Origin of the sequence: Phenylobacterium sp. (assembly GCF_036563285.1) — a bacterium.
GTDB lineage: Bacteria > Pseudomonadota > Alphaproteobacteria > Caulobacterales > Caulobacteraceae > Phenylobacterium.
On sequence record NZ_DATCMR010000006.1, the window covers coordinates 1 to 429,332 of the forward strand.

General features: G+C 70.2%; 466 protein-coding genes, 4 tRNA genes, 3 pseudogenes and 1 riboswitch (1 of these 474 running past the window's edge). Of the genes and pseudogenes, 233 read left to right on the top strand and 240 right to left on the bottom strand.

Features of this window, described 5'->3' with window-relative positions; translation table 11 throughout:
• From infC to VIL76_RS04700, 3 genes are all read right to left on the bottom strand, one after another.
• On the bottom strand, positions 1 to 291 hold a 291-nt coding region (gene infC / locus VIL76_RS04690), incomplete at its 3' end, for a translation initiation factor IF-3 (RefSeq protein ID WP_332043839.1).
• Between the two features lie 110 nt (positions 292 to 401).
• A complete protein-coding gene (locus tag VIL76_RS04695) occupies positions 402 to 1,385 on the bottom strand; it encodes a glycosyltransferase family 9 protein (protein WP_332043840.1) in 984 nt (327 codons plus the stop codon).
• Positions 1,385 to 2,548 (bottom strand): glycosyltransferase family 4 protein, encoded by a 1,164-nt coding sequence (locus tag VIL76_RS04700; protein ID WP_332043841.1) that lies wholly within the window; start codon positions 2,546 to 2,548, stop codon positions 1,385 to 1,387. Before VIL76_RS04700 ends, VIL76_RS04695 begins: the two co-directional genes overlap by 1 nt.
• Before the next feature lie 77 nt (positions 2,549 to 2,625).
• On the opposite strand from VIL76_RS04700, the gene VIL76_RS04705 reads away from it, so the two are divergent.
• Together VIL76_RS04705 and VIL76_RS04710 are read left to right on the top strand one after the other, a co-directional pair.
• Positions 2,626 to 3,375 carry an alpha/beta hydrolase gene (locus tag VIL76_RS04705; protein ID WP_332043842.1) on the top strand — a complete coding sequence of 250 codons (750 nt, stop codon included), beginning with the start codon at positions 2,626 to 2,628 and terminating at the stop codon, positions 3,373 to 3,375.
• A gap of 38 nt (positions 3,376 to 3,413) precedes the next feature.
• The gene (locus tag VIL76_RS04710; RefSeq protein ID WP_332044533.1) at positions 3,414 to 4,301 is read left to right on the top strand and encodes a DMT family transporter; all 888 of its coding nucleotides are present in this window, start codon (positions 3,414 to 3,416) and stop codon (positions 4,299 to 4,301) included.
• Here VIL76_RS04710 and VIL76_RS04715 read toward each other — a convergent pair.
• From VIL76_RS04715 to VIL76_RS04725, 3 genes are all read right to left on the bottom strand, one after another.
• Complete coding sequence (locus tag VIL76_RS04715; RefSeq protein WP_332043843.1) at positions 4,273 to 5,127, bottom strand: SDR family oxidoreductase; 855 nt, start codon at positions 5,125 to 5,127, stop codon at positions 4,273 to 4,275. The genes VIL76_RS04710 and VIL76_RS04715 overlap by 29 nt on opposite strands.
• Positions 5,128 to 5,130: 3 nt before the next feature.
• Complete coding sequence (locus tag VIL76_RS04720; RefSeq protein WP_332043844.1) at positions 5,131 to 6,342, bottom strand: NAD-dependent epimerase/dehydratase family protein; 1,212 nt, start codon at positions 6,340 to 6,342, stop codon at positions 5,131 to 5,133.
• Positions 6,343 to 6,406: 64 nt separating this feature from the next.
• Entirely contained in the window at positions 6,407 to 7,279 is an 873-nt protein-coding gene (locus VIL76_RS04725; protein ID WP_332043845.1) for a UTP--glucose-1-phosphate uridylyltransferase, read from the bottom strand.
• 163 nt (positions 7,280 to 7,442) lie between these two features.
• On the opposite strand from VIL76_RS04725, the gene VIL76_RS04730 reads away from it, so the two are divergent.
• Positions 7,443 to 7,736 (top strand): hypothetical protein, encoded by a 294-nt coding sequence (locus VIL76_RS04730; RefSeq protein WP_332043846.1) that lies wholly within the window; start codon positions 7,443 to 7,445, stop codon positions 7,734 to 7,736.
• Positions 7,737 to 7,806: 70 nt separating this feature from the next.
• On the opposite strand, the gene glmS is transcribed toward VIL76_RS04730, so the two are convergent.
• Positions 7,807 to 9,621: a glutamine--fructose-6-phosphate transaminase (isomerizing) gene (gene glmS, locus VIL76_RS04735; RefSeq protein ID WP_332043847.1), complete on the bottom strand. Its 1,815-nt coding sequence runs from the start codon at positions 9,619 to 9,621 to the stop codon at positions 7,807 to 7,809.
• Between the two features lie 125 nt (positions 9,622 to 9,746).
• Between glmS and glmM the strand changes: the two genes are divergently transcribed.
• The 3 genes from glmM to VIL76_RS04750 all read left to right on the top strand — a co-directional run bounded on the left by glmM (position 9,747) and on the right by VIL76_RS04750 (position 12,406).
• Positions 9,747 to 11,099 carry a phosphoglucosamine mutase gene (glmM, locus tag VIL76_RS04740; protein WP_332043848.1) on the top strand — a complete coding sequence of 451 codons (1,353 nt, stop codon included), beginning with the start codon at positions 9,747 to 9,749 and terminating at the stop codon, positions 11,097 to 11,099.
• A 191-nt stretch (positions 11,100 to 11,290) separates the two neighbouring features.
• Positions 11,291 to 12,139 (top strand): c-type cytochrome, encoded by an 849-nt coding sequence (locus tag VIL76_RS04745; RefSeq protein WP_332043849.1) that lies wholly within the window; start codon positions 11,291 to 11,293, stop codon positions 12,137 to 12,139.
• Positions 12,140 to 12,238: 99 nt separating this feature from the next.
• Complete coding sequence (locus tag VIL76_RS04750; RefSeq protein WP_332043850.1) at positions 12,239 to 12,406, top strand: hypothetical protein; 168 nt, start codon at positions 12,239 to 12,241, stop codon at positions 12,404 to 12,406.
• Here the strand turns inward: VIL76_RS04750 and VIL76_RS04755 are convergent.
• The 4 genes from VIL76_RS04755 to VIL76_RS04770 form a co-directional block, all read right to left on the bottom strand.
• A complete protein-coding gene (locus VIL76_RS04755; RefSeq protein ID WP_332043851.1) occupies positions 12,403 to 13,710 on the bottom strand; it encodes a UDP-glucose/GDP-mannose dehydrogenase family protein in 1,308 nt (435 codons plus the stop codon). The genes VIL76_RS04750 and VIL76_RS04755 overlap by 4 nt on opposite strands.
• Positions 13,711 to 13,825: 115 nt before the next feature.
• Positions 13,826 to 15,328: a phosphomannomutase/phosphoglucomutase gene (locus VIL76_RS04760; RefSeq protein WP_332043852.1), complete on the bottom strand. Its 1,503-nt coding sequence runs from the start codon at positions 15,326 to 15,328 to the stop codon at positions 13,826 to 13,828.
• A gap of 86 nt (positions 15,329 to 15,414) precedes the next feature.
• Entirely contained in the window at positions 15,415 to 16,380 is a 966-nt protein-coding gene (locus VIL76_RS04765) for a KpsF/GutQ family sugar-phosphate isomerase (protein ID WP_332043853.1), read from the bottom strand.
• Positions 16,377 to 16,622, bottom strand: coding sequence for a hypothetical protein (locus VIL76_RS04770; RefSeq protein WP_332043854.1), 246 nt, complete (start codon positions 16,620 to 16,622; stop codon positions 16,377 to 16,379). The genes VIL76_RS04765 and VIL76_RS04770 overlap by 4 nt, the downstream gene beginning before the upstream one ends.
• Positions 16,623 to 16,691: 69 nt before the next feature.
• Between VIL76_RS04770 and gpmA the strand changes: the two genes are divergently transcribed.
• Genes gpmA through VIL76_RS04785 form a run of 3 tightly spaced genes read left to right on the top strand, consistent with a single transcriptional unit; the run spans position 16,692 to position 19,166 of the window.
• Entirely contained in the window at positions 16,692 to 17,402 is a 711-nt protein-coding gene (gpmA, locus tag VIL76_RS04775) for a 2,3-diphosphoglycerate-dependent phosphoglycerate mutase (RefSeq protein WP_332043855.1), read from the top strand.
• Positions 17,399 to 17,857 carry a bifunctional diaminohydroxyphosphoribosylaminopyrimidine deaminase/5-amino-6-(5-phosphoribosylamino)uracil reductase RibD gene (locus tag VIL76_RS04780; protein ID WP_332043856.1) on the top strand — a complete coding sequence of 153 codons (459 nt, stop codon included), beginning with the start codon at positions 17,399 to 17,401 and terminating at the stop codon, positions 17,855 to 17,857. The genes gpmA and VIL76_RS04780 overlap by 4 nt, the downstream gene beginning before the upstream one ends.
• A 49-nt stretch (positions 17,858 to 17,906) precedes the next feature.
• Entirely contained in the window at positions 17,907 to 19,166 is a 1,260-nt protein-coding gene (locus tag VIL76_RS04785; RefSeq protein ID WP_332043857.1) for a pentapeptide repeat-containing protein, read from the top strand.
• 63 nt (positions 19,167 to 19,229) lie between these two features.
• Here the strand turns inward: VIL76_RS04785 and VIL76_RS04790 are convergent, their stop codons facing one another.
• Complete coding sequence (locus tag VIL76_RS04790) at positions 19,230 to 19,685, bottom strand: Hsp20 family protein (RefSeq protein ID WP_332043858.1); 456 nt, start codon at positions 19,683 to 19,685, stop codon at positions 19,230 to 19,232.
• Positions 19,686 to 19,921: 236 nt separating this feature from the next.
• Here VIL76_RS04790 and VIL76_RS04795 point away from each other — a divergent pair, with 236 nt between their 5' ends.
• From VIL76_RS04795 to VIL76_RS04810, 4 genes are read left to right on the top strand one after another with little or no spacing between them, the layout of a single operon-like run.
• Positions 19,922 to 20,755 carry a class I SAM-dependent methyltransferase gene (locus VIL76_RS04795; RefSeq protein WP_332043859.1) on the top strand — a complete coding sequence of 278 codons (834 nt, stop codon included), beginning with the start codon at positions 19,922 to 19,924 and terminating at the stop codon, positions 20,753 to 20,755.
• Between the two features lie 47 nt (positions 20,756 to 20,802).
• Positions 20,803 to 21,690 (top strand): methyltransferase, encoded by an 888-nt coding sequence (locus tag VIL76_RS04800; RefSeq protein WP_332044534.1) that lies wholly within the window; start codon positions 20,803 to 20,805, stop codon positions 21,688 to 21,690.
• Positions 21,691 to 21,750: 60 nt separating this feature from the next.
• Positions 21,751 to 22,059 (top strand): SCP2 sterol-binding domain-containing protein, encoded by a 309-nt coding sequence (locus VIL76_RS04805; RefSeq protein ID WP_332043860.1) that lies wholly within the window; start codon positions 21,751 to 21,753, stop codon positions 22,057 to 22,059.
• 10 nt (positions 22,060 to 22,069) lie between these two features.
• The gene (locus VIL76_RS04810; RefSeq protein ID WP_332043861.1) at positions 22,070 to 23,563 is read left to right on the top strand and encodes an alpha/beta hydrolase; all 1,494 of its coding nucleotides are present in this window, start codon (positions 22,070 to 22,072) and stop codon (positions 23,561 to 23,563) included.
• A 97-nt stretch (positions 23,564 to 23,660) separates the two neighbouring features.
• Here the strand turns inward: VIL76_RS04810 and hisN are convergent, their stop codons facing one another.
• Together hisN and VIL76_RS04820 are read right to left on the bottom strand one after the other, a co-directional pair.
• Positions 23,661 to 24,485, bottom strand: a complete 825-nt coding sequence (gene hisN, locus VIL76_RS04815) for a histidinol-phosphatase (RefSeq protein ID WP_332043862.1) — start codon at positions 24,483 to 24,485, stop codon at positions 23,661 to 23,663.
• A gap of 19 nt (positions 24,486 to 24,504) precedes the next feature.
• The gene (locus tag VIL76_RS04820) at positions 24,505 to 24,888 is read right to left on the bottom strand and encodes a helix-turn-helix transcriptional regulator (protein WP_332043863.1); all 384 of its coding nucleotides are present in this window, start codon (positions 24,886 to 24,888) and stop codon (positions 24,505 to 24,507) included.
• Between the two features lie 131 nt (positions 24,889 to 25,019).
• On the opposite strand from VIL76_RS04820, the gene VIL76_RS04825 reads away from it, so the two are divergent.
• On the top strand, positions 25,020 to 25,937 hold the full coding sequence (locus VIL76_RS04825) for a lysophospholipid acyltransferase family protein (RefSeq protein ID WP_332043864.1): 918 nt from the start codon (positions 25,020 to 25,022) through the stop codon (positions 25,935 to 25,937).
• Here the strand turns inward: VIL76_RS04825 and VIL76_RS04830 are convergent.
• The 3 genes from VIL76_RS04830 to VIL76_RS04840 all read right to left on the bottom strand — a co-directional run bounded on the left by VIL76_RS04830 (position 25,934) and on the right by VIL76_RS04840 (position 28,267).
• On the bottom strand, positions 25,934 to 26,146 hold the full coding sequence (locus VIL76_RS04830) for a DUF2093 domain-containing protein (RefSeq protein ID WP_332043865.1): 213 nt from the start codon (positions 26,144 to 26,146) through the stop codon (positions 25,934 to 25,936). The genes VIL76_RS04825 and VIL76_RS04830 overlap by 4 nt on opposite strands.
• Before the next feature lie 28 nt (positions 26,147 to 26,174).
• Positions 26,175 to 27,629 (bottom strand): exodeoxyribonuclease VII large subunit, encoded by a 1,455-nt coding sequence (gene xseA / locus VIL76_RS04835; protein ID WP_332043866.1) that lies wholly within the window; start codon positions 27,627 to 27,629, stop codon positions 26,175 to 26,177.
• A 140-nt stretch (positions 27,630 to 27,769) separates the two neighbouring features.
• Positions 27,770 to 28,267 (bottom strand): GcrA family cell cycle regulator, encoded by a 498-nt coding sequence (locus tag VIL76_RS04840; protein ID WP_332043867.1) that lies wholly within the window; start codon positions 28,265 to 28,267, stop codon positions 27,770 to 27,772.
• A 220-nt stretch (positions 28,268 to 28,487) separates the two neighbouring features.
• Between VIL76_RS04840 and VIL76_RS04845 the strand changes: the two genes are divergently transcribed.
• The 4 genes from VIL76_RS04845 (at position 28,488) to VIL76_RS04860 (ending at position 32,546) form a co-directional block, all read left to right on the top strand.
• The gene (locus VIL76_RS04845) at positions 28,488 to 29,306 is read left to right on the top strand and encodes an ABC transporter permease (RefSeq protein WP_332043868.1); all 819 of its coding nucleotides are present in this window, start codon (positions 28,488 to 28,490) and stop codon (positions 29,304 to 29,306) included.
• Positions 29,307 to 29,443: 137 nt separating this feature from the next.
• Positions 29,444 to 30,619 carry an aspartate aminotransferase family protein gene (locus VIL76_RS04850; protein WP_332044535.1) on the top strand — a complete coding sequence of 392 codons (1,176 nt, stop codon included), beginning with the start codon at positions 29,444 to 29,446 and terminating at the stop codon, positions 30,617 to 30,619.
• A complete protein-coding gene (argF, locus tag VIL76_RS04855; protein WP_332043869.1) occupies positions 30,616 to 31,548 on the top strand; it encodes an ornithine carbamoyltransferase in 933 nt (310 codons plus the stop codon). Before VIL76_RS04850 ends, argF begins: the two co-directional genes overlap by 4 nt.
• Before the next feature lie 77 nt (positions 31,549 to 31,625).
• Positions 31,626 to 32,546, top strand: a complete 921-nt coding sequence (locus VIL76_RS04860) for an Hsp33 family molecular chaperone (protein ID WP_414695412.1) — start codon at positions 31,626 to 31,628, stop codon at positions 32,544 to 32,546.
• On the opposite strand, the gene metZ is transcribed toward VIL76_RS04860, so the two are convergent.
• Entirely contained in the window at positions 32,543 to 33,724 is a 1,182-nt protein-coding gene (metZ, locus tag VIL76_RS04865) for an O-succinylhomoserine sulfhydrylase (protein WP_332043871.1), read from the bottom strand. The two genes, VIL76_RS04860 and metZ, sit on opposite strands and share 4 nt — an antisense overlap.
• Positions 33,725 to 33,843: 119 nt before the next feature.
• Here metZ and VIL76_RS04870 point away from each other — a divergent pair, with 119 nt between their 5' ends.
• The 5 genes from VIL76_RS04870 to VIL76_RS04890 all read left to right on the top strand — a co-directional run bounded on the left by VIL76_RS04870 (position 33,844) and on the right by VIL76_RS04890 (position 37,407).
• A complete protein-coding gene (locus VIL76_RS04870) occupies positions 33,844 to 34,863 on the top strand; it encodes a 2'-deoxycytidine 5'-triphosphate deaminase (RefSeq protein WP_332043872.1) in 1,020 nt (339 codons plus the stop codon).
• A 41-nt stretch (positions 34,864 to 34,904) separates the two neighbouring features.
• Positions 34,905 to 35,786 carry a TraB/GumN family protein gene (locus VIL76_RS04875; protein WP_332043873.1) on the top strand — a complete coding sequence of 294 codons (882 nt, stop codon included), beginning with the start codon at positions 34,905 to 34,907 and terminating at the stop codon, positions 35,784 to 35,786.
• 186 nt (positions 35,787 to 35,972) lie between these two features.
• Positions 35,973 to 36,263 (top strand): hypothetical protein, encoded by a 291-nt coding sequence (locus tag VIL76_RS04880; protein WP_332043874.1) that lies wholly within the window; start codon positions 35,973 to 35,975, stop codon positions 36,261 to 36,263.
• A complete protein-coding gene (locus tag VIL76_RS04885; RefSeq protein WP_332043875.1) occupies positions 36,260 to 36,451 on the top strand; it encodes a helix-turn-helix transcriptional regulator in 192 nt (63 codons plus the stop codon). The genes VIL76_RS04880 and VIL76_RS04885 overlap by 4 nt, the downstream gene beginning before the upstream one ends.
• A gap of 80 nt (positions 36,452 to 36,531) precedes the next feature.
• Entirely contained in the window at positions 36,532 to 37,407 is an 876-nt protein-coding gene (locus tag VIL76_RS04890) for a TraB/GumN family protein (RefSeq protein WP_332043876.1), read from the top strand.
• On the opposite strand, the gene VIL76_RS04895 is transcribed toward VIL76_RS04890, so the two are convergent.
• From VIL76_RS04895 to VIL76_RS04910, 4 genes are read right to left on the bottom strand one after another with little or no spacing between them, the layout of a single operon-like run.
• On the bottom strand, positions 37,388 to 37,912 hold the full coding sequence (locus tag VIL76_RS04895) for a 2'-5' RNA ligase family protein (protein WP_332043877.1): 525 nt from the start codon (positions 37,910 to 37,912) through the stop codon (positions 37,388 to 37,390). The genes VIL76_RS04890 and VIL76_RS04895 overlap by 20 nt on opposite strands.
• Entirely contained in the window at positions 37,913 to 38,509 is a 597-nt protein-coding gene (locus tag VIL76_RS04900) for an HD domain-containing protein (protein ID WP_332043878.1), read from the bottom strand.
• Between the two features lie 50 nt (positions 38,510 to 38,559).
• Positions 38,560 to 39,726, bottom strand: coding sequence for a class V aminotransferase (locus VIL76_RS04905; RefSeq protein WP_332043879.1), 1,167 nt, complete (start codon positions 39,724 to 39,726; stop codon positions 38,560 to 38,562).
• On the bottom strand, positions 39,702 to 40,493 hold the full coding sequence (locus VIL76_RS04910; RefSeq protein WP_332043880.1) for a tryptophan 2,3-dioxygenase: 792 nt from the start codon (positions 40,491 to 40,493) through the stop codon (positions 39,702 to 39,704). Before VIL76_RS04910 ends, VIL76_RS04905 begins: the two co-directional genes overlap by 25 nt.
• Before the next feature lie 80 nt (positions 40,494 to 40,573).
• Here VIL76_RS04910 and VIL76_RS04915 point away from each other — a divergent pair.
• Positions 40,574 to 40,648: transfer RNA gene (locus VIL76_RS04915), tRNA-Gly, on the top strand.
• A gap of 20 nt (positions 40,649 to 40,668) precedes the next feature.
• A complete protein-coding gene (locus tag VIL76_RS04920) occupies positions 40,669 to 41,136 on the top strand; it encodes an NUDIX domain-containing protein (RefSeq protein ID WP_332043881.1) in 468 nt (155 codons plus the stop codon).
• Here the strand turns inward: VIL76_RS04920 and VIL76_RS04925 are convergent.
• From VIL76_RS04925 to VIL76_RS04945, 5 genes are all read right to left on the bottom strand, one after another.
• Positions 41,096 to 41,539, bottom strand: a complete 444-nt coding sequence (locus VIL76_RS04925; RefSeq protein ID WP_332043882.1) for a hypothetical protein — start codon at positions 41,537 to 41,539, stop codon at positions 41,096 to 41,098. The two genes, VIL76_RS04920 and VIL76_RS04925, sit on opposite strands and share 41 nt — an antisense overlap.
• 158 nt (positions 41,540 to 41,697) lie before the next feature.
• A complete protein-coding gene (locus tag VIL76_RS04930; protein WP_332043883.1) occupies positions 41,698 to 43,818 on the bottom strand; it encodes a M13 family metallopeptidase in 2,121 nt (706 codons plus the stop codon).
• A 106-nt stretch (positions 43,819 to 43,924) separates the two neighbouring features.
• Positions 43,925 to 44,617, bottom strand: a complete 693-nt coding sequence (locus VIL76_RS04935) for a Crp/Fnr family transcriptional regulator (RefSeq protein WP_332043884.1) — start codon at positions 44,615 to 44,617, stop codon at positions 43,925 to 43,927.
• A 311-nt stretch (positions 44,618 to 44,928) separates the two neighbouring features.
• Positions 44,929 to 45,426: a pyridoxamine 5'-phosphate oxidase family protein gene (locus VIL76_RS04940; RefSeq protein ID WP_332043885.1), complete on the bottom strand. Its 498-nt coding sequence runs from the start codon at positions 45,424 to 45,426 to the stop codon at positions 44,929 to 44,931.
• Between the two features lie 61 nt (positions 45,427 to 45,487).
• Entirely contained in the window at positions 45,488 to 45,787 is a 300-nt protein-coding gene (locus VIL76_RS04945) for a hypothetical protein (protein ID WP_332043886.1), read from the bottom strand.
• A 62-nt stretch (positions 45,788 to 45,849) separates the two neighbouring features.
• Here VIL76_RS04945 and VIL76_RS04950 point away from each other — a divergent pair, with 62 nt between their 5' ends.
• A complete protein-coding gene (locus VIL76_RS04950) occupies positions 45,850 to 46,551 on the top strand; it encodes a HupE/UreJ family protein (protein WP_332043887.1) in 702 nt (233 codons plus the stop codon).
• Positions 46,551 to 47,243 carry a hypothetical protein gene (locus VIL76_RS04955; protein ID WP_332043888.1) on the top strand — a complete coding sequence of 231 codons (693 nt, stop codon included), beginning with the start codon at positions 46,551 to 46,553 and terminating at the stop codon, positions 47,241 to 47,243. The genes VIL76_RS04950 and VIL76_RS04955 overlap by 1 nt, the downstream gene beginning before the upstream one ends.
• Here the strand turns inward: VIL76_RS04955 and VIL76_RS04960 are convergent.
• Entirely contained in the window at positions 47,240 to 48,877 is a 1,638-nt protein-coding gene (locus VIL76_RS04960; protein ID WP_332044536.1) for an amidohydrolase, read from the bottom strand. The two genes, VIL76_RS04955 and VIL76_RS04960, sit on opposite strands and share 4 nt — an antisense overlap.
• Positions 48,877 to 49,353, bottom strand: coding sequence for a hypothetical protein (locus VIL76_RS04965; protein WP_332043889.1), 477 nt, complete (start codon positions 49,351 to 49,353; stop codon positions 48,877 to 48,879). Before VIL76_RS04965 ends, VIL76_RS04960 begins: the two co-directional genes overlap by 1 nt.
• Before the next feature lie 130 nt (positions 49,354 to 49,483).
• Here VIL76_RS04965 and VIL76_RS04970 point away from each other — a divergent pair, with 130 nt between their 5' ends.
• A complete protein-coding gene (locus tag VIL76_RS04970) occupies positions 49,484 to 50,026 on the top strand; it encodes a hypothetical protein (protein ID WP_332043890.1) in 543 nt (180 codons plus the stop codon).
• Positions 50,027 to 50,212: 186 nt separating this feature from the next.
• Here VIL76_RS04970 and VIL76_RS04975 read toward each other — a convergent pair whose 3' ends face one another.
• Positions 50,213 to 50,497 (bottom strand): hypothetical protein, encoded by a 285-nt coding sequence (locus VIL76_RS04975; protein ID WP_332043891.1) that lies wholly within the window; start codon positions 50,495 to 50,497, stop codon positions 50,213 to 50,215.
• A gap of 154 nt (positions 50,498 to 50,651) precedes the next feature.
• Here VIL76_RS04975 and VIL76_RS04980 point away from each other — a divergent pair, with 154 nt between their 5' ends.
• Positions 50,652 to 50,849, top strand: a complete 198-nt coding sequence (locus tag VIL76_RS04980) for a hypothetical protein (RefSeq protein ID WP_332043892.1) — start codon at positions 50,652 to 50,654, stop codon at positions 50,847 to 50,849.
• 23 nt (positions 50,850 to 50,872) lie between these two features.
• On the opposite strand, the gene VIL76_RS04985 is transcribed toward VIL76_RS04980, so the two are convergent.
• The 3 genes from VIL76_RS04985 to VIL76_RS04995 all read right to left on the bottom strand — a co-directional run bounded on the left by VIL76_RS04985 (position 50,873) and on the right by VIL76_RS04995 (position 51,691).
• Positions 50,873 to 51,067: a hypothetical protein gene (locus VIL76_RS04985; protein ID WP_332043893.1), complete on the bottom strand. Its 195-nt coding sequence runs from the start codon at positions 51,065 to 51,067 to the stop codon at positions 50,873 to 50,875.
• A 99-nt stretch (positions 51,068 to 51,166) separates the two neighbouring features.
• On the bottom strand, positions 51,167 to 51,289 hold the full coding sequence (locus tag VIL76_RS04990) for a hypothetical protein (protein ID WP_332043894.1): 123 nt from the start codon (positions 51,287 to 51,289) through the stop codon (positions 51,167 to 51,169).
• A gap of 42 nt (positions 51,290 to 51,331) precedes the next feature.
• The gene (locus VIL76_RS04995) at positions 51,332 to 51,691 is read right to left on the bottom strand and encodes a response regulator (protein ID WP_332043895.1); all 360 of its coding nucleotides are present in this window, start codon (positions 51,689 to 51,691) and stop codon (positions 51,332 to 51,334) included.
• A gap of 297 nt (positions 51,692 to 51,988) precedes the next feature.
• Here VIL76_RS04995 and VIL76_RS05000 point away from each other — a divergent pair, with 297 nt between their 5' ends.
• Positions 51,989 to 52,651, top strand: a complete 663-nt coding sequence (locus VIL76_RS05000; protein WP_332043896.1) for an HAD family phosphatase — start codon at positions 51,989 to 51,991, stop codon at positions 52,649 to 52,651.
• Here the strand turns inward: VIL76_RS05000 and VIL76_RS05005 are convergent.
• Together VIL76_RS05005 and hflK are read right to left on the bottom strand one after the other, a co-directional pair.
• A complete protein-coding gene (locus tag VIL76_RS05005) occupies positions 52,648 to 53,544 on the bottom strand; it encodes a protease modulator HflC (protein ID WP_332043897.1) in 897 nt (298 codons plus the stop codon). The two genes, VIL76_RS05000 and VIL76_RS05005, sit on opposite strands and share 4 nt — an antisense overlap.
• The gene (hflK, locus tag VIL76_RS05010; RefSeq protein ID WP_332043898.1) at positions 53,541 to 54,707 is read right to left on the bottom strand and encodes an FtsH protease activity modulator HflK; all 1,167 of its coding nucleotides are present in this window, start codon (positions 54,705 to 54,707) and stop codon (positions 53,541 to 53,543) included. The genes VIL76_RS05005 and hflK overlap by 4 nt, the downstream gene beginning before the upstream one ends.
• A 136-nt stretch (positions 54,708 to 54,843) precedes the next feature.
• On the opposite strand from hflK, the gene VIL76_RS05015 reads away from it, so the two are divergent.
• Positions 54,844 to 55,950, top strand: coding sequence for an Mrp/NBP35 family ATP-binding protein (locus tag VIL76_RS05015; RefSeq protein ID WP_332043899.1), 1,107 nt, complete (start codon positions 54,844 to 54,846; stop codon positions 55,948 to 55,950).
• On the opposite strand, the gene VIL76_RS05020 is transcribed toward VIL76_RS05015, so the two are convergent.
• The 5 genes from VIL76_RS05020 to VIL76_RS05040 form a co-directional block, all read right to left on the bottom strand.
• The gene (locus VIL76_RS05020) at positions 55,947 to 57,359 is read right to left on the bottom strand and encodes an MFS transporter (RefSeq protein WP_332043900.1); all 1,413 of its coding nucleotides are present in this window, start codon (positions 57,357 to 57,359) and stop codon (positions 55,947 to 55,949) included. The two genes, VIL76_RS05015 and VIL76_RS05020, sit on opposite strands and share 4 nt — an antisense overlap.
• A 144-nt stretch (positions 57,360 to 57,503) precedes the next feature.
• Entirely contained in the window at positions 57,504 to 58,406 is a 903-nt protein-coding gene (locus VIL76_RS05025) for an SDR family NAD(P)-dependent oxidoreductase (protein WP_332043901.1), read from the bottom strand.
• Positions 58,407 to 58,599: 193 nt separating this feature from the next.
• Positions 58,600 to 59,583, bottom strand: coding sequence for an HlyD family secretion protein (locus tag VIL76_RS05030; RefSeq protein ID WP_332043902.1), 984 nt, complete (start codon positions 59,581 to 59,583; stop codon positions 58,600 to 58,602).
• A 5-nt stretch (positions 59,584 to 59,588) separates the two neighbouring features.
• Complete coding sequence (locus VIL76_RS05035; protein ID WP_332043903.1) at positions 59,589 to 60,335, bottom strand: ABC transporter ATP-binding protein; 747 nt, start codon at positions 60,333 to 60,335, stop codon at positions 59,589 to 59,591.
• Entirely contained in the window at positions 60,332 to 61,474 is a 1,143-nt protein-coding gene (locus VIL76_RS05040; protein WP_332043904.1) for an ABC transporter permease, read from the bottom strand. Before VIL76_RS05040 ends, VIL76_RS05035 begins: the two co-directional genes overlap by 4 nt.
• 244 nt (positions 61,475 to 61,718) lie before the next feature.
• On the opposite strand from VIL76_RS05040, the gene VIL76_RS05045 reads away from it, so the two are divergent.
• Complete coding sequence (locus VIL76_RS05045) at positions 61,719 to 62,999, top strand: NupC/NupG family nucleoside CNT transporter (protein ID WP_332043905.1); 1,281 nt, start codon at positions 61,719 to 61,721, stop codon at positions 62,997 to 62,999.
• A 60-nt stretch (positions 63,000 to 63,059) separates the two neighbouring features.
• On the top strand, positions 63,060 to 63,695 hold the full coding sequence (locus tag VIL76_RS05050; RefSeq protein WP_332043906.1) for a glutathione S-transferase family protein: 636 nt from the start codon (positions 63,060 to 63,062) through the stop codon (positions 63,693 to 63,695).
• On the opposite strand, the gene wrbA is transcribed toward VIL76_RS05050, so the two are convergent.
• From wrbA to VIL76_RS05080, 6 genes are all read right to left on the bottom strand, one after another.
• On the bottom strand, positions 63,692 to 64,393 hold the full coding sequence (gene wrbA / locus VIL76_RS05055) for an NAD(P)H:quinone oxidoreductase (RefSeq protein ID WP_332043907.1): 702 nt from the start codon (positions 64,391 to 64,393) through the stop codon (positions 63,692 to 63,694). The genes VIL76_RS05050 and wrbA overlap by 4 nt on opposite strands.
• A gap of 54 nt (positions 64,394 to 64,447) precedes the next feature.
• Positions 64,448 to 64,810, bottom strand: coding sequence for a hypothetical protein (locus VIL76_RS05060; protein ID WP_332043908.1), 363 nt, complete (start codon positions 64,808 to 64,810; stop codon positions 64,448 to 64,450).
• A gap of 44 nt (positions 64,811 to 64,854) precedes the next feature.
• Positions 64,855 to 65,319: a GNAT family N-acetyltransferase gene (locus VIL76_RS05065; protein ID WP_332043909.1), complete on the bottom strand. Its 465-nt coding sequence runs from the start codon at positions 65,317 to 65,319 to the stop codon at positions 64,855 to 64,857.
• A 1-nt stretch (position 65,320) separates the two neighbouring features.
• Positions 65,321 to 66,307 carry an alpha/beta hydrolase gene (locus tag VIL76_RS05070; RefSeq protein WP_332043910.1) on the bottom strand — a complete coding sequence of 329 codons (987 nt, stop codon included), beginning with the start codon at positions 66,305 to 66,307 and terminating at the stop codon, positions 65,321 to 65,323.
• Between the two features lie 83 nt (positions 66,308 to 66,390).
• Complete coding sequence (gene mddA / locus VIL76_RS05075; protein WP_332043911.1) at positions 66,391 to 67,146, bottom strand: methanethiol S-methyltransferase; 756 nt, start codon at positions 67,144 to 67,146, stop codon at positions 66,391 to 66,393.
• Between the two features lie 58 nt (positions 67,147 to 67,204).
• Complete coding sequence (locus VIL76_RS05080) at positions 67,205 to 67,489, bottom strand: DUF4242 domain-containing protein (RefSeq protein WP_332043912.1); 285 nt, start codon at positions 67,487 to 67,489, stop codon at positions 67,205 to 67,207.
• Between the two features lie 99 nt (positions 67,490 to 67,588).
• Here VIL76_RS05080 and VIL76_RS05085 point away from each other — a divergent pair, with 99 nt between their 5' ends.
• A complete protein-coding gene (locus VIL76_RS05085) occupies positions 67,589 to 68,506 on the top strand; it encodes a LysR family transcriptional regulator (protein ID WP_332043913.1) in 918 nt (305 codons plus the stop codon).
• Between the two features lie 96 nt (positions 68,507 to 68,602).
• On the top strand, positions 68,603 to 69,589 hold the full coding sequence (locus VIL76_RS05090; protein WP_332043914.1) for a proline iminopeptidase-family hydrolase: 987 nt from the start codon (positions 68,603 to 68,605) through the stop codon (positions 69,587 to 69,589).
• On the opposite strand, the gene VIL76_RS05095 is transcribed toward VIL76_RS05090, so the two are convergent.
• Positions 69,590 to 70,057 carry a PaaI family thioesterase gene (locus VIL76_RS05095; protein WP_332043915.1) on the bottom strand — a complete coding sequence of 156 codons (468 nt, stop codon included), beginning with the start codon at positions 70,055 to 70,057 and terminating at the stop codon, positions 69,590 to 69,592. It abuts the gene before it with no gap.
• A 69-nt stretch (positions 70,058 to 70,126) separates the two neighbouring features.
• Here VIL76_RS05095 and VIL76_RS05100 point away from each other — a divergent pair, with 69 nt between their 5' ends.
• From VIL76_RS05100 to VIL76_RS05145, 10 genes are all read left to right on the top strand, one after another.
• Positions 70,127 to 70,915 (top strand): hypothetical protein, encoded by a 789-nt coding sequence (locus tag VIL76_RS05100; RefSeq protein WP_332043916.1) that lies wholly within the window; start codon positions 70,127 to 70,129, stop codon positions 70,913 to 70,915.
• Between the two features lie 75 nt (positions 70,916 to 70,990).
• Positions 70,991 to 72,187 (top strand): acetyl-CoA C-acetyltransferase, encoded by a 1,197-nt coding sequence (locus tag VIL76_RS05105; protein ID WP_332043917.1) that lies wholly within the window; start codon positions 70,991 to 70,993, stop codon positions 72,185 to 72,187.
• 2 nt (positions 72,188 to 72,189) lie between these two features.
• Entirely contained in the window at positions 72,190 to 72,714 is a 525-nt protein-coding gene (locus VIL76_RS05110; protein WP_332043918.1) for a hypothetical protein, read from the top strand.
• An 8-nt stretch (positions 72,715 to 72,722) separates the two neighbouring features.
• Entirely contained in the window at positions 72,723 to 73,298 is a 576-nt protein-coding gene (locus tag VIL76_RS05115; protein WP_332043919.1) for a hypothetical protein, read from the top strand.
• 14 nt (positions 73,299 to 73,312) lie between these two features.
• Positions 73,313 to 74,461, top strand: coding sequence for an acyl-CoA dehydrogenase family protein (locus VIL76_RS05120; RefSeq protein WP_332043920.1), 1,149 nt, complete (start codon positions 73,313 to 73,315; stop codon positions 74,459 to 74,461).
• Entirely contained in the window at positions 74,462 to 74,722 is a 261-nt protein-coding gene (locus tag VIL76_RS05125) for a DUF3253 domain-containing protein (RefSeq protein ID WP_332043921.1), read from the top strand. It begins immediately after the preceding gene.
• Positions 74,719 to 75,375, top strand: coding sequence for a glutathione S-transferase family protein (locus VIL76_RS05130; RefSeq protein ID WP_332043922.1), 657 nt, complete (start codon positions 74,719 to 74,721; stop codon positions 75,373 to 75,375). Before VIL76_RS05125 ends, VIL76_RS05130 begins: the two co-directional genes overlap by 4 nt.
• Complete coding sequence (locus VIL76_RS05135) at positions 75,362 to 75,937, top strand: uracil-DNA glycosylase family protein (RefSeq protein WP_332043923.1); 576 nt, start codon at positions 75,362 to 75,364, stop codon at positions 75,935 to 75,937. The genes VIL76_RS05130 and VIL76_RS05135 overlap by 14 nt, the downstream gene beginning before the upstream one ends.
• Positions 75,934 to 76,953, top strand: a complete 1,020-nt coding sequence (locus tag VIL76_RS05140; protein ID WP_332043924.1) for an alpha/beta fold hydrolase — start codon at positions 75,934 to 75,936, stop codon at positions 76,951 to 76,953. Before VIL76_RS05135 ends, VIL76_RS05140 begins: the two co-directional genes overlap by 4 nt.
• Positions 76,954 to 77,014: 61 nt before the next feature.
• On the top strand, positions 77,015 to 78,091 hold the full coding sequence (locus VIL76_RS05145) for a Glu/Leu/Phe/Val dehydrogenase dimerization domain-containing protein (RefSeq protein ID WP_332043925.1): 1,077 nt from the start codon (positions 77,015 to 77,017) through the stop codon (positions 78,089 to 78,091).
• Positions 78,092 to 78,236: 145 nt separating this feature from the next.
• On the opposite strand, the gene VIL76_RS05150 is transcribed toward VIL76_RS05145, so the two are convergent.
• Positions 78,237 to 78,686: a VOC family protein gene (locus VIL76_RS05150; protein ID WP_332043926.1), complete on the bottom strand. Its 450-nt coding sequence runs from the start codon at positions 78,684 to 78,686 to the stop codon at positions 78,237 to 78,239.
• Positions 78,687 to 78,897: 211 nt separating this feature from the next.
• On the opposite strand from VIL76_RS05150, the gene VIL76_RS05155 reads away from it, so the two are divergent.
• Entirely contained in the window at positions 78,898 to 80,355 is a 1,458-nt protein-coding gene (locus VIL76_RS05155; protein WP_332043927.1) for a M10 family metallopeptidase C-terminal domain-containing protein, read from the top strand.
• On the opposite strand, the gene VIL76_RS05160 is transcribed toward VIL76_RS05155, so the two are convergent.
• The 3 genes from VIL76_RS05160 to VIL76_RS05170 form a co-directional block, all read right to left on the bottom strand.
• Complete coding sequence (locus VIL76_RS05160) at positions 80,352 to 80,930, bottom strand: GNAT family N-acetyltransferase (RefSeq protein ID WP_332043928.1); 579 nt, start codon at positions 80,928 to 80,930, stop codon at positions 80,352 to 80,354. The two genes, VIL76_RS05155 and VIL76_RS05160, sit on opposite strands and share 4 nt — an antisense overlap.
• A 333-nt stretch (positions 80,931 to 81,263) precedes the next feature.
• The gene (locus VIL76_RS05165; protein ID WP_332043929.1) at positions 81,264 to 81,542 is read right to left on the bottom strand and encodes a hypothetical protein; all 279 of its coding nucleotides are present in this window, start codon (positions 81,540 to 81,542) and stop codon (positions 81,264 to 81,266) included.
• Positions 81,543 to 81,724: 182 nt separating this feature from the next.
• Positions 81,725 to 82,618 (bottom strand): LysR family transcriptional regulator, encoded by an 894-nt coding sequence (locus tag VIL76_RS05170; RefSeq protein ID WP_332043930.1) that lies wholly within the window; start codon positions 82,616 to 82,618, stop codon positions 81,725 to 81,727.
• Positions 82,619 to 82,713: 95 nt separating this feature from the next.
• Between VIL76_RS05170 and VIL76_RS05175 the strand changes: the two genes are divergently transcribed.
• Positions 82,714 to 83,862, top strand: a complete 1,149-nt coding sequence (locus tag VIL76_RS05175) for an aldo/keto reductase (RefSeq protein ID WP_332043931.1) — start codon at positions 82,714 to 82,716, stop codon at positions 83,860 to 83,862.
• Between the two features lie 33 nt (positions 83,863 to 83,895).
• A complete protein-coding gene (locus tag VIL76_RS05180; protein WP_332043932.1) occupies positions 83,896 to 84,744 on the top strand; it encodes an SDR family NAD(P)-dependent oxidoreductase in 849 nt (282 codons plus the stop codon).
• A 130-nt stretch (positions 84,745 to 84,874) separates the two neighbouring features.
• Here the strand turns inward: VIL76_RS05180 and VIL76_RS05185 are convergent, their stop codons facing one another.
• Positions 84,875 to 86,233 carry an MFS transporter gene (locus tag VIL76_RS05185; RefSeq protein ID WP_332043933.1) on the bottom strand — a complete coding sequence of 453 codons (1,359 nt, stop codon included), beginning with the start codon at positions 86,231 to 86,233 and terminating at the stop codon, positions 84,875 to 84,877.
• Positions 86,234 to 86,350: 117 nt separating this feature from the next.
• Positions 86,351 to 87,067, bottom strand: coding sequence for a helix-turn-helix transcriptional regulator (locus VIL76_RS05190; protein WP_332043934.1), 717 nt, complete (start codon positions 87,065 to 87,067; stop codon positions 86,351 to 86,353).
• A 187-nt stretch (positions 87,068 to 87,254) separates the two neighbouring features.
• Here VIL76_RS05190 and VIL76_RS05195 point away from each other — a divergent pair, with 187 nt between their 5' ends.
• Genes VIL76_RS05195 through VIL76_RS05220 form a run of 6 tightly spaced genes read left to right on the top strand, consistent with a single transcriptional unit; the run spans position 87,255 to position 92,474 of the window.
• On the top strand, positions 87,255 to 88,589 hold the full coding sequence (locus tag VIL76_RS05195) for a HAMP domain-containing sensor histidine kinase (RefSeq protein ID WP_332043935.1): 1,335 nt from the start codon (positions 87,255 to 87,257) through the stop codon (positions 88,587 to 88,589).
• A complete protein-coding gene (locus VIL76_RS05200) occupies positions 88,577 to 89,158 on the top strand; it encodes a response regulator transcription factor (protein WP_332043936.1) in 582 nt (193 codons plus the stop codon). The genes VIL76_RS05195 and VIL76_RS05200 overlap by 13 nt, the downstream gene beginning before the upstream one ends.
• Before the next feature lie 53 nt (positions 89,159 to 89,211).
• Positions 89,212 to 90,441: a putative DNA modification/repair radical SAM protein gene (locus VIL76_RS05205; RefSeq protein ID WP_332043937.1), complete on the top strand. Its 1,230-nt coding sequence runs from the start codon at positions 89,212 to 89,214 to the stop codon at positions 90,439 to 90,441.
• On the top strand, positions 90,441 to 91,862 hold the full coding sequence (locus VIL76_RS05210; RefSeq protein ID WP_332043938.1) for a UdgX family uracil-DNA binding protein: 1,422 nt from the start codon (positions 90,441 to 90,443) through the stop codon (positions 91,860 to 91,862). The genes VIL76_RS05205 and VIL76_RS05210 overlap by 1 nt, the downstream gene beginning before the upstream one ends.
• 18 nt (positions 91,863 to 91,880) lie before the next feature.
• On the top strand, positions 91,881 to 92,150 hold the full coding sequence (locus tag VIL76_RS05215) for a hypothetical protein (protein ID WP_332043939.1): 270 nt from the start codon (positions 91,881 to 91,883) through the stop codon (positions 92,148 to 92,150).
• Between the two features lie 33 nt (positions 92,151 to 92,183).
• Positions 92,184 to 92,474 (top strand): hypothetical protein, encoded by a 291-nt coding sequence (locus VIL76_RS05220; protein ID WP_332043940.1) that lies wholly within the window; start codon positions 92,184 to 92,186, stop codon positions 92,472 to 92,474.
• Here the strand turns inward: VIL76_RS05220 and VIL76_RS05225 are convergent.
• From VIL76_RS05225 to VIL76_RS05250, 6 genes are all read right to left on the bottom strand, one after another.
• Entirely contained in the window at positions 92,471 to 93,130 is a 660-nt protein-coding gene (locus VIL76_RS05225; RefSeq protein WP_332043941.1) for a TetR/AcrR family transcriptional regulator, read from the bottom strand. The genes VIL76_RS05220 and VIL76_RS05225 overlap by 4 nt on opposite strands.
• A 55-nt stretch (positions 93,131 to 93,185) precedes the next feature.
• Positions 93,186 to 94,361: a VWA domain-containing protein gene (locus VIL76_RS05230; RefSeq protein ID WP_332043942.1), complete on the bottom strand. Its 1,176-nt coding sequence runs from the start codon at positions 94,359 to 94,361 to the stop codon at positions 93,186 to 93,188.
• A gap of 78 nt (positions 94,362 to 94,439) precedes the next feature.
• Complete coding sequence (locus VIL76_RS05235) at positions 94,440 to 94,874, bottom strand: hypothetical protein (protein ID WP_332043943.1); 435 nt, start codon at positions 94,872 to 94,874, stop codon at positions 94,440 to 94,442.
• Positions 94,874 to 95,356, bottom strand: coding sequence for a hypothetical protein (locus VIL76_RS05240; protein WP_332043944.1), 483 nt, complete (start codon positions 95,354 to 95,356; stop codon positions 94,874 to 94,876). Before VIL76_RS05240 ends, VIL76_RS05235 begins: the two co-directional genes overlap by 1 nt.
• A gap of 95 nt (positions 95,357 to 95,451) precedes the next feature.
• The gene (locus tag VIL76_RS05245; protein WP_332043945.1) at positions 95,452 to 95,940 is read right to left on the bottom strand and encodes a recombinase family protein; all 489 of its coding nucleotides are present in this window, start codon (positions 95,938 to 95,940) and stop codon (positions 95,452 to 95,454) included.
• Between the two features lie 117 nt (positions 95,941 to 96,057).
• Positions 96,058 to 96,633 carry a GNAT family N-acetyltransferase gene (locus VIL76_RS05250; RefSeq protein WP_332043946.1) on the bottom strand — a complete coding sequence of 192 codons (576 nt, stop codon included), beginning with the start codon at positions 96,631 to 96,633 and terminating at the stop codon, positions 96,058 to 96,060.
• A gap of 30 nt (positions 96,634 to 96,663) precedes the next feature.
• Here VIL76_RS05250 and VIL76_RS05255 point away from each other — a divergent pair, with 30 nt between their 5' ends.
• From VIL76_RS05255 to VIL76_RS05270, 4 genes are read left to right on the top strand one after another with little or no spacing between them, the layout of a single operon-like run.
• Positions 96,664 to 97,590, top strand: a complete 927-nt coding sequence (locus VIL76_RS05255) for a histone deacetylase family protein (protein WP_332043947.1) — start codon at positions 96,664 to 96,666, stop codon at positions 97,588 to 97,590.
• A 48-nt stretch (positions 97,591 to 97,638) separates the two neighbouring features.
• Complete coding sequence (locus tag VIL76_RS05260; protein WP_332043948.1) at positions 97,639 to 98,262, top strand: histidine phosphatase family protein; 624 nt, start codon at positions 97,639 to 97,641, stop codon at positions 98,260 to 98,262.
• A 4-nt stretch (positions 98,263 to 98,266) separates the two neighbouring features.
• Positions 98,267 to 100,171, top strand: a complete 1,905-nt coding sequence (locus VIL76_RS05265; protein WP_332043949.1) for a tetratricopeptide repeat protein — start codon at positions 98,267 to 98,269, stop codon at positions 100,169 to 100,171.
• Positions 100,172 to 100,190: 19 nt separating this feature from the next.
• The gene (locus tag VIL76_RS05270; RefSeq protein ID WP_332043950.1) at positions 100,191 to 100,892 is read left to right on the top strand and encodes a hypothetical protein; all 702 of its coding nucleotides are present in this window, start codon (positions 100,191 to 100,193) and stop codon (positions 100,890 to 100,892) included.
• Here the strand turns inward: VIL76_RS05270 and VIL76_RS05275 are convergent.
• Complete coding sequence (locus VIL76_RS05275; RefSeq protein WP_332043951.1) at positions 100,882 to 102,246, bottom strand: alkaline phosphatase PhoX; 1,365 nt, start codon at positions 102,244 to 102,246, stop codon at positions 100,882 to 100,884. The two genes, VIL76_RS05270 and VIL76_RS05275, sit on opposite strands and share 11 nt — an antisense overlap.
• A gap of 116 nt (positions 102,247 to 102,362) precedes the next feature.
• Between VIL76_RS05275 and VIL76_RS05280 the strand changes: the two genes are divergently transcribed.
• Genes VIL76_RS05280 through dxs form a run of 3 tightly spaced genes read left to right on the top strand, consistent with a single transcriptional unit; the run spans position 102,363 to position 105,435 of the window.
• Positions 102,363 to 102,605 carry an exodeoxyribonuclease VII small subunit gene (locus VIL76_RS05280; RefSeq protein ID WP_332043952.1) on the top strand — a complete coding sequence of 81 codons (243 nt, stop codon included), beginning with the start codon at positions 102,363 to 102,365 and terminating at the stop codon, positions 102,603 to 102,605.
• Entirely contained in the window at positions 102,605 to 103,489 is an 885-nt protein-coding gene (locus tag VIL76_RS05285; protein ID WP_332043953.1) for a farnesyl diphosphate synthase, read from the top strand. The genes VIL76_RS05280 and VIL76_RS05285 overlap by 1 nt, the downstream gene beginning before the upstream one ends.
• A 26-nt stretch (positions 103,490 to 103,515) precedes the next feature.
• Positions 103,516 to 105,435, top strand: a complete 1,920-nt coding sequence (gene dxs, locus VIL76_RS05290; protein ID WP_332043954.1) for a 1-deoxy-D-xylulose-5-phosphate synthase — start codon at positions 103,516 to 103,518, stop codon at positions 105,433 to 105,435.
• Here dxs and VIL76_RS05295 read toward each other — a convergent pair.
• The 5 genes from VIL76_RS05295 to flgF form a co-directional block, all read right to left on the bottom strand.
• Positions 105,432 to 105,896, bottom strand: coding sequence for a hypothetical protein (locus tag VIL76_RS05295; RefSeq protein ID WP_332043955.1), 465 nt, complete (start codon positions 105,894 to 105,896; stop codon positions 105,432 to 105,434). The genes dxs and VIL76_RS05295 overlap by 4 nt on opposite strands.
• Positions 105,897 to 105,971: 75 nt before the next feature.
• On the bottom strand, positions 105,972 to 106,709 hold the full coding sequence (flgH, locus tag VIL76_RS05300) for a flagellar basal body L-ring protein FlgH (protein WP_332043956.1): 738 nt from the start codon (positions 106,707 to 106,709) through the stop codon (positions 105,972 to 105,974).
• A gap of 8 nt (positions 106,710 to 106,717) precedes the next feature.
• Positions 106,718 to 107,458, bottom strand: coding sequence for a flagellar basal body P-ring formation chaperone FlgA (gene flgA / locus VIL76_RS05305; protein WP_332043957.1), 741 nt, complete (start codon positions 107,456 to 107,458; stop codon positions 106,718 to 106,720).
• Between the two features lie 3 nt (positions 107,459 to 107,461).
• Positions 107,462 to 108,250, bottom strand: coding sequence for a flagellar basal-body rod protein FlgG (flgG, locus tag VIL76_RS05310; RefSeq protein ID WP_332043958.1), 789 nt, complete (start codon positions 108,248 to 108,250; stop codon positions 107,462 to 107,464).
• A gap of 14 nt (positions 108,251 to 108,264) precedes the next feature.
• A complete protein-coding gene (gene flgF, locus VIL76_RS05315) occupies positions 108,265 to 109,002 on the bottom strand; it encodes a flagellar basal-body rod protein FlgF (protein WP_332043959.1) in 738 nt (245 codons plus the stop codon).
• A gap of 206 nt (positions 109,003 to 109,208) precedes the next feature.
• Between flgF and VIL76_RS05320 the strand changes: the two genes are divergently transcribed.
• Genes VIL76_RS05320 through VIL76_RS05340 form a run of 5 tightly spaced genes read left to right on the top strand, consistent with a single transcriptional unit; the run spans position 109,209 to position 115,338 of the window.
• Positions 109,209 to 109,811 (top strand): flagellar basal body-associated FliL family protein, encoded by a 603-nt coding sequence (locus VIL76_RS05320; RefSeq protein WP_332043960.1) that lies wholly within the window; start codon positions 109,209 to 109,211, stop codon positions 109,809 to 109,811.
• Between the two features lie 33 nt (positions 109,812 to 109,844).
• Entirely contained in the window at positions 109,845 to 110,933 is a 1,089-nt protein-coding gene (gene fliM / locus VIL76_RS05325) for a flagellar motor switch protein FliM (RefSeq protein WP_414695415.1), read from the top strand.
• Positions 110,934 to 110,938: 5 nt separating this feature from the next.
• Positions 110,939 to 111,433 (top strand): DUF6468 domain-containing protein, encoded by a 495-nt coding sequence (locus tag VIL76_RS05330; protein WP_332043962.1) that lies wholly within the window; start codon positions 110,939 to 110,941, stop codon positions 111,431 to 111,433.
• Positions 111,430 to 112,368, top strand: a complete 939-nt coding sequence (locus VIL76_RS05335) for a MotE family protein (protein WP_332043963.1) — start codon at positions 111,430 to 111,432, stop codon at positions 112,366 to 112,368. Before VIL76_RS05330 ends, VIL76_RS05335 begins: the two co-directional genes overlap by 4 nt.
• 3 nt (positions 112,369 to 112,371) lie before the next feature.
• On the top strand, positions 112,372 to 115,338 hold the full coding sequence (locus VIL76_RS05340) for an endoglucanase (protein WP_332043964.1): 2,967 nt from the start codon (positions 112,372 to 112,374) through the stop codon (positions 115,336 to 115,338).
• Here the strand turns inward: VIL76_RS05340 and fliP are convergent, their stop codons facing one another.
• A complete protein-coding gene (fliP, locus tag VIL76_RS05345; RefSeq protein WP_414695416.1) occupies positions 115,339 to 116,046 on the bottom strand; it encodes a flagellar type III secretion system pore protein FliP in 708 nt (235 codons plus the stop codon).
• Between the two features lie 86 nt (positions 116,047 to 116,132).
• Complete coding sequence (locus VIL76_RS05350) at positions 116,133 to 116,417, bottom strand: flagellar biosynthetic protein FliO (protein WP_332043965.1); 285 nt, start codon at positions 116,415 to 116,417, stop codon at positions 116,133 to 116,135.
• Positions 116,418 to 116,504: 87 nt separating this feature from the next.
• Here VIL76_RS05350 and flgB point away from each other — a divergent pair, with 87 nt between their 5' ends.
• Genes flgB through fliE form a run of 3 tightly spaced genes read left to right on the top strand, consistent with a single transcriptional unit; the run spans position 116,505 to position 117,690 of the window.
• Entirely contained in the window at positions 116,505 to 116,936 is a 432-nt protein-coding gene (gene flgB / locus VIL76_RS05355) for a flagellar basal body rod protein FlgB (RefSeq protein ID WP_332043966.1), read from the top strand.
• A gap of 14 nt (positions 116,937 to 116,950) precedes the next feature.
• Entirely contained in the window at positions 116,951 to 117,370 is a 420-nt protein-coding gene (flgC, locus tag VIL76_RS05360; RefSeq protein WP_332043967.1) for a flagellar basal body rod protein FlgC, read from the top strand.
• 11 nt (positions 117,371 to 117,381) lie between these two features.
• Complete coding sequence (gene fliE / locus VIL76_RS05365) at positions 117,382 to 117,690, top strand: flagellar hook-basal body complex protein FliE (RefSeq protein ID WP_332043968.1); 309 nt, start codon at positions 117,382 to 117,384, stop codon at positions 117,688 to 117,690.
• Here the strand turns inward: fliE and VIL76_RS05370 are convergent.
• A complete protein-coding gene (locus VIL76_RS05370) occupies positions 117,687 to 118,193 on the bottom strand; it encodes a superoxide dismutase family protein (protein ID WP_332043969.1) in 507 nt (168 codons plus the stop codon). The two genes, fliE and VIL76_RS05370, sit on opposite strands and share 4 nt — an antisense overlap.
• 135 nt (positions 118,194 to 118,328) lie before the next feature.
• On the opposite strand from VIL76_RS05370, the gene VIL76_RS05375 reads away from it, so the two are divergent.
• The 7 genes from VIL76_RS05375 to VIL76_RS05405 all read left to right on the top strand — a co-directional run bounded on the left by VIL76_RS05375 (position 118,329) and on the right by VIL76_RS05405 (position 126,694).
• Positions 118,329 to 119,582 carry an MFS transporter gene (locus VIL76_RS05375; protein ID WP_332043970.1) on the top strand — a complete coding sequence of 418 codons (1,254 nt, stop codon included), beginning with the start codon at positions 118,329 to 118,331 and terminating at the stop codon, positions 119,580 to 119,582.
• A gap of 79 nt (positions 119,583 to 119,661) precedes the next feature.
• Positions 119,662 to 119,925: a flagellar biosynthesis protein FliQ gene (fliQ, locus tag VIL76_RS05380; RefSeq protein ID WP_332043971.1), complete on the top strand. Its 264-nt coding sequence runs from the start codon at positions 119,662 to 119,664 to the stop codon at positions 119,923 to 119,925.
• A 22-nt stretch (positions 119,926 to 119,947) separates the two neighbouring features.
• Positions 119,948 to 120,706 carry a flagellar biosynthetic protein FliR gene (gene fliR, locus VIL76_RS05385; protein ID WP_332043972.1) on the top strand — a complete coding sequence of 253 codons (759 nt, stop codon included), beginning with the start codon at positions 119,948 to 119,950 and terminating at the stop codon, positions 120,704 to 120,706.
• 3 nt (positions 120,707 to 120,709) lie between these two features.
• Entirely contained in the window at positions 120,710 to 121,789 is a 1,080-nt protein-coding gene (gene flhB, locus VIL76_RS05390) for a flagellar biosynthesis protein FlhB (RefSeq protein ID WP_332043973.1), read from the top strand.
• A 175-nt stretch (positions 121,790 to 121,964) separates the two neighbouring features.
• Positions 121,965 to 124,079 (top strand): cell cycle histidine kinase CckA, encoded by a 2,115-nt coding sequence (cckA, locus tag VIL76_RS05395; RefSeq protein ID WP_414695413.1) that lies wholly within the window; start codon positions 121,965 to 121,967, stop codon positions 124,077 to 124,079.
• A 60-nt stretch (positions 124,080 to 124,139) separates the two neighbouring features.
• A complete protein-coding gene (locus VIL76_RS05400; RefSeq protein WP_332043974.1) occupies positions 124,140 to 125,951 on the top strand; it encodes a DUF5996 family protein in 1,812 nt (603 codons plus the stop codon).
• 5 nt (positions 125,952 to 125,956) lie between these two features.
• Positions 125,957 to 126,694, top strand: a complete 738-nt coding sequence (locus tag VIL76_RS05405) for a dienelactone hydrolase family protein (protein ID WP_332043975.1) — start codon at positions 125,957 to 125,959, stop codon at positions 126,692 to 126,694.
• On the opposite strand, the gene VIL76_RS05410 is transcribed toward VIL76_RS05405, so the two are convergent.
• The gene (locus VIL76_RS05410; RefSeq protein WP_332043976.1) at positions 126,687 to 127,520 is read right to left on the bottom strand and encodes a phytanoyl-CoA dioxygenase family protein; all 834 of its coding nucleotides are present in this window, start codon (positions 127,518 to 127,520) and stop codon (positions 126,687 to 126,689) included. The genes VIL76_RS05405 and VIL76_RS05410 overlap by 8 nt on opposite strands.
• 58 nt (positions 127,521 to 127,578) lie before the next feature.
• Here VIL76_RS05410 and VIL76_RS05415 point away from each other — a divergent pair, with 58 nt between their 5' ends.
• Positions 127,579 to 128,466 carry a TauD/TfdA dioxygenase family protein gene (locus VIL76_RS05415; protein WP_332043977.1) on the top strand — a complete coding sequence of 296 codons (888 nt, stop codon included), beginning with the start codon at positions 127,579 to 127,581 and terminating at the stop codon, positions 128,464 to 128,466.
• Here the strand turns inward: VIL76_RS05415 and VIL76_RS05420 are convergent.
• Both VIL76_RS05420 and VIL76_RS05425 read right to left on the bottom strand, forming a co-directional pair.
• The gene (locus tag VIL76_RS05420) at positions 128,459 to 129,490 is read right to left on the bottom strand and encodes a serine hydrolase (RefSeq protein WP_332043978.1); all 1,032 of its coding nucleotides are present in this window, start codon (positions 129,488 to 129,490) and stop codon (positions 128,459 to 128,461) included. The two genes, VIL76_RS05415 and VIL76_RS05420, sit on opposite strands and share 8 nt — an antisense overlap.
• Entirely contained in the window at positions 129,487 to 130,785 is a 1,299-nt protein-coding gene (locus tag VIL76_RS05425; RefSeq protein ID WP_332043979.1) for a M20/M25/M40 family metallo-hydrolase, read from the bottom strand. The genes VIL76_RS05420 and VIL76_RS05425 overlap by 4 nt, the downstream gene beginning before the upstream one ends.
• Before the next feature lie 146 nt (positions 130,786 to 130,931).
• Between VIL76_RS05425 and VIL76_RS05430 the strand changes: the two genes are divergently transcribed.
• From VIL76_RS05430 to VIL76_RS05445, 4 genes are all read left to right on the top strand, one after another.
• Entirely contained in the window at positions 130,932 to 132,803 is a 1,872-nt protein-coding gene (locus VIL76_RS05430; protein WP_332043980.1) for a DUF885 domain-containing protein, read from the top strand.
• An 8-nt stretch (positions 132,804 to 132,811) separates the two neighbouring features.
• On the top strand, positions 132,812 to 134,626 hold the full coding sequence (locus VIL76_RS05435; RefSeq protein WP_332043981.1) for a DUF885 domain-containing protein: 1,815 nt from the start codon (positions 132,812 to 132,814) through the stop codon (positions 134,624 to 134,626).
• A 95-nt stretch (positions 134,627 to 134,721) separates the two neighbouring features.
• Positions 134,722 to 135,369, top strand: a complete 648-nt coding sequence (locus VIL76_RS05440; protein ID WP_332043982.1) for a glutathione S-transferase family protein — start codon at positions 134,722 to 134,724, stop codon at positions 135,367 to 135,369.
• Positions 135,370 to 135,427: 58 nt separating this feature from the next.
• Complete coding sequence (locus VIL76_RS05445) at positions 135,428 to 136,210, top strand: alpha/beta fold hydrolase (RefSeq protein ID WP_332043983.1); 783 nt, start codon at positions 135,428 to 135,430, stop codon at positions 136,208 to 136,210.
• Here VIL76_RS05445 and VIL76_RS05450 read toward each other — a convergent pair.
• Positions 136,188 to 136,943 (bottom strand): LytTR family DNA-binding domain-containing protein, encoded by a 756-nt coding sequence (locus tag VIL76_RS05450; RefSeq protein WP_332043984.1) that lies wholly within the window; start codon positions 136,941 to 136,943, stop codon positions 136,188 to 136,190. The genes VIL76_RS05445 and VIL76_RS05450 overlap by 23 nt on opposite strands.
• Before the next feature lie 113 nt (positions 136,944 to 137,056).
• Between VIL76_RS05450 and VIL76_RS05455 the strand changes: the two genes are divergently transcribed.
• A complete protein-coding gene (locus VIL76_RS05455; protein WP_332043985.1) occupies positions 137,057 to 137,674 on the top strand; it encodes a DUF2306 domain-containing protein in 618 nt (205 codons plus the stop codon).
• Entirely contained in the window at positions 137,671 to 138,042 is a 372-nt protein-coding gene (locus tag VIL76_RS05460) for a DUF2141 domain-containing protein (protein WP_332043986.1), read from the top strand. Before VIL76_RS05455 ends, VIL76_RS05460 begins: the two co-directional genes overlap by 4 nt.
• On the opposite strand, the gene VIL76_RS05465 is transcribed toward VIL76_RS05460, so the two are convergent.
• From VIL76_RS05465 to VIL76_RS05525, 13 genes are all read right to left on the bottom strand, one after another.
• On the bottom strand, positions 138,035 to 138,412 hold the full coding sequence (locus VIL76_RS05465) for a VOC family protein (protein ID WP_332043987.1): 378 nt from the start codon (positions 138,410 to 138,412) through the stop codon (positions 138,035 to 138,037). The two genes, VIL76_RS05460 and VIL76_RS05465, sit on opposite strands and share 8 nt — an antisense overlap.
• Before the next feature lie 32 nt (positions 138,413 to 138,444).
• Positions 138,445 to 140,484 (bottom strand): elongation factor G, encoded by a 2,040-nt coding sequence (locus VIL76_RS05470; protein ID WP_332043988.1) that lies wholly within the window; start codon positions 140,482 to 140,484, stop codon positions 138,445 to 138,447.
• A gap of 163 nt (positions 140,485 to 140,647) precedes the next feature.
• Positions 140,648 to 141,076, bottom strand: a complete 429-nt coding sequence (locus VIL76_RS05475; protein ID WP_332043989.1) for an Rrf2 family transcriptional regulator — start codon at positions 141,074 to 141,076, stop codon at positions 140,648 to 140,650.
• Between the two features lie 22 nt (positions 141,077 to 141,098).
• Positions 141,099 to 142,172 carry a sulfate/molybdate ABC transporter ATP-binding protein gene (locus VIL76_RS05480; protein WP_332043990.1) on the bottom strand — a complete coding sequence of 358 codons (1,074 nt, stop codon included), beginning with the start codon at positions 142,170 to 142,172 and terminating at the stop codon, positions 141,099 to 141,101.
• Entirely contained in the window at positions 142,144 to 142,998 is an 855-nt protein-coding gene (gene cysW / locus VIL76_RS05485) for a sulfate ABC transporter permease subunit CysW (protein WP_332043991.1), read from the bottom strand. The genes VIL76_RS05480 and cysW overlap by 29 nt, the downstream gene beginning before the upstream one ends.
• Positions 142,995 to 143,885 carry a sulfate ABC transporter permease subunit CysT gene (gene cysT / locus VIL76_RS05490; protein ID WP_332043992.1) on the bottom strand — a complete coding sequence of 297 codons (891 nt, stop codon included), beginning with the start codon at positions 143,883 to 143,885 and terminating at the stop codon, positions 142,995 to 142,997. Before cysT ends, cysW begins: the two co-directional genes overlap by 4 nt.
• Position 143,886: 1 nt before the next feature.
• Positions 143,887 to 144,912, bottom strand: a complete 1,026-nt coding sequence (locus VIL76_RS05495) for a sulfate ABC transporter substrate-binding protein (protein WP_332043993.1) — start codon at positions 144,910 to 144,912, stop codon at positions 143,887 to 143,889.
• Positions 144,913 to 145,050: 138 nt separating this feature from the next.
• Positions 145,051 to 146,070: a sulfate ABC transporter substrate-binding protein gene (locus tag VIL76_RS05500; protein WP_332043994.1), complete on the bottom strand. Its 1,020-nt coding sequence runs from the start codon at positions 146,068 to 146,070 to the stop codon at positions 145,051 to 145,053.
• 28 nt (positions 146,071 to 146,098) lie between these two features.
• Complete coding sequence (locus tag VIL76_RS05505) at positions 146,099 to 147,682, bottom strand: porin (RefSeq protein WP_332043995.1); 1,584 nt, start codon at positions 147,680 to 147,682, stop codon at positions 146,099 to 146,101.
• 174 nt (positions 147,683 to 147,856) lie between these two features.
• Positions 147,857 to 148,207 carry a DUF3147 family protein gene (locus VIL76_RS05510; RefSeq protein ID WP_332044539.1) on the bottom strand — a complete coding sequence of 117 codons (351 nt, stop codon included), beginning with the start codon at positions 148,205 to 148,207 and terminating at the stop codon, positions 147,857 to 147,859.
• A 72-nt stretch (positions 148,208 to 148,279) separates the two neighbouring features.
• Positions 148,280 to 149,629, bottom strand: coding sequence for a chromate efflux transporter (chrA, locus tag VIL76_RS05515; protein WP_332043996.1), 1,350 nt, complete (start codon positions 149,627 to 149,629; stop codon positions 148,280 to 148,282).
• 86 nt (positions 149,630 to 149,715) lie between these two features.
• Positions 149,716 to 150,051 (bottom strand): copper-binding protein, encoded by a 336-nt coding sequence (locus VIL76_RS05520; protein WP_332043997.1) that lies wholly within the window; start codon positions 150,049 to 150,051, stop codon positions 149,716 to 149,718.
• A gap of 38 nt (positions 150,052 to 150,089) precedes the next feature.
• Positions 150,090 to 150,368 carry a hypothetical protein gene (locus VIL76_RS05525; RefSeq protein ID WP_332043998.1) on the bottom strand — a complete coding sequence of 93 codons (279 nt, stop codon included), beginning with the start codon at positions 150,366 to 150,368 and terminating at the stop codon, positions 150,090 to 150,092.
• A 93-nt stretch (positions 150,369 to 150,461) separates the two neighbouring features.
• Between VIL76_RS05525 and VIL76_RS05530 the strand changes: the two genes are divergently transcribed.
• Complete coding sequence (locus VIL76_RS05530) at positions 150,462 to 150,959, top strand: NUDIX hydrolase (RefSeq protein WP_332043999.1); 498 nt, start codon at positions 150,462 to 150,464, stop codon at positions 150,957 to 150,959.
• Between the two features lie 11 nt (positions 150,960 to 150,970).
• Positions 150,971 to 152,056, top strand: coding sequence for a phosphatidylinositol-specific phospholipase C1-like protein (locus VIL76_RS05535; RefSeq protein WP_332044000.1), 1,086 nt, complete (start codon positions 150,971 to 150,973; stop codon positions 152,054 to 152,056).
• A gap of 829 nt (positions 152,057 to 152,885) precedes the next feature.
• On the opposite strand, the gene VIL76_RS05540 is transcribed toward VIL76_RS05535, so the two are convergent.
• On the bottom strand, positions 152,886 to 153,107 hold the full coding sequence (locus VIL76_RS05540; RefSeq protein ID WP_332044540.1) for a cold-shock protein: 222 nt from the start codon (positions 153,105 to 153,107) through the stop codon (positions 152,886 to 152,888).
• Positions 153,108 to 153,296: 189 nt separating this feature from the next.
• Positions 153,297 to 153,494: pseudogene (locus tag VIL76_RS05545) on the bottom strand (cold-shock protein); the annotation flags it as partial.
• Positions 153,495 to 153,673: 179 nt separating this feature from the next.
• Here VIL76_RS05545 and VIL76_RS05550 point away from each other — a divergent pair.
• Entirely contained in the window at positions 153,674 to 154,261 is a 588-nt protein-coding gene (locus tag VIL76_RS05550) for a TIGR00730 family Rossman fold protein (RefSeq protein WP_332044001.1), read from the top strand.
• Between the two features lies 1 nt (position 154,262).
• Here VIL76_RS05550 and VIL76_RS05555 read toward each other — a convergent pair whose 3' ends face one another.
• On the bottom strand, positions 154,263 to 154,670 hold the full coding sequence (locus VIL76_RS05555; RefSeq protein WP_332044002.1) for a hypothetical protein: 408 nt from the start codon (positions 154,668 to 154,670) through the stop codon (positions 154,263 to 154,265).
• 335 nt (positions 154,671 to 155,005) lie between these two features.
• Here VIL76_RS05555 and VIL76_RS05560 point away from each other — a divergent pair, with 335 nt between their 5' ends.
• A complete protein-coding gene (locus VIL76_RS05560; protein WP_332044003.1) occupies positions 155,006 to 155,506 on the top strand; it encodes a hypothetical protein in 501 nt (166 codons plus the stop codon).
• Positions 155,507 to 155,549: 43 nt separating this feature from the next.
• Positions 155,550 to 156,014, top strand: a complete 465-nt coding sequence (locus VIL76_RS05565) for a hypothetical protein (RefSeq protein ID WP_332044004.1) — start codon at positions 155,550 to 155,552, stop codon at positions 156,012 to 156,014.
• A gap of 616 nt (positions 156,015 to 156,630) precedes the next feature.
• Here VIL76_RS05565 and VIL76_RS05570 read toward each other — a convergent pair.
• The 4 genes from VIL76_RS05570 to VIL76_RS05585 are packed head-to-tail and all read right to left on the bottom strand — an operon-like array spanning position 156,631 to position 159,497.
• Positions 156,631 to 157,662: an amidohydrolase family protein gene (locus VIL76_RS05570; protein WP_332044005.1), complete on the bottom strand. Its 1,032-nt coding sequence runs from the start codon at positions 157,660 to 157,662 to the stop codon at positions 156,631 to 156,633.
• A 41-nt stretch (positions 157,663 to 157,703) separates the two neighbouring features.
• Positions 157,704 to 158,249, bottom strand: coding sequence for a hypothetical protein (locus VIL76_RS05575; protein ID WP_332044006.1), 546 nt, complete (start codon positions 158,247 to 158,249; stop codon positions 157,704 to 157,706).
• Between the two features lie 50 nt (positions 158,250 to 158,299).
• A complete protein-coding gene (locus VIL76_RS05580) occupies positions 158,300 to 159,130 on the bottom strand; it encodes a M56 family metallopeptidase (RefSeq protein WP_332044007.1) in 831 nt (276 codons plus the stop codon).
• A complete protein-coding gene (locus VIL76_RS05585; RefSeq protein ID WP_332044008.1) occupies positions 159,123 to 159,497 on the bottom strand; it encodes a BlaI/MecI/CopY family transcriptional regulator in 375 nt (124 codons plus the stop codon). The genes VIL76_RS05580 and VIL76_RS05585 overlap by 8 nt, the downstream gene beginning before the upstream one ends.
• Before the next feature lie 77 nt (positions 159,498 to 159,574).
• Here VIL76_RS05585 and VIL76_RS05590 point away from each other — a divergent pair, with 77 nt between their 5' ends.
• Positions 159,575 to 160,939, top strand: a complete 1,365-nt coding sequence (locus tag VIL76_RS05590; RefSeq protein WP_332044009.1) for a hypothetical protein — start codon at positions 159,575 to 159,577, stop codon at positions 160,937 to 160,939.
• Positions 160,940 to 161,036: 97 nt separating this feature from the next.
• Here the strand turns inward: VIL76_RS05590 and VIL76_RS05595 are convergent, their stop codons facing one another.
• Positions 161,037 to 161,219 carry a hypothetical protein gene (locus VIL76_RS05595; protein ID WP_332044010.1) on the bottom strand — a complete coding sequence of 61 codons (183 nt, stop codon included), beginning with the start codon at positions 161,217 to 161,219 and terminating at the stop codon, positions 161,037 to 161,039.
• A 151-nt stretch (positions 161,220 to 161,370) separates the two neighbouring features.
• Positions 161,371 to 161,619, bottom strand: a complete 249-nt coding sequence (locus VIL76_RS05600; protein WP_332044011.1) for a hypothetical protein — start codon at positions 161,617 to 161,619, stop codon at positions 161,371 to 161,373.
• A gap of 204 nt (positions 161,620 to 161,823) precedes the next feature.
• Between VIL76_RS05600 and VIL76_RS05605 the strand changes: the two genes are divergently transcribed.
• Positions 161,824 to 162,612, top strand: coding sequence for a carbonic anhydrase (locus VIL76_RS05605; protein ID WP_332044012.1), 789 nt, complete (start codon positions 161,824 to 161,826; stop codon positions 162,610 to 162,612).
• 216 nt (positions 162,613 to 162,828) lie between these two features.
• Here the strand turns inward: VIL76_RS05605 and VIL76_RS05610 are convergent, their stop codons facing one another.
• Positions 162,829 to 163,053 carry a hypothetical protein gene (locus VIL76_RS05610; protein ID WP_332044013.1) on the bottom strand — a complete coding sequence of 75 codons (225 nt, stop codon included), beginning with the start codon at positions 163,051 to 163,053 and terminating at the stop codon, positions 162,829 to 162,831.
• 71 nt (positions 163,054 to 163,124) lie between these two features.
• Here VIL76_RS05610 and VIL76_RS05615 point away from each other — a divergent pair, with 71 nt between their 5' ends.
• Positions 163,125 to 163,697, top strand: coding sequence for a DUF4893 domain-containing protein (locus VIL76_RS05615; protein WP_332044014.1), 573 nt, complete (start codon positions 163,125 to 163,127; stop codon positions 163,695 to 163,697).
• 4 nt (positions 163,698 to 163,701) lie between these two features.
• Here the strand turns inward: VIL76_RS05615 and VIL76_RS05620 are convergent, their stop codons facing one another.
• Positions 163,702 to 166,074 carry a transketolase gene (locus VIL76_RS05620; protein ID WP_332044015.1) on the bottom strand — a complete coding sequence of 791 codons (2,373 nt, stop codon included), beginning with the start codon at positions 166,072 to 166,074 and terminating at the stop codon, positions 163,702 to 163,704.
• A 110-nt stretch (positions 166,075 to 166,184) separates the two neighbouring features.
• Between VIL76_RS05620 and VIL76_RS05625 the strand changes: the two genes are divergently transcribed.
• Positions 166,185 to 166,436, top strand: a complete 252-nt coding sequence (locus tag VIL76_RS05625; protein WP_332044016.1) for a hypothetical protein — start codon at positions 166,185 to 166,187, stop codon at positions 166,434 to 166,436.
• On the opposite strand, the gene VIL76_RS05630 is transcribed toward VIL76_RS05625, so the two are convergent.
• Positions 166,433 to 166,930, bottom strand: coding sequence for a nuclear transport factor 2 family protein (locus tag VIL76_RS05630; RefSeq protein WP_332044017.1), 498 nt, complete (start codon positions 166,928 to 166,930; stop codon positions 166,433 to 166,435). The two genes, VIL76_RS05625 and VIL76_RS05630, sit on opposite strands and share 4 nt — an antisense overlap.
• 259 nt (positions 166,931 to 167,189) lie before the next feature.
• Here VIL76_RS05630 and VIL76_RS05635 point away from each other — a divergent pair, with 259 nt between their 5' ends.
• The 3 genes from VIL76_RS05635 to alaS all read left to right on the top strand — a co-directional run bounded on the left by VIL76_RS05635 (position 167,190) and on the right by alaS (position 171,786).
• Entirely contained in the window at positions 167,190 to 167,537 is a 348-nt protein-coding gene (locus tag VIL76_RS05635) for a TonB family protein (protein ID WP_332044018.1), read from the top strand.
• A 296-nt stretch (positions 167,538 to 167,833) separates the two neighbouring features.
• Positions 167,834 to 168,901 (top strand): recombinase RecA, encoded by a 1,068-nt coding sequence (gene recA, locus VIL76_RS05640; protein WP_332044019.1) that lies wholly within the window; start codon positions 167,834 to 167,836, stop codon positions 168,899 to 168,901.
• A gap of 233 nt (positions 168,902 to 169,134) precedes the next feature.
• Positions 169,135 to 171,786 carry an alanine--tRNA ligase gene (gene alaS, locus VIL76_RS05645; RefSeq protein ID WP_332044020.1) on the top strand — a complete coding sequence of 884 codons (2,652 nt, stop codon included), beginning with the start codon at positions 169,135 to 169,137 and terminating at the stop codon, positions 171,784 to 171,786.
• On the opposite strand, the gene VIL76_RS05650 is transcribed toward alaS, so the two are convergent.
• Both VIL76_RS05650 and bla read right to left on the bottom strand, forming a co-directional pair.
• Positions 171,783 to 172,997, bottom strand: coding sequence for an NADP-dependent isocitrate dehydrogenase (locus VIL76_RS05650; protein ID WP_332044021.1), 1,215 nt, complete (start codon positions 172,995 to 172,997; stop codon positions 171,783 to 171,785). The two genes, alaS and VIL76_RS05650, sit on opposite strands and share 4 nt — an antisense overlap.
• An 85-nt stretch (positions 172,998 to 173,082) precedes the next feature.
• Positions 173,083 to 174,147, bottom strand: a complete 1,065-nt coding sequence (gene bla / locus VIL76_RS05655) for a class A beta-lactamase (protein ID WP_332044022.1) — start codon at positions 174,145 to 174,147, stop codon at positions 173,083 to 173,085.
• On the opposite strand from bla, the gene VIL76_RS05660 reads away from it, so the two are divergent.
• From VIL76_RS05660 to VIL76_RS05695, 8 genes are all read left to right on the top strand, one after another.
• The gene (locus VIL76_RS05660; protein WP_332044023.1) at positions 174,146 to 174,931 is read left to right on the top strand and encodes an RNA methyltransferase; all 786 of its coding nucleotides are present in this window, start codon (positions 174,146 to 174,148) and stop codon (positions 174,929 to 174,931) included. The genes bla and VIL76_RS05660 overlap by 2 nt on opposite strands.
• Complete coding sequence (locus VIL76_RS05665; protein WP_332044024.1) at positions 174,928 to 176,001, top strand: NAD(P)H-dependent flavin oxidoreductase; 1,074 nt, start codon at positions 174,928 to 174,930, stop codon at positions 175,999 to 176,001. The genes VIL76_RS05660 and VIL76_RS05665 overlap by 4 nt, the downstream gene beginning before the upstream one ends.
• A 52-nt stretch (positions 176,002 to 176,053) precedes the next feature.
• Complete coding sequence (locus tag VIL76_RS05670; protein ID WP_332044025.1) at positions 176,054 to 176,512, top strand: nuclear transport factor 2 family protein; 459 nt, start codon at positions 176,054 to 176,056, stop codon at positions 176,510 to 176,512.
• Positions 176,513 to 176,531: 19 nt separating this feature from the next.
• Entirely contained in the window at positions 176,532 to 177,362 is an 831-nt protein-coding gene (locus VIL76_RS05675; RefSeq protein WP_332044026.1) for a TIGR00266 family protein, read from the top strand.
• A gap of 68 nt (positions 177,363 to 177,430) precedes the next feature.
• Positions 177,431 to 177,715 carry a hypothetical protein gene (locus VIL76_RS05680; protein WP_332044027.1) on the top strand — a complete coding sequence of 95 codons (285 nt, stop codon included), beginning with the start codon at positions 177,431 to 177,433 and terminating at the stop codon, positions 177,713 to 177,715.
• A gap of 209 nt (positions 177,716 to 177,924) precedes the next feature.
• Positions 177,925 to 178,542, top strand: a complete 618-nt coding sequence (gene rpsD / locus VIL76_RS05685; RefSeq protein WP_332044028.1) for a 30S ribosomal protein S4 — start codon at positions 177,925 to 177,927, stop codon at positions 178,540 to 178,542.
• Positions 178,543 to 178,628: 86 nt separating this feature from the next.
• On the top strand, positions 178,629 to 179,000 hold the full coding sequence (locus VIL76_RS05690) for a hypothetical protein (RefSeq protein WP_332044029.1): 372 nt from the start codon (positions 178,629 to 178,631) through the stop codon (positions 178,998 to 179,000).
• A gap of 47 nt (positions 179,001 to 179,047) precedes the next feature.
• Positions 179,048 to 180,565: a hypothetical protein gene (locus tag VIL76_RS05695; protein ID WP_332044030.1), complete on the top strand. Its 1,518-nt coding sequence runs from the start codon at positions 179,048 to 179,050 to the stop codon at positions 180,563 to 180,565.
• On the opposite strand, the gene VIL76_RS05700 is transcribed toward VIL76_RS05695, so the two are convergent.
• From VIL76_RS05700 to VIL76_RS05720, 5 genes are all read right to left on the bottom strand, one after another.
• Entirely contained in the window at positions 180,562 to 180,981 is a 420-nt protein-coding gene (locus VIL76_RS05700) for an acyl-CoA thioesterase (RefSeq protein WP_414695414.1), read from the bottom strand. The two genes, VIL76_RS05695 and VIL76_RS05700, sit on opposite strands and share 4 nt — an antisense overlap.
• Complete coding sequence (gene grxD, locus VIL76_RS05705; RefSeq protein WP_332044031.1) at positions 180,978 to 181,322, bottom strand: Grx4 family monothiol glutaredoxin; 345 nt, start codon at positions 181,320 to 181,322, stop codon at positions 180,978 to 180,980. Before grxD ends, VIL76_RS05700 begins: the two co-directional genes overlap by 4 nt.
• A 61-nt stretch (positions 181,323 to 181,383) precedes the next feature.
• A complete protein-coding gene (locus VIL76_RS05710) occupies positions 181,384 to 181,578 on the bottom strand; it encodes a leukotriene A4 hydrolase C-terminal domain-containing protein (protein WP_332044032.1) in 195 nt (64 codons plus the stop codon).
• Positions 181,575 to 181,805, bottom strand: coding sequence for a BolA family transcriptional regulator (locus VIL76_RS05715; protein WP_332044033.1), 231 nt, complete (start codon positions 181,803 to 181,805; stop codon positions 181,575 to 181,577). The genes VIL76_RS05710 and VIL76_RS05715 overlap by 4 nt, the downstream gene beginning before the upstream one ends.
• 17 nt (positions 181,806 to 181,822) lie before the next feature.
• Entirely contained in the window at positions 181,823 to 183,055 is a 1,233-nt protein-coding gene (locus VIL76_RS05720) for a serine hydrolase domain-containing protein (RefSeq protein ID WP_332044034.1), read from the bottom strand.
• A gap of 52 nt (positions 183,056 to 183,107) precedes the next feature.
• Here VIL76_RS05720 and VIL76_RS05725 point away from each other — a divergent pair, with 52 nt between their 5' ends.
• Entirely contained in the window at positions 183,108 to 183,587 is a 480-nt protein-coding gene (locus VIL76_RS05725) for a CinA family protein (RefSeq protein ID WP_332044035.1), read from the top strand.
• A gap of 152 nt (positions 183,588 to 183,739) precedes the next feature.
• Here VIL76_RS05725 and VIL76_RS05730 read toward each other — a convergent pair whose 3' ends face one another.
• The 3 genes from VIL76_RS05730 to VIL76_RS05740 are packed head-to-tail and all read right to left on the bottom strand — an operon-like array spanning position 183,740 to position 185,627.
• Entirely contained in the window at positions 183,740 to 184,312 is a 573-nt protein-coding gene (locus VIL76_RS05730; RefSeq protein ID WP_332044036.1) for an ATP-dependent Clp protease proteolytic subunit, read from the bottom strand.
• 11 nt (positions 184,313 to 184,323) lie between these two features.
• A complete protein-coding gene (locus VIL76_RS05735) occupies positions 184,324 to 184,473 on the bottom strand; it encodes a hypothetical protein (RefSeq protein ID WP_332044037.1) in 150 nt (49 codons plus the stop codon).
• A gap of 44 nt (positions 184,474 to 184,517) precedes the next feature.
• A complete protein-coding gene (locus tag VIL76_RS05740) occupies positions 184,518 to 185,627 on the bottom strand; it encodes an NADH:flavin oxidoreductase (RefSeq protein ID WP_332044038.1) in 1,110 nt (369 codons plus the stop codon).
• 134 nt (positions 185,628 to 185,761) lie between these two features.
• Here VIL76_RS05740 and VIL76_RS05745 point away from each other — a divergent pair, with 134 nt between their 5' ends.
• From VIL76_RS05745 to VIL76_RS05755, 3 genes are all read left to right on the top strand, one after another.
• Positions 185,762 to 186,439: an RNA polymerase sigma factor gene (locus VIL76_RS05745; RefSeq protein ID WP_332044039.1), complete on the top strand. Its 678-nt coding sequence runs from the start codon at positions 185,762 to 185,764 to the stop codon at positions 186,437 to 186,439.
• A gap of 176 nt (positions 186,440 to 186,615) precedes the next feature.
• Entirely contained in the window at positions 186,616 to 186,942 is a 327-nt protein-coding gene (locus VIL76_RS05750) for a UrcA family protein (RefSeq protein ID WP_332044040.1), read from the top strand.
• 249 nt (positions 186,943 to 187,191) lie between these two features.
• Positions 187,192 to 187,521 carry a UrcA family protein gene (locus VIL76_RS05755; RefSeq protein WP_332044041.1) on the top strand — a complete coding sequence of 110 codons (330 nt, stop codon included), beginning with the start codon at positions 187,192 to 187,194 and terminating at the stop codon, positions 187,519 to 187,521.
• Positions 187,522 to 187,768: 247 nt separating this feature from the next.
• Here the strand turns inward: VIL76_RS05755 and VIL76_RS05760 are convergent, their stop codons facing one another.
• Complete coding sequence (locus VIL76_RS05760; protein ID WP_332044042.1) at positions 187,769 to 188,137, bottom strand: response regulator; 369 nt, start codon at positions 188,135 to 188,137, stop codon at positions 187,769 to 187,771.
• Positions 188,138 to 188,282: 145 nt separating this feature from the next.
• Here VIL76_RS05760 and VIL76_RS05765 point away from each other — a divergent pair, with 145 nt between their 5' ends.
• Together VIL76_RS05765 and VIL76_RS05770 are read left to right on the top strand one after the other, a co-directional pair.
• On the top strand, positions 188,283 to 188,522 hold the full coding sequence (locus tag VIL76_RS05765) for a DUF3297 family protein (protein ID WP_332044043.1): 240 nt from the start codon (positions 188,283 to 188,285) through the stop codon (positions 188,520 to 188,522).
• A 97-nt stretch (positions 188,523 to 188,619) separates the two neighbouring features.
• Positions 188,620 to 188,829, top strand: a complete 210-nt coding sequence (locus VIL76_RS05770; protein WP_332044044.1) for a DUF2188 domain-containing protein — start codon at positions 188,620 to 188,622, stop codon at positions 188,827 to 188,829.
• 189 nt (positions 188,830 to 189,018) lie between these two features.
• On the opposite strand, the gene VIL76_RS05775 is transcribed toward VIL76_RS05770, so the two are convergent.
• Complete coding sequence (locus VIL76_RS05775) at positions 189,019 to 189,717, bottom strand: pirin family protein (RefSeq protein ID WP_332044045.1); 699 nt, start codon at positions 189,715 to 189,717, stop codon at positions 189,019 to 189,021.
• A 162-nt stretch (positions 189,718 to 189,879) separates the two neighbouring features.
• Here VIL76_RS05775 and VIL76_RS05780 point away from each other — a divergent pair, with 162 nt between their 5' ends.
• The 5 genes from VIL76_RS05780 to VIL76_RS05800 all read left to right on the top strand — a co-directional run bounded on the left by VIL76_RS05780 (position 189,880) and on the right by VIL76_RS05800 (position 192,706).
• Positions 189,880 to 190,503 (top strand): hypothetical protein, encoded by a 624-nt coding sequence (locus VIL76_RS05780; protein ID WP_332044046.1) that lies wholly within the window; start codon positions 189,880 to 189,882, stop codon positions 190,501 to 190,503.
• A gap of 71 nt (positions 190,504 to 190,574) precedes the next feature.
• Positions 190,575 to 191,201 (top strand): beta/gamma crystallin-related protein, encoded by a 627-nt coding sequence (locus VIL76_RS05785; RefSeq protein ID WP_332044047.1) that lies wholly within the window; start codon positions 190,575 to 190,577, stop codon positions 191,199 to 191,201.
• A 53-nt stretch (positions 191,202 to 191,254) separates the two neighbouring features.
• Complete coding sequence (locus VIL76_RS05790; protein WP_332044048.1) at positions 191,255 to 192,064, top strand: peptidylprolyl isomerase; 810 nt, start codon at positions 191,255 to 191,257, stop codon at positions 192,062 to 192,064.
• A gap of 97 nt (positions 192,065 to 192,161) precedes the next feature.
• A complete protein-coding gene (locus tag VIL76_RS05795; protein WP_332044049.1) occupies positions 192,162 to 192,344 on the top strand; it encodes a hypothetical protein in 183 nt (60 codons plus the stop codon).
• Between the two features lie 170 nt (positions 192,345 to 192,514).
• Entirely contained in the window at positions 192,515 to 192,706 is a 192-nt protein-coding gene (locus tag VIL76_RS05800) for a hypothetical protein (protein WP_332044050.1), read from the top strand.
• On the opposite strand, the gene VIL76_RS05805 is transcribed toward VIL76_RS05800, so the two are convergent.
• From VIL76_RS05805 to VIL76_RS05815, 3 genes are all read right to left on the bottom strand, one after another.
• Positions 192,703 to 192,987, bottom strand: coding sequence for a hypothetical protein (locus tag VIL76_RS05805; protein WP_332044051.1), 285 nt, complete (start codon positions 192,985 to 192,987; stop codon positions 192,703 to 192,705). The two genes, VIL76_RS05800 and VIL76_RS05805, sit on opposite strands and share 4 nt — an antisense overlap.
• A gap of 75 nt (positions 192,988 to 193,062) precedes the next feature.
• On the bottom strand, positions 193,063 to 193,245 hold the full coding sequence (locus VIL76_RS05810; RefSeq protein ID WP_332044052.1) for a hypothetical protein: 183 nt from the start codon (positions 193,243 to 193,245) through the stop codon (positions 193,063 to 193,065).
• 75 nt (positions 193,246 to 193,320) lie between these two features.
• Positions 193,321 to 193,509 (bottom strand): hypothetical protein, encoded by a 189-nt coding sequence (locus VIL76_RS05815; protein ID WP_332044053.1) that lies wholly within the window; start codon positions 193,507 to 193,509, stop codon positions 193,321 to 193,323.
• 111 nt (positions 193,510 to 193,620) lie between these two features.
• Here VIL76_RS05815 and VIL76_RS05820 point away from each other — a divergent pair, with 111 nt between their 5' ends.
• Entirely contained in the window at positions 193,621 to 194,328 is a 708-nt protein-coding gene (locus tag VIL76_RS05820) for a Crp/Fnr family transcriptional regulator (RefSeq protein WP_332044054.1), read from the top strand.
• Here VIL76_RS05820 and VIL76_RS05825 read toward each other — a convergent pair.
• Complete coding sequence (locus VIL76_RS05825) at positions 194,313 to 194,597, bottom strand: hypothetical protein (RefSeq protein WP_332044055.1); 285 nt, start codon at positions 194,595 to 194,597, stop codon at positions 194,313 to 194,315. The two genes, VIL76_RS05820 and VIL76_RS05825, sit on opposite strands and share 16 nt — an antisense overlap.
• A gap of 155 nt (positions 194,598 to 194,752) precedes the next feature.
• Here VIL76_RS05825 and VIL76_RS05830 point away from each other — a divergent pair, with 155 nt between their 5' ends.
• Positions 194,753 to 195,040 (top strand): hypothetical protein, encoded by a 288-nt coding sequence (locus tag VIL76_RS05830; protein WP_332044056.1) that lies wholly within the window; start codon positions 194,753 to 194,755, stop codon positions 195,038 to 195,040.
• A gap of 3 nt (positions 195,041 to 195,043) precedes the next feature.
• On the opposite strand, the gene VIL76_RS05835 is transcribed toward VIL76_RS05830, so the two are convergent.
• Genes VIL76_RS05835 through VIL76_RS05845 form a run of 3 tightly spaced genes read right to left on the bottom strand, consistent with a single transcriptional unit; the run spans position 195,044 to position 196,717 of the window.
• On the bottom strand, positions 195,044 to 195,553 hold the full coding sequence (locus VIL76_RS05835; protein WP_332044542.1) for a demethoxyubiquinone hydroxylase family protein: 510 nt from the start codon (positions 195,551 to 195,553) through the stop codon (positions 195,044 to 195,046).
• 50 nt (positions 195,554 to 195,603) lie between these two features.
• Complete coding sequence (locus VIL76_RS05840) at positions 195,604 to 196,110, bottom strand: disulfide bond formation protein B (protein WP_332044057.1); 507 nt, start codon at positions 196,108 to 196,110, stop codon at positions 195,604 to 195,606.
• A gap of 28 nt (positions 196,111 to 196,138) precedes the next feature.
• On the bottom strand, positions 196,139 to 196,717 hold the full coding sequence (locus VIL76_RS05845; protein ID WP_332044058.1) for a YqaA family protein: 579 nt from the start codon (positions 196,715 to 196,717) through the stop codon (positions 196,139 to 196,141).
• 117 nt (positions 196,718 to 196,834) lie between these two features.
• On the opposite strand from VIL76_RS05845, the gene hppD reads away from it, so the two are divergent.
• The 7 genes from hppD to VIL76_RS05880 are packed head-to-tail and all read left to right on the top strand — an operon-like array spanning position 196,835 to position 203,029.
• A complete protein-coding gene (gene hppD, locus VIL76_RS05850) occupies positions 196,835 to 197,932 on the top strand; it encodes a 4-hydroxyphenylpyruvate dioxygenase (RefSeq protein WP_332044059.1) in 1,098 nt (365 codons plus the stop codon).
• 53 nt (positions 197,933 to 197,985) lie between these two features.
• On the top strand, positions 197,986 to 198,987 hold the full coding sequence (locus VIL76_RS05855) for an isoaspartyl peptidase/L-asparaginase (protein ID WP_332044060.1): 1,002 nt from the start codon (positions 197,986 to 197,988) through the stop codon (positions 198,985 to 198,987).
• 2 nt (positions 198,988 to 198,989) lie between these two features.
• Positions 198,990 to 200,153 carry an aminotransferase class V-fold PLP-dependent enzyme gene (locus VIL76_RS05860; protein ID WP_332044061.1) on the top strand — a complete coding sequence of 388 codons (1,164 nt, stop codon included), beginning with the start codon at positions 198,990 to 198,992 and terminating at the stop codon, positions 200,151 to 200,153.
• Positions 200,150 to 201,283 carry a homogentisate 1,2-dioxygenase gene (locus VIL76_RS05865; protein ID WP_332044062.1) on the top strand — a complete coding sequence of 378 codons (1,134 nt, stop codon included), beginning with the start codon at positions 200,150 to 200,152 and terminating at the stop codon, positions 201,281 to 201,283. Before VIL76_RS05860 ends, VIL76_RS05865 begins: the two co-directional genes overlap by 4 nt.
• Complete coding sequence (locus VIL76_RS05870; protein WP_332044063.1) at positions 201,280 to 201,549, top strand: hypothetical protein; 270 nt, start codon at positions 201,280 to 201,282, stop codon at positions 201,547 to 201,549. The genes VIL76_RS05865 and VIL76_RS05870 overlap by 4 nt, the downstream gene beginning before the upstream one ends.
• Positions 201,550 to 201,557: 8 nt before the next feature.
• Complete coding sequence (locus VIL76_RS05875) at positions 201,558 to 202,562, top strand: fumarylacetoacetate hydrolase family protein (protein ID WP_332044064.1); 1,005 nt, start codon at positions 201,558 to 201,560, stop codon at positions 202,560 to 202,562.
• Complete coding sequence (locus tag VIL76_RS05880; protein ID WP_332044065.1) at positions 202,559 to 203,029, top strand: MarR family transcriptional regulator; 471 nt, start codon at positions 202,559 to 202,561, stop codon at positions 203,027 to 203,029. Before VIL76_RS05875 ends, VIL76_RS05880 begins: the two co-directional genes overlap by 4 nt.
• A gap of 13 nt (positions 203,030 to 203,042) precedes the next feature.
• Here the strand turns inward: VIL76_RS05880 and VIL76_RS05885 are convergent, their stop codons facing one another.
• From VIL76_RS05885 to VIL76_RS05905, 5 genes are all read right to left on the bottom strand, one after another.
• The gene (locus tag VIL76_RS05885; RefSeq protein ID WP_332044066.1) at positions 203,043 to 203,360 is read right to left on the bottom strand and encodes a hypothetical protein; all 318 of its coding nucleotides are present in this window, start codon (positions 203,358 to 203,360) and stop codon (positions 203,043 to 203,045) included.
• Positions 203,361 to 203,495: 135 nt separating this feature from the next.
• Positions 203,496 to 205,373, bottom strand: coding sequence for a ferrous iron transporter B (gene feoB, locus VIL76_RS05890; protein ID WP_332044067.1), 1,878 nt, complete (start codon positions 205,371 to 205,373; stop codon positions 203,496 to 203,498).
• Entirely contained in the window at positions 205,370 to 205,687 is a 318-nt protein-coding gene (locus VIL76_RS05895) for a FeoA family protein (RefSeq protein WP_414695417.1), read from the bottom strand. The genes feoB and VIL76_RS05895 overlap by 4 nt, the downstream gene beginning before the upstream one ends.
• A 78-nt stretch (positions 205,688 to 205,765) precedes the next feature.
• Positions 205,766 to 205,851: transfer RNA gene (locus VIL76_RS05900), tRNA-Leu, on the bottom strand.
• A gap of 49 nt (positions 205,852 to 205,900) precedes the next feature.
• Positions 205,901 to 206,098, bottom strand: a complete 198-nt coding sequence (locus tag VIL76_RS05905; protein ID WP_332044069.1) for a hypothetical protein — start codon at positions 206,096 to 206,098, stop codon at positions 205,901 to 205,903.
• Between the two features lie 84 nt (positions 206,099 to 206,182).
• On the opposite strand from VIL76_RS05905, the gene VIL76_RS05910 reads away from it, so the two are divergent.
• The 6 genes from VIL76_RS05910 to ypfJ all read left to right on the top strand — a co-directional run bounded on the left by VIL76_RS05910 (position 206,183) and on the right by ypfJ (position 211,145).
• A complete protein-coding gene (locus VIL76_RS05910) occupies positions 206,183 to 207,238 on the top strand; it encodes a hypothetical protein (protein WP_332044070.1) in 1,056 nt (351 codons plus the stop codon).
• A gap of 12 nt (positions 207,239 to 207,250) precedes the next feature.
• Complete coding sequence (locus VIL76_RS05915) at positions 207,251 to 208,243, top strand: alpha/beta hydrolase (RefSeq protein WP_332044071.1); 993 nt, start codon at positions 207,251 to 207,253, stop codon at positions 208,241 to 208,243.
• Between the two features lie 31 nt (positions 208,244 to 208,274).
• Positions 208,275 to 209,159 (top strand): DMT family transporter, encoded by an 885-nt coding sequence (locus VIL76_RS05920; RefSeq protein ID WP_332044072.1) that lies wholly within the window; start codon positions 208,275 to 208,277, stop codon positions 209,157 to 209,159.
• Between the two features lie 98 nt (positions 209,160 to 209,257).
• Positions 209,258 to 209,824 carry a hypothetical protein gene (locus VIL76_RS05925; protein ID WP_332044073.1) on the top strand — a complete coding sequence of 189 codons (567 nt, stop codon included), beginning with the start codon at positions 209,258 to 209,260 and terminating at the stop codon, positions 209,822 to 209,824.
• A 46-nt stretch (positions 209,825 to 209,870) separates the two neighbouring features.
• Positions 209,871 to 210,227 carry a hypothetical protein gene (locus VIL76_RS05930; RefSeq protein ID WP_332044074.1) on the top strand — a complete coding sequence of 119 codons (357 nt, stop codon included), beginning with the start codon at positions 209,871 to 209,873 and terminating at the stop codon, positions 210,225 to 210,227.
• A gap of 69 nt (positions 210,228 to 210,296) precedes the next feature.
• Positions 210,297 to 211,145, top strand: coding sequence for a KPN_02809 family neutral zinc metallopeptidase (gene ypfJ, locus VIL76_RS05935; RefSeq protein WP_332044075.1), 849 nt, complete (start codon positions 210,297 to 210,299; stop codon positions 211,143 to 211,145).
• Between the two features lie 27 nt (positions 211,146 to 211,172).
• On the opposite strand, the gene VIL76_RS05940 is transcribed toward ypfJ, so the two are convergent.
• The 3 genes from VIL76_RS05940 to VIL76_RS05950 are packed head-to-tail and all read right to left on the bottom strand — an operon-like array spanning position 211,173 to position 213,374.
• The gene (locus tag VIL76_RS05940) at positions 211,173 to 211,877 is read right to left on the bottom strand and encodes an aspartate/glutamate racemase family protein (RefSeq protein ID WP_332044076.1); all 705 of its coding nucleotides are present in this window, start codon (positions 211,875 to 211,877) and stop codon (positions 211,173 to 211,175) included.
• Positions 211,874 to 212,893: a D-cysteine desulfhydrase gene (locus tag VIL76_RS05945; protein ID WP_332044077.1), complete on the bottom strand. Its 1,020-nt coding sequence runs from the start codon at positions 212,891 to 212,893 to the stop codon at positions 211,874 to 211,876. Before VIL76_RS05945 ends, VIL76_RS05940 begins: the two co-directional genes overlap by 4 nt.
• A 37-nt stretch (positions 212,894 to 212,930) precedes the next feature.
• Complete coding sequence (locus VIL76_RS05950; protein ID WP_332044078.1) at positions 212,931 to 213,374, bottom strand: DUF6491 family protein; 444 nt, start codon at positions 213,372 to 213,374, stop codon at positions 212,931 to 212,933.
• A gap of 108 nt (positions 213,375 to 213,482) precedes the next feature.
• Positions 213,483 to 213,589: riboswitch (TPP riboswitch) on the top strand.
• Between the two features lie 35 nt (positions 213,590 to 213,624).
• On the opposite strand from VIL76_RS05950, the gene thiC reads away from it, so the two are divergent.
• A complete protein-coding gene (thiC, locus tag VIL76_RS05955) occupies positions 213,625 to 215,460 on the top strand; it encodes a phosphomethylpyrimidine synthase ThiC (RefSeq protein ID WP_332044079.1) in 1,836 nt (611 codons plus the stop codon).
• Positions 215,461 to 215,521: 61 nt separating this feature from the next.
• On the opposite strand, the gene VIL76_RS05960 is transcribed toward thiC, so the two are convergent.
• Positions 215,522 to 215,728 carry a hypothetical protein gene (locus tag VIL76_RS05960; protein WP_332044080.1) on the bottom strand — a complete coding sequence of 69 codons (207 nt, stop codon included), beginning with the start codon at positions 215,726 to 215,728 and terminating at the stop codon, positions 215,522 to 215,524.
• Between the two features lie 198 nt (positions 215,729 to 215,926).
• Here VIL76_RS05960 and VIL76_RS05965 point away from each other — a divergent pair, with 198 nt between their 5' ends.
• The gene (locus tag VIL76_RS05965) at positions 215,927 to 216,880 is read left to right on the top strand and encodes a hypothetical protein (protein WP_332044081.1); all 954 of its coding nucleotides are present in this window, start codon (positions 215,927 to 215,929) and stop codon (positions 216,878 to 216,880) included.
• Here the strand turns inward: VIL76_RS05965 and VIL76_RS05970 are convergent.
• Complete coding sequence (locus VIL76_RS05970; RefSeq protein ID WP_332044082.1) at positions 216,877 to 218,076, bottom strand: DUF1343 domain-containing protein; 1,200 nt, start codon at positions 218,074 to 218,076, stop codon at positions 216,877 to 216,879. The genes VIL76_RS05965 and VIL76_RS05970 overlap by 4 nt on opposite strands.
• Entirely contained in the window at positions 218,073 to 218,561 is a 489-nt protein-coding gene (locus VIL76_RS05975; protein WP_332044083.1) for a DOMON-like domain-containing protein, read from the bottom strand. Before VIL76_RS05975 ends, VIL76_RS05970 begins: the two co-directional genes overlap by 4 nt.
• Positions 218,562 to 218,758: 197 nt before the next feature.
• On the opposite strand from VIL76_RS05975, the gene VIL76_RS05980 reads away from it, so the two are divergent.
• The gene (locus VIL76_RS05980; RefSeq protein ID WP_332044084.1) at positions 218,759 to 219,673 is read left to right on the top strand and encodes a sulfotransferase domain-containing protein; all 915 of its coding nucleotides are present in this window, start codon (positions 218,759 to 218,761) and stop codon (positions 219,671 to 219,673) included.
• On the opposite strand, the gene VIL76_RS05985 is transcribed toward VIL76_RS05980, so the two are convergent.
• The 3 genes from VIL76_RS05985 to VIL76_RS05995 all read right to left on the bottom strand — a co-directional run bounded on the left by VIL76_RS05985 (position 219,670) and on the right by VIL76_RS05995 (position 222,196).
• On the bottom strand, positions 219,670 to 220,095 hold the full coding sequence (locus VIL76_RS05985) for a DUF5990 family protein (RefSeq protein WP_332044085.1): 426 nt from the start codon (positions 220,093 to 220,095) through the stop codon (positions 219,670 to 219,672). The two genes, VIL76_RS05980 and VIL76_RS05985, sit on opposite strands and share 4 nt — an antisense overlap.
• Positions 220,096 to 221,136, bottom strand: a complete 1,041-nt coding sequence (locus VIL76_RS05990) for a hypothetical protein (protein WP_332044086.1) — start codon at positions 221,134 to 221,136, stop codon at positions 220,096 to 220,098.
• 130 nt (positions 221,137 to 221,266) lie between these two features.
• The gene (locus VIL76_RS05995; protein ID WP_332044087.1) at positions 221,267 to 222,196 is read right to left on the bottom strand and encodes a hypothetical protein; all 930 of its coding nucleotides are present in this window, start codon (positions 222,194 to 222,196) and stop codon (positions 221,267 to 221,269) included.
• 328 nt (positions 222,197 to 222,524) lie between these two features.
• Between VIL76_RS05995 and VIL76_RS19735 the strand changes: the two are divergent.
• Positions 222,525 to 222,650 (top strand): annotated as a pseudogene (locus VIL76_RS19735) (ClpX C4-type zinc finger protein); the annotation flags it as partial.
• A 211-nt stretch (positions 222,651 to 222,861) separates the two neighbouring features.
• Here VIL76_RS19735 and VIL76_RS06005 read toward each other — a convergent pair.
• Entirely contained in the window at positions 222,862 to 223,098 is a 237-nt protein-coding gene (locus VIL76_RS06005; protein ID WP_332044088.1) for a hypothetical protein, read from the bottom strand.
• A 344-nt stretch (positions 223,099 to 223,442) separates the two neighbouring features.
• Between VIL76_RS06005 and VIL76_RS06010 the strand changes: the two genes are divergently transcribed.
• The 5 genes from VIL76_RS06010 to VIL76_RS06030 all read left to right on the top strand — a co-directional run bounded on the left by VIL76_RS06010 (position 223,443) and on the right by VIL76_RS06030 (position 227,541).
• The gene (locus VIL76_RS06010; RefSeq protein ID WP_332044089.1) at positions 223,443 to 223,694 is read left to right on the top strand and encodes a hypothetical protein; all 252 of its coding nucleotides are present in this window, start codon (positions 223,443 to 223,445) and stop codon (positions 223,692 to 223,694) included.
• 135 nt (positions 223,695 to 223,829) lie between these two features.
• Positions 223,830 to 225,617 carry a long-chain-acyl-CoA synthetase gene (locus VIL76_RS06015; RefSeq protein ID WP_332044090.1) on the top strand — a complete coding sequence of 596 codons (1,788 nt, stop codon included), beginning with the start codon at positions 223,830 to 223,832 and terminating at the stop codon, positions 225,615 to 225,617.
• Positions 225,618 to 225,713: 96 nt separating this feature from the next.
• Positions 225,714 to 226,316: a hypothetical protein gene (locus VIL76_RS06020; protein ID WP_332044091.1), complete on the top strand. Its 603-nt coding sequence runs from the start codon at positions 225,714 to 225,716 to the stop codon at positions 226,314 to 226,316.
• 2 nt (positions 226,317 to 226,318) lie between these two features.
• Complete coding sequence (locus VIL76_RS06025) at positions 226,319 to 226,624, top strand: transcriptional regulator (RefSeq protein WP_332044092.1); 306 nt, start codon at positions 226,319 to 226,321, stop codon at positions 226,622 to 226,624.
• A gap of 11 nt (positions 226,625 to 226,635) precedes the next feature.
• Positions 226,636 to 227,541 (top strand): alpha/beta hydrolase, encoded by a 906-nt coding sequence (locus VIL76_RS06030; protein WP_332044093.1) that lies wholly within the window; start codon positions 226,636 to 226,638, stop codon positions 227,539 to 227,541.
• Between the two features lie 22 nt (positions 227,542 to 227,563).
• On the opposite strand, the gene VIL76_RS06035 is transcribed toward VIL76_RS06030, so the two are convergent.
• A complete protein-coding gene (locus VIL76_RS06035) occupies positions 227,564 to 227,701 on the bottom strand; it encodes a hypothetical protein (RefSeq protein WP_332044094.1) in 138 nt (45 codons plus the stop codon).
• Positions 227,702 to 227,896: 195 nt separating this feature from the next.
• Between VIL76_RS06035 and uvrC the strand changes: the two genes are divergently transcribed.
• Together uvrC and VIL76_RS06045 are read left to right on the top strand one after the other, a co-directional pair.
• Entirely contained in the window at positions 227,897 to 229,774 is a 1,878-nt protein-coding gene (uvrC, locus tag VIL76_RS06040) for an excinuclease ABC subunit UvrC (RefSeq protein WP_332044095.1), read from the top strand.
• Between the two features lie 92 nt (positions 229,775 to 229,866).
• Complete coding sequence (locus VIL76_RS06045; protein WP_332044096.1) at positions 229,867 to 230,076, top strand: hypothetical protein; 210 nt, start codon at positions 229,867 to 229,869, stop codon at positions 230,074 to 230,076.
• Here VIL76_RS06045 and VIL76_RS06050 read toward each other — a convergent pair.
• The 3 genes from VIL76_RS06050 to VIL76_RS06060 form a co-directional block, all read right to left on the bottom strand.
• Positions 230,073 to 230,798 (bottom strand): Crp/Fnr family transcriptional regulator, encoded by a 726-nt coding sequence (locus tag VIL76_RS06050; protein WP_332044097.1) that lies wholly within the window; start codon positions 230,796 to 230,798, stop codon positions 230,073 to 230,075. The genes VIL76_RS06045 and VIL76_RS06050 overlap by 4 nt on opposite strands.
• A gap of 57 nt (positions 230,799 to 230,855) precedes the next feature.
• A complete protein-coding gene (locus VIL76_RS06055) occupies positions 230,856 to 231,089 on the bottom strand; it encodes a hypothetical protein (RefSeq protein WP_332044098.1) in 234 nt (77 codons plus the stop codon).
• A gap of 190 nt (positions 231,090 to 231,279) precedes the next feature.
• Positions 231,280 to 234,408, bottom strand: coding sequence for a TonB-dependent receptor domain-containing protein (locus VIL76_RS06060; RefSeq protein WP_332044099.1), 3,129 nt, complete (start codon positions 234,406 to 234,408; stop codon positions 231,280 to 231,282).
• Positions 234,409 to 234,751: 343 nt separating this feature from the next.
• On the opposite strand from VIL76_RS06060, the gene VIL76_RS06065 reads away from it, so the two are divergent.
• The 3 genes from VIL76_RS06065 (at position 234,752) to VIL76_RS06075 (ending at position 238,207) form a co-directional block, all read left to right on the top strand.
• Positions 234,752 to 236,707 (top strand): PBP1A family penicillin-binding protein, encoded by a 1,956-nt coding sequence (locus VIL76_RS06065; RefSeq protein ID WP_332044100.1) that lies wholly within the window; start codon positions 234,752 to 234,754, stop codon positions 236,705 to 236,707.
• Positions 236,708 to 236,716: 9 nt separating this feature from the next.
• Positions 236,717 to 237,331 carry a CDP-diacylglycerol--glycerol-3-phosphate 3-phosphatidyltransferase gene (gene pgsA, locus VIL76_RS06070; protein WP_332044101.1) on the top strand — a complete coding sequence of 205 codons (615 nt, stop codon included), beginning with the start codon at positions 236,717 to 236,719 and terminating at the stop codon, positions 237,329 to 237,331.
• Between the two features lie 321 nt (positions 237,332 to 237,652).
• Positions 237,653 to 238,207: a hypothetical protein gene (locus VIL76_RS06075; protein ID WP_332044102.1), complete on the top strand. Its 555-nt coding sequence runs from the start codon at positions 237,653 to 237,655 to the stop codon at positions 238,205 to 238,207.
• Positions 238,208 to 238,254: 47 nt separating this feature from the next.
• Here VIL76_RS06075 and VIL76_RS06080 read toward each other — a convergent pair whose 3' ends face one another.
• The 3 genes from VIL76_RS06080 to VIL76_RS06090 form a co-directional block, all read right to left on the bottom strand.
• Complete coding sequence (locus VIL76_RS06080; RefSeq protein ID WP_332044103.1) at positions 238,255 to 239,631, bottom strand: L-serine ammonia-lyase; 1,377 nt, start codon at positions 239,629 to 239,631, stop codon at positions 238,255 to 238,257.
• 211 nt (positions 239,632 to 239,842) lie between these two features.
• Positions 239,843 to 240,736 (bottom strand): pirin family protein, encoded by an 894-nt coding sequence (locus VIL76_RS06085; protein ID WP_332044104.1) that lies wholly within the window; start codon positions 240,734 to 240,736, stop codon positions 239,843 to 239,845.
• A gap of 220 nt (positions 240,737 to 240,956) precedes the next feature.
• Positions 240,957 to 241,454 carry an Lrp/AsnC family transcriptional regulator gene (locus tag VIL76_RS06090; protein WP_332044105.1) on the bottom strand — a complete coding sequence of 166 codons (498 nt, stop codon included), beginning with the start codon at positions 241,452 to 241,454 and terminating at the stop codon, positions 240,957 to 240,959.
• A gap of 142 nt (positions 241,455 to 241,596) precedes the next feature.
• Here VIL76_RS06090 and VIL76_RS06095 point away from each other — a divergent pair, with 142 nt between their 5' ends.
• The 5 genes from VIL76_RS06095 (at position 241,597) to VIL76_RS06115 (ending at position 251,048) form a co-directional block, all read left to right on the top strand.
• The gene (locus tag VIL76_RS06095) at positions 241,597 to 245,037 is read left to right on the top strand and encodes an indolepyruvate ferredoxin oxidoreductase family protein (protein ID WP_332044106.1); all 3,441 of its coding nucleotides are present in this window, start codon (positions 241,597 to 241,599) and stop codon (positions 245,035 to 245,037) included.
• Between the two features lie 222 nt (positions 245,038 to 245,259).
• Positions 245,260 to 246,990 (top strand): amidohydrolase family protein, encoded by a 1,731-nt coding sequence (locus VIL76_RS06100; protein WP_332044107.1) that lies wholly within the window; start codon positions 245,260 to 245,262, stop codon positions 246,988 to 246,990.
• Positions 246,991 to 247,072: 82 nt separating this feature from the next.
• Entirely contained in the window at positions 247,073 to 248,185 is a 1,113-nt protein-coding gene (locus VIL76_RS06105) for an alpha/beta hydrolase (RefSeq protein ID WP_332044108.1), read from the top strand.
• 80 nt (positions 248,186 to 248,265) lie between these two features.
• A complete protein-coding gene (locus VIL76_RS06110; RefSeq protein ID WP_332044109.1) occupies positions 248,266 to 250,557 on the top strand; it encodes a penicillin acylase family protein in 2,292 nt (763 codons plus the stop codon).
• Complete coding sequence (locus tag VIL76_RS06115; protein ID WP_332044110.1) at positions 250,554 to 251,048, top strand: GFA family protein; 495 nt, start codon at positions 250,554 to 250,556, stop codon at positions 251,046 to 251,048. Before VIL76_RS06110 ends, VIL76_RS06115 begins: the two co-directional genes overlap by 4 nt.
• Here VIL76_RS06115 and VIL76_RS06120 read toward each other — a convergent pair whose 3' ends face one another.
• Complete coding sequence (locus VIL76_RS06120) at positions 251,049 to 251,438, bottom strand: hypothetical protein (protein ID WP_332044111.1); 390 nt, start codon at positions 251,436 to 251,438, stop codon at positions 251,049 to 251,051.
• An 89-nt stretch (positions 251,439 to 251,527) separates the two neighbouring features.
• On the opposite strand from VIL76_RS06120, the gene VIL76_RS06125 reads away from it, so the two are divergent.
• Both VIL76_RS06125 and VIL76_RS06130 read left to right on the top strand, forming a co-directional pair.
• Positions 251,528 to 251,935: a hypothetical protein gene (locus VIL76_RS06125; RefSeq protein WP_332044112.1), complete on the top strand. Its 408-nt coding sequence runs from the start codon at positions 251,528 to 251,530 to the stop codon at positions 251,933 to 251,935.
• Complete coding sequence (locus VIL76_RS06130) at positions 251,935 to 252,144, top strand: helix-turn-helix transcriptional regulator (protein WP_332044113.1); 210 nt, start codon at positions 251,935 to 251,937, stop codon at positions 252,142 to 252,144. Before VIL76_RS06125 ends, VIL76_RS06130 begins: the two co-directional genes overlap by 1 nt.
• 58 nt (positions 252,145 to 252,202) lie before the next feature.
• On the opposite strand, the gene VIL76_RS06135 is transcribed toward VIL76_RS06130, so the two are convergent.
• Together VIL76_RS06135 and VIL76_RS06140 are read right to left on the bottom strand one after the other, a co-directional pair.
• Positions 252,203 to 253,309, bottom strand: coding sequence for a hypothetical protein (locus tag VIL76_RS06135; protein ID WP_332044114.1), 1,107 nt, complete (start codon positions 253,307 to 253,309; stop codon positions 252,203 to 252,205).
• Between the two features lie 133 nt (positions 253,310 to 253,442).
• On the bottom strand, positions 253,443 to 254,630 hold the full coding sequence (locus tag VIL76_RS06140; protein ID WP_332044115.1) for a serine hydrolase: 1,188 nt from the start codon (positions 254,628 to 254,630) through the stop codon (positions 253,443 to 253,445).
• Between the two features lie 91 nt (positions 254,631 to 254,721).
• On the opposite strand from VIL76_RS06140, the gene VIL76_RS06145 reads away from it, so the two are divergent.
• Entirely contained in the window at positions 254,722 to 255,843 is a 1,122-nt protein-coding gene (locus VIL76_RS06145) for an NAD(P)/FAD-dependent oxidoreductase (protein WP_332044116.1), read from the top strand.
• Between the two features lies 1 nt (position 255,844).
• Here the strand turns inward: VIL76_RS06145 and VIL76_RS06150 are convergent, their stop codons facing one another.
• Genes VIL76_RS06150 through VIL76_RS06160 form a run of 3 tightly spaced genes read right to left on the bottom strand, consistent with a single transcriptional unit; the run spans position 255,845 to position 259,823 of the window.
• Entirely contained in the window at positions 255,845 to 257,083 is a 1,239-nt protein-coding gene (locus VIL76_RS06150; RefSeq protein WP_332044117.1) for a PQQ-dependent sugar dehydrogenase, read from the bottom strand.
• Positions 257,080 to 258,795, bottom strand: a complete 1,716-nt coding sequence (gene asnB / locus VIL76_RS06155) for an asparagine synthase (glutamine-hydrolyzing) (protein WP_332044118.1) — start codon at positions 258,793 to 258,795, stop codon at positions 257,080 to 257,082. The genes VIL76_RS06150 and asnB overlap by 4 nt, the downstream gene beginning before the upstream one ends.
• Complete coding sequence (locus tag VIL76_RS06160) at positions 258,795 to 259,823, bottom strand: glycosyltransferase (protein ID WP_332044119.1); 1,029 nt, start codon at positions 259,821 to 259,823, stop codon at positions 258,795 to 258,797. The genes asnB and VIL76_RS06160 overlap by 1 nt, the downstream gene beginning before the upstream one ends.
• A gap of 95 nt (positions 259,824 to 259,918) precedes the next feature.
• On the opposite strand from VIL76_RS06160, the gene VIL76_RS06165 reads away from it, so the two are divergent.
• A tRNA-Met gene (locus tag VIL76_RS06165) sits at positions 259,919 to 259,995 on the top strand.
• A 71-nt stretch (positions 259,996 to 260,066) separates the two neighbouring features.
• Entirely contained in the window at positions 260,067 to 261,323 is a 1,257-nt protein-coding gene (locus tag VIL76_RS06170) for a serine hydrolase domain-containing protein (protein ID WP_332044120.1), read from the top strand.
• 7 nt (positions 261,324 to 261,330) lie between these two features.
• Here VIL76_RS06170 and VIL76_RS06175 read toward each other — a convergent pair whose 3' ends face one another.
• Genes VIL76_RS06175 through VIL76_RS06185 form a run of 3 tightly spaced genes read right to left on the bottom strand, consistent with a single transcriptional unit; the run spans position 261,331 to position 263,172 of the window.
• Positions 261,331 to 261,501, bottom strand: a complete 171-nt coding sequence (locus tag VIL76_RS06175; RefSeq protein ID WP_332044121.1) for a hypothetical protein — start codon at positions 261,499 to 261,501, stop codon at positions 261,331 to 261,333.
• A 6-nt stretch (positions 261,502 to 261,507) separates the two neighbouring features.
• Positions 261,508 to 262,131, bottom strand: a complete 624-nt coding sequence (locus tag VIL76_RS06180) for a class I SAM-dependent methyltransferase (RefSeq protein ID WP_332044122.1) — start codon at positions 262,129 to 262,131, stop codon at positions 261,508 to 261,510.
• Entirely contained in the window at positions 262,132 to 263,172 is a 1,041-nt protein-coding gene (locus tag VIL76_RS06185; protein ID WP_332044123.1) for a DUF2125 domain-containing protein, read from the bottom strand.
• A 20-nt stretch (positions 263,173 to 263,192) separates the two neighbouring features.
• On the opposite strand from VIL76_RS06185, the gene VIL76_RS06190 reads away from it, so the two are divergent.
• Positions 263,193 to 263,732 carry a gamma-glutamylcyclotransferase gene (locus tag VIL76_RS06190; RefSeq protein ID WP_332044124.1) on the top strand — a complete coding sequence of 180 codons (540 nt, stop codon included), beginning with the start codon at positions 263,193 to 263,195 and terminating at the stop codon, positions 263,730 to 263,732.
• A 130-nt stretch (positions 263,733 to 263,862) separates the two neighbouring features.
• On the opposite strand, the gene VIL76_RS06195 is transcribed toward VIL76_RS06190, so the two are convergent.
• The 5 genes from VIL76_RS06195 to ftsE all read right to left on the bottom strand — a co-directional run bounded on the left by VIL76_RS06195 (position 263,863) and on the right by ftsE (position 267,275).
• Positions 263,863 to 264,087, bottom strand: coding sequence for a DUF3072 domain-containing protein (locus VIL76_RS06195; protein ID WP_332044125.1), 225 nt, complete (start codon positions 264,085 to 264,087; stop codon positions 263,863 to 263,865).
• A 60-nt stretch (positions 264,088 to 264,147) separates the two neighbouring features.
• Positions 264,148 to 264,846, bottom strand: coding sequence for a lysophospholipid acyltransferase family protein (locus VIL76_RS06200; RefSeq protein ID WP_332044126.1), 699 nt, complete (start codon positions 264,844 to 264,846; stop codon positions 264,148 to 264,150).
• A 2-nt stretch (positions 264,847 to 264,848) separates the two neighbouring features.
• A complete protein-coding gene (locus VIL76_RS06205; protein WP_332044127.1) occupies positions 264,849 to 265,475 on the bottom strand; it encodes a YdcF family protein in 627 nt (208 codons plus the stop codon).
• Entirely contained in the window at positions 265,472 to 266,365 is an 894-nt protein-coding gene (locus VIL76_RS06210) for a cell division protein FtsX (protein ID WP_332044128.1), read from the bottom strand. Before VIL76_RS06210 ends, VIL76_RS06205 begins: the two co-directional genes overlap by 4 nt.
• Positions 266,366 to 266,552: 187 nt before the next feature.
• Complete coding sequence (ftsE, locus tag VIL76_RS06215; protein WP_332044129.1) at positions 266,553 to 267,275, bottom strand: cell division ATP-binding protein FtsE; 723 nt, start codon at positions 267,273 to 267,275, stop codon at positions 266,553 to 266,555.
• A 56-nt stretch (positions 267,276 to 267,331) separates the two neighbouring features.
• Between ftsE and VIL76_RS06220 the strand changes: the two genes are divergently transcribed.
• Both VIL76_RS06220 and VIL76_RS06225 read left to right on the top strand, forming a co-directional pair.
• Positions 267,332 to 268,195 (top strand): DUF3426 domain-containing protein, encoded by an 864-nt coding sequence (locus VIL76_RS06220; RefSeq protein ID WP_332044130.1) that lies wholly within the window; start codon positions 267,332 to 267,334, stop codon positions 268,193 to 268,195.
• Positions 268,188 to 268,715 carry a phosphoribosyltransferase gene (locus VIL76_RS06225; RefSeq protein ID WP_332044131.1) on the top strand — a complete coding sequence of 176 codons (528 nt, stop codon included), beginning with the start codon at positions 268,188 to 268,190 and terminating at the stop codon, positions 268,713 to 268,715. Before VIL76_RS06220 ends, VIL76_RS06225 begins: the two co-directional genes overlap by 8 nt.
• Positions 268,716 to 269,292: 577 nt before the next feature.
• On the opposite strand, the gene VIL76_RS06230 is transcribed toward VIL76_RS06225, so the two are convergent.
• From VIL76_RS06230 to argH, 4 genes are all read right to left on the bottom strand, one after another.
• Complete coding sequence (locus VIL76_RS06230) at positions 269,293 to 270,330, bottom strand: fatty acid desaturase (protein ID WP_332044132.1); 1,038 nt, start codon at positions 270,328 to 270,330, stop codon at positions 269,293 to 269,295.
• 95 nt (positions 270,331 to 270,425) lie between these two features.
• The gene (gene lysA / locus VIL76_RS06235) at positions 270,426 to 271,697 is read right to left on the bottom strand and encodes a diaminopimelate decarboxylase (RefSeq protein ID WP_332044133.1); all 1,272 of its coding nucleotides are present in this window, start codon (positions 271,695 to 271,697) and stop codon (positions 270,426 to 270,428) included.
• Entirely contained in the window at positions 271,694 to 271,996 is a 303-nt protein-coding gene (locus tag VIL76_RS06240) for a hypothetical protein (protein WP_332044134.1), read from the bottom strand. Before VIL76_RS06240 ends, lysA begins: the two co-directional genes overlap by 4 nt.
• A complete protein-coding gene (gene argH / locus VIL76_RS06245) occupies positions 271,993 to 273,420 on the bottom strand; it encodes an argininosuccinate lyase (protein WP_332044135.1) in 1,428 nt (475 codons plus the stop codon). The genes VIL76_RS06240 and argH overlap by 4 nt, the downstream gene beginning before the upstream one ends.
• On the opposite strand from argH, the gene VIL76_RS06250 reads away from it, so the two are divergent.
• On the top strand, positions 273,421 to 274,056 hold the full coding sequence (locus VIL76_RS06250; protein WP_332044136.1) for a TlpA disulfide reductase family protein: 636 nt from the start codon (positions 273,421 to 273,423) through the stop codon (positions 274,054 to 274,056). It begins immediately after the preceding gene.
• A gap of 3 nt (positions 274,057 to 274,059) precedes the next feature.
• Here VIL76_RS06250 and VIL76_RS06255 read toward each other — a convergent pair whose 3' ends face one another.
• Entirely contained in the window at positions 274,060 to 274,449 is a 390-nt protein-coding gene (locus VIL76_RS06255; RefSeq protein WP_332044137.1) for a helix-turn-helix transcriptional regulator, read from the bottom strand.
• Between the two features lie 190 nt (positions 274,450 to 274,639).
• Between VIL76_RS06255 and VIL76_RS06260 the strand changes: the two genes are divergently transcribed.
• The 4 genes from VIL76_RS06260 (at position 274,640) to VIL76_RS06275 (ending at position 279,729) form a co-directional block, all read left to right on the top strand.
• The gene (locus VIL76_RS06260) at positions 274,640 to 275,560 is read left to right on the top strand and encodes a hypothetical protein (protein ID WP_332044138.1); all 921 of its coding nucleotides are present in this window, start codon (positions 274,640 to 274,642) and stop codon (positions 275,558 to 275,560) included.
• 75 nt (positions 275,561 to 275,635) lie between these two features.
• Positions 275,636 to 275,887 (top strand): hypothetical protein, encoded by a 252-nt coding sequence (locus tag VIL76_RS06265; protein WP_332044139.1) that lies wholly within the window; start codon positions 275,636 to 275,638, stop codon positions 275,885 to 275,887.
• An 18-nt stretch (positions 275,888 to 275,905) separates the two neighbouring features.
• Positions 275,906 to 276,676 (top strand): LOG family protein, encoded by a 771-nt coding sequence (locus VIL76_RS06270; protein ID WP_332044140.1) that lies wholly within the window; start codon positions 275,906 to 275,908, stop codon positions 276,674 to 276,676.
• Positions 276,677 to 276,834: 158 nt separating this feature from the next.
• Entirely contained in the window at positions 276,835 to 279,729 is a 2,895-nt protein-coding gene (locus VIL76_RS06275) for an ATP-binding protein (protein ID WP_332044141.1), read from the top strand.
• On the opposite strand, the gene VIL76_RS06280 is transcribed toward VIL76_RS06275, so the two are convergent.
• The 3 genes from VIL76_RS06280 to VIL76_RS06290 all read right to left on the bottom strand — a co-directional run bounded on the left by VIL76_RS06280 (position 279,677) and on the right by VIL76_RS06290 (position 284,954).
• Positions 279,677 to 283,288, bottom strand: coding sequence for a hypothetical protein (locus tag VIL76_RS06280; RefSeq protein ID WP_332044142.1), 3,612 nt, complete (start codon positions 283,286 to 283,288; stop codon positions 279,677 to 279,679). The genes VIL76_RS06275 and VIL76_RS06280 overlap by 53 nt on opposite strands.
• Position 283,289: 1 nt before the next feature.
• A complete protein-coding gene (locus VIL76_RS06285; RefSeq protein WP_332044143.1) occupies positions 283,290 to 284,105 on the bottom strand; it encodes a hypothetical protein in 816 nt (271 codons plus the stop codon).
• 772 nt (positions 284,106 to 284,877) lie between these two features.
• Positions 284,878 to 284,954: transfer RNA gene (locus VIL76_RS06290), tRNA-Arg, on the bottom strand.
• A 79-nt stretch (positions 284,955 to 285,033) separates the two neighbouring features.
• On the opposite strand from VIL76_RS06290, the gene VIL76_RS06295 reads away from it, so the two are divergent.
• Positions 285,034 to 286,338, top strand: coding sequence for a dicarboxylate/amino acid:cation symporter (locus VIL76_RS06295; protein WP_332044144.1), 1,305 nt, complete (start codon positions 285,034 to 285,036; stop codon positions 286,336 to 286,338).
• Positions 286,339 to 286,400: 62 nt separating this feature from the next.
• Here the strand turns inward: VIL76_RS06295 and VIL76_RS06300 are convergent, their stop codons facing one another.
• The 12 genes from VIL76_RS06300 to VIL76_RS06355 form a co-directional block, all read right to left on the bottom strand.
• Positions 286,401 to 286,910 carry a CarD family transcriptional regulator gene (locus VIL76_RS06300; RefSeq protein WP_332044145.1) on the bottom strand — a complete coding sequence of 170 codons (510 nt, stop codon included), beginning with the start codon at positions 286,908 to 286,910 and terminating at the stop codon, positions 286,401 to 286,403.
• A 306-nt stretch (positions 286,911 to 287,216) separates the two neighbouring features.
• Positions 287,217 to 287,558 (bottom strand): ferredoxin FdxA, encoded by a 342-nt coding sequence (fdxA, locus tag VIL76_RS06305; RefSeq protein ID WP_332044146.1) that lies wholly within the window; start codon positions 287,556 to 287,558, stop codon positions 287,217 to 287,219.
• A 128-nt stretch (positions 287,559 to 287,686) separates the two neighbouring features.
• Positions 287,687 to 288,121 (bottom strand): DUF805 domain-containing protein, encoded by a 435-nt coding sequence (locus VIL76_RS06310; protein WP_332044147.1) that lies wholly within the window; start codon positions 288,119 to 288,121, stop codon positions 287,687 to 287,689.
• A gap of 30 nt (positions 288,122 to 288,151) precedes the next feature.
• A complete protein-coding gene (locus VIL76_RS06315) occupies positions 288,152 to 288,433 on the bottom strand; it encodes an RNA-binding S4 domain-containing protein (RefSeq protein WP_332044148.1) in 282 nt (93 codons plus the stop codon).
• Positions 288,430 to 290,976 (bottom strand): helicase-related protein, encoded by a 2,547-nt coding sequence (locus tag VIL76_RS06320; protein WP_332044149.1) that lies wholly within the window; start codon positions 290,974 to 290,976, stop codon positions 288,430 to 288,432. Before VIL76_RS06320 ends, VIL76_RS06315 begins: the two co-directional genes overlap by 4 nt.
• A 163-nt stretch (positions 290,977 to 291,139) precedes the next feature.
• Entirely contained in the window at positions 291,140 to 291,883 is a 744-nt protein-coding gene (mtnN, locus tag VIL76_RS06325) for a 5'-methylthioadenosine/S-adenosylhomocysteine nucleosidase (protein ID WP_332044150.1), read from the bottom strand.
• Between the two features lie 10 nt (positions 291,884 to 291,893).
• On the bottom strand, positions 291,894 to 292,745 hold the full coding sequence (locus VIL76_RS06330) for a sucrase ferredoxin (protein ID WP_332044151.1): 852 nt from the start codon (positions 292,743 to 292,745) through the stop codon (positions 291,894 to 291,896).
• The gene (locus tag VIL76_RS06335; RefSeq protein WP_332044152.1) at positions 292,742 to 294,004 is read right to left on the bottom strand and encodes a cupin domain-containing protein; all 1,263 of its coding nucleotides are present in this window, start codon (positions 294,002 to 294,004) and stop codon (positions 292,742 to 292,744) included. Before VIL76_RS06335 ends, VIL76_RS06330 begins: the two co-directional genes overlap by 4 nt.
• A gap of 248 nt (positions 294,005 to 294,252) precedes the next feature.
• Entirely contained in the window at positions 294,253 to 295,386 is a 1,134-nt protein-coding gene (locus tag VIL76_RS06340) for an ABC transporter permease (protein ID WP_332044153.1), read from the bottom strand.
• On the bottom strand, positions 295,383 to 296,294 hold the full coding sequence (locus VIL76_RS06345) for an ABC transporter ATP-binding protein (protein WP_332044154.1): 912 nt from the start codon (positions 296,292 to 296,294) through the stop codon (positions 295,383 to 295,385). The genes VIL76_RS06340 and VIL76_RS06345 overlap by 4 nt, the downstream gene beginning before the upstream one ends.
• Positions 296,291 to 297,259: an HlyD family secretion protein gene (locus VIL76_RS06350; protein WP_332044155.1), complete on the bottom strand. Its 969-nt coding sequence runs from the start codon at positions 297,257 to 297,259 to the stop codon at positions 296,291 to 296,293. Before VIL76_RS06350 ends, VIL76_RS06345 begins: the two co-directional genes overlap by 4 nt.
• Positions 297,256 to 297,891 carry a TetR/AcrR family transcriptional regulator gene (locus VIL76_RS06355; RefSeq protein WP_332044156.1) on the bottom strand — a complete coding sequence of 212 codons (636 nt, stop codon included), beginning with the start codon at positions 297,889 to 297,891 and terminating at the stop codon, positions 297,256 to 297,258. The genes VIL76_RS06350 and VIL76_RS06355 overlap by 4 nt, the downstream gene beginning before the upstream one ends.
• A gap of 268 nt (positions 297,892 to 298,159) precedes the next feature.
• Here VIL76_RS06355 and VIL76_RS06360 point away from each other — a divergent pair, with 268 nt between their 5' ends.
• Together VIL76_RS06360 and rpmB are read left to right on the top strand one after the other, a co-directional pair.
• Positions 298,160 to 298,846 carry a M23 family metallopeptidase gene (locus VIL76_RS06360; protein ID WP_332044157.1) on the top strand — a complete coding sequence of 229 codons (687 nt, stop codon included), beginning with the start codon at positions 298,160 to 298,162 and terminating at the stop codon, positions 298,844 to 298,846.
• Positions 298,847 to 299,124: 278 nt separating this feature from the next.
• Positions 299,125 to 299,421, top strand: coding sequence for a 50S ribosomal protein L28 (gene rpmB / locus VIL76_RS06365; protein ID WP_332044158.1), 297 nt, complete (start codon positions 299,125 to 299,127; stop codon positions 299,419 to 299,421).
• Between the two features lie 52 nt (positions 299,422 to 299,473).
• Here rpmB and VIL76_RS06370 read toward each other — a convergent pair whose 3' ends face one another.
• The 3 genes from VIL76_RS06370 to VIL76_RS06380 form a co-directional block, all read right to left on the bottom strand.
• Positions 299,474 to 300,457, bottom strand: coding sequence for an esterase-like activity of phytase family protein (locus VIL76_RS06370; protein WP_332044159.1), 984 nt, complete (start codon positions 300,455 to 300,457; stop codon positions 299,474 to 299,476).
• Positions 300,457 to 302,406: a cobaltochelatase subunit CobT gene (cobT, locus tag VIL76_RS06375; protein WP_332044160.1), complete on the bottom strand. Its 1,950-nt coding sequence runs from the start codon at positions 302,404 to 302,406 to the stop codon at positions 300,457 to 300,459. The genes VIL76_RS06370 and cobT overlap by 1 nt, the downstream gene beginning before the upstream one ends.
• Positions 302,407 to 302,509: 103 nt before the next feature.
• The gene (locus tag VIL76_RS06380) at positions 302,510 to 303,694 is read right to left on the bottom strand and encodes a DUF3089 domain-containing protein (protein WP_332044161.1); all 1,185 of its coding nucleotides are present in this window, start codon (positions 303,692 to 303,694) and stop codon (positions 302,510 to 302,512) included.
• 150 nt (positions 303,695 to 303,844) lie between these two features.
• Here VIL76_RS06380 and VIL76_RS06385 point away from each other — a divergent pair, with 150 nt between their 5' ends.
• Entirely contained in the window at positions 303,845 to 304,252 is a 408-nt protein-coding gene (locus VIL76_RS06385; RefSeq protein WP_332044162.1) for a hypothetical protein, read from the top strand.
• Positions 304,253 to 304,258: 6 nt separating this feature from the next.
• Here VIL76_RS06385 and VIL76_RS06390 read toward each other — a convergent pair whose 3' ends face one another.
• Positions 304,259 to 305,146 carry an EamA family transporter gene (locus VIL76_RS06390; RefSeq protein WP_332044163.1) on the bottom strand — a complete coding sequence of 296 codons (888 nt, stop codon included), beginning with the start codon at positions 305,144 to 305,146 and terminating at the stop codon, positions 304,259 to 304,261.
• Positions 305,146 to 306,318, bottom strand: coding sequence for an FAD-dependent oxidoreductase (locus VIL76_RS06395; RefSeq protein WP_332044164.1), 1,173 nt, complete (start codon positions 306,316 to 306,318; stop codon positions 305,146 to 305,148). Before VIL76_RS06395 ends, VIL76_RS06390 begins: the two co-directional genes overlap by 1 nt.
• A 137-nt stretch (positions 306,319 to 306,455) precedes the next feature.
• On the opposite strand from VIL76_RS06395, the gene VIL76_RS06400 reads away from it, so the two are divergent.
• Complete coding sequence (locus tag VIL76_RS06400; protein ID WP_332044165.1) at positions 306,456 to 308,420, top strand: TonB-dependent receptor plug domain-containing protein; 1,965 nt, start codon at positions 306,456 to 306,458, stop codon at positions 308,418 to 308,420.
• An 85-nt stretch (positions 308,421 to 308,505) separates the two neighbouring features.
• Here VIL76_RS06400 and VIL76_RS06405 read toward each other — a convergent pair whose 3' ends face one another.
• Positions 308,506 to 308,799, bottom strand: a complete 294-nt coding sequence (locus VIL76_RS06405) for a hypothetical protein (protein ID WP_332044166.1) — start codon at positions 308,797 to 308,799, stop codon at positions 308,506 to 308,508.
• Between the two features lie 226 nt (positions 308,800 to 309,025).
• On the opposite strand from VIL76_RS06405, the gene VIL76_RS06410 reads away from it, so the two are divergent.
• From VIL76_RS06410 to VIL76_RS06430, 5 genes and pseudogenes are all read left to right on the top strand, one after another.
• On the top strand, positions 309,026 to 309,235 hold the full coding sequence (locus VIL76_RS06410; RefSeq protein ID WP_332044167.1) for a cold-shock protein: 210 nt from the start codon (positions 309,026 to 309,028) through the stop codon (positions 309,233 to 309,235).
• 208 nt (positions 309,236 to 309,443) lie between these two features.
• The gene (locus VIL76_RS06415; RefSeq protein WP_332044168.1) at positions 309,444 to 309,638 is read left to right on the top strand and encodes a hypothetical protein; all 195 of its coding nucleotides are present in this window, start codon (positions 309,444 to 309,446) and stop codon (positions 309,636 to 309,638) included.
• 33 nt (positions 309,639 to 309,671) lie between these two features.
• Positions 309,672 to 309,887 (top strand): annotated as a pseudogene (gene infA, locus VIL76_RS06420) (translation initiation factor IF-1); the annotation flags it as partial.
• A gap of 69 nt (positions 309,888 to 309,956) precedes the next feature.
• Positions 309,957 to 310,202 (top strand): hypothetical protein, encoded by a 246-nt coding sequence (locus tag VIL76_RS06425; RefSeq protein ID WP_332044170.1) that lies wholly within the window; start codon positions 309,957 to 309,959, stop codon positions 310,200 to 310,202.
• A gap of 33 nt (positions 310,203 to 310,235) precedes the next feature.
• Positions 310,236 to 311,063, top strand: coding sequence for an FkbM family methyltransferase (locus VIL76_RS06430; protein WP_332044171.1), 828 nt, complete (start codon positions 310,236 to 310,238; stop codon positions 311,061 to 311,063).
• On the opposite strand, the gene cobS is transcribed toward VIL76_RS06430, so the two are convergent.
• Positions 311,064 to 312,065: a cobaltochelatase subunit CobS gene (cobS, locus tag VIL76_RS06435; protein WP_332044172.1), complete on the bottom strand. Its 1,002-nt coding sequence runs from the start codon at positions 312,063 to 312,065 to the stop codon at positions 311,064 to 311,066.
• 87 nt (positions 312,066 to 312,152) lie between these two features.
• Between cobS and VIL76_RS06440 the strand changes: the two genes are divergently transcribed.
• The gene (locus VIL76_RS06440) at positions 312,153 to 313,025 is read left to right on the top strand and encodes a TauD/TfdA family dioxygenase (protein ID WP_332044173.1); all 873 of its coding nucleotides are present in this window, start codon (positions 312,153 to 312,155) and stop codon (positions 313,023 to 313,025) included.
• On the opposite strand, the gene VIL76_RS06445 is transcribed toward VIL76_RS06440, so the two are convergent.
• Together VIL76_RS06445 and VIL76_RS06450 are read right to left on the bottom strand one after the other, a co-directional pair.
• Positions 313,022 to 314,605 (bottom strand): GMC family oxidoreductase, encoded by a 1,584-nt coding sequence (locus tag VIL76_RS06445; protein WP_332044174.1) that lies wholly within the window; start codon positions 314,603 to 314,605, stop codon positions 313,022 to 313,024. The genes VIL76_RS06440 and VIL76_RS06445 overlap by 4 nt on opposite strands.
• Before the next feature lie 56 nt (positions 314,606 to 314,661).
• Positions 314,662 to 315,252: a helix-turn-helix domain-containing protein gene (locus VIL76_RS06450; RefSeq protein WP_332044175.1), complete on the bottom strand. Its 591-nt coding sequence runs from the start codon at positions 315,250 to 315,252 to the stop codon at positions 314,662 to 314,664.
• Here VIL76_RS06450 and VIL76_RS06455 point away from each other — a divergent pair.
• The 5 genes from VIL76_RS06455 to VIL76_RS06475 all read left to right on the top strand — a co-directional run bounded on the left by VIL76_RS06455 (position 315,251) and on the right by VIL76_RS06475 (position 318,414).
• Positions 315,251 to 315,643, top strand: coding sequence for a hypothetical protein (locus tag VIL76_RS06455; protein ID WP_332044176.1), 393 nt, complete (start codon positions 315,251 to 315,253; stop codon positions 315,641 to 315,643). The genes VIL76_RS06450 and VIL76_RS06455 overlap by 2 nt on opposite strands.
• Before the next feature lie 267 nt (positions 315,644 to 315,910).
• Entirely contained in the window at positions 315,911 to 316,600 is a 690-nt protein-coding gene (locus VIL76_RS06460; protein WP_332044177.1) for an alternative oxidase, read from the top strand.
• An 85-nt stretch (positions 316,601 to 316,685) separates the two neighbouring features.
• Positions 316,686 to 317,048 (top strand): DUF4180 domain-containing protein, encoded by a 363-nt coding sequence (locus VIL76_RS06465; protein ID WP_332044178.1) that lies wholly within the window; start codon positions 316,686 to 316,688, stop codon positions 317,046 to 317,048.
• Positions 317,045 to 317,662 (top strand): class I SAM-dependent methyltransferase, encoded by a 618-nt coding sequence (locus VIL76_RS06470; protein WP_332044179.1) that lies wholly within the window; start codon positions 317,045 to 317,047, stop codon positions 317,660 to 317,662. The genes VIL76_RS06465 and VIL76_RS06470 overlap by 4 nt, the downstream gene beginning before the upstream one ends.
• Positions 317,659 to 318,414 (top strand): hypothetical protein, encoded by a 756-nt coding sequence (locus VIL76_RS06475; protein ID WP_332044180.1) that lies wholly within the window; start codon positions 317,659 to 317,661, stop codon positions 318,412 to 318,414. Before VIL76_RS06470 ends, VIL76_RS06475 begins: the two co-directional genes overlap by 4 nt.
• A gap of 6 nt (positions 318,415 to 318,420) precedes the next feature.
• Here VIL76_RS06475 and VIL76_RS06480 read toward each other — a convergent pair whose 3' ends face one another.
• The 3 genes from VIL76_RS06480 to VIL76_RS06490 all read right to left on the bottom strand — a co-directional run bounded on the left by VIL76_RS06480 (position 318,421) and on the right by VIL76_RS06490 (position 320,715).
• On the bottom strand, positions 318,421 to 319,539 hold the full coding sequence (locus VIL76_RS06480; protein ID WP_332044181.1) for a nucleotidyltransferase family protein: 1,119 nt from the start codon (positions 319,537 to 319,539) through the stop codon (positions 318,421 to 318,423).
• A gap of 4 nt (positions 319,540 to 319,543) precedes the next feature.
• Entirely contained in the window at positions 319,544 to 319,822 is a 279-nt protein-coding gene (locus VIL76_RS06485; RefSeq protein WP_332044182.1) for a hypothetical protein, read from the bottom strand.
• Positions 319,823 to 320,061: 239 nt separating this feature from the next.
• Positions 320,062 to 320,715: a J domain-containing protein gene (locus VIL76_RS06490; protein ID WP_332044183.1), complete on the bottom strand. Its 654-nt coding sequence runs from the start codon at positions 320,713 to 320,715 to the stop codon at positions 320,062 to 320,064.
• Between the two features lie 52 nt (positions 320,716 to 320,767).
• Between VIL76_RS06490 and VIL76_RS06495 the strand changes: the two genes are divergently transcribed.
• The 4 genes from VIL76_RS06495 (at position 320,768) to VIL76_RS06510 (ending at position 324,815) form a co-directional block, all read left to right on the top strand.
• On the top strand, positions 320,768 to 321,040 hold the full coding sequence (locus tag VIL76_RS06495; protein ID WP_332044184.1) for a BolA family protein: 273 nt from the start codon (positions 320,768 to 320,770) through the stop codon (positions 321,038 to 321,040).
• Positions 321,041 to 321,103: 63 nt separating this feature from the next.
• Positions 321,104 to 321,610: a 2Fe-2S iron-sulfur cluster-binding protein gene (locus VIL76_RS06500; RefSeq protein ID WP_332044185.1), complete on the top strand. Its 507-nt coding sequence runs from the start codon at positions 321,104 to 321,106 to the stop codon at positions 321,608 to 321,610.
• Positions 321,607 to 322,557 carry a xanthine dehydrogenase family protein subunit M gene (locus VIL76_RS06505; protein WP_332044186.1) on the top strand — a complete coding sequence of 317 codons (951 nt, stop codon included), beginning with the start codon at positions 321,607 to 321,609 and terminating at the stop codon, positions 322,555 to 322,557. Before VIL76_RS06500 ends, VIL76_RS06505 begins: the two co-directional genes overlap by 4 nt.
• Positions 322,554 to 324,815 carry a xanthine dehydrogenase family protein molybdopterin-binding subunit gene (locus tag VIL76_RS06510; protein ID WP_332044187.1) on the top strand — a complete coding sequence of 754 codons (2,262 nt, stop codon included), beginning with the start codon at positions 322,554 to 322,556 and terminating at the stop codon, positions 324,813 to 324,815. The genes VIL76_RS06505 and VIL76_RS06510 overlap by 4 nt, the downstream gene beginning before the upstream one ends.
• A 216-nt stretch (positions 324,816 to 325,031) precedes the next feature.
• Here VIL76_RS06510 and VIL76_RS06515 read toward each other — a convergent pair whose 3' ends face one another.
• From VIL76_RS06515 to VIL76_RS06530, 4 genes are all read right to left on the bottom strand, one after another.
• Positions 325,032 to 325,409, bottom strand: coding sequence for a response regulator (locus VIL76_RS06515; RefSeq protein WP_332044188.1), 378 nt, complete (start codon positions 325,407 to 325,409; stop codon positions 325,032 to 325,034).
• A 220-nt stretch (positions 325,410 to 325,629) separates the two neighbouring features.
• Positions 325,630 to 326,913, bottom strand: a complete 1,284-nt coding sequence (locus tag VIL76_RS06520; RefSeq protein ID WP_332044189.1) for an HlyC/CorC family transporter — start codon at positions 326,911 to 326,913, stop codon at positions 325,630 to 325,632.
• Positions 326,910 to 328,022, bottom strand: coding sequence for a 3-dehydroquinate synthase (gene aroB / locus VIL76_RS06525; protein WP_332044190.1), 1,113 nt, complete (start codon positions 328,020 to 328,022; stop codon positions 326,910 to 326,912). Before aroB ends, VIL76_RS06520 begins: the two co-directional genes overlap by 4 nt.
• Complete coding sequence (locus VIL76_RS06530; RefSeq protein WP_332044191.1) at positions 328,019 to 328,567, bottom strand: shikimate kinase; 549 nt, start codon at positions 328,565 to 328,567, stop codon at positions 328,019 to 328,021. Before VIL76_RS06530 ends, aroB begins: the two co-directional genes overlap by 4 nt.
• A 72-nt stretch (positions 328,568 to 328,639) precedes the next feature.
• On the opposite strand from VIL76_RS06530, the gene VIL76_RS06535 reads away from it, so the two are divergent.
• The gene (locus tag VIL76_RS06535) at positions 328,640 to 329,557 is read left to right on the top strand and encodes a site-specific tyrosine recombinase XerD (RefSeq protein WP_332044192.1); all 918 of its coding nucleotides are present in this window, start codon (positions 328,640 to 328,642) and stop codon (positions 329,555 to 329,557) included.
• A gap of 53 nt (positions 329,558 to 329,610) precedes the next feature.
• On the opposite strand, the gene VIL76_RS06540 is transcribed toward VIL76_RS06535, so the two are convergent.
• Positions 329,611 to 330,375 (bottom strand): glycine zipper 2TM domain-containing protein, encoded by a 765-nt coding sequence (locus VIL76_RS06540; RefSeq protein ID WP_332044193.1) that lies wholly within the window; start codon positions 330,373 to 330,375, stop codon positions 329,611 to 329,613.
• Between the two features lie 179 nt (positions 330,376 to 330,554).
• Positions 330,555 to 331,217 carry a DUF6766 family protein gene (locus VIL76_RS06545; RefSeq protein ID WP_332044194.1) on the bottom strand — a complete coding sequence of 221 codons (663 nt, stop codon included), beginning with the start codon at positions 331,215 to 331,217 and terminating at the stop codon, positions 330,555 to 330,557.
• A gap of 108 nt (positions 331,218 to 331,325) precedes the next feature.
• Here VIL76_RS06545 and VIL76_RS06550 point away from each other — a divergent pair, with 108 nt between their 5' ends.
• Complete coding sequence (locus tag VIL76_RS06550; protein ID WP_332044195.1) at positions 331,326 to 332,288, top strand: acetyl-CoA carboxylase carboxyltransferase subunit alpha; 963 nt, start codon at positions 331,326 to 331,328, stop codon at positions 332,286 to 332,288.
• A gap of 53 nt (positions 332,289 to 332,341) precedes the next feature.
• A complete protein-coding gene (locus tag VIL76_RS06555; RefSeq protein ID WP_332044196.1) occupies positions 332,342 to 333,337 on the top strand; it encodes a nitronate monooxygenase family protein in 996 nt (331 codons plus the stop codon).
• Between the two features lie 10 nt (positions 333,338 to 333,347).
• Here VIL76_RS06555 and VIL76_RS06560 read toward each other — a convergent pair whose 3' ends face one another.
• From VIL76_RS06560 to VIL76_RS06580, 5 genes are all read right to left on the bottom strand, one after another.
• Positions 333,348 to 334,046, bottom strand: coding sequence for a hypothetical protein (locus VIL76_RS06560; RefSeq protein ID WP_332044197.1), 699 nt, complete (start codon positions 334,044 to 334,046; stop codon positions 333,348 to 333,350).
• Between the two features lie 172 nt (positions 334,047 to 334,218).
• Positions 334,219 to 337,224: a TonB-dependent receptor plug domain-containing protein gene (locus VIL76_RS06565; RefSeq protein WP_332044198.1), complete on the bottom strand. Its 3,006-nt coding sequence runs from the start codon at positions 337,222 to 337,224 to the stop codon at positions 334,219 to 334,221.
• 324 nt (positions 337,225 to 337,548) lie between these two features.
• The gene (locus tag VIL76_RS06570; protein ID WP_332044199.1) at positions 337,549 to 338,559 is read right to left on the bottom strand and encodes a beta-eliminating lyase-related protein; all 1,011 of its coding nucleotides are present in this window, start codon (positions 338,557 to 338,559) and stop codon (positions 337,549 to 337,551) included.
• 16 nt (positions 338,560 to 338,575) lie between these two features.
• Positions 338,576 to 339,718, bottom strand: coding sequence for an epoxide hydrolase family protein (locus VIL76_RS06575; RefSeq protein ID WP_332044200.1), 1,143 nt, complete (start codon positions 339,716 to 339,718; stop codon positions 338,576 to 338,578).
• Between the two features lie 33 nt (positions 339,719 to 339,751).
• Positions 339,752 to 340,336, bottom strand: a complete 585-nt coding sequence (locus tag VIL76_RS06580) for a TetR/AcrR family transcriptional regulator (RefSeq protein WP_332044201.1) — start codon at positions 340,334 to 340,336, stop codon at positions 339,752 to 339,754.
• An 88-nt stretch (positions 340,337 to 340,424) separates the two neighbouring features.
• Between VIL76_RS06580 and VIL76_RS06585 the strand changes: the two genes are divergently transcribed.
• Positions 340,425 to 341,807: a carotenoid oxygenase family protein gene (locus VIL76_RS06585; RefSeq protein WP_332044202.1), complete on the top strand. Its 1,383-nt coding sequence runs from the start codon at positions 340,425 to 340,427 to the stop codon at positions 341,805 to 341,807.
• Here the strand turns inward: VIL76_RS06585 and VIL76_RS06590 are convergent.
• From VIL76_RS06590 to VIL76_RS06600, 3 genes are all read right to left on the bottom strand, one after another.
• Positions 341,804 to 342,004: a hypothetical protein gene (locus VIL76_RS06590; RefSeq protein ID WP_332044203.1), complete on the bottom strand. Its 201-nt coding sequence runs from the start codon at positions 342,002 to 342,004 to the stop codon at positions 341,804 to 341,806. The genes VIL76_RS06585 and VIL76_RS06590 overlap by 4 nt on opposite strands.
• A 66-nt stretch (positions 342,005 to 342,070) precedes the next feature.
• On the bottom strand, positions 342,071 to 344,773 hold the full coding sequence (gene secA / locus VIL76_RS06595; RefSeq protein ID WP_414695418.1) for a preprotein translocase subunit SecA: 2,703 nt from the start codon (positions 344,771 to 344,773) through the stop codon (positions 342,071 to 342,073).
• Positions 344,774 to 345,089: 316 nt separating this feature from the next.
• Positions 345,090 to 346,259 (bottom strand): acetyl-CoA C-acyltransferase, encoded by a 1,170-nt coding sequence (locus VIL76_RS06600; protein WP_332044205.1) that lies wholly within the window; start codon positions 346,257 to 346,259, stop codon positions 345,090 to 345,092.
• 170 nt (positions 346,260 to 346,429) lie between these two features.
• Here VIL76_RS06600 and VIL76_RS06605 point away from each other — a divergent pair, with 170 nt between their 5' ends.
• Positions 346,430 to 347,374, top strand: coding sequence for a peptidylprolyl isomerase (locus VIL76_RS06605; RefSeq protein WP_332044206.1), 945 nt, complete (start codon positions 346,430 to 346,432; stop codon positions 347,372 to 347,374).
• Positions 347,371 to 348,804, top strand: coding sequence for a bifunctional glutamate N-acetyltransferase/amino-acid acetyltransferase ArgJ (argJ, locus tag VIL76_RS06610; RefSeq protein ID WP_332044207.1), 1,434 nt, complete (start codon positions 347,371 to 347,373; stop codon positions 348,802 to 348,804). Before VIL76_RS06605 ends, argJ begins: the two co-directional genes overlap by 4 nt.
• A 51-nt stretch (positions 348,805 to 348,855) precedes the next feature.
• Here the strand turns inward: argJ and VIL76_RS06615 are convergent, their stop codons facing one another.
• Complete coding sequence (locus VIL76_RS06615) at positions 348,856 to 350,268, bottom strand: DEAD/DEAH box helicase (protein WP_332044208.1); 1,413 nt, start codon at positions 350,266 to 350,268, stop codon at positions 348,856 to 348,858.
• Between the two features lie 389 nt (positions 350,269 to 350,657).
• Between VIL76_RS06615 and mutT the strand changes: the two genes are divergently transcribed.
• The gene (gene mutT, locus VIL76_RS06620; RefSeq protein WP_332044209.1) at positions 350,658 to 351,065 is read left to right on the top strand and encodes an 8-oxo-dGTP diphosphatase MutT; all 408 of its coding nucleotides are present in this window, start codon (positions 350,658 to 350,660) and stop codon (positions 351,063 to 351,065) included.
• The gene (locus VIL76_RS06625) at positions 351,065 to 351,481 is read left to right on the top strand and encodes a secondary thiamine-phosphate synthase enzyme YjbQ (protein ID WP_332044210.1); all 417 of its coding nucleotides are present in this window, start codon (positions 351,065 to 351,067) and stop codon (positions 351,479 to 351,481) included. Before mutT ends, VIL76_RS06625 begins: the two co-directional genes overlap by 1 nt.
• Here the strand turns inward: VIL76_RS06625 and VIL76_RS06630 are convergent.
• The 3 genes from VIL76_RS06630 to VIL76_RS06640 form a co-directional block, all read right to left on the bottom strand.
• Positions 351,478 to 352,386: a hypothetical protein gene (locus tag VIL76_RS06630; RefSeq protein WP_332044211.1), complete on the bottom strand. Its 909-nt coding sequence runs from the start codon at positions 352,384 to 352,386 to the stop codon at positions 351,478 to 351,480. The genes VIL76_RS06625 and VIL76_RS06630 overlap by 4 nt on opposite strands.
• A 78-nt stretch (positions 352,387 to 352,464) precedes the next feature.
• Positions 352,465 to 353,403, bottom strand: coding sequence for a hypothetical protein (locus VIL76_RS06635; RefSeq protein ID WP_332044212.1), 939 nt, complete (start codon positions 353,401 to 353,403; stop codon positions 352,465 to 352,467).
• Positions 353,404 to 353,527: 124 nt separating this feature from the next.
• Positions 353,528 to 354,343, bottom strand: a complete 816-nt coding sequence (locus VIL76_RS06640) for a methyltransferase domain-containing protein (protein WP_332044213.1) — start codon at positions 354,341 to 354,343, stop codon at positions 353,528 to 353,530.
• Between VIL76_RS06640 and VIL76_RS06645 the strand changes: the two genes are divergently transcribed.
• The 9 genes from VIL76_RS06645 to clpB all read left to right on the top strand — a co-directional run bounded on the left by VIL76_RS06645 (position 354,342) and on the right by clpB (position 365,112).
• Complete coding sequence (locus VIL76_RS06645; protein WP_332044214.1) at positions 354,342 to 355,121, top strand: ComF family protein; 780 nt, start codon at positions 354,342 to 354,344, stop codon at positions 355,119 to 355,121. The genes VIL76_RS06640 and VIL76_RS06645 overlap by 2 nt on opposite strands.
• A gap of 31 nt (positions 355,122 to 355,152) precedes the next feature.
• Positions 355,153 to 355,413: a glutaredoxin 3 gene (gene grxC / locus VIL76_RS06650; protein WP_332044215.1), complete on the top strand. Its 261-nt coding sequence runs from the start codon at positions 355,153 to 355,155 to the stop codon at positions 355,411 to 355,413.
• Positions 355,414 to 355,431: 18 nt separating this feature from the next.
• Positions 355,432 to 356,247 (top strand): carbon-nitrogen hydrolase family protein, encoded by an 816-nt coding sequence (locus VIL76_RS06655; protein WP_332044216.1) that lies wholly within the window; start codon positions 355,432 to 355,434, stop codon positions 356,245 to 356,247.
• A 9-nt stretch (positions 356,248 to 356,256) separates the two neighbouring features.
• A complete protein-coding gene (locus VIL76_RS06660; RefSeq protein WP_332044217.1) occupies positions 356,257 to 356,688 on the top strand; it encodes a DUF1178 family protein in 432 nt (143 codons plus the stop codon).
• Between the two features lie 63 nt (positions 356,689 to 356,751).
• Positions 356,752 to 358,161 (top strand): M20/M25/M40 family metallo-hydrolase, encoded by a 1,410-nt coding sequence (locus tag VIL76_RS06665; protein WP_332044218.1) that lies wholly within the window; start codon positions 356,752 to 356,754, stop codon positions 358,159 to 358,161.
• A 59-nt stretch (positions 358,162 to 358,220) separates the two neighbouring features.
• Entirely contained in the window at positions 358,221 to 360,131 is a 1,911-nt protein-coding gene (locus tag VIL76_RS06670; RefSeq protein ID WP_332044219.1) for a S9 family peptidase, read from the top strand.
• 19 nt (positions 360,132 to 360,150) lie between these two features.
• Positions 360,151 to 362,115: a S9 family peptidase gene (locus VIL76_RS06675; RefSeq protein WP_332044220.1), complete on the top strand. Its 1,965-nt coding sequence runs from the start codon at positions 360,151 to 360,153 to the stop codon at positions 362,113 to 362,115.
• Positions 362,116 to 362,141: 26 nt separating this feature from the next.
• Complete coding sequence (locus tag VIL76_RS06680) at positions 362,142 to 362,414, top strand: hypothetical protein (RefSeq protein ID WP_332044221.1); 273 nt, start codon at positions 362,142 to 362,144, stop codon at positions 362,412 to 362,414.
• Between the two features lie 115 nt (positions 362,415 to 362,529).
• On the top strand, positions 362,530 to 365,112 hold the full coding sequence (gene clpB, locus VIL76_RS06685) for an ATP-dependent chaperone ClpB (RefSeq protein WP_332044222.1): 2,583 nt from the start codon (positions 362,530 to 362,532) through the stop codon (positions 365,110 to 365,112).
• A gap of 57 nt (positions 365,113 to 365,169) precedes the next feature.
• Here the strand turns inward: clpB and VIL76_RS06690 are convergent, their stop codons facing one another.
• The 4 genes from VIL76_RS06690 to arfB form a co-directional block, all read right to left on the bottom strand.
• Entirely contained in the window at positions 365,170 to 365,679 is a 510-nt protein-coding gene (locus tag VIL76_RS06690) for a hypothetical protein (protein WP_332044223.1), read from the bottom strand.
• Positions 365,680 to 365,769: 90 nt separating this feature from the next.
• Positions 365,770 to 366,039, bottom strand: a complete 270-nt coding sequence (locus VIL76_RS06695) for a hypothetical protein (protein ID WP_332044224.1) — start codon at positions 366,037 to 366,039, stop codon at positions 365,770 to 365,772.
• A gap of 96 nt (positions 366,040 to 366,135) precedes the next feature.
• Positions 366,136 to 366,678, bottom strand: a complete 543-nt coding sequence (locus VIL76_RS06700) for a hypothetical protein (RefSeq protein ID WP_332044225.1) — start codon at positions 366,676 to 366,678, stop codon at positions 366,136 to 366,138.
• Between the two features lie 51 nt (positions 366,679 to 366,729).
• Positions 366,730 to 367,155, bottom strand: a complete 426-nt coding sequence (gene arfB, locus VIL76_RS19740) for an alternative ribosome rescue aminoacyl-tRNA hydrolase ArfB (protein WP_332044226.1) — start codon at positions 367,153 to 367,155, stop codon at positions 366,730 to 366,732.
• Positions 367,156 to 367,317: 162 nt separating this feature from the next.
• Here arfB and ilvC point away from each other — a divergent pair, with 162 nt between their 5' ends.
• Positions 367,318 to 368,337, top strand: coding sequence for a ketol-acid reductoisomerase (gene ilvC, locus VIL76_RS06710; protein ID WP_332044227.1), 1,020 nt, complete (start codon positions 367,318 to 367,320; stop codon positions 368,335 to 368,337).
• Positions 368,338 to 368,385: 48 nt separating this feature from the next.
• Here the strand turns inward: ilvC and rsgA (VIL76_RS06715) are convergent, their stop codons facing one another.
• Both rsgA (VIL76_RS06715) and rsgA (VIL76_RS06720) read right to left on the bottom strand, forming a co-directional pair.
• The gene (rsgA, locus tag VIL76_RS06715) at positions 368,386 to 368,853 is read right to left on the bottom strand and encodes a GTPase RsgA (protein ID WP_332044228.1); all 468 of its coding nucleotides are present in this window, start codon (positions 368,851 to 368,853) and stop codon (positions 368,386 to 368,388) included.
• Positions 368,832 to 369,440, bottom strand: coding sequence for a GTPase RsgA (gene rsgA, locus VIL76_RS06720; RefSeq protein WP_332044229.1), 609 nt, complete (start codon positions 369,438 to 369,440; stop codon positions 368,832 to 368,834). Before rsgA (VIL76_RS06720) ends, rsgA (VIL76_RS06715) begins: the two co-directional genes overlap by 22 nt.
• A 237-nt stretch (positions 369,441 to 369,677) precedes the next feature.
• Between rsgA (VIL76_RS06720) and VIL76_RS06725 the strand changes: the two genes are divergently transcribed.
• Positions 369,678 to 369,989, top strand: coding sequence for a GNAT family N-acetyltransferase (locus tag VIL76_RS06725; RefSeq protein WP_332044230.1), 312 nt, complete (start codon positions 369,678 to 369,680; stop codon positions 369,987 to 369,989).
• Positions 369,990 to 370,020: 31 nt separating this feature from the next.
• The gene (locus VIL76_RS06730; protein ID WP_332044544.1) at positions 370,021 to 370,347 is read left to right on the top strand and encodes a DUF1801 domain-containing protein; all 327 of its coding nucleotides are present in this window, start codon (positions 370,021 to 370,023) and stop codon (positions 370,345 to 370,347) included.
• On the opposite strand, the gene VIL76_RS06735 is transcribed toward VIL76_RS06730, so the two are convergent.
• Entirely contained in the window at positions 370,344 to 371,066 is a 723-nt protein-coding gene (locus VIL76_RS06735; protein WP_332044231.1) for a ubiquinone/menaquinone biosynthesis methyltransferase, read from the bottom strand. The genes VIL76_RS06730 and VIL76_RS06735 overlap by 4 nt on opposite strands.
• Positions 371,057 to 371,797: a tRNA1(Val) (adenine(37)-N6)-methyltransferase gene (locus tag VIL76_RS06740; protein ID WP_332044232.1), complete on the bottom strand. Its 741-nt coding sequence runs from the start codon at positions 371,795 to 371,797 to the stop codon at positions 371,057 to 371,059. Before VIL76_RS06740 ends, VIL76_RS06735 begins: the two co-directional genes overlap by 10 nt.
• Positions 371,798 to 371,983: 186 nt before the next feature.
• Here VIL76_RS06740 and VIL76_RS06745 point away from each other — a divergent pair, with 186 nt between their 5' ends.
• Both VIL76_RS06745 and VIL76_RS06750 read left to right on the top strand, forming a co-directional pair.
• Entirely contained in the window at positions 371,984 to 372,952 is a 969-nt protein-coding gene (locus VIL76_RS06745) for a polyprenyl synthetase family protein (protein ID WP_332044545.1), read from the top strand.
• Positions 372,953 to 373,013: 61 nt separating this feature from the next.
• Entirely contained in the window at positions 373,014 to 373,946 is a 933-nt protein-coding gene (locus VIL76_RS06750; protein ID WP_332044233.1) for an iron-containing redox enzyme family protein, read from the top strand.
• A 1-nt stretch (position 373,947) separates the two neighbouring features.
• Here VIL76_RS06750 and VIL76_RS06755 read toward each other — a convergent pair whose 3' ends face one another.
• Together VIL76_RS06755 and fumC are read right to left on the bottom strand one after the other, a co-directional pair.
• Positions 373,948 to 374,193, bottom strand: a complete 246-nt coding sequence (locus VIL76_RS06755) for a hypothetical protein (RefSeq protein WP_332044234.1) — start codon at positions 374,191 to 374,193, stop codon at positions 373,948 to 373,950.
• Positions 374,194 to 374,236: 43 nt separating this feature from the next.
• Positions 374,237 to 375,628, bottom strand: a complete 1,392-nt coding sequence (fumC, locus tag VIL76_RS06760; protein WP_332044235.1) for a class II fumarate hydratase — start codon at positions 375,626 to 375,628, stop codon at positions 374,237 to 374,239.
• Between the two features lie 71 nt (positions 375,629 to 375,699).
• Here fumC and VIL76_RS06765 point away from each other — a divergent pair, with 71 nt between their 5' ends.
• A complete protein-coding gene (locus VIL76_RS06765) occupies positions 375,700 to 376,086 on the top strand; it encodes a RusA family crossover junction endodeoxyribonuclease (protein WP_332044236.1) in 387 nt (128 codons plus the stop codon).
• On the opposite strand, the gene VIL76_RS06770 is transcribed toward VIL76_RS06765, so the two are convergent.
• The gene (locus tag VIL76_RS06770) at positions 376,083 to 376,769 is read right to left on the bottom strand and encodes a GNAT family N-acetyltransferase (RefSeq protein WP_332044237.1); all 687 of its coding nucleotides are present in this window, start codon (positions 376,767 to 376,769) and stop codon (positions 376,083 to 376,085) included. The genes VIL76_RS06765 and VIL76_RS06770 overlap by 4 nt on opposite strands.
• Before the next feature lie 86 nt (positions 376,770 to 376,855).
• Here VIL76_RS06770 and VIL76_RS06775 point away from each other — a divergent pair, with 86 nt between their 5' ends.
• Entirely contained in the window at positions 376,856 to 377,578 is a 723-nt protein-coding gene (locus VIL76_RS06775) for a hemerythrin domain-containing protein (RefSeq protein WP_332044238.1), read from the top strand.
• An 84-nt stretch (positions 377,579 to 377,662) separates the two neighbouring features.
• Here VIL76_RS06775 and VIL76_RS06780 read toward each other — a convergent pair whose 3' ends face one another.
• The 4 genes from VIL76_RS06780 to VIL76_RS06795 form a co-directional block, all read right to left on the bottom strand.
• Entirely contained in the window at positions 377,663 to 377,950 is a 288-nt protein-coding gene (locus VIL76_RS06780; RefSeq protein WP_332044239.1) for a DUF1153 domain-containing protein, read from the bottom strand.
• Positions 377,951 to 378,119: 169 nt separating this feature from the next.
• On the bottom strand, positions 378,120 to 379,499 hold the full coding sequence (locus VIL76_RS06785) for a flagellar hook protein FlgE (protein WP_332044240.1): 1,380 nt from the start codon (positions 379,497 to 379,499) through the stop codon (positions 378,120 to 378,122).
• 112 nt (positions 379,500 to 379,611) lie between these two features.
• Positions 379,612 to 380,298 (bottom strand): flagellar hook assembly protein FlgD, encoded by a 687-nt coding sequence (locus tag VIL76_RS06790; RefSeq protein ID WP_332044241.1) that lies wholly within the window; start codon positions 380,296 to 380,298, stop codon positions 379,612 to 379,614.
• A gap of 14 nt (positions 380,299 to 380,312) precedes the next feature.
• Positions 380,313 to 381,860 (bottom strand): flagellar hook-length control protein FliK, encoded by a 1,548-nt coding sequence (locus VIL76_RS06795; protein WP_332044242.1) that lies wholly within the window; start codon positions 381,858 to 381,860, stop codon positions 380,313 to 380,315.
• A gap of 382 nt (positions 381,861 to 382,242) precedes the next feature.
• On the opposite strand from VIL76_RS06795, the gene flgK reads away from it, so the two are divergent.
• Both flgK and VIL76_RS06805 read left to right on the top strand, forming a co-directional pair.
• Positions 382,243 to 384,345: a flagellar hook-associated protein FlgK gene (gene flgK, locus VIL76_RS06800; RefSeq protein WP_332044243.1), complete on the top strand. Its 2,103-nt coding sequence runs from the start codon at positions 382,243 to 382,245 to the stop codon at positions 384,343 to 384,345.
• 14 nt (positions 384,346 to 384,359) lie between these two features.
• Positions 384,360 to 385,292 (top strand): flagellin, encoded by a 933-nt coding sequence (locus tag VIL76_RS06805; RefSeq protein WP_332044244.1) that lies wholly within the window; start codon positions 384,360 to 384,362, stop codon positions 385,290 to 385,292.
• Here VIL76_RS06805 and VIL76_RS06810 read toward each other — a convergent pair.
• Positions 385,285 to 385,482, bottom strand: a complete 198-nt coding sequence (locus VIL76_RS06810; protein ID WP_332044245.1) for a hypothetical protein — start codon at positions 385,480 to 385,482, stop codon at positions 385,285 to 385,287. The genes VIL76_RS06805 and VIL76_RS06810 overlap by 8 nt on opposite strands.
• A 151-nt stretch (positions 385,483 to 385,633) precedes the next feature.
• Between VIL76_RS06810 and mnmA the strand changes: the two genes are divergently transcribed.
• From mnmA to VIL76_RS06830, 4 genes are all read left to right on the top strand, one after another.
• Positions 385,634 to 386,815, top strand: a complete 1,182-nt coding sequence (gene mnmA / locus VIL76_RS06815) for a tRNA 2-thiouridine(34) synthase MnmA (protein WP_332044246.1) — start codon at positions 385,634 to 385,636, stop codon at positions 386,813 to 386,815.
• A gap of 186 nt (positions 386,816 to 387,001) precedes the next feature.
• Positions 387,002 to 388,192, top strand: coding sequence for an acetyl-CoA C-acyltransferase (locus tag VIL76_RS06820; protein ID WP_332044247.1), 1,191 nt, complete (start codon positions 387,002 to 387,004; stop codon positions 388,190 to 388,192).
• A 31-nt stretch (positions 388,193 to 388,223) separates the two neighbouring features.
• A complete protein-coding gene (locus VIL76_RS06825) occupies positions 388,224 to 389,030 on the top strand; it encodes a hypothetical protein (RefSeq protein ID WP_332044248.1) in 807 nt (268 codons plus the stop codon).
• Between the two features lie 67 nt (positions 389,031 to 389,097).
• Entirely contained in the window at positions 389,098 to 389,370 is a 273-nt protein-coding gene (locus VIL76_RS06830) for a GNAT family N-acetyltransferase (RefSeq protein WP_332044249.1), read from the top strand.
• 222 nt (positions 389,371 to 389,592) lie between these two features.
• Here VIL76_RS06830 and VIL76_RS06835 read toward each other — a convergent pair whose 3' ends face one another.
• Positions 389,593 to 389,868 carry a hypothetical protein gene (locus VIL76_RS06835; RefSeq protein ID WP_332044250.1) on the bottom strand — a complete coding sequence of 92 codons (276 nt, stop codon included), beginning with the start codon at positions 389,866 to 389,868 and terminating at the stop codon, positions 389,593 to 389,595.
• Between the two features lie 351 nt (positions 389,869 to 390,219).
• Between VIL76_RS06835 and VIL76_RS06840 the strand changes: the two genes are divergently transcribed.
• Together VIL76_RS06840 and VIL76_RS06845 are read left to right on the top strand one after the other, a co-directional pair.
• A complete protein-coding gene (locus tag VIL76_RS06840) occupies positions 390,220 to 391,029 on the top strand; it encodes a hypothetical protein (protein ID WP_332044251.1) in 810 nt (269 codons plus the stop codon).
• 65 nt (positions 391,030 to 391,094) lie between these two features.
• A complete protein-coding gene (locus VIL76_RS06845) occupies positions 391,095 to 391,871 on the top strand; it encodes a hypothetical protein (RefSeq protein ID WP_332044252.1) in 777 nt (258 codons plus the stop codon).
• Between the two features lie 286 nt (positions 391,872 to 392,157).
• On the opposite strand, the gene uvrB is transcribed toward VIL76_RS06845, so the two are convergent.
• Positions 392,158 to 394,407: an excinuclease ABC subunit UvrB gene (gene uvrB, locus VIL76_RS06850; protein WP_332044546.1), complete on the bottom strand. Its 2,250-nt coding sequence runs from the start codon at positions 394,405 to 394,407 to the stop codon at positions 392,158 to 392,160.
• Between the two features lie 207 nt (positions 394,408 to 394,614).
• On the opposite strand from uvrB, the gene VIL76_RS06855 reads away from it, so the two are divergent.
• Positions 394,615 to 395,124: a hypothetical protein gene (locus VIL76_RS06855; RefSeq protein ID WP_332044253.1), complete on the top strand. Its 510-nt coding sequence runs from the start codon at positions 394,615 to 394,617 to the stop codon at positions 395,122 to 395,124.
• A gap of 9 nt (positions 395,125 to 395,133) precedes the next feature.
• Positions 395,134 to 395,523 (top strand): hypothetical protein, encoded by a 390-nt coding sequence (locus VIL76_RS06860; RefSeq protein ID WP_332044254.1) that lies wholly within the window; start codon positions 395,134 to 395,136, stop codon positions 395,521 to 395,523.
• On the opposite strand, the gene VIL76_RS06865 is transcribed toward VIL76_RS06860, so the two are convergent.
• Positions 395,520 to 396,416 carry an alpha/beta hydrolase gene (locus tag VIL76_RS06865; RefSeq protein WP_332044255.1) on the bottom strand — a complete coding sequence of 299 codons (897 nt, stop codon included), beginning with the start codon at positions 396,414 to 396,416 and terminating at the stop codon, positions 395,520 to 395,522. The two genes, VIL76_RS06860 and VIL76_RS06865, sit on opposite strands and share 4 nt — an antisense overlap.
• 116 nt (positions 396,417 to 396,532) lie before the next feature.
• Between VIL76_RS06865 and VIL76_RS06870 the strand changes: the two genes are divergently transcribed.
• On the top strand, positions 396,533 to 396,874 hold the full coding sequence (locus VIL76_RS06870) for a PadR family transcriptional regulator (protein ID WP_332044256.1): 342 nt from the start codon (positions 396,533 to 396,535) through the stop codon (positions 396,872 to 396,874).
• Positions 396,874 to 397,845, top strand: a complete 972-nt coding sequence (locus VIL76_RS06875) for a hypothetical protein (RefSeq protein ID WP_332044257.1) — start codon at positions 396,874 to 396,876, stop codon at positions 397,843 to 397,845. The genes VIL76_RS06870 and VIL76_RS06875 overlap by 1 nt, the downstream gene beginning before the upstream one ends.
• 182 nt (positions 397,846 to 398,027) lie before the next feature.
• On the opposite strand, the gene VIL76_RS06880 is transcribed toward VIL76_RS06875, so the two are convergent.
• On the bottom strand, positions 398,028 to 398,219 hold the full coding sequence (locus VIL76_RS06880; RefSeq protein WP_332044258.1) for a hypothetical protein: 192 nt from the start codon (positions 398,217 to 398,219) through the stop codon (positions 398,028 to 398,030).
• 338 nt (positions 398,220 to 398,557) lie between these two features.
• Here VIL76_RS06880 and VIL76_RS06885 point away from each other — a divergent pair, with 338 nt between their 5' ends.
• The 6 genes from VIL76_RS06885 to VIL76_RS06910 all read left to right on the top strand — a co-directional run bounded on the left by VIL76_RS06885 (position 398,558) and on the right by VIL76_RS06910 (position 402,659).
• Positions 398,558 to 399,499 carry a cell wall hydrolase gene (locus VIL76_RS06885; protein ID WP_332044259.1) on the top strand — a complete coding sequence of 314 codons (942 nt, stop codon included), beginning with the start codon at positions 398,558 to 398,560 and terminating at the stop codon, positions 399,497 to 399,499.
• Positions 399,500 to 399,585: 86 nt separating this feature from the next.
• The gene (locus tag VIL76_RS06890) at positions 399,586 to 400,539 is read left to right on the top strand and encodes a hypothetical protein (protein ID WP_332044260.1); all 954 of its coding nucleotides are present in this window, start codon (positions 399,586 to 399,588) and stop codon (positions 400,537 to 400,539) included.
• Between the two features lie 167 nt (positions 400,540 to 400,706).
• Positions 400,707 to 401,147, top strand: a complete 441-nt coding sequence (locus VIL76_RS06895) for a helix-turn-helix domain-containing protein (protein WP_332044261.1) — start codon at positions 400,707 to 400,709, stop codon at positions 401,145 to 401,147.
• Between the two features lie 83 nt (positions 401,148 to 401,230).
• Complete coding sequence (locus tag VIL76_RS06900; protein ID WP_332044262.1) at positions 401,231 to 401,581, top strand: DUF1428 domain-containing protein; 351 nt, start codon at positions 401,231 to 401,233, stop codon at positions 401,579 to 401,581.
• Positions 401,582 to 401,631: 50 nt separating this feature from the next.
• The gene (locus tag VIL76_RS06905; protein WP_332044263.1) at positions 401,632 to 401,847 is read left to right on the top strand and encodes a hypothetical protein; all 216 of its coding nucleotides are present in this window, start codon (positions 401,632 to 401,634) and stop codon (positions 401,845 to 401,847) included.
• Between the two features lie 125 nt (positions 401,848 to 401,972).
• Positions 401,973 to 402,659, top strand: coding sequence for a DJ-1/PfpI family protein (locus VIL76_RS06910; RefSeq protein WP_332044264.1), 687 nt, complete (start codon positions 401,973 to 401,975; stop codon positions 402,657 to 402,659).
• Positions 402,660 to 402,748: 89 nt separating this feature from the next.
• Here VIL76_RS06910 and VIL76_RS06915 read toward each other — a convergent pair whose 3' ends face one another.
• Genes VIL76_RS06915 through nadA form a run of 5 tightly spaced genes read right to left on the bottom strand, consistent with a single transcriptional unit; the run spans position 402,749 to position 406,730 of the window.
• Positions 402,749 to 402,979 (bottom strand): hypothetical protein, encoded by a 231-nt coding sequence (locus tag VIL76_RS06915; protein ID WP_332044265.1) that lies wholly within the window; start codon positions 402,977 to 402,979, stop codon positions 402,749 to 402,751.
• Positions 402,980 to 402,981: 2 nt separating this feature from the next.
• Positions 402,982 to 403,194 (bottom strand): hypothetical protein, encoded by a 213-nt coding sequence (locus VIL76_RS06920; RefSeq protein WP_332044266.1) that lies wholly within the window; start codon positions 403,192 to 403,194, stop codon positions 402,982 to 402,984.
• 58 nt (positions 403,195 to 403,252) lie between these two features.
• Positions 403,253 to 404,098 (bottom strand): carboxylating nicotinate-nucleotide diphosphorylase, encoded by an 846-nt coding sequence (nadC, locus tag VIL76_RS06925; RefSeq protein ID WP_332044267.1) that lies wholly within the window; start codon positions 404,096 to 404,098, stop codon positions 403,253 to 403,255.
• Positions 404,095 to 405,618 (bottom strand): L-aspartate oxidase, encoded by a 1,524-nt coding sequence (locus VIL76_RS06930; protein ID WP_332044268.1) that lies wholly within the window; start codon positions 405,616 to 405,618, stop codon positions 404,095 to 404,097. Before VIL76_RS06930 ends, nadC begins: the two co-directional genes overlap by 4 nt.
• Positions 405,618 to 406,730 (bottom strand): quinolinate synthase NadA, encoded by a 1,113-nt coding sequence (gene nadA, locus VIL76_RS06935; RefSeq protein WP_332044269.1) that lies wholly within the window; start codon positions 406,728 to 406,730, stop codon positions 405,618 to 405,620. The genes VIL76_RS06930 and nadA overlap by 1 nt, the downstream gene beginning before the upstream one ends.
• Positions 406,731 to 406,964: 234 nt before the next feature.
• On the opposite strand from nadA, the gene VIL76_RS06940 reads away from it, so the two are divergent.
• Positions 406,965 to 408,149: a cell wall hydrolase gene (locus VIL76_RS06940; RefSeq protein WP_332044270.1), complete on the top strand. Its 1,185-nt coding sequence runs from the start codon at positions 406,965 to 406,967 to the stop codon at positions 408,147 to 408,149.
• A 75-nt stretch (positions 408,150 to 408,224) separates the two neighbouring features.
• Positions 408,225 to 408,692 (top strand): hypothetical protein, encoded by a 468-nt coding sequence (locus VIL76_RS06945; RefSeq protein WP_332044271.1) that lies wholly within the window; start codon positions 408,225 to 408,227, stop codon positions 408,690 to 408,692.
• Here VIL76_RS06945 and VIL76_RS06950 read toward each other — a convergent pair.
• The 3 genes from VIL76_RS06950 to trxB form a co-directional block, all read right to left on the bottom strand.
• Positions 408,668 to 409,153 (bottom strand): N-acetyltransferase, encoded by a 486-nt coding sequence (locus VIL76_RS06950; RefSeq protein ID WP_332044272.1) that lies wholly within the window; start codon positions 409,151 to 409,153, stop codon positions 408,668 to 408,670. The two genes, VIL76_RS06945 and VIL76_RS06950, sit on opposite strands and share 25 nt — an antisense overlap.
• 20 nt (positions 409,154 to 409,173) lie before the next feature.
• Positions 409,174 to 409,389, bottom strand: coding sequence for a hypothetical protein (locus tag VIL76_RS06955; protein WP_332044273.1), 216 nt, complete (start codon positions 409,387 to 409,389; stop codon positions 409,174 to 409,176).
• An 87-nt stretch (positions 409,390 to 409,476) separates the two neighbouring features.
• Positions 409,477 to 410,484 (bottom strand): thioredoxin-disulfide reductase, encoded by a 1,008-nt coding sequence (gene trxB, locus VIL76_RS06960; protein WP_332044274.1) that lies wholly within the window; start codon positions 410,482 to 410,484, stop codon positions 409,477 to 409,479.
• Between the two features lie 34 nt (positions 410,485 to 410,518).
• Between trxB and VIL76_RS06965 the strand changes: the two genes are divergently transcribed.
• Positions 410,519 to 410,737 carry a hypothetical protein gene (locus VIL76_RS06965; protein ID WP_332044275.1) on the top strand — a complete coding sequence of 73 codons (219 nt, stop codon included), beginning with the start codon at positions 410,519 to 410,521 and terminating at the stop codon, positions 410,735 to 410,737.
• Here the strand turns inward: VIL76_RS06965 and pseG are convergent.
• From pseG to VIL76_RS06995, 6 genes are all read right to left on the bottom strand, one after another.
• A complete protein-coding gene (gene pseG / locus VIL76_RS06970; protein ID WP_332044276.1) occupies positions 410,734 to 411,768 on the bottom strand; it encodes a UDP-2,4-diacetamido-2,4,6-trideoxy-beta-L-altropyranose hydrolase in 1,035 nt (344 codons plus the stop codon). The two genes, VIL76_RS06965 and pseG, sit on opposite strands and share 4 nt — an antisense overlap.
• Complete coding sequence (locus tag VIL76_RS06975) at positions 411,765 to 412,781, bottom strand: mitochondrial fission ELM1 family protein (RefSeq protein WP_332044277.1); 1,017 nt, start codon at positions 412,779 to 412,781, stop codon at positions 411,765 to 411,767. Before VIL76_RS06975 ends, pseG begins: the two co-directional genes overlap by 4 nt.
• Before the next feature lie 10 nt (positions 412,782 to 412,791).
• Positions 412,792 to 413,265 (bottom strand): transcription elongation factor GreA, encoded by a 474-nt coding sequence (greA, locus tag VIL76_RS06980; RefSeq protein WP_332044278.1) that lies wholly within the window; start codon positions 413,263 to 413,265, stop codon positions 412,792 to 412,794.
• Between the two features lie 121 nt (positions 413,266 to 413,386).
• The gene (locus VIL76_RS06985; protein ID WP_332044279.1) at positions 413,387 to 414,271 is read right to left on the bottom strand and encodes a hypothetical protein; all 885 of its coding nucleotides are present in this window, start codon (positions 414,269 to 414,271) and stop codon (positions 413,387 to 413,389) included.
• 38 nt (positions 414,272 to 414,309) lie between these two features.
• Positions 414,310 to 414,810, bottom strand: a complete 501-nt coding sequence (locus VIL76_RS06990; protein ID WP_332044280.1) for an ATP-binding protein — start codon at positions 414,808 to 414,810, stop codon at positions 414,310 to 414,312.
• Between the two features lie 93 nt (positions 414,811 to 414,903).
• The gene (locus VIL76_RS06995; RefSeq protein ID WP_332044281.1) at positions 414,904 to 415,917 is read right to left on the bottom strand and encodes a hypothetical protein; all 1,014 of its coding nucleotides are present in this window, start codon (positions 415,915 to 415,917) and stop codon (positions 414,904 to 414,906) included.
• Between the two features lie 206 nt (positions 415,918 to 416,123).
• On the opposite strand from VIL76_RS06995, the gene VIL76_RS07000 reads away from it, so the two are divergent.
• The 6 genes from VIL76_RS07000 to VIL76_RS07025 all read left to right on the top strand — a co-directional run bounded on the left by VIL76_RS07000 (position 416,124) and on the right by VIL76_RS07025 (position 422,813).
• Positions 416,124 to 417,053 carry a hypothetical protein gene (locus VIL76_RS07000; protein WP_332044282.1) on the top strand — a complete coding sequence of 310 codons (930 nt, stop codon included), beginning with the start codon at positions 416,124 to 416,126 and terminating at the stop codon, positions 417,051 to 417,053.
• Positions 417,053 to 417,703, top strand: coding sequence for a hypothetical protein (locus tag VIL76_RS07005; protein ID WP_332044283.1), 651 nt, complete (start codon positions 417,053 to 417,055; stop codon positions 417,701 to 417,703). Before VIL76_RS07000 ends, VIL76_RS07005 begins: the two co-directional genes overlap by 1 nt.
• Entirely contained in the window at positions 417,700 to 418,875 is a 1,176-nt protein-coding gene (locus VIL76_RS07010; RefSeq protein WP_332044284.1) for an alpha/beta hydrolase, read from the top strand. Before VIL76_RS07005 ends, VIL76_RS07010 begins: the two co-directional genes overlap by 4 nt.
• 253 nt (positions 418,876 to 419,128) lie before the next feature.
• The gene (locus VIL76_RS07015; protein WP_332044285.1) at positions 419,129 to 420,289 is read left to right on the top strand and encodes an FIST signal transduction protein; all 1,161 of its coding nucleotides are present in this window, start codon (positions 419,129 to 419,131) and stop codon (positions 420,287 to 420,289) included.
• 305 nt (positions 420,290 to 420,594) lie between these two features.
• A complete protein-coding gene (locus VIL76_RS07020; protein WP_332044286.1) occupies positions 420,595 to 422,118 on the top strand; it encodes an ATP-binding protein in 1,524 nt (507 codons plus the stop codon).
• A 248-nt stretch (positions 422,119 to 422,366) separates the two neighbouring features.
• Positions 422,367 to 422,813 (top strand): hypothetical protein, encoded by a 447-nt coding sequence (locus VIL76_RS07025; protein ID WP_332044287.1) that lies wholly within the window; start codon positions 422,367 to 422,369, stop codon positions 422,811 to 422,813.
• Between the two features lie 122 nt (positions 422,814 to 422,935).
• On the opposite strand, the gene VIL76_RS07030 is transcribed toward VIL76_RS07025, so the two are convergent.
• Both VIL76_RS07030 and VIL76_RS07035 read right to left on the bottom strand, forming a co-directional pair.
• Positions 422,936 to 424,285 (bottom strand): MFS transporter, encoded by a 1,350-nt coding sequence (locus tag VIL76_RS07030; protein WP_332044288.1) that lies wholly within the window; start codon positions 424,283 to 424,285, stop codon positions 422,936 to 422,938.
• A gap of 259 nt (positions 424,286 to 424,544) precedes the next feature.
• On the bottom strand, positions 424,545 to 425,321 hold the full coding sequence (locus VIL76_RS07035) for a glucose 1-dehydrogenase (RefSeq protein ID WP_332044289.1): 777 nt from the start codon (positions 425,319 to 425,321) through the stop codon (positions 424,545 to 424,547).
• An 81-nt stretch (positions 425,322 to 425,402) separates the two neighbouring features.
• Between VIL76_RS07035 and VIL76_RS07040 the strand changes: the two genes are divergently transcribed.
• Positions 425,403 to 425,921: a GNAT family N-acetyltransferase gene (locus VIL76_RS07040; protein ID WP_332044290.1), complete on the top strand. Its 519-nt coding sequence runs from the start codon at positions 425,403 to 425,405 to the stop codon at positions 425,919 to 425,921.
• A 12-nt stretch (positions 425,922 to 425,933) separates the two neighbouring features.
• Here VIL76_RS07040 and VIL76_RS07045 read toward each other — a convergent pair whose 3' ends face one another.
• Both VIL76_RS07045 and carB read right to left on the bottom strand, forming a co-directional pair.
• The gene (locus VIL76_RS07045; protein WP_332044291.1) at positions 425,934 to 426,092 is read right to left on the bottom strand and encodes a hypothetical protein; all 159 of its coding nucleotides are present in this window, start codon (positions 426,090 to 426,092) and stop codon (positions 425,934 to 425,936) included.
• A 380-nt stretch (positions 426,093 to 426,472) separates the two neighbouring features.
• A protein-coding gene (gene carB, locus VIL76_RS07050) for a carbamoyl-phosphate synthase large subunit (RefSeq protein ID WP_332044292.1) crosses the window boundary here: on the bottom strand, positions 426,473 to 429,332 show its 3' portion. It continues 431 nt past the right edge of the window; the window shows 2,860 of its 3,291 coding nt (coding positions 432–3,291); its start codon lies beyond the right edge, outside the window — the gene reads right to left on this strand; the stop codon is at positions 426,473 to 426,475.

A 429,332-nucleotide genomic window follows, 5' to 3' on the forward strand; every position in this document is an offset into this window, starting at 1 on the left:
CGGGCGGAGCTTGATCTCCTTGATCTCCACCACCTTCTGCCGCTTGCGCGCCTCGTTCTTCTTCTTCTGCTCCTGGAACTTGAACTTGCCGTAGTCCAGGATCTTGCAAACGGGCGGATCCGCGTTCGGGACGATCTCCACGAGGTCGAGACCGGCTTCCTCGGCGGCCTCGATGGCGGCGGAGGTGGGCATCACGCCCTGCTTCTCACCGTGCTGGTCGATGAGCAGGACGCGGGGGACGCGGATATCTTCGTTCATGCGCGGACCGTCTTTGACGGGCGGCGCTTGCATGGGGCGGCGAATAGGCGGGGCTCCGATAGCTGTTTCAACACAGAACGCCGGCGCGCTTGTAGGCGCTCCGGTCACTCTTAACCAGTATATGCGGGAGGGTTACTGCTCTATCAAGCCGAGGCTGGGGCCGGAGCCAGCGAAAGCGCCGTTTGCGCCACTTTCGCAACAGCCAGTTCGGAGAGACTCTGGGCCTGCAGGATCTCCACCTTGCCCCGCGGCGCCGACAGCGCCGGGTCCGACGCGCCGGAGAACAGCACCACCGTGGGCGCGCCCGCGGCGGCGGCCAGGTGCAGCGGTCCGGTGTCGTTGCCGACCGCCAGGGCGGCCTTGGTCGCCAGGACCGCGATCCGCTGGAAGTCGGTGCGTCCGGTCAGGTCGCGCGCCCTGGGCACGCTGCGCTGGATGGCGTGCGCCAGGCTCGACTCGGCGGGGCCGCCGATGATCACCACGTCGAAGCCGCGGCTGTAGAGGATGCGGCAGAGCTCCGCGTAGTTCTCCACTGGCCAGCGCTTCTCCGGCCGGTGCTGGGAGCCGCCGGGCACCACCATCACATAGGGCTTGGGCCGAACGCCGCCCGGGACGGGCCGGTCCGACGGCGCAGCCTTCCAGATCCACGATAGGTCCGGCCCCGGCGCCGTGCCCGGAGCCGTCGGGGCGTCGGGCCAGATGCCGGCGTACATCAGCTGGTCGGCGTGGCGCTCCAGGGTATGCATGTGGTCGCGCAGCTTGTTCCTGTGCGGCATGGAACAGCCCAGCGCGATGCCGGACCACGGCGGCGGGCTCGGCCGCAGCAGCTGGAAGATGCGGTTCGACTGGGCGGAGGTCTGCAGGTCGTAGACGCGGTCGTAGTTGGCGGCCTTCAGCCGCTTCCGAAGCTCCATCCACTGGCCGAAGCTCTCCGGCCGGCCGTCGGTGTGCACCGCGTTGAAGTAGGGGCAGGTCTTGGCCAGTTCGAGGAACGGCGGGGTGGTGAGCAGGCTGATGTGATCCTTGGGGTGCGCCTCGCGGATTTTCTTCATGGCCGCCAGCGCCAGGACGAAATCGCCCAGCGCGCCCAGCTTGATGACCAGGATCTTCTGCACCTTGCGAGCCATCAGGCGCGGGCCTCCAGCACCCGTTCATAAGCCCAAAGGGTCGCTTCGCACATCGCGTCCACCGAATAGAGGGAGCGGGCGCGATTTGCCCCAGCCTGCCCGATCTCCAGGCGCTTGCCGGGCCCCAGGTCGATGGCGCGGCCCATGGCGTCGGCCCAGGCCTGCGCGTCGCCCGGCGGGACGAGCCAGCCGGTCACCCCGTCAACCACGGTCTCGGCGGTGCCGCCCTCATCGGAGGCGATCACCGGGCGGCCCATGGCCTGCGGCTCCACCGCCGCGCGGCCGAAGCTCTCGGGGACCAGGGTGGGCAGGATGGCGACATCGCAGAGCAGGTAGGCGGCCGGCATGTCGTCGCAATGGCCGACGAGCTTCACGTCCTCGCCGAGCCCCGCCTGGGCGATGGCGGTGTTGAGCTCCTCGCGGTAGCCGGTGCGGCCCTGGTCGTCGCCCGCGAAGAGGACCAGGAAGTCCTGCCGCCCCTGCGCCTTCAGCCGCGCGGCGGCCTCGATGATCGTCAGGTGGCCCTTGATCCGGGTGAGCCGGCCGGCCAGCAGGATCTTCGTCCGGCGCTCGTCCGGCGCGATGCCCCAGCCGGTCCGCAGCGCGTCGACACGGTCCGAGGTCACCCACGACGGCGTGAAGCGCTTCAGGTCCACGCCCCGCGGGATGGTCACCACCCGCTCCGGGTCGATCTGGTGCTCGGCCAGGATGTGGGCGCGCGTGTAGTCCGAGTTGGCGATCACCAGGTCGCCGCGGGTCATCACGGCATTGTACCAGCGCTTCAGGCTCGACTTGGCCTTGTAGACACCGTGGTAGGTCGCCACGAACGGCGTCTTTGTCATGTGCGCCGCCCACAGCGCCGAGAAGGCCGGCGCCCGGCTGCGGGCATGGACGACGCTCACCCGCTCGCGGCGGATCAGGTCGACGAGCCGAGAGGCGTTGCCCAGCATCACCAGCGGGTTCTTCGATTGCACCGGCATCTCGGCGAGCCGGCCGCCGTCCGCCTCCAGCCGCGAGGCCATGCGCCCGCCGCGGGCGGCCACCAGCGCCTTGCCGCCCGCCGCCACGACCGCATGGGCGACGTCGATGGTGGTCTGCTCGGCCCCGCCGGTCTCGAGCTCCGGGATGACCTGCAGCAGGGTGAAGTCAGGAGGCAGCGCCACGCCCCTGCATACCGCGAAACGGGAGTCGGTAAAGGCTCGCCGCTGACGCATGTGGATGGGCGCGCTAAGAGCGGGGGATGAGCGAGACGAGCGGCTTCCTTGAACGGCCCGACGGCCAGCGTATCGCGTGGCGCCGCGTGGAGGGCGCCGGGCCCACGGTGGTGTGGCTCGGCGGGTTCAAGTCGGACATGGCCGGGACCAAGGCTCAGGCCCTCGCCGGCTGGGCGCTCGCCGCCGGCCGCGCCTATGTCCGCTTCGACTATTTCGGGCACGGCGAGTCCTCCGGCGCCTTCGTGGACGGGACCATCACCCGCTGGCGCGAGGATGCGCTCGCCGTCCTCGACGAGCTGGTCCGGGGAGACGTGGTGCTGGTGGGCTCCTCCATGGGCGGCTGGATCGCCGGCCTAGTGGCCATGGCCTGGCCCGAGCGCGTGAGGGCTATGGTGCTGATCGCGCCCGCGCCGGACTTCACCGAGAAGCTGATGGCGCCGGAGATCCCGCCGGAAGGCCTCGCCGCGCTGAAGGCCGACGGCGTCTGGCTCCGGCCGTCGGAGTACGGCGATCCCTATCCGATCTCGCGGACACTGCTGGAGGACGGCGCGCGCTGGTCGATCCTTGAGGCCCAGCCGATCCCGATCGACTGCCCGGTCCGCGTTCTGCAGGGCGGCGAGGACCCCGACGTGCCCTGGCGCCACGCGCTGGAGTACGCCCACGGCATGAAGAGCGCGGACGTGGTCTTCACCCTCATCAAGGACGGCGACCACCGGCTGTCGCGGCCGCAGGACATCGCGCGCCTGCTTGCCGCGCTCCAGGAGGTCTGCGCCTGAGCCCGCTGCTCGCCGGGCTGTGGCGTTCGGCTCCCCTCCTGCTCGCGGTCACCATGCTCTTCTGGGCGGGTAATTCGATCGCCGGCAGGGCGCTGGCCGACGAGGCCGCGCCCATCGCGCTGGCCTTCTGGCGCTGGGTCCTGGCCCTGGTGCTGGTGACGCCGGTGGCGTGGCCGCACCTGAAGCGCGATCGAGCCGAGCTTCGCCGCCGGTGGCGCATGATCCTGGCGCTGGCGGTGACCGGCGTGGGCGCATTCGGGGCGCTGCTCTACGTGGGGCTGCAGTACACGACGGCGCTGAACAGCATCCTCATGCAGGCCGCCATTCCGCCGCTGGTGATGCTGTTCGCCTGGCTGGCGCTGCGGGAGCGGACGACGCGGGGGCAGCTCGCGGGGGTCCTGCTGTCGCTGCTGGGCGTGCTGGTGGTGATCTCGCGCGGGCGGCCGTGGGCCCTGCTCGAGGTGGAGCTGAACGGCGGCGACGCGCTCGTGTTCACGGGCGTGGTGCTCTACGCCGTCTATTCGCTGCTGCTGCGCCGGCGGCCGGACGTGCATCCGCTGAGCCTGCTGTGGGCGACGTTCACGGCCGCGGCGATTTTGCTGGCGCCGGCCTATGCCCTGGAGATGGCGAGCGGCCGCCAGATGCCGCCGACGCCAGCGGTGCTCCTGGGTCTCGGCTATGTGGCCGTCTTCCCGTCCTTCCTGGCCTACCTGTTCTTCAACCGCGGCGTGGAGCTGATCGGCTCGGCGCGGGCGAGCCAGTTCCTGCACCTGCAGCCGGTGTTCGGCGCCGTGCTCGCGGTCCTCCTGCTCGGGGAGACGTTCCACCTGTTCCACGCGGCCGGCGTGGCGCTGATCTTCAGCGGCATCGGGCTCGCCGCCTGGGCGCAGCGGCGGGTCAGCCGCCGCCCTCCAGGATCGCCCTGAGGCCTTCGCGGTAGGTCGGATAGGCCGGGCGCCAGCCGAGCTCGGCCTTGGCGCGGGCGTTCGAGACGCGCTTGCTCTCGGCGTAGAAGCGTAGGGCGGCGGGTGACAGCGCCGCCTCGGCGAGCGGGACCTCCGGCGGCGGCGCCACGCCCAGCAGGCGGGCCGCATAGGCGATGACGTCGGGGTTCGGCGCCGGCTCGTCGTCGCAGAGGTTGTAGATGCCGCCGGCCCTTGGCCGCGCGATGGAGGCCTCCAGGCCCGCCGCCAGGTCCTCGACGTGGACCCGGGAGAACACCTGGCCGGGGGCGGCGATGCGGCGGGCGTTGCCCGCGCGCAGGCGGTCCAGCGCCGAGCGGCCCGGTCCGTAGATCCCCGGCAGCCGGAACACCGTCACCGTCAACCCCATGCCACGGCCGACCTCCAGCCAGTCCCGCTCCGCCGCCACGCGCCGCGCACCTTCGAGCGACTGGGCCGCCAGGCGGCTGGCCTCGGTCACCCAGCCGCCGCGGCGGTCGCCGTAGACGCCGGTCGTGGAGAGGTAGCCCGTCCAGTCCGGGAACGCCTGGGCGCGGGCCAGGGCCGGTACGAGCGCCGCCAGGCCGAGACAGCCCTCCGGCGTCGGCGGCGCGGTGACGAGCAGGGCCTGGGTGTCGGCGAGCTCGTCGGCGATGCGGCCCTGGTCGTGGACATGCAGGGCGGTCACGCCGTCCGCCGCCAGCGGGGCGGGGTCCTGCCGATAGGTGGCCGCCACGCTCCAGCCCTTCGCCGCCAGCCGCCTGGCCAGCGCCCGTCCTGCGAAGCCGTAGCCGAAGAGGAAAAGCTTCAAACGCTATTCCGCTGCCACGGCGCCGGCTTGGCTGGCCGCCGTCGCCGCCGCGCGTTCCGCATTCCAGACGCTGACGCAGGGGATCTTGGAGAGGTCGGCGCGGCCGGCGAACTCGCGGGCGATCTCCGCCACCTCCAGGAGCAGGCCTTCCTCCAGGGTGATGGGCTCGAGGCCGTAGGAGAGCAGGCGCCGGTTCTCGACCAGGAGGTCGTTCTCGTCGGCCTCCTGGCGGGGATTGGGCAGGTGGGCGACGGCCGCGCCGGTGAGCCTGGCGACCATCTGGGCGAGCTCGCGGACGCGCCAGCATTCGGTCATCTGGTTCATCACCTTGACCCGCTCGCCCCGCTGCGGCGGGTGGGCGAGCGCCAGCTCCACGCAGCGGACGGTGTCCTGGATGTTGATGAAGGCCCGCGTCTGGCCGCCGGGTCCGTGGACGGTGAGCGGATAGCCGACGGCGGCCTGCATCAGGAACCGGTTCAGCACCGTCCCGTAGTCGCCGTCGTAGTCGAAGCGGTTGATCAGCCGCGGGTCGAGCCGGGTCTCGGCGGTCTGGGTGCCCCAGACGATGCCCTGGTGCAGGTCGGTGATCCGAACGCCATCGTTCTTGGCGTAGAACTGGAAGAGCAGGGCGTCCTGGGTCTTGGTCAGGTGGTAGATCGAGCCCGGATTGGCGGGATAGAGGATCTCTCGTGGCTGCCAGCCGTCCGGCGTCTCCACCTTCACGGTCAGGTAGCCCTCGGGGATCGCCATCCCCGCCGTGCCGTAGCCGTAGACGCCCATGGTGCCCAGGTGGACCAGGTGGACGTCGAGGTCGCTCTCCACGATGGCGGCCAGGATGTCGTTGGTGGCGTTGAGGTTGTTGTCGACGGTGTAGCGCTTGTGGCGGGCCGTCTTCATCGAATAGGGCGCCGCGCGCTGCTCGGCGAAGTGGACGACGGCGTCTGGCCGCCAGGTGCGGACCAGCGCCAGCAGGCCGTCGTAGTCCTTGCCGACGGTGAGCTCGTGGAAGCCGATGGTGCGGCCCGACACCTCCGCCCAGGCCGCCAATCGCTCGTGCATGGCGGCGATGGGCGTCAGCGAGCCGGCGCCCAGCTCCTCGTCGATGCGGCGGCGCGAGAGGTTGTCCGCGATGGCGACCTCGTGGCCGCGGGCCGACAGATGGAGCGCGGTCGGCCAGCCGCAGAATCCGTCGCCGCCCAGCACAAGTACGCGCATCACCCCTCCAGGCTGCGCCTCCCCCTTGCAAGGGCTAGCGCAGGAGGGCGGCGTTCGCCAATACCTAGAGCAGTTCCCGGATCGCCTCCCGGGCGGCGTCGGCCAGTTCCGGACGGCGCAGGGCGAAGGCGACGTTGGCCCGCAGGAGCCCGATCTTGTCGCCGCAGTCGTAGGTGGTCCCCTCGTATTCGAGGGCGTGGAAGTCCCGCCGCTTCATCAGGTTGGCCATGCCGTCGGTCAGCTGGATCTCGCCGCCGGCGCCGCGCTCCTGGGTCTGCAGGACCTCGAAGATGTCGGGCTGCAGGATGTAGCGGCCGGAGATGAAGAGGTTGGAGGGCTCGGTGCCCGGCCTGGGCTTCTCCACCATGCCTGTCATGCGGTTCAGTCGGCCGTCCTGGCCGTCCAGGGCCACGATCCCGTACTTGTGGGCCTCGCCCTCGGGCGCCGGCTCCACCACCACGATGTTGCCCCCCACCTTCTCGTAGGCCGCCACCGCCTGCGCCAGGGCCGGCGGATCGGCGGCCATCAGCATGTCCGGCAGCATCACCGCGAAGGGCTCGTCGCCGATGATGTCCCGGGCGCACCACACCGCGTGGCCGAGGCCCAGGGGCGCCATCTGGCGCACGAAGCTCATCTGGCCGGGCTCCAGCACGTCGCGGCGGACGTCGGCCAGGATGTCCAGCTTGCCCTTGGCCTCCAGCGCGTCTTCGATCTCGGGCATGCGGTCGAAGTAGTCCTCGATCGCGCCCTGGCCGCGGCCCACGATGAACACGAAATGCTCGATGCCCGCCGCGCGGGCCTCCTCGACGATGTAGGACAGGATCGGTCGGTCCACGACGTTCAGCAGGTTCTTCGGCGTCGTCTTGGCCCCGGGGAGCACCCGGGTGCCCAGCCCCGCCACCGGCAGCACCGCCTTACGTACGCGCTTCGTCGCCATACCAGCCCTCCAAATGCGGGGCCCGACCTAGACGACGCTCCAGGGGAAATCCACAGCTTGCGCGACAAAAATTCGCGTCTTGAGCACGATCACGATTTCGCGACTTCACCGATCCGTGTATGACTCGCGCGTCGGGGGGATAGTCCTCCAGGGGAGCCTACTCATGAAACTTCGTATGATCACTTCGGCCGTCGCCGCTGTCGCCCTCGCTGCGACCCTGTCGGCTTGCCAACAGAAGCAAGAAGAAACCCCGGCCGCCACCGGCACCGCCGCGGACGCCTCGGCGACCGCTCCGGCCGCTGACGCCGCCGCGACCACGCCTCCGGCTGACGCCGCTGCGACCACCTCCACCACCACGACCGACACGACCGGCGCTGCGGCGACCGCTCCGGCGGACGCCGGCGCGACCGGTTCCATGTCGTCCACCACGACGACCACGACCCCGGAAAAGAAGTAAGCTTCTTCTCCAGTCGTAGGACTGAGAATGCGAACGGCCGCCCTCCGCAGGGCGGCCGTTTTGCTGTCCGCTATTCGACGGTGACCGACTTCGCCAGGTTGCGCGGCTGGTCCACGTCGGCGCCCTTCTGGACGGCGACGTAGTAGGCGAGCAGTTGGATGGGCGGCGCGTAGACCAGCGGGTGCAGGAACGGGTCGCAGGTGGGCCCGACGATGACCCGGGCGTTGGCGGGCGCGTTCTTTGCGCCCTCCGTGTCAGTGATCAGGATGATCGGTCCGCCCCGGGCCGCCACCTCGCTCATGTTGGAGACCGTCTTTTCAAACAAGGGATCGGACGGAGCGATGACGATCACCGGCGTCGCCTCGTCGATCAGGGCGATGGGTCCGTGCTTGAGTTCGCCGGCGGCATAGCCCTCGGCGTGTATATAGCTGATTTCCTTGAGCTTCAGCGCGCCTTCCAACGCCAGCGGGAAGAGGGCTCCGCGACCGAGGTAGAGCACGTCGCGCGCCTTGGCGAGCTCCGGCGCCAGCGCGCGGATCTCGTCCTCGAGCTGGGCGGCGTCCGCCAGCAGGCGCGGCGCCTCGAGGAGCAGCTTCGACAGCCTCTTCTCCTCCATGGCGTCGATCCGCCCGCGCGCGGCCGCGGCGGCCACCGCCAGCGCCATGAGCGCCGCCACCTGGCTCGTGAAGGCCTTCGTCGAAGCCACTCCGATCTCCGGCCCGGCGTGGGTCGGGAACAGCACGTCGGCTTCCCGCGCCATGGTGCTTTCGTGGACATTCACCACCGCAGCGGTGGTCAGCCCCTGCTGCTTGCACCAGCGGAGCGCCGCGAGCGTGTCGGCCGTCTCGCCCGACTGGGAAACCGCGATGGCGAGGGTCTTGGGCGACACCGCCGGCTGGCGATACCGGAACTCCGAGGCCACCTCCACGTCGCAGGGGAGGCCGGCCAGCCGCTCGAACAGGTAGCGGGCGATGGAGCCGGCGTAGCTGGCGGTGCCGCAGGCCACGATCTGGATGCGGTCGAAGGCCGCCAGATCCACCCCGCCGGGGGCCTGAACCTTGCCCGTGGTGGGATCGATGTAGGCCGACAGGGTATGCTGGCAGGCGTCCGGCTGGTCGTGGATCTCCTTTTCCATGAAGTGCCGGTAGTTGCCCTTCTCGACGAGGGCGGCGGACGCCGCGACGGTGCGCACCGGCCGCTGCACCGGTTGGCCGGTCTCGTCGAAGATCCGCGCCGTCTTGTGGTCGATGGCGACGAAATCGCCTTCGTCCAGATAGGCTATGCGGTTGGTGAACGGGCCCACGGCCAGGGCGTCCGAGCCGATGAACATCTCCCCGTCGCCGTACCCCACGACGAGCGGGCTGCCGCGGCGGGCGCCCATCACCAGGGCGTCTTCGCCTTCGATGAGGACACCGATCGCGTAGGCGCCGGTCAGCTGGTCCAGGGTGGCCTTCATCGCCTCGATCGGCGGCTTCTTCTCGAGCTCGCAGTCCAGCAGGTGGGCGATGACCTCCGTATCCGTCTCGCTTTCGAAGGTGCGCCCGCGCCTTGTCAGGGAGTCGCGAAGCTCGGCGTAGTTTTCGATGATCCCGTTGTGCACCAGGGTGACGCGGCCCGCCTTGTGCGGGTGCGCATTGGTCTCAGAGGGCGCGCCGTGGGTGGCCCAGCGGGTGTGGCCGATGCCGACCTTGGCGTTGAGCGGCTCGGAGGCCAACACCTCCTCCAGGGCGCGGATCTTGCCCTTGGCGCGGCGGCGCTCGACCTGGCCATCGACACAGCCCGCGATGCCGGCCGAGTCATAGCCCCGGTACTCCAGGCGCTTCAGGCTCTCGATGAGCCGGTCCTGGACAGGGCTTTCGCCCACGATGCCGATGATGCCGCACATGTGGCTCTGGCTTCCCTTGAAATATCAGGCAAGAAAACTTGGCTTCCGCCATAACGCGGCGGATTTAGCATCGGCTAAGCTCCAGGATCGTAAATCTGGGTTTCTGATCGTTTCGAGAGCAATCCATGAGCAAGCGCGCCTATTTCGGCACAGACGGCATCCGCGGTCAGGCCAACCGCCATCCCATGACGGCGGAAGTGGCTCTGCGCGTGGGGATGGCCGCAGGCAAGCTCTTCATGTCGAAGGACGACCGCCGCCACCTGGTGGTGATCGGCAAGGACACCCGCCTGTCCGGCTACATGATCGAGCCGGCCCTGGTCGCCGGCTTCACCAGCGTGGGCATGGACGTGCGCCTGTTCGGGCCGCTGCCGACCCCCGGCGTGGCCATGATGACCCGCAGCTTGCGCGCCGACCTGGGCGTGATGATCTCGGCCTCGCACAACCATTTCGCCGACAACGGCATCAAGCTGTTCGGCCCCGACGGCTACAAGCTGTCCGACGAGCGCGAGCTGGAGATCGAGGCCCTTATGGACGAGGGGCTGCAGGAGCGCCTGGCGCCGCCGCAGGGGCTCGGCCGCGTGCAGCGGATCGATGACAGCCAGGCCCGCTACGTCGAGATCGCCAAGGCCACATTCCCGCGGGGGCTGTCGCTGTCGGGCATGCGGGTGGTGATCGATTGCGCCAACGGCGCCGCCTACAAGGTCGCGCCCGAGGCTCTCTACGAGCTGGGCGCGGAGATCATCAGGGTCGGCGTCGAGCCAAACGGCTTCAATATCAACGAGGAAGTGGGCTCCACCCAGCCTGCCGCCATGCAGAAGGCGGTGAAGGACTACCGTGCCGACATCGGCATCGCGCTGGACGGCGACGCCGACCGGCTGGTGATCTGCGACGAGAAGGGCCAGGTCGTCGACGGCGACCAGATCATGGCGCTGATCGCCGACAGCTGGGCCAGGCGCGACAGGCTCACCGGCGGCGGGGTGGTGGCCACGGTGATGTCGAACCTCGGCTTGGAGCGCTACCTGAAGGCCCGCAACCTGAAGCTCGAGCGGACCCAGGTCGGCGATCGCTACGTGATGGCCCGCATGCGCGAGGGGGGCTTCAACCTGGGCGGCGAGCAGTCCGGCCACATCATCATGACCGACTTCTCCACCACCGGAGACGGCCTGCTGGCCGCCCTTCAGGTGCTGGCGGTGCTGAAGGAGAGCGACAAGCCGATGAGCGCCCTCGCCCGCCAGTTCGAGCCCGCGCCGCAGAAGCTGGAGAACGTCCGTTTCGCCTCCGGCAAGCCGCTCGAGAGCGACCAGGTGAAGGCCGTGATCAAGGACGCCGAGGAGAAGCTCAACGGATCGGGCCGCATCGTCGTGCGCGCCTCGGGGACCGAGCCCTTGATCCGCATCATGGCCGAGGGCGACGACGAGAAGCTCGTCAGCCAAGTGGTCAAGGAGATAGTGGGCGCGGTGAAGAAGGCGGCGGCCTGAACCTCGTGAACCTGTCGGCCGAGAGCGTCTCGAAGCGCCGCAAGTCGCCCGGCTGAGCTGTTCTGCAAACCTGCATAACAGCCCTGCAAACCCGCGCCTTGGCTCCGTGTACGGCCTAGCTTAAGGACCCGCGCTCCGCGAACGGCGCTCCTGAAAACCGCCGGCGCGCACCATCGAGCTAGGGGATTTCCATGAAGCGCGTCATCCGCTGGGCCGGCCTTGGGCTGGCCGGCCTGGTCACCGTCGTCCTGTTCGCCGGCCTGGGCGCCTTCGCCGCCAGCGAGGTGCTGTTCCGCCGCTCTTACCCCAAGGCGGAGACCCAGCTGGTCGCCGCCCGCGATCCCGGCGCGGTCGAGCGCGGCCGCCGCGTGGCCCTGATCAACGGCTGCCACGACTGCCACGGCAAGGACCTGGACGGCCGCATGTTCCACGACGAGATGCCGATCTTCCGCGGCTACGGCCCCAACCTTACCCTGGCCGCCGCCGAGCAGAGCGATGGCGAGCTGGACAGCGCCATCCGCCACGGCGTGGCCGCCGACGGCCGCAGCCTGTGGATCATGCCGTCCGAAGCCTTCGCCGAACTGACCGACCAGGAGACCTCCGACCTGCTCGCCTACATCCGCAGCTTCCCGGTGAAGGGCGAAGAGCAGCCGCGCAGCCAGATCGGGCCCGTCGGCCGCCTCGGCCTGATCCTCGGCAAGTTCCACTCCGCCCCGCAGATGCTGCGGCTCGACGCCGACCGCTACCGGCCGGACCTGGGGCCCACCTACGCGAAGGGCCGCGAGGTCGCCCGGGCCTGCACCGAGTGCCACGGCAAGGACCTGCGCGGACGCGAGGCGCTGAAGGCGCCGGACCTGGACGTCGCCGCCGCCTATTCTCCGCAGGACTTCGCAACGCTGCTGCGCACCGGGGTCCCGCCCACCGGCCGCGACCTCGGCCTCATGTCCGGCGTGGCGCGCGATCGCTTCTCGCACCTGTCGGACGACGAGGTCGCGGCGCTCTACGAGTACCTGCGCGCGCGGGCGGACAAGGGCGTGTGACCGGAACGAAGCGCGACTAGGCGGATTGTGAACATGGTGTAATAATTCGGAATCACGTCCCCGCCGCTCGACCGGCGGGGATGAACGAGGAGGAAACATTTGCGTCGCAACCTCGCCTTTGGCGCAGGTGCGGCGGGGCCGATGGGCCGGAGCATCAGCTCCGTGGCCTGCCTGGCCTTCGTCGTCGCCTTGGCCGTCGCCTTCTGGGCCGGCGTCGTCTGGATCGCCCAGGCTCTCGTGGACACCGGCTATTTCGGGCTGGGCTAGGCCCGACCGACGCTCGTGTACCTGAACCCGCGGGCCCGCATGTCGTCGGGCTTGTAGATGTTGCGCAGGTCGATCAGCACCGGCGCGTTCATCAGCAGCTTGATCCGATCGAGGTCGAGCGCCCGGAACTGATCCCATTCCGTGATGATCACCAGGGCGTCGGCGCCCTCGGCCACGGCGTAGGGATCCTCCTTGAACTCCACATCCTTCAGCATGTGGCGGGCCTCGCCCATCCCTTCGGGGTCGAAGGCCTGCACCTTCGCGCCGCGGGCGGCCAGCGCCGGCACGATGTCGAGGCTCGGCGCGTCGCGCATGTCGTCGGTGTTCGGCTTGAAGGTCAGCCCCAGCACTCCGATCGTCTTGCCGGCCAGGTCGTCGCTCTCGATGGCGCGCACGACCTTCTCGGCCATCGCCTTCTTGCGCTCGTCGTTGACCTTCACCGTGGTTTCGATGAGGTCCACCGGCGCGCCGGCGTCCCGAGCCGTGCGCACCAGCGCCAGGGTGTCCTTCGGGAAGCACGAGCCGCCGTAGCCGGGCCCGGCGTGCAGGAACTTGCCGCCGATGCGGTTGTCCAGTCCGATGCCCTTGGCCACGTGCTGAACGTCGGCCTCCACCGCCTCGCAGAGGTCGGCGATCTCGTTGATGAAGGTGATCTTCATCGCCAGGAAGGCGTTCGCCGCATACTTGATCAGCTCGCTGGTCCGCCGGCTCGTAAACACGATCGGCGTCTCGTTCAGATAGAGAGGCCGGTAGAGCTCCCGCATCACTTCACGGGCGCGGTCATCGTCGGTGCCGACCACCACGCGGTCCGGCCGCTTGAAGTCCTCGATGGCCGCGCCTTCGCGCAGGAACTCCGGGTTGGACACCACGGCCACGTCGGCGTCGGGCCGCACGCGCTTGAAGATCTTCTCGATCTCGTCGCCGGTGCCCACCGGCACGGTCGACTTGGTGACCACGACGGTGAAGCCGTCCACCAGGCCCGCGATCTCCTCGGCCGCAGCATAGACGTAGGTGAGGTCCGCATGGCCGTCGCCACGCCGCGACGGCGTGCCCACCGCGATGAACACCGCGTCCGCGTTCTTCACGGCGTCCGCCGCCTCGGTGGAGAAGAACAGCCGGCCCGCCTTGACGTTGTCGGCCACCAGCTTGTCGAGGCCCGGCTCGTAGATCGGGATGCCCCCGCCCTGCAGGCGCTCGATCTTGCCCGCATCCTTGTCGATGCAGGTCACGGTGTGGCCGAAGTCGGCGAAGCAGGCCCCGCTCACCAGGCCCACATAGCCGGTGCCGATCATCGCAACGTGCATCTAGTCCGATCCCCAAGTCTCGCTGGCGCGCCTTTGGCACGCGGCGCAGGCGTAAACAACCGCCCGCCGTGTCGCGGCGGGACAGTGTGGCGGGCGGGCAGCAAGTCCCGCGCCGTCAGATCTCCTGGTTGTAGGCCCCCACCTGCGGCCGCTTGGCGAGGCGGGGCTTCACCTCCTCGCGGAAGAGGGCGCGCATGTCCTCCTCGGACTGCTGGCTCTCCACCACCACCACGATCTCGGGCTTGTTCGAGGAGGCGCGCACCAGCACCCAGGAGCCGTCCTCGAGCGCCACCCGCACGCCGTTGACGGTGATCAGGTCGGTGATCCTGCGCCCCAGGATCGAGCCGCCGGACTTGTGGAGCTCCTGGTATTCGCGGACCACGTCCTCGACGACGCCATACTTCTCCTCGTCGGCGCAGTGCGGGCTCATGGTCAGCGAGGTGTGGGCGACGGGCAGGGCCTTCTTGAGGTCCGAGAGCTTCTTGCCCGGGTTGCGGTCCAGCATCGCCAGGATGGCCGCGGCCGCCACGATGCCGTCGTCGTAGCCGCGCCCGATCGGCGGATTGAAGAAGAAGTGGCCGGACTTTTCGAAGCCGGCGAGCGCCCCCAGCTCGGCGGTTTTGCGCTTGATGTAGGAGTGGCCGGTCTTCCAGTAGACGGTGTTCGCCCCGTTCGCCTTCAGCACCTCGTCGGTGGAGAACAGGCCGGTCGATTTCACGTCGACCACGAAAGTGGCGTCCTTGTGCAGCTGGGAAAGGTCGCGGGCCAGCATCAGGCCGATCTTGTCGGCGAAGATCTCCTCGCCTTCGTCGTCGACCACGCCGCAGCGGTCGCCGTCTCCGTCGAAGCCCAGGCACAGGTCGGCGCCATGCTCGCGGACGGCCTTGGCCATCTCGGAGAGCATGTGGTGGTCCTCGGGGTTGGGGTTGTACTTCGGGAAGGTCCAGTCGAGCTCGCAGTCCATCTCGATGAGCTCTGCGACGCCCATGGCCCGCAGCGCCTCCGGGGCGAAGGCGCCGGCCGTGCCGTTGCCGCAGGCGGCGATCACCTTCAGCGGGCGGGTGATCTGCGCGCGGGTCGCGGCGTCGGCGATGTAGCGGCCCTTCACGCCGTCGACGTGTGCGACCGACCCGCCGGGACGCTGCTTCCACTGGCCGCCCAGCACGATCTCCTTCAGCCGGCCCATCTCGTCGGGGCCGAAGGTCAGCGGGCGCTGCGCGCCCATCTTCACGCCCGTCCAGCCGTTCTCGTTGTGGCTGGCCGTCACCATGGCCACGCACGGCGCGTCGAGGTCGAACTGGGCGAAATACGCCATCGGCGAGGTGGCCAAGCCGATGTCCAGCACCTCGCAGCCCGCCGCCACCAGGCCGATGGTGAGCGCCTGCTTGATGGACAGCGAATAGGACCGGTAGTCGTGGCCGACCACGATGCGGGTCTGACCCAGCTCGTGGATATAGGTCCCCAGCCCAAGGCCGAGCGCCTGGACTCCCAGCAGGTTGATCTCCGGACCGAACAGCCAGCGCGCGTCGTATTCGCGGAAGCCCGTCGCCTTCACCAGCGGCTGGGTCTCGAAGTCGAACGTGTTGGGGACGAGGTCGGCTCGTGGCGCGGGCAGCATCGGAACTCCGGGTCTACGGCGGGTGGTGTCTTACTGTCGGGAAGGCCCCAAGGCCAGCTCAACGCCTGAGGCGTCGCTTCGGAGCCCTACATGACCCCGGCGCGCAGGATGTCGTGCACGTGGAGGATGCCGACGGGCTTTCCGTGGTCGACCACGAACAGCACGGTCACCGCCGGCGGCGGATCGCTCATCAGCGCCAGCGCCTCGGACGCGAGCAGGTCCGGCGGCACGGTCTTCTTTGGCCCGGGCGTCATCACCTCGCCGGCGGTGTGGTCCAGCAGGCCCTCGATGTGGCGGCGGATGTCGCCGTCGCTGATGGCGCCCAACAGCCGGCCATCCTTCACCACGCCCACGATCCCCCAGCGCTTCTCGGTCATCACCAGCAGCGTCTCGCGCATGGGGGTGTCCGACGTGACCAGCGGCAGCTCGTGCTCGCCGTGCATCAGGGCTCTGGCGGTGAGCAGCATGGCCCCCAGCTTCCCGCCCGGGTGGAAGACGTGGAAGTCAGACGGCTTGAACCCGCGCCTCTCCAGCAGCGCCACGGCGAGCGCGTCGCCCAAGGCGATCTGCAGGGTGGTGGACGTGGTGGGGGCGGAGACCTCCGAGGTCGCCTCCGCCGCGTCGGCCAGCCTCAGCACCACGTCGGCGGCGCGTCCCAGCGCGCTCGCAGGGTCGGCGGTGATGGCGATCAGCGGGATCTTGAACCGGCCGGCATAGGCCAGGATGTCGGCCAGCTCCTTGGCCTCGCCCGACTTGGACAGGCCGACGATGACGTCGTTCTCGGTGACCATCCCGAGGTCGCCGTGGCTGGCCTCCGCCGGGTGGACGAAGAAGGCGGGCGAGCCCGTGGAGGCAAAGGTGGCGGCGATCTTGCGCGCCACGTGGCCCGACTTGCCCATGCCCGTGCAGATGATGCGCCCCTTGGCGGCAAACAGCAGGTCCACGGCCCGGGCGAAGTCGTCTCCCAGGGCCTCAGCCTGGGCCGCCAGCGCTTCGGCCTCCTGGGCCAGCACGCGGCGTCCCACGGCGGTCGGATCGAAGCCAGCGGTCATTGCGAGGGGGCGATCGCCTGGGTCTGCAGCTCCCGGATGGCGTCGCGCGCCCGCTTGTCGCGTTCCTGGGCGGCGTTGTGTTCGCGCAGGATCTTGGCCTTCATCTCCGGGGTCTGCTGCACCGGCGTGTGCCCGAACGGCCCCGGCGAGCGGGCGCCCAGCCCCTGCGGCCAGACCATGGCCAGCGCGATCACCAGCAAGGTGACGGCGCCGAGCAGCGGCAGGTAGAGGCGGTCGAGCATGGCCGCGGGTATAGCGGCTGGCTTTCCGCCGTGCTAGCGGGCGGCCCCGATCACCGAAGGAGGCCCCGCTTGCCCACGCTCATCCTGCTGCGCCACGGCCAGAGCCAGTGGAACCTGGAAGACAAGTTCACCGGCTGGGTAGACGTCGACCTGACGCCCCAGGGCGAGGCGGAGGCGAGGAAGGGCGGCGAGCTGATCAAGGCCGCCGGCGTCGCCATCGACGCCTGCTACACCTCCGTGCTGACGCGGGCGATCCGCACCTCGTGGCTGGCGCTCGCCGCCGCGGGCCAGACCTTCGTGCCGGAGATCAAGGACTGGCGGCTCAACGAACGCCACTACGGCGGCCTCACCGGCCTCAACAAGACGGAGACGGCCGCCAAGCACGGCGCGGACCAAGTCAAGGTCTGGCGCCGCTCCTACGACATCCCGCCGCCGCCGATGGAGGCGGGCTCCGAGTATGATTTCTCGAAGGACCGCCGCTACGCGGGCGCCGTGCTGCCGGACACCGAGAGCCTCAAGACCACCCTGGACCGGGTGCAGCCCTACTGGGAGGCCGAGATCGCGCCCGCGCTGGAGAGCGGCAAGACCCTGCTGGTCGCCGCACACGGCAACTCTCTGCGGGCCATCGTGAAGCTGCTGTTCGGCGTCTCGGACGACGCCATCGTCGGTGTCGAGATCCCCACCGGCAACCCGCTGCTGATCGAGCTGGACGCCGGCCTGAAGCCCACTGCAGCCCGCTACCTCGACGAAGGGCGAGCGCAGAGCCTGCCGGCCCTGTGAGCGAGGCCCACCGTCAGACCGCGGAGGACGAGGCGCTGATGCGCCGCGCCCTCGAGCTTGCCCGCACCCGCCTGGGCCTGACCGGCGAGAACCCCGCCGTCGGCTGCCTGATCGTCCAGGGCGGCCAGGTGGTCGCCGAGGCGGTCACCGCGCCGGGCGGCCGGCCGCATGCCGAGGAACAGGCCCTCGAGGCCGCCGGGGCCTCCGCCCGGGGCGCCACCGCCTACGTCACCCTGGAGCCCTGCGGCGCGCGCTCCTCTGGCGCGGCGTCCTGCTCGGAGCGGCTGGCCGCTGCGGGGATCGCCCGGGTGGTGATCGGCTGCGAGGACGCCTCGATCCTGGCGTCCGGCCTGGGGACCCAGCGGCTGAAGGACGCCGGCGTCGCCATCACCCTCGACGTCCTGCGCACCGAGGCCAGCGCCCTGTACGCCGGCTACCGTCCGCGCACCCGTTAACGCCTAACGGAAATCGATCGTTAAGCGCGGCGGGGTACGCTTTGCGTGCATGCCCGTCGCGCCCGCCCACAGCCTCGTCGTCAAGCGCCTGACGCAGAAGGACGTCGACACCCTGTGCGCCCGGCACGACCGGCTGTGGAGCTCCAAGCCCGGCGGCGCCCGGGCCGTGTTCGCCTGGATGGACCTCTCGGAGGTCAATCTTTCGGGCCGCAACCTCTGCAACGCCGACTTCACCGGGGCCGTGCTCGCCGACTGCAAGATGGTCGGCGCCCGGCTCGACCACGCCACCCTGTTCGGGGCCGACCTGCATGGCGCCGACCTCACCGAGGCCTCCATGCGCCGCTGCGACCTGCGCGGGGCCTCCCTGCGCGGCTGCAACCTGACCGGCGCCGACCTCTTCGAGGCCGACCTGCGCGAGGGGGCGCTCGCCGCCGCCGACCGCGCCTTCGGGTTCCGCATGCTGGAGCCCAAGGCCCGCCCCGGAGAGGTGCAGGGCGCCAGCCTGATCGGCGCCAACCTCGAGCGCACGCGGCTGTCCGGCATCATGGCCCAGCGGGCCGACTTCACCGACGCCATCCTGAAGGACGCCAAGCTCATCCGGGCGAACCTGAAGCAGGCCACCATGAAGGGCGCCAACCTCTCGGGGGCGGACCTGTCCGGCGCGGATCTCGCAGGCGCCGACCTGCAGGACGCCGTGCTCGTGGGCGCCAAGACGCTGGCCTGGAACATCATGGACGCCAACATGGCCGGCGTGCTCACCGACGCCCCGGCGGGCCGGCCGCAGGGCGAGGACGCCTACCACATCATGATCCAGGAGCACGCCCGCTGGTGCGCGTCCGGCGGCGCGGAGGGCCATCCCTCCAGCTTCGACAACGCCGACCTGCGCGGCCTGCCCACGGTGCGCGGCTTCAACCTCACGGCCCTGCCCGCGAAGGGCGCCATCTTCTACGGCCTCGACATGGAAGGCGTGCAGCTGCAGGGCGCCCATCTCGAAGGCGCCGACCTGCGCAACTGCAACCTGCGCCGCGCGGACCTGCGGGGCGCGCGGCTGGTGCGCGCCAAGCTCTCCGGCTCGGACCTGCGCGAGGCCCAGATGGGGCCTCTGCTGATCAACTCGGACCGGGTTCTGCCCTGCGACCTCACGGGCGCCAACCTGAAGGGCGCCGACCTCGCCGGCGCCGACCTGCGTCAGGCAGTCCTGGAGAGCGCCGACGTCAGCCGCGCGAACTTCACCAACGCCCTGCTCAAGCAGGTGAAGATCACCGGCGCCACACGCACCGGCGCCCGCGGCCTCGACGAGATCATCTGACGACGAAAAAGGCGGCGCCTTGCGACGCCGCCCTCGTCGGTTGAGCTGAGAGGCTCCGGCTGCTTACGCGGCCTTTTCGCCTTCGATCAGGGTCGACTTGCCCTGGCCGTTGATCTCGATCCGGCGCGGCTTCAGCGCTTCCGGAAGCTCGCGCTTCAGGGAGATCGACAGCAGGCCGTCGGCCAGGCTCGCGTCGGTCACCACGACGTAGTCAGCCAGCTGGAACCGGCGCTCGAAATTGCGCTCGGCCAGGCCGCGATGCAGGTAGCGGCGCTGATCGTCGTTGGCGGCCTTGCGGCCCTGCACGGTGAGGAGGTTCTCCTTCACCTCGACGTTGAGTTCTTCGGGACGGAAGCCCGCCACCGCGATCTCGATGCGGTAGGCGTTCTCGTCCACCCGCTCGATGTTGTAGGGCGGGTAGCCCGTGGCCGCCTCGTTCGTCGCCGCGTCCAGCAAGTCAGCCAGACGGTCGAAGCCCACGACGGAGCGGTAGAGCGGGGAAAAGTCGATCGTACGCATGCGGTTCACATCCTTCTCTTCAAGCAAGGTTGCGTATGGATTGGGTCGTCGGCCGAGCCTGTCAGGCCTCGTCCAGCGCCCAGAAGGCCCGGAAATCCAGCGCCTTCGCCGATAGAGGTAGGTGGGGCGAAAAGCCGTTCAAGAGGTCCCCAAACGGGGCCTTGCCAGCGCGCTCGCGCGCTCTAGGGTTGAGCCTCACAAGAACGCCAATCGAGAACACTGGGAGAGACGCAGACATGCTTCGCGCCTTCATCGCCGCGCCCGCCTTCGCCATGCTGATCGCCGCCGCCCCTGCCGTCGCCGCCGACGCCAAGCTGAAGGCCGCCGTGGCGAGCCCCGCCCGCGCCGCCGAGCACAAGGCCCGCGACCAGTTCCGCCACCCCGAGCAGACGCTCACCTTCTGGGGCCTGAAGCCGAAGCAGACGGTGATCGAGGTGTCGCCGGGCTCCGGCTACTGGACCGAGATCCTCGCGCCCTACGCCAAGGCCACCGGCGGCCGGTACGTGGCCGGCGTCGCCGACCTCGATAATCCGAAGATCTCGGAAGGCGCCAAGCGCGGCCGCGCCGCCTTCGAGGCCAAGTATGCTGACCAGGCGAAGTGGGGTCAGATCACCTACGCCAACTTCGGTCCGCAGTCGAAGCCGCTCGGCGCCCCCAATTCCGCCGACATGGTCATCACGGCGCGGAACATCCACAACTTCATGTACCAGAACGCCCTCGATAAGCTGATGAAGGACTTCTACGACGTCCTGAAGCCGGGCGGCGTACTGGCGGTGGAGGAACACCGCGCCGACCCCCGTCCGGAGAAGGCGAACGTCTCCGACGGCTACGTGGCAGTGTCGACCGTCGTGGCTGCGGCCGAGAAGGCCGGTTTCAAGCTGGCCGCCAAGTCGGAGGTGAACGCCAACCCGAAGGACACCAAGGACCATCCCTTCGGCGTCTGGACGCTGCCGCCCAGCCGCAACACCGCGCCGAACGGCCAGCCCGCCAACCCGCAGTTCGAACGCGCCAAGTACGACGCGATCGGCGAGAGCGACCGGATGACGCTGCGCTTCGTGAAGCCGAAGTGACGAGCCGCCATCTGGCCGCCCACATTCCCGGCGCAGCGTCGGGGCACATGACCCGTGCGCTCGTCCTTTCCCGCCGCTCGATGCTGCTGGGCGCCGCCGCGCTCAGCGCCTGCGGGCGCAAGCCGCCGGCCAGGTCGGAGCCGGAGGCGCCGGCGGGTCCGGTCACGCTCGAGGCTGCCGTCGCCGGCGCCTGGCGCACGCCGGAGGACCGCGCGCGCGACGCCTTCCGCCATCCGGTCGAGAGCCTGAAGTTCTGGGGCTTGAAGCCGGGCCAGACGGTGGTCGAGTTCTGGCCAGGCGCCGGCTGGTACACCGACATCATCGCGCCGTTCCTCGCCGCCACCGGCGGCCGGCTCTACGCCGCGCACTTCGAGCCTGACCCCGCCGACACCGCCGGCGCGGTGGTCGCCGAAGCGTTCCGTAGACGGATCAATGCCAATCCGAAGCTGTATGGCCAGGTGCAGGTCACCGCCTTCGGTCGCACGAGCGGCGAGGTGGCGCCGGCGGGCTCGGCCGATCTCGTGCTCTTCCTGCGCAACCTGCACAACTGGATGGCGGCCGGCATCGCGGAGAAGGCGTTCCGCGATGCGTTCGCCGCGCTGAAGCCAGGCGGCGCGCTCGGCGTGGAGGAACACCGCGCGCGCGGCGGCGGCGTCCCGGATGTTCTGGCTACGGACGGTTACGTCGAGCAGGCATATGTCGTGAAGCTCGCGCAGGAGGCCGGGTTCCAGCTCGCGCAGGCGAGCGAGATCAACGCCAATCCGAAGGACACGCGCGATCATCCGTTCGGTGTCTGGACGCTTCCGCCGGTGCGCAGGTCTTCGCCGAGAGGCCAGCCCGACAATCCGGAATTCGACCACGCGAAATACGATGCGATCGGCGAAAGCGACCGAATGACGCTTCGCTTCGTCAAGCCTGCAACCCAGCAGAGCTAGCGGTTTACTTCACTCGCGTCTGAGGTGAAGCTTCCGGCCGAGTCGGGAGTGTGTTCGCGCATGGCGACGCTCGAAGAATTGACGGATCGGATCCGGCGCGCGGCGTCGTCCGATATCGCTCTCGACAAGACCATCAAGCTCGATCTGAAGGGCGAAGGCGTCATCGTCATCGATGGCGCGAACGTATCCAACGAAGACCGCAAGACGGACCTCGTGGTCACCATCAGCCGCAAGGATCTCGAGGCCCTGGGCAAGCGCGAGCTCGACCCTATGCGCGCGATAATGACCGGTCGGATGCGTCTGTCCGACATGGGTTTGGCCATGAAGCTGCAGCCGCAGATTCAGGCTTTATTTTCAAAGGCATCTTAGGTGTGGGGGAATGGCTGATTCGGCGCCCCTGGTTTCGACCCCTCAGAACCCCGCCCCGGCGGGGGCTGTAGCCGAGTGGTTCAAGGGCTCCGGAGGCGCAAAACTGCGGGCCGCGATCTTCCGTCCGGAAGGCTCTGCACGCGGATCGATCGTGCTCTCCGGCGGTCGCACCGAGCCGATCGAAAAATATTTCGAGACCATCGAGGACTTCCGTTCGCGCGGCTTCGTGGTGCTCGCGCACGACTGGCGGGGCCAGGGATTTTCTGCTCGCTCGTTGGGCGATCGGCTGAAGGGCCACGCGAAAGGCTATCAGGCCTTCCTCGACGACTTCCGCGCTCTGCTCGGCGCCTTTGCGGACCGTCTGCCGAAGCCGTGGATTGCGGTGGGCCACTCGATGGGCGGCTGCCTCACGCTGCTGTCGCTGGCGCACGGCGAGGACCGCTTCGCCGGCGCGGTGTTGTCGGCGCCGATGCTCGGCATCCGCACCGGCGCCGTGCCGATCGGCCGTGCACGGATGATGGCGCGCATGCAGGTGCTGTTCGGCCGCGCCGCGCACTACGTTCGCGGCGATCCCGGCAAGCCGTTCGATGTGGACTTCGCGTCCAACGCGCTGACCCACGATCGCGCGCGCTTCGAGCGCACGTGCGCGCTTTATGCGGCCGAGCCCGACCTGGCGCTCGGCGCGCCGACGTGGGGCTGGCTCGACTTCGCGTTCCGCGCCACCGCCTACCTCACCAGACCCGATCGGCTGCACAGTGTCACCGTCCCGGTGATCATCGTCTCCGCCGAAGACGACAAGCTGGTCGACAACGCCGCGCAGGCTTCTGCGGCCCGGCACCTCCCGCAGGGCAAGCTCATCAACGTGCCCGGCGCCTACCACGAGATCCTGATGGAGAGGGATGAGATGCGAAACATATTCCTTAGGGCCTTCGACGCGCTAACCGGCCGCGTCGCGCCGAAGCCCGCCTCGACCGCGAAAGCGGTCGGGACAACCCAGGCGGCTCCGGCCGCCGCCGCGGCCGCGAGTCCACCACTTCTACCGGTCGAGGCGCCCAATGCGGGCGTCGCGGCCATTTCTTCAACTGAAACTGGAGCTAACGACATGGCGAAAGCCGCTACTGCCAAGAAGCCCGCTGCGAAGAAACCCGCCGCGGCGAAAGCCAAGCCCGCCGCGGCCAAGAAGCCGACGGCCGCGAAGAAGCCGGCGACGGCTGCGAAGAAGCCCGCCGCCAAGAAGCCGGCTGCGAAGCCCGCCGCTGCGAAGAAGCCTGCGGCCGCCAAGAAGCCGACCGCCGCCAAGAAGCCTGCGGCCAAGAAGACCGTAGCCAAGAAGCCCGCCGCCAAGCCGGCGGCTGCGAAGAAGGCGCCGGCCAAGACGACCGCCGCCAAGAAGCCGGCTGCGAAGAAGACCGTCGCGAAGAAGCCGGTCGCCAAGAAGGCTCCGGCCAAGAAGGTCGCCGCCAAGAAGCCGATGGCGAAGAAGGCTCCGGCGAAGAAGAAGTAAGCAACACCAGTACGAGCGGGGTGGGGGGCGTAACTTCCCCACCCGCTGCGTTCCTCGCCCTCTCTCACGGGAGGGCTTTATTTTTGCGGGGCGCCCCTCAGCGGGCGGACCTCTTCAGCGCGACGAGCGCCTCGTCGAGGCAGGCGCGATCGCCTGCGATGGCGATCTGGCCGCCGTCGACGGGGCAGGGCTCCCCGCGCCAGTCGGTTACGATGCCGCCGGCGCCCTCGATCACCGGGATCGCCGCCAGGACGTCCCAGGTCTTCAGGCCCGCCTCGATCACCAGGTCCATGGTGCCGGCCGCGACCATCGCATAGGCGTAGGCGTCGCAGCCCAGGCGGGCCAGCCGCGCGGCCGCCCGCACCTGGGTCCAGGCGCCGTGCTCCGCGCCCGAGAAGCACATCTCCGGATCGGTCGTGGCGATGATGGCGTCGGTGAGCTTCGGGCATGGCCGCACCCTCAGCGGCCGCTCGCCCTCGCGCGCGATCAGCCGCGAGCCGCCGGCGTGGCCAATGTAGATCTCGCCCAGGTAGGACTGGCCGATGGAGCCCAGCACCGGCCGCCCGTCGTGCTTAAGCCCGATCAGGGTGCACCACAGCGGCAGACCGGCGATGAAGGCTCGCGTCCCGTCCACCGGGTCCAGCACCCACACGAACTCAGCGTCGGGCCGGTCCGCGCCATATTCCTCGCCGATCACCCCATGCTCCGGATAGCGCTCGGAGATCAGCGCCCGTATCGCCCGCTCGGCGCCCTTGTCGGCCTCGGTGACGGGATCGAAGCCCCGCTCGCCGGCCTTGCCGATCTTGTCGGTCAGCCCGTGCTGGCCCCGGAACAGCGGTGCGATAGCCGCGCCGGCGGCGCGGTTCAGCTCGATCAGGAAGGCGTCGAGCTCTTCCAGCAGGGCAGGGGAGAGGGCGGGCATAGCCCGCCCTTTAGCGGCTTCAGATCTCGCTGTCGCCGTTCAGCGACTTGGCCAGGTCCAGCAGGCGACGGCGGGGCCGCTCGCCGAGCTGGTAGTAGGCCTGGATCAGGTCGCGGGTCTCCTTCCGCGCCATCATGTCGGTCCCGCCTGCCTCTCCGCCCGCCTCGATCTGCTGCCGCTGCTCCGCCGAAAGCCCTTCGTAGAAGTAGCTCACCGGCACCTCGAGCACCTCTGAGAGCTGCCAAAGCCTCGCCGCCGACATGCGGTTGGCGGCGCATTCGTACTTCTGGATCTGCTGGAAACGCACGCCGCACGCGCCCGCCAGCTGCTGCTGGGTGAGGCCAAGCAGGCGGCGCCTGCGTCGGAGCCGGCGCCCCAGATGGATGTCGATCTCTTTGCTCATGCCTACAATCGGCCCTTCGACGCCCCTGTGTCCCACGGCGGGACGGTCGGCTTAACCGTCGCAAGTCGCTTGCCAGGGGAAACTCGTCTCGGCGTTTGCACTCGCCGGGGGACGCGACCTAGTTAAGGACCATGGCGCAGGAGAAGCCTTCCCTGGGGCAGGACATCGTCTGGCGGCTGGAGGCCTTCGCCTACGACGTGGCCGCGGGCCTGGCGCGCCTGTTCCCCATCGACGCCGTCTCCGATTTCGGGGCCTGGCTGTTCAGTCGCCTTGGGCCGATGACCAGCGCCGCGCGCGTCGCCGAGACCAACCTGCGGATCGCCTTCCCCGAGGCGCCCGACGAGGAGATCGAGCGGCTGAAGGCCGAGCAGTGGAAGCACCTGGGCCGCTGGTTCGCCGAGTTTCCGATCCTCGACCGCATCATCGCCGATCCTGCCCGCGTAGAGGTCGTGGGCCCCGAGCGCCTCGCGGCCATTCGCGACGTCGCCGGCCCCGTGGTGTTCATCTCCGGCCACTTCTCCTCGTTCGAGATCATGCCGGCGGTGATCATCCACTCCGGCGTCACCTGCCAGATCACCTACCGGGCCACCAACAACCCGCACGTGGACGCGCGCATCCGCAAGAGCCGCTTCCGCTACGGCGTGCGGCTCTTCGCGCCCAAAGGGACCGACGGGGCCCGCGAGCTGATCCGGGCGCTGTCGCGCGGCGAGTCCGTGGCGCTGATGAACGACCAGAAGTTCAACGGCGGCGTCGCCGCCCCGCTGTTCGGCGTCATGGCGCACACCGCCCCCGGCCCATCCACGTTCGCGCTACGCTTCGGCGTACCCATCCAGCCGATGAGCGTGCAGCGCAAGGAGAAGGCCCGCTTCCGCGTGGTGGTCCACGATCCCTTCACCCTCGACGACACCGGCGACCGCGACGCTGACATCAGGCGCGGCGTCGAGCGCATCAACACCTTCATCGAGGAACGCATCCGCGAGCGGCCCGAGGAATGGTTCTGGGTCCACAAGCGGTGGCCCAACGAGCACTACAAGCGCCGGCGGGGCTAGCCGTTGGTCTCCCGCCAGCGCTTCAGGGCGTCGGCCGGGGTGGCATAGGCCTCCTGCAGGGGCACGCTCCAGTAGCGCAGCTGGTCCAGGGGGATCTTCACGCCCGTGACGGCGCACAGCACGTAGCGGCCGGGCTTGAGGATCGCGAACTCGCCGTCGCCGTAGTGCAGCTTGGCGATGTCGTTGGCGGCGAAATCCTGGGCGTTCATGGCGGCCTAATTAAACCTTCGCTGCGCCTCAGAACAGATCGCCCTGCGCCGGCGACGGCGTTTTCGCCCTTGGCCTCGCCGGTTTGGCGGGCTCGGCCTTCAGCGGATCGGGGGTCACGCCGTCGACCACGGCATTGCGGGTCACCTCGTCGCCGAACTTGATCGCCACGGCCTCGCCGCGCTCCAGCTCCGCCCCGGCGCGCACGATGGAGCCGTCGGCCCGCGTCACCCGCGCGAAGCCGCGCTTCAACGGCCGCTCGGGATCGACCGAGGCGTAGAGCTTGGCGAGCGACGCGAGCCGCTCCGACGTGCGCTCCAGCTTGCGCTCCACCGCCGGCTGCAGCCGGGCCGTCACGCCGTCCAGCCGCTGCTTCTGCACCGCCTGCGGCCGCTGCAGCAGCAGCGGCGAGAGCCTCGAGGCGACCCGCACCAGGTCGCGCTCGTGGGCCGCGGCGTTCTTGGCCAGGCCCGCGGCCAGCCGGCCGGAGACGATGTCGAACCTCTGTTCGGCCAGCCGCACCAGGTCCGGCACACGGTCGAGGGCGCGCTTGGCATGCGCCACCTTCGCCCGGCGGTCCTCCACGGCGCGTCCGCCGCAGCGGTGCATGCGCGCCCCGTAGTCGGCCACCAGCGCCTTCAGCTCGGCCAGGACGGGCGTGGCCATCTCGGCCGCCGCCGTGGGCGTCGGCGCGCGGCGGTCGGAGACGAAGTCGATGAGCGTGGTGTCGGTCTCGTGGCCCACGGCGCTGATCAGCGGGATCGTGCAGTCCGCCACCGTCCGGGCCAGGGTCTCGTCGTTAAACGGCCAGAGGTCCTCCACCGAGCCGCCGCCGCGCGCCACGATCAGCACGTCGGGCTTCGGCACGGGGCCATTTGGGTCAAGGGCGCAGAACCCGCGGATCGCGGCGCAGACCTGCCCCGCCGCCGCGTCGCCCTGCACCACCACCGGCCAGACCACCACCCGGCATGGCCAGCGGTCGCGGATGCGGTGCAGGATGTCCCGGATCACCGCGCCGGTGGGCGAGGTGATCACCCCGACCACGGCAGGCATGGGCGGGATCGGCCGCTTCCGCTCGGGCGCGAACAGCCCCTCGGTCTGCAGCTTCGCCTTCAGCCGCTCGAGCTGGGCCAGCAGGGCGCCCACGCCGGCGGGCTCCATGGTCTCGATGACGATCTGGTAGCGCGACCCTTGCGGATAGGCGGTGATCTTGCCGGTGACGATGACCTCGAGGCCCTGCTCCGGACGCACCTGCAGCCCCCGGACCTGCCCCTTCCAGACGACCCCGTCGATCGCCGCGCGGTCGTCCTTCAGCGTCAGGTAGACGTGGCCGTTGGAGTGGTGGGTGACCTTGGAGAGCTCGCCGCGTAGCCGCACGAAGCCGTAGGCGTCCTCCAGCGTCCGCTTCAGCGCAAACGCCAGCTCCGAGACGGAGTAGGGCCGGGCATTGCCGGACGCCTCGGCGGAAGGGGCGGGTTCGCTCATCGGCCAAACCTAATGGCGGGAACTTCTTTTCCCAATGCGTCCGAATGGGAAAGGGCGCGCCCGGTCTCCGAAAGCTCTCGCTCCCGGACCAGACGCGCCCCCATCCCCAACGGATCGACAGGCCGCGCTTGACGCGGATCTCAGATGTAGCGGCGCAGGCTCCGGGCGAGCTCGGAGGCGCTGGACTTCTTCTTGGCCGACGGCGGCTGGTAGGCCACCTGGCTGTGCTCGTGGCAGTAGGGGCCTTCGCCGGAGCGACGGCCGCAGAAGGTGAAGCTCTCCAGGGCCGGGTCGCCGATCGGCCACTTGCACATGTGGGCGCCCAGCGTCAGCACCGTGGCCATCCCCGGGGCCTCTTCCACGTAGCGGACCGGCGTCGGTTGGGCGTGCATCACCGGCTCGGCGATACGGCGCGGGGCCGACGGGGCGGCGGTGACCGGACGCGCCGGGCGCGGAGCCTTGAATACAGTGCGGGCAGGCTTGGAGGGCGTCGCGCGGCCGGAGAGGCCCAGGCGGTGTACCTTGCCGATCACCGCGTTGCGGGTGACCCCGCCTAGCTGCTTGGCGATCTGACTGGCGCTGAGGCCGTCCTGCCAGAGCTTCTTGAGGAGTTCGACCCGTTCGTCCGTCCAGCCCATGCTCGCCTCCCAGCGGCCCCGGCGGACGCCCCCGCGTCCAGTAAATCCGGGATCAACATCTTGTGGCGCCCAGCGTCTTCAGCGCCTACCAACCACTAGGAATGGTAACCAAGTCCTTAACGGCCACAATAGGCGCCCTGCTCTTCATCCACAGGAACTAGATGTTGCGTCAGCCCGCCGCAGGCTTGCGGGCTTGCGCGCGTGAGCGCACATCGGGGGCATGAAGGACGTGCCTCTTGCCGAAGTCGTGCTGCCGCCCGAGCCCCGCGCCTACCACGGGGTCAATTGGGAGGGGCTGAAGACCCTCTACCTGCGCGAGGTCCGCCGCTTCATGAAGGTGGGCATGCAGACGCTGGCCGCCCCAGTGGTCACGGCGCTGCTCTATATGCTGGTGTTCGTGGTGGCGGTCGGCGGCGGGCGCGCCGTGCACGGGGTTGAGTACGGGACCTTCGTGGCGCCTGGCCTGATCATGATGCAGATCCTGTCGAACGCCTTCGCCAACTCGTCGTCCAGCCTTCTGCAGGCCAAGTTCAACGGCCTGATGGGCGACTTCATGACCCCGCCGCTCACGCCCATGGAGCACCTGCTGGGCTTCGGCGGCGGCGCGGCTACACGAGGCATCGTGGTCGGCGCGGTCGCGGGCCTGGCGGTCCTGCCCTTCGCCCGTCTGCCCATCGAGCAGCCCTGGGCGGTGCTCTACTTCGGCCTCGGCGCGGCCCTGATCATGGGCTTCATCGGCATCATGGCCGGGCTGTGGAGCGAGAAGTTCGACCACATGGCCGCCGTCACCAACTTCGTCATCATGCCGATGACGTTCCTGTCGGGGACCTTCTACCTGGTGGAGCGCCTGCCGGAGCCGTTCCGCACGGCCAGTCACTTCAACCCGTTCTTCTACCTGATCGACGGCTTCCGCTACGGCTTCATCGGCCAGGCGGAGAGCAATCTGGCGGTGGGCGTCGCCATGACGGCCGCCCTGACGCTCGCGACCGGGTTCGTCGCGTTCCGCATGTTCCTGACCGGCTACAAGATAAAGACCTGACGTTGACTCCCCGGCCCTAGAGGAACAAAAGGCCAAGCCTTCCAGTCCCCGTGCCGCAGCGGCCGGGGACGGTTCCGTTCTGGAGGGCCATCTCGGTGACCGAAACCGCCACCCCCGCCGTTCCCAGCGACCACATCATGGGCGTCTACCAGCGCGCCCCGCTGGCGTTCGAGCGAGGCGAGGGCGTGCGCCTCTACACCGAAGACGGCCAGGAATACCTGGACTGCATGGCAGGCATTGCGGTGACCGCGCTCGGCCACAGCCATCCCAAGCTCGTGCAGGCGGTGAAGGACCAGGCCGAGAAGCTCTGGCACACCTCCAACATCTTCCGCATCCCGGGCCAGGAGCAGCTGGCCACCATGCTGACGGACGCCACCTTCGCCGACGTGGTGTTCTTCACCAACTCGGGCGCCGAGGCGATCGAGTGCGCCATCAAGACGGCGCGCAAGCACCACTGGGCCAAGGGCCAGCCGGAGCGGATCGACATCATCGGCTTCGACGGCTCCTTCCACGGCCGCACGATCGCGGCGATCTTCGCGGCGAACAACCCGAGCTATGTGGAAGGCTTCGGCCCACCCCCGCCGGGCTTCGTGGGCGCGAAGTTCGGCGACCTGGACGCACTGAAGGAGCTGGTCGGTCCCACGACGGCGGCGATCCTGCTGGAGCCCGTGCAGGGCGAGGGGGGCGCACGATCGTGGACCGAGGCGCAGCTGCAGGCCATCCGTCGGCTCTGCGACGAGACCGGCACGCTGCTGATCTACGACGAAATCCAGTGCGGCCTCGGCCGGACCGGCAAGCTGTTCGCCTACGAGTGGGCCGACGCCCCGCCCGACATCATGGCGGTGGCCAAGGCGCTCGGCGGCGGTTTCCCGGTGGGCGCGTGCCTCGCCACGGCGGATGCGGCGCGTGGGATGACGCCGGGCAGCCACGGCTCCACCTACGGCGGCAACCCGCTGGCCATGGCGGTGGGCGTCGCCTCCCTGGAGGAGCTGCTGAAGCCCGAGCTGATGGCCCACGTCCGCGAGGTCGCCGGCTACTTCAACCAGCAGCTCACCGGCCTGAAGGACCGCTTCCCGGACGTCGTCCTCGACATCCGCGGCAAGGGGCTGCTGATCGGGCTGAAGCTCGCCACGCCGAACCGCGAGTTCATGCAGCACGCCCGCGACGAGCACCTGCTGATCGCGGGCGGCGGCGACAACTGCGTGCGCCTGCTCCCGCCCCTGGTGATCACCCAGGAAGACGCCCGCGACGCCATCGCCCGCCTGGAGCGCGCCTGCGAGGCGGCCCGCGCCAAGGCCAAGGCCGCCGCGTGACGCAGGTCCGGCACTTCATCGACCTGTGGCGGATGGACGGCGCGGACCTCCGCGCCATCCTCGACGACGCCCGCGCACGGAAGGCCGCCCGCCTCGGCTGGCCCAAGGGCAAGCCGGACGCGGACCGCCCGGGCGATGGCCGGACCCTGGCGATGATCTTCGAGAAGCACTCCACCCGGACCCGCTTCTCCTTCGACGCGGCCATGCGCCAGCTGGGCGGCGACGTGATCATCTCCAACGCCCAGGAGATGCAGCTCGGCCGCGGCGAGCCCATCGAGGACACCGCCCGCGTCCTCTCCCGCATGGTCGACGCCATCATGATCCGGGCCAACGACCACGAAGACGTCGAGCGGCTGGCGCTCACCGCGACCGTGCCGGTCATCAACGGCCTGTCCGACAAGGGCCACCCCTGCCAGATCCTCGCCGACCTGCTCACCATCGAGGAGCACCGCGGCCGCATCGAGGGCAAGACGATCGCTTGGGTGGGCGACGGCAACAACGTCTGCGCCAGCTTCATCCACGCCGCGCCGAAGCTGGGCTTCAAGCTGAACATCGCCTGCCCGGCTCTGTATCACCCGGACCTGCACGACCTCGCCCGCGCCGCCGAGCAGCAAGGCCGCGTCGAGGTGACCGAGGACCCGCGCGCCGCGGTGGCCGGGGCGCACGCCGTGATCACCGACACCTGGGTCTCGATGGGCGACACCGACCACGACGAGCGCCTGGACGCGCTGGAGCCCTACCAGGTGGACGAGAAGCTGATGGACCTGGCCGCCGGCGAGGCCGTCTTCCTCCACTGCCTGCCCGCCCACCGCGGCGAGGAGGTGACGGACGAGGTGATCGACGGGCCTAAGAGCCTGATCTGGGACGAGGCGGAGAACCGCATCCACGCCCAGAAGTCCATCCTCGCCTGGTGCTTCGGCGCGATCTGAGACGACCTGCGGCCATCCGGCCCATCCCCGCTGGGCGGCGATAGGCTCAAGCTCGAATCCGGGAATCGCCTACCTATATGGGGCCGATGTCTAATCCTGCTTCCGTTCCTGACGACGTGGTCGGCGCCTTCCAGATCGAAGGCGAGCCGGTGCGCGGCCGCCTGGTGCGCCTCGGCGCCTCCGTCGACGAGATCCTGCGCGCCCACGACTACCCCGAGCCGGTGGCCAACCTGCTGGGCGAATGCTGCGCGCTCGCGGCGCTGGTGGGCTCCAACCTGAAGTTCGACGGCCGCCTGATCGTCGAGGCCCGCGGCTCCGGCGCGGTGCGCTACGTGGTGGCCGACTACGACACCTCCGGCGGCCTGCGCGGCTACTGCCGGTTTGACGCCGACGAGGTGGCGCAGGCGTCCGCGGGCTTTGCCCGTCCCGGCGCGCGCAGCCTGCTGGGCGACGGCATCTTCCTGATGACCGTGGACCAGGGCCCGGAGATGGACCGCTACCAGGGCATCACCCAGATCGAGGGCGAGACGCTGGCGCTGTGCGCCGAGCAGTACTTCGCCCAGTCGGAGCAGACCCCGACGCGGGTCCTGCTGGCGGTCGGCGAGGCCGACGCCGGCGAGGGGCGGACGTGGCGCGCCGGCGGCGTGCTGATCCAGAACATCGCCGAGGACGCCGCCCGCGGCTCCACCGAGGAAGCCTGGACCCGGACGCAGGCCTTCTTCGAGACCATCGGCGAAGACGAGCTGATCGACCCGGAGCTGTCGTCCAACCACCTGCTCTACCGCCTCTTCCACGAGGACGGCGTGCGCGTGTTCGGCTCCAAGCCGCTGCACGCCTTCTGCCGCTGCTCGCAGCAGCGGATCGAGACGGTGCTGAAGTCCTTCCCGCGGGAAGAGCGCGAGGACATGGTCGAGCCCGACGGCCTGATCCATGTCACCTGCGAGTACTGCAGCCGCGTCTACGCGGTCTCCCCGGAAGAGCTCGAGAAGGCGGCCTAGGCCGCGTCCAGCGCCCGGCTCACGTCGCGCACCAGGTCACGGGCGCCTTCCAGGCCGACGCTCATCCGCACCCAGCCCTCGGTCAGCCCGATCGCCAGCCGCTCGGCCTCCGGCATCGAGCGGTGCGTCGTCGTCGATGGGTGCGTGGCCATGGACTTGGCGTCGCCCAGGTTGTTGGAGATGTCGACGATCTGCAGCGCGTCGAGGAAGCGCCAGGCGGCCTCCCGGCTGCCGAGGTCGAAGGCCAGCACGTTGCTGCCGCCGCTCATCTGGTTGGCGATCAGGTTGGCCTGCGGGTGGTCGGGCCGGCCGGGATAGCGGATCTCGGAGACCTTGCGGTGGTTCGCGACCGCCTCGGCGACCTTCGCGGCGTTCTCCGTCTGGCGCCGCACCCGCAGTTCCAGCGTCTCCAGCCCCTTCAGCAGGACCCAGGAGTTGAACGGCGACAGCGCCGGCCCCGTGTGCCGCAGGATGTCCTTGTAGGCCTCGGTCATCAGGTCCGCGGCGCCCAGGATCGCCCCGCCCAGCACCCGGCCCTGGCCGTCGATGTGCTTGGTGGCCGAATAGACGACGATGTCGGCGCCCAGCGCCAGCGGCTGCTGGAAGATCGGTGTCGCGAAGACGTTGTCGACGATCAGCTTCGCGCCCGCGGCCTTGGCGATGTCCGCCACCGCCCGGATCGGCGTGACCTCCAGCAGCGGATTGGCCGGGCTCTCCACCAGGAAAGCCTTGGTGTTCGGCCGCACGGCCTCGCGCCAGGCCGTGGGGTCGGTAGCGTCGACGTAGGTGGTCTCCACCCCGAACCTGGGCAGCCACTCCGAGATGATCCACCGGCACGAGCCGAACAGGGCGCGGCCCGCCACCAGGTGGTCGCCCGCCCGCAGCAGCCCGGTCAGGGCCACGTGCACCGCGCTCATGCCGGATGCGGTGGCCCGGCACATCTCGGCGCCTTCCAGCAGCGCCAGCCGCTCCTCGAACATCTGCGTCGTGGGGTTGCCGAAGCGCTGGTAGATGAACCCCGGCCCGCCCGCGAACCGCTCGTCGGCGGCCTGGGCCGTGTCGTACGAGAAGCTCTGCGTGAGGAAGAGGGCCTCCGAGATCTCGCCGTGCTCGGAGCGCGCCATGCCCCCGCGGACGGCCCGGGTCTCGATCTCCCAGTCGCGCGGATCTTCAGCCATGGCGGGTCCCTCCCCGAAAATGCGAGGCGCATCAACGGCAGGCGAGGGGGGCAGGTCAACCCAGCTCTCCTGCAAGGCCCCTTGCCAGACTCTCGTTCCGCGTTAAGTCTGCGCCGCCCATGAGCGAAAACCGCCCGGGCATCCTGCCCTGCCAATCCATCGAGGCCCTGATCGACCAGGGCGCCATCCTCACCGAGGACGCCTTCGACACCGACCAGGTGCAGCCGGCGAGCCTGGACCTGCGCCTGGGCGCCAAGGCTTGGCGCGTGCGCGCCTCCTTCCTGCCCGGCGCGGGCCGCACCGTGAAGGAGCGCATCGCCGAGGTTGCGATGCACGAGCTCGACCTCACCAAGGGCGCGGTGCTGGAGCGCGGCTGCGTCTACATCGCCGAGCTGCAGGAGCGGCTGAAGCTGCCGGCCGGGGTCTCCGCCCGCGCCAATCCGAAGAGCTCCACGGGCCGGGTCGACGTCTTCGTCCGTCTGCTCTCCGACGGCGGGATGGCGTTCGACGACGTGGCAGAAGGCTACTCCGGCCCGATCTATATGGAGGTCGCTCCGCAGACCTTCTCGGTCCTTGTCCGCCGCGGCACGCGCCTCAACCAGCTGCGCCTCAAGCGCGGGATCCCTGAGCGCCTGCGCACCGAGAGCGTCGGCGTCGACCTGACCGGCGAGGTGGCGGGTTTCCGCGGCCGCCGTCATGCCCCCGTCGTCGACCTCGACAAGGAGGACGGCCACGACCCGCGCCAATACTGGGAGCCTTTGATCCCGCAGAACGGCCAGCTGCTGCTGGACCCCGGCGAGTTCTACATCCTGGCCTCGAAGCAGGCGGTTGAGATCCCCGTGCTCGAGGCCGCGGAGATGACGCCCATCGACCCCTCGGTCGGCGAGTTCCGCGTCCACTACGCCGGCTTCTTCGACCCCGGGTTCGGGACCGACGAGGCGCACGGCAAGGGCTCCAAGGGCGTTCTGGAGGTTCGCAGCCACGAGACCCCATTCATCCTGGAGGACGGCCAGACGGTCGCCCGCCTGGTCTACGAGCCCCTGACGGAACGGCCGGAGCGGCTGTACGGCGACCTCGGGTCGCATTACCAGCGCCAGGGGCTCAAGCTATCCAAGCACTTCAAGGTCTGGGGCGAATAACAACGAGATAACCCCAGTCCCACGAGTTCCGGGGGGCGTGAGTGGGCTGGCTCAAGGCCGCATGTGCTGCGGCCGCGATCCTGATCGGGGGACTTGGAGTGGCCGGGGCCGCGGGGGCGGCTCCGGCCCTCTGGGTGGTCAAGGACGCCGACTCCGAGATCTACCTTTTCGGCACCCTGCATGCGCTGGATCCCGCCACCCGCTGGCGCACGCCGCTCTACGACCAGGTCTACAGCCGCGCCCAGGCCGTCTGGTTCGAGGCCGACATCGACCGGGCCGACGCCCAGACGGTGCTGTCGATCGTCGACCGCTACGGCGTCGACCGCCAGCGCCGGCTCTCCCAGAAGCTTCCCGCCGCGGACCTCGCCGCGCTCAGCCGCCAGGTGGACGTCGCTCGCATCGACCACCTCCGCCCGTGGGCTGCGGCCCTGATGCTGTCCATGCAGCCGATGATGGGCCGTGGCGCCAGCGTCGAAGCGGGGGCGGACCTCACCATGACCCGCGCCGCCCGCGGCCAGGCCAAGCGCATCCGCACGTTCGAGAGCCTGGAGGACCAGGCCCGTCTGTTCGCCGAACTGCCAGAGGACGCCGAACTCGAATATCTCTGCGACGTGATCCGCGAGCGCTCTGCGCCGACTCGCGTCGGCTTCCGCCGCAGCGAGGTCTCCCTGGAGAAGGCCTGGGTCGACGGAGACCTCGCCCGCCTGGGCGACGGCCTGGTCGGGGAGCTTCGCGGCGAGAACCCCGCCTTCTACGAAGCCCTGCTGAAGCGCCGTAACCTCGCGTGGGCCCACACCCTCGCCGAGGCGATGGCGGGGCGGGGGGTCGAACTGGTCAACGTCGGCGCCCTGCACATGGTCGGCTCCGACGGGCTCCCCGCCCTTTTGCAAGCGCGCGGCTTCACGGTGGAACGCATTCAGTAGCAAGCAAGCACGACATTCTGTCATGGGTGCTTGACAGACAACCAGGTGTCATGTTTCCTTGTCAGCAAGACAAGGGAGCTTTGCATGACCTGGCTTCGATCTCCACCGGTGTTGTTTGTGGTCCTCACTCTCGTGGCGGCAGCCGTACTGGCTGGCATCTGGTTACTGCCGCAGGGTTCGCCCTTCTTGCTGCCGGTCTCTCTGGGCGGGGTCGTAGCGCTCGGCTGGCTCATCGACCGCTGCTGGAAGCGCCTGGATGAGGCGGCCAAGGCTGCGCAGCAGGCGGCCTGGTTCTGGGGCGGGTCGACCGGCATGGGCTTGGCGCTTGGGATCCTATCCCCGCCACATGGCCGCCTCTTCTCCCCGCCGGAGCTGCCGCCCGACACCTTGATGTTCGGCGGCGGGCTCTTCGTCATAGCAGGGGGCATCGTCGGCTGGCTCATCGCCTGGGGCGCCTGGTGGCTGCGCCACAGATGAAGAACCGTCTCAAAGTGCTGCGCGCGGAGCGCAACTGGAGCCAGGCCGACCTCGCCCAGCGGCTCGACATCTCGCGCCAGAGCATCAACGCCATCGAGACCGGCAAGTACGACCCGTCCCTGCCGCTCGCCTTCAAAATCGCCCGCCTGTTCGACATGGCGATCGAAGCCATCTTCGAGGCCGACTAGCGGGACGAAGCGTCGCGCGGCCCCACCCTGGTCCCGCCGCAAGCGCGGGCGAACATCACATCCTTCGGAGTGCTTCACCTATGTTGTCCTCGACCACCCGATTCCTGCGCCGCGCCCTTGCCGCCCTGGTGCTGCTGGCGGCCACCCCGGCTGCGGCCGAGCCCGCCCTGTGGGCCATCAAGGACGCGGATTCCACGATCTACATCTTCGGCACCGTCCATGCCCTGAAGCCCGATGTTGCGTGGCGTTCGGAGAAGGTCACGAAGGCGCTCGCCGAGAGCAAGGAGCTGGTGATCGAGGTGGTCGGCGCCGACGACCCTGCGGTCATGCAGCCGCTGATCGTGAAGTACGGCCTCGACCCGTCCGCGCCGCTATCGCGCAAGATCTCGGCGCAGGACAAGGCGAGGCTTACCAAGGCGCTCGCGGAGATGGGCGCGCCGCCCGAGGCGGTCGAGCCCATGCGGCCGTGGCTCGCCGCGATCACGGTGGCGCTCCAGCCGATCCTCAAAGCGGGCTACGACCCGACGAAGGGCGCCGAGGCCATCCTGACGGCCGAGGCCAAGGCCGCCGGCAAGGTGGTGGGCTCGCTGGAGACGCCGGAACAGCAGCTGCGGTTCTTCGCCGACCTGCCCACGACGGTGGAAGTCGCCCTGCTCAAGTCGACGCTGGACGATGTGGACGAAGGCCCGGCCCTGCTCGACCAGATGGTCGCCTCCTGGACGGCCGGCGACCAGAAAGGCCTGGAGGAGGCGTTCGTCGGCGACATGCGCCGGGAGTATCCCGAGCTCTACGCCGCGCTGATCGCGGGCCGCAACGCCGTATGGGCTCGGCAGCTGAAGCAGAAGCTGGCGGGCTCCGGCGTGAGCTTCGTGGCCGTCGGCGCCGGCCACCTCGTCGGCCCTGAGAGCGTGCAGGCCGAGCTGGCCAAGCTGGGCGTCAAGGCGGAGCGGCGCTGAAGGGAAGGACCTCCTTCAAGCGCCAGCCGCCGCCGAACTTGGCGTAGATCTCGGCGCGGTCGATCCGCTCGATCAGGGGCAGGTCGGCCGCGAACCGCTTGGCCACCGCGCCCTGGGCCGCGTCCAGGTTGTCGCCGCCCTGCACCAGGGTGACGTGGAAGATGTGCTGCGGATGCTCGGGCTCCGCGCCCGGACATGCGGCGAAGCAGGCGTCGGCCAGCCGCTGAAGCCGATCCGACGGGTGGGCCAGAAGGTACAGCACCCGGGCGGCCTCGAACCGGCCGAAGCCCTCCAGAGTCAGTTCAAACGGCGCCTCCGCCGCGAACACCGCCCGCAGCCTCTCGAGCCGCTCCCCGAACTCCGCCATGGCCGGCAGCGGGTGGGCCAGGGTGACGTGGGCCGGCACATAGGCCGTGAGCTCATGGACGTTGGCGCGCCGCAGGTCGCCAAACAGGCGCTCGGCGCGGTCGAGCGGCAGGACGAGGGCGGTGCGCTCCGGCTCCACCTAGGCGGCGTCGTCCCGCGTGTAGATCGACCGCTTCGGAGCCTCCATCACGCGGCGCATCATCGGCACGAAGGCGTCGAGCGGCATGGTGTCGTAGGCCGGGTCGAACGAGTTCTGGTCGTAGAGGTGGCAGAACTGGGCGCAGTGCTCGAAGTGGGGGTGGCCGCGGAACTGCTCGCGCATGTCGCGGTCGAGACCCAGGTGGTGGAAGAAGTAGTAGCCCTGGAAGACGCCGTGGTGCTCCAGCATCCAGTGGTTGGCGTCCGAGACGTAGGGCTTCAGGATCGCCGCGCCCATCTCGGCATGGCTGGCCGGCAGCAGGATGTCGCCGATGTCGTGCAGCAGGGCGCAGACCACATATTCCTCGTCGCGGCCGTCGCGGTGCGCGCGCGTAGCGGTCTGCAGCGAGTGCTCGAGCCGGTCGACGGCGAAGCCGCCGTGATCGCTGTCGAGCAGCTTCAGGTGGTCCAAGATGCGGTCGACGTGACGGCCGCGCTCGGCGGCGTTGGCCCGGCTGATCGCCTGCCAGTCCTCCAGCGTCCCTTCGGTCATGGCGTGGAACCGGGCGCGGTCGATCACGGCAGCGTCGTCGGCCATGGCGGCCTCCCTCGTGGTTTGCGCCATGGTGCGGCCGCGGCGCTGGCCCGTCAACGCAGGGCCCGGCACGCCTCGCAGAACCGGTCCACGTCGTCTTCGTCGTGGTAGATCGAGAGCCCCACCCGCAGCACGTCGTTGCGCACGTCGGTGATCACGTCCCGCGCCATCAGCTGCGCCTTCCAGCTCTGGGCGTCCGGGTGGCGGAAGGCGAGGAAGCGGGCGTGCGGATCGCGGCCCGGCGGGTTGATGAGCTCCGCGTCGCGGAGCGGCCCCGTGGCGGCGAGCCTGCCCTGCAGCTCCGCCACATGTGCCGCCACCACCGCGGTGGCCAGGCCCTCACGCTCCAGCATCTCGCCGGCGGCGACGAACCTGTAGAGGCCGGAGGGGTCAAAGGTCGCGCCGAAGAACCGGGTGGCGTCGCGGGCGAAGCCGACGCCGCCCGGCGGGCCCTCCAGGTTGCCGAACTCCGCGTACCAGCCGCTCACCGCCGGCCGCTTACCGAAGCCCGGCGGCGCATGAAGAAAGGCCGCGCCTTCCCCCGCCATCGCGTACTTGTAGCCGCCGGCGATGTAGAAGACCCGGCCGGCCACGGCCGAGAGGTCCGTCGGCGCCGCCCGGAAGCCGTGATAGCCGTCCACCACCAGCCACGGGCCCTCGGGCCGGGCCAGGTCCGCCAGGTCCCAGACGTCGTCGAAGACATGGCCGGTCTTGAAGAAGACCTGGCTGGCGAAGACCAGGTCCCAGGCGCCTTCCCGCGCGGCCCGCGCGAAGCGCTGTGGGAAGTCCTCGAAGGGGTCGGCCGGCACGAGGGTGAGCTCGATCTCGCCGGTCTCGGCCCAGCGCGCGGCCTGCCGCCGGAATGAGTGGAACTCCCCGTCGGTGGCCAGCACCCGCACCGGCCGCCGTTCGATCGCCGAGACGAGGCTGACCAGCAGGCCATGGGTGTTCGGCGCGAAGACGACGGTGTCGGCCGAAGGCAGGTTCAGCTCGCGGGCGACCAACGCCTGGGCGGCCGGCCAGACCTCGTCCATCACCCGGTCCCACTTGCGGTCGGCGAGCTCCGCGGCGTCGAGCCAGGCGCGCTGCTGCGCCTCGAAGGTGACGTCGGGCCACAGGTGATGGCTGTGCGCGGCCATGTGCAGCCGTCCGGGCGCCAACCCGAACGCCCGGGTGAACAGGTCCTTCCGCGCCGTCACAGGCGGGTCCTGAGCGTCCACAGCTCCGGGAAGCAGCGGCGCGACAGCGTCCTTTGCAGGTAGCTCACGCCCTCCGTGCCGCCCGTGCCGGGTCGACCGCCGATGATCCGCTCCACAGTGAGCACGTGCTTGTGCCGCCAGGTGAGCAGGGCGTCGTCGAGGTCCACCAGCTTCTCGGCCAGTTGGTAGAGCTCCCAGTACCGTTTGGTGTCGCGATAGACGGCCAGCCACGCCTCCTCGACGGCCGCGGAGGGCGCGTACGCCTGGCTGACGTCGCGGTTCAGCACCTCGTCCGGAACGGCCAGTCCGTGCGCCGGCAGCTGGGCGATGGCCACGTCGTAGAGGCTGGGCGTCTCCAGCGCCGCCTTCAGGTGCGCCAGCGCCTCAGGCCGCTCGCCGTGGAAGCGCAGGAAGCTGTCGTCCTTCAGGCCGAGCAGGTACTCGAGCGTCCGGAACTGGTGCGACTGGAAGCCGGAGCTCGTCCCCAGCTCCTCGCGGAAGCTGAGATAGTCGGCCGGCGTCATGGTCGCGAGCACGTCCCAGGAGAGCGTCAGGATCGTCTGGATGCGCGAGACCCGCGCCAGCGCCTTGTAGGCCGGCTCCAGGTCGCCAGCGCCGACCAGCCGCCTGGCCAGCTCCACCTCGTGGATGATCTCCTTCAGCCACAGCTCCTTGGCCTGGTGGATGACGATGAACAGCAGCTCGTCGTGGCGCTCGCTGAGCGGCCGCTGGGCGGCGAGCAGCTCGTCCAGCGCCAGGTAGCGCGCATAGGTCATGGGTTCGGACATGGCCGGACCCTAAGGCCAAGGCGAAGGCGACAGAAGGCCCCCTTGGCCGCCGCCGCGCTCGCCGCTATGGAGGGAGCCGCGCGGCCGTAGTTCAGAGGTAGAACGTCAGCTTCCCAAGCTGAATGTCGGGGGTTCGATTCCCCCCGGCCGCTCCAACCCTCCAAGAGAGCCCCAGATGCCCCAGGTGAGCGCCGGCGTGCTGGTCTGGCGGCGCGGCGCGGCGGGGCCCGAGTTCCTGCTGGTGCACCCCGGCGGTCCGTTCTGGCAGGAGAAGGACGCGGCGGCCTGGTCGATCCCGAAGGGGCTGGTGGACGAGGGCGAGGAGATCCACGCCGCCGCCTTGCGCGAGTTCGAGGAGGAGCTGGGGCAGGCGATCTCAGGCCCCTCCGAGGCGCTGGCGCCGGTGAAGCTGCCCGGCGGCAAGTGGGTGCACGCCTGGCTGGTCGAGGCAGACCTCGACCTCACGGACCTGAAGAGCAACGTCTTCGAGATGGAGTGGCCGCCGCGCTCAGGCCGCCGCACGAGCTTCCCGGAGGTGGACCAAGCCGCCTACGTCCCGGCGGAGCAGGCGCTGGTGAAGATCCACAAGGGCCAGCGGCCGATCATCGAGGACGCGCTGAGGCGTCTCGCGCCGAGCCGCTAGCGCTGGCGGTCTCCTGCGGCTTGGCGGGCGGCCGGCTCTTGGCGATCGTTGTCGGCGGCGCCGCGGCGGGGGCCGGAGCGGTCCGCCGCTCGGGCATAGCGGTGTACTGCACGGCGAACAGGTTGCATGCGGCGGGGTAGCCCTCCACCACGCTGGCGCGGATGATGTTGCGGTAGCCGACCTCGGCGCGCAGCTCGCAGTAATAGGTCTGGCCGCTGAGGATCACCGCGCGGCGCCACACGTAGTAGGGCTTTCCGTCCAGCTGGACGCGCTCGTCGTACCGGCCGAACAGGTTGAGCGCGGTGTCCAGTTCGCGGCCGTCCAGCGCCGTCGGCGCGTCGACCACCGGCGCGGTCGCGCACCCGGCGAGAAGCAGCAAGGCGGAGAGAGCGATAGCCCGCATGGGATCCCCGACGTGGGCCCTCCCTGCCGCGACGGCAGAGCTGGCGCCAGAGCCCAAAACTCACGGACGCCGGAAAGGTTTCCGCTCCTATGTCGTGTAGGTGACTTTTCCCGGCCGGTCTGCCCCCCGGCCCGGAAAAGCCTGCCTATTCAACGCGTCTACCAGATCCGCACGCGGTCCGAGGGGGCGACATAAAGCTTGTCGCCGGGCTTCACGTCGAAGGACGAGTACCAGCCGTCGATGTTCCGGATCGTGCCGTTCACCCGGTAGTAGGCGGGCGAGTGAGGGTCGGAGACCAGCCGCTGGCGCAGCTGTTCGTCGCGGATCTTCTCGCGCCAGACCTGGGCCCAGCCGAGGAATACCCGCTGGTCGCCGGTGAAGCCCTCGATGACAGGGGCGGACCGGCCGTTCAGCGAGGCATGGTAGGCGTCGAAGCCCAGCGACAGCCCGCCCATGTCGCCGATGTTCTCGCCCATGGTGAGCGCGCCGATCACCTTCGCGCCCGGCAGCGGCTCGAAGGCGGAGTACTGCGCGCCCAGCTTGTCGGCCTGCACCTTGAACTTGGCGGCGTCCTCGGCGGTCCACCAGTCGCGCAGCACGCCGTCGCCGTCCGACTTGCGGCCCTGGTCGTCGAAGCCGTGGCTGATCTCGTGGCCGATCACCCCGCCGATGCCGCCGTAGTTGACCGCCGGATCGGCGTCCGGATGGAAGAACGGCGCCTGCAGGATCGCCGCAGGGAAGACGATCTCGTTGTTGGCGAAGTTGTAGTAGGCGTTCACCGTCTGCGGGGTCATCCCCCACTCCTTCTTGTCGACGGGATCGTTCAGGCGCGCGACATCGCGCTGCCACTCGTAGCGGGCCGAGCGCAGCAGGTTGCCGTAGAGGTCGTCGCGCTTCAGCTGCAGCTTGCCGTAGTCGCGCCACTCCTCGGGATAGCCGATCTTCACCGTGAACTTGGCGAGCTTGTCGAGGGCGCGGGCCTTGGTCTCCGGGCCCATCCAGGGGAGCTTCTCGATCCGCGCGCGCATGGCGGTGCGGATGTTGGCGACCAGCTCGTCCATCTTGGCCTTGGAGTCGGGCGGGAAGTAGCGGGCGACGTAGACGCGGCCCACGGACTCGCCGACGGCGTTGTTGGTGAAGGCCACGGCCCGCTTCCAGCGCGGCCGCTGCTCCGGCTGGCCGCCCAGCGTCTTGTTGCGGAACTCGAAGGCGGCGTCGGCGAAGCGCTTGGACAGGTAGGGCGCCGCGCCGTCGGCCACGTGGAAGGCCTGCCAGGCCTTCAGCGTCTCCACCGGCGTGCCCGCATAGGCCTGGGCGAACTTGGGGTAGGAGGTGTTGGTGGTGACCACGATCCGCTGGACGGCGGGCAGGTCGGTGTTGGCGAGGTACCGCTTCCAGTCGAAGCCCGGCGTCATCGCCTGCAGCTCGGCGACGGTCGCGGGGTTGTAGGTCTTGTCTCGGTCGCGCCGCTCGGCGCGGGTCCAGGTCGCCTCGGCGAGCTTGGTCTCGAACTCGACGATGGCCTTGGCGTTCTCGGCCGGCTTCTCCCAGCCGATCATCGTCAGCAGCTGCGCGACATAGGCCTCGTACTTGGCCTTCTGGGTCGCGAAGTTGGCGGCCAGATAGTAGTCGCGGTCGGGCAGCCCCAGGCCGCCGGTGCCGCTCATCACCGTGTAACGGGTGGGGGCCTTGGCATCGATCGAGATGAACACCGGCAGGATGGTGGCGAAGCCGGTGGTGTTGGCCTTGCCCATCAGCGCGGTCATCTCGTCCCGGGTCCTGACGGCGCGGATCTGAGCCAGTTCCGGCTGGATCGGCTTGGCGTCCAGCTTCTCGGCCAGCGCCTCGTCCATGAAGGAGGCGTAGGCCGCCGCGATCTTCGCGGCGTCGCGGTCATTGACCTTGCCGGCGGCGGCGTCGTCCAGGATGGCGCGCACGCGGTTCTCGGAGAGCTCGGCCAAGCGGTCGAAGTTGCCGAAGCGGGTGCGGTCGCTGGGGATCTGGGTGCGGTCGGCCCACTTGCCGTTGGCGTAGCGGAAGAAGTCGTCGCCCGGCTTCACAGCCCGGTCCATGCCCGACACGTCGAAGCCCCAGCTCCCGTAGCGCGGCGAGTCCAGGGTGGCGCTCGCCGCGCCGCCGCCGGCGGCGGTCTGGAAGAGCAGTTGCACCTGGCACGCCTGGTCGGCGCATTCGTGCTCCTCGTGGGCGGCGTTGGCGCTGCCCGCGAAAGCCAGGGTGGCGGCCGCGGCCGCGGAAAGCAGGATGTTGCGCGTCTGCATGGGATTCCGGCGTCTCGATGCGTGTGGAGGCGGCGGGCCGCTCGGCCCGTCCGTTTGCGCGCAACAATGTTGGAAAATCCGCGCCTTGCAAGCGGCGCGTCGCCGATCAGTGTTCGGGTGGCAGCAGCCGTTCGTAGGTCCGGTTGATCGCCCCGTAGCACTCGCACGCCAGCGCCTCGAGGGCCGGGCGGTCGATGATGTCCACCACGCCACGGCGATAGCGGATGGCGCCCTTCTCCTGGAGGCTGCGCGCCACGGCCGTGACGGTGGTGCGCTGCACGCCCAGCATGTCCGCCAGGAACTCCTGGGTGAGCGCCACCGTGTCGTTGGAGATGCGGTCGTGGCAGGTCAGCAGCCAGCGGCAGAACCGCGCCTCCACCGGGTGCAGCGCGTTGCAGGCGACCGACTGGATGGCGTGGCCGAAGAGCGCCTCGGTGTGCTTGTCCACCAGGTCCTTGATCGCCGCGCTCTTGTCCCAAGCCTCGTGCATGGCGCCGGCGCCGATACGCGTGGCCTTGACCGGGGTTTGCACGATGATGCGCGACAGCGACTGGCGTGGCGAGACCGCAGCCATCAGGCCCAGGGCGCCTTCACGGCCGATGGTGGCGCTCTCGATGGCCGCGCCGTTCTCCATCAGCGTCATCAGGGAGATGACGCCGTCCTGGGGGAAGTAGATCGTCTCGATCGGGTCGCCCGGATCGTACAGCAGACGGCCCCGCTCCAGCTCCACCGCCGTGAGGTGCGGCGCGATCAGCGCGTAGTCTTCGGCCGGGAGCGACGCAAGCAGACGATTTCTCAACGCGGGTAGGGGCCTCTGCATCGGGGATCGTAAACGTCGCCATACGGCTTCGGTTTCAAGTTATCGATGCAGGCAGATCAAGACTGTCGAGAACTCGACACTCCTTGCAAGACAAAGCCAAAAAGTCAGAAAAACAACGCGTCGGCTGTGGATATATGTTGATTTGGCTACACGAACCGAACGTCGCCCATCCCACTTAACTATAGCTAACTGGCGACCCCTACTCCCGAATCACCACCCAACGATCAAATGATAGGTGCTGCGGGCGCGGCTCTTCTCTGCGCCCGCAGCACTCCGGAATCGTTCCCGGTTCAATGGAAGTTGAGATCGCGCCGCTCGCCCAGGTCCGGGCGGGTCTTGCTGACGTTGGCCTTGGCCACCTCGAAGAAGAAGCGCACCGGTCCGGCTTCGGTGATCCACACCTGGGCGTCCTCGCAGTCCAGGCGCAGCAGGGTCAGGCGCGGGTCGTCCTTGCCTTCCGGGTACCAGGCCGCAACCATCGGGTTCCAGTACTGCGCGATCCGCTCGGGATCGTGGGCAAGGCTTAGTCGCCCGCCGATGCAGGCCTGGACGTCGTCGCCCTGGAACACGAACATCGCGTGGCCGCCGCCGGCGCCGACCGCCTGGGCGAGGTCGGTGTCGCTGTAGGTGTAGAACCAGATCTGCTGGGCCTCGCGGTCGAGGAAGGCGGTCATCGGCTGGAAGTGCTGGCCGTCGCCCATCAGGCCGAGCATGCCGGTGTGGCGCTTCTCGATCTCGTCCCACAGGCGGGTCTGGACGGCGGCGGCGTCGTGGGCGTGGCTGGCCATGGGGAGCGCTCCTTTTATTGCGGCGACCCACCAACCTGCGGCTGTCTGCGGGGTTCCGGCGCTAGGCCAGCCACCGACGCGGATGCTTCCAGCCGAGCGCGCGGGTCTCGCCGGGGCGCAGGCCCAGGGCGGCCATGCGCTGGAGGGGGAGGGGGCGCAGGGCCGCCACGGGCTCGAGGCCGCCGACCGGGCTCTCGGCGACGGCTCCCTCCCGCAGCGCCATGTCCACGGCGGTCCACTCCGCCTTGCCCTGCTCCGCGCAGCCGACGGCGTAGTAGTGCCGCAGATGCGCCGTTTCGCCAGCGGGCTTCACCATCACCCCCACCACCCAGCCTGCGGGCCCGCGCGCGTTCGTCTGCATCGGCGCTAGGTAGCCGCGGGCCGGCGTTTTGCAAGGCGGCCGTTCCACGGTAGGCAAGAGCCATGATCGGGCGGCGCTACGCGATTGCGATCGGCTTGGGCGCGGCGGTGGCCCTGGCGGCCACGGCGGCGCTGGCGCACGGCGTCGCCGACAAGGACGCGGCCTTCATCCAGGCCAACCCGGGCCTGCAGATCGTGCCGTTCCTGTACCTGGGCGCCAAGCACATGGTGACCGGGTACGACCACCTGCTGTTCCTGGCCGGCGTGATCTTCTTCCTTTACCGGCTGCGCGAGGTGGCGCTCTACGTCACCATGTTCAGCCTGGGGCACTCGATCACCCTGCTGTCGGGCGTGCTGGCCAATTTGCACGTCGACCCGTTCCTGGTGGACGCGGTGATCGGGCTGTCGGTGGTCTACAAGGCGCTCGACAACCTGGGCGCCTATCCGACCCTGATCGGGGTGCAGCCGAACCCCAAGCTGATGGTGCTGCTGTTCGGCCTGGTGCACGGCTTCGGCCTGGCCACCAAGCTGCAGGACCTGGAGCTGTCGAAGGATGGCCTCGTCCCCAACATCCTGGCGTTCAACGTGGGCGTGGAGCTCGGTCAGATCGTGGCGCTGTCGCTGATCCTGGCGGCCATGACCCTATGGCGCTCGACCGGGAGCTTCCGGCGCGGCGCGGTGGCGGCCAATGTGCTGATCATGACCGCCGGCTTCGTGCTGATGGGCCAGCAGCTCGCCGGCTACTTCTGGGAAGGGGCCGCCTGATGGCCGACGAACAGCCGCATGGCGTGAAGCTCGCCCGCCCGAAGCTGCTGGCCGCGATCGCGCTGGCCGCCGTCGCCGCGCTGCTGATCCTGTTCGCCGCGGTGCTGCCGGCCGAGTACGGGCGCGACCCGACGGGACTCGGCAAGGCCACCGGCTTGGCGCGGCTCTGGGCGCCGAAGGAGGTCAAGCTCGATCCCAACACCGGGGCGGGGCCGCTGGCGCGGGAGTATCCGGCCGGCTGGCGCACCGACGTCATCGAGATCCCCCTGAAGGCCTTCGCCGGCGACCCGCGCGACGTGCAGATCGAATACAAGGTCCGCATGAGGAAGGGCGCGACCCTGATCTACGAGTGGGAGGTCGCCGGCGCGCAGCACGCCAATGACCTCTACTACGACTTCCACGGCCACACGCTCGCGAGCCAGCCGGGCGAGACCATGACGGTGGCCACCTACAAGCAGGCGCAGGCCGGACGCGCCGCCGGCGCCCTGACGGCGCCGTTCGACGGCATCCACGGCTGGTTCTTCCAGAACGGGGCGCTGACGCCGGTGGTGGTGCGGGTGCGGGTCGCCGGCTTCTACGAGCTGATCCCGGCCGGGCAGCCCGGCAACGAGGCCGGCATCGTCGCGAACGTGCCGGCATCGCAATCCAGGCCGGCGGTCCCGCCCGCGCCGCCCGCGCCGACCGCGCGCTAGCGCTCGAACACCACCTGGCCGTCGACGACGGTGAGCACGGCGCGGCCCTTGGGGATGGCCGCTTCCGGGGCGGTCATCAGGTCGACGGAGAAGCCCGAGAGGTCGGCGCGCTTGCCGACCTCGATCGTGCCGAGCTCGGCTTCGGCGAAGCGGGCGTAGGCGGCGGCCGAGGTGAACAGCTTCAACGCTTCGGGCCGCGAGAGCGCCTCCTCCGGATGCCAGCCGGGGCCGGAGAAGCCTTTCAGGTCCTTGCGCGCCACGGCGGCGTAGAACTCGATCAGCGGATCGCCGCGCTCGACGGGCGCGTCCGAGCCGCCGACCACCACGGCGCCGGTCCTGGTGAGGCTCTTCCAGGCATAGGCGCCTTTCAGCCGCTCGGGGCCCAGGCGGGCCGGGGCGAAGTGCAGGTCGCCGATGGCGTGGCTGGGCTGCATGGAGGCGATGACTCCGGCCTTGCCGAAGCGCGGGATGTCGGCCGGACGGATCACCTGGGCATGCTCGATCCGCCAGCGCTTGTCGGCGGTGGCGCCGACCTCGGCGTAGAGGTCGAGCACGGTGGCGTTGCCGCGGTCGCCGATGGCGTGGGCGGCGATCTGGACGCCGCGCGCCAGGGCGCGCGCCATGACCGGCTTCATCCGCTCCGGCGCGGTGACGAAGGCGCCGCTGAGCCCGGGCGCGTCGGCGTAGGGCTGGAAAAGGACCGCCCCGCGGGAGCCCAGGGCGCCGTCCATGTAGAGCTTGATGGCCCGGGTGGTGATCCGTCCGTCGGGCGAGGCGCGCGGGCCGCTTTCCAGGATGCGGTCCGCCTCGGCGAAGTCCATGGCGTTGTAGACCCGCAAGGGGGCCTCGCCCCGCCGCGCCATGTCCTCCAGCAGCGCCACGTCCTGGGTGTCGATCCCCATGTTGTGGACGCCGGTCCAGCCGAGCTGCGTCTCCACCTTGAAGGCGGCGCGGTAGGCGGCGAGCCGGTCCTGCGCGGTGGGGGGCGGGATCAGCTTCGCCACGAGGTTCATGGCGTTGTCCACCAGCATGCCGGTGAGCTTGCCGTCGGCGCCCTTGAGGATCTGGGCGCCGGGCGGCGCGGGCGTGGTCTCGTCGATGCCGGCGGCCCTCAGCGCCGCGGAGTTGGCGGTGAGCGCATGGCCGTCGGCGCGCTCCAGCAGCACCGGGCGGTCGGGGGCCACCGCGTCGAGGTCGCGGCGCTCCAGGAACCGCTTCTCGGGCCAGCCGGTCTCGATCCAGCCGCGGCCGTAGACGGCGCCGGTTGGCTTGCGCGTGTCGATGTGGGCCTTCAGGCGCCGGGCGACGTCGGCCGCCGAGGCGGAGCCCTCTAGGTTCAGGGTCAGCTCGCGCTCGCCGACGCCGCGCAGGTGGGCATGGGCGTCGGTGAAGCCCGGGAAGAGGGCCGCGCCTTTCAGGTCGATGACCCGGGTGTTCGGGCCGACGTGGTCCCGGGCGCCGGCGCTGGCGCCGACATAGGCGATCCGGCCGGCCGTGACGGCCACGGCCTCGGCCTTCGGACGCGCGTCGACCGCGGTGTAGATCGGGCCGCCCCAGATAACGAGGTCGGCGCTCTGGGCCAGGGCCGGCGTGGCCGCCAGCGCCAGGGCGGCCCCGAGCAGGGTCCGTCGGATCACGGCTGCTTCCAGAGCGAGTTGGCCGGGCGCGGGATGTACTTGGCGTGGCAGTTGAAGCAGGCGTTGTAGACCTCGCCGCCCGCCTCGAAGGCCTTGTCCGCGTTCTTGGCGCGCGCCGCGGCCATGCTGGCGAGGCCGCCGTCCGCGAGCTGCTTGGCGAACCGCTTCCAGTCCTCGTTGGGCGGGCCGCGTCCCGGCAGGCCGAGCGTGACGCCGGCCTCGTGCAGGATGGCCCCGGCGTCGGTCATCTCGGTCCAGGACGCCTCGCTGGTCGGCGCGCGGCTCTGGTCGCCCTCCTCCGTGGAGACCGAGCCGGAGGTCTTCCAGAACCGCTCGGCGGCGGGGTTCACCACGTGGCGCATGAGCTCCTTCACCGAGAGCGGGGCGACCGGCGGCGTGGTGATCGGGGTGGGCTGGGAGAGCGCCGGGCCGGCGGCCAGGCCAAGGACGATGACGAACGGAACGGCGCGCAAGCGGCGGTCTCCCTGGAGAGTTGGGCGAGGTCCGCACCTTAGCGGCTCCGGGAGCCGCGCCTAGTCCGTGTGGAGCCGGATCGGCGCCAGCGCGTTGGGTGCCCCGAAGCTCGGCCTTCAGGAGAACGTCATGACCCGCAAGCTCGCCCTCGTCCTGGCCCTCGCCGCCCCCCTCGCGGCCTGCGCATCCGATGGCCAGTCCGGCGGCTCGGGCCAGACCTCGCGTCTGGGCCAGGCGGCCTCGGCGGTGAAGAACGCGGCGCCGGCGGTGGGCAGCGCGGCCTCGTCGATCCCGAGCCTGGTGAACGTCGACCTGCGCAACGTGCTCAACAACCTGTCGGTGGACCTTAACCTTGACCGCGCCAACGTGCCGATCAACATCCAGCTGCCGATCAGCCTGGCGGCCAACGTCTGCGGCGTGTCGATCAACGTGCTCTCGGCCTCCACCGGCGGCCAGGCCAACTGCACGGCCACCAACGCCCCGCAGGAGCTGGCCCAGGTGGTGCAGCAGCAGATGGCGGCCGGCGGCTCAGTGGGCGGCGGCGCCCAGGGCGGCTCGACGGCGGCGAACAGCGGCTCGGCGCCGACGTCAGGGGCCGCGACCGGCGGCGCGGCGTCCACCAGCGGGACGTCCGCCGGGGCGAGCGAGACGACAACCACCACGCCGAAGTAGGGCGCGCTCCTCCTCAGTCGTCCTGCCGGTTTTCGGGAACGCGAACGGCCGCCACCCATAAACACGGCGCGAGAAAGCCGCGTGCGGCGGCTCTGTCGGCGCGTCCTCGGCCGGTGCAGCGTCTATGGGTCCCGGCCTTCGCCCGCGGCGGAACCGGGATGACGCGCGGGAGTGTGGGTGAGTGCGCTAGACCCGGGCCGAGGTGCGCTGGCGGCGGCCGCCGGCGGCGGCGGCGGCGATGGCGTCACGCTCTTCGAGGGCGTCGACCACCAGGGCCAGGCGGTCAGGGGTGGGCTGCAGCTCCACGGCGCGGAACATGCCGCGCACCGACTGGTCGACGTGGGAGAGGCGGCGCGCGTGCTGCGCGGCGCGGACCCTGGTCCAGATCACCAGGGCGAGGCCTGCGGCCAGCGGCCAGATGGCCACGGCGGCGACGGTGGTCATTTGGAGCGGGGTAGCGAAGCTGCTCATCAAGCCGAGCCTTCTCGTTGGGGCGGGCAAAAAAGCTCAGCTTCGCGAGCTTGGCAACAACAAATGATGGTGATCATCGAACATGTTATTCTGGAACCCGCTCTGGCCGCGCCTGTTGTGACCCAGGTCACACTTCAGAGAGGAGATTCCGGAAATGGACCAGGACCGGCAGCAGCAGGACCAGACCCCGGGGACGCACACCGGCGGGGCCCCTGACGGACGCAGCGGCGGCCGCACGGGCCAGAACCACGACGAGCTTGGCGACACCCGCAGGACCGACGAAACCGGCGCGCACAAGGGCGGCGCGAACGGGACGGGCGGTCCCGGCGGAACGGGTGGCAGCGTCCTCTAGGACCTGACGATGGCCGGCGCCGCTCAGGCGGCGTTGGCGTCGTCCGTCAGGCTGTGCTCGTAGACGGCGTTGGCCATGCCGCGGATCGTGTCGGCGGCCGTCTTCAGGGCGGTTTCGCCCACCAGGCTCATGGCGTGCAGGGAGACAGCTTCCAGCGCTTCCGCGGTCGCGGTGAGCTTCTGGTACACGTCCAGGTCCGTGATCGTACGTTCGCCCATCGCCGCCGCCCTGATTCGCTTGGATGAATCGAGGCTAGGCGCGTGCGCGGCGGCGTCAAGCGGGGCAGGGTCGCGGGCGCGCCGCGCCCGGGGTGTCCGCTAGCGCTTCCGGCGCGTGCGGCGCCACTCCGGGCGTTCGCTGCGGCCGCGGTTGCGTTCGACGGCGATGACCGCCTTCTGCAGCTGGGCGACCAATCGCGCGAGTTTGTCTTCGCCGTTCATGACGCAGAAACGATCAAGGCTAGGCTTTTGATCCGCCGAAAATCAGACGGCGACGAGCATCCGGACCTGGTCGGCCAGCTCGCTGGCGTCGAACGGCTTGGGGAACATCAGCGCCTCTTCGACGCCGAACTTCGACAGGTGCGCCGCGTGGCCGGTGATGTAGACGACCTTGATTCCGCCGTTGCGGCGGCGCGCCTCGCGGGCCACGTCGAATCCGGTGACGCCGACGCCCAGGTTGATGTCGGTGACCAGGGCCGCGAAGCTGCGGGGCTCGGCGGCCAGCGCCTGGAAGGCCGCCTGATCGCCCAGGGCGACCGTGACGTCGAGGCCGGCGTCGAGCAGGGCCTCTTCGACCAGCTCGGCGACGTCCGCTTCGTCTTCGACCAGGAGTACGCTCGGCATCTTATCCCTGCTCCGGAGCGCGCGACTTAGCTCAAGCATCGCCCGGGCCACAACCGCAACAATATGTGAAACCCTGCGCCCTGCCCCCGACGGACCTGACGCAGCCGACCTTCGGAGAAGGCGGCAGGTCGCTTGTGGCGCGCGCGCAGACGCACGCCCGCCACGCAGCTGTAACGGCGATCCAGCGCCGCCGGTTCCCGTCCAGGCCGGCCTGGACGAGGCGCCTCCCCGCACGGCTGAAACCCGCTGAAGCGCGGTTTGATTTCGCACGCGGGGGAGACTCGGGTAGGCAGCGCCATGTCCCTGCCCCGCCCGGTCCGCGCCGTCGTCTTCGACATGGACGGCCTGCTGATCGACTCCGAGGTGGTCTACTGCGAGGCGCTGACCGTCGCCGCCCGCGACATGGGCCACGACCTGCCCCAGGCGGTGCTCCGGCAGATGATCGGCCACACCTGGGCCGGCAGCGCAGGCGTCCTGGTGGAGCACTTCGGCGAGGACTTCGACACCCAGCGGCTGCGCGACGAGTCGGTCCGCATCTTCTACGAGCTGGCGCAGGCGGAGATCTGCCTGAAGGCCGGCGTCCTTGAACTGCTCGACCATCTGGACGAGCTCGGGCTGCCGCGGGCGATCTGCACCTCGTCGCGGCGCCAGGACGTCGACCACCACCTGGGCAGCCACCGACTCGCCGAGCGCTTCCACGCAGTGCTGGCCAACGGCGACTACCCGCGTCCGAAGCCGCACCCGGACCCCTACCTGAAGGCCGCCGAGGCGCTGGGCGTGGACCCGGCGGACTGCCTCGCCCTGGAGGACAGCCACAACGGCGTGCGCGCCGCCAGCGCGGCCGGGATGATGACCATCATGGTCCCGGACCTGCTCGACCCCACCGAGGAGATGCGCTCGCTGTGCGTCCGCATCGCCCGCGACCTGCACGAGGTGCGGGCGCTGCTGCGCGGCGCCTAGCGACCGCCGGTGGGGCCGCGCTCGAAGTAGCGGAAGAAGGCGCTGTTGGGGGAGAGGACCAGGGTGGTGTCGCCCTGGGCCAGGCTCGCCTCGTAGGCCTGCATCGAGCGCCAGAAGGCGGCGAAGGACGGATCGCGGCCGTAGGCCTGGGCGAAGATCCGCGTGCGCAGGGCGTCGCCCTCGCCGCGGGTGGTCTCGCCGAGTTCCTGGGCCTGGGCGAGCGTGATGGTCACCTCGCGGTCGGCGCTGGCGATGATCTCGCGCTTCTGCTGCTCGCCCTCGGCGCGGACACGCGCGGCCTCCTGCTGGCGCGAGGTGCGCATGCGGTTGAACACGAAGGCCTGGTTCTGGGTGGGCAGGTCGGCGCGCCGGATGCGGACGTCGATGATCTGCACGCCTAGGCGGGAGGCCTGCGCGCGGCGGGCCACGTCGTTGCGCGTCTGCAGCATCAGCTGCGGCCGGCGCGTGCGGATGATCTCCTGCTGGGTGGCGGTGCCGAGCACCTGGCGCAGGGACGAGTTCACCAGCCGCTCCAGGCGGTCGGCGGCGATCCGCTCGTCGCGCAGGGTGCGGTAGAAGGCCAGCGGGTCGGCGACCCGGTAGCGCACGAAGGCGTCGACCACCAGGCGCTGCTGGTCGGCGGTGATCACCTCCTCCTGCTCGGCCTCCAGGGAGACGATGCGGCGGTCGAGGTCGATCACGTTCTCCAGGAACGGCACCTTCATGTTGAGGCCGGCGCCGGGCCGCCCCGGCGCGTTGACCACCCGCACCGGCTCGCCGAAGCGCAGGACGATCGCCTGCTCGCGCTGGTCGACCACGTAGAGGGTGTTGGCCAGCACCACGATCAGGGTGACGGCCAGGATCAGGTAGGTCCAGAGCTGGCGCCGCGTCATCGGGCGCTCCTCGCCTGGGGCTGGCCGGGCTGCGGCTCAGGGGTGACGACCTGCGCCTGCGGCTGGCCGCGCGGACGGAAGACGTCCGGCGGCAAGATGATCGGGGCGCTGGCGCCCTCGGTGTCGACGATCACCTTGTTGGAGCGGGCGAGCACGCGCTGCATGGTCTCGATGTAGATCCGGTCCCGCGTCGCGCCCGGGGCGCGGCGGTACTCGTTGAGGATGGCGGTGAAGCGCGAGGAGTCGCCGGTGGCTTCGCGCACGGCCTGCTCGCGGTAGCCCTGGGCGGCCTGGATGATGCGGGCGGCGTCGCCGCGGGCCTCGTTGATCACCCGGTTGCGGTAGGTGTTGGCCTCGTTGACGGCCGACGCCTTGTCCTGCTCGGCGCTCTGCACGTCGCGGAAGGCGGCCTGCACCTCCTGCGGCGGCTGGGCGGAGCGGATCTGCACCTCGTCGACGCGGACGCCGGCGCCCCAGGCGTCGAGGGTGCGCTGCATCAGGTCGGCGGTCTCGCGCTGCACCTGGCCGCGGCCGGTGGTCAGGATGTCCTGCAGGGGCGTGCGGCCGACCACCTCGCGCATGGCGCTCTCGGCGACCGCCTTTACGGAGGATTCCGGCTCGCGGATGGTGAACACGAAGCGGTCGGCGTCGTTGACCCGCCAGGTGACGCTGAAGCTCAGGTCGATGATGTTCTCGTCGCCGGTGAGCATCAGGCTCTCTTCCGGCAGCGAGCCCGGCTGGGCGCCGCCCACGTCGAGCCGCTGCAGGCTGGTGACCGGCACCTTCTGCACCGCCTCGATGGGCCAGGGGAGGTGGTAGCGCAGGCCCGGCGTCTCGTTGCGCGAGTAGGCGCCGAAGGTGGTGACCACCGCCTCCTCGTTGGACTGCACCACGTAGAGGCCGGAGAGCGCCCACAGGCCGAAGGCGCCGCCGGCCACGGCCGCCAGGGCGCCGGGGCGGATGCCGTCGCCGGGGCCGCCGAAGATGTTGCGGAACCGCCGGTTGAGGCGGTCCAAACCGGCGTTGAAGTCGGGCCCCTGAGGCCCGCGTCCGCGGCCGCCGCCGTTGTCGCCGCGCGGCCTGCGCGCGGGCGTGTCGCGCCGGTCGTCCTCGGGAGGCGGCGAGCCCCACGGGCCGGGGTTGGCGTTGTCGTTCCAGGGCATCAGCCGGGTCGCGTCTTCTTCAAGCGGGGCCTTATCGGTCCAGGCGCGGCCGTGTCCAAAACCCCACGGTCTTGTAAACCGGCGCTGTCAGCCGGATATGAGACCCCTGACCGGCCAAAGCAAGACTAAGAGGACGATGAGCCCCGAGGCCGCCCCCGATCGCGCGCGAATCCTGGCCGAACTGGACGAGGTGAGAGACCCGCGGTCCGGCAAGGGGCTGGCGCAGGCGGACCTTGTCCGCGGCCTGAGCATCCGCGGCGGGCGCGTGGGGTTCATGCTGGAGGTCCCGCCGGCCGACATCGAGCTCTATCGCGCCGTGCGGGACGCCGCCGAGCGCCGGCTGGCGGCGGTCCCCGGCGTGGAGAGCGCCCAGGTGGTGCTGACCACCGAGGCCGCGCCGGACCTGAAGACCACGCCGCGCCGCCGCGCCCAGGTGTCGGAGGACCCCCAGGCCAGGCTGGGCGCCATGCCCGAGGCGGAGCGGCCTGCGCACGTGAAGTCGGTGATCGCGGTCGCCAGCGGCAAGGGCGGGGTGGGCAAGTCCACCGTCGCCGTGAACCTGGCGGTGGCGTTCGCCAGGCTCGGCAAGCGCGCCGGCCTGCTGGACGCCGACATCTACGGCCCCTCGGCGCCGCAGATGCTCGGCATCGCCCACGAGGAGCCCACCTTCGGGCCGGACAAGAAGCTGAACCCGCTCACCGCCTGGGGCGTGGAGGTGATGTCCATCGGCTTCATCGTGGAGGACGGCTCGGCGAACATCTGGCGCGGGCCTATGGCCTCTTCGGCGCTCAGGACCCTGATGGGCTCCAACTGGGGCTCGGCGCAGGCGCCGCTGGACGTGCTGGTGGTGGACCTGCCGCCCGGCACCGGCGACATCCAGCTCACCTTGGTGCAGCGGCTGAAGCTGGACGGGGTGGTGATCGTCTCGACGCCCCAGGAGATCGCCCTGATCGACGCGCGCCGCGCCGCGGCCATGTTCGAGAAGACCGGCGCGGCGATCCTCGGCGTGGTGGAGAACATGGCCTACTTCCCCGATCCCGCGACGGGCGCGCCGATCCCGATCTTCGGCCAGGGCGGGGCGGCGAAGGAGGCGCAGCGGCTGGGCGTGCCCCTGCTGGCCGAGATCCCCATCGACGTGGCGCTGCGCGAAGGCTGCGACCAGGGCCGCCCGCTGGTGGCCACCGCGCCGGACAGTCCGGCGGCCAAGGCCTTCCTGGCGATGGCCCAGCGGCTGCTGGACTAGGGCTTCACCACCATCTCGTCGCCGGTGAGGCCGCCGAGCGTGGGCGCTTCGGCGTAGGCCGCGTCGCGCGCCTCCAGCTCCCGGCGGATCTCGGCATGGCGGGCAGGCGTCAGCTTGTAGCCGAGGAAGCAGAACCCGGCGACCATCACGAAGAAGATGGGGCCCACGATGAAGACCAGCTGCAGCGCATCGATGGCTTCGCGGGTGTTCGCCGCCCCGGCGGTGGCCTGGTAGCCGATCGCCGCCAGCAGGACGAAGGTCAGGGCCGAGAGCCCCGAGGCGATCTTGGTCGTGGCGATGGTGAGCGCGTACATCAGGCCCATCCATTCGCGGCCGTTCTCCAGCCGGACCTCGTCGGCGATGTCGCCGGTCAGCGCGCGGATCATCACCACGGTGCCGGCCTGCATGGCGCCCATCACGAACATGCCCGGCACGAAGGCGGCGAAGCTCCCGGCGGGCAGGAACGGCACCAGCACCAGCCCCAGCGAATAGACCGTCGTGGTGACCAGCAGGCCGTAGTGCTTGCCGACCCGGTTGCCCAGCCAGGCCGTGAACGGCGCGCCTACGAAGCCGGCCGCGATGTAGATCATCAGCAGGATGTTGGCGCCGGCCAGCGAGAAGCCGCGGCCGTCCTGGAAATAGAAGAGGTAGAGGGCCGCCATCCAGCCGGGGCCCAGCGTCGCGCAGAGGTCGGCGGCGAGCAGCCGGACCACGTTGGGCCTGCGCAGGAGGACCAGGTAGTCGGCGATCCGGATCTTCGTCGGCGCCTCCAGGGTCAGCTTCTCCGGCGTCGTGGCGACCACGAGCGCCACCGTCACCGGGAGCGCGGCGATGATGAACCACATCATGGCCCGCACGCCCTCGGCGTCCGAGGCGCCCTGCTGCTGCAGCACGATGGGGATCACCAGCACCGCCACGGCGCCGGCCACCCCCAGTCCGATCACCGCGCCGAAGACCTTGTTGCGCTGTTCGTAGCTCGGTCCCAGCACCCCGCCCCAGGCCAGGTGCGAGAGGTAGACCATGGAGTAGCCGAGGTAGAGGAAGAGCAGCATGCCCGAGAGGCCGAGCTGGCTCGTCGAGCTGTTGGCCTGCAGCAGCAGGTAGAGCCCCGCCATCATCACCGGCGTGCCCAGCACGAGCCATACGCGGTATCGGCCGAAGCGCGTCCGCGTGCGGTCCATCGCCATGCCGAGGAAGGTGTCGATGGGGATGTCGATCAGGCGCACCATGGCGAAGGCGGCGCCCACCATCGCCAGCGGCAGCCCGACCTCGCTGGCGAAGTAGCGCGGGAAGTGGACGCTGATCGACAGCACCAGGGCCTGGATGGGGATGCTGGCGCTGGCGAAGGTCATCACCGTGACCGGGGATAGCCGGGCGCCGGCCGCCGGACCGCTGGAGGTCGTGGTCACGTCCTACTCCCTTTTCCCCGGCGTCTCTGCGGACGCTGCAGACGGAAGTAGGCGCATGGAGTTTGGGCTTCGCAAGGCCAAAACAGAACGGGCGGCCGGCGCATCGCCGGCCGCCCGTCACGTGGGCTGCAGATGTGACGCGGCCTAGCCGCCCTGCATCTTGCGGAAGAACTTCTGGGTCTGCTCGCCGCCCGTGACGTAGGGCTGCTGGCCCGCCGCGTCGGTGATCTTGGCCCAGCTGTCGCGCACCGCTTCCACGCTGGCGCCGTCGCCCAGGAAGACGCCCTCGGTCTCGACGATGCGCGAGAGCGCGAAGGCGCCTGCGCCGGCGGCGAGGATCGCGCCGGTCGGGGCCTCGTCCGAGCAGAGGAACACCACGCCCGGCGTCACGAACTCGGGCTTCAGCCGCTCGAGGATCTCCGCCGGCATCAGGTTCTCGGTCATCCGCGTGGCGGCCACCGGGCTGATCGCGTTGACGTGGATGTTGTTCTTCTGGCCCTCGAGCTTCAGCGTGTTCATGAAGCCGACGATGCCGAGCTTGGCGGCGCCGTAGTTGGACTGGCCGAAGTTGCCGTAGAGGCCCGACGACGAGGTCGTCACCACGATGCGCCCGTAATTCTGGTTGCGCATGATCTCCCAGACGGCCTTGGCGGGTTTCACCGTGCCGAACAGGTGGACGTCCACCACCACCTGGAAGTCGCCGATCTCCATCTTGGCAAAGGTCTTGTCGCGCAGGATGCCGGCGTTGGCGACGAGGATGTCGATGCGGCCCCAGGCGTCCATGGCGTCGGTGACCATGCGCTGGACGCCGACATCGTCGGTGACCGAGGAGCCGTTGGCGATCGCCTCGCCGCCGGCGGCCTTGATCTCCTCGACGACCTTGTTGGCGGCTTCCGAGCCGCCGCCCGAGCCGTCCACGGAGCCGCCCAGGTCGTTGACGACGACCTTCGCGCCGCGGCGCGCCAGCTCCAGGGCGTGCGCCCGGCCCAGGCCCCCGCCCGCGCCCGTGACGATCGCCACCTTCCCGTCGAAGCGGATGTCCGCCATTCGCTGATCCCCTTGAATTGCCGAGTTCGGATTCGGCGCGGGTTCTGCGATGCGGCGCGGGGGGCGTCAACTCTTCCCTCCCCTGGAGCGGAGGGTGGCAAGCGAAAGTAGGATGGGGAGGCCTGGCTTAGGGTCCGGTCTCTCAGTTCCGGTCCAGGCCTCCCCACCCAGGTCCCTCGTGGGGGGAGGGAAACTAGCTGCGCGGCGCGGCGGGGATGGCCGCCTGCTGCTGCTGGCCGCGCATGAACTTCACGAGCACGCGCTGGCCGATCAGGAACGGGGCGCCCGGGGTGGCGACCACCACCTCGACCACCCGGTCGTCGGTGCGCTCGGAGGCGTCGTCCGACTGCAGCTTGCGGGCGCCGAAGACGGCGGCGCGGCGGATCACCCGGCCGTTGTAGGTCTTCGAGGGGTCGGACTCCGGCGCGATCTGCACGGTCTGGCCGATCGCGACGTTGGGCAGGGCGCTCTCGGTGATCTCGGCGCGCACGATGCGGTCGGCGCGCGGCTCCAGGTCGAACATGTTGGAGACGTTCAGGGTCGAGGCGCCGGCGCCGGGGTTGGCGTAGCGGCGCACGATGCGGCCGTCGGCCGGCGCGCGGATGACGCTGAGCTCCTGGTCGTAGCGGGCCTCGTTCAGCCGCGCCTGGGCGGTGGCGACGACCGCACGCTGCATCTCCACCTTGGCGTCGGCGGCGCGGATGGCGTCGCGAGCCTGGTCGAGCTTCTGGGCGGCCACGAAGTTGGCGGCGGCGAGGCCGTTCATCCGCTTGAACTCGCGCTCGGCCGTGGAGCGCTCGACCTGCAGCAGGGCGATCTGCGCCTGGGCCTGGCGGACTTCCGCCGCGGCGCGCGCGGCCTGCAGGCGGGGCTCGTCGTCCTCGAGGCGGGCGAGCACCTGGCCGCGGAGCACGTCGTCGCCCTCCTGGGCCAGAACCTCGCGGATCACCCCGGCGCGGCGGGCGGCGACCTGGATGATGCCGCCCTCCACGTCGGCCTTGCCGTTGGCGATGGCCACGAAGGGGCTGTTGTCGGTGGCCTTGGCCGCGGCGGCGGCCTGCTCGGCCTTGGCCTTCTTGGCCGCGGCCTGGCTGTTCATGAACAGGAAGCCGCCGAGCGCCAGCACGACGACGAGGGCGCCGATCCAGACGAAGCGGTTGCGGATGAGGGCGAGCATGATCTTCAGGCTCCAACGAGCTCGGGTTTGGCTTGGGACTTGGGTTCGGGGGCGACGCCGGCGCGGCGGTCCTCGGTGATGCGCCCGTCCTCCAGATGGATGACACGGTCGGCGTAGGCCTCCAGGCGCACGTCGTGGGTCACGCAGATCACGGCCGCGCCGTGCTGCTTGGCGGCCCGCTGCAGGAGCTTGATCACCACCTGCCCGTTCTCCCCGTCGAGCGCGCTGGTGGGCTCGTCGGCGAACAGCAGCTGCGGGGTCTTTGCCAGCGCCCGCGCGATGGCGACGCGCTGCTTCTCGCCGCCGGAGAGCTCGGACGGGCGCTGGCCCATCTTGGTCTCCAGGCCCACTTCCATCAGCGCGTTGGCTGCGCGCTCGCGGCGCTCCCGGCGCGGGACGCCCTGGTACTTCAGGATGATCTCCACCTGCTGCAGGGCGGTGAGCGCCGAGAACAGGTTGAAGCCCTGGAAGATGAAGCCGCAGTGGTCGAGGCGGAACCTGTCCAGCTTGCCGGTCCGCAGCTTCCAGATCTCCTGGCCCATGCCGGTGACCTGTCCCTCGTCGGGCTTCAGCAGGCCGGAGAGGCTGGCGACCAGGGTCGACTTGCCCGAGCCCGACGGGCCCATGACCATGGTGACCTCCCCGTGGCCGGCGTCGAAGTCCACGCGCTTCAGGACCTCGATGTGGGTGCGTCCGGTCTTGAAGCGCTTCACGAGGCCGTGGGCGCGAAGGGCGGTGAGGGATGCGCTCATCTCAGCAGGTCCGCAGGCTGGCTTTTCTTGAGGACGCCGAGGGCCAGGAAGCCGGAGACCACGGCGGTGATCATGAGGAAGACGGCGGTGGTGATCTGCCAGCTGAGCGGGAAGCCCATCGGCACCCCGCCGGCGATGGCCAGGACGTAGACGCCGCCGGTGAGCAGGGCTGTGAAGCCCAGGCTCACCACACCCACCCAGAACGACAGCTCCACCACGATCACCCGCAGCGCGCCCATCGGCACGCCGAGCGCCCGCAGGCTGGCGAATTCCTTGATCGAGGAGAGGATCGCGCCGCGCAGCGTCATGCTGGTGATGACCAGGCCGATGATCACCCCGATCACCAGGGTGGCGGTGATGAACACCCCGATGATCTGCTCGGTCATCAGCGCGCCCTGGTTGGCCTTGGCCAGCTCCGGCGCCGTCCAGGCGCGGTACTTCTTGTCGGAGACGGCGTTCAGCTGGTCGCGCACGATCTCGGCGCGGGCATGGTCCTTCAGCCGGATCAGCAGCGGCCCGGTCTTGCCGTTCTTGTCGCCCATGCCAAGCAGCCGGATGGTGTCTCGCGACACGGTCACCGCGGCGTTGTTGAGGTTCGGGTAGCCGTGCAGGACCGCGCGGACGTACACCGTCTTGCCGTTCAGCGAGGCCATGTCGCCGAGCTTCACGCCGAGGCGCTTGAGCTGGGTCTCGTCGATGGCCACCGCATAGGGCTCCATCAGCGCCCGGCGGACCTCTTCGCTGTAGTCGACCGGCAGGGTCACCGCTCCCGGCCGGGTGTCGACCATGTAGATGTCGACGTAGGTGGTGACCGCCTTCTTTCCCTCCGGGGGCTGGTTCACCCAGCGGCCGCCGTCGATGTCCCAGCTGGCGACCTCGACCACCTCGGGGTTCTGGTACATCTGCGGCTGCAGGCGGGCGGGCAGCGAGCCGCCGCCGGAGTTGATCAGGCTCTCCATCTTCGGCGGCAGGACGATGACGTCAGCGCGGCTGCGGTCGAGGGTGGCGGTCACCCCCTTCACGATGCCGGTGAACATCCCGACCTCGGCCAGGATCAGCAGGCCGGCGAAGGCCAGCGCGACCATGGCGGCCATGTAGCGCCGCCATTCGTAGAGCAGTGTGGCCAGAGCCAATGACATCGTTCGACGCCCCTTCCCGAAGCTGAGCGCGTCTTGGGAGAGATGCCGGGCGGCTGCGGGGTATCCCCTCAGGAAGGGGCGTCGAACCATGCCGCCGCCAGGCGTGCGCTCATAGGTAAGAGGCGCCGGCGAACGGCGGCGGATGCGGGGGAGGGGATTAAACCTTCGTAATGGCCCGCTTGCGCTGCGAGCGCGGCTGCGCCTCTATCGCCGGGCGTGGGAAGCGCGTCGCATCGGGGGGTGCATGTTTCGTCCGGAGAACGCCCAGAGCCTGGTGGGCATCGTCGTGGTGCTCGCGATCTGCTGGGCGCTGTCGGAGGACCGGAAGCGCTTCCCATGGAAGCTGGCGCTGGGCGCGCTCGCCGTGCAGGCCGTGCTGGTGCTGGCGCTGTTCGGCCTGCCGGCGCTCAGGGCCGGGCTGCAGGGCGTAGGCCACGCCGTCGAGGGGCTCGCCAACTCCACCCAGGCCGGCGTCGCCTTCGTCTTCGGCTTCCTGGCGGGCACGCCCAACCAGCCCTACGCGCTCACCGACCCCGGCTCGCTGTTCGTCTTCGCCTTCCGGGTGCTGCCCGTGATCCTGGTGGTCTGCGCGCTCGCGGCCCTGCTCTGGCACTGGCGCATCCTGAAGTGGATCACCCAGGGCTTCGGCTTCCTGTTCCAGCGGACCATGGGCCTGCGCGGCCCGCCGGCGCTCGCCACGGCCGCCACCGTGTTCATGGGCCAGGTGGAAGGCGCGATCTTCATCCGCAGCTATCTCGCCGGCCTCACCCGCTCCGAGCTGTTCATGCTGATCGCCGTCGGCATGGCCTGCGTCTCCGGCTCCACCCTGGTCGCTTATGCGACCATCCTGAAGGACGTGCTGCCCAACGCCGCCGCCCACGTGCTGACCGCCTCGATCATCTCCGCGCCCGCCGGCGTCCTGCTGGCCCGCATCATGGTCCCGCGCGATCCGGAAGCCGAGGTGGAGGCCGACGCCAGCTCGGGCGCGGACAAGGTCTACGACAGCTCGGTCGACGCCCTGATCAAGGGCACGTCCGACGGCCTCTCCATCGTGCTCAACGTAGGCGCCACCCTGATCGTCTTCGTGGCCATCGTGGCGATGGTGAACGGCATCCTCGGCGCCTTCGGGCCGGTCGGGGGCGCGCCGATCTCGGTGGAGCGCATCCTCGGCTTCGTCTTCGCGCCGCTGGCCTGGGCCATGGGCATCAAGTGGGCCGACGCCTCGGTGGCCGGCTCCCTGCTCGGCGTGAAGCTGGTGCTGACCGAGTTCACCGCCTTCATCCGGATGGGCGCCATCCCCATCGGCGAGATCGACCCGCGGACCCGGGTGATCATGACCTATGCGCTCTGCGGCTTCGCCAACATCGCCTCGGTGGGCATCAACGTCGCCGGCTACTCGGTGCTGGTCCCCGAACGACGGGCCGAGGTCATGGGCATGGTCTGGAAGGCGATGCTCGCCGGCTTTCTCGCCACCGTGCTCACCGCCTCGGTGGTGGGCGTCATGCCGGAGCGACTGTTCGGCTAGCTTGACCAGAGTGACCGGTCGTGCACTTTTTTGCGAAAGCGTACGGCAGGGAGGCCGCCGATGAAGCTCTACGATACCCCGCTCGCCCCCAATCCGCGCCGCGTGCGCTGGTTCATGGCCGAGAAGGGCATAAACGACGTCGAGGTCGTCACGCTTAACCTGATCAAGGGCGAGCACAAGACGCCGGACTACCTGGCCAAGGCGGGGCTCGCCAACGTCCCGGCCCTGGAGCTCGACGACGGCTCGACCATCACCGAGAGCGTCGCCATCTGCCGCTACCTCGAGAGCCGCTATCCGGAGCCGAACCTGTTCGGCCGCACCCCGGAGGAGACCGCGCTCATCGAGATGTGGATGCGCCGCGCCGAGATGCTGGTCGCCACGCCGTTCATGATGTGCGTCCGCCACACCCACCCGGCGCTGGCCGCCCTGGAGACCCAGGACCCCGCGATCGCGGAGTACAACAAGCAGGCGGGCATCCGCGCCCTGAAGGTGCTCGACCGCCGCCTGTCTGAGAGCGAGTGGCTGGCCACCGAGCGCCTGACCATCGCCGACATCGTCGCCTTCGTGGGCATCGACTTCGGCCGGCTGATCAAGCTCTCGCCGCCCGAGGAGCTGACCCACGTCGGCCGCTGGGCGCAGGCCATGCGCGAACGCCCCGCCGCGAAGGCCGGGATGCCCGCGCCGCAGCCGGCCTAGGGGCCCTCGGTCCAGGTGTCCGGCTGGGCCTCGTCGTTGACCTCCCAGGTCCGCGCCTCGGCCTCGGCCACCGGCTGACGGAGGTCTGACGAGAGCTGGCCGTGCAGGCGCAGGGCGGTCTCGGCCACCAGCCGGCCCTGGAAGCGTGCGCCGTCCAGCTCCAGCTCGCTGGGCATCCGATGCCCATCGCCGCCGGTGATCGTCGAGGCGCCGTAGGGGCTGGCGCCGGCGATCTCGTCCAGCGTCATCTGGCCGGCGAACGAATAGGGCAGGCCGACCACCACCAGGCCGAAGTGCAGCATGTTGGTGATCATCGAGAACAGGGTCGTCTCCTGGCCGCCGTGCTGGGTGGCGGTGGAGGTGAAGGCCGCGCCCACCTTGCCGTTCAGCGCCCCGCGCGCCCACAGGCCGCCGGCCTGGTCGAGGAAGGCCGCCATCTGCGAGGCCATGCGCCCGAATCGGGTGCCGCACCCGATGATGATGGCGTCGTAGTTCTCCAGCTCGGCGACCGTGGCGATCGGCGCCTCCTGGTCGAGCTTGTAGCCGGCGCCGCGCGCGACATCCTGCGGCACGAGCTCAGGCACGCGCTTGATGTCGACCTGGGTCCCTTCGACCGAACGGGCGCCTTCCGCCTCGGCCCGGGCCATGGCTTCGATGTGGCCATAGGTGGAGTGATAGAGGACGAGCACTCTCGGCATCGGCGGACTCCTGACGTGTCCGCGCTCAACCGATCAGCGGCCCTGTCGGGTCCGCTACGCCGGCTCTTCGTCCAGGAAGGTCCAGGTCTCGGCGCCGTCGAACTGGCGGACCTTCACCTTGCCCCAGTCGAGGCCGTCCATCATCCGCGCGTTGATCGCCATCCGCGGCTGGGCGCCGTCCAGGCTCTGCCAGTGGGTGGCGCAGCCGCAGGAGGTGCAGCGGTGGAAGGCCAGCATCCGCTCGCCCCAGACGTAGGGCTGGGTCGTCCCCGCCTTGGGCAGCTGCACCTCGTTCTTGGCGTAGTAGGCCCAGCGCGCGCCGAGCCGGCGGCAGATCGAGCAGTTGCACTCCGTCACCTGCGTCGGCTCCGGCGCGGTGAGCCTCACGGCCCCGCAGTGGCAGGCGGCTTCGATCATCCCGTCTCCTCCGGCGCGAATCCTCGCCCGAACAAGGCCTTGGATCAACCGCTGTTATGCACCGCCGCCCACCGCTCGCGTGTGACGATCATGTTCATGTGCGTCCCGTCGGCGTCGGCGTAGTCGTCGACGAAGCCCTCGCGCAGGTACACGTGGTGCGCCCGGTCGTTGATCGTCGCCACGCCCAGGGTGACCGCCTCGGCGGGTGTGGTCTCGAACACCCAGCGCAGCACGGCGCGCACGAGGCGCGTCCCGGTCCCGCGCTCCACCTCGCCGACCGCGATGCGCCGCAGCCGGATCGCCGGCTCGCGGAACTTCTGCAGGATCACGAAGCCCGCCAGCCCGTCCCCGTCGCGGAAGCCGAGATAGCGCGCGTCCGGCGAGGCGAGCTCGGCCTCGTGCTCCTCGCGTGTCCAGCTGCCGACGACCTGCTCGTAGCCGGGCGTGCGCTCGATGCGCATCACCTCCGGCAGGTCGTCCGCCGTGAGCGCAGCGAGCTCGGCGCCCACCTCAGTCGGCGCGCTGGCCGCCCGAGGCCGCGATCACGTCGCGCACCGCCTGGACGATGGCCTCGGGCCGCGTGTCCTGCACCCGGTGGGGGGCGCCGTCCACCACCCGGACCTGCGCCTGCGGGCCCAGCGAGGCGGCGGTCTCCTTCTGCAGCAGCTGCCAGCGCGCCTCCCGCGGCCCCTCGGCTGGCGCCAGCTGTGGATCGCGGGCCAGGATGATCGCCGGCGCCTGCACCGGCTTGCGTTCGGCGATCAGCAGGTCGGAGCTGACCGTCTCCATCGCCTCGTTCTCCCGCAGCATGGCCGAGGCGTACTCGCCGTCCTGCGCCACGCGGAACCAGTCGCGCAGGTGCTCGGGGAGGTCGGCGGGGATCGGCCGGATCAGGCAGGCGTCGGGGTCGGCGGGGCGCGCCTCGGCCGAGCACCGCTGCAGCTTGGCCCGTTCCTCCGTCACGCTCGACGGCCGCCCCGCGACCTCGCTCAGCCGCGCCATCTGGTGCTCGGTGGAGGGGTCCACCAGCACCAGGCCGGCGACCGCCTTCGGGTAGCGGTAGGCGAACAGGCGCGCGATGTAGCCGCCGTAGGAATGGCCGACGACGATGTAGGGGCCGGGCAGACGCGCGGCCTTGAGCAGCCCCGCCAGGTCCTCCGCCTCGGCGCCCGCGTCGCGGGGTCCGTCCGACGGCGTGCTGCGCCCGAAGTAGCCGGCGCGGTCGTAGACGCAGGCGTAGGCGGTCTTGGCGATCTCGGCCTGCACCGGCCGCCAGCTCCAGCCGGCGGAGCCCAGGCCGGACTCCATGATCACCACCGGGCCGCCCGAGCCCATGCAGTACATCTTGAGCATCCGCCCGTCCTCCAGGCGGAAGGCCTTGGCCTGGGTGGTGTAGCCGCGCCACCAGGCGGCCGACGCCTCGGGTCCGGTCTGGGCCTGCGCGCCCCCGGCGGAAAGCAAGAGCGCCGCCGCAGCCGCCGCCAGCACCGATCTCATGGAAACCCCTCCGCTCGCCGAACCCCCGCCACGCGATCACGAAGCAGGGGTCCTTGGCAAGGCGCGCGGCGCCGCGTTCGGGGCTAGGGCAGGCCGGCCTCACGCCCGGGCCGTAGCCGCAGCTTCGGGAACAGCATGCCGACGTTGCGCCGGTACTCCACGTAGCGGCCGCCGAAGTGGCCCACCAGGTCGCGCTCCTCCAGCCAGATGCCGATCAGGATGTAGCCGGTGGTGGCGACCGCGAAGAGCAGGTGGCCCAGGCTCATCTGCGGCGTCGCCCAGAAGGCGACGATGAAGCCCGCGTAGATCGGGTGCCGGATCCACTTGTAGAACAGCGGCGTGGTGAGCTGGAACTCGGGGTCGCCGCGGCCCAGCATCTTCGCGAAGCCCTGGCTCAGGCCGAACAGGTGGAAGTGGCTGATCAGGAAGGTGCTCACCAGCACCATGCCCCAGCCCGCCCAGGACACGGCCGTGAGCGCCAGCGCGGCGGCCGGGTCCTCGACCGTCCACACCGTCGCCAGCAGTGGGCGCCACTGCCAGAACAGCAGGGCGAGCGCCAGGCTGGCGGCCAGCACATAGGTGCTGCGCTCCACGGCCGGCGGCACGAGCCGCGTCCACGCCCGCTTGAACGCCGGGCGCGCCATCAGCGAGTGCTGCACGGCGAAGAGGCCCAGCAGCGCCACGTCGATCATCAGGGACGGCAGCAGCGGCCCCTCCGGCCCGGTGTCGATGGCCTTGGGCACGACCACGCCTTCGACGAAGCCGGCCGCGTAGAGGAAGGTCGCGAAGAAGAACAGGTAGACGACGGCGCTGTAGAGCGCCGCAGGAAGGCCTCTCATGGCCGCCTCCGTTGTTGGGGTTTGCGATGGGGACGCGGCGCTCAGTCGCCGCGGAAGATCAGTTGTTGGCCGTCAGCGGGTCGATGATCTGCGGAACCTCGATGATGCGGCCGACCGGCAGGCCGCAGAGCTCGGCGTGCCGGCGGATCGCGTCCTCGTCCTCGGCCAGGTAGATGCAGAAGGCCTTGTCGGCGCCGACGTAGCTGTGCTGCCACTGCACCGCGCCGCCCACCTGCTCGACGGCCCGGTTGGACGCCCGTGCGGCGCCACACAGCTCGACGATCGACATGCCGCCGATCCCGGCGATGTCGCGTTCGATCAGGTAGCGCTTCATGCGGCCCATCGGCGGCTCCTCTCGTGTAACGGCACTATCCGGGATGCCCGGGCTGTCCCCAAACTAAATGTTCTTGTGTGTGCTAAAGCCCAGCTTTAGCGTCCGGCGATGGTCGCGCCGTCCTACCTCCGCTCGATGCAGGCCGTGGAGCTGGCGGCCCGCACGGGGTCGCTGAAGGCGGCTGCGGACCTCCTGGCCATCACGCCTGCGGCGGTCGGCCAGCGGGTGAAGGCGCTGGAGGACTTCCTCGGCATAGAACTGTTCGTGCGCGGCCGCTCCGGACTGATCCCCACGCCCTCGCTGGCCGGAGCCCTGCCGCACCTGAAGCAGGCGTTCCGCGAGCTGGAGACCGCCGGCGCCCTTCTGGACCTGCAGCGCGGCCACGAACTCCACATCGCTGCGGAGGCGGACTTCGCCGACCTGTGGCTGAAGCCGCGGATCGGCGCCTTCAAGGGCGAGCACCCGAACATCGCGCTGTCGATCAACGGGGAGGGCGAGGCGGGCTTCCGACCCGCCCCGGCCGACTGCGAGATCAGCTTCGGCCCGCCCGGCGACGGCCGCGACCTGCTGTTCAGGGACTTCGTCCTGCCGGTCTCCTCGGCGGAGAACACGCGCCGGCTGGCGCACCTGCCGGAGCAAGACCGCATCGAGGGCTTCCCGCTGCTGCAGCTCGACTTCTACCGCAACGATCCCGCCGCGCCGGACTGGCGCGACTGGATCGAGCGGCAGGGGATCAATCGGACGGCCCCGGACCGCGGCATCCGCTTCCGTCGCATCGTGCCCGCCCTCGAGGCCGTGCTCGCCAACGCCGGCCTTGTGGTCTGTGGCGTGGCCCTGCTCAGCGAGCCGATGGACGACGGGCGCCTGTCGCTGCCGTTCCCGGTCTCCACCGGCAGCTGGACCGAGCACGCCTTCGTCGCCCGCTTCCGCGGCGAGGGGAGGCCGCACGTGCGGCGCTTCCGCGACTGGCTGCTCGCGGAGAGCCAGACGACCCGCGACTGGCTGGTGCGCTTCGCTGGGCCGTGAGACAGGCATGAGCCGCTCACCGGACGTGCCGATCAGGCGCTTCCGCTGGTCCTGGTCCGTGTGCGCCGCTATGTCTGGCTAGGGGAGATCTGAACCATGGCTGTCCGCCTCGGCCGACGCGACCTCCTGGGCCTCATCGCGGCAGCCGTGGCCGCGCCGTCGGCGCTGGCTCGACCGGCCAGGTACCCGGCCCCCGAGCGCGAGCTTATGGTCTCCGTACCGGGCGGCCGCGTGTATGTGCGGGTCAACGGGCCGCTGGGCGGGCCGCGGGCGCCGGTGGTCATGATCCACGGCGGGCCTGGCGGGACCCACGCCGGCTTCCTCGACGCCCTGGAGCTGGCGAACGAGCGCGCCGTCATCCTCTACGACCAGCTCGACAGCGGCCGTTCCGACCATCCGCTGGATCCAGCCAACTGGCGTGTCGAGCGCTTCGTCGACGAGCTCGAGGCGATCCGCGCCGCCCTGGGCGTTCCCCGCTGGCATGTCGCGGGGGCGAGTTGGGGTGGAACGGTGGCTCTGGAGTACGGGGCCCGCCGGCCCACGGCGCTCGCGGGCCTCGCGCTCCTCAGCCCGCTGGTCTCGACCCGTAGCTGGATCGCCGACGCCAATGCCCTGCGCGGCAAGCTCCCGGGAGAGGTTCAGGCGACGCTCACGCGCTGCGAAGCTTCAACCCCGCCTCCAAAGGCGCAATGCGACGCGGCGACGGAGCAATTCTACGCCCAGTTCCTGCGGCGCGAGCCGCTGCCCGAAGCGTTCAAGGCCTACCGGGACCCGCGCGACCGCGGCTTCAACGAGCGCCTGTACCTGACCATGTGGGGCCCGACGGAGTTCGCCGCGACCGGGACGCTGAAGGCCTATGACGGCGAGCCGCTGCTGGCGCGGCTGGACGGCCGGCGGACGCTGTTCATGGTCGGGCAGTACGACGAAGCCCGCCCCGTCACCGCGGTGGCCTTCTCCGAGCGCGTGCCGGGCGCAGAACTGGCCGTCGTCCCGGGCGCGGGCCACGCGGTGCTGGTGGACAGGCCGGACGAGGCCACGGCCCTGCTGCGCGCCTGGCTGGCGCGCCAGGACCGGCTGGGCTGACTAGGCGGTCCGCGCCGGCCGCTTCTTCAGCACCGCCGAGAACGACATCACCGGCTCCTCGCCGTTCCGGATCAGCCCGCGCACGAACACCATCGAGCGGCCGGCCTTCACCACCTCGCCCGTGCAGGTGACGAGCTCGCCCTCGTGCGCCGTGCCCACGAACTCGCCGTTGAAGGTGGCGGTCACCGAGTAGCCGCCCTTTATGTCGTCGCGGGCGATCACGAACAGGCAGAAGTCGGCGAAGGTCATGACGCAGCCGCCGTGCAGGAAGCCGCCGCCGTTCATGTGCTTGCGCTCGGCGCGGAAGGCGCAGACCGGCCGCCCGTCGTCGCCGATCTTGAAGTAGAACGGCCCCGCCAGGTCCTCGTACGGGTCGCCGCCCGGATAGTACGACCACCCGGCCCACTCGCCCTCGCTCACCGTCTGCAGGGTGGAGGTGTAGTTGTTCTCTTCCTCGCCGCCGTCCATGTTCCCAATCTGTTCCTGCTCGACTAAGCTGCCGGCGAAAAAGCACGGGGGGCCAGGATGGGGAAGGGGTTGCTGGAAGCGCTGGGGCTGAGCCGCCGCGCTCCCCGGCCGGAAGAATTCCGCGACCGGGTCCTGAACGAGGTTCGCAAGCTACGGCCCGCGGCCGCCATCAGCGAGGTTGACGGACTCGACTTCACCATCCAATGGCCTGACCGAGCGAGCCCCACGGAGTACACGCTCGCGGATCACTACGCGGATTGCCTGGCCCGACCACGCGACACCGATGGTGTGGTCCGTCATGCCGCGTCGATCATCAACATTTCAGCTGATCCTCCGCGCGAGGAGTGGCTGGCTGTGGTCGTACGGGCGGATGGGCACAATCCGAACGACACGACGGACAATCCCTTCCTGAAGCAACCGGTCGTTCGGGGTGTGAACGCCGTGGTCGTCGTGGACACCCCCCATGGCTACCAGTTCCTCTCGGCTGAGGCTCTCAGGGAAGAACTCGGCCTTACCGATGACGACCTGTGGCGGCGCGCGTTCGAGAACACGCGCGATCTAATGGATTTGGCGAATGTCCCCCTGCCAACGGGCAAGTCTACGCAGGTCCTGCGCGCCGACGGCTTGATGGCGAGCCTTGTCGTGTTCGACGAGTTCTGGGACGCCGAACCGCGACGCGCCGCAGGGCCGGAAGTGGTGGCCTTGATGGGTTCCAACCGGTTGGTAGCTGCGCCGCTTTCGGAGAAAGCCGCAGTGCATGCCATGCGCCGTGAGATCGCCCGTCTCCCGCGGAACCGCGAGTGGATCACCTCGGATCTTATCGTCAGGCGCGATGGGCGCTGGGACGTCCTGAGCTGACAGGGCCGGAAGGGTTTGCCCCGCCGGAATTCAAACATTAGTTTGCCGGCCGCTCTTCCGACCCTCGAGGCCCCTATGCGACGCGCCGCCATCGTCTCCCCCATCCGCACCGCCGTTGGCAAGTACCTGGGGTCGCTCTCCGACCTGCAGGCGGGCGAGCTTGGCGCTGTGGTGCTGAAAGCGCTGGTCGAGCGCAGCGGGATCGAACCCGAGAAGATCGACGACGTGATCTTCGCCCAGGGCTACGCCTCGGGCGAGGCGCCCTGCATCGCACGCTGGTCGGCGCTCGCCGCCGGCCTGCCGATCGAGGTGCCCGGCTACCAGCTCGACCGCCGCTGCGGCTCCGGCCTGCAGGCGATCGTCGACGCGGCCATGATGGTCCAGACCGGCGTCGCCGACGTCGTCGTGGCGGGCGGCGTGGAGAGCATGTCGAACGTCGAGTACTACACCACCGACATGCGCAAGGGCGCGCGGGCCGGCTCGGTGACGATGCACGACCGCCTGGCCCGCGGGCGGGTGATGAGCCAGCCGATCGAGCGCTTCGGGGTCATCTCCGGCATGATCGAGACCGCCGACAACCTGGCGCGCGACTACCAGATCAGCCGCGACGCCTCCGACGAATACGCGGCCATGAGCCACCAGCGCGCCGCCAAGGCCTGGGCCGACGGCAAGTTCGACGACGAGGTCGTGCCGGTCGCGGTGCCGCAGAAGAAGGGCGATCCGATCGTCTTCGCCAAGGACGAGGGCGTCCGCGCCGACGCGACGGCCGAGAGCCTGTCGAAGCTGAAGCCGATCGAGAAGGACGGCGTCGTCACCGCCGGCAACGCCAGCCAGCAGAACGACGCCGCCGCCGCCTGCCTGGTGGTGGCGGAGGACAAGCTCGCCGAGCTCGACCTGGAGCCCATGGGCTACTTCGTGAGCTGGGCGGCGGCCGGCTGCGATCCCTCGCGCATGGGCATCGGCCCGGTGCCGGCGGTGAAGCGGCTCTTCGAGCGCACCGGCCTGACCTGGGACGACATCGACCTCGTGGAGCTGAACGAGGCCTTCGCGCCCCAGGTGCTGGCGGTGCTGAAAGGCTGGGGCTGGGACGACCGCGACCGGCTGAACGTCAACGGCTCCGGCATTTCGCTCGGCCATCCCATCGGCGCGACCGGCGGGCGGATCCTCGCCAACCTGCTGCGCGAGCTGAAGCGCCGGGACGGCAAGTACGGGCTTGAGACCATGTGCATCGGCGGCGGGCAGGGCATCGCCGCGGTCTTCGAGCGCGCCTGAACATGTTCGTCGCGGTGCTCAGCGTACTGGCCCTCCAGGCCGCACCGCCGACATTGGCCCAGCCCGCCGGGCCGAGCTCCCAGGTCACGCCGTCCGGCGCCATCCAGGTGGTGGTCGGCGACCGCGTCACCGTCCGACTGCCGGCGGACGGCAAGCCTCAGCAGGTGTCCGTGGAGCCGGCGGCTGCGGGCGCCGCCCAGCCGCCCAGGCCCGGGGCCGGCAAGTTCGACGACACCCGCCACGGAACCGTCGTGATCACCTTGCAGAAGGTGGGCGACGGCGACCTGATGATGAAGGTGGAGAGCGGCATCGACCAGGCGTTCGACTACCGCGCCGTGCTCGTCCACGAGGTCTCGGCCGGCCGCTGGACGGGCGAGCCCACGAGCGTCTGCACCGTCCTGCCGCTGCTCTCCAGCTACGAGCACTGGCCGAAGCGGCCGCAGGCGAGGGGGATCATCCTCAGCGACTTTGCGCTGCGCAACACCAACGGCGTCGTCTGCCCTGCGCCGTCGAAAGCCTCGAAGTGAGCGTCCCCATGCTGTCCGCCGCCCTTGCCCTGCTCCTCGCCGCCCAGGCCCCTACGCCCCAGGCCGGCGAGGTGAAGACGCCGCCGAAGGCAAAGTCGCCCAACGCCGCGCCCGCCGCCGAAGCCGCCGCCAAGCAGCTGACCTTCGAGCCGAAGACCAAGGTCGACGGCGAGACCCTGCAGGTGATCCTGGGCCAGCGCGCCGTCTTCGGCGTCAACGGCAAGGGCATGCCGGTGATCGAGAAGGTGGAGGAGGGCCAGCTCGCCGCCGCCCACGCTGAGGGCAAGGCCAAGGAGGCCTTCGAGAAGCCGGCCAGCGGCCTCGTCGCCGCCGCCCTCGACGGCTCGGCCGAGAAGCGCGCCACCTTCCTGAAGGTGTGGAACGGCACCGGCGACACGATCGAGTACCGCGCCATCGCGCTCGTCCTGCGCCAGAACAAGCTCACGCCCATGCCGGTGGCGAGCTGCCCCGTCGCGCCCGGCGCGGTGCGCACCGAAAGCTGGCCGGCCCCGATTGTCGCCGTGGGCCTGGCGCGGTTTAAGACGGCCTCGAAAGAGGCGCTGGCGCGGCCAGGCTGCAAGTAGGAGAGGGGACCGCCATGCCGCTCGACATGGACATCCGCGAACAGCTGATCGAGACGGTCCGCCGCTTCGTCGCCGAACGCCTGCGCCCGCTCGAGGCCCAGGTCTCCGAGCAGGACGCCGTGCCCGACGACGTCACCGAGGAGATGAAGCAGCTCGGCCTCTACGGCCTCTCCATTCCCGAGCAGTACGGCGGCCTCGACCTTTCCATGGAGGACGAGTGCCTGGTGGCCGTCGAGCTCGGCCGCACCAGCCCGGCTTTCCGCTCGGCCTTCGGCACCAACGTCGGCATCGGCTCCCAGGGCCTGGTGATGTTCGGCACGGACGAGCAGAAGCAGAAGTACCTGCCCGGCATCGCGTCCGGAGAGATCATCACCTCCTTCGCGCTCACCGAGCCGGAGGCCGGAAGCGACAGCGCCAACGTCCAGACCCGCGCCATCAAGGACGGCGACCATTACGTCCTCAACGGCGCCAAGCGCTTCATCACCAACGCCAACAAGGCCCACCTCTTCACGGTGATGGCTCGCACCGACCCGGAGAAGGCCGGCGGCGGCGGCGTCTCGGCCTTCCTGGTGGAGCGCGACCTGCCGGGCCTCTCGGTGGGCAAGCCCGAGAAGAAGATGGGCCAGCAAGGCGCCCACATCTGCGACGTGATCTTCGACAACGTCCGGGTCCCGGCGGAGAACCGGCTCGGCCGCGAGGGCGAGGGCTTCAAGGTGGCGATGCAGGTGCTCGACCGCGGCCGGCTGCACATCTCGGCCGTCTGCGTCGGCGTCGCCGAGCGGCTGATCAAGGACTGCGTGGAGTACGCCTCCGAGCGCAGGCAGTTCGGCCAGCCGATCTCCAATTTCCAGCTGATCCAGGGGATGATCGCCGACTCCAAGACCGAGGCGCTCGCCGCCCGGGCCCTGACCATGGAAACCGCCCGCAAGCGCGACGCCGGCCAGTCCGTCACCATGGAGGCCGCCGCGGCCAAGTACTTCGCATCCGAGATGGTCGGCCGCGTCGCCGACCGCGCCGTGCAGATCTTCGGCGGCGCCGGCTACGTCGCCGACCACGGCATCGAGCGCCTCTACCGCGATGTGCGCATCTTCCGCATCTACGAGGGCACCAGCCAGATCCAGCAGGTGGTCATCGCCCGCGAGACCCTGAAGCGGGGCGGCTAGATGAGCGAGAAGGTCGAGGCCGCGATCTTCGACCTCCTGGCCAAGGTCGCGCCGGGCAAGTCCGTCTCGCCGGAGGAGGTCGCCCGCGCGGCAGATCCCGAAGGCTGGCGCCGCATCCTGGGACATGTCCGCGCCACCGCGGTAGGCTTGGCCCGCCAGGGCCGGCTGGTGATCCTGCGCCACAACAAGCCGGCCGATCCGGACGACTTCAAAGGGGTCTGGCGCATGCGCCTGCCCACCGCCGAGGGAGACGAGACATGACGATCACGATCTGGGGCTCCACGCTCTCGCCGTTCGTGCGCAAGACGGTGGTGTTCGCCATCGAGAAGGGCATCGACTTCGAGCTCACGCCGGCCTTCGGCGCCTCGGCCCCGCCGGAGTTCCACCAGGCCAGCCCCTTCGGCAAGATCCCGGCGATGAAGGACGGCGACTTCCTGCTGTCGGACTCCACCGCCATCATCGCCTACCTCGAGGCGATCCATCCCGAGCCGAACCTGGTCCCGCGCGATCCCAAGGCCCATGCCCGCGCGATCTGGTTCGAGGAGTTCGGCGACACCATCGTCGGCGCCTGCGGCGGCAAGATCTTCTTCAACCGCTTCGTGGCCCCGCGCGTCATGGGCCGTGAGGGCGACCTCGCCGCCGCCGACGAAGCCCAGAGGACCGAGTTCCCGCGCATCGCCGACTACCTGGAGAAGGTCGTCCCGGCCTCCGGCTACCTGGTGGAGGACCGCTTCACCCTGGCCGACATCGCCGTCTGCAGCCCGTTCGCCACCATGGCCCACGTGGACTGCACGGTGAACCCGACCACCCACCCCAAGGCCTTCGGCTACATCGAGGCGATCACCGCGCGGCCGTCGTTCGCGAAGCTGCTGGAACAGGAACGGGCGTTCGTGAAGCCGCGTGAGCCTGCCTGATCTCCTTGCCGAAATCGCGGCCTGCCGCGCCTGCGCCGCCGACCTGCCGCATGAGCCCAGGCCGGTGGTGCGGGTCAGGCGCGAGACCCGGCTGCTGATCTGCGGCCAGGCGCCGGGCCGCCGCGTGCACGAGAGCGGCCTGCCGTTCGGCGACCCGTCCGGCGACCGGCTGCGGGGCTGGCTGGGCGTCGACCGCGACACCTTCTACGGGCATCCGGCGCTCGGCACGGCCGCCATGGCCTTCTGCTTCCCCGGCACCGACCCGAAGGGCGGCGACTACCCCCCGCCGCGCCGCTGCGCCGAGCTCTGGCGCGAGCGCCTGCTCGCCGAGCTGCCCAATGTCGAGCTGACCCTGCTGGTGGGCTCCCACGCTCAGGCCTGGGCGCTCGGCCGCAAGGCGATGACCGCCACCGTGCGCGACTGGCGCGCCCACCTGCCGCGCTACCTCACCCTGCCGCACCCGTCCTGGCGCAACACCGGCTGGCTGAAGCGAAACCCCTGGTTTGACGAGGAGGTTGTTCCCTATCTCCAAGGCCGGGTCCGCCAGCTGCTTTCGCCATGACGCGCCTCCTCGCCCTACTCCTCTGCGCCCTCCTGCTCGCCGGCTGCGGACACATGCAGGTGCAGCAGCCCGGCCAGCCGCCCGCCGGCTTCCCGGGCCCCAGGCTCGCGGCGGACCACGTGGTCAGCTTCGACGGCGCGCGGCTGGGCCTCAGCAAATGGGAGGCGCAGGGGGAGCCCTGGGCGGTGATCGTCGCCCTCCACGGCATGAACGACTACGCCAACGCCTTCCACCTGGCCGCGCCGACCTGGGCCAGCCAGGGGGTGACCACCTACGCCTACGACCAGCGCGGCTTCGGCCGCTCGCCGGGCCGCGGCATCTGGGCCGGCGACGAGCTCCTAATGGAGGACCTGCGCACGGTCACCGCGCTCGTCCACAAGCAGCATCCGCACGCCTGGATCGTCGTCGCCGGCGAGAGCATGGGCGGCGCCGTGGCGGCCCAGGCCTTCGCCTCCGAGCGGCCGCCGAGCGCCCACCGGCTGGTGCTGCTGGCGCCCGCCGTCTGGGGCTGGGAGGACCAGCCGCTGCCCTACCGCACCGCGCTGTGGTTCGCCGCCAACTTCACCCCCGGCAAGGTCTACGAGCCGCCCAGCTGGCTGACGCGGCGGATCATGCCCAGCGACAACCGCGAGGAGCTGCTGGCCATGGGCCGCGACCGGCTGATGATCTTCGGCGCGCGCTCCGACACCATCTACGGCCTGGTCTGGACCATGGCCCGCGGCCACGAGGCGATCGGCCGGGCGAATGTGCCGACGCTCTACCTCTACGGCGCCAACGACCAGATCATCCCGAAGAACGCCGCCTTCCGCGCCGCTGCCCAGCTCAAGCCCACCGACCGCTCCGCCTACTACGCCAAGGGCTACCACCTGCTCACCCGCGACAGGCAGCGCGCCGTGGTGATGGCCGACGTCCTGGCCTTCATCCGCGACCCCAAGGCGCCGCTGCCGTCCGGCGCCCCGCCCATCCCCACGGCGCCCAGGCCGCCCGCAACCCGGCAGGCGGCCGCGGGGTTGTGACATCGCCCCCGGAGGCGTAGAGCGTGCGCAATTCCCTCCTTCAGGAAACGAAGTCCCCGGCATGAGCTTGTTCGATTCCCCGGCTTTCGAGGGCCATGAAGCCGTCCACGCGTTCACGGACGAAAAATCCGGCCTCAAGACCATCATCGCGGTGCACTCCACCGCCCGGGGACCCGCCGCCGGCGGTTGCCGCATGTGGCCCTACGCCAGCGCCGACCTGGCCCTCGACGATGCGCTGCGCCTCTCGCGCGCCATGTCCTACAAGAACGCCATGGCCGACCTGGAGCTGGGCGGCGGCAAGGCCGTGATCATCGGCGACAGCCGCACCCAGAAGACCCCGGCCCTGTTCGAGGCCTTCGGCCGCGCGGTCGACGCGGTCTGCGGCAAGTACTGGACCGCCGAGGACGTCGGCGTCTCCCCCGCCGACCTCACCCATGCCCGCAGGCACACCCGCTACGTGGCCGGCCTCGAGGGCCACGCCGCCGCCTCCGGCGACCCCTCGCCGGTGACCGCCGAGGGCGTGTTCCGCGGCATCGAGCTGTGCGTGAAGCGCGCGCTGAACCGCGACCTCTCCGGCGTCACCGTCGCCATCCAGGGCGTTGGCCACGTGGGCGGCTTCCTCGCCGACAAGCTGCATGCGGCCGGCGCGAAGCTGATCCTCACCGACGTCAACGAGGAGGTCCTGCGCCAGGTCGCCCAGCGCACCGGCGCCAAGGTCGTCTCCCCCGGCGCCATCTTCGACGCGCCCGCCGAGGTCTTCGCCCCCTGCGCCCTGGGCGGCGCGGTCAATTCCGAGACCCTGGTGCGGCTGCAGGCCCGGGTCATCGCCGGCGGCGCCAACAACCAGCTCGCCGATGCCGAGGTGGGCCGCGAGGTGTTCCGCCGCGGCGTGCTCTACGCCCCCGACTACGTGATCAACGGCGGCGGCATCATCAACGTCGCCGGCGAGATCCGCGCGCTGGACGCAGGCGAGGCCTTCGACCCCGCCTGGGTCGAGACCAAGCTCTCCCGCCTCATCGAGACGCTGGGCGAAGTCCTCGACCGCTCCCGCCAGGAAAACCGCCCCACCCACGAAGTCGCCAACGAGATCGCCCGCGCGCGGATCACCGGCGCCGCCGAGAAGAAGGCCGCGGCCTAGTTTCCCTCCCCTCTGGGGAGGGACAGCCCGCCTCAGGCGGGCCGGGTGAGGAAGTCGCGTTCAAGCGCCGACTCGCCGTCCTGGCCCCCACCTCCTCACCCTGGCCGCTGCGCGGCCCTCCCTCCCCAGAGGGGAGGGAAAAAGCCTACGCCGGCTCCGCCTGCTTCAGCTCCTGCAGGTTCCGCTCCAGCTCCCGCTGGTCCACCTGGGCCTGGTCCATCCACATGACCTCCCAGACGTGGCCGTCGAGGTCCTGGAAGCTCACGCCGTACATGAACCCGTAGTCCTGCGCCGGCATCCACGGCTTGCCGCCGGCGGCCAGCGCCTTCTCCAGGTAGCCGTCCACCTCCTCGCGGCTGTTCGCCGACAGGCAGATCAGCTTGCTGACGCCGGCGCCCGCCTCGGCGATGTCGCCCTTGATGAAGCCCTTGAACTTCTCGTGCGTCAGCAGCATCGCGAAGATGTTCTCCTCGATGACGATCGAGGCCGCCGTCTCGTCGGTGAACTGGTTGTTGATGGGGAACCCCAGCGAGGTGAAGAAGCGCTTCGACGCTTCCAGGTCCTTCACCGGCAGGTTCACGAAGATCATCCGCATCGCGCTCTCCTTTGCGAGTTGCGCCCCAAGGACGTGGGCGCAGCGCCCGTCCCGACACGCCGCCTGCCGAAATCTATCCGCCCTTCCGCTCACCCCGCCAACCCTGCGTCGGGCAGGGGAGTCATTTCAGCTTCGCCCGCGGGCTTTTTGGTGGGAAAACAGCGGCTAACGAGGCGCGGCCGCCCGCGCGTCCCCTGCGCGTAAGGTCCACATGCCCGCTCCCGAGTACGCCATCGACGCGGTCCAGGCCCCCCTGAACCCCAAGCTCGACGTCTGGCACACGGCCGCCGCCCCGCCGCTCACCATCACCTATTCCTTCGAGTCCCAGCAGTCCTCCGAGTTCGTGAAGACCTACACCGGCTGGACCCCCTGGACCGACGCCGAGAAGGCCGCCGTGCGCCGCGCGCTCGACGAGTACGAGTCCGTCATCAACGTCCGCTACGTCGAGGTGGCGGCCGGCGCCGATCCGGACATCGCCTTCGGCCGCGTCTCGACCCCCAGCGTCGCCGAGACCTGGTGGAAGCTGTCCTGGGGCATGGACGCGGCCGGGAACGTCGCCTTCAAGAACTGGGACGCCGGCTCCGTCTTCGACACCGGCCGCGACCTGACCATCTCGCCGTGGCTGATCCTGCACGAGATCGGCCACGCCATGATGATGAAGCACACCGGGAACTACGACACGACCGGGGCTACGCCCGCCCTCCCGTATCTCCCGGAGGCCGAGGACAACCGCAACTACACGGTGATGTCCTACGTGGTGACGGACAACCAGGCCGTGGCCGGCCAGCTGCAGCTCTACGACATCGCCGCCCTGCAGGCCCGCTGGGGCGCCAACACCGCCACGGCCGCCGGCGACAGCGTCTACACCTTCGCCGACGACCCCGGCATCTTCGCCATCTGGGACACCGGCGGCACGGACCGCATCGACGCCGGCGCCGAGACCGCCGCGGCCGACATCGACCTCACCGAGGGCGGCTTCTCCCTGCTCGCCGGCCAGACCCGCATGTCGGTGGCCTGGGGCGCGGCGATCGAGGACGCCACCGGCGGCGCCGGCGCCGACCGGCTGCGCGGCAACGGCCTCGCCAACCGCCTGGCCGGCGGGGCGGGCGGCGACACCGTCGAGGGCGGCGCGGGCCTCGACTTCCTGCGCGGCGAGGCGGGCGACGACCTCATCTACGGCGGCGCCGACTTCGACGACATCCACGGCAACATGGGCGCCGACACCGAGTACGGCGGCCTGGGCGACGACTGGGTGGTGGGCGGCCAGCACGACGACCTGCTGTTCGGCGACGAGGGCGACGACCTGCTGCTCGGCAACCTGGGCGCCGACACCCTGGAGGGCGGCACGGGCGCCGACATCGTCCGCGGCGGCCAGCACGACGACCTCGTCCGCGGCGGCGACGGCGCCGACTTCATCTCCGGCGACCGCGGCGACGACACGCTCACCGGCGGCGCCGGCGCCGACCGCTTCCACGTCTTCGACGGCTCGGGCGTCGACCGCGTCACCGACTTCAGCGTCAGCCAGGGCGACCGCGTCCAGCTCCTCCAAGGCGCCGTCTGGGACGTCCAGCAACAGGGCGCCGACACCGTGGTGATCGCCGGCGAGGGCCGGCTGGTGCTGGTGGGCGTGCAGATGTCGAGCCTCGCCCCGGGCTGGATCGTCACTTAGGACGACCCCTGCCGCCGCGCCCGCCACGCCTCGCGGGTCAGCCGCCACGTCACCCGCATCGCCTCGCCGCCGACGTAGGCATGCGGCGAACGGTCGACGATCACCGCGCCCTGCTTCTCCTTGATGCGGTGCGAGCCCGCGTTTCCCTCGGCGTTGTTCAGGTAGAGCTCCGTCCAGCCCAGGGTTTCGAAGGCGTACTCCGTCACCCGCTCGGCCGCCTCGGTCATCAGCCCGCGACCCCAGTACTCTGGGTCCAGCCAGAAGCCGCGGTTGTCCCGCGTCTCGCCGTCGTAGGGCCACAGGTCGATCAGCCCCAGGCAGTCGTCCTGCGCGCCCTTCAGCGTGATCGCCCAGTGCGACTTCGCCCCCTTCGCCTCTTCGTCCAGGCAGCGGCGCAGGTGCTCTTCCGCCCCGTCGTCGGGATAGGGCCAGGGCACGGTGGCGTGCAGCCAGCGCACCACGTCCCACTGGGCGAAGCGCCGCTGGATCGCCGGCGCGTCGGCCATGCGCACCGGCCTGAGGATCAAGCGCTCGGTCTCGAGCACCGGCGTGGGGGGCAGGGGAGGAGGGCTCATGGGAAGGTCTCCGGAAAAAGGGCCGGAGGCCGGACGCCTGAACGTCAGTTCGTCAGCCCGGCCTGGCGGCGGGGCTGAGAGGGAAGAGGGCTAGACCACGACCGGCCGCACGCCCCCGTCCCCCCACCCCGAAAGGATGGAGGCCCCGGTACCGCACGGATTGGACGAAGGCGTCGCCATGGCTCCGGGTGTAGCAGCTTGGCCTTGGGGAGGCGAGGCCGCTTCTGACTCTTAGCGGACGTTGGGGAGGTCTGCTTGCCGCCACGCACCGGCTGGCGCCGAGCAGCGGACCTCCTGAAGGTCTGCAACGGGTGGAAAGTGGACGTTGCCCTCTCAGCCCGGAGCCCAATCTCGCAGAAGGTCGGACAGATCGTCATCTTCACCGATGGTTACGGCTGAATAGCCGAAGCCTTCGGCGACCAACTGATGGGCATGAGGCTCAAGCACCGACCAAGCTGGGTCCACAACCATTCCCTTGGGCGGTCCCACCTTCACCAAGGCAGTGGCTTCCAGCTTCGATCCGTTGCTCAGGATCAACTGGCAGGGCGCGATCACTTCGAGACCGAGACGTCGACCGGCGGCGAGCCATCTGCGGGTCTGTTCGAGGTTCATGTGCGGAGCGTGCCCATATCATGGAATGTCCGCAACGGGTCGAAAGCGGACCTACGCTAGGGACCGAGCAGCGGTCTTACGGAACTTCGGCTTGGAGGGGAGCAGCCAGCGTCTGCTTCCGACCCTTAGGAGACACTCGTTGCTTCCCGGTGGAAGGCGGGTTTTGGCTGACTAGTGATCATTCAAGCGCGGTAGCGCAGGGCATCCATGATCACCGTGAAGGCCGGCGTGTGCTGGCGCCGGCTCGGGTAGTAGAGATGGTAGCCTGGGAATGGCGGCGACCAGTCCGAGAGCACCTGCACGAGGTCGCCGCTGTCCAGATGTGGCTGGACCTCATCTTGGAAGATGTAGGCGACGCCGAAGCCGTCGAGTGCGGCCCGCAGGATCTGCACATTGCTGCTGAAGACGAGCTGGCCTTCCACCCGCACCCGGAGGTCGCGCCCCTTCTTCGAGAACTCCCACGCATAGAGGCCGCCAGAGGTCGGCTGGCGGAAATTGATGCAGCGGTGGGTCGAAAGGTCTTGCGGCTCCCGTGGCTTGGGGTGGCGCGCGAAGTACGCTGGGGACGCCACTGCGACCAGCCGCATCTCCGGTCCGATGGGAACTGTGATCATGTCTTTCGCGACGAGTTCCCCGAGGCGCACACCGGCGTCATATCCCTCGGCGGCGATGTCCGTCAGGCCATAGTCGGAGACAAGCTCGACATTGATGTCGGGGTAATCCGCCAAGAGGTTGCGGAGCACCGGCCACAGCACGGTGTCCACCGCGTGCGGATCAGCGGTGATCCGGACGCTTCCGGCGGGCTTGTCCCGCAGGTCGCTCAGCGCGGCGATTTCGGCGTCGATCTCATCGAACCGTGGGCCAATCCTCTGAAGAAGGCGCTCGCCCGCCTCTGTCGGCGTCACGCTGCGCGTCGTGCGGTTCAGCAGCCGCATCCCTAGCCGCTCCTCCAGGCCTCGAAGGGTGTGACTTAGCGCCGAAGGGGACACCCCGAGCCGCGCCGCGGCGCGTGTGAAACTGCGTTCTCGCGCCACCGCCAGGAAGGCGACGAGGTCGTTCGGGTTTGTGCGGGCCATTCCTGAGTTTCACTCACAGGTCCATGCGTGTTTCGGGCTCTAATCGCACAACAGCCGCCTGACTAGATTAGCCGCTCGAACAAGGAGCGTTAGTCATGATCAGCAGCAATCAAGCCCGCGGCAGACAGTCCGCTGACGGCGCTATCAGCCGTCGCGGCCTCTTGGCCGCGGGCGCTGCCTTTGGAACCGTGCTGCCGGCGGCGAGGGCCGCATCAGCACAGTTGCGGGCCGGCACGACCGGGACGCTCCCAGGTAGCCCTCAGCAGACCCGCAAGCTCGGCAACCTGGTTGTCTCGAAACTCGGCTTCGGGGCCATGAGCATCAGCGGCAACTACGGTCCGCCAGCCGATCGCGCTCAAGGTCTACGCGTCATTCGTGCGGCGTACGACCAGGGCGTCACCTTCTTCGACACGGCTGAAGTTTACGGCCCGTACACGAACGAAGATCTCGTTGGTGAAGCCCTCGCGCCCGTCAGGGACAGGGTGGCGATCGCAACCAAGTTTGGCTTCGAGATCCCGGGTAGCGGTTTGAATAGCCGCCCCGATCACATCAGGCGCGTCGTCGAGGGCTCGCTCAAACGGCTCCGGACAGACCGCATCGATCTGCTCTACCAACATCGCGTCGACCCTGCGGTGCCCATCGAAGAGGTCGCCGGTGCGGTCCGAGACCTGATCCGGGAAGGCAAGGTGCTCCACTTCGGCCTCTCGGAGGCGAGCCCGGCCACGATCCGCCGCGCCCACGCTGTCCAGCCTGTTGCGGCCCTCCAGAACGAATACTCCCTAATGACCCGGGACGTGGAATCGAACGGGGTCCTGGACACCTGCGAGGAGCTCGGCATCGGCCTTGTTCCGTGGAGCCCAGTCGCCATGGGCTATCTCACCGGGACTATGAACGGGGATACGAGGTTCGATCCTCAGACGGATATCCGTTCCGGCTTCGAGCGCTTCTCGCCCGAAAACCTCGCGGGCAACCTGCCCATCGTGGAGCGGGTGAGGCAGTTCGGGGCGCGCAGGAACGCCACGCCGGCCCAGGTCTCCCTCGCCTGGCTGTTGGCCAAGAAGCCGTGGATCGTGCCCATTCCGGGGACGCGCAATCAGGTTCACCTACGGGAGAACCTCGGGGCCGCGGCTGTGCACCTGACGCCCGAAGACGTCCGCGATCTTGAAGCGAGTCTATCGGGCCTCCGGCTCTATGGCCGTCGCCTGAACGCCGCCCACTTCTCCACCATCGACCAAAGGCTCTAGGCGCGCGCCTGACGCGTCGTGAAAGGACAGGAAATGACTGATCAGAAGGTATGGTTCATAACCGGCGCTGGCCGGGGTTTAGGCGTCGATATCGCTCAGCAGGCTCTGGCCGCCGGGCACGCCGTCGTCGCGACCGGACGCAACCGGGAGGCGGTCTTGCGGGCCATCGGGCCTCACGAGAACCTGCTGACCGTCGCGCTCGACATCACCGATCCCGTCGCTGCGGCGGCCGCCGCGCAGGCTGCGGTCGAGCGCTTCGGCCGCATCGATGTCCTGGTCAACAATGCGGGCAACTTCTACGCCGGCTACTTCGAGAACATCAGTGCGGAGCAGTTCAGGGCGCAGATGGAGACGAACTTCTTCGGCCCGCTGAACGTGACACGGGCGATACTTCCGATCATGCGGGCGCAGCGAGCGGGCCAGGTGATTACCATCAGCTCGCTTGCGGGGCTCATCGGCCAAGAGTTCGTCGTCGCGTATGCGGCGTCGAAGTTCGCGCTCGAAGGCTGGATGGAGTCGCTACGGTTCGACGTCGACCCTTTCGGCATCGACACGATGCTGGTCGAGCCAGGTTTCTTCCGCACCGAATTACTGGTGGAAGGCGCTTCGACGATTTGGCCGGAACTCTCCATCGATGACTACGCCGACCGCACCCACCAAACAATCGAGGCCTGGAGGGGTATGAACGGTCAGCAAGGCGGCGACCCTGCAAAGCTCGCGGCCGCCCTAGTGAACCTCTCCGATGCAGGAGAGCTTCCCCCGCGCTTCGTGGCAGGCGCAGACGCGATGACTGCCGTTGAGGCCAAGCTCGAAACCATGAAGAGGCAGATCGACGCCAATCGCGACCTCTCAGCCTCACTCGCCTTCCAGGCTGGCCGGTAGCCGGCCGGGCGGGGAGGGCCGCTTTCCACCCTTAGCTGACCTTCGGAGAGGCCGCTTACCGAGTGCTTCCGCTGAATGTCGTGTTTCGGCGCGGACCCTAACGTCCGCTCGTGGCGCAAAGCTGACGCCCCTACACTCCCGCCCTTCGCGCCGTCCGCGGCTCCTTCACGGCCACCACCAGCAGCAGCAGCGCCACCGTCAGGAACCCCAGCGACAACCCGAACACCACCGGGTAGCCGGCCGCCTGCGCGATGATCCCGCCGGCCAGCGGCCCCGCCGTGGCCGTGGTGCTCTCCGCCGTCGCGGAGACGGCGATGCGCATGGGGAGGTCGTCGCGTTCGCCGAACTCCAGGATCATGGTCTGGGCGCTCATCATGTAGCCGGCCTGCGCCGCGCCCAGGCCGAAGAAGGCCCCGAAGATCGCCGGCATGGTGTGGACGTTCATCAGCAGCACCGTGGCCGCGATCCAGGCGGCCAGCGAGAACAGCAGCACGAGCCGAAAGCCCGTCTTGTCGCCCAGGTAGCCCCAGACCAAGTTCGACAGCGTGTCGGCGCCCAGGAAGGCCAGCGACAGCAGGCCCAAGGTCTTGCCGTCCAGCCCGATGCTGGAGCCCACGTAGAGGATGTAGAACGGCGTCGCGATCCGGGCCGAGGTGGCCAGCATCTGCACCAGCAGGAAGAAGCCGTAGGCGCGGTCCTGGCGGATCAGCTCGGGGAAGTCGCGCAGCCGGTCGCGGAAGCGGCCCTGCGCCCGCGTGGTCGGCGGCTCGGGCTCCTTCAGCAGGAGCTGCAGGGCCCACAGCCCCAGCGTGGTCAGCACGAAGGCGAAGACGAAGGTGGTCGAATAGCCGTTGCCGAACAGGTTGGCGTCGATGAACCAGCGCCCGGCAAAGTAGGCCAGCGCCGCGGCGATCACCCCGCCGGTGGCGTTGCGCCAGGCCTGCAGCCGGCCGCGGCGGCTGATCGGGATCACCTTGGCCATCAGCATGGAGAACACCACCCGCTGGGCGCCCATGAAGAGGCCGAACATCAGCATGAAGCCGAGGATGGCGGTGACCCGCGGGCTGAACTTGCCGATGCCGTTGATCACGAACATCGTCACGTCGTTGGGCAGGAACCAGCCGGCCAGCGCGATGCCGAGGATGGCGAGCCGCGCCAGGCCCCCCATCCACATGGCCGCCGGCATCACCTTGGTCCGGTGCTCGATCTTGGTGGCCCCGAAGATCGGCGAGATCACCCCGCCCACCTGCTGCAGCGCCAGGCCTAAGCCCACGATGGCGTTGGAGCCGGAGATGGCGAACAGGTAGGCCGGCAGGAAGGTCGGCGCATTGACCAGCCGAAAGCCGGTCATCCCCAGCATGCCGTGCAGGTAGTTGCCTGCGTAGTTGCGCCTCAGGTTGTCCCAGACGAACTTCTCGTAGGCCGCCTCGCGGGCCGGCAGGTCGTCCTCCGCCGGCGCGGGGGCTGGAGCGTCAGGCTTGGAGTCCAATGGCGCGCGCCCCGGCCCCGCTCGGCCGACGGCCCCTTCAAGCAATGTCTCAATTCAATGACGCCGGTCTATCAGACACCGCCCGCCGCTCGCTAGGCCCGACCGCGCCCGCGGCCTTTAGCGGAACTGCCGCAGCCGCGCGGCCAGCTCCGCGCGGCGGTTCACGCCGACCTTGCGGAACACCGACTTGATGTGGCTGCGCAGGGTGCCCGTCGTGATGCTCAGGCTGGCGGCGATCGCCTCGGTGGACTGGCCTTCGGCGAGCTGCAGGGCGATCGCCGACTCCGCGGCGGTCAGGCCATAGGCCGTCTGGATCAGCGCCCGCGACGCCGCGCCCTGCCGGCCCTCGCCGCCGGCCGCCACCACCAGCGCCCGCGGCGCGTCGTCGGAGCCTGACGGCGTGCGGGGCAGGGCGACGATGTCGAGCACCTCCAGCGCCTCGTCCCGCTGCACCACCACCGGGCCGAGCGGCGCCTCGCCGGGGGTTGGCGCGGCGGACAGCGCCTTGTCGATGGCGGCGCCCAGCGCCGCGGCGCCGGCTCCCGTCGCGCGCAGCCGGCCGTGCCGCACCTCCAGCACGCCGCGCCGCAGCACCGCCTCCGCCTGGGCGGTGAGCGCCCGCACCGCCCCCGTCCCGTCGCAGATGAAGGCCGCCATCCCCAGCGCCTCGAGCGCCGCCGCCAGCAGGTCCGCCGCGGACTTCTCCGGCGGCGCCTGGTTCCCCGTCGCCGCGCGGCCCGCGCCCTCGAAGGAGCCGACCCGCCACCGCTCCGCGGGCGGCGGGTCGCGCCGGCCGGCGCGTCCCATGGCCACGATGGTCAGGGTGGGTTGCACGGGTCCTCCGACGCTTCACAGAAATCGACGGACAAAGGCTAGTGGGGGGCCTGGCCGTCGCCCATTAGACCGCATGGTCTACTTGCCAGGGGTGGCGCGGGCGCCCGCCCGCGGCCCCGCGTCGCTTGACAGCCCGTGCGGCGGACCGGATCGTCCGCCCAAGCCGCTTGGAAAGGCTGGAGTAAACGTGGACGCGCCCTATCGCGACCTGATCCTCGTCCACGAAGTGCGCACCGAGCTTAAGGGCAGCATCGTCGCCTGGTTCGTGCTCGCCGCCAGCACCGCGTTCCTGGCCTTCGTGTTCGCCGCAAAGGCGGAGCCGGTCGGGTTCGCGCTGTGGATGGCCATGATCGGGGTCTTCCTCACCGGCCACCTCGCCGGCTGGATCGCCTTCGTGCGCCGCCCGCCGGACGATGAAGCCATCCTGAGGCGCTGGATCCCCGGGGCGAAGCTCGGGATGGTGCTGTGCAACCTGGCCACCGCCTGGAGCGTGTGGGTCTTCATGCCGGTGGCGGGGCCGGAGCTTCGGGCGCTGCTGCTCGTGCTCTTCGCCTGGTTCCTGATCATCCAGTTCGCCGCCGCCACCGAGGCGACCCAGGTGCTGCGGAGCGCCGTCGTGCTGGTGCTGGGCTCGCTCACCGCCTGGCTGCTGGTGGCGCGGCCGCCCTATTTCGTGACGCTGGCGGTGATGCTGCCGCTGTTCGGCGCCACCCTGATCGCCATCCGCCGGTTCATGCGCCAGGCCGTGGTGGCCTCCCGCACAGCCCAGGCCGCGGCCGACGAGGCTCGCGACGCGCTCGCCGCCGCGCTGGCCGACCTCGAGCGCGAGCGCGACGCGCGGACCCAGTTCATCCGCGCCGCATCCCACGACCTGCAACAGCCGCTGCAGGCGGCGAACCTGTTCCTCGACCGGGTGCGGCCCGGGGGCCGCGCGGCCGAGCAGGTCGCGGCCGTCGGCGGGCTTCGCCGCGCACTGACCGCGGCCCGCACGCTGGTGGCCTCGATGCTCGACCACCTGAAGCTGGAGGGCGGGGCGGTGGCGGCCGACATGGCCGACGTCCCCGCCGCCGAGCTGTTCGACCGGGTGCTGCTCACCCAGGGCCCCGCCGCGGCCCAGGCGGGCGTGCGGATCTCCACCGCGGGCGGCGGCGTCGTGCTCCACGCCGACCCGCTGCTCCTCGCCCGCGCCGTCGAGAACCTGGTGGCCAACGCCATCCGCCACTCCGGCGGCCGGCGCGTCCTGATCGGGGCCCGCGTCCAGGCGGGCCGCACCTGGGTCTGGGTCGTGGACGACGGCCAGGGCCTCGCCCCCGGCGACGAGGCGCGCATCTTCAGCCCCTTCGCCCAGGGCGCCCGCGTCGGGGCCGAGGGCGGTTTCGGCCTTGGCCTGGCCGCGACCCGGAACCTGGTCGAGTTGATGCAGGGCGATTGCGGAGTGCGGTCGGACGTGACCCGCGGGGCGGCGTTCTGGATATCGCTACCCGTCGCTCAGGATGCGCCCGCGGTTCGATGCGCGGCCTGATCTGCGATGACCATCCGCTGATGCGCGAGGCGGTGGCCGGCGCCCTGCGCGACCGCTGGCCGAACCTGACCCTGGACGAGGCGGGGGACTATCCCACCGCCTGGCGCCTCGCCGAAGCGGGCGGCCCCGCCTTCTGCCTGGTCGACCTCGACATGCCCGGCGCGGCGCCCGTCGACGGGGTCGCGGCCCTGCACGCCTGCGCGCCGCAGGCGCTGATCCTGGCGCTCACCGGGCTCACCGACGCAGGGCTTCTCGAGGCGGTGCGCGCCGCAGGCGCCGCCGAGGTCTTCTCCAAGAACACCGACGCAACGCTGCTGATCGCCAACCTCGCCGAGCGACTGCCGGAGCTCCAGGGCGCGGAAGCCGCCCGCCTCCCGCCCCGCCAGCAGCAGGTGCTGGGCCTGCTGGCCGAGGGCCTCACCAACAAGGAGATCGCCCGGCGGCTCGCCATCTCGCCGGCCACGGTGAAGATCCACGTCGCCCGCCTGACCACCTGGCTCGGCGCCGCGAACCGGACCGACGCCGCCGTCCGGGCGCAACGGGCGCGGGTGCTGCGCAGCGGCGGCTGAAATCGCCACGGCCAAGCTGTACAGAACAAAGCGCGAACTATATCCCTCGCGGCATGGCCGTCCTCGACCTGAAGCGCAAGCTCGCCATCCTCTCCGACGCCGCGAAGTACGACGCCTCCTGCGCCTCCTCGGGCAGCGTCAAGCGCGACTCCGTGGGCGGGAAGGGGATGGGCTCCACCGATGGCGGCATGGGCATCTGCCACGCCTATGCGCCCGACGGCCGCTGCATCAGCCTGCTCAAGATCCTGCTGACCAACTTCTGCGTCTACGACTGCGCCTACTGCGTGAACCGGGTGAGCTCGAACATCACCCGCGCGCGGTTCTCGGTGGCCGAGGTCGTCGACCTGACGCTCGGCTTCTACCGGCGCAACTACATCGAGGGCCTGTTCCTCTCCTCCGGCATCATCCAGAGCCCGGACTACACCATGGAGCAGCTGGTGGGCGTGGCGCGCACCCTGCGCGAGGTCCACGACTTCCGCGGCTACATCCACCTGAAGGTGATCCCGGAAGCCGCGCCGGCCCTGGTCAACGAGGCCGGCCTCTACGCCGACCGGCTGTCCATCAACATCGAGCTGCCCCGCGACGAGAGCCTCAAGAGCCTCGCGCCCGAGAAGGACGCCGCCGGCATCCAGAAGGCCATGGGCGCGGTGCGCCTCGGCGAGGAGGCCGGCAAGGACAAGGCCATCAAGACTGCTGCGCCCAAGTTCGCCCCGGCCGGGCAGTCCACTCAGCTGATCGTGGGCGCCGACGAGGCCTCCGACGGCGAGATCCTGAAGCGCAGCGAGACGCTCTACGGCGCCTACCGCCTGCGACGCGTCTACTACTCCGCCTTCTCGCCGATCCCCGACGCCACCGCCCGCCTGCCGCTGCAGCGCCCGCCCCTGGTGCGCGAGCACCGCCTGTATCAGGCCGACTGGCTGATGCGCTTCTACGGCTTCGCCCGCGCCGAGATCATCGGCGAGGCCGAGGACCTAGACCTCGCCATCGACCCCAAGCTCGCCTGGGCGCTTCGGAACCGCGGGGACTTCCCGGTCGACGTGAACACCGCCGACCGGGAGCGCCTGCTGCGCGTGCCCGGTCTCGGCGTGAAGGCCGTGGACCGCATCCTGACGGAGCGACATTTCACCCGCCTGACCCTGGCCAACGTGCGACAGCTCTCCCGCGGCATCGACAAGCTCAAGCCCTTCATCGTCACCGACGACTGGAGCCCCGGCGGCCTCACCGACCGCGACGACCTCCGCGCCCGCCTGGCCCCGCCGCCCGAGCAGATGCAGTTGTTTTGATGGAGGTTGTCCGCCTCGCCTCCGAAACCGACTTCGACGGCTGGCGCGCCGCCGCCCGGTCGCTCCGTATACGGAACATAGAACCCGCCGCCGTCGTCTGGACGGTGGACGGCGAGCCGAGCCTCCTGCCACAGACCGTCGCTCCCGCGCCCGGCGCGCTGAGCGTCCCCAGGGCCTTCCTCGACCTCGCCCGCCAGGTGGTCCTGCACCGCTCCGACGACCGCTTCGCCCTGCTCTACCGCCTGCTGTGGCGCCTGCAGTCGGAGCCCAACCTGCTCCACGTCCGCTCCGACCCCGACGTGGCCCGCGCCCGGGCCTTGGAGAAGCAGGTCTCCACCGCCATCCACAAGATGCACGCCTTCGTCCGCTTCCGGGAGACCCGCGACCCCGACGGCGCCGAGCGCTACGTGGCCTGGTTCGAGCCGGCCCACCGGGTGACCGAGGCCGCAGCCGGCTTCTTCGTCCGCCGCTTCGCCAACATGCGCTTCTCGATCCTGACGCCCGACGCCTGCGCCCACTGGGACACCGCGGAGCTCACCTTCACGCCAGGCGCCGACGCGGCCGACGCCCCCTCCGAGGACGCCCTGGAGGACTACTGGCGCACCTACTACGCCTCCATCTTCAACCCCGCCCGCCTGAAGGTGAAGGCCATGCAGAAGGAGATGCCGAAGGCCTACTGGCGGAACCTGCCCGAAGCCGCGCTCATTCCGGAACTGATCGCCAAGGCGGAGGCCCAGACCCAGGCCATGATCGCGAAAGCGCCCACCGAGCCGGACCGCCGCATGGTCCGCGCCGCCCAGCGCGCCAGCCGCGACGCCCCCTTCGACGGCCAGGCGCCCACCACCCTCGAGGAGGTCTGGGCCGGCGTCTCCGCCTGCCGCCGCTGCGACCTCTGGCGCTGCGGCAACGGCGTGGCCGGCGAGGGCCCCAAGTCCGCCAAGCTGATGTTCGTCGGCGAGCAGCCCGGCGACAACGAGGAGCAGGCCGTGAAGCCCTTCGTGGGCCCCGCCGGCAAGGTGCTCGATCGTGCGCTCGCCGAGGCCGGCGTGCCCCGCGCCGAGACCTTCGTCACCAACGCCGTGAAGCACTTCAAGCACGAGGTCCGCGGCAAGCGCCGGCTGCACAAGACCCCCGACGGCGGCGAGGTCCAGGCCTGCCGCTGGTGGCTGGACAACGAACGCCGCATCGTGCGGCCGCGGGTCATCGTGGCGCTGGGCTCCACCGCCGCGCTGTCGGTCTTCGGCAAGCCCACGCCCATCGGCAAGTTCCGCCAGCAGGCTATCCAGTTGCCGGACCAGGCGCAGGGCGTGGTGACTTACCACCCCTCCTACCTGCTGCGCGTGCCCGACAAGGAGGCCAAGGCGAAGGCCTACGCCATGTTCGTCGACGACCTGAGGTTCGCCTGGAAACTCGCCGCCTAGGCTGTGGGTTGGCTAGGCATGGAACAGACGCCACACCCCAGCCACCTGGACCAGACAGACCCGGCCAACGCCGACGTCCGCGACATCCGCGAGGAGGCCGACCGCGAGATCGACGCCTACGCCCGCGACCTCCACGACCTGGTGCTGCTGATGCCCGAGGACCGCTGGGACGAGTTCGTCCGCCTCGCTCAGGACGAGGTCCAGGAGGAGGAAGGCGGCGTCCGCTACCGCGGCGTGCTCTTCCGGCGCGCGCCCGTCACCGCGGTGGTGGCGCAGGAAGGCTTCTAGGCTAAGCTTTCGCCTCTTCTTTCGGAGGCTGACATGCGCTCCCTTGTCCTATTCGCCCTCTTGCCGCTCGCCGGTTGCGCTCAAGTGGCCGAGGGGCAGCGGCAGAACCTCAACAACATGCGGATCCAGGACGCCGTCTCCGGCTACGAGACCGCACGGCGCAAGGCCGATCCCATGGACATGTGCGTAAAGGCCAAGCTTGTCGCGATCGCCTACGAGGACGCCAAGGACTTCACGAACGCTCAGGCCTGGAAGTCGAAGGAGCGCGAGGACTGCTCCGCGCTGATGGCGGCCTACGGCGTCACCGAGCCCGCGGACCGCTAGCGCAGGAAGCCCGCTTCGGCGAAGTCGAGCATCCGCCTCAGCAGGGCCTGGGTGTCGGCCTCGCGGGTGAGGCCGCCCGAGAGGTGGTGCAGCCGGTCGAACTCGAGGAAGCGGTTGTTGTGCACCATGCCCAGGCAGAAGTGCAGCCGCCAGTAGACCTCCTCGCGCGGCAGGTCCGGCCGGGCGGCGATCAGCGCGTTGGCGAACCGCTCGAGGTGGCTGACGTCGTTCTGGATGGCGTCGCGCATCTGGGCGGTGCCCTCGGAGCGAGCGCGGATGATGAACTGCACGCTGATCCGCCGCTCGTGGTCCGGGGCGGCCCAGCGCAGCGAAGGCGTGAAGTAGGCCTCCAGGATCTCGCGCACGGGCGGGGTCCCGCCATGGCGGTCGGATGCCTCGTGCAGCATGCGGGCTCGCTCGCGGTTGAGCTCGCTGGTGCGCCGGCGGAAGATCTCGAAGAGCAGGGCGTCCTTGGACCCGAAGTGGTAGTTCACGCTCGCCAGGTTCACGCCGGCCTCGGCGGTGATGTCGCGCACTGAGACGTTCTGGAAGCCGTGCAGGGCGAAGAGGCGCTCGGCGGCGTTGAACACCGCGGCCTTGGTGGCGGCCTGGGCCTCGTCGCTCTCGGCGGCGTCGTGCAGCTGGGGATCGGTCATGCGAATCCCTTAGGACATCAGCGAGACTAGGCCGTCACGCGCAGTTGTCGCAACGTCAGCGCGACAGTTCCCGCATGGCCTTGTCCAGACCCTCGATGGTGAGCGGGTACATCCGGTCGTTGACCAGCTGTTTGATGACCCCGATCGAAGGCGTGTAGTCCCAGTGCCGCTCGGCCGTGGGGTTCAGCCACACCATGTGCTCGTAGATCTGCGCCACGCGGTCGAGCCAGACGGCGCCCGGCTCCTCGTTCCAGTGCTCCACCGAGCCGCCCGGATAGGTCACCTCGTAGGGGCTCATGGTGGCGTCGCCGACGAAGATTACCTTGTAATCGTGCGGGAACTTGTGGAGCACGTCCCAGGTGTTGATCTTCTCGGCGTGGCGGCGGCGGTTGTCCTTCCACACGGCCTCATAGAGGCAGTTGTGGAAGTAGTAGAACTCCATGTTCTTGAACTCGGAGCGGGCGGCGCTGAACAGCTCCTCGCAGACCTTGATGTGCGAATCCATCGATCCGCCGATGTCGAAGAAGATCAGCACCGAGATCTTGTTGCGCCGCTCGGGGCGCATGTTGATGTCCAGGTAGCCCTTCTCCGCCGTGCCCTTGATGGTGGCCGGCATGTCGATCTCGTCGGGGTGGCCCTCGCGCACCCACTTGCGAAGCCGGCGAAGCGCCACCTTGATGTTGCGGGTGCCGAGCTCGACGGAGTCGTCGAGGTTCTTGTACTCGCGCTTGTCCCAGACCTTGATGGCGCGCCCGTGCCGGCCCTTGTCCTGGCCGATGCGTATGCCTTCGGGGTGGTAGCCGTTGGCGCCGAACGGCGAGGTCCCGCCGGTGCCGATCATCTTGTTGCCGCCCTCGTGGCGCTCCTTCTGCTCGCGGATGCGCTCGGCCAGCGCCTCCATGAGCTTGTCGAAGCCGCCCATGGCCTCGATTTGCGCCTTCTCCTCCTCGGTGAGAAATTTTTCCGAGATCTTCTTCAGCCACTCGGCCGGGATGTCGTGGGCGATCTCGCCGTCCAGCCGCTCCAGGCCCTTGAAGACGTGGCCGAACACCTGGTCGAACTTGTCGAGGTTCTTCTCGTCCTTCACCAGGCTGGCGCGCGAAAGGTAGTAGAAGTCGTCCACCGAGCGGTCGATCACGCCCTTGTCGAGCCCCTCCATGAGCATGAGGTACTCTTTCAGCGTCACCGGCACCTTGGCCTGACGCAGTTCGGTGAAGAAGCGCATGAACATGCGGAGCGCCCTCTGGCGGCGAACAGTCGTTTGAACGCCGAAGATGCGGCCGCGGGTCCCGGAAGTCTAGTGCGGCGCCTAGGCCAGGCCGGGCCCGCTGCGGCAGGAGATCGCGAAGGCCGCGGCCAGCTTCCCGTCGGGCGGTGGCATCTGCAGGTTCGCGCCGCCGGCGCGGATCACCACGGGCCCACCGGACATCAGCGCCGCCGGCAGGCCAGGGGGCAGCGGTCCCGTGGCGACGAGGCTGGGCGCGCCCGCCTCGCCCTGCAGATCGAAGGTCTGCCGGCCCACCGAAAGCGTCACCTTGCCCCCCGTGCCGGGCCCGTTGGGCGCGGACACCAACAAATCCGGCGGGTTGCGGCGGCAGGCGATCCGCGTCTCGTCGCTGAACACCAGCGCCGCCCCTGCCGTCGCCGAGGCTTGCAGACTCCAGCGTCCGGCCGGCTGCGGCGGCGGGGCGGTCGCGCAGCCGGCTAGGATGGAGGTGGCGACAAGGGCGAGGGCGGGTCTCATCAGCGTCCGAAGGCCTGGTTGCACAGCTCGGTGGCGAACGCGTCGCTCACCATCAGTTGGCGGTCGGACAACAGCGCCGCGATCGGCGAGCCGGCGTCAACCGCGACGTGGATCGGATATCGGCCGACCACGGTCCGCGTCGAGGGCTCCACCAGCTCCGCGATGGCGGCGATCTCGTGTTGTCCGCCGTCGAGCACCGCCACGAGCCGGTTCTCCCGTTGGACCCCGATGACATGGATGTGCAGGTCCAGCTTGTTCGGTCCCGTAGCGCAGGCGCGCACGTTCTCCAGCACGGAGTCCGTGAAGGTGTCGGTGAAATCCTCGTTCGCCCGCACCCATTCACTGGTCATCCGCACCACGTTGATATGGCTGGACTGGGCGAGCGCCGGATCGATCTCCAGCCGCTGCGAACCCACCGTCGCGGTGGCGCAGGCGGAAAGGGACAGGGCCGCGATGGCGGCGGCGAAGACACGCAAGGTCATGGTCGGCTCTTCTCGTTGCGGCCCCCCGTGGGCCGATGGCGATTAAGAGCCACGGTCAAGCTGACGGCCGGATGAATAGTCAAGCTTGTTGGCGTTCAGGCCACGTGGGCGGACTTCAGCTTGCGCCAGACGGTCATGCGCGAGACGCCGAGTCGGCGGGCGATCTCGACGGGGCCCACCCCGGCGCGCTGCAGTTCGATGATCTCGCGGGCCGGCGCACCGCGGCGGCGGCGCAGCAGGGGCTGCGGGTCGACCGCCGCCACCGCTTCCAGGGCGGCGCGGAGGGCGCGGCCGCCTTCGCCTTCGGTGGAGATGGGCGGCTCGGCGACGTAGAGGCTGGCGCCGCGCTGCTCCAGCTTGTCGAGCACGTCCAGCACCAGCCGGCTGCCGTGGCCGAGGTGCTCAAGGCGGGTCACGACCAGCTGGTCGCCCTGGCCAATGAAATCGAGCACCGAATAGAGCGCGGCGGAGTCGTATCCGGGCGGCGCGTCCGGCTCCTCGGCCCGCACCACGTGGCAGCCGAGGCGTCTCAGCGTCTCCGCATCGTCGCCGTCGCTAGACTGCGCATAGCCGATCCTCAGCATGCCGTACGCTCCTGAACACGCTCTCCCAAGCGGAACAGAGCGTCCCAAAAGCCTGGCCGTTCGCCAAGGCGGGTAATCCTTAAATCGAGGCAATGAAGACCGGAGAACGACAGTCACTTAGGCGGAAATGTGTTCGTCCTTGGCCGTTTCCGCCACATTCCGGGCAAAACTCTCCCCGCGGCGGCGGAGGATGAATTCGTGGTCCACGGTCTGGCCCACGCGGAATCCGTATTCGCCGACGTTCTCGAACCCCCGCCGGCCATAGAACCGTTGGGCTCCGTGGTTCTCGGACCAGACGCCGATCCAGACGTCGCGAGGGCCGTTTGCCTGCAGCCAGGCGACCACCTCATCGAACAGCCGCGCGCCCATGCCGCCGCCCTGCCACGACTTCAACAGGTAGAACCGCTTCAGCTCCCCGCACGCCGGAGTGACATCGTCATGCGGCAGCCCGCAGGGGCCGGCCTCGGCGTAGCCAACGACCTTTCCCTCCGCCTCGACCAGCCAGGCGGCCCGCCTGGGATCGACCAGGTTCCGGCGCGTCTGATCCAGGCCGTAGGCTTCCTCGAGGAAGGCTCGGAGGTCCTCCGGCCGGTAGAGGTGGGCGAAGGTCTCGGTGAAGGTCGCCGCGCCGATCTTGGCCAGGGCTTCGGCGTCGGCGGGTCCTGCGCGGCGGATGGTGGGCTCAGGCATCATGCGGGGCGGGGATTCCGGTTAGGATGAGGCATGAGCCTTTCCCTCTACACGCACAGCGACATGCTCGACCACCGCCCCGGCGAGTGGCACCCGGAGCGGCCGGAGCGCCTGCAGGCCGTGACCGACGCGCTGGCCGACGCATCCGATCTCGACCTCGCGCCGTTCGAGGCTCCTCTGGTGGAGGCCGCCGACCTCGCCCGCGTGCACCCGCAGGACTATGTCGACGCGATCGTGCGTGCTGCGCCCGGCGAGGGCCTGCGCCAGCTCGACGCCGACACCTTCATGTCCGCCGGCTCCCTGAACGCCTCGCGCCGCGCAGCGGGCGCGGTGGTGGCCGCAGTCCGCGCGGTGGCGGCGGGCCAAGCCGAGCGGGCGTTCTGCGCGGTGCGCCCGCCGGGCCACCACGCCGAGCCTGCGCTCCCGATGGGCTTCTGCATCTTCTCCAACGTGGCGGTGGCCGCCCGCGCCGCCCAGGCGGCCGGCCTCGCGCGGGTGGCGGTGGTCGACTTCGACATCCACCACGGCAACGGCACCCAGGCCGCCTTCGCCGGCCAAGAGGGGCTGTTCCTGGCGTCGATCCAGCAGTGGCCGATGTGGCCGGGCACCGGCCATCCGGACGAGCCGGCGCCCGACAACATCGTCAACGCCGTCTCGCCCGCCGGGGCGCCGGCGCGGGTGTGGCGGCGGGCGTTCGAGAGCCTGATGCCGCACGTCGACGACTTCGCCCCCGACCTGATCATCGTCTCCGCGGGCTTCGACGCGCACCGCCGCGACCCCATCGGCGAGGCGGGGCAGAGTCTGGAGGCGGAGGACTTCGCCTGGGCCACGCGGGCCATCGCCGCCGTGGCCAACCGCCACGCGAGGGGCCGGGTTGTTTCCTCGCTCGAGGGCGGCTACGACCTTGAAGCTCTGGGCCAATCTGCGCTTGCGCACGTGAGAGCCCTGGCTGAGGGGTAGAGGAAACGTGGACAGCGTGAGCGGGACCGCCGCCGCCGTCCGGATGGAATGGCCAACGTCTTGAGCCCCGAGCGTGCCGGTGCGCCGGCGACGGCCAGATCCGGCGCCATCATCCTCGCCCGCCATGGCGAGCCCGCGCTGTCGCGCAAGGTGAGGCTGTCGGCGGACGAATATCGCAAGTTCTGGGCGGACTATGAGGTCCTGGGGCTGCTGCCCGGCCAGACCCCGCCCGACACCCTGCTGCAGTTCGTGGACAAGTGCGGCGCCCTGGTGGCGTCTACCCGGCTGCGCTCCATCGAGAGCGCCCAGGCGTTGGCGAAGGGGCGTGAGTTCACTCGCCACGACATGCTGGTCGAGGCGCCGCTGCCGCCGCCCAGGTGGCCGGCATGGGTCCGCATGTCGCCGAAGATGTGGGGCTTCTGGGCGAGGGTCTGGTGGTGGTTCTTCAACCACCACGAGGGCCAGGAGACGCGCCGCCAGGCTGAGAAGCGCGCCGAGGAGGCCGCGGCCATGCTGATCGAGCACGCGGAGAAGGGCGAGGACGTCGTCGTGCTGGCGCACGGCTTCTTCAACTTCATGATCGGTCGTGCGCTGAGGCGCCGCGGCTGGCGGCTCGCCTGGAGCGAGGGCTACAAATACTGGTCCATGCGCCGCTTCGAGCGGGCGAGATAGGCAAATGGCCGCCGACATCGAGGCGGCGGTCGCCGCTCACCGCGATGGCCGGCTGGACGAGGCGGAGGCGGGCTACCGGGCCGTCCTCCAAGGTGATCCGGACAACCTCAGGGCGCGCTACAACCTGGGCCTCCTGCTCGTGCGCCGCCGCGACTTCGACCAGGCGCTGCCCCTGCTCGCCGAGGCGGTGGAGACCGCGCCGCCGGACTTCCCGGCCTGGACCGGCTACGTGCAGGGCCTCACCGCCGCGGGCCGGTTCGACGACGCCGAGCGCGAGCTGAGGGCCCGCGGCTCCGGACCCCAGGCGGAGGCGCTGGAGGTCAAGCTCCGTCAGGCCTGGGCGATGGACCTGCACCGCCGAAGCGAGGCGGCCGCGGCCGAGGCCCAGCTGCGCCGCGTCTGCGAGCTCAGGCCCGACGATCCGGAGGCCTATGCGGACCTGGGCGTGGCGCAGCTGCGCGAGGTGAAGCCGCAGGCAGCGCTGGCCAGTTTCGACAAGGCGCTGCAGATGGCCCCCGGCCTGGTCGGCGTCCTGGTCAACAGGGGTTCAGCGCTCAAGGCGCTGGGCCGGCTGGGCGAGGCGGAGGCGGCCTACCGGGAGGGCCTGGCCGGCGCCCCAGGGCACCCGGCCGCGGCCCGCAACCTCAACGTCCTGCTCATCGAGCAGGGCCGATTCGAGGAGGCCCTGGCGCTCGCCGACGAGGGGCTGAAGGCGGGGGAAAGCCCGGCGGACCTGCTGCTCGCCCGCGGCATCGCCCTGCACAGCCTTGGCCGCTTCGAGGACGCGCTGGGTTGCTTCCAGGCGATCCTGCCGACCGGCGCCCTGCGCTATGAGGCGCTGACCCGCGTGGCGCTGGCGCAGACCAAGCTGCGGCGTCCCCAGGAGGCGCTGCAGACGCTCGGCCAGGCCATAGCCGAGGATCCCACGAACCCGCTTGCCTACTACCGCCGCGCCTTCATGCACCTGCTGCTGAAGGACTTCGAGACGGGCTGGAAGGATTACGAGAAGCGTCTCGACGTGGAGGAGTTCCTGGCCGGCGCCGGGGTGATCACGCCGGAGGTGCGCCGCAAGCTCACCACCGATGCGACGCCCGAGCAGCTGGCAGGCAAGCGTGTGCTGCTGGTGGCCGAACAGGGCATCGGCGACCAGGTGATGTTCGCCAGCGTGATCCCCGACCTGCTCGCTGTCGCCAGCCACGTCACCTGCGCCTGCGACGCGCGCCTGGTCCGGCTGTTCTCCAGCTCGTTCCCCAGCGTGGAGTTCCTGCCGGTGCCGGGCTCTTCGGCCAATGTCGGCGACTACGACGTGGTGCTGGCCATGGGCAGCCTCGGGCGCATCTGGCGCAACCGGCTGGAGGACTTCCCGGCCACGCCGTTCCTCAGGCCCCGCGCGCAGGTGCGCGAAGCCTGGGCCGCGCGCCTCGGGCCTCGACCTGAGAACCTGCGCATCGGCCTGTCCTGGAAGGGCGGCAGTCCCCGCACAGGGACGGTCCGCCGCTCGCTGGGCCTGGAGCAGTTCGCCCCGGTGATCTCCCTGCCAGGGTGCCAGTTCGTGAGCCTGCAGTACGGCGAGGTCGAGGCCGACGTCGCCGCCGCCAACGCCGCCCTGGGGGCCGACGTCCGGGTCTTCCCGGCCGCGGAGATCGACGACTTCGAAGAGCTCGCGGCCCTGGTGCAGAGCCTCGACTTGGTGGTCTCGGTGCAGACCGCCCTGGTGCACCTGTGCGGGGCGGTTGGGCAGGAATGTCTCACCCTGGTTCCCCACGACCCCGAGTGGCGCTACACGCTCAGCGGACCATCCATGCCCTGGTACGGCTCGGTGCGGATCTTCCGCCAGCCGGAGCCGGGCGCCTGGGAGCCGATCATCGCCGAGATCGCCGACCTCCTGCGCGGCCGTCTCGCCGCCTGAGCCCGCTTCGGAGAGCCGTTTGCCGACCTCGCCCGTCCTCGACGTCTACATCGGCTTCGACCGGCAGGAGATCGTCGCCTACCACGTGCTCTGCCAGTCGATCCTGGAGCAGTGCTCGCAGCCCGTGCGGTTCACGCCGATCAACCTCACCTCGCTGAAGCCGGTGTTCGACCGCGAGATGCTGGCCCAGCAGTCGACGGAGTTCTCGTTCTCGCGGTTCCTGACGCCGTACCTGTCCGGCTACGAGGGCTGGAGCCTGTTCATGGACTGCGACATGGTCGCCAGGGCGGACTTCGCCGAGCTCTTCGCCCTCGCCGACGACCGCTACGCAGTGATGGTCGCCAAGCACGACTATGTGCCGAAGAGCGAGATCAAGTTCCTGAACCACCAGCAGGCCAAGTACGCCAAGAAGAACTGGTCGAGCGTGATGCTGCTCAACAACGCCCGCTGCCGTGCGCTCACCCCGGAGTACGTCGCCAGCGCTTCGGGCCTGCAGCTGCACCAGTTCCACTGGCTGGACGATGAGGCGCTGATCGGCGACCTGCCGCTGGAGTGGAACTGGCTGGTGGGCGAGTACGACTACAACCCGGGCGCCAAGGTCGCCCACTTCACGCTCGGTGGGCCCTACTTCACAGGCTACGAGGACAGCGACTACGCCGACGACTGGCGCGCCGCCTACCGCCGCACCATCGACGCCAAGACCAAGCCCGCTAAGCTCTGAAGCGCCGCCACGGGCCCGTGATCGCGAGCGTGACGCCAGGCGAGTAGACGTTGACGAACATCGTCGAGCCGTCGGGCGAGAAGCAGACGCCCGCCAGCTCGGCGTTCGGCGCCTTGTGGTTCGGCGGCGCTACGGCGTTGCGCCCGAAGGTGTAGGTCTGGCCCTTCGGCGTCACCCCCTTCAGCCCGTTCTTGCCGGCATATTTGTCCTCGCAAACGAACAGGTGGCCATACGGTGAGATCGCCAGGTTGTCGGCCATGCTCATGACCGCGGCGTCGGACGGCTCGATGAACAGCGCCACCTCGTCGTTGGCAGGACGGTAGCGGATGATCTGGCCGTTGCGGGTCGGGCCGCCGCTGGTGCAGGCGAAGTAGAGCTCGCGGTCCCCGAAGAAGATGCCCTCGCCGCGGGCGAACCACGCCGCGCCCTTGGCGTGCCCCCGGTGGCGCAGTGCGTTGTCGGGGCTGTCGACCCCGTCGAGGTCGATCCAGACCGCCTTGCGCTTCTCGCCCGGCTTCCACCAGCGGGTGTCCCAGTTCCGCGGGTCGCCGCGGTCCCGGAACCCCATCGCCTGCAGCCTGCCGCCCTTGTGCAGCCGGTCGCGATCATCCGGCAGGTAGCGGTAGAAGAGACAGAACCCGTCCGGCGCATCCTCGGTCAGGTAGACGATCCCGGTGCGCGGGTCGGTGGCCGTGGCCTCGTGCTTGTAGCGGCCCATGCCGGTGATCGGCACAGGGTCGGCGAGGCCGCGCAGGTCGGCCGGCACCTCGAACACCCAGCCATGGTCCTTGCCGGCGTCGGGCCCCTTCTGCAGCTCCACCTCCTCGCAGGAGAGCCAGGTCCGCCTGGGCGTGATCCCGCCTGCGCAGTTCACGGCCGTGCCGGCCAGGCTCATGTGATGGGCGACCAGCGTCTGCGCCTTGAGGTCCCACACCAGGCTCGTGGTCCCGCCGGCCATCGGTACGCCCGCGGCCGTGCGATCATAGACCTTGTCGGCGGGCAGCCTCGAGACCAGCGCCTCGCCCGGGCCGAAGGCGGACTGGCCAGGGTGCGAGGGGCGGAGCTCGTGGTTGCGCACCAGCACCACCCGGTCGCGGCCCGCCGGGAAGCAGCCCATGCCGTCCATGCGGCCGGGCGTCAGCAGGCCGTCGTCCATCGGCTGGCCGGCGCGGCTGACGACGCGGTAGCTGAAGCCTTCCGGCAGGTCGAAGATCCCGGCCGGGTCCGGCTTCAGCGGCCCGTAGCCGGTGACCTCGTTGCGGTACTCCGGCGCCTGGGCGTAGGCGCGCTGCAGCCCACCGAAGGCGGCCGAGGTGGCGGCGAGCGCCAGGAAGCTGCGGCGGCTGAAGGACATGGAAGCTCCCCGATGACGCGCCCTTGCTATCCAGCCCGCGCGCGACAGTCCAATGACGGTTGTGCGGCCGGTGCGCGCGTCTTAGGACGTTGGCGAGGGACCTTCGAAGAGGCGCCATGTCCGAACCTGCCGACATCGAGAGCCTGACCTTCGAGCAGGCCCTGGCCGAGCTGGAGCAGATCGTCGCGCGCCTGGAGTCGGGCCAGGCGCCGCTCGAGGACTCCATCCGCATGTACGAGCGCGGCGCGGCGCTGAAGGCGCACTGCGAGAAGCGCCTGGAGGCCGCGCGCCTGCGCGTCGAGAAGATCGTCATGGGCGCCGGGGGCGCTCCTGGGGTCGAGCCCGCCGAGTTCGGTTGATGGCCGACCTCGCCCAGCGGGTCGCCGAGGCGGCCGACCTGGTCACGGTGGCGCTGGACGAGCTGCTGCCGCGCGGTGAGGGCGCCGAGTCCCGCCTCACCGAGGCCATGCGCTATGCGGCGCTCGGACCGGGCAAGCGGCTGCGCACCTATTTCGCCCTGGAGACCGGGCGGATGTTCGACCTCGACGAACGCTCCGTGCTGCGGACCGCCTGCGCGCTGGAGTGCATCCAGGCCTACAGCCTGATCCACGACGACCTGCCGTGCATGGACGACGACGACATGCGGCGCGGTCGGCCCACCGTGCACAGGGCCTATGACGAGGCCACGGCGGTGCTCGCCGGCGACGCCCTGCAGGCCGCCGCTTTCGAGATCCTCGCCCACCCCGACACCCATTCGGACGCCTCCATCCGCGCCGAGCTGGTGATGAAGCTCGCCCACGCCGCCGGCGCACGAGGCATGGTCGGCGGCCAGATGATCGACATGGTCGGCGTGCATGCCGGCGACCTCGGCGGCGTCGCCCGGATGCAGCGGCTGAAGACCGGCGCGCTCATCGCCGCGGCCTTCGAGCTGCCGCTGGTCATGGCCAGGGCCAAGGAGGCCGAGCGCCACGCCCTGCTGGCGTTCGCCCACGACCTGGGGTTGGCCTACCAGATCGTCGACGACCTGCTAGACGCGCAGGGCGACCCCGAACTGATGGGCAAGGCGGCGGGCAAGGATGCGGCCAAGGGCAAGGCGAATTTCGTCACCCTGCTAGGCGTCGATGCGGCACGCGAACGCCTCGGCCTGCTTCGAAAACAGACAAAAGATCACCTGGAATCCTTTGGAAAGCGGGCCGAATTCCTGCGGGCGAGCGTCGATTTCGTGCTAGAGCGCCGCAACTGACCGCTGCTTCAGAAGTCCGCGTATCCATGCCTCCCGTGACGCCGCTCCTCGACCAGGTCTCCACGCCCGCCGACACGCGCGGCTTCTCCATCCCCCAGCTCAAGCAGTTGGCCGAGGAGCTTCGCCTGGAGACCATCGACGCGGTCTCGCAGACCGGCGGCCATTTGGGCGCCGGCCTGGGGGTGGTGGAGCTCACCGTCGCGCTGCACCACGTCTATGAGACCCCGCGGGACATCCTGATCTGGGACGTCGGCCACCAGGCCTATCCGCACAAGATCCTCACCGGCCGCCGCGACCGCATCCGCACCCTGCGGCAGGGCGGCGGGCTCTCCGGCTTCACCAAGCGCGCTGAGAGCGAATACGACCCGTTCGGCGCCGCGCACGCCTCCACCTCCATTTCCGCGGCCCTGGGCTTCTGCGTCGGCCGCGACCGCGAGGGGCGCGACAACTCCGTGGTGGCGGTGATCGGCGATGGCGCCATGAGCGCCGGGATGGCCTACGAGGCGATGAACAACGCCGCCGAGACCACCAAGCAGCTCACGGTCATCCTCAACGACAACGACATGTCCATCGCGCCCCCGGTGGGCGGGATGAGCGCCTACATGGCCCGCCTGGTCTCCGGCGGCGGCTACCGCCAGCTGCGCAAGGTCGGCAAGTCGGTGGCCAAGGCCTTCCCGCGGCCCCTGCAGGACGCCGCCAGGAAGGCTGAGGAGTTCGCTCGCGGCATGGTCACCGGCGGGACCTTCTTCGAGGAACTGGGCTTCTACTACGTCGGTCCCATCGACGGGCACGACATGGACGCCCTGGTCCACGTCCTCTCCAATGCCCGCAACATCAAGGACAAGCCCGTCCTGGTCCACGTGGTCACCCACAAGGGGAAGGGCTACGGTCCGGCCGAGAGCGCGGCCGACAAGTACCACGGCGTGGTCAAGTTCGACGTCGTGACCGGCCAGCAGGCCAAGCCCGTCCAGGCCGGCCCGCCCAGCTACACCAAGGTCTTCGCCACCGAGCTTATCAAGCAGGCCGAGCGGGACCCGAAGATCGTCACGGTGACGGCCGCCATGCCGTCCGGCACGGGCCTCGACCTCTTCGCCCAGCGCTTCCCCGACCGCACCTTCGACGTGGGCATCGCCGAGCAGCACGCGGTGACCTTCGCGGCCGGCATGGCCGCCGACGGCCTGAAGCCGTTCTGCGCGATCTATTCCACCTTCCTGCAGCGGGGCTACGACCAGGTGGTCCACGACGTGGCCATCCAGCGGCTGCCCGTCCGCTTCGCCATCGACCGCGCCGGCCTGGTGGGGGCCGATGGCCCGACGCACGCCGGCTCCTTCGACGTGGGCTATCTCGGCGCGCTGCCCGGCATGGTGCTGATGGCCGCCGCCGACGAGGCCGAGCTGGCCCGCATGATCGCCACCTCGGTGGCCGTCGACGACCGGCCGAGCGCCTTCCGCTATCCGCGCGGCGAGGGCAGCGGGGTGGAGATCCCCCACCTTCCGGAGCCCCTGGAGATCGGCAAGGGCCGCATCGTGCGCGAGGGGACGGCCGTGGCCATCCTGTCGCTCGGCACCCGGCTCGCCGACAGCCTGAAGGCCGCCGACATGCTGGCGGCGCGCGGCCTCTCCGCGACGGTCGCCGACGCCCGCTTCGCCAAGCCGCTGGACCTCGACCTGGTGCTGAGGCTAGCCCGCGAGCACGAGGCGCTGATCACCGTCGAGGAAGGGGCCATGGGCGGCTTCGGGGCCTTCGTCCTTCAGGCGCTGGCCGAGCACGGCGCCCTCGACCGCGGCCTGAAGGTGCGCACCCTCAACCTGCCGGACATCTTCCAGGACCACGACAAGCCCGAGGCCATGTACGCCCAGGCGGGCCTCGACGCCGAAGGCATTGTCCGCACCGCCTTGGCGGCGCTTGGCGTCAGCAACGCTTCGGCTAAGGGCCGCCGGGCCTAGCGGCAGGCCTCCACGAACCGGCCGGCCATCTGGCGATCGGCCGCCGGCAGGAGCATGGGCGAGGCGCCGACCCCGATGGCGAGCTCGCCCGTCCGGGCGAAGCTGGCCAGCACCGGGCCAGAGGCCGGCGCGGCGGTCTCGACTAGCCCGTCATGCAGCTCAGACGGCATAGTGACGGCGGCGAGCCGCTGGGCGGCTTGGCCGGAGCGCAGCTCGACCGCGCGAGGCTTGGCGTCCGGCGCGGCGGTGACGGCGATGGCGACCTGGCCCGACCTGGGCGCGCAGGTCATCATCACCACCATCACGTCGCTGTCGGGCACACCGAAGGCCACCTTGGGGTCGTCGCCCTCCACCTCGATCCAACGCATGCCCTCGACGGCGGCCACGGGCGGCGTGGTCTGGTGGGCGCAGGCCGAGATGGCGCAGGCGGCGATCAGGCTGAAGATGGCGCGGCGGCGCATGGTCGGGTTCCCTCCCCCGTGGGAGGAGAACGCCGACCGAGGCCCGTGGTTCTGCGACCCCGGTCACATCCGGTTTCAGAAGGGGGAGAAGCGCTCCACCAGGGACTGGCCCGACGGCGTCTTCTGGACCCGGCTGATGTCGCCGCGCCCACCGTAGCTGATGCGCGCCTCGGCGATCTGGGTGTGGCGGATGGTGTTGGCCGAAGTGATGTCCTCCGGCCGCACGATGCCGGCGACGGTGAGCTGGCGCAGCTCGGTGTTGGTGCGCACCTCCTGCGTGCCCTGGATCACGAGGTTGCCGTTGGGCAGGACGGCGCTGACGACGGCGGCGATGGTCAGCGAGATCTTCTCGGCCCGGTTCACCGCGCCGGAGCCGGTGTTCGCCGTCTTCGACGCCGTCTCGATCGCCGCGGAGGGGTCGAACCCGCCCGGCAGGATCTTGCCCAGGCTGGACTCCAGCCCGAGGAAGTGCGGCACGCCCGCCGTGATCCCGGAGTTGCGAGAGCTGGTCGTCGAATTGATCGTCTTGGCGCTGTCGTCGATGTCGATGTTGACGGTCAGGATGTCGCCGACCCGGCTGGCGCGCTGGTCCTGAAAAAACGTCCGGGCGCCCACTCGCCAGAGCGAGTTGGCGCTGGCCGCCTGCGGCAGCGGCTCGCGAGCTGACGCCAGCGGCATGATCGCCTGCTCGCGCGGCACCAGGGCCGCCGGATAGCCGACAGGGGCCAGCTCCGGGCCTTTCACCGCCTCCACGACGGTGGAGCAGGCCGCGAGGGGGGCGAAGGCGAGGAGCGTGAGCAGACGGAGACGCATGAGGACCTCTAGCGCGAAGCGATACGGGTGGAGCGGGCGGCCTTGAGCTGATCCGCGGCAGGGCCGACGATCGCCTGGCCGGGGCCTATGACGAGCGCCTGCAGGATCTTCCTGGACTGGAGGTTCTGGACGTTGACGAACTCGCCCTCGCCGGCGGCTCCCATGGCCTTGCCCTGCATGGAGAGGGAGATGCCGCCGTCCTGGTAGGTGACGGTGATCACCTCGCCCGCCTTGATCACCTGGGCGGCGGCCACGTCGCGCAGCGACACCGCAGCGCCGGCGCGCAGCGGCCGCTTGGCGGCGAGCCCGATCACCTGGTCGGCGTCGGACGGGGTGTCGGCGGGCGCGGCGGCGGCCTTGCCCCAGACGACGTCGGCAGGCTGCACCACCTCGCCGGCCGTGAGGCTGCGGGCGTAGGTCAGCACCTCGACGTTGCCGCGCGACGCGACCGCCGCCGGACCTTGGGTCGACGAGCCTCGCACCACGATCTTCCGCAGGCCCTCGGCGTTGGCCCAGTCCAACCCGGCGCGGCGGGCCACGCCTTGCACGACGGCGGCGTCCAGGATCAGGCTCGCGCCGCCGCGGCTGGCCACAGGCACCTTCGCCGCCGCGCCCGCGCCCTCGAAGATGTCGCCCAGGGTGACGAGGCCGTCGCCGTCGGAGGCGTCGGCCTTGAGCGCCACCGGCTGGCCCGCGAAGGCCGGGGTGGCGAAGGCGAGCAGTGCGGCGGCGAGGGCGAGCCTGCGCATGGCTTACGACTTCACCTGGTTGGCCACGCCCAGCATGTTGTCTGCCGTGGAGATCACCTTGGAGTTCATCTCGTAGGCGCGCTGGGCGATGATCAGGGCGGTGATCTCGGCCACCGCGTCAACGTTGGAGGCCTCGGTGTAGCCCTGCAGCAGCGTGCCGACGCCGTTCGTGCCGGGCGTGCCGGTCAGCGCCGCGCCGGAGGCGGGGGTCTCCTTGAACAGGTTGCCGCCCATGGCCGAGAGGCCGTTCTCATTCACGAAAGTGGCGAGCTCCAGAGTGCCCACCACATTGGGCACGGTGGCGCCCGGCTGGGTGACCTGCACCTGGCCCGTGGCGTCGATGGTGACGTCAGTGGCGTCGTTGGGGATCGTGATGGTCGGCTGGATCGCATAGCCGTCCTGCGTGACGATCTGGCCCTGGTCGTTGGTCGCCAGGTTGCCGGCCCGCGTGTAGGCGGTCTCGCCGGACGGCAGCAGCACCTGGAACCAGCCGCGGCCCTCGATGGCCAGGTCGAGGCGGTTGTCCGTCCGCGTCATGGCGCCCTGGGTGGCGATCCGGTAGACGCCGCCGGCCTTGACGCCCGCGCCCACCTGCACCCCGGTGGGCACGATGGTGCCCTGGTCCGACGACTGGGCGCCGGGCTGCTCGAGCGTCTGGTAGAGCAGGTCCTGGAACTCGGCGCGCTGACGCTTGAACGCCACCGTGTTCATGTTGGCGATGTTGTTCGAGATGACCTCGACGTTCAGCTGCTGGGCCGCCATGCCCGTGGCGGCGGTTCTGAGAGCCTGCATCGTCTAATCTCCCCTTACTGCACCCGGCCCATGCGCTCGACGGAGCGGCGCGCGAGGTCGGCGTTGGAGTCCATCATCCGGGCCATCGACTCGTAGGCCCGGGACACTTCGATCATCCGGGTGATCTCCAGGATCGGCTGGACGTTCGAGCCTTCCAGCATCCCCTGGCGCAGGCGCGCCTCGGTGGCCGGGCGCGGCTGTTCGTTGGAGGTGTTCTGCAGCAGGTTGTCGCCGGTCTTCTCGAGCACGGAGAGGTTCTCGAATTCGACGACCGCCAGCTTGCCGACCCGCTCGCCGTTCTGCGTCAGGGTGCCGTCGGCGCCCATCATGAGCGGGCCGCGCTCGGGATCGATGGTGACTTCGCCGCCGCCCTCGTCCAGCACCATGGCGCCGCCCTGGGTGACCAGCCGGCCGACCTCGTCGGTGCGGAAGCGGCCGTCGCGGGTGAACCGCTCGCCCTCGTCGCCGCGGACGCGGAAGAAGCCCTGGCCCTCGATGGCGAAGTCGAGCGGGCCGTCGGTGCGGCGCACCGCGCCCTGGGTGAAATCGCGCAGCACGCCGTCGGCGACCACGAACTTCACCGGCTTCGGTCCGCCCAGGGTGAAGGCCGGAGCCTTGGGCTCGGCCCTGGTCATCAGGCTCTCGACCTTGAAGCCCGCCGTGTCGGCGTTGGCGATGTTGTTGGCGATGATGTCCATCTCGCGACGAAGCACGATCTGGCGGGACAGTCCGACGAAGTTGGTGTTGTCCATTAACGCAGGCCTTGGCGGAGCGACACTTTCGCCCAATCCGGCTGCAAGCTTCGGGCCAGCCAAAAACCTCGGGAATTCCAAGGGTTAAAATGGTTAACGGCGACCGGTCGGCGATTTCTGCCGGGCAGCGTCCGCACCGGTTAACAACCGTCTCTTAACCAAACCGGGGCCATTCAGAGGGAGCCAAGATTCTAAGGAACGCGCGCGTGGCCGAAGACAAGGTCAAGGAAGCCCCCGCAGGGGAGGCCGCCGAAGGCGAGGACGGCGAGGGCGCGCCCAAGAAAAAGCTGCCGCTGAAGATGCTGATCATCGCCGGCGTCGCGGCCGTCCTGGTGCTGGGCGGGGGCGGGGGCGCGGCCTTCATGTTCCTCAAGCCCAAGCCCGACGAGGCGCATGCCGAGAAGGGCAAGGAGAAGAAGAAGGGCAAGAAGAAGGACGAGAAGGAACACGGCGGCAAGGGCGGCAAGGAGGGCGAGGTCGCCCAGATCCGCGAAGGGCCCGACGGCGTGATCTTCTACACCATGCCCGACGTGGTCGTGAACATGCAGACCGCCGACGGTCGCCCAACCTTCCTGAAGCTGAAGCTCACCCTGGAGCTGCCGGACGAGCACACCGTCGAAGAGCTCGACCCGAACATGCCCAGGCTGCAGGACATGTTCCAGACCTTCCTCAGGGAGCTCAGGCCCGAAGACCTTTCCGGCAGCCAGGGCTCCTACCAGCTGCGCATGGAGATCCTGCGCCGGGTCAACCTCGTGATCGCGCCGTCGAAGGCGAACGCGGTCCTCATCGAGGAGATGCTCATCAACTAGCGCCCACCAGGCGCCGAGTTGCGTAGCGTGACCATGGCCAGCGACAGTCCCGACAATCCGCAAGCGACCTCGGCCGGCGCCCCCGGCTGGAAGGAAGGCGACGTGCCGGCGGCGCAGGCTGCGGGCGAGGGCGGGCCGTCCTCCGAGCGGATCCTGAATCAGGACGAGATCGACTCCCTCCTGGGCTTCGATCTCTCCGACGAGGAGGGCTCGGAGCGCACCGGCATCCGCGCGATCATCAACTCGGCGCTGGTCTCCTACGAGCGCCTGCCGATGCTGGAGATCGTCTTCGACCGGCTGGTGCGGTTGATGACGACGAGCCTGCGGAACTTCACCTCGGACAACGTCGAGGTCAGCCTCGACAACATCTCGTCGATCCGCTTCGGCGACTACCTGAACTCGATCCCGCTGCCGGCCATCCTCTGCGTCTTCCAGGCCGAGGAGCTGAACAACTACGGCCTCCTGACGGTCGATTCCAACCTGATCTATTCGATCGTCGACGTTCTGCTGGGCGGCCGGCGAGGCACCGCGGCCATGCGCATCGAGGGCCGGCCCTACACCACCATCGAGCGCGTGCTCGTGCAGCGGATGGTCGAGGTGGTGCTGTCCGATGCCCGCGAGGCGTTCGAGCCGCTGACGCCGGTGACCTTCACCCTGGACCGGCTGGAGACCAACCCGCGCTTCGCCGCCATCGCGCGGCCGGCCAACGCCGCCATCCTGGTGAAGCTGCGCATCGACATGGAAGACCGCGGCGGCCGCATCGAGCTCCTGCTGCCCTACGCCACCCTCGAGCCCATCCGGAAGATGCTGCTGCAGCAGTTCATGGGCGAGAAGTTCGGCCGCGACAACATCTGGGAAGGCCACCTGGCCACCGAGCTTTGGACCACCAACATGGAGGTCCGCGCCGTGCTGGACGAGCAGCAGGTGCCGCTCAAGCAGGTGCTCGACCTGAAGGTCGGCGACACGCTCACGCTCAACGCCACGCCCGACAGCCTCGTGGAGCTGCGCGCCGGCCAGATCCCGCTCACCCGCGGCCGCATGGGGCGCCGCAACCAGCACATCGCCATCCGCGTGGAGGCGCCGCTGACGCCGCACGCCAAGCAAGCCGTCCAGAAGGGCTAGAGACCATGAGCATCATCGGCATCGGCCTGAACCTCCTGCTCGCCGGCCTGCTGCTCGCCGCCCTGGTCATGGGCTGGCGGCTGAACAAGCGCCTGCAGGCCCTTCGCGACAGCCACGACGGCTTCGCCAAGGCGGTCAGCGAGCTGAACGCCGCCGCCGAGCGCGCCGAGCAGGGGCTCGCCGACCTGAGGGCCGCCACCGACGAGGCCACCGACGCGCTCGCCGACCGCATCGAGAAGGGCCGGACGCTCGCCGCCAAGCTGGAGCGCCTCGTCGACCAGGCGCCGGCCATGCCTGCGGGCCCGATCCTGGAACCGCCGAAGGACGCCGCCCAGGAGCGGCGCCTCGGCGCCCTGCTGGCCGCCGCCCGCGAGGCGCGCCAGCGGCCCGAGCGGCTGGTCAGGAGCGCGCCGGCCCCGTCGCGCCCCCGTCCCGCCTTTGAGGACGAGCTGTTCGAGGAGCCGCTGACGCTCACCTCCCTCGCGGGTGGCCGTCGATGAAGAACATCCCCCGCATCCTGCCGCTGGTGGGCGTCGCCATGGGCGGCGTCCTCGCCATCAACGCGATGGCCGGCGCCCGGGGCCTGCCGAACCTGGTCTCCGGCGCCAAGGCGTTCGCCGAGGAAGCCGCCAAGGGCGCCAAGCCCGAGAAGGGCAAGGACGAGAAGGCCGAGACCGGCGAGGCGAAGGACGTCGCCGCGGGCCTGCCGCCGCCCACCATCACGCCGAAGGCCGTCTGCGCGCCCACCGCCGCGGAGCTCGCCAAGGAGGCCGGGCTGTCGCCTGCCGAGTTGCAGGTGCTGCAGAGTCTGGGCGTGCGCCGCGGCCAGCTCGACGAGCGCGAGAACGAGCTCAACACCCAGCTCGCCCTGATGGCCGCCGCCGAGGCCAAGCTCGACGCCAAGGTGAAGGCGCTGACCGGCCTGAAGGGCGACATCCAGGCCCTGCTCGTGCAGGCCGAGAAGATGGAAGCCGCCGAGATCGACCGTCTGGTGCGGGTGTTCGAAGGCATGAAGGCCAAGGACGCCGCGCCGCGGTTCGTCATGCTCGACGATAGCGTGCGCCTGCCGATCGCGGCCAAGATGAAGGAGCGCGCGCTCTCGGCGATCATGGCGCAGATGCCGCCGTCCGAGGCCAAGAAGCTCTCCGAAGGCATGGCCAAGCGCTTCACCGAGGCCAAGGCCATGGCCGCCAACGCTGCGGCCGAAGCCAACAAGGCCGCCGCCCAGGCCGGGGCTCAGCCTGCCGCCCAGGCGGGCGCCACCCCTCCCGCCAAGGCCGCCACGCCGGCGCCGAAGCGTCAGCCGCCGCGGCAGGCCCGCAACACGCCGCAGCCGAAGGCCGCGACGCCCCAGCCGCAGGCCCAGGCCGCCGCCCCGCCGGCGGCCGCCCCCGCAGTTCCGCCGTCGGCCACGCCGGCGCCGAAGGCCGGGTAGCGCATGAGCCTCCGCCAGGCCCTCCGGTCCGGCGTCGCGGCCGTCTGCATCGCAGGCGTGGCCGCGCCGTCAGGGCTGGCTGCGCCTGGGGCCGAGAAGGCGCCGCCGGCCGCCCACGGACCGCTCGACGTGCGCGTGGCGAGCGCCAAGGACTTCAGCCGCGTCGAGTTCCACTGGAAAGGCGGGGCGAAGGTCGCCACCCGCCGCACTGGCCAGACAGTCGTCTTCGCCTTCAGCCGCGACGCCGACCCCGACATCTCGCGCCTGCGCACCTCGCCGCCCGACTGGATCAAGAGCGCCGAGAAGCGCCACGTCGGCGGCAAGCTCGAGGTCGCCATCACGCTCGCCGACGACGCCGAGGCCAAGATCGGACAGGCGGACGGCGCGGCCTACCTCAACGCCTTCAAGAAGCCCGAACCGACCCCGGAAGAGATGGCGCGCCAGCAGGCCGCCGCGCAGCCGGTCGAGCCCGAGCCGGTCCGCCCCAACCCGGTCCCCGCCGGCGGCGTCGTGCACATGGAGCCCAAGGCCGCCAACGGCCAGGTCACCTTCGCCTTCAACTGGGCGAACCCCGCGGGCGCGGCCGTCTTCCGCCGCGGCGACGTGGTCTGGGTGGTGTTCGACGCCGCCGCCACCCTCGACGTCTCCAAGGCGCCCAAGGGCCTGCCGCAGTTCAAGTCGGTCACCGCCTTCAGGGGCGCGGACTATTCCGCCGTGCGGATCGAGGCCAGCCGGGCGACGCCCGTCTTCGCCGTGGCGCAGGGGCCTACCTGGACCATCGCGGTCGGGCCGGGAAACCAGAGCCAGCCGTCGGTCGTCCGCGTCACCCGCGACGCGACCAACGGCCCCGCGCTGCTGAAGGCGCCGGTGGCCGGCGCCACGCGGGTGGTCAACCTGGCCGACCCGGACGCCGGCGACGTGATCCGCGTGGTCACCGCGCTGGGCCCCTCCAAGGGCCTGCCGTCCAGGCGCGACTATGTGCAGATGGCGCTGTTGCCCTCGGTGCAGGGCATCGCCATCGAGAGCTTCGTCGAGGACCTGGAGGTCGCCCGCCAGGGCGACCTCGTGCACATCGGCAGGCCAAAGGGCCTGACGCTGTCGCCGGCGTGGGCGACCCAGGAGCGCCAGGTGGACCTCGGCGCGCCGAAGCCCGCGGCCATGCCGGCGCTGATCGACCATGCCAACTGGCCGAAGACTGGGGAGGGCGGCTTCACCGCCCGCTACAACGCCCTGTTCCGCGCCGCCACCGAGGAGGCCGCGAAGAAGGAGAAAGCCTCGCCGGTCGCCGCCCGCATGGCGCTGGCCCGCTTCCTGGTGGGCTCGGACCTGTCGTTCGAAGCGATCGGGGTGCTGAACGAGACCGCCCGCTTCCATCCGGAGATGCTGGAGGACCCGGAGTTCCGCGGCCTGCGCGGCGTCGCCCGGGTGATGGCGCGCCGCTACAAGGAGGCCGAGGCTGACTTCTCCTCGCCGGTGCTGTCCGAAGATCCCTCCTCGGCGCTGTGGCGGTCCTACATCGCCACCCAACTCGCGCAGTGGCCGGAGGCGCGCAGCCAATTCGGGCGGGGCGCCGAGGCCTTCCACCATTTCTCCCCGACCTGGAAGGCGCGCTTCGCGCGCGCCGACGCGCAGGCCGCCATGGCCCAAGGGGATCTCGCCGGCGCCGAGGCGCGCATCAAGCTGGCCCTCGCCGACAAGACCGACCCGCTGGAGGAGCTGGCCACCCGCCTGGTGCAGGCCCGCATCATCGAGCTGCAGGGCCACAAGGACCGGGCGCTGAAGATGTACACCGCGATCAGCGGCGCCCCCACCGAGGCCCTGGCCTCGGCGGCGCTGCTGCGGGCGACCCAGATCCGGCTGGAGACCGGCAAGCTCACCCCGCTGCAGGCGGCCAACACCTTCGACGGCCTGCGCTACCGCTGGCGCGGCGACGCCACCGAGCTGGAGACCATCCGCGCGCTGGGTCAGCTCTACCTCGGCCAGGGCCGCTACCGCGAGGCGCTGGAGGCGCTGCGCTCGGCGGGCACGCGCCGCCAGGACCTGCCCGAGGCCATGCAGCTGCAGGCCGATTTGTCGGCCGCCTTCCGCGCGCTGTTCATGGATGGCATGGCCGACGGGCTGGAGCCCATCCAGGCGCTGGCCCTGTTCTACGACTTCAAGGACCTGACGCCGGTCGGCGCCGACGGCGACATGATGGTGCGCAAGCTGGTCCGTCGGCTGGTCGATGTCGACCTCCTGCCGCAGGCCGCCGAGTTCCTGAAGTGGCAGGCCGAGAACCGGCTCGACGGCATCCCGCGCGCCCAGGTCGCCACCGACCTGGCGGTGATCTACCTGATGGACCGCCAGCCGGAGAAGGCGCTGCAGGCGATCAACGGCTCGCGCACCACCATCCTGCCCAGCGCGCTCATGGCCGAGCGGCGACTGATCGAGGCGCGCGCCTGGACGGGCGTCGGCCGCTACGAGGCGGCGCTGGAGATCCTCGAGGCCGACAAGTCGCGGGAAGCCGCCGACCTGCGCGCCGAGATCACCTGGAAACAGAAGAACTGGGCCGCCGCCGGCCCGCTGTTCGAGAAGGCGCTGGGCGAGCGCTGGAAGAACCCGGCCGCGCTCTCCAGCGTGGAGGAAGGCGCCCTCCTGCGCGCCGGCGTCGCCTACAGCCTGGCCGGCAACGACGCCGCGCTCACCCGGCTGGAGACCCAGTACGGCGCCTTCATCGACCAGTCGCACAATCCCGAGGCCCTGCGCGTGGCGCTCTCCGGCTCCACCAGCATCGGCCGCCTCTCGGTCGCCGACTTCGGCCGGGTCACCGCCGACAACGAGGCCTTCGCCGGCTGGGTGTCGAAGATGAAGGTCCGCTTCCGCACGGCGCGGGCGCCGACGGGTGGGAAGCCTGCGCCAGGGACGAAGCAGGCGGCTGCGCCGGCTCCGGCCAAACAGGCCCAGGCCGCCGCGCCGGCGGCGAAGGGCTGACTAGCCTCCGGCGCCTCGCTGGAAGCTCTCGACCAGACTGCCGCAGACCAACCGCCACCCGTCCACCAGCACGAAAAAGATCAGCTTGAAGGGCAGGCTCACCACCACGGGCGGGAGCATCATCATGCCCATGCTCATCAGGACGCTCGCGACGACGAGGTCGATGACCAGGAAAGGCACGAAGAGCAGGAAGCCGATTTCGAACGCGCGCTTCAGCTCGGAGATCATGAAGGCGGGGGTGACTACGCGCAGCGGGGTCTCCGCGGCGGTGCGCGGGCGCTCGATCTTGGAGAGCCGGACGAAGAGGGCGAGGTCCTCGCGGTCGACCTGGCTCAGCATGAAGGTCTTCACCGGTCCGCCGGCCGCGTCGAAGGCGGCGGGCAGCTCCATCTGCTGGTCCAGCAGCGGCTTCACGCCCTCGTCGTAGGACTGCTGCAGCGTTGGGCCCATGACGATGGCGGTCAGGAACAGCGACAGCGAGATGATCACCGCGTTGGGCGGGCTCTGCTGAAGGCCCAGCGCCGTGCGCAGCAGGGAGAGCACCACCACGATGCGCACGAAGCTGGTGCTCATGATCACGATGGACGGCGCCAGCGACAGCACGGTCAAAAGGCCGATCAGCTGCACCACACGCTCGGTGAGGCCGGCGCCCGTGCCCAGGTCGATGTTGACCGCCTGCGCCGCCGCAGCCGCCGGGAAGACCAGCATGGCGAGCGTCGTCACGGCGGAGAGCGCGGCGGCCTTCTTCCAGTCGTCAGCCGGCAGGCTGCGGATCGCCTTGAAGAGCTCGCGCATCAGCGTGCGTCCGCCGCCGGCTGGGCCACGCCTTCGGCCAGCACGCGGCCCTCACCAAGCAGCAGCAGCATCTCCTGGCCGTCGCAGGAGACCAGCACGAGGCGGCGGGTGGGATCGAGGACCAGGTTCTCGACGACGGCGAGGCGGCGCTCCCGCCGGGTGGGCCGGGCGAGCCGGGCCAGCGCGTCCGGTCCGAACTTGCGCAGGGCCACGGCGGCGAGGCCAATGATGCCGAGGGTGAGGGCGAGCGCGAAGATCGCTCTGGCGAGGTCGGAAAGGTCCATGGGCGCTTCTGCGGCTGGGCTCTGGAGGCCCATTCGCCGCCGAGTCTCTTAAGCGCTGATTAACCCTGTTTATTCACCATGTTTGCCATGGATCTGGCCGACATCCCGCTGTTCTCGATGCTGCGCGGCCGGCTGAGCTACCTGTCCGAGCGGCAGAAGCTGATCGCCCAGAACGTCGCCAACTCCGACACGCCCGGGTTCGCGCCGAAGGACCTGAAGCCGTTCAGCTTCCACACCCAGACTGCGGCGGCTGCGCCGGGGACGGCGATGGCCGGTGTCCAGGCGGTGACGCATGCCTCGCATATGGTGGCGCCGAACGCGCGCCGCCCCGGCGGCGTGAGCCTGAAGCAGACCAAATCCGAGGTCATCGAGACCACCCTCGACGGCAACTCCGTCAGCCTCGAGGAAGAGATGCTGAAGATGAGCGATGCGCGGATGCAGTACGACGCCGCCATCGGCTTCTACCAGAAGTCCCTCAACCTGCTGCGCCTGGCGGCCAAGCCGCCGGGCCGCGCCTGACCGGGAGCCGCTAGATGCCGGAGACCAGATCGCTTGCAGGCGTCGCCCAGGCCGTCGCCGCCTCGGCCATGCGCGCCCAGCAGGCCCGCATGCGGGTCATCGCCGAGAACCTGGCCAACGCCAACTCCACGGCGCGCACGCCCGGCGGCGATCCGTACCGGCGCCAGGCCCCGGTGTTCGAACCCACCGACGTGTCCGGCGCCACCGGGGTGCGGATGACCGGCGCCCAGCCCGACCAGAAGCCGTTCAAGGTGGAGTACGAGCCGGGCAACCCCGCGGCCGACGCGCAAGGCTACGTGAAGCTGCCCAACGTGGATTCCCTGGTCGAGGCCATGGATATGCGCGAGGCGCAGCGGGCCTACGAGGCCAACCTCAACGTCATCGAGACGGCGCGCGCCATGGAGCAGCGCACCCTCGACCTGCTGAAGCGCTAGGGGCTTAGGCGATGATCAACGCACTCGCCGCGGCCAAGGCCTACGCCGCCACCCAGAAGACCACGGGCGTCGACCCCGGCATGGGCGCGGGCGGGATCGAGGGCGGCGGCTTCGGCCAGATCCTGAAGGCGGCGATGAGCGACGCCATCAGCGCCTCGAAGCACGCCGAGGGCCAGATGGCGGCCCAGGTCGCCGGCAAGGCCGAGCTGGTCGACGTGGTCACCGCCATCTCCGCAGCCGAGGCCAGCCTCGAGACGGTGATGGCCGTCCGCGACCAGGTGATCAGCGCGTATCAGGAAATCATGCGGATGCCGATCTAGCGCACCGCGGCGCAGGCCACGCGGGGACCGGCGCCGCCGATCGGCTGGCTCAGCTGGTCGTCGGGATTGGCGTGCACCACCACCGCAGAGCCATCGGCGTCCATCAGGGCGGGCAGGGTGGTCAGGCCTGAATACACCTCCGCCATGACCATGCCGTGCGAGTCGGCGAAGACGTTCGGCAGGTCGCCGGTCTCGTTGGCCTTGGCGTTGAGCAGGCCGTGGATGCGCTCGCCGCCGCCGTGGACGTGGCCGCCGGCGGTGGTGAAGTCGGACTTCGAGCAGTCGGCCTTCTCGTGGAAGTGGACGCCATGCCAGCCGGGCGTCAGGCCATTCGCTTCGACCCGCAGGATGACGCCCTTGGGGGCGGCGGTGAGGCGGACCACGCCGATGTCCTTGCCTTCGGCGTTCTTGAGCGAGGTGGTCACCTGCTGCAGGGCCATCTGCGCCTGGGCGGTGGGGGCCAGGAGGAAGGTCGCGAGGGCGGCGGCGGTCAGCAGTTTCATGGGCGGCTCCGATGGTCGTACTCGGACGGAGTTCTAGCGCCGGCCTGTGTCGCCGCTAAGGCAATTCCGCGCAGCCGTGTTACGCCTTGGTCCATGACGCCCGCGCCGGACGATTCGCCGCCGAGCCACCGGCCGATGTCCCGGCGCTCGATGGTCGTCGCGGGGCTCTCCACGGTCGTGGAGTGGTACGACTTCACCCTCTACCTCTACTTCGTCACGGTCCTGTCGCGGGTGTTCTTCGGCGGCGGGGAGGGCTCGCTGGTCACCACCCTGGCGGGGTTCGCGGTGGCCTACCTGCTGCGGCCGCTGGGCGCGGTGGTGTTCGGGCACGTGGGCGACCGCTACGGCCGGCGCACCATGATGCTGCTCTCGATGGCGCTGATGAGCGCGGCCATGCTGGCCACGGCCCTGCTGCCGACCTACGCCGCGATCGGGCCCGCCGCCGGCTGGCTGCTGCTGCTCCTGCGCTGCGTGATGGGGTTCTCGGTGGGCGGCGAGTACACGGGCGTCGTCGCCTACCTGCTGGAGGGGGCGCCGATCCACCGGCGCGGGCTGATCGCGTCCTGCGCCTCGGCGGCCAGCGAAGTCGGCGCCCTGCTCGCGGTGGCGGTCTCGGCGCTGACAGTCCACGCATTCTCCGAGGCGGACCTCGCCGGCTGGGGCTGGCGCATTCCGTTCCTGGTGGGGGCGGCGCTGGCGGGCAGCGTCTGGCTCGCGCGCTCGACCATGCAGGAGTCGCCGGACTTCGAGCGGCAGCGGGCGGCCGGCACGACGCCTCCGAAGCCGTTTCGCTACGTGGTCGGCAACCACCGCATGGGGATCTTCCGCTCCTTCGCGATCTCCGCGCTGGGGTCGATCACCTACTACGTGGGCATCACCTATGTGCCGGCGTTCCTGACCTCGGTGGGCTCGCTGACGGAGAACCGCGCGCTGTGGCTGTCGACGGCCGCGGCCGTGGTGGTCATCGTGGTGACGCCCTTCGTGGGGGCGCTGTCGGACCGCTGGGGGCGCAAGCCCGTGCTGGTGGCGCTGGCGCTCGCCAGCGCTGTGCTGCCGACTACCCTGTTCTCACTGATGGGCAGCGGCTCGGCGGCCCAGGCGCTGCTGGGCGCGGTGGCGCTGGCGGCCGTCGCGGGGGGCGTGAGCGCGGTAGGCGCCGTGGCCACCGCGGAGCAGTTCCCCGGCGAGGGGCGGCTCACCGGGCTGGCGCTCGGAGCCACGGCGGCGACAGCGGTGTTCGGCGGGCTGACGCCCTACCTCGCCCAAGTGCTGATCGCCCGCACCGGCTGGCCGCTCGTGCCAGGCGCCATGATCGCACTCGTCGCGCTCGTGGTGCTGCCCATCTTCCTGAAGGCCCCGGAGACCCGCCCGCGCGCAGCCGCCGGGTAAAGGGCTGTTAACCATGTTTCGGCAGGCTGGAGCCTCGGCTTGGCGAGCCGATTCCGTAAGCTTTCCAAAGAGGTCTCCGATGAACGGCGCCGAGGTTCTTGACGTCGGGCGCGACGCCATCTGGCTGACCATCCAGCTCTGCGCGCCGGTGCTGATCGTGGGCCTCGTGGTCGGCGTGGGCATCGGCCTGCTGCAGGCCCTGACCCAGATCCAGGAAGCCACCCTGGTCTATGCGCCGAAGATCGTCGCCATCTTCGTCTCCCTGCTGGTCTTCCTGCCGCTCATGGGGGCGCTGATGAGCGGGTTCATGCGCACCATCGCCGCGCGCATCGCGGCCATGTGAGGCGAGGGCCGAGCGCCCGCGGATGGAATCCTACGCCACTGCCCAGCAGGTCTACGCCGCCGGCCTGCTCTTCTGCCGCCTGGGCGCGGTGGTGATGCTGATCCCCGGGATCGGGGAGGGCTTCATCCCGCCGCGCATCCGCCTGGCGCTGGCCTTCGCCATGTCGCTGGCGCTGTTCCCGGTGATCGCGCCCGGTATCCCGCCCTTGCCCTCAGCTGTGAGCGGCGTGGCGGGCGCGGTGATCAGGGAGCTGCTGATCGGCCTCTTCATCGGCGGCGTGCTGCGCTTCTTCATGTCGGCGCTGGCGACCGCCGGCGAGGTGATCTCGATCCAGACCACCCTGGGCTTCTCGCAGACCGCCAACCCGACCCAGGCCGCGCCCTCGACCACCATCGGCACCTTCCTGGGCCTGCTCGGCATCGTGCTGATCATGGCCACCGGCCTGCACCACCTGTTCATCGGCGCGATCGTGAAGTCCTACGAGGTCTTCCCTTTCGCCCGGCCCGTGCCGGTGTCCGACGCCGCCCAGCTCGCCATCCAGACCGTGGCTAAGTCGTTCGCGCTGGGGCTGCAGCTGTCGGCGCCGGTCATGGTCTTCAGCATCATCTTCAACGTCGCCACCGGGCTCGTCGGCCGCGCCATGCCGCAGTTCCAGGTGTTCTTCGTGGCCAGCCCGATCATGGTGCTGGCGGGGCTGTCGATCTTCGCGCTGAGCCTGGGCAGCATCGGCATGGTCTGGATCGACCGCTACCGCGACCTCCTCGGCGCCTTCGCGGGATAGGCCATGGCGGAGGAGAACGACGGCGCATCGAAAACAGAGGAGCCGACACCCCGGAAGCTCGAGGAAGCCAAGGCCAAGGGCGATGTCGCCAAGACCCAGGACCTGCCGGGCTTCCTCTCCTTCGTCGCGGTGGCCGGCATCGTGGCCATCGCCGGCGGCCAGCTGTCGAGGGACCTGGGCTCCGCCCTCCTGCCCTTCATAGCCGACGCCGGCGAGATGTCGGTGACCAGCGACGGGGCGGTCGAGCTCGTCCGTATGGTCGTCATGGCGGTGCTGCCGATCCTGCTGGGCGTGCTGCTGGCCGCCGCCGCCGCGGGCATTGCCGGCAATCTCGTGCAGACCGGCCTGCTGTTCACGCCGGACAAGCTGAAGCCGGACTTCAAGAAGGTCTCGCCGATGCAGGGGCTGAAGCGGATCTTCGGCCTCGACGGGCTGATGCAGTTCGTCAAGTCGATCATCAAGGTGATCATGCTGGCGGTGCTGGCCTGGTGGGTGCTGAACCCGTTCATGGACGACCTGACCAGCCTGGCGATGCTGGAGCCGGTGGCCATCCTTCCCCTGACCGCCGACATCCTGCGGCGCCTGGCCATGGCCGTGGGCGGGCTGCTGCTGGTGGTCTCCGGCGGCGACTGGTTCTGGCAGAAGCAGCGCTTCATGGCCCGCATGCGGATGACCAAGGAAGAGCTGAAGGAGGACTTCAAGCAGTCGGAAGGCGACCCGCACGTGAAGGCGCGCCAGCGGCAGCTGCGCCATACCCGCGCCCGCCAGCGGATGATGCAGGCCGTGCCCAACGCCACCGTGGTGGTGATGAACCCGACTCACTACGCCGTGGCGCTGAAGTACGAGCAGGGCGAGGACGAGGCGCCCATCTGCGTCGCCAAGGGCCTGGACAGCCTGGCCTTGAAGATCCGCGCGGTCGCAGAAGAAGCCGGGGTGCCGGTGATCGAGGACCCGCCGCTGGCCCGCGCGCTCTACGCCGCCGTCGAGGTGGAGGACATGATCCCACCGGCCCACTACGAGGCGGTGGCCAAGGTCATCGGCTTCATCCTCAATGCCGGCAAGAAGCGCGCCGGCGCCCTTTAAAGGGTCTGCTAACACCCGCCTGCGCAGTGTGGCGACGTCGCCCTTTCCCCAAGGCATGCGACTCGGGCCAGTATCGAGCGGACGCTCGGTTGGACGCACCTTCGAAGGCGCGCCTCGCCTGCTCGGCAGAATGCCGCACTAGTGCTGCTTGCTTATCGCCGAGAGACGTTTGCGTATGAGTCTGTCGTCCATCCGCCCCGAGGAGGCGCCTGCGCTTCGCATGGCCGAGCCGCCGTCCAGCAGAGGCGCCCGCAAGCGCTTCGACCCGCTGACCACGGTCGCCGTGGTCTTCTTCCTGCTGGCCGTGGGATTCGCCTCGATTCCAGCCTGGAACGCGGGACCCGCCACCCTAGCCGGGCTGCTGCTGCTGATCGGGCTTGCCGGCGTCGCCTGCCTGGGCCTCTTCGTCGTGCGCGGGACGGCCGAGCCGGCCAGCGAGGCGGACCCCGGGGCCGAGAAGCTGATCGAGGCGCTCTCGGAGCCCGCCGCCATCGCCGCGCCCGATGGGCGGGTGCAGGCCGCCAACGCCGCCTGGAAGGCGCTGCTTGGCTCCACGCCCCGGCTGCCCAAGAACGGCTCCTCCGCGGCCAGCCTGTTCGCCGCCTTGGGCGCTGCGCGCCGCGGCGAGACCGGCAAGGCCTCGATCAAGACCAATGGCGCCGAGCACGAGGCGACCGTCTCCCCGCTTGGCGCCCGCCGCTTCCTCGTGCGGCTGATGGGGCAGGGCGGCTCGCTGGCCCTGCCGTCGGCCGCCATGGAGGTGCTCACCGCCTTCTCCACCGCCGGCACGCCGCCGCCGAAGGTGCTGGACGCCTTCGCCGCCGCCTCCCCGTTCGGCGCCGCCCTGATCGAGGGTGAGGACCCGTTCGACGCGAAGATCATCGAGGCCAACGCAGCCCTGAGGGCCGTGGCCCACGGCGGCGAGACCGGCCAGGCATTCGGCGAGCTGATCGACGCCGCCTCGCGCGCCGACGCCGCCCAGAAGCTGGCGGCCGGCCATTCGCCCCTGGAAGTCCGGCTGGCGCACGACCCGACCCGCGTCGCGCACCTCTACCTGTCGAAGAGCGACGGCCGCTGGGTGGCCTATCTCGTCGACGTCTCCGAGCAGAAGCAGATCGAGCTGCAGCTCGCCCAGAGCCAGAAGATGCAGGCCATCGGCCAGCTGGCCGGCGGCGTGGCCCACGACTTCAACAACCTGCTCACCGCCATCTTCATGCAGCTCGACGTGCTGGCCTCGCGCCACCCGGTGGGCGACCCCTCATACGAGGGCCTCAACGAGATCCGCCAGACCTCGACCCGGGCCGCCGATCTGGTCCGCAAGCTGCTGGCCTTCTCGCGCAAGCAGACCGTTCAGCGCGAGATCCTCGACCTTGGCGAACTGATCAGCGAGTTCGAGGTGCTGCTGCGCCGCGTGCTCTACGAGGACGTGAAGCTGACCACCGACTACGGCCGCAACCTGCCCCAGGTGCGCGCCGACCGCGGCCAGCTCGAGACCGCGGTGATGAACCTCGCCGTCAACGCCCGCGACGCCGTCCGCGCACAGGGCGGCGGCACGGTCCGCATCCGCACCGCCCGAGTCAGCCAGGAGCAGGCCCAGGCCATGGGCTATCCGACCGCGCAGGGCGACCAGGCGCTGATCGAGGTCTCCGACGACGGTCCCGGCATCGCGCCGGAGATCATGGAGAAGATCTTTGAGCCCTTCTTCACCACCAAGCCCGTCGGCGAGGGCACTGGGCTGGGCCTCGCCACCGTCTACGGCATAGTCAAGCAGTCCGACGGCTGGATCAGCATCGACTCCAAGCCCGGGGAAGGCGCGGCCTTCCGCATCTTCCTGCCGGTCCACATCCCGTCCAGCGTCGTGCAGCCGGCCCCGCAGCCGGTCGCGCCCAAGCGGCCCGCGGCGCGCGACCTGTCCGGCGCCGGCCGCATCCTCTTCGTCGAGGACGAGGACGCCGTGCGCAGCGTCGCCGCCAAGCTGCTGCGCGCCCGCGGCTACGAGGTCATGGAGGCCGCCAGCGGCGAGGAGGCCCTGGAGCTCGCCGAAACCCATGCCGGCGAGATCGACCTCATGATCTCCGACGTGGTCATGCCCGGCATGCAGGGCCCGGACCTGCTGAAGCAGGCGCGCCAGTACCTGGGCGCCGCGCCGGTGATGTTCATCTCCGGCTACGCCGAGAGCGAGTTCTCCGACCTGCTTGAGGGCGAGACCAATGTCTCTTTCCTGCCCAAGCCCATCGACATCAAGACGCTGGCGGAACGCGTGAAGCAGGAGCTGCAGAAGGCCGCCTGACGGCTTGCCTTCGCTCCTCCACGACGGCCATCATCTGCGGACCACGCGCGAGGTCCGTAGATGCCCCTGTCCGTGCTCAAGGAGGACTGGCCGCCGCTCCGCTATGCGGACTGGGCGGACACCTGCGCCACCCTGCACATGTGGACCCAGATCGTCGGCAAGGTGCGCATGGCGCTCACCCCGCCGGTGAACCACTGGTGGCACGTGCCGCTCTATGTGTCCGCCCGCGGCCTTACCACCTCGCCCATCCCGCTGAAGGGCCGCAACCTCGAGATCGCCTTCGATTTCATCGAGCACCGCCTGGACCTGGTCTGCAGCTACGGGCGCACGGAGACCGTGCCGCTGCGACCGCAGACGGTCGCCGACTTCCACCGCGCCGTGATGAAGGCCCTGGAGAAGCTGGGCGTGAGCGTCCGCATCTGGACCACCCCCTGCGAGCTGCCGAACCCAATCCCCTTCGAGCAGGACCGCACCCACCGGTCCTATGACGCCGAGGCGGTCCACCAGTTCTGGCGCGCGCTCAGCCAGGTGGACCGCGTCTTCAAGCTGTTCCGTGGCCGCTTCGTCGGCAAGGCGAGCCCGGTGCACTTCTTCTGGGGCTCGTTCGACCTCGCGGTGACGCGGTTCTCCGGGCGGCCAGCGCCAGCCCATCCCGGCTCGCCCATCCTGCCCGCCGCGGTGAGCCGCGAGGCCTATTCGCACGAGGTGTCGAGCTGCGGTTTCTGGCCGGGCGACCCCGAACACGACGCGCTGTTCTACGCCTACGCCTATCCGGAGCCGAAGGGCTTCCGCTACGCGCTCATCCGCCCGCGCAGCGCGGGCTGGAATGACGAGCTCGGGGAGTTCGTCCTGCCGTACGAGACGGTGCGGACGGCGCAGGCCCCGGGGGTTCGCCCTGCTCAATTTCCTGCAGACCACCTACGAGGCCGCCGCCGACTTCGGCGAGTGGCCGCGCGAGGCGCTGGAGCGGGGGCCGCGCTGAGGCCTTGCGCTCGCCGTCCGCCCGCGCCAGCGTTGCGGCCAATGAAGAAGACCCAAGGTGGGAGGACGATCATGGGCGAGGCCCGCATCAACCCGAACGGAGCCTTGAGAGGCAAGACCGCGGTCGTCACCGGCGCCAGCCGCGGCATCGGCGAGGCGATCGCCGCGCGGCTGGCGATGGAGGGCGCCCGCGTGGTCTGCTCGGCGCGGACGGCCGAGGATGGCGAGAGCAAGCTCCCCGGCACGCTGCACGGCACCGTCGAGCGCATCCGTAAGGCCGGCGGCGAGGCCACCTTCATCAAGGCCGACCTCTCGTCCGCCGAGGACCGCGAGCGGCTGATCCGCGAGGCGGTCGCCGAGTATGGCCCGGTCGACATCCTGGTAAACAACGCCGCCGTCACCTTCTTCATCCCCGTGGAGACCTTCCCGGAGAAGCGGTTCAAGCTGATGATGGAGGTGCAGGTCTGGGCGCCTTTCCACCTGTCGCAGCTCGTCCTGCCGCAGATGCGCGAGCGCAAGCAGGGCTGGATCGTCAACATCTCCTCGCCCGCCGGCATCCACCCGAAACAGCCCTACACCCGGCGCGGCGGCGGCGCGGTCTACGGCATGTGCAAGGCGGCGCTGGAGCGGTTCACCACCGGCCTGGCGTCGGAGGTCTACGACGACAACATCGCCGTCAACGTGGTCTCGCCGGGGCTGGTGGACACGCCTGGCGTGGCGGTGCACGGCCTGATCAACGAAGCCACCAAGGACCGCGTGCAGCCGATCGAGTACATCGCCGAAGCCGTGTACCGCCTCGCCTCGGGAGACCCCAAGACCATGACTGGCCGCATCGACTACGCCGAGCCGCTTCTGAAGGAGCTGCAACTGCAGCCGGCGGAGCTGGTCTAGGCCGCATGATCGAGCAAACCGTAGACGTCCCCACCAAGGACGGCCGCACCACGACATTCATCGTTCACCCGGAGCGCGGTGGGCCGCATCCCATCGTGCTGTTCTTCATGGACGCGCCGGCGATCCGCGAGGAGCTGCGGGACATGGCCCGCCGGCTGGCGAGCGTCGGCTACTACGTCATCTTGCCGAACCTCTACTACCGGCGCGGAGTCATGGAGCTGAAGGACCTGCCGCCGCTTGCCGAGGACAAGGCGCGCGAGCGGATGTTCGAGCTGATGAACTCGCTCAGCATCCCACTGGTGATGGACGACGCCGAGGCGCTGCTCGACTACGCCAGCCGCGACCCGGCCGCCGGAACCGGTCCGGTCGGGACCGTCGGCTACTGCATGAGCGGCCGCTATGCGATCAACTTCGCGGCCCGCTGGCCGAGCCGGGTGGGCGCGGCGGCCTCGATCTACGGCACCCAGCTCGTCACCGACGACGCCGACAGCCCGCACCTGGTGGCCTCCAAGGCCAGCGCCGAGCTCTACTTCGCCTGCGCCGAGACCGACCGCTGGGCGCCGCTGGAGACGGTGGAGGCCCTCGACACCGCCCTGAAGGGCGCCGGTGTGCGCGCCGAGGTGGAAATCTACCCCGGCGTCGAGCATGGCTTCGCCTTCCCGCAGCGCGCGGTCTATGACAAGGCGTCGGCCGAACGGCACTGGGAGCGGCTGTTCGCCCTGTTCAAGCGCAACCTCAGCTAGGCCGCTGGGCGACCACCGGCGGGATCCAGCCTGGCTCCAGGGCCTTCGAAGGATGCGAGGCGGTCACCTGGCCCATGAACGGTGGCCAGATGTCGTAGCCCAGGAGCTGTTTCAGCTTCGGCGTCATCTCGCGGACCTGTTCGCGCGGAATCCCCAGGTAGAAGTTCTCCTGCGTCCGGCCCCAGGGCTCGCAGTACTGGTTGGTGAAGGCGAGCCTGGGCGCCTGCGAGCGGTTCGCGCCGCCCTGGTGCAGCAGCGTGCCGGGGAAGACCAGCGCCGCCCCGGCGGGCATCTCCATGCTGACCAGCATCTTCTCCATCTCCGCCGGGTCGCTCGGCCGCTCGGGCGCGCCTGGGTCGCCCCACAGGTGGCTGCCGGGGATCACCTGGGTCGCGCCGTTCTCGACGGTGAAGGCGTCCACCGCCGCGATCATCGTGTAGCTGATCGCCGGGCGCGGCCGGGGCTGGCGGTAGAAGCCGTCGTCAGTGTGGATCCCCTGGGCGGTCTCGCCGGGGTAGATGCAGATGGCCTGGCTGGCGGTGAGCAGGTAGCCGGGCTGCAGGAAACGGTCGAGCAGGGCCATCAGCCGCGGCTCCTCGGTGAGCCGCTCGAACACCTTGCCTCGGGCGACGAGGGTGTAGACCCGCTCGGTCTTGAAGCCCTCGAAGTCATTGCGCCCGGCGTGGCTGCCGAGGTACGGCGCCAGCATCTCCCGGACCTCCGCCAGGGTCGCGGCGTCCATGAAGTCCTCGATGACGGTGTAGCCCTGCGTGCGTATCCGCTCGGCGTGCCCGTCGGCGTCGAAGCGGCGGGTGAGTGCGTCCATGCTTCCGGCCTCCGGCGCGTATTGTATCATGGCCCCTGCCTTCCCTTGGGAGATCGCCATGACCGCAAACCTGAAGATCCGCCGTGTGGCCGGCGCGCTCGGCGCGGAGATCTCCGGCGTCGACCTGGCGCGCGAGCAGGATGACGCGACAATCGCCGCCATCCGCAAGACGCTGGTCGAGCACCAGGTGGTCTTCTTCCGCGACCAGGCGCTGACGCCGGCCCAGCAGGTGGCCTTCGGCGCCCGGTTCGGTCCGCTGAACATCCACCCCTACGTGGCCGGCATGCCCGGCCAGCCGGAGGTGATGGAGATCGTCAAGGAGCCGGAGGACCGCATCAACTTCGGCGGCGGCTGGCACTCCGACATGAGTTTTCTGGAGACGCCGGCGATCGGCTCGATCCTCTACGCCGTCGAGGTGCCGCAGTTCGGCGGCGACACCCTGTTCGCCAGCCAGGCCGCCGCGTACGACGCCCTCTCCGACGGGCTGAAGCGGACGCTGGAAGGCCTGAGCGCCGTGCACTCGGCGAGCCGCGAGTACTCCGCCCAGGGGCACTCCGCTCAGAAGCGCAAGGGCATGCAGGTGGCGGAGGCCGACGGCTACGTGGGCGAGTACGTCCACCCGATGGTGCTCACCCACCCGGAGACCGGCCGCAAGGCGCTCTACGTGAACCCGGCCTTCACCCTGCGCATCGACGGCTGGAAGACCTCGGAGTCCAAGGCGCTGCTGGGCTACCTCTTCGAGCACTGCCGCTACGAGGGCTTCACCTGCCGCTTCCGCTGGGAGAAGGGCTCGGTCGCCTTTTGGGACAATCGGTCGGTCTGGCACTTCGCCCTGAACGACTATCCCGGCCAGCGCCGCCACATGCGCCGGGTCACCGTCGATCCCTGGCCCGCCATGGCCGAGCAGGCGGTGGAGGCGCGGCTCGCGGCGGAGCCGGTCAGCTAACCCTTCGGAAACAGTCCACCACCTCGCCCACCCACGCCCTCAGGTCGTCCTTGCGGTCGAGTGGCGTCGCGCCGTGGCGCACGAGGACCAGGTCCAGGTCGGGGACGCAGACGGTGAACTGGCCGTCATAGCCGTTGGCGCTGAACGAGCCGGGGCCGCCTACGCCCAGCCACCAGTGCGCGCCGTAAGGCTCGTCGAGCGGCTGCTGGGGTGTTGGCGTGCGGGCGTAGTCCACCCAGCCTTCCGGCAGCAGCCGGCGGCCCTCCCACATCCCGTCGCGCAGGTAGAGCAGGCCGAAGCGGGCGAAGTCGCGGGCCGTGCAGAAGCAGAAGGACGAGCCGATGAAGGTCCCGGCGGCGTCGAACTTCGGGACCGGGCTGGTCATGCCCAGCGGCTCGAACAGCCGCGCCCGCATGAAAGCCTCGAAGTCGGGCCCATAGGCGTCGAGCGTGCGCGCCAGGATCCTGCTGACGATGTTGGTGGTCCCGCTGGAGTACTGCCAGAAGCTGCCGGGCTGGTGGGCGAGCGGGAAGCGCGCCGCGAACCCGGCCACGTCGTCCTGGCCGTCCCCGAACAGCATCGCGATCACGTCGGACGGCTGGCCAGGGACATATTCCTCGACCCATTGAAGGCCGGAGGACATGCGCAGCAGGTGGTCGAGCGTGATCGCCGCCCGCTCGTCGTCCCGCCACTCCGGCACGTCGGCCGGGGCCGAGACGTCGAGCTTGCCGTCGCCGACGGCGATCCCCACCAGCGCATGGGTGATGCTCTTGGCCTTCGACCAGGAGGGATAGGTCTGGTCGGGGCCGCAGCCGTCGCCATAGCGCTCCAAGACTATCCGCCCGCCCTGCACGATCAGAAGCGCGTGGGTCTCGCCCAGCCGCTCGCTCGGCTGTCCTTCGAACGCTTCGTCGATGAGCGCTTCGAACCCGGTCTGCGCCAGGCCGGGCAGCTCGCCCTCCGGCCAGGCCTCTGTCGGCCAGGCCACGCCCGCCGGCTGAGCGGGAAGCGGCGGCAGGCTCACCGCGCCACGCCGGCCATGGCGAGGATGGACGCAAGGCCCACCGCCGCGCCCTTCACCGCTTCGGGCTTGGCCACGTCGATCCATTCGTCCACCGAGTGGGCGCGCGCGCCCGAGCCGCCGGAGCCGATGGTCACCGCCGGAATGGCCAGGCTGATCGGCACGTTGGAATCCGTCGACGAGGCGCCGAGCTGGGGCGTGTAGCCGGCGGCCTTCACCGCCGCCGCCGTCGCGCGCACGATCTCGGCGCTCTCCGGTGTCTGGCCGGCGGGGCGGTCCCCGATCAGCTTCGGCTCCACGGTGATGCGACCAAGCCGGGTGGAGCGCTGGCGGTTCTCGAACTCGGCGGCGTCCTTGACGATCTGCAGGAACTTCGCGTCGAGCTTCGCCAGTTCGTCGCGGCTCTCCGAACGCATGTCCACCTCCAGCCAGATGGCGTCGGGGATGGAGTTCACGCTGGTTCCGCCGCCCACGACGCTGGCGGCATAGGTCGTCCGCGGCTTGGCGGGGACCTGCACGGCGCCGAAGTCGACCACCGCCTTCGCCATCGCCTGCATGGGATTGACGATGCCGAAGGCGCCGTAGCTGTGGCCGCCGGGCCCCTTGAACGTCACCCGGTAGCGCCGTGAGCCCACCGCGCCGTGCGTTACCCGCGAAGCCTCCGTGCCGTCCATGGAGAAGAAGGCGTGGACCCGGTCCCTGTACTTCCCCTGGCCGAAGAAGTACCGCATGCCGCGCAGGTCGCCGGGGCCTTCCTCGCCCACGTTGCCGACGAAGAGGATGTCGCGCTCGGTGCGGATCTTCGCAGCGTCCAGGGCGCGCAGATAGCCCAGCAGGACCGCCAGCGAATAGGTGTCGTCGCCGATGCCCGGCGCATGCAGCTTGGTCCCCTCGCGCCGCACCTTCACGTTCGTGCCTTCCGGGAAGACGGTGTCCAGGTGGGCGGCGATCACCACCAGCTTGCCACCGGCCGGTCCGGTGCCGCGCCTGATGCCCATGACATTGCCGATGTCGTCCATCTCGACGTCCGTGAGGCCGTGCGCCTTCAGCATGGCGAGGTAGGCCTGCGCCCGCCTGGTCTCCTTGAACGGCGGCGCCTCGATCTCGGTGAGCGTGATGGTGTCGGCCACGACCCGGTCGTGCTCGCGCTCGAAGGCCGACATCGCGCTCTTGAAGGCGGGGCTCGCGACGATCGCCGGGACCGAGGCTGCGGCGTCAGGGCGCCTGGGGTGGGCCCCGGCCGAGGCGGTGAGGCCGAGCACTGACAGAGCAACGATCGCGGAACGGACGCCGATCATGGAACGTGACACCCCCTGAAGCCTGGACTGGCGGCATAGCTCACCCGCCGATGGGCTGCATTACTGGAATTTAAGGCCCTGCGGGTTGCCGCCTGCACCGTGGCCGCCGTAAGCCTTCACGTCACGCATTTTCCGGGGGTTACACCTTGCTGAGCCGTCGCCAACTCCTGCTCACCGCCGGCGCGAGCGCCGCGCTCGCCGGCTGCGCCACCGCCCGTCCCGAGGCCGCCGCGGTGGCCGCCGCGCCGCCGCCGCCGGCGCCCGTGGTCCAGCCGCCGCCGCCGAGCCCGGACCAGCAGCTCGTCGGCTTCATGGACGAGGTGTTCCAAGAGGCGCTGCGCGACAGCCCGCAGCTGGTCACCAGCCTGGGCCTCGACAAGGCCGAGCGCGCCGCCGCCAAGTCGCGGCTCGACAATGCGTCGCTCGAAGAAGCCGCCCGCCAGAAGCGCATCACCAACGAGCAGCTCAACCGGCTGCGCGCCATCGACCGGTCGCGCCTCGCCGGCATGGCGGCGGTGAACTACGACAGCCTGATGGATGCGCTCGCGGTGAACGACGAGGGTAACCGCCGCTACGCCTATGGCTACAACGGCGCCGGCCAGCCCTACGTCCTCTCGCAGCTCACCGGCTCCTATCAGCAGATCCCCGACTTCCTCGGCACGCAGCACGTCATCGAGACGAAGGCCGACGCCGACGCCTACCTGGCGCGTCTGGACGCCTTCGCCGGCGTCATGGACCAGGAAACCGAGCGGACCCGCCACGACGTGGGCCTGGGCGTGATCCCGCCCGACTTCGTTATCGAGCGCTCGCTGACCCAGATGAAGGGGCTCGTCGAGAACCCCGCCAAGTCGCCGCTGGTCCGCTCGGTCGCGGACCGCGCCAAGCAGAAGAACATCCCCGGCGACTACGAAGGCCAGGCGGCCGCCATCTACCGCGACAAGGTCGTGCCCGCGCTGAACCGGCAGATCGCCCTGATGAACGAGCTCCGTCCCCGCGCCGTGCACGACGCCGGCTGCTGGCGGCTGCCGAACGGCGAGGAGTACTACCGCACCTCGCTGCGCAGCTCGACCACCACCACGCTCACGCCGGACGAGATCCACGAGATGGGCCTCGACCAGGCCCGCCAGCTCTCCGCCCGCGCCGACGTCCTGCTGAAGAAGGCCGGTTACTCCCGCGGCACGGTCGGCCAGCGCATCCAGCAGCTCTACAAGGACAAGAAATACCACTACCCGAACACCGACGCGGGCAAGGAGAAGCTGATCGCCGACCTGAACAAGCAGGTGCAGGCCATGAGCGCGCGCCTGCCGCAGATGTTCGGGACCCTGCCCAAGGCGCCGGTGGAAGTCCGCCGGGTGCCGAAGTTCATCGAGGCCGGCGCACCGGGCGGCTACTACAACCAGCCCTCGCTCGATGGCACGCGGCCGGGGATCTACTGGATCAACCTGCGCCACACCGCCGAGAACCCGACCTGGACCCTGCCGACGCTCACCTACCACGAGGCGGTCCCGGGGCATCACAACCAGCTCGCCCTGCAGCAGGAAGCCGATCTGCCGATGATCCGCCGCGTGCTGTTCAACTCGGCCTACGCCGAGGGCTGGGCGCTCTACGCCGAGCAGCTGGCCCAGGAGATGGGCCTCTATGCGGACGACCCCCTCGGCGAGGTGGGCTACCTGCAGTCCTCGCTGTTCCGCTCCGCGCGCCTCGTGGTCGACACCGGCCTGCACCACAAGCGCTGGAGCCGCGAGAAGGCGATCGCCACCATGACCTCCATCGACGGCAGCCCGACCAGCGCGGCCACGACCGAGATCGAGCGCTACTGCGTCTGGCCCGGCCAGGCCTGCAGCTACATGGTGGGCAAGCTCACCTGGGTCCGCCTGCGCGACAAGGCGCGCGCCGCGCTCGGCCCCAAGTTCGACTACCGCAAGTTCCACGACGCCGGACTGCTCACCGGCTCCGTGCCCATGACGGTGCTGGAGAACGTCGTCGACAGCTACATCGCCGCCACGCGCACCGCCTGAGAGTGACCATGATCGCCATCGACCGCCGCAGCTTCCTGGCCGCCGGCGCGGCCCTTGCGGCTGCGCCCGCCTTCGCGCAGGGCTCCGAGGACGCCAAGCTCCGCGCCCAGCTCGACGCCATCTTCGAGCAGACCGTCGACGACAGCCCGGAGTTCGCCACCGGCCTTGGCCTCGACAAGGGCGCGCGCGCGGCGTTGAAGGCGCGGCTCGACGACAACTCCCTCGCCGCCAAACAGCGGCGGCTCGAGCGGGCGCGCGGGTGGCTGGCGGGCCTGAAGGGCGTCAACCGCGACGCGCTCTCCGCCTCGGGCAAGGTCGACTACGACGTAGTGGCCTACCACCTCGACCGCCAGGTCTACGGCGGCGACCGCTACAAGTTCGGCTCGGCCGGCCGCAACTACGCGCCCTACGTGCTCAGCCAGCAGAACGGCGTCTATTCCGACATCCCCGACTTCCTGGACAGCCAGCACCGCGTGACCACGGCGGAGGACGCCGAGGCCTACCTCTCGCGCCTCTCCGCCTTCGCCGTGGCCATGGACCAGGACCTGGAGCGGCTGCGCCACGACGTGGCCTTGGGCGTGGTCCCGCCGGACTTCACCTGCGGCCTTACGCTGGCCCAGCTCCGCGCGCTCAGGAACCAGCCGGCGGAGAAGACCATCCTGGTCACCTCGATCGCCAAGAAGACGGCCGACGCCAAGATCCCCGGCGACTGGGCCGGCCGCGCCAACAGGATCGTCTTCTCGGAGGTCTTCCCGGCCCTCGACCGGCAGATCGCCGCGGTGACCCAGCTGCGCGCGCGGGCCAAGCCCGACGTCGGCGCCTGGGCCCTGCCGGACGGGGCGGCCTACTACGCCGACGCGGTGAAGAACTCGACGACCACCAACTACACGCCCGACCAGGTCCACCAGATGGGCCTCGACCAGGTGGCGGAAATCTCCGCCCGCATCGACGCCATCCTGAAGAGCCAGGGCATGACCCGCGGCACGGTCGCCGAGCGGCTGACCGCGCTGAACAACGACCCCAGGCAGCTCTACGCCAACACCGACGACGGCCGGGCCAAGATGCTCGTCGACCTCAACCGGCAGATGGACGAGATGTACGCCCTGCTGCCCAAGGCTTTCCGCACCCTGCCCAAGGCCAAGGTCGAGGTGCGCCGGGTGCCGGTGTTCATCCAGGACGGCGCGTCCAACGGCTACTACCAGGGCGCGGCCCTGGACGGCTCGCGGCCGGGCGCCTTCTACATCAACCTGAAGGACACCCACGACTGGCCCAGGTACAACCTGCCGAGCCTGGTCTACCACGAGGCGACGCCCGGCCATCACCTGCAGATCGCCCTGGCCCAGGAGAGCGACAGGATCCCGATCCTGCGCCGCACCGGCTACGGCTCCTCGGCCTTCTCGGAAGGCTGGGGCCTCTACGCCGAACAGCTCGCCGACGAGATGGGCGTCTACGACAAGGACCTGCTCGGCCGCGCCGGCTACCTGCAGAGCCTGCTGTTCCGCGCGGCCCGCCTGGTGGTCGACACCGGCATCCACGCGAAGCGCTGGGGCCGGGCGAAGGCCACCCAGTACCTCGTCGACGTGGTCGGCTATACGCCCGCCCGCGCCCAGCGGGAGGTGGAGCGCTACTTCGTCTCCCCGGGCCAGGCGACCAGCTACAAGGTCGGGCACACGGTCTGGGTCAAGCTGCGCGAGGACGCCCGGAGGAAGCTGGGCCCGAAGTTCGACCTGCGCGCCTTCCATGACGCGGCCCTGCTCTCCGGCAACATGCCGCTCGTCGTTCTCGAGCGGCATATCGCTGACTGGACGGCCCGGCAGGCGTAGGATGTTCGCGGTTTCCGGTCGCTGCTGACAGGATGCTGTCGGCAGGGCCGGCCTAGCTTCGTCCTACAGACAGCAAGGCAAGGAAAGGTCCCGCCATGTCCGACGAACTCGTCCTCTACACCAACCCCCAGTCCCGCGGCCGCATCATCCGCTGGATGCTGGAGGAGGTGGGTGCGCCGTACCGCACTGAGATCCTGGGCTACGGCACGTCCATGAAGGATCCCGCCTACCTGGCCATCAATCCCATGGGCAAGGTGCCGGCGATCACCCACGGCGACACCGTGGTGACAGAGTGCGCCGCCATCTGCGCCTACCTGGCCGACGCCTTCCCGCAGGCGAACCTCGCCCCGCCGCACGGCGACAAGCGCCATGGCGCCTACTATCGCTGGCTGTTCTTCGCCGCCGGCCCGCTGGAGGCCTCGATCGGCGACAAGGCGCTCGGCGTCGAGGTGCCGGACGAGAAGAAGCCGATGGTCGGCTACGGCTGCTACGACGACGTGATCGCCACGCTCGAAAAGGCGATCGCCGGCGCGTCGCCGTGGCTGACGGGCGACCAGTTCACCGCCGCCGATCTCTATGTCGGCTCGCACCTCGGCTGGGGCCTGCAGTTCGGGACCATCCCGAAGCGGCCGGCCTTCGAGGCCTTCGCCGCCCGCTGCCAGGCCCGCCCGGCCGCCCAGCGCGCCAACCAGCTCGACGACGCGGCCGCAGCCCAGCAGCAGCCCGAGCCGCAGCCGGCCTAGGCCCTCGACATTGCGGGCTCACGGGCCTTCCATGGCGAAAAGCCATGGGAGGCCTGCGATGCCGATGCTGAACCGTGACGGGGTGAACCTCTATTACGAGGTCCAAGGCGCCGGCCCGGTGATCCTGCTCACCCACGGCTACTCGGCCACCTCCCAGATGTGGGCCGGCCAGGTGGAGGCGCTGTCGAAGGACCACACGCTGGTCACCTGGGACATGCGCGGCCACGGACGCAGCGACTATCCCGAGGACCAGGGCCTCTATTCGGAAGAAGCCACGGTCGCCGACATGGCCGCGCTGCTCGACGCGGTCGGCGCGAAGAGCGCGATCATCGGCGGCCTCTCGCTCGGCGGCTACATGTCGCTCGCCTTCCACCGCGCCCATCCCGAGCGCACCGAGGCCCTGCTGATCATCGACACCGGCCCCGGCTACAAGAAGGACGAGGCCCGAGACGGCTGGAATGCCAACGCGCTGAAGACCGCCGAGCGCTACGAGCGCGACGGCCTGGCTGTACTCACCGGCGGCAGCGCCGAGCGCCGCGACGCCCGCCACCGCGACGCCACGGGTCTCGCCCGCGCGGCGCGCGGCATGCTCACCCAGCGCGACGCCCGGGTCATCGAGAGCCTGCCGGAGATCCGCGTGCCGTCGATCGTCATCGTCGGCGCCGACGACACGCCGTTCCTGGCGGCGAGCGACTACATGGCCGCCAAGATTCCCGGCGCGCAGAAGGTGGTGATCCCGAACGCCGGCCATGCCGCCAACATCGACCAGCCGGAGGCCTTCAACCGGGCGCTGCTGGGCTTCCTGGACGGGCTGAAGGCTAGAACCAGCCAGCCTGCTTGAGCGCGGGCGCGTTCGAGCGGCTTACCGGGACGACCAACCCACCCGCGAGCCGCGCTTCGCCGCGGCCCTTGGTCCAGCGCACGTCCTCGATGGCGTCCGCCGCCGCCCACCACGACCGGTGGGTCCGGAATCCCTTTGCCCTTGAGAGCTCGGCCAGCGCGTCGGCGAACCGGCAGGTGATCAGCTCCTCGCCGGCGTCGGTGTGGACCCGCAGGTAGTGGTCCTCGGCCTCCACGGCATAGATCCGCGCCTCGCGCCGCTTGGCGGAGAGCCGCTGGCGGAACACGGCGTCAGCCGGCGCCTCCGCCTCGCGGTCGGGGAGGGCGGCCGGCGCCGGCGCGCGCCACACCAGGACCCTCAGCGCCATGATCGGCACGCAGACCACGAAGACCTGGAACAGGAGTTCCAGGAAGTAGCGCGGCTGGAGAGTGGTGTGCAGGAGGTTCGACGAGACGAAGGCGACCAGCAGGAACACCAGGGGCGTCATGGCCGCGCTGTCGAAGACGATGCGCCATCCCACGTTTCGGATGCGGCGGCCGACGGTCTCGTCGAGGATGATGCCGATCACGCCGCCGCCGACGATGCAGATCTGCCAGTAGAGAAACCGCACCCACTCCGGCGCCTCGATGGTGCCGTACGGCCCAATCACGCCCATGAACAGGCCGAACGCCACCAGCAGGGCGGCGTCGACCGCCGTCCGTCTCAGGATCGATCTGGCGCCCCCCGGGACCATTCACGCTCCAGGTGAATCACTCGCGAGGAGTGTGGCGCCATTCGCGGAAGATTGGCGCCGTTCGCGGATCGGCCCCTTGGCGATCCTTTGCGACCCATGGGACGCCAGCCGTCATGAACAGCAAGCTCTCCTATGGCCTGTGGGGCCTGGCCGCGTTCCTGAGCGTCGGGGTCGCAATCTTCTCCTACCGCCTCCTGGCGCCGGCGCCCTTCGTCTCGCCGGACGTGCTGGCGAACCTGTTCGCCCGGCCGTGGCTGTTCGCGCACGCCGGGTTTGCGGCCACGGCCCTGCTGGTCGGACCCTTCCAGTTCCTGCCGAAGTTGCGCGCGCGCCGGCCGCGGCTGCACCGCTGGATGGGTCGGATCTATGTCTTTGCTTGCCTAGGCGGCGGCGCCACCGGGCTCGCGCTTGCCATCGGCACCACGGCCGGTCCGGTGGCCGCCGCCGGCTTCGCCGCGCTGGCCCTCGCCTGGCTGTTCACCACCGGCCAGGCCTTCCGCCTGGCGCTGGCCCGCCGCTTCGTCGAGCACCGCCGCTGGATGGTGCGCTCCTTCGCGCTCACCTTCGCCGCCGTGACCCTGCGGCTCTACCTGCCCTTCGGGCCGATGATGGGGATCGATTTCATGACCGCCTACGTCGCCATCGCCTGGCTGTGCTGGGTCCCGAACCTGGCGTTCGCCGAGCTCTACCTGGCCAGGGACGTGCGCCGCGCCGCGCCGGCCGCCGCATGATCGAGCTCCTCGCCGCCGCCGAGATCGTGCTGGCCTTCGACGGGTTGAAGGACCAGGGCCAGGTGCTGGTCGCCCTCTATGACAGCGAGGCGTCCTACAAGGCCCGCAACCGGGCGCTGAAGGACGTCACCGTCCCGGTGCGCGGCGGCCGGGCCGAGGTGGTCCTGCGCGGGCTGAAGCCAGGGACCTACGCCGCCATGGCCTTCCATGACCTGAACAGCGACCGGCGCATGAACTTCCGCCTGGGCCTGCCCAGCGAGCCCTACGCCGTCTCCAACAACGCCAAGGGCTTCCCCATCGCTGGCTGGTCGGCGGCGAAATTCCAGGTGGGCGACGGCGAGACCCGCCACGCGATCCGGCTCAAGTAGGCTCGATCAGGTCCCACCGGTTACCGTAGAGATCCTCGAACACCGCCACGGTCCCGTAAGCCTCCCGCCGCGGCGGCTCCAGGAACCGCACCCCCGCCGCCTCGAACGCCGCATGGTCGCGGGCGAAGTCGTCGGTCTCCAGGAACAGGAACACCCGCCCGCCGGCCTGGTCGCCGATCCGCGCCGCCTGGTCGCCGACGGCGCGCGCCAGCAGCAGCGCGGCCTCCGATCCACGTGGCCGCACGACCACCCAGCGCTTGTCGCCCTGCGGCGTGTCCTCAAGGAGCTCGAACCCGAGCTTGCCGACGAAGAAGCCGATCGCCTCGTCGTACTCGCGGACCAGGAGCGCGGTGAGGGCCAGGCGGGGCATGCGCCTCGCCTAGCCCACCGCACTTCAGTCCGCTAGTGCGCCCCGGCGGGCTGCTTCGCCGCGTTCGTCGCCTCCTCCGCCAGCCGCCCGGTCAGTTCGGACATGTGGTCGAAGTCGGCCTCGAAGGCGCCCAGCCCCTGGGTCAGGCCGCGCAGCTCGTTGATCAGGTGCTGGCGCTCGCTCTGCGGCAGGTAGGCGTCGATACGCTCCCAGCCCTTCCAGTCCTCCCGCGGCGCGAGCCCCAGGATCTGGCCGCGCCGCGCGGTCAGCGCCGAGGTCACGTGCGAGGCCGCCGGCGACGGCGAATAGACCGTCAGCTTCTCGATCGGCTCCAGCAGGATCGTGCCGGTGACCCCCATCGCCTCCTCGATGGCCATGCGCCCGGCCACCCGGAACGCCATTTCGGAGCTGTCCACCGCGTGCGTCTGGCCGTCGGTCAGCGTCACCTCCAGGTCCGTGACCGGGAAGCCCAGTGGGCCTTTCTCCAGCCCGTCGCGGACGCCCTGCTCGACGGCGGGAACCCACTGCTTGGGCACCACGCCCCCGACGATCCGGCTCTGGAATACGAAGCCGGAGCCGCGGGGCAGGGGACGCACCTCGATCGTCACGTCGGCGAACTGGCCGTGGCCGCCCGACTGCTTCTTGTGCCGCGAGCGTTGGGTGGCGCCCTTGGCGATGGTCTCGCGGTAGGGCGTCTTCGGCTGGCTGGTGTCGATCTCCACCCCGAACCGGCGCTTCAGCCGCTCGACCGCCAGGCGCACATGCCCCTCGCCTTGGCCGGCCAGCAGCATCTGCCGGCCTTCCTGGTCGTGGGTGATGGAGAGCCCGGGATCCTCCTCGATGAGCTTGGAGAGCGCGCCGGAGAGCTTCACGTCGTCCTGGCGGTTCTTCGCCGCCAGAGCCACGGCGAACAGGGGCCGTCTCGCGCGCATGGCGCTGCGCAGCTGCTGCGGCTGGCCCGTCACCGACAGGATTTGGCCCGAGGCGGCGTGCTCCACCTTGCCGATCGCCACGATGTCGCCGACGCCGGCCTGGGCGATCTTCTTGATGTTCGGCCCCTGCACGGCGAACAGCCCGCCCACCCGCGCGCGCTCCTCGTTGGGCAGGGTGAGGTCCGCGCTGTCGTCCAGCTTGCCGCCGAACACCCGGGCGAAGGCGAGCTTGCCGGACTGGCCGACATAGGCCGTCTTCAGGACGTACGCGCCCGGCCCGTCCAGCCCCAGCCGTTCCGCGGCCCGCTCCGGCGCCGGCGTCTCGTGACGCAGCGCCTTCAGCAGGCGCTCGACCCCGAAGCCGTTGATCGCCGAGCCGAAGAATACCGGCACGATCAGCCCCTCGTTCATCTCGCGCACCAGGTCCGCGAACACCGCGTCGCGCGACGGCGTCAGGTCGGAGAGCAGCTGCTCCAGCAGCTCGTCGTCGAAGTCGGCGATCTGCTCCAGCATGTGGAAGCGGGCGTCCGCCTCCTCGCCCTTCAGCTCCTCCGGGATCTCGATCTGCTGCGGCTCGCCGGGCCGGTAGACGAAGGCGCGCTCCAGCGCCAGGTCGATGAAGCCGGTGACCTTCTCGCCCTGGAAGGTCGGGATCTGGCGCGCCACTAGCGGCGCGGTGGAGACGGGCGCAAGCGCGTCCAGCAGCTCCTGCAAGGAGCCGCGCGCCTGGTCCATCTTGTTGATGAACAGGGCCCTGGGGATTCCCAGCCGCTCCAGCTCGCGCAGCGTCGGCTGCAGCAGGGTCGCCTTGGCGGGGTCCGCGTCGGCCACCACGATCGCCAGGTCCACGGCCGGGACGGCGGCGTCCACTTCCGTGCAGAACTCCAGCGACCCGGGGCAGTCCACGACCGTGTAGTGGTCGTCGAGATAGTCGAACGAGGCGAGGTTCAGCTCCACCGAATGCCCGCGGGCCTTCGCCTCGGGGCTGGCGTCGCCGACCTTCTCGGCCGCGCCGCCGTCGGGCCGCCGTCCGACCGCGCCGGTCGTCAGCAGCAGGCTCTCCATGAGGGTGGTCTTGCCGGCGTTCGTGGGGCCCACGAGCGCCAGCGCTCGTACAGACCCCCTTGATTGGATTGGCATTGGATCGCTCCCATCACCTCGGGCGCCAAGGACGCCCAGGAGGGACCGGATCCCTGGCGCGGTTTCGAGACGGTCGCTGACCCGTGCAAGAGGGCCACGCCGCCCCTTGAGAGAAACCTTAGGCGTGCGGCGGCACGGTGCGAATCACGAGCCCGTGCGCGGGCTAGAGCGCCGGCACGCCCTGGACGGCGGCTCGGGCCAGGGTCCAGTCCTCGAGGATGGCGGCCACGGCGTCGCGGGCGGCTACCAGGGCCGGGCGGATCTCGCAGGTCTCCACGTCGGGGCAGGTGGCGCAGGGACGGTAGGCGGTCTTGGATGCGCAGGGCGCCAACGCCAGCGGCCCGTCGAGGGCCCGGATCACGTCGGCGAAGCTGATCTCCCCCGGCTCGCGCGCCAGCACATAGCCGCCCGTCCGCCCGCGCGAGCTCGCCAGCACGTGGCTGCGCTTCAGGTCGAGCAGAATGGCTTCCAGGAACTTGCGCGGCGCCTGCGCGCCGTCGGCGATCTCGCCGATCGAGACCGGCGCCCCGCCGTGCCGCCGGGCCAGGTAGGTCAGGGCGTGCAGGGCGTAGCGCGCGCGCTGGGAGAGCATGCTCCCTTGATTAGCCGCTGACTCAGGCGGCGTACACCTGCGGCCGGATCGGCTGGATGCGCAGCGACAGCCCGGCCGCGACGCCCGGCGGCATGGTGGGCCCATGGGCCTGCAGCTCCACCAACTGGCCCTCGATCATGCAGTCGATGCGCACGTCGGGACCGCGCGTCACCACCGAGCGCACCTCGGCCGCCAGGCCCGCGCCGTTCGGCGGGGCGAAGGCCACCTCGTCCGGGCGGAAGAACACCTGCACGTCGCCCTGCGGCGCGCCGGCCGGCGCCTTGGTCTCCCAGTCGGCTACCAGCAGCCGGTCCTTCTCGACCCGCCCGGACATGCGCACCGCCGCGCCCAGGAAGTCGAAGACGAAGGGGTTCGCCGGCTTCTCGTAGACCTCGTTGGGCTTGCCGAGCTGGCAGAGCTCGCCGTCCTTCAGGATCGCCACCCGGTCGGCGAGGTCGAGGGCCTCTTCCTGGTCGTGGGTGACGAAGACGGTGGTCACGCCGGTCCGCTCGTGCAGGTCGCGCAGCCAGCGGCGCAGCTCGCGCCGCACCTGGGCGTCCAGCGCGCCGAACGGCTCGTCCAGCAGCAGCATCTTCGGCTCGATGGCCAGCGCACGCGCCAGCGCCACCCGCTGCCGCTGGCCGCCGGAGAGCTGGGTCGGGAACCGCTTGTCCAGGCCCTCCAGCTGCACGAGGCTGAGCAGCTCGCGCACCCGCTCGGCGATCTGCGCCTTCGACGGCCGCTCCGACCGCGGCCGCACCGTCAGCCCGAACGCGATGTTCTGCGCGACGGTCATGTGGCGGAACAGGGCGTAGTGCTGGAACACCATGCCGACGCCGCGCTTGCGCACCGGCAGGGCCAGGAAGTTCTCGCCGCCGAACCGCACCTCGCCCGCGTCCGGCGCCTCGAGGCCCGCCAGGATACGCAGCAGGGTGGTCTTGCCCGAGCCCGACGGGCCGAGCAGCGCCAGGAATTCCTTGTCCCTGGCCTGGAGCGAGACGTTGTTCAGCGCCGGAAAGCGGCCGAACGACTTCGAGATCCCGCTGATCTCCAGCGCGAGGGCGTCGTCAGTGGCGGCGGCTGGCTGCGAGTTCACCGGAGTGGCGCCATTCGAGCGCTGTCTTGAGGATGAGGGTGACGAGGCCGAGGCCCGCCAGGACGGCCGCGGCGGAGAAAGCGCCGACGGATTCATAGTCATTGTAGAGCACCTCGACGTGCAGCGGCAGGGTGTTGGTCGCGCCGCGGATGTGGCCGGAGACCACCGAGACCGCGCCGAATTCACCCATGGCTCGCGCGTTGCAGAGCAGGATGCCGTAGAGCAGCGCCCAGCGGATGTTGGGGAGGGTCACCTTCCAGAAGGTCGTGAGCCCGCTGGCGCCCAGCGTGAGCGCCGCGGCCTCCTCGTCGGCGGACTGGTCCTGCATCAGCGGGATCAGCTCGCGGGCCACGAACGGGAAGGTCACCAGGATCGTCGCCAGCACCAGGCCGGGCAGGGCGAAGATGATCTTCAGGTCGTGCTCGATCAGCCAGTCGCCGAAGAGGCCCTGGGCGCCGAACAGCAGCACCCACACCAGGCCCGACACCACAGGCGAGATCGAGAACGGCAGGTCGATGAGGGTCAGCAGCACGCTCTTGCCGCGGAACTCGAACCTGGCGATGCACCAGGCCGCCGCCACGCCGAAGACGGCGTTCAGCGGCACGGAGATCGCCGCGACGATCAAGGTCAGCCGGATGGCGGCCTGCGCGTCCGGCTCCTTCAGCGCCTCGACCACCGCGCGCCAGCCGTCGTCGAACGCCTCCTGGAAGACGACGATCAGCGGCAGCACCACCAGCGCGGTCATGGCCGTCGCCGACAGCAGCAGAAGCAGGGGCGCGATGCCCGGCAGGTGCACGCGGAAGGCCGAGCCCGACGAGGTGCTCATCGGCGCCCCCGGCCGGCGAGGAAGATCTGGGTGGCGTTGATCACCACCAGCGCGCCGAACGCGATCAGCACCATGGCCAGGCCGATGGCCGCCGCGCCGGCGTAGTCGTACTGCTCCAGCTTGATGACGATCAGCAGCGGCGCGATCTCGGTCTTCAGCGGCATGTTGCCGGCGATGAAGATCACCGATCCGTACTCGCCGACCGCACGCGCGAAGGCCAGGGTCACGCCGCTGATCAATGCCGGCAACAGGGTCGGCAGCACCACGAAGGCGACACGCTGGAACGAGGTCGCCCCCAGGGTCTGGGCGGCCTCCTCCACCTCCCGGTCGAGGTCCTGCAGCACCGGCTGCAGGGAGCGGACCACGAACGGCAGGCCGATGAAGACGAGCGCGATGAAGATGCCGAGCGGTGAGTAGGCGGTCTTGATCCCCACCTGCGCCGCCAGCGCCCCCAGCGGCCCGTTGGGCGCATAGAGGGTGGTGAGCGCGATGCCGGCCACGGCGGTCGGCAGGGCGAACGGCAGGTCGACCAAGGCGTCGAGGATCCGGCGGCCGGGAAACTCGTAGCGCACCAGCGTCCAGGCGATCAGCAGGCCCAGCGGCGCGTTCACCAGCGCGGCCAGCGCCGAGAGCCCGAAGCTGAGCCGCAGCGCCGCCACGACCCTGGGCTCAGTCAGCGTCTTGATCACCCCGTCGAGCCCGATCTCCCAGGGCCGCAGCGCGAGCGCCGCCAGCGGGATCAGCACGATCAGGCTGAGGTAGACCATCACGAAGCCGAACGAGAGCCAGAACCCCGGCAGGATGGAGGGCTCCACGAAACGCGTCCGCCGCGGCCGTACGGCCGGCAGCGGTCGGATCACCGGAGCTGCGTAGAAGCGCTCTTCCATGTCAGCCGGGCTTGTAGACCTGGTCGAACACCCCGCCGTCGGCGAAGTGCGTGGCCTGCGCCCGCTTCCAGCCGTCGAACGGGCGGTCGACGCTGACCATCGGGATCTGCTTCAGCTGAGGGCTGAACTGCGCCAGCGCCTGGGCGTCGCGCGGCCGGTAGTGGTGCTTGCCGATGATCTGCTGCGCCGGCGGCGTGTAGAGGAACTCCAGATAGGCCTGGGCCACCTGGCGCGTCCCCTTGCGGTCGACGTTCTTGTCGATCAGCGCCACCGGCGGCTCCGCCAGGATCGAGCCCGACGGGTAGACGATGTCGAAGTTCGGCCCGAACTCGTCGAGCGTCAGGAACGCCTCGTTTTCCCACGACAGCAGCACGTCGCCGATGCCGCGTTGCGCGAAGGTGGTGGTCGATCCCCGCGCGCCGGTGTCGAGCACGGGCACGTTGCGGTAGAGCCTGGTGATGTAGTCGCGCGCCGCTGCGTCGCCGCCCTGCGTCAGGCCGTAGGCGTAGGCCGCCAGGTACGACCACCGCGCGCCGCCCGAGGTCTTCGGGTTCGAGGCGATCACCTGGACGCCGGGCCTCACCAGGTCCGGCCAGTCGCGGATCGCCTTGGGGTTGCCCTTGCGCACCAGGAACACGATCGTCGAGGTGTAGGGCGAGGAGTTGCTGGCCAGCCGGCTCTGCCAGTTCTCTGGCAGCAGCTTGGCGCGCGCGGCGATCTCGTCGATGTCGGCGGCTAGGGCCAGGGTGACGACGTCGGCCTGCAGCCCGTCGATCACCGCGCGGGCCTGCTTGCCGGAGCCGCCGTGGCTCTGCTCGATCTGGACGGTCTGGCCGGTCCGCTGCTTCCACTCGGCGGCGAAGGCGGCGTTGATCTCCTTGTAGAGCTCGCGGGTCGGGTCGTAGCTGACGTTGAGCAGCTTCACGGTCCCCCCCGCGCCGGCCGCCTTCTTCTCGCCCGAGCAGGCGGTCACGAGGCTGGCGGCGCCCACCGCGAGCAAGGTCCGGCGGTCGAACGTCGGGCTCATCGGGATGATCCTTCAGGCGGTTGCGGGGGACGCTGGGACAGGCGGCGAGCGGCCACGACCCTAGAACGCCGTCGCGCCGCTCCGGTAGCCCCAAAGGATTGCAAGCCGCTCTAGTTTTTCTATCGGCCTGATAGGAATTCAGGCCGGCTTGTAGATCTGGTCGAACACCCCGCCGTCGGCGAAGTGGGTCGCCTGCGCCTTGCGCCAGCCGCCGAAGGTGTTGTCGATGGTCACCAGCGGGATCTGCTTGAACTGCGCCCCGTACTTGGCCAGCGCCTGCGGGTTGCGCGGCCGGAAGTGGTGCTTGCCGATGATGTCCTGGGCCAGCGGGCTGTAGAGGAAGTTCAGGTAGCCCTCGGCCAGCGTCCGCGTCTTGTGGCGGTCGACGTTCCTGTCCACCAGCGCCACTGGCGGCTCCGCCAGGATCGAGCTCGACGGATAGACGATGTCGAAGTTCGGCCCGAACTCCTCGATGGTCAGGTGCGCCTCGTTCTCCCACGACAGCAGCACGTCGCCGATCCGCCGCTGGGCGAAGGTCGTGGTCGAACCCCGCGCGCCGGTGTCGAGCACGGGCACGTTCCGGAACAGCCGGGCCACGTAGTCCCGCGCCGCCCGATCGCCGCCGCTCTTCAGGCCGTAGTTGTAGGCCGCCAGATAGGCCCAGCGCGCGCCGCCCGAGGTCTTCGGGTTCGGCGTCACCACGCCCACGCCCGGCTTGATCAGGTCAGGCCAGTCCCGGATCTTCCACGGGTTGCCCTTGCGGACCAGGAACACGATCGTCGAGGTGTAGGGCGTCGAGTTGTTCGGCAGGCGCGACTGCCAGTTGGCCGGCAACAGCTTGGCGCGAGCCGCGATCTCGTCGATGTCGGCCGCCAGGGCCAGGGTCACCACGTCGGCCTGCAGCCCGTCGATCACCGAGCGCGCCTGCTTGCCGGAGCCGCCGTGGCTCTGCTTCACGTCGATGCTCTGGCCGGTCTTCTCCTTCCAGTAGCGCGCGTACGCGGCGTTGATCTCCTTGTAGAGCTCCCGCGTGGGGTCGTAGCTCACGTTGAGGAGCGTCAGCGGCTTGGTCTCGGCGAACGCCGGTCCGCCCAGCAGCGGGGCAGCGCCGAGGGCTGCGCCGCCGGCGATCAGGCCGCGGCGGGAGATGTCCGTCATGGTCTTGGGTCCTAGGTGGGGGAGGGGATCAGAAGGCGTACTGGGTGCGCAGCGACCAGATGTTCAGCTCCTGGCCGATCTGGGCGCCCGCGGGCGGGGTCAGCGCGCCGGCGCCGAAGGCCGTGCCGCCGGGCGACAGCCGGTCCACCTCCACGTGCTGGAAGTCGGCCAGGAAGCGCACGGTGTTGTTCGGGTACCAGTTGAGGCCGACGCTGATGATCCTCTGCTCACCGCCGCGGATGGATGACGGCGAGGGCAGGGCGGTCCCGGCCGGGCCGGCGCGGTAGTTCAGGTCGAGGGTCGAGTAGCGCGCCGCCAGCTCCCAGACGCCCCAGCTGTTGGCCTTCAGGTCAAAGGGCTTCTCCACCCGGGGCGTGTCGAACCCGCCGCTCGTGGCGTTGTAGCGCCGAGGCTGCCCGGTGAGCGTCCAGGCGCCCTGCACGTACCAGCCCGAGAAGTCCGGGTCGGCGAGCGCGCCGGTGCGCCGCTCCACGTCGATCCAGAAGTACTCGCCCGCGAGGCTCAGCTGCTTGAACTGCCAGCCCGCCTCGGCGCCCAGGGCGGTGACCCCGTCGGCGTCGATGCTGCCCGTGTCCACCAGGCGGGTGGGGTCGACGCGGTTCTCCGGCCGCTCGCGCAGGCGCACCGTCGTCGCCGCGCCGCCGCTCGCCGGCACGTCCGGACCCGTGGCGGCCGGATTGATGATCAGGTTGGCGCTGGCGCCGACATGCGTGGTCCAGCCGTCGCCGCGGAACGGCACATAGGTCAGCCGCCCCACGAAGCCGAGCTGCTCGTCGTAGGTCTGGGTCCCGATCAGGTTGCCCGTCACCGCCGCCAGCGCGGTCCACCGCTCGCCGTTGGCCATCGCGGCGGCCGCGGTGCGCCCGTCGCCGCCGGCGAAGCCGCGGACCAGCTCGGCCACCGCGGGCCGTTCCAGGAACAGCATGGCGGTGTTGGAGGTCGCGTCCTCCAGTCCTGTCGTCGGCGGGAAGGCGCCCACCCGGAAGCGGAACGGCGCCAGCCCGGCGTACTCGATGAAGGCGTTGTTGATCCGGCCGGCCTCTTCGGTCCCGGAGCCGCCGAAGTCGAACTGCAGTCCGTAGTTCCAGTCTTTGAAGAACTTGCCTTCGACGCCCAGCCGCGCGCGGCGGAAGTTGAAGCCGTCGGAGAGGTCGCGGGCCCGATCGGCCTCGGTCGCGTCGCCCAGCGAGCCCCTGCGGAAGTCGGACGCCAGCGGCCCCGGCCTGTCTTGGTCGTAATGCGCGCCGTCCAGCTGGAACACGGTGCGGAAGGCGGCGGTGAACTGTCCGTCCGCGCTGGCGATGGTCGGCCGCCCGTTGGCGACCGACACGCTCGTGGCGCTCACCTGCTCGCGGATCGCCTGGTCGCCGGAGGCCACCTGCGCCTTCAGGTCGGAAATCTGGGCCTCCAGCTCGTTGTTGCGCTGTTCGAGCGCGTCCAGCCGGGCGGAGAGCGCCAGGGCCTGTTCCTGGCTGATCCCGCTCGGCTGCGCGGACGCCGTGACCACCGCCTGCGCGTGCGCCAACCCGCTCGCGCTTAGGACCGCCAGGGAGGATGCGGCGGCGAGCAGAAGGGTCTTGGTGCGGGGCATGTGGGGTCTCCAGTCCGTGGCCGCAGGCATAGCTTTAATTCCTACCAATCCGATAGGAGTAATCTTGCAGCTGCTGTCAGGAATTCTGCGGCCGCGTTCGCGCCGCTGATAGCGCGCGTCGGCCTCGGCGGCCGTTCAACAGGCCGTGGTCACGCCACTGTCACAAGGCGGAGTCTAGAGCTTGAGGCCAAAGCGCGGACCTATCCAAGTCATGGCTACGTAAAGCGCCACCGTGAGCCCGCAGCCCGCGAGCAGCGCCGGCCAGAAGGGCACGCCGCGCCGCAGAAGGGCGGGGACCAGCAGGAACATCGGCAGCGACGGCAGCACGTACCAGAAGGTGGCCTCGGCGTGAGCGGCGAGCCGCGGCGCCTCCGCCGTGTCCCGCCAGAGCCAGATCATGCCCAGGATCGACACCAGCGGCAGCGAGGCGATCAGCGCGCCGAACCCGGGGCTGCGCTTGGCGACCTCCGAGACGATGGCGATGATCACGCCCGAGATCAGGGCCTTGGCGATCAGGTAGCCCACCGGGCGCCTCCAGGTCTGCACCCGTCCCTCTGGCGTACGCCTGCGCCCTGGATCAAGTCCGCCGTCGTCCGGTCAGACAAACCCGACAACGTAAAGAGCGACGCCGGCCGCTGCGCAGCCCAGCAGCAGCGGGATCACCCCCACCTTGAACCGGAACGCCGCGATGGCCGCCACCAGGGTCAGCAGCAGGCTCGCCCAGTTCACGCTCGTCAGGACCGGGATGTCGAGCGCCAGCGGACCGGCCCGCACCTCGCGCACGTCGGCGAACAGCACGTGCAGGCCGAACCACAGGGCGAGGTTGAGGATCACCCCCGCCACCGCCGCGGTGATGGCGCCCAGCGCCGCGTTCAGCGCCCTCGCGCCCCGCAGCGCCTCCACGAACGGCGCGCCGAGGAAGATCCAGAGGAAGCACGGTGCGAAGGTCACCCAGCTCGTGAGGACGCCGCCCAGCACCCCGGCCGCCAGCGGGTTCAAGCCGGTGGCTGCGCGGTACGCGGCCATGAAGCCCACGAACTGGGTGACCATGATCAGCGGCCCCGGCGTGGTCTCCGCCATGCCCAGCCCGTCCAGCATCTCTCCGGGCTTGAGCCAGCCGTAGGTCTCGACCGCCTCCTGAGCGACATAGGCCAGCACCGCGTAGGCGCCGCCGAAGGTCACCACCGCCATCTTCGAGAAAAAGACCGCGATCTCCGAGAACACGTTGGTCCAGCCCAGCAGGAGGCCCAGCGCCAGCACGGGGACCATCCACAGCGCCAAGAGCACGCCGCCGATGGACAGCGCCCAGCGCAGGTTCGGCCGCGCGTGGTCGGGCGTGCCTTCGCCCAGCAGGGTGTCCGCGTCGGCGACCTCCCGGCCCACCTTCGGCCCGTGGCCGCCACCCGGCGCGAAGGCCGCGAGGCCCGCGCGGCCGCCGACGTAGCCGATCACGCCGGCCGCCAGGATGATGGTGGGGAAGGGCACGTCGAAGGCGTAGAGCGCCACGAAGGCCGCCGCCGCCAAGCCGATCATCACCGGGTTCTTGAGCGAGCGGCCGCCGACCCGGATCACCGCCTGCACGACCACCACGAGGACGGCGGCCTTGAGGCCAAAGAACAGCGCCGCTACCGGCCCCAGCGTGCCGTAGAGCGCGTATAGGATGCTCAGGCCCATGATGGCGAGGAAGCCCGGCAGCACGAACAGCAGGCCGGCGAGGAGCCCACCGATCGTACGGTTCATCAGCCAGCCGATGTAGATGGCGAGCTGCTGCGCCTCGGGCCCCGGCAGCAGCATGCAGTAGTTTAGCGCGTGCAGGAACCGGCGCTCGCCGAGCCAGCGCTTCTCCTCCACGAGGATGCGGTGCATCACCGCGATCTGGCCCGCGGGCCCGCCGAAGCTGAGCGCCGCCACGCGCGCCCACGTCTTCACGGCTTCGGCCAACGGCACGGACGGCGCCGGTCCAGGGGCAGGGGCTACAGACATACGCGCTCCGGGCCAGCGGAGGGCCAAAGTAGCCAGCCGCTATCGACGGCTCAACGCGCCTCTAGGGTTCTGCGCACCGCCGTGATCTCTGAGGAGAGGCCTTCGAGCTTCAGGTCGAACTCCACCCGGTCGCCGTTCTTCACCGCGGCGATGATCTGCGGCGAGGCCTTGAAGGCCATGCGCATGGCTGGCCAGCCGATCTCCGGCATCGGGCCATGCTGCAGGGTGACCGTGCCGTTCGGCGGATCGATGCCGACGACGGTGCCGACGCCGGTCGCGGTCGTCGGAACCGCGGCTTCCGCCGGGGCGGGGTCGGGCTCGCTTCCGGTGCAGCCCGAGAGACCGGCCACCACAGCGGCCGCCAGCAGGACGCGTCTCGTCGACATGGCGAAGACCCTAGCCTGCGCCTCTTAATGTCGGGTTCTCAGGCGACGACCGTCTCGTCGTTGGCGGCCTTGCGCCGGTGCTGCAGCTTGCGCCGCCGGTCCTGCAGCACGGTGAACAGCCGCTCGCGCTGGTGCTCGGCCGCGGCGATGGTGCGCGAGTTCTGGATCTCCAGGTCCCGGCCGGCCTCGCAGACCAGCTTCTCCATGGCCTGGGGATCGATCCGCCACAGGAGGTCGATCAGGTCCGAGACCAGCAGCTCGAGCGTCGCCACGCGCGCCACCAGGTCGCGTCGGCTGTTCGGGAGGTCCTCTGACATGCTCGCCTCGGGCGTGGGAACGGTTACTGTGCGGGGATTTTTCCCAACACCTCTTAAGGTTTCATGTCGCAACCGATGGTTAGTGGTTAACCGATGGTCACCGACCCGCCCCGCGAGCGGCCGACGGCCCGAGTCCTGCTGATCGACGACCACGACAGGATCCTCCTCATGAAGGGCCGCCTGCCCAGCCGCCGCGACGGCCCGGGCGCCTGGTTCACCGTGGGCGGAGGCCTGGAGCCCGGCGAGGGGGTTCGGGAGGCCGCCGCCCGCGAGATCCTCGAGGAGACCGGCATCGCCGACTTCGACGTCGGCCCGCTGGTCGCCGTCCGCGAGGGCGTCATGCTGCTGGCGGACGACGAGCCGGTGCTGATGAAGGAGAGCTACCTCGTCGCCCGCTGTCCCGGCGGCGAGCCCGTCCGCCACGGCTGGCAGCCGGACGAGCACGACCTCATCGACGACATCCGCTGGTGGACCCACGCCGAATTGGCCGCCACGGATGAACGGGTCTTCCCGCCGGGCCTGGCAGACCTCATGGGCGATGTGATCGCCGGCCGCTTCCCCGAAGCGCCGATTGTCATAAGCTGGCGCTAGGAGACTCCGCCATGTTCCTCGCCCTGCTCGCCGCCGCCGCCATCGCCGCCGGCTGCGACCTGGAGCATCCCTCCGGCCGCCCCGGCTGCACGCGCGCCCTGGTCGACGCCCTGCCGATGAACGCCATCCAGGCGCTGGGCACCCACAACAGCTACAAGATGGCCATCGCGCCGAAGGAGATGGCTTTCTTCCGCAAGGCCCGGCCGAAGGACGCCGACACCCTCGACTATTCCCACCGCGCGCTGAAGGAACAGCTCGACGCCGGCGCCCGCCAGCTCGAGATCGACGTCCTCTACGATCCGAAGCCCGGCCTCTACGCCGATCCCCTGTTCCGCAAGCTCGTCCCCGACACGACCGCCTACGACCTCTCCCCGCTGAAGAAGCCGGGGCTGAAGGTCCTGCACGTGCAGGACATCGACTACCGCTCGGTCTGCCCTCTGTTCACCGACTGCCTGAGGGACATCCGCGCATGGTCGCTCGCCCACCGTGACCACGTGCCGATCCTGGTGATCTTCAACCTAAAGGAAGGCGGCTTGCAGACGCCCGGCACGGTGAAGGCGCCCGAGTTCGACGCCGCCGCAATGGACCAGATCGACCGCGAGATACGCTCGGTGTTCCCGGAGAGCGCGCTGATCACGCCGGACCAGGTGCAGGGGAAGCATCCCACCCTGAAGGCCGCCGTCGCCGCCGGCGGTTGGCCCACCCTGAAGGCCGCCCGCGGCCGGGTGATGTTCGCCTGCGACTGCCCGCCGGGCCAGGTCGCCCGCTACCGCGGCGGCCGCAAGACGCTGGAAGGCCGCGTGGCCTTCGTGAACGTCGATGAAGGCTCGCCGGCCGCCGCCTACATCACGCTGAACGAGCCGGTGGAGCAGGCCGACCGCATCCGGGCGGCGGTGAAGGCCGGCCTCATCGTCCGCACCCGCGCCGACGCCGACACCTGGGAGGCCCGGAAGAACGACACCGCGCGTCAGGCCGCCGCCTTCACCTCCGGCGCCCAGTACGTCTCCACCGACTACATGCAGCCCGACCCGCGGTTCGGGCCGTATCAGGCGAAGCTGCCCGGCGGCGGAGCCGCGCGGGTGTCGCCGGCGCGCTAGCTCTCCGCCTTCCAGCCGTCATGGCCGGGCTTGTTACGGCAAGCCAGAGACGCTGACGGGACGAGGTTTCGCACGGCCGCGCCGCGCCCGGCCTTCGGCCTCCATGCGTCTGGGTGGCCGCGACAAGCCCGCCATTACGATCAGGAGGGTGGCGTCTCGCCCGGCGCCGGTGCGGCCGGTGCAGCCTCCAGAGCCGGAGCTGCCGCTTCTCCCGGGGGCTCCGCGACCGCAGGACACCAGCTGGCGCGTTCGCCGCGGCAGGCTGGGCGGCGTCCGGCGCCGCCTGCGCCTGTTCGACGGCGGTCTCGTCCTTCTTCTTCCCGCCGAAAATCTTCTTCACGAAGCCCACCACGCCGCGGCCCACGCGGTTGCCGACCATGCCGGCCGCCGCGCTGCCCAGCGGGCCTCCCGCCGCGCCCGCCGTCGAGGCCAGCGCGCCGCCAACCGCGCCGCCTAGCGTCTCGGCGACCCCCGGCTGCTTCTTCTTCTCGGCCGTCTCGTCCGCCTTGGCCTCAGCCGCAGGGGGAGGCGGCGGTGCAGGATCCCCGAGCGCCGGGCCTGGAGCCGGCGGGGGCGCAGCCGGAGGCTCGACGCCCTTGCCGGGTGGCGGCGCGATATCTGGGGGAGCCGCGGCCTCGGAGGGCGCGGCAGGATCGGGCAGGGGCTGCGCCCACACAGGCGCGGGCGCGGCCAGTGCGGCCGCGAGCCCCCCGATCAGAAGCTTGCGCATGGGACGTGTCTCCTTCGGCGCTGAAGCCCTCGCGGGCTTCAAACGCCTCAGGAATTCGTCAGGTTCGGCTCAGCTTGGGCCGAGCCGGGCCAGGAGCCTTTAGCCCGTGACGCGCAGGTTGGTGGCCGACGTCTTGCCGGACCGGCGGTCCTGCTCGAGTTCGTAGTCCACCGTCTGGCCTTCGTTGAGGCCGCGCAGCCCCGCCTGTTCCACGGCGGAGATGTGCACGAACACGTCCTGGCCGCCGTCCGAAGGCTGGATGAAGCCGAAGCCCTTGGTGGGGTTGAACCACTTCACCGTGCCGGAGCCGGAGCCGGAGATCGCGCCCGCCTGCCGCGGAGCCCGCTCGCCGAAGCCGCCGCCGCCGCCGCCGCCGCGCGGGCCGCGATCGCCGAAGCCACCGCCGCCGCCGCGGCCGCCGCCGAAGCCGCCACCACCGCCGCCGCCGAAGCCGCCGCCGCCGCCGCCGCCGCCGCTGCGGGCCGGGGCCGGACCGGAGCCCGTCACCACCAGGTTGCCCGCCGACAGCTTGCCGGAGCGCCGGTCCTGTTCCATTTCGAACTGGACCTGATCGCCTTCGTTCAGGCCGCGCAGGCCTGCCTGTTCGACCGCCGAGATGTGGACGAAGACGTCAGATCCGCCGTCGTCCGGTTGAATGAAGCCAAATCCCTTAGCGGTGTTGAACCACTTGACCGTGCCGCTCGCCATTCGTCGTAACCTAACCGTAGAGAAGTCTTGCGCCGCCTAGCCGGCGCCCGGCGCCGAGAGTGGCGATCCGTGGCGGCTTTGTAGCGGGAGAAACGGCGTCAGGCGAGCCCCGCCGTGACTTGCACGCGCAATCGGCTTAATCAGCCGCCTCCCGGTTGATGTCCAAGAGAACGCGGTTCGTGAAAAGTGTTTGTATCTATTGCGGTTCTTCGAACGGAACCGACCCGGCCTTCCTGGCGGAGGCGCAGCGCGCCGGCCGCCTGATCGCCGAAGCGGGCTTAACCCTTGTCTATGGCGGGGGCCGCGTGGGCCTCATGGGCGCGGTCGCCGACGCCGCCCTGGCCGCCGGCGGCGAGGTGGTGGGCGTCATGCCTGCCGACCTCGTCAGCCAGGAGATCGGCCACACCGGGCTGACCCAGCTCCACGTGGTGAATTCCATGCACGAGCGGAAGTGGAAGATGGCCGAGCTGGCCGACGGCTTCCTCTCCCTGCCGGGCGGACCCGGCACCTTCGAGGAGGCCGTGGAGCAGTGGACCTGGGCGCTCCTGGGCTTCCACGCCAAGCCCAACGGCTTCGTCAACGTCAACGGCTACTACGAGCCCTGGCGCACCACGGTGCAGCACATGGCCGACAATGGCTTCATCGCCCAGCAGTACGTGGACATGCTGATCTTCGCCCAGTCCACCGAGGAGGCCCTGCAGCGCTTCCGCGACTACCAGGCCCCGCCGCCGAAGTGGAACCGGGCGCCGGTCGAGCAGCGCTACTAGCTCACCGCCGGCGCCGCTCGCGCACGTCCATCTCCGTCTTGTCGATGGCGATGGTGACCTGGCCGCAGTCGCCGACCGGCTCGGTGACCTCTACCCCGATGTTGCGGTAGCCGCCGGAGCCTATCCCCGCCCAGACGCTGCCGTGCGGCTTGCGGTCGGCGGGCGGCGCACACCGGCCCGAGGGCGCGGCGTCGGTCCTGGAGCTCTCCGCAGGCGCCCCGGCGAGCACGCCCTGCGCCCAGCGCCCGATGGCCTCGGGAGAGCTCGGGTCTTCGCGGACAGCGACCGGTGGGGCCTCCGCCCCGGGCGGCGGCTCAGCGCTCGCGGTGGCGATCGCTTCCTGCGCCAAGGCGGGCGCGGCGAGAAGCAGGACGGCCAGGCCGGCGGCGGACAGCGCTCGAAGCATCATCGCGCCAAGCTCGGCCGGTACTGTGTCGGCAGCAAGGCCGCTCGGGCCCTGACCTGTTCCGGTCCGGATGCAGTGATCTTCCCCGCGCCCTCTCAATGGCGAGGTTTGCCGACCCCACCTCCTGTCCACACCAAGAGACAAGGAGGTCTGAGATGAGAACCTGGCTGAAGACCGCCGTATTGGCGCTCCGCGCGCTGGGCGCCGCCCTGCGCGACAACGGCGAGAACATGCGCCGCGCCGACCAGAAGGTGTTCGGCTGACCAAGGCTTACGACAGTTTAAGCTGACCGCTGCGAACCGCCGCCTAGGATGGCCGTCCACACAGGGGAGGCTCTCATGATCCGGGCGGCGGTTCTGGCGATTGTTCTTCAAGGCGCTCTGGCGTCAGGCGCTTATGCGCAGGCGCAGACCCAGCCGGAAGGGGTCGGCTACTTCGCCGGCCGCTGGCACGTGGTCTCCCGCGATCCGGACGGCGCCAACCCCATCGAGGTCAGCTACGCCATCGAGCCCACCGCGGGCGGCGCCTGGCTGACGGGTCAGGCCGCCTCCAAGGACGGCTCGCTCAGCTCGCGCGACATGTGGGGCCGTGACCCCCTCACCGGCGAGCTCATCCGCGTGATCTTCGACAAAAGCGGGACGCGCGGAGAGGTCCGCTCGAAGGGCTGGGAGGGCGACAAGCTCGTCCTCGAAGGCGAGGCCCGCTCCAAGGGCGGCACGGTCCGTGTCCGCGAAACCATCACCCGCAAAGGCCCGCAGCGCTTCGACGCCATCTGGGAAGCCCACCGCGATGGCAAGTGGACCCCCTACGCCGTCGAGGTGGTGACCAGGCGCACCTAGGGAGACGACTGGACGGAACGGCGCCGCTCCGCCACGGTCGCGCATGACCCGTCACCTCTACGCCCCGCTGATCCTCGCGGCCGCCGCCCTCGGCGCCGGCGCCAGCCTCGCCCAGGCCCCGGTCCCGCCGCCGAAGCACAGGGAGGTGGCCTCGCCAGGCGCCGCCCGCGACGCCGCCGCGGCCTTCCGGACCGACACCGCCGAGGTGCGCCTGGCGGCCCGGGGCGCGAAGGGCGACAAGCTCGAGTACATGGTCCGCATGAAGGCCGGCGACACCCTGACCTACGCCTGGGACGCGCCCGGCGCCGGCGAGTTCTGGCACGAGTTCCACGGGCACACCCCCGACACGGTGACCTTCTACAAGAAGGCCGCCGGCGCGAAGCATAGCGGCGTCCTCGTCGCGCCCTTCGATGGCGTCCACGGCTGGTACTTCGAGAACCGCACCGCGAAGCCGGTGGTCGTTCGACTGCGGATGGGCGGCTTCTACGCGCTCGAACGCGGGAGGTAGGGCGCCAACGCCCCCACCACGCTCGTCATCCTGGCCTTGTGCCTGGGACCCATAGACACCGAGTCAGAGGAGGGACGCCGCCTCGTGCATGTCCGTCCGGGCCGCGATTTCGGGTGACCGGGACAAGTCCGGCCATGACGAACGAGGAAGTGATGAGAGGTCCCCTCCGGACCCTCACCACCATTCATCTCACGGTGGATGCGAGCCTGCCTCTCCAGGTCAGTCAAGGACGCGCCTGGGGCGCGCCGCGTCGCGGCCGGCCTGCGGCCGGTCCTTGAGTGACCTGGAGAGGCAGGCAAACTGGCCGCCGTGAGATCAATGGCTCAGCCTGGCCGCCGCCTCAGCGCCCGTCGGCGGGCGAGGAGGTAGGTCGGCCAGCCGGGGAGGAGGCATGCGGCCAGAACGGCGGCCAGCCGCAGTTTCACCTCGGCCGGCGAGCAGCCCGTCGCCTGCGGGTCAGAGCTGTGCGCCGACACGCAGCTCCATGCGGTTGCGAAGGCGAGGTACGCGCCCACCGTGGCCATCGTAAGCAGGATGATCGCGATGGCCGCCAGGAGACCGGCCACGGTCGCGCGGCGACGAGCGCTGGATGGGTGGGCTACCCCGCCCATCTCCCTCAGAGCTCCAGCCGGTATACCCGGCTCGCCGTTCCCGCGAACAGCGCCGCCTTCTCCTGCGCGCTGGCCCCGGCCGCCAGCCGCTTGAAGGCGTTCCACAGGGTGGCGTAGTCGCAGGCGCCCATGTCGACCGGGAAATTGCTCTCGAACATGCAGCGCTCGGGCCCGAACGCCCCGATGCAGGTCTCGATGTAGGGCCGCCACTCGTCGGCCAGCTGGCTCGACGGCGCCCGCGGCTGCGCCAGGAACGAGGGGAAGTTGCAGAAGGCCATGGCCAGCCCGCCCAGCTTCACAACCACGTTCGGGCTCTTGGCCAACTCGCCGATGTTGTCGCGCCACACCCCGAACCGCTCCGGCAGCCGGCCTTCGTAGCTGGCCCGGCCCAGCGGCGTGCCGACGTGGTCCAGCACGATGGTCGTCTCCGGAAACGCGCGGGCCAGGTCGGTCAGCTCCGGCAACTGCGGCTCCAGCAGCCAGGCGTCGAAGCTCAGGCCCATGGGCGCCAGATGCTTGAACCCGCTGCGGAACGGCTCAGACAGATAGAGCCCCGCCTCGCCCCGGTGCAGGGGCCCCAGCACCTCGGTATCGGCATCCCACGACGCGGAGTTGCGGATCCCCTGGAACCGGCCACCGCCCGCCCGCACGTGCGCCTCCAGCACCGGGACCACCGCGTCGCCCAGCAGCAGGTCCGCCCGCCCGACGATCCCGGCGCAGGCGCGGAAGTCCCCGTACATCCCCGAGGCGCTCATCGCCGCCACGCCGTTGACGAACTCGGTCTCGCCCACCGGCTGCAGCTCCGCCGGCCCGTCGGCCTTGTAGAAGGCCCGGCACTCCACGAAGACCGTCGCCACCACATTGTGCGAGGACGTGTCCGCGATCAGCTCGTCCAGCAGGTAGCGCTGCGCGGGCCGGATGGCGGTCATGAACGGATGTTCGGCGCTCTCGTTCGGCGCCGCATAGGTTCTGCGGTCCCACAGGTGGTGGTGCGGGTCGACGATCGGCAGCTCGGGCTCGAGGATCTCTTCAGCCATGGACGCCCCTCCGTGAGGGGTACGCTAGCTGCGGCGGCGCCTCAGGTCGACGGGGTTGCCGCCCCGGCCGGCGCGCCCAGCGCGTTGGAGTGCGGCGCCTTGCCCGGCTTGGCCTGGTCGCCGATCGTCCAGCCCTTGGGGCAGGCGCCCGCCAGCCGATAGCGCCGCACGTGCCCCCCGCCGCCTTCCAGCCCGTCCACCGCCTGCACCGCCACGCGCACGGTGAAGTCCCGCTGCAGGTCGCCGGTCCGGTTCACGGTCAGGCCGAACTTGCGGCTCCCCGCCTCGCAGCGCACCGCGTAGAGGTTAGGCCGGTCGACCGCGTTGCGCTCCGGATTGCACGGCACGCCGTTTACCCGGGCGCTGGCCCGCGCAAAGCCCTCCCTAAGGCCCAGGTCGGTGCAGACGTAGACCGCGTCCACGGCCTTGCCCGCGGGGTCGAGCGCCTCGGCGAGCCACAGCTGCGGCGGATCGACCGCCAGCTGGCGGGCGGCGTAGCGCGCCTCCGCCTCGCTGTTGTCGCACGCCATCAGCGGCAGGAGCAGGGCAGGCGCGAGCGCCCGCGCCCTCCAGAGCATCTTGAGCACGGCCGGTCTCCAGGTCTGCGGGGGGATGGGCCTTGCGAAGGCCCGGGCGGTCAGGGGCGGATCGCGTCGACCGAGGCCAGCACCACGACCAGACCGCCGGGTCGTCGCACAGCCTTGTCGGGCCCGCCCTTGAGCATCCCGATGCGGACCTCCAGCGGGTGGCGTCCAGGCGGGGTCCAGTAGCAGCCGAACGGCAGCGGCGCGCCGGCCAGCTGGGTCTTCAGCAGCGTCCGGGCGTAGAGCCCCCGCTTGCCGGGGTGGCTCATGATCACGGCCGCGTCGCAGGCCAGCTCCTGGTCCAGGCGCAGCAGGTAGGCGGCCAGGTGCGCCAGCGGGTTGAACCAGCACAGGCACTGGAACACCGCCGCCAGGGCCGCCGCGCGGGGGTCCTTGCGCGCCACGTGGGCCCGTTCGTGCGCCCGGATCAGCGCCCGCTCCTCGGGCGTATAGTCGTCGTCCGCCGGCATCACGATCCGCGGGGAGATCAGCCCGACCACCGCAGGCCCGCCGCGACCGGCGCGCACCTGGGCCAGGAAGCGGGCCTGGGCGATCGCGAACACGGCCGCCAGCCCCGCCGCGCCGGCGGCCCAGACGATTGCGAACCGTTCGAGCTGCGGCGTCTGCGCGGCCAACGCCGCGGCCGCCGACAGCGCGTGTCCGTCCCGCGGCATCAGCAGCGCCAGCATCGCGGCGAAGAACACCAGGAGCGGCAGCCCCCAGAGCTGGTAGGCGGCGGCGGGCCCCAGCCTGCGCCGGACCAGCAGGCGGCTGACCGCGACGGTCGCCACCGCCACGCCGGCGACGGCATTGGCCCCGGCCAGCGCCACGAGCAGCGTGTGGGTCGGCGCCGCGCCGAGGACGCTGTCCAGCAGTTCACTCATCGTCGGCCTCCAGGTCGGCGATCAGCCGCTTCAGGCGGTTCAGCTCTTCCGGCTTCAGCGCCCGGTGCTTGGCGTAGTGGGCGACCAGCGGGGCCACCTCGCCGCCGAACAGGCGGTCGAGCAGGCCCTGGCTCTCGCCGGTCACATAGTCCTCGCGGGTGACGATCGGACGGTAGCGGGCGCGGCCCCCCTCGCGCTGCGAGGCGAGCGCCTTCTTCTTCAGGAGGCGGTTGATCAGCGTCTTGACCGTGGCCTCGCCCCAGTCCTGCGCGGGGCCGACCTCGGCCACCAGCTCCTCGGCGGTCAGCGGACCCTTCGTCCACAGCGCCTCCATGATTTGGCTTTCCGCCGCCGAGATCCGGGCCATGGCCTCCACCTGTGTCCTCGAGAAGGAGAGTACGCCTGTAATTTGGCGGGTCAAGCCGCTGCGTCCAAGCTCGTCCCATGTTGCGCCCCCGCGCCGACGGCCTGCTGGAGAGCGACGACCCCGTGCGGTTCGCCTTCATGGCCCCGCGCCTGCAGGGGGAGCTCGCGCCCGACGGCCGGCTGGACCTTGCGCTCTGGGGGGAGGGGCGGGCCGGCGCCGCTCGCCTGGCGCTGCCCCAGGGACCCTACCTCTACGCCCCCAACCGCATGACATGGCCCGGCGGCGGCCTGTTCGTCGCCCAGTCGGCGCCGGCGATCCTGGTGCGCGACGCAGGCGGCGCGCGCGTGCTCGGTCCCGAGCCGCTCGCCCCGGCGCAGGTCGAGGCCGAGTGCGAGGCCCACGTCCGCCGCTGCGACCGGCTCCCCGACGCCGACCCCGTGCTGCGCAGCATGGTGCTGCACGGCGTCCACGCCGGCCTCTCCAGCGCCCGCCAGGACGCGCACGGCCGCTTCGCCGGGCTTTCCGCCGGCCTCGGCTATTCGGCCCCGGCCCGCACCTATTACCGCGACGCCTACTGGACCCTGCCGCTGCTCGAACAGGTCGCCCCCGAGCTGATCGCGGCGGAAGTCGAGCTTCTCGCCCGCGGGGTCCGCCTGGACGGCGAGGCGCCATCCGGCGTCACCCTCGATCCCGCCTGGCAGGGCGACAGCCTTGTCCACACACGCCCCGGCGACTGGTGGAGCGACCACTTCGACAGCCCGCTGTACTTCGCCCTGATGAGCGGCGCGCCGACCCGCGCGGTCCGCGACCGCTACCGCGCGCTCGCCGGCGCGGACGGCCTGCCGCGCAAGCCGCGCCACGACCGCGACTGGGCCGACAACGTCTTCCGCTCCGGGCTGGTGGCCTACGACCTCGGCCTGTGGTTCGGCGCCTTCGGGGAGGGGGCGGAGGCGATCGACGCCGCGCTCTGGCGCGAGAACCTCGGCTGGTACGGCGATTACGACGGCGAGGACCACCTGGCCCTGGACACCCTGACGCTGCTCCGCTTCGGCGCGACTCCGGAGGACAAGGCCCGCCGCGTCCTCGACGCCTGCCGCAGCCTGCACATGCCCTGGGGCGTCCGCTGCGCCTGGCCGCCGTACGCGCGGCGCGCCGACCTGCGCGCCAAGAGCGCCTTTCCGGGCCGCTACCACAACGGCGGCGACTGGCCCTGGCTGGACGGCCTCTATGCGGGGGAGCTGCTGCGCCGCGGCCTGCCCGGGTGGCGTCATCCGCTCACCCGCTGGTGGGAGACCTGCCTGGCCATGGGCTGGCCGGGCGCGGTGGAGCACTTCTCGCCGCAGTTCGGCCGCGGCTCGCTGATCCAGGCCTGGTCCAGCCTTCCCGCCGCCGTAGCCCTGGAGCACCGGGAGACGGTGCTGACGGGAGACCCTGCCGCCTAGTGCTCGGCGCGGGCCCGCAACAGGCGGGTGACGACGAGGTAGACCACCCCGATCACCATCGGCGCCGCCAGACCGATGGAGGCCACAAGGTCGCCGTTCACTGGCCGCTGCCCAGAGGGTTCGGCGCCTGCGTCGCGCGCCGCCCGTGCAGCCGCTCGCGCTCCTGGCGCAGCCGGTCGACTTCCGCGGACAGGTCCATGGCGTCGGACTGCAGCTGCACGATCCGCTGCTTGAGGTAGGCGTTCTCGCGCTTCAGCTCTTCAGGGGTCGGTTCGGGCATGGCGGACTCCTGGGGGCTCACCCCGCCCCCACGGCGAGGCCGACGACGGCCAGGGCGAGCACCAGGCCGGCCCAGAGCGGCACGTTGCGGACCGAAAGGAAGGGCGTCTTGACGAGGTCGGTCATGGGGGCTCCGTCCGCCCGGGGGGCGGTCATGGGCGGGGTTGCTGGGTGTGTAGGACGACGGACTCGCCGGGCGGGGCCACCACGCGGGCCGTGCCGCCGGCGGCGTCGAAGGTGCGCGCCGCGTCGCAGGCGCTGCGCAGCGCGTCCTCGCGGGTCAGGTAGTCGCCGTAGAAGACGTGATCGCGGGTCACCTGCCACACGCCGCTGCGCGACGAGGCGCGGAAGGTGCAGGTGCGTCCGGCGCGTCCCGCGTCGATGACGGTCAAGGCGGCCATGGATTGTCCTGGAGCGTGCGCCGCGTCGGAGACGATCGACCGCTGCCATGGCGGCACGCGCCCGACGGCGCAGGGCTCACCATACACGAAATGCGCCCCGGCGGGCGGAATTCGCCTCAGCCCCGCCCCGGGCCTCCACCGCATCTTAGGAATTGCGGCGCATCAATCGCTTTCAGGTTGATTCGAGCCGGGGGGCCGAACCCAATGACCCGTTTCCTGTCGCGCCGTACGCTGGTGCTGGCGACCGCCGCCCTTGCCGCCGCGCCCATGGCCTTCGCCGAGGAGGCCGAGCACGCCGCGCCGGCGGCCAAGCCGCGTCCCAGGCCGAAAGCCAAGCCGAAGGCGGCGAAGGTCGTCCCGCCGGCGGCCCCGGCCCACCCGCCGGTCCCGCCCGTCGCGCCTGAAGAGGCGATGAACCGGCTGATGGAGGGCAACGCCCGCTACGTCGCCTACCGCGCCAGCTCGGCGCGCCGCGACCCCGGCCGCCGGATCGAGGTGGCCGCCGTCCAGCATCCCTTCGCCTGCATCCTGGCCTGCGCAGACAGCCGCGTGGCGCCGGAGCTGATCTTCGACCAGGGCCTGGGCGACCTCTTCGTCGCCCGTGTGGCCGGCAACGTCGTCGACGACGCGCTCCTGGCCTCCATCGAATATTCGGTGATCCACCTGGGCGCGACCCTGGTCATGGTGCTCGGCCACGAGCGCTGCGGCGCGGTGAAGGCCACCGTCGACGCCCTGGCCGGCAAGCCCTCGCCGGAGGACCGGGACACCCATATCGGCGCGCTCGCCGACCGCATCACGCCGGCCGTCCGCGCCGTGCCGGCCTGGTCCACCGACAAGCTCGACGCCGCCGTCACCCTCAACGCCACCCACGCGGCCGCCGAGATCTTCGCCGGCTCGCCGGTGCTGCGCGCCCGCGTCCTCTCCGGCCAGCTCAAGATCGTCGCCGCCCGCTACGACCTCGACGACGGCATCGTCAGCCCCGCCAAGGCCTAGGCGGCCTTTCGGACACGAAGACCACGAAGAGCACGAAGGTCACGAAGTCTGCTCGTCTGCGACGCTGTGCGAGCGGCGAAGCCGCTCAGTAGGACCACATGCACCCCACCAACGCAGTCGCGCGCCTGCACCCTTCGTGCTCTTCGTGTCCTTCGTGGTCTTCGTGTCGAAGACGGCTTCGCCGTCGTTCGTGTGGTTCGAGGACTGTTGAAGCGGCTAGCCGTTGAGCGCCTGCTCGGTGGCTTCCATCTCGTCCTTGATCCAGTCGTGGCCGGTGGTCACCAACACGCCCTCGATGGCCGAGATGTGCCCGCGCAGGCGGTCGCGGATCTCCCGCGGCGCGTCCTCCTGGGCGGCGATGTAGCGGGCGATCTGGTGGACGGCGAAGGCGGTGTGCAGCGCCAGCTTGTCGCGATCCTGCTCGGAGAGCTTCAGGGTCATGGGGCCTCCTGTCGGCTTGCCAGCATAGCACCGTCACGCGCGGTTCAGGAGCGAACGCGCAGGATCGCGCCATGCTCCGCGTCCTGATTCTCGCCGTCCTCGCCTTCGTCACCGCCGCCGCGGCCAACGCCGCGTCCGCCTCCTGGCGCCAGGACGCCAGGCCCGACGACGTGCGCCGCCTGCGCCAGCTCGACACGGCCTGGGGCGAGAGCCTGGCGGCCGCGCCGCGCGCCGAGCTCCGCAAGCTCGGCCGCGTCCTCGATCCGAAGCCCGGCCTCGCCCGCCCGCAGCCCACGCCCGGCGCCTACCAGTGCCGCACCATCAAGCTCGGTCCCGGCATGGGCGTGCTGCCTTACGGCTGGTTCCGTTGCCGCGTCGAGCTAACCCCCGGCGGCGACCTTATCCTGGAGAAGACCACCGGCTCGCAGCGTCCCTTCGGCCACCTCTATCCCGACAGCCGTCATCGGCTGGTGTTCCTGGGCGCTGTCGCCTGGGGCTCGACCGAAGGCCGTGCTGTCTACGGCGTCGACCCGCAACGCGACCAGATCGGCGCCTTTGAGCGCATCGGCGCGAACCATTACCGCCTCGTGCTGCCCTACCCGCGGGTGGAGTCGACGCTGGACGTGATCGAGCTGCGCCGCTGAAGGCTTAGTCCAGGAACAGGTCCGCCGCGGCGTCGACGATCGCCTCCGCGTCCAGCCTGTAGCGCCGGTAGAGGTCGGGCAGGTCGCCCACTTGGCCGAAGGCGTCGAGGCCGAGCGCGCTGACCCGCTGGCCGAGCACGCCGCCCACCCACGACAGCGTCGCCGGCGAGCCGTCCACCACCGTCACCAGGCCGGCGGTCGGCGACAGGTCCCGCAGCAGCGCCTCCGCATGGCTCATCCTCTTGGCCCCGCCCGTCCAGCGGCTGCGCCGCGCGTCCATCCAGTCGCGGTGCAGCAGGCCCGGCGAGACCACGTTCAGCACGCCCAGGCCGTCGATGTCTTCGGCCAGCTGCTCCGCCGCCTCCAGCACCTCCGGCGCCACCGCCCCGCAGAACACCAGCGCGGCCTCGGACCCCGGCTTCGGCGCCTTCAGCCAGTAGGCGCCCTTCAGCGCGGCGTCGCGCCAGGCCTCGTCCGTGCGCTCCGGCTGCGTCAGGGTGCGCGTCGTCAGGCGCAGGTAGACCGACCCGCCGTCCGGCGCCTGCATGTGCTCGAAGCTCCAGCGCATGACCTCGGAGAGCTCGTCCACGAACGCCGGCTCGAAATAGGTGAGCCCCGGCTGGCCGATGCCGATCAGCGGCGTGTAGATCGACTGGTGCGCCCCGCCTTCGGGCCCGAGCGTCAGCCCGCTCGGCGTCGCCACCAGCATGAAGCGTGCGTCCTGGTAGCAGGCGTAGTTCAGCGCATCGAGGCCGCGGGAAATGAACGGGTCATAGACCGTCCCGATCGGGATCAGCCGCTCGCCCCACAGCGGGCCGGCGAGCCCGAGCGCCGCCAGGTTCAGGAACAGGTTGTGCTCGGCGATCCCCAGCTCGATGTGCTGGCCCGCCCCGCCGCCGGCCCAGCGCTGGGGGGAGGGGATTTTCGCCTCGCGGAACACGTCCGGGCTCTCGCGCCTGCGGAACAGCCCGCGCTGGTTCACGAACCCGCCGAGGTTCGTCGACACCGTGACGTCCGGCGAGGTCGTCACGATCCGGTCGGCGAGCGGCGCGCCGGACTTGGCGAGGTCCAGCAGGATCCGCCCGAACGCCTGCTGCGTGGACTGCTCGTGCCCCTCGGGCGCGGGGAACTCGCCGCGCGCCGGCACCGGGATCACCGGCGCCTCGAAGCGCCGCTGGACGTCCTGCGCGAAGGGACGGCTGGCGATGAACGCCTTCAGCTCCTCCGCCGCGTCTTCCGGCAGGCCGGCGAAGGGCGCCCATTCCTCTCCGGCGGGCACCCCCATGGCGTCGCGCACGGCCTCGGTCTGCGAGGGCGTCATCAGGCCGGCGTGGTTGTCCTTGTGCCCCTGCAACGGCAGGCCGAAGCCCTTGACCGTATAGGCGATGAACATGGTCGGCCGGTCGTCCTGCGAGGCGGCCTCGAAGGCCTCGATCAGCGTCTCCATGCAGTGGCCGCCCAGACCGATCATCAGCTCATGCAGGGCTGCGTCGTCGAAGCTCTCCAGCAGCGCCCGCACCCCCGGCTTCATCCCGATGTCGGCCGTCAGCCGCTCGCGCCACGCCGCCCCGCCCTGGTAGGTCAGGGCCGCGTATTCGGCGTTGGAGCAGGCCTCGATCCAGGCCTTCACGTGCTGCCCGCCCGGCCGGGCGAAGGCGCGCTCCTGGCCCTTGCCCCACTTCAGGGTCACCACCCGCCAGCCGGCGGTCTCGAAGATGTCGTCGAACCGGTCGAACATCCGGTCGGCGGTGGTCGCGTCCAGGCTCTGGCGGTTGTAGTCGACGATCCACCAGACGTTGCGGATGTCGTGCTTGTAGGCCTCGATCAGGCACTCGTAGATGTTGCCCTCGTCGAGCTCGGCGTCGCCTAGGGTGGCGACCATCCGCCCCTCACGGTCCGGCGAGAGCCAGCCGTGCGCCTTCAGGTAGTCCTGCGCCAGCGCCGCGAAGGCGGTGACCGCCACCCCCAGCCCCACCGAGCCGGTCGAGAAGTCGACGTCGTCCTTGTCCTTGGTCCGCGACGGGTACGACTGGGCGCCGCCGAACGCCCGGAACCGCTCCAGCTGGTCCCGCGTCTGCCGCCCCATCAGGTATTGCGCCGCATGGAACACAGGCGAGGCGTGCGGCTTCACCGCCACCCGGTCGGCGGGCCGCAGCGCATGGAAGTAGAGCGCCGCCAGGATCGTCGTCATCGAGGCGCAGGAGGCCTGGTGGCCCCCCACCTTCAGCCCGTCGCGGCTCTCGCGGTTGTGGTTGGCGTTGTGGATGGTCCAGGTCGCCAGCCACCGCAGCCGGTCGTCGAGGGTCTGCAGGTGCTCGACGGCGCGGTTCGAGGGCGCAGGCGGCGTGGGCGCAGGATGCGCGCGCTTGGAGGACATGCGCCTCATCTACTCCCGCCGCCGCGCAAGACCCAGCCCCGACGCGCCGTGTTTCGCACAAGATCTTGCTGGAGGCGGCGCTCGCGCGTGGCCCTGCTATGATCTGCCGAATGAAGGCCCGGTACGTCCTCATCCTGCTGCTCAGCATCGCCGCCGTGGGGGCCTTCCTGGCCTGGGGGTTCTACGCCACCCGCACCAGCGGCAGCATCACCGGCGGCTCCTGGGTCCTGGCCGCCATCATCGTCGGCGGGGTCGTCGTCACCGGCGCCCTGGCCGGCGGCCTCATGTGGCTGGCCTTCTACTCGGCCCGCAAGGGCTACGACGACGAGCAGGCCGAGTTCGACCCCCGGAAGGGCCTCTAGCCGGGCGGCCCAGTCCAGGGCGCGTCGGTGGACGCCAGCGCCACCATCCGCCACGCGCCGCCCTCCTTGCGCCAGGTCTCCATCCAGGCGAACCGCCGCTTCGACTGCTGCGCCGGGTCTGCCCGCGCCGTCACGTGGACGAACTTCTCCACGATCACCGTCGCCAGGGTGCCGTCGTCCGAGATCATAATCCGCGGGGGCGCCAGGTCGTCCCAGGCCACGAACCGCACGGCGCCGAAGTAGCCGGCGAACATCTTGCGGCTTTCCGCGGGGCTCGACGCCGTCACCTGGCCCTTGTCGATCGACAGGAAGCCGTCGGCCTGGCTGGAGACCAGCAGGTCCGCGTCATAGGCCAGGTGCGCCTGCCGCTCCTGGCCCACCAGCCGCAGCAGCTCCGCCCGGTCCCGCTCCACCTCCGCCGCCGGCCGCGCCTGCGCCGCCGTGGCGCACAGGAGCGCCGCCGTAGAATCGCCGTCAGCTGGTTCCTCATCCACCCCTCCACCGCTCGTCCCCGCGGGCGGGGACCCATACTTCCTCCCGGTCAGACCGACGGGCGCCCGCGCACTCCGAGCCTTAAGTCCATGGCGGCCAGTTTGCCTGTGGGCCTGAGCAACTCAAGGACCGGCCTCCGGCCGGCCGCGCCGCGGCGGCCTTTCAGGCCGTCCTTGACTTGCTCAGGCCCACAGGCTCGCATCTGCCGTGGATTTAAGGCTCAGCCTTCAGCGCTGCTGAACGACTGACCGAGGTGACGTGATGCAAGGCTTGATGCTGGCGCTTCTGCTGGCGGAAGGAACCGCCGTCGGCGCCGCCTGCTCGAAGAGCGGCGCGGACTGGGTGCGGCTGCCGATGTCGCAGGCCGAGTATCTGAGAGCCTACCCAGCCAAGGCGCGTCGGAAGCTTGTCCCCGGGGTGGGCGTGGTGAGCTGCCGCGTAGCCGCTGACGGCCGACCGGAAGACTGCGTCATCATCAGCGAAGAGCCCCCGGGGCTTGGCTTCGGAGAAGGCGCTCTGAAACTTTCGGCCTTCTTTCGCTTTCGCCCCCCCTGTGCGGGCGAGCCTGCGCGCGTGACCGTGCCCATCAAGTTCGTGCCGGGAGAGTGAGTTCAGCGGCTGGACCGGGAGCGACATTTACATCGGGAATCGCCGCGTCTGAGCGACATCGGCTGGCATGGTGGACGCGCCGTTGCTACGTCCGTTTCTGACGCACCCACCCCTCACTGATCTCCCTGCCGGCTGGAGCGCGTCGCACCTGCCGGCCCGGGACGAGTGACCTGCCATTCTCTGTCGCACGAGAACATCTTGCGAACAGAGAACGAAAGCGGTACAGCTGAGTCCTCGGCGCGGCGACGCGTTCTCCCAGCCGGGTTGGCGGGAATCTGCGATAAGGGGCTAGGCAAATGTCACAATCAGCGTTGAGGCTCGTGGGCAAGGAAGACGCAGACAAGCAGCGCGCTCTGGAAGCGGCGCTGACGCAGATCGACCGGGCCTTCGGCAAGGGCTCCGTCATGAAGCTCGGCGAGAAGGGCAAGATCGTCGAGATCGAGTCCGTCTCCACCGGCTCGCTCGGCCTGGACATGGCGCTCGGCATCGGCGGCCTGCCCAAGGGCCGTATCGTCGAGATCTACGGGCCGGAATCCTCGGGCAAGACGACGCTCGCGCTGCACGTGGTGGCCGAGGTCCAGAAGGCCGGCGGCACCGCGGCCTTCGTGGACGCCGAGCACGCGCTCGACCCGTCGTACGCCCACAAGCTGGGGGTGAACCTGGACGACCTGCTGGTCGCCCAGCCCGACACCGGCGAGCAGGCGCTCGAGATCACCGACACCCTGGTCCGCTCCAGCGCCGTCGACGTGATCGTCATCGACAGCGTGGCCGCTCTCACGCCTCGCGCCGAGATCGAAGGCGAGATGGGCGACAGCCTGCCGGGCCTGCAGGCGCGCCTGATGAGCCAGGCGCTGCGCAAGCTCACCGCGTCGATCTCCAAGACCCACACCCTGGTCATCTTCATCAACCAGATCCGCATGAAGATCGGGGTGATGTACGGCTCCCCCGAGACCACCACCGGCGGCAACGCCCTGAAGTTCTACGCCTCGGTGCGCCTCGACATCCGCCGCACCGGCTCGGTGAAGCTGCGCGACGAGATCGTTGGCAACAACGTCCGCGTGAAGGTGGTGAAGAACAAGGTCGCCCCGCCGTTCCGCGAGGTCGAGTTCGACATCATGTACGGCGAGGGCATCTCCAAGCTCGGCGAGATCATCGACCTGGGCGTCAAGGCCGGCGTCATCGACAAGTCGGGCTCCTGGTTCTCCTACGGCAGCCAGCGCATCGGCCAGGGCCGGGACAACGTCCGCGAGTTCCTGAAGCAGAACCCCGACGTGGCCGCCGAGATCGAGCGCGCGGTGCGCGGCGCCAAGGCGGTCGTCGAGGAGAAGCTGCTGGTCAGCCCCGACGAGACCGCCGAGGAATAGGCCGGAAGGTCGGCGCCTGGGCCGCAACCGGGATGGCCTGACCCGCCAACCCTAAGGCCCTCCCGCGACCCCGCCCGCGGCCCATCGCACGACCTTCACGGACCCAGGACGTCCGGAGCCCCCGCTCCGGGCGTCCTTTTTTCTTGGCGGAAACCGCGCTTGTTCCCTAAACCGGCGCCGGCGCCTACCTACGGGGGCTAGGCCCTTAGATCCCTTTTGACGTCGACGAGACCATGGCGAGCCTGAACGAGATCCGCACGCACTTCCTGGACTACTTCCGCCGGAAGGATCACGCGGTCGTCGCCTCGGCTCCGCTGGTGCCGCAGAGCGACCCCACCCTGCTGTTCGTCAACGCCGGCATGGTGCCGTTCAAGAACTACTTCACCGGCGCCGAGGGCCCGCCCTGGCCGCGCGCCGCCTCCTCGCAGAAGTCGGTCCGCGCCGGCGGCAAGCACAACGACCTGGACAACGTCGGCTACACCGCGCGCCACCACACCTTCTTCGAGATGCTCGGCAACTTCTCGTTCGGCGACTACTTCAAGGAACGCGCGATCGACCACGCCTGGGAGCTGCTCACCAAGGAGTGGGGCCTGGCTCCCGAGAAGCTGACGGTCACCGTCTTCCACACCGACGACGAGGCCGCGAACCTCTGGAAGAAGATCGCCGGCCTCCCCGACGAGAAGATCATCCGCATCGCCAGCTCCGACAACTTCTGGTCCATGGGCGACACCGGCCCATGCGGCCCCTGCTCGGAGATCTTCTTCGACCACGGCGCGCACCTCCCCGGCGGCCCGCCCGGCAGCGCGGACGAGGACGGCGACCGGTTCGTGGAGATCTGGAACCTGGTCTTCATGCAGTACGAGCAGTTCGCGGACGGCGAGCGCAAGGACCTGCCGAAGCCGTCCATCGACACCGGCATGGGCCTTGAGCGGATCGCCGCGGTCATGCAGGGCGTGCACGACAACTACGACGTCGACCTGTTCAAGACCCTGATCGCCGCCAGCGTCGAGGCCACCGGCGTCAAGGCCGAGGGCGAGGCGCAGCCCTCGCACCGCGTCATCGCCGACCACCTGCGCTCGTCCAGCTTCCTGATCGCCGACGGTGTCACGCCCTCCAACGAGGGCCGCGGCTACGTCCTGCGCCGGATCATGCGCCGCGCCATGCGCCACGCCCACCTGCTGGGCGCCGAAGAGCCGCTGATGCACCGGCTGGCCCCCACCCTCGTGCAGCAGATGGGCGAGGCCTACCCCGAGCTGAAGCGCGCCGAGCCGGCCATCGTCGACACCCTGCGCCAGGAGGAGGAGCGCTTCCGCCGCACGCTGGGCCGCGGGATGTCCCTGCTCGACGAAGCGACCGCCAAGCTGAAGGAAGGCGACGTGCTCTCCGGCGAGACCGCCTTCAAGCTCTACGACACCTACGGCTTCCCCCTCGACCTGACCCAGGACGCCGTCCGCACGCGCGGCCTCACCGTCGACCTCGCGGGCTTCGACCAGGCCATGGCCCGCCAGCGGGAGATGGCGCGGGAGAACTGGCAGGGCTCCGGCGCTGTCGCCCAGGCCGCCGAGTGGTTCTCGATCCGCGACCGCCTGGGCCAGACCGACTTCGTCGGCTACGACCTCACCGAGGCCACCGGCGAGGTCCTCGCCCTCGTCGCCAACGGCCAGGAGGTCGAGCGCGCCGAGGCCGGCGAGACCGTCCAGGCGCTGTTCGACCGCACCCCCTTCTATGCGGAGAGCGGCGGCCAGGCCGGCGACCAGGGCGAGGTCGAATGGGACGGGGGGCGCGCCCGCGTCGCAGACGTCCAGAAGCAGGCCGGCGACCTCCACGTCCACGAGCTGGAGATCCTCGAAGGCGTGCTCACGCCCGGCGTCCACGCCCGCCTGGCTGTCGATCCGGAGCGGCGGCAGACGACCCGCTCAAACCACTCCGCCACCCACCTGCTGCACGCCGCCCTGCGCAACGTGCTCGGCCGCCACGTCACCCAGAAGGGCCAGATGGTCGACGGCGAGCGCATCCGCTTCGACTTCAGTCACGGCCAGCCGCTGACCGCCGAGGAGCTCGATCGCATCGAGGCCGAGGTGAACGCGGTGGTGCGTCAGAACCTGGCCGCCGAGATCAAGACCATGCGCCCGCAGGAGGCCATCGAGGCCGGCGCCATGGCCCTGTTCGGCGAGAAGTACGGCGACAGCGTCCGCGTTCTCACCCTCGGCCGTGCCTTGGAGGGTGAGGGCGACTATTCCGTCGAGCTCTGCGGCGGCACCCACGTGGCCCGCACCGGCGACATCGCGCTCTTCAAGATCGTCTCAGAACAAGGCATCGCCGCGGGCGTCCGCCGCATCGAGGCGCTGACCGGCGAGACCGCGCGCCGCTACCTGCTCGAGCAGGCGCAGGTCTCCAAGTCCCTGGCCGAGCAGTTCAAGGTGCCAGTATCGGAAGTGGCGGCCCGTGTGGACGCCCTGCAGGCCCAGGCGCGCAGGCTCGAGAAGGAGCTCGCCGACGCCAAGCGCCAGCTGGCCATGGGCGGCGGCGGAGGCGCGGCGGCGGCCGGACCCGAGGAGATCGGCGGCGTGAAGGTGATGGCCCGCGTCATGGAAGGGGTCGGCGGCAAGGACCTGCGTCCCATCGCCGAGGAGTTCAAGAAGCAGCTTCCCGACGGCGTCATCGCCCTGGTGGGCTCGGCCGACGGCAAGGCGGCGGTCACGGTCGCCGTCACCGGCCAGGCCCAGGGCCGCTTCAACGCCGTGGAGCTCGCCAAGGCCGCCGTGCTCGCCATGGGCGGCCAGGGCGCGGGCGGCCGGCCCGACTTCGCCCAGGGCGGCGCCCCCGACGGCTCCAAGGCTTCCGAAGGGCTGTCGGCGGTGAGGAAGGCGCTGGAGTCCGCCTAGGCGGCCAGCGCCTTCTCGAGGTTGGCGGCGACCTTGTCGATGAAGCCCTCGGTGGTCAGCCACCCCTGGGTGTCGCCGACCAGCAGCGCCAGGTCCTTGGTCATCGATCCGCTCTCCACCGTCTCGACGCAGACCCGCTCCAGGGTCTTCGCGAACTTGGCGAGCTCCTCGTTGCCGTCGAGCTTGGCCCGGTGGGAGAGGCCCTGGGTCCAGGCGAAGATCGAGGCGATGGAGTTGGTGGAGGTGCTCTCGCCGCGCTGATGCTGGCGGTAGTGGCGGGTGACGGTGCCGTGGGCGGCCTCGGCCTCCATGATCTTGCCGTCCGGCGTGATCAGCACCGAGGTCATCAGACCCAGCGAGCCGAAGCCCTGCGCCACCTGATCGGACTGAACGTCGCCGTCGTAGTTCTTGCAGGCCCAGATGAAGGCCCCCGACCACTTCAGCGCCGAGGCCACCATGTCGTCGATCAGTCGGTGCTCGTAGGTCAGGCCCGCCTCCTTGAACTTCGCGGCGTACTCGGCCTCGTAGACCTCAGCGAAGATGTCCTTGAAGCGCCCGTCGTAGGCTTTGAGGATCGTGTTCTTGGTCGACAGGTAGACCGGGTAATTGCGGTTCAGGCCGTACGAGAAGCAGGCGTGGGCGAACTCGCGGATCGAGGCGTCCACGTTGTACATGCCCATGGCGACGCCGGAGCCCTGGAACTCGAACACCTCGTGCTCGATCACCTGGCCGTCCGCGCCTTCGAACCTGATGGTGAGCTTGCCCGCGCCCGGCACCCGGAAGTCGGTGGCCTTGTACTGGTCGCCGAAGGCGTGACGGCCGACGATGATGGGCTGGGTCCAGCCGGGGATCAGGCGCGGCACGTTGCGGCAGATGATCGGCTCGCGGAAGACGACCCCGCCCAGGATGTTGCGGATGGTGCCGTTCGGCGACTTCCACATCTTCTTGAGGTTGAATTCCTTCACCCGCGCCTCGTCGGGCGTGATGGTGGCGCACTTGATCCCCACGCCGTGACGCTTGATGGCCTCGGCCGCCTCGACCGTCACCTTGTCGTCGGTGGCGTCGCGGTGCTCCATCCCCAGGTCGTAGTAGTCGATCTCGAGATCGAGGAAGGGGAAGATCAGCTTGTCCTTGATCAGCTTCCAGATGATGCGGGTCATCTCGTCCCCGTCCAGGTCGACGACGGGGTTGGCGACTTTGATCTTGGCCATGAGGGGCGGGAGCTCCGGGAGCGAAAGCTAGTTTGCCGGGCCGTATAGCCGCCAAGGCCCGCCGCGCAAAGGCCGACCGCTGCGTCTAGCCGACGCTCCTTGCGACCAGTCGCCCGATGTCGGCGAACAGCGTCGCCTGGCTGGGGAGGTCGAGGGTCGTTCCGCTCAGGAACGCGGCCACCGCATAGCTCCGCCGCGCCTCCCCGGGCAGGCTGGCGACGCCGACGTCGTTGAACGCCAGGCTGAGGCCCAGGTGGACGCCCGAGGTGCCGATCTTGTGCGCGAACCGCCAGTCGCCGGGCAGGCCGGCGCGGATGCGGTCCGCGCCACGGGGCGTGTCGAGCATCAGCCGGACGAGCTGGCGCGTGCCGGCCGGTGACAGCAAGCGGCTGGCGTCGAGGAGCGACAGGAAGTCGAGCATCCCGCGCGGCGTGGCGGTGTCGCGCGGATCGGCCATGTAGGCGCGCATCGCGGCCAGGCGCCGTTCCTGCGGGACGGCGTCTCGGGCGATGGCGAAGGTCGGGCCCTTCCACTCCGCGCGGAACGGGGCCATGCCGTAGGCTTCCGGCTGCAGCTCCCGCTCGTAGCGGTCGACGCGGACCTCGACGATGCGCCGGGCCTGCAGCCAGGCGGTCAGGGCGCCAGGCCCGCCGACGCGCGCCATCAGCACGTCGGCCGCGGTGTTGTCGCTGTCGGATACCGCCGCGGCGATAAGCTCGCGGACCGTGTAGTCGCGGCGGACCGGCCAAGCGTCGGCGATGGGCGAGTGGCCGGGGGCGAGGTCCACGTCGCGGATGGCGACAACCTCCTCCGGCCGCAGCCGGCCCGCCTCGGCCTCGGCCAGGGCGAAGGCGCCCAGCGGCGCCTTGAAGACGCTCTGCATGGGGAAGGGCCGGTCGCCATTCAGGGTCCAGTGCTGGCCGGAGTCGAGGTTCATCAGCCCGAAGCCCAGCAAGCCTGGCCTGGCCCGCTCGGCCAGCTTCGGGACCTCCTTCGCCAGCCGCTCCACGTCCAGCGCCGGCGTGGTGGCCGCCGTGAGCCGCTCGCCGTCTCCGCAGGCCCCCAGCAGCAGGGCTGCGCCGCCCCCCGTGATCAGGCGGCGCCTTCCAAGACTTGCGCCCATGCCGTCCGGCGTCTGAAAAGGCCGCATGGCCGAAGCCTCCCCTGCCGCACCTGTCGTGATCCTGACCGCGCCCCAGCTGGCGGAGAATATCGGGGCTGCGGCCCGTGTCATGGCCAACTTCGGGCTGGACGGGCTTCGGATCGTCAATCCGCGGGACGGCTGGCCCCAGGAGCGCGCCTGGGCCTCGGCCTCCGGCGCGGATTGGCCGCTGAACGCAGCCCGGGTGTTCGACACCGTCGCCGAGGCGGTCGCGGACCTGCAGCTGGTCTTCGCCACCACCGCGCGACCGCGCGAGCTGCAGCTGCCCATCCTCACGCCCAGGCAGGCGGCCGCCGAGCTGGCGAAGGCGACGGGGGAGGGGCTGCGCACCGGCCTGCTGTTCGGCGGCGAGCGGGCGGGGCTCGAGACCGCCGACATCGCGCTCTGCGCGGGCGTGGTGACCATCCCCATCGATCCGCGCTTCCGCTCGTTGAACCTCGCCCAGGCCGTCGCCATCAACTGCTACGAGTGGCGCCTGACCCAGGCCGACCGGCCGCCGCCGGCCTTCCGCGAGGGGCCGCCGCCCGCCGACGGGGCGGCCATGCTGGGCCTCTTCGAACACCTGGAGCGGGAACTGGAGACCTCCGGCTTCTTTCATCCGCCGGAGAAGACGCCGGCTATGGTGCAGAACCTGCGCGCCGCCCTTTCCCGCGCCCGCTTCTCGGACCAGGAGGTGCGCACCCTGCGCGGTGTGGTCACGGCGCTGTCGCGGGGCCGCGGCAAGGTGCTGGAGAAGATCGCGCGGCGAAAGGCGGAGGAGGGCGACGTATGAGCCTCAAGGCGCTCCTGGAGAGTCTGCCGATCCCGATCGTCCAGGCCCCGATGGCTGGCGCCTCGTCGCCGGAGATGGCGCTGGCGGTGAGCCGGGCCGGCGGGCTGGGCTCGGTGGCCGCCGCGGCCTTCACCCCCGATGACATCGCGACCGCGGCGACCCTGGTGCGGGGGGGCACCGACGCCCCATTCAACATGAACCTGCTGGTCAACAGCTCGCCGGCCCCGGAGAGCGTTGACCTGGACTCCGCCCTGGAGCGTCTGAAGCCCTGGTACGATGAGCTCGGCGCGCCGCTGCCGGAACGGCCCAACCGCTTCGCCATCGACTTCGACGCCCAGTTCGACGCGCTGCTCAAAGCCCGGCCGGCGGTGGCCTCCTTCGCCTTCGAGATGATCAGCTCCGAGCGGGTGAGGGCGCTGCAGGCGGCCGGCAGCTATGTGGTCGGCACCGCCAACACGGTGGCGGAGGCGAAGGCCTGGGCCCAGGTCGGCGCAGACGGGATTTGCGCCCAGGGCATGGAAGCCGGCGGGCACCGCGGCAACTTCATCACCGGCATTGAGGAGAGCCTCGTCGGGACCATGGCCCTGCTCGCCACGGTGCGCCAGGCGGTGGACCTGCCGGTGATCGCCGCCGGCGGGATCATGGACGGCAAGGCCGTGGCCGCCGTACTGGCCATGGGCGCGGACGCCGCCCAGATGGGCTCAGCCTTCCTGCTGGCGGACCAGGCCATCGTCTCGCCGCTGCACCGCGAGGCGATCCGCCAGGCGCCGGACGATCCCACGGGGCTGACGCGGGCATTCTCCGGCCGCTATGCCCGCGGGTTGGAGAACCGCTTCATGCGGGAGATGCGGGCCATCGAGGACGACCTCCCCGCCTATCCGGTGCAGAACCGGCTGACCCAGCCGCTGCGCTCGGCGGCGGAAAAGGCCGGGAACCCCGAGATGATGTCCCTTTGGGCCGGCCAGGCCATCAAGCTCGCCGAAGCGGGCGACGCGGGCGAGCTGGTCACCCGCTGGTGGGCGGAAGCGAAGGACGCGGCCCGCGCACTTGCGGCGCGGACGGGTTCGTGAGGGTTGTAGCCACGCCGCAGGGGCGCTATCCGGCCAGCCGGAGGAAGCTTTGATGTCGGCCACCCGAGTCCTTGCCGCCGGCGCGGCGCTCCTGCTGATCCTGGGCCTGGGCCCCACCGCGGCGGCTCCGCCGCGCGGGACCGCCGAGCGCGGCGTGCGCAAGACGCTGATGCGCCTCAACGACCGGCTGGCGCGGCGCGACATGGCGCTGCTGGACGATTTCGCCAGGGGCGAGGACACGCTGATGGTCGGCTCGGAGGTGGGCGAGGTGGCCCGCGGCCGCGCCGGCATCGAGGCCCGCCTGAAGCAGATCTTCGAGCAGGCCGAGACGCTCGCCTTCTCCTGGCGGGAGGTGGAGGTGGCGGTGCACGGGCACGTGGCGTTCCTCCACGCCGAGGGCGAGGCGGTGATCGGCGCCGAGCGGCGGCCCTACCGCCTCACGGGCGTGCTCCAGCTGCACGACGGCCTGTGGCGCTGGCGCCTGTTCCACGGGTCGGAGCCGCACGGCTGACCCCATCTAGGAGTCTTCCATGAGCCAAGGTCCCTGGAGCCACCACCGCAGCAGCAGCGTGGCCGACGACATCGACTTCGAGATAAAGGGCCAGGAGCTGCAGTTCGTCGAGATCGAGCTGGATCCCGGCGAGAGCGCCATCGCCGAGGCCGGATCGCTTGTCTGGAAGGATGCGCCGGTCGAGATGACCACCGTCTTCGGCGACGGCTCGGGCGGCCAGGGCGCGGGGTTCATGGGCAAGCTGCTGGGGGCCGGCAAGCGGCTGATCACCGGCGAGAGCCTGTTCACGACTGTCTTCACCCACTCCGGCGCCGGCAAGGCCCGAGTGGCCTTCGCCTCACCGACGCCGGGCGCGATCCTGCCGCTGAACCTCGCCGAGGTGGGTGGGACGCTGATCTGCCAGAAGGACGCCTTCCTGGCTGCCGCCCGCGGCGTCTCCATCGGCATCCAATTCCAGAAGCGTGTGATGACCGGCCTGTTTGGCGGCGAGGGCTTCATCATGCAGCGCCTCGACGGCGACGGCTGGGTCTTCGTGCAGATGGGCGGCACGGTGGTGGAGCGCACGCTCGCGCCCGGCGAGCAGATCCACGTGGATACCGGGTGCCTGGCCGCCTACACGCCCGGCGTCGACTTCGACCTGATCATGGCGGGCGGCGTAAGAAGCGTGTTCTTCGGCGGCGAGGGCCTGTTCTTCGCGCAGCTGACGGGGCCGGGGAGGGTTTGGATCCAGTCGCTGCCCTTCTCCAGGCTGGCCGGCCGGATGATGCAGGCCGCCCGCGGCATGGGCGGCAACCGCGGCGAGGGCTCGGTGCTCGGCGGCCTCGGCGACATCATCGGCGGCAACAGCTGATCTGACGCAATCAACTTGGCAGTAAGGTTCGAATGGTGAAGGTTGCGGCCTTCAACAGGGAGACCTCAATGCGTCTGACCATGATCCTGGCCGCTACGGCCGCCACGCTCGCGCTTTCCGCCTGCTCGCAGAAGACCGAGGACAAGGCTGAGGCCACGGCCGACAACGCCGCCGCCACCGCCAGCTCCGCGGCCACCGACACTGCGGCGAACACCGCGGCCGCCGGCGACGCCGCCGCGGGCGCTGCGAACAACGCCGCGGACGCCACGGCCGGCGCCGCGAACGCCGCGGGCGACGCCGCCCACGACGCGACGACCAGCAGCACCACGACCACCACGACCGAGAAGCACTAAGCTTTTCGCGCGCGGGCCGCGGACCTGTTCCGCGGCCCGACGCAGCGGCGTGAACTTGACTCCGCCGCCCCTCCCCAGCATATACGCCGCCTTCCAGCCGCCGGGCCTGCCCGCGCGGGCCGGAATCTATACGGGTCGATCCGAAGGCCGCCGTTGAGATCGCGCTTCCATCAGGGGGCGCCGGCTCGGGTCAAAACGAAGAGTGTCTGATGTCCAAGCGCCATAGCGCCAAGTACAAGCTCGACCGCCGGATGGGCGAAAACATCTGGGGTCGCCCGAAGTCCCCCATCAACTCCCGCGCTTATGGCCCCGGCCAGCACGGCCAGCGCCGCAAGTCGAAGGTCTCCGACTTCGGCCTGCAGCTGCGCGCCAAGCAGAAGCTGAAGGGCTACTATGGCAACCTCACCGAGAAGCAGTTCAGCCGCATCTATCAGGAAGCCGCGCGCCGGAAGGGCAATACGTCGGAGAACCTGATCGCGCTGCTGGAGAGCCGGCTGGACGCCATCGTCTACCGTTCCAAGTTCGTGCCGACCCCGTTCGCCGCCCGCCAGTTCGTCAACCACGGTCACGTGCTGGTGAACGGCAAGCGGGTGAACATCCCGTCCTACCGCGTGAAGCCGGGCGACGTGATCTCTGTGCGCGAGCGTTCGCGCAACATGGCCCTCGTGCTCGAGGCCCTGCAGTCGCAGGAGCGCGACGTGCCGGACTACATCACTGTCGACGGCAAGGGCATGGCGGCGACCTTCGTCCGCGCGCCGGAGCTGGCCGAGGTGCCGTACCCGGTGAAGATGGAGCCGAACCTGGTCGTCGAGTTCTACGCGTCCTAACCAGGGACCAACCCGGCAGAGTTTCGAAGGCCCCGGAGCGATCCGGGGCCTTTTGCTTTGGCGCGGCCTGTGGCGGAGTGGGGCCGATGGACCGCCGGCTCTTCGTCTTCGCCGCCCTGACGCTGCTGGCCGGCTGCGCCACCGCCCCGCCTGTGATCGAAGCGCCGCCCGGCTCGGCCCTGCAGGAGCTGGAGCCGCTCTACGCAGCCGTCGCGGGGCGCGATGCTCTCACCATCACCGTCTCGTCCGGCGGCTGCACCACCAAGGCCGACTTCGTCTTCTACGTTGAGCGGCGTGGCGGAGCGGTCACCCTGGCCTTCGGGCGCAAGCGCCTCGACACCTGCCGGTCCTTCGCCATGGGGCGCACCGACCTCTCCTTCACCTGGGCCGAGCTCGGCCTGCCCGCCCGCACCCCGGCCTTCCTGCTGAATCCGCTGATCGCCTGGACAGGTCCCTGAATCGACAGCGGCTTCCGTTGCGGTAGTGTTCGCCTGTGGGCAAGACGATGGGTGCACTGAAGCCTTTCATACTCGGCGTGGTCGGCGGCCTGCTGCTGCTGGTCTCGCCGGCGCAGGCGGCCTGGACCAGGGCCGAGACGGAGCGGTTCGTCGTCTACGGCGACGTCGCCGATTTCATCGTCCAGGACTATGCCGCGCGGCTCACCGCGTTCGACGCGGTGCTGCGCTTCTTCCATCCGCCGCCCGCCAGGGCGCGGCCGCAGAAGCTCAGCGTCTACATCGTCCGCAACAGGGGCGAGCTGCAAAACATCCGGCCCGGGCTCTCGCCACTGGTCGCAGGCTTCTACACGGCCTCCCGGCGCGGGGTCTTCGCGGTGACGGCGATCGACCGGGAGATCAACGAAGACGACACCCTGTTCCACGAATACGCCCACCACTTCATGCTCGAGAACTTCCCGGGCGCTTACCCCGCCTGGTACATCGAAGGCTGGGCCGAGTACTTCATGACCGCCGAGCTGACGCCCAACGGCATGAAGGTGGGGGACTACAACCCTGGCCGGATCGCGTTCCTCGGCGGCAGCGGCTGGCTCCCGATGGATCAGGTGATCGGAAAGCGGCAGGCCGAGCGCGATCCCGAGAAGACCCTGCGCTTCTACTCGCAGGCCTGGCTGCTCACCCACTACATGCGCAGCGATCCGCAGCGTGCGGCGCAGCTGGACAAGGCGATCGTCGCGATCGCCAATGGCGCGGAGCCGGTGAAGGCGTTCCAGGACGCCACCGGCATGAGCATGAACGAGCTGCAGCAGGCGCTGCGCCGCTACACCACCCTGCGCATGATCGAGGTGAAGGACATCGGCAAGGTGAAGCCGCCGATGACGGTAACGCGGATGCCGGCCTCGGCAGAGGACTTGCTGCTGGATCGGCTGCGGATCACCGCCTCCGGCGGAAACAAGCCGGACCCCGAGTTCGTGACCCAGGTGCGGCGCGCCGCGGCTAAGCACCCCGGTGACAAGTTCGCTGAGCTGACGCTGGCGGAGGCCGAATTCAGGTTCGGCGACGTGGCGGCGGGAGAGGCCATCGTCAACCGCCGGCTCGCCGCGGAGCCGGACGACGTGGAGACGCTAACGGTTGCCGGCTGGGGGCAGATCGAGGCCGGAGAACGCGAACCGGGCAAACGCGCCGAACGCTTCCGCGCCGGCCGACCGCACCTTGTGAAGGCCTACCAGCTCAGCCAGGCGGATTTCCGGCCCCTGTACGGCTACGTCTACAGCCGCACGGTCGAAGGGTTCTTCCCCACCGAGAACGACATGCTGGCCTTGCTGGAGGCGCGCAAGCTCGCCCCCTCTGTCGACGAGGTGTCGATCCTGGCCGGCATCACCCTGCTGGCGCAGAACCATCCGGAGGACGCCCGACGCGTGCTGGAGCCGGTGGCCAACAACCCGCACGGCGGGGGCGCGGCCGCCCAGGCGCGGGCCCTGCTGCAGGCGAAGTCGCAGGCGGACATCAACGCCGCCGCAGCGGCGGGCGAGGCGGAGGACCAAAGGGAAGGCGGGGGCCGCCCCTAGCCGAACATCTCCAGCATCCAGGGCGGCACGCGGCGGGGCTTGCCGGTGGCCTGCTCGATCAGGACCCAGGTGGTGACCAGCTGGGCGCACATGGCGCCGTCGGGCCCGTCGATGCGGACGTAGCGGTCGAAGCGTGGGCCCTCGGCGGCCTCGGAGACCCAGGTGCGGCCGTGGGCTGTCTCGCCCAGTTTCAGCTCCCGGCGGTAGTCGATCTCGTGGCGAAGCGCGACCCAGACCCATTGCGCCTGGGCCTCGGCCGGCGCCTTCGAGCGCCAGTGGGCGGTGGCCAGCTCTTGAGCCCAGCGCAGGTAGACCACGTTGTTCACGTGGCCGTTCTCGTCGATGTCCGAAGGCTGCGGCGCGAAGTCGAGCGTGAAGACCTGGCGACCGGCCGCCGGCTCGATCAGCCGGCTCAAGCGGCGAGCACGCCCTGTTCGGCCAGGAAGGTCTTCAGTTCGCCGTTCTGGAACATCTCGCGGACGATGTCGGCGCCGCCGACGAACTCCCCCTTCACGTAGAGCTGCGGGATGGTCGGCCAGTCGGAGTAACTCTTGATGCCTTCGCGCAGCGCATCGCTCTGCAGGACGTCGACGCCGACGAAGTCCACGCCGAGGTGGTCGAGGATCTGCACCACCACGGAGGAGAAGCCGCAGCGGGGTTCTTCCGGGACGCCCTTCATGAACAGGATCACCGGGTTCTCGGCGACGGACTTGGAAATCCAGTCGTGGACGGGGTTCTGCGCGGCGGCGTCGGTCATCGGTTCGCCCTTTCGGCGAGGCAATTCGTGGCCCAAGAGCTAGGGAGCGGCGCCTTCGGGGTCAAGCGCCGCCGGAGCGCAGGGTCTGCTCGAGGCGGCCGGCCAGGCTCGGGTGGTAGGTCGCGCGGGCCTGGCCGAAGTACTGCCGCGCAAGCCGCCGGCCCCAATCGCCCTGGCGGGTGAGGCCGGTGTAGAGCGGGCTGACGAGCAGGCCGCGGCCCACGCTGGCGAGGAAGGCGGGCAGTGCAGCGATCACGGGGCCGAGGTCTCCAGCGCCAGAGCGTGCAACTCGCCGCCCATCTTGCCCTTCAAGGCCGCGTAGACCAGCTGGTGCTGACGGACGCGCGGCAGGCCGGCGAAGGCCTTGGACACGATGCGCGCCCGGTAGTGGTCGTTGTCGCCAGCGAGGTCCTCGATGACGATCTCGGCGTCGGGGAAGCCCTCCCGCAGGGCGGCTTCCAGGTCGGTTTGGCTCATCGGCATGACGCCGGCTTAGCACCTCAGTCGATGATCGCCGAGTAGATGATGTTCTTCAGCTGGCCGCGGAAGTTGAAGGTGGCCGAGGGCATCAGCTGGGTCATGAAGACGACGCTGAGGTCCTCCTTCGGGTCGACCCAGAAGATCGTGGAGGCCGCGCCGCCCCAGTAGTAGTCGCCGACGCCGAGGCCGCCGCTCTCCACCTGGCCCAGGGTCGAGGCGAAGCCCAGGCCGAATCCCACGCCGTCGTAGGCGGTCTCGGAGAAGGCGCCGATGGCGAGGTCGGTGAGGGTCTTGCCGCCGGGCAGGTGGTTCATGTGCATGAGCTCGACGGTGCGGGGTCCGAGGATCCGCTGGCCGTCCAGCTCGCCGCCGCGGCGGAGCATCTCGCAGAAGCGCAGGTAGTCGGCGCTGGTGCCGGTCAGGCCGCCGCCGCCGGACTTGAAGCCGGGCTCCTGGTTGAACTTGCTCGTCTCGGGGTCGTCGATCAGCTTGAGGGTCTTGTCGGCCATGCGCTGGTAGTTGGCGGCGAAGCGGTCCTGCTTCTCCGGCGCCACCTGGAAGGCGGTGTCCTTCATGCCCAGCGGCTGGAAGATCACCTCGTCGAGGTACTGGGCGAGCGGCTTGCCGGAGATCACCTCGACGAGCGCCCCGCAGACGTCGGTGGCGAGCGAGTACATCCAGGCGGCGCCCGGCTGATAGCGCAGCGGCACCTGGCCCATCTTGTCGAGGAAGGCCTGCATGCTGTCGGCGCCGTCCAGCGAGCGGATCTTCAGGCCCTGGTAGATCTTGTCGATCGGGTGCTGGAGGCCGACGCCCGGCAGGCCGCCGCCGTAGGTGAAGCCGGCGCTGTGGCTGAGCACGTCGCGGAAGGTCACCGGCCGGTTCGGCTTCTCGGTGACCGTGTCGTCACCCTCGCCGGACACCCAGACGCGGTGGTTGCGCCAGGAGGGGACGAAGCGGTGCACGGGGTCGTTGAGCTGGAAGTAGCCCTGCTCGTAGAGGCTCATGAGCGCGACCGAGGTGATCGGCTTGGTCATGGAATAGATGCGGTAGATGGTGTCGTCTCGAGTGGCCTTGCCGCGCTCGCGGTCCATCAGGCCGAAGCTCTTGAAGTAGGCGATGTGCCCGTGGCGGGCGACGGTCACCTGGGCTCCGGTGATCTTGCCGCCGGCGATGTAGTTGCGCTCCAGGTGGTCGGTGATCCGCTCCAGCCGGCCGGCGTCCAGGCCCGTCCACTGTGATTGGGCGTCCATCGTCTTCCTCCCACTCTTCGTTGCCGCCATCATGGGACCGAAAGGGGACCCGATGGAAGAGCTTGAGGCCCTCGCGGCCGAGGTGGGCGAGCGCCTGAAGGCCCGCGGCGAGACGGTCGCGGTGGCGGAGAGCTCGTCCGGAGGCTTGCTGTCGGCGGCGCTGCTGAGCGTGCCCGGCGCGTCGAAGTACTTCCTGGGCGGGGCGGTGGTCTACACACCCAAGGCCCGGGTCATGCTCATGGACATCCCGCGCGCACGGCTGGAGGGCATGCGCTCGGCGAGCGAGCCCTATGCCTTGCTGCTGGCCCAGACCGCGCGCGAGCGGTTCGCCGCCACCTGGGGGATTTCCGAGACCGGGGCGGCGGGGCCCACCGGCAACGGCTACGGCGATGCGGCCGGCCACACCTGTATCGCCATCTCCGGCCCGGTGGAGCAGGCGCTCACGGTGGAGACGGGAAGCGACGACAGGTCGGCGAACATGCGGGCGTTCGCCCGCGAGGCGCTGGAGCTGCTGAAGCGCGCGCTGGGGTGATGTTACACGCGGCGTCAGGCCTACTTGCACGAGTCAGCGCGACAACTCTCGAAGCCAGCTAAGTATCTGATGCACAATGAGAAAGATCGCGCATCAGTGTATAGCTCGCGCTCTTGAGAGCCTAAAGCCCGCGCGGCGCGCATTGTCGCAGGCTAGACGACGCCGCCGATCAGGCCGCGGCTGAGGGCTTCGTCGGCGTCCAGGTACCAGTTGTTCCTGGACCGGCGGATCACCTCGTCCAGCGGGACGCGGCTGCCGGCGACCAGGGCCTCGAAGCCCTCGCGTTCCAGGCGCAGGCCCGCCTCGCATTCCGCCAGCAGGACCTCCAGGCGCTGGCGCACGGCATCCAGCGGACCGTCCAGCTCGACCGTCTGGGTCAGGCTGCGGCCGTGGATCAGCAGCATGGTCCCCCGGGCGAGCCAGCGGTCGGCCGGCGGGACGGAGCCCAGGACGGTGACGCCGGCGGAATAGACGGTCGCCTTCCCGAAGACGATCACGCGGCGGCCGGTCCGCTCCCGCAGGAGCCGGATCTCCGTCGCGATGCGCCGGCCCACGTCGGCGTCACCGCCCGGCGTGGTGATCTCGACCACGAGGGGATCGCCCTCTGCGGCGTCGAGCGCGCCCAGGAAGGTCTGCAGCATCGCGTCGTCGACGCTGCCGGCGAGGCGCACCTGCGGCCGCGCCAGCGCCTCGGGCGGCGCGGTGGCCGGCGTGACCTGGTTCATGCGGCCGAGGGCTATTTCTTGCGCTGCGAGTCGTCGCGGCTCTTGCCGCCGCCGGAGGCCGGCTTGGTCTCGCTGTTGCGCTTCTCGTGCTGCGAGCGGTTACCGCCCTTGCGCTGGGCGTTCTGCTGCTGGCGCGTGGTGTCCTGTTGCTGCTTGGGCATGAGTTGCTTCCCTGGTGTTTGGATCCCAGGGAGGCAACGTCCGCTCAGGCGGCAGGTTGCGACTGCTCAGCCGGCTGGGCGACGAAGCCCGGCCAGTTGTTCATGTACTCGACGAACCTGGGGCTCAGGCCTTCCTGCGCCAGGTACTGCGGCGTGACCGGGAGGGCGATGGGGGTGAATTCCGGGTCGCGCGCGCGTTCGGGGAAGTCGTGGTGCAGGATGGCGGCGCGGCCGATCAGGACGTAGTCGGCGCCCTTCTCCAGCATCTCGGCGGCGCGGGCCGGCGTCGTCACCTTGCCGGCGACGCCCAGGCGCACCTGGCCCCGCTCCAGCTCGGTGAAGAAGCTCATCAGGCTGCGGCCCTTGTGCTCGGCCTCGGTGGGCTCCTTCACGACGTCCCAGAGCGACATGTCCAGGTAGTCGATCTTCCCGGCGCGCAGTATCTCGGCCGCGACGTCGCGGATCTCCGCCAGCTTAAGGCCGAAGCGTTCCGGAGAGAGCCGCAGGCCGAGCTGGAAGTCCGGACGGCAGCGGGCGCGCACGCCGTCGATGATCTCGAGGATCACCCGAGCGCGGTTCTCCAGGCTGCCGCCGTAGCGGTCGTCGCGGCGGTTGATCTCGGGCGAGAGGAACTGGGCCAGGATGTAGCCGTGGGCGCCGTGGATCTCGACGCCGTCGAAGCCGGCCTGCTGGCTGCGGACGGCGGCGGCCACGAAGTCCTCCACCAGCTGTTCCACCTCGCCGGTGGAGAGCGCCCGTGCGCCCGTGTCGGGATCGTCGGACGGGCAGACCGGCTGGCCGACCAGCTCCTTGGGCGAGCGGTTGCCGGCGTGGTGCATCTGCAGCGCCGCGACGCTGCCTTCCGCCTTGATGGCGGCGGCCAGCCGGGTGAGCCCCTCCAGGTGCTCGTCGCCGAACACGCCGAGCTGCCCGGGGAAGCCTTGCCCCACGGCCTGCACGTGCGCCGCGCAGGTCATGGTCAGGCCGAAGCCGCCCTTGGCGCGCAGGGTCAGCCAGCGGAACTCCTCGTCGGAGAGGCGCCCGTCGGGATGGCTCTGCGTGTTCGTCAACGGCGCCAGCATGAAGCGGTTCTTCATGGCCGGGCCGTGCTGGAAGGCCAGCGGCTCGAACAGAGCCTCGTGCGACGTGGTCATGCGGCGGGGTCCCCAAACGGTTGTTTGAACAGTTAGGGGCTTGGGCGCTGCGCTGCAATCGCGTCGCGCCGTCGCGAGGCAGGAACCTCCCGGCTCCTGCGCCATCCAAGGGTGGTAAGCTGGAGAATATCCCGATGGCCGCCGCACCTGCCCTAGAGTACGCCACTCTGCCCGAGCCGGAACTCGCCGCCCTGGCGCGCGGCGGCGACCGCGAGGCGTTCCGGGCGATCATGCAGCGCTGCAACCAGCGGCTATTCCGCACCGCCCGCAGCGTGGTGCGCGACGACGCCGAGGCCGAGGACGTGCTGCAGGAGGCCTATACCCGCGCCTTCAAGGCCATCGGCGAGTTCCGGGGCGAGGCAGGGATCGCCACCTGGCTGACCCGGATCGTGCTCAACGAGGCGCGTGGCCGGCTGCGCGCGCGCCGGCCCACCGTCGACCTGGCCGAGGTGGAGACCGCCCAGGCCGGGGCCGGCCAGGTGCTCGTCTTCCCGTCCCGCCTGGGGGGAGAGGACCCCGAAGGCAGCGCCGCCCGGGCCGAGATCCGCCGGCTGCTCGAGCGCGCGGTCGACCAGCTGCCGGAAGGCTTTCGAGTGGTGTTCATCCTGCGCGAGGTGGAGGAGTGCTCGGTCGAGGAGACCGCCCAGGCGCTGGGCCTCAAGCCGGAGACGGTGAAGACCCGGCTGCACCGCGCGCGCAGGCTGCTGCGCCAGGCGCTGGACGCCCAGGTGGCCGACGCGCTCACCGGCGCCTACCCTTTCCTCGGCGCCCGCTGCCTACGGATCACGGAGGCGGTGCTGGCGAAGCTCTAGGCAGACGCCGCGTTCGGCGTGGTAAATTCAAGGTAACGCCGCGGCGTTTGAAGTAGTAAGTGGGTAACTCCAAGTCTACTATTTCGTGTTCACGCGAATTTAATGCTCCTCCTCGATTTATCTCCGCACACGGATGGCAGAAGACCATCTGAGATCATCGAGAAGGATTGAGTTCAATGTTCAGCTTTACCGCCCGCATCGCCGGCGCCGCCACCCTGGCCCTCGCCGTCCTGCCCGTGGGCGCCCTGGCCACCTCCGCGCAGGCCGCTCCGGCCGCCGTCCAGGTCCGCGACCTCGACCTGAACACCACCGCCGGCCAGCGCGCTTTCCAGCAGCGCACCGAGCAGGCGGCGCGGGCTTTCTGCCGCACCCGCACCAACCCGGGCAGCATGACCCGCATGGGTCGGGTCTGCATCGCGGCGGTGACGGTCGAGATGAACGAGAAGCTGGCCGTCGTGCAGCAGGCGCGCCGCGCCCAGCCCGAGGTCTACGCCGCCCGCTAAGGCCGTCTCGCGGGTCCGACCACTATCCGGACCCTGGCGCCGGAAGAGCCCCTCCCTTTGCGGGAGGGGCTTTTTCTTTGCTTCCGGCGAAAACATGAACGTCGGGTAATACTTAAGATGAACGCGGCGTAATATTCTTAAATCGCTGTCATTACCTCGTATTCACGGGACTGGTTGGAGAAGCAGAAGTATTCACTCGGTCAAGGACGGCCCCGCCGCCCACACCATTCAGACCGAAGGACGGATACGATGATCAACTACGCTGCTCGCCTCGCCGGCGCCGCCACCCTGGCCCTGGCCGCCCTGCCGATGGTCGCCCTGGCGACCACCGCCCACGCCGCGCCGGCCACCATCCAGGTGCGCGACCTCGACCTCGGCACCGCCGCAGGCCGCGACACCTTCGAGCGCCGGGCCGACCGCGCCGCTGAATCCTTCTGCAAGGCGCAGAAGCGCCCGGCCAGCCGCGTCCGCGCCGCCGAAGCCGAGTGCATCGCGGCCGTGAAGGCCGAGGTGGCCGAGAAGTTCACCGTCGCGCTGGCCGCCCAGAAGGCCCAGCGCGGGGTCTACGCCACCCGCTGACGGCCGGGCTCCTCCCCCCGGACCATCCCGGGCCGCCGCCGCGGCCCGGGTCCCGCCTTCCACAGACGGGATCGGTCCGGATCCGCCGTCACTCTCCAGGCCCCTCCCTGCTCCCGGGGAGGGGTCTTCCTTGTTTGCGGGAGCTCAGGTTTCGGGGAGGCTGCTGGCGCCGAACGGCGCTGAACCCTCAAACCCACTGCCTCCACCCCATCCCAATCCTTTCCCGTCGAGGGGAAGGGCTTTGGCGTCAGGCGTCGGCCGTCTTCAGGATCGAGATGACGCTCTCGGCGAGCTCGTGGGGGTTGAACGGCTTGGGGAACATCACCGCGCCGTCGACCCCGAAGCGGTTCAGGTGCGCCGCATGGCCGGTGATGTAGATCACCTTCAGATTGCGATTGAGCTGGCGGGCCCGTCGCGCCACGTCGAACCCGGTGGTGCCGGGTCCCAGGTTGATGTCCGCCACGAGGACGGCGAACTCCTGCGCCCGCGCCTCGAGCATGTCGTAGGCGCGCTGGTCGTTCTCGGCGCACACCACCTGGAGATCATGTTCGGCGAAAGCCTCGACAATGATGTCGCGAACGTCCGCCTCGTCTTCAACGAGTAGAACAGTGGTCATTCAGCCTCAAGCCCTCGGCCGGTCGCCTACTCGACATAGAGGCGAACGTCCATCCGGAATCCTTGAACTTTTTGCGAGGCGTGTCGGTTTCCCGACCCCCGGCCACATCTTGAACCGTGACTGTGGCCATGCGAGGGCAGAGCTTATGACCGACACGCCTCCCGACCGCCTGTCCGTGGACCCGGACAGCCCCTTCTATGACGCCGACGTGCTGGCCCGCGACGTGGGCATCCGGTTCAACGGCCAGGACAAGACCAACGTCGACGAGTACTGCGTCTCCGAGGGCTGGATTCGCGTCGTGGCCGGAGCCGCCAAGGACCGCCGCGGCAAGGCCCTGACCCTGAAGCTCTCCGGTACGGTCGAGCCCTACTTCCGCAACGGCTAAGCTGCGTCGGCAGGTCGCACCGCCTGCGACAGGAGGGCACCTAAGCGTAGCCGTTCCGTCAGTGACATAACCTCGTCATCTGGGCGGGACCAAAAACATGTTCGATCTGTCGGTGGTCGCCCAAGGCGGCCTGTGGCTCCTGGTAGACGACGAAGAGGGCGAGCTGGGGACGTACGCGACCCAGGCGGAGGCCCTGGCGGCCGCCCGCGACTACGCCCGCGTCGATGACGAGCCGCGCTACGTGCTGATCCACGAAGAAGCCGGGGACTGGGACGAGACCCTCGTCGAGCCGCCCCCGCTGCACTGACCTTTTCCCTCCCCGGACGGGGAGGGACAGCTCGCCAGAGCCGGGCGAGGAAGTGGCGATCAAGCGCTGACTCTCCCCAGGAGGGGAGAAGGCGCGTCAGGCGCTGACTCTCAGATCCTGCCCCACACTTCCTCACCCTGGCCGCTGGGGGGGGCCGGTCCCTTCCCGGAGGGAGGGAAAGGCCGCGCCCTAAGCCGCGTCGACCAGCACGACTTCGGCGTCTTCCAGCGCGGTGATGCGCAGCACCGACTCCTGGGTGATGGCCGCGCCGTCGCGGGCGTCGAGGCGCACGCCGTTGACCTCCACCGCGCCCACCGCCGGCACCAGGTACGCATGGCGATCGGGGGCGAGCTGGTACTCCGCCGTCTCGCCGGCCTTGATGGTCGCACCCGCGACCCGCGCATCGGTGCGGATCGGCAGGGCCTCGTCGTCGCCGGGCAGGCCGGAGGCCAGGGTCACGAACCTCCCGGCGCGGTCGGCCTTGGGGAAGGGCCGCGCGCCCCAGGCGGGCGCGGCGCCGCGGGTCTTCGGCTCGATCCAGATCTGGAAGATCCGCGTGGTCTCGTCCTCGAGGTTGTACTCGGCATGCCGGATGCCCGTGCCGGCGCTCATCACCTGCACGTCGCCGGCCTCGGTCCGGCCCTTGTTGCCCAGGCTGTCCTGGTGGGTGATCGCCCCGTCGCGGACGTAGGTGATGATCTCCATGTCCGCGTGCGGGTGCGGCGGGAAGCCGGAACGCGGGGCGATCTCGTCGTCGTTCCAGACGCGCAGGGCGCCCCAGCCCATCCGCCTGGGATCGTGGAAGCTGGCGAAGGAGAAGTGGTGCCTGGCCTTCAGCCAGCCGTGGTCGGCGCCGCCGAGGCCGTTGAACGGTCGCTTGTCGATCATGTGAGGTCCCTTTCGGGAGCATAGATAAGCTTCTGGTTCTGTGGAGAAAGCGGCCGCGCCGCACAAGATTGCTTCCAATCCGGAGAAGATCGCCGGCGCCCGAAACAAGCAGAGCCGGCCGGGCGTTGAGCGTGGCGATAGATCTGGAAGGAACGCCTGCCCATGAACAAGACCCTGACGACGCTCGCGGTCGCGACCCTGGCCCTGCCGTTCGCGTGGTCCTGCGCCACCGACAAGGGCCCAAATGCCTCGGCCACCACCGGGACCACCACCAACGCCTCCAGCTCGGGCGGCGCATCGGCGCCCACCGGCAGCTCGACCGGCGCGTCCACCACCACCGGGGCGCAGACCGGGACCAGCGCCAACACCGGCACGACCACGGGCACCCGGCCCTCGACGGGCGGGATCCCGTCCCTGGTGAACGTGAACCTGCAGAACGTGCTGAACGACCTCTCCGTCCGGCTGCAGATCGACCGCGCCAACGTGCCGGTGAACATCCAGCTGCCGATCGAGCTGGCCGCCAACGTCTGCGGCGTCTCGGTGAACGTGCTGTCGGTGTCCACCGGCGGCCAGGCGGCCTGCAGCGCCAAGACTGCGCCGCAGGAGCTGGCGCAGGTGGTGCAGCAGCAGATGGCGGCCGGCGGCTCGGTGGGCGGCGGCGCCCAAGGCGGCTCCTCGGCCTCGACGGGCTCGTCCACGCCGGCCTCGGGCACGGCGACCAGCGGCGCGTCGGGCACCGGAGGCACCTCCACCGGGACGACCGAGACCACCACCACGCCGCGCTAGCCGCGGCGCTTCAGCCTCCGTTCATGCAAGCGTCGCCGTAATGGCAGCGAGGGCACGACGGAGGCTGGACAATGCTGAAGCACTTCATGGTCCTGGCGGGGATCGCCGCGCTCGCCTGGGCGGCGATCTCGCAGGCGCATGCGCAGCCGTATCGCGGGCGCGGCCCGTCGGCGACGCTGTACGACCGCCCGAACTTCGAGGGCCGGCAGGTGACGATCACCGGGGATGTGGCGAACCTGTCGAACTACAATTTCAACGACCGCACCCACTCGCTGCGCCTGCAGGGCCGCTGGCGGCTGTGCGAGCATTCGGACTTCGGCGGCCGCTGCGTGGAGCTCACCGGCGACGTGCCGGAGCTGAACACGGTGGCCATGGCCGAGCGGATCACCTCGATCGAGCCGGTAGGCGGCGGCGGTGGACGGCCGGGGCCGGGGCCGTTCCCCGGCGGCGGCGGCGGATACGGCCGCGGCGAGCGGGGCGTGGAGGGGCACAACACTGTGTTCTTCCCCAGGCCCACGGTCCGCGGGCTGGACGTGGCGGCGGGGTCTAACGGCGCCAACGTCTTCTGCCGCGAGCAGGGGCTGGGGCCGGCGGCGCACTTCGACTCCAGCCAGCGGGCCGGCAGGGCCATCGGGCCCGAGGGCCAGGTGACCGGCCCCTCGAGCGTGCTGCGCGACCTGCTCTGCCGCAAGTCTTGAGCCGGGCGCGGGTTTTGGGTGAGGTGGGCCCCTGACCTCGGGGGCCCACCGCCATGTTCCGTCGCCTGCTTGCGCTTGCCGCCGCGCCGTTCCTGATCGCCTGGCTGCTGCCGCTCGAGACGTGGCAGCCTCTGGATCCCGAGAACACCCTCGTCATCGAGACCACCAAGGGCCGGATCGTCGTGGAGATGCGCCCGGAGTTCGCGCCGCTGGCCGTCCAGCGGGTGAAGCTGCTGGCCCGCGAGAAGGTCTACGACGGGCTGCAGTTCCACAGGGTCATCGAAGGCTTCGTCGCCCAGACGGGCAATCCCAACAACGAGGACGGCGGGGTCTCCGCCCACCCGGACCTGCCGCCGGAGTTCCAGTTCCGGCTGCCGCCGGCGGGGCCGCAGACGGTGGCGGTCCGGCGCAGCGACGGCATCGAGGGCTTCGTGGGCTCAACGCCGTTCGCAGGCGTGTCCGAGAAGGAGACCGCGCGCGCGCCCGACGGGCTGGTGCGCGGCTGGGGCGCCTATTGCGCCGGCGTGGTGGGCATGGGGCGGCAGGCGGACCCGGGGAGCGCCAACAGCGAGATCTTCTTCATGCGCGAGGCGGCGCGCCGGCTCGACCACGAGTACACGGTGTGGGGACGGGTGGTGCAGGGGCTGGACGTGGTGCGCGCCATCAAGGTGGGCGAGCCGCCGGCCGATCCGGATCGGATGGTGCGGGTGCGGGTCGCCGCAGACCTGCCGCCGGCGGAGCGGCCGCGGGTGGAGGTCGCAGCGCAGGGCGAGCACTTCGAGGCCCAGCTCGCGATGCTGCGCAGGCTGAAGGGGGCCGACTTCACCGTGTGCGATGTGAACGTGCCGGTCCGCACCCGCTGAGGTTGCGACAACACGTAGCAGTCCGGACCAACTCACGTAGTTGGTGCATTAGGCCGACGCGCCCTATCGCTGAGGTTGCGGTACTGTTGAGGCGTCCATGAAATACGAAGTCATCGAACAGGCGGGAGCCTGGATCGTCCAGCACGACGGGGTCGAGGTCGCCCGTTTCCCTGAACAAGACCAGGCGCTTGTCGAGGTTTCACGCCGTCTGGGCGAGGCCGAGGTGGGCGAAACCGGGGCTTCGCTGGCGGTCCGCTACCAGGCGCGCCGGGCGGGTTAGGCCTGAAAACCCAACCTACAGCAACTTCAGGGGAATTCGCTTTCGAACTGAGGCGATGCGGCGCATGGTGAGGCTTCGTCGGCCATGGATCATGGACCCGGCGATCGAGAGAAGAGGCTCTGCCCGCCACGGGAGACCCGTACTCCCGCCATCCGTGTAGGGGACGCGTGATGCCTTACTTCTGTTACATCCACCGATCGAGCGGCGGCGTGCCCCATTTCGAGGTGCTTCCGCAGGCCGGCCGCGAGGACGCCCTTCGCCGGGCCGCCGAACTGCTGGCCGACCGGCTGGACGGCGAGCGGGCGGAGGTCTGGGAGGGCGAGACCCTGGTCCAGACCTTGGCCAGGCCGGTCGCCGCCTAGACGCGCATCTCGAAGTAGGCGGTCTGGCTGCCCGCCGAATGGCCCAGCATCTGCAGCCGGAACGTCGATCCGCCCTCCAGCGTCAGCTCGCCTTCGCCCTCGCGGAACGCCGCCTCGGCGACCTCGGGCGTGGTGCAGATCGATCCGCGCAGGCGCAGCGGTCCCGGCCGCAGGCTCGCCGGGTCGCCCAGGATCTCGTACGCCACCGGCCCCTTGAAGCCGCGGAACTTCAGGTCGCCGGTTCCGGGGAACGCAGGGAGCTTCTTGCGGGCGTGCGCCATCGGATCTCCTTTGAGACACGATAACGGCCCACGCGGGGTTTCGATCCGTCGCGGGCTATCTTTTGCGTAGGGATTTCAGGCCTTATCGCGGCGAAGCCTGATCACGCAAAGCGGCCCGTCCCAGACCTCGACGCTGTGGCAGTGGGCCAGGCGCTCCTGCGCAAGCGTCCGCAGCCGGTCGCGGTCGTCGCCGCGGAGCTCCTGCGTAAACGCCGGCTCGCCCCCCTCGTCGAGGCCATAGAGAAGGAGTTCCTGCACGCAACCTGCCCCCAAAGGTGGCGGGACCATAGGGCTTGCACGCGAAGCCTTCTGCCCGCATCCCGACATAAGGAGTCAGGCGGCGGAGGAGGGCTCCTGGGACGGGGCCCGCGCCTGCCTCGCCGCCGCGATCAGCCGCCGGGCCGACTCCTCGGCGGCCTCGGGGGTGAGCGCGACGGAAACCGCGTCGGGACCGAGGATCACCACCTCGCCCTCGATGACGCTGACAGTCATCGGCTCCGGATAGGCTTCAGTACCCTGCATCTAAACAATTCACCTGCAGTCACCCTGTGCGGCCGTGAACCGCCGCCGCCGGAGGAGTGTTCCGCGGACGTCGCATTGCACCCCATAGCGCTGTTCCGCGTTAACGCCCCGATGGCCTGGGACAACCACTTCCTCGACAGCCTCGACGCCGCCGACACCGCGGCCCTGCGCCCGCACCTGGAGGAGGTGGACCTGGTGCGCAACGTGGTGCTCGACGAGGCGGGATCGCCGATCACCACCGTCTACCTGCCCAGCAGCTGCATCCTGTCGGTGGTGACGGTGATGAAGGACGGCTCCCAGGTGGAGAGCCGCACCATCGGCAGCGAGAGCGGCTACGGCCTGTTGCACGCCCTGGGCTCGCCGCTGTCGTTCGAGCGGATGACGGTGCAGGTGAGCGGCCGCGCCTGGCGGCTGCCGCTGGAGGCCCTGAGGGCAGCGTCGGAGAACAGCCGCGCGCTGCGCCGCGCCATCGTCCACCACGCCCAGGCGACGATCATCCAGTCGTCCCAGGCGACCGCCTGCAACAGCCTGCACGGGGCCGAGCAGCGCCTGTGCCGCTGGCTGCTGCTGACCCAGGACCGGCTCGGCTCCGACGTCCTGCCGCTGACGCAGGAGCACCTGTCGATCATGCTGGGCGTGCAGCGGACGACGGTGACCGCGCTCGCCTCTGAGCTGCAGGCCCGCGGCTTCATCTCCTACGTGCGCGGCAAGATCACGGTGAACGACCGCCCGGCGCTCGAGCGCTGCACCTGCGAGTGCTACGGCGCGATGCAGCGGGGCGCCGCCGAACTGCTGAAGGACCTTCAGCGGAAGACGTAGATCCCGCCGGTGACGCTCGCGGGCGCCTCGGCGAGGCCGCGGACCTCCAGCCTGACCCGCCGCGCGCCGCAGACGCAGCGCAGCCGCTCTTCCAGCGCTTCCACCGGATGGCGCGCCAGCCCCTGGCAGATCCACGGCTTGGGGTCGATGCCCGCCTGCCGGCCGCAGCGGCAGACCGCCCACAGGCTGGAGCGGGCCTGGGTGGCGTGGCCCAGCCGGGGCGCGCCGTACGCGACCGTTGCGATCTGATGCGATGTCCCGTCCGCCATGGCGCGCCTCCGTACCTAGAACAAAAGCAGAACTTCGCGCGTCGCGCGACTCCCCGGAAGCTGTAGCTGAGGCGAAGTGCAACCCTGGGGGAGAGGGGCAGGCTCCGGAACCCGTCAGCGCCTGTCCGGTTGACGCGGCACGAACGGAGATGCCGATGCCGAACCCGAGACGGACACGAACAAATGCGGCCGATTCCGCCCCCGGAGTCGACGACGGACGCATCAACGCCGGGCGCTCCTCCTCTCGGTCCGCGACGCCGGGCCGCGGGATCGTCTGGGTGCTGGTGGCGCTGACGCTGCTGGCCCTGCTGGCGATCTTCTGGCTCAGGCCGACCAACGACGAAGCGGACCCCATGGTGCGGCCGGGCGCCACCCAGAGCGAAATCCAGAACAGCACCATCCCGGGCGCGGACAACCGCAACCCGGCGGCCCAGAACCGCTAGGCGCTAGATCTTCTCGCTGATCTTGATGGCGGCGCGGCAGCCGGTGCGGATGACCGCGCTGAGGATCCCGTAGCCCGGCGCTTCGCGGGCGCCCTCGTCGACGGCGAGGTCGCGGTGGGCGAGCTCGTCCTGGCGGAAGCGCTCCAGCTCGGCCGCCAGCTCGGGGTCCTGGGCCGAAAGCTCGGCGATCTGGCCGGCGTAGTGCTCCTCGATGACGTTCTCGACCGCCTCGGTGCAGGCGTGCGCGGCCTTGTCGCCCAGGAGGGCGGTCCCGGCGCCCAGTGCAAAACCCGCCAGCCGCCAGACGGGGGCGAGCGCCGTCGGCCGCACGCGGCGCTCGGTGAGCAGCCGGTCGAAACGGGCGAGGTGCTCGGCCTCGTGGGCCTCCATCTCGGCGAGCTGACCGGCGATGCGGGCGTTGCCGGCCGTCTCGCCGAACACCGCCCGCTGGCCGCGGTAGATCGAGACGGCGCCCAGCTCGCCGGCGTGGTCGACCCGCAGGATCTCGGCCATGCGGGCCGCAAGCGCGCCCTGGCCGGGCTTCGGGGGCAGGGGCTTCTCGGTCACGGCTTGGCCCTCTCGCGCAGGGCGGCGAGCACCGACAGTCCCGCCAGGATCAGGGAAGCCACGGCGTTCCAGCCGGCCATTGAAAGGCCCGCGAACACCCACGCGGCCTTGTCGCAGGAGGGCGGGGCGATCTTCTCGCCCTTCAGCAGGGCCTGCAGGTCGGAGACGTCCACGCCGCCGCCGGCGCCGGTGCAGGTCGTGGGGCCGGGCCAGAACTTCCACTCCACGCCGGCGTGGTAGGCGGCCAGCCCCGCGCCGCCCAGGAACACCAGCGCCAGCACCCAGCAAGTCGCCTGCCGCCAGCGTGGCCCGCCAGGCAGGCGCACCACCACCATGAACGCGGCGGCCAGCGCCATCGCCACCCAGTAGACCTCCCGCTGGCGCAGGCACAGCGCGCAGGGCGCCAGGCCGCCGAAGGTCTCGAAGGCATGCGCCACCGCCAGCATCCCGGCCGAGGCCAGGAGGGCGCAGAGCCGCCAGCGGTCGAGGAAGGGTCTCAGCATCGCGCGCGATATGACCGGAAAACCGGCCTCAGAAGAAGACCTTCACGGCCACGAGGCCGCCGATCAGCAGGACGAGCAGCAGGATCGAGTAGAGCGTCATCCGGCGTTCGAACTCCGCCAGCATGGCGGGCCCCGCATACTTCAGGATCGCGGCCACGGCGAAGAAGCGCACGCCCCGGGTAAGGACCGAGGCCCAGATGAAGGTGAAGAGGTCGAACCGCGCGAAGCCGGCCGTAATGGTGACGAGCTTGTAGGGGATCGGCGTCAGCCCCTTGGCCAGGATCACCGCCAGGCCATACTGGTCGAACCAATGCTGGAATTCTTCTCGCCCCTCGGGGTGGCCGAAGATGCTCAGGATGAACATTCCGACCGGCTCCAGGAAGACGCCGATCGCATATCCCAGCAGCCCGCCGATCACCGAGGCGATCGTGCAGATGCCAGCGTAGAGGAAGGCCTTCTCGCGCCTGGCCAGCACCATCGGGGCCAGCATCACGTCCGGGGGGATCGGGAAGAAGGAGCTCTCGGCGAAGGACACCGCCGCCAGGGACGCGGGCGCGTGGCGCGAGGCCGCCAGACGCATCACCCACTCATACAGTTTTCGGAACATCGAAGACCCAGACGCGGATTCGGGCGTTTCAGCTAGCAGGGGGCGGGCGGCTTGTCTCGCCGCTACCGCGAACTCGTTTCAGATGATACGAACTCCGCCGGACAGGAGACTTTGGCCATGAACATTCAGACGCAAGCCGGCGCCCGCGACCTCTTCGAGAACCCGCTGGGCACCGATGGCTTCGAGTTCGTGGAGTTCACCTCGCCCGAGCCGGAGCGGCTCAAGGGCCTCTTCGAGCTGATGGGCTTCACGGCGATCCAGAAGCACCGCTCGAAGAACGTGCTGCGCTTCCGTCAGGGCGACATCAACTTCATCCTCAACATGGAGCCGTCCGGCCAGCCGGCGGACTTCCGGCAGGTCCACGGTCCCTCGGCCAACGCCATGGCGTTCCGCGTGAAAGACGCCGCCAAGGCGCTGCAGCTCGCCGTCGAGCGCGGCGCCACCCCGGTGCAGGGCCTGGTCGGCCCGATGGAGCTGAACATCCCCGCCATCGAGGGGATCGGCGGCTCGAACCTCTACCTCGTCGACCGCTACGGCGCGCAGGAGATCTACGACATCGACTTCGTTCCGATCCCCGGCGCTTCCGAGGCCATGGCGAAGAACTCGGTTGGGCTGACCTACCTCGACCACCTGACGCACAATGTGTTCCGCGGCAACATGGCCAAGTGGGCGGACTTCTACGAGCGCATCTTCAACTTCCGGGAGATCCGCTACTTCGACATCGAGGGCTCCCAGACGGGCCTTTTCTCCAAGGCCATGACCAGCCCCTGCGGCAAGATCCGCATCCCGCTGAACGAGAGCCAGGACGACCACTCGCAGATCGAGGAGTTCCTACGCGAGTACCACGGCGAAGGCATCCAGCACGTCGCGCTGGGTACGGAGGATATCTTCCACGCCGTGGAGACGATGCGGGACCGCGGCGTGGTCTTCCAGGAGAGCCCCGACACCTACTACGAACAGCTGGACGCCCGCGTGCCCGGCCACGGGGAGAACCTGCAGCGGCTAAAGGCGGACAAGATCCTGCTGGACGGCGCCCCGACCGAGGGCCAAGGGCTTTTGCTGCAGATCTTCACGGAGAACATGATCGGGCCGATCTTCTTCGAGCTGATCCAGCGCAAGGGCAACGAGGGCTTCGGCGAGGGCAACTTCAAGGCGCTCTTCGAATCGATCGAGCTGGACCAGATCCGGCGGGGGGTGCTGCCGGCCAAGGAATAGAGGGGACGATGCGGGGGCTTCTGGTTCTTCTTATCAGTGTGGTGGTGTTGACGATGAGTACGGCGGCCGAAGCCAAGCCGAAGTGGGCGATCGTGGTGCATGGCGGCGCCGGGGTCATCGAGCGCAAGGACCTAAAGCCGGAGCAGGAGAAGGCCTACCGAGACGCCATGGCCCGAGTGGCCAACACGGGCGCCGACGTGCTCAAGAAGGGCGGCTCGGCGCTGGACGCCATCGAAGCGGCCATCCACGTCCTGGAAGACGACCCGCTGTTCAACGCCGGCCGCGGCGCGGTCTTCACGGCCGAGGGCCGCAACGAGCTCGACTCTTCGATCATGGACGGCTCGAACCTCATGGCCGGCGCAGTCGCGGGCGTCACCCGCACCAAGCACCCGATCAGCCTGGCGCGCGCGGTGATGGAGCACTCGCCGCACGTGATGCTGATGGGCAAGGGCGCCGACGACTTCGCCGCCAGCCGCAAGCTGGAGCAGGTCGATCCCAGCTACTTCTTCACGGAGCGCCGGTGGCGTTCCCTCGAGGCCGAGCTGAAGCGCCAGAACCTTCCCATTCCGCCGCGTCCGCAGGGCGCGCCGGCCAAGCCGGACGAGGCGGCGGCGCTCGCCCATGACGAGGGCAAGAAGGGCACCGTCGGCGTCGTGGCGCTCGACTCCAAGGGCAACGTCGCCGCCGGCACGTCCACGGGAGGCACCACGGGCAAGCGCTGGGGCCGGGTCGGCGACTCTCCGATCATCGGCGCGGGCACCTACGCCTCGAACTCCTCGTGCGCCGTCTCCGCGACGGGCACAGGCGAGTACTTCATCCGCCTCACCGTCGCCCGGGAGGTCTGCGCGCTGGTCGAGCACAAGGGCATGAGCCTGCAGGCCGCGGCCGACGAGGTGGTCCAGAAGCAGCTCACCGCCATCAAGGGCGACGGCGGGATCATCGCGGTGGCTCCCAACGGCGACATCGCCTGGAGCTTCAACACCTCCGGCATGTACCGTGCGAAGGTCGCTGACGGCCAGCCGCTGGTCGTCGGCATCTACAAGGACGATCCCTGACGGTGACCTATCCCAGGCTCGCGCTGGACATCGGCTGGGGCGACCTAGCGGCCGCCCTCGCGCCGCCGCGCCCCGACGCAGAGGACCGTATCGCCCTGCACGTGCGCAGGCCGGCCCATGCGGTGACGGCGCTATCGGTCCGCAGCGCCTTCGACGCCCTGCTGGCCGAGCTCGACCTGCCGGATGGCTGCGAGATCGTCATGAGCGCGGTGAACATCGACGGCATGTTCGAGATCGCCCGCGCCCATGGGCTGACGATCCGCCCGGTCGACGTCGAGCTCTCCACCCTCGCGCCGGCGGCATCTGCGGTGAAGCGGGCCATCGGGCCGAAGACCCGGCTGGTGCTGGTCGCGCATCTGTTCGGCGCGCGCGCAGACCTCGCGGGCGTCGCCGCGGTCTGCCGCCGCGCCGGCGTGCTCCTCGTGGAGGACTGCGCCCAGGCGTTCACCGGCGCGCTCACCCTGGCCGGCGACGTGGCGCTCTACTCCTTCGGTCCGATCAAGTCGGCGACCGCGCTGGGCGGAGCCGTCGCCCTCGTGCGCGACCCCAAGCTCGTGCACCGCATGCGCGGGCGCCTCGACGCCTATGCGCCGCTGCCCCACGGCTGGTTCGTCCGCCGGCTTCTGAAGTATGCCGCGCTGAAGGCGCTGAACGGTCCTGCGCCCTACGGCCTGCTGCTGAAAGCGATCGCCGCATCCGGCCGCGATCCGGAGGCCACGGTGGGCGCGCTCGCCCGCGGCTTCTCCGGCGCCGACCTGCTCGAGGCCATCCGCCGGCGTCCGCCCGCGGGGCTCCTGTCCCTGCTCAACCGACGTCTCGACCGCTCCGAGTGGCCTGAGGCCCGTCATGCGCGAGCCGAGGCCGTCCTGCAGGCCCTGGACGTGGACGTCCCCGGCGTGGCTTCGGCGGACCGCAGCTGGTGGCTCGCCCCGGTGCTCAGCCGCGATCCGGAACGGCTGGTCGCCGGCCTGCGCCGCGCCGGGTTCGACGCGACCCGCGGGTCCACCAGCCTGCGTGCGCTCGACATGCCCAACGCCCGGCGGCTGATCGACCAGGTCGTCTACCTGCCCGTCACCCGTTATCTCTCAGCAAGGGCCGGGCGGCGCCTCGTCCAGGCGATCCGCCGGATCGAACCCGCCCTCGCGCCGGAGGCGCTCGCCGCATGAGCAAACGCAACTGGATCCCCGTCCGCGGCGCACAGGGCCAGCACTCGCGCCAGGCTCACGCCGACATGCCGGAAGGCACCTACGAGCGGGAGATGTCCAAGGAAGGCTTCTTCGGACCGGCCGCCTTCATCCACCATCGCCGGCCGCCGACCGGCTGGACCAGCTTCGAAGGGCCGCTGCGCCCGCGCGCCTTTGACCTGGCCCGGCTGAACGCCGCGGAGCCCAGCCCCTGGGCGGCGGGCAAGGTGCTCTTCAACAACGCCGTGGAGGTCCGTTTCTGGAAGCTCGCCCAGGCCATGCCGGCCCTGGCGCGCAACGCCGACGGCGACCAGCTGCTCTTCATCCACCAGGGCGCCGGCGACCTGTTCTGCGACTTCGGGCGGCTGCCGTTCAACGCCGGCGACTACCTCTACCTGCCACGCGGGACCATGTGGCGGCTGACCCCGTCCGAGCCCGCCGCCGTCCTGATGATCCAGGCGACCAACACCCACTTCACCTTGCCGGACAAGGGCTTGCTGGGCGGCCACGCCCTGTTCGACCCGGCGCTCCTGGAGACGCCCGCCATCGATGAGGCCTTCCGCGCCCACCAGGCGGAGGAGGGGGAGTTCAGGGTCGAGATCAAGAAGCGTGGCGAGGTCTCGGTGGTGACCTATCCGTACAATCCGCTGGACGCCGTCGGCTGGCATGGCGAGCTCGCGCCGGCGCGGATCAACGTGAAGGACTTCCGCCCGGTGGTGAGCCACCGATACCACCTGCCGCCGTCGGTCCACACGACCTTCCTCAGCGACCGGTTCGTGGTCTGCACCTTCGCCCCGCGCCCGTTCGAGACCGATCCCGGAGCGCTGAAGGTGCCCTTCTTCCACAACAACGACGATTACGACGAGGTGCTGTTCTACCACGCCGGCGACTTCTTCAGCCGCGACCACATCGAGGCCGGTATGATGACCTTCCACCCGTCCGGCTTCACCCACGGCCCGCACCCGAAGGCGCTGAAGAACATGCTCAGCCAGCCAAAGGCGGCGACGGACGAATATGCGGTGATGATCGACACCCGCGATCCGCTGGAGGTCGGCGAGGCGGCGGCGTCGGTGGAGAACCCCGCCTACGTCGACAGCTGGAAGACGCCGTGAGCTTCGACGCGGACCTCGAGGCCGCGGCCGCCGACGAGATCGACCGGGCCTGCACCCTGGGCTGGCGACAGCTGCGCGCCCACACGCCGTGGGGCGACACCTTCGAGGGGTTCACCCCGGCGGGCCGCGCCGTCTGCTTCGAGCGCAGCTATCTCTGGGAGCACGAGCCCGGGTCGGACATCCTCGTGGAAGTCACGGTCTACGAGCCGCAGGCCTACGAGCAGGGCGTGAAGCTCACCCGCACCATTCAACGCGAAACCGTCTAGGAGATCCGATGAAGCTGGCGTCCCTGAAGGGCGGCCGAGACGGCCGGCTCGTGGTGGTCTCCAACGACCTGGCCTGGTTCACCGAGGCGACCCATATCGCCCGGACGCTGCAGGCGGCGCTCGACAACTGGGACCTGGCGGAGCCCGAGCTGCGCGGCCTGGCGGAGAGCCTGGAGCACAATTCGGTGCCGCGCGACCGCTTCCGCGAGCACGATGCAGCGAGCCCCCTGCCGCGCGCCTACCAGTGGGCTGACGGATCTGCCTATGTGAACCACGTGGCCCTGGTCCGGCAGGCCCGCGGCGCCGAGATGCCCGAGAGCTTCTGGACCGACCCCCTGATGTACCAGGGCGGCTCGGACGGCTTCCTGGGCCCCCGCGATCCGATCCCACTCGCCGACGAGAGCTGGGGCTGCGACCTGGAGGCCGAGGTGGCGGTGGTCACCGGCGACGTGGCCCAGGGCGCCAGCCGCGAGGAGGCCCTGGCCGCCGTCCGCCTGGTGATGCTCTGCAACGACGTCAGCCTGCGCAACCTGATCCCGAACGAGCTCGCCAAGGGCTTCGGCTTCTTCCAGTCGAAGCCCGCGTCCGCCTTCTCGCCCGTCGCCGTCACGCCCGACGCGCTGGCGAACTGGCAGGACGGCAAGCTGCAGGGCAAGCTCGAGGTGGAGCTGAACGGCCGCATGCTCGGGGAGGCGGACGCCGGCGAGGACATGACCTTCGATTTCGGGACGCTGATCGCGCACGCGGCCAGGACGCGGTCGCTGGGCGCCGGGACGATCATCGGCTCGGGCACGGTGTCCAATCGCGGTCCAGACGGCGGCCCGGGCAAGCCGGTGGACCAGGGCGGCGTCGGCTACTCCTGCCTGGCCGAGCTGCGCACCGTCGAGACGATCAACGACGGCAAGCCCGCGACCTCGTTCCTGAAGCCCGGCGACGTCGTCCGGATCGAGATGAAGGACGCGCGGCGTCACACCGTGTTCGGCGCCATCGAGCAGGAGGTGCGCCAGGCATGAGCGCCGCGGCGAAGGAGGCCGGGCTGCAGCTGGACGGCTACCTGCCGTACCGTCTGTCGGTCGCCTCCAACGCCGTCTCCGGCCTGATCGCGCGGGCCTACCAGGACCGTTTCGGCCTGACGATCCCGCAGTGGCGGCTGGTCTGCGTGCTGGCCGAGGATGGCGGGCTTACCCAGGGCCAGCTCGTCGCGCGCACCGTGATGGACAAGGTGACCGTGAGCCGAGCCGCCCAGGGCCTGCAGAAGCGGGCGCTGGTCGCCCGCAGCGACCACCATGCCGACGGCCGCAGCCACGTGCTGGCTCTGACGGACGAAGGCCGCGCCCTCCACGCCGAGATCGCACCCCTGGCGCTGGCCTACGAGGCGGCGCTGATCTCCGGACTATCCCCGGAGGAGGTCGCGCTGCTGAAGCGGCTGCTGGGCAGGCTGCAGGCCGCCGCCGGACAACTCGCGGGCGAGACGGCCTGAAGCTCTTGGGTCCTTAGTGGACCGTCGCCTCGCGCACGCTCCAGCGGTGCGATCCCTCGCCGAACGGCAGATGGAAGCCGAACGTGGCGCGGCGCCGCTCGTCACGCCAGTTCTCCTCGAAGGAGAGGAGGATGGCGTTCTGCAGCTCCTCGGGGATTTGACGGACGTCGTGACCCAGGGTGCGGGCCACTTGCTCGATCACCAGAGCCCGGTGCGCTTCGCCGCCGAGCATCAGGAGGACCTCACGGACGCACTTGGCGAGGGACAGCTTGCCCTTGCCCGGCTTTTTGCCGGCTTGCGGTTCGGAGGCGATTTCCAGGTTCTTTCCCATGGCAGGAGTGACCTTGCCACAGGCTACTTTAGCGCCGCGTAAAAGGGTAAGGCGAACAGATGGTTAATTGCACGCCCTGGTTTATCCCGGGACAGGGGTGCGATTTAGGGGCCGCCCGTGCACGAACGAGGCCACTCAGCCCCAGCCCAGCGCCACCGCCCCGCGGTACACCAGGAATGAGGCCAGGTAGGCCAGGCCCACCATGTAGCCGAACATCACGCCCACCCAGGCCCAGGAGTTGGTCTCGCGCTTGACCACGCCGAGAGTGGCCACGCACTGCGGCGCGAAGATGTACCAGGCGAGGAACGAGAGGCCCGTGGCCAGCGACCAGCTTCCCGCCAGCCGCGCTCCCAGGGCGCCGACGTTGGCCTCGGCGTCGCCCACGGCGTAGACCGTGCCCAGGGCGGCGACCGCCACCTCGCGGGCCGCGAACCCGGGGATCAGGGCCACCACCATCTGCCAGTTGAAGCCGATGGGCGCGAACAGCGGCTGGATCGCGTGGCCGATCATGCCGGCGAAGCTGTAGTCGATGACCGGGCCCGTCGCGCCTGCCGGCGGGCCGGGGAAGGTCGACAGGAACCACACCAGCACCATCAGCGGCAGGATGATCCGGCCCGCGCGGCCGATGAAGATCTGGGCCCGCAGCAGCAGGTTGCGCAGCACGTTCTCCGCCGAGGGCAGCTTGTAGGTGGGAAGCTCCATCAGGAACGGCTCGACGGCGCCGCGCCAGAACACCTTGCGGATCACGAACGACACCAGCAGCGCCGAAACGATGCCGGCCGCATAGAGGCCGAACATCACCAGCCCTTGCAGGTTCAGCCCCGGGCCAACGACCCGGTCCGGGATGAAGGCTCCGATGATCAGGGTGTAGACCGGGATACGCGCCGAGCAGGTCATCAGGGGCGCCACCAGGATGGTGGTCATCCGGTCCCGCTTCTGATCGATCACGCGGGCCGCCATGATCCCCGGGATCGCGCAGGCGAAGCTGGAGAGCAGGGGGATGAACGCCCGCCCGTGCAGGCCGGCGCCGCCCATGATCTTGTCCATCAGGAACGCGGCGCGCGCCATGTACCCGAAGTCCTCGAGCAGGATGATGAAGAAGAACAGCACCAGTATCTGCGGCAGGAAGACGAGGACCGAGCCCACGCCCGCGATCAGGCCGTCGACGATCAGGCTCTTCAGCAGGCCCTCCGGCATGACCCCGCCGATCCAGCCGCCGAGGGCTGCGAAGCCGGCCTCGATCAGGTCCTGCGGCGGGCCCGCCCAGCTGAACACCGCCTGGAACATCACGAACAGCAGGGCGAACAGAACCGCCAGCCCGGCCACGGGATGCAGCAGGACCGCGTCGACCTTGCCGGTCAGGGTGTCCGGCCGCTCCGGCGGGCGAACGTAGGCCTTCAGGATCCGCTGGGCCTCGCGGTGCGCCTGGCGGATCTCGGCGGCGTCCGGTTCGCGCCAGGTGTTGGCGGTGGAGAGCGCTCCGGCGCGGGCGAGGTCGTCGACCTTTTCCACCAGCTCGCCGATGCCGCGCTTGCGGGTCGCGACGGTGGTGACGATCGGACAGCCGAGCTCACGCTGCAGGCCCTCGAGGTCGATCCGCAGGCCCTGGCGCTGGGCGATGTCGTACATGTTGAGCGCCAGCACCATCGGGCGGCCCACCGCCTTCAGCTCCAGGATCAGCCGCAGGACCAGGCGCAGGTTGGTGGCGTCGGCCACCGCGACCACCACGTCGGGCGGGACCTCGCCGGCCAGCTTGCCCAGCACCGCGTCGCGGGTGACCGCCTCGTCGGGGCTGCGGGCGCGCAGGGAGTAGGTGCCGGGCAGGTCGAGGATGGACAGCGTGCGGCCGCCGGCGGTGTGCGCGAAGCCTTCCTTCCGCTCGACGGTCACGCCAGCGTAGTTGGCCACCTTCTGGCGGCTGCCGGTGAGCGCGTTGAAGAGGGCGGTCTTGCCGGTGTTGGGGTTGCCGACCAGCGCCACGCGGGCGGAGGTCGGCATGGTGGCCTCGCTCATCGCGGCTCCAGACGCACCCAGACCTCGGCGGCGTCGCGCCGGCGCAGGGCCACGCGCATGTCGTCGACCCGGATCGCCATGGGATCGCGGAAGAACAGGCCCTGGTGGAGCACCTCGAAGCCGGCGCCTTCCACGAAGCCGAACTCGAGTAGGCGACGCTGCAGCTCCTCCAGCGCCACGCCATGGTCGCCGCGGCTGCTTTCCGCGCGCACGTCCACGATGACACCACGGTCGCCCGGCCGCGCCTTCGACAGCGGCGTCAGCGCGCCGGCCTCGGCGGCCAGCGGCCGTCCAGAGATCGGCTCGGCGAGCATGTCGTGCATTAGCGGGGTCCCGACGTCGTTCTTGCGAACGATTATCAGTTACGGGCCGCGGCGTCCACGCTGAACGATTGGTGCCCCAGGTCGGACTCGAACCAACACGACCTTTCGGCCAACAGATTTTGAGTCTGCCGCGTCTACCATTTCGCCACTGGGGCACAGGGGCGGGCGGGCAATCTAGCCACGGGCCGGCCGGGGTCAACGCGCTCAGACGCGGCGCGTAGTGATGTCGCTGAAAGGGCCGCCGTCCCGGATGGTCTTGTTACGGTAGATCACCGCCCCGACGAGGTTCGGCTGCTGCCCGATCGCTGCGCAGAACTCCGGCCAGATGTCCGACGGGAGCCACAGGCAAGGTGCGCGCGGATCCTCTTCGATGGCCAGGTCGACGAGCCGGCGCGCGTCCATCCTCTTGCATTCCCGCCGCAACGTGGCGGTATGACGCTACGGAATATCGCCCGGCGCAAGACCGGGGGCCGGGGAGGAAGACCGATGCGATTGAACACCATGGTCGTTGGCGCTTTCGGTGCGGCTGCGGCCCTGGCGGGGGCGCCCGCGACGGCCAAGGACGTGGGCGGAGTGGCCTGCACCAATCCGCCGCCGGCCAAGTGCGACGGGGAGGCGTGCTCGACGTCGGGCGCGCTGGCCAACCTCGGCAACGCCACCGACGCCAAGACCGGGCGGAAGTTCTTCCTCGACTACCCGTGCGACCTGAAGCCCGGGGAGAAGGTTGTCTTCATCCTCAACATCCACGGGGCCGGGTCGATCGCCAACTGGCAGCGCCACTACTTCCCGGCCTACGACTTCAAGGACAAGTACCGGCTGGTGGTCGCCACCCCGACGGCCGCCACCATGGGGAGCATGGGCGGCTCAGGCCCGGGGGTGCGCATGTGGGCGCCGGCCGCCGACGACGCGCACCTGCAGAACATCACCGAGCAGGTGTTCCAGGCGTTCGGGAAGAACAACATCCGCTCCTTCTGGCTTGCCGGGCACAGCCAGGGCGGCTTCACCTCCAGCCGGATCGTCTGCACAGACTTCTTCAAGGACAAGGTGGACGGCTGGCTCAGCCTCTCCGGTGGTCGCGTCGGCCAGGCGCCGTTCGTCGCCGCCTTCGGGCCCCCGAAGGCGGACGGCTCGCCGCCCGATCCCCGACCGCGCGCCGCGACGCCCGGGGCGAACGCGGCCCTGCCGGCCTGCGACTTCTCCCACATCTTCGCGGTCGGCCAGTACGAGATCGACACCCTGCCGGCCAGCTCGCCCCTGGCCCAGAAGTACGGCTGCGCGGATCGCGTGAAACGGGCCGACATCGTCGACACCCGGCCTGGGCACGTCTGGGACTATGCGCGGGCCGGCTACAAGGTCTGGGGCATGAAGGCGCGGCCCGGGAAGGCCGAGGCATACGTCTATCCCAAGTGCCAGGGCGGTCGGGTGGTCGCCGACGTCGTCCGCCTCGACAAAGGCCACACAGAGGGCCTGGAGCCGAAAGTCACCGAGGAGATCATCAAGCTCATGGTCGCGGCCCCTGGGGGCAAGGCGCAGAAGAGCTAAGGAGGCGACGCGATGAAGAGACTTTCGATCCTAGCCGCCGCAGGCCTGCTGGCCGCCGTGGCCACGCCCGCCGGGACCCAGGGCGCGCCCAATGCCGAATTCCGCTGCCCGGCCGCCAATTGCCCTGGCCCGCTGATCACCGAGCGCGGTCCGATGGTGGACAACAAGACCGGCCGGAAGTTCTTCCTCGACGTCCCCAAGGGGCTGAAGGAGGGCGAGGACGTGACCGTGGTGCTCAACCTCCACGGCGGCGGCTCCTACGGGAACTGGCAGCGGCACTACTTCCCGATCGTCGACCTGAAGGACAAGTACCGGCTGGTGGTGATCACGCCGAACGCCCCGCCAAGGGTGTGGCGGCCGGAGGACGACGCCCACCTGCAGAACGTCGTCGACATGGTCTACGACCGCTTCGGCAAGCAGAACATCAAGGCGTTCTGGCTGGCGGGCCACAGCCAGGGCGGCGCCACCTCGCGTCGGATCGTCTGCCAGCCCTATTTCGCGCAGAAGGTCACCGGCTTCGTAAGCCTCTCGGGCGGCCGCGTCGGCGGACAGCCCGGCCGGCCGCAGGTGGCCGGCCGGCCGCCCCAGCGCAACGAAGCCGCCGCCACCGAGCCGCCGCGGCCGCCAGCGCCGACGCCGCCCGCGTCGCTCGATTGCGATTTCTCCCACATCTATACGACCGGCGAGCACGAGATCACGGCCCTGCCGGAGACCTCGGAGTGGGCGAAGAAGTACGGCTGCGGCCCGCGCGTGAAGCGGCGCGACGTGGTCGATACGACGCCCGGCTATGTCTACGACACCTCGCGCCAGGATCCGGCCACCAAGTCCTGGGGCCGGCTGCCGAAGGGCGGCAAGGCCGAGGTCTTCGTCTACCCCAACTGCCGCGACGGTCGCGTGGTCGCCGACGTGGTGCGGATCGACAAGGGCCACACAGAGGGGCTGGAGCCGAAGGTCACCGAAGAGATCGTCAAGCTGATGCTGTCGGCCCGCCGCGGCCGAGGTTGACCCCGCAGCGCCACGCCCGCACATCGCGGGCGTGACCGCCAATCCGCAGACCTACGCCCTCGGCATCGGCTACCGCGTGCTCGCCATGGTCTGCATGGCGGGCCTGTCGGCGCTGGTGAAGTGGACCGGCTCGCGCGGCATCCCGGTCTTCGAGATCATCTTCTTCCGCAACGCCTTCGCTTTCGTGCCGCTCGGCCTCTACATCTGGCAGACCTCGGGCTTCTCGGTGCTGAAGACCAACCGGCCCGTGGGTCACCTGGTGCGCTCGGCCATCGGGCTCACCGGGATGGTCTGCGGCTTCTCGGCGGTGCAGCTCCTGCCGCTGACCGAGGCGACCGCCATCCAGTTCGCCTCGCCGCTGTTCATGACCGCCCTCTCGGCCCTGATCCTGGCCGAGCCGGTCGGGCGGCACCGCTGGGGCGCGGTGCTCGTGGGCTTCGTGGGCGTGCTGATCATGGTCCGGCCGGCCCCGGGCCATTTCAACGCGGCGGGCTCCACGCTGGCGATCCTCAGCGCCCTGGGAGCGGCCGGCGCCATGGTCGCCATCCGGCAGATCGCGACCACGGAGAAGGGGCCCACCATCGTCTTCTACTTCACCCTGGCCGGCACCGTGCTGGGCCTGGCGGGCTCGGCCTTCCACTGGGTGACGCCTGATCCGGTGACCATGGGCTTCCTGATCCTCGCGGGCCTGCTGGGCGGCGTGGGGCAGCTCTTCCTGACCGAGGCTCTGCGCGTCGCCCCCGTCGGCGTCGTGGCGCCCTTCGATTACACCCAGCTGATTTGGGCCGCGGCCCTGGGGTTCCTGGTCTGGGGCGAGCTCCCGCATCCGGCCACCATCCTGGGCGCGCTCGTAGTAGCGGCCAGCGGCGTCTACATCCTGCACCGCGAGATGCGCCGGTTCCGCCGTCCGGCGTGACCGTCGAGGTGACGGAAGCGTGACGTTGACACCCGTCATGCGCGGGAGGAGTCTTCGCCCATAACGTCGCTACGCGGCGGGAGCTTACGGAGGCGGCCATGAACAAGCGTCTGACCGGAATGCTGGGTCTGGCGGCTGCGACGGCGGCGCTCGCCGCGGCCGGGGAGGCTCGCGCGGCCGTGACGGTGATCGGCGGCGGCCTGGCGGAGGGATGCTCGAAGGCGGCGCTCACCGGCAAGTCGGACAGGAAGTTCGAGGAGCTGTGCTCCCTGGCCCTCGAGACCGAGCTGCTGAGCTCGCGCGACCGGGCCGGGACCTACATCAACCGCGGGGTCATGAAGCTGCGCCGGATGGAGTGGGAGGGCGCCACGCGTGACTTCAACGTGGCCATCCGGGTCAAGGGCGACCTCGGAGAGGCCTATGTGAACCGCGGCGCGGCGTTCATCGGCCAGCAGCGCTACGCCGAGAGCCTGACCGACATCAACCGCGGCATCGAGCTGGGCGTCGAACAGCCGGCCAAGGCCTACTACAACCGCGCCCTGGCCTACGAAGGCGTGGAGGACGCCAAGTCGGCCTACTTCGACTACCAGAAGGCGCTCGAGTTGCAGCCGGAATGGGACCTGCCTAAGCAGCAGCTCACGCGGTTCACGGTCACGCGACGCTGATATGGCGGCGCTGGCGCAAGCGCCGGCAAGGGCCCATCTTGGGGGCATGCGCGCCCTCATCCTCACCGCCGCCCTCGCCGCCTGCGCGCCGCCTGCGCTCGCCCAGACGAGTTTGCAGGACCTGACCCTGCAGGCCGAGATCATGGCCCAGCAGCAGCTTCTGCAGCAGCGGACCATCGGCATCGAGAACCAACTGATGGCGATGGAAGCCCGCCAGAGGGCCGAGCAGGGCATCGCCACCGTCGAGGCGCAGAAGGCCCGCCCCTACATCCCGGTCGCCCCGGTGTTCGTGCCCAGCGTCGCCGCCCAGCCGGCGCCGTCTCCGGGCCTGGTCTCCATCCCCGACGACCGCCTCGCCGCGTCCAACGCCGCCGTCCGACAGGCCCAGCAGCCCCGACGGTGATCATTTGAGGCGGAGCGCTCCCGCCCGACCGGCGTTATGCCCCTTCGACACCAGAAGGAGGCGAGGCCCATGCGTTGGGGTGGATCAGGCGGCGGCAACATCGAGGACCGGCGGGGCATGGGGCCGGCGGGCGCCGTGGGCGGCGTCGGCGCCGGCGGCGTGATCCTGGCGCTGATCGGCTACTTCGTGTTCGGCATCGATCCTTCGACCACCACCAGCGTCCTCGGCGGGGCGAGCCAGGTCCAGCAGCAGGAGGGCGTGCGCGGCGCTCCGGCCGACGAGGCGGGCAGGTTCGTCGACGTCGTCTCCGGCAACGTCGACGCCGTCTGGACTCAGGTGTTCGCGCAGAGCGGCCAGCAGTATCGGCCGCCGGAGTCCATCGTGCTGTACGACCGCGCGACGGGCACGGGCTGCGGCATGGGCCAGTCGGCGATGGGCCCGTTCTACTGCCCCACCGACCGCAAGGTGTATCTCGACCTCACCTTCTGGCAGGACATGGAGACCCAGCTCGGCGCCCGCGGCGAGGCCGCCCGCGCCTACGTCATCGCCCATGAGATCGGCCATCACGTCCAGAACCTGAGCGGCGCCATGGAGCAGTCGCGGCGCATGGGGGCTCGTGGCGCGGAGAGCGGCGCCGTGCGGCTGGAACTGCAGGCCGACTGTTACGCCGGCGTCTGGGTCCACCACGCTTCGGCAGTGTCCAACGGGCAGGTGGTGCTGGAGGCCCGCGACATCGAGGACGGCCTGCGCGCCGCCGCAGCGGTCGGCGACGACACCCTGCAGCGGAAGTCGCAGGGCCGGGTCATGCCCGACGCCTTCACCCACGGCTCCTCCGAGCAACGCATGCGCTGGTTCCGGGTCGGCGTGCAGTCCGGCGACCCCGCAGCCTGCGACACGTTCAGGGCCGCGCGGCTTTGATTTCCCTCCCCTGAGGGGAGGGAAAGGTCACTCGTCGAAGGCCGCTGGTACGGTCTCCCAGCCTAGGCACACGGCGACGCAGCGGCGGGCGAGCAGCTCGCCGGGGTCGACCAGCTCGACGCGCGTGTCCTCCTGGCCCATCACGAGGGGCACCTCGGTGCAGCCGGCGATGATGGTCTCGGCGCCCATCTTCACGAGCGCGTCGGCGAACGCCTTCATCTCGCGTGTCACCGCCGGGCCACGCTCGCCGGCCTTGATCCGGTATAGCAGGGCCATGAACGCCTCCTGCCGCTCGGGATCGAGGGTCACCAGCCCCATCGCCTGCGCCGCGAGGTATTCGCGGTAGAGCCGCAGAGCGCCCTTCGTGCCGAGCACGCCCGCGCGCATCGCGCCAGTTTCGCGCGCCGCGGTGGCGCCCGTCTCGATCATGTCGATCAGCGGCAGGCCCGAGGCGCGCTGGATCAGGTCGGCGTGCGCGTGGGCGGTGTTGCAGGCGATCGCCAGGACGTCGGCGCCGGCGCCCCGAAGCGCGCCCGCCATCTCCGCCAGCACCGGACCGGCGAGCGAACCGGGCGTGTTGCGGTCCGGGACCTTCGGGTTGATGTCCACCAGCACCCGAATGTGGTCCTGGTCCGATTTGGCGGGAGTGTACGCCTGGATCTTGGCCAGGAAGTCGAGGGTCGCGGCGGGCCCCATCCCACCCAGGACGCCGAGGGTAAGGGACTCCGTCATCCCAGCCGCCCCTCCAGCTCCGTCTGGTAGCCGAACAGGCCCTGCGCGCCGCCGGTGTGCAGGAAGACCACCGTCTCACCGTCGAAGCCGCCCTGGCCGGCCAGGGCGATGAGGCCCTTCATGGCCTTGCCGGTGTAGACCGGGTCCAGCAGGATTCCATCCGTACGGGCGATGAGCTTCAGGGCCTCGATGACCGCATCGTCCATCAGGCCGTAGCCTTCGCCGACGTAGTCGCAGTCGGCCACGACCATGTCGCGGGTGATCCGGTCCTTGTGGCCCAGGAGGTCGGCGGTCTCGACGGCCAGCTTGAAGACGTTGGCCTCCTGCACTTCCTTCGGGGCCCGCACGCCGATGCCGAGCACGGGAATGTCCGCGCCCATTACCGCGAGGCCAGCCACCAGCCCGGCGTGGGTGCCGGCGCTGCCGGTGGCCGTGACGATCCGGTCGATCTCCAGGCCGAGCTCATTGGCCTGGGCCACCAGCTCCAGGGCGCACTCCACATAGCCCAGGGCGCCGATCACGTTGGAGCCGCCGCCGGGGATCACGTACGGCCGGCCGCCGGCCTCAGCGACCTCGGCGGCGACCTGCGCCAGCGCCTGGTTCATGTCGGTCCCGCCGGGGACGGTACGGATCTTCGCGCCCAGCAGTTCGTCCAGCAGGACGTTGCCGGAGCGGTTGTAGTCGTGGGCCTCGCTGCCGGTGCGGTGCTCCAGGATGACCTCGCACTTGAAGCCGAACTTCGCCGCCGCGGCCGCGGTCTGGCGCACGTGGTTCGACTGCACCGCCCCTTGCGTGACCAGGGTGTCGGCGTCGTTCGCCATGGCGTCGCCGACCAGGTACTCCAGCTTGCGGGTCTTGTTGCCGCCGCCCGCCAGGCCGGTGGCGTCGTCGCGCTTGATCCACAGCGCCGGGCCGTCGCCGGCGGCGCCCGTGAGCGCCTCAGTGAGGCCGGGCAGCGGCTCCAGCGGCGTCGGCAGGTGTGCGAAGCGGACGGGATTGTATCGGGCGAGGTGCATGCCCCCGCCTTAGACCATTATTCCCGTCCGCGGGAGCTTAGGGGCGCACCCTCGGCGGCAGCGAGGCGACCTGCTCGGGCGTCAGCCGGATCATGGTGTCCACGATGCAGGGCGTGGCGGGCCCGCCGCCGCGGCTGATCGAGATGTCCAGGTCGATCGGACGGCAGGCGATGTGCGACCCAGGCGGCTGGCGCATCACCAGGGGGTCGGACGAGGTCGCGCCCGCGAGGCAGGAGCCGTGCATGGTCACCTGGTAGACGTCGCGGCCGCGCACATCGAGGAACAGGGTGTGGTCGTCGCCGATGGTGTGGTTGCGGATGTCGCTGGTGCGGAAGCACTGTCCCGGCGCCAGCTGTCCAGGCACCACCGCGCTCGCCGGCGGCGGCGCGACGGCCACCGCGCCGGGCGGCGGGGGCGGGTAGTCAGCGCAGGCCGCGAGCGCCGTCGCGGCGCCGGCCAGGGCAAACAGGGCGAGCTTCATGAGCGGGTCCTCCTACTCCTGCGTCCCCAAGAGAAACCTAGCACGCGAGGGGCTGTTCCTGGCTGGTCATTTGAGGCTGGTGCGGCCGCCGCATCGGGCCTACGGTCCAGGCCTTCCTCGGGGAGCCGCCAGAGCGGCTGAGAGGCGGGTTCGCCCCGCGACCCGTCGAACCTGATCCGGGTCATGCCGGCGAAGGGAAGGGGACTTTCCAGCCTTCGCCCATGATCCGTCCAACGACGGAGGCCACGCCATGAACAAGCCCATCGGCAAGCTGGAGGCCGGCGCCATCCCGACCGGCGAACGCCCCGGTTCGCGCAAGGTCTTCCAGCCTGGCGTGCTCTGGCCCGACATCCGCGTGCCGTTCCGCGAGGTGGCGGTGCACCCGAGCGCGAACGAGCCGCCGCTGACCCTCTACGACCCCTCCGGCCCCTACACCGACCCGACCGCGGTCATCGATATCGAGAAGGGCCTCACCAAGGTCCGCGAGCCCTGGGTAGTCTCCCGCGGCGACGTCGAGATCGTCGAACAGCCCCGTGAGGTGAAGCCGGAGGACAACGGCTTCGCCAAGGGTGAGCACCTCGCTCCGCAGTTCACCGCGCCGCGCCGCGTCTATCGCGCCCGCGCCGGCGTGGCCGTCACACAGCTGGAGTACGCCCGGCGCGGCATCGTCACGCCGGAGATGGAATATGTCGCCATCCGCGAGAACCTGCGCCGCGAGGCCGCCGGCATCCGCGACGGCGAGCCCTTCGGCGCCGAGATCCCGGACATATGCACGCCGGAGTTCGTCCGCGACGAGGTGGCCCGCGGCCGGGCGATCATCCCGGCCAACATCAACCACACCGAGCTGGAGCCGATGGCCATCGGCCGCAACTTCCTGGTCAAGGTCAACGCCAACATCGGCAACTCCGCGGTGCTCTCCACCGTGGCCGACGAGGTCGACAAGATGGTCTGGGCGATCCGCTGGGGGGCCGACACCGTCATGGACCTCTCGACGGGGCGCAACATCCACAACATCCGCGACTGGATCGTCAGGAACTCGCCCGTGCCCATTGGCACCGTGCCGATCTACCAGGCCTTGGAGAAGGTCGGCGGCGTCGCCGAGGACCTGAACTGGGAGGTGTTCCGCGACACCCTCATCGAACAGGCCGAGCAGGGGGTGGACTACTTCACCATCCACGCCGGCGTGCGGCTGCCGTTCATCCCGCTGACGGCGAAGCGGGTGACCGGCATCGTGTCACGAGGCGGCTCGATCATGGCCAAGTGGTGCCTGGCCCATCACCGCGAGAACTTCCTCTATGAGCGGTTCGAAGAGATCTGCGAGATCATGCGGGCCTACGACGTCTCGTTCAGCCTCGGCGACGGCCTGCGCCCCGGCTCGATCGCGGACGCCAATGACGAGGCCCAGTTCGCCGAGCTGCGCACGCTGGGCGAGCTCACCAAGGTCGCCTGGAAGCACAACGTCCAGGTGATGATCGAAGGCCCCGGCCATGTGCCGATGCACAAGATCAAGGCCAACATGGACGAGCAGCTGAAGCACTGCCACGAGGCACCGTTCTATACGCTTGGCCCGCTGACCACCGACATCGCCCCGGGCTACGACCACATCACCTCGGCCATCGGCGCGGCGATGATCGGCTGGTTCGGCACGGCGATGCTCTGCTACGTGACGCCAAAGGAGCACCTGGGCCTGCCCGACCGGCAGGACGTCAAGGACGGGGTGATCGCCTACAAGATCGCCGCCCATGCCGCGGACCTGGCCAAGGGCCATCCGACGGCGCGCGCCCGGGACGACGCGCTATCCCGGGCCCGCTTCGAGTTCCGCTGGGAGGACCAGTTCAACCTCGGCCTCGATCCGGAGACGGCGCGCGAGTACCACGACGAGAGCCTGCCAAAGGAGGCGTTCAAGACCGCCCACTTCTGCTCCATGTGCGGGCCGAAGTTCTGTTCGATGAAGATCAGCCAGGACATCCGCGACGCCGCCCGGGCGCAGAACGAGGTGGACACCGGCATGGCCGAGATGGCGCAGAAGTTCCGCGCCGGCGGCGGCGAGATCCTGGTGCCGGTGGCGCCGGAGCCGGCGGAGTAGGCGCAAAAGAAAACGCCCGCTTTCGCGGGCGTCACTTCAGGTCAGCGATGGAGCCGGACGCTTAGTCCTGCTCTTGCCGCTTGGCCTTCACCGGCGCGGGCCAGACGCGGATGGCGACCGCCACGGTCACCGAGCCCAGCACCGCCGCGGCGGCGCCGGCCCACTGCACCGGCGTCATGCCCATGGAGGCATAGTGGCCGGCCATGCCGCCCGAGGCGAACACCAGCAGCGCCGAACCCCACTCGGCCAGTTCCTTCGAGCTGAACATTGAAACGCCCCCAGGGACTTCGGAATCAACAGGATGATGTGTGGGAGCATCAGGCCACAGGATGTCGTCGGGTGCGATGCGGCACGGCGGCGCACGAGGGGTAATCCGGGGCCGGCTCCGTGACCTAGGTCACCGATCTCGCCACGGAACCGGGCCAGGCCTAAGGTCACGTCACCCCGCGGCTGCCAGGAACCCTCAATGATCCGCACGTCCCTTCTGGCCGCCGCCTTCCTGGCGGTCGCCGCCGCTGCGGCTGCGGCGCCGCCTTACCGGGCGCCGCGCACGGCTTCCGGCGCGCCCGATCTTGGCGGCCTGTGGACCAACGCCTCGCTGACGCCCCTGCAGCGCCCAAAGGGGTTCGCGACACTCACCACGACCGAGGCGCAAGCGCGGGCGTTCGAGGTTGCGGTCGTGCGGGAGTTCAACGAGGAGCAGGACGGCGTCGGCGGCCGCCAGTCGGAATGGTGGGACATGGGTGAGTACATGACCCGGATCGGCGGGCAGGTGCGCACATCGCTGATCGTCGATCCGCCCGACGGCCGGCTGCCCTACAACGAGGCGGGCCTTCGCCGTGTGCAGGAAGGGATGTCCGCGCCGATCCGGCGATTCGACGGGCCGGAGGTTCGACCCGCTCCGGAGCGGTGCGTGGCCGGTGGCGGCGGCGCCAGCGGGGTTCCCATGTTCCCACCCCGTTACAATGGCAACTACATGATGGTGCAGACGCCGGAGCACTTGGCGGTCTGGTCGGAGATGGGGAGCGGCGTACGGCTCATCCACCTCAAGCCGGGGACGCGACCGCCTCCGTCGGTTCGGTTGTGGCAGGGGTATTCCGCCGGACGCTGGGAGGGGGAGACCTTGGTCGTCGAGACCACCAACCTGCATCCGGGCGACACCTTCAAGACGCCGGCCCCGATCTACATCTCCGAGCACGCCCGCGTGGTCGAGCGCTTCACCCGCATCTCCTCGAGCGAAATCCTCTACGTCTTCGAAGTGGAGGACCCGGCGGCCTACACCCGCCCGTGGCGTGGTGAGTTGGTGTTCCGGGCCACGAAGGGTCCGATCTTCGAGAACGCGTGCCACGAGGGGAATTACGCTCTCCCCGGGATCCTCGCCGGAGCCCGGTATGAAGAGAAGCAGGCGGCGGGCCGCTAGTAGAGCAGGTGCGGCCTGCGCTCTTCCGCCCAGGCCTGCTCGTCGGGCGTGGTGGCTGCGTCGAGGTCGCCCGGCCGGGCGGCCGCGTCGTCCACCCACTCGCGCAGCAGCGGACTGCCGTTGATGACGTCGATGGGCAGCTTGCCGAGCTCGTACTCGTATGGGAAATCCCGCCAGAGCGCGTAGTCGGGGTAGAGACGCCGGATCGCCTTGAACGCCAGCGACTGCAGCCGCCAGGGCTTGAACGCGTCGTGGCCGTAGGTCCCCGCTTCGGTGTGGATCTGCACGCCGTTGCAGAGCTTGCCGACATGCTTGTGGAACGTGGGCTCGAACCAGCAGTCGCGCAGCACGCAGCCGTCCAGCCACTGCGGCGCCAGCGTACGCATCTCGGCTATCACGGCGCGAGCGTCGATGTCCGGCGCGCCGAACAGTTCCAGCGGGCGGGTCGTGCCGCGCCCTTCGGACAGCGTGCAGCCCTCCAGCATCACCGTGCCGGCATAGGCCCTCGCCATCCAGAGGTTCGGGGCGTTGGGGCTGGGGTTCACCCACACCCGCTCCCCGAGCGGCCAGCCGTAGCCGGGCCCCTCGTCGGGGCGCCAGCCGTCCATGCCGATGACCTGGTACTCCACGCCGAGCCTGAAGTGCGCGATGAACCAATGGCCGAGCTCGCCCAGGGTCATGCCGTGGCGCATGGGCATCGGGCCGGCGCCCACGAAGCTCTCCCAGCCGGGACGCAGCGTCAGCCCTTCGATGGGACGCCCCGCCGGGTTCGGCCGGTCCAGCACCCACACAGCCTTGCCGTGCTTGGCCGCCGCCTCCAGCACGTAGAGCAGGGTGGTGATGAAGGTGTAGATGCGGCAGCCCAGGTCCTGCAGGTCCACCAGGATGACGTCGAAGGTCTCCATCGAGGCGTCGGTCGGCCGCCGCACCTCGCCGTAGAGGCTGAAGATGGGGATCCCCAGCGCCGGATCGTTGAAGTCCGGGCTCTCGACCATGTTGTCCTGCTTGTCGCCGCGCAGCCCGTGCTGCGGCCCGAAGGCGGCGCTGAGCTTCAGCCCCGTCTTCGCCAGCGCGTCCAGCGAGTGGGTCAGGTCCTCGGTGACCGAGGCCGGGTGGGCGAGGAGGGCGACCCGCTTGCCTTCCAGCGGGCGGCGAAGCTCAGGCTCGGCGAGCAGCCGGTCGATGCCGAATCTCATGGCGTCTGGGGTGCGGGAAGTCGCACGCAAAAGCAATCCGGATGGTGGAAGTCGGGCCTCCCGGGCGCGTGCTGCAGCGACCAGTAGGCGAGCGTCCCGTCCGCCGTCTCCACCACCGCGGTGATGCCCACCTGCCAGCTGCCGTCGGCGAGGTCCTCCGGCAGGTCGACGCTTGCGGTCAGCTCCAGCGTCCGCGCCGTCTTCACCGCGTGGACCTGCGGCTCGGCGTCGGCTGGCGCCATGCCGTCTCGGTAGCCGCTGAATCGATAGGCGGCCCACTGGGTCGACGGCGAGAAGTTCAGTTCGACGTAACTCTCACCGGCTCCGCGCACGAACGCCTCGAAGCAGGTGTGGCGCCACAGCTCGTCGGTGCGTGTCGACGGCGCCTGCGCCGGCACGGCCACCTCGCCCATCTCGCCGGCCAGGACGTAGCGCAGCTCCAGCCGGCGGCCGTCGCGGCGGAGCTCGGCTGCGACGTCGGTCACGGGCCCGGCGGGGGTATTCGGGTGAGGAGCAAGCGTGCGTCGCATCCGGCGATGCTAGCCGGACCGTACCGCTGCACAAATGCAGACCTTCACTGCGAAGCTGCGCATTGAGCCACAGCCCCGCTTCGCATATCCGCGTTCGCCTCGCGCCGCCGTTCCGCGGCGCCAACAAGCAATCCCGAGAGAAGGGTGATCCGATGACGCTGGCCGTCGCCTGGCCGCGCAAGACGCGCGAGCTGTTCAACCACCACATGGATTCCACTGCCTGGAACGACTTCCCGTTCCGCGACGACGACGTGATCGTCGGCACCTACGGCAAGAGCGGCACCACCTGGACCCAGCAGATCGTGGGCCAGCTGATCCACGGGGGCGACCCCAACGTCGCCATCGCCGAGCTCTCGCCCTGGTGGGACATGCGCATCATTCCCCCGGAAGCCCGCGCCGCCGTCCTGGCCCAGCCGCACCGCCGGGTGCTGAAGACCCACCTGCCGGTGGACGCCCTCGTGATGTCGCCGAAGGCCAAGTACCTCTACATCGCCCGCGATGGCCGCGACGTGATGATGAGCATGCACAATCATCACGCCAACTTCGTCCCGCAGGTCTACGACATGTTCAACGGCCCGGGCCTGGTGGGCGAGCCGCTGCCGCCCTGCGATCCGGACCCCCGCCGCTACTTCCGCACCTGGCTGGACAACGACGGCGCGCCGTTCTGGTCTTTCTGGGAGAACATCGCCACCTGGTGGGCGGTGCGCGACCTGCCGAACGTGAAGCTCGTCCACTTCGCCGACCTGAAGCATGACCTGGAAGGCGAGATGCGCGCCATCGCCGACTTCCTGGAGATCGAGATCCCCGAGGGCCGCTGGCCCACTGTCGTCGAGCACTGCACCTTCGACTGGATGAAGGCCAATGCCGAGAAGGTCGCCCCCCTGGGCGGCGCGGTGTGGGAAGGCGGCGCCCAGACATTCGTCAACAAGGGCGTCAACGGCCGGTGGCAGGAAGTGCTGACCGTGAAGGACAGCCTCGACTACGAGCGCATGGCCGTCGAGAAACTCGGGCCCGACTGCGCCCATTGGCTTGCCACCGGCGAGCTGGCCTGCGCCAGGGCGGCTTAAGCCGCGGCGGCGACACTCCAGCCGGCCGGCGGGCGCAGCGTCGCGCACGCCGGCCCGCCGTCCTTGTCCCGGCCGGGAAGGCGCGACTCCAGCACCTCGCCGGCCAGGGCCCGGTCCAGCAGGTCGTGCGGCAGGGTGTGGATGTCGATCTTGGCGCGCCGGCTCCAGGCGCAGCCGGCGTCGCCCGCCTGGGCGCCGATGGCGATGTAGACGAAGCGCCGCTCGGGACCCTCGCTGCGTACGAACTCGCCGAGGAACCTGGGCCCGGGCGCCACCCGCACCGGCACGTCGAACGACAGCGGGCCGTCGCCGGCCACGACCGCGCCGACGGGCTCGCTCTTCCTGGTCTGCAGGCTGTAGGCGACGCCGGGGACAGGATCGTCGATCGTCAGCCTCAGCCTGATCTCCTGCCCGGCCGGCACTCAGCCGCCCCGCTGCAGCTTCCCGCCGCGGGCCTGGCCCATCAGCGTCAGGATGGCGTCCATGATCTTCGGCTCCAGGCCTTCGGTGTGGCCCTTGTCCAGGCGCACCACGTCGGCCACCACGCGGCCGTCGCCGCAGCCGGGATAGACCATCACCTGCGCCTTGCCGGGCCGGGCGAAGCGCCCCCAGCTCGGCCCACGGCTCTGGTCGGTGGCGGTGACGTAGCCGGGCTTCTCATCCACCACCAGGCGGGCCGCCCGGCGCGGCCCGCAGCGGTATTTCTCGGCCCACGGCGAGCCCGCCGCGATCCCGTTCGCGACCTCCAGCTCGCCCACCGCGAAGATGAAGGAGAAATCGCAGGCGGGCAGGGGTTGCGATTGCGGCGGGCCGGCGGCCGGCGCGGCGGGCGCCGGAGTTCCTGCCGGCCGCGCATTCAGCGTCCCCGGCGGGGCGTTCGGCGGGTTGATCCGCCCGCCCGAGAGCGAGACGAACCCGTCCACCTTGTCCTTGAAGTAGTCCGAGCAGACGATCCGCCGCGACGTCATCCCGCCCTGGCTGTGGCCCACCAGCCAGTAGGCCTTGATGTTCGATCGGCCGAACTCGCGGATCACCAGGTCGGAGATGTTCTGCAGGTAAGCGTCGTCGGCCTCGCCCACCCAGCGCCGCTGCGGCTGCTCGGTCGCCGCGGTCGGCGTGGCGATCACCAACCGATGCTTCTCCTTGAAGTCGATGGCGGGGAAGTAGTGCCGCTGCCAGTTCCCCACCGAGCCCATGCCATGCAGGTTCAGGATGAAGGTCACCTTCTCCCCAGGCTTCAGGTCGCACGGGAAGTCCAAGTAGAACGGCCGCCCTGTCTTCGGCTCGACGGCGTTGCCCTTGGCGGTCCGCGCCTCGGTCGCACAGTTCGCCTGCGGGCAGTCCAGCCGCGGTGGGTTGATGCAGTTCGCCCCCGCCACACTCCGGCCCGCCTGCGCCGCCGCCGGCGAGGCTATCGCCGCCGCTGCGCCCGCCGCTGCCAGCGCCGTCATCCACTTGCGCATTCTCGTCCTCCCCAGTCCTGTCCACGGACATTGGGCGCGACATTAGCCGGGGACGAGGGGCGCGCAAAAGGGAGAGGGCGGCCCCCCTTCTGGAAGGCCGCCCTCGTTTGGTCCCCAACGGAAACCGCGATTAAGGCGTGGTGCTCGCGTCGGGTACGGTCGTGGGTTCCGGCGCGGGCGTCGCCGGGGTGGCCGGCGTCGCGGAAGAAGCGCTCGGAGCCGGAGCTGGTTCCACCGGCGGCGTCGAGGGGAGCGCCGGGGCCGGATTTACGGTCGTGGGCGCAGTGGCGCCCGTGTCGGCGTAGGGCTGCGGGCCGCCCGGCAGGGTGGCGCTGGCGTCCGCGCTGACGCCGGTCGCCGCCGTGGCCGCCGGACGGGTCCGGACTGAGGCAGTGCGGGTCGTCGTGGTCCGCCGCACGCTCGCCGGCGCCGCCACGCTGGCGGTCGTGGTGGTCCGGGTGGTCGCCGCGGGAACCGCCGGAGTGACCGGAGGCGCGGCGGCCGCCATGGCGGCGGTCGTGGTGTCGGGCGCGATGGCCGCCTCGCCCGGAGCGCCCGGCGTCAGCGTGGCGACGTCGCCCTTCGGCTGACTGGCGTACCAGCCGGCGGCGGCCAGACCGCCCAGGGCGACCACGCCGGCCGCCAGAGCGGCCACGGGCACGCCGCCCTTGCGCTTGACGGTGGTGGTGTGGGTCCGTCCGATCGGCGCGGCCAACGCCGGCTCGGATGCGGTGTGCGTTACCGGCTCGTCGTAGACGCTCGACGCCGCCGGCGTGACGTACGGGTCCTCGACCATGGGCCGGGTTTCGGTCATCGAGGCGCCGTTCGGGGAGTCGTGCAGGTGACCGTCGTGCGTGGCCTGCAGGTGGCTCGTCTGGACGTCGCCCGTCGTGGCGGTGGTCGCTGCGGCGGCCGCCGGGGCGGAGCTGGAACGGCCGGCGCCCAAGCCGCGGCGCTTCTTTCCGCGCTCCCAGCTCGGGATCGGCGCGAACATCGGCGTGTCGTCAGCGCTGCTCCCGGTGTCGGAGCCTTGCGGAGACGAGGTGTGATCCATGGACATTGTCAGTCCCTCCAGGGAAGTGTCGTGGAGGTGGAAACAACGTTCGGCTCAGCTGGTTCCGCAAATGTGAAGTCCAAGCTTGGCCATTGGTGACTGTGTCTTCTCCTCATCCTGGAATTGCCGGCCAGCCTATATTCTATGGTTACAACGATCTGGCGGATCGAATGCCCCCGGAGGGTGAACAATAGTGGCGCAAATCTGGCAAGCGTTGCCATGTAGTGGCCCCAAAACGGCGGACCCTGACGGGAGAGGGATCATGTCTCCGAAGGCCTCCATGGTCGCACGCGCGGAGAGCAAGGCGCGCAAGCGCGCGGAGAAGGCGCTCGGGATGAAGCTGCCGAAGACCCTCGATTGCACCTTCTGTGGCAAGTCCCAGCACAAGATCGAGAAGCTGATCGCCGGCCCCGGGTGCTTCATCTGCGACGAATGCGTCGGCCACTGCCAGGCCCTGATCGACGGCAAGCCGTTTCAGGACCAGGGCTTCAACCCAGTGGGCAGGGCGACCGAAGAGCTGCTCGAGGTCCTGTCGTCGGTGAACTACGCCGTGGAGGCGAACCGCAACTACTGCAGTCCCTGGTCGAGCCGCTACGGGCCCGCGAGCTCAGCTGGGCGGCGATCGGCGGGCAGCTGGGGGTGTCGCGCCAGTCCGCCTGGGACCGGTTCTCCTAGGCCTCTTCGCCGGCTGCTTGCGGATGGCGCCGCGTGGCGAACGAGCCCAGGCCGTCCAGGCGCTCGCCTTCGAGCCTGAGCTCGGCCCCCAGGTGGTGGGCGCTCTCGCGCAGGATGCGCTCGGCGACCTCCCGCGCATGCGTCGCGGTCGCGGCCTCGATCAGGTGCAGGGTCGGCACTGCGTAGCGGTCGTCGTCGACATAGATTTCGAACGTCTCAGGGGATTGCGGCATGGCGATCCCTCCTTTTTTAACCCCAACCCTCGAAGAACTCGCCCGCTCGCCGGGTCTGGTAGGTCGCAGCCCGTCGAAAGTTGCCCGGAAAGGGCCAGCGTACGTGAAGACTAGGCTTCCCGACCTTTTACAGTGTGGTCACTCTATGCCTGTTGGGGGTGGAATTCAAATCACCGTTAGGAGATGAGCCTTGATCGTGTACCCGCGGGGATCAGACGAATACATCTGATCAACCTGCATCTCTGACTCATCCGCCGCAAACGCCGCCAGTTGAGTAAGTGGCGCCAAATCGCAGCTTGAGCGTTATGACCCTCGGAGCGTCGAAACCCCTCGGAGGCCTTTGATTGTCCGACCAGAACCGCGATGAGCGCCTGCAGATCATGCTCAGCGACGAAGAGCTCCGCGCTCTGGACGACTGGCGTTTCACGGCGCGGATGCCCAGCCGAGCGGCGGCGGTGCGCGAGCTCCTGCGCCGGGGCCTGTCGGCCGAGGGCATGCCGGTGGGGGAGGGGCGGATGCGGTCAAGGGACTTTGGCGTCACCGACGGCTCCTCAGGTGGCCGCAGCGACGGCTCGGGAGAGGGCGCCGCCGGCTGACCGGACGTCACGGCTTGTGGCGCGGGCGCCGCGATCCGCGGCTATGTAACGGGTGTGACCAATCGCGCTCACGCCTCCGCTTGACCGGCCCACACCCCAATCGCCAAGCTCCCGCCTCAGGTGGGAGGCCGGGGAATGCCCCTCAGGGCGAAGCTCAAGCGCGAGTGGCGTTTTTGGCGCGGGCTGAATCGCACCCTGAAGCGGGTGAAGACCATCGCGCCCGATTCGCCCAACCTGGTCTGTGACGACCTCCAGTCGGCGGTGGACCGCTGGCGCAACCGCACCGCGCTGACCTTCGAGGGCCGCACCGTCACCTATGGCGAGATGGACGCCATCGCCAACCGGTTCGCCCACTGGGCCAAGGGCTGTGGCATCCGCCGCGGCCAGACGGTGGCGCTCTTCATGCCCAACCGGCTGGAGTACTTCTGCGTCTGGTACGGCTTGTCGAAGATCGGCGTGGTCACCGCGCTGATCAACAACCAGCTCGCGGGCCTGCCGCTCGCCCACTGCCTGAACATCTCCAAGGCGAGCCACGTCATCGTCGATTCCGAGACCTCGCCGGTGTTCGAGGCGGCCAAGCCGCTGCTCGAGCGGCCGCTGCTGCAGTGGGTGCTGGGCCCCGCCCACGGCGACCAGCGCGACCTGGTCCAGGCGCTGAAAAGCTGCAGCCAGCTGCCCCCGGACCGCATCGTGCGCGAGGACATGCGGGCGCGGGACACCGCGCTGCTGATCTTCACCTCCGGCACCACCGGCATGCCGAAGGCGGCGCGGATCACCCACCAGCGCGCCCAGCTCTACATGCGCGGCTTCGCCGGCTCGACGGGCGCCAGGGAGAGCGACCGCATCTACGTGGCCCTGCCGCTCTATCACGCCACCGGCGGGCTCTGCGCCCTGGGCGCGGCCTTCCTCAACGGCGGCTCCGTGGTCCTCCGTCGGCGCTTCTCGGCCAGCCACTTCTGGCGCGAGGTGGTGGACGAGGGCTGCACCATGTTCGTCTACATCGGCGAGCTCTGCCGCTACCTGGTGAACCATGAGCCGGTGCCCGAGGAGACCCGGCACAAGATCCGGCTGGCGTTCGGCAACGGGCTGCGACCGGACGTCTGGCCGCAGTTGAAGCAGCGCTTCCAGATCCCCGACATCCTGGAGTTCTACGGCTCCACCGAGGGCAACGTGTCCCTCTTCAACTTCGACGGCCGGGAAGGGGCGATCGGGCGGGCGCCCAAGTGGCTGCGCAAGCGGTTCAACGTCCGGCTCGTGCAGTTCGACGTGGAGGCCGAGAAGCCGGTCCGCGGCCCGAATGGCTTCTGCATCGAGTGCGGGCCGGGGCAGATCGGCGAGTGCATCGGCAAGATCGGCGGCGACGCGCGCACCGACTACACCGGCTACGTCGACAAGGCGGCCTCCGAGAAGAAGGTCCTGCGCGATGTGTTCGAGAAGGGCGACGCCTGGTTCGCCACCGGCGACCTGATGAAGATGGACGCCGACGGCTATCTCTATTTCATCGACCGGATCGGCGACACCTTCCGCTGGAAGGGTGAGAACGTCTCCACCAACGAGGTCGCCGAGCGCCTGCAGGCCTGCCCGGGCGTGGAGGAGGCCACGGTCTATGGGGTGGCGGTGGACGGCGCCGACGGCCGCGCCGGCATGGCGGCGCTGGTGGTGGACGAGACCTTCGACATCAAGCTGCTGGGCGAGCACGTCGCCCGCGAGCTGCCGACGTTCGCCCAGCCGCTGTTCGTCCGGATAATGCCCGACCTGCAGACCACCGGCACGTTCAAGGTCCGCAAGATGGACCTGGTGGCCGACGGGTACGACCCGGCGAAGGTGAAGGGCCCGCTGTTCTTCCACGACCCCAAGAAGGGGTATGTGAAGGCCACCAAGGCCGTACTCGACAAGATCGCCCAAGGCGCCGTGAAGGTCTGATCCGCGCGTTCGCAGCGGCTACGGAAGCACGGCGAGAAAGAACTTTACAGCACAAAGAACTTGTTGGATAAAGGAGACCTCGGACCTGGAGCCCACATGAGCGACCACAGCCTTCGCAACGATATCGCCTTCCTGAAGAGCCTTGCCGAGGACGGCCGCACCGGACCGCTTCTGGGCGGACCGGTCGCGCTGACCAGCGGCCTGCTGTTCGGCACCGCCAGCCTGGCCATATGGGCCGGCGCGAAGCTCGGCGTGCCGGGTGACAACCTGGTCTGGGCTTGGCCGGTCGCGGGCACGATCTTCGGCCTCTTCATGGCAGCCTACCTCCGCCGGGTCGGGCCCGGCCGCGGGTCGGCGCAACGGGCGTCTGCCATCGCCTGGTCCGGCGCAGGCTGGGCGATGTTCACGGTGATCGCGAGCCTGCTGCTGATCGCCTACCGCACCCAGACCTGGCAGGTGGCAGCCGCCATCTCGCCGATCATCCTCGCGCTCTACGGCTGCGCCTGGTTCGTCGCAGGGCGCATCTACAAGAGCCTGTGGGTGTCGCTGATCGCCTTCGGCTCCTTCGCGATGGCCCTGGTCAACGCGTGGTTCGCCACCGAGGGGGTCACCGGCTTCCTGGTCTATGCGGTCACCCTCTACCTTCTTGTGGCGGCGCCAGGGGTGCTGATGATGCGGCAGGCCCGCAGAGCCGCCTGACGATGGCCGACGATTTCGACATCGCCGGTATCGACGAGGTGATCCATGGCCGCCTGCGGCTTGGCGTCATGGCCTACCTCTCCACCGCCGAGAGCGCCGACTTCAACACGCTGAAGGCCCGACTGCAGGCCACCGACGGCAACCTCTCGGTCCACCTGAGGAAGCTGCAGGAGGCGGGCTACGTCGCCATCGACAAGAGCTTCCTCGGCCGCAAGCCGCTCACGACCGTGAGCCTCACCAAGCGCGGGCGCGAGGCCTTCATCCGCTACCTCGACGCCATGGCCAAGCTGGTCAACCCGAACCCCTGAAGGATCTCGCGATGCTGAAATTCCTCGTCACCCTGGCCATCGCCCTGGCGCTCGCCGCGCCGGCCGCGGCCCAGGACAAGCTCTTCCCCGACTCCAAGCTGGTGGTCCGCGACCGCTTCTCGGTCGAGGTGGTGGGCAGGGGCCCGGACGTCGTCTTCATCCCGGGCCTGGCCTCCTCACGCGCCACCTGGAAGGCCACTGCAGAGCGGCTGAAGGGGCGTTACCGCCTGCACCTGATCCAGATCGCAGGCTTCGCCGGCGAGCCGGCGCGCGCGAACTCCGCGGGCGACGTGCTCATCCCGACGGCGGAAGCCATCGACGCCTATCTCGTCGACCAGAAGCTCAGCCCGGCCATGGCCGTCGGCCACTCGCTGGGCGGGACGACCTTGCTCTACCTTGCCCAGAAACATCCCGAGCACCTGAAGAAGGTCATGGTCGTGGACGCCCTGCCGTTCTTCGGCGCCATGATGTCGCCTGCCCCCAATCCTACCGTCGACAGCATCCGGCCCACGGCGGTGCAGATGCGGGACGCCATGTTGCGCAACACCGGCCCGGTCACGCCGCAGTCCCTGGAGCCGCAGATGGCGCGGATGTCGAAGGACGCCGCCACGCGGCGGCTCGTGGCAGAGTGGGGCTCGGCCAGCGACACCAGCGTCGTCGCCCGCGCGTTCTACGACGACCTGATGCTGGATCTGCGGCCGGGCCTGGGCGCCATGAAGACGCCGATCGTGCTGCTCTTCCCGGACGCCGTGTCGGTCGGCATGCCGGCCGGCATGGCCGAGCCGCTCTACCGGCAGCTGTATGGCGAGGCCAAGACGGTCAGGCCGAAGATGATCCCGGATTCGGCGCACTTCATCATGTTCGACCAGCCTCAGGCATTCGCGGTCGAGCTCGACGCCTTCCTCGACGCGCCCTAGGTCTCGCCCCTGAGCGGCCGGGTCACCCGGCAGGTGAGGCCGTCCTCGGCGAAGTCAGGTCGAAGAGGTTGAAGCCGAGCAGCTCCTCGCCCCGGCGCTCCACCCTCCGGCTGTAGGCCTTGTTCACCTCGACGTAGCTGAGCGAGGGGGCGAGCACCATGTGCGGGCTTGTGAGCGCCTGAACAGCGCCTCGAAATCTGGAGTCTCGAAGGGTCCCCGGGCGCACCGCCACCGCTCCGCCCAGCGCCCCGTCAACCGCCACGCTCCCCCGCCACCCCATAAGACGTCGACTTGCGTCACTCGATCCACCGCCCGCACCCTGCGGTTTTGCCCGAAGCGGCCTATATGTGGCCGCATGCTCGAAGCTCCCCCCGTCACCCCCTCAGGCGCGCCCCTGAAGGGCGCCGCCCTGATCAGGGACGAGGTCAAGCGGCTGCCCGACCGTCCGGGCGTCTACCGAATGATGGGCGAGGGGGGCGAGGTCCTCTACGTCGGCAAGGCGCGGTCGCTCAAGAAGCGCGTGCTGCAATATGCGCAGGGCCGCTTCCACACCCAGCGCATCGCCCACATGGTCGACCTGACTCGCTCCATGGAGTTCGTCACCACCCGCACCGAAACCGACGCCCTGCTGCTCGAGATCAACCTGATCAAGCAGCTGAAGCCGCGCTTCAACGTGCTGCTGCGCGACGACAAGTCGTTCCCCGAGATCCTCATCCGCCGCGACCATGAGGCCCCACAGCTGCGCAAGCACCGTGGCGCACACGCCATCAAGGGCGACTACTTCGGGCCCTTCGCAAGCGCCTGGGCGGTCAACCGCACGCTGAACACGCTGCAGAAGGCGTTCCTGCTCAGGTCCTGCTCGGACAGTGTCTACGAGACTCGCACCCGGCCCTGCATGCTGCACCAGATTCGCCGCTGCTCGGCGCCGTGCACCGGCCTCGTCAGCCTCGACGACTACAATGGCCTTGTGGAGCAGGCGCACGACTTCCTGCGCGGCAAGAGCCGCAAGGTCATGGCCTCCATGTCCGAGCAGATGCAGGCGGCCTCCGACGAGATGGAGTTCGAGCGCGCCGCGCGCCTGCGCGACCGCATCCGGGCGCTCGCCTCCATCGCCCAGGAGCAGCAGATCAACCCCGAGACGGTGGACGAGGCCGACGTCTTCGCGCTGCACGCCGAGGGCGGCCAGGCCTGCGTCCAGGTGTTCTTCTTCCGGGCCGGCCAGAACTGGGGCAACCGCGCCTATTTCCCGCGCGTCGACCGGACCGACGAGGACCCCGACGTGATGTCGGCCTTCCTGGGGCAGTTCTACGAGGACAAGCCGATCCCGCGCCTGCTGCTCGTCAACGTCGAGCCGTCGGAGAAGGAGCTGCTCGCAGAGGCCTTCTGCCAGAAGTCCGGCCGCAAGGTGGAGATCGCGCGGCCGCAGCGCGGCGAGAAGTGCCGGCTCGTTGAGCATGCGCTCACCAACGCCCGGGAGGCGCTGGGCCGGAAGATGGCCGAGAGCTCGGCCCAGTCGAAGCTGCTCGCCGGCGTCTGTGAAGCCTTCGGCCTGGAAGGCTCGCCGGAGCGCATCGAGGTCTACGACAACTCCCACATCATGGGCACCAATGCCGTTGGCGGGATGATCGTCGCCGGCCCCGAGGGCTTCCAGAAGAGCCAGTACCGGAAGTTCAACATCCGCGACACCGAGCTCACCCCCGGTGACGACTACGGCATGATGCGCGAGGTCCTGCGCCGGCGCTTCCACCGCCTGGTGAAGGAAGAGGAGGAGGGCGCGCAAGCCGTTCGGCCGGACCTGGTGCTGATCGACGGCGGCCGCGGCCAGCTGGACGCCGCGCTCGAGGTCATGGCCGACCTGGGCGTCGACGACATCCCGGTGGTCGGGGTGGCCAAGGGCCCGGACCGCGACGCCGGCCTCGAGCGGTTCTTCATGGAGGGCAAGGAGCCCTTCATGCTCGAGCCCAAAAGCCCGGTCCTCTACTACCTCCAGCGCCTGCGCGACGAGGCTCACCGCTTCGCCATCGGCTCGCATCGCACTCGCCGGTCCATGGACCTGAAGAAGAACCCGCTAGACGAGATCGAGGGCGTGGGACCGGGCCGCAAGCGCGCCCTGCTGCACGCCTTCGGCTCCGCCCGCGGCGTCAGCCGCGCTTCCGTCGACGACCTCGCCAAGGTGGAAGGCGTCAGCGAGGCCCTGGCCCAGCGGATCTACGCCTTCTTCCGCAAGGCGTGAGGCAAGCCGCGCCGGCCGCCTAACGCCTCCCGACGCAACAAAGCCTGCTGATCCACAGTTTTGCGGCCGTTCAGGCAGACTGGAGGGACCCTGTGGCCCCCATCATGAAGGCGGCTTACGACCTTCCCCTGCGGGTGGAGATTTTCGACGGCGAGGTCGTGCTGACCTCGACGCAGGGCGCGACCGCCGTGGCGCTCACGCCGGAGGCCGCCGCCCAGACCGGCCGCCGCATCCAGGCGGCGCTCCTGGAGCTGGAGCGCGCCAGGCCGGGCGGGGACGACCCGCCGCCCGTCGGCGACTAGGCCTCGCAGGCGGTGTGGTCCGCCGCCTGGATTTCCCGGCGGGCGAAGGCCACGGCGTCACGGCAGGTGCAGGCGGTGCGCCTGAGCGCCGCCACGTCGAGGATTTCGATCACGCCGCGGCGGGTGCGGATGTGCCCCGCCCGCTGCAGGCTCGCCACGGCGGCGACCGCGGTGGTCCGCTGCACGCCGAGGATCTGGGCCAGGGTGTCGCGTGTGAGCGGCAGCGACCGCTCGCCAAGGCAACGGTCGAAGAGGTCAAGCAGCGTGCGGCAGGTCCGGTTCTCCACCGTGTGCAGCGCGTTGCAGGCCACGAACTGGCGGGCCTCGGCGATGAGCAGCTCGGCATGCTTGTGCACCGCGGTCCTGAGCGCCGAACTGCGGTCGAACAGCTCGCGGTAGGCGGGTGCGGCCATGCGCCAGGTCTTGCCGGGGATCAGCACCGCCAGCCGCGCGAAGGCCTGCCGGCTGCCGCAGGCCTCGAAGGCGCCGCACGCGCCCTCGGCGCCGATCAGGTCGACGTTGACGATCTCGCCCGCGGAGGTCTCGGCGCCGGCCGACAGCACCGCCGTCTCCGGGAAATAGACGTACTCGACCTCGGCGCCGGGCTCCTGAAGCACCTGGCCCCGGATGACCTCCATCAAGGTCAGCCGGCCTTCGAACGCCATGAGCGCGTGCGGCTCGATCTGGCTGAGGAGATAGTTGGTCGGGCTCGATGGCGACACGGCGTTCCCCTACGCGTCGACGGTCACATAAACGGATAGCCTGGGTATTGCCCAGACCTATGCCGGTCCGTCCGGAGCCGGCTCGAAGGCTCCGTCGGGCCCGCAGTGTCCCAGCACCGTGCCGTCCACCCGGGCCACGGTCATTCGCAAGGCGGCGGCCGGCCGCAGCATCAGTTGGTGCGCCACCAGCGCATGGCCCTCGGCGACGGCGGCCTGGTCGTCTGCGCACTCGAAGGCGCGGCCCCAGTCCGGCTGGCCCTGCTCGACGAGCACGAATCGGAAAAGCGGCAATCTGAATCCCCCTGCGCTCGGGGCCGGAATTGAGCACAGCCCGGCGGCCACAAGAGTCGGAATTCCGACCGTTCGTGCGTCGCCGGCGTCGGAACACCGTACCGCTCATGCAAGAGGCCCGGAGCTTGCGCCCCGGGCCTTGCCATCCTCGGGCCTCGGGCAGGCAGACTTTGCGCCTGCCCGATCAGGCCTAGAACGTCTTGCGGATGCCGATCTCGAAGGTCCGGCCGAGCGGGTTGCCCAGCCGCGGATCGTAGCCGAGCTCTTCCTGAGCCGGCGGCGGGGCGCGGTCGAACAGGTTGCCAATGCTCGCCGTGAGCGCCAGGTCCTCCATCAGCTCGATCCGGTAGGTGACGTCGACGATGACCCACTCCTCGCCGTTCTCGCCGTACTGGATGCCCGGACGCTCGTCCGTCACCGCCGAGACGTATTGCACGCCGAGGCGGAGGTTCTGCCGCTCCATCGCATAGTTGGCGCTGAAGTTGGCCCGCAGCTTCGGCGCGGCGCTGGCGACCGTGGCGAAGTTCAGCGTGCCCAGCCGGTCGTCGCCGGTGGAGACGACCACGCCGTCCAGCGAGGTCGGCCCGGTGCGCAGCTCCGTGACGTAGGTCGCCGTGGCGCCGAGCGTCAGGTCACCCTGCCAGAAGGGCATCGAGTACGTGGCCTGCAAGTCGAAGCCGTTGGTGGTCTGCCCCGGACCGTTTCCGACCAGGGTCTGGATCTGCGAGAAGGCGCCGACCGAATTCATGCCGACTGTGCAGCCGTTGTTGAAGGTGACGCGGTTGAGCAGCGGCTGGACGGCCGGGTTGCAGGTGGTGATCGTCCCGGTGTTCGGCGCGCCGCCAGGCCCGGGAGGCCCGTTGAACACCAGGTTGGCGATCTGGTTCGGGTCGGCGATCTGGGTGATCTCGTCCTGGGTCTCGATATTGAAGTAGTCCAGGATCACCGTGAGGCTGTGACCGTCGGCGAAGCCGTCGCTCTGCCAGATCGCGCCCACGTTCCAGGCCGTAGCCGTCTCCGGCTTCAGGCTGGAGTCGGTGACGAACTGGGCGCCCAGCCAGTTGCCGGAGGCGATGGTGTAGCTGCGCACCGCGTTGTTGACCTCGCCCGGGACCGTGCCAAGCGGCGGGGCCGCGTAGTTGGTGCCGTACGAGCCGCGCAGGGCGAGCGGCCCCCAGACATTCCACTTGCCGGCCACCTTGTAGACCGTGGCGGAGAGGTCGTCCGAGAACTGCTCGCGGCGCACCGCCAGCTGGAAGTTGAGGTTCTCGAGCACCGGAACCTGCAGCTCGCCGAAGTAGGAGAACTGCTGCTGGTCCTCGTTGTTCGGCGGGTTGATCCCGAAGAACACGAACGGACCGGGGCTATCCGGCGTGCAGCCCCGGAACCGCGGATCGTTCGTCGGGAAGGGGTTGGACTCGAGCGGCGGCGTGCCGGCGCCGTTCGTGCTGGTGGTGCCGGCCGGCCAGTCGCAGGGCGTGTTGCCGTTGTAGAGCGGGCTCTCGATGTTCTCGCGGCTCTCGATCGCGCGCGCCTGCATGCCGAGCGCCCAGGCCACCTCGCCGCCGGGCAGGGTGATGCCCGACCCGCCGTTGAACACCAGGTCGGCGGTGATGCTCTGGGTGATGGTCTCGTCCGCCCGGGGGTCGAACAGCCAGCGGCTCAGCTCTTCCGAGTTCTCGGTTCCGGCCACGAAGTTCGGGTTCGCCAACCCGCGCGCCGGCTGGTTCGGGAAGTTCGTGGAGAACGGGTTCCACCACATGCAGTTGCCCTTGCCCGCGAGGGCCGGGTTCTGCGTGCCGAAGCGGTTCGGATCGAGGTCCGGCGCGTTACAGGCCGGGCCGCCGAAGCCGTTCAGGGCCTCCTGCAGGCGGAAGCCGATGATGTCAGCGGCGTCAGAGTAGAGGTTGGCCTGGTTATAGGTGACCGCCGCGTCATAGCCGATGTCGCTGGCCGGGCCGGCCCAGTCACCTAGCGTGCCCCGGAGCGACGCCGAGATGCGGAAGATCTGGTTGTCGATCTTGCTCGGCACGCCGAAGCCGTTGCCTTCGCCCAGGAAGGGGTTCCCGCCGTGCGCGAACGCCCGGTAGGTGGTGGGCGTGAAGCCTTGGGTGGTGGCCGGCGCCCCCGTGCGAGCGCGGAAGGCAGCCGCGTGCGGGTTGGTGATCGGCACGTAGAACTGATTGGTCGCGCCGGTCGCCATGGCCGGGCCGCGGATCACCGGCTGGGCCGGGGAGCCGAACACCTGCGGCGAGACCACCTGGCCGTAGGAGGCCTCGGCGTGGAAGTTCATGTTGTCGGTGATCTTCGCGTTCAGCTGCGCGTAGACCCGGTAGATGTCGTTCTCTTCCACCAGGTTGTAGTAGGGGATGTAGTTGTAGGCGCAGGTGAAGCTGTTGTCGAAACGGCCGCCCACCGCCGCGCAGCTGGCGGGGGTGAAGTCGGAGATCGGAGCGCCCAGGGCGGTGCCGAACTCGTTGGCGACGCTGGGCGTCGCCGGAAGCGCGCCGCGCGGGGTCCAACCGGCCAGGTTGGTGAGCGTCGACCAGGGCGCCGAGTTGTAGCCGCCGGGCACGCTGGTGGGCGTGAAGGAGGCATTGGTGATGTCCCGCTCCAGCGTGCTCAGGCGCGAACGGTGCTCGTACTCGGCCGAGACCAGGAAGTTGACGTCGCCTTCGCCGACGCCGGCCATGATGCCCAGCGAATAATCACCGTCGGAGCCGTCGATGTACTTGTACTGGCCCTGGGCCTCGAGGCCCACGAAGCGCTCGCGGGTGATGAAGTTCACGACGCCGCCAACGGCGTCGGCCCCGTAGGTCACGGCCGCGCCGTCCTTCAGGACTTCGGTGCGCGCCAGCGCCATGCCGGGGATGTTGGAGGTGTTCTCGCTGCCGCGGCGGCCGTTCAGCAGGGTGAGCGTCTTGTCCGCCCCGATGCCGCGCAGGTTGTACTGCACCGAGCCGGTCAGGGCCGCGCCGCTGAAGTAGTAGGCCTCGCCCGTGACCGGACCCGAGATCGTCAGGGTCTTGGCGAACTCGAGGGCGGTCGGAGCGCCCTGCTTCTCCAGCTCTTCCTGGGTGTAGACCTCGACCGGCAGGGCCGCGTCCTCAGGGGTCCCGCGGATCAGCGAGCCGGTGACCACCACCTCCTCGACCTGGGAGCTGTTGTCCGCGCCGGCCCGGGAATCGGGCGTCCCGCGGCCGGAGGCCGGAGGCCCTCCCGGCGGCGGCGTCTGGGCCGAGGCGGAGCCTGCCCAGGCCATGCTCGCGAGCGCGATGAGAATGGCGGCGCGAGACGCGCCGCTGAGTGCGACCTTCATGATTTCCCCCCTAGGGTACTGGTCGAGACTGATGTCTCGTTGTTATTGCCCCGATGTTTTCCACCGCGCAGGCGCTTGTCAACGTCGTTTGGCGGGCGGACGCAGACCTTTTTTCAGCCCTCGGTTTGGCCCCGCGGCCAAGAACGAGGGGTGGCAGGCGTGACCTGCAACCCTGACGGGCGGGCCGAAGCGCGTTTGAAGACACCGAATGGCTCCGGCGGCGGTTCGGTGCGTTCCGTGCTTTCCGGGGTCAAGAAGAGTGCGGCAGCGCCGCCGCATTCACGCTCGCCGCCATAGCCCCTAAGGTGGGGGCGAAGCGGCCGCTTGGGCCCTCGGGAGAACGATGGACGACCTCGGCGAGGCCAAGCCCATCTGGGAGCAGGACGCGGCCGACTACATGCCCGGCGCGGCGCCGGCCCCTGAGGCGACGCCTGACGCCGAGTTCCAGCCGCGGTTCGAGGCCGATGCGTCCCCGCCCCGCAAACGCCGGCGCTGGGGCCGGCTGTTCATGTTCCTGCTGGTGGCCTTCTCCATCGGCGTGGTCCTCGCCGCCTGGCTGACCTGGAGCCTGCCGGTGTCCAGGGCCCTCGAGCCGCTGCCGCAGCCGGCGCTGATCCTGATCACCGCCGACGGCCACCCGCTGGCCCGGCGCGGCGCCTACAAGGACGCGCCGGTGATCGTCGAGCAGCTCCCCGAGCACGTGTCGGCCGCCTTTGTGGCCATCGAGGACCGGCGGTTCTACCGGCACTGGGGTCTCGACCTGATCGGCATCGGCCGCGCCGCCGTCGCCAACGCCCGGGCCGGCGGCGTGCGTCAGGGCGGCTCGACCATCACCCAGCAGCTCGCCAAGACGGCGTTCCTCAGCCCGCACCGAACCCTGCGGCGCAAGGCGCAGGAGGCGTTCATCGCGCTGTGGCTGGAGCTTCGGCTGTCCAAGCAGGAGATCCTCTCCCGCTATCTCTCGAGCGTCTATTTCGGCCAGGGCGTTTACGGCCTGCGCGCGGCGTCCAAGCACTACTTCGACAAGGAGCCGGAGAAGCTGACCCTGGCCGAAGCCGCCATGCTGGCGGGCCTCGTCAAGGCGCCCTCGGCCCTCAACCCGGTCGACCACCCCCAGGCCGCCCGCAACCGTGCCCGCCTGGTGCTCAACGCCATGGTGGAGACCAAGGCGGTGACGCCGGACCAGGCCGCCCGCGCCGGCCGCGCCCGCGTCCGCGCCGCCAAGCCTCTGCCGGTGGGGGGCTACTTCGCCGACTGGGCGGCGCCGCAGATCAAGGAGGCGATGGGCGCCCAGTACGGCGTGGTCCGCGCCAAGACGACCCTCGACTCCCGCCTCCAGCGGCTCGGCGAGCGAACAGTGCGCACCTACCTCGCCGGCCCTGGCCGCAGGCAGGGCGCCAGCCAGGCGGCGCTGGTCGCGCTGCGCAAGGACGGGGCCGTGGTGGCCATGGTCGGCGGCCGCGACTACGCAAAAAGCCAGTTCAACCGCGCCGTCCAGGCGAAGCGCCAGCCCGGCTCGGCCTTCAAGCTGTTCGTCTACCTGGGCGCCCTGCGCGACGGCGCGCGGCCGGACACCGTCGTCTCCGAGCAGCCCATCAAGCTCGGCGGCTGGTCGCCGAAGAACTTCGACGGCTCGTCGGGGCGCCAGCTCACCCTGCGCGACGCCTTCGCCCAGTCCAGCAACATCGCCACCGTCCGCGTGGCCCAGATCGCCGGGCGCGAGCGCATCGTCGACGCCGCCCGCGACCTGGGCGTTCAGAGCCCACTGGTCAACGACGCCACCCTGCCGCTCGGCACCTCGGAGATGACCCTGCTGGAGCTCACCTCGGCCTACGCTTCCGTCGCCGCCGGCCGCGCGCCGGTGCGCCCCTACGCCTTCCCGAGCCCGGACGCCGAGCCGATGGTCGGCAGCCATCCGATCAGCGACTGGGAGCGCGAGGCCCTGCTGGAGCTGCTGGGCGCCGCGGTGAACGAGGGCACCGGCCGCGCCGCGCGCCCCGGCCAGCCGGCCTACGGCAAGACCGGCACCTCGCAGGACTACCGCGACGCGGTCTTCGTGGGCTTCACCGGCGACATCATCGTGGGCGTCTGGGTGGGCAACGACGACCACTCGCCGATGAAGGGCGTGACCGGGGGCGGCCTGCCTGCCCAGATCTGGCGCGACTTCGTGAGCTCGGCCCTGAACGCCGGCCTCGTCGAGCGCGTCCGCCCGCCGCCCCCGCCGCCGGAGCCCGAGCGGGAAGAGGGCGGCTTCGACAATTTCCTGGGCCGTATCCTCGGCGGCATCTTCGGACGTTAGGATCGCGCCATGAAATCCCTGCCCAACATCCTGACCACCGCGCGCCTGGTCCTGGCGCTGTTCATGTTCGTGGCCCTGGCCACGGCGGCGGGCGCCCTGCCGTACGTGTCCGAGCACCTGGACCAGGACGCGCAGTTCCGGCTGATGCGCTGGTCGGTCTACGCGTTCGTGGTGGCGGCGGTGACCGACTGGTTCGACGGCTGGCTGGCGCGGCGGTGGGACGCCACCAGCGTCTGGGGCGCCATCCTCGATCCGATCGGGGACAAGGTGCTGGTCTGCGGCGCGATCCTGGGCCTGCTGGCCTTGGGCGCGCAGGCGGTGGTGATCCCCGCGGGCCTGATCCTGTTCCGGGAGTTCACGGTCAGCGCCCTGCGCGAGGTGGGCGCCGGCAAGGGCGTGAAGCTGCCCGTCACCCTGCTGGCCAAGTGGAAGACCACCTTGCAGCTGGTGGCGCTCACCCTGGAGCTGGTGGTGGCCGCCCGCGGCGCCTTCCCGTTCGGCGACGACCCGGGCCTGTGGGGGCCGGTGACCTTGGTCGCCCACGGCCTGCTGTGGCTGGCGGCGATCGTGACCATCATCACCGGCGCCCAGTACTGGGAACAGACCCGTAAGGCGCTCAGCTAGCGCTGTTGCGCCAAACACACTTAAGACCCACTAACCACCCTCCGTAAGCGGAGGATCACCATGCGTGGGGCAATGGATGGGCCTGAACTAGAAAGGTCCAGTCCTATGCCGATAAGTATCCTCGGTGGGTGGGGTAAGGGCGGCAGCCAGGCGACTCCGCCGCCGCCGCCGCCGCCGCCGCCTCCGCCCCCGCCGCCTGCGGAAGAGCCCGCGCCGACGCCTGCGCCGCCGCCGCCCCCTGCGGAAGAGCCGGCGCCGACGCCTGCGCCGCCCCCGCCGCCCCCGCCTCCGCCGCAGCCGAGCGAGGAGAGCGCTCCGGTCGTGATCCAGACCCAGCCGGCGCCCCCTCCGCCTCCGCCTCCGCCTCCGCCGCCGCCTGCGCCTGAGCCTCAGGCCAGTGCGAACGAGCCTGCTCCTCCGACGCCGGCTCCGCCTGCGCCGCAGTCTCCTGCACCGCAGGCTGCCGCTGCGCCGACGCCCCAGAGCGCTGCAGTCGCGGCGAAGACGGACGACTGGCGCGCCCAGGCCTATGTCTCGCGCGCAGAACCGCTGACTGCCAAGGCGGCCGCGCCGAAGGCCGAAGCGCCGCCGGTCGACGAAGCTGTCGCCGAGGCCAAGGCTCCCGCGGCCAAGAAGTCCGAGCTGGGCTACAGTGACTTCCGCGGCGAGGCTGCGCTGCAGACGCTGAAGGGCGTCAACCAGCAGCTTGCCGACGCCCAGAAAGCGGCCCGCGAAGAGGCCGAAACGGCGACCGAAGAGACCGGGCGCACGTCGCTCCGCGAGGAGCCGCCGCGCACGGAGGTCCGCGCCTACTGGAATGCGTTGGACCTCAAGGAGGACGGCCGGCCGGGCCAGGCCTTCAAGGCCGAGCTCTAGGCCGGCGGTCGGCGGCGGGACCCCACCACCCGCCGCCGATCACCTCCTCAGCATTCGGCGATGTTGACGGCGAGGCCGCCGAGCGAGGTCTCCTTGTAGATCGCGCTCATGTCCTCGCCGGTCCGCTTCATGGTGGCGATGACCTTGTCGAGGCTCACCGTGTGGCGGCCGTCGCCCAGCAGCGCCAGCCGCGCCGCGTCGATCGCCTTCACCGCCCCCATGGCGTTGCGCTCGATGCAGGGGATCTGCACCAGGCCGCCAATCGGGTCGCAGGTGAGCCCCAGGTTGTGCTCCATGGCGATTTCGGCGGCGTTCTCGATCTGGGCGTTGGTCGCCCCGACCGCCGCCGCCAAGCCCGCCGCCGCCATCGAGCAGGCCACGCCCACCTCGCCCTGGCAGCCCACCTCGGCGCCGGAGATCGAGGCGTTCTTCTTGTAGAGCGCCCCGATCGCCGCCGCCGTCAGCAGGAAGGTCCGGCGCCCGTCGGCCGTGCCCTGGTGGAACCGCTCGTAGTAGCGCAGCACCGCCGGCAGCAGGCCCGCCGCGCCGTTGGTCGGCGCCGTCACCACGCGGCCGCCGGCGGCGTTCTCCTCGTTCACCGACAGGGCCCAGAGGTTCACCCAGTCCAGCGCCGCCAGTGGGTCGGCGATGCGGCGGTCGGCGTCGCAGATCAGGTTCTGGTGCACCTTGTAGGCGCGCCTTGGCACCTTCAGCCCGCCCGGCAGGATGCCCTCGACGCGCAGGCCGCGGTCGATGCAGGCGAACATGGCGCCCGCGATCTCGTCGAGGCCGACCAGCACCTCCACCTGCGGGCGGCGCACGCTCTCGTTGGCCAGCACCAGCTCGGCGATGGAGAGCCCCGCCCGCTCGGCCTGCTCCAGCAGCTCGGCGCCGCTGTCGAACGGGTAGGGGACCTCCGGCCCGGGGTCGGAGGGGGCGTTCTGGCCCATCTCATCCTCGTCGCGGACGAAGCCGCCGCCGATGGAGAAGTAGGTCCGCTCGGCGAGCTTCCGCTCCTGGGCGTCATAAGCGCTGAACCTCAGCGCATTCGGATGCTGCGGCAGGCGGGTGCGGCCCTCCCAGAGGAGGTCGCGGGCCTCGTCGAAGCCGATCTCGTGTTCGCCGGCGAGCTTCAGCCGGCCGGTGGCCCGGACCGCGTCGACGACCTGCTCCGCCTGATCGGGATCGAGGCTGCGGGGTTCGAAGCCCGCCAATCCCAGGATCACGGCGCGGTCGGTGGCGTGGCCGCGGCCGGTGAGCGCCAGCGAGGCGTAGAGGGCGACCTCGACGCGGGCGACCTGGGCCAGCTGACCCGCATGCTTCAGCCGCGCCAAGAACCGGCACGCGGCGGTCATGGGCCCCATGGTGTGGGAGCTCGAGGGACCGACGCCCATCTTGAAGAGGTCGAAGACGCTGACGTTCATCTTCCCCACTTGCGCCCGATCGGAGGCATGTTCAACCCGCGGCCCAAAGCTTCAGGGGGATGATCTTGCACGGCGCGGTGCATGTCACACTCCGCGGCAGGGCTAGATGCACGATTCAGCGCGACAACTCTCGAAGAGAGATAAGTTGTTGATTCACGGGGAGAAAGGTCGTCTTTTCAGTGTATAGCCCTCGCCGCCGATGACCAAAGATTCAGCTCATCGGATTGGGCGGCGGCGGCGGATCGCCCGGGAGCGGGATGAACTCCTTGTCGTCGGCGTCGGGGAGCTTCATGCGGCCGGCGCGCCAGTCGGCCTTGGCCTGCTCAAGCCGGTCCTTTGAGGAGGACACGAAATTCCACTCGAGGAAACGTTCGCCGATGGGCTCGCCGCCGAGCAGCATGACGACGGCGTCGGTGACGGCAGTGAAGGTCACCGCCTGGCCGGGGACGAAGACGGCCATCTGCCCCGCGTTGAGTTGGCGGCCCTCCAACTCGACCACGCCTCGGGCCACGTAGGCCGCGCGCTCGGGGTATTCGGCCGGCAGCTGCGCCGGGGCGCCGGCCTGCAGCGCCCAGTGGATGTAGAACATCGGGGAGTGGGTGGTGACCGGCGACTTCGCGCCGAACCCCTCGCCGGCGATCAGCCTTGCCCACATGCCGCCGCCCTCGTAGGTCGGCAGTGCGCCCGGATCGTGGTGCTCGAAGCCGGGCTCGGTCTCCTCGTCCTCGCGCGGCAGGGCGATCCATGCCTGGATGCCGTCCATCCGCCCGCCGTGGGCGCGCAGGGTCTCGAAGCGCTCGGAGTGGGTGATGCCGCGCCCGGCGGTCATCCAGTTCACCTCGCCCGGACGGATCGGCTGGGTGACGCCGACGCTGTCGCGGTGGGTCATCTCGCCTTCGAACAGGTAGGAGAGGGTGGAGAGCCCGATGTGCGGATGGGGGCGGACGTCCACCTCGCGCCCGAAGCCGGGGGCGAACTCCGCCGGCCCCATGTGGTCGAAGAAGATGAAGGGTCCGACCATCCGGCGCTTGGCGTAAGGCAGCACCCGGCCCACCTCGAACCCGCCCAAGTCCTTGCGCCGCTGGTCGATGACGAGGTCGATCATCCTACCTCCCCCACTGCGGCAGCAGTGGCGGGAGGGGGACCACTCGCCGAAGAGCGAGTGGTGGAGGGGGAAAGCCGCCGGCTGAGCGCATCGTGCATCGCTGTATCATAGTCCGTGGATGGGGCCTGCCCCCTCCACCACCCGCTCTCCGGGACGTCTGGCGACGTCCCTCGGCGTGCGGTCCCCCTCCCGCCATCGCTGCCGCGCTGGGGGAGGTGGGTTACCCCTGCGCGCTCACGTACGGGCTGACGAGGCCGAGTGGGGCGGCGGTGGTGTTCTTGACGCTGCGGATGACGATGCGGCTCTCGATGTTGGAGACGAGGCCCAGGGAGAGGATCTTGTCGCGCAGGAAGTCGTCGAAGGCGTGCATGTCGCGGGTGACGATGCGCAGCTCGTAGTCGGCGGCGCCGGTGACGGTCGCGCACTGCACCACCTCGGCGAGCTTGGTGATCGAGGTCTCGAAGGCGTCGAGGTTGTCCTTGGTCGGCAGGCTCAGCTTGACGGTGCAGTAGACCTCGAAGCCCAGGCCCAGCTTGTCGCGGTCCAGGATGGTGACCCGGCGCTGGATGACGCCGGCGTCCTCCAGCCGCTTGATGCGCCGCCAGCAGGGGCTGGACGACAATCCCACCCGCTCGGCGATCTCGGCGACCGAAAGGCCGGCATCGTGCTGGATGAGGTCCAGAATCTTGGCATCGACGGCGTCGAGCACCTCCGACAAGTTTTCCTCCTTCTCTTGCGGCAACCTTGCGTCGTTCTTGCCCCGGAACTCCCCAGGGCCGGCACGCTTTTGGTAAGCAATTGCTGCCAACCTATATGATCATTGCACAAGGTTCGCGCGGGGTGGAAGGTAGAAAATTGCCATGAGGCACGCCGAAGTCACCCTCGACGACAAATTTGTCCTCACCGAAGGCCGAGTTTTCATCACCGGGGTGCAGGCGCTGCTGCGGGTCCTCATCGACCAGCACCGCCTCGACCGCGCGAAGGGGCTGAAGACCGCCGGTTTCGTGTCCGGCTACCGCGGCTCTCCGCTGGGCGGCCTCGACCAGCAGGCGGGCCGGGCCAAGAAATTCCTCACCGAAGCCGACGTGGTCTTCAAGGAGGGCCTCAACGAGGACCTCGCCGCCACCGCCGTGTGGGGCAGCCAGCAGGCCAACCTGTTCCCGGGCGCCCGCTACGACGGCGTGTTCGGCATGTGGTACGGCAAGGCGCCGGGCGTCGACCGCACCGGCGACGCCTTCAAGCACGCCAACTTCGCCGGCGTCCATCCGAAGGGCGGCGTGCTGGCGGTGGCGGGCGACGACCACAACTGCAAGTCCTCGACCCTGCCCTCGCAGTCGGAATACGCCTTCCAGGACTTCGAGATGCCGGTGCTGTCGCCGGCCGACGTGCAGGAGGTGCTGGACTACGGCCTGCTGGGCTATGCGCTGTCGCGGTTCTCGGGCCTGTGGGTCGGACTGATCGCGGTGGCGGACACGATGGATAGCGGCGTCACCATCGACGTCTCGCTCAGCCGCCACCACTTCGTCACGCCGGAGAACTTCCGCATGCCGGCCGGCGGGCTCGGCATCCGCCTGAAGGACCAGCCGCTCGACAAGGAGCGGCGCCTGCGGACCCAGAAGATCCCCGCCGCGCTGGCCTTCGCCCGAGCCAACCGGATCGACCGGGTGATGCTTGGGGCCGGCCGCCCGCGGCTAGGCATCGTCTGCTCGGGCCAGGCCTACAAGGACGTCATCGAAGCCTTTCAGGCCATGGGCATCACCAGCCGCGAGGCCGCCGATCTCGGCGTGGCGATCTACAAGGTCGGCATGCCCTGGCCGCTGGAGGCCACCGGCATCCGCAGCTTCGCCGCCGGCCTCGAGACCCTGATGGTCATCGAGCACAAGCGCCCGCTGATCGAAACCCAGGCCCGCGCCGCGCTCTACGACCTGCCGGCGCATGCGCGGCCGCGGATAATCGGCAAGACCGACGAGCAGGGCGCGCCCCTGCTCTCCGAGATCACTTCGCTGAGCGTGGCCGAGATCGCGCTGGCGATCGCCGACCGCCTGCCGTCCGGCCCGCACATGGAGCGGGTGCACGACTACCTGAACCGCGTCTCGGCCGCGTCGATGGCCGCGGTGACCCTGTCCAGCGACCAGCAGCGCAAGCCGTTCTTCTGCTCGGGCTGCCCGCACAACTCGTCCACCCGCCTGCCCGAGGGCAGCCGCGCGCTCGCCGGCATCGGCTGCCACTACATGGCGAGCTTCAACGACCCGAACACCGACCTGACCAGCCACATGGGCGGGGAGGGGCTGACCTGGGCTGGCGCCTCGCCGTTCACCGAGGAGAAGCACGTCTTCGTCAACCTCGGCGACGGCACCTACAACCACTCCGGCTCGCTCGCCATCCGCGGCTCAATCGCGATGGGCTCGAACATCACCTACAAGCTGCTGTTCAACGACGCGGTCGCCATGACCGGCGGCCAGACGGCCGAGAGCGGCTTCACCGTCCCGCAGATCACCCGCCAACTCGCCTCGGAAGGCGTGAAGAAGATCGTCGTCGTGGCCGCCGAACTCGAGCGCTATGAGCAGGTGAAGGACCTCGCCCCCGGGGTCGAGGTGAAGCCCCGCGCCGACCTGATCACGGTGCAGAAGGAGCTGCGCGAGATCCCCGGCGTCACGGTGCTGATCTACGACCAGGTCTGCGCCACCGAGAAGCGCCGGCGGCGCAAGCGCGGGAAGATGGAACAGGCGCCGCGCCGGGTGATGATCAACCACCTGGTTTGCGAGGCCTGCGGCGACTGCTCGCGCACCAGCCACTGCGTCTCGGTCGAGCCGCTGAACACCGAGTTCGGCCGAAAGCGGAAGATCAACCAGTCGAGCTGCAACCAGGACTACACCTGCCTGGAAGGCTTCTGCCCGTCGTTCATCACGCTGGAAGGCGCGGAGAACCCGCACAAGGAAGCCATGCCGGCGCTGACGGCCGAGTCCACGCCGCTGCCGGAGTTCGAGAGCTTCACCGGCGTGCGCAACATCGTCTTCACCGGCGTGGGCGGCACGGGCGTGACGACCGTGGCCTCGATCCTGGCCATGGCCGCCCACGTCGACGGCCGCTCGGCCTCGGTTGTGGACATGACCGGCCTGGCCCAGAAGGGCGGGGCGGTGTTCAGCCACGTCCGCATCGGCGAGACCGAGGAGACGGTGGTGGGCGGCCGCGTGCCGCAAGCCAGCGCCAACGTGCTGATCGCCTGCGACCTGCTGGTGGCGGCCGGCGCCGATGCGCTGGCGCTCTACGCCAAGGACCGCACCGTGGCGCTCGGCAACGCCGATTTCGCCCCCACCGCCGACCTGATCACCGACCGCGACGTGCGCTTCGACGCCGAGGCCCAGGCCCGCCGCATCGCCGCGGCCGTGAAGTCCTACGACGCCATGCCCGCCCAGCACCTGGCGGTGAACAACCTGGGCGACGCCATCTACGCCAACATGATCATGCTCGGCTTCGCCTGGCAGAAGGGCGTGGTGCCCATCTCCAGCCGCGCACTCTACCGCGCCATCCGGCTGAACGGCGTGGACGCCGAGGCCAACCTCCAGGCCTTCGAGCTGGGCCGCAAGGCCGCGCACGACCCCGAGGCGCGCGGCAAGCGCGAGGACGACGTGCCCACGCCCGAGTCCATGCCGATCGACGAGCTGATCGACCACCGGGCGCGCGAGCTCACGAAATACCAGAACGCGGCCTACGCGCGGCGCTACCTGGCCCTGGTGGAGAAGGTGCGCACGGCGGAGAGCCAGTTCGGGCTGGATCGCCTGACACGGGCGGTGGCGACCACCTACTACAAGCTGATGGCCTACAAGGACGAGTACGAGGTGGCGCGGCTCCACACCGATCCGCGCTGGGCCGCGTACCGAGCCGAGACCTTCAGGGGCGGCAAGGCGAAGGTGCTGCTGGCGCCGCCGATCATCGCGCCCAAGGATGCGAATGGGCGGCCGAAGAAGATCGCCTTCGGCGGCTGGATGCTGGACTTCGGCTTTCCGGTTCTGGCGAAGCTCAAGGGGCTGCGCGGGACACCGCTCGACCTGTTCGGCTACTCCGACGAGCGGCGCATGGAGCGCGGGCTGATCCGCGACTACGAGCAGACCGTCGAGCGCATCCTCGCGGGCCTCACCCGCGAGCGCCTGCCGACCGCGGTGAAGATCGCCGCCGTCGCCCAGCAGATCCGCGGCTTCGGCCACATCAAGGACGCTTCCGTCGGACCAGCGAAGGCCGAGGAGAAGCGCCTGTGGCGGGAGTGGGAGAAGCAGGGCGAGAAGGAGCTCGCGCCCGCCTAATTCCCACGCGTGTCATCCCGGTTTCGGCGCAGCCGAAGACCGGGACCCACAGACACAGGGCGTCGTGAGCTGCCGGAGCGGCGCCGCCAGGCCATCCGCGGAGAATGCCGCGTGTATGGGGCCCGGTCTTTCGCGTGCCGCGAAAACCGGGATGACACCTGTGGGTGGTGTTCGTCCGGCGCCTGACATAGCGTTCCGCCCAAGCTTCGGGGGAGGGGCGCGATGCGCGCGGTCGGGTTCAAGTTGGCGGCGCTCGCCGCAGCGCTGTGGCTTGGCGGATCGAGCCCGAGCCTGGCGCAGCCGCAGGGTCCGGTTGCCCTGGTGGGCGCGACCATCGTCGACGGCAATGGCGGCGCGCCGATCCCCGACGGGGTGGTGCTCCTGCGCGGCGACCGCATCGAGGCCGTGGGCCCTCGGGCCAGCGTCCGCCTGCCGCGCAACGCGCGGGTCGTGGACGTCAGGGGCAAGTGGATCACCCCGGGGCTCATCGACGCCCACGTCCACTTCTTCCAATCCGGCGGCCTCTACACCCGGCCCGACGGCATGGACCTGACCTCGGCGGTGCCCTACGCCGAGGACCTCGCCCGCTCGAAATCCCGGCTGGACGAGACCTTCGCCCGCTATCTGGCCAGCGGCGTCACCACCGTCGTGGACGCCGGCGGTCCGAAGTGGAACTTCGAGGTGCGCAGCCGCGCCGCGGCCAGTCCGCGCGCCCCGCGCGTCGCCGTCGCCGGTCCCCTGATCGCGACCGAACCGACGGTCCCGCAGAAGAAGCTGGACCTCGGCGACCCGCCGATCATCTCCGCCGCCGATCCTGGGGAGGCCGCCGCCCTGGCCCGCGCCCTGCTGCCGGCGAAGCCGGACCTGATCAAGATCTGGGGCATCGGGTCGGGACCCGAAGGCGCGCGGCGCCTGCGCGACATGACCGCCGCGGTAGTCGCCGTCGCCAAGCCCGCCGGCATCCGCGTGGCGGTCCACGCCACCGACCTGGAGCAGGCCCGCGCCGCGGTCGAGGGCGGCGCCGAGGTGCTGGTGCACAGCGTCGACGACGCGCCGGTGGACGACGCCTTCGTCGCCGCGCTGAAGGCCCGGGGCGTCGTCTACGTCACCACGGTGATGGTGGGGCAGGGCTACAGCGGGGCCTTCACCGGGCGGCCCGCCCTCACCGTCACCGAGCGCCGCCTGGGCGCGCCCGACATCATCGCCACCCTCAGCGAAATCCCGCCGGCCATCGCCGCCCAGGTGAAGGACCGCATGCCCGACGCGACGCCACAGATCCTCGCCAACGCCAAGCGGGTCCACGCCGCCGGCGTGCGCGTCGCGGCGGGGACCGACGCCGGCAACGTCGGCACGCTGCATGGGCCGGCCATCCATCGCGAGCTGGAGCTGCTCGTCGCCGCCGGGCTGACGCCCTCGCAGGCGCTCACCGCGGCCACCCGCGACGCCGCCTACGCCTATGCGCCGAAGCCGGACATCGGCCTCGTTGCGGCCGGGTACCGCGCCGACCTGCTGGTGCTAAACGCCGACCCGACGCGCAACGTCTCCGCGCTAGCCCGCTTCGCGCAGGTGTGGTCGCGCGGCGTCAGCCACGGCGCGGCGAGCCTGATCCCGGAGTCCCCCGAGGCGCTCGTGCAGCGCCAGCTCGAGGCCTACAACGCCCACGACCTGGAGGCCTTCGCGGCCACCTATGCCGAAGACATCGAGATTTTCGACCTGCCCGGCGCGGCGGCCGGGCGGACCGGGAAGGCGGCGCTGCGCGAGACCTACGGCCCCCTCTTCCAGCGCCTGCCGCAGCTCCGTTGCGAGGCCGCCCACCGCGTCGTCGAGGGGCCCTTCGTCATCGACCAGGAGGTCTGCCGCCCGACCCCGCAAGCCCGGCCGCGCCGGGCCACGGCGATCTATCAGGTGGAGAACGGCCGCATCCGGCGCGTCTGGTTCGCCGCCGCACCCTAGGCGACGCCTAGCGGCTTGACACGGCCAGCCCGGCGCCTACTCTATTTACATGCGTAATACATTTAGCGCAGTTGTTGGCGCGTTGGCTCTCATTGTAGCGCCGCCGGCCGCGGCCCAGGAGGCCGCCGCGCCGCTCCGCGTGGTCTCGCAAGGGCCGGGTACGCTCTACCGTGCCGACCCGACCGTGCAGTTCGTCGTCCACTCCGAGAAGGCCGGACGAGACTACCTGGTGCAGGTCACTCCGCCCGCGTTCGGGCCGTGGCTGCCGGGGCAGAAGGCGGCGGTCGCCTATGTGCTGGACGGCGGCTACGGGATCATGGGGCCGACGGCGCGGCTGCTCGGCGGCTCCAACGCCATGCTGCCCGCCTATGTGGTGACCGTCGCCTACCCGGCCGGGCAGCCGTCGTCGCGGGAGCGGGACATGCTGTTCGCCACGGCCGTGCGACCGGACGGGTCGAAGGCGCTCGGCGGCGGGGCCGAGGCCTTCATGGGGTTCATCGTCGATGAGCTCCGCCCGTGGGTGGAGGCCAAGTACCCGGTGGACCGCGCCAAGTCGGTGCTCATGGGGCATTCGCAGTCTGGCATCTTCACCGCCAACGTCCTGGCGCGCCGGCCCGACGCCTTCGCGAGTTATCTGATCGCCAGCCCCTCCGTCTGGGCCCAGCCGGACATCGCCGAGCGCCTGGCGCGCGTCAGCCTGCAGGGACCCCCGCGCCGCGTGTTCGTGGCCTATGGGGAGGACGAGGCGCCGCACATGGTCAGCGGCGGCCGGCAGGTCGCCCGCGCCCTCGCCAGGAACAAGGCCGCCGTCGTGTCCCGCAGCGAGGTCTTCGCCGGCGCCGACCACATCAGCTTCTATCCGGAGCTAGCGGCCCGCGGCCTCGGTTACCTGCTGCCGCGCAAGCGCCCGATCAACTACCCCAACCCGACCCCGGTCCCCGCGGAGACCCTGCGCCGCTACGAGGGCGTCTATGTGCTATCGGACGGCCGCAGGCTCCCGATTGCGCTGAAGGGCGGCAAGCTCGCCACGACGCTGGCGTTCCCGGTGGAGCTCGACGCCCTGCCGCGCCCCGGCCGCTTCTTCGTCAACGGCGTCGACGTCCAGTTCACCTTCGAGGGCCCGCCCGACGGGCCGGCGCAGTTGCTGCGGATCGACTACCTCGGCGAGGTGGCGGTCGCCCGCCGCGCGCCCTAGGGCCGCGCTGGCGCGGCCCTGCGCCATGCCTTAGCGTTCCTCCCGACACCGCCTTCGAAGGCGGGCAGGGGAGGATGGCGATGCGTACACGGTGGATCGGGGCGCTCGCCCTGGCGGTCTCGGCCCTGGCGGCCAGCGCGTCCGCGGCCCCCCGGGAGCCCTCCTACCGCGCCGAGATCCGGCGGACAGCCTATGGCGTGCCGCACATCATCGCGCGCGATCTCGGCGGCATCGGCTACGGGGCGGGCTATGCGTCCGCCGAGGACAACTTCTGCGACTTCGCCGAGCGGATGATGACCATCCGCGGCGAACGGGCCCGCCACCTCGGTCCGGGCGAGGCGAACGCCAACGTCGCCAGCGACCTCTACCACCGCCGCCTGGCTGTGAGCGGCAAGCTGGAGGGCCTGCTGAACGGGGACGCGAAGCTGGTCGACACGCCGACGCGCGAAGCCCGAGCGCTGGCCCGCGGCTTCATCGCCGGCATGAACCGCTACGTCCGCGACACCGGAGCGGCGAACCTGCCCGACCCGCGCTGCCGCAATGCGCCGTGGATCGGGACCTACACCGAGACCGACTACTGGCTCTCGGTGCTGGCCGGGCAGTCGCCGAACATGCTGGCGGGCGTCGCCGCCGCCGCCCCGCCCGGCACGCCCGACCTCGACCTGCGCGGGCCGGAGCGCCGTTCGCCGGTGCCCGAGGGCCAGGGCAGCAACGCCTACGCGCTTGGCCGCGAGGTGACCAAGTCGGGCCGCGGCGTGCTGCTGGGGAACCCGCACTATCCGTGGGACGGCATCAACCGCTTCTACCGGATGCACTTCGTCATCCCGGGTCGGATGAACATCGTTGGCGCCGGGCTGATCAACAGCCCGTCCATCGGGATCGGCCACAACGCGAACGTGGCCTGGACGCACACCGTCTCGACTGCGCGCCGCTTCGGCCTCTTCGAGCTGAAGCTCGATCCGAAGGATCCCACCGCCTACGTCGTCGACGGCCGCTCGACGCCGATGACACGGCAGGACGTCACCGTGCAGGTGAAGACAGACCAGGGCCTGAAGCCGGTCACCCGCACCTACTACACGACGCGGTTCGGGCCGGTGGTGGAGACCGCCGACTTCCCGTGGACGACGGGTCGCGCCTACGCCCTGCGAGACTCGCCGGTGAACCTGCGCGGACTCGACCAGTACATTCGCATGTGGCGCGCCAAGAGCGTGCGCGAGCTCGCCGATATCCTCAGCCGTCACCAGGCGGCCGGCTTCAACACCACGGCGGTCGATTCCGGCGGCGAGGCCTTCTACGGCGACATCGGCGCGCTGCCGTACGTCACCGACGCCAAGGCGGAGCAGTGCTCGGCGTCGGACGCGTCGCGCAAGTCGTGGAGCGAGCGGCGGGTGCCGGTGCTCGACGGCTCGCGCGCGGCCTGCGACTGGGACTCCGACCCGCGGGCGGCGACGCCCGGCATCTATCCGGCCTCGGCCCTGCCGCGGATATTCCGGCGCGACTACACGAGCAATTCCAACGACAGCTACTGGCTGACCAATCCGGCCCAGCCGCTGGAGGGCTTCGGCAAGATCTTCGGCGACGAGCGGACGGCGCGCTCGCTGCGCACCCGGTTGTCCATCAAGCTTATCGAGGACCGGCTGGCCGGGCGCGACGGGCTGGGCGCGCCGAAGTTTGACCTCGCCACCGTGCAGGGCGTGCTGTTCAACAACCGCAATCTCGGCGCCGAGATGACCCGCGACGACCTGGTGGGGCTTTGCCGTCGCGCCGCGCGGGGGCCGCATCCGGACCTGGCGGCGGCGTGCGACGCGCTCGCCAGCTGGGACATGCGGGTGAACCTGGAGAGCCGCGGGGCCCACGTCTTCCGCCTGTTCGCCGAGCACGGCGGCCTGCGCTTCAAGGTCCCGTTCGATCCGCGGGATCCGCTCAACACGCCGCACACGCTCGACGTCGACGACCCGAAGGTGCTGGAGGCGCTGGTGAAGGCGGTGAGGCAGTTGCGCGACCTGAAGATCGCGCCGGACGCGACCCTGGCGCAGGTGCAGCACGAGCCGCGCGGTTCCGAGGCCATCCCGATACACGGCGGACCCGGGCCCGAGGGCATCTTCAACGTGATCACCCCGGTGGACCTGAAGCCCGAGCGGGGCTGGAGCAAGATCCGCCACGGCTCGAGCTGGATCATGGCCGTGGAGTTCACGCCGAAGGGGCCGGTGAGCCAGGGAGTGCTGACCTACTCGCAGTCCACCAGCCCGACCTCGCCGCACGCCGGCGACCAGACCAGGCTCTACTCGCAGAAGGGCTGGGACGACCTGCGGTTCACCGAAGCCGCCGTGAAGGCGGGCACGGTGAGCCGCAAGGTGCTCGAGGGCCGATGATCCGCAAGGCGAAGGGGCAGAAGGCCTGGGCGGTGCAGGCGCGGGGCGCCTGCGTCTGCGGCGCGGTGGAGATCGAGATCGACGTGCCGGCGCGCTGGGCCTGGCACGACCACTCCGAGCGCAGCCGCCGGGCTCAGGGCTGCGCCTACGCCACCTACGTCGACAGCTACAAGAGCCGCTTCCGGATCCTGAAGGGGGAGGAGAGCCTCACCCGCTACGAGGACACGGATGCCGGCACCGCTCGCAGCTTCTGCGCCCGCTGCGGGACGCCGATGCTCTACGAGCGGGCGCGGTCGCCCACCATGGTCAACATTCCCCGCGCCGTCTTCCGCGAGCGCACCGGCCGCGAGACGCGCTACCACATGAACCTCGACGAGGCGGCCGACTGGACGTGGACGGGCGAGCCCCTGAAGCCACTGAAGGGCTACCCCGGCGTGATGTGGACCCCGCCGCGCAACACGCGGCCAAAGCGCCCGGAGGGGATGTTCTGATCAGGGCGGCCCGATCATCGCCTCGATGAACTTGTCGTAGCTGTCGAGGACGTGGGGGTCCTCCTTGACGATTTGCACCACCTGACCCGGGATCAGCTTCAGGTGGTCGACCATGGCCGCCGGGCTCATGCCCATGGAGGCGCCGAAGTCGCGGAAGATGGCGTAGGACCTCTCGAGGTAGGCCGGGAAGTCGAGCTTGGGCGCGCCGGGGCCGAGGGTGGCCTTCGACAGCTCGTAGAACCGCTTCATGTTGGTGTTGGCCATCCAGGCGTGGCCCTCCGTCCCCTGCAGGTTCGCGGGGGCGCCGGCCCGCGGCGCCGGGTGCTGCGCGAAGGCGGGAGCCGCCATCAGCAGGGCCGCCATCGCAGCGATGGGGAGCAGACGACTCATCCGGGCCTCCTGTAGCCTCTGTCACCTTGAGCATACATGATGTTATGTATGTCAGACATCGTGTCAAAGATTCTTTCCAAGGCCAAGCCATGTCGCTGCGCGAGAAAACCGCCTGGATCACCCTGCTGACGGTGCTCATCTGCTTTGGCGTCTATTTCGGTGGGATCGCCACGGGCGCGGTGAGCCCGCACGGCTTCGATACCCTGCACCTGCTGCTGGCGTGCGTGACGGCCATGGCGGTCCTGCAGCTCGTGCTGCACGCCGTCGTGGCCCGCCGCTCGCCCAAGGCGCCGCACGACGAGCGCGAGCGGCTGATCCAGCTGCGCTCGCACACGGTGGGCTACTACGTGCTGATCGCCGGCGTGCTGCTGCTCGGCGTGCCGGGGCACATGGCCTACCGGGTGCGGGACATCCTCAACTTCGCCCTGCTGGCCGTCGTGGTGGCGGCGCTCGCCGTCTCCGCCGCCCAGATCGTCATGTTCCGGCGCGGCGCCTGATGGGCGTCCCCATCGCCAACCAGATCCGCCGGCTGCGCTTCGAGCACGGGGAGATGACGCAGAGCGAGCTCGCCGAGAAGATCGGCATGACCCGCCAGACCATCGCCGCGATCGAGGCGGGGAAATACTCGCCGTCGCTCGAAGCCGCCTTCCGTATCGCCCAGGTCTTCGGCGTCGGCCTCGACGAAGTGTTCCAGTGGGTGGAATGAAAACGCCCGCCGGAGGGGCTCTCCGGCGGGCGCGTTCTGATCAGTCTGATCGAAAGGCTTAGTCGCCCTTGGTCGCGGCCTTGGCCGGCGCTGCCTTGGCGGCGGCGGCTTCCTTCTCCTGGTGGCGGGCGCCGGCCAGGATGCCTTCCAGGGCGTAGTTGCCCTCGTGGCAGGCGTATTCGTAGATCACGCCCTGCAGGGGCGAGAACTCGTACTCGCCGCCCCAGGGGGCGTCCCACACGGTGGGGTCTTCTACGGTGAAGGCGTAGTGCATCCGGTCCTTGGCCACGCGGGTGAAGCGCTCGGTGACCTTCAGGTTCTCCCAGGCGCCCATGAACTGCTGGCTGCGCGGAAGGTTGGTGGTCTCGACAACCAGGGTGTCGCCTTCCCACCAGCCGATGGAGTCGCCGAAGTACGGACGGACCTTGTCGGTGCGGTGCTTCGAGTTCAGCCGCACGATGCGGGCGTCGTGGTTCATCTCGACCGTGATCACGACGGCGTCCGGCGACTGAACGAAGTGGTAGTTGTTGTTGTAGAAGCCGTTCGGGAACATCGGCGGGCCGGCGTTGCGGCCGAAGCCGATGACGCAGCGCTCACCCAGCGAACGCAGCTCGGGGTGGTCGAACGACCCCATGCCGCCGCCGCCCTGGGCACGGCCGCCGGCCGCGGCCTGCGCGCCGGCCGGAGCCGCCTTGCGGGGCGGGGGCTGGCCGTTCTTGGTGGTGATCAGCGAGGTGCGGGGCTCGCCGCGCACGCGCATGACCTGGTGGCCCGGATCGAGCCAGCCGCGGTTGTAGCCGCCGACGTCGCCGCCGGCGGCGGCGAACTCGGGACGGGTGTTGGCGGGACGCGCGGGCGCCTCGGCAGGCGCGTTCGGGTCGGTCGGCTTGTTGCCCTCCTCGACCTCGGCTTCGGCGCTGGCTTCCATCTCCTTCACTTCCGCCTCGGTGTAGGCGAGCCGCTCGCCGTACTTGGCCTGGCGGGTCATCGGCGTGAGCGTGGAGTTTGACCAGAAGCCGGAGATGTCCGGCTGCCCGAACGCGGTGCGCGGCGCCTTGTACGTCGTCGCGGGCTTGGTCTGGGCAGCGGCCTCGAGCGAGGCGCCGAGCGCGATCGGGCTCACGCAGAGCGCGGTTCCGAGGGCGAAGGCGAGGGCGCGATTCAAAATAGTCTCTCCCGGCAATTACTTTTCGCCGCGCCTAGGCCCGGCCGAATAATTCGGCGGCCTTGTACGCCTGCGAGGGGTTCGTCGGCAACGATCTTCCCATTGCCAAGCGTCCTTTGATCGCAGGCCGGTGTTACGCTGGTGTGTCTGCGGTTTTCACCGCATTTCGTACCGCATCTACGAAAGCTGTACGGGCCGCGGAGAGGTCGCGGCCGGTCGCCCGCGGCCAGGCCGAATTGACCACCACGATCAGCCGCTCGTCGCGGAACGTGGAGATCGACTGGCCGAAGATGCCCGAGGCGTCGTAGGCGCCGTTGTCGCGGATCCACCAGAAATAGCCGTAGCCGGCCGGGGCCGGCTGGCCGTTGGCGATCTGCACCTTGGTCGCGTCGGCGGTCCACCAGGGCGGCAGGATCTGCTTCCCCCCCGCCTTGCCGCCGTCGAGGATGAACTGGCCCACCCGGCCGTAGTCCCGGAGCGTCATCGACATGCAGCAGCCGCCGCGCTCGTGGCCCTCCCGGTCGAGCATCCAGATGGCGTCGCGCTCCATGCCGTACGGCTTCCAGATCTTCTCCGAAGCATAGGCGGAAAGCGTCTTGCCGGTGGCGCGCGAGACCAGGAAGCCCACGAGGTCGGTCTCGCCGGTGTTGTAGTTGAACTTGGTCCCGGGCTCGGCCGCACGGGGCAGGCGGCGCAGGTAGCTGACGATCGGGTTGATCCCCGGCTCGGTCTTCTCCGCCTGGCCGCCGGAGCGCGCCACGTCGGAGTTCGGGTCCGTGTAGTCCTCGTTCCACTTCACGCCCGAGCTCATCATGATCAGGTGGCGCACCGTGGCGCCCTCGTAGGCAGAGCCCTTCAGCTCCGGCAGGTAGCGGGTGACCGGCGCGTTGAGGTCCAGCTTGCCGTCCTGGACGGCGGCGCCCACCAGGGTCGAGGTCACCGACTTGGCGACCGAGAACGAGGTCCAGCGGTCCTTCGGCTTGCGGCCCAGGCCGTAGCGCTCCAGCAGGATCTTGCCGTCCTTGATCACCAGCACGCCGGAGACGCCGTTGGCGGCCATGTAGTCGTCCACGCTCCAGCGCTTGCCGGCGTGCTCCCAGGTCGGCGCGATCTCGCGGCGGGCCTTGGGCAGCGGATGCACGCGCTTGCCGCGCGGGATCACGCGGACCCGGTAGACGCTCTCGATCGCCGGGTACCACTGCTTCTGCTGCTCCGGCGTCCACTGCAGGATCGACGGCACGCCCGGCTTGATCGCCACCTGGGCGAACGCCGCAGAGGAAATGGCCGCAGCCGCCGCCAGGCCGAGCACGAAACGCTTCATCGCACACCCCATGGAAACCCTACCGAACCTATAGCGCGCCCGGACGGCGAGGGGAGTTCTCTTTGTCCGCCAACCGCGTTAGGCGAGGGGCATGGCCGAATTCGATTTCGATGCGGTGGTCGTGGGGGCGGGCGCCGTGGGCCTGGCCTGCGGCTATGCGCTCGCCCAGCGCGGGCTGACCGTCGCCGTCCTGGAGGCGGAGAAGGCCATCGGCCAGGGCGTCTCCTCGCGCAACTCCGAGGTCATCCACGGGGGACTCTACTACAAGACCGGGTCGCTGAAGGCGCGGCTGTGCGTGGCCGGCCGGCGACGGCTCTACAGGTTCCTGGACGACCACCACGTCGCCTACGACCGTTGCGGCAAGCTGGTGGTGGCGACGACGCCCGACGAGGTCGAGCGGCTCGACGCCATCTTCACGCAGGCCCAGACGAACGACGTCGAGGGCATGGCGCGGCTGACCAAGGCGGCCGCCCAGGAACTCGAGCCGGAGTTGGCCTGCGAGGCCGCCCTGCTGTCGCCGGAGAGCGGGGTCTTCGACAGCCACGGCTACATGTTGGCCCTGCAGGGGGAGATCGAGGCGGCCGGGGGCGCCGTTGTGGTCGCCACCCCGTTCGAGGCCGCCACCCCGCTGGACGGCGGCGGCTTCTCGGTGCGCACGGGCGGCGACGAACCCGCCACGTTGACCTGCCGCTTCCTGGTCACCGCCCCGGGTCTGTCCGCCCAGGGCGTCGCCGCCCAGATCGAGGGCTTCCCGGCCGACGTCATCCCGCCAGCCCACTACGGCAAGGGCATGTACTTCCGACTGGCCGGCAAGGCGCCCTTCGCCCGGCTGGTCTATCCGCCGCCGATCCATGGCGCGCTCGGCACCCACTACCGACGCGACCTCGGCGGCCAGGGTGTGTTCGGCCCGGACCTGCGCTTCGTCGAAGAGCCGGACTACACCGTCGATCCGGAAGCCGCCGGCGAGTTCGCCCGCTACATCCGCAAGTTCTGGCCGGGCCTGCCGGACGACGCACTCACGCCCGACTACGCCGGCGTCCGGCCGAAGATCCACGGCCCCGACGACCCGCAGCCGGATTTCCGCATCGACGGCGGCGACGTCCACGGCCTAGCGGGTCTCGTGACCCTGTTCGGCATCGAGAGCCCTGGCCTCACCTCCTCCCTCGCCATCGGGGAGGAAGCCGCCGCACGCCTCGGTCTGGCTGCGGCCTGACCTACTTCGGGGCGATGCGGATCACGCGGCCCTTCTCGGCGTCGGTGGCGAGGTAGAGGGCGCCATCGGGGCCGACCACCACGTCGCGGATCTCCTCGTCGAGCTCGCGGAACAACCACTCCTCGGCGCTCACACGCTCGCCGTTCAGCACCAGCCGCGACACGCGCTTCTGGTTCAGCCCCCCGACGAACAGGTTCCCCTTCCAGGCCGGGAAGGCGTTCGCCTCGTAGAAGGCCATGCCGGACGGCGCGATGACCGGGTCCCAGTAGTAGATCGGCTGCTCGGTCCCTGCCTTCTGGGTGATCCCGCCGGTGATCTGCCCGCCCTGGTACTCGATGCCATAGGCCACGTCCGGCCAGCCGTAGTTGCGCCCCGCGCGCACGATGTTCAGCTCGTCACCGCCGCGGGTGCCATGCTCGACCTCCCACAGATCGCCGGTGCGCGGGTGGATGGCGGCGGCCTGGATGTTCCGGTGGCCAAGCGAGAAGATTTCCGGCCTTGCGCCGGCCCGGCCGGCGAACGGATTGCCCGACGCCGGCTGCCCGTCGCGGGTTATGCGCACCACCTTGCCGATGGTCGTGTCCAGCTTCTGGGCGTTGGGCCGGCTCTCGGTGTTCATCCGGTCGCCCGTGGTGACGTAGAGGGTCCCATCGCGGGCGAACACTACGCGCCCGCCGAAGTGGCCACGCGAGGCGAACGGCGGCTCTTGGCGCCAGATCACCCGGACGTCCTCGAGCCGCGTCGGGCCTGCCGTCGAGGAGACCAGCCGCCCGCGGGCCAGCGCGGTGTTGTTGCCGCCGTCGCGCGGCTCGGAGAACACAAGGTAGACGAAGCCGTTGCGGACGTACTCGGGGTCGACCGCCAGCCCCAGCAGCCCGCCCTGGCCGCCGGCGTCGACCTTCGGCACGCCCTCGATCGGCGGCGACAGCCGACCGTTCTCGAACAGGCGCAGCCGCCCTGCCTTTTCGGTGATCAGCAGCGCCCCGTTTGGCAGGAAGGCGATCCCCCACGCCCGCTCCAGCCCGGTGACATAGTCGCTGGCCTGGTACGCCATGTTGGACTTCACCGCCGGGGCGCGGGTCTGGCCCGCGAACGCCGGCTTCTGGTTCGGCGCGTTGGCCGGCCGCGTCTCCTCCGGTCCTCCGCCGGCGGCGGGGCGGGCGGTCTGGGCCTGCAGCTCCTGTCCTCCGCAGGCGGCGAGAACGACGGCGGAGGCGGCGACGAGCATCAGGCGGGTCATTTGGGCTCCCTCGAGCTGAAGACAGGTCCCCCGACCTTGGCCAGCGCCTCTTCAGGTGTGGCGCCTTCCAGGTGGATCAAGGCCCAGACGGCGAAGAACAGCAATGGCCAGCGTTCGGCTCCGGCCCGGAAGGCCTCGGCCGCATCGGGCCGCACGCGGCGCACGGCGTCCACCTGGGCGATCTTCGCGGCGATGGCGTTGGCCCGCGGCGCGATCCAGGCTTCCACCGGCACGGTGAAGCCCTGCTTCTTCGCCCAGGGCTCGGCGGCGGGACAGGCGCGCTCCAGCCACTTGCGCAGGATCCACTTGCCATAGCGGCCGCGCACCTTGAACCGATCGGGGAGGGGGAAGGCGAAGGCCGCCACCTCCGGGTCGAGGAAAGGCGTGCGCCCCTCCAGCCCGTGCGCCATCAGGCAGCGGTCGAGCTTGAGCAGCAGGTCGTTGGGCAGCCAGGTCGACACGTCCGCCCACTGCGCCTGCTGCAGGGCCGAAAGCCCGGCCGGCGCCCTGGCCTCGCCGCGCCAGCGGGCGAGCACGGCGGCGTCCTGCGTGCGCGGCTCGGCCGGCCGGCCGCCAAGCCAGGTGGGCCGCAGCGCGCGGCGGTAGCGGCCGTAGCCGCCGAACAGCTCGTCGCCGCCCTCGCCGGTTAGGACCACGGTCAGCGTGCCCTTGGCGGCCTCGGCTAGCTTGTAGGTCGGCAGGGTGGCGTAGTCGGCGGTGGGGTCGTCCAGCGCCCAGGCCACCTTCGGCAGGATGCGCCAGAAGTCCTCCTCCCCGAAGCTGGTCTCGCGCCAGTCGAGGTCCAGAGCCCGCGCCACCTTCTCCGCCGCCGCGCGCTCGTCCTTGGCGCCCTGCGCCTGGAAGCCGCAGGTGAAGGCCGTCACCGGCCGTTCGTTCAGCCGCGCCATCAGCGTCGCCACCGCGGCGGAATCGATCCCGCCCGACAGGAACAGCCCATACGGCACGTCCGAGCGCTGGTGCACCCGCACGCTGTCCTCCAGCACCGCGTCCAGTTGCTTGAGAAGGGCCGCCTCGTCGCCCGAATTCGACGTGGCGGCCTTCAGCGGCCCGCGCCGCCAGTTGGAGACGATCCGGCCGTCGCGGACCTCCACCACCTCGCCGGGGACCAGCCGCCGCAGGCCCTGGAACGTGGTGCGCGCGCCCAGCGTGTAGTTGAACGCCAGCAGCTCCTTCGCCGCGTCCTGGTCGAGCTCGGTTCGCATCAGCCCGGCCTTGAAGAACGCCCGCGGCTCCGAGGCGAAGGCCAGGCCGCCGGCATGCTCCATGATGTAGAGCGGCTTGATCCCGAACGGGTCGCGCGCCAGCCAGGCGCGCCCGTCGGCCCCCAGCAGGCAGAAGGCGTACATGCCCCTGAGCCGCTCGAAGGCCTTCTCGCCTTCCCGGGCATAGAGGTGCAGCAGGGGCTCGAAGTCCGACCCCGTCGCCAGCTTGCCCTCCAGCTGGAAGTCCCGCGCCAGCTCCAGGTAGTTGTAGATCTCGCCGTTGCCCATGACGGTGGAGCCCGCCGCATGCATCGGCTGCCAGCCGCACTCCAGGTCGATGATCGACAGCCTTGCGTGCGCGAACGCCGCGCCGGCGACCTCCTCAAGCCGAACCCCGTCCGGCCCACGGTGAGCGATCGCCTGCGCCATGGCCCGGGTGGGCGCGCCCATCTCCCCCTGGCCGCCCAGCACGCCCGCGATGCCGCACATCAGGCGGCTCCGTAGTCGGCGAACAGCGCCTGCCAGCGGGCCACCACCGCGGCCTGCGAGAACTCCGCCTCCACCCTCGCGGCGCCCGTCTGCACCATGCGGATGCGCAGTATCGGCTCGTCCAGCACCCGGCGCACCGCGGCCGCCAGGGCGTCTGCGTCGTCCACAGGGACCAGCAGCCCGTCCTCGCCGTCCTCGATCAGCGCCGCCGGCCCCTGGCTCGCCGCGGCCACCACCGGCAGGCCGTGCGCCCAGGCCTGGATCACCACGTTGCCCAGGGGCTCGAACCGCGAGGGGAAGACGCAGACATCCGCCGCCCGATACAGAGCCGAGGCGTCGGTCCGCCAACCCAGGAACCGCACCCGCTCGGCCACCCCGAGCGCCTGGGCTATCCCCTTCAGCTTGGCCCCCAGCGGCCCGGCTCCGGCGATCCACAGGTGCGCGTCCGGCAGCCTTGTCAGGGCCGTCAGCGTCACGTCGTGCGCCTTGGCCTCGTGCAGCCGACCCATGGAGAGCAGCAGCGGGACGCCGTCGGGCGTGCCGAGGCTCGCCCGCGGCAGGGCGGCGCCATCCTGCGGCGCCGGGGCGAAGTTGGGGATGTGGGTCACCTTGCCGGCCGGCCAGCCTTGTCCCACGACCCACTCGGCGATGTCCTCGGTGTTGGCCACCAGGTGGTCGAAGCCCTTGTAGTACTTGAGGCTGTAGTAGCCGCCGAGCCGCCCGATCCGCGCCCACGGCCCCTTGGGCGTGTGCCGCGCCGCCCGGTTCATCCAGGCCAGCGCCAGCTTGGTTCCGTTCACCTGCGCCCAGCCAGCCGCCGCGGTCCGGGTCAGGATGTCGAGAGGGCCGCCGAACCCCAGCACCTTCACCGGCACGCCGGCGACCTTCAGCGCCGCCTCCCGCGCCGGATGCCTGCGGATCGCCGCGGCCTCGGGCACGCCGGAGCGCGCGAGCGCGGTCACAAGGTCCACGAAATAGGTCTCCGCCCCGCCCTCGCCGGACGTGCCCAGGAGATGCAGCACGCTCATCGCGGCGCGGAACCTAGCCGTTCAGGAGGCTGCGCGCGAGCGCTTGAAGCGCCCGTTCCAAATCCCTATAACCCGCGCCTCCGCGAGGGGCCCGTGGCTGGGTAGCTCAGATGGTTAGAGCGGTGGATTCATAACCCACAGGTCGGCGGTTCGATCCCGCCCCCAGCTACCACTTCCGCCCCTGCGACTTGCCAGCCCCTGGGGAACGCTGCCATCAGTCCTCCCAAGGGCAGGACGTACTCAATGTTCAATCGTTTTCTGGCAGTCGCGCTCGCGGCCGGGCTCGTGGCGGCTTGCGCCCACGGCGCAGGCGGGGCCCGGGGGGCCGATCCCGCGGTCTCCTCGATCGTCCGCGGCGACGCCGCGGCGCTGGGCTTCGATCCCGCGAAATTCGAGGCCGCGCGTGCGGGCCTGAAGGCCGACGTGGCGTCGGGCAAGATCGCCGGCGCCTACCTCATGATCGGCCGCAGCGACCAGGTGGTCTTCCAGGAGGGCTTCGGGACCCAGGGCCCCGGCCAGACCACACCGGTGACCGAGGAGACCATCTTCCGCGTCTTCTCGATGACCAAGCCGGTGGTCTCGGTGGTGGCCATGACGCTCGTCGAAGAGGGCAAGCTCAACGTCGACGACCCGGTGGCCAAGTACCTGCCGGAGTACGCCAACCTCGCCGTCTGGCAGGCGGACGGCAGCACCAAGCCGGCCGCCAGGCCGATGCTCGTGCGCCACCTGATGAGCCACACCTCGGGCATGATCTACGGCTTCATCCAGCCGACCTCGCCCCTGGCCCGCGCCTGGGCGGCCGCTGGCGAGAACCGCTCGGACCTGCCCAACCGGGAGTACGCCCGCGCGCTGGCCAAGGCGCCGCTGCGCGCCGAGCCCGGGACCGCGTGGAACTACGGCCGCTCCACCGACGTGCTGGGGGCGGTGGTCGAGGTCGCCGCCGGCAAGACCCTGGACGTCCTGGTGCGCGAGCGGATCACCGCTCCGCTGGGCATGAACGACACCTTCTTCTTCCAGCCGGAGTCGAAGCGGGCGCGGTTCGCCGAGGCGAAGAACGACGGCGGCGGCGGCGTCTACTACGACTACGCCAAGCCCACGCCGTTCCTGTCCGCCGGCGGCGGCCTCTCCTCCACGGCCGAGGACTACCTGCGTTTCGTGCTGATGCTTGCCAACGACGGCGAGTACAAGGGCGTGCGGATCCTCAAGAAGGAGACGCTGCTCAGGATGCGCCAGGACGAGACCACGCCGGAAATCCGGCGCAACGGCCTGTTCTTCCCGGGCGCGGGGATGGGCTTCGGCCTGGGCTTCAGCCTGGTGCTCGACGACAAGGTCCAGCGGCCGGGGCAGGGGACCTTCAGCTGGTGGGGCATCGCCGGCACCGAGTTCTGGGTCGACCCGAAGAACGACGTCTTCATGATCTTCATGGTCCAGGCCCGCGAGCACGCCCAGGAGTACCAGCGCAAGAACCGCGCGTGGATCTACGACGCCCTGGTGAAGTAGCCGACGCCTAGCTCTGCTCGCCCGCGCCGGGCTCGTCCTTGGGAACCTTGATGCGGTCGGGGCGGTCGATCTCGCCTTCGCCGGCCTGGCCCTCGCCGGATGGGCCCCACTGGCCGCCGTAGACGTCGGGGGCGGGGCGCTTCGGCTCGGGCCGGGTCTCGGGCTTCTCGTCGGGCATGGCCCCTCAAGAACGCGTGGCGGCGCCCCACTCGTTCCATCCGGCGAAGCGGGGGCTTTTCGGCAGGTACATGGTCTCCACCTTGCCGAGCCTGAAGCCGCCGGCGGCGATGGCGCTGGCGACGGGCCGGGTGAGGTGGCAGCCGCCGGCGATCTTCTTCCAGACCGGCTCGATGCGGCGCTGCCATTTGGCGACCTCGGCGTCGGGGGCGAGGCCGTGTTCGCAGAACAGGAAGGTCCCGCCGGGCTTCAGCACGCGGCGCGCCTCCGCCAGCGCCTGTGCCGGCCCGCAGACCGAGCACAGGGTGAAGGTGCAGACCACGGTGTCGAAGCTTGCGTCCTCGAACGGTAGGGCCTCGGCGGTCCCGTCGTCGATCTGCACGGAGAGGCCATCGGGTCTGGACGCGGCGAGCGCGGCGGCGCGCAGCTCCGGCGAGGGATCGACGCCGATCAGCTCGGTCACCTTCGCGGGGTCGTAGAAGGCGAGGTTGCGGCCCATGCCTATGCCCAGCTCCAGCACCCGGCCCTGCGCCTTCGGCACGACCTTCGCCCGCTGCTTCATGATCGGCGGCGCGCCGCACGCGAAGCCCAGCAGCTTCGGCAGCACGTAGCGGTCGTACAGCGAGGCCACTCAGCGGACCTCGTAGACCTTCGGCGCGGGCCCGAGGGCGACCGGCCCCAGGGTGGTCTGGCCGGCCTGGAAGCTGATGGTGGCGCGGGCCTGGTCGCCGGTCTGGCGGGCCTGCGCCACGGCGCTGGCGGCCGAGGCGGCCTCCGGCGGCACCACGCCCATCTGGCCCATGGTCCCCAAGGCCAGCGGAGCCTGCCGCAGGCTGACGTCCAGGGCGCCGCGCAGCCGGCCGTCGTGGCCGACGCCGAGCGTGCCGGCGTTGGCGCCCAGCACCGCCTCGCCGGCGGTGATGCCGCTGGGCCGCACGCTGATCTCGCCGCCGGCGTCAGACCAGGCCCGGACGGCGCTTGGCCAGTCGCTTCCCTTGAAGGCGCTCATCTTCGACAGGGTCGAGTTCCAGGTGATCGACACCGGCCGGTCGCCGGCGATGCGGCCGATGAGGCCCGCCAGCCGGGCCTTGCCGTTGTCGACCTTGGCGAACAGGCCGCCTTCGTCGTTGGGACCCGGGCGCAGGTGGAATTCCACCCGGTCCGCCGCCTGCAGCGCGAAGGGCTGGGCTCCGGCGGCCGGCTGGAAGGTGAGGCCGACGCCCTCGAGGCTGACGCTGGGCGGGGTCTTCTCGAAGTCGCCCAGGCTCATGCGGATCATCTTGCCCTTCACCGTCACCGGCCCGCCGAGCGGGCGGACGAAGGTGAGGCCCTGCGGCGTGGCGAGCAGCCAGGAGCCCACGTCGTGCATGTAGGCCTGGGCCTCGACCCGCGGGCTCTCCAGCGCCCAGCCGGACGGCTCGCGGACGCGCGCGTCCGTCAGGGTCACGTTGAGGCGGAACGGATAGCCGCCGATGCCGCGCTCCTTCCAGCTGATCTGGTAGCCGGCCTTGGCCAGATCCTCGACGGCTGTGTCCATCCGCGCCCGCGCCTCGCCGCGCGCCCAGATCCACACGCCCGTCCAGCCGACGGCGGCGATGAGGGCGAGGACGAACGGCAGGTAGAGGCCGAGCCGGCGGGGTTTGCGGGGCGGGGGCAGATCGTGCAGAGACATGGCCTCATCGGAAGGGGCGGATGGCGGACGAACGCTGGGTCTTCGGCTACGGCTCGCTGATGTGGCGGCCCGGGTTTTCGTACCTGGAGCGCAGGCCCGCAACCCTACACGGGCGACGGCGCGCCTTCTGCATCTATTCCGTCCACCACCGCGGCACCTACGAGCGGCCGGGGCTGGTGCTGGGCCTAGCGCCGGGCGGGGCCTGCCGGGGCGCGGCGTACCGGATCGCCGACGCCGACTGGGATCAGGTCTACGCCTACCTGCTCGAGCGGGAGCAGCCGACCGAAACCTACGTCGAGGCACGCCGCGCCGTGCGCCTGGCCGACGGACGGCGGGTGGACGCGCTGGTGTTCCTCTCCGACGTGCGCCACCCGCAGTGGGCCGGCGCGCTCAGCCTGGAGCGGCAGGCCGAGCTGATCGCCGGCGCCACAGGCCTCTCCGGCCGCAACGTCGACTACCTGCGCGACCTGGTGGAGCACCTGCGGGAGGAAGGCGTCCGGGACCACGGCATGGAGGTCCTCCTGGGCCTGGTGGAGCGCCGCGAGCTGGCCGCCGGCTGAGGCGTGTTACACGCCGTGTCAGGGCTATTTGCATCACCCAGCGCGACAACTCTCGCAATTGCGTAAGCTGTTGTATTCACTTGTGAAGAACCTATAGATCATACCTCGGACTGGCTCCTGAGCCAAGAAATCAGCGCCCGAGTTTTTCCTTCAGCGCGTCGATGCGCTTGGAGGCCTCGGCCTTGGTGAGGTCCTCCGGCGGGGGCTCCTCGTGGCCCTCTTCGGACAGGGTGGTGAGGTAGGACGCCTGGGCGCCGGTCATCGGCTCGTCGCCGGAGACCCAGTCGTCCGGGTCCTTCTCGGTGTTGGAGCCGGGGTTCGGATCGAGCTTGGGATTATGGGTCTGTTCGGACATCGCGCCACCTCCGTTGTTCGCGTTCCGTTCTGAACGGGCGGAGGGGGGTCAGCGTTCCAGCTAAAGCGGCAACAGCTTCGTGGTCGCGGTCTCGATGCGCTCTTCCAGCAGGCGCATGAACTCGCCGCGCTTCAGGCCGGGCGGGATCGGCTCCAGGTACTCGAAGACGATGGTCCCAGGCGTGCGCAGGAACTTCTGCCAGTGGACGCCGGAGTTGGTGGCGACCGGATGCACGGGCACGCCCAGCTCGCGGTAGAGGGCGGCCACGCCGGGCTTGTAGTCGCTGGGCGCCCCGGGCCTGCTGCGGGTGCCCTCCGGGAAGATCACCACCTGCCGGCCCTTGGCGAACAGCGACTTGGCGCGCGCGACCATGGCCTTCAGCGCGCTGGCGCCGCCGCTGCGGTCGATGTCGATGGTGCCGACCTTGGCGGCGTACCAGCCGAACCAGGGAATCCAGTTCAGCTCCTTCTTCATCACGAAGACCGAGGCCGGCAGCCAGGTGAACTGGGCGAAGACGTCGTACATGCACTGGTGCTTCGGCGCGACGAGGGCGGGCCCCTGGGGAATGTGCTCGCGCCCGCGGACCTCCACCCTCACGCCGCAGATCGCCAGCAGCACGACCAGCCCGCGGCCCCAGACGTGGAACATGCCCAGCGTCCAGCTCGCCGGACCCAGTAGAAGCGGCGTGCAGACGAGCGCGACCACGACCGACCAGACGTAGAAGAGGACATGGAAGACGAAGGAGCGGATGGCGACCACGGTCAGCCCTTCTGTTGCGCCGCGGCGGGCGTCTGCCGGGGACCCAGCCCCAGCACCGCCTCGCGGCCGAGGATCGCCAGATACTTGCAATACTCCACCACCATCAACCTCGCGGTCCTGGGGCGGCGCCACCAGCGCTTCTGGGTGAGGCCCGGCGTCTCCACGGCGTAGGACTGCAGCCGGTAGTCGGGCTCGCGCATGACCGCGCGCAGCTCCAGCATGGCGCGCGGCAGGTGGTAGTCCGCAGTGACCACGATCAGGCTGTCGAAGCGCATGGCGCGGGCCCAGTCGGCGGTCTCCCGGGCGTTGCCGACCGTGTCGAGCGCGCTGAACCCTAAGTCCACGCAGCAGTCGTAGAGCCGCCGCCCGGCGCGGGAGAGGGTGCGGATGTCCTCGCGGCTGGCGTCCTTGTTCACGCCCGAGACCAGGACGCGCAGGCCCTTCTCGTCCTCCAGCAGGCCCACGGCCGAGGCGATGCGGGCGTTGGAGTTGGCGCCGGTCAGGGCCACGATCCCGTCGGCCGCCTCCGGCTCCGGCGGCGGCGTGGACTGGTCGACCCGCGCGGCGAAGGCGAACAGCCCCGCCGCCCAGATCAGAGCCAGCACAAGGAAGGCCGCGATGGACTTCATTGCATCTCCCGGATCAGCCGCTGGGCCGTCAGGCGCGCGGCGACCGCGGCCACCAGGGCCGCGATCACGGGGCATAGCACCACCCAGGCCAGATCGCTCCAGGCGACGGGCAGGGCCGGCGTGACGCCCTCGCCGCCGCCCACCAGCCGGGCCAGCGCGCCCGCGCCGGCCGCGGCCGCCGCGCCGACCAGGCCGGCGATCCCGGCGATGCGGGCGAAGCGAGCCTGGAACAGGCGGGCGATGAAGCTGTCCTCGGCGCCGGCCAGGTGCAGCACCTCGACCACGTCGCGGCGCGCGGCCAGGCCGGCGCGGGTGGCGAAGGCGACCACGGCGGCCGAGGCGCCGGCGATCAGCAGGAAGACCGCCGCGCCCGCCCAGCGCACGACCTCGGCGGAGCGTCGGATGTCCTCGATCCAGACGCTGTGGTCGTCCACCGCGGCGTCGATGCCCTGGGCGCGCAAAGTCCGCTCCAGCACCGCGCCGGTGGCCGGCCGCCGGCGGTCGAGGGTCACCGCCACCAGCCGGGGCACCGGCAGGTCCTCGAAGTCGGCGATGTCGCCCAGCCAGGGGCGGATCAGGTCGTAGGCCTTCTGCGGCTCCAGCGCCCGGGCCTCGGAGACCCCGGGCGCGCCGGCCAGCGCCTCGGCGGCGCGGGCGGCGGCGGCGTCCGGCGTCTCGCCGCCGCGCGGCCGCACGATCACCGTGGCTTCTCCCGCGAGCTGGCCGCTCCACCCGCGCGCCGCGCGGTCTGCGGCGATGACGCCCAGCGCCGTCAGGCACGCCAGGAAGCAGAGCACCGCGACGACGAAGATCAGCGCCCCGTTGCGGGCGTCCTGCTCGGGCAGGAACGGCGCGGGCCGCCAGCGGGCCGGATCGAACAGCTCGCTCATCGGGGCGAACCCCCTGCCACATCACCAGGTCTCATCCCGGTTTCGGCGCAGCCGAAAACCGCGACCCATGAACTGCGGGTGAGGGGTTGGACCCGCGGCGGCGCCCCTGCCGCCCGTCCGGAGGCGCCGAGCGTAATGGGTCCCGGGCTTCGCTTCGCGAAACCGCGATGACACGGAGTGGGGGAGCTCATGCTCCCGGTCCCATGGGGCCGCGGCGGTGGATGCGGCCGGCTTCGAGGTGGAGGACGGGGCGGCCGGAGCGGGCGACGAGGTCCTGGTCGTGGGTGGCGATGAGGACGGTCGTGCCTAGGCGGTTGAGCTCGACGAAGAGGCGGAAGATCCTGAGCGCCATGTCGTGGTCGACGTTGCCGGTGGGCTCGTCGGCCAGCAGGATCTCCGGGCGGTTTACGACGGCGCGGGCGATGGCCAGGCGCTGCTTCTCCCCGCCGGCCAGGGTGGCGGGCATGGCGTGCATGCGGCTGCCCAGGCCCACCCAGGTGAGCAGCTCGGCCACGTCGTTGCGGTAGTCGGCGGGCTTGGCGCCCGCCAGCCGCAGGGGCAGGGCGGCGTTGTCGAAGGCCGAGAGGTGCTCCAGCAGCAGCAGGTCCTGGAACACCACGCCGATGCGTCGCCTGAGCTTGGGCTTCACCTTGGCGGGCGCGCGGGAGACGTCCTGGCCGAACAGGTGGACCAGCCCCTTGGTGGGCCGTTGGGCCAGGTAGATCAGCTTCAGCAGCGAGCTCTTGCCGGCGCCGGACGGGCCCGTGACGAAGTGGAAGGAGCCGGGGGCCAGGGCGAAGGTCAGGTCGCTGAGCACCTCCGGCCCGCGCCCGTAGCGCATCGACACATCGTCGAAGCGCACAACTTCTTCTGCGGAGATGTCCGCCGCGGCGATAGGGTTTCTGGACATGGAGGCCGAAATCGGCGACCTCGGGAGGGGTTGCTGGAGCGTCGCGATTCGCAGCCATGATACTGACCTGCCCAGAGTGCGCCACCAGCTATTTCGTGGACGATTCACGCATCCCGGCGGCTGGCCGGATGGTGAAGTGCACAAGCTGCGCCGCCCGTTGGCGCGCGCGTCCCGAGACCGCGTTCGCGGCCGAGCCTGAACCCGAGTTCGACGAGCCGGAGCCGCAGATCGCGGCCGCCGAGGACATCGTCGAGGCGGCCGAGCCGGAAGAGGTCGCGGCCGAGCCGGCCACGGCCGCCGCCATCCCGGAGGACGACCTGGAGTTCGTCGAGGCCGAGCCCGCCCCGCGCAAGCGGGCCGCGCCTGCGCGCCCCGAGCCGAAGAGGCAGGCCATCGGCGCCGTGATCGCCTGGGGCGCGATGGCCGCCACGGTGGCGGCCCTGGTGGCCGGCGCCATCGTCTTCCGCAAGGAGGTGGTGCGGCTCGCGCCGCAGACCTCCGGCGCCTATGCCGGCGTCGGCCTGCCGGTGAACAGCCTGGGGCTGGTCATCGAGCACGTGAAGGTCGAGCCCACCTTCCAGGGCGGACGGCCGGTGCTGTCGGTGACCGGCTCGGTTCGCAACGTGGCCGAGCACGCCGCCGACGCCCCGCCGCTGCGCATCGACCTGCTGGACAAGGCCGGCGAGCCGGTGGCCGCCAAGATCGCGCGGCCCATCGACGCCCGCATCCCGGCAGGCGCGCGCCGCCACTTCGCCATCGCCATCATCGACCCGCCGTCCACCGCCCGAGACCTGCAGGTGGCGTTCGACACCGGGCCCAAGGCCGAGCCCACCGCCCACACAGCCGAGGCTGCGCCGGCCGCCGTAGAGGCCCAGCCGATCCCCTCCGACAGCCCCCACGCCCTCCCGGACCATGGCTGAGACCCAGCCGGCGGTCCTGCTGAGCGAGGAGGAGGTGGCCCAGCGCGTCGAGGCGCTGGCCGCGAAGATCGCGCCGCGCATCGACGACGAGACGGTGGCGATCTGCCTGCTGACCGGCGGCCTGTGGTTCTGCGCTGACCTGATGCGGGCGCTGTCGCGGCACGGCCGGCACGTGCGCTTCGACGCCCTGTGGCTGGCGTCGTACCGCGACGAGCGGGTGAGCGCTGGGCGATGCGAGGTGCGGGCGGACCTGCAGCGGCCCGTGGTTGGCCGCAAGGCGCTGATCGTCGACGACGTGTTCGACACCGGGCTGTCGCTGTCGGAGGCGGCGCGGCTGGTGAAGGATAGCGGGGCCAGCGAGGTGCTGACGGCGGTGTTCGCGAGGAAGCCCTGGCCGAAGCCGCGGGCGCTGGTGCCGGACTTCGTGGCGTGGGAAGCGCCGGGGCGGTTCCTGGTGGGCTACGGGATGGACGCCGCGGGGCAGTACCGCGGGCTGCCGTTCGTGGGGGCGATGGATTAGGGGGCGGCGGCTGCCTCAGCCTCTCTTCCGACGCATCGCCCGCCGGAGCGCGATCACCACGAGGACGTAGGCAGGGGTTACCCCCGCGACGATCACTGCGCCAAGGACCCACCCATCCCGGGGCGCGCGCAGCGCCAGCCCGTGCGAAGGGATCACCTGCACGAGCCAGAGGGCGGGTGCGCCGACCAGCAGTCCTGCCACGACGGCGATCAGCCCTTCTCGAAGGTCCTGTGGCACTTGCTTCCTGGCCATTGATCTCTTGGGTGGATGCGAGCCTGCCGGTCTCGGCAAGTCAAGGATCGCGCGTGCCGCGCGACCGCGGCGGGGCGGCCCTGCGGGCCGTCCTTGAGTTGCCGAGACCGGCAGGCAGACTTGCTGCCGTGAGATCAATGCTTGGGTGTGGGTCTTCACCCCTCTCCCGAGGCGGAGCCTTGGGAGAGGGCAGGGTGAGGGCCGGCTCGTGCGAGGCGGCCGTGCCGGATCCCGAGTCGAGGGCCCTTGGGCTGGCAGCCGGAGCTGGCCCAGCCGGGCCTCACCCCGGCCCTCTCCCGTCGCTGCCGCGACGGGGAGAGGGGGGTCAGCTCGTCGCCAGGGCGGGCTGGAGCTCGGGGCGGCGGTGGAGGGCGCGGGCCTGGGAAAAGGTGACGAGGCGGCCGGCCTGTTCGTCCCAGAGGGAGCGGGTGAGGGCGGCGAAGGCGTCGCGGATGCGCAGGCGCGGGGCGTCGCGGAAGGCGGGGTGGCTCTCCAGCGCCTGGGGCAGGCGGTAGAACGGCACGCGCGCCGCCAGATGGTGGACGTGGTGGATGCCGATGTTGGCCGTGAGCCACTGGAGCGGCTGCGGCAGGGCCAGGTGCGAGCTGCCGACCAGGGCGGCGTCCGCGGCGCTCCACTCGCGCTGCCGCGCCCAGTAGGACTCCTCGAACTGGTGCTGCACGTAGAACAGCCAGACGCCCAGAGTCGCGCCGACCACCGTCACCGCCGCATGGGTGGCGAGGAAGGGGAGGAGGGTCCCGGTGAGCGCGAACGGGATGGCTGCGACGGCGATGGCGAGGTTCACGCCCATGACGCTGCGCCAGGCCCAGCCTTCCCGCATCAGGCCGATCGGCAGGCGGTGCTGCAGGATGAACATGTAGGAGGGGCCGAGGCCGAGCATCACCAGCGGGTGGCGGTAGATGCGGTAGGCCGCGCGGCGCACGAACGGGAGCGCGCGGTACTCGGCGACGGTGAGGGTCTCGATGGCGCCGAGGTCGCGACGGTCGAGGTTGCCGGAGGTGGTGTGGTGGATGGCGTGGGTGCGCCGCCAGTACTCGTAGGGCGTCAGTGTCAGGGCGCCGATGATGCGGCCCACCCAGTTGTTGGCGGCCGAGCTGCGGAAGAAGGCCTGGTGGCCGCAGTCGTGCTGGATCAGGAACATCCGCACCAGGAAGAGACCGGCCGGAACCGCCAGGGCCAGGCCCGCCCACCACCAGCCGCGCTGCATGCAGACGAAGGCGGCGGTCCAAAGGACGACGAACGGGACGGCGCTCACGGCCAGCTCCCAAAGGCTGCGGCCGTGGTGCGGCTGCTGGAGGGATCGCAGCGTCTCGCGCAGCGCTTTGGCGTCGGTTTCGGGCACGGGATCTCGGGGAAAGAGCGGGGGGTCTGAGCCTTAACGCGGAGAGGGCCTCCCCGTTCGACCTCCGCCGTCGGGAAGATTCACTTAGGTGAGTGTCAGAACCATGGCGCCGGGCGTTCGCGGCCCAGCATGTCGTCGTAGGAAGGCCGCGGACGCACAATCGCCCACTCTGCGCCGCGCACGAGCACCTCGGGCGCGAGCAGGCGGCTGTTGTACTCGCTCGCCATGGCCGCGCCATAGGCGCCGGCGGACATGAATGCGATCAGGTCGCCGGCTTCCAGCGGGGGCAGGGCGCGGTCGCGGGTGAAGGTGTCGCCGGTCTCGCAGACAGGTCCGACGACGTCGTAGATGACGGGGTCGCCGTCACGCGGCTTCACCGGGCGGATGTCGTGGTAGGCGTCGTACATGGCGGGCCTGAGCAGGTCGTTCATGGCGGCGTCCAGGACCAGGAACCTGCGCCCCTCCGGCCGCGCGTTGACGTGCAGGACGCGGGCGACGAGGACCCCGGCGTTGGCGGCGATCATGCGGCCGGGCTCGAAGGCGTACTGGATGTCGTCCAGGCCCTGCATGGTGCGCGCGATCATCGCGGCGTAGGCGGCCGGCGCCGGCGGCTCGGGCTGGTTGAAGTAGGGCACGCCCAGCCCGCCGCCGAGGTCGAGGCGCTCCACGTCGTGGCCTTCGGCGCGCAGGCGCTCGACCAGGCTGCGCATCTTGCCGAACGCGGCCTCCAGCGGGGCGAGGTCGGTGATCTGGCTGCCGATGTGGCAGGCGACGCCCACGGGCCGCACGCCGGCCATGTTGGCGGCGTTGGCGTAGAGGCGCTCGGCCTCGGCGAGGCTGACGCCGAACTTGTTGTCGGCCTTGCCGGTGGAGATCTTGGCGTGGCCGCCGGCGGCGACGTCGGGATTCACTCGAATAGCGACCGCGGCGCGGGCGCCCATCAGCTGGGCCACGCCATTGACCATGTGGAGCTCGGGCTCGGACTCCACGTTGATCTCGGCCACGCCGGTCTGCATGGCGAAGGCCACCTCCGCCTCGGTCTTGCCGACGCCGGAGAAGACGATGCGCTCGGGCGGCACGCCGGCGGCGAGCGCGCGGCGGATCTCGCCTTCCGAGACCACGTCGGCGCCGGCGCCCAGCTGGGCCAGGGTGCGCAGCACCGCGACGTTGGAGTTGGCCTTCACCGCAAATGCGATCAGAGGATCGCCCAGCCCGGCGTCCACCAGGGACTCGCGCAGCACGGTGTAGTGCCGCTCGAGCGTCGCGGAGGAATAGACGTAGACGGGGGTGCCCACCTCCGCCGCGATGGCCGAGAGCGGGACGTCCTCGCAGGTGAGCTCGCCCCCCTGGAGCTCGAAGTGGTTCATCGCGGATTGGCGAAGGGGTCGGGGATGGAGCCGGTGGGGGCGGGCCGGTTGGGATCGCGCGGGGCGCCCTCGATGGGCAGGGTGCGGCTCGGGGCGGGGTCGGTGGTGCGGTCGCGCGGGTCGACGGTGTCGACGGGGCGGCTGGGATCCTGCGACTGGCGCTCGGCCTCGCTGGCCTGGCCGCTGGTGGCGCGATCCTGGCCGAACAGCGGACCGGGGCGGTCCAGCGCCCCCATCTTCCCGCAGCCGGCGAGCGCCAGGAGGGCGCAGAGCGCCAGGGCGGATTTGGCGGGGCTCATGCGAGGATCTCCTTCCAACGGTTGATCTGGCTCCGCACCTGGTCGGGCGCGGTTCCGCCGTAGCTCCGGCGGCTGGCCACCGAGGCGGCCGGCGTCAGCACGTCGTAAACGCCGTCGGTGATGCGCGGCTCCAGCGCCTGCAGCTCGTCGAGCGGCAGGCCCGGCAGGTCGCAGCCGAGCTGCTCGGCCCGCTTCACCGCCGCGCCGGTGACGTGGTGGGCGTCGCGGAACGGCAGGTTCAGCTCGCGCACCAGCCAGTCGGCGAGGTCGGTGGCGGTGGAGTAGCCTGCGCCGGCCGCCGCGGCCATGCGCGCCGTGTCGGGCGTGAGGTCGGCGACCATGCCGGCCATGGCGGCGAGGCTGAGCTCCAGGGCGTCGAAGGCTTCGAAGGTGGGGACCTTGTCCTCCTGCATGTCCTTCGAATAGGTCAGCGGCAGGCCCTTCATGACGACGGCCAGCTGGGTGAACGCGCCCAGCATCCGGCCGACCTTGGCGCGCACCAGCTCGGCGGCGTCGGGGTTCTTCTTCTGCGGCATGATCGAGGAGCCGGTGGTGAAGGCGTCGGACAGCTTCACGAAGCCGAACTGCGGCGTCATCCAGATCACGATCTCTTCGGCCAGGCGCGAGAGGTGGACGGCGCAGATGGTGGCCGCCGCCAGCGCCTCCAGCGCGAAGTCGCGGTCGGCGACGCTGTCGAGGGAGTTGGCCGTGGGCCGGTCGAAGCCCAGCGCCTGCGCGGTCATCTGGCGGTCGATGGGGAAGGGGGAGCCGGCCAGGGCCGCGGCGCCCAGCGGGCTCTCGTTCATGCGGGCCCGGGCGTCAGCGAAGCGGGCGGCGTCGCGGCCGAACATCTCCACGTAGGCCATGAGGTGATGGCCGAAGGTCACCGGCTGGGCCGGCTGCAGGTGGGTGAAGCCCGGCATCAGCGCGTCGGCGTGCGCCTCGGCCTTGGAGACCAGGGCGCGCTGCAGCGCCTTGATCTGGTGCTGGGTGCGGTCGCAGGCCTCGCGGACCCAGAGGCGGAAGTCGAGCGCCACTTGGTCGTTGCGCGAGCGGGCGGTGTGCAGCCGGCCGGCGGCGGGGCCGATCAGCTCGCGCAGGCGGGCCTCCACGTTCATGTGGATGTCCTCGAACTCCTCGCGGAACGGGAAGCTGCCTGCGGCCATCTCGGCCTCGATGGCCTGGAGGCCTTTCTGGATGCCCGCCTCGTCCTCGCTTGAAATGACGCCCGCCTTCAGCAACATCGCGGCGTGCGCGCGGGACCCGGCCAGGTCCTGCGCGGCGAGCCGGCGGTCGAAGCCGATGGAGACGTTGATCGCCTGCATCAGCTCGGCCGGCTTGTCCGAGAATCGGCCGCCCCACATTGCCTGGCCGGCCTGCCCGGCAGACGGGGTCTTCAGGGCGTCAGAGGAGTCGTCGGTCATATGAGCGATCAATCCGGGGCGAGGCCCAGGGGCGGACTGCTGAAATGGGCCCTCTGGGGCGCCGCTCTCCTGGGCGTCGCGGCGGTTCTGTACATCATGGCGAAGGCGTCCTCCAAGCCGGAGCCGGAGATCGCCACCGGCCCGAAGCCGGCGGCGGCGGCGCCGGCGAAGTCGGTGATGGAGAAGTTCGAGCTGCCCGAGGGCGCCGGGCCGCCGCCGACCTACGTCTTCAAGGACGCCGCCGGCAAGCCGGTGAAGGTCGCCGACCTGAAGGGGAAGGTGGTGGTGATGAACCTGTGGGCCACGTGGTGCGCCCCCTGCAAGATCGAGATGCCGACGCTGGCGAAGCTCGCCGCCGACTACCAGGGCCAGCCGGTGGAGGTGGTGACGGTCAGCATCGACAAGGGCGAGGACGTGGAGAAGGCCCGCGCCTTCCTGGCGGGCCACGCGCCGCTGAAGTTCTACAGCGATCCGGAGGCCAAGCTGCCGTGGTCGATCTCCCCGCCGGTGACGGGGATGCCCACCACCTTCATCTACGGCAAGGACGGCACGGAGCGGGGCCGCGTGTCCGGCGAGGCCGACTGGGCCGGGCCCGAGGCCAAGTCGATCATCAACCGCGTGCTGGCGGAGGGCTGAGCCTCAGGCGACGGGCGCGGCGTCGGTGGGCCGAGGCGCGGCGGCGTGGGCCATGGCCTTCAGGAAGCTGACCAGGGAACTGCGCGCCTCGGGGGGCAGGTTCTCGTAGGCGGCCAGGAGCTCCAATGCGCCCGGCGTGCGCATCCGGGTGAGCATGTCCAGGTCGCCGGTGGTCTCTCGGTCGGGCGCGTCCAGCACGTCCATCAGGTCGACCACCCGGCATTTGAGGGCGCGGGCGATCTGCACCAGGCGGGAGAAGGAAATCCGGTTCGCGCCGTTCTCGTATTTCTGGATCTGCTGGAAGCTCACGCCGCACTGGTCGGCGAGGGCCTCCTGCGAGATGCCGAGGGTCCGCCGGCGGATGCGGACGGCCGCGCCCAGCGCAATATCCATGGGGTCAGGCGCCTTCGTAGAAGGGTCTGTCACTCTCAATCTCCCTCGCGTCCGCAGATCTTCACGCGAATCTGCCGACCCGCCGCCTGCCGTACCGCTTAGTAAAGTCTTCTATTTCAGCTTTGAAAAGGGCGGACCCGCGTTACGCGAACGGTTTGCAACCTAGCTGCGCCTTGCGAGTTCGACGGATATGTCGGGTTCTCCTCAGGATGTGCCGGAGTTCGCCGCCCGCTTCGAGAGCGGGGAGCCGCGCCGGGGCCTGAAAGCCGGCGTGGTGGTCGGCGCTGCGCTCGCCGTCGGGCTTTCCATGGGTCTGGGCTGGTGGCTGTCCGGCGACGACCGCGGCCGCTGGGTGAGCCAGGCCGAGGCCACGCCCACGCCCGCCGCGCGTCCGGCGGAGCCGCGCGTCAGCCTGGCCGCCGCCGCCCCCGACCCGGCTCAGGTGCGCCGCGCCTACGAGGAGGTGCAGTCGGTCTATGCCGAGGGCGGCGCGCCGGCGCTCGTCGACTTCTCGCGCGAGTGCGCCGAGACCCTGGAGGGCGACGCCCGGGTCCTGGATTTCTGCCTGGCCTTCGACATGTACGCCCAGGCGCTGGCGCCCGCGACGGGCGAGGAGGCGCAGTGGTTCGCGGTCGGCGAGGCCCGCCGGCTGCGCCTGGCCGGCGCCGCCCTGCCGCCCGGGGCCGAGCCCGCAGCCAGGATCGCCGAGGTCTCCCAGCTGATGCGGCGGGCGACGGCGGCGCAGCCCGCGGCCGAGATCGAGACCCCTGAAGCGCCCGCCGTCCGCGAAGCCGCGCCCGCGCCTGAGAAGCGCGCCGCGGCGGCGCCCGCTCGCAAGGCTCCGGCGGCGAAGGCCGCCTCCCGCTGCAAGTTCGAGCCCACGCCGGCCCTGCGGATCCTTTGCGCCAACCCGCAGCTCAAGGCCGCCGACCTGCGGATGCAGCGGGCCTACCGCCGGGCCGTCGCCGCCGGCGCGGACCGCGAGATCCTCGACGGCGAGCAGGCCGCCTGGCGGGCGCTGCGCAACCGCGCCGCCAACAAGAACGAGATGGCCGCGCTGTACCGCCAGCGCATGCACGAACTCGAGCAGCACGTCGCCCGGGCCAACTGAGCCGATCTTAAGCTTCTGGTGACCGAAGCAGCGCGGAACTGGCTGTCCGCCTGCACGCCAAGCCCAGAAGGACCCATGCGCGCCAGCCAATCCCTTCCCCCCTTTGACCACGGCGCGGCCCTGCGGGTGCCGCCGCCCAACGACGTCCGCAGCTGGACCATGCTCTGGAGCTGGCTGGGCGAAGACGCCGAGGTCATCTCCGAGGGCGGAGCCGTCCAGGTCCGCACGCCGGAGGGGCCGGTGGTCGCCCATTGCGGCGACTGGATCGTGCTGTCGCACTCCGGCGCCTTCCACGTGGCGCATGTGAAGCGCACCTGCGACGCCTGAGGCGTTATAGGTCGGGCCATGCCCGACCAGACGCCCGACAACACCGCCCAGCTCGCCTCGCCGTCCTACCGGCTGGCGGCCCTCGACCAGGACTTCCTGCTCTCCGACGGGATGCGTGGCGTGCGCTTCCTCCTGGAGTTCGCCAAGGCCGACCTGGCGCTCAAGGCCTGGGGCGTGCGCTCCACGATCGTGGTCTTCGGCTCGGCGCGCGTCCGTGAGGACGGGCCCGGCGAGCAGGCCCGCTGGTATGCCGAGGCCCGGGCCTTCGGGGCAGTGGCCTCGCAGCGCGGCGGCGCCTTCCTCGAGGGCGAGCCCACCCGCGACAACGTCATCGCCACGGGCGGCGGGCCCGGGATCATGGAGGCGGCGAACCGCGGGGCCGGCGACGTGGGCGCGCCCTCTATTGGCTTCAACATCACCCTGCCGCACGAGCAGGCGCCGAACGCCTATTCGACGCCGGAGCTCACCTTCCGCTTCCACTACTTCGCCATGCGCAAGATGCACCTGGCCATGCGGGCCAACGCGCTGGTGGTGTTCCCGGGCGGCTTCGGCACCCTGGACGAGCTCTTCGAGATCCTGACCCTGCGTCAGACCGACAAGGCCGCGCCGATTCCGGTGGTGCTAGTCGACAGCGCGTACTGGACCGGCGTGATCAATTTCGAGGAGCTGCAGCGCCACGGGATGATCGCCGAGCGAGACCTCGACCTCTTCTGCTTCGCAGAGACGGCGGAGGAGGTGTGGCAGAAGCTGCTGGAGCACGGGCTGAAGCCCAACCAGCCGGTCACCTGACCCGTCAGGCCCGCTGTGACGCCGGTCACACGCGGCGCGGTTGCGCGGGCGCAGCTAGACGTGGCTAAATCGCGCGAAAGCGGGGGATCATCAATGCCGGACCGGACCCGGCGCAACGCTCGGCTGCCGAGCCCTCGACCGCTCGTGCGGAGGTCCGCATGAGGGGCGCCGGGGTGACTCCGGAACGCCGTATCGTGACGGTGCTGGCGGCCGACATCGTCGGCTCGACGCGCCACATCGCGGCCTGCGATCCCGACGACGTCCAGACCTTCTTCGACCGGTGGTTCGAGCACGTGCGCGAGACGGTGGAGCGCGCCGGGGGCGCCCTGGTGAGCTGGGAGGGCGACGGCGGCCTGGCGGTCTTCGGCTGGCCCACGCCGCTGGAGGACCACGCGGAGCACGCCTGCCGGGCGGCCTGGGACATCCAGCGCACCGCCGGCGCCCCGGGTCCGGACGGGCGGCCCGTGCAGTTCCGGGTCGCGGTCCACTCCGGCCTTGTGGCGCTCCGTATGATCCGCCGCGGCGGGCGCTCGCGCTTCGACACCGTCGGCGCGGCCGTGAACATCGCCGCCAAGCTGCAACAGGCCGCGCCGGCCGGCGGGGTGCTGGTCAGCGCCCAGACGGTCAAGCTGTGCCGCGCGGAGCTGAAGCTGGCGCCTCACGAGCTCTCGGGGGCCGGCGAGCTCGACATCGACACCTTCGTCCTGGAAGCGCGGCCGGAGGCGGCCAACGACAGCGACGTCGCCAACCGCTACCGCTCACCGATCGTCGGCCGGCGCTCGCAGCTGGCGGTGCTGCGCAGCCTGCTGCCGCGGCCGGACGGGGACAGCAGCGCCGTGGCGATCGTGGGGGAGGCCGGCATCGGCAAGAGCCGCCTGGCCGCCGCCGCCGTCTCCGAGGCGCTGGCCGGGGAGGCCAAGGCGCTGGTTTTCTTCGGCGACGCCCAGAAGCGCACGACGCCCTTCGCCGCGGCCCGTGGGCTGATCAGCGACCTCCTGCGCCCCTCCGGCGCCGGCGTCGGGGAGGCGCTCGCCGGGAGCGGGGTGGAGGAGGCGGAGGTGGCCGCCCTGGAGACCCTGCTCACGGCGCCTCCCGCCAAGCTGCGCGACAAGGCCGGCAAGCTCACCCAGCCGCAGCTCGCGCGCGCCCTGGTCAACGGCCTGCGCGCCTTGCTGGCGGACCGTCCGACCGTCCTGCTGGTCGAGGATCTTCATCTGGTCGACCCCGAAAGCCGGCAGTTCCTGAGGCTTTTGAGCGAGAGCCGCGGCCCGCAGCCGCTGTGCCTGCTGGTGACCGCCCGGCCCGAGGCCCTGGACGAGGCCTGCGAGCTGGCGCAGACGGTTCTCCAGCTCGACCCCCTGCCGCCCGCCGAGATGACCGCGTTGGGCCGCCAGCTCTGGCCCGCGGGCGAGCCGCCGGCGTGGCTGCTCGATCAGCTCGTCGACCGCGCCGAAGGCATCCCCTTCGTGCTGGAGGAGCTGATCCGCTCCGTCGAAACCAAGGAGGTCCCCGTCTTCGAGGTGCTGCCGCACAGCGTGGAGTCGGTGATCCATGCCCGCCTGCAGCGGCTCACGCCCGGCGCCAAGGTGCTCGCTCAGGCCCTGAGCCTGCTCGGCGAGGGGGGTGAGGTGGAGCTGGTGGAGACGGTGCTCGGCGCCCGCACGGGCGAGCTCTCCCGGGACTTCGAGGAGCTGGAGCGCTACGCCTTCATCCATCCAAGGTCCGGCCGGGCGGTGCGCATGCGCCACCAGATCATCGCGGAGGCCTGCGCGAACACCATCCCCCGCGAACGCCGCCGCCAGCTGCACCGCACCGCGCTCTCGGCGATCACCGCGCGATACGCCGACCTTGGCGGCCGTCACGAGCAGCTCGCCTTCCATGCCGAGGGGGCCGGTGACGACGCCCAGGCCCTGGAACACCTCTGGGAAGCCGGGCTGGAGGCGCGCCGCAACTCGGCCGCCGCCTCGCTGAACCAGATCTTCGACCGCGCGCTGGTGCTCATCGGCCGTCTCGAAGCCGCGGCCGAAGCGCGGTACCTCGATTTCGTGCTGATGGCGTTCGCCTCGGCCGTGCAGCTGGGCGAGCTCGCCAAGATGCACACCCACCTCCCGCGCATCATCGAGCTGGCGCGACGGCAGGACCGGCCGAAGCTGGTGAGCAACACGCTTTCGCAGCTGGGCATGATCTGCTGGTTCGAGGGCCGCCATCAGGAGGGGTTGAGCGCGACCGAGGAGGGGCTGGCCATCGCGCGTGAGCTGGGCTCGCCGACGCTGATCTACTCGAACGAGATCATGCGCACCAACCTGCTGCACGATACGGGCCAGGTGGCGCGGGCGATCGCCCACCAGCACGCCCTGTGCGAGATGCTGTCGGGGGAACTGGAGACGGCGCGGCTCGGGGCCCCCGCGCTTCCGTACGCGACCGCGCTGGCGTTCATGAGCTGGTACCTGATCGACGCCGGCCAGTACCGCGAAGGAGTCGACTACGGCGAGCGGGCGTTGCAGATCGCCGTCGATCCCTATTCACAGGTGATGGCGCGCAATTCGCTCGGCCGTAACCTGGTGATGCTCGAGCGGGATGGAGAAGCCATCGACTGCCTGACCGCGGCGCTCGAGATCAGCAAGTCCCATGGGTACGAGGCCATCCAGGCGAACATCCTCGGAAGCCTGAGCCTGGCGCTGGCGCGGACCGGCCGGGCGCGCGAGGCGGTGGCGTTGATCGACGACGGCCTGCGGCGGCACATCCACCTGCGCACCGGCAAGCTGGAGGTCTATCACTTCTATGCCGGCTCGGCGGAGGCGCTGGTGCGCCATGGCAGGACCGAGCAGGGTTTCGCGCGGCTGGAGGAGGCGCTGGCGATCGCGCGCGCCGTCTCCAATCCGTGCCTGATCGTCGACGGCCTGGGCATGCGGGCGCGGCTACGGGCGCAGATCGACCCGGCGGACGCGCGGGTCTCGGCGGACCTCGCCGAGCAAGCCGAGCTCTGCCGCCGTCATGGGATCATGGCTTGGGCGCCTCGGCGGACGCGTCGGCCTTTGGCTCGACCCGCGTGAACCGCGCCTTGAGGCCGATCTTGATGCCCACCAAGGTCTGAGGCTCGCCGGCCTTGCCGGCCACCCGCCGTAGTCCGCCGAGCCGCGAAGCCGCCGACAGGCACTCTTCAAGCACCGGCAGGGCCACGCGGTCCCGGCCCCAGCACTTCTTGTTGCTCCCCTCGTCCCACGTGCCGAACAGCAGGTAGTCCGTTTCCTTCCGCGGGCGAGAGCCCAGGGGCGGGGCGCCGGCGAATGGCCAGAACAGCTGCGGCATGTCGAATCGCCGCGGGTCGAGGTGAGCGGCGTTGATCAGCGTGCCGACGTACTCGCCCTTCTTGATCACGGCGGCCTTGTCCTCTGACCCTTCGGGCAGCACCGGCGGGATCACCACCGCCACCTTTTCGGCGGCCAGCTCGATGTCGCGCTCACAGCGGCGCATCCGCACGGGCACATTCGGGTTGAGGCGCTCGGCCTCGTAGATGATGCGCGTCGCGTTCACACCGAGGCCGGTCTGGTCGAGCAGCGCGCGGAGGTCGATCCGGCTCTTTAGCAACTGCTCCATCACCGAGGCGAACGTCAGCGGGATCACCGCCAGGGTGGTGCCGAGGATCTCCAGCAGGAGCAGCACGGCGTCCCGGTCGTGCTGCTTGCGCCATTCGTCGTCGGTGAATTCCTTGTAGAGGTCGCGGATCGCCGGATCCTTGTCGGCATTCTCGACGATGGCGTCGATCAGGGTCCGCTTTGGGACCTTCGCAGCCCGCGACCGCGCCTCGTCCAGCTCGAGGTCGAGGTGGTTCATCAGCTCCGCGCCGGCCTGCCGGGACACGGCCCGCAGTTCGTGGTTCTCCACGAAGTTGCCGATCAAGTCGGCCAGCAGGAAGGCCGACCAGAGCTGCATCGTCGTCTGGCCGGGGTTCTGCGGCTTCTCGCCCTTCATCGCCAGGAGCCACTCGGGCGGCAGGTCACCGACATGCTGGCGTGAGAAAGGCAGGCTCACGGCCAGCTCCGTGATCCAGCTCGGCCCCGCCACGCCATAGATGTCGCACAGGACCGCATAGGTGGCCGGAACGGCCAGGTCGCCGACAAGGTCGATGGCGCCGCCGCCGCCCGAGCGGCGCAGGCTCGCCTCGAGCCGCTTCTGCATAGTGTCGCGGACCGACTGGACAAGCGCGGTGCTTCCTTTCGCCGGGTCCTTGTCGAACTTGCCTGCCAGCGTCTGCCAGCCTGAGTTCAGCAGGGTCCACAGCCTGGTCCGGGCCGCGAAGCCGCATTTCGGGTCGGGGTCGGTGCCCACCAGAACGTCGTGTCCGCGGGTGATCGAGTGGGCGGAGGCCCGATAGGGCCAGGCCGAGACCTCGACGACGTCGCCACTGTCGCCGGCCACGAGCCGATCGCCCAGGACGCGCTGCGCGTCCTTGTGCAGGGCGATGAGCACGACCGTCTTCGGCGTGGGGTCTTCGGGATCGGTCGGCAAGCTGATCCGCACGACGCGTTGCCTGGCGAACAGGATCGCGTTCCCGGCGGCCCTGAGACGAGGCTCGTCGACAAGCGGCCGGTTCACCGCGTCGCCCATGCTGTAGCCCGCGAAGGGCAGCTCGGCCGCGGCCGGCGGAAACGTCTTGCCGATCGCAAGGTGCGCGAGCGCGGTGACCCCCGGCGTGAAGAAGTAGTCGCCGCCGCGCGTGGTGACGAACTGCGGCAGGCGTGTGATGGGCGCCGCTCGGCCGGCTTCCAGGAAGCTATCCTCGGATCGGCCGGCGTGCATGCCGGTCACCGGGCACCGCCCGAGGCCGGCTTGGCCGAGGAGCTCGCCGCCGTTGATCCAGTCGCCCTGCACCACCTCGAACTGCAGGTCGATGCGGGCGTTTTCCGCGATGAACAGGATGCCGCGCGGCGCGCCGTCCGAAGCGTCGCCTTCCTCGATCAGCGGGCCGCCGTAGCTGACCCCCCGCCGGAGTATCCGGTGCCGCCGCGCAGCGCTCCCGGCGATGTCGCGCGGGTTGGTCCGTCGGACGTGGGCGCCGAGGGGGCACTTCCGGCCGAGCGGATCCATGGCGGCGTAGCGGAAGTCGTTCAGGGCGGGGCCCGACTCGTCGGCCACCTTGGGCTGCTCGTTCGGGGCGAGGACCAGCGGCATGCCGTTCGGCCAGCGGCCGACGAACTGCGCCGCGAGCGCCATCTGCGCCGTCTTGTCCTTGGGGCGGCTGACCTCGAGGAAACTCCGGAAGCCCTGGACGTCCTGTTCCAGCTTTCGGAACACGGTAAAGGTCGACCCGAGCCGGAGGTCGGAGTTGATGGGCAGCAGGTGCGCGTCGCCGTCCTCGTCCTTCTCGCTCAGGAAGATCTCACCCGGCGCGACGGGCGTCCAGGTGGATGCGCTCGACGGCGTCGCGCCGCCGGGCGGAGGCGCCCCAAGTTTCAGATCAACGAACGGCTGGCTGATGCCGTCGCGGAAGCCGAAGTGCTCCTTGCGGTGCTCGATCGGCTCGACATTGCCGTCCTTGTCGACGCGGTACGGGTCCTGGCCAAGCTCGATGTGCACGACCTCGACGCCAGCCATCCGAAACAGCAGGCCGAGCCAGAACCGCATCCTCTGACCGTCCGGGCAGACCCGTTCGTTGAAGCGCCCAATGTCTTCCCGTAGCCGGCGCCAGAACACCTCCGGAGTGGCCGGAGGGTCCTTCGACTTCCCTTTGGCCGCCTTCGTCTCTTCTTCGTCTTCGAAGGGCGACCCGGCGCGGAAGAAGCCGTGGACGCTGCGTTGCCCGAGCTCGCCTTCCCAGTATTCGGGCGCGCTGGGACCAACGTCGTGGAGCCGGCGGGCCCGCGCGGCCATGCCCTCCTTGAAGACATCGGGGAAGGAGGCGAGCGTCACCGGGTCGAGGTTCAGCGCCTTGAGACCCTCGTAGCTGAACGAGATGTTCACGGCCGCGCGGGTGTTGAGCTTGCCGAGCGCTGCGAGCTCCTGCTGGTCGGCTTCGCTCCGGACAGCGGCGAAGCGCCCGTTCTCGATGAAGGCCGGCGCGCCCTGCCGCAGCAGTTCGTAGAGCACCAGCTTCTGCAGCACAGGCTCCTTGCCGCCGGTCTTCGGAAAGCTTCGCAGCTCGGCTTTCACGTCCTTGAGGAGGTCCTTGTACTCGGATCGCACACGACCGAGCAGCATGCCGGCGCCCGCGAGAAAGTCCGCCGCCGACTCGACCGCCGACGGCGGCGCCTTGGACGTGATCAAGGCCTGGATGCGGGAGAGCGCCTGTCTCAGCCCGCTGGCATCTGCCTTGACCAGCACCTTCAGCCAGTCGCGGAAGGCGTCAGCTGCGGGTGCGTTTTCCGGCGCGAGACCGGTGTTCAGAAGCGCCGGGTTCTCGATATCCAACTGAAAGGCGGCCCAGGCCGCCTTGTCGTCGGGCGCCGCAAGCACCGCCTGCAGACGCTGGACGGTGGCCGCCATCTCGGCCTGGGTGAGGATCCGGAAGAAGAAGAACAGCGACCAGGGCGTCTTCTGAGCCCGGACGGCGCCGGCCTGTACGTTATCGGCCAGGGCGGGGGTGCTGGCTTCGCCGACGACGGCTTCCGACATCTCAGGCCTCCTCGTCGCAGCCGTCGGGGGTCCACAGGCCACCGGCCGTGGGGAAGTTTCGGGCGTACTGCTGGTTCTCCCGCAGGAACGCGTCGAAGAGCTCGTCCATGTCCTCCACCCGCCTTCCGGTGGGCGTGCGCACGCGGGCCACGAAGGCGTCGAAGCGGGACTTGAAGACCTCCAGCTGCTTCAGCCGCGCGACGGTGAGGTCGGCGTAGGGCGCGTAGAAGAGCTGGGTGGTCATCTGGTAGCGGCGGATCCACTGCCAGAACTTCTCGAAGCTGGCGGTGCCGGGGAAGTCCTCACAGTTCTCGAAGATGCTGTCGAAGGCGCGGCCCAGCAGCCGGGCGATGTCACGGAAGTAGACCTTCAGGTCGCCGTCGAACTCGACGGTGGTGAGCACCCAGGTGCGGAAGCCGTCCGCCGGCGTCGGGCGGTTCAGCGGCGACATCCCGTCGCCGTATTCGTCGAACGGCTTTGGGATGGGGCATCCCGTGCCGTCCTGGGCGATGGTCTCTTCGACATACTGGATGCAGTCGGCCTTCGAGTAGACCAGGTACTGCTCCGGCCGGATCAGCATGATGCGGCCGAAGTGGATCGTCGGCACCGCGCCGAGCTCAGTGGGCAGGCCCTGGGCGTGGCGGGTGTTGATGTTGGCGATGGCGTCGCGGATCCGCTCTTCGTAGGTGCGCCGTTCGCCCGGCACGCAGCCCAGCTTCACCGGAGCCATCACCGCGATCTCGGTGATCCGGCCGACCGTCTTCGAACCTGCCCAGTTGAGCTTCTTCCGCTCAGCGTCGCCCCACGCACCGTCCATATCGCCCCGCCCCCGAAGCCGCGGTCTCCTGACCGCGCCAGCGCGCAATCAACAACTGCATGAGGCCGAACTTCAACCTGTTCCGCCGGAGAACTCATGATCTGTAGGCTGAGGGGAGCGCGGAGGTGTGACCCAGGTCACAGCCCGGGCGGGGCGCGGCGGCAGACCAGCTCGAGAAGGGCCAGCGCGAGAGGGACGCGACATGTCACCCGTTTGGCGGGTGGGAGCACGATCCGACCTTCGCCACCTATTCCGAACGGAGCCAGCAATACGAAACGCAGATCGCCCGCGCTCCGGGTCTCGACTATGTCGTCAGAACCCAGGCGAGAAGCCCGTAATGTTCGATGGATGCGCGGTGTGGGATCCGCAGCGCCAGCTGTTGGAGGCGAAGGGGCCGGGCTATGCCGCTTTGAGATGTGGTGGCTCGGAACCTTGGTGGATTACCAAACAATGACGATAACGACCGAGGAAGATGGCTCCGTCGCAGTGGAACTTGGGTTTGGTGACGATATCGAACCCGATGACCGTCCCATTTATTCGACGTTGTTCGCTAGCCTAGATGGCGAATTGTTCGCGTTTAACCCCGCCGCGGGGGTGGTCCACCTGAAAAGGCGAGCCCCTAAACCCAGCTCCGATGGACTGGCCTAGAGCCGGTGGCTGAACGGCGTTGCGGCCTCAGGCGCAGGAAACACAACCTCCTTGCGGTCGCAGGAGGGCCTTCGCCAATCCCTGCTGAGAAACCGAAGTTTTCAGCAGGGTGTGTTGAAGTTCGTGGCGGCCCGGGAGGGACTCGAACCCCCGACCTTGGCTTTAGGAAAGCCCTGCTCTATCCGGCTGAGCTACCGGGCCACGCGGCACGCGTGATAGCCTATGGCCGCGGGCGTGCAAACGCCGCAGAACGGCCGGCTTTGGGGGGAGACGACCGCGCATGGGCTTCCTGCGACCGCTTCGCGTGCTCTACGTCCAGGTGCTGCTGGGCGTCGTGCTCGGCATGGCGGTGGGGGCGATCTGGCCGGAGTTCGGCGCCTCGCTGAAGCCTCTGGGCGACGCCTTCATCAAGCTGATCAAGATGGCCGTGGCGCCGGTGATCTTCTGCACCGTGGCCGCCGGCATTGCGCGCATGGGCGACATGAAGGCCTTCGGCCGGCTGGGGGCGCGCACGCTTATCTATTTCGAGGTCGTCTCGACCGTGGCGCTGGTGATCGGGCTGGTGGTGGGCCGGGTGTTCCAGCCAGGCGCCGGCTTCAACGTCGACCCCGCCACCCTCGACCCAAGCGTGGCCGCCGGCTACGCCCAGAAGGCGCAGGAGGGCGAGGGGGTCGTCGACTACCTGCTGCACCTGATCCCTGACGCGTTCTTCGGCGCCTTCGCCTCGGGCAACCTCCTGCAGGTGCTGGTGATCGCGATCCTCACCGGCTTTGCCTGCACGCGGATGGGCAACTTCGGGGACAAGGTCGCCGACGTGCTCGACGACACCTCCAAGGTCTTCTTCGGGATCATCGGGGTGATCGTCAGGCTGGCGCCCATCGGGGCCTTCGGGGCCATGGCCTTCACCATCGGCCGCTACGGCCTGGACGCTCTGGTGAACCTCGGCGCGCTGATCCTCACCTTCTACGCGACCAGCCTGATCTTCGTGCTGGTGGTGCTGGGCGCCATCGCCGCCTGGGCCGGGTTCTCGATCCTGAAGTTCATCCGCTACATCCGGGAGGAGCTGCTGATCGTACTCGGCACCTCCTCCTCGGAGTCGGTGCTGCCGCAGATGATGCGCCGGCTGGAGAAGCTGGGGGCGGGGAAGGGGACCGTCGGCCTGGTCATCCCCACCGGCTATTCATTCAACCTCGACGGCACCAACATCTACATGACGCTGGCCACCCTGTTCCTGGCCCAGGCCACGAACACGGAGATGACGCTCGCCCAGCAGCTGACCCTGCTCGGCGTCGCCATGCTGACCTCGAAGGGCGCCAGCGGGGTGACGGGGGCGGGGTTCATCACGCTGGCGGCCACGCTCGCGGTGATCCCGGATCTGCCGATCGCGGCGCTCGCCCTGCTGGTGGGGATCGACCGCTTCATGAGCGAGTGCCGGGCGCTCACCAACCTGGTGGGCAATGGCGTCGCCACCCTGGTGATCGCCCGCTGGGAAGGCGACCTCGACAAGGACCGGATGCGCGAGGAGCTGGACCGCGGGCCGCAGCCCGACGCCGACCCGCTGCTGGCGACGGCGGAGGAAGACTGAGCGCATACGAAAACGCCCGCCGTTTCCGGCGGGCGTCTCGTACGCGGTACTGTTCGGTTGGCTTAGGCGGCGACCGCCTTCACCAGCGACTTGTTGAGCAGGCTGATGGCCGCGTCGCGGTCGATCCGCTCGATGGCGGCGACCTCGCGGGCCATGCGGTCCAGGGCGGACTCGTACAGCTGGCGCTCGGAATAGGACTGCTCGGGCTGGTTCTCGGCGCGGTGCAGGTCGCGCACGACCTCGGCTATGGAGATCAGGTCGCCCGAGTTGATCTTGGCTTCGTACTCCTGGGCGCGGCGCGACCACATGGTGCGCTTCACGCGGGCGCGGCCCTTCAGGGTGGTGAGCGCCTGGGAGACCACATTGCCTTCGGCCAGCGGGCGCAGGCCCGCGGTCTTCGCCTTGGCGGTGGGAACGCGCAGCGTCATCTTCTCGTGGTCGAAGGTGATGACGTAGACCTCAAGCTTCAGACCGGCGACTTCCTGGGTCTCGATCCCCTGCACCTGCCCGACACCGTGCGCCGGGTAGACGACGTGATCGCCGACCGAGAAATCATGACCGTTCTTGCTCATCGCGAACCCTCTCGAAATATCTGTCCGGCCTGCCAGGGCCTTCGACTACAGGCGTCCGTTCAAGCGACGACGTCACGCGTTCCGCAACAAGGTCCGCGGCGGCTTCGTCGATTGGCGGAAAGTAGAACCTCTTAAGACACCCTTCGCCTTGGCCGGACCTTCCGACCCGGCTGGCGCTTCTTCAGGAAGACGGGCGAGAGCAAGGCCTCATCGCCGCGTCCGGCGGAGTGTCTAGCACAAAATTAAGCCGAATGAAAGGGTTGGAGCGACGGTTGGACCGCCAAGCTCCCGTGCAGTTGGTTAAGCTTAAGAGCCGCGGCCCGGTTTCTCGGAGAAATATTTCTCCAGCTTGCCGGTTTCGCGCTCGAACTGCTCGGCGTCGGCCGGCGGTTCGCCCTTAACGGTGATATTTGGCCAGACCTTCGAATACTCGGAGTTGATCCGCAGCCACTTGCCGTCCGGGTCGTCCTCGGTGTCGGGCTTGATGGCGTCCACCGGGCACTCCGGCTCGCAGACGCCGCAGTCGATGCACTCGTCCGGATTGATCGCCAGGAAGTTCTCGCCCTCGTAGAAGCAGTCTACCGGGCAGACCTCCACGCAGTCCATGAACTTACATTTGATGCAGGGATCCATCACGATGTAGGTCATGGCGGACGCGTAGACTCCGGCTTCGGCTCCCCCCCGAGGGGCGCCGGTTTGTTACGGCGGGGGGCGCGCTTGTCAATGCTGCCGGCCACGCACGCGCGCTCAGGAATTCTGCAGACGCCTGAAGCGGCCTAGCTGAACGTCTCAGCCGGATTGGGCCTGCCGGGCGGCGGGCCGTACTCATTGCGGTCATTCTCACCCGGCAGGACACCCAGAGTGATCACTGCGCCCAGGAACGGCAGCACCCCGAGCAACGCCCCGATCTCGCCCCCGAAGGCCGCAGCCAGGCCAGCGATGATGTTGCCGCCGAAGTTGATGACCGGCGCCCACCAGCCGGAGTGGCCGAGGTCGTGCAGACGGCGGATGAAGGCGACGAGGATCAGGATGCTGAGCAGGATGCTTACCACCATCATGCCCATCGCTCCGAGGATGCCACTGGCGAGGAAGGCGGGGATCACCCAGAACCAGTACTCGCGGCGCCCCGCCCGGCCGTCAAACCAGCCCCCCACGCCCTTCTTCCGCGGCTCGGCCCCGCCGCCGGCGATATCCCTTAGTCGATCGCTCATGATGTCCCCCGCTCCTCGGGGGACGATGCCTCAGCTTGGCTGTAGCGTCGAGTAGAGCAGGCGGGCCTCCGCTGGCGGGCCGCGGCGCTCGCCCAGGCCCTCGACGGTCACGGCGATCAGCCGGCCGCCGACGGCGAAGACCAGCTGGTCGCCGATCTTCACCGGACGAGAGGGCTTGTCGAGCCGGCTCTCCTGCCCCGAGCGGGTGAGGCGCACGCGGCCCTCCTCCACGAACTTGGCCGACATCGAGCGCGTCTTGAAGAAGCGCGCCCGCCAGAGCCAGACGTCCACCCGGGCGGCGTCGTCGGTCATGCGACGGCCTTGGGTTTGCGACGCCGCGGCCGCCGTCGGGCAGGCGCGGCGGCCGGCTGGGCGGCGAGGGCGGCCAGGGCGGCGAAGGGCGAGTGCGGCCGCGGCGCGGCCACGGGCGCGGGCTTCTCGGCGCGCCGACGCCAGGCGAGCGGTTGGCCCTCCTTGGGTTTCGAGGTGGGTGCGAAGCCCAGACCGCGCAGGATCTCCCTGGCCTCGGCTTCGCTCCAGCCGAGCTCCTCGCGGGCCTGGTCCGAGAGCACGCTGCCGCCGGCCTGCTTGGGGCCCTCGCGCAGGAGCTCGTCCAGCCGCTCGAGTTCCTCGACCGGGACGGCATGGTCGCGCACCGCGCGGACGCCGTAGGCGGACAGCGCCCGCGCCGATGGCGCCGGCTGCGGCAGCCGGCTGAGCCCCTTGGCCTGGGGACGCCAGTCCGCCGTCTCGCGGGCGGAGAAGGCCTGGGCGAGGGCGCGGGCCTGCGGCTTCAGTAGCCCCGGCATGAAGATGGAGAAGGCGCCCAGCCGTACGCCGAGGCTGCGCAGGACCCGGCGCTCGACCTGGCTGAGCTGCTTCGCCTCGCCGCGGACCACCGACCTGTCCAGCACTCCGCCGTTCTCGATGATCCGATAGGCGATGCCGCGCGCCAGCCCCTTGATCCGGCCGTCGGCGACCGCCGCCTCCAGCTTGCGCAGCGGGCCCAGCCGCCGCGCGGCCTCGCCGGCGGCGAAGGCCTCGAGCCGGCGCGCCGCCCGCTGGCGGGCCGCGTCGTGGCCCAGCTCGCCGTAGAGCCGCACACGCGGCTGGAAGGGCTCGCCGCCGCTGATCGCCCCGGCCGCTTCCCCGCGCCACAGCACGACGCCGTCGGGCGTGAGCGAGAAAGCCTCGTCCGGCTCGGCCGCCAGCTGGCCCAGCCGCCGCGAGATCTCCGGCCCCACGGCATGGTTGGCGGCGGCCCGCAGCGCCTTCTCCTCCAGCACCGATGAGCCTTGCGCGGCCTCGAAGGTGACGCCGGTCAGCTTGCCGACGTAGTGGCCCTCGATGGTCACCGCCCCGTCGGCCGCGACGCCGGCCAGCATGTCCTCGCGGACCCGCAGGCCTCGCATCAGGGCGCTGGTCCGCCGGTCGACGAAGCGGGCCATCAGCCGCTCGTGCAGGGTGTCGGAGAGCCGATCTTCCAGCTGGCGCGTCTTACCCTGCCAGCCGGCGGGGTCGGCCAGCCAGTCGGGCCGGTTCGCCACGTAGGCGAGCGTGCGGACGCTGGAGAGCCGGGCGGCCAGGGCGTCGATGTCGCCGTCGGTACGGTCCAGGTGGCCGTACTGCTTGGCGATCCAGTCCTCGGCGATGCGTCGCCGGCCAGAGGTCAGCTGGAAGAAGAAGTCCTTCACCAGCCCGACGTGCTCGTCGGTGGCGACCTTGCGGAAGTCCGGCGTCTGGCAGACGTCCCACAGGCGGAAGAGGTTGGTCCGGTCGCGGGTGCGGTGCGCGACGTCGGGGTCGGCGGCGAGTTGGCGCAGGGTGGTCTCGTCCAGCGCCTCTTGCGAGAGCTTCAGGCCCTCGCGGTCCGGCGTCTGGGCCAGCGACCGCATCAGGTTCGGCAGGCTGTCGAAGTCGAGCTTGGAATTGCGCCATTCGGCGCCCAGCACCGGCTCGAACCGGTGCTGCTCGACCGCCTCGACGAGGTCGACGTCGATGTCCTCGGCCTCCCCGGTGACGCCGAAGGTGCCGTCCTTCTGATAACGGCCCGCGCGGCCGGCGATCTGGCCGATCTCCTGCGGGTAGAGCCAGCGGGTGCGCTTGCCGTCGAACTTCCGCAAGCCTGCGAACGCCACATGGTCGACGTCCATGTTCAGGCCCATGCCGATGGCGTCCGTGGCCACCAGGAAGTCGACCTCGCCGGACTGGTAGAGCTCCACTTGGGCGTTGCGGGTGCGGGGTGAGAGGCTCCCCATCACCACGGCGGCCCCGCCGCGCTGGCGGCGGATCAGCTCGGCGATCGCGTAGACGTTTTCCGCCGAGAAGGCGACGACGGCCGAGCGCCTGGGCAGGCGGGTGAGCTTCTTGGGCCCGGCGTAGGTGAGGCTGGAGAACCGCTCGCGGGTCACGATCTCGGCGTGCGGCAGGAGCCGGCGGACCAGCGGCGCCATCGTGGCCGCGCCCATCAGCATGGTCTCGCACGTGCCGCGGGCGTGCAGCAGGCGGTGGGTGAAGACGTGGCCGCGCTCGGGGTCGGCGCAGAGCTGGATCTCGTCAACCGCCAGGAACTCCACCTCGCGCGAGAGCGGCATCGCCTCGACCGTGCAGACGAAATAGTGGGGCCTGGGCGGGATGATCTTCTCCTCGCCGGTGATCAGGGCGACCGAGCGGGCGCCGCGGGCCTTGACGATCCGGTCGTAGATCTCGCGCGCCAGCAGCCGCAGCGGCAGGCCGATCATGCCGGAGGCATGGCCCAGCATCCGCTCCACCGCCAGGTGGGTCTTGCCGGTGTTGGTGGGGCCCAGCACCGCCACGAGGCGCGGAGGGGCCGCGCCAGAAGGACGGTCGCTCATGTTGAGAAAATGGGGTTCGGCGAAGTGTCGGACAAGCGAGGCCGTGAGGGGATCAGGAGAAGGGCAGGAAAAGAGCCAGATCCGGCCAACGCTTTCGAACTCCTACGCAATTACCTGCACTATGGGAAAGGACGCGCGGCCAGCTCGTCCGTTCCCAGAGCACTCATTTGATCTTCCGCTCCTCCTCGAAGATGTCGAGGAGCTCAATGACGCAGAGGGCCGAATTCGCCGCCGCCATGGCGGCCATCTCGGGGTAGGTGAGGTGGCTCTCCTCGCCCGCCAGGTCCGAGAGCGTGCGGATCACGTAGAGGGGCTTGCCCCACGCCTGCGCGACCTCGTGTACGGCGCCGGATTCCATGTCGATGGCCTCCGCGCGCAGGTTGGCCCTGAGCTCGCCGCGGGTCTGGGCGCAGTTGAGGAAGTAGTCGCCCGTCACCACCCCGCCGAGACGCACCGGCCCCTCCAGCTGCGGGCGCACGCGTTCGGCGAGGGCGTGGAAATGGCGGACCACCTCGGCCTGCGCGGGGAGCAGCTCCGTCAGGGGCGGCGCGCCGACGGGGATGACGCCATACGCCGTGGCGGTGAGCTTGCCGCCGGAGACGATGCCGTAGTCGTGGATCGCCAGCCGCTCGGCGAACAGCACCGTGCCCACCGGCAGGTCCGGGTCCAGCCCGCCCGCCACGCCGGAGAAGATCAGCCGCTCCGCCTCGAACCGGTCCAGGAGCAGGGTCGCGGCGGCCGCGGCGTTGACCTTGCCGATGCCGGCCTGCGCCAGGGCGATCTCGGCGCCGCGGCGGACGCCGGTCCAGACGCGGGTGGGCCCGTGGCTGCGGGCCTCCGGACGCAGGTGCAGCCGCTCGGCGAGCGCGCTCAGCTCCTCGGGCGTGGCGCAGAGAATCCCATACATCCCCCCGAGCTTAAGGGGCCGCCGGCGCCCCCGCCACATAGACCGTGCGGCGCGCCTTGGACCGGCGGTGGACCTCGAGGTGGTCGCAGCTGGCGACGAAGTCGATCTCAGCCTGGTCCAGGCTCACCCGGAAGCTGAGCCCGAGATCCGTCGCTGTGGCCTCGACCTGGTGCGGCGCCAGCGCCTCGACCTGAAGCGGCGTCGTGCCGTGGTTCAGCAGCCCGTCGCGGGCGAGGCCGGCGCGCGCGACCTGAGCGAGCGGGGTGTCGTACACCCGGCCGCGGTAGATCGCCGGCGCGATCCGTCCCGCGGCTTCGGCCGCGCCGAGGTCGCCCAGGTCCACGGTGTCGAGGTGCGCGTACATGCTGCCTGACGGGAAGACGAGGCCGGTGGCGGCGAAGCGGTCGCCGCCCAGGTGAGAGCATTCCAGCGGCTGGAACGGGAAGCGGCCCTGAGCGTGGAGCGCCGAGGCCCGGGAGAACACCGCATAGCCCCACTTGGCGCAGCAGCGCTCGCGCTTGCCCTGTGTGCAGACGGCGAAACGCGGCGCCTCGTCGGCGAGCACGGGCCAGCGGCGGCTGACCGTCTCGAGCAGGGGCTCCAAACCGGCCGCGGCGGTCGGACCCCGGTAGACGAGCGCGGCCTCGATACCAGGCTGCGGGTTGTAGAGGCGCGTGACCACGCCGCCTGCACGGGCGGCGCGGATCGCCTCCAGCTCCTCCGGCGAGGCCCAGCGGGCGTTGAACTCGCGCTCGCCCCAAAGGCGCTTGGCGACGGGCAGGAAGACATAGGCCTGGGCGCGGACGCCCGTGCCGGCGCGCGGCTCCCCGGCGGCGATGCACTCCCGCGAGCAGAAGTTCATGGACGCCGGGCTGCCAGGACGCCGCGGCCGATCAACTCGTGCACCAGGTCGTCGGCCAGGGGTCGCTCCCGCTCGGCCATCAGGTCGCGAAACTCCGCGAGGGTGACCGTCTGCCGGTCAGCCAGGCGGCGCAGCGCGGGCGCGAGCTCCTCGGCGAGGGTGAAGTCGACGCCGCGCCAGCGTAGCACCACGTAGCCGGCGCCTTCAGCGGGGCGGAGGGTGGCGGGTCCGTCGGCCAGGGTGAGGCGCGTCCCGGGATCGAGGGGCTCGTGCGGCTGCCCGATCAGGGGGAAGGACAGCTTCGGCCGCTGCGCCTGGGCGGCCTCCACATGCCGCCGGTAGGCCCGCGCCAGCTCGGCCGGATCGCTGTCGCCGATGGACCGAAGCAGGTCTGCGAGCCGGTCCGCCATGGCGGGATCCCCCTGTTCGAACGGCAGGTCGGCGCGGAAGGCCGCGTCCGAGACACTCCGGTCGGCCAGCCAGTGCAGGAAGTCTGCGCCCGTCTTGCGGGTCAGCCCGATGGTCAGGTGCAGGGTAGGCTCGCCGCAGCCGACCGCGGCATGCCAGTATCCGCGCGGCAGGTAGAGCAGGTCGCCGGCCTCCAGCACGATCTCTTTGATCGGGGCTGACGGCTTCGGATGCTCGGCGTGGAAATCGAGGCGTGTCGGCGAGGCCCGCCTCGGTCCGTAGAGCCGCCACGTCTTGCGGCCTTCCACCTGCAGCACGAAGACGTCGTGGTCGTCCCAATGGATGTCGAATCCCTGGGTCGTGCCCCAGCAGGCGTAGAGGTTCGCCTGGACCGCGCAGGTGTAGTCGGCCGCCAGGCCGGCGCACAGGCGCTGCAGCGGCGGGCTCAGCTCGTGGGCGGCGTCAAGGATCAGGGTCGCGCCGTCGCGGAGCGCCCCATTCAGGCCCGCCACGTCGAGGTCGTAGAGGCTCTCGCCGCGCCGTGTGCGCCGGGGTTTGCCGGCGCTCCTGGTGACGTCCTGGCCGGCGCGTTCCAGCCGCAGGCGCGGCGGCCCCAGCCGGTGCTCGGCAAGGGCCGCGTTCAGCCTCTCCCAGCCGAAGTAGGCGCGCGCGGCCGCGGGCTCGAGGCGGATGCGCCAGACGTCGCGGCCGAAGGACGTGGCCAGGAAGTCGGCGGCGGCGGCCTGGCCGATCAGCTCGGCCAGGGCCCTCGGCGGCTCAGCGGGGGGTGGAGTCGGTCCCGTCCGTTCCGTCGGAATCGGTCCCGTCCGTGCCGTCGGAGTCGGCGCCATCGGTTCCGTCGGAATCGTTTCCGTCGGTCCCGTCGCTTCCGTCACCCGCATCGCCATCGGTCCCATCTGAGTCGCGTGGATCGGCGGCCTGAACACTCAGGCCGGGGTTCGGGGGCTCCTCGATCCCGGCAAGCAGGGTCGAGCGTTCCGGAACGTCGTCTTGGCCCATAGGGGATCCCTCATTCGCCGAGCGGGCAAGGGGAGGGGCCGCTCGCATGACCACAACTCGCCGCCGTGGGGATCGATCCCTAGTCCAACGTCCGCCGGTACCGGGCCATGGCCAGCGCCGTGACGACGCAGACGAACGCCAGCAGGGCGGCCAGCTCGCGCCACATGTCGCCGAGATCCTGGCCCTTGAGGAGCGCTCCGCGGACGACCCGCAGGAAATGGGTGACGGGTATGGCCTCGCCGATCGCCTGCGCCCACAGCGGCATGCCGCGGAACGGGAACATGAAGCCGGAGAGCAGGATCGAGGGCAGCAGATAGAAGACGGTCATCTGCATCGCCTGGAGCTGGGAGCGGGCGACGGTCGAGATCAGGAACCCAAGCGCCAGGGACCCCACGATGAACAGGGCGACGCCCAGAGACAGCCCGGCCCAGCCGCCCTGGAAGGGCACGTCGAACAGGAAGCGGGCCAGGAGCAGGATGATCGCGGTCTGGACGAGGCCGATCCCGACGTAGGGGGCGAGCTTTCCGACCATCACCTCGAGGGGCTCCACCGGGGTGGAGAGCAGGCTTTCCATGGTGCCCCGCTCTGTCTCACGGGTGACCGACAGGGCGGTCATCATCACCAGGGTCAGGGTGAGGATCACGCCGAGCAGTCCTGGCACGATGTTGTAGGCGGTGACCGCTTCGGGGTTGTAGCGCCGGTGGACCACCACTTCGAAGGCCGGGATGGTCTGCGCCCGCGGCGCCAGCGCCCCCTTCAGGTCGTGCGACAGCGCCTGTCCGGGAAGGCCGGCGAGGGCGGCTACGGCGCCGCCGGTCGCCGATGGATCGGTGGCGTCGGCTTCGACCAGGACCTGCGGCCTGTCCCCTCGTGCCACCCGGCGCGTGAAATCGCCGGGGATCGTGACCGCGAACTGCACCTCGCCCCGGCGGAGCATGTCATCCAGTTCGGACGGGGAGCGGGCCTGGGCGACGATCTCGAAGAAGGCGGATTTGTCGAGCGCGCTCACCAGCGAGCGGGCGAAGACGGAATCCTCCTGCGCGAGCACCGCGGTGGGCAGGTGGCGGGGCTCGGAATTGATCGCATAGCCGAACAGCAGCAGCTGCACGACGGGGATCGCCAGCATCATGGCGTAGGTCAGCCGGTCGCGGGTGAGCTGCTTGAACTCCTTGATCATCACCGCGAGCACGCGGGCGCCGGAGACGCCGTTCATTGGAAGTTGTCCTGCGCCCGGCCCATCAGCTGGATGAAGACGTCTTCGAGCGTTGGCTCCACCTCCCGCCAGCGGACCTGCTTGTAGGGCGCGACAGCGGCTTCCAGGGCCTTGCGGTCATCGCCGCTCACGTGCAGGGCGGCGCCGAATGGGGCGACGGTCTCGACGGCGCGCTTTCCGTTGAGTTCGTGAACGAGGCGGTCCGCGCCTGGTCCCTCGCCGCGCAGGGTGACGAGGTTCGAGGCCTTCACCACCGCCTCGGCCGTCCCGCGGGCGATCAGCCGGCCGTATGAGATGTACGCGATCTCGTGGCAGCGCTCGGCCTCGTCCATGTAGTGGGTCGAGACCAGTACGGTCAGGCCCTCGCCCGAGAGCGCGTGGATCTCGTCCCAGAAGGCGCGGCGGGCCTTGGGGTCGACGCCGGCGGTGGGCTCGTCGAGGAGCAGGAGCTGCGGCTCGTGCAGGATGGCGTTGGCCAGCGCCAGGCGCTGCTTCCAGCCGCCGGACAGCGCGCCCGCCTGCTGGTTGCGCCGCTCCTTCAGGCCCAGCCGCTCCAGCGCCTGTTCCACCCGCTCCGTGCGGCGGTCGAGGCCGTAGACGCGGGCGGTGAACTGCAGGTTCTCGGCGATGGTGAGGTCCTCGTATAGCGAGAATCGCTGGGTCATGTAGCCGGTCCGCCGCTTGATCTCGGCGGCCTGGCGGATCACGTCGAAGGCGAGCGCCTGGCCCTCGCCGCTGTCGGGCGTGAGCAGGCCGCAGAGCATGCGCAGGGTGGTGGTCTTGCCTGAGCCGTTGGGGCCCAGGAAGCCGCAGATGCGGCCCTGCTCGACGGCGAGGTCGACGTCCTGAACCACGTGCTTGTCGCCGAAGCTCTTGTTGAGGCCGTGGACGTCGATGGCGAGCGTCATGGGCGTAGCGGCACGACGTCGACCGGTTGGCCCGGACTGAGCCTGGCGGAGGGTCGCGCCTCGACCATGTAGACCAGCCGGTCACGCGCCTCGCGGCTGTAGATGACCGGCGGGGTGAACTCGGGGCGCGGACTGATGAAGACGACGCGGGCGGAAAGGCCTTTCGCGCAGCCGTCGCAGGCAAAGCGGATGGTCGAGCCGAGGCGGTAGGCGGCAAGCTCACGCTCGGGCACGAAGAAGCGGACCTTGATCCGGTCGTGGGGCAGGAGGCTGACGATCGGCTGGTTGGCGACGGCCCACTCGCCGGTCTGGAAGAACACCTCCTCGACCCGCGCGGCGGACGGCGCGGCGGGCGCGACGTCCTCGAGCCTCGCCTCGGCGCCGGTCACTGCTGCCCTGGCCTGCGCGACGCGGGCGTCGGCGGCGCGGATCAGGTCCTCGCGGGCGCCAAGTGTCGCGGCGTCGCGCTGCCTGCGGGCCGCGGCCACCTGGGCGCGCGCGGCCTGGGCCGCTGCGCGGACGTCGTCGAGACGGGCCGGGGCGTATATGCCCTTGTTCACCAGCGGCTGGACACGGCGCAGGTCGGCCTCGGCGTCGCGGGCGCGGGCTTCCGCCGCGGCGATATTGGCCTCCAGCACGGCCAGCTCCACCGGGCGGGCGCCCTTGCGCGCGTCCAGCGCCTGGGCTTCGGCCGCGCCGAGCTCGGCGCGGGCCTGGTCCCGCTGGGCGCCGAGTTGGGCGGGATCGACGACGAACAGGGGCTGACCCGCCTTCACCTCCTGGCCGCGGGCGACCAGCATCCGCTCCACGCGGCCGGAGACCGGCGCGGCCAGATAGAGCGGCTCGCCCTCGATGTAGCCGGTGAGCGTGCTCGTCCGACCCACGCGCGGGAGCAGGACGAGCAGGGCGATCACCGCTGCGGCGACGGCGAGCAGGATGGCGACGAGGGCGCGCTGACGGGTCATGCGGCCGCCTCCGTTGACATGCCGCGCAGCATGGTCTCGACGTGCTGCTGCACGAGCTTGGGGATGTCGAAGGCCGGCGCGCCGATCGGCACGAAGGTCTCGCGCCAGAGCACGCTGACCAGCAGGGGCGCGATCAGCTCCAGGGCATAGGCGCGCGGGTCGCCGGGCCTCACCTCGCCGCGCTTCTGAGCGTTGGCGATGGCGTCGGCGAGGGCGCCCAGGGCGTGGGCGATCAGCTCGTCGTGCCAGATGCGGGCGATCTCAGGGAAGTTGCGGGCCTCGGCGATGACCATCTTGGCGACGCCGCCGATGGGCGTGGCCTCGACCACGCCGGCGATGTGGGCGGCGATGCCGCGGATGAGGTCGGAGAAGGGGCCCGGATGGGCGGCGGCCATGGTCCGGACCACGGCGACGTTGGGGGCGATAGCCCGCTCCACGACGGCGCGGAAGAGGTCTTCTTTAGTCTCGAAGTAGAGGTAGAGCGCGCCCTTGGAGACGCCGGCGCGGCGGGCGATCTCGTCGAGCTTGGCGGCGGCGAAGCCGCGCTCGGCGAAGACCTGCAGGGCGGCGTGCACGATCTCGTCGGGGCGGGCGGCCTTGCGGCGACGGAACTTGGGCTCGCCGGGGAGCATGGCGCCTCCTGATAACTGACCGGTCAGTTATCTATCAGGCGGAGAAGCTTGGCAAGACATTGTTCCGTCAACTTGTCGTGGGGGCTGCGGCCACGCTCGCAATCCGACGAGGGGCGCCCATATTCCGCCTAGAATGGAAGGCATCTGCCTCCCCAAGGCCCCCACGTAAGCGGGGCCGGGGCTCCCACGAGAGCCCGTCAGGACGCCCTGAAGCCGGCATAAGTCCGGCGCGGCGACAACGAGATCGAGTGAAGGGAAAAAGCCACCGATGAGGGGGATTCGGCTGCACGTTGCTGACTCGGCGCGCGAGCGCGCGGCTCAGGCGATCGCGATCACCGCGCTTCTGATGGGGACGGCCTCGCTGGCCTCGCCCTCCACCCAACCCGTCAAGCTGACCAGCGCGCCTTCGGCGGTGCAGGCGATCGCCGCGACGATCGACTGGCCGGCGGCGCCGGCGCCCGAGCGGCTGGTCTGGGGCGGCGCCGACATCGACGGCGACGGCGCGGCGGACTTCGCCAACCCGACGGGCAAGGACACGCGCGGCCACGACGCCTACGGCTACGGCGAGTTCGGGGCCTCCCGCGACGGCGGCTCGCGCCAGCACGAGGGCGTCGACTTCGTCGCCGAGGCCGGCCAGCAGGTGGTGGCGCCGATCTCCGGCTACGTGACCAAGATCGGCTACGCCTACGGCGGCGACAACGACCTGAAGTTCGTCGAGATCACCAACCCGGCGCTCAAGTACGCCGCCCGCGTCTTCTACGTGAGCCCGAGCGTCGACGTGGGCGACACGGTCCACGTGGGCCTGCCGATCGGCAAGATGCACACCCTGCAGGAGAAGTACCGCGGCGGCATGACCGACCACGTGCACCTGGAGATCCTGAAGCGCGGCCGGCGCATCGACGCGACGGACGTGATCACGGCCAAGCTGGTGCGCGGCGGCGACGCCCGCGGCTGATCCGTAAACGGCCAAGCTGGAACCTGAGGAACACGGGCGAAACGAATCGTGACCGAATCGCTGACTCGCGGCGATTCGGGCTTTGTTCCCTACAACCGATTGTATTTGAGTCGCTTAGCGCCACAACAAGCCAGGCCGTGAGTCAGGTCGTCGCAGGTGTTTGCCGCAGCGCAGTTGGGTTGACGGGCGAGGGGGCCTTCCTCTATATCGCCCGCTCCCCGCGCGGACGTGACTGGTCACGCCCGCCGATCCCATTTCCACGCGAAGGTCCTTTCGCCATGTCGCGCCGTTGCGAACTCACGGGTGTCGGCCCGATGGTCGGCCACAATGTGAGCCACTCGAATATCAAGACGAAGCGCCGGTTCCTGCCGAACCTGCAGCCGGCCAGCCTGCAATCCGAGGCGCTCGGCCAGACCTTCCGTCTTCGCATCACCAATGCGGCCCTGCGCACGCTGGACGCCAAGGGCGGCCTCGACGCCTTCCTGATCAAGGCCAGCGACGAGAAGCTCTCGCCGCGCGCCCAGAAGATCAAGCGCCAGCTGAAGTCCAAGCTCGCCGAGCAGGCCGCAGCCTAAGCGCCATACGAGCTGTCGTTCCGGAAGGGGCCGCCCGAAAGGGCGGCCCTTTTCATTTGGGCTGCCAGTCGAAGGCGAGCAGCAGCGTCTTCTGGTCCGTGGGCTTGCCGTCGTAGGTCCCGAAGTTATCGTCGGCGATCAGGTAGAAGCGGACGCCACGGCCGCGGGGCACGGCCGCCACGCCCTCCAGGTTGTCCACGGTCATGGGCCGGGCGATCTGCAGGCGGTCGACGGTCGCACCGGAGGCGTCGACGATACGCAGCACGATGACGTTGCCCCGCAGCGCCGAGAACGAGCGAAACAGATAGGCGCGGCGGCCGCCCGGCAGCCGGTCCATGGCCACCAGCTCTGAACCTTCGAGGTCGACGCGGCCGTCGGGCCGGCAGTCCGCCGAGAGCCGGCAAAGGAAGAGCTCTCCGGAGGCTTCCAGGCCGACGCGGTAGGCGTCCGGCCCGGCCTCTGGCGCGGCGGCCAGCGCCTCCATGCCCTTGTTGTGGGTGTAGCGGGCGGCCGGCATGGGCGCGGCGCGGGGTACGCCGGCCACGTCGCGGTAGGCGAGGACGCGGTCGTGCTGCTCGAAGCTGACGACGGTGTCGCCGCTGGGCAGGCGCACGATGCCTTCGCTGTCGTACTCCTCCTGGCCGCCGGCGTAGAGGTCGACGCCGGTGACCTCCTTCAGGGCGGTGAGGCGAGCGTCGGCGAGGCCGGCGAGGCGGCCCTGGTCGTCCAGGACGATGCGGGCCTCCAGGAGGTCGGACTGGTCGCCGATGGCCAGAAGCCGGCCGTCCGGCGAGACCTTCAGGTCGGAGAAGCCGTGCAGGCGGCTGGTCTGCTGCGAGGTGAGCACCAGGCCGCCGGCGTATCTGAAATTCCCCACCTCGACGCGCTGGGGCGCAGAGGCGTCCATCGGCACGGGCTGGGCGTCGACGATGATGGCCGCGCCCATGGGCACCGGCGCGGCGGGCAGGCGCGGGGCGGGCTCCGGCAGGCAGGCGGCGAGCAGCAGCGCGCCGGCGAGCGCCGCCCAGGGGCGCATCAGGCGACCGCCCTGCGGACTTCCTTGAAGGTGGACTTGCGCGCGCCGCCGGTCGGGCCGTGGGTGTTGGGCGGCGGCTGCAGGAGGCCGGCGGACTTGCGGGTGAGGCGGCGCGGGTCCTCCTCGAAGAGCTCGGCAAGCTGCTCGACCATGGCGCCGGCCAGCTGCTCCACGTCGACGATGGTGACGGCGCGGCGGTAGTAGCGGGTCACGTCGTGGCCGATGCCGATAGCGATCAGCTGGACGGGGCTGCGGGCCTCGATCTCGGCGATCACCTCGCGCAGGTGGCGCTCCAGGTAGTGGCCGGAGTTCACCGACAGCGTCGAGTCGTCGACGGGCGCGCCGTCGGAGATCACCAGCATGATCCGCCGCGCCTCGGGCCGGCCGATCAGCCGCTGATGCGCCCACATCAGGGCCTCGCCGTCGATGTTCTCCTTGAGCAGGCCCTCGCGCATCATCAGGCCGAGGTTGCGGCGCGCCCGGCGCCAGGGCGCGTCGGCGGCCTTGTAGATGATGTGGCGCAGGTCGTTCAGGCGGCCGGGCTGGGCGGGCTTGCCGGCTTTCAGCCAGTCCTCGCGGGACGCGCCGCCCTTCCAGGCGCGCGTGGTGAAGCCGAGGATCTCGGTCTTGACGCCGCAGCGCTCCAGGGTGCGGGCCAGGATGTCGGCGCAGACCGCGGCCACCATGATCGGACGGCCGCGCATGGAGCCCGAGTTGTCGATCAGGATGGTGACGACCGTGTCGCGGAACTCGGTGTCCTCCTCCTCCTTGAAGGACAGCGGCGAGGTGGGGTCGGTGATCACCCGGGTGAGCCGGGCGACGTCGAGGATGCCCTCCTCGAGGTCGAAGCTCCACGAGCGGTTCTGCTGGGCGAGCAGCTTGCGTTGCAGGCGGTTGGCCAGGCGCGCAACCACGCTGGAGAGGCTGGCCAACTGCTGGTCGAGGTAGGCGCGCAGGCGCGTCAGCTCCTCGGCGTCGCAGAGCTCCTCGGCCGACACGACCTCGTCGTGGCCGGTGGTGAAGACCCGGTAGGTGACGACCTTGCCCTCGCCCTTGAGGTCGGGACGGGCGGGCTGCTCGCCCTCGCCCATGTCCGGCGGCTCGTCGGTGTCCTGGGCGTCGGGGTCTTCCTCCGCCTGCATGAGCTGGCTGTCGGCGTCCTCGCTCTCGCGGTGGGTCGCCTCGTTCTCGTCCATGGCGGTCTGTTGCGGGGACTGGCCCTCGCCGTCGCCTTCGTCCTGGTCGTCGGAGGTCTCGGGCTCGCCGTCGTCGCCGTCCTGCTCGTCCTGCTCGGTCTGGTCCGGGGAGTCGGAGAGGTCGTCGCCCATGTTCAGGTCGCGCAGCACGGCGCGAGCGATGCGGGCGTAGGCCTTCTGGTCCTGGATGCTCTCGACCAGCCGGTCGAGATCACGCCCGGCCTTGGCTTCGATCTCGTCCCTGAACAGGTTGACCAGCGGCTGAGCCATGGGCGGCGGCTTCTCGCCGGTCAGCCGCTCACGGACCATCAGCGAGACCACCTCGGCCAGCGGCGGGTTGGCCATGGCCTCGACCTGGTTGAACGATCGCTTCGCCCAGGCCTGCTCCATCACCGCCTTGAGGTTCTCGCGGACGCCGCCCAGGGCGTTGGCGCCGATGGCCTCGATGCGCGCCTGCTCGATGCCGTCGTAGATCGGCGCCCCCAGCGGGGAGGCCGGGCGGGCCTTGGCGTGGGCGGCCGCGTCGTGGTGGGCGATGCGCAGCGCCATCTGGTCGGCGAAGCCGCGGATGCGGGCCGCGTCGGTGGGCGTCAGGTCGCGCGGCGGGTGGGGCAGCACGGCGCGGTTGCCGGAGAGCTGCGGTCCCTCGCCGGAATAGACGATCTCCAGGTCGGCCTTCTCGGCCAGCGAGCGGGCCGCGTGCGCCAGCGCGCGCTTGAAGGGCTCGAGGGGGCTTTCCGGGTTCTTCGCCATGGTCAGGAGGTCATTAGATCAGGGCGGGCGGGCTCGGAAACAAGGAATGCGCCCCAGATCGTCATCCCCGGCGCGGGCCGAGGATGACGAGGCGGGAAGGACGCTACCTGGCCTTCGCCAGGTAGGCCTTGGACTGCTGGCCGACGATGTCGACCAGGTTGCCCATGGCGATGTTGGCGTCGATGAGGTGCAGGCCCCAGTCCTTGGCGACCACCCCGTTGGTGACCACGTCACCGTTGATGTCGTCGGCGCGCGGGTCCGCCGGGTTGGCGTTCACCTTGGCCTCCAGGTAGCTGAAGCCGTCCTTGTGCACGCAGCGGCCGGTGATCAGGCCGGGCAGGGCCACGAAGGGCGTCTTCGGCGCGGGCTTGTCCTTCACCCACGCAGGCGCGGGCGTGGACGAGCTTGCGATGTTGGCCGCGTTGGAGAGGTAGGCCTTCAGCTCGCCCTGGCCGCCCGCCAGCGCGGCGGGGTTGGTGCAGGCGGCTTCCATGCCCGCGTTCTGCACCTTGCCGAAGCGGCTGTTGGACGGCGGCGGGACGGTGTCGCGGAAGGTCACGTAGGAGATGGCGCAGCCGGTCTGGGTCGCCGACCTGCAGAGCGGGATGGTCTTGAAGACGCCGGTGTCCTTGCCCTTCTCGACGCCCAGGTTGGAGCCGAGGATCAGGGCCGAGACGAGCTGCTTCTGGACCGGCTTGCCCTCGATCTCGGCGGGGATCATGCGGGTGAGCAGCCCCGAGCCCTGGGAGTGGCCGATCAGGACCACGCCGCGGCCCTTGTTCTCGTTCTTCAGGTAGTAGTTCCAGGCGTCGACGACGTCGTTGTAGCCGACCTGGCGCACGGCGGGGTCCGCGGCGCCCGGCACCGGGGTCCCCGAGATCATCCCGCGCAGGGCGGTGAGCGTGAACTGGCGGTAGAGCGGGGCGTAGATCCGGCACTTGGAGCCGAAGCGCGCCAGCTGCTGGCGCACCACGTTCAGCTCCTCGGCGTTGGCGGTCATGTCCGAGACCGCGCCCGGATCGGTGGAGACCGTCGGATAGACGTAGAAGCAGTCGATCGGCGCCTTGGGGTCGGCCTTGAAGGTCTCGGTGCGCATGGAGCCGTCGGCGTTGACCAGCGTCGCGGTCATGTCGACCGCGCAGGCGTCGCCGGCCTTGCCGGGGAAGCAGAGCCAGTTGGCCTTGTTGGCGTAGTCGTTCTTCTGCGTCAGCGGAGACTGGGCCTGGGCCGAAAATGCGGCCATGGCCAGCCCTGCGCCCAGCGCCAGCGCGCCCAGCATCTTGGACATGGAAAGTCCTCCCCGAAAAACCCTGTTGGTTGAATGGCGTCAGCTTACGCGGCGGCAGCAGAGCGTCCAGCCATTTCACCGGCGCAACAGGGGCTCGACCACGCAGGATCCGCTCGCTTAGCCTGCGCCAAATCTTCAAGGGGAAGGCAGATGCGGTTTGGCTTTGGATTTGGGCTGGCCCTGGTGATCGGTGCGGTCGCGATCATCGTGGCAGCGCTCTGGGCCTGGCCCACATACAACGTCTATCAGGCGCAGATGCGCGGGAAGGCCGAGCTCGCGCGGGCCGAGCAGAACCGGAAGATCCGGGTGTTCGAGGCGCAGGCGCGCATGGACTCGGCAAAGCTCAATGCGCAGGCCGAGATCGCCGCGGCACAGGGCGTCGCGCAGGCGAACAGGATCATCGCGGAGAGCCTCGGTGGGCCCGAGGGCTATCTGCGCTGGCGCTACATCGAGATGCTCAACGAGACCGGCCGCGACGGGAAGGGGCGCGACGTCATCTATGTCCCGACGGAGGCAGGGCTTCCCATCCTCGAGGCCGGCAAGCGCCCGGGCGGCTAGGGTCGCTCACGCCGGCGGCGCCTCCGGGACAGCGGCCGGCTTGCGGGCGCTGGAGGACCACGCGGCGCCGGCGGCTGCGGACATGACCATGGCGACCCCGGCCACCTGAAGGAGCGCCAGGCGCTCGCCGAGCAGGATCAGGCCGGAGAGCACGCCCCAGGCGGGCTCCAGGCTGGTGAGGACCGCGAAGGTGCGGGCGGGGAGCCGCGGGAGGGCGAAGGCTTCCAGCGAGAACGGCACGGCCACCGAGATCACCGCCACGACGAGGGCCAGCGGCAGGAGGGCGGGGGTGAGCAGGGCGGAGCCTGCCGTCGCGACGCCGACGGGGAGGACGAGGATCGCCGAGACGCTGGTGGCGAGCGCTGCGGTCGTGGCGCCGAAGGCGGCGCTGGCGACTCGGCCCACCAGGATGTAGGCGGCCCAGGAGGCGGCGGCGGCGAGCGCGAAGCCGATGCCCAGCAGGTCGAAGGCCTGGACGCCGCCCGCGCCCGCGCCCACCAGCGACCAGACGCCGCCGGCGGCGAGCGCGGCCCAAAGCAGGTCGCTGGGCTTGCGGGAGCCGAGGACCGCCACGGCGAGCGGGCCCAGGAACTGCAGCGAGATGGCGATGGCCAGCGGCAGCCGGTCGATTGCCAGGTAGAAGAAGAGCACGGCGCCGCCGGCCGCGACGCCGAGGCCGATCAGCGGGGCGACACGGGCCCCTGTGGGCCACCGCCGCCAGGGCCTGGCGAAGGCGAGCAGGACCGCGGCGCCCAGCACCAGGCGGACGGCGGCCGCGCCTTCCGGTCCCATGGTCGGGTAGAGGCCCTTGGCGAGCGCCGCGCCGACCTGGAACGAGGCGGTCGCCGCCACCACCGCCAGGATGGGCAGGAGGTTCGGTGTCGCGCCGGCCACTAGCCGTAGACGCTGGCGATGGTGGCCACTGCGGCTTCGGCCTCGGCGCGGTCAGGCGTCTCGTTGGCGTCGTTCCAGCCCCAGCCGTCGTCGGGGCCGGTCTGCTGGATGACCACGCCGTCGCGCCGCGAGAGCATGGTCACGCCCTGGTAGTTGACGCCGTAGGTCACCTCCGGCTGCGGGGTGAGCCAGGCGATCTGGCCGCGGACCGGGACCAGGGTCTCGTCCTTCCAGAGCGTGCGCGCGCCGTAGCCGGTGCAGTTGACGACCGCCTTCTCCTTCAGGCGCGCGAGGTCGGCGGGGGTGTGGAACTCGGCCATTTCCAGTCGGCCGCCGGCCTGCAGGAACTCGCCCAGCAGCAGGCGGCCGAGCGCGTGGATGTTGAACAGCGGCAGCGCGACGCGGCGGACGCTGCGCTGGCGGAAGGGGTGCTCGCCGGCGGGTACCGCGACGGTCGCGGGCGCCAGGCCCGCCAGGCGGCGGTCGAGATGCGCGAAGCCGATGGGATCGCGGCGGCCGACGACGTCGTCGTCCCAGAGCATGTAGCGGTCGATGAAGCCGACCGGCTCGCCGGGAAGGCCGAGGTAGCCCAGCCAGGTCTGGTAGGAGCGCCGGGTCATCGCCTCCCACTGCGCGGGAAAGCCCGGCGCGATGGCCGCGGCCAGGGCGATGCGGCTGTCCGGCGACCAGACCCCGGTGGCCCGCGCCGAGCGGACGTCGGGCATGACCTCCTTCGCGTAGATGGTGACGCGGGCGCCGGCGCGCTGGGCGGTGACGGCGGCGGTGAGGCCGAGCGCGCCGCAGCCGATGACCGCGATCTCCCGGTATCCGGGGCCGAGCGCCTGGCGCACGGCGATCTCGGCGGAGCCCCAGGCCAGCGACCAGCCGGAGCCGCCGTGGCCGTAGTTGTGCGCCACCAGCTTGTCGCCCACCGTCTCGGCGTCGAGCCGCGGGCCGGCCGGCCGGAAGGGCCGCAGGCAGACGGTGATGTCCATGATGCGGTCGGGCCGCGCGTCCAGCCGGCCGAGCTGCGGCCGGGAGCGGAAGGTTGGCGCGCTGGGCGTCGGGGCGGGCGCGGGCGCGGTGGTCGCGCAGCCGCCGAGCGCGGCGAGGCCGAGCGCTGCGCCGCCGCCCAGGACGGCGCGCCGGTGATGGATGTGGGAAGCTGTCACGCCTCGGCCCCGACCCGCATAAGGCGGCAGAGTGCGTGGGAGGGCCGTGCGCGGCAAGCCCGCGATGGCCGCCGGGACAGTGACGCGGAGGCCGAGGTGGGGCAAGGAAGCGCGCCCGTTTGTGTGAGATCGTGCCGATGCGCACCCCCCTGCTTTCCCGCCTGCTGCCGGCGCTGGCGGCCATGCTGGGCGCCTCGCTCGCCGCTTCCGCCGTGGAGGCGCAGGAGCACGAGGAGCACGAGGGGGAGGAGGTCGAGGAGATCGTCGTGCAGGCGACGCGATCGGGGCGCCGCGTGCAGGACGAGCCGATCCGCGTGGAGGTGATCGTCCGCGAGGAGATCGAGGAGAAGATCATGATGCGGCCTGGCAGCGTCGCCATGCTGCTCAGCGAGACCGGCGGCCTGCGGATGCAGGTGACCTCGCCCTCGCTCGGGGCCTCGAACATCCGCGTGCAGGGGATGCGCGGCCGCTACACCCAGCTGCTCTCCGACGGGCTTCCGCTCTATGGCGGCCAGGCCTCGTCCATCGGCCTCCTGCAGATCCCGCCGACCGACCTCGGACAGGTGGAGGTGATCAAGGGCGCCGCCTCGGCCCTCTATGGGCCCTCGGCGCTGGGTGGCGTCATCAACCTGGTGTCGCGGCGCCCCAGCGAGGCGCCGCTGGGCGAGCTCCTGCTGAACCTGACCAGCCGCGACGGGCAGGACCTCACCGCCTACGGCTCGGCGCCGATCGCCGCTGGCTGGAGCCATTCCATCGTGGGCGGGCTGCACCGGCAGACGCTGCAGGACCTGGACGGCGACGGCTGGGCCGACATGCCGAGCCACGAGCGCTGGACGGTCCGGCCGCGGCTCTTCTGGGAAGGGGAGGGCGGGGCGCGCGCCTTCCTCACCCTGGGCGCCATGGGCGAGGACCGCCGCGGCGGGACGCTGCCGGATCGCACGGGGCCGGACGGCCGGCCGTTTCCGCAGGCGCAGGAGAGCCGCAGGCTCGACGCCGGCGCGGCAGCCGAGCTGCCGGTCGAGGGGCCCGGCGCCGTTCACCTGCGGGCCTCGGGCATGCGGCAGGACCACGATCACCTCTTCGGCGACGTGGCGGAGCGGGACCGGCACGACACCCTGTTCGCCGAGGCGTCCCTGTCGGGCGAGGCCGGGGCGACCTCCTGGCTGGGCGGGCTGGCGATCCAGCGCGACGCCTACCGGTCGAAGACCTTCCCGGCGTTCGACTACACCCACACCACGCCGGCGCTGTTCGTGCAGGCGGAGCACGAGCTGCGGGACGACCTGACCCTGGCGGCGAGCGCGCGGGTCGACGTGCACAGCGAGTACGGGTCGCACTTCAGCCCCCGGCTTTCGGCGCTGTACCGGCCGGGGCCCTGGACGCTGCGGGGCTCGCTGGGGCGGGGGTTCTATGCGCCGACTCCGTTCGTTGAGGAGATCGAGGCCGTCGGCCTGTCGCGGCTCGAGCCGCTGAGCGGGCTGAAGGCCGAGGTGGCGGACAGCGCGTCGCTGGAGGGGGGCTATGCCCGCGGGCCGCTGGAGGCGAACCTGACCCTGTTCGCGTCGAACATCCGCAACGCCGTGCGGCTGGAGCCGGCGGGGCCGGAGCGGGTGAGGCTGGCCAATGCGCCGGGGCCGACGCGGACCCGCGGCGCGGAGGCCCTGCTGCGTTTCCGGTGGGCCGCGCTCACGGTGACCGGCAGCTACGTCTATGTGGAGTCCACCGAGCCCGATCCGGCCGTCGCGGGGCGGCGCACCGTGCCGCTGACCCCCAGGCACTCGGGCGGGCTGGTGGCGATGTGGGAAAAGCACGGGCGCGGCCGGCTTGGGGTCGAGGCCTACTACACCGGGCCGCAGGCGCTGGAGGACAATCCGTATCGGTCCAGGTCGCGCCCGTACTGGGAGTTGGGTGCGCTGGGGGAGCTGCACTTCGGCCGGGTCAGCCTGTTCCTGAACCTGGAGAACCTGCTGAACGTGCGCCAGACGCGCTACGACCCGCTGCTGTTGCCGCAGCGCGCCCGGGACGGCCGCTGGACGGTGGACGCCTGGGCGCCGACCGAGGGGTTCATCGTCAACGGCGGCGTGCGTCTGCGGATCGGCGGCTGAGGCGGCCGGGCGGGCTCGGGCAGCGCAGGCGCCTGCCCGTTCGTCGGTGGCGGAAGACAACGGCGCCTGCGGCGCGGGGGGGGCGCTAGCCCTCGTCGAGATCGAGGGTGCTGACGTCGACGCCGCCTTCGACCACCTTCACGCCCAGGAAGCGCATGACGCCGTCCTTGAAGGCGATGTCCTTCATGGGGACCGCGGGGTCGCGCTTGAGCCGGTGGGCGTCGCCGTTGGTGAGGCGCAGGGTCAGGTCGTCGGGCTTGGCGCCCTCGGCGAGCTGGGCTTCGATCTTCCTGCGGAAGACCTCGGCGACAGCGGGCCGGCCGCTCCGGTCGAAGGAAACCTTCGGCTTTTCGGGGCGCTCGGGCGGTGCATCTTTCATGGGGATTCTCCTAACACAGAACCGTGTGGTGGAGCAGTTTTTTGGATTGGAGCTTGCGGATTTGTCTCCGGAAGCCCATCTTGGAACTATCAAATATCGATCTGGCTCGTCTTACGTCCTTTCCGAAACCAGTATTTCGGCTCCGGATTTTTACTCGACCCTTCTCCGACAATTTGATCCCAAGCCCATCTGGGTTTGGAAAACCTATGTCCGAAAGGGACGAAAAATGACCACCGGCACCGTGAAATGGTTCAACGGCCAAAAAGGCTTCGGCTTCATCCAACCGGATGACGGCGGCAACGACGTGTTCGTGCACATCAGCGCCGTCGAGCGTGCGGGCCTCGGCTCGCTGAACGAAGGCCAGAAGCTGAGCTTCGTGCTGGAGCGCGACCAGCGCTCGGGCAAGATGTCGGCCGGCCAGCTGCAATCGGCGTAAGCCTGCAGCCTGAGGGGCCGCGCGAGCGGCTCCTCGGCAAGGGAGACGGCATGCCGTCTCCTCTACGACACGCGCCGCGGCGGCGACGGTCGGACGGTCTTGGACCGCGGGACCGGCGCCGTCGTGGCGTTTTCGTCCGCGCCCTGAGGGGCCCGAGCTGGACGAATCCTGCAGTTGCGAGCTGCACCCCGACAAGGAGGCCAAGCCGATGAACGCGACCGAACGCCGCCAGCACAAGGCGGCTGACTACCGCGCCAAGGCCAACGCCGCCGCCGAGGCGGGGAAGGCTGCGTCGCTCGAGACCGTGCGCGCCAACCATGGCCGCGCCGAGCAGCGCTGGACCGAACTGGCCGACGCCGAAGACGCGCGACTCAAGCAATACGCGACCGCGCCCGGCGCCTGACGCCGGACCCCACCCGAAACCGAGGAGCCACCATTGGCGAAAGAAGAGCTGGTCGAATTCGACGGCGAGATCACCGAGCTGCTGCCGGAAGGCCGTTTCCGCGTGAAGCTGGAGAACGACCACGAGATCCTGGCCTACACGGCCGGACGCATGAAGAAGAACCGCATCCGCTCCATGGTGGGCGACCGCGTGACGGTCGAGATGACCCCCTATGACATGGACCGCGGCCGCATCACCTACCGGCACAAGCCCGAAGGCGCCCGCATCGGCGCAGGCGGCCCCGCGCGGCCGCAGTACCGCCGGCGCTAGCGGCCGACCGTGACCGCCCTCAGCGACCAGCAGGTGCGCGCCCTGCGCAACCTTGCCGACAAGCGGACCGGGACGGTCACCGCCTTCGTCAACATCGCCGACGCCCAGCACCTCACGGAGCTGGGCTTCGCCACGCGCAGCCGCCAAGGCTGGGACATCACCGACGCCGGCGCGGCCTATCTCGCCAGGCTGGATCCCGGGCCCGTGGGCGACGTCCCGCCGGTCCCTCTTCGGCCGGAGCCGCCGAACAGCTAAGACGTGGCTCCGGCACCAACGGAGCTGACGCGCGTGCTCGCGACCACACGGGCCTACGGGCTCGACTTCACCTATCCGCAACGCGACGCCGTGGTCGGCAAGGCGCTGGCCGTCTACGGCGAATTCGCGCCGATGATCCCGGAGTTCTTCCTGGCCCTTGCCGGCGAGCCCACGGGGGCGCTGATCGACGTGGGCGCCAACATCGGCGCCATCGCCCTGCCGTTCGCCAAGCACCGGCCCGCCTGGAAGGTGATCGCCATCGAGGCGCACGCAGGCTTGGCGGAGTTGCTCGAGCGGAACGCCGCGGCGAACGGGCTAGGCAACGTGCAGGCCCTGCACGCGGCCGCGGGACCGGAGGCGGGCGCGGTCGACTTCCCCGACCCGCCGCTCGACCAGGACTTCAACTACGGACACACCGGCTTCCACATGGCGGACCTGCCGACGCGGTCCACCCGGATGGTGCGGCTGGACGACATCGCGCCTGCGGACACGCGCGTCATCAAGGTGGACGTGGAGGGCTACGAGCCGGAGGTGCTGAAAGGCGGCCGCGCGCTGATCGAGGCGCGGCAGGCGGTGTGGTTCGTCGAGGTGACGATGGAGAACGCCGAGGCAAAGCGCGCAGTGATCGAGACCTTCCTGGCGGCCGACTACCAGGTGGGCTGGTTCTTCGCGCCGTTCGTACGGCCCACGCCGGCCAAGGGGGTGCGGGTGGACAACCCCTACCTCGGCGACGCCAACATCGTGGCCCTGCCGCGCACGGTGCGCTGCCCCTGGCCGGTGCCGCGTTGCGTGTCGCCGGACGAGGAGCGGCCCGGTGCGATCGGAAGCTATGCGTACCTGAAGCGGTACGGCTTCAGCTGACTAGGCCACCCGGACGCGGGCGGTGCTTTCGGGGAGGTCGGCGCCGAAGGCGCGCTGGTAGAACTCGGCGACGGTGCCGCGCTCCAGCTCGTCGCACTTGTTGAGGAAGGTCATCCGGAAGGCCAGGCCGATGTCGCCGCCGAAGATCTCGGCGTTCTGGGCCCAGGTGATGACCGTGCGCGGGCTCATGACCGTGGAGATGTCGCCGTTCATGAAGGCGTTGCGGGTCATGTCGGCGACGCGGACCATGGCGTTGATGGTGCGGCGGCCCTCGGCGGTGGCGTAGGCGGGCGCCTTGGCCAGCACGATCTCGGCCTCCACGTCGTGGCTGAGGTAGTTCAGCGTGGTGACGACGGACCAGCGGTCCATCTGGCCTTGGTTGATCTGCTGGGTGCCGTGATAGAGGCCGGTGGTGTCGCCCAGGCCGATGGTGTTGGTCGTCGAGAACAGGCGGAACCAGGGGTTCGGGCGGATCACCCGGTTCTGGTCAAGCAGGGTCAGCTTGCCCTGCGCCTCCAGCACGCGCTGGATCACGAACATCACGTCCGGCCGGCCCGCGTCGTACTCGTCGAAGACGAGCGCGATCGGCCGCTGGATCGCCCAGGGCAGCATGCCTTCGCGGAACTCGGTGACCTGCTTGCCGTCCTTCAGGACGATGGCGTCCTTGCCCACGAGGTCGATCCGCGACACGTGGCTGTCGAGGTTCACCCGGATCAGCGGCCAGTTGAGGCGCGCGGCGACCTGCTCGATGTGGGTCGACTTGCCGGTGCCGTGGTAGCCTTGGACCATCACGCGGCGGTCGTGGGCGAAGCCGGCCAGGATGGCGCGCGTGGTCTCCGGATCGAACTTGTAGGCCTCGTCGACGTCGGGGACGTGCGGGTCGCGCTCGGAGAAGGCCGGCGCCTTCATGTCGAAATCCACGCCGAAGGTTTCCCGAGCGTCCACGGTGCGGTCGGGGACGAGGGAGATGAGCTTGTCTTCGGTCGTGTCGAAAGCGGTCATGGGAGGGTTCGATTACAAGCTTGCCGCCGCGTACGCAAACGGGTGTTTCATAGGCGGCGCGGGCTTACGCAACGTCGGAGACCTGAGATGCTGAAGGAAGCGGAGAGCGCCTGGCGCACCATCCGCGTCGATCCGGAGCCGTCAGGTTTCGGAGCGGAGATCACCGGCCTCGACCTCTCGCGTCCCCTAGATAAGGAGCAACTCGCCGAAGTGAAGGCCGCCTGGGCCGCGCACGCGGTGGTGCGCTTCCCCGACCAGCCGCTGAGCCTGGAAGAGCTGGAGGCCTTCACGCTGCAGATCGGCGCCTTCGGGCACGACCCGTTCATCAAGCCGATGGCGGGGCATCCGAACGTGCTGGAGCTGCGGCGCGAGCCGGACGAGAAGGCGACCAACTTCGGCGCCGGCTGGCATTCCGACTGGAGCTTCCAGCCGCAGCCGCCGGCCGGGACCATCCTGCATGCGCAGGTCGTGCCGCCGGTCGGCGGGGACACGCTGTTCTGCGACTGCGCGCGGGCCTACGAGGCGCTCTCGCCGACCATGAAGCGGATGCTGGCGGCGCTCACGGCCATCCACTCGGCGGGGCGGGCCTATGGGACCAAGGGCGTCTTCGCCCGCGAGACCGAGGCTCGGACCATGCAGATCATCGTCTCGGAGGAGGCCGACAAGACCCACCCGCACCCGCTGGTGCGCACCCATCCGGTGACGGGGAGGAAGGCGCTGTTCGTCTCGCCCGTCTACACGGTGGGTATCGAGGGGATGACCCCGAAGGAGAGCGCGGCGGTGCTGGGCTTCCTGTTCCAGCACATGACCCAGGAAGGGTTCGTCTACCGCCACCGCTGGGCGCCCAACATGCTGCTGATGTGGGACAACCGCTGCACCATGCACCTGGCCGAGGGCGGCTACGACGGCCACCTGCGGGTGATGCACAGGACGACGGTGGCGGGCGACACCCCGGTCTAGGCCGTGGCGAGCGCACCGGTCAGCCGGTCCGCAGCGCGCTGCGCGATCATGGCGACCACGGCGTTGGGATGTCCGCGCGGAATGACCGGCATGACCGAGGCGTCCGCCACCCAGCAGTTCTCGACGCCGCGCAGCTTCAGATCGGGGCCGACCGGGGCCGCCGCGTCACCGCCCATCCGGCACGTGCCGCAGGGGTGGTAGACGGTCTGGATCTGGGTCTTGAGGTAGGCGAGCAGGTCGTCGTCCGACTGCGCATGAACGCTGGGCTCCAGCTCGCCCGTGGTCTGCGACGCCAGCGGCTCGGTGGCGACCAGGCGACGGATCAGGCGGGCGCCTTCGAGCAGGACGCTGGCGTCGTGGGCTTCGGCATCGGTGAGCAGGCCGAAGTCGATGGCGGGCGCGGCGCGCGGCGAGGGCGACTTCAGCCACACCCGCCCGCGCGACCTGGGCGTGAGCACGGCGGCGGCCAGAGCGAAGGCGTGGGTGCTGGGCGGGGTGAGCGCCTGGTCGCGCCATTCCACGATCGCCAGCATCAGCTCGAGGTCCGGGGCGGCGGGGTCCAGCACGCTGGTGAAGGCCATGGCCTCGACACCGTTCGTGGCGAGCAGACCGTTGCGGAACACGAGCCAGCGCAAAAGCTGGCTGAGGGTCTCGGCGCTTTTCAAGGTGATTGGGCGACGGGCGGCGAAGTTGAGGCCGGCGAGCGGGTGGTCCTGCAGGTTCTCGCCGATCTGCGCACGGTCGACGACGACGGGCAGTCCGAGCGCTGAGAGCTGCGATGCCGGACCGATGCCGGAGAGCATCAGGATCTGCGGCGTGCCGAAGGCTCCGGCGCACATGACGACGCCGGCGCCGGTCCGATGGACGTTGACGCCTTCGTCGCTGATGGTCTCGACCCCGATGGCGCGGCCGTTCTCGAGGATCAGCCGGGTGACATGGGCGCCGGTCAGCACCTTCAGGTTGGGGCGCTTCAGGGCGGGCTTCAGGTAGGCGTCGTAGACGCTGAAGCGCTCACCGCGGCGGTGGGCCAGCTGGGTGAGCCAGGCGCCCTCGTAGGGGCCGGCGTTATAGTCCTCGGGCCCGTCGAGGCCCGCACGGCGGGCGGCTTCGACGAAGGCGAGGGAGATGGGGCTGGGGTCCGAGACGGAGGCGACCTCCATCGGCCCCAGGCCGCCGCGGCGCTGGTCGTCGGGGCCGGCGCCTGTCCAGCGCTCCATCCGGCGGAAGACGGGGGCGACGTCCGTCCAGCTCCAGCCCTCGGCCCCGGCAGCGGCCCAGCCGTCGAAGTCGGCAGGGTGACACCACTGGTGGATCTGGGCGTTCATGTTCGCCGATCCCCCCAGCATCTTGCCACGCGGCGTGAAGACCACCTGCCCGCTGCAGGCGGCTTGCGGCTCGGACTCGAACGCCCAGTCATGCGGGCCCTTGAAGAGCTTCACCATGCCGGCGGGCATCTTCACCGGCAGGGTAGGCCGGCCGCCGGCTTCAAGCAGCAGGACCTTGCGGCGGGGATCGGCGGTGAGCTGGCTGGCGACGACACAGCCGGCCGTGCCGGCGCCCACGACGATGTAGTCCCACATGGCGGCCTCCCTGGTGGCTTGAGTGTAGTCAAATGACTACATTCTTCGCAAGGGGATCAGGGCAGGACGCGGCCGACCCGCTCGGCCATGCGCTGGCGGAGCTCTTCCGTAGGGACGTGCTCGAGGCCCAGCACGGGGGTGAGATAGGTTTCCAGCAGCAGCCAGCCGAGGCCCCCGGAGACCAGCAGCCCGGCGAGCACGCGGGCCTCCTCGTCGTCGGCGCCGGTGCGGGCGGCGGTGTGCGCCATCATCCCGGCGGTGATCGGGAACTGGAACCCGGCCGCACGGAAGTCGAAGCCGTCCAGGACAGCGCGCATGAGGATCTGCCAGTGGCGCTTGCGGCTAGTGACCAGGGGGTAGACCTGGACCAGGAAGTCGGGGTCGCCGGGCTGGATGCGGGAGGCGGCGGCGGCGGCGACATCGGAGAACATCCCCTGCAGCACGGCGTGCAGCACGGCCTCCTTTGAGCCGAAGTGGCGATGGATCAGGCCGTGGTTGACGCCCGCGGCCTGAGCCAGGTCCCGCACCGAGACGGCCGCGTAGCCGCGCTCGGCGAAGAGCTGCTCCGCCGCGGCCAGGACCGCCGCCCGCACCGCGTCACGGCCGCGCGGCGGATCGTCGGGTTTCGGCGGGCGGGGCGTAGCCATGGCGCCTTGTACAGCCGCCTGGCTGGTTCGGCGAAGCGTGACCACGGTCACGGCCAAGCTTCGCCACGCGGCCTACACCGGCGCCATGCGGGGGTTGATCATCATCACGGCGGTGCTGGCGGCGGCGGGATGCGCCTCCAGCCCGAAACAGGAGCCGGGCGCCCGGCTCGCCGGCCAGGAGCTGGACACGGTGGTGGGGCTGTACGGCCCCTGGGCCGAGCGCCTGGTTCTGGAGGGCCGGCCGACCTACGTCTGGCGCCGGCGCTACCAGGCCGACGCCAGGACCTATGCCTGCGAGCTGCGGGTGGAGCTGGGGTTCCGGTCCCTAATCGGGCGCACGACCATGCAGGGCATGCCGCAGGCCTGCGCCCTGTTCGCGCGCAGCGGCTAGCGGGCGAGGCGCTGCAGGGTGGAGACGCTGAACAGCGTGGCGCCGAACGTCGCGAAGGCGGCGACGACCATGGCGAGGAAGGCGACTTGGCCGGACATGGGAGGGCTCCTTTCGTTGCCCCCAAGAGATGCCGCGGCCGGCCGCGCGGCGGTATTCGGGACGTCCGCTTAGGGGATTCTACGTAGGGGTCCGTCCGGAATTTCGCGGGACCGGGGCGGGGGCTACCTCAGCCTCATCGCATTCAACGAGATAGCGCGAGTAACCCAGATGACCGCCCCCGCCATCGACCTCACCGTCCACCACGCCCCTAAGGGCGCCTCGGACAAGATCGCCTACGGCTTCGTGAAGCTGCTGCGGTTCTGCGCGGACACCTTCTTCGCCAAGCGCTACGGCCATCGCGCGGTAGTGCTGGAGACCGTGGCCGCCGTGCCGGGCATGGTCGGCGCGACGCTCAACCACCTGAAATGCCTGCGCCGGATGGAAGACGACCGCGGCTGGATCAAGACATTGATGGACGAGGCCGAGAACGAGCGCATGCACCTGATGACCTTCATCGAGGTGGCCAAGCCGACGCTGTTCGAGCGCTTCGTGGTCGTGGCCGTGCAGTGGGTCTTCTACCTGTTCTTCTTCGGCCTCTACCTGGCGAGCTCGAAGACCGCGCACCGGGTGGTTGGTTACTTCGAGGAAGAGGCGGTGATCAGCTACACCCACTACCTCGCCGAGATCGACGAGGGCCGCTCGAAGAACGTGGCCGCCCCTCAGATCGCGCTGCGCTACTGGAACCTGCCGAAGGGCTCGACCCTGCGCGACGTGGTCGAGGTGGTCCGCGCCGACGAGGCCCACCACCGTGACGTGAACCACGGCTTCGCCAACGAGCTGGCGGGGCTGCCGGAAATCGAAGTGGCCCCGTGCCCGCCGCACGTGGCGCTGGAGCCGAACTGGAAGGCCGCGGCCTAGACGCCGGACGACAGCTCCGGGCCTGAGGGCGGGATCGCGAGGTCCCGCCCTTTTCGCGTGCGCGGGGCCGTGAGAGGTATGGGCCATGAGCAAGGCGGTGGAGCTGGCGGGCGTGCGGGTGCTGGTGGCGGAGGGGCCGCTGGCGAGCGACCGGGACGCCGCCGACCTGGTGGGCCAGGCGCTGTCGGAGGGCGCAACGACGGTCGCCGTGCCGGTGGCGCAGCTGGCGCCTGAGTTCCTCGACCTGAAGACGCGGCAGGCGGGCGAGCTCCTGCAGAAGTTCGTCAACTACGGCCTGTGCGTGGCGGTCGTGGGCGACGTCTCGCAGGCCGCCGCGCAGAGCAAGCCGCTGGCCGATTTCGTGCGGGAGTCCAACCGCGGCCGGCACGTCTGGTTCGTGGACGACGTGGCGGCCCTGGAGGCGAAGCTGGCCGGGGTCGAGGCGTGACCGACGGCTACGCGTTCACCACCGACTGGTTCAGCCGCTTCGCCCCGCTGTGGCGCAAGATCCTGCAGCAGTATCCGCCGTCGGTGATGCTGGAGATCGGGGCCTACGAGGGGCGCACGGGCTGTTTCCTGATCGACACCGTGGCGACCAAGCGGCCGGTGGAGATGCACTGCGTCGACACCTGGGCGGGCGGCGTAGAGCACGACCGCGCGGCGATGGGCGAGGTGGAGCGCCGGTTCGACGCGAACCTGGCGAAGGCGGTGGCGAGCGCCGCCCATCCGGTGGCGTTCCACAAGCACAAGGGACTGTCGCACGAGGTGCTGGTGCGGCTGCTGGCTGACGGCCGCGGGGGGAGCTTCGACCTGATCTATGTGGACGGGTCGCACCAGGCGCCGGACGTGCTCACCGACGCGGTGCTGGCGTTCCAGCTGCTGAGGGTCGACGGGCTGCTGATCTTCGACGACTACCTGTGGTTCCACGAGGCCCACGGCCAGCAGGACCACTACAACATGCCCAAGCCGGCCATCGACGCCTTCGTGAACCTGTTTCAGCGCAAGCTGGCGGTGATCGGGGCGCCGCTCTACCAGCTCTATACCCGCAAGACCGCGCCGTGAGCGGCCAGCCGCGGCCGCTGGGCTGGTACTTCCCCGACGCGGGCGATCCGCAGGCGCCGGCGGACGCCGCCGTCGTCACGCCGACCTTGCTCCGGCCGCACCTGGTGGGGGCGCTGGAGTCGATCTACGGCCAGCAGGGGGTGGGGCGGATCCAGGTGCTGCTCGGCGTCGATCGCGGGATCGGCGACCCGGCGCCCATCCAGGCGGCGATCGACCGGCGGCCGGCGCACGTCTCGGTGAGCGTGGTGTCGCTGCCCTATTCGACCAGCGCCCAGCGCGGCGGGGTGCATCCGGCGGTGGACGGCGGCTCCCTGCGCTCGATGCTCAGCTTCATGGCCAACAGCCGCCACGTGGCCTACCTCGACGACGACAACGCCTGGGAGCCGGACCATCTGGCGAGCCTGCTGGCGGCGGTGCAGGGCCGCTACTGGGCCCATTCCATGCGGCTGCTGGTGGACGAGGAGACCGGCGAGGAGCTGGCGGTGGACCGCTGGGACTCCACCGGCGTCGGCAGCGGGCGGTTCGCGTCGCAGGGCGGCATGGTCGACCCCAACTGCCTGATGATCGACAAGGTGCTGGCGGGCCGGCCGCTGGGGCGCTGGAGCGAGGGGCCGGACTGGCGGGCGGACCGCACCTTCTTCGAAGGCATCAAGGACCTGCCGCACGGCATGGTGCCCCGGGCGACGGTGCGCTACCGGCTCAAGGCCAAGCACGTGCTGCGCGACTTCATCCGCGACGGGGTGGAGTTCTAGGGCTCTTCAGATCTTGCCGGCGGCGACGCCGGCGAAGATGTGGCGCAGTCGCTCGACCCGTTCGCCGACGGGCACGGCGGCGCGGGCCTTGCCGAACAGGCGGCGGCGGTCGGCGCGGTCCGCCAGCCGGTGCGCCATCAGGAATGGCGCCTCCAGCGCCATGGCGGCGAAGGCCAGCGGCTGCGCGGCGGCGGGCCAGTGGTACTGCGCCAGGCGGCGGCGGTGCTGCAGGCGGCCCCAGGCGGTGGGGCGGGGAACGGCGGCGCCGACGAGCGCGCCGGCCGCGGCCAGCTGGGCCTCCATGGCGTGGCGCACCAGGGACGTGCGGCAAAGCGTGCGGACGAGGTCCCAGTCGACGCCGTCCGGCCCGGCCGCCAGGTCGGCGATGTCCAGCAGGTGGCGCAGGTCGACGCCGCCGCGCCAGTAGTCGCCGTCGTGGAACTGGTCGTGCAGCACCAGCAGGAAGACCTGCATGGCCGGGCAGGGCACGCGGTAGGCGATCCCGTCGTGTTCGACCCGGCGGGAATGGCGATGGAGACCGGCCATCTCGACGACGCCGGGCGGACCGGGCGGGCGCTGGTGCAGGTCGATGAAGCCCACGTCGGTGGGGCGGCCGAGTTCGGCCACCACGTGCACCTCGGGGCCGGGATAGCGGCTGTGGACCGGGAAGCCCGCCGTCTCCAGGACCTCGACGGCGCGCTGCGCCTCGGTGGGGCGGACCAGCAGGTCCAGGTCGTTGAGCATGCGGTCGAAGGCGGCGGGACGGCCGAGCGTCGACCATATCGCGGCGCCCTTGAGCACGGTGGGTTCGATGCCGGCGGCGTTCAGCGCGGCGACGGCGTCGTTCAGCTGGGCGAACAGGCGGCGGTTGCGCTCGAAGTTGCGGGTCTCGACCTCGTCGAGGAAGCCACGCACCTCGGCGGGCGTCTGGTCGAGGCCGCCGCTGCGCGCGAGCGCGGCGCGAAGCCTTGGCGTGACGAGGCCCGTGTTGGCGAGCCACAGGACGTCCAGCCACTGTTGCTCCGCCGGGGCCTCGCCGCGCAGGGCAGCGGCCAGCGCGTGCAGACCCGCCCGCCGATCGGCGGTGAACGGAGCTGCGCTTGCACTGGCCGCCGGCGCGTTCACAGGCTTAGCCGCCCTTCCCGCCCTTATTGTCCGGGTTGCCGGGGCCCATGTTCGGGCCGGTGTCGTTCGGCGGCGGGTTGCCCGGCGGTTGCGGGTCGTAGCCGTTGCCGACGCCGTTGTTGCCGTGCACCTTGCCGCTGCCGCCGGAGGCGGCAATGGCCGGCGAGGCCATGGTGGTCGACAGAAGCGCGGTCATGGCCGGCGGCACGACGATGGCGGCCTTGCCGGCGGTGGCGAGGAAGGCGCGACGGTCGGTGCCAGCCTTCTTGTTTTCTTGGTCCATTTCTAACCCCAAACAGTTCGAGAGACGGGCTCTGCAGGAGATCCTGACAGTCCAGGTCGGCGAACCTGCGAAGCGTCGCTTAAGTTCCGAGCTTTGCCGGAATTGCGACGGGAAATGGGCGAATGGTCTAGCTAAACCTTTGCCGCAACAGCAGAAACGGCTCATATCCGATCGCTGAAAACGATTCCGTGATCGGAGGCAGGGCGCGCGCCGGTCGTCCGTATTCGGCCGTTCGGCCGCTAGACCATCCCGGCCTTGCGCAGGGACTGGTAGGCCTTGATGACCCGCTGCAGCTTCTGTTCGCCGGTGCGGTCGCCGCCGTTGGCGTCGGGGTGCAGACGGCGCACCAGCTCGGTGTAGCGGGCGCGGATCTTGGAGCCGTCGGCGTTGACGTCCAGGTCCAGGTCGGCCAGCGCGCCGCGCTCGATCTTGCCGATGCGGCGATCGTCCGGCTCGGCCGCCTTGGCGTAGCCGCCGCCGCCGCCGAACAGGTTGTACGGATCGCGGTAGCCCTGGCCCTTGCCGAACTTGGCGGAGAAGGCGGCGGCCTCGCGGCTGAGCCGGCCGGCCTTCATCTCCCAGGTGGGACGACCGCCGGTGAACAGCTCCTCCTGCTGGCGGCGGCGCACCTCGCCCTCGCTCATGCCGGCGAAGAAGTTCCAGTTGCGATTGTACTCGGCCGCGTGCGGTTGGCAGAACCAGTAGTGCTCGTTGAGCATGTCGCGCGACTTCGGCGCCTTGGCGGTGGCCGCGCGGCTGCATCCCGGGTGGTCGCAGGCCCGCTCGCCGGGCTTCAGCGCGTTCACGTCCTCGGCGCGTGCGTCCTCTTCCTCCGAGGGCGGGCGCACGCGGATGTCGAGGAACTTCGGCCTGTATTGAAACGCGCCCGGCATGGGCCAAGTATGGGGGGAAGATATTCCCCTTCAAGAATTGAAGATGCGGCCGATGGGCGCCATATTCGAAGCCATCCAGAACAAGCTGAGCGCCGCCTTCCAGCCGACCCGGCTGGAGGTCGAGGACGACTCTGCGCGGCATGCCGGACACGCGGGCGCGACGCCGGGCGGGGAGAGCCATTTCAACGTGACCATCGAGGCGGCGGCCTTCGCCGGCCAGAACAAGGTGGCGCGCCAGCGGATGGTCTACCGCGCGCTGGCGGAAGAGCTGGCGGGCCCGGTGCACGCGCTGTCCGTCAAGGCGCTGGCGCCGGGCGAGACCTAGGGTCTAAGCTTCTACCCAACAGATGTTTGAAGAGCCGCCGGTGGTGCGGCCTGGAGGGGTGGCTTGCGGACGACGATCGACGTCAACGGGGAGCCGCGCGAGCTGGACGTCGATCCCCGCGTCACCCTGCTGGACGCCTTGCGAGAGCACCTGGGGCTGACAGGCTCCAAGAAGGGCTGCGACCACGGGCAGTGCGGGGCGTGCACTGTGCTGGTCAACGGCGTGCGGGTGAATTCCTGCCTGTCGCTGGCGGTGATGCACGACGGCGACGAGGTCACCACCATCGAGGGCGTCGGCATGCCCGACCGGCTGCACCCGCTGCAGAAGGCCTTTCTGGAGGAGGACGCCTTCCAGTGCGGCTACTGCACGCCCGGCCAGATCTGTTCGGCGCTGGGCATGCTGCAGGAAGTGGAGGCGAACTGGCCTAGCCAGGAGACCGCGGACCTGACGGGCAAGGTGGCGCTGACCGACGCCGAGATCCGCGAGCGGATGAGCGGCAACATCTGCCGCTGCTCGGCCTATCCGCAGATCGTGGCGGCGATCCGATCCTACGCGGGTGAGCAGGCATGAGGCCTTTCACCTACGAGCGCGCGCAGAGCCCCGAGGCGGCGGTGAAGTCCGCGGCAGAGACGCCGGGAGCGAGGTTCATCGCCGGCGGCACCAACCTCCTCGACCTGATGAAGCTCGACATCGAGCGGCCGCAGCATCTGATCGACGTGGGCCGCCTGCCGATGGCGGGAATCGAGGAGACGGCCGACGGGTCCTTGCGGATCGGCGCCATGGCGTCGAACAGCCAGGTGGCGGCGGATGCGCGGGTGCGGGCGAAGTACCCGGTGCTTGCGCAGGCGATCGTGGCCGGCGGCTCGCCGCAGCTTCGGAATAAGGCCAGCGTCGGCGGCAACCTGCTGCAGCGGACGCGCTGCGCCTACTTCTACGACACCACCAAGCCCTGCAATAAGCGCGAACCCGGCTCCGGCTGCGGGGCGCTGGAGGGGCTGAACCGCAACTCGGCGATCTTCGGGGCGAGCCACGCCTGCATCGCCACCAACCCGTCGGACATGGCCGTGGCGCTGGTGGCGCTGGACGCGACGGTGGAGACGCTGACGCCGTCCGGGCAGGCCCGGGCCTTCCCGATCCTGGAGCTGCACCGGCTGCCGGGCGAGAAGCCCGAGCAGGACCACCACCTGATCCCCGGCGAGCTGATCACCGCCGTCGTGGTGCCGCCGCCGGCGGCCGGCGGGCAGGTCTATCGCAAGGCGCGCGACCGGGCCTCGTTCGCGGCGGGCCTCGCCAGCGTGGCGGTGGCGGGCGGGCGCGTGGCGCTGGGGATGGTGGCGCACAAGCCCTGGCGCGCCGTGGCGGCCGAGGAGTCGCTGGCGGCCGGCGGCACCGCCGAGGATGCGATGAGCGCGGAGCTGGCCAGCGCCACCGACAATGGCCGCAACGGCTTCAAGATCGCGCTCACCGGCCGGCTCGGCAGCGCGGCGATCATGCAGGCCGCGGGAGGCGTGCGATGAGCTCGGTCGTCGACTGGGAAGCCCCCAATCCCGTCAAGGAGAACCGCTCCGGCCTGATCGGCAAGCCGGTCGACCGCTACGAGGGCCCGCTAAAGGTCTCCGGCCAGGCGCCCTACGCCTACGAGGTGAAGCCGCCGTCGCCGCCGGCCTATGGCGTGATGGTCCCGGCGAGCATCGCCCGCGGACGGATCGTGGGTGTCGACACGGCGCAGGCCGAGGCCTCGCCCGGCGTGCTCGTGGTCTGGACGCACCGGAATGTCCCGGAGCAGGGCGCCCGCGGGACGCGGGTGCATCCGCGGTCCACCTCGCCGGCGCGGCCGGCGCTGGAGAGCGACCGCGTCGCCTACTTCGGCCAGCCGGTGGCCTTCGTGGTGGCCGACACCCTGGAGAACGCCGAGGCCGCGGCCGACCTGGTGCGGCTGACCTATGCTGAGGAGCCCCCGGAGGTCGACTTCCGCGCCGCCCTCGAGACCGCAACCGACGCGCCCGGCGAGCAGGACGTGGAGATCGGGGACTTCGAGGCGGCGTTCGCGGCCGCCCCGGTGAAGCTGGACGAAACCTGGTTCACGCCCGTCCAGAACCACTGCCAGATGGAGCCCTGCGCCTCGGTGGCGTGGTGGGAGGACGGCAAGTGCATCGTCCACACCTCGGTGCAGATGGTGAAGCCGGCGCAGCACGGGCTCGCCGAAACCCTGAAGATCGACCGCGACGCCGTCCACCTGATGACCCGCTACATCGGCGGCGGGTTCGGAGGTAAGGGCCAGACCTACGACGAGCTGACGCTGGCGGCGCTGGGCGCGCGTGCGGTGGGGCGGCCGGTGAAGGTGGCCTTCTCACGCCAGCACATGATGCACGGCACGGTGCACCGGCCGGCGACCCTGCAGCGGGTGCGGCTGGGGGCGACGCCCGACGGCCGGCTCACGGCCATGTCGCTGATGACCACGACCCATTGCGAGCGCGACGGCGGGTTCGTGGAGCACGCGTCGAACTTCGCGCGCAGCCTCTATGCGGCGCCGGCCCGGCTGACCGGGCACCGGCTGGTTAAGCTGGACCTGCCGGGCGCAGGACCCATGCGGGCGCCGGGCGAGGCGTCGGGGATGCTGAGCCTCGAAGTGGCCATGGACGAGCTGGCGGAGAAGCTGGGCGTCGACCCGGTGGAGCTGCGAATCCTCAACGAGCCCGAGGTGGATCCCGAGACGGGCAAGCCGTTCTCGATCCGCCAGCTGGTGCGCTGCCTGCGCGAGGGCGCGCAGCTGTTCGGCTGGGACCGGCGCAATCCGAAGACGGGGCAGGTGCGCGACGGGCGCTGGATGGTCGGCATGGGGATGGCGGCGGCGATCCGCGGCAACTTCCTGCTGCCGGCCAAGTGCAGCTTCACGGTGGACGCGGACGGCGTGATCACCGTGCGCCAGGGGATGACCGACATCGGCACCGGCACCTACACGGTGCTGGCGCAGATCGCGGCGGAGACGCTGGGCGTGCCGCTGGGCGCGGTGCGGGTGGAGATCGGCGACTCGGAGCTGCCGCCGGCGCCGGGGTCCGGCGGGCAGTTCGGGGCGGCCACGGCCGGCTCGGCGGCGCTGCACGCCGGCATGAACCTGCGCAAGGCCATCGCGGAGCTGGCAGTCGGCGACGAGGGCTCGCCGCTGTCCGGGGGCAGGCCGGAGCAGGTGACCTTCCAGGACGGGGTGATCGCCATCGAGAACCGCTCGGAGCAGCTGGCGGACCTGATCCGCCGCGCCGCGCCGGCAGGCCTGACGGCGGAGGGCGAGATCCGGCCGGCGGCGGACGCGCGCAACTGGAGCCAGCACACCTACGGCGCCCATTTCTGCGAGGTCGGCGTCGACCCCGTGACCGGCGAGACGCGGGTGCGGCGGATGCTGGGGGTGTTCGCGGCGGGACGGATCCTCAATTGGAAGACGGCGAGGAGCCAGCTGACCGGCGGGATGATCTGGGGCGTGGGCTCGGCCCTGCACGAGGGCAACGCGGCGGACCCCCGCTACGGCTCCTTCATCAACCAGGACCTGGCGCAGTACCTGGTGCCGGTGCAGGCCGACATCGGCGAGCTGGACGCCATCATGCTCGACGAGGTGGATGACAAGGCCAACCCGATGGGCATCAAGGGCGTGGGCGAGCTGGGCATCTCGGGCGCGGGCGCGGCGGTCGCCAACGCCATCTACAACGCGGTCGGCGTGCGGGTGCGCGACTACCCGATCACCCCCGACAAGGTGCTGTATGAGCTGCTGGGGAAGGCCTGAGGGGCCCTGTTTCCAAAACCGCAGAGCAGTTCTGCGGAAACAAGCCCTACCGTAGTGTCGGAAACACCCTATCTCCCGCGTCCTTGCTTCGAGAGAGGCAAGGCAAAGGAGAAAAGGGATATGAAACTGCTTGTGTCTGTCGCCGTCCTGGCAGGAGCGCTCAGCGTCCTGCTCGCCGACGGCTCGCGCGCGCTCGGCTACCTCTAGAGATAGAGGTCAGCCGACGGCGGCGCTCAGCTCACCCAGCACACGCGCCAGGTCGCCCTCACGGAAGGGCTTCTGGAGGACCGGGGAGCCCTTGTCGACATCGCGCAGCCCTGCGTCGCCGTAGCCGGTGGCGAAGGCGAAGGGGGCGCCCTTCTCGCGCAGCAGGTCGGCGAGCGGGAAGATCGGCTGGCCGCCGAGGTTAACGTCGAGCACCGCGCAGTCCAGGTCGGCGTCGCGCGCCAGCTCCATGGCCTCGTCGAGACGCGAGGCCGGGCCCACGACGGTGCAGCCGAGGTCGGTTAGCATGTCCTCGATGAGCATCGAGACCATCATCTCGTCCTCGACGACGAGGACCTTCAGCCCGTCCAGCTTCGCCCTATCGGTCATGACCGAGGCTCCCGGAGACGGCTAGGGGGGCGGCTACGGTCGTCCCGAACTGCGGGACAGCCTTGGCGGAATTCATGGATGGGCGATCCCCCGATCGAACAAGCTTGACTATAAACCCGGCCGTCCCCCGGCGGTTCCGGGACAAGAGGGCGTTTAACGGGGGCCGTCAAGCCGGCCGCACTCACTTTTCCGAATGGGAGCTAGACCTTAGCCGAGGGGGTCACTCCGGCGGCGCTTCGGGCGGCGAAATCTGCAGGACCGTGAGCTGATTGGCCTTCTTCTCCACCACCCGGAACTCGTGGCGGTGGAAGACGAACACCTGGCCCACGTCGGGGATGGTCTGCGCCTCGTGGATGAGCAGGCCGGCCACCGTCACCGCCTCGTCGTCGGGCAGGTTCCAGTTCATGGACCGGTTGAGGTCGCGGATCGTCACGGAGCCGTCCACGACGACGCCGCCGTCGGGCGCGGGGCGGACGCCGGGGACGACCACGTCGTGCTCGTCCTCGATCTCGCCGACGATCTCCTCGAGGATGTCCTCGAGCGTCACGAGGCCCTGCAGGGCGCCGTATTCGTCGACGACCATGGCGAAGTGGGTGCGGCGCTTCAGGAAGGCGGCGAGCTGGTCCTTCAGGCTGGTGGTCTCGGGGATGAACCACGGCTGGCGCATGAAGGAGGCGATCTTCAGCTCGTCGATCTTGCCGTCGGCGTCGGCCATGGCCTTCAGGAGGTCCTTGGCATGGAGCACGCCGACCACGTTCTCCGGGTCCTGCCGGTAGAGCGGCATGCGGGTGTGGCCGGACTCCAGGGCGGCGAGCACGATCTCGCGCGGCGGCAGGTCGGCGTCGATCATGGCGATGGCCTTGCGGTGGACCATCACCTCGCTGACGTCCATCTCGCCCAGGTCGAGGACGCCGCCGAGCATCCAGCGGTCGCGGCTCTCCACCAGGCCTTCCGAGTGGTGGTACTCGACCGCGCCGCGGATCTCCTCGTGGGCCGCCAGCACGTCGGTCTCCATGGAGAGCTTGATGCCGAAGGGGCGCAGGGTGTGGCGCACGATCCACTGCGCGCCGTTGGCGATCGGCCCGAAGATGCGCACCACCCAGTCGGTGGGGATGGACAGCGCGCGGGCGACGTCGTCGGCGCGGGCGATGGCGAGCGTCTTGGGCAGGATCTCGGAGAAGACCACCACCAGCACGGTCATCACGGCGGTGGCGATGGCGGCCCCCAACCAGCCGGGGAAGGCCGCGCCCAGCACCTGGGTGGTGACCACCGAGGCGAAGATGTTGATGACGTTGTTGGCCACCAGGATGGCGCCGATCATGGTCTCCTGGTTGGAAATCAGCCGGTTCACCCGGCGCGCGGGCCGGTCGCCGTCGCGCTCCAGCTGGTGCAGTCGCCCGCGGCTAGCCGCGGTCATGGAGGTCTCGGCGGCCGAGATCATGCCCGAGAGCGCGAGCAGGATGACCAGGGTGGGGGCGAGCGCGGCGACGATGGCCCAGATCACGGCTGCGCCCCTTCGGCGATGAGGAAGTCGCGGACCGCCGCCTGGTCGACGGCCTTGGCGACAAAGGCGTCGCCGATGCCGCGGGCGAGGATGAAGGTCAGGCGCCCGGCCTCGGCCTTCTTGTCCTGGGCCATGTGGCGGACCAGGCGCTCGGCGGAGAACGGGTGGCCGGGGACCTCGGCGAGGGTGGTGGGCAGGCCGGCGGCCGCGATAGCGGCGGCGGCGCGGCGCGCGTCCTGGGCGGGGCAGAGGCCTTGTGCGGCGGAGAAGCGGAAGGCGAGCGCCTGGCCGGCGGCCACCGCCTCGCCGTGCAGGAGGGCCGCGCCGTAGCCGGTCTCGGCCTCCAGGGCGTGGCCGAAGGTGTGGCCGAGGTTGAGAAGGGCGCGGCGGCCCTGTTCCTTCTCGTCATGGGCGACGATCTCGGCCTTCATCTCGACGCAACGCGCGACGGCCCGGGATAGCGCGTCCGGCTCGCGGGCCAGCACCTTGGGCCCGTTGGCCTCCAGCCATTCGAAGAAGCCGAAGTCGCCCAGCAGGCCGTACTTGATCACCTCGGCGTAGCCGGCCCGCATCTCGCGCTCGGCCAGGGTGGCGAGCACGTCGAGGTCGGCCAGGACCAGGCGGGGCTGGTGGAAGGCGCCGACAAGGTTCTTGCCGCGCGGCGTATCGATGGCGGTCTTGCCGCCGACCGAGGAGTCCACCTGCGCCAGCAGGGTGGTGGGGACCTGCACGAAGTCGATGCCCCGCTTGTAGATGGCCGCCGCGAAGCCGGCGAGGTCGCCCACCACGCCGCCGCCGAAGGCCACCACCAGGTCGCCGCGGTCGAGCTCCAGGGCCAGCAGGCGGTCGGACAGGTCCGCCAGCCCCTCGAAGCTCTTGGTCTGCTCGCCGGGGGGCACGACGACGGGGAGAGCCTGGACGCCCTCGCGCTCGAGCGCGGCGGAAAGCCTCGCGCCGTGCAGGGCCCACACGGTCTCGTCGCTGACCACGGCGGCGCGTCGGGTCTTCAGGAACGGCTTCAGCCGCGCGCCCGCGTCCTCCAGCAGGCCCGCGCCGACCACGACCTCGTAGGCGCGCGCGCCCAGGCCCACGGGGATCGTGCGGCTCATGGGGTATGGGTCTCCAGGAAGGCGGAGAGGGCGCGGATCACCTGGTCGACGGTGACGTGGTGGGCGGCGTCGCCGGTCTCCACCACGATATCGGCCTCGGCATAGGCGGGGTAGCGGGCCTCGGCCTGGGCCTTCAGCACCTCCAGCGGGTCCTTGCCGACTAGCAGGGGGCGGGTGTCCTTGCGCGCCACCCGGCGGGCGAGGACCTCCACGTCGGCCTTCAGCCAGACCGAGACGGCCCTGGATTTGATCAGCGAGCGGGTCTCGGGGTTGACGAAGGCGCCGCCGCCGGTGGCCAGGACATGCGGCGGCTGTTCCAGCAGCCTGGCGATCACCCGGCGCTCGCCCTCGCGGAAGGTGGGCTCGCCAAGCTCGGCGAAGATGTCGGATATGGAGCGGCCGGCGGCGACCTCGACCTCGGCGTCGGCGTCCTTGAACGGCAGGGAGAGCGCGCTGGCGAGCCTGCGGCCCACACTGGACTTGCCCACGCCCATCAGGCCCACGAGGGCGATGGTGCGGCGGCGCAGCGGGTCGTAGCGGTCCATGGGCGCAGCGAGGCTTACACGACGCCTGCCCACGGCGCCAAATCGGTAGGGAATTTGCGCGAGGCTGGCGCCATGACCGGACAGGGCGCGGCCTGGGCGGAAGCCTTCCTGGAGATGATGGCCGTCGAGCGGGCCGCGGCGAAGAACACGCTGTCCGCCTACACCCGCGACCTGACGGACGCATCCGGCTTCCTGGCGGGGCGCGGGCGGGACCTGTCGAGCGCGTCCGCCGAAGACGTGGAGGCCTACTTCGTCGACCTCGGCGCCCGTGGGCTTTCGCCGGCGACGGCGGCCCGGAGGCGGGCCTCGGTGCGGCAGTTCTATCGGTTCGTGCTTGGCGAGGGCTGGCGTGGGGACGACCCCTCGCGCCGGGTGGAGGCGCCCAGGAAGGGGCGGTCTTTGCCCAAGGTGCTCTCGCGGGCGGAGATGGACCGGCTGATCGCGGCGGCGGCGGCGAAGGACGGGGCGCAGGGGCTCAGGCTGGCCTGCATGGTGGAGCTGGCCTACGCCTCGGGGCTGCGGATCTCGGAGCTGACCGGGCTGACGCTGGCCGCCCTGGCGCGCGACCCGGCCTACCTGATCGTGAAGGGTAAGGGCGGCAAGGAGCGGCTGGCGCCCCTGAACGGGGCGGCGCGGGAGGGGGTGAAGGCCTACCTCGAGATCCGCCCGAAGTTCCTGCCGAACGGCGACAAGGCCAATCCCTGGCTGTTCCCGTCGCGGGGCAAGGCCGGGCGGCTGACGCCGCGCCGGTTCGCCCAGCTGCTCGACGAGGCCGCGGCCGACGCCGGCATCGATCCGTCGCGGGTGAGCCCGCACGTGCTGCGCCACGCCTTCGCCACCCACCTGCTGGAGGGCGGGGCCGACCTGCGGGTGGTGCAGAAGCTGCTCGGCCACGCCGACATCGCCACCACCCAGATCTACACCCACGTGGCCGGCGAGCGGCTCCGCGAGGTGATGGCGAGCAAGCATCCGCTGTCGCGGAAACGCTAAAGGAAAAGGGCCGCCCCGAAGGACGGCCCTCTCCATTGAAATCTTAAACCTGCTTAGCCGGTGATCCGGTAGCGGCCCGAGGCGTCCGGACAGACCCGGACGTAGCGGTAATCCTGGCCGTAGTTGTCGACCGGGGCCGGCGCCAGGCGGCAGCCCATCCGCGAGTAGCGGCGGTATTGGTTGCGATCGTAGCCGTAGCCGTCGGCCTCACGGTAGGCGATGGTCTCGTTACGGGTGAAGTACGGGCCGTTCACGTCGCACTTGTAGCGGTCGTTGGCCCGGCCGACGCCGGCGCCGATCGCGCCGCCGACCGCGGCGCCGAGCACCGCGCCCTCGGTGCGGGCGTTACGGGCGGCCACGTTCGAGCCGAGCACCGCGCCGGCCAGCGCGCCGATCACGCCGGCGGTGACGGTCGAGTTGTTGTTGCAGCGGACCGGGCCGGGGACGGTGGTGGCGGTGTTGTAGCCGTAGTAGCCGGCCGACGGGGCCGCGTAGGCCGGAGCCGGGGCGTAGTAGTTGTCGGCGACATAGGCGTCGCTCCACACAGGAGCCGGCCCGTACTGCCGAACGTAGGCGCCGTAGCCCCAGCGCGCGTCATAGGCGGCGCGGGCGCGCTCCCAGTCGGCGCGGCGGCGCTCGAAGTCCATGCGAGCGCGCTCGTAGTCGTCGCGACGCGCCTCGTAGGCGTTGCGGTCGGACTGATAGCGGCTCAGGTCCTGCTGGTACTGCGGGGTGGGCTGGTAGTACTGGGCGGCGGCCGGGGTGACGCTCGCAAGCGCCAGCGCCGAGGCCATACCGATCTTCAGGGCGGCTTTCATAGGATATTGCTCCGTTTCTCCTCGAGCGCGGGCGTGTCAGGCTTCTTTCCGCGCGTCATGACGAAGACGCACCTGGGCCGCCGTCGGTCCCCCCATCGAAGCGGGCCGGGCTCGACCTCGGGCTAACAAACCCTAAGCTCCGTAGGTAAGTTTCACTTGGCCGTAGAAGGACTTACGGCTCAGGTTCCGGTCTGGGCGTGCGGCGCCCCCACCGGCTTGCTCTCCGGGGAGCCCCGTTCGCGCAGGAAGATGGCCAGCACGATCAGCAGTGCGGTGGAGAGGAATTCGCTCTGCCAGTTCTGGAAGCTTTCGAACCAGAAGCGGCTGTCGGCCAGGTAGCCGAGGAGCTCCGGGGGCGGCTGGTTGTGCTGCTCGGCCTCGTCGACCGCGCTGCGGAAGCTGTTCGCCCAGTGCAGCACGAAGGAGACCACGAAGAGCAGGCCCAGAGCGAGCCCCAAGGAGTGGGAATAGATCACCCGCACCACGCCGCCGGTCCTGACCGGGGCCGGCGCGGTGGCCTTCTTCTCGTCGAGCTTCGGGTCGCGGTCCTGGGGCGCCGTCTCGTCGGGGTCCTTCGATTCCGGGGAGCCGCGCTGGAAGAGGTACGCCGTGAGGACCACGTAGGTGGCCATCTGCAGGAACTCGCTCTCCCAGTTCTCGAACAATGTGGAGAGGAACTCACCGCCCTTGAGGAAGTCGAAGAATGAAATCAGGACCTGGCCGTGCTGCAGCCGCTCCTCGTTTTCATGGGAAAAGCCCGTGACCATCTGGCCGATCAGGCTCGCGAGGAAGAGAGCACTGAGTGCGATGGTCAGTCCATTGTTTCTAAGCCAGGTCTTCATGAAACGATCAAAGTAGCGGACGCCGCCGTGGGTTCCCGCCTTGTGAGCGGGGCTGATCCCGCCTAATTTCCGCCGCCTCGCGAACCGCCAAGGAAGCGACCGCCCAAAATGGCCGCCCACTACCTCGACTTCGAGCGCCCGATCGCCGAGATCGAGACCAAGATCGAGGAGCTGTCGAAGCTTTCCGAGACCGCCGGCGCCGGCGCGTTCGACGCCGAGATCGAGGCGCTGCGCACGCGCGCCCAGGAGTTGCGCCGCGAGGCCTATTCCAAGCTCGACGCCTGGCAGAAGACCCAGGTGGCGCGACACCCGAATAGGCCGCACTTCGTGGACTACGTGGGCGCGCTGATCGAGGAGTTCCAGGAACTTCGGGGCGACCGCACATTCGGCGACGACCAGGCGATCATCGGCGGCCTGGGCCGGTTCCGCGGCCGCCCGGTGGTGGTGATGGGGCACGAGAAGGGCCGCGACACCGTCACCCGGGTGAAGCACAACTTCGGCTACGGCCGGCCTGAAGGCTACCGAAAGGCGATCCGTCTGATGGAGCTGGGGGAGCGGTTCAACCTGCCGGTGGTGAGCTTCATCGACACGGCGGGCGCCTACCCGGGCATCGCGTCGGAGGAGCGCGGCGTCGCCGAGGCGATCGCCCGCTCGACCGAGGCCGGGCTGATGCTGGGCGTGCCCAACGTCGCCGTGGTGACTGGCGAGGGTGGCTCGGGCGGCGCGATCGCGCTGGCGGGCGCCAACCGGGTGCTGATCCTCGAGCACGCCATCTATTCGGTGATCGCTCCGGAGGGCGCGAACTCCATCCTGTGGCGCGGCGCGCGCACCGCCGCCGACGCCGCCAAGGCCATGAAGATCACCGCCCAGGACCTGCTGGGCATGAAGATCGTCGACCGCATCATCCCCGAGCCGCCTGGTGGGGCGCACGCAAACCCCGAGGCCGCCATGCAGACGGTCGGCGACGTGCTCGAAGAGGAGCTGGCGGCCCTCGACGGCAAGCCGCCCGAGGAGCTGAAGAAGCAGCGCGCCGACCGCTTCTACGCCATCGGCCGCGTGGGGGTTGCCTGACGCAGCGTCCGGGGGTTTGACTGCTCCAAACGGATGTTTGGAGGCGACACGGCATGGCGCTCAGGACCAGGTTCACCGAGACCTTCGGCGTGGAGCATCCCGTCGTGCAGGGCGGCATGCAGTGGGTCGGCCGCGCCGAGCTGGTGGCGGCGGTGGCCAACGCCGGCGGCCTGGGCTTCATCACCGCGCTGACCCAGCCGACGCCTGAGAAGCTGTCCGAGGAGATCGCCCGCTGCCGGTCGATGACCGACAAGCCGTTCGGCGTGAACCTGACCATCCTGCCGGCCATCAAGCCGCCGCCCTACGCCGAGTATCGCCAGGCGATCATCGAGAGCGGCGTGAGGATCGTCGAGACGGCGGGCAACAAGCCGCAGGAGCACGTCGACGAGTTCAAGAAGCACGGCATCAAGGTGCTGCACAAATGCACCTCGGTCCGCCATGGCCTCTCAGCCGAGCGGATGGGCGTGGACGGCATCTCCATCGACGGGTTCGAGTGCGCCGGCCACCCCGGCGAGGACGACGTGCCGGGCCTGATCCTGATCCCGGCGGCCGCCGACAAGATCAAGATCCCGATGATCGCGTCAGGCGGCTTCGGCGACGCCCGTGGGCTTGTGGCCGCCCTTGCGCTGGGCGCCGACGGCATCAACATGGGCACCCGTTTCATGGCGACGGTGGAGAGCCCGATCCACGAGAACATCAAGCGCCAGATCGTCGAGAACGACGAGCGCGCCACCGACCTGATCTTCCGCACCATGCGCAACACCAGCCGGGTGGCGAAGAACGCCATCAGCCAGGAGGTGGTGGCGCGCGAGCGGGGCGGGGCGTCCTTCGAGGAGGTGCGCGAGCTGGTGGCCGGCACGCGCGGCAAGGTGGTCTACGAGACCGGCGACCCCGACCACGGCATCTGGTCGGCGGGCCAGGTGCAGGGGCTGATCCACGACGTGCCCACCTGCGCCGAGCTGATCCACCGCATCGTCCGCGAGGCCGAGGAGATCATCCAGGCGCGGCTCAACGGCATGCTGGCTCAGCGGGCGCTGGAGACAGCCTGAGCAGGGCGGTCTAGGCCCGCGCCCGGAAGGTAAACGGGCCCACGTGGCCCACGGTGTCGTCGAACACCACCCAGAGCTCGCCGCCGGCCTGCTGCCAGCGCCGGCAGAAGGACACGTCCTCGCTCATCGCGAGGCCGGCTTCGTCGTATTGGGGCTCGAAGCACTGCAGCACGTGCTTCAGCCCCTGGTGGCCGTAGTAGCTGCCGGCGGCGGGCCGATAGAGGTCGGGACACGTGTCGCGCAGGGTTTCGAACACCTCCCGCTTGATCAGCATCAGGCCGGTGCCCGCGTATCGCGCACGGTAGAAGCCGTTGCGTTCCACCGGCGGTGTCTCGAGCTCCATCACGAAGCTGAGCGACCGCGCCCAGGCGGCCGCCGGATCGTCGTGCGCGCGGGCCATGGCGTGGAAGCGCTGCACGTCCAGGACGCGGTGCGGATAGACCGCCGCCACCATGGGGGCATCGAAGTCGATCATCCGGCGGATCAGGCTGGGCGGGTAATCAATGTCGGAATCGATGAACAGCAGGTGGCTGTGGTCGGACTCGAGCACCAAGCTGGCAAGGGTGTTGCGGGCCCAGGCCAGCAGGGTGCCGCTGGTGGTCTTCCAGTCCACCTGATCGCCGAGCTCCGAACGCAGCGCCAGGAGCGAGCCGGTGTACTGCGTCGTCAGCTGGCCGTTGTAGGTCGGCGTGCCCACCAAGATGCGCATCGAGAGGTCCCCAGTCACCCGCCGCCCGGGCTAGGTCGCGGCGCGGGAGGCGTCAACGCTTAGCCGCCGGGCCCGCTGCGCCAAAACGAAAGAGCCGCCGGCGGTGACGCCGGCGGCTCTCGCTCTCCAGGCCCCGCCGGGCCCCCAGAAGGGACCCGGACGGCTTGGCTTCTTAGAAGTTGAAGTTCGCGCCGACGAAGAAGAACCGGCCGCGGTTGTCATACTGCGACGAGCCCGTGCCCGTGCCGGTGAAGACTTCCGGCACGTACGGAGGGAACTCGTTCGTCAGGTTGATGATACCGGCCCGCACGCTCACCTGGTCGTTCACGCGGTAGCTGGCCCGCAGGTCGTGCCGGTAGTACTCGCCCGTCATGAACGGGTCGAGCACGCCCTGCTGCTGCGTCTGGCTGATGATCATGGAGTCGATCCACAGCGTGCTCCAGGTGACCGAGTAGTTGTCCCGGCTCCAGCGGAGCGACGCGTTGGCCTTCCACTCAGGCGTCGCGTTGGTGATCGTGTTGGCGAACTGGACGTAGGACTGGCCCGGCAGACCCTGCAGGGCGAACCGGTACATCCAGGTGGCGTCCAGGCGGAACGCCAGGTCGCCCAGGTCACGACCGAACACGTCCTCGGTGTTGAAGCCGTAGGCGATCGAGCCGTCCCAGCCTTCCACCTTCACGCTCGCGACGTTCTGGTTGACGAGGAGGACTTCGATCACGCCGCCCGGCACGGCGCCGCCGCCCGTGCCCGTCGGGTCACGCTTGATCTGCGCGCAGAACGGGTTGGAGGCGTAGGCCTGGGGCGAGTCGTAGCAGAGGTTCCCGAGCAGGGTGTTGATCGGGATCGTGCCCACCTGGCCGGTGATGTTGTACTTGAAGAAGTCCAACGACACCTGGAGGTTCTTGACCCAGCGCGGCGTGATGACCACGCCGTACTGGTAGGTCTTCGCCTCTTCCGGGCCGAGGTCCGGGTTGCCGCCCTGGAGCAGGGGCAGCGACGGACGGCCCGTGCCGAAGTTCGACACGAAGGTCGCCGGGTTGTAGCCCGGGATCGCCGCGCCGCAGGTGACGAGGCGGGCGGCCTTCTGAGCCGCCGTGGCGCCCGCGAACACGTCCTTGTCGCACGGGTCGTTCGCCGCCGTGGTGAAGTTACGGCTTTGCGGCGCGTACAGCTCCACGATGTTCGGCGCGCGCACGGCCGTCGACTCGCTGGCGCGGAAGCGGATGTCCTCGAACGGCGCCCATTCGGCGTGCAGGCGGTACTGGTCGGTCTTGCCGATCGTCGAATAATCGGAAATCCGGCCCGCCAGTTCGACCGTCAGCTCCTGGGCGAACGGCAGATCCTTCAGGATCGGGATCCGGATTTCGCCGTAGGCTTCCGAGACGTCGTACTCGCCGCCGCGGGTGCCGATCGAGTTGAAGAACAGCGCGCCCGAGGCGCCCAGGGCGTCTTGGACGAAGAGGCTTTCTTCCTTACGCCATTCCCCACCGAAGGCGACGCCCACCGGGCCGGCCGGCAGGTTGAACAGCTCGGTCGCGAAGTTCACGCCGGCGACGCTCTGCTTCACTTCCTGGTCGGTCGTGGACTGGGCGTTGGTCCAGAGCACGGCTTCGCGGGACGGGCCGTTGATGACGTCGAAGGGGACGCAGCCGGCCGCGCGGGCCGCGGCGTCGCGGCAGGCGACCTGGCCGTTCACCAGGACCGCATCCACCGCCTGCGCCACGCGGGAGAGATTGGGCACGTTGTAGGAGATCGTGGTGCCGTTCAGCTCCGAGAACTGAGCGTAGCCGTCGACGCTCACTTCGCGGCCGAGCACGCCGAACCCACCTTCGAAACCGACAGCGGCGCGGATCTGCTCGCGTTCCGTGCTCACGTCGCGGCCGCCGAACTCCGGATAGAAGCGGGCGACCTGGATGACCGTCGAGTTGGTGAGCGGCAGGTTCGCGCCGCGCTGCGCGAAGGGCAGCAGGACGCCGTTCACGCTCGTCGGGCCGGTGATCACCGCGCGCAGGTCGGCGGCGAGTTGGCCCGGGCCGTTCAGGAAGGCGTTGTCGCCGCGGATCGAGAGCGGCAGGGTGCCGCCGCCCTGGGCCGAGGAGAACGCCGGCTGGAAGATGCCGTAGCCGCCGGCCTTCACGTAGGTCGCGTCGGCAAACAGGCTCCAGGTGTCCGTCAGGTCGTAGGTGGCGAAGCCGCGGAGCACGGCCCGGTCGCTCTTGCCCTGCAGCGCGTTGTAGACGGCGCTGTAGAACAGCGACTCGTCCTGGCAGGTCGGCTGGACGGTCGTGGTCGAGCACTCCGGCGATAGTCGGGTGAGGGTGGAGCCGTTGGTGCGCACGTCGCGGGTCACCGCCAGGGCGCCGTTGACGGTGGCCGAGCTCAGCGTGTTGGTGCCGCGGATCTGGAACGTGGCGAAGGGCGAGGTGTTCGTCCGCGTGGCGGGCAGGAGGGTTTGCGGCGTGACCAGGGTGTTGCGCCGGACGCCCGGGAACAGCTCCTCGCGGTCCTTCTGCATGATCTTGTCCTGCATGGCGTACTCGCCGCCGATCAGGACGTTGAGGCGGTCATCCAGGAACTTGCCGCCCCAGTTGAAGCCGGTGCGGAATTCCTCGCCGTCACCTTCCTGGGAGACGCCGGCCTGGACGTCGAGTTCGAGGCCGTCTTGCTCCTTCTTCATGATGAAGTTGACGACGCCCGCGATGGCTTCCGAGCCGTACACGGCCGAGGCGCCGCCCGCGATGGTCTCGATCCGCTCCACCATCAGCGAGGGGATGGTGTTCAGGTCGACCGCCGGGGACGAGGCGTCGGAGAAGGGCAGGCGGCGGCCGTCCATCAGGACCAGGGTCCGCGTCGGGCCCAGGCCGCGGATGTCGGCGCGGGTCTGGCCGGCCAGGAACAGGGTGCCCGAGGAGTTCTGCTGGTTGGTCGCCGGGTTGATGTTCGGCTGCTCGAGCAGGATGTCGCCGATCGAGGTATTGCCGGACTCGCGGATCGCTTCGGCCGTCACGACCGACAGCGGCTGCGGCGCGGAGAAGGTGTCGCGGCGGATGCGCGAGCCGGTGACGACGATCTCGCCGACGTCGACGGCTTCACCGGCCGCCTGCTGGGCCTGGGCGAAGGTGGGCGCAGCCATGAGGCTGGCCGACGCCGCCGTAGCAAGCAGCGCGGTGCGAAGCATGGGTCTCATCTCAATTCTCATCCTGAATTTTGGCCCCTGGCCTTGGAAATGGTCTGGCAGCGCGACGTCGCCGGCGCGGCTGCAGCCGTTGGCGCGCGCCCGCCGCCGCCTGTCGGCAGACGGTGGTTTTGGCACGCCAAACGGCGAGCGGCGAAGCTGTCACGCAGAGGTCACGCGAGCAACGACCACTCGTCGCAATGTGACGCGGAAGATTACAAGCGTTTCATATTTCAGGCTAAGTGCGCCATCGGCGCCACACATCTGGGCAAGTCGGGGCATAGCTTGCCCGCGCTTATCCTCTGGGCGCGGCGATTTCGCTCTGCATCATTTGAGGTTGCGCAAGGTCTCGCCCAGGGCGTCCACGGCCTCCTCGGTCGTCGCCCACGAGCACATGAAGCGGACCGTGCCGTCCAGGAAGCGATAGGCGAACCAGCCCGAGGCGTGGAGGCGCGACAGCGTCTCGTCACCCATCTCCACGAACACACCGTTGGCCTCCACGGGATGAGCGACCGGGAAGGGCGTCAAGCCGGCGAGCCTGCGGGCCATGGCGTTGGCGTGGGCGGCGTGGCGGACGAAGCCGCCGGAGCCCAGCATCCCGATGAAGGGCGCGGCGTAGAACCGGGCCTTGGACGGCAACTGGCCGGCCTGCTTCAGGCGGGCGTCGAAGCGGCGGGCGAGCTCGCGGTCGAATATCACGATCGCCTCGGTGGGCGGCATGCCGGCCTTGGTGCCGCCGACCACCAGCAGGTCGACGCCCAGGTCCTTGATGGCCTTCAGGTCGAAGCCCGCGGCCGCAGCGTTGGCGAGGCGCGCGCCGTCCAGGTGGACCCGGTAGCCCCGGGCCTTCACCGGCTCGATGAGTGCGCGCAGGGCCTCGGCGGAATAGACCGTGCCGTACTCGGTGGCGTTGGTCAGGCTGAGCGCCGCGGCCGGCTGGCGGTAGGAGACGTCGGGCTGCGCCAGGGCGGTGGCGAGGGACGAAGGCTCAATCCGGCCGGAGGGCCCGTCGAGCCGGATCAGGCCCAGGCCGTGGCCGAACAGGCCCGGCGCGCCGGTCTCGTCGGTGCACACGTGGGCGTGCTCGTGGGCCAGCACCGCCTCGAACGGCCGGCAGAGCGCGGCCAGGGAGACGGCGTTCGCGGCCGTGCCGGAAGCCACGAAGCGCACCTCGGCGTCGGCGTCGAGCATCTCCCGGACCAGGTCGGCGGCCCGCGCGGTCACCGGGTCGGTCCCGTAGCCGGACGTGAAGCCGCTGTTGGCCGCGACGAAGGCCTCGATGGCCTCAGGCGCTGCCGGTGCGGTGTTGTCGGAGGCGAAGTCGTAGCGGGCCGTCATGCCCGCCCTTTAGCCGTCAGACCTCGCGCGCCCAAGCCCTGACCTCATCGACGAACAGCTGCGGCTCCTCCATGGCGGCGAAGTGGCCGCCGCGGGGCATGTCGGTCCAGCGGACGATGTTGTAGGCGCGCTCGGCGAACGAGCGGGGCGGGGCGGAATAGAGCGGCTCGCCGGGGAAGTTGGCGAAGGCGGTCGGCCTCTCGCAGCGTTCGCCCGGCTGGAAGGCCAGGCCGCCCTCCTCGACGAGGCCGCGGTAGTACCAGGCGCCGGTCGCGAAGCTGTCGGTCATCACGTAGAGCATGATGTTGGTGAGCAGCCGGTCCTTCGGGTGGACCTCGTCCATCGACTTCTCGCGCAGGTCCGACCAGTCGTGGAAACGCTCGGCGATCCAGGCGGCCTGACCCACGGGATTGCCTGCGCCCATCCACGCCAGGGACTGCGGCTTCGACACCTGCAGACGGAAGTAGGCGCCCATCAGGTCCATGGCGCTGGCCTGGCGCTGGGCCCAGGCGATCTCGTCTTCCGTCTTCGGCCCGCCGTGGGGACGGAAGCCCAGCATGTTGAGGTGGACGGCGCGCGCGCAGCCGCCGTGGTCGCGGGCGAGCCAGGAGGTGACCATGGCCCCCCAGTCGCCGCCCTGGGCGAGGTAGGTGGGGTAGCCCAGCACCTGGGTCATCAGGGTGTTGAAGAGCCGCGCTGTGGTGCGCTGGCCGATCGGTCGCGTTGGCTTGGAGGAGAAGCCGAAGCCGGGGAGGGTGGGGACCACCAGGTCGAAGGCGTCGGCCGGGTCGCCGCCGGACCGCGAGGGGAAGGCCAGCGGCTCGATCGCCTGCCAGAACTCGTAGTGAGAGCCAGGCCAGCCGTGGGTGACGATCAGCGGGCGCCTGCCCTGCGCCTCGCCGACCACGTGGACGAAGTGCAGGTCGAAGTCCTCGACGCGGGCGGTGAACTGCGGGAAGCGGTTGAGGTCGGCGACGGCGGCGCGCCAGTCGTAGCGCTCCGTCCAGTGTTCGCAGAGCGATTTCAGGTAGGCCCCGTCACAGCCGTAGGCCCAGCCGTCGGAGACGTCCGGCTGCGGCGGCCAGGGATAATCGCGAACCCGGTCGAGCACGGCCTGCACCTGCGGCTCGTCCCAGCGGACCTCGAACGGCTTGATCATGACGCCAGTTGGGGCCGCCTTACGCAGCGACGGTCAAGCGCCGGGCCGAAGGCCCCTGGCGAGGGTCGAGGAGAGCGCGTGATGCAGCTCGCGCGCGGCGCCCGGCGGCAGCTTGCCGGCGAGCTCCAGCACCACCGCGCCGTGGGTCGCGGCCCAGAACATCATGCCCACCTGTTCGGGGTCACCCTGCACCTTTCCCGCCGCGATGGCGTCGTTGACCCAGGCGCTCATGGTGGCCCGGGCCCGCGTGCCGGCGGCGACCAGCTCTGGGTAGTCGCCCTCGTGCGGCTGGTTCAGGTCGAACATCAGCTTGTACATGTGCGGATGCTCGAAGGCGAAGGTGACGTAGGCGTCGCCGACCTCCACGCCGCTGCGGCCCTCGCGCGCCGCCTCCATGGCCTCGGCGAACCGGTTGAAGGCGTTGGTGCGCACGGCGGCCAGGATGTCTTCCTTGTCCTGGAAGTAGCGGTAGGGCGTCATGGGGGAGACGCCGAGCTCGGCGGCCAACTGGCGCATGGTCACCGCGTCCGGGCCGCGTTCGGCGAACAGCTTCTCGGCCGCCCCGCACAGGCGCTCACGGAAATCGGCGACGTCGGATTCTGAGAGGACGCGGGGCATGGCGTGAGCACTTCGCACAAACTTCTTGCAAAGGCCTAATCCGTACCTCATAAATTTACAACGTAAGAAGTCTCGGGAAGGATAGCCGATGGACGGCGACGTGCGGCTAAACCCCTACCTCAGCGGCAATTTCGCGCCGGTGCGCAGCGAGGACGACTTCGACGTTCCCGTCCGTGGCGAGCTGCCGAGGGAGCTTCGCGGCGCCCTGTTCCGCATCGGGCCGAACCCGCAGTTCGACCCCATCGAGCCGCACCACTGGTTCTTCGGCGACGGCATGGTGCACGGCTTCTACATGGAGGACGGCAAGGTGCGGTACCGCAACCGCTACGTCCGCACGCCGAAGCTGGAGCTGGAGCGGGAGCACGGCCGGGCGCTGTTCAGCATCGATCCGCGGCGCGCCGACCCGCTGGCCTTCGACAACGAAGGCGGCGTGGCGAACACCAATGTGCTCTGGCACGGCGGCAAGCTGCTGGCGCTGGAGGAGGGCCACCATCCGTTCGAGATGGATCGCGACACCCTGGAGTCCCGCGGCTACGCCCGGTCGTACAGGGGCAACGTCACCGCGCATCCGAAGATCGACCCGGTCACCGGCGAGATGATCTGGTTCGCCTATGGCGTGGGGCCGATGCCGCTGTCGGCCGGCATGAGCTACGGCGTCACCGCCGCCGACGGCACGGTGGTTCAGCGCCAGGAGTTCCAGGCGCCCTATGCCTCCATGGTCCACGACTTCATGGTCACCGAGAACCACGTGCTGTTCCCGGTCATGCCGCTGACGGCCAGCCTGGAGCGGGCGATGAGGGGCGGTCCCGCCTTTGCCTGGGAGCCGGAGAAAGGCAGCTACGTGGGCGTCATGCGCCGGGACGGCGACGTCTCCTCGATCCGCTGGTTCAACACCGAGGCGGGCTACGTCTTCCACCCGATGAACGCGTGGGAGGAGGGCGACAAGCTCTACGCCGACGTCATGCTCTACAACGTGGCGCCGCTGTTCCCGAATGCCGACGGTTCCCCGGGCGAGGACGCGGTCAGCCAGCTGGTCCGCTGGACCTTCGACCTCGCCGGGGCGTCCGACGCCATCAAGGTGGAGGTGATCGACGACCTCAGGGGCGAGTTCCCGCGCGTGGACCCGCGGCGCGAGACGCGCCGCCACCGGCACGGCTGGTACGCCGCCAACCGCGGGCCCGACCGGGCGCCCGGCTTCGACACCATCGCCCACCTCGACTTTGCCACCGGGCGTCGGCAGGTCTTCGAGCTGGCGGCCGGCGACGCGACGTCAGAGCCGGTGTTCGTGCCGCGCTCGGCGGTTGCGCCCGAAGGCGACGGCTGGCTGACGGCGGTGGTCTGGCGCGGCGCGGAGGACCGGTCCGACCTGCTGGTCTTCGAAGCCCAGGACGTCGCCAAGGGGCCGGTCGCGGTCGCCGAGCTGCCGCGCCGTGTGCCGTTCGGCTTCCATGGAAACTGGGTCGGGCTCTAAGCCTCGTCCCCGCCGTCCTCGCAGGTGACCTCGGCGACGAGGCGGGTCGCCTGCCACAGTTCCACGGCGGGAACATCCTCCTCGCAGAGGTCCGCGGCGGCCTTGGCCTTGGCTTCGTCGTCGTCCGACGCCTCGACCCAGCTGGCGCTCAGGATCCGGCGGCGCTCATCGACCTGGTAGGCCCGATAATTCGGCATGGCTGTGCCCCCTGCTGAAGCTGCCGAAACGACCGAAGCCACAGACGGTTGCATCGGTTTACAGCGTCAGACGAGCGCGCCGTGGCAGTGCTTGAACTTCTTCCCGGAGCCACAGGGGCAGGGGGCGTTGCGGCCGGTGTCTTCCCAGCCTTGGGGCAGGGCGGAGATGGGTAGGGCCTGGCGCTGGTCGGCGGGGACGTTGGACGGCAGCGCCCCGCCTTCGGCCTCGTTCTCCCCGGTCAACGGGTTCATGTGCACCTCGAAGAACTGGCCCTGGGGCGGCGCGGGCGGCTCCTCGAACTGGAACTCCACGGTCATCAGCCAGCGGGTGGTGCTCTGGCGCAGGTCCACGAGCAGCTTCTCGAACAGCGTGAAGGCCTCGGTCTTGTACTCGTTCAGCGGATCGCGCTGGCCGTAGCCGCGCAGGCCGATGACGTTGCGCAGGTGGTCGAGGTGCATCAGGTGCTCGCGCCACTGCATGTCGATCATCTGCAGCAGGAAGCTCTTCTCGATGTTGCGCATGTGCGGGCCGACCATGGCCTCACGCTCCGCGGCGCGGGCGTCGGCGGCGGCGGCGATGCGCTCCTCGATCTCCTCGTTGGCGATGCCCTCCTCGGCCGCCCAGTCCTTGATGGGCAGCTGCAGGCCCAGGTACTCCTGGACGTGGGCGTCGAGGCCCTCGACGTCCCACTGCTCGGCATAGGCCTTGGGCGGGAGGTGGCGGGCCACGAAGTCGGCGATGGTGTCGCGGCGGAACTCGGCAACCACGTCGGAGACGTCCTCGGCGTGCATGAACTCGGCGCGCTGCTCGAAGACCGCCTTGCGCTGGTCGTTCACCACGTCGTCGTACTTCAGCAGGTTCTTGCGGATCTCGTAGTTGCGCTGCTCGACGCGCTTCTGGGCGGTGGCGATGGCCGAGTTCAGCCACTTGTGGGTGATCGCCTCGCCTTCCTGGACGCCGAAGGTGCGCATGATCGAATCCAGCCGCTCGCCGGCGAAGATGCGCAGCAGGTCGTCCTCGCACGAGAGGAAGAACTTGGAGTGGCCCGGGTCGCCCTGGCGGCCGGTCCGGCCGCGCAGCTGGTTGTCGATGCGCCGGCTCTCGTGGCGCTCGGTGCCGAGGACGAAGAGGCCGCCGGCGGCCAGCGCCTTCTCCTTCAGGTCCTTGATCTCGGCTTCGATCTCGGACTTGCGGGCCTGAGCCTGCTCGGGTGTCACGTCGATCCCCAGGCCGCGCTGCTCGTCGCGCCACTGCATGACCTTCATGTCGACGTTGCCGCCGAGCTGGATGTCGGTGCCGCGGCCGGCCATGTTGGTGGCGATGGTCACCGCGCCCGGCACGCCGGCGTCGGCCACGATCATGGCCTCCTGCTCGTGGTAGCGGGCGTTCAGGACGTTGTGCGGGATGCCGGTCTGCTTCTTGCCGTCGATCTCGAATTTGTGGGCCTTCAGCATCTCCGAGAGGAGTTCCGACTTCTCGATGGAGACGGTGCCCACCAGGATCGGCTGGCCCCGGCGGTAGCAGGCCTCGATCTGGCCGATGATCGCCTGGTTCTTCTCGGCGGCCGTCCGGTAGACCTCGTCGTCGTCGTCGATCCGCGCGACCGGGCGGTTGGTCGGGATTTCGGCGACGTCCATCTTGTAGATGTCGAGGAATTCCTGGGCCTCGGTGGCCGCCGTGCCGGTCATGCCGGACAGCTTCGAGTACAGGCGGAAGTAGTTCTGGATGGTGACCGAGGCCAGGGTCTGGTTCTCGGGCTGGATGACGGCGCCTTCCTTGGCCTCGATGGCCTGGTGCAGGCCTTCCGACAGGCGGCGGCCCTGCATCATGCGGCCGGTGAACTCGTCGATCAGCACCACCTCGCCGGCGCGGACGATGTAGTCCTTGTCGCGGGTGTAGAGGACGTTGGCGCGCAGCGCCTGGTTCACGTGGTGCACCACCGAGACGTTGGCGGCGTCGTAGAGGCCCGTGGAGTCCTCGGCCAGGTGGCCGCCGGCCTGCAGGATCTCCTCCACGCGCTCGGCGCCGTCCTCGGTCAGCATGACCTGCCGCTGCTTCTCGTCGTGCTCGAAGGTCGTGGGGTCCTGGATCAGGTCCTTAACCACCAGGTCGATGGTCTTGTAGAATTCGGAGCGGTCTTCCGTCGGGCCCGAGATGATCAGCGGCGTGCGCGCCTCGTCGATCAGGATCGAGTCCACCTCGTCGACGATCGCGAAGTTGTGGCCGCGCTGGACCATCTCGCTGGCGTCGTAGACCAGGTTGTCGCGCAGGTAGTCGAAGCCGAACTCGTTGTTCGTGCCGTAGGTGATGTCGGAGTTGTAGGCCTCCTGCCGCTGGCCCTGGGTCAGGCCGTGGACGATGGTCCCCACGCTCATGCCCAGGAAGCGGTAGACCTGGCCCATCCACTCGGCGTCGCGCTGGGCCAGGTAGTCGTTCACGGTGATGAGGTGCACGCCCTTGCCCTCGAGGGCGTTGAGGTACACCGGGGCCGTGGCCACCAGGGTCTTGCCTTCGCCGGTCCGCATCTCGGCGATGCCGCCCTGGTGCAGGACCATGCCGCCCACGAGCTGCACGTCGTAGTGCCGCTGGCCCAGGGTCCGGCGGGCGGCCTCGCGCACCACGGCGAAGGCCTCTTCGAGCAGGTCGTCCAGCTTGGCGCCCTGGGCCAGGCGCTCCCGGAACTCGGCGGTCTTGCCCCGCAGCTCGGCGTCGGACAGCGCCTGGATCTTGGGCTCCAGCGCGTTCACCCGCTGGACCCGCCCGATCATGGACTTGACCTTGCGGTCGTTGGAGGAGCCGAAGAACCGTTGGAAGAAGGTCAATGGAGGGGTCCGGACTGGGAGGACGGGCGACGCAAAGCGCCGGAAATCCCGCTCTTTTGAGGGCGCGGGAGACTTAAGTACCGCCGGGGGGAGTGTCAACGCGACGACTTTCCCTCCCCGTAGGGAGAGGGGCAGGCCGCGCCAGCGGACAGGGTGAGGGAGTGCGGTGGCAGAACTCCCTCGCCCGAGCCTGATCCTTACTTTCTCACCCGGCTCGCCGGAGGCGAGCTGTCCCTCCCCAGGAGGGGAGGGAAAATGGGGGCTAGAAGACCTCGAAGAGGCCCGCGCCGCCCATGCCGGAGCCGATGCACATGGACACCACCACGTTCTTGGCCCCGCGGCGCTTGCCTTCCTGCAGGACGTGGCCGGCCAGCCGCGCGCCGGTCATGCCGAAGGGGTGGCCGATGGCGATGGAGCCGCCGTTGACGTTGTACTTCTCCGGGTCGATGCCCAGGGTGTCGCGGCAGTAGAGGCACTGCGAGGCGAAGGCCTCGTTGAGCTCCCACAGGTCGATGTCGTCGACCTTCAGGCCGTGGCGCTCCAGGAGCCGCGGGATGGCGAACACCGGGCCGATGCCCATCTCGTCGGGTTCGCAGCCCGCGACGGCCCAGCCCTTGAACACGCCGAGTGGGCTCAGGCCCCGGCGCTCGGCTTCTTTGGCCTCCATGATCACCACGGCGGCGGCGCCGTCGGAGAGCTGGGAGGCGTTTCCGGCGGTGATGTACTTGCCCGCGCCGCGCACCGGCTCGAGCTTGGCGAGGCCCTCGATGGAGGTGTCCGGACGATTGCACTCGTCGCGATCGACCGTGTAGTCGACGATGCTCTCCTCGCCAGTGGCCTTGTCGACCTTCTTCATCTTGGTCTTCATCGGGACGATCTCGTCCTTGAACTTCTGCGCCTGCTGGGCCGCGGCCATGCGGCGCTGGCTCTCGAGGGAGTACTCGTCCTGGTACTCGCGGCTGAGCTTGTAGCGCTCGGCCACCACGTCGGCGGTGTCGATCATCGGCATGAAGAAGGCCGGGTACATCTCGGTCAGCTTCGCATCGATGTTCTCCTTCGGGCCGCCCTCGCCGCGGAAGGAGATGCTCTCGACGCCGCCGGCCACGACCACATTGGCGCCGTCGTTGCGCACATAGTTGGCGGCCGCGGCGATGGCGTTCAGGCCCGAGGAGCAGAAGCGGTTGATGGTGACGCCCGAGGTGGTCACCGGCAGGCCCGCCAGCATCGCCGCCTGGCGCGCCGGGTTGCCGTTGGGGTGGGCGACGTTGCCCATGAAGACGTCCTCGACCGCATCCTTCTCGACGCCGGACTTTTCAACCGCGTGCTTCACAGCGTGGGCGGCCATGCTCATGACCGGCGTCATGTTGAAGCCGCCGCGGCCCGACTTGGCGAGGCCCGTGCGGGCGTAAGAGACAACCACCGCTTCGCGCATCTGAAATTCCTCCCTGAAATAGTGGCCTCGATCCTGGCCTGAAACCCGGCGCGCGGGCCCGTTGGAACGGCCGGGCGCAGTCGGGCGCAACCTTTGCATCGCGCGGCTTAAATGGCTAGGGACGGACGCGCTCCGCGCCTGCCGCTGTCCGGTAATGGGAATAGTCACGCATGGCGGCTGAAAAGCCCCTCCGCCTCTGGACCTTCGCCGCCCTGGCGCTCGCGACGTCGCTGGCGCTGTCGGCCTGCGGGCGCGACGGCGGCGACGGCGGCCCGCCGGAGCGCGGCGACCAGGCCGTGGCCAAGGTGGACGGCAAGACCGTCTGGGCGTCCGATGTGAAGCGCGAGGCGATCGCCCAGGGCCTGATCGGCGAAGGGGAGCCGCTGGACGTCTCCTCCGACCTGTTCCGCCGGGTGCTCGACGAGGTGGTTGACCAGAAGCTGCTGGCCACCGAGGCGCTCAAGCGCAAGCTCGACAAGGACCCGGTGGCGCAGCGCCGGCTGGCCGCCGCCCGCGAGCGGATCCTGGGTGACATGCTGGTGGAAAGCGTGGTCTCCGACGCCGTCAACGACAACGCCATCCGCGGCCTCTACCAGGAGCAGCTGAAGCTCGCGAAGCGCACCGAGGAGATCCGCGCCCGCCAGATCGTGGTCGCGACCATCGCCGAGGCCGACCAGGTAAGGAAGCTGCTGGCTTCGGGCGCCTCCTTCGAGGCGCTGGCGATGGAGCGGTCCACGGACGCAGCGACCCGGTTCAACGGTGGCGACCTGGGCTACTTCACCACGGACGTAATGCCTGAGGCCTATGACGCGGCGCTGAAGGGGGCTGCGCCTGGCAGCATCGTGGGGCCGTTCCAGGTGGAGGCCGGCTGGGCGTTGGTGAAGGTCGAGGACCGCCGGGACGAGCAGCCGATCAGCCTCGAGGAGGCCCGGCCGCAGATCGTCCGCTTCCTGACCTATGACCAGATCCGCGACCTGCTGGAGAAGCTGCGCAGCCGCTCGAAGGTGCAGGTGCTGGTGAAGGCCGACGGGCCGCGCCCGCCGCCGCCGGCCGATGCGCCGAAGGTCGCCCCGCAGCCCGCGCCGGCCGCCCCTGCCGCCGGAGCCACGAAATGAGCCGCAAGCCCAAGGGGACCACGCGCGGCAAGGCGCTCGAAGCCGCCGCCAAGCCAGTGGAGGTGGTGGGCCAGACCCTGGAGCGGGCCTTCGATCCGCTGCGCAGCGCGCTGAAGAGCGCCGCCCTGAAGCGCGCCAACAAGCAGTCCCACCAGTTCGACCGCGAGGAGCCGGCCGCCGCCCCGTCGAAGGCCGCCATGCCGGTCTCGCCGCTGGCTGTGCCGCTGCCCGCCATGCCGCCGATCGCCGGCGTGGAGATGGCGACCGGCCGGGCCGGGTTCTACAAGCACGAGCGCGAGGACTTGCTGGTCATGCGCTTCCCGGAGGGCGCGAGCTGCGCCGGGGTGTTCACGCGGCACGGTGTGGGGTCTGCGCCGGTCGACTGGTGCAAGCGGCATCTGACGGCTTCGAAGGGCGAAGGGGTGCGGGCGCTGGTGGTCAACGCCGGCTGCGCCAACTCCTTCACCGGCAAGCCCGGCGCGGACGCCGTGCGCCGGGTGTGCTCGGCGGTCGCCAAGCGGTTCGACTGCCGCCAGCGGGACGTGATGGTGGCGTCCACCGGCGTGATCGGCGTGCTGCTCGACGACGCCAAGATCGTCCATCGCTTGCCGGAGGTGGAGGGCCGCCTCAACCCTGACGGCTGGCAGGGCGCTGCGCGCGCCATCATGACCACCGACACCTTCCCGAAAGGCTCCTATCGCGAGGCGAAGATCGACGGGGTGACGGTGCGGATCGGCGGCATCTGCAAGGGCTCGGGCATGATCGCGCCGGACATGGCGACCATGCTGGCCTTCGTGGCGACGGACGCGGACATCGCGCCCGCGGCGCTGCAGATCCTGCTCAGCCTCTACACCCGCAACACCTTCAATGCGGTGACGGTGGACGGCGACCGCTCGACCAATGACACCCTGCTGCTGTTCGCCACCGGCAAGTCGGGCGCGCCGCGGATCACCCGCGCCGGCGACCGGCGCCTGGCCGACTTCCGCGAGAAGCTGGAGGAGGTGCTTCTGGACCTGGCCCTCCAGCTCGTGCGCGACGGGGAGGGGGCGACCAAGTTCATCAAGGTGACGGTAAAGGGGGCGCAGACGGCGGCCTCGGCGCGGAAGATCGCCCGGACCGTCTGCGAGAGCCCGCTGGTGAAGACCGCGTTCGCCGGCGAGGACGCTAACTGGGGCCGCATCGTCATGGCCGTGGGCCGCGCCGACGAGCCGATCGACCGGGACAAGCTGTCGGTGTGGTTCGGGCCGCTGGTCGCGGCGCACGAGGGCTTGGTCTCGCCCACCTACGACGAGGCCAAGATGAGCGCCTACATGAAGAACCAGGAGCTCGAAGTGACGGTGGACGTGGGCGTCGGCCGCTCCACGGCCGTCATGTGGACCTGCGACCTGACCAAGCGGTACGTCGAGATCAACGGCGACTACCGCTCATAAGAAAACCCCCGGCCTCGCAGCCGGGGGTTCCTGTTCTTTCAGCTCGAAAGCTTAGCGGTTCGACCAGACGCCGGTCCGGGGGGACGAGGCGTGCTGCGCGCCGCCGCCGCCGCCGTTGCCGCGGCGGGGACCCTTGAAGCTCGGACGCGCCGTCGCCGGCTTGTCGCCGGAGCGGGCGGGGCCGCCTTCGTGGCGGTGGCCCGGCTTGGCGGAACCGTGGTTGCGGTTGCGCTTCGGCTGATGGGCGCCGCGATGGTTCTGGCCGCGGGTGTCGGGACGCTCCGGCTTGCCGGCGACTTCCGGCAGGGCGGCGGTGGCCGCGCCCAGCTGGCGGTCGTTCCGGCGGTCGAAGGACGGGATGGTCTGGCGCGTGATCTTCTGGATGTCGCGCAGCAGGTTCCGTTCGTCGTCGGCGCAGAACGCCACGGCGGAGCCGTCCGCGCCCGCCCGGGCGGTGCGCCCGATCCGGTGCACGTAGCTTTCCGGCACGTTCGGCAGCTCGTACTGGACGACGTGGGTGACCGCGTCGATGTCGATGCCGCGTGCGGCGATGTCGGTGGCCACCAGGGCGCGGACCTTGCCGGCCTTGAACTCCGCCAGCGCCCGTTCACGCTGGCCCTGGCTCTTGTCGCCGTGGATCGAGGCCGCCTCGACGCCCACCTGCTCCAGGCCCTTGGCCACGCGGTCGGCGCCGCGCTTGGTGCGGGTGAAGACGATGACGCGCTTGAAGCCCGGGTCGTCGAACAGCTCGGCCAGAAGGGCGCGCTTGCGCTGCTGCTCGACGAACAGGACGCGCTGGTTGACCTTCTCCACCGTGGTGGCGCCCGGGGTCACGGAGACCTTCAGCGGGTTGGGGTTGAGGATCTCGACGGTCAGCTTCTCGATCTCGCTCGGCATGGTGGCCGAGAAGAACAGGTTCTGACGCTGGCGGGGCAGCTGCTTCACGATCCGGCGGATCGGGAGGATGAAGCCCATGTCCAGCATCTGGTCGGCCTCGTCGAGGACGAAGGTCTCGACGCCTTCCAGGTTGATGGTCTTCTCCTGCAGGTGGTCGAGCAGACGACCGGGCGTGGCGACCAGCACGTCGATGCCGGGCGCGAGCGCCTTCATCTGGGCGCCGTACTTCACGCCGCCGAAGACGACCGCGACCGTGACGCCGAGATGGCGGCCATAGGTCTTGAAGCTCTCGCCGATCTGGGTGGCGAGCTCGCGGGTGGGGGAGAGCACCAGCACGCGGCAGCTCTTGCGCGGCGCGGGCTTACGGTTCTCCGCCAGGCGGTGGAGGATGGGGAGGGCGAAGGCGGCGGTCTTGCCGGTGCCGGTCTGGGCGATGCCCAGGAGGTCGCGGCCGGACATGACGCCGGGGATGGCCTGCGCCTGGATAGGCGTGGGCACGGTGTAGCCTTCGTCGGCAAGCGCCTTGAGCAGGGTCTTGGCCAGGCCGAGGTCGGTGAATTGAGTCAACGTGTAGTCTTTCGCGTATGCGCGACGCGCGGCCAGCTCAGCTCGGCTGAGGGTCGCGGGAGGCGCGGGGTCGTTGGGAAGCGCCCCGCGTGATGGGCGATCTATGGGAAGTCTCTGCGCTCGACAGGCTGAGCCTCTGAAGGAGAGGCCCCACGCGGCTGGAGCGCCGATCGCACGGGCTTCATTGCCTGCGCTGGAGCCCACATGGGGGTCGGGGGCGTTAATGTCAACCTAAGGGCGGAGCTTGCCGCGCCAAGTTGATGCCAAAAAAGGCGCCTCTTCCCCGCGAAGCGGGGTGGGAGAGGCCGGGAGAGGGCAGACGCCGCACCGCCCTCTCCTCGATCCTCTCCCTCTCGCTTCGCGGGGGAGAGGAGGGTATGTCGCGCCGCATGAGCGAAAAGCCCATGCTCCTGGTGGCCGCCGCCGCCCTGATCGACGCCGACGGCCGCGTGCTGATCTGCCAGCGGCCCGAGGGCAAGCAGCTCGCCGGGCTGTGGGAGTTCCCGGGCGGCAAGGTCGAGAAGGGCGAGACGCCCGAGGCCTGCCTGATCCGCGAACTGGCCGAGGAACTCGGAATCAAGGTGAGCCACGCCTGCCTGGCGCCGTTCGTGTTCGCCAGCCACGAGTACGAGGCCTTCCACCTCCTGATGCCGCTCTACCTGGTCCGCCGGTGGAAAGGGCAGGTCACCGCCCGCGAGCACAAGGCGATCACCTGGGTGAAGCCGGTGAAGCTGGGCGACTACCCGATGCCCCCCGCGGACAGGCCCCTCGTCGCCTGGCTCAGGGACCTGATCTGATGCGGCAGGCGGCGCACACGCTGTCGGTGGCGACCCGTGGCCAGGGGCTGCACGAGATCACCCGCGAGGTGACGGGCTGGGCGGCCGGGCAGGGGATCACCACCGGCCTGCTGACCCTCTTCTGCCGCCACACCTCGGCGTCCCTGCTGATCCAGGAGAACGCCGACCCGGACGTCCGCCGGGACCTTGAGGACTATCTCGCGCAGCTGGCGCCGCAGAGCGCGGCCTACCGGCATCAGGACGAGGGGCCGGACGACATGCCGGCGCACCTGCGAACCGCACTCACCGGCGTGCAGCTCTCGATCCCGCTGTCCGGCGGCCGGCTGGCGCTCGGGACCTGGCAGGGGATCTACCTGTTCGAGCATCGCGCGCGGCCGCACAGCCGGCAGGTGGTGATGCACCTGCTGGGGGACTAGCGCCTGTAGCTCGCCTTCTGCACCGCCCGCTTCGGCGGGGCGGCCGCCTCGGTCACGCACTGGGCCGGCTCGATCATGGCGTGCTGGCCCAGGCAGTAGATGTCCTCGTAGTGCGGGCCCGCGGCGGAGAGGCACTGGTAGAGGTTGAGCTTTGCGATACGTACACAGGAGCTGGTGCGGGCGTCGCTCATCAGGGCCTTGCCGCGGCTTTGCTGGCCCTGGGCGGAGAGCGCGGCCAACGCGACGCCGCGTGCGACGACGGGGCTCACCGCGCCGGGCCGCCGGCCGCTCTCGGCCAGGGCGTGGAACAGGGCCGCGGTGTCGTGGCGGCCGGGCTGGTAGCCCGCGGCCGAGATGCGCTTGACGTTGGCCAGGCGTCCCGGGGCGTTCGGCACGCGCGCCTTCGACCAGGCCTGCTTCTGCACGCTGTAGGCCGCCTGCTTCACCTTGCGGCCTTCGCCGGCGAGACCGGTCCCCTGGGCGTACAGCGCCCCGCTGGCCCGCGCCGCGGCGGCGGTGGAGCCGGGCAGGGCGAAGACGGCCTCAGGGTTGACGGCGATGCGGCGGGCGAGGTCGGGCCCGCCGGCGCGGGCGGCGGCGGCGAACTTCGGCTCCTGCAGGGCGGCCATGGCGGCATAGGCGACCATGCCGGCTTCCAGTTGCTTCGGGTCGTGCGACGCGCCGGCGGCAAGCGCGCTCTGCACCTGCGTCGGCGACGAGAACCCCGCGTCGATGGCGCGAGCCTTGCGCATGAAGCTCTCGAAGGCGCTGGCCTGGGCCGCGAGCTGGCGGTCGGCGTGGCCGCCGCCGGTGGAGAGCTGGATCGTCTCCGGCTCCTGGGTGGCGCAGCCCGCCAGGGCGAGCGCGCAGGCGAGGCCGAAGCCCCGCAAAATCTTTGAATTCATTACTGACCCCCGACTTGGGAGCCCCCCGGCGCCACTAAAGCAGAGGCGCCGGGAAGCGGAGCCGTGGCGTGTTGTCGCCTACCGCTCGGAGTAGCGGGTGGGCGTCACGGCGAGCCCGGCGGCCTTGGAGACGCACTGGCCCGGCTCGATCATGGCGTGCTCGCCCAGGCAGAAGATGTCCTCGTAGTGCGGGCCGGCGACGGCCAGGCACTGGAAGAGGTTGAGCTTGGCCATCCGCAGGCAGCTGGCGCTCCCGGCGTCGTTCACCACCTGCTGCAGGGCCTGGCTGTTCTCCTCCCCCGCGGCGTCGAGCAGGGACAGGGCCGCGAGCGCGAGGCCGCGGGCGACCACCGGGCTCATGTAGCCGCGCGGCGACGCGGTGGGACGCGAGCTGACCGCGCGGTAGAGACGGGCCGCGTCGTCGTCGGTGGGCCGGAAGCGGGTGGCGGAGAGCTGCTTTGCGTTCGCGAGCCGGCTCGCCGGCTGCGGGACGCGGACCTTGGACCACGCCTGCCGCTGCACGTCGTAGGCGGCCTGCTTCACGCGGCGACCGTCGGCGGTGAGCGGCTCGGACTTGGCGGCGAGGGCCCCGGCCGCGCGGGCGGCGGCGGGCTCGGCGCCCGGCAGGGCCGCGGCCAGGTCGGGGCGCTCGAGGAGCTGCTGGGCGAGGGCGTCACGGCCCTCGTAGCGGGCGGCGCGTTCGACGCCGGAGACGAAGGACGGCTCCTGCAGCGCCGCCAGCGCGGCATAGGCCACCATGCCGGCCTGCAGCTGGCTGGCGTCGTGGGCCGCGCCCACCTTCACGGCGTCGGCCACCTCCTTGGCGTTGTCGAACTTGGCGTCGATGGCGCCGGCCTTGCCCATGAAGGTCTCGAACGCGCTGGCTGCGGCGACAAGGTCGCGCGACAGCCGCACGTCGGCCTCGCGGTTCTGGGCGACGGCGCCGCCGACGACGGAGAGCGCCAGCGCGGCCACGGCGGCGCCGGAGAGGAAACGCTTCTGCGACTTACCGAACATGTGAGAACCCACCCAGCTGGGGCGGCTTCGTTCGGCCGCTCCCATTCGCATCCCTCGAAGCTCAAGGTTCTACAGGGACTTAGCTGGGCCACACCGTGGCGGCCGGACGCGCGTCGAAAGGAAGCTAGACCCTAGGGGCCCAGCCCGTGAGGGTGATGATCTCGAAGGTCGCGGGGATGCGGCCGTCCTGTTGGAAGCGCTCGAAGTAGAGCTCGCTCGTCCGGGCGAGGATGGCGCGGGTGAGCGGTTTGGGGTGGCGGTCGGCGAGCACGCTGGTCTCCCCCATGCGGCGCAGGTCGGCCAGCAGGTTCAGCGGGTGTTCGTAGAGGACGGTGACGGTGTCGAGGTCCGCCACGGGCTGGTCGAAGCCGGCCCGCTGTAGGAGGCTGGCGGCGTCGGCGAAGTCGGCGAAGGGGGAGACGCGGGAGCCCGCGCCGCCCAGGATCTCGCTCTCGGCGGCCACCAGCGACTGGCGCAGCTCGGTGAGGGTGACGCCGCCGAGGAAGGCGCCGATGAACAGGCCCTCGGGCCTCAGCGCGTGGCGGATCTGCACGAGGGCGCCCACCACGTCGTTGGTCCAGTGCAGGCCGAGCGTGGAGACCACGAGGTCGAGGCAGGCCGGCGCGAAGGGCAGCCGCTCCTCGTCGAGCACCACCCGCGGCCCGGGCCGCGCCGCGAGCATCGGGTGGGAGAGGTCGGCCTCCACCAGGAAACCGAGGCGGGCGGCGGCGTCGCTGCCCTGCAGCGCCTCGCGGAAGGCGCCGGCGCGCGCCGAAAGCTCGACCGCAATCGGGAAGTCGCGCAAGATCGGCTCCAGGCGCTCGGCGACGTCGACGGCGGCGCGGCGGTGCAGGAAGTCGGCGCCGGTGAAGCCGCTGGCGGCGCGGTCCAGACGCTTGCGGTGTAGGGCGCGGTCGAAGAGGAGGGGCGGGGAGGACATGAGCGCGGAAGATGGCTTGTTCGCTCAAGGTTTCAAACCCGGCCCCCGGCTGAGAGCGTTCTGGCGCGGGGCGTTGGACCTGGTGTTCCCGCCGCAGTCGCTGGACGGCGGGCCGGCACCCATGGCCGGAGGCCTCTCCGCAGAGACCTGGAGCCGCATCCACTTCCTGGACGGGCCGGTCTGCGACGGCTGCGGGCTGCCCTTCGAGTTCGACACCGGAGACCGTTGTCCGGCGTGCCTGGCCAAGCCGCGGGCGTTCGATGCGGCGCGCGCCGCCTGCCTCTACGACGAGACCTCGCGCGATCCGATCCTGAAGCTGAAGCACGCCGACCGGCTCGACCTCGCCCCGCTGCTGGCCCGCTGGATCAGCCGCTCGGCCCGGGAGCTGATCGAGGAGGCGGACGCCATCGTCCCGGTGCCGCTGCACCCCATGCGCCTGCTGCATCGCCGCTATAATCAGGCCGCCGAGATCGCCCGGCCGCTGTGCGGGCTCACCGGGCTGCGCTACCTGCCCGACGCCCTGGTGCGGCGGCGCGCGACGCAGAGCCAGGGCGGCAAGTCCGGCTCCGGGCGCAAGCGCAACGTGGCGGGCGCGTTCGAAGTCCCCGCCTCGCGCCGGGCGCAGGTCCAGGGTCTACGCATCCTGCTGGTGGACGACGTGCTGACCACCGGGGCCACGGCCGAGGGCTGCGCGCGGGCCCTGAAGAAGGCCGGGGCCGCTCGCGTGGACCTTGCTGTTGTCGCACGTGTGAAGGAAAGGCCGGGACTCACTATATGAACCGGTGAGCGCCTGTTTTGGTTAAAGCGGCATGTCCCACGTCACCATCTACACCAAGCCCTACTGCCCCTATTGCATCCGCGCGGTGTCGCTGCTGGAGAAGAAGGGCGCCGACTTCACGGAGATCGAGGCCGCCTTCGATCCCGACAAGCGCCAGGAGATGATGCGCCGCTCCGGCCGCGCCACCTTCCCGCAGATCTTCATCGGCGACCGGCACATCGGCGGCTGCGACGACATGATGGCCCTGGACCGCGAGGGAAAGCTCGACCCGCTGCTGCGCGACGCCGCTTAAGGGCTATATCTAAGCCCGATGAAGGTCGGGCTGATCCAAACACGTACGCCGGCGACGCACGCGGCTGCTCTCGCGCACGTCCTGCCACTGGTCCGCGAGGCGGCGGGCGCGGGCGCGGAGCTCATCGCCACGCCGGAGGGCACCAACGTCCTTCAGAAGGACAGGGCGAAGCTGCTGCCCTCTCTGAGGAGCCTCGGCGAGGACCCTATCGTGAATGGGCTGCGCGAGGCGGCCAAGGACCACGGCGTCTGGGTGCTGATCGGCTCGGCCCTGGTGCTGCGCAGCGACGGCAAGGCGGCCAACCGATCGGTGCTGGTCTCGCCGGGCGGCCTGGTGATGGCGACCTACGACAAGCTGCACATGTTCGACGTGAACCTGCCCACCGGGGAGACGGCGCGGGAGTCCGAGACCTACGAGCCCGGCGACCGGGCGGTGATCGCGGACGCCGCCGGGGCGACCCTGGGGATGACCGTCTGCTACGACATGCGCTTCCCGCAGCTCTATCGGGCCCTGGCGCTGGCGGGCGCGCAGGTGATGACCGTCCCCTCCGCCTTCACCCGGCCCACCGGAGAGGCGCACTGGGAGGTGCTGCTGCGGGCGCGCGCCATAGAGAGCGGCTCGTTCGTCATCGCCCCGGCCCAGGGCGGCCGGCACGAGGACGGCCGCGGCACCTGGGGCCACTCGATGGTGGTGGGGCCCTGGGGCGAGGTGATCGGCCGGCTTGACCACGACGAGCCGGGCGTGCTTCTCGCCGACCTCGATCTCGAGGCGGTGAGCAAAGCCCGCGCCGCCATCCCGAACCTCAAGAACGCCCGCGACTTCGCCGCCCCCTAAGAAAACGGAATGATCAAGTACGCGCTCACTTGCGAGCACGAGCACGGCTTCGAAGGCTGGTTCGGCTCCTCGGCCGATTTCGACGACCAGCAGGAGAGGGGCCTGCTGGAGTGTCCGTTGTGCGCATCCAGGGCCGTGCGCAAGCAGATCATGGCGCCGGCGCTGACGGGCGTGCGCCAGACCGTGCAGGACGAGACCCCGGGCAAGACGCGCGAGATGATGATGGCCGCTGCCAGCGCCATCCGCCGCCACGTCGAGGACAACTTCGACGACGTCGGCGACGCCTTCGCGAAGGAGGCCCGCGCCATCCATGAGGGCAGGTCCGAGGAGCGCGGCATCTACGGCCAGGCGAGCCCGACGGAGGTCCGCGAGCTCGTCGAGGACGGCATCCCGGTGGCGCCCCTGCCGCCCGAGCCGCCGAAGAAGACCGAGCTGAACTAGGGCGGTTGCGGCGCCGCGCTCCGGCGTCCTACGGTCCCCCGCAGTGGTGGGGAGTTCCGAACGATGATGCGGATGATCGGCGCAGCGGCTTTCGCGGCCGCGGGCCTGCTCGTGGCCGGCCAGGCGGCGGCGCAGAGCTTCCCCGGCCAGACCGAGTTCCGCGGGCTCTACGAGGAGCTGGTGGAGATCGACACCAGCCTTCCCAACGGCTCCTGCACCCGCGCCGCCGAGGCCATGGCCAATCGTCTGCGGGCGGCGGGCTACCCCACCCAGGACCTCCACCTGCTGGTCCCGCCCGAGCGGCCGAAGGACGGGAACCTGGTGGCGGTGCTGCACGGGACGGACCCGAGCGCAAAGCCGGTGATGCTGCTCGCCCACATCGACGTGGTGGCCGCCCGGCGCGAGGACTGGGAGCGCGATCCGTTCACGCTGGTGGAGGAGAACGGCTACTTCTATGCGCGCGGCGCCAGCGACGACAAAGCGATGGCGGCGGCCTTCACCGACGCCTTCGTCCGCTACCGGCAGGAGGGCTTCAGGCCGCGCCGGACGCTGAAGCTAGCGCTCACATGCGGGGAGGAGACGCCGGACACCTTCAACGGGGTGAAGTGGCTGCTGGCCAACCACCGCGAACTGATGGACGCCGAGTTCGCGCTCAATGAAGGCGCCGGCGGCAGGCTCGACGGCGACCGGCGCGTCTATCTGGGCATCCAGGCGGGCGAGAAGGTCTACCAGGACTTCACGCTTTCCACGACAAACCCGGGCGGCCACTCCTCCCGGCCGGTGAAGGACAACGCCATCGCGCGCATGTCGGCGGCGCTGGAGAAGATCGCCGCCTACGACTTTCCCGCCCACCTGAACGAGGCTACCCGCCTGCACTTCGAGCGGATGAGCCCGATCCTCGGCGGCGACGTCGGCCAGGCCATGAGGGCGGCGCTGGCCCAGCCGACGCCGGCCGACGCCATCGCCCGCATCGCCCGCGACCCGGGCTACAACTCCATGATGCGCACCACCTGCGTGCCGACCATGGTGAGCGGCGGCCATGCCCTGAACGCCCTGCCGCAGAGCGTCACCGCCAACGTCAACTGCCGCATCCTGCCCGACGAGGGCGTCGACCAGACGCTCGCGGCCCTGACCCGGGTGGTCGGCGATCCGGCGATCAGGATCGTCCCCGCCGCAGAGAAGAGCCCGGTCTCGCCGCCGCCGCCGCTGACGCCGCAGATCACCGGACCGGCCCAGACGGTGTCCAACCAGCTGTGGCCGCGCGTGCCGCTGGTGCCGGCCATGGCCACGGGCGCGACCGATGGTCGCTTCCTGCTCGCCGCCGGCATCCCGACCTACGGCCTCTCCGGCATGTTCGGCGACGCCGACGGCGGCGGCGCGCACGGTCTCAACGAGCGGATTCGCGTGCGTTCGCTCTACGAGGGCCGCGAGTTCCTCTACCGGGTGGTCAAGCTCTACGCGAACCAGCGCTGAGGGGCGTCTTGCCCGCTCCCCCGCCTTGAGGCAGGCTTTCCCCGGGGGGAGTGATCAGCATGCGGTTCATTTTGACGGCGGGGGTGCTCGCAGGCTGCCTGGCTGCGGCGCAAGCGATGGCGGCGCCGCTCGAGGCCTATGGCGCGCTTCCGAGCGTCGAGGTCGCCGACCTGTCGGGTGGCGGGGGCCAGGTCGCCCTGGTGGTAACCAACGGCGAGGAGCGGCGGATCGTCGTCAAGGACCTCGCCACGGGGAAGGTCCCGCTGCTGGCCACCGTCGGTCGGACCAAGGTGCGCGATCTGCGCTGGGCGGGCGACCAGCACCTGATCCTCACGACGAGCAGCACTCAGAAGCCACTCGATGTCATCGCCGCCCGGGGCGAGTACTTCTTCGCCTCAGACATCGATGTCCCAAGGAAGAAGCTCCGTCCGCTGCTGACCGATGCCGAGATGGCCATGAACATCCTGGCCGGGTCTCCCGTCGTGCGCAGCGTCGGCGCCGAACCGGTGGTGCTCCTGCCCGGGGTGAAGTTCGTCAACTCGAAGGGTACCGCCTCGCTTTTCCAGATCGGGCTGGAGCATGCAGGCAGTCGGCTCGTGGAAGTGGGCCGCTCGGACACCGACGACTTCATCGTCGACCCGCAGGGCAGGGTCATCGCGCAGACGCTCTACGACGGCGTCACGGGCCGCTGGAGCCTCCTTGCGAAGCAAGGCAGCGTGTGGCGCGAGGTGCTCCGGAAGGTCGAGCCCATCGAACCGCCGACGGTGCGCGGGCTAGGCCGGACGGAGCGCAGCGTCCTCGTCATCGGCGGTGAGCAGGACAATTTCGAATGGTCGGAAGTCTCGCTCGACACGGGCAAGGCCGAGCCCCTCGCGTCGGCCCCTTATCAGAGCGCTATCCACGATCCCGCCACGGGACTCCTCATCGGACTCAGCACCCTGACGCGGGACGACCGCCGCTACACCTTCTTCAACGCGCAGGACGCCCGGGTCTGGAACGCGGTAGAGGCGGCGTTTCCCGGCGACAGCGTCAGCCTCGTCTCCTGGTCCAACGACCGCCAGAAGATCGTCGTACGCGTCGACTCCCCGACCCTCGGCCCCGCCTTTTCGGTAGTCGATCTCGCGTCGCGAAAGGCGAGTTGGCTCGGTGCCGAGTACGAGACGCTGAAGGCCGATGACATCGCGCCGGTTCGGCCAGTGCGGTTCAAGGCGGGCGATGGGCTGGAGCTGACCGGCTACCTGACCGTGCCCCGCGGCCGAGAGCCCCGCAACCTGCCGCTCATCGTCTTTCCGCACGGCGGACCAGCTTCCCGCGACATGCCCGGCTTTGATTGGTGGGCCCAGGCGATGGCCTCGCGCGGCTACGCCGTCCTGCAGGTCAACTTCCGCGGCTCGGAGGGCTTCGGCTGGGGCTTCACGCAGGCAGGTTTCGGAGAATGGGGCCGCAAGATGCAGACCGATCTCTCCGACGGCGTCGCGCACCTGGCGGGAGAGGGTATCGCCGATCCAGCACGGGTCTGCATCGTCGGCGCGAGCTACGGCGGCTACGCGGCCCTGGCGGGTGTGACGCTGCAGAAGGACATCTACCGTTGCGCGGTCTCGTTCGGCGGTGTCTCCGACCTGCGCCGGTTGATCAGCTATTCCCGCGGCCGCGGCGGCCGCTCGGTGCTGCGCTACTGGACCCGGTACATGGGCGCCGAGGACCTGAGCGATCCTGTGCTGGCGCGGTACTCACCGGCCGCCCAGGCGGCCAATGCGGGTGCGCCGATCCTGCTGATCCACGGCAAGGACGACACGGTGGTGCCGCTCGATCAGAGCACGGCCATGGCCGAGGCGCTGAAGCGTGCCGGAAAGCCGGTGGACCTCGTCGTGCAGAACAGCGCCGACCACTGGCTGTCGCTGGGGGCGACGCGGCTGGAGATGCTGCGCTCGACCATGGCCTTCCTCGAGAAGCACAATCCCCCGAACTGAACCCAGGGACACGCCATCCATGACCGCCCGCGCCCTCATTGCAGGCCTCTTTGCGCTCCTGGCGCTCGTCACCCCCGCTGCCGCCGCGCCGCTAGAGGCCTACGGCGGGCTGCCGAGCATCGAGTCGATCGAGGTCTCGCCCGACGGGTCGACGCTGGCGGTGGCCATGACCACGGGCGAGCAGCGCGCCGTGGCGGTGAAGGCGCTGCCGGATGGGCAGATGCAAACCTTTTCGGCCGGCACGGCGAAGGTGCGGCGCCTCGACTGGGTGGGTGGGGACAACCTCATCATCACCACGTCGCAGACCGGCACGATCGCAGGCGTGACCTCGTCGCGAGGTGAGCACTTCCTCGCCTTCAAGCTCAACCTGGCCAACCGCAAGGTCCAGCCGCTGTTGCAGGGCTCCATCGGCGGCGGCGAAACCGGCACCCACGTCCGGAGCAAGAACACCGGCATCGGCTACTCGCTCAACGTCCTCGCGGGACTGCCGGAGGTGCGCACCGTCGACGGCGCCCCGACGCTGTTCCTTCGAGGCGTCACCTTCCCGTCGAACGAGGGCGTGCTGACGATCTTCCAGATGAGTCCCAAGCACAGCCTGCCGAAGGTGGTCGAACTCGGCGATCCCGATACCGACGATTTCGTGCTGGGCCCGGATGGCACTCCGCTCGCGAAGAGCGACTACAATGCGGACAATGGCCGCTGGACGCTGAAGATGCGCCAGGCGGGCGGCGGCTGGAGGATCAGCCGAACCCTGGAAGCCAAGATCGACCGCCCATACCTCGTCGGCGTAGGTCGCGACGGTCGCTCCGTCGTGGTGGCGGAGCCGGGCGACAGCGCCCTGGTCCTGCGCGAGGTGGCCGCCGACGGGACCTGGAGTGAGCCGCTGGATGTCAAGGACGCCGACGACCTCGTCTTTGACCCGGAGAGCCACCGCCTGATCGGGCTCTACGCCCTGGTTGGTGATGAGGATCGATACACCTTCTTCGACCCGGCCGACCAGAAGGCCTGGAACGCTGTCCGCGCGGCGTTCAAGGGCGACCGGGTGCTGCTGGAATCCTGGTCGCAGGACCGCAAGAAGATCGTGGTGCTGGTGGATTCTCCCATCGAGGGGCCGGCCTACGCGCTGGTCGATTTGACCACCAAGCAGGCAAGCTACCTTGGCCGCCGCTACCAGAAGCTCGACGGCGATGACATCTCGCCGGTCCAGGCCATTCGCTTCAAGGCCAAGGACGGACTAGAGTTGAGCGGCTACCTCACCGTGCCGCGCGGTGCGCAGGCCAAGAACCTGCCGCTGGTGGTGTTCCCGCACGGCGGGCCGGCCTCGCGCGACCAGCCCGGGTTCGACTGGTGGGCCCAGGCCATGGCCTCGCGGGGATACGCCGTCCTGCAGGTGAACTTCCGCGGCTCCGACGGCTTCGGCGTGCCGTTCCTGGAAGCAGGGTACGGGGAGTGGGGCCGCAAGATGCAGACCGACCTCTCTGACGGCGTCCGCTTCCTGGCCGCGCAGGGCACGATCGACCCCAAGCGCGTCTGCATCGTCGGCGCCAGCTACGGGGGCTATGCGGCCCTTGCCGGGGCTGCGCTTGACCAGGGCGTCTACCGGTGCGCCGCCTCAGTCGCAGGGGTGTCCGACCTGCGGCGGATGCTCGCCTGGTCCAGGGACAGGAAGGGGGAGGTCGCCTTCCGCTATTGGAAGCGCTTCATGGGCGCCGAAGCCAAGCGGGACCCGGCCCTCACGGAGGCCTCTCCGGCCGCCCACGCGAGTCGCATCACGATTCCCGTCCTCCTGGTGCACGGCCGCGACGACACCGTCGTGCCGCTTGAGCAAAGCCGGATCATGGCCGAGGCCCTCGAGAAGGCCGGCAAGCCGGTGGAGCTGGTCGTCCAGAAGGGGGCCGATCACTGGCTCTCCCAAGGCGACACACGCATCGCGATGTTGCAGGCCACCATCGCGTTCCTCGAGAAGCACAACCCGCCGAACTGAGGCGGCGGGCTGGCGTTGAACGGTTTATGGGCCAGCCCTTCAAGACGAGTGAGCTGAAGCGCTACAGCCTGGAGGTCTACGGGCCGGGCGGCGCCGACGACCTGGTCTGGAAGGTGGATTCCGATGACCCGTTCACGCCGATGAACCGGGGCGACCGGATGATGCTGCTGGATGCGCCGGGGGCCCGGCCCGACGCGGCGCACGAGATCACCGGGATCGAGCACCTGATCTGGACCGCCGGCGAGCAGCTCCGCTACGTGACGCGCATCCACACACGGCCCGCAGACCCCCTCGGTTGATGTAGGATCCGGCTGGCTCACCCTTGTGTGGCGCAAATGCCACACTACATGGGCTGTGGCGCAGGTTGTGCTTGGTCAAGGCAGCCGGCGCCAATCCGCCTGAAGAGGGGAAGGCATGAACATCGAGATCTATTCGGACCGCGCCAAGCAAGCGATCCAGTCCGCCCAGAGCCTGGCCCTGGCGCGGAGGCACCAGCAGCTCGCGCCCGAGCACATCCTGAAGGTGCTGCTCGAGGAGCGCGACGGGCTCACCCGTTCGCTGATCCAGAGCGCCGGCGGCCGCCCGGACGAGGCCGACAAGGCCGTCGACGCCACGCTCGGCAAGCTGCCCAAGGTCGAGGGTGGCTCGGGCCAGCTCTACATGAAGCCGGAGACCGCGCGGGTCTTCGCCGACGCCGAGGACGGCGCGAAGAAGGCGGGCGACGCCTTCGTCACCACCGAGCGCCTGCTGATCGCCATCGCCAAGGAAGGCGGCGAGTCCGCGAGCGTCCTGAAGAGCGCCGGCGCCAGCGCCAAGGCTCTGGAAGAGGCCGCCAAGTCAGTCCGCAAGGGCAAGACCGCGGACAGCGCGTCGGCCGAGGAGGGCTACGACGCGCTGAAGCGCTACGCCCGCGACCTCACCCAGGCCGCCCGCGACGGCAAGCTGGATCCGGTCATCGGCCGTGACGAGGAGATCCGCCGCACCATCCAGGTCCTGTCGCGGCGGACCAAGAACAACCCCGTGCTCATCGGCGAACCTGGAGTCGGCAAGACCGCCATCGTGGAGGGCCTGGCGCTCCGCATCGTCAACGGCGATGTGCCCGAGGGGCTAAAGGACAAGCAGCTGCTCTCGCTCGACATGGGCTCGCTGATCGCCGGCGCGAAGTACCGCGGCGAGTTCGAGGAGCGGCTGAAGGCCGTGCTCAGCGAGGTCACCGCGGCGGAAGGCTCGATCATCCTGTTCATCGACGAGATGCACACCCTGGTCGGCGCCGGGAAGAGCGAAGGCGCCATGGACGCCTCGAACCTGCTCAAGCCGGCGCTCGCCCGCGGCGAGCTGCACTGCGTGGGCGCCACCACGCTCGACGAGTACCGCAAGAACGTCGAGAAGGATGCCGCCCTGGCGCGGCGCTTCCAGCCGGTGTTCGTCAGCGAGCCCACGGTGGAGGACACCGTCTCGATCCTGCGCGGCCTGAAGGAGAAGTACGAGGTGCACCACGGCGTGCGCATCTCCGACAGCGCCATCGTCGCGGCCGCCACCCTCTCCAACCGCTACATCACCGACCGCTTCCTGCCGGACAAGGCGATCGACCTCGTGGACGAGGCCGCCAGCCGGGTGCGGATGGCCGTCGACAGCAAGCCCGAGGAGCTGGACGAGATCGACCGGCGCGTCGTGCAGTTGAAGATCGAGCGCGAGGCGCTGTCGCGCGAGACCGACGCGGCCTCCAAGGCGCGCCTCGAGAAGCTCGAGGACGAACTCGTCGACCTCGAGCGGCAGTCCGCCGAGATGACCGCCCGCTGGCGCTCGGAGAAGGAGAAGGTCTCCTCGGCCGCCCAGGCCCGTGAGGCCCTCGACCGGCTGCGCGCCGAACTGGTCAACGCCCAGCGCCGCGGCGACCTGCAACGGGCGTCCGAGATCGCCTACGGCGAAATCCCGTCCCTGGAGAAGCGCCTCGCCGAGGCCGAGGCCGCCGAGAGCCAGGACACGCTGTCGCCGGAGGTGGTGGACGCCGAGCAGATCGCCGCCGTCGTCTCGCGTTGGACCGGCGTCCCGGTGGAGAAGATGCTGGAAGGCGAACGCGAGAAGCTGCTGGCCATGGAAGACGCCCTGCGCGGCCGCGTGGTCGGCCAGGAGGAAGCGCTCGTCGCCGTCTCGGACGCCGTCCGGCGGGCCAGGGCGGGCCTGAAGGACCCCAACCGGCCGATCGGCTCGTTCCTGTTCCTGGGTCCCACTGGCGTCGGCAAGACCGAGCTCACCAAGGCGCTTGCCGAGTTCCTGTTCGACGACGAGGCGGCGGTCACCCGCCTCGACATGAGCGAGTACATGGAGAAGCACTCGGTCAGCCGGATGATCGGCGCGCCTCCGGGCTACGTCGGCTACGATGAAGGCGGCGCGCTCACCGAGAGCGTGCGCCGGCGGCCCTACCAGGTCGTGCTGTTCGACGAGGTCGAGAAGGCCCACCCGGACGTCTTCAACGTGCTGCTGCAGGTGCTCGACGACGGCCGGCTCACCGACGGCCAGGGCCGCACGGTCGACTTCCGCAACACGCTCATCATCATGACGTCGAACATGGGCTCGGAGTACCTCGCCAACCTCGCCGACGGCGACGACGTGGAGACAGCCCGGCCACTGGTCATGGACGTGGTGCGCAAGCACTTCCGCCCGGAGTTCCTGAACCGGCTCGACGAGATCATCCTGTTCAAGCGGCTGGGTCGGCACGACATGGACAACATCGTGCGCATCCAGCTGCAGCGGGTGGAGAAGCTGCTCGCCGACCGGCGCATGTCGATCGCCCTGGACGAGGGCGCGATGCACTGGCTCGCCGAGCGCGGCTATGACCCGGTCTATGGCGCGCGGCCGCTGAAGCGGGTGATCCAGAAGGAGTTGGTGGACCCCATCGCGCGCAAGCTGCTGGCGGGCGACCTGGAGGACGGCGCCGTGATCGACGTCGGGTCCACCGGCGACGGCCTCGCGATCGGCCGCGCCAAGGTGCACTAAGCGAAAGCGCCCGCCGGATCGCTCCGGCGGGCGCCTCCATCTCTGCTCAGCCGACGCTTAGCGGCACTCGCGCCGAGTGACGGTCTGACGGTAGTAGCTGTCGTAGCTCCGGCGCAGCTTGCATTTGATCCGGTGGCCGTCGGGGGCGATCATGCCGTTCGGATCAGGGCCGTACTGGTCCACCGGCACCGCGCCGTAGGGCGTGTTGTAGCCGTAGCCGTTGTAGCTCAGCGCGCTGGTGTTCAGGCCGAACAGCGAACCCAGCACGGCCAAGCCCGCGGACAGGCCGTTGTTCGAGCCGTAGCTCGAGTACGGCTGGTTGTAGGCGTAGGGCTGGTTGTAGCCGTAGGGCTGCGCGTACGGCTGGGCGTACGGCTGCGTGTAGCCGTAGGGCTGGCTGTAGTAGTACGGCGTCGCCGGGGCCCGGTAGGTGTTCGGCTGGCTGTAGACGTAGCGGCCGGTGTACGGGTCGTAGTACCGCGTCTGGGCATTCGCTGTCCCGGCAATCGCCGCGACGCCGCCAACAATGGCGAGGCCTGCGACCGCCGCGCTCAAGGTCTTGCGCATGTTCTTCTCCTCGGTGCATCCCTCATCGGCGGGGGTAACGCACCGGGAAGGCCCTATTGTTCCTAGGGCAGCGCTTGCAAATACCTGTGATTACAGGGCGCAGCGACGCGTGACGCCCGGCGCCACCTTCACCCTGTCGCTCTTCGGATCGTAGTTGGGATAGGTGGCCAGACAGTCGGCGATCCGCCGCGCGCGGGCGCTGTAGCCGTGGCCGACCGTGGGGCCGCGATAGCTCGCCGGGACGGCGCGGTCGTCGACGGAGATCGCCGACACCTGCTGGGGCTTGGGCCGCTCGCCGGCGTTGGCGGCAGGCGCGAGCGAGGCTGCGGCCAGCGCAGCGGCGCAAAGGATGATGCGCATGTTGAAGACACTCCACCGAGCGGGGGCGTCGTGGCGCGCCCCTCGCTCCTGCGGAACACGTCAGCGCACGGCCGGTTCAGCGCGGCTGGAAAAGATTCAGAGATCGAGGGCGGTGACGCGGCCGCCGCGGGTGACCACGCGGCGCATCAGGGCGACGCCCTCGGCGCGCGGCTGGCCGGCGGGGCGGGCAAGCACGATGGCATACCAGGCGCCGTCGGGAAGCCCCGAGAAGCTAAACCGGTCCTGGCTGTCGCAGGTGGTGCGCTTGACGAACGGCCCGGCGTCGCCGGCCGGCGCGCCCGGCGTGCGGGCGCGGACCTCGGCGGCCGGCAGCGCGGCCCGCTCCACGGAGCCGTACAGGGCCGCCATGCGGCTGCGGGACCAACGGGTCTCCGGCGTCAGCACCACGCCTGCGCCGGAGCAGCTGAAGCGGGTCGAGCCCTGGCTGTAGACGACGTGGCCGGCGATGCCGTTGCGGCCCGGCTTCTGCGACCAGGCGAAGTCGGCGGGGCTGAACACGGCGGGCGGCGCAGGGGGGCGGGCGCGTCCGGGCGGCGGCGGACCCAGCGAGGGGCTCACGCAGGCGGCGGCGGTCAGCGCGGCGAGGACGACGGCGGAGAGGAGGGGGAGGCGGATCATGTCGGGGACCGAGCATATAGGCCAATGCGGCGATCCGGCGCCAGAGGGGGGTCAGTCGTCCCCGCGCACCCGCCCGCGCATCGCCTTGATCGAGCCGCGCCGCACCTTGGAATCCACGCGCTTCTGCTTCGCCGCCCGGCTGGGCTTCGTCTTCTTGCGCGGCGGGGGCGGGGGCTTGGCGGCCTCGCGGATCAGGTCGAGCAGGCGCTCGACCGCCTCCTGCCGGTTCATCTCCTGCGAGCGGGTGCCCTGGGCCACCAGCACGATGACGCCGTCCTGGGTTAGTCGGCTGCCGGCCAGTTCGTAGAGCCTCGCCCGCACGCGCTCCGGCAGGGACGGCGACCCGCGGACGTCGAAGCGCAGCTCCACCGCGGTCGAGGTCTTGTTCACGTGCTGCCCGCCGGGCCCGGAGGCGCGCACCGCCTTCCAGGTCACCTCGTCCTCGCCGAGTGCGATCTGGTCCGTCACCTCGATCATCGCCCATGCCTTGCCATGGTTCGCCGGCGTTCGCGACGATTTCGCAGGCGCGGCATGGCGCGCGTCCCTTGACCTTCGCGCAAAAAACCGCTGGAAAGCGCCCGCTTTGCTGCACTGCCGTTGCGTGGGGGCGCAGCTTCTTGACCATCCAGGAGAACAATCATGCGCGTCTACTATGACCGCGACGCCGACATTTCCCGCATCCTGGACAAGAAGATCGCCATCGTAGGCTATGGCTCCCAGGGCCGCGCGCATGCGCTCAACCTCACCGATTCCGGGGTGAAAGACGTGGCGGTCGCGCTGCGTCCGGGCTCGGCGACCGCCAAGAAGGTCGAGGCCGACGGCCTCAAGGTGATGAGCGTGGCCGACGCCGCCGGCTGGGCCGACGCCATCATGATCCTGGCCCCCGACGAGCTGCAGGCGCAGATCTACCGCGACGAGATCGCCCCAAACATCAAGGACGGCGCGGCGCTGATGTTCGCCCACGGCCTCAACGTCCACTTCGGCTTGATCGAGCCGAAGAGCACCGTCGACGTGCTGATGGTCGCCCCCAAGGGGCCTGGTCACACGGTGCGCGGCGAGTACCAGAAGGGCGGCGGCGTGCCGTGCCTGATCGCCATCCACCACGACGCCACCGGCAACGCCATGGACTTCGGCCTGGCCTACGCATCGGCGATCGGCGGCGGCCGCTCGGGCATCATCGAGACCAACTTCCGCGAGGAGTGCGAAACCGACCTGTTCGGCGAGCAGACCGTCCTCTGCGGCGGCCTGGTAGAGCTGATCCGCGCCGGGTTCGAGACCCTGGTGGAGGCCGGCTACGCCCCGGAGATGGCCTACTTCGAGTGCCTCCACGAGGTGAAACTGATCGTCGACCTGATCTACGAGGGCGGCATCGCCAACATGAACTACTCGATCTCCAACACCGCCGAGTACGGGGAGTACGTGACGGGCCCCCGCATCGTGACCCCACAGACCAAGGCCGAAATGAAGCGCGTGCTGGAGGACATTCAGTCGGGCCGGTTCGTCCGCGACTGGATGGCGGAGAACGCCGCGGGCCAGCCCAGCTTCAAGGCCACCCGCCGGCGCGCCGCCGAGCACCCCATCGAGGAGGTCGGCGCCCGCCTGCGCGGCATGATGCCGTGGATCACCAAGAACAAGCTGGTGGACACCGCGCGCAACTGACTCAGGACGTCATCCCCGGAACCAGCCCGGGGATGACACTCCAAGGGTTCAGTCGTCGATACCTCGCTTCGACTTGATGTGCGTCCGGGCGGACTTGTGGATGGCCGCCCAGCGCTTGCGCTCGGCCTGGCGGGCGAGGGGATCTTCCTTGCGCCGCTCGTGCGCCGCCTCGCGCTGCAGCTTCTCCCAGCTCCTCAGACGCTCGGCGTCCAGGCTGCCGCCGGCCAGCGCCGCCTGCACGGCGCAGCCCGGCTCGTTGCCGTGGCTGCAGTCGTTGAACCGGCACTGCTCGGCCAGGGCGTCGATGTCGGCGAAGGTCTGGGAGACCCCGTCCTCTGCGTCCCACATGCCGAGCTCGCGCATGCCGGGCGTGTCGAGGATCAGGCCCCCGGACGGCAGCAGGATCAGTTCGCGGTGGGTGGTGGTGTGCCGGCCGCGGTCGTCGCCCTCGCGGATCGCCTGGGTGGCCATCAGCGCCTGGCCGCCGAGGGCGTTCACGAGCGTGGACTTGCCCACCCCTGAGGAGCCCAGCAGGACGCCCGTCTTGCCCTTCGGCAGCAGGTCGGCGCCTCCATGCCCTGGCCGCTGAGGGCCGAGACGGCCAGCACCGGGACGCCGAAGGCAATGGCCTCCACCTCCGCGGTGAGCGCCTCGACGTCATCGCAGGCGTCGGCCTTGGTGAGCACGATCACCGGCTCGGCGCCGCTCTCGTAGGCGGCGGCCATGTAGCGCTCCAGCCTGCGCAGGTTGAGGTCGGCGTTCAGCGAGGCGGTGAGCAGCGCGCGGTCGACGTTGGCCGCCACCACCTGCACCCCGCCCGCTGGCCCTGAGGCCCAGCGCTTGAAGGCGGTGGCGCGCGGCAGGACCGCGTGGATCACGCCGGCCGGATCGGCCGCCACCCAGTCGCCGGCCACCGGGAAGTCGCCCTCCGCCGCGTCGTGCACGAAGCGGCCGGCGAGCGTGGCGTCGATCTCGCCAGCCTCGGTGACCAGCCGCCACAGGCCGCGCTGCTGGACGGTGACGCGGCCGGGCGTCAGCCCCTGCGCCGCGTAGGGTTCAAAGTCGTGCTGGAGCCGTTCGGTCCAGCCATAGGTCGTGAGCAATGTCGGATTTCCTTGCAGGGAATGAGGTCGCTAAGCCGTCAGGCGTCGACCCGCGGAAATCCCGTCTGCTTGCAGAGAGGAAGCGCCGTCAGGCGCTGCGCGTACCGACGCACGGAAGGGCTTGGCGGGCAATGGGCGTCTGCATGTCCGTCTCCTTCGCTGGCGTGGTTTCGACTGCCGCCGAGCTTGGCGAACGGCGCGCGCCGGGTCAAGTTCGCGGCTCAAGGAGACGCGTACATGTCCGAGACCCTCAACGTGGTGATGAACGAGGAAGCCCGCCGGTTCGAGATCGAGCTCGAGGGCGACGTGGCCTTCGCCGAGTACCGGCTGGTCGACCACGGGATCATCCTGCCGCACACCGTGGTGCCCGACGCCTTCGAGGGCCGCGGCGTGGGCAGCCAGCTGGCCAAGGCCGCCCTGGGCTACGCCCGCGAGCAGGGCCTGAAGGTGATCCCGACCTGTCCCTTCATCGCCGCCTACATCGCCAAGCACCCGGAGTGGCACGACATCGTCCACGACACCTACCGGCGCCAGCTGGGGATCGACTGATGGTGCAATCGAAGGCCGCGACGGTCGACGACTGGATGGCCGAGGTGGAGGCCGCCCGCGCGCCGTATTTCGAGAAGATACGCGCCGCAGCGCGGAAGCGCCTGCCGCACCTCACCGAGGCCATGAGCTACGGCATGCCGGCCTATCTCAGGATGGCCAGCCGGTCTTCGCCTTCAACTCCCAGAAGCAGTACATCTCCCTGTACGTCCCCCCGGCGGTGCACGAGAAGCACGCCGAGGCGATGAAGGGCCTCGACGCGGGCAAGAGCTGCATCCGGTTCCGGAAGGGCGAGCAGATCGACTTCGATCTGCTCGACAGGCTGCTGGCCGATACGGCGGAGCAGCCGAGCAGCTGCTAGGTGCGCCGGGCGGTGTGCAGGGCCACGATCCCGAACGTCAGGTTGCGCCAGCCCACCTCCCGGAAGCCCGCGGCCTCCAGCTCGCGGGCGAAGGTCGCCTGGTCCGGGAACTCACGGATGCCCCGCAGCAGATAGTCGTAGGCGCTGCGGTCGCCGGTGACGGCGATCTGGGCGATCAGCGGGAGACACCAGGCCATGTACGCGAGATAGAGCCGGTGGAGCCACGGCCATTGGATGCGCGCCGCCTCGAGGCAGAGGAAGGCCCCGCCTGGCTTCAGGACGCGGACGGCCTCGGCGATGACCTTGCCCCGGTCGCAGATCTTCATTCCGAACGAGATCGACAGTACGTCCACGGATGCATCCGCCACGCCGGCCAGGTTCTCGGCGTCGGCTAGGGCAAAGCGGCAGCTTTCCCGATCCCCGATCTTCCTTTGGGCGATCGCGAGCATTGCCGGGCTGATGTCGGTAATGGAGATGCGGCGGGCGCCCACCCCCCGCAGGCGGAGCAGCCGGACCGGGATGTCGCCGGTCCCGGAGGCCAGATCGAGCACCGTGTCGCCGGGAAAGCCAGCCATCCGCCGCGCCATGTACGATTTCCACAGCCTGTGCGCGCCGAGGCTGAAGAGGTCGCAAAGCAGGTCGTAGCGACGGGCGATCCGGCCGAACACGTCGTCGCCCTCGGCCCGAAAGCCGGCGGCGTTGGCGGACGTCACATCCATGGCAGGTCTGCCTCGCCGCGCAGGATCGCTTCGGCCTCCGCCGTGTGCTTGTCGCCCGTCCTCTCTCGCAGGACCAGCGGCGGCAGCACCCGCATGGGAGCCTTGCCGGTCTTGATCGCGCGCACCAGCACCCGCTTGGCAGGCTCGTCGGCGAAGGGATGCACCGGGCGCACCTGCGCGGAGCCGGCCTTCGGCGCCAGCAGCCCCAGGATGTCGGCCAGGCGATCGGCCCGGTGGACCAGGGTGATGGTCCCGCCTTCGCGTACGGCCTTGGAAAGGAAGCCGATCCACGTCTCAAGGCCGTCGTCGGCCATCCAGGCGGCGCGGCGCTCGGCGGCCGGGCTGCGCAGGGCGGCCGGATCGTCGAAGAACGGCGGGTTCGCCATGGCGGCGTCGAAATGGGCCAGGCCCAGGGAAGAGAACCGCACCGCGACGTCGCCCTCGATAACTTCCGCCCGCTCCGAGAGGCCGTTGAGCGCCAGGTTCTCCCGCGCCAGCGTCGCAGCGGCCGGATCGCGCTCCAGGCCGACGAAGCGCGCCCCGGGCCGGCGCACCGCGGCGGCCAGCAAGGCGCCGCCCGCGCCGCAGCCGGCCTCCAGCACCCGCTGGCCCTCGCGCGCGTCGCAGGCCGCCGCCAAGAGGGCCGCGTCCAGCCCCGCGCGGTAGCCGCGGGCCGGCTGGCGCAGGCGCACCTTGCCGTCCAGAACCCCGTCCTCGGTGATGTCGTCCATTCCCGCCCGCCCTGGTGTATGGTTGAAGACAGAGCGCGCCCGGGGGTCGCTTGACCAGCCCCTACCGCGTCACCATTGTCCCCGGCAACGGCCGCCGCCCCTCCCCAATGGCGACGCCCGCGCCCCAGGAGCGTTGAAGTCCGCGTGGAAGCCGCCCGCCTCGCCGTCGCCGAGAAGCCGCCGTCGCTGGACGGGCTGCTGGAGCTGGCCGGCGCCGACATGGCTGCGGTCGACGCCCTGATCCGCAAGCACATGGACAGCCCCGTCCCGGTGATCCCGGCCCTGGCCGACCACCTGATCGCGGGCTCCGCCAAGCGGCTTCGGCCCCTCATCACCATCGCCTCGGCGAGGCTGTGCGGCGCGCGCGACGACGCCTGCCTGAAGCTCGCGGCCGCCGTGGAGTTCATCCACACCGCCACCCTGCTGCACGACGACGTGGTGGACTCATCCCAGCTGCGCCGCGGCCGGGTCGCGGCCCACCTGATCTGGGGCGCGCCCTCGTCGGTGCTGGTGGGCGACTTCCTGTTCGCGCGGGCCTTCGAGCTGATGGTGGGGGCAGGGTCGATGCCGGCCCTGGAGATCCTCGCCCGCGCCAGCCGCGTCATCGCGGAGGGCGAGGTCCTGCAGCTCACCCGCGCCCACGACATGGACCTCTCCCAGGACGTCTATCTGGAGATCATCAAGGCCAAGACCGCCGAGCTGTTCGCCGCCGCCGCCGAAGCCGGCGCGGTCTCGGCCGGCGCGCCGCCGGAGCGCTGCCGGGCGCTTCGCAAGTACGGCCAGGACCTCGGGCTGGCCTTTCAGCTCGTGGACGACGCCCTCGACTATTCCGGCGAGAGCGCGACCCTGGGCAAGAATCCGGGCGACGACTTCCGCGAAGGCAAGGCGACCCTGCCGCTGCTCCTGGCCATGGCCCGCACCGGTCCCGCGGAGCGGGAGTTCTGGGTCCGCACCGTCGACCGGCGCGAGCAGACTGACGCGGACTTCGACCGCGCCCGCGAGCTGATGCGGCAGACGGGGGCGCTGGACGCCACCCTGGCGCTGGCCCGCGAGTACGCCCAGAGCGCCAAGGCCGCGCTCGACGGCTTCGGCTCCAACAGCTGGCGCCCCGCGCTGCAGGACCTCGCCGACTTCGCCGTGCTGCGCCGCGCCTAGCGGCGCCGTAGGGAACTCTACCGTCAATTGAGCGCTCTCCTCGTCCGACGAGGGAGAGCCCATGTTTCCTGGGACGCGACTTGCTGCCTTCGGCGCATTCACGCCGGAATTCCCAGACGCCGAAGCCATGCACCAGGGGCTGGCGCGCTGGAACCGCCGCCGCCTGGCCGTCGCCATGCCGCACGGCGACTGGAAGGCCGAACTCAACGAGAACGTGCGGATGCTGCGGCTGGAGGGCGCCTTCGTGGAGGCGTTCCGTGCGCACGTCGCGCCGTTCGTGTCGGACGTCCCCACCGATCCCGAGGGCTTCGTCGCCTGGTTCGAGGCGCTGAAGGACTCAGGCCCCGGCCAATGGGACCCGCTGTTCGACTGGCTCGCCGGAGAGGCCAGCCTCGAGCAGATGAAGTGGTTCCTGACCCAGGAAGCCGCCGGCGAGGCGGGGTTCGACGACCTCGTCGCTTACACCCAGGTGAAGCTGCCGGCCCGGCCGAAGCTGGAGCTGGCCCGCAACTACTGGGACGAAATGGGCCGCGGGAACATGGGCGGCATGCACGGCCCGATGCTGGACCGCACCGTCCAGGGCCTCGACCTGCAGCCGACCATAGAGGGCACTTGCTGGCAGTCCCTGTGCCTCGCCAACACCATGACGGCCTTGGCCACCACGCGGCGGTACACCTACCAGTCGATCGGCGCCCTTGGAGTCGTCGAGCTGACCGCGCCGACCCGCGTGGGCTCGGTGGCCGAGGGCTTGAAGCGGCTGGGCTGCCCGCCGGAACAGCGGAAATACTTCCAGCTTCACGCCGCGCTCGACATCGAGCACTCCAGGGCCTGGAACGCCGAGGCCCTGGTCCCGCTCGTCGAGGAGACGCCGGAATGCGCCCGCCACATAGCCGAGGGCGCGGTCATGCGGTTGATCTGCGGCGAGCAGTGCTTCGAGGCCTACCGGGCGTACCTCTGGGCCCACGCCCACCCGCTGGTCTACGCGGCGGAGTGATCTAGTCGGCGAACGGGTGGGGCAGCTGCCCCGACTTGAACAGGATCACCGGGTTCTCGTCGTAGTCGCCCATGTCGACGTCGGCGGTGGCCGCGAAGGCCACGACGCCGACCCTTAACGGCCCCAGGCGTTCGGCCTTGCGCCGAGCCTCCTCGGCGCTTTTGCAGCCGACCTGCTGCTCGGCCTTCAGCGACTTGCCCCGCCCGGCGACGTAGGACTGCACGATGTAGACGGTTTCCTTGGCCATGGGCCTTCACGCGCCCGTTCGGCCGCAGCGTCAATGAGGCGCCTCAGCCCGGGCTGATCATCTTCTCCGGGCGCACGACCGCGTCGAACTCCTCGTTGGTGACGTAGCCGCCGCCGACCGCCTCCTCGCGCAGGGTGGTGTTGTTCTTGTGCGCCAGCTTGGCGATCTTGGCCGCGTTGTCGTAGCCGATTTTGGGCGCCAGCGCGGTCACCAGCATCAGCGAGCGCTCGAGGTTGGCCTTGATGTTGTCCTCGCGCGCCACGATCCCCTTGACCATGTTGTCGGTGAAGCTGATTGCGGCGTCGGAGAGCAGCCGGCACGACTGCAGGAAATTGTAGGCCATCACCGGGTTGAAGACGTTCAGCTCGAAGTGGCCCTGCGAGCCCGCGAACGCCATCGCCGTCTGGTTGCCCATGATGTGGGCGCAGACCATGGTGAGCGCCTCGGCCTGGGTGGGGTTCACCTTGCCGGGCATGATCGAGCTTCCCGGCTCGTTCTCCGGCAGCGCCAGCTCGCCCAGCCCCGACCGGGGCCCGGAGCCCAGGAAGCGGATGTCGTTGGCGATCTTGAACAGGGCCGCCGCGGCGCTGGTCAGCGCCCCGTGGCTGAACACCATGGCGTCGTGGGCGGCGAGCGCCTCGAACTTGTTGGGCGCCGTCACGAACGGCAGGTGGGTGATGACCGCGATCCGCTCGGCCACCTTTTCGGCGAAGCCCACCGGCGCGTTCAGCCCCGTGCCCACGGCGGTGCCGCCCTGGGCGAGCTCGTACAGCCCGTAGAGCGTCTCCTTGATCCGCCGCACGGCCATGGAGACTTGATGGGCGTAGCCGCCGAACTCCTGGCCCAGCGTCAGCGGGGTGGCGTCCTGGGTGTGGGTGCGCCCGATCTTGATGATGTGGGCGAACTCCTCGGCCTTGTACTTCAGCGCCGCGTGCAGGTGCTCCAGCGCCGGGTTCACGTGCCGCGCGATCTCGTCGGCGCAGGCCACGTGCATGGCCGTCGGATAGGTGTCGTTCGACGACTGGCTCATGTTGACGTGGTCGTTCGGATGGACCGGCGTCTTGGAACCCATCTGGCCGCCCAGCATCTCGATCGCCCGGTTCGAGATCACCTCGTTGGCGTTCATGTTGGACTGGGTGCCGGAGCCGGTCTGCCAGACCACCAGCGGGAAGTGGTCGTCGAGCTTTCCCTCGATCACCTCCTGCGCCGCCGCCACGATCGCAGCGCCGATGGCGGGGTCCAGCCGCCCCAGCTCCATGTTGGCCTCGGCGGCCGCGCGCTTGACGACACCTAGCGCCCGGATCACCGGGATGGGCTGCTTCTCCCAGCCGATCTTGAAGTTCTGCAGGCTCCGCTGGGTCTGCGCCCCCCAGTACCGGTCGGCGGCGACCTCGATGGGGCCGAAGGTGTCGGTCTCGGTGCGGGTCGCGGTCATCGGTAGCTCCAGCCAATCGCGGGGCCGGTTTAGCGAGACGCACGCCAAGCGCAAGGCTAAGGACGGAGCCGATGTCCGAAGCCTGGACCCAGCACGGCAAGGTGCGCGCCCGCGAGTTCGACGGCGCCATGGAGGTGGAGGTCGACGGCCTCACCACCCAGGCCAAGTACTACAAGCCGCTCATCTACGAGTTCTTCCGCAAGGTCTGGCGCGGTTCGCGCCCGGGCTGGGGCGAGTTCGCCGTCGAGATCCGCATGGAGTACCTGGGCGAGCCGCCCTGGATCGACCTCGACAACCTCGCCAAGGCCATCCTCGACGCCATCAAGGGCTACGTCTTCCATGACGACGCCCAGGTCGCCCGTCTGCTCGTCGAGCGCGCCCCAGGCGAGCGCGAGCGCATCGTCGTGACGGTGAGGAAAATCGGCGACCGCGCCATGGGCCGGCCGTTCCACCCCTAGGCGGGCTCCAGCACCGTCACCAGGACCTGGCGGCGGGTGCGGTAGCCGAGGCTCTCGTAGAGGCCGATGGCCCCGGTGTTCGAAGCGTAGGCGTGCAGGAACGGGGTCTCGCCGCGGGCGCGGATCTTCTCCGCCACGTGCCGCATGAGCCCCGCCGCATAGCCGCGGCCGCGCCGGTCGGGATGGGTGCAGACGCCGCTGACCTCGGCGAAGCCCGGCATGCGCATGCGCTCGCCGGCCATGGCGACCAGGCGGCCATCCTCCTTCACGCCGACGAAGCCGCCCAGCTCGTGCGTGCGCCGGGCGAAGGGCCCCGGCCGGGTGAGCGTCGCCAGCGCCAGCATCTGCGGGGCGTCGGCATCGGTCAGCGGGATGATCTCGAAGGCAGGCGGGGGACGCGCCGGCGCCTCTTCGCCCACCATCTGCACGCCGGCCGCCTGGGTGGCCACGCGGGTTCCCGGAACCGGCGGCGGGACGTCGGGCTGCATGAACAGCGCTGGACCGCTTGTGCGCACGTGCCCCGCCATCGCCTCCAGGCTCTCCGGGCCCGCGTCTTCGAGAGCCGCGAACAGGCCGAAGTCCGGGTCCAGGCGGAGCGCGCCCGCCTGACGCAGCGTGATCCCTGCGCCGGGACCGGACAGGAAGGACAACACGGGGCGCTCGAGGGCGTCGGCGACGGTCATGGCGCCAAAATAGGTGAAGCTGGGCCGTTCCGCTCGCCGGAACCGGCCGCGGATTTCCCGGTTGAGCCCGCGACCAGGAGCACCCCATGCAAGACGAACCCGCCATCCAGCCCGAGCCGAGGTCCTTCAGCTCCTCGCAGGAGGACACCGCGCCGACGGCCGAGCTGTCAGTCCTGAAGAAAGATCACGAACAGGTGCGCCGCCTGGGCGAGGAGTACCGCCAGGCTTCAGACCTGCTCGAGAAGGTCACCCTGGCCGAGCGCATTTCCCTGGCGCTCACCCTCCACGCCCAGCTGGAGGAGGAGATCTTCTATCCCGCCCTGCGGCAGGCGGGCGCCGCCCCCGAGATGATTGACGAGGCCGTGGTCGAGCACATGACCCTGCGCCAGCTCGTCACCGACGTGGAGAGCGCCAGCGCCGAGGACGCCCTGCTGGACGCCAAGGTGCGCGTGCTGCTGGAGTACGTGGAGCATCATGTGAAGGAGGAGGAGGCGGAGTTGTTCGCCTTCGCCGCCGCCCATCTCGACGTCGCCATGCTGGACGCCCGGCTCACCGCGCGGCGCGCCTCACTCGCCTACGACGCGGCCATCCAGCTGAAGTCGCGGCTGCGCAGCTCGGGCCCGGCGGCCAAGATGTCGATGGAGCACCCGACGGCGTCGGTGCAGGCGATGCCCGGCCCGATCCGCGCGGCTGCCGCGGCCGCCGACCTGGCGCTGGCGGTGCTGCCGGGCGGCGGACGCATCCGCCGGATCCTGCGGCCCGAGCGGCGCGACGATACGAGCGTCAGCCCCGGCCGCCCCTCGTTCTGACCTTCGGACAAAGAAACGGCCCCCGCCCTGGAGGGGTGGCGGGGGCCGGGTACTTCGCGATCCCTTCCGGGGGAGGTGAGGAGATCAGCGATACTGTTGCAGGCGCGTGGTCCGGAGCCCCGCCAACCCGTGCTTGTCGATGGACTCCTGCCAGGCCAGGAATTCCTCGGACGTGAGGCGATAGCGCTCCAGGGCGTCCTCCAGGGAAAGGAGACCGCCGCGTACCGCAGCCACGACCTCCGCCTTGCGGCGGATTACCCACCGGCCGGTATTCGCCGGCGGCAGGTCCTTCAGAGTGAGCGGCGCACCGGTGGGGCCGATCACATAGGACTCCCCACGACTGTTGGTGCGCACTTGCTGCTGCTGCAACATGGGCTTCTACGCCTCTTCCACCATCACTGTTGATGGGGACAATACGCCGCGGCTCCTAACAGCCGCTGAATCTCGATAGTAAAAAAACGCCTAACCATGGCCTCCCCCATGTACGAAAATGATACACTTACACAGAAGCGCAGCAGTTAATCTCAATTAACTCTCAAGCCTATCTCTTGATGTTGATTAACTCTTCCAACATCTGGTCAGCAGTGGAGATGATCTTCGAGGACGCTGAATAGGCCTTCTGGGTCGTGATCAGGCCGGTGAACTCCGCCGACAGGTCGACGGTGGAGGCTTCCAGGCTGGAGGGCGCGATCCGGCCGGCGCCGACGCCTGGCTCCTTGATCACCATCTGGCCGGCGGGCAGGGCGGCCCGGTAGGCGTTGGCGCTCACGGACTTCAGCCCGTCGACGTTCGGGAACATGGCCACGGCGATCTTGGCGATTTCGCGGACCTGGCTGTTGTCGAAGATCGCCGAGACGACGCCTTCCTCGTCCACCTGCACGCCGACCACGTTGCCTACCGTCGCGCCGTCGGCGTTCACCGAGTTCACCGTGGAGGCCGAGGCGTACTGGGTGAGCTTGCTCAGATCGAGGGCGATGTCCTGGGCGGCGATGCCCAGGGCCGTTGACCACTTCGGCCCCGCGCCGGCGGTGGAGGCGCCCACGTTCAGCGTCATCGGCAGCGTCGTTGCGCCCAGGTTGATGGTGCCGTCCGGGTTGAAGACGATCCTGCCTCGCGCCAGCTGTCCGGTGTCGAAGCCGGCCGCAGGCGTCACGTCGCTCGCCGGCACGGCGTAGATCTCCGCGTGCCAGGTGTTCGGGCTCGCAGCGTCGTCCTTCATGACCGCGAGGGCGAGCTTGTGGGAGCCGCCGACGGAGTCGATCACATTCATCTCGACCAGGAAGTCGGGCGCGCGGGTCGCGCCGACGACGCCGGCCGCGTAGTCGGCCATCGAGTTCGCCGTCGTGTCGTTTCCGACGTAGCCCACCTCGAGCGCCGATACGGGCTGCTCCTTGTTGAGGTTGGCGCTGATCTCGACGGTGGTGGTCGGCGCGACCGCCGCGCCGAGGTTCTTCACGTTGATCGGCGACAGCTTGGTCAGGTCCGACGGGTTGATGTCGTAGGTCCCGTCCGCCTGCAGAGGCCAGCCCTGCAGGTAGAGCTTGGCGTCGTTGACGAGGTAGCCCGCGGCGTCCACCGAGAAGGAGCCGGAGCGCGTGAACAGCCGCGCGTCGCCGGCGGTGAGCCCCGTCGTCTTCTGGGTGGTGATGAAGAAGCCGTCGCCGGAGATGGCGAGGTCCGTGGCCGAGGTGGCGCTCTGGATGAGGCCCTGCTGGCTGACGTACTGCCGGGTGGCCCCCTGCACGCCGCCGGCCGAGTACTTGCCGGCGACCTGCGCGGTCACCTGGGTGGCGAAGTTCACCTGGTTCCGTTTGTAGGCGACGGTGTTGACGTTGGCGATGTTGTCCGAGATGGCGGCCAGCGCGGACGAGTTGGCCACCAGGCCCGACACGCCGGCGAGCATGGCTGAGTTGATGCTCATGGGATCACTTCCGTTCTGTTTCTGAAGAGATCCGCCTGCTGCGGTTGCGGAACGGCGCCTTTGGGCCGTCGCGGCGGCCGGCGTTCAGCCGGCCGAGTGGGAGGGGGCTGCGTCAGGAGGAGGCTCCCGGCGCGGTGGAGGGTTGGGCGACGCGGGTGACGCGGTCCCACGGGACCATGCCGCCGTTGATGGCGATGAAGGACGCGCCGTCAATCTGCTCGACCCCGGTGACCGTCCCCTGCACGAAGGTGGTGGACTTCACCTCAGCGAACGAGGTGTCGGTGGCCTTCACGCGCAGGGTGTAGGTTCCGCCGTTGCCGAGCTGGACGCCGTTGGAGTCCTTGCCGTTCCAGGTGAGCGCGTGCTCGCCGGCTTGCTTGTCGCCGGCCAGCGTCTTCACGATGCGGCCCTTGGAATCCAGGATCTCGAGCTTCACGTCGGCGGCTTCGCTGTCGAGCTTGTAGGTCCACTTGGCCTGGCCGCCGCTGAGCGCCGCCTCGTCGCTGACCGCACGGACTTCCTTGCCGATCAGGCTCACCGCCGTGGAGATGCCCGAAGAGGTGTTGCCGATCAGCTTGTTCAGGAGGTCGTTGGTGAGCAGCTGCTGCTCCACCCCGGTCATCTGGACCATCTGCTGGGTGAAGTCGTTGGAATCCATCGGCGACAGCGGGTCCTGGTTCTTCAGCTGGGTGGTCAGCAGGGTCAGGAAGGTGTCGAAGTTCTCGGCCAGGCGCGTGCGGCCGAGCGCGCTGGAGACGGCGGAGGTGGAGCCTGCGGCGGCTGTGGCGTCGACGGCCATGCGGTGGTCCTCCCCTAGATCCGGACGTCCACGCCGGAGCGGAGGCCCCGGCGCAGGTTGAGCGCGCTCGCCGCGCCGGTGTCGGCCTCGCCGGCGGTGGCCAGCGCAGCCTCGAAAGCCTTGCCGCGGAAGCCGGGCGCGGGCTCGCGGTCGGCCCATTGGTCGGCCAGGTGCTGCTGGCCGCGCCCCTGGTCGCCGGCCACGTCGAAGGACATGCCGCCGGAGAGGTCGAAGCCCGCCTGCTCCAGCGCCTTCTGCAGCTCGCCGGCGCGGCCTTTCAGCTCGGCGGCGGCCTGCGGGTTGTCGAAGGCCATGGCGGCGGAGACCCGGCCCTGGTGGTTGATCTCGATCCGCACGTCGACGCGCCCGAGGTCGGCCGGATGCAGCTCCAGGTCGAAGCGGGTGGAGCGGGCGTCTAGCTTCTTGATGATCTGAGCGGCCATCGCCGCCACCGTCTCGGGCGAGCCGCGCACCGGGGTATGGGCCGCCGCGGCCGCAGGCGCGCTGGACGACGCAGTCGACGCGGCTTGCGCCGGGCCCTGGGCGTCCGGCGCCTCGGCCTCGGGCTCGACGGTGGCCGCCTCCAGAGCGGCGGCTTCGACTCCGGCTGGCTCGGCCCTGGCCGGCTCGGCGGTCACCAAGGTCTGCGCGCCGCCGACGCGGGGCGCGGGCGCGCCTCCGCTCGCCGCGTCCACGCGAGCCGTCGGCGTATCGGCCGACTGAGCGCGCTCGGACCTGGCCGGCGTCTTCTCGCGCGGCGCCGGCGGCGCGGCCACGGCCACGGCTGCGGCTTCGACCGCTTCCGGCGCGGCGGCCGCGGTCACGGGCGGCGTGGCAGGCTGCGGCTGGGTCTGCGGCTGGGTCTGCGGCTGGGCCTGCGGCTGAACCGGGGGTGCGGGCGCCGCGCCGACCGGCGGCGGCGCAGCGGTGGTCGCCGGCGCGGCCGGGTTGGCCGGAGCGGTCGTGTTGGCGGCGGCGGCGGTCGGGGCGGGTGCGGAAGTCCGGGGACCGAGCCCGCCCTCGCGTGGGGCGTGGGCTTCGGCGGAGCGGCCGGGCTCGTGCGCGGTGGCGTCCTGGCCTGCAGGCTCGGTCGCCTCGGCCTCGAGCCCGGCTTCCGGATCGGCGTGGGCCAGCGCTGGGGCCGCCGGCGCGCCGGGGGCCTTGTCCCGGCCCCAGGCCGGCGGCGCCTCGGGTTCAACCGAGGTTGCGACGGTGGCGGCGACGGGCGCCTGCGGCTCAGGGGCCGCAATGGTCATGACGGCCAGCAGGGCCAAGGCGGCCTCGGGGTCGACCTGGGCGGGGGCAGCCTCGGCGAACTCGGAGGCAGGCGCCTCCTCGCCATCCGCGGGCGCCGCAACGGCGTCGCCGGCCGGCAGCGTCGCGAGCCCGGCGGCCTGCATCAGCCCCGCCAGCGCCGGATCGCCAGCCGCGGCTTCGCCCTGGCCGGAGAAGGCGGCCATAAGCAGGTCGAAGCCTCCGACGGCGGGCTGCGCCGCGCCGCCGGAGGCGGGGGCTTGCCCTGGGGCGGCGATGGCGGAAACGGTGGGCACGGACGCGGTCACTGGGGTTTGCCTCTGGCGGGCCTGCGGTTTAGGCGCTTGCTGCGCCGCGCTCATTCGGACCTTGCCGAGCAACCTTTGCGCCAGAGATTCACGTCGCTGTTTTCGTTGAGCTTTCGGCTATAGCGGACGGTTCTGAGCGGCCCTTGTCGCGGCTGAAATTGCCGGGCTTGCAGGGTCGCCGGGTCGTTAGCTGCCGCCCAGCCCGGGCGCTCCCGCGTGCTGGCATCGCCCTTGCGGTTGATGACCCGGGACCAGCGGCGCCTCGAACGGGCCGACGCTGAATTCCCAGGACTTTTTCCGGCGCCTCGCGTGCGCGCTCCCAAATGAGCCCCGGCAAGAACGGCCGGACTGCGCAGGGATTGCCGGGCGGAGACCTTCGTCGATGTCGCTCACCGTGACCCTGAAGACCGCGACCTCCGGCCTGCTCGCCGCGCAGACCGGCATGCGCGCGATCTCGGACAACATCTCCAACGTCAACACCGCCGGCTACACCCGCAAGACGGTCGACCAGCGCCCGGTGGTCGTGAACGGCACCGGCATGGGCGTGGAGGTCACCGGCATCAAGCGGGTGACCGATCAGTACCTGCAGCTGGCCAGCCTCACCGCCTCCTCCGAGAGCGCCCGCTGGGACGTGTTCTCCCAGTACCTGGACAACGCCCAGGCGCTGTTCGGCGACCCCTCCAGCGAAGGCTTCTTCTTCAACCGCCTGGATGCGGCCTACGGCGCCTTCGCCGCTTCGGCGGACGACCCGTCCTCCACCCTGCTGCGCAACCAGGCGCTGGGCTACGTCGAGGACTTCCTCTCCGAGACTGGCCGGATCAACACGCAGATCAAGGAGCTGGCCAAGACCGTCGATGTCCGCGTCAGCGCCGACATCGAGCGGGCGAACGCCCTGCTCGCCCAGATCAACACGCTGAACTCCGACATCTCCCGGGCCCTGCTGATCGAGCAGGACTCCTCCGGCTCGGAGAACATCCAGGCCGGACTGATCGACGAGCTGTCGGCGATGATGAGCGTCCAGGTCATCCCCCGTCCCCAGGGCGGGGTGACCATCCGCTCGGCGGAGGGCGTGAAGCTGTCCGGCGACGGGTCGGCGACGCTCTCCTACGAGCGCACGGACTCCACCAAGGGCTACATCCTGGCGACGCCGGCGGGCGGCCTGGGCTCGCCGCAGGCGATCCAGATCAACGCCGGCGGCATCCGCGGCATGTTGGACCTCAGGAACACCGAGCTGCCGGCCCTGTCCGACCAGCTGGGCGAGTTCGTCTCGCGCGCGGTGGACAAGCTGAACGCGGCGCACAACGCCGCCACCCCGGTGCCGGCCCCGCAGACCCTGACCGGTCGGGACACCGGGCTCGATATCGCCACGGCTCTTGGCGGCTTCACCGGCACCACGACGGTCACCGTGCAGAGCGCCTCGGGCAATCTGCAGCGCACGGTGGCGATCAACTTCGATACGGGTTCGTTGAGCGTCAACGCCGGGGCGCCGGTCCTCTTCACCCCGGCGACGTTCGTGACCGTGCTCACGACGGCGCTGGGCCCCGGCGGCTCGGCCACCTTCAACGCCAACGGCGCGCTGAGCATCGGCACGGCGGCCGGCAATGGCATCGCCATCGACGAAGGCACCTCGATGAAGGCGGGCCGCGCCTTCTCGCACTACTTCGGCCTCAACGACCTGGTGAAGGCCCAGGGCTACACGACCTACGAGACCGGCCTCACGAGCGCCAGCAACCACGGCTTCACGGCCGGCCAGACCATCCAGTTCGCCATCGCCCAGGGCGACGGCCGCCCGGTGCGCAATGTCACGGTCACCGTCCCGGCGGGCGCCACCATGGCGAGCCTGCTCGCGGAGCTGAACGGGACCACCACCGGCGTCGGACTGTTCGGCCAGTTCGCGCTCGCCGCCAACGGGGTGCTCAAGTACACGCCCACCCAGCCGGCCGACGGCACCATCTCGGTTGTCCAGGACACCACCTCCCGCGGCGTCGGCGGTCCGTCCATGAGCCAGCTGTTCGGCCTGGGCGTGCTGGAGCGCAACGCACGCGCCAACCGCTTCAGCGTCAACTCCACCCTGGTGAACGACCCGACCAAGCTGGCGCTCGGCAAGGTGGACGCCACCGTCGGCATCGGTGCGCTGTCGATCCGGCCGGGCGACGGCCGCGGCGCCCTGGCTATTTCCAACGCGGGCGACGTGGACACCACCTTCCAGCCTGCCGGCTCGCTGGGCCAGGTGACTATGACGGTCGCCCGCTACGCCGCCGAGTTCGGCGGCTCGATCGGGCGCGAAGCCAACGCCGCGGAGATGCGCAAGACCTCCGCCGACGCCGTGCGGACCGAGGCCACCGCGCGCCGCCAGGCGGTCGAGGGCGTCAACCTCGACGAGGAGCTCGTGCGCCTCACCTCCTACCAGCAGGCGTTCAACGCCTCCGCCCGCATGATCCAGGCGGCCAGCGACCTCTTCGAGGTCCTGGTCAAGATGGTCTGATGAGGATCGCTTAGATGGTCACCCGCGTCTCAACCGTCGGCAACTATTCCGCCGTCCTGCAGAACCTGCTGGCCGCCCAGTCTCGCCAGGCGGAGGCCGGCGAGCAGGTCGCCACCCAGAAGAACGGCAAGGACCTCAAGGACTACGCCCGCTCCGCCGAGATGCTCACCGGCATGCGCTCGCTGCAGACGCGGCTCGACGTCTATGCCGAGCAGAACAAGCTGATCGGGGACAAGCTGGCCACCCAGGACATGGCGCTGAACCAGATGATGGAGGCCGCCAACGGCGCCCGCCAGGCGATCCTGGACGCCATCGCCTCGGACCGCGCCGACACCCTGATGGAGGAGCTGAACGCCCACATGCGCAACGCGGTGGAGGGCGCCAACACCCGCTACGGAGGCAAGTACCTGTTCGCGGGCGGCCGCGTCGACACCAAGCCGGTCACCGCCCAGCAGACCAGCGACCTGACCCTTCCGCCCGGGATCATCATGCTGTTCTTCCAGAACGACACCTTCAAGCCGCAGGCGAAGCTCGACGACTCCACCACCGTCACCACCGGCATGCTGGCCCACGAGATCCTCGAGCCTTTCCTCACCGGCCTGCAGGCCGTCCAGGGCTTCCACGAGAGCGTCGACGGGCCGTTCAACGGCCGGCTCACCGACGCCCAGCGCACCTTCCTGCAGGGTCAGCTCGCCTCCTGGGACACCATCCGCTCGGACCTGACGCTGGACGTCGGCAAGAACGGGCTGGTGCGGCAGCGGGTGGACAAGGTGAAGGACGACCTGGTGACCCGGCAGACCACGCTGGCGGGCATGATGGGCGACATTGTCGACGCCGACATGGCCAAGGCCGCGGTGAACCTGGAAGCCGCCCAGATGGCGGTTCAGTCCGCGGCGCAGGTGTTCCTGACGCTGCAGAGCACCTCGCTGCTCAACTTCCTCAAGTAGCGAACTCGAGGGGCAGGACCCCGCCGAGCCGGCCGACCAGCTGCTCGCCCTTCCAGACCTCGGCTGCGTACTGGCCGATGCGGGCCACCTCGGCGCAGACCAGGGCGGCGCGGTCACTGGCGAACGGCTCCTCCAGCTCGGCGGCGATGCGGTCCTTCTGGTCGAGGACATAGATCCGGTAGCAGCTCATCTAAGCGCCTCCATCGCTATGCGGGCCACCATGGCGTAGCTTTGCCGCCATTCTGTGACGCTGGCGGGAAGAATTGTGACGCTTCGGCGCCGTCCTGCCTTTCGCTGCGCCGCCCCTCGAAAAATCCAGCCCCAGCCGCTACATAGCGCCGATGGTCGACGCCCTGACCCTGGTCCGCGACGCTCCGGACGGCCTCATCGAGGCCGCTCACGAGGCCGTGCGCCTGCCCGCCGGGACCCGGATTGTGGCGGCGATGAGCGGCGGGGTGGACTCCACCGTCACCGCCGCCCTGCTCGCCAAGGCCGGTTACGACGTGGTGGGCGTGACGCTGCAGCTCTACGACCACGGCGCGGCGATCCAGAAGAAGGGCGCCTGCTGCGCGGGGCAGGACATCCACGACGCCCGCATGGCCGCCGAGGCCATCGGCATCCCGCACTACGTCCTCGACTACGAGAGCCGCTTCAAGGAGCAGGTCATCGAGGACTTCGCCGACGCCTACTTGCGCGGCGAGACGCCGATCCCCTGCGTGCGCTGCAACCAGACGGTCAAGTTCCGCGACCTGCTGGACGTCGCGCGCGACCTCGGCGCGCAGGCGATGGCCACCGGCCACTATGTCCAGCGCAAGCTGGGCCCGAACGGCCCCCAGCTGCACCGGGCCGCCGACCCGGCGCGCGACCAGAGCTACTTCCTGTTCGCCACGACGGCGGAGCAGCTCGACTTCCTGCGCTTCCCGCTGGGCGGGTTGCCGAAACCGCTTGTCCGCGGCGCCGCTGCCGATCTGGGCCTGTCGGTGGCGGACAAGCCGGACAGCCAGGACATCTGCTTCGTGCCGGAAGGCCGCTACACCACCATCATCGACCGCCTGCGCCCGCACGGCGCCGAAGCCGGCGACATCGTCCACCTCGACGGCCGCGTGCTCGGCCGCCACGAGGGCGTCACCCGCTACACCATCGGCCAGCGGCGGGGACTGAACATCGCCGTCGGCGACCCGCTGTTCGTGGTGAAGATCGACGCCGACAAGCGCCAGGTGATCGTTGGCCCGCGCGAGGCCCTGCTGACGCATGCCCTGACGCTGAAGGAAACGAACTGGATCGGCGACGCCGCCTCCATCGCGGCCGCCTGCGCCGCCGCGCGCCCGGTCCTCGCCCGCGTCCGCTCCACGAGAGAGCCCGTCCCCGGCCGCCTGTCGCTGGTGGACGGCGTGCCGGGTGTCGCCTTCGACACCCCGGAAGAAGGCGTCGCGCCGGGTCAGGCCTGCGTCCTCTACGCCCCGGAGCAGGACTCCCGCGTCCTCGGCGGCGGCTTCATCGCAAGCACGAAGCGAGCGCTCTGATTTCCCTCCCCTCGACGGGAGGGATAGCGCGCCGCAGGCGCGCCGGGCGAGGAGTGCGGGCAAGCGTCGACCTCAGAGTCTGACCCCACTTCCTCACCCCGACCGCCTAGCGGCGGTCTGCCCCTTCCCATTGGGGGAGGGAAGGGCGCCCTCGCGCTTCACCGACCGCTGAATTATATCTCCCCCATGACCCAGTCCTCCGACCCCGTCGTCATCGCCGCCTACGCCCGCACGCCCATGGGCGGCTTCCAGGGCGTGCTCGCCCCCGTGAAGGCCACGGAGCTCGGCGCCGCGGCCGTCCGCGCCGCCGTGGACCGCGCGGGCGTCGGCCCCGAGGCCGTCGAGCAGATCCTGATGGGCTGCGTGCTGCCGGCGGGCCTCGGCCAGGCGCCAGCCCGCCAGGCCGCCATCGGCGCCGGCCTGCCGACGTCGGTGGAGGCCACCACGGTCAACAAGATGTGCGGCTCCGGCATGCAGGCTGCGATCCTGGCCCATGACGCGCTGGCCGCCGGCACGGCCGACGTGATTGTCGGCGGCGGCATGGAGAGCATGACCAACGCGCCGTTCCTGTCGAAGCAGCACCGCGGCGGCGCCCGCATCGGCCACGACACCTTGTACGACCACATGTACCTGGACGGCCTGGAGGACGCCTACGAGCCCGGCCGGCTGATGGGCTCCTTCGCCGAGGAGACCGCCAGGCAGTACCAGTTCACCCGCGAGGCCATGGACGACTACGCCATCACCTCACTGAAGCGCGCGAAGGCGGCCACCGAGTCCGGCGCCTTCAAGAAGGAGATCGTCCCCTTCGAGGTGGTCACCCGCAAGGGCGCGGTCCTCGTCGAGCAGGACGAGCAGCCCATGAAGGCCGATCCCGCCAAGATCCCGACCCTGAAGCCCGCCTTCGCCAAGGACGGCGCCATCACGGCGGCCAATGCCAGCTCCATCTCCGACGGCGCCGCGGCCCTGGTGATGACCCGCGAGAGCGTGGCGAAGAAGCTCGGCATGAACGTGGTCGCCTACGTGCGCGGCCACGGCGCCCACGCCCACGAGCCTGGCCTGTTCACCACCGCCCCGGTCCCCGCCGTCCAGAAGGCGCTGAAGCGCGCCGGCTGGAGCGGTGACGAGGTCGACCTCTACGAGATCAACGAGGCTTTCGCGGTGGTCGCCATGATCGCCGAGCGCGACCTCGCCATCCCGCGCGAGAAGCTCAACATCCACGGCGGGGCCTGCGCGCTGGGCCACCCCATCGGCGCCTCGGGCGCCCGCATCCTGGCGACACTGCTCTCCGCGCTCGAACAGACCGGTGGCAAGAAGGGCGTGGCCTCGCTGTGCATCGGCGGCGGCGAAGCCACCGCCATGGCCGTCGAGCTGGCCTGACACCGGACGCGGGGTGGGCTAGGCAGGGCCGATGCCCGTCTGCCGATACATCAACCTCGACGCCGCGACGGACCGCCGGCGCGCGGTGGAGGCCTCCTTCGCGGCCGCTGAGCCGCACGGCTGGCGGCTGGAGCGCTTCGCCGGGCTCGGCCCCGGCTACAAGGGCATGCCAAGCCCGCTGCGGCCCGGAGCCCAGGGCTGCTTCCACAGCCACCGTGAGGCGCTCGCCGCCAGCCTGGCCGACGACGAGCCCGTCATGGTCATGGAGGACGATGTCGCCTTCGCGCCGCGGACCTTCGCCGCCGTCGGCCAGCTCTTGGCCCAGCCCGGCGACTGGGACCTGCTGCTCACGGAAGGGGCCATCCTCGACGCCGCCCTTATGGTCACGGTCGCACGCGCCCGCAATTCGCTGGCGGCCGAAGGCCGGTTCGGGGTCATGGACCTGAAGGACCGGCCCTTCGCGGGCGCCACCGGCTACGTCGTGCGCGGCTCGTCCAAGCGGAAGGTGTGGGAGGCGCTGGCCGCCGCCGACCTCTCACGGCCGATCGACCTCTACCTGCGCGACCTCAGCCACGACGGCCGCCTGAAGGTGGCCCTGGCGATCCCGTACCTGACCACCCTGGCGCCGGCGGCCGACGCCTCGCAGATCGTCGGCGACGATCCGGCCTGGGACCGGCCCATCTTCCTGTTCCGCCGCTACATGTTCCTTGACCGAGATCTCGACGCCCTGGCGCGCGAGGCGCAGGCCCTGACCGCTATGGCCGAGGACGAGGGCAGGGTGCTGGGCGGTGTCATCGCCGCCGTCACCTCGCCGGGCTTCCGCGGCCGCCGGAAGTGAGCGTCGGGGCCGCTTTCGGGATCAAATCCCGGCCTGCGCCGGTTTCGGCGCACGAGGAGACCTGGAAATGAGCGAGCTTCGCAACGACGCCTCCGCCGGCCGCTACGAGATGGACGAGGAGGGCATGACCTCCTGGGCCGACTACCAGATGCGGGACGGCCGTCTCTATCTGATGCACGTGGAGAGCCCGCCGGCGCTGCGCGGGACCGGCGCCGCCGGCCGCCTGATGAAGGCGCTGGCCGAGGACGTGAAGCAGCAGGGCCTGAAGATCACCCCCATCTGCGGCTACGCCGCCGCCTGGCTGCGCCGCAGCCACGACTACCGCGACCTGCTGAACTAGCCGGGCATGAAAAAAGGGCCGCGGAGGCCCTCAACCTTACGAAATCCGGTTAACCGCTCCGGGCAGGCGACCCCCTGAACAGGAGGGTCTCCGGATAGGGCGCCGACTTACCGCCCTTTTCCGGGATATCCCCGTTCTGCGCCGGCCGGGCCCCATCTCCAGATCGGGCCCGGCCGCTGCTGCGCAGACGGTCGGGGAAGCCTGCGAAAGCTCGTCCCCCGCTTAGGTGCGGGCGACGATGGCCTCCAGGGTCTGGACGCGCATTTCGCAGTCCTCGACCAGACGACGGGCGAGATCGCGCACGCCGGGCGGATAGGCGTCGCCGCCTTCCGAAATCTCGGCCGCGAGCTGCTCCACGTCCACAAGCGCTTGATTCAGCGCGCGGATATGATCCTTGGCCAGCTGCTTGGCTTCCGCTTGGAGACGGCGCACGCGTTGGGCGACGGTCTCGGCCTTGGGAGCGCTGGTGGAAGTCTTAAGGTCGTTGTCGGCGACCACACTGAGAGACGGTGACATCCTGTAATACCTCAAATCCCCAACCCAGGTCTGTGGCCCCCTCCCGCTTCCCGATGAAGCGACCAAAAGGAGACCAGGTTCCTGCTGTCCCGTTTACGAACGACGACAGCACAGGTTCCCTGACCCGTACATGAACGGCGCCAGTCCCAGAGAAGTGGGGATTTGGCGCCACGCCATAAAGTTAAGCTGTGAGCCAAGGCACAGCTTCCGAGGGCGAAGTTTTCTGGGGCGCCCTTCAGCCCCGCTGCAGGGGCGGGCGCAGTTGACCGAGCGTCCTCGACTTGGTGCATTCAGGTTAACGGAGGAGCGCGATGGCTTTAACGGAGGAGCGCGATGGCTGAGGAAGCGGTCGAAACGGAGCTAGGCGCCGGCGCGGAGGCGCCTGAAATCTGGTCTGCGCCGCCTCCGCTCGGCCCTACACGCCTCATAGCCGCCGGCTTCCGCAACGTGCGGGCGCACATTTCCAGCCTCGCGATCCTGGCGCTGATCCTCGCCGCCGCCACCGCCGCGATCCGGCTCTCGACGCGGGAGCTGGGGGCGCCGGTGTCGGCGTCCAGCTTCGACGCGCTGAAACCCGCCTACTTCGCCTATGAGGGGCTGGTGGCGCTGGCGACGTCGGTGGTCACCGGCCTCATGATCCGGGCCATGCTGCAGGAGGGCAGGGGCCGGTTCGCCCTGGACCGGGGGCTGGTGATCTACGTCGTGCTGGCGATGGTCGCCTCGGTGATCTCGATCGCGCTGACCGGCTTCGTGGCCGCGTCGGACCCCTCGGAGATGGCCCAGGCGTTCGGGGTGTTCGCCTTCTTCGCCGTGCTGATCGCGCTGATCTACGTCTTCACCAAGCTGCTCCTGTGGCCGATGGGCTACCTGCTGGGGGATGGGACGATCACCGCCCGGCGCTCCTGGGCCCTGATGAAGCACACCACCTGGGCCTACATCGGAGCGCTCATCCTGGGCTTCCTGCCGCTGCTGCCGCTCTACTTCATCGTCATGCTGCCGTCGGGCTTCGACAGCGACGGCGCGGCCCTGCCGCTCGTCCTGCTGGAGCACGCCATCACCGCCGCCTGGGTCACCCTGTGCGCCGGCATCGCCGCGGCCGTCTGGCGCGCGCGGGTGCTGGGCGAGCCGCTCTCGCCTGCCTGAACGCCGTTCATTGACGCCTCCGGTGCGGCGGGGTCTGCTCCCCCGCGACGGGGGAGGGCATTCACATGAGCACGACGAGCGATCTCTGGGACGACGGCCGGCTGCCGGGCCTTTCCGGCCCGAAACAGGCGGGCCGGGCCCTGAAGCTGATCAAGGCCCACTGGGCGCCGGTGCTGGTGATCTGGCTGCTGATCACCGCGGCGTCCGCCGGCGCCTACTGGATGATGAACACCTACGATACGGTCACGGCTCCGGCCTTCTCGCCCGCCTACCTGGCCACCACGTTCGTGGGGGCGCTGCTGGGGGGCCTCTTGTCCGGAGCCATCATCCGCATCCTGCTCGACAAGCCGCTCGGCGTGGACGCTGGCTTCCTCACCTTCGTGCTGATCATGACCCTGGCGACCTTTGTGCCGAGCGTGGCCGCCAAGCTCCTCATGGGGACTCCGGCCGACGCGGCCGATCCCGCGGCGGCCATGGGCGCGGCGTGGCGCTCCTTGGTGATGATGATTGGCTACCTGGTCTGGATATACGTGGCGCTGAAGCTGATCCTTTGGCCGATCGGCGTGCTAGTCGGCGACGCCCAGGTCACGCCCGGCAAGTCGTGGAAGCTCATGCAGCGGGCTTTCTGGGGCTACATCTTGGGCGCGATCCTGCTGGCGGGCGTGCCGTTCGTCATCCTGATGGTGTTCGGGATCCAGGCCGCCACCAGCGGGCGGGTGGGGGAGACCCCGATGATCGCGGCCCCCTTCGCCGGGCTCATGGCCGTGGCCACCGCAGCGCTGGCGGCCGCCCTCTACCGCCTGCGGCGTGAGGACGACACCATCGCCGAGCACTTCACCTAGGGCGCGCGGCGCTCGGCCCAAAAATAGATTCAGCAATTTTTTGGAGGATCGGCCGGAGCGACCTTAGGCTGTGCTGGCCTGTCGCGTGTCGCTCGGTCTTTGATAAGTGAATTCTCGCGCATGCGCCCGCGCACGTATGGGCGCGGCACGCGCGCGTGCGGAAACCTGCCGCGAAACGTCGCTCAGGACGGTGCGGCCGTCAGCCGAGCGCCGTTCCGTGTTGTCCGTGTGGTCCGTGGTCGACCGAGCGGCCTCGCCGCTCCGCCGGCGGCTTGGCGGTGGCAGCCTACCGCCGCTTCTTGCGGAACTCGGCGGCTTTCTCGGCGCGGGCCTCGGCGCGGACGCGTTTCACCGCGCCCTTGTCCACCTGCTCGCCCTCGGCGGTGATCATCTCGTTGGCGAACTCCAGGTCGAGGAGCTTCAGCCGCTTGATCTCGTCGCGCAGGCGCGCGGCGGTCTCGAACTCCAGGTTGGCGGCGGCCTCGCGCATCTTCGCCTCGAGGTCCTTGAGCGTGGTTTTGAAGTTGTCGCCCATAAACGGCTTGCCGTCCTCGGCGACGCCCACCGGCACGGTGACCCGGTCCTTCTCGTAAGGGGAGGCCAGGATCTCCTTGATCCGGCTCTTCACGCTCTCCGGCGTGATGCCGTGCTCGCGGTTGTAGGCCTCCTGCTTCTCCCGCCTCCGCTTCGTCTCGGCCATGGCCCGTTCCACGGAGCCCGTGACATGGTCGGCGTAGAGGATCACGCGGCCTTCCACGTTCCGGGCGGCCCGGCCGATGGTCTGGATCAGCGAGGTCTCGGAGCGCAGGAAGCCTTCCTTGTCGGCATCGAGGATCGCCACGAGGCCGCACTCAGGAATGTCGAGGCCCTCGCGCAGCAGGTTGATGCCGACCAGCACGTCGAAGGCGCCGAGCCGCAGGTCGCGGATGATCTCGATCCGCTCCATGGTGTCGACGTCGGAGTGCATGTAGCGGACCCGTAGGCCCTGCTCGTGCATGTACTCGGTCAGGTCCTCGGCCATCTTCTTGGTGAGGACGGTGATCAGGCTGCGGTAGCCCTTGGCGTTGGTCTGGCGGACCTGGTCGATCACGTCATCCACCTGGCTGAAGCCGCCCTGGGACACCGGGCGCACCTCAACCGGCGGGTCGATCAGGCCGGTGGGGCGGATCACCTGCTCGACGAAGACGCCGCCGGTGCGCTCCATCTCCCAGGAGGCGGGGGTGGCCGACACGTGCACCGTGTCGGGGCGCATGGCGTCCCACTCCTCGAACTTCAGCGGCCGGTTGTCGATCGCCGAGGGCAGGCGGAAGCCGTACTCGGCGAGCGTGAACTTCCGCCGGTAGTCGCCCCGGTACATGCCGCCGATCTGCGGCACCGTCTGGTGGCTCTCGTCGACGAAGAGGAGGGCGTTCTCGGGGATGTACTCGAAGAAGGTCGGCGGCGGCTCGCCGGCCCGGCGGCCGGTCAGGTAGCGGGAGTAGTTCTCGATGCCGGCGCACGAGCCCGTCGCCTGGATCATCTCCAGGTCGAAGGTGGTGCGCTGCTCCAGCCGCTGGGCCTCCAGCAGCTTGCCGTTGGCCACCAGCCAGTCGAGGCGCTCCTTCAGCTCGGCGCGGATGCCGTTGATCGCCTGGTTCAGGGTGGGACGCGGCGTCACGTAGTGGCTGTTGGCGTAGATCTTCACGCCATGCAGGTCGGCGGTCTTCCTGCCGGTCAGCGGGTCGAACTCGGTGACGGCCTCGATCTCGTCGCCGAACAGGCTGATGCGCCAGGCGCGGTCCTCGTAGTGGGCCGGGAAGATCTCGATGGTGTCGCCGCGCCGCCGGAACGTGCCGCGCTCGAAGGCCTGGTCGTTGCGCTTGTACTGCAGCGCGATCAGGTCCCCCATGAGCTTCTTCTCGTCCACCCGCATGCCGGGCTCGAGGCTGAAGGTCATGGCGGTGTAGGTCTCGACCGAGCCGATCCCGTAGATGCAGCTCACGGAGGCCACCACGATGACGTCGTCGCGCTCCAGGATCGCCCGCGTCGCGGAGTGCCGCATGCGGTCGATCTGCTCGTTAATGGAGCTGTCCTTCTCGATGTAGGTGTCGGTCCGCGGCACGTAGGCCTCGGGCTGGTAGTAGTCGTAGTAGGAGACGAAGAACTCCACCGCGTTCTCGGGGAAGAAGCTCTTGAACTCGGAATAGAGCTGCGCGGCGAGCGTCTTGTTGGGGGCCAGGATCAGCGCCGGCCGCTGAGTCTCCTCGATCACCTTGGCCATGGTGAAGGTCTTGCCCGAGCCGGTGACGCCCAGCAGCACCTGGTCGTGCTCGCGGCCCTCCAACCCCTCGACGAGCTCCTTGATCGCCTGCGGCTGGTCACCGGCCGGCTGGTAGTCGCTGACGAGCTTGAACCGCCGCCCGCCCTCGGACTTCGCCGGACGGGCGGGCCTGTGGGGCTTCCACAGCAGCGGCATGGTGTTCTCGTCGTAGTCGAACGCGGCCGAGAAATCGGCCACGCCGCCGGACGGGGGAGCTTCGATCACATTGCGGGGCATCAGGGGCTGCAAGGTAGGTCCTCCACTCCCTCTTTGCCACCCCGCTGCTGACAGCTGCCTGGCAGCATGATCCCTGCCGCTGGTCGATTATTCAGCCGCGGTACAGCCGGTGTCGGCGAACCTCGCTCAATGCGCCGCCTCCTGCCGCTCGTCCTGCTGCTCGCCTCATGCGCTGGGCCCACCCCTCCGTCTGGACTTGGCGACCCCTTGGCGCCCACGCGGGTGGTCGGCTCGGAAGGTCAGCCGGACCCGCGCGGGGTGAGGGATGTCATCAGAGCCGAGGCCAACCGGCTCTATCCGGAGTGCGGCCGGGTTGTTCTTCCGGACCGCGCCTTCGAGCCGGTCGAGATCACCGGCGGCGGCCATCCGGAGTACGTGGTGATGTTCGGCCGCGGCCTCTGCGAGAGCGTCGGCACGTCGCAGAACTGGCAGGGCACTGGAGGGGCGGTCATCCAGGTCTGGCTCGCCTCGGGCGGCCCGCCGCGGATGCTCATGGAGCGCCAGGTGATGGGCTTCAGCGTCGTGCCGCGCGGCCTGATCACCCACCAGCACGGAAGCTACTGCCCCGGCGGCGCCGGGCCGGCCATCTGCCAGGTGACCTACGAGTGGCACGAGAACGACCGCGCGCTCTATCCCACGCACCGCCAGTTCTTCGACGGGACGCAGCGCGTCGGGCCAAGGACGATGGACTGGGACTACGAACAGGTGTCGCGCTAGCCTGAGCGCATGTCCGTCCACCCGCACTCCGACGCCATCGCCGCGGCCCAGAAGGTGCTCGACGACTTCATGGCCGCCTTCAACGCCCGCGACATCCCGGCCTTCGAGAAGACCTTCAACTTCCCGAGCGTGCGGCTGGCCTCGAACCAGCTGGTGATCCTGAACGCGGGCGACATGCAGCCCGACCGCTTCACCACCGGCGCGCTCGCCGAATGGGACCACTCCGCCTGGGAGCGCCGCGACGTGATCCACGCCGGCCCCGACAAGGTGCACATCGACACCCGCTTCACCCGCTACCGGAAGGACGGCTCGGTGATCGGCGGCTTCGACTCGATCTACGTGGTCACCCTGCAGGACGGCCGTTGGGGCGTGAAGATCCGCTCCAGCTACGCGCCTTAGCGCCGCGCCACCAGCCAGTCGCGGATCGTCCGGTTCACGAGTTTCTCGGCGTCGTGCTGCACGAAGTGGGCGGCATCCGGGATCATGACGATGGTCGTGTCCCTGGTGACCTGGTTCCAGGTGCCGGAGTGCCCGGCGGCGTTCAGCGCCGTGTCCTTCATCCCGTGGATCACCAGCACCGGCACATTCACCTTCGGCGGGGCAGGGGGCGGGGCCGCGCCCTCGCCGACCCCGCGCGGATAGTTGGCGCGGTAGTAGTTCATCATCGCGGCGAAGTCGGACCGCTTGAAGGCCTCGACGTAGCCGGCCTTCTCCTTCGGATCCTTGACCCAGCCAGCCAGCCCCTCGGCCGTGAGGCTCTTCTCCGAGCCCTCCTTCTGGAAGTTGCGCGCGTAGGCGCTGTTCTTCTGCTGGTCGGGGTTCGTGGCCAGCTCTCGGGCCATACCGGTCGGATGCGGGACGCTCAGGATGACCAGCTTGTTGACCAGGTCCGGCCTCGCGAAGGTCGTCTGCCAGGCTATGGCCGCGCCCCAGTCGTGGCCGACCACCACGGCGTTCTTCTCGCCCTCGGCGGCGATCACCGCGGCGACGTCGCCGATCAGGTGAGGCATGGCGTAGGCGGCCTCCCCCTTGGGCTTGTCGGAGAGGTTGTAGCCGCGGGTGTCCAGCGCCGCTGTCCGATAGCCGGCCTTCGAGAGTTCGGCCATCAGAGGCTTCCAGCTGCCCCAATAGTCCGGGAAGCCGTGGATCATCACCACGAGGGGGCCCTTGCCCTGGACGACGTAGTGGATCTTCACCCCGTTGTTGGTGGCGTATTTGTCCTGCTGGGCCGCGGCCGGGCCGGCGACGAGCAGGGCGAGCGCGAGCGCGCCGGTGAGGGTGAAGATGCGCATCCGAGGCCTCCCAGGCTTGTAGCTTACACCGTACAGGCTCCCCCCGTTTCGGAAAGTACCTTGTGCCGCACAGTATGTGCTGGACAGTGTGCGGCACACAGTATACGGCGCACAGCATGCCCAACGATGGCGACATCTTCGAAACCCTCCGCCAGGAGCTGCGCCGCGGCTCACTGATCCTGGCCGTCCTCGGGCAGCTGAAGGACGAGCACTACGGCTACACCCTGCGCAAGGCGCTGGCCGAGGCGGGCGTGGAGATCGAGGAGGGCGCGCTCTACCCCATGCTGCGCCGCCTGGAATCGCAGGGTCTGCTCGCCAGCGAGTGGCGCGAGGAGGACAGGCGGAACAAGCGCTTCTATCGGCTCTCGGACGAGGGCGGGCAGATCCTGGAACGGCTCACCGCAGAGTGGCGGGGCCTCAACGCGTCCCTATCCGGCATCCTGAAAGGAGAGCCCTGATGGACCTCATCGAACGCTACCTAGGCGCTATCCGCAGCCAGCTTCCGGATGAGCAGAAGGCCGATGTCACCGCTGAGCTGCGCGACGTCCTGATGTCCCAGATCGAGGACAAGGAGGCCGAGCTGGGCCGCCCGCTCGACCGCCGCGAGACGGAGGAGCTGCTCGTCGCCTTCGGCCACCCGCTGGTGGTCGCCGGGCGGTACCGCAAGTTCAACCAGCTGATCGGGCCAGAGGTGTTCCCGTTCTACTGGTTCGCCCTTCGAACGGTGCTCAGCATCGTCGCGATCATCCACGTGATCCTCGGCGCGGTGATGATCGCCACCGCCGCAGCCCCTGGCGACGCAGTGGGCGACGCCATCGGCAACCTCGTGACCGCGCTCGTCGCGACCGTGGGGTGGATCACCCTGGGCTTCGTGCTCGTCGAGCACACCGGCGCGGTGGCCAAGCTGCACCGCTGGAGCCCACACCGGCTCCCGGCTCCCATTTTCAAGCCCCGCAAATCGCGCTTCGACGCCGCTCTGGAGCTGGTCGGGCTCATCGTCTTCATCGGCTGGTGGACGGGCGTGACGCAGTGGACCAATTTTAATCCCCAGCACGACGGCCTGGTGTTCGCCGGCGGTCCGATGCGCGAGCTGATGCACAGGCCCGTACTGTGGCTCGCGATTTCCGGGATGGCCCTCAGCGCGGTGGAGCTGATCCGCCCATCCTGGAACCGCCTCACTGTCAGCGCCTCCTTCGCCTGGCACGTTGCGGCGGCGCTGGCGCTGGTGGTGTATTTGCAGGGAGGGCCTCTGGTGGAGGTCAGCGGGCCATCGGCGAAAGCGGCGGAGGTCGACTACGGTCTGAACCTCGGCCTGACCATCGGCCTTTCGTTCGCGGCGCTCGGAATGGCCTTCTCGGCGGCGCGTGACCTCTGGTGGCTGGTCCGCGGCCGGAGCGCAGGTGGCCCGGCAGTGGGCGCGACGCGCTAGTAGATGCCGTGGGCGCGGCTCACGGCCACGAACAGGCTGGCGCCCAGCGCGATCACGGCGATGAAGAGATGACGCATCGTGTCCCCCGTTGCTTTCGCAGCGGGAGATACGGCCAAGCTTGGGCTGCGGATGTGACGCGCGTCACGCGGCGGCGGCCATCGGCTCGCCGCCGCGCCCACGTCCTACCGCTTCGTCTCTTCGGTCACTTTGCCGACCGCTGCGCCGGCCGCGCCGCCCACGGCCGCACCCACCGGGCCACCGACCACCGCGCCGGCGACGGCGCCCGTGGCGGCCTTCTGCTCGGTGGTGTGCCCACAGGCGGAAAGGGTCGTGATGGCGCCGGCGGCGGCGGCGAGCAGGAGCAGGTTGCGCATGGAAGTCCTCCAATCCAGGGAATAGCGGCTGAAGTAACGGAGCCGTACCATTCAAGGTTCCGGTTTCACCATGAACTGGCGCACCTCTTGCGCCGAGCTTCGCCTGAGTGGATCAAAAGGGGACGACCGGAAACCGCGCCGCAGACCTATGTTGCATTGCAATATGTACTTGCCATGCTGCGCAAGTTCCTTCATACATCATTCACCTTTTGCCGTCGCCCGCCCCCAACGAGTCCGGGGCTGGGCAGCCCGGCGGGCGCTGCCAGCATGAGCAGGGGCGACCGGGGCGACAAATTGTGGGGGGGCCGAGGGCCCTCGCTGTTCGGGACGCGATAATCTTGAAAGTTGGAACGCAGGCAGGCGCCGAATGGCGCGTGCTGGTGAGCGCCGCTTTGATCGGCTCGGGCGTCGGCCTGGGCCTTGGGGCCGCCTACATGGCTGGGGGCCTCGGCGAGGCTGCCGTCGAATATAACCGCGCCACGCGCCTGGCCGAGGCTCAGTCGAGCTATTCGGACATGCTGCAGCGCGATGCCGGCCAGCCGGGCGTCCTGCGCCTGGCCAGCGCCACCGGCGTCGCCGCCGGCGAGCCCGTGCGCGACCGCCTCGCCGGCAAGCGCCGTGGCGGCTATTCGAGCGAGCTCGATTGCCTCACCACGGCCGTCTACTACGAAGCCCGCGGCGAGACCGTGCAGGGCCAGGCGGCGGTCGCCCAGGTGGTGATGAACCGCGTGAAGCACCCGGCCTTCCCGAAGTCGGTCTGCGCCGTGGTGTTCCAGGGCTCGCAGCGCCGCACCGGCTGCCAGTTCAGCTTCGCCTGCGACGGCTCCATGCGCGCCCGCCGCGAGGCCAAGGCCTGGGCCCGGGCCCGCAAGATCGCCTCGCGCACCCTGGCGGGCGTGGCCCTGGCCGACGTGGGCTCGGCGACGCACTTCCACACCACCGCCGTGGCGCCTGCCTGGGGCCCGCAGATGCGCCGCGTGGCGCAGGTGGGCCTGCACGTCTTCTATCGGTTCAATCCGCGCCGGAAGCCGGGCCAGATCATCCAGGCGACGCCGGCTGAGACCGTGCTCGCCAGCCTGCCTGCCGGCTCCGGCGAAGGCCCGGCGGACATCCGCCTGACCTCGGCGGTGATCGAGCCTGCGGCGGACGCGGGCCAGGCCGCCAAGCCCGCGGCGGAAGCCACCGCGGACGCCGCAGCGGCGTCGCCTCCCGCGGGCCTGAGCAAGGCCGACGGCGTGGACGCCAAGGCGAACCAGGGCTCGGAGACCTCGGCCTCCTAATCGGGCCTGCGACCGTGCAGGCGCTTGCCAAGGGCGCGCGAAGCGCCTGAGGCTGAGCGCTTGCGCAAATCGCTGGTAAGGCCCGCATGACCGCCCAGGCGCCGCTCACCAGTCTCCGTGTCCTCGGGCGGATCTCCGTCGCCTTCCTGCTGGACATCATCCGCACCGGCCGGATGGACCGCGAGTTCCTGGACGGGCTGATCACGCTGGCCATCGTGCAGGCCAATGTGACGCCGCTGGCCAGCGATCCGGCCCTGCAGCGGGCCTACGCCGACTACGAGAGCCTGCCGCCCGACGAGCTGCGCCGGCCGGTCAGCGTCAGCGCCGTCGCCCAGTCCCTGAAGCTGCCCTACGAGACGGTCCGCCGGCGGGTGGCGGCCATGGCCAGGGGCGGCGGCTTCGAGCTGACGCCGCAGGGCGTCTACGTCACCGGCGAGATGCTGAATAACCCGGCGCACAAGGCGGTGATGATCGCCAACCACGACCTGATCCGCGACTTCTACCTGCGCCTGCGGCGGCTCGGGGCCCTCGACGAGGTGGCGGCGATCGCCGCGCCGGACGGCCCAGCCGCCCAGCCCGTGAGGGCAGTCGCACGGGTCTCCTCCGACTATGTGCTGCGGATCACCGACGTCATCTGCGTGCAGGTCGGCGACCTGGTCCGCGGCCTGGTGCTGCTCGACATCATCCGCGCCAACACCGAGCACCTGCCCGACGACGAGCGCGGCACCGACCTCGGGGGCCCCGCCAGCTTCGTGCCGGACGAGCTGCGGCGGCCCGTCACCGTGGCGGCGCTCTCGACGCGCCTGCAGGTGCCGCACGAGACCGTGCGCCGGCACGTCGCCCGGCTGGTCGAGGACCGGCTCTGCCAGAAGACGCCCGACGGCCTCCTCGTGCCCGCCCACGTGCTCGCCCGCGAGAACTTCGTGCGGCTCATGGCCGAGAACCATATGCACGTGCGGCGCATGTTCGCCGCCCTGGCGAGGCTCGGCGTGACCGCGCCCTGGGAGCAGCTCGCGCAGGACCGCCGCGCCACAGCTTGACCGTAGCGTGGCGGGTTGTCGCAGCGGGCGTACCCGTATCCCCAAAATGGGTAGATCGGGGGCTTCAACCGGCGGTTGGTCTGGGTCCTTCTCCACCTTGGGAATTCGCGGCGCCACTCCCCTTTCCGGTGCGGCGGCTCCCTTGAGTCAAGGAGCACGACCTGAGGATGACCAAGCCCATCAAGCCTGCCGGCCTGACCGCCGTCGGGCAGACCGACCCTGACGCCCATCCCGTCGACCGGCACGTTGGCCTGCGCATCCGCATGCGCCGCAAGGAGCTCGGCGTCAGCCAGGAGCGCCTTGCCGACGCCGTCGGCCTTACCTTCCAGCAGGTCCAGAAGTACGAGCGCGGCGCCAACCGCGTCAGCGCCTCCCGCCTGTGGGAGATCGCCGGCGCGCTTCAGGTGGGCATCGGCTACTTCTACGAAGGCCTGCCCGAACCCAGCGAAGGCGACGCCGCGCCCGTGCGCCGCGACGTCGAGGACCTGCTGCTCATCAACGACGGCCCCGAGCTCGCCCAGAGCTTCCTGCGGGTGCGAGATCCCAAGGTCCGCCGCAAGATCGTCGAGCTGATCCGCGCGATGGCGGAAGAGGCCGAGCAGGCCTAGGCGGCCGGCGTTTTCTTTGTCGGCTGGGAGACCTCACGTACGTCCTCTAGGACACGCGCTCTAACGCCGCGAAGGAGGATCCCATGTACGTCGACGGTTTCGTGCTTGCCGTCCCGAAGCAGAACCTCGAGGCCTATCGCAAGATGGCCCAAACGGGCGCTGAGGTGTGGAAGGAGTACGGCGCGCTCTCCTACAACGAGTGCGTCGCCGATGACGTGCCGTACGGCGAGCTCACCTCCTTCCCGCGCGCGGTTCAGGCCAAGGACGACGAGATCGTGGTGTTCTCCTGGATCGTCTACGAGAGCCGCGAGGCCCGCGACGCCGTCAACGCCAAAGTCATGGCTGACGAGCGGATGAGCCCCGAGAAATGGAACATGCCCTTCGACGGCAAGCGGATGATCTTCGGCGGCTTCACGGGCTTCGTGCAGGCCTAGCGCCGGAACGCAGCCGAAACCCTCGCCGTTATGCGAGCGGAGGTCTGGGCATGCTGGAGAAGGCTCGCGAATTCGCCCACAACGCGCGCGAGGCGGTGGAGCTCGCGTCCCGCATGCCATTCGGCGAGGAGCGCAACACCCTCCTGCACATGACCGAGACTTGGCTGCTGCTGGCGCAGGCCGCCCTGGAGCACGCCCGCTTCATGCTGCCGGTCCAGGTCGAGCCCGCCGCCGAGCCGGAAGCCGAGCACCGTCCCCCCACCTAGCTCCGCGCGGCCGCCTCGAACCGCAGAAGATCACCACTTGCGGAATCATGGCTGGATTGGCTCGATGGATGGCGTTCCGGCCATATCCACGGCCCGCTAGCCTGTCCTGGCCACAGGAGGCCGCCATGTCCGACTTCGTCGTCGTCTTCCCGCTCTATCCGCGCGTCACCCAACTGGACTTCACCGGGCCCTACGAGGTGTTCGCGCGCTTGCCGAAGGCGAAGCTGATCGCCGCCTCCGTGGGCGGGCAGGACATCGAGGCAGACGGGCTGGTGTTCGCCCGGCTCGCTGATCTCGCGACCATCGAGCGCTGCGACGTCATCTGCGTACCCGGCGGTTTTGGCACGACAGAGGCCATGCTCGACGAGGCCTACATGGCGCAGGTCCGCCGGCTGGCCGCGAGCGCCGCCTATGTCACCTCCGTCTGTACGGGCTCTCTGATCCTGGGCGCGGCCGGCCTCCTGGCCGGCAAGCGCGCCGCCACCCACTGGGCCTGGCGCGACCTCTTGAAGCCGTTCGGGGCGATCGTCTCGGAGGACCGGGTGGTGCGCGACGGCCACCTGTTCACCGGCGGCGGCGTCACCGCTGGCATCGACCTGGCGCTCACCGTGGTGGCCGAGGTCGCCGGCGAGGACTACGCCCAGGCCGTGCAACTCGGCATCGAATACGCGCCCGCCCCGCCGTTCGACAGCGGCCGCCCCGAACTCGCCCCGCCGCAGGTGCTCGAGGCGGTGGTCAAGCGCATGGCCCCGATCGCCAACGCCCGCTACGCCGCCGCCGCGAAGGCCGCGGCGCGCCTGCAGCAGGCCTGACGCGACAACGGCCAGGGTCGTCGCCGACCCTGGCCGCCGTCCTGGGCGTGGTTAGCTCGAGAGAGGGACTCCTGCGCCCCGAGTGAAGCCTAGTGCTTCCGACGCTCGGTCGAGTTCTGCTCGAAGTCACCCTTCTCGTCGGGATCGTGGCTGTGGCGCCGGTCGCGCTCGCCGCCGCCGCCCGAGACGCCGGAGTAGGGCGTGTTGGTGGGCTCGGCGGGGCTGCGCGGCTTGGCGTCTTTCTGGACGGGCTCGGTGCGGTCCTCGTGGCTCGCGCCCGGACCGCCCCAGCGTTCGGTGTTGGGATGCTTGTCCGGCATGATCAGCGGTCCTGCTGGTAGCCCTGGTGATGCGTGTTCTGGTGGATGCCGCCGTGACGGCCCTGCTGCTTCAGGTTCACGTCGTCGTCGCCGGGCTGGCTCGACTGCAGGTCGGTGACCTCGTCACGCCGGCCTTGGGTGTCGCCCTCCACATCGGGCTTGTCGCCAGGATGGGAACGCTGTTCCGGCGGGATCGGGGGAGCTTTCGAAGCCATGGGTTCGTCTCCTTTTCGGAAGGAGTGAACCCCGTCCGGCCAAGCCGGTTCCTACGGCTCAGGCCGCGTCCAGGCCGATGTCCAGTACGCTCACCGAGTGGGTGAGGGCGCCCACGCTGATCACGTCGACGCCCGTCTCGGCGATGGCGCGTACCGTCTGCAGGTTCACCCCGCCGGAGGCTTCCAGAACCACGCGCCCGGCGTTGCGGCGCACCGCCTCGGCGAGGTCGGGGAGGCCGAAGTTGTCCAGCATGATCACGTCCGGACCTTCGGCGAGCGCCTCGTCGAACTGCTCGAGGCTGTCGACCTCCACCTCCACCTTCATCAGGTGGCCGGCGAACGCCTTGGCGCGGCGGACCGCCTCGCCCACGGAGCCGCAGGCGGCCACGTGGTTGTCCTTGATCAGGATCGCGTCATCCAGCCCGAAGCGGTGGTTCACCCCGCCGCCGCAGCGCACGGCGTACTTCTCCAGCGCGCGCAGGCCCGGCGTGGTCTTGCGGGTGTCCACGATGCGAGTGCGCGTGCCTTGGACGGCGCCGACGTACTCGCGGGTGAGGGTGGCGATGCCGGAGAGCCGGCCGAGGAGGTTGAGGGCCGTCCGCTCGGCGGAGAGGAGGGCGCGGGCGTTCGCGTCCACCCGGGCCAGCACCGTCCCCGCCTGGGCCTGCTCGCCATCGGCGACAGCGGCCTCGAAGGTGGCGGCCGGGTCCAGCTCGTGGACGGCCAGCCGCGCGCAGGAGAGCCCTGCGACCACGCCGGCCTTGCGGGTGGCGAAGACCGCCGAAAGCCGCGCATCCGCCGGGATGGTCGCCTGGGCGGTCACGTCGCCGGCCCGGCCGAGATCCTCGGCGAGCGCCGCGCGCACCACCGGCGCGATCAGGGCGTCGGGCAGGGGCTCGATCATTCCGCCGCGTACTTCAGCGCCGCCGCCGGCTCAAGGTCGGCAAGGGTGACGAAGGTCCGCCGCGGTTCGGCCAGGGCCTGCGCGTCGGCTCGGTAGTGTCCGCCGCGGCTTTCCCGGCGGACCAGGGCGCAGGCGGCGGTGAGCCGGGCGGCGACCAGCGCGGGCGCTCGTCCATGGACCGCCTCCAGGGCGTCGATCTCGGCGAGCAGGCGCGACAGCCCCTCGGCGGTGCGCACCACGCCGGCGTCGCGGCTCATCGCCTGGCGCAGTTGCTGCAGCGCAGGCCCGGGCAGCTTCGGGGGCATGGGAGGCTTCAAGGCCTTCGTTCCCGGGTCTGCCTCGTCGCGGGCCGCCGCGCCGGCGCGGGCGCCGAACACCGCGGCTTCCAGCAGGGAGTTGGAGGCCAGCCGGTTCGCGCCGTGCACGCCGGTGGAGGCGCACTCCCCGGCGGCGTAGAGGCCGGCCAGGGTGGTGCGGCCGTGCTCATCCGTGGCGATCCCGCCCATGTGGTAGTGGCAGGCCGGCGCCACCGGGATCGGCTGCACGCGCGGGTCGATGCCACCGGACAGGCAGGCGGCGAACACCGCCGGGAATTCGTGCGGGAAGTGCGACCCCACCGCCTCGCGCGCGTCGAGGAAGGCGCCGCGGCCGGCCTCGCGCTCGGCATGGATGGCGCGGGCCACCACGTCGCGGGGCGCCAGCTCGGCGTCCGCACGGTAGCGGCCCATGAACCGCTCGCCGTCGCCGTTCACCAGCACCGCGCCTTCGCCGCGCAGCGCCTCGGTGGCCAGAGGCGCGGGATCGCGGCCGATGTCGATGGCCGTCGGGTGAAACTGCACGAACTCGGGGTCGGCGACCACGGCGCCGGCCATGGCGGCCAGGCCTAGGCCGTCGCCCGTGAGCTCGGCCGGGGTGGTGGTCACGGCATAGAGGCCGCCGATGCCGCCGGTGGCCAGGATCACCGCCCGGGCGGTGATCTCGTGAAGGCCGCGCTCGTCCTCGGCCACCACGCCGCGGACGCGGCCGGAGGCGTCCTGCAGCAGGGCGCGCAGGCTCATGCCGGTACGCACCTGGATGTGCGGAGCCGCCATGGCGGCGACCGTTACAGCCTGCATGATCGCCTTGCCGGCCTGGTCGCCCTTCACCCGGGCCACGCGGGCGCGGGAGTGGGCGGCCTCCAGGCTCTGGACGAAGCCGCCTTCCGCGTCGCGGTCGAACGGCGCCCCGATCTCGGCCAGCGCGCGGACGGCGGCCGGGCCTTCCTCGGCGAGCAGTCGCGCCATCTCGGGGTCCACCAGCCCCGCGCCGGCGGCGACAGTGTCGTTCGCGTGCAGCGCCGGCGCGTCGTCGGCCGCGAGCGCCGCGGCCATGCCGCCCTGCGCCCAGGCCGAGGAACAGCCCTGGTTCAGCGGCGTCGGCGAAAGCACCAGCACCTTCGCGGGCGCCGCCGCCAGCGCGGCCGACAGGCCTGCGAGGCCCGCGCCCACCACCAGCACGCCGTCGTGGCGGATGCGGACCATCAGATCAGCTCCACGTCGACGTGGTGGCGGGCCTTGACGAGGTCGTAGCGCGCCGGGACCGCAGGGGGCGGCAGATCGACCATCCGCTGCACGGCCATGCGCGCGCGCTCGGCTATGGCGGGGTCCACCGTCACCTCGTGCTGCTCGTTCAGCAGCGCCTGATAGATGTTCTCCAGGCTGATCCGCTTCATGTGCGGGCACAGGTTGCAGGGCCGCACGAACTCGGTCTCCACCGCGTCCGCCGCCACGTTGTCGGCCATCGAGCACTCGGTGATCAGCACCACGCGCTTGGGCTTCTTCTGCAGGACGTAGTCGTTCATTGCGGCCGTCGAGCCGGCGAAGTCCGACACCTCCAGCACCTCAGCCGGGCACTCCGGGTGCGCCAGCACCTCGGCGCCGGGGTAGGCGGCCTTGATCTCCAGGATGTCGGCGGCCGTGAAGCGCTCGTGCACCTCGCAGCGGCCCTGCCAGGCGATGATCTTGATGTCGGTCTGCCGCGCCACGTTGCGGGCCAGGAACTCATCGGGGATCAGGATCACCCGGTCGACGCCCCACAGCCGGGCCGCCTCCTCCACCACCTGCACGGCGTTCGCGCTGGTGCAGCAGATGTCGGTCTCGGCCTTCACGTCGGCGGTGGTGTTCACATAGGTGACCACCGGCAGGCCGGGGTAGCGCTGCTTGATCAGGCGGACGTCCGCGCCCGTGATCGAGCTCGCGAGCGAGCAGCCGGCGCGCAGGTCGGGGATCAGCACCTTCTTCTCAGGCGACAGGATCTTCGAGGTCTCGGCCATGAAGTGCACGCCGGCCTGCACGATGATCTTCGCGTCCGACTTCGCCGCTTCCTTGGCCAGGCCCAGGCTGTCGCCCACGTAGTCGCCGACGCCGTGGAAGATCTCCGGCGTCATGTAGTTGTGGGCCAGGATGACGGCGTCCTTCTCCCGCTTCAGCCGGTTGATCTCGGCGATCAGCGGGGCGTGCAGGCGCCACTCCATCGGGGTGACGTGCCGCTTGACCTTTTCCCAGGCCGGCGCGGTCGCCGTCTCGATCTCAGGGGTGAAGGCGAATTGGAAACCGTCAGCCACCAGATCCTCCATTATGCTCAAAATGAGCATTACTCTGGCCTAAAAAGACGCCGGGGAGCCGGAGCCCATCGGCGGCCGTTATGCTCATACTGAGCAAAACCGGTTCAATACATAGATGCCCCGGGCAGGCGGCGCAAGGGAGCAAACCGAACGCGGGTATGTTTCCGGCCCGGCCAAGCTGGTTTTCGGGGCGCAAACCCCATATTAGGCGTGGCCCGGGAGGGGCCACCTTTCGCCGAATTAAGCACCCAAGATCGCCGCCTGATGCGACAAGGCTTCGACGGAACCCAAGAGAGCGCCCTGACCCAGATCCCCGACATCGTGCGCCGCCTAGCGCCTGCCGCCGCCCTCGCGGGCCTGGCGCTGGCCGCCTGCGCGCCGAACGACGACTACCCGCTGACGCTGTCGCAGAAGCGCCTGGCCGCGGGCGGCCTGTCCGACGCCGCCCTGCAGCGGCTCGCCGCCCACATGAGCCCGTCGGCGCGCGCGCTCGCCCAGCGCCACGACCCGATGCTGCGCCAGGCCGACCTCTGGGCTCGCCCGGAAGGCTGGGCGAGCCTCGACATCGGCCAGGTTCCCACCCTCGGCCAGGCGCCGGCGGTGGGCGAGACCGCCCAGGAGATCAACGCGCTACTGCCCTACGCCGACCTGCCGATCCGGCCCATGCGCCCGTTCGTGCTGAAGGTGGGCGGCGAGGACCGCGCCCGCGCGCTCGATTGCCTCACCCAGGCCGTCTACTACGAAGCCGCCCGCGAGCCTGAGAAGGGGCAGGAGGCGGTCGCGCAGGTGGTGCTGAACCGCGTCCGGCACCCGGCCTATCCGAAGTCCGTATGCGGCGTGGTCTACCAGGGCTCGGCCCGCGCCACCGGCTGCCAGTTCACCTTCACCTGCGACGGCTCGCTGCGCTGGGCGCCTGAGCCGGCCCTGTGGCGGCGCGCCCGCCAGGTGGCCGAGCGCGCTCTGGCCGGCTACGTGGCCAAAGACGTGGGCTCGGCCACCCACTATCACGCCGGCTACGTGGCCCCCTACTGGGCCCCGACGCTGGTGAAGATGACCAAGGTCGGCCAGCACATCTTCTACCGCTGGACCGGCCCCTGGGGCGAGCCGCCCGCCTTCACCGGCCGCTACGCCGGCGGCGAGGCCCGCCTCACCCGCGCCGTCCTCGGCGGCCTCGACGCCCGCACCCAGGGCGGCCTGCTCTCGCCCGAAGCGCAGGACATCCCGCCGGACCGCACCGTCACCCTGGCCGTGGCCGGCGAAGTGCGGACCTACAAGGTGGCCGACGCCACCGCGCCGGACCGCGCCAGGACCCGCGTCGCGGGGACCCTGCTCACGGCACGGCGCCAGGCCAGCGCCGATGACGTCAAGGCGATCAACGAGCGTCTCGCGGCTTTCGAGAAGAGCCTCGAGCAGCCCAAGTCCCCGGCCGCGGGAAGCACAGACCAGTAGCGCCTGATTGTCGGCGGCCGCCCGCTTGACAGCCGCCCGCGGCGACGCCCGAAATGGCGGCGGAGCGGGGGCGCCATGGACGTGAATTTCAGCATAGATCGTCGCGGCCTGTTGTCGGCCGGCGTTGCGCTTGCGAGCTCTGTGGTCGCGGGCTGCGGCAAGTTTGGCCCTGACCCGGAGGCCGAGGCGGTGGCCAAGCAGGCCTATCAACACCTGGTTCGAGGCGAGGACGAGGCGCTGGAAGCCCTGTTGCTGCCGACGCTCAGGAAACCGGGGACGCGGCAGACCTTTGCCTTGATGCGCGGGATGATCCCCAAGAGCGAGCCCACTTCAGTCGAGCAGGTGAACTGGCGGACCTTTGCGGGTACCAGCGGGCGCACCGTCAGCTTCCAGCACGCCTACAACTACGGGAGCCAGGTCGTCACGGCGACCACGGAGCTGAAGGCGGCCGGCGGCGGCTGGCTTCTGCAGACCTTCAACGTGAACGCCGCCTTCACCGGTGCGCCCGCCGAGACGCCTCAGCCTGCGAACGCGTCCGGATAGGCGACCAGCATCGGCCTGTCGAAGACGCCGTCCTCCAGCGCCACCGCCTGGAACGCGGGCCGCCCGGAGTAGGGCGCCTTCACCCGCGCCGCCGTCTCGGCCGAGAAGCCGAAGCGTCCGTAGTAGGCAGGCTCGCCCAGCACGATGACGCCCCAGGCGCCGAACTCCCGCGCGTTCTCCAGGCCCGCCTTCACCAGGGCCGAGCCGACCCCCGCGGCTTGCCGGTCCGGCCGCACGGCCAGCGGCGCCAGGGCCGCGATGAGCTCAGGCCTGTCGGCGTAGAGGCGGCTGAACAGGACGTGGCCTGTGACCTCTCCATCCTCCACCGCCACCAGCTCGAAGAGCACGTCCTGCCCCGCGCGCAGCCGCTCCACCAGCCGCGCCTCGTCGGCGCGGCCGAAGGCGGCTTCCACCGTGGCGGCGATGGCAGGGTGGTCGGCGGCGCGGGCGTGGCGGATCATGCCGCCAGCTTAGGGCCGCGCTAGCTGGCGTGTCTCGCCGGCCGGAAGGAGCGCTCTTCCCTGGGGGCGCGGACCTCGTCGTGACCCTCGTTGCGGTAGGCCTCTGCGGCGAGCTTGCGCCAGCCTTCGGCGATGTTCAGGTAGACCTCGCGTTCCGCCGCGCTATCCGCCTTGGCCGCCATCCGAGCAACCTGCTCGGCCTGCGCCAGATATCTCTCGCTGTCCCTCAGGGTCATTTCGCGCCCTCAACTTTTGAGAGCAGCGGCGAGTTTCCGGTCGCTTCCAGTCAAGCTCACAAAATCTGGTGGATGGCGGGTGAGGCTCTACCAGGTCCCGATCTTCTCGGCCTCGGCGTGGCTGATCGGCTTGTGCGCGCGCTCGTGGTCTTCCTCGGCCAGTAGGCGCACCGCCTCCAGGGCGGCCATGCAGCCCATGCCGGCGGCGGTGACCGCCTGGCGGTAGACGTCGTCGGTCACGTCGCCGGCCGCATAGACGCCGGGAATGGCCGTGGAGGCCGTGCCGGCCTTCACCTTCAGGTAGCCCGAAGCGTCCATCTCCAGCTGGCCCTTGAAGAGCTCGCTGGCGGGGGCGTGGCCGATCGCGATGAACACTCCGTCGCAGTTGAGCGTCTGGGTCGCGCCGGTCTTCACGTTCTTCAGCCGCACGCCGGTGACGCCGGTGTCGGCGCCCAGCACTTCGTCGATGGCGTTGTCCCAGATGACCTGGATCTTGGGGTGGGCGAACAGCCGCTCCTGCAGGATCTTCTCCGCACGGAACTCGTCGCGCCGGTGCACCACGGTGACTTTCTCGGCGAAGTTCGTGAGGAACAGGGCCTCCTCGACGGCGGTGTTGCCGCCGCCCACCACCACTACCTGCTTGCCGCGGTAGAAGAAGCCGTCGCAGGTGGCGCAGGCCGAGACGCCGAAGCCCTGGTACTTCTGCTCGCTCTCCAGCCCCAGCCACTTGGCCTGGGCGCCGGTGGCGATGATCAGGGTCTCCGCCAGCCACACCTGGCCGCTGTCGGTCTCCAGCCGGAACGGCCGCTTCGACAGGTCCGCCCTGGTCACGATGTCGGTGACGATCTCGGTGCCCACGTGCGCGGCCTGGGCCTGCATCTGCTCCATCAGCCAGGGGCCCTGGATGACGTCGGCGAAGCCCGGGTAGTTCTCCACGTCGGTGGTGATGGTCAGCTGGCCGCCGGGCTGGATGCCCTGGATAAGCACCGGCTTCAGCAGCGCGCGGGCGGCATAGATGGCCGCCGTATAGCCGGCGGGACCCGATCCGATGATGAGGCAGCGGACCTGACGGGGAGCGGAACGATCTTTGGGCATTCCCGTAATGTAGGGGCGATTCCGGAGTGATGCGATGGAAGACCACACGAAGGTGCTCGCCAACTGGGCGGGCGTGGGCGCGGCCCTCGGCCTCGGCATCGTGCTGGGCATGAGCCTGCGCACCCTGGCCCTGGGCGCGATCATCGGCGTAGGCGCCGGCGCGGCCCTCGGCGCCGGCAACGAGGCTGTCCTGCGCCGCCGCGCCCGCACCCCGCGGATGCTTCCGGCCAGCGCAGAGCCCGCGCTGCACTAGGCCGGCGTCCGCTCCGCCACCAGCCTGAGGAACACATCGGCCACCCGCTCCGCGCCGCGGCCGTCGCACACCTGCGCGCTGGCGGCCGCCAGGCTGCGGCGCAGGTCCGCATCGGTCAGCAGCCGCATCAGCGCGCGGTCCATCTGGGCGTCGAAATTGTCCGCCTCTGCGTCCACCGCCAGCACCGCGCCCTGCTCGGCCAGGGCCTGGGCGGCGGGCCGCTGGTTCTCGGCCAGCACCACCACCACCGACGGCAGGCCCAGCACGCAGCGCTCCCATAGCGATGACCCCGCCGCGCCGACCCCGATGTCGGCGGCCAGGGTCAGGCGCGCCATCTCCTGGCTGTCCACATGGATCTGCAGCCGCGGGTCGCGGCGGGCCACGCGGGTGAGGCCCGACAGGCTCGGCGCCTCCGCGCCCAGCACGATGTCGAAGGCGAAGTCACCCACCTTCGGTCGCAGCCGCTCGACCACCCGCGAGGTGACGCCGCCCACGTCCGTCAGCCCCATGGAGACCAGCACCCGCTGCACGGGCAGGCCGCGCCGCGCCAGCGCCCGCTCCCGAAGGCCCGCGAACTCCGGCCGCACCGGGGCGTAGGCCGGTCCCAGCAGCAGGCGCGCGCCGTCGTGCAGGCCCTCGTAGTCCGTCGCCCGCCGCGCGATGCCGGAATCCAGGATCAGGTCGGCCGAGAGCGGCCGGTCCGCCAGGTCGTCGATCACCAGCGTCGGCCGCGCCCCGGCCACGCCACGCTGGTCGGCGTAGGTCAGTCGGTAGTGGTCGAAGACGAAGGCGTCGAACAGCTGCGGGATCATGCTGGCGCCCAGCGCCTGCGGATCGGTGGCGGCCGCCGGCAGGCGGGCCACGTCAGGGGCGAAGGCCTCGAGCAGGGCGCTCACCGCCGGCGGCGCCAGGAAGGCGAAGCTCGCGCCCTTGGCCTCCAGGGCGCGCGCCAGGGTAAGCGAGCGCATCACGTGGCCGCCGCCTACCTTGGGGCCCGCGTCGGCGACGAACAGGATGCGTGGACCGGTCATGAGCCCCCTTCGCCCGCGATCCGGGCGGCTTCAGGGCGGCCGTCATAGCGCCACAGGAGCTCGGCCGCAGCCCTCTGCGTCTCCCGCAGCGGCGGATAGCTCCAGGTCTCGAACCGGCCCTCGAACGGCCGGCTGACGCCGCGCGCCTGCAGGTCCGCGTGGAAGCGCCGGAACTTGGCCGACCCGCCGGCCAGCGGCAGCACGTACACCGGCCTACCCGTGGCCGCGGCGTCGGTGGCCAGGTTGGTGGAATCTTCGGTGATCACGATGGCGTCGGCCGCCGCCAGGAAGGCGAAGTAGGGGTTCTCGCCGCGGTCGTCCCAGATCAGGCCCGGCAGGTGGCAGAGCCCCCCCGCCATCGTCGCGCGCGCATCCGCCGGGGTCCGCCGGGTGAAGCTCAGCATCAGCGAGCCGCCCGCGGCGTCGATGGCCTCGCCGATCCGCCGGGCCAGCTCCGCCGCCTGAGCCTGCGGCAGGTCGAAGGCCCTGGACTTCCCGCCCACGATCACGGCGATCCGCGGCCGGGGGAGGGGACTGAGCCGGTCCTCCCAGCGGGCCAGCTCGTCGGCCAGCTTTTCCGGCGTCAGCCGGTTGGGCGCGCCCAGGATCGGGAAGACGTTCGGCCCCGACACCTCGTCGTGCGCCGGCGGGATCACCAGGTCGAAGGCCTCCAGCGCGCCTCTCGGATGCTGCGTCTGCACGACGAAGGTCCGTCCCTGCGATCGGGCGCGCATGGCCCGCGACAGGGGAAGCGTGGCGCGCCCGGCGGCGATCCAGATGTCCGGCCACGGCGGGGCCATGCCGCTCTCGGGCCTCAGCAGGGCCGGCGAGGGCGGGATCAGCGCGGTCGGCAGCCGCCCCAGCCCGGCCTTCCAGCCGATGCGCTTGATTACCACCTCGGCGGGCCGCAGGCGCGCGACCGCCTCCGCCAGGCCCAGGGCCTGGGCTTCGATGCCGGTGCGGCCGTCTGAGACGGCCCAGATGGTCAGGGGAGGCTGCTCAGCCCTGCTCATCGGGAGTGGGTCAGACCCACTCCACCTTGAGGATCTCGTAGGCCTTCACGCCGCCGGGGGTGTTCACCTCCACGACGTCGCCCGACTCCTTGCCGATCATGGCGCGCGCGATCGGGGAGGTGATCGACACCTTGCCCTGCTTCACGTCGGCCTCGTGCTCGCCGACGATCTGGTAGCGGGCCTCTTCCTCGGTGTCCTCGTCGACAACCGAGACGGTCGCGCCGAACTTGATCTGCGTCCCCGAGAGCTTGGATACGTCGATCACCTGGGCGCGGGCCAGCTTGTCCTCGATCTCGGCGATACGGCCTTCGATCCAGCCCTGGCGCTCCTTGGCCGCGTGATATTCGGCGTTCTCGGAGAGATCGCCGTGCGAACGCGCCTCAGCGATGGCGGCGATCACACTGGGTCGCTCCACCGTCTTCAAACGCTTCAGCTCATCGTCGAGGGCCTGATAGCCCCCGGCGGTCATCGGGACTTTTTCCATAGAGGTGATGACTCGGATTCGCCCTAAGTGAATTTCTATCTTACGGACCGCGGGCGCAGGCGTCCGGGGGGAGAGAGACTAGAATTGTGCGCCGCAAAACTCAAGAGCGGCGGTCAAGGTTTCAGCGGGTGCGGTATTCCGGGCTGATCAGGATGCCGTAGGCCTCCGTCACCCAGTCCGGGACCTTGGGGTCGAGGTCCAGCGCCTGGCCCCTCAGGGTGCGGCTCGCGCCCATGTCCCCGCGCATGGCGGCCAGCAGGCTGCGGCCGAACAGGGCCCGCGCGTTCTGCGGGTCGCGCCTCACCACCTCCTGGAAGTCGGCGTCCGCCCCGCCCAGGTTGTTGCGCATGACCCGCAGGTAGGCCCGGTCCAGCCTGACGGAGGCCTCGTCCGGCATCAGCGCGACGGCCTTGTCGCAGGGGTCGAGCTTGGTGGCCGGCGACTTCGCCCGCGCCGCCCCGGCGCAGACCCAGGCCCAGGTCTCGCCGTCGTCGGGGCTGGCCTCGGCCTTGGCCTGCAGGTCGGAGGGCGGCGTCTGCACCTGGCGCTGGGCAGCCTTGTAGCCAGCGACGACCGAGCCCTTGGCCCCGTTGCAGACCGCCTCCACCTCGGCGTCGGCGCTGCCCGCCGCTCGGCCGGCCTCGCCGGTCAGCAGCTCCTGGCCGGTCAGCTTGCCGTAGGCGTCGTAGTAGCCGGCGATCTCTTTGGCGACCCGCCGGCTCGAACAGTCGAACACCTCGCGCTTGGCGATCATCGCCGCGCCGTTGGTGAGCGAGGTCGTGGTCCGCCCCACCTGCAGCACGCTCACCTCAGCGACCGTCCCGTTGCGTCGGATGTCGTCCAGCGACAGGAACCGCGCGTCGGTGACGCCCGCGCCCAGCGCCTGCAGCCGTCCGGCCGGCAGCGGCGGCGCGGCGGCGGGGGCGGACCCGCCGCCCTTCTCGCCGCAGCCGGCGAGTGCCAGGAGGGACAGCAGGGCGGCTGTGGGCGCGGTGATCTTGCTCATGCCGCCAAGCTTAGCCGACGAGGGCGCTCCGCCAAGCCTCAGGCCGTCTCGCTGACCACCGCATCCCTCAGCTCGTCCTCGTCGGGCGCCTCGAACACGCCCTCGATGAAGTCGAAGTGCTCCGGCAGCACGTCGATGGCGAAGTTCTCGCCGCGGACGATGTTGCGCTCCGCCACCCGCGTGCGGCGCACCTCCTGCGGGGCGGTGACGAAGTGGAACTGCAGCGGCAGGCCCGCGCCCTCGGCGATCTCCCGCACCCGGTCGCGGTCAGCCCTGCGCATCAGCCCGATGTCCAGGATCGCCGGCGTCCCCGCCGCCAGCACGCCCGCCGCGCACGACCAAATCTGCGCCTCGCAGCGGGTGACCCGCTCCATCATCCACTCGAACTGCAGCGGCTGCGGCATGTCCGGCCCGAACAGCCGCGCCATCCAGTCGTCCAGGATGAACGGCACGGCCTTCTCCCGCCGTGCGAACTCCAGGGCGTAGGTCGTTTTGCCGGCGCCCGAGGGCCCGAAGATCACGTGCAGGGTCGCGGTCATGGCGCGGTGCCTAGCAGGTCCGTCCGGGGAGGGGGAGGGCGGGCCGCCGCCCCGGCCGTGCAACGCCGTCTGGGGCGACGCCTGTCCCCGGGTTCAGTTGCCGCCTCTACCTTCCCGCTCCGCGATCCGGGCGCCGCGGAGGATGCCTTCCATCGAGTAATTCCCTTCGTGGCAGGCGTACTCGTAGATCTGACCCTTGGCGGGCTTGAAGGAGTACTCGCCGGACCAGGGCTGGGTGTAGTGGACCGGGTCGTCGACCGTGAACTGGTAGAGCAGCTCGTCCTTGGCGATCCGCGTGAAGCGCTCGGTCACCGTGCCCTGCGACGACACCGGCGTGAGCGTGCGGCTCTCTTGGGTCGGGTTCACGTTCTTCGTCTCGGTGACCAGCGTGTCGCCTTCCCACCACGCCACCGTGTCGCCCAGCCAGGGCCGGATCGCGGCCGGTGCGTGGGACGCGCGGGCCTCCCGCGCGGAGGCGAAGATCGGGGCGATCCGCACGTCGTGGTTCATCTCCAGCTCGATCACGAAATAGCCCGGCGTGACGTGGAAGCTGTAGTTGTTGTTGTAGATCGCGTTGAGCATCACCGGCCCGCCGGCGTCACTCTGCGCGATCAGGCAACGCTCGCGGATCGGGAGGTCCTCCGGATCGCTGTAGGCGCCCTTTCCGGAGCGGTACTCGACCCCGTCGCGGATCGTCAGCGCAAGGCTCTTCGCCCGATCGCGGAACGGCATCTTGCCGTCGGCGGGACTGGTGATGAACGAGGAGCGCGCCTCGCCGCGAACGCGCATCAGGCCCTCGCCGGCGTCGATCCAGAAGTTGTTGTATCCCGCCGTGGCGTCCTCATCCTTGAAGGCGCCCTGGCTGAGGTCGGAGCGCCCGTTGGCCGCCTCGATCCGCGCGGCCGTCGCCTTGTCCGCGGCCTCTGCCTGCGCCTTCGGGACGACGAGCTGCGAATAGCTCGCCGGCCGCTCGAGCCGGGTCACCGTCGCGTTCGTCCAGACGCCCTCGAAATTGCGCGCCAGGGACCTGGGCGCGGCCGCTGGGGGCTGGGCGAGCGCCGGTCCGCCCGCGAGGACGAGGGCCAGCATCGCGGCTGCAGGCATCATGGCTCTTGTCATCGCATCCTCCTCCTGGGGGCCTTGTCTCCGGCCCCCAAGAATGTCCCAGTTCCGCAACGGAGCGAAAGTCTCCTCCTGACTTATTGCGGACGGCCGACGGGTCTGCTTTGAAACCCGCGGGCGGCGGGGAGCGTGCAGATTTCCCCCGCCCAGCCGTCTGCCGGAGCGGCAGATCGGGTGTGGGGGAGTTGTTCGTGGGCATATCCGAGATCTTCGCGTCGACGCCGTTCCTGTTCGTCTATTCGGGTCTGCTGGTCCTCCTGACCGTCGCCGCGATCGTCCGGAACAATCTGTCCCTGATCGCCGAGGCCAAGGCCGCACGCGAGATCATCGACATCGTCAATGCCGCCCCCGCCCGCGACGACGCCGGCAAGGTCTCGCAGCTGGTCCTGCTGAACGACACCACCGGCGCCCGCATCCTGACGCACGAAGCCTGCCGCGCCGACGACCTGCGCGAGGGCAAGGTCTGGCGCAATCCGACGTCCGCCACCGCCAGGGCGACCGCCAGCTATCTGGGCGCCATGGCCGCCCTGCCGGCCGAGCGGCACAGCCTCGAAGGCCTGCGCCCGGCCAGGACCCTCATCGAGGACGAGTACCGCCGCCTCCACCGCGGCCTCGCCGGCTTCCCCGACTTCATCATCCGCCTGGCGCTGCTGGGCACCTTCATGGGCCTCATCGCCGCGCTCTCAATCGCCAGCGCCAACATCGGCGCCGCCCAGGGCTCGGCCGCCGCCCAGAGCGCCCACATGCGCGACTTCATCCAGGTCCTGCTGGCGACCGCGGCCAACAAGTTCTGGATCTCGGCGGTGGGCGTCGCCTGCGCCCTCGTCGTGCAGATCTATCGCTCCAGCGTGGAGCGGGCCCCGCACATCGCCCGCCTCGGGGACGCCTTCGACCATGCGCTCACCGATCCCGAGATCGCCGCGGCCTGGTGCCCGCCGATGCCGACCGACGAGGAAGTCGACCGCCGGTTCGTGAAGGCCGCCGTCCTCGACCGGTTGTCTAAGCTCAACCTCAAGCCCCTGGACGAGGCGGTCGCCGAGACCGCCGCCGCGATTAAGGCCAACGCCGGCCGCTCGGTGATCACCTTCGGCCCGGCGCCCTCGCTGCGGGCCGGCGAGTGATGCGCGGCCGGTCCCGGCGCGGCGCAGGCGCGGGCGAGGCGGCCGACGACGGCCCGTTCGCCTCCTTCACCGACCTCTTCATCGGCATCCTGTTCCTGTTCCTGATCCTGGTGGCCGCCCTGATGCTGATGCACCAGGAGGCCATCCGGCGGGAGCAGGTCGAGACGCAACTGATGTCCCGGCGGATCCGTGACCTGCAAGCCAGGCTGGATGCGGTCCCCAAGCCCCCGCCCCCGCCCGAGCCCCAGGCGCCGGCCTTCCGCCTGGGCATCGTCTTCAACATCTACCAGCGGCCTGCCGGCTCCGACGTGGAGTGGACCTACTCCCGCACCGTCCGCATCTTCCGCTCGCCCGACGGCCACTGCATCAACACGGTCCTGGTGCGCAGCAACCTGAGCACCGCCTGGCGTCCGCCGACCTCCGAGGAGGACATCCCGACCCCCGAGCAGCAGGACCTGATCCGCAAGGTGGATGCCTGCGGGATCTCCGCCTCCGGCGACCATTGGGAGACGCCCAGCGAGACGGGCGTCATGAAGCGTGTCCGACCCGACCTCTACAGCGGCATCGCCGTGCTGCACAAAAAGGAAGGCGATGTCCGGCTCGAGATGGAATATCGCGTCCTCGGCGTCTTCGACCCGCACTTCCGATGAAGCCGGGCCTCGCCCTCAGCGTGTCCGGCGCCGCCGTCGCCCTGGCCTTCGCCGCCTTGGCCCAGCCGGCGCCGGGCGCCCGCGCCCCGAACGCCGCGCCCGTGGACCCCGCCACCCTGCAGGGCCTGCCCGCCGCGCGCGACTACCGCCCGCCCGAAGGGGTCCGCACCCGGACCGCCGACATCGTCAGCGACAACGTGCGGCTGACCGCCCAGCTGTTCTATGCGGCCGAGAACGAAGGCCGGAAGCTGCCCACCGTCGTCATGGCGCCGGGCTGGGGCGCCACCGCCGCGACCCTGCGCGAGGACGCCGTGGACCTGGCGCGCGCCGGCTACCTGGCCATGCTCTTCGACTACCGTGGCTGGGGCGAGAGCGACGGCCGCGTGGCGCTGGTGGGCGCACGCCCCGCCGCGGGCGGCGCCTTCACCACAGAGGTGCGCGAGCTGCGCGGCTATGTCGATCCGTGGGAGCAGGGCGAGGACTGGGCCAACGCCATAAGCTACGCCACGACCGAGCCGATGGCCGACCCCGGCCGCATCGGCCTCCTCGGCTCCGACCTCGCCGGCGGCCACGTCATCCGCCTGGCCGCCCAGGACGGCCGGATCAGGGCCCTGGTCAGCCAGGTCACCAGCGCCGACCTCAGGCCCTACAAGCCCTACCAGCCGGACCCTGCCAAGGTGATCGCCGAGGCCAACGCCGCGGCCGCCGGCCTCGCCGCGGGCCGCACGTCCTATCCCCCCAAAGGCGCTCGCACGGGCGACCTGGTCGGGGCGGCCGTGGGCAACAAGGCGGTCCGCTGGGCGCCGGTGGAGGACGCCACCCTGGTCGGCGCGCCAGCCCTCTTCGTGCTCGCCCAGAACGAGGAGCTGTTCGCCAACGCCAACAACGGCCAGCTCGCCTGCGAGCGCGTCACCGGCCCGCGCAGGCTGATGATGCTGCCGGGCATCACCCACTACGGCATCTACGGCGCCGAGCGCCGCCGCGCGATCGGCGCCGCCATCGCCTGGTTCGACCGCTACCTGAAGCCCGACGCCGCACCCGCCCAGGGCGACGCCAAGCCGCCCGAGCGCGGCGAATGCTTCCCCCCGCCCGAGCCCCCCAAGGGCGAGGAGGACCCCAACGGCAGCGGCGAGAGCAAGCGCACCCAGGATGCCTCTGGCCGGTGGAACTGACGGGCTGGTGAGTGACGAGGGCCCTCGTCACTCACCCCAGCCTTCGGTCGCAAGAGGGTGCGCACCCACACCGACCCCTTGATCTCACCGTCCATTCGCGGACTACCGTCGCGACGCGAACGTGCTTTGCCGGCCCCTGAATGGCTCTCAGTGTAGATGGGGCGGAACCTTGCCTGCCCGAGGCCGTTTGGCCGCAGTGCCAGCGGCCACGGCGAAGCCGTCGAAGAGTTGGGCAGCGCGGGGGAACTTAGACATGAAAACGGCCACAGCGTCCACCGATGTCCTGGACGCGCAGGAAGCTGGGCGAGGTCTTGCGGGGGAGATTCAGCGCGGATTGGGCGGCCAGCCCAAGGCCATTATGGTCTTCGCGGCCCCCTCCTATGATCACGAAGCGCTTCTTGCAGCGCTCGTTGCAGAATGCCCCGAGGCCCTCGTCGTCGGCGCGTCCTCGGCCGGGGAATTCCTGAACCAGCAACGCGGGGAAGGTCTGGCCTGCGCTCTCGGTTTGGCGGGCGAGGACGTCCGCTTCGGAGTTGGGGTGGCGCGCGAGATCACGTCGGACGCCGCCGAAGCGGCCCGGCAGATCGTCTCCGGCTTCAGCGGACTTGCCGACTACACCTTCCCGTATCGGTCGGCCCTGGTGATGGCTGACGCACTGGCGGGGCACGCCGACGTGCTGGTGGACGAACTGACCCTCGCCACGGGAGGCCAGTACCAGTTCTTTGGCGGCGGCGCGGGAGACAACGCGCAGTTCCAACGCACGTCCGTCTTCTGTGGCCGGGAGGTGCTGAACGGCGCGGCCGTCGCATTGGAAATCCTGACGGAAAAGCCGATCGGCGTCGGGGTCCGTCACGGCTGGGCGCCGGCATCTGCCCCCTTCCGGGTCACAGAGGCCGACGGAATGCGGCTCATCAGCCTCAACGGGCTGCCAGCGGCCGAAGCGTTCGAAGCACACGCCACGACGACAGCGCAGGCGCTGGACCGAGCCGCTCCCATCCCGTTCTTCCTGCACAACATCATCGGGATAGAGGCCGGGGAATCCCACCGGCTGCGCGTGCCGCTCGCGATTCTCGATGATGGATCGGTGCTGTGCGCAGCCGAGGTGCCCCAGGGTTCCGTGGTCTACATCATGCGCGCCTCGGTGGCGTCGGCTGTGGAGGCAGCCCAGGAAGCCACGCAGGCTGCGCTGGCGGCGCTTGGGGACAACAAGCCGCAGGCGGCCCTCTTCTTCGACTGCGTGGCGACCCGGCTGCGGATGGGTGATCAGTTCGGTGAGGAGGTGGGTGTGGTGCGCGGCGAGCTTTCCGGCGCCGATCTGCTCGGTTGCAACACCCATGGCCAGATTGCTCGCGCGGAAGGTCAGTTCGAGGGCTTCCACAACTGCACGGCCGTCGTGGCGGTCCTGCCGGAGTGATCTCCACCAGCGTTCGCGATCTTGGCCGGCTCGTCTCGGCCCTTGCCGATCGGCGTACGAGGGCCGCCCGGGCCACGGCGCTCGCCCGGGAACTGGGGTCGCAAGACCTCCTCGTGCTCCTGCGCGACCCGGAGTTGGGAGTCCTTCGTCCCGCCCCCGGCTTCCCGCAGACCCTCGCAGGTGGGCCCACTTGGGCCGACCTGTTGGCCAGGTGCGATCAGGGCGGCGCGTTCCGGAGCATGGTGCATCATCCCGATGCTCAGCATCTGGAATCTGCCGACGTCTGGGCTGAGCCAGGGGGAGCCGTGCTCCTGCTCATCGGCGGAGAGCACCGAGTGCGGGCGGCGCAGGTCGCCGAAGCCGCAGAACTGCTGATCGCCCTGCTGCAGTCGGAAGCCCGTGAAGAGGCTGCAGCGGCCAACGCCCGCGCGGAAGGTGACGCAACCCGACGCGCCATCGCCCTTGCCTCGTCCCTTGACCAGGCGCGGTCTCAGCTGGCGGCGAATGCGCGAAGCCTGCGCGACGCGCTGTCCGAAGCCGCCCGCCTAAATCGTGAGCTCCGCGCGCTGAACGAGACGCTGGAGCAGCGGGTGCAGGAGGAGATCGCTGAGCGGATGAAGGCAGAGGGCGCGCTCCGCCAGGCCCAAAAAATGGAAGCCATAGGGCAGCTCACGGGTGGCGTCGCTCATGACTTCAACAACCTGCTGACGGTAATCATTGGTGGACTCGACAACATCGCCCGCCAGCTCGACGCAGGCTCGGTTGGTCGCGACGAGGCTCGCCTGCGCCGTGCCGTGGACATGGCGACCCATTCTGCCGAGCGGGCTGCGACGCTAACGTCCCGGCTGCTGGCCTTCTCCCGCCGGCAGGCGCTCGATCCGAAGCCTCTGAAGGCCGACCGCCTGGTTCACGACATCGGAGAACTGCTTCAGCGCTCGATCGGCGAGCACATTACGCTCGAGCTCGTGGCTTCGCCTGGCCTTTGGCCGGCGTTGGCCGATCCCAACGAGCTGGAGCAGGCTCTCCTCAATCTCGCCGTCAATGCTCGCGACGCCATGCCCGGCGGCGGCAAACTAACGATCGAGACACAGAACGTCTTCCTTGACGAAGCATACCTGTCGACGGTGCCCGAGCCTGTTTCCCCGGGCCAGTATGTGATGATCGCAGTTTCCGACACGGGACACGGGATGGACGACGAGACCGTATCCCACGTGTTCGAACCGTTCTTCACGACGAAGGAGACGGGCAAGGGGACCGGCTTGGGTCTGAGCCAGGTTTATGGGTTCTTGCGCCAGTCGGGCGGTCATGTCCGGGTCTATAGCGAGGTAGGTCAGGGCACGACGGTGAAACTGTACCTTCCGCGCTACCACGGCGAGGTCGCGTCTCCCCCGGTTCCGGCGCAACGCCCTGATGTGTCGCTTCTGCGCGGGAAGGAACTCGTGCTCATCGTCGAGGACGACGACGGTGTACGCGCCTACTCCGGCGGGGTCCTGCGCGAACTGGGCTACACGGTCATCGAGGCAACCGACGCCGCGAGCGCCTTGGCGGCCTTGGAACAACACCCCGGGGTCGATCTGCTGTTCACCGACGTAGTGCTTCCCGGCGGAGTCCACGGTCACAAGCTGGCAGCCCAAGTGCGGGAACGCCGGCCAGGCGTCCAGGTGCTCTTCACGAGCGGCTATACTCGGAACGCGATAGTCCATAACGGCCGGCTGGACCCGGGTGTGCAGCTGATCACCAAGCCCTTTACCTTCGAGGAACTAGCGCTGCGGGTCAGGCTCATCCTGGACGCCCCTGGACGGAGCATCGTCAACGGGGCCATGAGCTGAACGGCGGCGGCTAACCCTTCGATCTCGTGGCAAGCTCGCCTCTAAGCGTGAGATTGATGGACCAGACGTGACGGAGGGGGAGTGGCCGCCAACTCAGCCCGCTGTCGGGCGGCAACGGCGACGACACGCTGCTGGGCTGGGTCGTGTGACGGTCTTCTGACCATGACGCTGGGCGACGTTCGGTAGGAGGAGCGGAACAGGCCCGTCGGTCGGCCATTCCAGAGGGACCTTCAGACGGAGCCATCCTCATGAGCATCATTGTCCGGGCGGCCGCGCTGGCAGCGGTCGGAGCGGGTCTGTACTGGCTGTGGTCGAGGCCCTCCGGCGACACCCGTCTGCGCGCACCGGACGCCGACGACTTCGAGGCCCGGCTGGAGGCTGTGGAGCCCCCGTCGGGCGCGCCCACCGCCGCGGACTTCGAACGTGCGCTCGAGGGCCTGCTCAGCTCGGAGCGCGCCAAAGGCGCGGCGTTCGTGGACGTTTCCGCAGGAGAGCTGCATCGCCTCGTCGGGGGCTACCCGGGCAGGGCCCACCGGATGCCCACCTGCTGCAACGTCATGCGCAAGCGGCTGCAGACCGGCGATCTGGTTCTCGACGAGCCGCAGTCGGGGGCGGGGGCGAGCCTCGCGATCCGGTATCAGCTGTCGGCGTCCCGAGCTGCGAGCGGGGCTGAAGCCGCCGATCCCGTCCAGTAGCGAGGCCGCCTTCGCGCAAAGCTAGAAGCGGACCAGCGCAAGGTGGAGGAGCTCTTCGGTTAGCCGCTCTCTCTCCCTCTCCCAAGGCTGAGCCTCGGAATCGGGTGGAGGCCCACCCGCCCTCAATCCTCCAGGATCAGGCTCTTCTTCCGCGTGTCGCCAAGGATGATCGCCGTCAGCGCCGCGATGGCCATCAGCACGGTCAGGGCCACGAAGTACCCTCCCTCGTTGCCCGCGTTCTTGAACGACAGCGCCGCCGTCGCCGCGTTGCCGCCGAAGATCGCCTGGGCCAGGCCGTAGGGCAGGGCGACGCCGAGGGCACGCACCTGGGCGGGGAACAGCTCCGCCTTGAAGATGGCGCTGATCGAGGTGTAGCCCGACAGCAGGAACAGCGGGACCACCAGCAGCAGCACCGCCTGCCAATAGCTCGTCGCCCCCTGCAGCGCCTGGTAAATCGGGTAGGCGGACAGCGCGAGGAGGACGAAGCTGCCGGCCAGCACGACGCGCCGGCCGACGATGTCCGAAAGCGCGCCGACCAGCAGCTGGAAGATCATGAAGCAGAACAGCGCGGTCGTGCTGATCTGCGCCGCGTCGGGCCGCGAGAAGCCCTCGCCGGTGGGACCCGCCGCGCTGTTGACCAGGAACGGCAGCATGTAGGCCGTGAAGGTGTAGAAGCCCACGCCGCCCGCCGCCGTCAGGACGACGATCATCAGCGTCTCCTTCGGGTACTTCGTGAACAGCAGCATCGTCTTGCCGCGTTCCTTCGCCTCGTCCGCGCCGCCCGCGGCCACGAACGAGGTGGTCTCGTGCATGTCGCGCCGCATCCAGAAGACGATCACGGCCAGCGCCGCGCCGATCGCGAAGGGGATGCGCCAGCCCCAGGCCTCGAGGGCCTCAGGCGACAGCAGGTTCTGCAGCAGGATCAGCAACAGGCCGGCCAGCAGCTGGCCCGCGATCAGCGTCACGTACAGGAACCCCGACCAGAACCCCCGGTGCCGCCGCGTCGCCATCTCGCTGACATAGGTGGCCGAGGCGCCGTACTCCCCGCCGACGCTGAGGCCCTGGAGGATCCGCGCCACCGCCAGGATGATCGGCGCGAAGATCCCAATGGTGGCGTGCCCGGGCGTCAGGGCGATCATCAGCGATCCGAAGCACATCAGGCTCACGGACAGGGTGAGCGCCGCCTTGCGGCCGGCCTTGTCGGCGTAGACGCCCATCAGCCAGGCGCCGAGCGGCCGGGCGATGAAGCCCACGCCGAAGATCACCGCCCCATTGAGGAGCTGGGCCGTCGGGTCCGCGTCGGGGAAGAAGATCGGCGCGAAGTAGATCAGGAAGGAGGTGTAGACGAACCAGTCGAACCACTCGACGAGGTTGCCGCCCGAGCCGGCCAGGATGTTCCAGAGCCGTCGGCCCGGGGACATCCCCGGCGCTGCGACAGGCGAGCGGTCCGTCTCGATCCCGGTTTCGGCCATTCAATCCCCCTACGCTGAAGATCGTTCGGACGGTTGCGGTCAAGGAAGCTCCGTCTCTGCTCCCGCTCCGTAGCCGAGGTTGAGCAGGTCGGCGAGAGGCCACGGCGCGATCCGAAGCAATTGATCTGGTAGAGAAGCCGCCGGGCCGACTAGGATTGACGCGCGGCGCCGCCCCCCCAGGGCGTGCCGCCAAACTATGTGTGTGAACGGCGGCGGCCTCCGGGCCGCCGCCGTTGCGCCGCCCGCAGCGCCAGCTCTCTCACCGCAGCGTCAGCCCGCCGTCGATCACCAGCTCCGCGCCCGTCACATAGCGGCTCTCGTCGCTGGCCAGCCACAGCACCCCGTTGGCGATGTCCAGCGGCACGCCCTTCACCCCCAGCGGCACCACCATCTCGGAGATCGCGTCCAGGTTCGGGGGCTCGTTCGTGCCCGTGGGCGCCACCGTCAGCCAGATCGGGGTCTCGATGATGCCCGGGTGCACCGAGTTCACGCGGATGCCGTCCTTGGCGGCCGCGCACTCCAGCGCCACGGCCTTGGTGAACAGCCGCACGCCGCCCTTGGTGGCGCAGTAGCCGGCAAGGCCCGGCGAGCCCTTCAGGCCCGCCACCGAGGACATGTTGATTATGCTGCCGCCGCCGCTCTGGCGCATCAGCGGGATCGCGTGCTTCACGCCCAGGAAGACGCCGTCGAGGTTCACCGCCGTCTGCCGGCGCCAGGTCTCCAGGCTCATCTCCAGCACCGGGCCGGCGAGGCCGACGCCGGCGTTGTTGACCAGGATGTCGAGGCGGCCGTGGCGGGCCTTCACCTCGCCGATCACCTGGACCCAGGCGGCCTCGTCGGTGACGTCGTGGTGCAGGTATTCGGCCCTGCCGCCGGCCGCGGCGATGGCGGCCAGGGCCTCGTCGCCCTTCAGGTCCTGCAGGTCGGTGACCACCACCGTGGCGCCTTCCTGCGCCAGCCGCTCGGCGCAGCCGCGGCCGATGCCGCTCGCCCCGCCGGTGACCAGCGCCACCTTGCCTACGACCCGTCCGGCCATGGCCGATCCTCCCGTTTGCATTGAGGCCTAGACCACGGCTGCGCCGCCCGCTAGGCCGACGCGAGGTCAAGGGGGGGGGCCTTGGAAACCGTCATCCGCAGCTGCACGCCGGCCGACGCCGCGGCCCTGGCCCTGGTCGGCCAGGCGACCTTCCTGCAGACCTATGCCGACGTGCTGCCGGCCAGCGACATCCTCGCCCACTGCCAGGGCGAGCACGCCGAGGCCTACTACGCCGCCAAGCTCGCCGAGCCGGCGTACGGCTTCTGGATCGCCGAGCTCTCGGAGACCGGGGCGCCCATCGGCTACGCGATGCTTTGCCCGCCCGACCTCCCTGTGGCGACGACCGAGGCCGATCTGGAGCTCAAGCGCATCTACCTGCTGCACCGCTTCCACGGGACGGGGCTGGGCGCGGGACTGATGGCGATGGCGGCCAACGCGGCGCGGCAACGCGGCGCCGAGCGGCTGCTGCTGGGCGTCTACGGCGGCAACACGCGCGCAATGGCCTTCTATGCCCGCCAGGGCTTCGCGCCGGCGGGCGAACGCAAGTTCAAGGTGGGGGCGAACGAGTACGACGATCTCGTGCTCGCCCGCGCCCTCTAGCTCAGTCCGGCCTCAGCGCATCCAGCTGGGCGTCGAGTCCGCAGTGAAGATCCCGTAGATCAGCCCGATGGCCAGCAGCACGATGGCCACCAGCATGATGGTGGGGATCAACCCTTCGATGCGCTCGGCCAGGTGGCGAGGCTTGTGGTGGACTTCATTCTCCGGAAGCATGGCGAGGTCCTCGCAATCTGCTGGGGAGTACTTTCCCCGATCCAGACTGGAGCAGGCGCCTTGGACGCCTCCCGGCCGCTCGCAAATGGGGCCGCCGGAGCGCGCCCTAGCCGCCTGTTTCAGTCAGGCGATAGGCGGATGTTGCGCCTGCGAAGAACGCGGGTCAACGAACAGCTGCGCCCTTGGCTCCGATTGCAGGCGAGGTGCGTCCTTGCGGCCGCAGGCGCTCGACAGATCGTCAACCGTATTCTTTGGGGCCTCGCACGGCCGCGTGTAAACTCGTCAATACGATCTTTGACACATCATTCAGAGGCTTAGGCGACCTCGAGAGTTGTCGCGCTGAGTCGTGCAAATAGGCCTGACGCGGCGTCTAACGCGCCTCAGGCGTAGCTCTGCAGCGGCCTCACCTCGAGCGGCCCCGCAGCCGTCGCCACGATGGCCTGTGCGGCTGCGAGCGCGCCTGCGGCCGTGGTGAAGTAGGGGATCTTGCCCATCAGCGCCGTGCGGCGGATCTCGAAGCTGTCCACCAGCGACTGCTTGCCCTCGGTGGTGTTGAACACCAGCTGCACCTCGCCGTTCTTCATGGCGTCGACGATGTGCGGCCGGCCCTCCAGCACCTTCTTTACGAAGGTGACGTCGAGGCCCTGGCCCTTCAGGAACTCCGCCGTCCCGCCGGTGGCCAGCACCTTGAAGCCGCGGCCGAGCAGCAGCTTGGTCGGCTCGACGATCCATTCCTTGTCGGAGTCCTTCACCGAGACGAAGACGCAGCCCTTGGCCGGCAGCACGGTCCCGCCGCCCAGCTGGCTCTTGGCGAACGCCCGCGCGAACGCCGGCGCTAGGGTCTCGCCGGGCCGCACCCAGTCCAGCCCCATGACCTCGCCGGTCGAGCGCATCTCCGGGCCCAGCACGGTGTCCACGCCGGCGAAGCGGGCGAACGGGAAGACGGCTTCCTTCACCGCGATGTGGTCGTAGGGGGTGTCCTTCAGGTCGAACTCGGCGAGCTTCCGGCCCGCCATCAACTTCGCCGCGATGGCGGCCAGCGGCCGGCCGATGGTCTTGGCCACGAACGGCACGGTGCGGCTGGCCCGGGGATTGACCTCCAGGACGTAGATCCGCGGGCTCGCGGAGTGCGGTTCCTCGATGGCGAACTGCACGTTCATCAGCCCGCGCACCTGCAGCGCGCGCGCCATCTCCTCGGTCTGCCGCTTCAGCTCGGCGATGGTCGCGGGCTTCAGCGAGAACGGGGGCAGGGAGCAGGCGCTGTCGCCGGAGTGCACGCCGGCCTCCTCGATGTGCTCCATGACGCCGGCCACGAACACCGCGCCGTCGGCGTCGCAGAGGGCGTCTACGTCCACCTCGGTGGCGCGGCTGAGGTACTGGTCGAGCAGGACCGGGCTGTCGCCGGACACCTGCACGGCGTGCTTGATGTAGCGCTCGAGTTGCTCGTCATCTCGGACGATCTCCATGGCCCGGCCGCCCAGCACGTACGAGGGCCGGATCACGATCGGGTAGCCGACCTTGTGGGCGACGGCGAAGGCCTCTTCGCCGGACCGGGCGATGCCGTTCACCGGCTGGGCGATCTTCAGCCGGTGCAGCAGCTGCTGGAACCGCTCGCGATCCTCCGCCAGGTCGATGGCGTCGGGCGAGGTGCCCAGGATCGGGATGCCCGCGTCCTCCAGCGGCTGGGCCAGCTTCAGCGGCGTCTGCCCGCCGAACTGGACGATGACGCCCAGCAGCTCGCCGCGCGAGCGCTCCACGTCGATCAGCTCCAGCACGTCCTCGGCGGTCAGCGGCTCGAAGTAGAGGCGGTCGGAGGTGTCGTAGTCGGTCGACACGGTCTCCGGGTTGCAGTTGACCATGATCGACTCCACGCCGATCTCGTCGAGCGCGAAGGCCGCGTGGCAGCAGCAGTAGTCGAACTCGATGCCTTGGCCGATCCGGTTCGGCCCGCCGCCCAGGATGATCGCCTTCTTCCGCGCGGAGGGGTCGCTCTCGCAGTCGGGGACCTGGCCGAGTGCGCCGGTCTCATAGGTCGAGTACATGTAGGGCGTCTCGGCCCGGAACTCGCCGGCGCAGGTGTCGATGCGCTTGAACACCGGGCGAACGCCCAAGGCGCGGCGCTGCTCGCGCACCTCCTTCTCGGTGGTGTGGGTGAGCTTCGCGAGCCGGGCGTCGGAGAAGCCCATGGCCTTCAGCCGCCGGAAAGCCGCGGCGTCGTGCGGCAGGCCCTCGGCCCGGACCCGGTCCTCCTCCGCCACGAGGGTCTGGATCTGGCGCAGGAACCACGGCTCGTAGGAGCACGCCGTGTGGATCTCGTCGCAGGTGAGGCCGGAGCGGAACGCCTGGGCGATCACCCGCAGCCGGTCCGGCGTCGGCTGGCCGAGCGCACGGGTCACCGCCGCGTGGCGCATCTCCGGATCGTCGGCGCCTTCGATGGCGATCTCGTCGAGGCCGGTGAGGCCGGTCTCCAGGCCCCGCAGCGCCTTCTGCAGGCTCTCGGCGAAGGTCCGGCCGATGGCCATCACCTCGCCCACCGACTTCATCGAGGTGGTGAGCAGCGGCTCCGACCCCGGATACTTCTCGAAAGCGAAGCGGGGGATCTTGGTGACGACGTAGTCGATGCTGGGCTCGAACGAGGCGGGCGTCGCTCCCGTGATGTCGTTCATCAGCTCGTCGAGCGTGTAGCCGACCGCCAGCCGCGCGGCGACCTTGGCGATCGGGAAGCCGGTGGCCTTGGAGGCGAGCGCCGAGGAGCGCGACACCCGCGGGTTCATCTCGATCACCACCATGCGCCCGTCCGCCGGGTTGACCGCGAACTGCACGTTCGACCCGCCGGTCTCTACGCCGATCTCGCGCAGCACCTGGATCGAGGCGCGGCGCATCCACTGGTATTCCTTGTCGGTCAGGGTCAGCGCCGGGGCCACGGTGATCGAGTCGCCGGTGTGCACGCCCATCGGGTCGATGTTCTCGATCGAGCAGACGATGATGCAGTTGTCCGCCCGGTCGCGGACCACCTCCATCTCGTACTCCTTCCAGCCGAGCACGCTCTCCTCGATCAGCACCTCGCTCGTCGGCGACAGGTCGAGACCGCGGGCGACGATCTCCTCGAACTCCTCGACATTGTAGGCGATGCCGCCGCCGGTGCCGGCCAGCGTGAAGGACGGGCGGATGATGGCGGGAAGGCCCACCAGCTCCAGGCCCGCGCGGGCTTCCTCGAGGCTGTGCGCCACCTGGCTCTTC

What these genes read in the sequence shown, in the direction of transcription:
- VIL76_RS05615 (WP_332044014.1), top strand. Translation starts at nt 163,125, where the DNA reads ATGCTCCGCGTCCTGATTCTCGCCGTCCTCGCCTTCGTCACCGCCGCC.
- VIL76_RS06940 (WP_332044270.1), top strand. Translation starts at nt 406,965, where the DNA reads ATGCGACAAGGCTTCGACGGAACCCAAGAGAGCGCCCTGACCCAGATC.
- VIL76_RS06175 (WP_332044121.1), bottom strand. Translation starts at nt 261,501, where the DNA reads ATGCCCGACGAGAAGCCCGAGACCCGGCCCGAGCCGAAGCGCCCCGCC.
- VIL76_RS05875 (WP_332044064.1), top strand. Translation starts at nt 201,558, where the DNA reads ATGAAGCTGGCGTCCCTGAAGGGCGGCCGAGACGGCCGGCTCGTGGTG.
- VIL76_RS06645 (WP_332044214.1), top strand. Translation starts at nt 354,342, where the DNA reads ATGAGCGCGGAAGATGGCTTGTTCGCTCAAGGTTTCAAACCCGGCCCC.
- VIL76_RS06320 (WP_332044149.1), bottom strand. Translation starts at nt 290,976, where the DNA reads ATGAGCGACCGTCCTTCTGGCGCGGCCCCTCCGCGCCTCGTGGCGGTG.
- VIL76_RS05130 (WP_332043922.1), top strand. Translation starts at nt 74,719, where the DNA reads ATGACGATCACGATCTGGGGCTCCACGCTCTCGCCGTTCGTGCGCAAG.
- VIL76_RS06490 (WP_332044183.1), bottom strand. Translation starts at nt 320,715, where the DNA reads ATGCCGGGCGCGTTTCAATACAGGCCGAAGTTCCTCGACATCCGCGTG.
- flgB (WP_332043966.1), top strand. Translation starts at nt 116,505, where the DNA reads ATGGATCTGGCCGACATCCCGCTGTTCTCGATGCTGCGCGGCCGGCTG.
- VIL76_RS06385 (WP_332044162.1), top strand. Translation starts at nt 303,845, where the DNA reads ATGCGGTTTGGCTTTGGATTTGGGCTGGCCCTGGTGATCGGTGCGGTC.
- VIL76_RS05690 (WP_332044029.1), top strand. Translation starts at nt 178,629, where the DNA reads ATGGACCGCCGGCTCTTCGTCTTCGCCGCCCTGACGCTGCTGGCCGGC.
- VIL76_RS06680 (WP_332044221.1), top strand. Translation starts at nt 362,142, where the DNA reads ATGGGCCAGCCCTTCAAGACGAGTGAGCTGAAGCGCTACAGCCTGGAG.
- VIL76_RS04975 (WP_332043891.1), bottom strand. Translation starts at nt 50,497, where the DNA reads ATGAGCAGCTTCGCTACCCCGCTCCAAATGACCACCGTCGCCGCCGTG.
- VIL76_RS06300 (WP_332044145.1), bottom strand. Translation starts at nt 286,910, where the DNA reads ATGAGCAAGAACGGTCATGATTTCTCGGTCGGCGATCACGTCGTCTAC.
- VIL76_RS05335 (WP_332043963.1), top strand. Translation starts at nt 111,430, where the DNA reads ATGAAGAACATCCCCCGCATCCTGCCGCTGGTGGGCGTCGCCATGGGC.
- VIL76_RS06575 (WP_332044200.1), bottom strand. Translation starts at nt 339,718, where the DNA reads ATGATCAAGCCGTTCGAGGTCCGCTGGGACGAGCCGCAGGTGCAGGCC.
- VIL76_RS06460 (WP_332044177.1), top strand. Translation starts at nt 315,911, where the DNA reads ATGACCGCCCCCGCCATCGACCTCACCGTCCACCACGCCCCTAAGGGC.
- VIL76_RS06580 (WP_332044201.1), bottom strand. Translation starts at nt 340,336, where the DNA reads ATGCCCCGCGTCCTCTCAGAATCCGACGTCGCCGATTTCCGTGAGCGC.
- VIL76_RS06160 (WP_332044119.1), bottom strand. Translation starts at nt 259,823, where the DNA reads ATGAGCGTGCTGCATCTCCTGGGCACGTCCGGCGAGGGCGGGGCGGAG.
- VIL76_RS06630 (WP_332044211.1), bottom strand. Translation starts at nt 352,386, where the DNA reads ATGAATTCAAAGATTTTGCGGGGCTTCGGCCTCGCCTGCGCGCTCGCC.
- VIL76_RS06035 (WP_332044094.1), bottom strand. Translation starts at nt 227,701, where the DNA reads ATGGTGCTCGCCCCCTCGCTCAGCTACGTCGAGGTGAACAAGGCCTAC.
- metZ (WP_332043871.1), bottom strand. Translation starts at nt 33,724, where the DNA reads ATGGCTGAAGATCCGCGCGACTGGGAGATCGAGACCCGGGCCGTCCGC.
- VIL76_RS06785 (WP_332044240.1), bottom strand. Translation starts at nt 379,499, where the DNA reads ATGAGCATCAACTCAGCCATGCTCGCCGGCGTGTCGGGCCTGGTGGCC.
- VIL76_RS07005 (WP_332044283.1), top strand. Translation starts at nt 417,053, where the DNA reads ATGCGCGGCCGGTCCCGGCGCGGCGCAGGCGCGGGCGAGGCGGCCGAC.
- VIL76_RS06445 (WP_332044174.1), bottom strand. Translation starts at nt 314,605, where the DNA reads ATGTGGGACTACATCGTCGTGGGCGCCGGCACGGCCGGCTGTGTCGTC.
- VIL76_RS04825 (WP_332043864.1), top strand. Translation starts at nt 25,020, where the DNA reads ATGGCGCAGGAGAAGCCTTCCCTGGGGCAGGACATCGTCTGGCGGCTG.
- VIL76_RS05790 (WP_332044048.1), top strand. Translation starts at nt 191,255, where the DNA reads ATGTTCCGTCGCCTGCTTGCGCTTGCCGCCGCGCCGTTCCTGATCGCC.
- VIL76_RS04800 (WP_332044534.1), top strand. Translation starts at nt 20,803, where the DNA reads ATGACCCGTGCGCTCGTCCTTTCCCGCCGCTCGATGCTGCTGGGCGCC.
- VIL76_RS06880 (WP_332044258.1), bottom strand. Translation starts at nt 398,219, where the DNA reads ATGCGCAACCTGCTCCTGCTCGCCGCCGCCGCCGGCGCCATCACGACC.
- VIL76_RS06115 (WP_332044110.1), top strand. Translation starts at nt 250,554, where the DNA reads ATGATCCGCAAGGCGAAGGGGCAGAAGGCCTGGGCGGTGCAGGCGCGG.
- VIL76_RS05040 (WP_332043904.1), bottom strand. Translation starts at nt 61,474, where the DNA reads ATGTCATTGGCTCTGGCCACACTGCTCTACGAATGGCGGCGCTACATG.
- VIL76_RS06125 (WP_332044112.1), top strand. Translation starts at nt 251,528, where the DNA reads ATGTCGCTGCGCGAGAAAACCGCCTGGATCACCCTGCTGACGGTGCTC.
- VIL76_RS06255 (WP_332044137.1), bottom strand. Translation starts at nt 274,449, where the DNA reads ATGGATATTGCGCTGGGCGCGGCCGTCCGCATCCGCCGGCGGACCCTC.
- VIL76_RS05965 (WP_332044081.1), top strand. Translation starts at nt 215,927, where the DNA reads ATGATCCGCACGTCCCTTCTGGCCGCCGCCTTCCTGGCGGTCGCCGCC.
- hppD (WP_332044059.1), top strand. Translation starts at nt 196,835, where the DNA reads ATGAACATTCAGACGCAAGCCGGCGCCCGCGACCTCTTCGAGAACCCG.
- VIL76_RS06870 (WP_332044256.1), top strand. Translation starts at nt 396,533, where the DNA reads ATGCCCAACGATGGCGACATCTTCGAAACCCTCCGCCAGGAGCTGCGC.
- VIL76_RS05115 (WP_332043919.1), top strand. Translation starts at nt 72,723, where the DNA reads ATGCTGTCCGCCGCCCTTGCCCTGCTCCTCGCCGCCCAGGCCCCTACG.
- VIL76_RS05150 (WP_332043926.1), bottom strand. Translation starts at nt 78,686, where the DNA reads ATGCGGATGATCTTCGTGAACCTGCCGGTGAAGGACCTGGAAGCGTCG.
- VIL76_RS05110 (WP_332043918.1), top strand. Translation starts at nt 72,190, where the DNA reads ATGTTCGTCGCGGTGCTCAGCGTACTGGCCCTCCAGGCCGCACCGCCG.
- VIL76_RS04720 (WP_332043844.1), bottom strand. Translation starts at nt 6,342, where the DNA reads ATGCGCGTACTTGTGCTGGGCGGCGACGGATTCTGCGGCTGGCCGACC.
- VIL76_RS05225 (WP_332043941.1), bottom strand. Translation starts at nt 93,130, where the DNA reads ATGACCGATCCCCAGCTGCACGACGCCGCCGAGAGCGACGAGGCCCAG.
- VIL76_RS05740 (WP_332044038.1), bottom strand. Translation starts at nt 185,627, where the DNA reads ATGACCACGTCGCACGAGGCTCTGTTCGAGCCGCTGGCCTTCCAGCAC.
- VIL76_RS06310 (WP_332044147.1), bottom strand. Translation starts at nt 288,121, where the DNA reads ATGAGCGATCGACTAAGGGATATCGCCGGCGGCGGGGCCGAGCCGCGG.
- VIL76_RS06360 (WP_332044157.1), top strand. Translation starts at nt 298,160, where the DNA reads ATGAGGGGGATTCGGCTGCACGTTGCTGACTCGGCGCGCGAGCGCGCG.
- VIL76_RS06065 (WP_332044100.1), top strand. Translation starts at nt 234,752, where the DNA reads ATGGACGACCTCGGCGAGGCCAAGCCCATCTGGGAGCAGGACGCGGCC.
- VIL76_RS06190 (WP_332044124.1), top strand. Translation starts at nt 263,193, where the DNA reads ATGGCGGACGAACGCTGGGTCTTCGGCTACGGCTCGCTGATGTGGCGG.
- VIL76_RS04760 (WP_332043852.1), bottom strand. Translation starts at nt 15,328, where the DNA reads ATGCTGCCCGCGCCACGAGCCGACCTCGTCCCCAACACGTTCGACTTC.
- VIL76_RS06820 (WP_332044247.1), top strand. Translation starts at nt 387,002, where the DNA reads ATGACCCAGTCCTCCGACCCCGTCGTCATCGCCGCCTACGCCCGCACG.
- VIL76_RS05405 (WP_332043975.1), top strand. Translation starts at nt 125,957, where the DNA reads ATGATCGAGCAAACCGTAGACGTCCCCACCAAGGACGGCCGCACCACG.
- VIL76_RS04790 (WP_332043858.1), bottom strand. Translation starts at nt 19,685, where the DNA reads ATGCGTACGATCGACTTTTCCCCGCTCTACCGCTCCGTCGTGGGCTTC.
- VIL76_RS05650 (WP_332044021.1), bottom strand. Translation starts at nt 172,997, where the DNA reads ATGGCCAAGATCAAAGTCGCCAACCCCGTCGTCGACCTGGACGGGGAC.
- VIL76_RS05760 (WP_332044042.1), bottom strand. Translation starts at nt 188,137, where the DNA reads ATGACCACTGTTCTACTCGTTGAAGACGAGGCGGACGTTCGCGACATC.
- VIL76_RS06805 (WP_332044244.1), top strand. Translation starts at nt 384,360, where the DNA reads ATGGTCACCCGCGTCTCAACCGTCGGCAACTATTCCGCCGTCCTGCAG.
- cysW (WP_332043991.1), bottom strand. Translation starts at nt 142,998, where the DNA reads ATGAGCACCTCGTCGGGCTCGGCCTTCCGCGTGCACCTGCCGGGCATC.
- lysA (WP_332044133.1), bottom strand. Translation starts at nt 271,697, where the DNA reads ATGAACCACTTCGAGCTCCAGGGGGGCGAGCTCACCTGCGAGGACGTC.
- VIL76_RS06095 (WP_332044106.1), top strand. Translation starts at nt 241,597, where the DNA reads ATGAGGCACGCCGAAGTCACCCTCGACGACAAATTTGTCCTCACCGAA.
- VIL76_RS05120 (WP_332043920.1), top strand. Translation starts at nt 73,313, where the DNA reads ATGCCGCTCGACATGGACATCCGCGAACAGCTGATCGAGACGGTCCGC.
- VIL76_RS04810 (WP_332043861.1), top strand. Translation starts at nt 22,070, where the DNA reads ATGGCTGATTCGGCGCCCCTGGTTTCGACCCCTCAGAACCCCGCCCCG.
- VIL76_RS04725 (WP_332043845.1), bottom strand. Translation starts at nt 7,279, where the DNA reads ATGGCGACGAAGCGCGTACGTAAGGCGGTGCTGCCGGTGGCGGGGCTG.
- fumC (WP_332044235.1), bottom strand. Translation starts at nt 375,628, where the DNA reads ATGACCGCGACCCGCACCGAGACCGACACCTTCGGCCCCATCGAGGTC.
- arfB (WP_332044226.1), bottom strand. Translation starts at nt 367,155, where the DNA reads ATGATCGAGGTGACGGACCAGATCGCACTCGGCGAGGACGAGGTGACC.
- cysT (WP_332043992.1), bottom strand. Translation starts at nt 143,885, where the DNA reads ATGGAAGAGCGCTTCTACGCAGCTCCGGTGATCCGACCGCTGCCGGCC.
- glmS (WP_332043847.1), bottom strand. Translation starts at nt 9,621, where the DNA reads ATGTGCGGCATCATCGGCATCGTGGGCGAAAGCCCTGTCCAGGACCGG.
- VIL76_RS06945 (WP_332044271.1), top strand. Translation starts at nt 408,225, where the DNA reads ATGGACGTGAATTTCAGCATAGATCGTCGCGGCCTGTTGTCGGCCGGC.
- VIL76_RS05535 (WP_332044000.1), top strand. Translation starts at nt 150,971, where the DNA reads ATGTTCCTCGCCCTGCTCGCCGCCGCCGCCATCGCCGCCGGCTGCGAC.
- VIL76_RS07035 (WP_332044289.1), bottom strand. Translation starts at nt 425,321, where the DNA reads ATGGCCGGACGGGTCGTAGGCAAGGTGGCGCTGGTCACCGGCGGGGCG.
- fliQ (WP_332043971.1), top strand. Translation starts at nt 119,662, where the DNA reads ATGAACGGCGCCGAGGTTCTTGACGTCGGGCGCGACGCCATCTGGCTG.
- alaS (WP_332044020.1), top strand. Translation starts at nt 169,135, where the DNA reads ATGGCGAGCCTGAACGAGATCCGCACGCACTTCCTGGACTACTTCCGC.
- fliR (WP_332043972.1), top strand. Translation starts at nt 119,948, where the DNA reads ATGGAATCCTACGCCACTGCCCAGCAGGTCTACGCCGCCGGCCTGCTC.
- VIL76_RS05265 (WP_332043949.1), top strand. Translation starts at nt 98,267, where the DNA reads ATGGCCGCCGACATCGAGGCGGCGGTCGCCGCTCACCGCGATGGCCGG.
- VIL76_RS05565 (WP_332044004.1), top strand. Translation starts at nt 155,550, where the DNA reads ATGACCCGTCACCTCTACGCCCCGCTGATCCTCGCGGCCGCCGCCCTC.
- VIL76_RS06080 (WP_332044103.1), bottom strand. Translation starts at nt 239,631, where the DNA reads ATGAACGTCAGCGTCTTCGACCTCTTCAAGATGGGCGTCGGTCCCTCG.
- VIL76_RS05610 (WP_332044013.1), bottom strand. Translation starts at nt 163,053, where the DNA reads ATGACCCTGAAGCTCTCCGAGCAGGATCGCGACAAGCTGGCGCTGCAC.
- VIL76_RS04990 (WP_332043894.1), bottom strand. Translation starts at nt 51,289, where the DNA reads ATGAACGGCGAAGACAAACTCGCGCGATTGGTCGCCCAGCTGCAGAAG.
- VIL76_RS06130 (WP_332044113.1), top strand. Translation starts at nt 251,935, where the DNA reads ATGGGCGTCCCCATCGCCAACCAGATCCGCCGGCTGCGCTTCGAGCAC.
- VIL76_RS05970 (WP_332044082.1), bottom strand. Translation starts at nt 218,076, where the DNA reads ATGAGATTCGGCATCGACCGGCTGCTCGCCGAGCCTGAGCTTCGCCGC.
- cobT (WP_332044160.1), bottom strand. Translation starts at nt 302,406, where the DNA reads ATGGCGAAGAACCCGGAAAGCCCCCTCGAGCCCTTCAAGCGCGCGCTG.
- VIL76_RS05095 (WP_332043915.1), bottom strand. Translation starts at nt 70,057, where the DNA reads ATGGACGGCGGCGAGGAAGAGAACAACTACACCTCCACCCTGCAGACG.
- clpB (WP_332044222.1), top strand. Translation starts at nt 362,530, where the DNA reads ATGAACATCGAGATCTATTCGGACCGCGCCAAGCAAGCGATCCAGTCC.
- VIL76_RS05435 (WP_332043981.1), top strand. Translation starts at nt 132,812, where the DNA reads ATGATCGCCATCGACCGCCGCAGCTTCCTGGCCGCCGGCGCGGCCCTT.
- VIL76_RS05410 (WP_332043976.1), bottom strand. Translation starts at nt 127,520, where the DNA reads ATGGACGCACTCACCCGCCGCTTCGACGCCGACGGGCACGCCGAGCGG.
- VIL76_RS06635 (WP_332044212.1), bottom strand. Translation starts at nt 353,403, where the DNA reads ATGTTCGGTAAGTCGCAGAAGCGTTTCCTCTCCGGCGCCGCCGTGGCC.
- VIL76_RS06195 (WP_332044125.1), bottom strand. Translation starts at nt 264,087, where the DNA reads ATGTCCGAACAGACCCATAATCCCAAGCTCGATCCGAACCCCGGCTCC.
- VIL76_RS06555 (WP_332044196.1), top strand. Translation starts at nt 332,342, where the DNA reads ATGGCGCTCAGGACCAGGTTCACCGAGACCTTCGGCGTGGAGCATCCC.
- asnB (WP_332044118.1), bottom strand. Translation starts at nt 258,795, where the DNA reads ATGTGCGGCATCGCGGGCGTGCTGGGCGGCCAGGGGGAGATGGGCGCG.
- VIL76_RS06510 (WP_332044187.1), top strand. Translation starts at nt 322,554, where the DNA reads ATGAGCTCGGTCGTCGACTGGGAAGCCCCCAATCCCGTCAAGGAGAAC.
- VIL76_RS05820 (WP_332044054.1), top strand. Translation starts at nt 193,621, where the DNA reads ATGGCCTGGGACAACCACTTCCTCGACAGCCTCGACGCCGCCGACACC.
- VIL76_RS06955 (WP_332044273.1), bottom strand. Translation starts at nt 409,389, where the DNA reads ATGACCCTGAGGGACAGCGAGAGATATCTGGCGCAGGCCGAGCAGGTT.
- VIL76_RS06485 (WP_332044182.1), bottom strand. Translation starts at nt 319,822, where the DNA reads ATGGACCAAGAAAACAAGAAGGCTGGCACCGACCGTCGCGCCTTCCTC.
- VIL76_RS06260 (WP_332044138.1), top strand. Translation starts at nt 274,640, where the DNA reads ATGTCGGGTTCTCCTCAGGATGTGCCGGAGTTCGCCGCCCGCTTCGAG.
- VIL76_RS06495 (WP_332044184.1), top strand. Translation starts at nt 320,768, where the DNA reads ATGGGCGCCATATTCGAAGCCATCCAGAACAAGCTGAGCGCCGCCTTC.
- VIL76_RS07010 (WP_332044284.1), top strand. Translation starts at nt 417,700, where the DNA reads ATGAAGCCGGGCCTCGCCCTCAGCGTGTCCGGCGCCGCCGTCGCCCTG.
- VIL76_RS05950 (WP_332044078.1), bottom strand. Translation starts at nt 213,374, where the DNA reads ATGAAGCTCGCCCTGTTTGCCCTGGCCGGCGCCGCGACGGCGCTCGCG.
- VIL76_RS05905 (WP_332044069.1), bottom strand. Translation starts at nt 206,098, where the DNA reads ATGGACGCGCGCCGGCTCGTCGACCTGGCCATCGAAGAGGATCCGCGC.
- VIL76_RS05140 (WP_332043924.1), top strand. Translation starts at nt 75,934, where the DNA reads ATGACGCGCCTCCTCGCCCTACTCCTCTGCGCCCTCCTGCTCGCCGGC.
- VIL76_RS06270 (WP_332044140.1), top strand. Translation starts at nt 275,906, where the DNA reads ATGCCCGACCAGACGCCCGACAACACCGCCCAGCTCGCCTCGCCGTCC.
- VIL76_RS06240 (WP_332044134.1), bottom strand. Translation starts at nt 271,996, where the DNA reads ATGAGCCCCGCCAAATCCGCCCTGGCGCTCTGCGCCCTCCTGGCGCTC.
- VIL76_RS05245 (WP_332043945.1), bottom strand. Translation starts at nt 95,940, where the DNA reads ATGCTGAGGATCGGCTATGCGCAGTCTAGCGACGGCGACGATGCGGAG.
- VIL76_RS05210 (WP_332043938.1), top strand. Translation starts at nt 90,441, where the DNA reads ATGGAGGTTGTCCGCCTCGCCTCCGAAACCGACTTCGACGGCTGGCGC.
- VIL76_RS06030 (WP_332044093.1), top strand. Translation starts at nt 226,636, where the DNA reads ATGCTGAAATTCCTCGTCACCCTGGCCATCGCCCTGGCGCTCGCCGCG.
- VIL76_RS04830 (WP_332043865.1), bottom strand. Translation starts at nt 26,146, where the DNA reads ATGAACGCCCAGGATTTCGCCGCCAACGACATCGCCAAGCTGCACTAC.
- VIL76_RS05350 (WP_332043965.1), bottom strand. Translation starts at nt 116,417, where the DNA reads ATGGACCTTTCCGACCTCGCCAGAGCGATCTTCGCGCTCGCCCTCACC.
- VIL76_RS05605 (WP_332044012.1), top strand. Translation starts at nt 161,824, where the DNA reads ATGACCCGTTTCCTGTCGCGCCGTACGCTGGTGCTGGCGACCGCCGCC.
- VIL76_RS05170 (WP_332043930.1), bottom strand. Translation starts at nt 82,618, where the DNA reads ATGGCCCGCACAAACCCGAACGACCTCGTCGCCTTCCTGGCGGTGGCG.
- VIL76_RS06965 (WP_332044275.1), top strand. Translation starts at nt 410,519, where the DNA reads ATGGAAGACCACACGAAGGTGCTCGCCAACTGGGCGGGCGTGGGCGCG.
- VIL76_RS06990 (WP_332044280.1), bottom strand. Translation starts at nt 414,810, where the DNA reads ATGACCGCGACCCTGCACGTGATCTTCGGGCCCTCGGGCGCCGGCAAA.
- mnmA (WP_332044246.1), top strand. Translation starts at nt 385,634, where the DNA reads ATGGTCGACGCCCTGACCCTGGTCCGCGACGCTCCGGACGGCCTCATC.
- VIL76_RS04950 (WP_332043887.1), top strand. Translation starts at nt 45,850, where the DNA reads ATGATCGGGCGGCGCTACGCGATTGCGATCGGCTTGGGCGCGGCGGTG.
- VIL76_RS05990 (WP_332044086.1), bottom strand. Translation starts at nt 221,136, where the DNA reads ATGCGCAAGTGGATGACGGCGCTGGCAGCGGCGGGCGCAGCGGCGGCG.
- argJ (WP_332044207.1), top strand. Translation starts at nt 347,371, where the DNA reads ATGAGCCGCAAGCCCAAGGGGACCACGCGCGGCAAGGCGCTCGAAGCC.
- VIL76_RS05835 (WP_332044542.1), bottom strand. Translation starts at nt 195,553, where the DNA reads ATGGCCGAGATCCTGCGGGTCGACCACGCCGGCGAGCTGGGCGCCGTC.
- VIL76_RS05755 (WP_332044041.1), top strand. Translation starts at nt 187,192, where the DNA reads ATGATCAACTACGCTGCTCGCCTCGCCGGCGCCGCCACCCTGGCCCTG.
- VIL76_RS05160 (WP_332043928.1), bottom strand. Translation starts at nt 80,930, where the DNA reads ATGAGCCCTCCTCCCCTGCCCCCCACGCCGGTGCTCGAGACCGAGCGC.
- VIL76_RS06840 (WP_332044251.1), top strand. Translation starts at nt 390,220, where the DNA reads ATGGCTGAGGAAGCGGTCGAAACGGAGCTAGGCGCCGGCGCGGAGGCG.
- VIL76_RS05695 (WP_332044030.1), top strand. Translation starts at nt 179,048, where the DNA reads ATGGGTGCACTGAAGCCTTTCATACTCGGCGTGGTCGGCGGCCTGCTG.
- VIL76_RS05620 (WP_332044015.1), bottom strand. Translation starts at nt 166,074, where the DNA reads ATGTCCTCCAAGCGCGCGCATCCTGCGCCCACGCCGCCTGCGCCCTCG.
- VIL76_RS04885 (WP_332043875.1), top strand. Translation starts at nt 36,260, where the DNA reads ATGAAGAACCGTCTCAAAGTGCTGCGCGCGGAGCGCAACTGGAGCCAG.
- VIL76_RS06405 (WP_332044166.1), bottom strand. Translation starts at nt 308,799, where the DNA reads ATGAAAGATGCACCGCCCGAGCGCCCCGAAAAGCCGAAGGTTTCCTTC.
- ftsE (WP_332044129.1), bottom strand. Translation starts at nt 267,275, where the DNA reads ATGTCCAGAAACCCTATCGCCGCGGCGGACATCTCCGCAGAAGAAGTT.
- VIL76_RS06695 (WP_332044224.1), bottom strand. Translation starts at nt 366,039, where the DNA reads ATGCGCATCATCCTTTGCGCCGCTGCGCTGGCCGCAGCCTCGCTCGCG.
- fliM (WP_414695415.1), top strand. Translation starts at nt 109,845, where the DNA reads ATGGCCAGCGACAGTCCCGACAATCCGCAAGCGACCTCGGCCGGCGCC.
- VIL76_RS06660 (WP_332044217.1), top strand. Translation starts at nt 356,257, where the DNA reads ATGATCAAGTACGCGCTCACTTGCGAGCACGAGCACGGCTTCGAAGGC.
- VIL76_RS04970 (WP_332043890.1), top strand. Translation starts at nt 49,484, where the DNA reads ATGACCCGCAAGCTCGCCCTCGTCCTGGCCCTCGCCGCCCCCCTCGCG.
- VIL76_RS05370 (WP_332043969.1), bottom strand. Translation starts at nt 118,193, where the DNA reads ATGAAACTGCTGACCGCCGCCGCCCTCGCGACCTTCCTCCTGGCCCCC.
- VIL76_RS06625 (WP_332044210.1), top strand. Translation starts at nt 351,065, where the DNA reads ATGCGGCAGGCGGCGCACACGCTGTCGGTGGCGACCCGTGGCCAGGGG.
- VIL76_RS06015 (WP_332044090.1), top strand. Translation starts at nt 223,830, where the DNA reads ATGCCCCTCAGGGCGAAGCTCAAGCGCGAGTGGCGTTTTTGGCGCGGG.
- VIL76_RS06600 (WP_332044205.1), bottom strand. Translation starts at nt 346,259, where the DNA reads ATGCGCGAAGCGGTGGTTGTCTCTTACGCCCGCACGGGCCTCGCCAAG.
- VIL76_RS05175 (WP_332043931.1), top strand. Translation starts at nt 82,714, where the DNA reads ATGATCAGCAGCAATCAAGCCCGCGGCAGACAGTCCGCTGACGGCGCT.
- VIL76_RS05295 (WP_332043955.1), bottom strand. Translation starts at nt 105,896, where the DNA reads ATGCGCCGCCGCGCCATCTTCAGCCTGATCGCCGCCTGCGCCATCTCG.
- VIL76_RS05635 (WP_332044018.1), top strand. Translation starts at nt 167,190, where the DNA reads ATGCAAGGCTTGATGCTGGCGCTTCTGCTGGCGGAAGGAACCGCCGTC.
- VIL76_RS05915 (WP_332044071.1), top strand. Translation starts at nt 207,251, where the DNA reads ATGAAGAGACTTTCGATCCTAGCCGCCGCAGGCCTGCTGGCCGCCGTG.
- hisN (WP_332043862.1), bottom strand. Translation starts at nt 24,485, where the DNA reads ATGCCCGCCCTCTCCCCTGCCCTGCTGGAAGAGCTCGACGCCTTCCTG.
- VIL76_RS05445 (WP_332043983.1), top strand. Translation starts at nt 135,428, where the DNA reads ATGCCGATGCTGAACCGTGACGGGGTGAACCTCTATTACGAGGTCCAA.
- VIL76_RS04850 (WP_332044535.1), top strand. Translation starts at nt 29,444, where the DNA reads ATGGGCGTCTACCAGCGCGCCCCGCTGGCGTTCGAGCGAGGCGAGGGC.
- VIL76_RS05070 (WP_332043910.1), bottom strand. Translation starts at nt 66,307, where the DNA reads ATGAGATCGGTGCTGGCGGCGGCTGCGGCGGCGCTCTTGCTTTCCGCC.
- VIL76_RS04890 (WP_332043876.1), top strand. Translation starts at nt 36,532, where the DNA reads ATGTTGTCCTCGACCACCCGATTCCTGCGCCGCGCCCTTGCCGCCCTG.
- VIL76_RS05005 (WP_332043897.1), bottom strand. Translation starts at nt 53,544, where the DNA reads ATGACGCGGCGCCAGCTCTGGACCTACCTGATCCTGGCCGTCACCCTG.
- VIL76_RS05275 (WP_332043951.1), bottom strand. Translation starts at nt 102,246, where the DNA reads ATGTCCTTCAGCCGCCGCAGCTTCCTGGCGCTCGCCGCCACCTCGGCC.
- VIL76_RS05220 (WP_332043940.1), top strand. Translation starts at nt 92,184, where the DNA reads ATGCGCTCCCTTGTCCTATTCGCCCTCTTGCCGCTCGCCGGTTGCGCT.
- VIL76_RS05800 (WP_332044050.1), top strand. Translation starts at nt 192,515, where the DNA reads ATGCCTTACTTCTGTTACATCCACCGATCGAGCGGCGGCGTGCCCCAT.
- VIL76_RS04820 (WP_332043863.1), bottom strand. Translation starts at nt 24,888, where the DNA reads ATGAGCAAAGAGATCGACATCCATCTGGGGCGCCGGCTCCGACGCAGG.
- VIL76_RS05680 (WP_332044027.1), top strand. Translation starts at nt 177,431, where the DNA reads ATGCGTCTGACCATGATCCTGGCCGCTACGGCCGCCACGCTCGCGCTT.
- argH (WP_332044135.1), bottom strand. Translation starts at nt 273,420, where the DNA reads ATGACCGACGACTCCTCTGACGCCCTGAAGACCCCGTCTGCCGGGCAG.
- VIL76_RS05840 (WP_332044057.1), bottom strand. Translation starts at nt 196,110, where the DNA reads ATGCTGAGACCCTTCCTCGACCGCTGGCGGCTCTGCGCCCTCCTGGCC.
- VIL76_RS05735 (WP_332044037.1), bottom strand. Translation starts at nt 184,473, where the DNA reads ATGCCCAAGCAGCAACAGGACACCACGCGCCAGCAGCAGAACGCCCAG.
- VIL76_RS05425 (WP_332043979.1), bottom strand. Translation starts at nt 130,785, where the DNA reads ATGATCGGCGTCCGTTCCGCGATCGTTGCTCTGTCAGTGCTCGGCCTC.
- VIL76_RS04940 (WP_332043885.1), bottom strand. Translation starts at nt 45,426, where the DNA reads ATGGCCAGCCACGCCCACGACGCCGCCGCCGTCCAGACCCGCCTGTGG.
- VIL76_RS05180 (WP_332043932.1), top strand. Translation starts at nt 83,896, where the DNA reads ATGACTGATCAGAAGGTATGGTTCATAACCGGCGCTGGCCGGGGTTTA.
- VIL76_RS06675 (WP_332044220.1), top strand. Translation starts at nt 360,151, where the DNA reads ATGACCGCCCGCGCCCTCATTGCAGGCCTCTTTGCGCTCCTGGCGCTC.
- VIL76_RS05400 (WP_332043974.1), top strand. Translation starts at nt 124,140, where the DNA reads ATGCCCCTGTCCGTGCTCAAGGAGGACTGGCCGCCGCTCCGCTATGCG.
- VIL76_RS05675 (WP_332044026.1), top strand. Translation starts at nt 176,532, where the DNA reads ATGAGCCAAGGTCCCTGGAGCCACCACCGCAGCAGCAGCGTGGCCGAC.
- VIL76_RS05555 (WP_332044002.1), bottom strand. Translation starts at nt 154,670, where the DNA reads ATGATGCTTCGAGCGCTGTCCGCCGCCGGCCTGGCCGTCCTGCTTCTC.
- VIL76_RS06700 (WP_332044225.1), bottom strand. Translation starts at nt 366,678, where the DNA reads ATGATCCGCCTCCCCCTCCTCTCCGCCGTCGTCCTCGCCGCGCTGACC.
- VIL76_RS06655 (WP_332044216.1), top strand. Translation starts at nt 355,432, where the DNA reads ATGAAGGTCGGGCTGATCCAAACACGTACGCCGGCGACGCACGCGGCT.
- VIL76_RS05230 (WP_332043942.1), bottom strand. Translation starts at nt 94,361, where the DNA reads ATGTTCATGCGCTTCTTCACCGAACTGCGTCAGGCCAAGGTGCCGGTG.
- xseA (WP_332043866.1), bottom strand. Translation starts at nt 27,629, where the DNA reads ATGAGCGAACCCGCCCCTTCCGCCGAGGCGTCCGGCAATGCCCGGCCC.
- VIL76_RS06455 (WP_332044176.1), top strand. Translation starts at nt 315,251, where the DNA reads ATGGCGCCTTGTACAGCCGCCTGGCTGGTTCGGCGAAGCGTGACCACG.
- VIL76_RS06350 (WP_332044155.1), bottom strand. Translation starts at nt 297,259, where the DNA reads ATGACCCGTCAGCGCGCCCTCGTCGCCATCCTGCTCGCCGTCGCCGCA.
- VIL76_RS06985 (WP_332044279.1), bottom strand. Translation starts at nt 414,271, where the DNA reads ATGAGCAAGATCACCGCGCCCACAGCCGCCCTGCTGTCCCTCCTGGCA.
- VIL76_RS06150 (WP_332044117.1), bottom strand. Translation starts at nt 257,083, where the DNA reads ATGACCCGCCTGATGCTCGTCGCCGCCTCCGCCGTCGTTCTCGCCGCC.
- VIL76_RS04745 (WP_332043849.1), top strand. Translation starts at nt 11,291, where the DNA reads ATGAAGCGCGTCATCCGCTGGGCCGGCCTTGGGCTGGCCGGCCTGGTC.
- VIL76_RS05155 (WP_332043927.1), top strand. Translation starts at nt 78,898, where the DNA reads ATGCCCGCTCCCGAGTACGCCATCGACGCGGTCCAGGCCCCCCTGAAC.
- VIL76_RS06185 (WP_332044123.1), bottom strand. Translation starts at nt 263,172, where the DNA reads ATGTCTCTGCACGATCTGCCCCCGCCCCGCAAACCCCGCCGGCTCGGC.
- VIL76_RS06750 (WP_332044233.1), top strand. Translation starts at nt 373,014, where the DNA reads ATGTTTCCTGGGACGCGACTTGCTGCCTTCGGCGCATTCACGCCGGAA.
- VIL76_RS05215 (WP_332043939.1), top strand. Translation starts at nt 91,881, where the DNA reads ATGGAACAGACGCCACACCCCAGCCACCTGGACCAGACAGACCCGGCC.
- VIL76_RS05340 (WP_332043964.1), top strand. Translation starts at nt 112,372, where the DNA reads ATGAGCCTCCGCCAGGCCCTCCGGTCCGGCGTCGCGGCCGTCTGCATC.
- dxs (WP_332043954.1), top strand. Translation starts at nt 103,516, where the DNA reads ATGCCTCCCGTGACGCCGCTCCTCGACCAGGTCTCCACGCCCGCCGAC.
- VIL76_RS04925 (WP_332043882.1), bottom strand. Translation starts at nt 41,539, where the DNA reads ATGCGGGCTATCGCTCTCTCCGCCTTGCTGCTTCTCGCCGGGTGCGCG.
- aroB (WP_332044190.1), bottom strand. Translation starts at nt 328,022, where the DNA reads ATGAGCCGCACGATCCCCGTGGGCCTGGGCGCGCGCGCCTACGAGGTC.
- VIL76_RS06535 (WP_332044192.1), top strand. Translation starts at nt 328,640, where the DNA reads ATGACCGGACAGGGCGCGGCCTGGGCGGAAGCCTTCCTGGAGATGATG.
- VIL76_RS06505 (WP_332044186.1), top strand. Translation starts at nt 321,607, where the DNA reads ATGAGGCCTTTCACCTACGAGCGCGCGCAGAGCCCCGAGGCGGCGGTG.
- VIL76_RS06810 (WP_332044245.1), bottom strand. Translation starts at nt 385,482, where the DNA reads ATGAGCTGCTACCGGATCTATGTCCTCGACCAGAAGGACCGCATCGCC.
- VIL76_RS05930 (WP_332044074.1), top strand. Translation starts at nt 209,871, where the DNA reads ATGCGCGCCCTCATCCTCACCGCCGCCCTCGCCGCCTGCGCGCCGCCT.
- VIL76_RS06465 (WP_332044178.1), top strand. Translation starts at nt 316,686, where the DNA reads ATGAGCAAGGCGGTGGAGCTGGCGGGCGTGCGGGTGCTGGTGGCGGAG.
- VIL76_RS04770 (WP_332043854.1), bottom strand. Translation starts at nt 16,622, where the DNA reads ATGCTCGACCGCCTCTACCTGCCGCTGCTCGGCGCCGTCACCTTGCTG.
- VIL76_RS06775 (WP_332044238.1), top strand. Translation starts at nt 376,856, where the DNA reads ATGCAAGACGAACCCGCCATCCAGCCCGAGCCGAGGTCCTTCAGCTCC.
- VIL76_RS06205 (WP_332044127.1), bottom strand. Translation starts at nt 265,475, where the DNA reads ATGAAGTCCATCGCGGCCTTCCTTGTGCTGGCTCTGATCTGGGCGGCG.
- flgH (WP_332043956.1), bottom strand. Translation starts at nt 106,709, where the DNA reads ATGCGTCTCCGTCTGCTCACGCTCCTCGCCTTCGCCCCCCTCGCGGCC.
- VIL76_RS07030 (WP_332044288.1), bottom strand. Translation starts at nt 424,285, where the DNA reads ATGGCCGAAACCGGGATCGAGACGGACCGCTCGCCTGTCGCAGCGCCG.
- VIL76_RS05660 (WP_332044023.1), top strand. Translation starts at nt 174,146, where the DNA reads ATGGCCGAAGCCTCCCCTGCCGCACCTGTCGTGATCCTGACCGCGCCC.
- uvrC (WP_332044095.1), top strand. Translation starts at nt 227,897, where the DNA reads ATGCTCGAAGCTCCCCCCGTCACCCCCTCAGGCGCGCCCCTGAAGGGC.
- VIL76_RS06665 (WP_332044218.1), top strand. Translation starts at nt 356,752, where the DNA reads ATGATGCGGATGATCGGCGCAGCGGCTTTCGCGGCCGCGGGCCTGCTC.
- VIL76_RS06560 (WP_332044197.1), bottom strand. Translation starts at nt 334,046, where the DNA reads ATGCGCATCTTGGTGGGCACGCCGACCTACAACGGCCAGCTGACGACG.
- VIL76_RS05200 (WP_332043936.1), top strand. Translation starts at nt 88,577, where the DNA reads ATGCGCGGCCTGATCTGCGATGACCATCCGCTGATGCGCGAGGCGGTG.
- VIL76_RS05035 (WP_332043903.1), bottom strand. Translation starts at nt 60,335, where the DNA reads ATGAGCGCATCCCTCACCGCCCTTCGCGCCCACGGCCTCGTGAAGCGC.
- VIL76_RS05285 (WP_332043953.1), top strand. Translation starts at nt 102,605, where the DNA reads ATGGCCGACCTCGCCCAGCGGGTCGCCGAGGCGGCCGACCTGGTCACG.
- VIL76_RS05570 (WP_332044005.1), bottom strand. Translation starts at nt 157,662, where the DNA reads ATGGCTGAAGAGATCCTCGAGCCCGAGCTGCCGATCGTCGACCCGCAC.
- VIL76_RS05045 (WP_332043905.1), top strand. Translation starts at nt 61,719, where the DNA reads ATGTTTCGTCCGGAGAACGCCCAGAGCCTGGTGGGCATCGTCGTGGTG.
- VIL76_RS04945 (WP_332043886.1), bottom strand. Translation starts at nt 45,787, where the DNA reads ATGCAGACGAACGCGCGCGGGCCCGCAGGCTGGGTGGTGGGGGTGATG.
- VIL76_RS05775 (WP_332044045.1), bottom strand. Translation starts at nt 189,717, where the DNA reads ATGATCGACAAGCGACCGTTCAACGGCCTCGGCGGCGCCGACCACGGC.
- VIL76_RS05715 (WP_332044033.1), bottom strand. Translation starts at nt 181,805, where the DNA reads ATGCCGATGAGCCAAACCGACCTGGAAGCCGCCCTGCGGGAGGGCTTC.
- VIL76_RS05145 (WP_332043925.1), top strand. Translation starts at nt 77,015, where the DNA reads ATGAGCTTGTTCGATTCCCCGGCTTTCGAGGGCCATGAAGCCGTCCAC.
- VIL76_RS05865 (WP_332044062.1), top strand. Translation starts at nt 200,150, where the DNA reads ATGAGCAAACGCAACTGGATCCCCGTCCGCGGCGCACAGGGCCAGCAC.
- VIL76_RS04995 (WP_332043895.1), bottom strand. Translation starts at nt 51,691, where the DNA reads ATGCCGAGCGTACTCCTGGTCGAAGACGAAGCGGACGTCGCCGAGCTG.
- flgA (WP_332043957.1), bottom strand. Translation starts at nt 107,458, where the DNA reads ATGCGCAGGCTCGCCCTCGCCGCCGCACTGCTCGCCTTCGCCACCCCG.
- VIL76_RS07025 (WP_332044287.1), top strand. Translation starts at nt 422,367, where the DNA reads ATGAGCATCATTGTCCGGGCGGCCGCGCTGGCAGCGGTCGGAGCGGGT.
- VIL76_RS06275 (WP_332044141.1), top strand. Translation starts at nt 276,835, where the DNA reads ATGAGGGGCGCCGGGGTGACTCCGGAACGCCGTATCGTGACGGTGCTG.
- VIL76_RS06285 (WP_332044143.1), bottom strand. Translation starts at nt 284,105, where the DNA reads ATGGACGGTGCGTGGGGCGACGCTGAGCGGAAGAAGCTCAACTGGGCA.
- VIL76_RS06540 (WP_332044193.1), bottom strand. Translation starts at nt 330,375, where the DNA reads ATGAAAGCCGCCCTGAAGATCGGTATGGCCTCGGCGCTGGCGCTTGCG.
- uvrB (WP_332044546.1), bottom strand. Translation starts at nt 394,407, where the DNA reads ATGCCCCGCAATGTGATCGAAGCTCCCCCGTCCGGCGGCGTGGCCGAT.
- VIL76_RS07045 (WP_332044291.1), bottom strand. Translation starts at nt 426,092, where the DNA reads ATGCTTCCGGAGAATGAAGTCCACCACAAGCCTCGCCACCTGGCCGAG.
- VIL76_RS06995 (WP_332044281.1), bottom strand. Translation starts at nt 415,917, where the DNA reads ATGATGCCTGCAGCCGCGATGCTGGCCCTCGTCCTCGCGGGCGGACCG.
- VIL76_RS05025 (WP_332043901.1), bottom strand. Translation starts at nt 58,406, where the DNA reads ATGGCGGACATCCGCTTCGACGGGAAGGTGGCGATCGTCACGGGCGCG.
- VIL76_RS06120 (WP_332044111.1), bottom strand. Translation starts at nt 251,438, where the DNA reads ATGAGTCGTCTGCTCCCCATCGCTGCGATGGCGGCCCTGCTGATGGCG.
- VIL76_RS05500 (WP_332043994.1), bottom strand. Translation starts at nt 146,070, where the DNA reads ATGACGGACATCTCCCGCCGCGGCCTGATCGCCGGCGGCGCAGCCCTC.
- VIL76_RS05085 (WP_332043913.1), top strand. Translation starts at nt 67,589, where the DNA reads ATGGTCGCGCCGTCCTACCTCCGCTCGATGCAGGCCGTGGAGCTGGCG.
- VIL76_RS05595 (WP_332044010.1), bottom strand. Translation starts at nt 161,219, where the DNA reads ATGCCCGAACCGACCCCTGAAGAGCTGAAGCGCGAGAACGCCTACCTC.
- VIL76_RS05415 (WP_332043977.1), top strand. Translation starts at nt 127,579, where the DNA reads ATGACCGCAAACCTGAAGATCCGCCGTGTGGCCGGCGCGCTCGGCGCG.
- VIL76_RS04755 (WP_332043851.1), bottom strand. Translation starts at nt 13,710, where the DNA reads ATGCACGTTGCGATGATCGGCACCGGCTATGTGGGCCTGGTGAGCGGG.
- VIL76_RS05000 (WP_332043896.1), top strand. Translation starts at nt 51,989, where the DNA reads ATGTCCCTGCCCCGCCCGGTCCGCGCCGTCGTCTTCGACATGGACGGC.
- VIL76_RS06725 (WP_332044230.1), top strand. Translation starts at nt 369,678, where the DNA reads ATGTCCGAGACCCTCAACGTGGTGATGAACGAGGAAGCCCGCCGGTTC.
- VIL76_RS04765 (WP_332043853.1), bottom strand. Translation starts at nt 16,380, where the DNA reads ATGACCGCTGGCTTCGATCCGACCGCCGTGGGACGCCGCGTGCTGGCC.
- VIL76_RS06920 (WP_332044266.1), bottom strand. Translation starts at nt 403,194, where the DNA reads ATGGCTTCGAAAGCTCCCCCGATCCCGCCGGAACAGCGTTCCCATCCT.
- thiC (WP_332044079.1), top strand. Translation starts at nt 213,625, where the DNA reads ATGAACAAGCCCATCGGCAAGCTGGAGGCCGGCGCCATCCCGACCGGC.
- VIL76_RS06740 (WP_332044232.1), bottom strand. Translation starts at nt 371,797, where the DNA reads ATGGACGACATCACCGAGGACGGGGTTCTGGACGGCAAGGTGCGCCTG.
- VIL76_RS05795 (WP_332044049.1), top strand. Translation starts at nt 192,162, where the DNA reads ATGAAATACGAAGTCATCGAACAGGCGGGAGCCTGGATCGTCCAGCAC.
- VIL76_RS06515 (WP_332044188.1), bottom strand. Translation starts at nt 325,409, where the DNA reads ATGACCGATAGGGCGAAGCTGGACGGGCTGAAGGTCCTCGTCGTCGAG.
- VIL76_RS06265 (WP_332044139.1), top strand. Translation starts at nt 275,636, where the DNA reads ATGCGCGCCAGCCAATCCCTTCCCCCCTTTGACCACGGCGCGGCCCTG.
- VIL76_RS05205 (WP_332043937.1), top strand. Translation starts at nt 89,212, where the DNA reads ATGGCCGTCCTCGACCTGAAGCGCAAGCTCGCCATCCTCTCCGACGCC.
- VIL76_RS05980 (WP_332044084.1), top strand. Translation starts at nt 218,759, where the DNA reads ATGACGCTGGCCGTCGCCTGGCCGCGCAAGACGCGCGAGCTGTTCAAC.
- fdxA (WP_332044146.1), bottom strand. Translation starts at nt 287,558, where the DNA reads ATGACCTACATCGTGATGGATCCCTGCATCAAATGTAAGTTCATGGAC.
- VIL76_RS05925 (WP_332044073.1), top strand. Translation starts at nt 209,258, where the DNA reads ATGAACAAGCGTCTGACCGGAATGCTGGGTCTGGCGGCTGCGACGGCG.
- VIL76_RS06770 (WP_332044237.1), bottom strand. Translation starts at nt 376,769, where the DNA reads ATGACCGTCGCCGACGCCCTCGAGCGCCCCGTGTTGTCCTTCCTGTCC.
- VIL76_RS05895 (WP_414695417.1), bottom strand. Translation starts at nt 205,687, where the DNA reads ATGCTCGCCGAGCCGATCTCTGGACGGCCGCTGGCCGCCGAGGCCGGC.
- fliE (WP_332043968.1), top strand. Translation starts at nt 117,382, where the DNA reads ATGATCAACGCACTCGCCGCGGCCAAGGCCTACGCCGCCACCCAGAAG.
- VIL76_RS05750 (WP_332044040.1), top strand. Translation starts at nt 186,616, where the DNA reads ATGTTCAGCTTTACCGCCCGCATCGCCGGCGCCGCCACCCTGGCCCTC.
- VIL76_RS05250 (WP_332043946.1), bottom strand. Translation starts at nt 96,633, where the DNA reads ATGATGCCTGAGCCCACCATCCGCCGCGCAGGACCCGCCGACGCCGAA.
- VIL76_RS06370 (WP_332044159.1), bottom strand. Translation starts at nt 300,457, where the DNA reads ATGCGCCCCTGGGCGGCGCTCGCCGGCGCGCTGCTGCTCGCCGCCTGC.
- flhB (WP_332043973.1), top strand. Translation starts at nt 120,710, where the DNA reads ATGGCGGAGGAGAACGACGGCGCATCGAAAACAGAGGAGCCGACACCC.
- VIL76_RS05520 (WP_332043997.1), bottom strand. Translation starts at nt 150,051, where the DNA reads ATGTCGACGAGACGCGTCCTGCTGGCGGCCGCTGTGGTGGCCGGTCTC.
- VIL76_RS05765 (WP_332044043.1), top strand. Translation starts at nt 188,283, where the DNA reads ATGACCGACACGCCTCCCGACCGCCTGTCCGTGGACCCGGACAGCCCC.
- grxC (WP_332044215.1), top strand. Translation starts at nt 355,153, where the DNA reads ATGTCCCACGTCACCATCTACACCAAGCCCTACTGCCCCTATTGCATC.
- VIL76_RS04695 (WP_332043840.1), bottom strand. Translation starts at nt 1,385, where the DNA reads ATGGCTCGCAAGGTGCAGAAGATCCTGGTCATCAAGCTGGGCGCGCTG.
- VIL76_RS05330 (WP_332043962.1), top strand. Translation starts at nt 110,939, where the DNA reads ATGAGCATCATCGGCATCGGCCTGAACCTCCTGCTCGCCGGCCTGCTG.
- secA (WP_414695418.1), bottom strand. Translation starts at nt 344,773, where the DNA reads ATGATCGGGCGGGTCCAGCGGGTGAACGCGCTGGAGCCCAAGATCCAG.
- VIL76_RS05815 (WP_332044053.1), bottom strand. Translation starts at nt 193,509, where the DNA reads ATGCAGGGTACTGAAGCCTATCCGGAGCCGATGACTGTCAGCGTCATC.
- VIL76_RS06860 (WP_332044254.1), top strand. Translation starts at nt 395,134, where the DNA reads ATGTCCGTCCACCCGCACTCCGACGCCATCGCCGCGGCCCAGAAGGTG.
- VIL76_RS05940 (WP_332044076.1), bottom strand. Translation starts at nt 211,877, where the DNA reads ATGACGGAGTCCCTTACCCTCGGCGTCCTGGGTGGGATGGGGCCCGCC.
- VIL76_RS04920 (WP_332043881.1), top strand. Translation starts at nt 40,669, where the DNA reads ATGCCCCAGGTGAGCGCCGGCGTGCTGGTCTGGCGGCGCGGCGCGGCG.
- mtnN (WP_332044150.1), bottom strand. Translation starts at nt 291,883, where the DNA reads ATGTATGGGATTCTCTGCGCCACGCCCGAGGAGCTGAGCGCGCTCGCC.
- VIL76_RS05525 (WP_332043998.1), bottom strand. Translation starts at nt 150,368, where the DNA reads ATGTCAGAGGACCTCCCGAACAGCCGACGCGACCTGGTGGCGCGCGTG.
- VIL76_RS05745 (WP_332044039.1), top strand. Translation starts at nt 185,762, where the DNA reads ATGGCCGCCGCACCTGCCCTAGAGTACGCCACTCTGCCCGAGCCGGAA.
- VIL76_RS06830 (WP_332044249.1), top strand. Translation starts at nt 389,098, where the DNA reads ATGAGCGAGCTTCGCAACGACGCCTCCGCCGGCCGCTACGAGATGGAC.
- VIL76_RS05910 (WP_332044070.1), top strand. Translation starts at nt 206,183, where the DNA reads ATGCGATTGAACACCATGGTCGTTGGCGCTTTCGGTGCGGCTGCGGCC.
- VIL76_RS04785 (WP_332043857.1), top strand. Translation starts at nt 17,907, where the DNA reads ATGCCCGTCGCGCCCGCCCACAGCCTCGTCGTCAAGCGCCTGACGCAG.
- VIL76_RS05825 (WP_332044055.1), bottom strand. Translation starts at nt 194,597, where the DNA reads ATGGCGGACGGGACATCGCATCAGATCGCAACGGTCGCGTACGGCGCG.
- nadC (WP_332044267.1), bottom strand. Translation starts at nt 404,098, where the DNA reads ATGATCGAGCCCCTGCCCGACGCCCTGATCGCGCCGGTGGTGCGCGCG.
- VIL76_RS05560 (WP_332044003.1), top strand. Translation starts at nt 155,006, where the DNA reads ATGATCCGGGCGGCGGTTCTGGCGATTGTTCTTCAAGGCGCTCTGGCG.
- VIL76_RS06415 (WP_332044168.1), top strand. Translation starts at nt 309,444, where the DNA reads ATGAACGCGACCGAACGCCGCCAGCACAAGGCGGCTGACTACCGCGCC.
- rpmB (WP_332044158.1), top strand. Translation starts at nt 299,125, where the DNA reads ATGTCGCGCCGTTGCGAACTCACGGGTGTCGGCCCGATGGTCGGCCAC.
- VIL76_RS05090 (WP_332043914.1), top strand. Translation starts at nt 68,603, where the DNA reads ATGGCTGTCCGCCTCGGCCGACGCGACCTCCTGGGCCTCATCGCGGCA.
- VIL76_RS06085 (WP_332044104.1), bottom strand. Translation starts at nt 240,736, where the DNA reads ATGATCGACCTCGTCATCGACCAGCGGCGCAAGGACTTGGGCGGGTTC.
- mutT (WP_332044209.1), top strand. Translation starts at nt 350,658, where the DNA reads ATGAGCGAAAAGCCCATGCTCCTGGTGGCCGCCGCCGCCCTGATCGAC.
- feoB (WP_332044067.1), bottom strand. Translation starts at nt 205,373, where the DNA reads ATGAGCGAGGCCACCATGCCGACCTCCGCCCGCGTGGCGCTGGTCGGC.
- VIL76_RS04845 (WP_332043868.1), top strand. Translation starts at nt 28,488, where the DNA reads ATGAAGGACGTGCCTCTTGCCGAAGTCGTGCTGCCGCCCGAGCCCCGC.
- VIL76_RS05440 (WP_332043982.1), top strand. Translation starts at nt 134,722, where the DNA reads ATGTCCGACGAACTCGTCCTCTACACCAACCCCCAGTCCCGCGGCCGC.
- VIL76_RS04900 (WP_332043878.1), bottom strand. Translation starts at nt 38,509, where the DNA reads ATGGCCGACGACGCTGCCGTGATCGACCGCGCCCGGTTCCACGCCATG.
- VIL76_RS06755 (WP_332044234.1), bottom strand. Translation starts at nt 374,193, where the DNA reads ATGGCCAAGGAAACCGTCTACATCGTGCAGTCCTACGTCGCCGGGCGG.
- VIL76_RS06845 (WP_332044252.1), top strand. Translation starts at nt 391,095, where the DNA reads ATGAGCACGACGAGCGATCTCTGGGACGACGGCCGGCTGCCGGGCCTT.
- flgG (WP_332043958.1), bottom strand. Translation starts at nt 108,250, where the DNA reads ATGCAGGCTCTCAGAACCGCCGCCACGGGCATGGCGGCCCAGCAGCTG.
- VIL76_RS05255 (WP_332043947.1), top strand. Translation starts at nt 96,664, where the DNA reads ATGAGCCTTTCCCTCTACACGCACAGCGACATGCTCGACCACCGCCCC.
- VIL76_RS06690 (WP_332044223.1), bottom strand. Translation starts at nt 365,679, where the DNA reads ATGCGCAAGACCTTGAGCGCGGCGGTCGCAGGCCTCGCCATTGTTGGC.
- VIL76_RS07015 (WP_332044285.1), top strand. Translation starts at nt 419,129, where the DNA reads ATGAAAACGGCCACAGCGTCCACCGATGTCCTGGACGCGCAGGAAGCT.
- VIL76_RS06765 (WP_332044236.1), top strand. Translation starts at nt 375,700, where the DNA reads ATGTCCGAAGCCTGGACCCAGCACGGCAAGGTGCGCGCCCGCGAGTTC.
- cobS (WP_332044172.1), bottom strand. Translation starts at nt 312,065, where the DNA reads ATGACCGCTTTCGACACGACCGAAGACAAGCTCATCTCCCTCGTCCCC.
- VIL76_RS06605 (WP_332044206.1), top strand. Translation starts at nt 346,430, where the DNA reads ATGGCGGCTGAAAAGCCCCTCCGCCTCTGGACCTTCGCCGCCCTGGCG.
- VIL76_RS04930 (WP_332043883.1), bottom strand. Translation starts at nt 43,818, where the DNA reads ATGCAGACGCGCAACATCCTGCTTTCCGCGGCCGCGGCCGCCACCCTG.
- VIL76_RS05885 (WP_332044066.1), bottom strand. Translation starts at nt 203,360, where the DNA reads ATGGGAAAGAACCTGGAAATCGCCTCCGAACCGCAAGCCGGCAAAAAG.
- cckA (WP_414695413.1), top strand. Translation starts at nt 121,965, where the DNA reads ATGAGTCTGTCGTCCATCCGCCCCGAGGAGGCGCCTGCGCTTCGCATG.
- VIL76_RS06780 (WP_332044239.1), bottom strand. Translation starts at nt 377,950, where the DNA reads ATGTTGCAGCAGCAGCAAGTGCGCACCAACAGTCGTGGGGAGTCCTAT.
- VIL76_RS05830 (WP_332044056.1), top strand. Translation starts at nt 194,753, where the DNA reads ATGCCGAACCCGAGACGGACACGAACAAATGCGGCCGATTCCGCCCCC.
- VIL76_RS05125 (WP_332043921.1), top strand. Translation starts at nt 74,462, where the DNA reads ATGAGCGAGAAGGTCGAGGCCGCGATCTTCGACCTCCTGGCCAAGGTC.
- VIL76_RS06380 (WP_332044161.1), bottom strand. Translation starts at nt 303,694, where the DNA reads ATGTCCAAGATGCTGGGCGCGCTGGCGCTGGGCGCAGGGCTGGCCATG.
- VIL76_RS04980 (WP_332043892.1), top strand. Translation starts at nt 50,652, where the DNA reads ATGGACCAGGACCGGCAGCAGCAGGACCAGACCCCGGGGACGCACACC.
- ilvC (WP_332044227.1), top strand. Translation starts at nt 367,318, where the DNA reads ATGCGCGTCTACTATGACCGCGACGCCGACATTTCCCGCATCCTGGAC.
- VIL76_RS05475 (WP_332043989.1), bottom strand. Translation starts at nt 141,076, where the DNA reads ATGCTCTCCCAGCGCGCGCGCTACGCCCTGCACGCCCTGACCTACCTG.
- VIL76_RS05585 (WP_332044008.1), bottom strand. Translation starts at nt 159,497, where the DNA reads ATGGCCCGGATCTCGGCGGCGGAAAGCCAAATCATGGAGGCGCTGTGG.
- VIL76_RS06145 (WP_332044116.1), top strand. Translation starts at nt 254,722, where the DNA reads ATGGCCGAATTCGATTTCGATGCGGTGGTCGTGGGGGCGGGCGCCGTG.
- VIL76_RS05495 (WP_332043993.1), bottom strand. Translation starts at nt 144,912, where the DNA reads ATGAGCCCGACGTTCGACCGCCGGACCTTGCTCGCGGTGGGCGCCGCC.
- VIL76_RS06225 (WP_332044131.1), top strand. Translation starts at nt 268,188, where the DNA reads ATGGCTGAGACCCAGCCGGCGGTCCTGCTGAGCGAGGAGGAGGTGGCC.
- VIL76_RS05505 (WP_332043995.1), bottom strand. Translation starts at nt 147,682, where the DNA reads ATGCCCCGCACCAAGACCCTTCTGCTCGCCGCCGCATCCTCCCTGGCG.
- VIL76_RS05450 (WP_332043984.1), bottom strand. Translation starts at nt 136,943, where the DNA reads ATGGTCCCGGGGGGCGCCAGATCGATCCTGAGACGGACGGCGGTCGAC.
- VIL76_RS06550 (WP_332044195.1), top strand. Translation starts at nt 331,326, where the DNA reads ATGGCCGCCCACTACCTCGACTTCGAGCGCCCGATCGCCGAGATCGAG.
- VIL76_RS06790 (WP_332044241.1), bottom strand. Translation starts at nt 380,298, where the DNA reads ATGGCCGTCGACGCCACAGCCGCCGCAGGCTCCACCTCCGCCGTCTCC.
- VIL76_RS06590 (WP_332044203.1), bottom strand. Translation starts at nt 342,004, where the DNA reads ATGCCGAATTATCGGGCCTACCAGGTCGATGAGCGCCGCCGGATCCTG.
- VIL76_RS05530 (WP_332043999.1), top strand. Translation starts at nt 150,462, where the DNA reads ATGGTCACCGACCCGCCCCGCGAGCGGCCGACGGCCCGAGTCCTGCTG.
- VIL76_RS06410 (WP_332044167.1), top strand. Translation starts at nt 309,026, where the DNA reads ATGACCACCGGCACCGTGAAATGGTTCAACGGCCAAAAAGGCTTCGGC.
- VIL76_RS05720 (WP_332044034.1), bottom strand. Translation starts at nt 183,055, where the DNA reads ATGGACGCCCAATCACAGTGGACGGGCCTGGACGCCGGCCGGCTGGAG.
- VIL76_RS04860 (WP_414695412.1), top strand. Translation starts at nt 31,626, where the DNA reads ATGGGGCCGATGTCTAATCCTGCTTCCGTTCCTGACGACGTGGTCGGC.
- VIL76_RS06900 (WP_332044262.1), top strand. Translation starts at nt 401,231, where the DNA reads ATGTACGTCGACGGTTTCGTGCTTGCCGTCCCGAAGCAGAACCTCGAG.
- VIL76_RS06315 (WP_332044148.1), bottom strand. Translation starts at nt 288,433, where the DNA reads ATGACCGACGACGCCGCCCGGGTGGACGTCTGGCTCTGGCGGGCGCGC.
- VIL76_RS05260 (WP_332043948.1), top strand. Translation starts at nt 97,639, where the DNA reads ATGGCCAACGTCTTGAGCCCCGAGCGTGCCGGTGCGCCGGCGACGGCC.
- VIL76_RS05805 (WP_332044051.1), bottom strand. Translation starts at nt 192,987, where the DNA reads ATGGCGCACGCCCGCAAGAAGCTCCCTGCGTTCCCCGGAACCGGCGAC.
- flgK (WP_332044243.1), top strand. Translation starts at nt 382,243, where the DNA reads ATGTCGCTCACCGTGACCCTGAAGACCGCGACCTCCGGCCTGCTCGCC.
- VIL76_RS06670 (WP_332044219.1), top strand. Translation starts at nt 358,221, where the DNA reads ATGCGGTTCATTTTGACGGCGGGGGTGCTCGCAGGCTGCCTGGCTGCG.
- VIL76_RS04705 (WP_332043842.1), top strand. Translation starts at nt 2,626, where the DNA reads ATGAGCGAGACGAGCGGCTTCCTTGAACGGCCCGACGGCCAGCGTATC.
- VIL76_RS06930 (WP_332044268.1), bottom strand. Translation starts at nt 405,618, where the DNA reads ATGGTCCGCATCCGCCACGACGGCGTGCTGGTGGTGGGCGCGGGCCTC.
- VIL76_RS06220 (WP_332044130.1), top strand. Translation starts at nt 267,332, where the DNA reads ATGATACTGACCTGCCCAGAGTGCGCCACCAGCTATTTCGTGGACGAT.
- VIL76_RS06250 (WP_332044136.1), top strand. Translation starts at nt 273,421, where the DNA reads ATGAGCGATCAATCCGGGGCGAGGCCCAGGGGCGGACTGCTGAAATGG.
- VIL76_RS06450 (WP_332044175.1), bottom strand. Translation starts at nt 315,252, where the DNA reads ATGGCTACGCCCCGCCCGCCGAAACCCGACGATCCGCCGCGCGGCCGT.
- VIL76_RS06400 (WP_332044165.1), top strand. Translation starts at nt 306,456, where the DNA reads ATGCGCACCCCCCTGCTTTCCCGCCTGCTGCCGGCGCTGGCGGCCATG.
- VIL76_RS05665 (WP_332044024.1), top strand. Translation starts at nt 174,928, where the DNA reads ATGAGCCTCAAGGCGCTCCTGGAGAGTCTGCCGATCCCGATCGTCCAG.
- VIL76_RS06910 (WP_332044264.1), top strand. Translation starts at nt 401,973, where the DNA reads ATGTCCGACTTCGTCGTCGTCTTCCCGCTCTATCCGCGCGTCACCCAA.
- fliP (WP_414695416.1), bottom strand. Translation starts at nt 116,046, where the DNA reads ATGCTGGTCTTCCCGGCGGCTGCGGCGGCGCAGGCGGTCAACATCGAC.
- ypfJ (WP_332044075.1), top strand. Translation starts at nt 210,297, where the DNA reads ATGCGTTGGGGTGGATCAGGCGGCGGCAACATCGAGGACCGGCGGGGC.
- VIL76_RS06335 (WP_332044152.1), bottom strand. Translation starts at nt 294,004, where the DNA reads ATGGCGCCGACTCCGACGGCACGGACGGGACCGATTCCGACGGAACGG.
- VIL76_RS06340 (WP_332044153.1), bottom strand. Translation starts at nt 295,386, where the DNA reads ATGAACGGCGTCTCCGGCGCCCGCGTGCTCGCGGTGATGATCAAGGAG.
- VIL76_RS05080 (WP_332043912.1), bottom strand. Translation starts at nt 67,489, where the DNA reads ATGGGCCGCATGAAGCGCTACCTGATCGAACGCGACATCGCCGGGATC.
- VIL76_RS06170 (WP_332044120.1), top strand. Translation starts at nt 260,067, where the DNA reads ATGTTCAATCGTTTTCTGGCAGTCGCGCTCGCGGCCGGGCTCGTGGCG.
- VIL76_RS05855 (WP_332044060.1), top strand. Translation starts at nt 197,986, where the DNA reads ATGAGTACGGCGGCCGAAGCCAAGCCGAAGTGGGCGATCGTGGTGCAT.
- VIL76_RS06330 (WP_332044151.1), bottom strand. Translation starts at nt 292,745, where the DNA reads ATGAACTTCTGCTCGCGGGAGTGCATCGCCGCCGGGGAGCCGCGCGCC.
- VIL76_RS05460 (WP_332043986.1), top strand. Translation starts at nt 137,671, where the DNA reads ATGATCGAGCTCCTCGCCGCCGCCGAGATCGTGCTGGCCTTCGACGGG.
- VIL76_RS05600 (WP_332044011.1), bottom strand. Translation starts at nt 161,619, where the DNA reads ATGGCCGCCTTGACCGTCATCGACGCGGGACGCGCCGGACGCACCTGC.
- VIL76_RS06345 (WP_332044154.1), bottom strand. Translation starts at nt 296,294, where the DNA reads ATGACGCTCGCCATCGACGTCCACGGCCTCAACAAGAGCTTCGGCGAC.
- VIL76_RS05945 (WP_332044077.1), bottom strand. Translation starts at nt 212,893, where the DNA reads ATGCACCTCGCCCGATACAATCCCGTCCGCTTCGCACACCTGCCGACG.
- VIL76_RS05455 (WP_332043985.1), top strand. Translation starts at nt 137,057, where the DNA reads ATGAACAGCAAGCTCTCCTATGGCCTGTGGGGCCTGGCCGCGTTCCTG.
- VIL76_RS04910 (WP_332043880.1), bottom strand. Translation starts at nt 40,493, where the DNA reads ATGTCCGAACCCATGACCTATGCGCGCTACCTGGCGCTGGACGAGCTG.
- glmM (WP_332043848.1), top strand. Translation starts at nt 9,747, where the DNA reads ATGAGCAAGCGCGCCTATTTCGGCACAGACGGCATCCGCGGTCAGGCC.
- VIL76_RS05670 (WP_332044025.1), top strand. Translation starts at nt 176,054, where the DNA reads ATGTCGGCCACCCGAGTCCTTGCCGCCGGCGCGGCGCTCCTGCTGATC.
- VIL76_RS05995 (WP_332044087.1), bottom strand. Translation starts at nt 222,196, where the DNA reads ATGTCCATGGATCACACCTCGTCTCCGCAAGGCTCCGACACCGGGAGC.
- VIL76_RS06545 (WP_332044194.1), bottom strand. Translation starts at nt 331,217, where the DNA reads ATGAAGACCTGGCTTAGAAACAATGGACTGACCATCGCACTCAGTGCT.
- VIL76_RS06735 (WP_332044231.1), bottom strand. Translation starts at nt 371,066, where the DNA reads ATGGATGTGACGTCCGCCAACGCCGCCGGCTTTCGGGCCGAGGGCGAC.
- VIL76_RS04805 (WP_332043860.1), top strand. Translation starts at nt 21,751, where the DNA reads ATGGCGACGCTCGAAGAATTGACGGATCGGATCCGGCGCGCGGCGTCG.
- VIL76_RS06005 (WP_332044088.1), bottom strand. Translation starts at nt 223,098, where the DNA reads ATGCCGCAATCCCCTGAGACGTTCGAAATCTATGTCGACGACGACCGC.
- VIL76_RS05590 (WP_332044009.1), top strand. Translation starts at nt 159,575, where the DNA reads ATGTTGCGCCCCCGCGCCGACGGCCTGCTGGAGAGCGACGACCCCGTG.
- wrbA (WP_332043907.1), bottom strand. Translation starts at nt 64,393, where the DNA reads ATGCCGAGAGTGCTCGTCCTCTATCACTCCACCTATGGCCACATCGAA.
- VIL76_RS05470 (WP_332043988.1), bottom strand. Translation starts at nt 140,484, where the DNA reads ATGCCAATCCAATCAAGGGGGTCTGTACGAGCGCTGGCGCTCGTGGGC.
- VIL76_RS05015 (WP_332043899.1), top strand. Translation starts at nt 54,844, where the DNA reads ATGAGCCCCGAGGCCGCCCCCGATCGCGCGCGAATCCTGGCCGAACTG.
- hflK (WP_332043898.1), bottom strand. Translation starts at nt 54,707, where the DNA reads ATGCCCTGGAACGACAACGCCAACCCCGGCCCGTGGGGCTCGCCGCCT.
- VIL76_RS06060 (WP_332044099.1), bottom strand. Translation starts at nt 234,408, where the DNA reads ATGAAGGTCGCACTCAGCGGCGCGTCTCGCGCCGCCATTCTCATCGCG.
- VIL76_RS06280 (WP_332044142.1), bottom strand. Translation starts at nt 283,288, where the DNA reads ATGTCGGAAGCCGTCGTCGGCGAAGCCAGCACCCCCGCCCTGGCCGAT.
- VIL76_RS06585 (WP_332044202.1), top strand. Translation starts at nt 340,425, where the DNA reads ATGGACGGCGACGTGCGGCTAAACCCCTACCTCAGCGGCAATTTCGCG.
- pgsA (WP_332044101.1), top strand. Translation starts at nt 236,717, where the DNA reads ATGAAATCCCTGCCCAACATCCTGACCACCGCGCGCCTGGTCCTGGCG.
- pseG (WP_332044276.1), bottom strand. Translation starts at nt 411,768, where the DNA reads ATGACCGGTCCACGCATCCTGTTCGTCGCCGACGCGGGCCCCAAGGTA.
- VIL76_RS05785 (WP_332044047.1), top strand. Translation starts at nt 190,575, where the DNA reads ATGCTGAAGCACTTCATGGTCCTGGCGGGGATCGCCGCGCTCGCCTGG.
- VIL76_RS05725 (WP_332044035.1), top strand. Translation starts at nt 183,108, where the DNA reads ATGGAAGAGCTTGAGGCCCTCGCGGCCGAGGTGGGCGAGCGCCTGAAG.
- VIL76_RS05030 (WP_332043902.1), bottom strand. Translation starts at nt 59,583, where the DNA reads ATGCTCGCCCTCATCCGCAACCGCTTCGTCTGGATCGGCGCCCTCGTC.
- VIL76_RS06140 (WP_332044115.1), bottom strand. Translation starts at nt 254,630, where the DNA reads ATGAAGCGTTTCGTGCTCGGCCTGGCGGCGGCTGCGGCCATTTCCTCT.
- VIL76_RS05235 (WP_332043943.1), bottom strand. Translation starts at nt 94,874, where the DNA reads ATGAGACCCGCCCTCGCCCTTGTCGCCACCTCCATCCTAGCCGGCTGC.
- VIL76_RS06355 (WP_332044156.1), bottom strand. Translation starts at nt 297,891, where the DNA reads ATGCTCCCCGGCGAGCCCAAGTTCCGTCGCCGCAAGGCCGCCCGCCCC.
- VIL76_RS06890 (WP_332044260.1), top strand. Translation starts at nt 399,586, where the DNA reads ATGACCGCCCAGGCGCCGCTCACCAGTCTCCGTGTCCTCGGGCGGATC.
- trxB (WP_332044274.1), bottom strand. Translation starts at nt 410,484, where the DNA reads ATGCCCAAAGATCGTTCCGCTCCCCGTCAGGTCCGCTGCCTCATCATC.
- VIL76_RS04955 (WP_332043888.1), top strand. Translation starts at nt 46,551, where the DNA reads ATGGCCGACGAACAGCCGCATGGCGTGAAGCTCGCCCGCCCGAAGCTG.
- VIL76_RS05105 (WP_332043917.1), top strand. Translation starts at nt 70,991, where the DNA reads ATGCGACGCGCCGCCATCGTCTCCCCCATCCGCACCGCCGTTGGCAAG.
- VIL76_RS05580 (WP_332044007.1), bottom strand. Translation starts at nt 159,130, where the DNA reads ATGAGTGAACTGCTGGACAGCGTCCTCGGCGCGGCGCCGACCCACACG.
- VIL76_RS06915 (WP_332044265.1), bottom strand. Translation starts at nt 402,979, where the DNA reads ATGCCGGACAAGCATCCCAACACCGAACGCTGGGGCGGTCCGGGCGCG.
- VIL76_RS06895 (WP_332044261.1), top strand. Translation starts at nt 400,707, where the DNA reads ATGACCAAGCCCATCAAGCCTGCCGGCCTGACCGCCGTCGGGCAGACC.
- VIL76_RS06875 (WP_332044257.1), top strand. Translation starts at nt 396,874, where the DNA reads ATGGACCTCATCGAACGCTACCTAGGCGCTATCCGCAGCCAGCTTCCG.
- VIL76_RS06565 (WP_332044198.1), bottom strand. Translation starts at nt 337,224, where the DNA reads ATGCTTCGCACCGCGCTGCTTGCTACGGCGGCGTCGGCCAGCCTCATG.
- rpsD (WP_332044028.1), top strand. Translation starts at nt 177,925, where the DNA reads ATGTCCAAGCGCCATAGCGCCAAGTACAAGCTCGACCGCCGGATGGGC.
- VIL76_RS06640 (WP_332044213.1), bottom strand. Translation starts at nt 354,343, where the DNA reads ATGTCCTCCCCGCCCCTCCTCTTCGACCGCGCCCTACACCGCAAGCGT.
- VIL76_RS05780 (WP_332044046.1), top strand. Translation starts at nt 189,880, where the DNA reads ATGAACAAGACCCTGACGACGCTCGCGGTCGCGACCCTGGCCCTGCCG.
- mddA (WP_332043911.1), bottom strand. Translation starts at nt 67,146, where the DNA reads ATGAGAGGCCTTCCTGCGGCGCTCTACAGCGCCGTCGTCTACCTGTTC.
- VIL76_RS04730 (WP_332043846.1), top strand. Translation starts at nt 7,443, where the DNA reads ATGAAACTTCGTATGATCACTTCGGCCGTCGCCGCTGTCGCCCTCGCT.
- flgF (WP_332043959.1), bottom strand. Translation starts at nt 109,002, where the DNA reads ATGGACAACACCAACTTCGTCGGACTGTCCCGCCAGATCGTGCTTCGT.
- VIL76_RS05060 (WP_332043908.1), bottom strand. Translation starts at nt 64,810, where the DNA reads ATGATCGAAGCCGCCTGCCACTGCGGGGCCGTGAGGCTCACCGCGCCG.
- VIL76_RS04840 (WP_332043867.1), bottom strand. Translation starts at nt 28,267, where the DNA reads ATGGGCTGGACGGACGAACGGGTCGAACTCCTCAAGAAGCTCTGGCAG.
- VIL76_RS06440 (WP_332044173.1), top strand. Translation starts at nt 312,153, where the DNA reads ATGCTGAAGGAAGCGGAGAGCGCCTGGCGCACCATCCGCGTCGATCCG.
- flgC (WP_332043967.1), top strand. Translation starts at nt 116,951, where the DNA reads ATGCCGGAGACCAGATCGCTTGCAGGCGTCGCCCAGGCCGTCGCCGCC.
- greA (WP_332044278.1), bottom strand. Translation starts at nt 413,265, where the DNA reads ATGGAAAAAGTCCCGATGACCGCCGGGGGCTATCAGGCCCTCGACGAT.
- VIL76_RS06825 (WP_332044248.1), top strand. Translation starts at nt 388,224, where the DNA reads ATGCCCGTCTGCCGATACATCAACCTCGACGCCGCGACGGACCGCCGG.
- VIL76_RS05770 (WP_332044044.1), top strand. Translation starts at nt 188,620, where the DNA reads ATGTTCGATCTGTCGGTGGTCGCCCAAGGCGGCCTGTGGCTCCTGGTA.
- VIL76_RS06020 (WP_332044091.1), top strand. Translation starts at nt 225,714, where the DNA reads ATGAGCGACCACAGCCTTCGCAACGATATCGCCTTCCTGAAGAGCCTT.
- VIL76_RS05845 (WP_332044058.1), bottom strand. Translation starts at nt 196,717, where the DNA reads ATGTTCCGAAAACTGTATGAGTGGGTGATGCGTCTGGCGGCCTCGCGC.
- VIL76_RS06905 (WP_332044263.1), top strand. Translation starts at nt 401,632, where the DNA reads ATGCTGGAGAAGGCTCGCGAATTCGCCCACAACGCGCGCGAGGCGGTG.
- VIL76_RS06210 (WP_332044128.1), bottom strand. Translation starts at nt 266,365, where the DNA reads ATGAGCGAGCTGTTCGATCCGGCCCGCTGGCGGCCCGCGCCGTTCCTG.
- VIL76_RS06975 (WP_332044277.1), bottom strand. Translation starts at nt 412,781, where the DNA reads ATGAGCAGGGCTGAGCAGCCTCCCCTGACCATCTGGGCCGTCTCAGAC.
- VIL76_RS05880 (WP_332044065.1), top strand. Translation starts at nt 202,559, where the DNA reads ATGAGCGCCGCGGCGAAGGAGGCCGGGCTGCAGCTGGACGGCTACCTG.
- VIL76_RS06865 (WP_332044255.1), bottom strand. Translation starts at nt 396,416, where the DNA reads ATGCGCATCTTCACCCTCACCGGCGCGCTCGCGCTCGCCCTGCTCGTC.
- VIL76_RS06100 (WP_332044107.1), top strand. Translation starts at nt 245,260, where the DNA reads ATGCGCGCGGTCGGGTTCAAGTTGGCGGCGCTCGCCGCAGCGCTGTGG.
- VIL76_RS05375 (WP_332043970.1), top strand. Translation starts at nt 118,329, where the DNA reads ATGTCCCGGCGCTCGATGGTCGTCGCGGGGCTCTCCACGGTCGTGGAG.
- VIL76_RS05730 (WP_332044036.1), bottom strand. Translation starts at nt 184,312, where the DNA reads ATGAACCAGGTCACGCCGGCCACCGCGCCGCCCGAGGCGCTGGCGCGG.
- recA (WP_332044019.1), top strand. Translation starts at nt 167,834, where the DNA reads ATGTCACAATCAGCGTTGAGGCTCGTGGGCAAGGAAGACGCAGACAAG.
- VIL76_RS05050 (WP_332043906.1), top strand. Translation starts at nt 63,060, where the DNA reads ATGAAGCTCTACGATACCCCGCTCGCCCCCAATCCGCGCCGCGTGCGC.
- VIL76_RS04985 (WP_332043893.1), bottom strand. Translation starts at nt 51,067, where the DNA reads ATGGGCGAACGTACGATCACGGACCTGGACGTGTACCAGAAGCTCACC.
- VIL76_RS06110 (WP_332044109.1), top strand. Translation starts at nt 248,266, where the DNA reads ATGCGTACACGGTGGATCGGGGCGCTCGCCCTGGCGGTCTCGGCCCTG.
- grxD (WP_332044031.1), bottom strand. Translation starts at nt 181,322, where the DNA reads ATGACCGACGCCGCCGCGCAGAACCCCGTCCACGACTGGATTTCCAAG.
- nadA (WP_332044269.1), bottom strand. Translation starts at nt 406,730, where the DNA reads ATGCTCATTTTGAGCATAATGGAGGATCTGGTGGCTGACGGTTTCCAA.
- bla (WP_332044022.1), bottom strand. Translation starts at nt 174,147, where the DNA reads ATGCGGCCTTTTCAGACGCCGGACGGCATGGGCGCAAGTCTTGGAAGG.
- VIL76_RS05465 (WP_332043987.1), bottom strand. Translation starts at nt 138,412, where the DNA reads ATGCCCCGCCTGGCCCTCACCGCGCTCCTGGTCCGCGAGTACGACGAG.
- VIL76_RS05960 (WP_332044080.1), bottom strand. Translation starts at nt 215,728, where the DNA reads ATGTTCAGCTCGAAGGAACTGGCCGAGTGGGGTTCGGCGCTGCTGGTG.
- VIL76_RS04870 (WP_332043872.1), top strand. Translation starts at nt 33,844, where the DNA reads ATGAGCGAAAACCGCCCGGGCATCCTGCCCTGCCAATCCATCGAGGCC.
- VIL76_RS05280 (WP_332043952.1), top strand. Translation starts at nt 102,363, where the DNA reads ATGTCCGAACCTGCCGACATCGAGAGCCTGACCTTCGAGCAGGCCCTG.
- VIL76_RS06530 (WP_332044191.1), bottom strand. Translation starts at nt 328,567, where the DNA reads ATGGACCGCTACGACCCGCTGCGCCGCCGCACCATCGCCCTCGTGGGC.
- VIL76_RS06950 (WP_332044272.1), bottom strand. Translation starts at nt 409,153, where the DNA reads ATGATCCGCCACGCCCGCGCCGCCGACCACCCTGCCATCGCCGCCACG.
- VIL76_RS05165 (WP_332043929.1), bottom strand. Translation starts at nt 81,542, where the DNA reads ATGAACCTCGAACAGACCCGCAGATGGCTCGCCGCCGGTCGACGTCTC.
- VIL76_RS05240 (WP_332043944.1), bottom strand. Translation starts at nt 95,356, where the DNA reads ATGACCTTGCGTGTCTTCGCCGCCGCCATCGCGGCCCTGTCCCTTTCC.
- VIL76_RS06295 (WP_332044144.1), top strand. Translation starts at nt 285,034, where the DNA reads ATGGGCTTCCTGCGACCGCTTCGCGTGCTCTACGTCCAGGTGCTGCTG.
- VIL76_RS04795 (WP_332043859.1), top strand. Translation starts at nt 19,922, where the DNA reads ATGCTTCGCGCCTTCATCGCCGCGCCCGCCTTCGCCATGCTGATCGCC.
- VIL76_RS06570 (WP_332044199.1), bottom strand. Translation starts at nt 338,559, where the DNA reads ATGACGGCCCGCTACGACTTCGCCTCCGACAACACCGCACCGGCAGCG.
- VIL76_RS05625 (WP_332044016.1), top strand. Translation starts at nt 166,185, where the DNA reads ATGAAGGCCCGGTACGTCCTCATCCTGCTGCTCAGCATCGCCGCCGTG.
- VIL76_RS06025 (WP_332044092.1), top strand. Translation starts at nt 226,319, where the DNA reads ATGGCCGACGATTTCGACATCGCCGGTATCGACGAGGTGATCCATGGC.